We start from the raw sequence: 450,127 nt of genomic DNA, 5'->3' as shown, positions 1-450,127 counted from the left end.
CCCGACAGACGAACGGTTATCCCCTCTACCCCATCCGTCGCCCCTGTCCCGTCGGGTACGCCAGCAGACAGTGGGCGGCCCGTGCCGGGTGTTGACAGCCCGTGCCGCAAAGGGGGAATTGGGAGGGTCAAACAAGCCGGAGGAGCAAGGCATGAACCAGATCGATTTGCGCGAACGCGTAGCCGTAGTGACGGGTGGCGCGCAGGGGTTGGGCTTTGCCATTGCCCAGCGGCTGGTCGCCTCGGGCGCCCGCGTGTGGTTGTGGGACATCAACGGCGAGCTGCTGGAAGCGGCGCGCACCGCCCTTGGCGGCGCTACCTCGACCATCACCCTCAACATCACCGATTACGATGCCGTCGCCGCAGCCGTCGCCCAGGTTGAGGGGGAAGCCGGCAGCCTTGATATCGTCGTGCATTCGGCTGGGATCGCCGGCAAGAACGCTCCGCTCGACGAATATGAGCTCGATGAATGGCGCCGCGTGATCGACATCGATCTTAACGGCGCCTTTCACGTCAATCGCGCGGTGCTGCCGGGCATGAAGGCGCGCAATTATGGGCGCATTGTCAACATCGCCTCCATCGCCGGCAAGGAAGGCAACCCCAATGCGGCCGCCTATGCCGCCGCCAAGGCTGGTGTCATCGGCATGACCAAGGCCGTGGGCAAGGAAGTGGCCAAATACAACATCGCCGTTAATGCGATCACCCCGGCGACGGCCAAAACCCGCATCCTCGATGAACTCAAGCCCGAGTTCATCGATTACATGCTTAGCCGCATTCCGCGCGGCCGGTTCCTCGAGGTCGAGGAAGCCGCCAATATGGTGGCCTGGCTCGTGTCAGCGGAAAACAGTTTCACCACGGCGGCGGTGTTTGATCTGTCTGGTGGCCGGGCAACCTACTGAGCCACCCCCAAATCCGGAGGCAAGGAATGGCACAGGCGATGGCGGCAACCGAAGGCAGGAACTTGGGTGGGCGCCTCGGCTGGGCCGGCTTTGCCATCGGTTTCGGGCTCGGCGGGTTCTTTGACGGGATTCTGCTGCATCAGGTGCTGCAATGGCACCATCTGCTGAGCGGGCTCGAACAGGCCCGCCAGGACCTGCGCGTGTTGGTGATGACCGACGGGCTGTTCCACCTGCTCATGTATATCGTGACCGCCATTGGCCTATGGCTGCTGTGGCGCTCGCGCCAGGCCTTTGCCGAACCCGGCGCCGACCGGCTGCTGCTTGCCATGGCGCTCCTCGGCTTTGGCACCTGGCATATCATCGATGCCGTCCTCTCCCATTGGCTCTTGGGCATTCACCGCATCCGCATGGATGTGGACAATCCCCTGTTCTGGGACCTGCTTTGGCTCGCAATCTTCGGCATTGTGCCCTTTGTCGCCGGCCTGCTCCTGCGCCGCCGCCCCACCGGCGGGCGCCGCCTGATGAGCTCGCCCCTGGCCCTGGTTCTCGCCGTCGTCGTCGCCGCTCCCCTCGCCGCCCTTCCGACGCCGGGTTTGGACAGCGTCATGGTAATGTTCCGCCCCGGCGTTACTCCCGGAGAGGCGCTCACCGCCATCCAGCAATCAGGCGCCCGGCTCCTTTGGAGCGATCCTAACAACCAGCTCTGGGCCGTCGACCTCTCCCAGGGCGGCAACACCACCGCCCTCTACCAAAACGGCGCCCTCCTCGTCAGCAACTCCATCCTGCCCCTGGGGTGCCTGGACTGGTTCCGGGTTTAGGCGGGCAATTGCACAGATAGAGGTGCTCATGCCGGGGGTGGGGGCCCATCAGTGATCACCAGAAACACCCCCTCCCCAGCCCTCCCCTCAAGGGGGAGGGAGGCTAGACTGCCGACATTGAGACTGAAGAACAAAATAGTTCAGGGCTGCAAACACACACCGGCCCCTTCACAAACGCGAACCGTCCCCTCCCCCTTGAGGGGAGGGCTAGGGTGGGGGTGCAGGCGTCGGGGCGCGAGTGGAGTTTTGTGTGGAGCGCCCCCGATTTCGAGGGCTTAAGCAACCACCCACCTCGTGGACGGGCCTGAACCCCCACCCCATCCCTCCCCTCAAGGGGGAGGGTGTGCATCGGGGCACTCGGTCTGGGTACCACCCCCGCGCTTTAAGGCTGTTCCACAAGAACAATCCTCCTGGCTCATGCCTCCCCTCCCCCTTGAGGGGAGGGGCCGGGGGTGGGGGTCCATCAGTGACCCACCGCACCACCCCCTCCCCAGCCCTCCCCTCAAGGGGGAGGGAGGCCTGACTGCCTCAACGGAGCTGACAACAAGAGAGCTCAAGGCTGCAAACGCCAGCCCCGCCACAAACGCGAACCGTCCCTCCCCCTTGAGGGGAGGGCTAGGGTGGGGTCCATCAGCGACCCACCGCACCACCCCACCACGTCACTGAGACTACGGAACCGGGAACCGCCCCATCAGAACCCGCTATTGAACCCCCGCAGATCCTCATAAAGCCGCCGATACTGCCCCAGGCGCGCGGCATGGTAATCCGCCATCGCCGGATCGGGCTCGAACACCCGGTCGAACCGCACCAGCCGGCGCACCACTTCGGCGAGCGGCGTGCTCGCGTCCTGCGATTGCCCCGCGAGGATCGCCGCGCCCAGCGCTGCTGATTCCGGCGCCACGCAGCGGCGCAGGGGCCTGCCCAAAACATCAGCGCGGATCTGGCACCAGAGGTCCGATTGGGCACCGCCCCCGCCGATATTGATGACCTCGGGCTCGACAGCGCTCGATTGGCGCAGGGCATCAAAGGCCAGCCGCGCGGCATAGGCCACCCCTTCGAGCACGCCGCGCGCCATTTCGGGGGCGCCTGCGCTCGGATCGAGCCGGGCAAAGACGCCGCGCGTCTGCCCATCCCAAAGCGGCGCCCGCTCCCCCTGCAGATGCGGCAAGAACAGCGGCACCGTTCCCTTGGCACTGCCGGCCAGCGCCGCGGTGTCGGCCGGGCTGCGCCCCAGCACTCCGGCAAACCACCCCAGCGCCGCGCCGCCCATTTGCGTGGGCGCGGCATGCATGACGATCCCTTCATAGGGCGGAAACAGGATCACCCCGGGAGTAGGCACCACGGTTGCGCACACGATCCCGGCAATCTCGCTGGTGCCGCTTTGATACATCGCATCGCCATTGCCCACGACCCCGACGCCGAACATCCCGCCCCAGGCATCCATGGCGCCCACGACCACCGGGGTGCCCGCACAGGGCAGCCCGGCCCGCACCCGTCCGGCTACGGTGGTAAAGCTCGCCAGCGGCGGCAGCTTGGCAGCGGCGCCGGGCACGAGATCGAGCAGATCAGCGACATAGCCCTGCTCATTGACCATGCCCACGGCCGAAACGGGATCGCTCACCACGGCTCCAGTCAGCTGCAGCACGCAGAAATCCTTGGGCAGCAGCACATGCGCTGTCCGGGCATAAAGCGCGGGATCGACGCGCCGGACATAGGCCATGCGTGACAGAGCATGGCTGGCATCGATCGGCACCGGGCCGCCAAACCAGGCGAGCTTCTGCTCAGGCGTCACCTGCGCCTCGAGCGCGGCCGCATCGGGGGCCGTGCGCGTATCCTGCCAGGTGATCGCGGGCAGGAGCGGCTCTCCTGCGCCATCGACGAACACATGGGTGTTGACTTGGCTGCAGATGCCGATCGCCTGCAGCCCGCTCAAGTCATGTTCGGCGGCAAAGCGCTCGAGCGCGGCCAACACGCCGGCCATCCAGTCGCGCGGGTCCTGCTCGGCATGGCCCGGCTGCGGGCGGTGGGTGGGGTGAGCCTGCGAAAAGGCGGCCAGCCGCTCGCCCCCTTCCCCAATCAGCACGGCCTTGGTGGCGGTTGTCCCCACATCCACGCCGATAAGTGTGCTTTTCGCCACGCGCCGGTCCTCAAAACTCTAGCCGATCCCTGGGCTCTCCCATATGGTGCCGGCGAGAAAAAGGAAACACGCGCGGGCCCTTGCGGCCCGCCGCATTGGGGGACACCAGCACATGACCATTACCCGGGCCACGACGCGGCGCCTGCTCGCCGGCACTGTTCTGCTTTCCGCCAGCCTTGGCGCGGGCGCTGCCCTCGCCCAATCCAAGATCGCGGTGATCACCCCCTATCTGGCCCAGCCCGGCACGCAGTTCTATGTGGAAGCCTTCGAGGCGGCCGCAGAAGGCAAGGATTGGGACGTCAATGTGATCGACACCGCCGGCGACGTCGCGGCCGTGATCAGCCGCATGGAAGACATGGTCAACCAGAACGTTGATGCCATCGTGCTCAATGTCGATCCGACCCAGGTGACTGCGGGCCTGCGCGCCGCCGAGGATGCCGGCATTCCCGTGATCGGCATGGATGCGGGCTCCGATCCGCTGCTCGTCACCAATGTCACGAGCAATGGCTATGCCATGGCCGCCGAAACCGCCGCCTATGTCGCCGACCGGATCGATGGCGAGGGCAATATCGTGATGTTCGTCTTCGAGGCCTTCCCGCCCGTCCAGGTGCGCGGCGTCGTGGCCGACGCGGTGTTCGGCAACTTCCCCGATATCACCGTGCTCGATCGCGTGACCCCCGATGTGTCCGATGGCGGCATTGCCGATTCGCGCGCCAAGATGGAAGCGATCCTTGCCGCCAATCCCGAGCCGGGCAGCATCAAGGCGGTCTGGGCCGCCTGGGACCAGCCGGCGCTGGGCGCGCTGCAGGCCATCGAGGCGGCTGGCCGCGAAGGCGAAGGCATTGTCGTGACCGGCATCGACGCCAATCCCCAGGCGCGCGACGCCATCCGCGCCGGGGGCAATTTCGAAGCCACCGTGGCCCAGGATTTTGCCGGCATCGGCACCGCCGCCGCTGATGCCGTCGAGCGAGTGCTGGCGGGCGAGGAGATTGTCCAGGGCGTCATCTATGTGCCCTCCAAGCTCATCACCTCGGCCAATGTGGGCGAGGAATAAACGCTGAGCCATCCCCTGCCCGGCGACCCCGCGCCGCCGGTTCCCTCCTCTTCGCCCTTGCTGCGGCTGCGCGGCGTCGCCAAGGCCTATGGCGGCGTGCCTGCCCTGCGCGGTGTCGATCTCGATATCAGCGCCGGGGAAATCCATGCGCTGATGGGCGAGAACGGGGCGGGCAAATCCACCCTGATCAAGATCCTGGCTGGCGTGGTTGCCCCCGACACCGCCGAGATCACCCTCGACGGCGCCCCGATCCGCATCGGCAGCCCGCGCGAAGCCTATCGGCTCGGCTTTCGTTTCATCCACCAGGAATTCAATGTCGTTCCGGCGCTGTCGGTGGCGGAAAACATCTTTCTGGGGCGCCCCTATCCGCGCCGCGCCGGTGCCTTTGTGGATTGGCGACGCCTGAACCAGGCCGCAAGCGAAACCCTCGCGCTCCTCAGTATCACCCATCTCGATCCCGCCACCCCGCTCGGGCGCCTGTCGCTGGGCGACCAGATGCTGGTGCGCATCTCCGCCGCCTTCATCGGCGAGGCCGACGCCCCCGCGCGCCTTTACGTGCTCGACGAGCCCACCGCCGCCCTCAGCCGCGGCGAATCCGAGCGCCTCTTCACCGTGTTGCGTCAGCTGCGTGCCCGAGGCGCTGCCGTGCTCTATGTCTCGCACCGGCTGGACGAGGTCATGGCCATCTGCGACATGGCCACGGTGATCCGCGACGGGCGCAGCATCGATACTGGCCGCATCGCCGACATCACGCATGACGATCTCGTTTCCCTGATGATCGGCCGCCGCGTCGAGGAGGCCTATCCGCCGCGCACCACCGCCCCGGGGGAAGCCGTGGTGCTCGCCGCCGAGGCGCTCACCCCGCGCGGCGCCAAGCCGCTGAGCTTTGCCGTCCATGCCGGGGAAGTGCTGGGGATCGCCGGCATCGCCAATGCCGGCCAGCGCGAATTGTTGCGCACCCTGTTTGGCGATCTTGCCGCGGGTGGCGGCACCATGCGCCTCGATGGCGCCCCTTATCGCCCCCGCAGCCCGGCCGATGCCTGGCGTGCCGGGGTCAGCTATATTCCGCGCGAGCGCCGCTCCGAAGGCCTCGTCCTCACTCGCCCCATTTTCGAGAACACCACCCTGCCCCATCTGGCGGCGCATAGCCGCTGGGGCACGTTCCTCACGCCCCGCCACGAGATGGCGCTGGCCGCCCAACAGGGCGAGCTCGTGCGCCTCAAAGCCGCCGGCCCCCGGCAGCGCGCCGAGGAGCTCAGCGGCGGCAACCAGCAAAAGGTGATCTTTGCCAAGGCGCTGGTGGGCAATCCGCGCCTCCTGCTGCTCGACGAGCCCACAAGGGGCGTCGATGTCGGCGCCAAGTTCGACATCTATGCCATCATCCGCGCCATGACCGCGCGGGGCATGGGCGTGGTGCTGGTCTCCTCCGATCTGCCTGAGCTTTTGGGCATGGCCGACCGCATCGCCGTTATGCGCGAGGGCGCCATCAGCGACATCCTCCCCGCCTCAGCCCTCGACGAGGAAAAGCTGCTCAATCTCTGCTACGGCCGCGCCACAGGATAATTCGATGCTCACCCTCCTTCGCCGCTATGGCACCCTCCTTGGCTTTGCGCTGATCCTCGTCACCTTCTGGGTGCTGCTGCCGGACACCTTCATGACCGCCCGCAACTGGCTCAATATCAGCCAGCAGATGAGCATGCTGATCGTGGTTGCTGCCGGCATGACCATCGTGATGGTGATGGGCGACTTCGATCTCAGCGTTGGCTCCATGGCGAGCCTAGCCGGCATTGTGGTCGCCATTCTGTTCACCTTTGGCGTGCCGATCTGGGCCGCCGTGGGCATTGGCCTCCTCGTCGGCGTCGTGGGTGGGGCGATCAACGGCGCGCTGATCGCCTATGTCGGCATCCTCCCCTTTGTCGCGACCCTTGCCACCCTCACCATGGTGTCGGGCGTCGCTTTCGTCGTCAGCGGCGGCAAGACCATTTCGGGCCGCGCGATCCCTACCGAGTTCGGCGATTTCGCCCGCGGCGGCCTACCGCTGGGTGAATGGGGCGGCGTTGCCATCGCCATCCCGAACCTTACGCTCCTCGCCATTGCCGTGGCCGCGCTCGCCTGGGCCCTCCTCGAGCAGACCACTTTTGGCCGCCGGCTGTACGCCATGGGCGGCAATATGGAGGCGGCCCATCTCAGCGGCGTGGCCGTGCGCAAGCTCAAGCTCATCGCCTTTGCCCTCACTGGGGGCTCGGCGGCCCTCGCCGGCATCATGTATGCCAGCCGCGTCGCTTCCGCCAACCCGACCCAGGGCAGCGGGCTTATGCTCAACGCCATTGCCGCGGTGTTTCTGGGCTCCACCCTTTCGGAGCACGGCGAGCCGCGCCTGCTCTACACCATCGTCGGCGTGCTGATCCTCGGTATCCTAGACAACGGCCTCACCCAGCTCAGCGTCGATAGCTATGTGCGGCAGATCCTTGTCGGTGGCATTATTCTCCTCGCCGTTTCAGCCAGTTCGCTCAGCCGCCGCGTGCGACGCTGAACTCGCGCGCGGCCCGCGACACGCAAAAGTCCTTGCTGGCACCGCCCGGAGGCTTTACGCGCAAGCTACAAACCTTGAATTTGACGGAGTCTGCATGAGCAAGCGCATTTTGGTCACGGGTGGCGCCGGGTTCATCGGCTCGCATCTTTGCGCAAAACTGCTCGACGAAGGCAATGAAGTGCTGTGCGTCGACAATCTCTTTACCGGCCGGCGCCGCAATATCGAAGCCTTGCTCGACAACAAGCGCTTCGAGTTCATGCGCCACGACGTGACCTTCCCCCTTTATGTGGAAGTGGACCAGATCTACAACCTGGCCTGTCCCGCTTCGCCGGTGCACTACCAGTTCGATCCGGTCCAGACCACCAAGACCAGCGTCATGGGCGCCATCAACATGCTCGGGCTCGCCAAGCGCCTGCGCGTGCCGGTGCTGCAAGCCTCGACCTCGGAAGTCTATGGCGATCCGGAGGTGCATCCCCAGCACGAAGGCTATTGGGGTCATGTGAACCCGATCGGCCCGCGCTCCTGCTATGACGAAGGCAAGCGCTGCGCCGAAACCCTGTTCTTTGATTATCACCGCCAGCATGATGTGCAGATCAAGGTGATCCGCATCTTCAACACCTATGGCCCCAACATGCACCCGGCCGATGGTCGCGTCGTGTCCAACTTCATCGTCCAGGCGCTGCAGGGCAAGCCGATCACCGTTTACGGCACCGGCAACCAGACCCGCTCATTCTGCTATGTCAGCGACCTCGTGGACGCCATGCACCGCATGATGAATACTGGACCGGAAGTCACCGGCCCGATCAATACCGGCAATCCGGTGGAGTTCACCATTGGCCAACTGGCCGAGCTTGTGGTGGAGCTGACCAATTCAGGCTCCAAGGTCGTGTACACCGATCTGCCGGTGGATGACCCCAAGCAGCGCAAGCCCGATATCAGCAAGGCACGCGACGTGCTGGGCTGGGAGCCGAATGTGGCGCTGCGCGAGGGTCTGGAAAAGACCATCGCGTTTTTCCGCGACACCATCGAGCAGCAGCCACTGGCCGCCGAATAGGCCCGTGCGGGCGCCCTTAGGGGCGCCCGACACTCGCATAGCGGAAGCCGGCCGCTTCCACTTCCTTGCCGCGATACACATTGCGCAGGTCCACAAGGGTATGGGCGTTCATCGTCCCCTTGAGCCGCTCGAGATCGAGCGAGCGGAACTCGCTCCACTCCGTCACCAGCACCAGGCACTCGGCGCCGTCTGCCGCGTCATAGGCATCCCGCGCATAATGGATGTCGGGCATCATCGCCTTGGCCGCTTCCATGCCCTCGGGGTCATAGGCGCGGATCTTGGCGCCCGCATCGAGCAGTGACTGCACGATGGAGAGCGATGGCGCGTCGCGCATGTCGTCGGTATTGGGCTTGAAGGTCAGGCCCAGCACCGCCACGGTCTTGCCGCGCACTTCCCCACCCATCGCCGCGATCACCTTGCGCCCCATGGCGCGCTTGCGCCCGTCATTGATGGCGATAGTGGTTTCCACCAGCCGCATCGGCGCCTCGTGGTCCTGGCCGGACTTGGCGAGGGCCGACGTGTCCTTGGGAAAGCACGACCCGCCATAGCCCGGGCCGGCATGGAGGAACTTGGTGCCGATGCGGTTGTCGAGCCCCATGCCGCGCGCGACGTCCTGCACATTGGCGCCGACTTTTTCGCAGAGATCGGCCATCTCGTTGATGAAGGTGATCTTCATCGCCAGAAACGCATTGGCGGCATATTTGATCAACTCGGAGGTGCGCCGACCCGTGAACATCAGCGGCCCCTGGTTGAGGTAAAGCGGGCGATACACCTCGGTCATCGGCTCTCGCGCCCGCTCGTCCTCGATGCCGATGACGATGCGGTCGGGCAGCTTGAAATCATGGATCGCCGCCCCTTCACGCAAGAACTCGGGGTTGGACACCACCACGACGTCCGCATTTGGATTGGTCTCGCGGATGATGCGCTCGACCTCGTCGCCCGTACCCACCGGCACGGTGGATTTGGTGACAACGACGGTAAAGCCCGTCACCGCCTCGGCGATGGAAGCGGCGGCGGCATAGACATAGGAGAGGTCGGCATGACCGTCGCCATTGCGCGCCGGCGTTCCCACCGCAATGAACACCACATCCGCATCCCTGACCGCTTCGGCGAGGTCCGTCGTAAACAGCAGGCGCCCGGCGGCGGCATTATCCACCACCAACTGGTCGAGACCGGGTTCGAAAATCGGGATTTCCCCGCGCTTGAGCGCTTCGATCTTGGTTTCGTTCAGATCAACGCAGGTCACCGTATGGCCAAAATCGGCAAAGCACGCGCCGCTGACCAACCCCACATAACCGGTTCCCACAACAGCAATATGCATCAACAATCCCCACGCAACAGTGAGGGATCACTTAGCAGAGCCAGAGTACCGGTAGAAGTGTCGCTGTTTGCGGGCGGGCTATGCCGTAGTTTCGCCGTTTGGGCGGGAACCGAATGGGATCCCAGTCGGGCTAAAAGAACAGCTGCAGCACGGCCCAAAAGCCAATGATGCAAAGCGCCAGCACGATCCAGCTCAGGGCCACAAAGCCAAGCACGATCCAGCCTCGCGCAATGGGCAACCGCTCTCGTTTGCTCAGGGCTTGCGTCGTCATGCCCGGTTCTCCGGCCGTTTCGGACGGCGGCTTGGCTAGGGCATGAGGATCCGGCTTAATCATTAAACTTGCGTTAACCCCCGCTGCGGCTGACTTGGTGCAGGTGCTGAGAACAAAGTGCCAATTGGGCATGGCCTTGGCGTGCGCGCCACCAAAACCCGGCTGAAACGGTTGGCTAAACAGTGCCGGTGCGCGCGGCTTGTTTCGTTACTTAGGTAATTCTATCAAGATACGCGAAGACCCGCAACATTGCCGCCCCGGGCTGACCGGCACGATTGGGCTCAAGCCGGATCGACATAATAGCCGCCATAATGGGCCTCATAGCGCGAGCGCGGCACCTCCTCTCCGTTGAGCACGACCAGTACGGGCGCACCGGGCCGCACCGCTTCATCGAGCGCGGCGAGCCCCTTCTTGGCATCAGTCTGTGGCGTGCTCGCCCAGCGCACCACAAAGATCGCCGCCGTGGCAAAGCGCGCCAGATAAAGCCCGTCCACCACCGGGGCGAGCGGGGGCGAATCGATCACCACGACCTCGAAGGACTCCGCTGCCGCCTCGATTAACCGCCGGAAGCCGCCCCCCGCTACCAGCTGGTCCGTCGGAATATCGCTGCGCCTGGCGCCCATCAGCACGGTTAATTCAGTGTGCGGGTCTTTGCGGATCAGCGAAGCAATGCTGAGGCTTTCGCTCTTGTCAGCCAGGAAGTCGAGCAATCCCTCGGATGGCTCCAAGTCAAGCGCCTTGTGGATACTGGGCTTTCTCAGATCCCCGTCAATCAAGAGGGTCAAGCGCCCCGCCAGCGCATAGGAGCGCGCCAGCGCTAGGGCGGCAATGGTCTTGCCTTCGTCGGGGAGCGTGGAGGTTACCACCACAATCTCGCTGGTGCCGGGTTTGGTGTTGCCGGCGAACTGGTCGATCGAGCCCTGGATGCGGCGCACCGCTTCCGAGAACGCCGACAAGGGCGCATGGACCAGTGCATCGGCCGGCGCCGTGATGCCCCGGCGCCCCGGCTTGTGCATTGGGAGTGCCGCCGCCACGCGGTGGCGCAGCACCGCCTCGGCTTGCTGCTCGGAGGTGAAGCCGCCAAGAAAATTCTCGTAAAGAAAGGCGCAGCCGACGCCGAGCCCCAGCCCCGCAAATGCCGCAAGAAACAAAGTTGTCCCCGGGTTGGGAAAGCTGGGGCGGGTCGGCTCAAGTGCGGGCGACACGATACGGCTATCGGCGACCTGCAGCGACGCCTGTGCATCCAAATCCTGGACGCGCGCCAGCAGCATTTCATATTGGCGTCGTGCCAGTGCCGCCCCTTGCTGGAGTTCATACATGCCCGTGACCACGTCGGCGGGCAATTGGGTGCCCAGCACATTCTGGCGCATCTGCTGGCGCAGCACCTGTTCGCGGCCCTCGGCCCGGGTCATCTGGGTGCGCAGTGTGCCAAGCGCTGCGGTCGCGGTTTGCTGCAGGCGGCCTTCCACCTCATCGAGTTGCGAGCGCATTTGCGGGAAGGCGGGTGACTCCGGCGCCGTCGTGGCGAGCGAGGCGCTGATCTCCACCCTTTCGCGCTCCAGATCGCGCAACGCATCCGAGCCCAGCAGCTCCGCGCTGCCCTGCCAATCGGCCAAAGCTACCTGCCGGGACAGCTGATCCGCCAGGCCCGCTTGCTGGCTCCGCTCCGCCTGCAATTGGTCGATCTGCGCACGCAACTGTGCAATTGTGCTTCCCGCGCCCTCGGCATCGATCCGGATAAGGTTGTCGTCAATGAACTGGTCGAACGCACCCTCACTGGCAAGGATGGCAGCCCGCCCCTGGTTGATGCGCTCCTGCAGCACGTCGCGCGACACAAGCGTGCTGTCGATCTTGCCGCGCACCTGCTGCTCGATATAGGCCTCGGCCACCGCATTGGCGAGTTGCGCCGCGGCGGCGGGATCGCTCGAGCGCGCCTCGACGGCAATGAGATAGGTCAGGCCCCGCCGCTCCGCACTCACCGCCGCGCGCAGCGTGTTGAGCACCTCGCCTTGCACCTCGCGCCCCTCCGGGACGGGCGGCCCTAGGTGCAGAAAGGCCATGATGCTGTCCCGCAGCCCCAGACCCGGCGCAAATTGCGGATCGGCGAGCAGGTTCTCGTCCTCGATCACCTGCAGCAGCACCCGGTCGGAGCGCACCAGTTCCACTTCGCTTTCCACCCGCGCATTGTCGCTGCCGACCGTGGCCGACTGATTTTGCGGGTTCAGCAGATCCTTGCTCGCCGGATCCACCTGTACCAGCGCGCTCGCCGTATAAACCGGCTGCAGCAAGAGGCTCACCAGCACCGCCCCACCCGCAACGAGGGCTGCGATCAGGAGGATCAGCCGCGTTTGCCGCCGCAGCAGCCCCACAATGGCGCGCAGATCGATGGGGGCATCCTCGGCTGGCACCTCCTGGCTGAACATGGTCATGCGCGCTTCCCCCAGCGGCGCGCCTTGCCCCACGCGCCCGTGCCGGACGCACGGCTCCAGCACCACCCCATAGTGTCCTACGGGTTTAGACTTACAAGCCTTTTCTGCGCCTCCGGCGCGGCAATCTAAGCAGATTGTTGTAGGGGGGCGCGCGCCTTCGCTCCTCCTGGTTAGCGCGGCTCAATTGACCCCACTCGGTGGCCCGTACAGCCTTGCTGCAGGCGGGGGCGCTGGGGACCAAAGACCATGAAGGGCATCATTCTGGCGGGGGGCAGTGGCACGCGGCTGTTTCCGGTGACCCAGGCCGTTTCCAAGCAGCTGATGCCAGTCTACGACAAGCCGATGATCTATTATCCGCTGGCCACCCTGATGCTGGCGGGGATCCGCGAGATCCTCCTCATCACCACGCCCGATGACCAGGTCAGCTTCCAGCGCCTCCTCGGCGATGGCGCGCAATGGGGTCTCTCGCTGCATTATGCCGTGCAACCCCAGCCCAATGGCCTGGCCGAAGCCTTCGTGATTGGCGCCCCGTTCCTCCAGGGCGGCCCCTCCGCCCTCGTGCTGGGCGACAACGTGTTCTACGGCCACGGCCTGCCCGAATTGCTGCGCTCCGCCGTGTCGCGGCCCGCTGGCGCCACCGTCTTTGCCTATCATGTGGCCGATCCCGAGCGTTACGGCGTGGTGGAATTCGATGGCGCCATGCAGGCCCTTTCCATCGAGGAAAAGCCGCGCGCGCCCAAATCCAACTGGGCCGTGACCGGGCTCTACTTCTACGACAGCCAGGTGGTCGACATCGCCGCCAATCTCTCTCCCTCCCCCCGGGGCGAGCTCGAGATCACCGATGTCAACCGCGCCTATCTCGAGCGCGGCCAGCTCGCCGTCGAGCTGATGGGCCGCGGCTATGCCTGGCTCGATACCGGCACCCCCGATAGCCTCCTCGATGCCTCCCAATTCGTCGGCACGCTGGAAAAGCGCCAGGGCGTCAAGATTTCCTGCCCCGAGGAAGTGGCCTTTCGCATGGGCTATATCGATCGCTGCGGCCTTGAACGGCGCGCCCAAGCGCTGGGGAAAAGCGACTACGGCCGCTACCTGTTCAAGATCCTGGCCGAAGACAGCTGAGGCCGCACCCCATGCAGATCCAGAGCCTCGCCATCCCAGACGTCAAGATCATCACGCCCGTTCGCCATGCCGACGAGCGCGGCTTTTTCTCGGAAGTCTATAACAGCGCCGCGCTCCTCGCCCACGGCATCGATATCCCGTTTGTGCAGGACAACCAGTCCCTCTCAGTCCCCCAGGGCACGGTGCGGGGCCTGCATTTCCAGACCGCCCCCTTTGCCCAGGCCAAGCTCGTCCGGGTGCTGCGCGGCGCCATCTTCGATGTGGCGGTGGATCTGCGGCAGAACTCCCCGACATTTGGCCAGCATGTGAGCGCTGTTCTCACCGCTGCTGAGGGCAACCAGATCCTTGTGCCCATCGGCTTTGCCCATGGCTTTGCCACGCTCGAGCCGAACACCGAAATCCTCTACAAGGTCAGCGCGTCCTATTCGCGCGAGCATGACAAGGGCTTGTTGTGGAACGATGCGGCGCTGGGCATCCCCTGGCCGGTCGCGGCTGATGCGGCGGTGCTGTCGGCCAAGGATCGGGCGCAACCAACCCTGTCGCAAATCGGCAATCCGTTCTAGGGCGCCGCGGGCGCGAAGGAGGCAAGACCATGCGGGTTCTGGTAACGGGAGGAGCGGGCTTTATCGGCTCGGCCGTGGTGCGCCATCTGGTGCTCGAGCGCGGATATGAGGTGCTCAATGTCGACAAGCTCACCTATGCCGGCAATCTGAGCTCCCTGCGCGCCGTCGAAAACCACCCCGGCTATCGCCTCCTGCGCGCTGATATTGCCGACCGCGCCGCTATGGCCGAGGCCTTCACCAGCTTTGCGCCGCAGCGCGTCATGCACCTGGCCGCCGAAACCCATGTGGACCGCTCCATCACCGGGGCCGCCGATTTCATGCACACCAATGTCATGGGCACCTTTGCGCTGCTCGAGGCGGCGCGGGCATACTGGTCAGGCCTTGAGGGCGAAGACAGAGAAAAATTCGGCTTCCTCCATGTCTCGACCGACGAGGTTTATGGCTCGCTTGGGCCTGAGGGCCTGTTCAGCGAAACCACGCCCTATGATCCCTCCTCCCCCTATTCGGCGTCGAAAGCCGCTTCCGATCACCTCGCCCACGCCTGGCATCGCACCTATGGCCTGCCGGTCGTCGTTTCCAACTGCTCCAATAATTACGGCCCCTTCCACTTTCCCGAAAAACTCATTCCCTTGACCATCCTCAAGGCGCTGCGCGGCGAACCCCTCCCGGTCTATGGCAAGGGCGAGAATGTGCGCGATTGGCTTTATGTGGAGGACCATGCCCGCGCCCTCGACCTCATCGCCGAGCATGGCCGCCCCGGCCAGACCTATAATGTCGGCGGGCGCAATGAGCGGCGCAATATCGATGTCGTCACACGCATCTGCGTGGTGCTCGACACGCTGCGCCCCGAAACCGCACCCCATGGCGAGTTGATCGCGTTCGTCGAGGATCGTCCCGGCCACGACCAGCGCTATGCCATTGATGCCACCAAACTCGAAACCGAACTGGGTTGGCGGGCAGAGGAAACCTTCGACACCGGGATCGAAAAAACCGTGCGCTGGTATCTCGACAACAGCTGGTGGTGGCAGCCCCTCGAAAACCGCTATGCCGGCCAACGCCTGGGCGTCATCGCCGGCGGCAAGGCCTGAGCCATGCGCCTGCTTGTTACCGGCAGCAAAGGCCAGCTGGTCACGGCCCTGCTCGAGCGCGGCGCCGCCGCCGGGGTCGAGATTATCCCCGTCGGGCGTCCTCAGCTCGACCTCGCCGACCCCACCACCATCGCGCCCGCGATCGCCGCGGCAAAACCCGATGCCATCATCTCGGCCGCGGCCTATACCGCGGTTGACAAGGCGCAAAGCGAGCGCGAGCTGGCCTTTGCCGTTAATGCCATCGGGCCAGGTGCTGTTGCCGGAGCCGCTGCGCAGCTGAACCTGCCGGTGATCCATATCTCCACCGACTACGTCTTCAACGGCGCCGCACCCCGGCCCTATCGGGAAACCGACCTTACCGCGCCGCTCGGCATTTATGGTGCTTCCAAGCTGGCCGGCGAACACGCCGTGGCCGCCGCCACCCCCAACCACGCCATCTTGCGCACCGCTTGGGTGTATTCCCCTTTTGGCGCCAATTTCCTCAAGACCATGCTTCGCCTTGCCGCCGAGCGCCCCGAAATCAATGTTGTCGCCGATCAGCTGGGCAACCCTACCGCCGCTCTCGATCTGGCTGATGCCATTCTCCAGGTCGCGGGCAACCTCGTCGCCAGCCCTGATGAGGCGCTGCGCGGGATTTTTCATTGCGCCGGCACGGGCGATGCCAGCTGGGCCGATTTCGCGACCGAAATCATGGCTATCTCGGAAGGCCTGGGCGGCCCCGCCGCCACCATCCACCCCATCCCCACCAGCGCCTATCCGACCCCTGCCCCGCGTCCCGCCAATTCGCGTCTCGATTGCAGCAAGCTGCGCGCGACGCACGGCGTTGTCATGCCCCCCTGGCAGCAGTCCACCCAGCACACCGTTGAGCGGCTCCTTCGTGCCTGAACTATGCCCGCTCATCCCGCCATTGTTGCAGCGCGGCGCCACCGCGATCCCAATCCGCGCTCCGCACCAAATGGGGACAAGTTTCTACAGCTGGCGCCGGGGAGAGGCACAACCGGCCTCGGCCGCGCACCCATGGTTCAGGCCCAGTGCGCCGCTCGCCCGGTCGCCGAAATTCCATGCCGCGCCGAAGTGGCAAACCAGGGCTTGGCGCTGCTCCGTCAACTTGACAGCCCCGCGGGGCAGGTCTTGATGCGGTCACGAACCTGCCTTGCGACCACCAGCTGCCGCCCCACTCCTGCCCCCTTGAGGGATCAACGATTGCGCCATGACTGAACTCAGCCTTGATGCCCTGCTCGATCTTGCCCTGGCCGCCGGGCGCGAGATCATGGCCGTTTATGGCGACGGCCCGATTGCGGTTGCCGGCAAGCCCGATGGCACGCCCGTCACCGAAGCCGACAAGCGCGCCGAAGCCGTGATCCTTGCCGGGCTCAAGCGTCTGGCGCCTTCCATCCCCGTAGTCGCGGAGGAAGAAGCCTCTGCCGGTCGCATCCCACCCACGGGCGAAAAGTTCTTTCTGGTCGATCCGCTGGATGGCACCAGGGAGTTCATCGCCCGCAATGGCGAGTTCACCGTCAATATCGCCCTGATCGAACGGGGCATACCCGTCTTGGGCGTGGTGTTCGCACCCGCGCTCGGGCTCATTTACGGCGGCGCCCATGCCGAGGCGATCGCCGGAACGGTGGTTGATTTCACCATCGCCGAGCGCCACCCCATCCGGGTGCGCCCGGCCAGTGGTCCCGCCATTGCCGTGGCCAGTCGCTCGCATGCGACACCCGAAACCGACCGATGGCTCGCCGGCCATGATGTGGCCTCCTATGTCACCCGCGGCTCCTCGCTCAAGTTCTGCATGCTGGCGGCCGGCGAAGCCGATATCTATCCTCGCTTCGGGCGCACCATGGAATGGGACACTGCAGCGGGTGACGCCGTGCTGCGCGCGGCGGGCGGCATCGTCACCCGCCCCGATGGCAGCCCTTTTTTGTACAACAAGCGCAATCAGGCCGATGACGTCGATTTCGCCAATTGCCCTTTCATCGCCTTTGGCGATCCCAAACTTGTTGCCCGATCGGCCCTGGCCCCTCTGGGCCAGTGATCGGCGCCACCCGCCCCGGAGCTTTAACGTGTCCGACCCCAAAGTGACCCATCTCAAGCGGCTCGAAGACGAGTCCATCCACATCATGCGCGAGGTGGCGGCCGAGTTCGCCAACCCGGTGATGCTGTATTCGATCGGCAAGGACTCCTCAGTCATGCTGCATCTGGCGAAGAAGGCCTTCTTTCCGTCCCCGCCCCCCTTCCCGCTCCTTCATGTCGATACGACCTGGAAGTTCCGCGAGATGATCCGCTTCCGCGACGAAGCGGCCGCCCGGGCCGGCATGAAGCTTATCGTCCACACCAATCAGGATGGCCTCGCCCAGGGGATCACCCCGTTCACTCACGGCTCCTCGCAATATACCGGGGTGATGAAGACTGACGCGCTCAAGCAGGCGCTGACGCTGCACAAATTCGACGCGGCCTTTGGCGGCGCCCGCCGCGACGAAGAGAAAAGCCGCGCCAAGGAGCGCATCTTTTCCTTCCGCACCGAAAACCACGGCTGGGATCCCAAGAACCAGCGCCCCGAGCTTTGGAACCTCTTTAATGCCCGCATCAAGCCGGGTGAATCGATCCGGGTATTTCCGCTCTCGAATTGGACCGAGCTCGACATCTGGCAATACATCCTCAAGGAAGCCATCCCCATCGTGCCGCTCTATTTCGCCGCCGAGCGCCCGGTGGTGGAGCGGGGCGGCCAATGGATCATGGTCGATGACGAGCGCCTGCCGCTCGGCGCCGGCGAACAGCCCCAGCTCAAACGCGTCCGCTTTCGCACCCTTGGCTGCTATCCCTTGACCGCCGCTATGGAATCCGACGCCACCACCCTCCCCGAAATCGTCGAGGAAATGCTGGTCGCGCGCACCTCGGAGCGCTCCGGCCGGCTGATCGACCATGACGAATCCGGCTCGATGGAAAAAAAGAAGCGCGAGGGCTATTTCTGATGAACGAGCTTGCAGCCCCCGGGAGCGATTTCGCGCAATACCTCACCCGCCACGAGGAAAAGGACCTGCTGCGCTTTTTGACCTGCGGCAGCGTCGATGACGGCAAGTCGACCCTGATCGGCCGCCTGCTCTACGATACCAAACTCCTGATGGAGGACCAGCTCGCCACTCTAGAGCGCGACTCGCGCAAGCACGGCACCGTGGGCGAGGACATCGACTTCGCCCTCCTCGTCGATGGGCTCGAAGCCGAGCGCGAACAGGGCATCACCATCGATGTGGCCTACCGGTTCTTCGCCACCGACAAGCGCAAGTTCATTGTCGCCGACACCCCCGGCCACGAGCAATATACCCGCAACATGGCGACCGGCGCCTCCACCGCCGATCTGGCCGTCATCCTGATCGATGCGCGCAAGGGCGTTCTCACCCAAACCCGACGCCATTCCTTCATCACCTCGCTGCTGGGCATCCGCAACATCGTCCTGGCCGTCAACAAAATCGATCTGGTGGATTACTCACAGGACGTCTTCGACCGCATCGTCGCCGACTATCAGAGCTTCGCGGCCGGGCTCAACTTTGCCGCCATAACGCCCATTCCCCTGTCCGCCCGCTTTGGCGACAATGTCATGGCCCGCAGCGCCAATCTGGGCTGGTACACCGGTCCGACCCTGGTGCAGCATCTGGAAAGCGTACCGGTGGGTACGGCTGCGGCAGACGCACCTTTCCGTATGCCGGTGCAGTGGGTCAATCGGCCCAATCTCAACTTCCGCGGTTTCGCCGGCACGATCTGTTCAGGTACCGTTCATCAAAATGGCGAGATTGTGGTTTGCGGCAGTGGCCGCACCTCGCGCATCCGCTCCATCGTCACTGCCGACGGCGAGCTGGCCAGTGCCTCTGCGGGCGCAGCCGTCACCCTCACCCTTGAAGACGAGGTCGATATCTCCCGCGGCGACGTGCTGGCAGATGCCACACAACGCCCTGAAATCTCTGATCAATTTGCCGCCCACGTCATCTGGATGAGTGACGAGCAACTCAATCCCGGCCGCTCCTACTGGATCAAAATCGGCACCCGCACGGTCAGCGCCAGCTTCACCGAGATCAAGCACAAGACAGACGTCAACAATTTCAGTAAGTTAGCCGCCAAAACCCTCGACCTCAACGAAGTCGGCCTCGTCAATCTCTCCACCCAGGAACCCGTCGCCTTCGAGCCCTACGCCCTCAACAAAACCATGGGCGGCTTCATCGTCATCGACCGGCTATCCAACCTGACGGTCGGCGCGGGGATGATCGAATTCGGCCTGCGCCGCGCCACCAATATCCATTGGCAAGCCCTTGACGTATCAAAGGAACTCCGCGCTTCCGCCAAGGGCCAAAAGCCGGTGGTACTGTGGTTCACCGGCCTCTCGGGCGCCGGCAAATCCACCATCGCCAACCTCGTCGAGAAGCGCCTCGCCTCCCTGGGCAAGCACACCTACCTGCTCGACGGCGACAATGTCCGCCACGGCCTCAACCGCGATCTCGGCTTCACCGAAGCCGACCGGGTGGAAAACATCCGCCGCGTCGCCGAAACCGCCAAACTCATGGTCGACGCCGGCCTCGTCGTCCTCGCCTCCTTCATCTCCCCCTTCCGCGCCGAGCGCAACATGGCCCGCGAAGCGCTCGAGCCGGGGGAGTTCATCGAAATTTATGTCGACACCCCGCTGGAAGTGGCTGAAAAACGTGATCCCAAAGGCCTTTACGGCCGCGCCCGCGCCGGCCTGATCAAGAACTTCACCGGCATCGACAGCCCCTATGAGGCGCCGGAGAACCCCGAACTGGTGCTCGCCGGCGGCACCCGCGAGCCCAGCGACCTCGCCGAAGAGGTGGTTGCCCATCTGCAGGCGCAGGGTTATCTCGACTAAAAAGAATGATGGGGGCGGACCACTCGGACCCGCCCCCTTCGCATTCCAGCTAAGTCCTTGTTACATCAAGGCGCGGTCGAGATGGGTATAGCCGCCATCGACGAACAGCCACTGCCCCGTCGTGTGGCTTGCCCGCGGCGACAAGAGGAACACCACCGTATCGGCGATCTCCTCGGCGGTGGTCATGCGCTTGCCCAGGGGAATGCGCTCGGTGATTTCCTTCAGCCGCGCCTCAGGATCGGCCGCCGACTGGATCCAGTTGGCATACATGGGCGTCATCACCTCGGCGGGGATCACGGCATTGACCCTGATGCCGTCATTGCGCAGGGACGCCGCCCATTCGCGCGTCAGGGAAAGCTGCGCCCCCTTGGCCGCGGTATAACCGCTATTGTTGCCCTGCCCCGTCAGCGCGGTCTTGGAGGAAATGTTGACGATCGCACCCTTGGTCTGGCGCAGCGCATCAAGGCAATGATGGGCCAGCGTATAGTAGTGCGTAAGGTTCTTTTCGAGCGAAGCCCGGAAGGCGTCGGGCCCTGCTTCAAGCCCCACGCCATCATTGAGCCCGGCATTGTTGACCAAGCCGTCGATGCGGCCATAGCTCTTGAGCGTTTCGGCAACGGCGGCCGCGCAGGCCGCATCGTCGCTCAGCTCGAACTTGATCAGCCGCGATCGGGGCGAGAGCGCGAGCAGATGATCGCGAAAGTCCTCAGCAAGCTCGCTGCGCGCGAAGATCACGGGAATGGCCCCTTCGGCGGCAAGGCCGAGGGTGATGGCCCCCCCAATGCCGGCGCCGCCGCCGGTGACGATGAAGACCTTGTCTTTGAGCTGCAGATCCATGCTCAGTTCCTGAACTGATAGGTTTGAAGGGAAGCGGGCTTCATCTCGATGGAAAAACCCGGCGCCGTGGGCGGCATATAGGCGGCATTCTCGATCACACAGGGGTCGAGGAAATGCTCATGCAGATGATCGACATATTCGATCACCCGCCCCTCCTTGGTGCCCGACACGACGAGATAGTCGATCATGGACAGGTGCTGCACATATTCGCACAGGCCGACGCCCCCGGCATGCGGCCACACCGGGAGATCGTATTTGGCCGCCATCAGCAGGACGGCCAGAACCTCATTGAGCCCGCCAATGCGGCAGGCATCGATCTGGACGATGTCGATGGCGCCGTCCTTGATGAACTGCTTGAACATGATGCGGTTCTGGCACATCTCGCCGGTCGCCACCTTGACCGGGAAGACCCCCTCGCGAATCGCCTTGTGCCCTGAAACATCATCGGGGCTCGTGGGCTCCTCAATGAAATAGGGCTTGAAGCGTGAGAGGGCATTGACCCACTCGATGGCTTCGCCGACTTCCCACACCTGGTTGGCATCGATCATCAGGAAGCGGTCAGGTCCCATTATCGAGCGCACGATTTCGAGGCGGCGGATATCGTCGTCACGATCGCGGCCGACCTTCATCTTGATGTGGTTGAAGCCTTGCTCGACCGCTTCGGTCGCGAGGCGCGTCAGCTTTTCGTTGGAATAACCCAGCCAGCCGGCGCTTGTGGTGTAGCACTGGTAGCCCTCGGCCCGCAGGGTCGCCATGCGCTCGGCCTTACCCGCTTCCGCCTTGCGGAAAATCGCGAGGGCCTCTTCGGGCGTGACGGCATCGGTGAGATAGCGGAAGTCGATGATCGAGACGAGCTCTTCGGGGCTCATCTCCCCCACCAAGTGCCAGACCGGCTTGCCGGCCTCCTTGGCGAGCAGGTCCCACACCGCGTTGACCACCGCGCCGGTCGCCAGATGCATGGCGCCCTTGTCGGGGCCGATCCAGCGCAGTTGGCTGTCGCCGGTCACATGGCGCCAGAACCGACCGGGATTTTCGCGGATCCAATCGAGTTCCAGCCCGACAATACGGGAACGCAGGGCCTCGATGGCAGCGCATACAACTTCATTGCCGCGCCCAATGGTGAAGGTCAGCCCATGGCCGGCCAACTCCTGGGCGTCGGTTTCGAGGATCACATAGGCGGCCGAGTAATCGGGATCGGGGTTCATCGCATCCGAGCCATCCAGCTGCTCGGAGGTTGGAAAGCGCAGGTCCAAAACCTGCAAATTGACTATCTTGCTCACGAAAAACTCCGAAGGAAGGCACTTGGCCGAAATCCATGCCGGAGGCAAAGCGCCCCCGGCAGGTAGGTGCAGGCTCTTGCGGCTGGCTCTTAATTGTAGAGCACCGCAGCGATCTCGGGATCGTTCATGTTGCTGGCGTCATAGAAGAAGAAGCCGGTGTCGATCACCTCGGGCAGTTCGCCGCCGTCGAGCGCCGTCACTGCCGCCTTGACGGTTTCATAGCCGATGCCCACCGGGTTCTGCGTGATGGCGCCGGCCATCAGCCCGCTCTCAACCATCCCCTTCTGGGCCGCGCCTGAGTCAAAGCCGATCACCACGACCTGGCTGCCCAATTCCTGCTTGCCATTGGCAACACCGATGGCCGACCCTTCATTGGTGCCGAAAATGCCCTTGAGGTCCGGATTAGCGAGGAGGATCGACTTGGTGATCTCGGTCGACTGCAGCTGGTCGCCGCCGCCATACTGAACCGACACGATCTCGATATCGGGATAGGCTTCGGCGATGCGGTTGACGAAGCCATCGCGCCGATCAATGCCGGTGCGGCTGGTCTGGTCATGGGCGACAACGGCGATCTTGCCGGAACCACCGATCAGCTCGGCCATCTTGTCGGCTGCAAGCGCTGCGGCAGCGACGTTGTCGGTGGTTGCGGTGGTCAGCGGGATGTCGCTGTCGACGCCCGAGTCAAAGGCGATCACCGGGATGCCGGCATCCTTGGCCTGCTGCAGCAGGGGCGTTGCCGCCTGGCTGTCGAGCGCCGCAAAGCCGATCGCAGCGGGATTGCGCGACAGGGCGGCTGCCAGCATGTCGATCTGACGATCGACCTGGGTTTCATTGTCCGGGCCTTCGAAGGTCACGGTCACGCCCAATTCTGCACCGGCCTTGTCGGCGCCGGCCTTCACGGCCTGCCAAAACTGGTGCTGGAACCCCTTCGAAATGAGCGCGATTTCGCGCGTTTCCTGCGCAAAGCTGGCACCGCCTGCAACCAAGAGAGCAAGGGCGCTGATTGCCCCAAGCAGGGTACGTCTGGTCGTCATGTTTTCCTCCCGAAGGGATCTGGTTATTTGCTGTAGCCAGAGGCGTTGCTCGCCTTCTTGGTGTTGGCGCCGGCGGCGCGATCGCTTGCTCGGCGCCTATAATTTACGGCGCCGCAGGATATCGGCGTAAACGGCGAGAATGATGATGAGCCCGGTAACCACGGTCTGCCATTCCTGCGCGACCGAAAGGATGCGCAGCCCATTGGCCAGAACCGAGATGATCAGCGCGCCGATCAGGGTGCCCAGCACGGTGCCACGCCCCCCGCTGAGCGAAGTGCCGCCAATCACCACCGCCGCAATGGCATCGAGCTCATAGCCCTGCCCCAGTGCTGGCTGGGCCGAGTTGAGGCGCGAAGCGATGAGCAGACCGGCGATTCCCACGACGCTGCCGGCAAGGGCATAAACGCCGATCTTCCAGCGATCGACATTGACGCCGGACAGGCGCACCGCTTCCTCGTTGGAACCCAGCGCAAAGGTGTAGCGCCCGAGCGCGGTCTTGCTGAGAACAAAGCTGATGACAATGGCGACAAGGAACAGGATCAGCACCCCATTGGGCACTGGCAGCGCCGGGATCACCGAGCCGATCAGCGAACCCTGCGCGATCTGGGTGAAGCCGGGCGTGTTGTTGAAATAGATCGGCTTGGTGCCCGAGATCACCAGCGACAAACCCTTGAGGATCAGCATCATGCCGAGCGTCGCGATAAAGGGCGGCACTTTGAGCTTGGCAATGATCGTGCCTGAGATCAGCCCGCTCGCCGTGCCCGCCAGGATGGCACCGACCACCCCGATGGGCAGCGGCAGGCCAAGATTGGTGAGAAGCACACCGGCGATCACCGCGCAAAAAGTCATGAGCGTACCCACGGACAGGTCGATGCCGCCGGTGATGATGACGATGGTGGCGGCAATGGCGAGCACGCCATTGACCGAGGTCGCCTGCAGGATCGCCAGCACATTGGCGGTTCGGAGGAAATTGGGTGAGGCAAGGCTGAACACGACGAGAAGCGCGATCAGACCGGAGAAAGCCAGCAGCTTGTGGTAGGCGCCCGATGAGCGGATGCCCGCAAGCAGGGCTGGCCGGTCGGCAGTGCCAATTGTGCTCATGATGCAGCCTTTCGCTCGAGTTCATCTGCACCTACGGCACTGGGCCGCAGCGTTGCCAAACGCATGATATCCTGCTGCGGGGCACCCGGGGGTAGAAAACCGGTTAGGCGCCCCTCGCACATCACCGCAATGCGGTGGCTGAGGCGCAGCACTTCGGGCAGTTCCGAGGAGATGACGATGATCGCACGCCCTTGCGCCGCGAGAGCATTGAGCAACTTGTAGATCTCGGACTTGGCCCCGATGTCGATGCCGCGCGTTGGCTCGTCAAAGATCAGGATGGGGCAATCGCGCAGCAGCCATTTGGCGATAACCACCTTTTGCTGGTTGCCCCCCGACAAGAGCCGCGCTTCCTGGGTATCGGACGGCGTCTTGATGGCGAGCTGCTTGATATAACCCTGCGCCGTCTGGCGCATCGCGCCGTCCCGAAGCACACCCGCAGCGCCCGTGAAGCGCTTCAAGGTCGCCAGCGCGATGTTGTTGCGCACGTCCATTCCCGTAGCGAGGCCGAAATGCTTGCGGTCTTCCGAAAGGTAACCGATGCCGGCGCGCACCGCATCCTGGGGGGAGCGGATACGGACCGGCTTGCCATCGACAAGAATCTCGCCCGCCTCGATCGGGTCGGCGCCGAAAATGGCGCGGGCCACCTCCGTGCGCCCGGCCCCCATCAGCCCGGCAAAGCCGAGGATCTCGCCCTTGCGCACGGAAAAGCTCACATCGCGGATTTCGCGGCCACGGGTAAGATTGCGCACTTCGAGCGCCACCGGCGCTGCCTGCGTATCGGGCACCACCGCCGTTTCGTTGCTGAGAGTACGGCCGACCATCATCTGGATGATGGTTTCGATCGGCGTTTCGGCCGCCGGGACCGTGCCGACATATTCGCCATCACGCATCACGGTGACGCGGTCGGCAATGCGCTTGAGCTCGTCCATCTTGTGGGAGATGTAGACGATCCCCACCCCTTCAGCCTTCAGCCGCCCGATGATGGTGAAAAGCTCGTTGATCTCGGCGTCGTTCAAGGCGGCGGTCGGCTCGTCCATGATGAGAACGCGCGAGCGATAGGACAGCGCCTTGGCGATTTCGACCATCTGCTGCTTGGCGATGGTGAGGCTTTCCACCGGCACGCGCGGATCGAGCGCCAGGTTCATGGAGCGGAAAATGGCCTCGGCCTGCCGGTTGAGCGCGCTTTCATCGAGCAGCAGCCCGCGGCGCGGTTCGCGGCCAATAAAGATGTTCTGCGCCGCTGTGAGATCCCGCATCAGCGCCAGTTCCTGATGGATGATGCTGATGCCCAGCGCCTGTGCTTCCCGCGGATTGCCAATGCTGGCGGCCTGGCCATCGACGAGGATTGTGCCCGCATCGGCGCTGTAAACACCGGAAAGGATTTTCATCAACGTCGACTTGCCGGCGCCGTTTTCCCCCATCAGCGCATGCACTTCCCCCGAGAGGAGCTCGAACTGGGCCCCCTTGAGCGCCCGTACGCCTGGGAACGACTTGTCGATTTCGGTCATGGCCACAAGGACGCTCACGCCGCAGCTCCTTCTGGCAAGCGATAGAACCGGGCGGCGTTGCCGCCGAGAACGGCCGCTTGTTCCGCTTGGGAAAGGTCGCCAAGCAGGCGATCAGTGACCTCGGTCCAGAACGCGAAAGGCGCCGCCAGCGTCAGCACTGGCCAATCTGAGCCCCAGAGCAGCCGGTCAGGGCCGAACCATTCCAGCAGGCGGTCCAGCACTGGTTGGAGCGTTTGCACCGCCATCTCGACTGTGCTGCGTTGCTCGGGAGCCATCTCGGTGAGGAGGCCCGAGAGCTTGCAGCAGATACGCGGGTCCTGCTCGAGTTCAGCCATGCCACTAAGCCACATCACGTGGCGCGGATCGTCTGCAGGGGCGGCGAGCGCGGGCTTGGCGGCATGGTCGATCACCACCGGCAGATCCGGGTAGCGGGCAGTGAATTGCCGCAGTGATGCGAGATTGCGCGGCATGACCAGGGCATCGAAGCTCAAGCCGTGCTCGAGCAGAGCCTCGATGGCGTCCGGACGCGGACGCGTCGCGATCCAGTCGGCCTCGTCGAGATCCTGCAGCATGGGGCGGACCCCCTTGAACAGGGGGAAGGTGGCCAATTGTGCGATGGTTTCGGCAGCATCTTGCGCTGCCAGGTCTACCCAGCCAACAACCCCGCCGCCTCGTGGATCGGCAGCGGCGACGTCCAGCAGGAAGCGGGTTTCAGCGACCGTGGGAGCCGCCTGAACCAGCATACGCCTTTCGATGCCCGCCTCTCGCGCGAGTGGGTCGAGGTCCTGCGGCCCCCAGTCGCGATAAATGGGAGCAAGGGCGGCGTTGTCTGGCTGCAGCCAGCCATAATCGCCCCGCCCCAGTTGCCAGAAGTGACAGTGGGAATCGATGCGCCCGGACATGATCTGAGCGGCCTAGATCGTTACGCCGCCGTCGACGACGACCGCCTGACCGGTAACGAAGCGCGATTCATCGGACAACAGGAACACCACCATGGGGGTGATGTCATCGACAGTGGCCAGGCGCCCCATGGGCTGGCGGGCGATGAAGTCCTTTTCGGCCTGCACCGGGTCGGCAGCGCTGGCGATGCGGCTGCGCAGGGAGGGCGTGTCCACGGTCGCCGGGCACAGCGCATTGCAGCGCAGGTTCTGCTTAACGAAATCGGCGGCAATGCCCTTGGTCAGGCCGATCACTGCAGCCTTGGTGGTGCCGTAAAGGAAGCGGTTCGGAAAACCCTTCACCGACGAGGCCATAGAGGCCATGTTTAGGATGGCGCCCCCGCCGGTCTGCTTGCCGCGCTCCAGCATTCCGGGCAGGAAGGCCTGGATGGTGTGGAACATGCTCTGCACATTCAGCGAGAAGCTGAATTCCCAGTCCTCCTCGGTGCAATCGAGCACGGTGCCGTTATGCACAAAGCCGGCGCAGTTGAAGAGGCCATCAAGCGGCGGCAGCTGGGCGGCCAGTGATTTGATGGCAGCACCATCGCGCATGTCGAGCACATGGGTGGTGATGGCCGCATTCTCGACTTCGAGGCTCGCGAGCCCTTCGGCATTGATGTCAACGGCGATCACTTCAGCGCCCTGCGCCGCGCAGGCCAGCGCACTGGCGCGCCCCATGCCCTGAGCCGCCGCCGAAATGAAGATCCGCTTGCCTTGCAGCCGCATATTGATTGCCCCCTCCAGTTCAATCTCGGACGCCGACGCGTCTCATATACAAATCATGTGTTCACAAATGAACCAAACCTGCAATAGAAAACAAGGGAGGGGGCACGCCATGACCAAATCTGCTGCTGCGCTTGCGGATGAGCGCGAGGACCGTTATCGCGCCCCGGCGCTGGACAAGGGCCTCGATATTCTGGAGCTGCTCTCGGAGCAGGCGGGCGGCTTGACCCGCGGCGAGATCGTCAAGGCGATGGGCCGCAGCCCGGGCGAAATCTATCGCATGCTCGAGCGGCTCGTCGTGCGCGACTATGTCAGCCGCTCGGCTGAGGGCGATCGCTACGCGCTGACGATGAAGCTCTTTGTGCTTGCCCATCGCCATCCCCCCGTGCGCCGGCTGGTGGCTCGGGCCATGCCACTGATGGACGGCTTTGCCCGGGAGATCGGGCAATCCTGCCACCTCGTGGCGCCGGACGCCGATAGCGGGATTGTCGTGGCGCAGGCCAGTTGTCCGGGCAATTGGGAATTTGGCATCCGGGTAGGCACCCATCTCGACCTGCTGTCCACCGGGTCAGGACTGCTGCTGCTGGCGTTTCAGGACCCGCATACGCGCGAGGAACTGCTGGTGCGCTGGGGAGGCACTGACAAGCCGGCGCGGCTACTCGACAGCGAAAAGGTACTCGCGGCGTACAAGGCGCAGGGCTTCCGCGTCGGACAAAGCCAGCAGCTGGTGGGGGTGGAAGACATCAGCGTGCCTGTGCTGTCGCCGGACGGCTTTGCCATTGCCGCCCTCACCTGCCCGTTCCTGCAGCGGCTGGACGGCACAGCACCCAATGCCAGTGCCGCGCTCGCCAGCCTTAAGGCTTTGGGTGAGAAACTATCCCTCAGCTAAGACTTTCAGCTGTTGGGCAAGACTTCGTCAGGGCCAAGCACACCTTTGCGGATGGCAAAATCGGCATAGGGCCGGCGCTCCTGCGTCCAGATCACAGCGTAAGCCTGCTTGGCCCGCTCGTAAAACGCATAGCGTTCGATACCGATCATGCGGAACTCGGTGCCTTCCAGCAACTGCATGACCTCCGCCTGGACCGGCACGGTCTCGTCGGGCGCGCCGACCACTTCCATCCGGGCGACAGCATCGGTGACATAAGTGTCGATCGGCATCACCGAGAGCACGGCCTGGACAGCACGCACAATGCCGCAATCCATGCGGATCGGCCGCCCGAAGACCGTGCTGCGCGCCACCGAATCGGCCGGGAAGTTGGAATCGGCGATGATCAGGTCGTCGCCATGCCCCATCGCTCGTAGTGCCAGTAGCGCCTCGGGGCTCAGCAGTGGATCAATCCCTTTTAGCATCCTTGATGTCCTTGGTGGTTGCAGCGTCGGAGGATGCAGTCTGGCCCGGATCTGGGCGGACAACAATGCCACCCTTCGGAAGAAGGAAGGCATAACCATCCCACGAGGCATCGCGCGGCAACGGAACCGAGTTCAGGCTAGGCCGTTCTGTCTGCCGCGGGGTAAGAGCGCAGTTTTTACGGCGCGAACCAAGGTGCACGAACGGGGCACCGGAACAATTTGGAGTATAACAATGAAGAAGATTCTCTTGGCTTCGGTGGCTGTTATCGCAATGGGCGTTAGCCCGGCATTTGCCCAGATCCTCAAGAACAACACGGATGCTGGCGCAGCTGTTGGAGCGACCTCAGGCGGTGTTGCTGGCGCCGTTGCCGGTGGGCTGATCTTCGGGCCGATCGGAGCGATCATCGGCGGCTTTACGGGCGCCACAATCGGTGCGGAAGCCGGCGTGGAGGCCAGCGACATTGATTATGTCCGCCTCAACCCAACCGAGCCAGTGGTCATCGATGGCGACGTCGACGTTGGTTATGTGGTTCCAGAAACCGTCGTGATCGCTCCGGTCGAGGGCCGCGACAATCTCGGTTACTTCTACACCGAAGATCGCGTCTACTTCGTGGATCTGGGCAACCGCTCCGTGATCTACTCGCCTGGTACGGTGGTTGCGGGCCAGTAAGCCCGTTTCAAGATCGGGAGCGGACCAGTCCGCTCCCCTTCCCGAAAGCCGCCCCCTCCTCCCGGGCGGCTTTCCTGTCTTTGGACCATATTGGAGGTCCACACGCGAACATGCGGGCCGTTTTGCCGCGGCCCCGGCGGATTGTGCTGCTGCGCACTTGGTGCCTACATACCGATCAGGCACCGCGCTCCGGCACCAGCTTCTTTCCCGAAAACGGGGGCGTTGGAGCTGGGCTGAAATAGAGTAGTTCGGCGTCTTGGCGGAGCGTTGTCATGACCTATGGCCTTACAGCAGAGCTCCTGGCGCGCATCCAATTCGCGTTCACGGTATCATTCCACTTCATCTTTCCCGCATTTTCCATCGGGCTGGCCAGCTTTCTTGCCGTCCTCAATGGTCTCTGGCTGTGGAAACGCGACCACGCCTATCTACGCCTGTTTGAATATTGGAAGACCATCTTTGCCGTAACCTTCGGCATGGGCGTGGTTTCAGGCATCGTGATGAGCTACCAGTTCGGCACAAACTGGTCCGTGTTCTCCGACCGCGCAGGCGCGGTTATTGGCCCCTTGATGGGCTATGAAGTGCTGACGGCGTTCTTCCTTGAAGCCGGTTTCCTCGGCATTGCTCTGTTTGGCCGTCAACGCGTGGGCGATACGCTCCACATGGTTGCAGTGTGTGCCGTGGCGTTGGGCACCCTGATCTCCGCTACCTGGATCACCTCAGCCAATAGCTGGATGCATACTCCGGCAGGCTACTCCGTCGCTGAGAACGGCATCTTCCTGCCCGAGGATTGGTGGGCGATCATCTTCAACCCCTCGTTCCCGTATCGTCTCACTCATACCGTGCTCGCCGCCTATCTCACCACTGCATTCACCGTCGGTGCCGTGGGTGCCTGGCATATGTTGCGGGACAGATCGAACCGTCAGGCACAGATCATGTTCTCCATGGCCATGTGGATGGCGGCCGTGGTCACCCCGTTGCAAATATTTGCTGGCGACCTGCAGGGGCTCAATACGCTCGAATATCAGCCAGCGAAGATCGCCGCCATGGAAGGGCATTATGAGACCCATACCGACGGCGCGCCGCTGATCCTGTTCGGGATTCCGGACGACAAGGCTGAAACGACCCATTTCGCAATCGAGATTCCCAAGCTCGGCTCGCTGATCCTGACCCACAAGCTCGATGGTGAGGTCAAAGGCCTTAAGGAGTGGGCACCTGAAGACCGTCCGCCAGCCTTGATCCCGTTCTTCACCTTCCGGATCATGGTCGGCATCGGCTTTCTGATGCTTGGCATCGGGCTGTGGTCACTATGGGCGCGCTGGCGCAAGACCCTTTTCACCAATTCATGGCTGCATCGCGCAGCGCTGGTGATGGGACCGTCCGGCTATGTTGCCGTGCTCGCGGGCTGGTACACCACGGAAGTTGGCCGCCAGCCCTACACTGTTTACGGCGTTATGCGCACCGCCGACAGCTTGTCACCTGTAGCGGCACCGGCAGTGGGCGCCTCTTTGACCGCGTTCATCATCGTTTACTTCGTCGTTTTCGGCGCGGGCGTCTTCTATCTGTTCCGGTTGATGCGCCGGCCGCCGATCCTAGAGGAAGATCACGAGCTCGACAAAGGCCCGCATCGCGCCTCCGGAATCATGCCCGGCCCCGCGCAGGAAGACCCGATCCGATCAGGAGGCGCCGGTGCCAATTGACCTTGATCTGCCAACAATCTGGGCCGGGATCATCGCCTTTGCGGTGCTGGCCTATGTGGTGCTGGACGGCTTTGATCTCGGGATCGGGATCCTGTTTCCCTTCTTCCCCAAGCGGCACGACCGCGATGTGATGACCAATTCCGTCGCCCCGGTATGGGACGGCAATGAAACTTGGCTGGTGCTGGGCGGCGGCGGGCTGATGGCGGTGTTCCCGGTGGCTTATGCCACCGTGCTACCGGCCCTCTACATGCCGATCATTCTGATGCTGCTCGGCCTGATCTTTCGCGGCGTTGCCTTCGAGTTTCGCTGGCGCACCCATCGCGGCTCTGCCTGGTGGGACAAGGGGTTCTGGATCGGCTCCACCTTGGCCGGGTTTACCCAGGGCATTGCGCTGGGTGCACTGGTGCAAGGTATCCGGGTCGAGGGGCGCTCCTATGCTGGAGGCTGGTGGGACTGGCTGTCGCCCTTTTCCGTGCTGTGCGGCGTCGCTGTTGTGGTTGGCTATGCCTTGCTGGGCGCAACCTGGCTCAACCTTAAGACCTCGGGGGAACTGCAGGCCCATGCGCGCAAAGTGGCGATGTGGTCGGGCGCGGGCCTGCTCGTGCTGATCGGCGTGGTCTCGCTGTGGAGCCCCTTCATCAACCAGGTTTACTTCGAGCGGTGGTTTGGCTGGCCCACGATGTTGTTTTCGGGCGTGGTTCCCCTGCTGCTGGCCGCCTGCGCCTTTGCCCTTTGGCAGGGGCTCGTAACCGACAAGCACTTGCAGCCCTTTCTCGCCGCGTTGGGGCTGTTTGTGTTGAGCTTTGCCGGGGTCGGCATCAGCTTTTACCCCTATATCGTGCCGGGCAGCTTTACTATCGAGGAAGCCGCGGCGCCCGATAGCTCCTTGCTTTTCCTGCTGGTTGGCGCTGTTGTTCTGGTGCCAATTATCCTGGCCTACACCGCCTATGCCTATTGGGTGTTTCGCGGCAAGATCGACCCGGAGGAGGGCTACCATTGACCGGCCCCCGTTCAAGGGCCAGCCAATGGTTGTGGTTCGTTGGCCTGTGGATCGCGGGGGTTGCGGCTGTGACCGCTCTTGGCCTCGTGATCCGATTGTTCCTGGCCACCTAGGCGGCCAGGCTTTCCAGCAGTTCACCAATGATGCGCACCCGCTCGGCGGGTGTTTGCGTTTCCTGGCGCGAGATGAGCCGTCCATCGCTCAACTCCAGTACGCCTCCGCTTTTTTTGGCGAGCCTCTGGGCGCTGCGTTCCGGGGCGGTCAGGGCGATCGCCAGGGGACCGGCTTCGATCTTGCTGATGCCCAAGGCAGGCGCCGCGATGGCGATGCGAGCAGCACCCAGCAGGGTGCGGGTCGCCTCAGGCAGTTCGCCGAAACGATCCGCCAATTCATCGGCAAAGGCATCCAAGGCTTCGGTGGTGCGCAGCCGTTGCAGCCGGGCGTATAGATTGATGCGAACCACGGCTTCCGGAACGTAGTCGGGCGGGATTGAGCCGCCGCCACCCAGATTTAGATGAATGGGGCCGCTTTGTTTGCCGCCCTCCCCCTTGGCGGCGGTGACGGCGCGCTCCAGCAGATCCTGGTAAAGCCCCGCCCCGAGCAACTTCATGTGTCCGGCCTGCTCGTCGCCAAGCAAATCGCCGCCACCGCGCAGGTCAAGATCACGGGCACTGATTTCAAATCCCGAGCCCAGGCGGTCAAAGGCCTCAAGCGTCGAGAGACGGGCCCGTGTAGCTTCGGGGATCTCATCGTTGGGATCGGTGAGGAGATAGGCGATCCCCTGGGCCCGGGCCCGACCCACGCGACCGCGCAACTGGTGCAGCTGCGATAGGCCGAAGCGGTCGGCGTGCCAGACCAGCATGGTGTTGGCGCGCGGCACATCGAGACCACTTTCGATAATGGTGGTGGCCAGCAAGATATCCCCCACCCCATTGGCGAAATCCACCAATACCCGGTCAATCTCGGCCGGGGGCAGATCGCCATGGGCGATCGCCACCGTGAATTCCGGGACGATGCGGACCAGTTCCTCGGCGAATGGAGGAATATCTTCGATGCGCGGCACGACAATGAAGCTTTGCCCGCCGCGTCGCCGCTCGCGCAACAAAGCGGTGCGCAACGAGCCCGCATCAAAGGGCGCCAGGAAAGTGCGGACGGGCCGGCGGCGAGCGGGAGGGGTCGCTATAATGCTCACATCCTGCAGGCCCACCAGGGCTGCCTGGAGGGTGCGCGGGATCGGCGTCGCGCTCATCATCAGCACGTGCAGATCGGGTGCGAGCGCGCGCAACTGGGCCTTGAGCTTGGCACCAAACCGCTGCTCCTCATCGATGATCACGAGGACAAGGTCATTGAACGCCACGTCCTTGCCCACCACGGCTTCGGTTGCCACCAGGACCTGGACCTCTCCGCTCGCAAGCTCTTCCCTAACCGCCTTGCTCTGCGCCGGCGTCAGCAAACGCGAGAGCTGGGCAACCTTGATGTCGGTGCCCGCGAAGCGCCGCTCGAAGCTTTGCAGGTGCTGGCGGACCAGCACCGTCGTGGGAGCGACCAGCACCACTTGCCGGCCAGCCAAGGCCGCTGCCGCGGCTGCTCGCAATGCGACTTCAGTTTTGCCAAACCCTACATCGCCACAGACCAGGCGGTTCATCGGCCGGCCGGAAGCTAGGTCCTCCAGCACTGCATGGATCGCGGCCGACTGGTCGGGTGTTTCTGGGTAGGGGAACCGGGCTGCAAGCCGCGCAAAAGCTGCCGCGGGGGGTTGGATCGGCTCGGCCGTGGCCTGTGCCCGGGCCTTGGCAGCTGCCGCCAATCCCTCGGCGGCGGCATCAATCTGAGCGCTGACTTCCGCCCGCCGATACTTCCAGGCATCGGTGTGCAGCCGGTCCAGTGTGACAGCCTCGGCGTCGGCGCCATAGCGCCACAACCGACCGAAGTCCTCCACCGGCACCAGCACGGACGCACCGCCATGGTATTCCAGGCGCACGGTGTCTTGCTCGCTCCCTTCTACCTCGACACGATCAAGGTCACGCAGAATGCCGACGCCATAGTCCTCATGCACTACCACGTCTCCGACCCGCAGCTCGGTTTGACCCAGCAGCACGGCAGCATCCGTTTGTTCCGCGTCGGCAAGGCGGGTGCCCAAGGCGTCAGGGGCGGCGATGAGAACAAGGTTGTTGGCCCGGTCCACAAAGCCAGCGTCGAGGTCGAAGGGCAGTGCCAAAGGCTGGTCCGTTGGCTCCGCGTCTACATCGTGCCAGGTGGCCAGCAGCTTTGGCGAGGGCCCGCGGGAGCGGCGGAGCATTGTTCGCAGCCGCTCCAGTTCGCCGTCGGTGCCTGTCACCACTACTCGTTGCCCACCCTCCAGCTGCTCGCGCGTGAAGCCCGCAAATGCGCGGGATGGATTCCGCTCCAAGGTAAAACGCGGTGCTGGCTCGAGCCCTTCCAGGTCGAGCTCCTGTAATTGGCGGCTGGCGAGGGCTGTGGTCCACTCCTCCGCGGAGAGGTAAAGCGCCTCCGGAGGCAGCGGCCTTGATTCAGCGCCGAAGTCAGTTGCGGCTTGGTGCGCTTCCCTGATTTGCTCGATCAAGGTGGGCGCGCGCTCCGCCGCAATCTCGCTGACCCACAGGGTGGCGTCCGGAAGGTAATCGAAGACCGTTCGCAACCGCTCGTATTGCTGCGGCAGCCGATGCTCGGCGCCGGCGAGCCGCTCGACATCATCGCCGATCAATTCAGAGGCGGCCCCCAAAAGCAGCTTGTCCTGTTCCTCTTCGGTCCGCTGGCTGCGCGGATCATAGGCAAAAATACTCTCGATCCGATCGGCTTCGTCGAGCATCAGGCGGAATGGGGCCTCGCCGTCGGCTGGAAAAATCTCGATAGCGCCGCCCCTGAGCGCAATCTCGCCGGGCTCATCGACCCGGTCGTCAACTTCGTAACCAGCGCGCCCGGCAAACGCTTCGAACGCTTGCCGGTCCAGCGTTTCACCGCGGCGCAGTTCAAGCACACAGCCGCTGACGGCTTCAGATGGCGGAACCCGCTGCAACGCGGCATCCGCCGACGTTACCAGGACGCGGGCCCCGGCCCGTTCACCCAGGCACTGCCGAAGGGCGGACATCCGTTGGCCCATGCTCTCATGGCTGGGGGAAGACCGGTCATAGGGGAGGCAATCCCAGGGAGACAGCAACAGCACCTGGGCCTCGGGGGCAAAACTGCGCAGTGCTCGAGCGGTTTCCTCAGCTCGACGTTCACTCGAGACAATCAGCAGGACTGAGCTGTTCGCACCAAGCCTGGCCGCCAGGCGGAACGCGGTTGCGGCGGCGGGCGGCTGCCGGGAAGCCGCCGATCGATCTTGCTCAATGGATGCTGGATTGCCCCGAGGGGCGAGCCGGCGCGAGGGAATAGCCTCGGCAGCAGGGGTGGTCATGGGAAGGTCACTCGAAACAACTGGTCTCCGGCAACGCGGGTGAGGTGCCCGTGTTCCCCCCATGCCAACTCTTGTTTTGATCGCAGCGTCAGGTGGCGGGGAACAGCTGCCAGCGGCGCGGCCGGAAGGTGAGCTGGCTGCGTTCACCAGCCGGATGATCAAAGGGAAGGTCCAGTTCCACCTTCTGGTTGGCCGGACCGAGATCAACTTCAACCCGTCGTGTTCCCCCGACGCGGCGGCTGGTGTGCACCGTGCCAGCGAGCGTCGCATCGCCTTCCACCAGATCCACGTCGTGCGGCCGGAAGAACATGCGCGCCGGACCGGGCTGCACCCCAGGAGCAGGCACGCCGATCGCGCGACCGGCAACCAGCAGTTCCCCTTTGTCCACCGTCACCGGCAGTTCGCTGGATTCCCCGATAAAGCCGAACACGAAGGGCGAGGCGGGGTGATCATAGACCTCATCGGGGGTGCCCACCTGTTCGATGGCCCCCTGGCTCATGACGCAGAGGCGGTCGGACAGCTCGAGCGCTTCCTCCTGGTCGTGCGTCACAAAGACAGTGGTATGACCGGTGCGGTCATGCATTTCCCGCAGCCACCGACGCAGCTCGCGCCGGACCTGTGCGTCGAGCGCGCCAAAAGGTTCATCGAGCAGCAATACGCCGGGCTCAATGGCCAGGGCGCGGGCGAGAGCCACGCGCTGGCGCTGCCCGCCCGAAAGCTGATTGGGGTAGCGCTTTTCGAGGCCGGAAAGCTGGACGAGATCGAGCAGTTCCATGGCGCGACGTCGAATTTCCCCTGCTGGCGGTCGCGTGGCTCGTGGGCGCACCTTGAGGCCAAAGGAGATGTTTTCGAGAATGGTCATGTGCCGGAACAGCGCATAGTGCTGGAACACAAAGCCGATATTGCGCTCCTGCACCGTCTTTTCCGAGGCGTCCATGTCGCCAAAGAAGATCTTGCCTTGGCTCGGCATTTCCAGCCCAGCGATCAAGCGCAACAGCGTGGTCTTGCCGGAGCCGGAGGGCCCCAGCAAGGCGATCAACTCGCCTGAACGGATATCGAGCGACACGTCCTTGAGCGCGGCAAAGCCATCGAACTCCTTGCGCACATTGCTAACGCGAACTTCCATTGAATCTCGATCTCCGATCAGTGGCCGCTGGCGGCGATTTCATCACCAAAGCGCCATTCCAGGGCGGTCTTGAGCACGAGCGTCACGAGGGCCAGCATGGCCAGGAGGGACGCCAGCGCAAAAGCAGCCGTGGCATTGTACTCGTTGTAGAACATTTCGACTTGCAGCGGGATGGTCGTGGTTTGGCCGCGGATCCGGCCAGACACCACCGCAACGGCCCCGAACTCGCCCATCGCACGGGCGTTGCAGAGCAGCACGCCGTAGAGCAGGCCCCATTTTATATTGGGCAAGGTGACGCGCCAGAAGGTCTGCCACCCATCGGCACCGAGCGACAGCGCCGCTTCCTCATCCCCCGTGCCTTGATCCTGCATTAAGGGGATCAATTCCCGGGCGACAAAGGGGAAGGTGACGAAGATGGTGGCGAGGACAATGCCCGGCACGGCAAACAGCACTTCGATGCCGTGGGACTTTAGCCACGGGCCCAGCAGGCTGCCGCCACCGAACAGCAGCACATAAACGAGGCCCGAGATCACGGGCGACACGGAGAATGGCAGGTCGATCAGCGTGATGAGGAAGGCCTTACCCTTGAACTCAAACTTGGCGATAGCCCAGGAGGCGCAGATGCCAAAGACGACATTGAGCGGCACTGCAATCGCCGCAACCAGCAGGGTCAAGCGGATCGCAGCCTGCGCGTCCGGGCTGCTTAGCCCCGCGAGGTAGGGGCCAAACCCGGCCCGGAACGCTTCCGAAAAGACTGCCACCAGCGGCAACAGCAAAAACAGCGCCATGAACAGGACGCTGATGACGATCAGCGCGAGCCGGACCCCGATGCTTTCTGAAATGGGGGAGTGTCGGCTAATTGCCATAGCCATACCTCGCTCGGCTCCAGGCTTGGATCAGGTTGATGGCAAAGAGGAGGGCAAAGGAGATCAGCAGCATCACGGTCGCGATCACGGCGGCGCCGGTATAGTTGAACTCTTCCAGCCGAATGACGATCAGCAGCGGCGCAATTTCCGAAACAAAGGGAATGTTGCCGGCAATGAAGATCACGGAGCCATATTCCCCTACCGCCCGGGCGAATGCCAACGCAAATCCGGTGAGGATGGCTGGCGTCAAGCTCGGCAGCACGACGCGCGTGATGGTCTGAAAGCGATTAGCCCCCAGGGTGGCACTCACCTCTTCTACTTCGCGGCTGACCTCCTCAAGGATGGGCTGGATGGTGCGCACCACGAAAGGCAAGCCGATGAAGATCATCGCAATGATGATGCCCGTCGGCGTATAGGCGACCCGAATGCCCAGCGGCGTGAGCAAGGCGCCAACAAAGCCGTTCGGCGCGTAGATCGCCGTCAGGGCCACCCCAGCCACCGCCGTTGGGAGGGCAAAGGGCAGGTCAACCATTGCGTCGAGGAGCCGCCGACCCGGGAAGCGATAGCGTACCAGGACCCAGGCAATCAGCGTGCCGAAGATCACATTCACTACCGCGGCAAACAGCGCGGTCAAAAAGCTGACCCGCAGTGCTCCCACCACCCGCGGATCAACCGCTGCGGCCCAGAACACGCCGAGCCCCTGCCCGGTGGAGCGCAAAACGAGAAAGACCAGCGGCACGAGGATTATCAAGGAGAAATAGGTCAGCGTGAAACCGAGGGTCAGGCCAAACCCGGGGATTACGCTGGACTGACGGAAGCGCCAGCGGGCGCGCACCGGTGTCGTTGCCGTCAGCGTACTCAACAAGGAGCCCCGCCACTGGTAGCGGGATCACGCTGGCTAACGCCGCTGGCGTTTATCGGAAAATCGATACTCATCTCGCGCCCCCGTGCCGTTGCGCGGAAAACCTAGCGGGTCGGTCGGGATTAACAAGCCTTTACCTGCCGCATTGCAGGAGCGTCTGGAAAAATAATACTCGCGGGGGCCGCCCCGGCAGCACGCGGCGACCTTGACCTCCTCGGGCAGCACGGCCGCATTAAATTTCTTCGCGCTGCAGCGGACCCATAGTGGTGATGTCCTCACCCCGCCGCATGGCGATGTTCATGCGGAAGCTGTTCCCGACCCGCTCGGAGCGTTCGATGAAGACTGCAGCGATCTCAGCGGGGCAGATCCGCACAACCGTTTGCCGAAACAACCGCAGCCAGCGCTGGAAGTGCACGTCGGAAAGCTCGGGAATGGCGATGTGCTTGGGCAGCGGCCGTCCGCCATAGCGCCCCGTGCCCAACAGCATGGACGACCAGAAATCCGCGATGAGTTCGAGGTGCCGCGGCCAGTGGTCCTCGGGGATGAGGCGGTTGAAGACCGGCCCGATCAACGGGTCGGATCGGGCATCGGCATAAAATGCGTTCACCACGCGTCGGATCAGTGCCTCGTCCAGTCCCACCGGCATGTCCCAGCCGATGCGGGACAGCCTGGCGCTTGCGGGAAACTCTGTATCAGACATCGCGTAACGCCGGGCGAATGGAATAGGAGCAGCGCCGGCCGCCCGAGACGATGTGCTCGGTTCGCTCCACTTGAGCACCCTCCCCTAGCACATGGCGGAACACATCGAGCTCGGCCCGGCAAAAACCCTGGCAGGCCGTGGCGGCGGCGCAAATCGGGCAATGGTTTTCTATCAGCAACAGACCGCCGTCCTCCTCCTGGCGCCACTCCGCCATGTAACCTTCATCCGAACGGAGCCGGGCCAAGGTGGCAACTTTCTCGCTGAGGTTTGCCTTGTCAAGCATAGCCTCGTGGTAGGCTGCGGTTGTCGCCATCTCCCGGCCCGAGATCACGGTGTCGAGTGCCGCCTCACCCAACTGGCTGCGGATCAATTCAAGCAATTGCACCGTCAGCGCCGCATGCGTGTCGGGAAACCGTGCCATGGCTTGGGAAGTGAGGCTCCAGTTTTGGCCAGGCCGACCCACACCCTTGGGCTCGCTGGTGGCGCTGACCAGACCCTGGTTTGCCAGCTTGAGCAATTGTTGGCGAGCCGCTTCTGCACTGGTGCCAAGCAGGGCACCCAAAGCTGCGGTGCTCAGCGAGCCATGCATCTTTATAGCCATGAGCAGCCGCTCCCCTGGGCTGCGAGGGGACCACTGGTGGTCTTGCATGTCGTGGCTTGACATCGAGGGCGAGCGGGTTTTCAAAGGAACTACTTGGAAAATACCCGGAACCAGCGCTTAGATCAAGCTCGCTCCGGAATCGGCAGCCCGCCAAAGCGGCTCACGCCGATCCAACAGATGGAACCGGCGCGTGTGCGCGAGGATTGCAGTAGGACGGACGACGGCAAATGGTGGACGGCTGGATGGCTGACTTTGACTATCCCGACGCCTTGCGTCTCCGCGCCCCCCGTCGCCCCACAGTCGGCGATGCCGAGTTCCGCGCCGCCATGGCCGCGATGGCATCCACGGTCCATGTGGTGACAGCACGGCGCGGCGAGGAACGCGTCGGACGCACAGCAACCTCCATGCTGTCACTGTCGGCGGCGCCGCCTTCGATCCTGGTGTCCATCGACATGGTGAGCCGGCTGGCCGATGTGATCGCCAAGACCGGTGGGTTCTCCCTTGCCATGCTGGCCGATGATCAAAGCGAGATCGGCAATGCTTTTGCGGGCCGGATGGACCCGCTGGATCGCTTCGCCTCTGGACAATGGGGAAGCTGGCCTTCTGGCAACCCTATGCTGCTGGGCGCCGTCACTGCCATCGACTGCGAAGTGATCGGCGCCATTGAGACGGGTACCCATGTACTGTTTGCGGGTGCGATCATTGAGGCGGAAACGACCACCACGCGCTCGCCTTTGCTTTGGCAGCGGCATCACTACCATTCGTTAACAAGACACCAATAAGCGTTGCATGCAGGGTATGGCTCGGCAACTGCCAGGCGCCGCCTGCATTTCCCTTTCACCCAGGGAGGTCCCCCTTGCCCCGCTTCTTTTTTCACTACCGCACCGATGACCGGTTGATCCGTGACCTTGATGGCAGCGAACACCCCGATCTTGATGCTGCCGAATTGCGGGCCGGCGAAATCGGCCGCGCCATTGTCGAGCGGCTGGCCGCCGAGGATGAAGACGCCGAGTTGCGCGGCTCGATCGAGATCACCGATGCCGCCGGCGCGGAGTTGCTTTATGTCGTGTTCTGGGCGGGACCGCCCCTTGCCCCCGGCGGCACGCCGTTCTATCCCACCACACTGCATTAACATCTCCGCCTTAGGCGAAAGTCTGCCTTGCCAGCCTCACGGAGGTTGCGACACTTGCTGCAAGCCCTACCAACCGCGAGTGCGCCAATGACCCAGACGCTTAAGCAGTGGCTTGCCACTGCCACCTCCAGCCCGGAACTCGCATGGGTTGTCGATACCGTGGCTGGAGCTTGTGCCGAGATCGCCGCAGTGCTGCGCCTGGCGCCGCTCGCGGGACAAACGGGCCTTGCGGGGGCCACCAATGTCCAGGGCGAGGCGCAAAAGCAGTTGGACGTAATCTCCAACGACATATTTGTCAGGCACTTGCGGGCAAATGCGGCTGTTTCGATTCTGGTGTCCGAAGAGTTGGATGAAGCGCTTCACCTGAACGATGAGGGCGGGTTTATGGTCGCCTGCGATCCACTGGATGGCTCGTCCAATCTGGATGTGAACGTCACCGTGGGCACCATTTTCTCCATCCTGGCCGTTGACCCCAAGGCTCCTGACCTGCTGCAACCCGGAACGCGTCAGCTTGCAGCGGGCTATGCCGCTTATGGTCCGGCGACGAGCCTCGTCTTGAGCTTTGGAGATAAGGTGGCGACCTTCGCCATTGACGCCAGCGGGCAGTTTGCCCTGGTTGAGGACGGGGTGTCCGTACCCTCAGCGTCAGCAGAATACGCCATCAATACGGCCCGTGCCCGCTTCTGGGACCAGGCCACCAGCGCTTATGTTGCCGAGAACGTCGCGGGCGAAACGGGCGTCGCGGGCAAGCGCTACAACATGCGCTGGATCGGCTCCATGGTCGCCGACATCCACCGCATCCTGATGCGCGGCGGCATTTTCCTCTACCCGCTCGATAGTGAAACCGCGAGCAAGGGCGGTCGCCTGCGCCTGCTCTATGAGGCCAACCCCATGGCGTTTCTTATCGAGGCTGCGGGGGGACGCGCCACCACGGGGCCCCAGCGGATCCTTGAGGTCCAGCCCACCTCCATCCATCAGCGCGTACCAGTGATCCTGGGATCGGCCGAGGAAGTGGCGCGCGTCCAGGCGCATTACCAAAGGCTATAGAACTGGGTTTACGAGCGCGGGTGCGGCTCCTTATACATCCCCCAGAGGAGCCGGCCTCTGTGCGTCGGCTGGGGGAGCCAAATGAGCCAGACGCATCCGATTTTGCCACCGAGCAACAGAAGCCTTTGGAGCAACCGCCCATTCCATCGGCAGTGGTTGATGCGGCAGGCCAATGACCTTTTCGACTTCTTTGAAGGTGCCTCGATCAACGCCGCGGGCGGGTTCTTTGAACTGGATGACAATGGTCACCCGCTCAATGCCGACAACCCGGTGCGGGCAATCCACACCACCGCCCGCATGGTGCACTGCTTTGCGCTTGGGAGCTTGCTGGGCCGGCCGGGGTCGGACGAGATCGTTGACCACGGAATGCGCTATCTTTGGGAGCGGCACCGCGACAGCACGCATGGCGGCTATAGCTGGTCGCTCGACAATGACGGGCTCAAGGACAGCAGCAAGCAGGCCTATGGCCACGCCTTTGTGCTGCTGGCCGCATCGAGCGCCAAGCTCGCCGGCCACCCCCTTGCCGACCTCATGCTGGCTGACGTCACCGAAATCATCAACCGCCAATTCTGGGACGCTGAGGTCGGGGCGGTGCGAGATGAGTTCGGCGCCGACTGGTCCGCGATCAGCACCTATCGCGGCCAGAACTCCAACATGCACATGACCGAAGCGCTGATGGCCGCCTTTGAGGCCACTGGCGACCGCGCTTACCTGAACAAAGCCGAACGGATTGCCGAACTCATCATCGGCAAGCATGCCAGCGCACTCGATTACCGGGTGGCAGAGCACTTCACGCAGGACTGGGTGTTAGACAGGGATTACCTCGGCTCGGAGATGTTCCGGCCCTCCGGCACCACGCCCGGACATTGGATGGAGTGGTCGCGGCTGCTGCTCCAGCTTTGGGTGCTAAGCGACAAGCGCAACTCCTGGATGACCGAAGCGGCGCGCAGTCTCTTCCGCCAAGCCATCGAGCTGGGCTGGGACAAGCAGCATGGCGGTTTCTATTACACGCTGGACTGGAACAACCAGCCAGCGATGCGCGAGAAGCTCTGGTGGCCGGTCAGCGAGGCAATCGGTGCGGCGGCGTTCCTCTCTCATTACGATCGGGACCTCTATTTCCAGCACTGGTATCGCCGGTTCTGGGACTTTGCGGCCAATCACATGATCGACCATGAGCGTGGCGGCTGGCATTCGGAACTGACGGAGGACTTGCAGCCCACATCGCGCCTGTTCGTGGGTAAGCCTGATATCTACCATGCCCTGCAAGCCTGCCTTATTCCGCTTTATCCAGCGATCGGTTCGCTCTCGCATGCGATCATCCAGACCGACGATACCGCCGCCTTGACCTAGGTAATCGGGACCTGCCCTGCCACGTTTTGACCGCTTCAAGCGTTAAGGGCAAAACGGAGAAAGCACATGACGCAGGATCTTTCGGGCAAGGTGGCGCTGGTGACTGGTGCCGGTTCAGGTATTGGCAAGGCCGCAGCGCTGACGCTCGCCCAAGCGGGCGCCAGCGTGGTGGTGATGAGCCGCACGGCCAAGGAGGTTGAAAAAACCGCCGAGGAGATCAAGCAGGCCGGCGGCACAGCCACGGCGATGACCGCCGACACCTCTGACGATGTGGCGATGGCAGAGCTGTTCAGCCAGTTGGTGCAGGAACATGGGCGCCTTGACATCGTCGTAGCCAATGCAGGCGTGAACGGGGTTTGGGCCCCCATTGCCGAGCTGAAGCCCGAGGAATGGGACAAGACCATCGCCATCAATCTGCGCGGCACTTACCTGACCATCCATTATGCGGTGCCGCACCTGATCAAGGCGGGCGGCGGATCGATCGTCGTGATCTCCTCGATCAATGGCACGCGCACCTTCACCAATCCTGGCGCCACCGCTTATTCCGTGACTAAGGCAGGGCAAGTCGCCATGGTGCAGCAACTGGCTGTAGAACTCGGGCAGCATCGCATCCGCATCAACGCGATCTGCCCGGGTGCCATAGAATCCGAAATTTCGGACAACACCGAAAAACGCAACAGCGAAGCGGCCGAAGTACCGGCTGAGTTTCCTGAGGGCGACATCCCCCTGACCGGCGGTGAACCCGGCGAAGCAGAGGACGTGGCTAACGCCATTCTGTTCTTTGCATCCGAGCAGTCGCGCCATATCACCGGCACGCCGCTCTGGATTGACGGGGCGCAAAGTCTGATCCGATAATTCGAGCTAAATCATAGTAATTAAAGGGGCGTGATCTTTGATCTTGCCCCTATTACATTGCCACTGGCGCCATAACGCCCTTGCGCACTATAAAGGTGCTGCTTAGCCGGACGGCTAACAGCCATGCGAGGCCTTCTTAACTGGTTTGCGTCCTTCTGTCGCAATCACACTTGCTTTGCTGCTCCTCCCCCCTATATAGCTCCAGCATATATCGGACCTGAATAGGTCTGCTGGAGCCTTCCATGAACGTCAGAACCTTGTGCCTTTCGATCCTCTATGAGGGCGAAGCGACCGGATACGAGATCCGCCGCCGATGTGTGGAGGGTGAATGTTCCTATTTTATCGAGGCCAGCTTCGGCTCGATCTATCCCGCGCTGGCCAAGCTTGAAGAAGAAGGGCTCGTCACCAGCCGCACCGAGCAGCAAGAAGGCAAGCCGGCCAAGAAGGTCTATGCCATCACAATCGAAGGCCGCCATGCATTTGCCAAGGAGTTGGCAGAACCTCTCGGCGAAGATGTGCTGCGCAGCCCTTTTCTGCTGTTTGCCCGCTACGCCCATCTGATGCCGGCAGACCTTGTGGAGCAGCGCGGCTCTGAGTATCTGCAGCGCACCCTGGACTGCCGAAGCGGCATGGAAACTGCTGCTACCGAGCGCGAGATGAGCGCAGCCGATTGCTGGGTGGTCGGCTTTGGCCGGGCCATCATGGAAGCTTCGGAAAAGTATTTGCGTGCGCATATGCACGAGTTGATCGGCTTGGCGAAGACCGAGCGAAACAAAGACGCGGCTGAGTAAGGGGCTAAGTACGATGCGTGCACTCTTTTCCTTTGGGTTGGCCTTCGCCATTCTGCTGCTGGCCGGTGGCTGGCTGGCGACCGGTACTCTGGTGCAGGGCGGGCAAGGCCCGGGCAATGGCGTGCAGCCAATCGTTGCCGTCATCGAGGGCGAAGACCACGGTCCGATCCACACTGCCTTGGCCGAGGCTGGCGTCTTGGCCGAGCATCACGAGGCCGAGGTCGATCCCAAACTCACCATTGCACAACGTACCGAGGCGGTAACTGGCGCCAACGCGCCGGTTCAATCCGTACGTACGCAGACCTTCACGGCACAACCGATGACCATCCAAGTGCCGGTGCGCGGGCGCACGCAGGCCAAGTCCACGGTTGCTGCCGTCGCGGAAACAACCGGCACAGTGGATGTGGTGCATGTAACCAAGGGCGAGCGCGTCGAAGCTGGCGAGCTGCTGTGCACGCTCGATCAGGGCACGCGCGCCGCGGCCGTCGCTCAGGCCGAAGCCAGCTTGGCGCAAGCCGAGGCAGCACTGGCGCAAGCCGAACTCAATTATGCGACCAATGCCGACCTGCGTAAGCGCGGCCTTGCCGCCACAAACACGGCCAATGAAGCCGAAGTGGCCTTGGCCCAGGCTCGTGCGGGAGTGTCCCAGGCTCAGGCGGGCATTGACAATGCCCGCGAAGAACTGGCCCGGACCGAGATCAAGGCCAAGGTTGCCGGCTTGGTCCAGGACCCCGTCGCTGTTGCCGGTTCCATGCTGAGTGCCGGCACGCCTTGCGCAACCATCGTGCAGCTCAACCCTATCGTGTTCAGCGGCTCGGTGGCAGAAGGCGACATTGCCAGGGCCAAGACCGGTCTCGATGCAACGGTGACGACCGTCACCGGTGACACGGTGGAAGGCAAGGTCAGTTATATTTCTTCGGTGGCTGACGACGCCACCCGCTCGTTCCAAGCCGAGATCGAGATCCCCAACGAAGACTTCGCCATTCGCGACGGCATCACCGCACGCGCAATCGTCAACGTCGGAACGGTTCCGGGGCACCTGCTGCCACAATCTGTCCTGACGCTGGATGATGATGGAGTATTGGGCGTGCGCACAGTGGAGGACGGCAAGGTGGCCTTTTATCCCGTCACTGTGGTCAGCGACACCCGCGACGGTGCCTGGGTGAGCGGCCTGCCGGAAACGGCAGAGGTGATCACTGTAGGCCAGGAAAGCGTAACCACCGGCGACCAGGTGCAGGCGACTCCCGCCGACACTGCAAGCGCTGAAGCGACCGCCAGTTAAGGAGCGCATCCATGCTCGACTTCATCGAACGCATTCTGCGGATGCCCCGCGTCGTCCTTACGATCATGGTGCTCGTGCTCGGCGCGGGTTCGGTGGCCTATGTCTCCATGCCCAAGGAAAGCTTCCCGGCTATCGAGATTCCCTATCTGTATGTGTCGATCACGCAGACTGGTGTGTCGCCGGCTGACGCCGAAAATCTTCTGGCCAAGCCGGCCGAAGAAGAACTGGCGACCCTAACGGGACTGGAGAACATCACCACAACCTCGACAACCGGGCACTCCTCAGTGCTGCTCGAGTTCGACATCAACACGGACAAGGACCAGGCCCTTGCCGATACGCGCGCCCGGATGGATGCCGTGCGGGCCAAGCTGCCAAGCGAAGCCGACGATCCGACCGTCACCGAGATCGATTTCATCGGCCCCATCATGTCGGTGGCTATATATGGCAGCGCCCCCGACAAGGAGATGATCCGCCGCGCCGAGGAACTGCAAGACGCGCTCGAGGCCCTTGGCGACGTGCGCGAAGTGACCCTGTCAGGCGCTCGCGACGAGCAGCTCGAAATCCGCATCGACCAGACCCGGCTTGAAGCCTATGGCCTCACCGCTGGCCAATTGCTGGATTCGCTGGCGCGCAACAACATGGTGGTGCCTGGCGGTACCTATAATTCCGGCCAAGGCGCCTTCAACATCGAAGTGCCTGGGCTGATCACCACGGCACAGGACGTTTATGACCTGCCGCTCAAGACCGACGGCAATACCGTGGTCACCTTCGGCGATGTGGCGACCATCACCCGGTCGCTGGCTGACGCCACCGAATATACCCAGGTGAACGGCTCTCCAGCCCTGATCCTGAGTGTCGCCAAAAAGACCGGCACTAACATCATCGACGTATCCAATCAGGTGCGCGAAACAACCAAGAATGTTGCGGCCAACTGGTCGGGCGGTGTTGGCTATAGCTTCTTCCTCGATCAGGCGGAAACCACCACCAACCTATTCCGCTCCCTGGAAGCGGCCGTGCTCACGGCCGTGGCGCTGGTGCTGATCACCTGTATCGCGACGCTGGGCCTGCGCCCTGCCCTCATGATCGGGTTGTCGATACCGCTCTCGTTCATGATGGCGTTCCTCGTGGCCGAAATGCTGGGCATGACCATCAACATGATGGTGATGTTCGGTCTCGTGATCGCGGTGGGCGTGCTGGTGGACGACCCGGTGGTGGTCGTTGAATATGCCGAGCGAAAACTGATGGAGGGCGTTCCGAAGAAGGAAGCCTTCATCATGGCGATGCGCAAGATGTTCGTGCCGGTGGTGGGCGCTACCGCCACGACCCTGGGCGCCTTTATCCCGCTCCTGTTCTGGCCGGGCATCATCGGCAAGTTCATGAGCTACCTGCCCACGATCGTGATCATCGTGATGGTCGCGTCCTTCATCTCGGCGCTGATCTTCATGCCGGTGATTGGCTCGGTGATCGCCTCGACCCATGTGGACGAGAAGGAAAAGGCCAAGGCCGACCTGGTGATGTATCCCGAGAAGTTCGACGCTAAAAAGGTAAGCGGCGTTACGGGCGTTTATGTGCGTCTGATGGAAAAGCTGATGCACTGGCCGATCCCGACCTTGGCTGTCGGGTTCGGCATCATCGTCGGCATCTTTATCCTGTACAGCAACAACCCCACGGGAACTGAGGCTTTCCCTGCCTCCGAGCCTGAGTATGCCACTGTGGCGGTGGTCGGCCAGGGCAACTACAGCCCTGAAGAAGTACGAGACATGCTGGTCGAGGTGCAGGACGAAATCCTGCATGTTCAAGGCATTCAGGACGTCATCATGCAGTTCGGCGATACCGGCGCCGCAGGCACGATGCCGCCCAATACCCTGGGCAACTTCCAGCTGCAGCTGACCGATTGGAGCGAGCGGGTCCCTGCCGAGCAGATCTTCGGCGATATTCGCCAGCGCGTGAGCTCCATAGCCGGGCTCGACGTGCAGGTGCTGCCGCTCGAGAACGGCCCGCCGGCGGGCAAGGACATCAATATGCGGGTGGAAAGCACCAACTATGATGACCTGCTACCCGTGGTCACTGCCATCAGCAACGAGCTGGCCAGCTGGCCCGAAACCGTTGACCTGGAGGACGGTCGGCCCTCGCGCGGTATCGACTGGCAGATCACCATCGACCGCGTGGAAGCGGGTCGTTACGGGATCGGCGTGCGCGAGCTGTCGCCCTATGTTCAGCTGATCACCTCCGGCGTAAAGCTCGGCACCTATCGTGACGCGGAAACCGGCGACGAGCTCGACATCCGCGTTCGCCTGCCCGAGGACGAGCGCACCTTCGATGCCTTGGAAAGCATGCGTATTGCTACAGCCCAAGGCCTGATCCCGGTGTCGAACTTCATCGACCGTCAGCCGGTGCCTAAGGTCGCCAACATCGAGCGGCGCAACCAGGTCTACGTGATGAACGTGGCCGCAGGTCTTAACAACCTTCCCGAAGGCGTTTTTCCGGCTGACAAGGTGGCTGAGCTGCAAGCCTGGATCGGCGAGCAGAACTTCCCCGACACCGTCAATGTCGCATTTGGCGGGGCTGAAGAGCAGATGGGCGACGCAAACGCCTTCATCGTGCAGGCGATGGGCATGGCCATGGCCATCATCTTCTTCGTGCTGCTGCTCGAGTATAACAGCTTCTACCAGGTGTTGGTGACCCTCTCGACAGTCGCCATGTCGGTCGCGGGTGTGCTTTTGGGCATGCTGGCGACGGGGATGACCTTCTCTGCAATCATGACCGGCCTGGGGATTGTGGCCCTGGCAGGCATTGTGGTGAAGAACGGCATCGTGTTGATCGACACCTATAATGACTACCACCGGCATCAAGGTGTCGAGGCGGTCAGGGCTATGTTGCTGACTGTGGGCCAGCGCGTTCGCCCGGTGCTTCTCACCGCGTTCCTCACAGCCTTGGGCGTGATCCCGATGTGGGCGAATGTGGAGTTCGACTTCATCCGCCGTGAGATCGTGATCGGGGGCCTAGCCGGCTCGTGGTTCATCCACCTTTCGGCGGCACTGGTGTCGGGCCTGTTCTTCTCGACCCTGCTGACCCTGATCATGGTGCCGGTGATGATCACCGCCCCCAGCGTGATCAAGCAGCAGATGGGCTCTATCTTCTCCCGGTTCGGCCGCCGCAAGACCGCCGTGGCGGTGCCAGCAGGGTTCGACGGCATGGCCGTGGAAGTCCCAGAGGAAGCCGATGGCGCCCGCCGCTACATCGTCTCCAAGGACGCTGGCCTCAAGGAAGATGGCGCCAACGGCCCGCGCGTCGACCGACGGGACGCAGCCGAATAGCCTCGGCTCTGAGAAACACAAAAGGCCCGCAGCGATGCGGGCCTTTTCTTTGTTAGGACGAAAAGCTTGGTGCCGAAGCTGGGACGACCCCTGCCCTATTCCGCCGCCGGCGCCACAGTCTTCACAAAACCATCGGGGTCGTTGGCGGTCTGCCGCAGCTTTTCTTCGGCCTCGGTGGCTTCGCGCTGGCGGTTCCACATCTGCGCGTAAAGGCCACCTTGCGCCAGCAGATCGCGATGATTGCCGCGCTCGGCGACGGTGCCACTGCGCAGCACGAGGATTTCGTCCGCATTGATAACGGTGGAAAGCCGGTGGGCGATCACGACCGTGGTGCGATTGGCCGAAACAATGTCCAGTGCCGACTGGATGTCGCGCTCGGTCTTGGTGTCGAGGGCCGAGGTCGCTTCATCGAGGATCAGGATCGGTGGCGCCTTCAGGATGGTGCGGGCGATCGCCACGCGCTGCTTCTCGCCGCCCGACAGCTTGAGGCCACGCTCGCCAACGGGCGTGTCATAGCCCTTGGGCAGCGTTTCGATGAATGGCCCGACCTGGGCCATTGCGGCGGCCTTGCGGACCTCTTCATGGCTGGCGCCGGGGCGGCCATATTCGATGTTGTAGCCAATGGTGTCGTTGAACAGCACCGTATCCTGCGGCACCATGCCAATGGCCGCTCGGAGACTATCCTGCGTGATGTCGCGTAGGTCCTGCCCATCGATGGTAATGGCGCCGCCCGTCACGTCATAGAAGCGATACAGCAGCCGTGAAATGGTCGACTTGCCGGCGCCGGTCGGCCCAACGATGGCGACGGTCTTGCCGGCCGGAACCTCAAAGCTCACATCCTTGAGGATCGGCCGGTCGGGATCATAATGAAAGCTGACGTGATCGAAGCGAATGACCGGGCCCGTCACCACCAGCGGCTTGGCATTGGGCTTGTCGACGATTTCGGCGGGCTGCTCGAGAAGTTTGAACATCTCCTCGATATCGGTCAGGCCCTGCCGCAACTCTCGATACACAAAGCCGATGAAATTGAGCGGCCGATAGATCTGCATCAGGAAAGTGTTGAGCAGGACAAAGTCACCCAAAGTCAGGGTGCCGTTCATCACCCCGTTCACGGCCATGACGCTGATGATGATGAAGCCGGCATAAAAGATCACCGCCTGGCCGAAGTTGAGCACGCCAAGCGAGGTCCAAATCCGGATCGCTGAGCGCTCGTACCCGGCCATGGCGCGGTCGTAGCGTTCGGCCTCCATCTTCTCATTGCCGAAATACTTCACTGTTTCGAAGTTCAGCATGCTGTCGATGGCCTTGGAATTGGCATCGGTGTCGCTGTTGTTCATGTCCCGGCGAATAGCGATACGCCAGTTGGACGCCTTGATGGTGAAGTAGAGATAGCCCCAGATGGTCACCACGAGGATGCCGAGATAGCTGACGCCGAACATGTAGACAAAGATCACCGCGGTGATCACGAACTCCACCAGAGTCGGCACGATATTGAGCATGGTGAAGCGCACGATGGCTTCGATGCCCTTGGTGCCGCGCTCGATGACCCGGCTCAGGCCGCCCGTGCGGCGCGCCAGGTGGAAACGGAGCGAGAGTTGATGCACGTGATTGAAGGTGCGGTAGGCCAGTTTACGCACGGCATTCTGGCCAACGCTGGCGAACAGCACGTCGCGCAATTGCTGGAAGCCAGCATCGATGATGTTGCCGAGACCATAGGCGATCACCAGCACAATTGGGACAGCTAGGCCCATGACCAAGGTGTTGTTCGGCTGGGAGCCGTCGAGGCTGTCGACGATACCTTTATAGGCGAAGGGAATAAGAGTGGTTGCGACCTTGGACAGCAGCAAAGCTGCAATCGCCAGCACCACCCGCAGCCGCAAATCAGGCCGATCCGCTGGCCACATATAGGTCCACAGATTGCGCACTGTGGCGAACACAGAACCCTCGTCCGCGTTTACGGACGATTTTGCCTTCCGGCTTTGATCAACTGACATCAGACTGGTTCCGTTTCCCGGATAGCTGGGACCACGGGCGCAAGACCCTCCAGCATGCTTGCATAAGCACTTCCAAGCGCCTGCAGGCGATCATGCTGCACCACATAGCAGTTCCGGGTGCCACGTGGCTTGCGTTCGATCAGCCCGGCATCAAGCAACACCTTGATGTGCTGGGAGACGGTGGACTGTGCCAGCGGCAAGGATTCTGTGACATCGGCGCAGCAGCATTCCCGCTGCTGCTCCCGTGCCAGGATACGCAATATGCTGAGGCGGACCGGATGGCCGAGCGCCCGCATGATGGTCGCGAAATCGTCGTCTTGCATGAAGGCCACTTCTTTGATCGTCAACAAGCGATAGAAGATGGTGTGCTACGGCGCAAGGGCAATTGCCTGCGGCTTACCGAGCAGAAGCGGCCCTGACCGCTACTGCTCCCTGGCGGGCAGATCAAACACCTGGCCTGGATAGATTCGGTTGGGATCGCGAATCTGACCATTATTGGCCTGGTAGATCGTCGTGTACTTGATGCCGGCACCGTAGACGCGGCGCGCAATGGTCCAAAGGTTATCACCGCGCCGGATGATGGCCTTGCCAGAGGCAAAACGCTGCTCTTCGGCATTGCCCACCTGGACCCCAACCATAGTTGGCACCTCGTCTGGTGCGGCCGGGCCCGGCGCCACCGTCGAAGGCCGGGGAGAGGCAGCGACGGCCGGAGCGGATGCGGGCGTCTCCACCGCTGGGTACGCAGCAGAAGGCTCCGCAAGGTCAGGCGGCGACACCTGGTCAGCCGTTGGCTTTGTCGCCAGAGTGGTATCGGGGCGTACCGCCGCATCGGCGGGACCTGATTCGGCCGCGCTTCTTGCTGAGGCAACGGAGCCAGCGGCGGCCGGAGCCTCAGCCGCCTTCGGTTGAGGGTTTACAGCGACAGCACTTGATGAAGCGGTTGTGGGGGACCGCTCACTGGCAGGAGGGCTGGTGGCCTGCGGGGCCGAGGAGCCTGCTTCTGCTACCGGCCCAGGCTGCTGAGTATTGACCGGTGCCTGTTGTTCTGTTGCGCCCGCTGAAGGTGTTGGCGCTGCGGCCGGGCGTGCTGACGTTGGACGAGGCGCCTGGGCTACTGCCGTCGGCGCGTCGGCGGTGGGGACCTCGAGAACGAAATTCACTTCTGCTCGGGCCGAAACACTCGCATCGGCGGGGTCGATGAGATCAACGCGAATGCGCTGATTGGGATTGGTCAGAACATTACCGCCCTCCACCAGCCAGCGGCCGTCCGAAACTATGGCGTCGGCAATGAAGACGTCATCAACATAAAGCCGCACCGTGCCACCCTCCGGGCCAGCACCGGCGAAAAATGCCCGCTCCCCTTCGACTTCGATGGCATCAATGGTTGGCTGCGTTGGTGCAGAAAGGGATGACGGTTCCTCACCCGGCTGGACAGATGGAACGGAGGGCGTTGCCGCCACAAGTGTCTCTGGTGCAGCGGCCCCAGATGGTGCCGCCGACTCGGGGACGGCGGCGACTTGTGGGTTAGCTGGCGCCTGCCCAGCGAAGGGTACCGCCGTCGGAACCGTTGCTCCCGGCGAACCGGGAACCGTGCTCCCGCTCGGCAATGGCGGGGCTCCAGCAAGTCGGCCTGAGTTTTGCGCCGGAGCTACCACGGACTTGGGCTGAGCCGGCAGCTGGGCGGTGGGTTCTTGTTGTGGAGCGGCAGCGATCTCGACAGGCGGTGCCGTCGTGCTCGCACCAATGGGCAAGGTGCCGGGCGTGGCAGCCGTCGCGGCTTGAGCTTCCGGCTGAGCATCGGCCGGCGCAGCTGGAGCTTCCGCCCGAGATACGGCGGCAGATGGACTGGGTGATGTCGCCGCGGCAGGCGTTTCCGGAGTGGTGGCCGTCGGCTCTGTCACGGACTGGGTTGTAGTCTCGGCGCCCGCAATGGGGCGTTCAAGGCCCTGCAATACTTCGCTAGCTTGACCTGGTGTACTGGCTACGACCAAGGGCTCAGCCGTGCGGGCCTCGTCAATGACAACCACAAAGGACTGGCCCGACTGCCCCTTCTCGCCAACTTCGGCGAGGGTGAGCTCAGTTCCGCCCGGAGGGAGCGGCGATTCAGGCACCAGCACCCAATCGCCGCTTGCCTCAACGTTGGTCCGGCCAATCGACGCGCCATCGGAAAACACTTCAACTTCGCTGCCAGGCTTGCCGCTGCCAGCGATCACCACCGAACCATCGGGCTCCGCGCGAAGCAAACCAAAGTTCGCGGCAACCACGCTGTCGGCCGGGGCCGGGGGCGTTTGGCGAGACGCATTAGGTTCTGCTAACGTCTCTGTTGCTGGAGTGGACTGAGCCGGAGCGAGCGCGACCGCCTCCGTGGCAGACGCGGGGGCGGAAACATCGGTGGCGGCCACGGCTGGGGCAGGCAGAATGCCGGCATCGCTCATCTTGCCGCGAAGACAATGGCCCATTCCATCGCTGCTGTTGAAACAAGCAACCAGCGAGGGCCCCGAAAGGACACCGACAACAACTACGAGCGTGAGCGCAGCGGCGCCAATGGTGAGCGCGAGTGGCTTGTTCGGAACGGGGTCGGCCAGTTTGTCCTCCAGGACGATTGGAGCTGCGCCGCTCTATGGGCAGCCCGGTTAGGCAGTCTTGACGGCCTTGGCTGCTGTGGCCTCAGTTTTCAAGAGCTTATAGGTAATAGATTCATACAACGCTTCAAAAGAAGCATCAATGATGTTGGGCGACACGCCAATAGTGTGCCACCGTTCGCCCGTGCCATCGCGGCTTTCCACCAGCACACGGGTGACCGCGCCCGTGCCCCCGTCCAGAATACGAACCTTGAAATCAACGAGCACCAAGTCCTCGATCCGGCTAGAGAATTTGCCAAGATCCTTTCGCAGGGCAAGGTCGAGCGCATTGACCGGCCCATTGCCCTCGGCGACCGACATCAACAATTCGCCATCGACCCGGATCTTGACCACCGCTTCGGTGACCGTGACCTCTTCGCCCTGAGCATTATGGCGCCGCTCGACACTGGCGCGATAGTTTTCGACAGCAAAGAAGTTGGGCAAGGTGCCCAATACTTCTCGCGCCAGCACGGCAAAGGATGCATCAGCGCCGTCATAGGAATAACCACGCGCCTCGCGTTCCTTGACGGTGGCCAATAGCCGCTCGAGGCGCGGGTCGTCCTTGGCGATGGCGATGCCGTGACGGGCAAGCGCCGTCAGCAGATTGGAGCGGCCCGCCTGCTGGCTCACCATGATCGAGCGCTCATTGCCCACGCTTTCGGGCGGAATGTGCTCGTAGCTGGAAAAATCCTTTGCCAGGGCCGAGGCATGAATGCCCGCCTTGGTTGCAAAGGCGGAGGCGCCGACATAGGGCGCTTGCCGGGCCGGTGCGCGGTTGAGCCGATCATCGAACGCTCGGGAAAGCTGAGTCAGGCGCTCAAGGCGGCCCGCATCGATGCCCGTTGCGAACCGATCCGCGTAATGGGACTTCAGTAAGAGCGTAGGGATGATGGTGACGAGATTGGCGTTGCCACAGCGCTCCCCGATGCCGTTGAGCGTGCCCTGGATTTGGCGAACGCCCGCTTCCACGGCGGCCAGTGTGTTCGCCACGGCCTGGCCGGTATCGTCATGGGCGTGGATGCCGAGCTTGTCGCCTGGGGCCACCCCAAGAACCGCCGTAACGATCTCGCGGATTTCGGCGGGCATGGTGCCGCCATTGGTGTCGCACAGCACCACCCACCGCGCGCCAGCCTCGAGCGCGGTGCGCACGCAAGACAGCGCATAGTCCGGGTTGGACTTAAAGCCATCAAAGAAGTGCTCGCAGTCAACCAGAGCTTCCTTGCCGGCCGCAACAGTTGCCACCACGGTTTCGCTGAGATTGGCGAGGTTTTCCTCCAACGTGATTTCCAGCGCCGTTTCCACCTGCCGGTCCCAGGCCTTGGCGACAAAGCACGCAGCTTCGGCGCGCGACTGCAGCAAACCCTGTACCCCTGGATCGTTGGCAACGGAGCGCCCGGCCCGCTTGGTCATGCCAAAGGCGGTGAACCGGGCCTTGTTGGTGCGCTGTTCGCCAAAGAACTCTGTGTCCACCGGGTTCGCGCCGGGGTAACCGCCCTCGATGTAATCGACGCCAAGCTCCTCCAGTAGGGCCGCAATGGAAATCTTGTCCTCCAGCGAGAACTCGATGCCCGCGGTCTGGGCGCCATCCCGCAGGGTGGTGTCGTAGAGAAAGAGGTGGTCTTTGGACATGGAACTCTAGTGCTGTTCGGGCCAGGTGGCGGTGTCGTGATCGGGGTGCTGGTGATTGCTGGCGGCAATCCTTGCAGCGCCTTCAGCGTCTTCCGCTTCGCTGGCCGGGCAATCAGGCAGGCCGCCCAGCGCAGGCACCCAGCTGATGCGGCTTTCAGTGCCGTGCTGGTCGACGGGCGGGAAGGCTTCGGGATGGTCCAGCGAGCCGATCGACACGGCGATCCGGTCGCCCTCGGTGTAGCGGAAGGTCAGCGGCGTGCCGCAACGGGCACAAAAGCCACGCTCGGCGTGATCGGACGACATGAAGGTGGCGAGCGTTCCTCGCGTCAGCTCCCAGGCCGAGCGGCGGCCGCCCACGAGTGGCGCATAAAAAGCGCCAAAGGCCTTCTGGCACATGCGGCAATGGCAGATATGGGCGTTGCTCGGACGCTCGGTGAACCGATAGCGCACTGCCCCACATTGGCAGCCGCCGCTCCAGCTTTCACTCATGTGAACTCTCCCGTGGGGGCCAATCCGAAGTGTCGTGGTCCGGATGCTGGTTGGAGTGGATGCCGGCAAGGAAGTCGCGCCACTCGTCGCTGTCCTCCGTCCGCACCGGCAAGCTGGTCAGATCATCAAAGAAGGGCAACTTGTCGTGCAGGTTAACCTGCAACGCCGGGGTAGCAACCGTCGGGTCATCGAAAGCACCGATCGCCAGTTCAAGGCCAAACCGGGTTTCATAAGCGAGCGGAGTGCCGCAATCGCCGCAAAAGGCGCGCCGCGCCGCGTTGGAGCTCTGGTACCATTTCGGCTCACCGCGGCTCCAGACCGCATCATGGGCGGTGACCAGGGGCCCGAAAAAACCACCAAAGGCCTTCTGGCACATGCGGCAGTGACAAATGGACGGTCGCCCCAGCAGCTTGACGCGGAACCGCACCGCGCCACACTGGCAGCCGCCGGCATGCGCCTCGATATTGCCTTCCGAGCTGATCATCGCTTGAGCTCCCATTTGGTGCGACGCTCGCCGCTTTGTGGGTCCTTGTAGTCCATCAGCGCAATGCCCTGCTCGGCCAGTTCGCTGCGGATGCGGTCAGCCTCGGCAAAGTCCTTGCTGTTGAGGGCAGCAAGGCGGGCAGCAACGGCGGCCGCGACATGGGCCGGCTCCTCATCGCTGCTGTTGGCGAGCAGCCCGTCGAGGCTGAAGCCGAGGAAGCGCAGCGTTGCCGCCAGGCAATGCCGGGCGTCGCCCTCTCCCCGGTTCGCACGCTTGGCGATGAAGTCGAGCGCCACCGAGGCGCGATGGAAATTGAGGTCCTGGGCCAACTCCCCAACCACACTTGCGTCGGGCGCCGCCCCATCCTCATCTGCGACACCCCCGGTGGCGCGTTGCCAGTCGCGCAACTTGGTTTCTGCTTCTTCCAGGCGCCGAACACTGAAATCGATCGGCTCGCGATAATGGGTCATCAGCATGGCGAGGCGCAGCACCTCGCCGGGCCAGCGCCGGCCACCGAATGTCTCGGTGGCGAGCAGTTCGTTGATGGTGACGAAATTGCCCAGGCTCTTGGACATTTTCTGCCCTTCCACCTGCAGAAAGCCGTTATGCATCCAGACCCGCGCCATTTCGTGGGTGCCGTGCGCGCAGCGCGATTGAGCGATCTCGTTTTCATGGTGGGGAAAGATCAGGTCCAACCCGCCGCCATGAATATCGAAGACTTCGCCGAGATAAGCGGCGCTCATTGCCGAGCATTCGATATGCCAGCCCGGGCGCCCTCGCCCCCAAGGGCTCTCCCAGCCCGGCTCATCGGCGCTCGATTGCTTCCAGAGCACAAAATCGGCCGGGTTCTTCTTGTGGGTGTCGACGGCGACGCGCGCGCCCGCGAGATTGTCTTCCAGATTGCGCCCGGAGAGACGGCCATAATCGGGCATGGAGGTAGTATCGAACAGCACCTCGCCGGCGGCCTCATAGGCATGGCCCTTGGCAATGAGCTTTTCGATCAGGCTGACCATATCCGGCTTGCCATCGGGGCGCGGCAGCACAAAATCGGTGGCGCGGGGCTGGTAGGTGGGGGCGAGCGTGCCCAGCTCCTCAACGTCAGCCGCAAACTGCGCCGCGGTTTTTTCCGTCACCTGCCGAATGGCCTCGTTGAGCGGCAGGTCGGGATAATCGCGTGCCGCCCTCGAATTGATCTTGTCGTCGACATCCGTGATGTTGCGGACATAGGTGACCTGCTCGGCGCCATAGACGTTGCGCAGCAGGCGGAACAGCAAATCAAAGACGATCACTGGCCGCGCATTGCCGATATGGGCGTAGTCGTAAACGGTGGGTCCGCAGACATAGAGCCGCACATTGCCGCTATCGAGAGGCTCGAAAAGCTCTTCTTGGCGCGTCAGCGTGTTGTAGAGCGAAAGCGGCGGCAGTCCCGAGTTCATGTTGACGTCCTGGCCATGCGGATGGGCACTGGCTGCGGGCGCTTCGAGTATCGGGTTTTTTGGATAAAGAAGACCGCGCTGCCAAATCGTGGTTAGCAGGTAATAACGCAGCCGTTAATCGGATTAACGTCGATCTTCATGGCGCCACCTTCGGCCCAAGCCGCCGGCAAATCAAGCCCATCGTGAAAATTCGTTCAAGCCGGCCGATCGAGCAGGGCCACCTGCTGGTTGATTTCGCCAAATGGCGCCCTGCCCGCCCCATCGATTGCCGCGATCCGCAGGCTGTCGCCCGGCTGCAGAAACGGCGTGCGCGCCCGCCCGAACTTAGTCTTTTCGACGGTGCGCAGTTCGGCAAGACAGGCAAAGCCGATGCCATCGCGCTTGGTAGGCAGGGTTTCGTCATGCCGGTTAGACACGGTGCCCGAGCCGACAATGGTGCCGCCGGCAAGGCTGCGCGTGCGAGCGGCCTCCATGATCAGGTCGGCGAAATCGAACTGCACGTCCCGTCCGGCATTGGGCTGTCCGATCAGATTGCCATTGACCTCCACCCGAAGCGGCAGGTGCAGACGGTTGTCCCGCCAGGCGTCGCCCAGGGCGTCGGGTGTCAAGGCGACGGGGCCGAAGCTGGTTGAGGGCTTCGCGTGGAAAAAGCCGAACCCGCCCTGCAGGTCCTCGGCCACCAGCCTGCGCAAGGATACGTCGTTGCAGATAGTGACCAGCCGAATGGCAGCGGCCGCTTGCTCGCGGGATGGCTGCATCGGCACGGGGCCGATGATCACGGCGATCTCCGCCTCAAAGTCGAGCGCCAGATCGTTTTCCGGCACGACGATCGCCGCGGTCGGCGCCAGCAGCGTATCCGAACCCCCCTGATACAGCAGGGGTCGGGTGGATTGCAGTTCGGCGTCCTTGCTGCCTCGCAGTGTGCGGACGCGTTCGAGATGGCTCATATAGCCCGAGCCATCGATCCACTGATAGGCGCGTGGGAGCGGCGCGAGCGCTTGGCTGGCCTCGAACACCTGACCGGCAATCGCACCCGCGTTCAACTCGGACGCGAGTGCCGCCAGCTGAGGAGCCGCGTTGTCCCAGTCATCGAGCGCCGCCTGCAGATGGGGCGCAATGCGGCCTGCGGCAACACAGCGCTGCCCATCTGCGGAAACCACCACCAGCTGGCCATCGGGGCGACCATTTCTAAGGGTAGCAAGCTTCATCGTGGCGCAATCTCCCGCTCGAGTGTTGCGCCAGCGCTATCACGCCATCCAGCCGGGGACTATAGTGTTGCCACCAGATCGGCGCTGGCCTATGCGGCTTTTGCAACGCCGCCGCTTCCAGCCGCAAGCAAGGACCACGCATTGACTTTGAGCAGAACAACCCTGCGCCCGTTTCTCCTTTTGCTCGTGGCAGCTGTCTGCCTGCTGCTCGATGTTGGCACGGCGCATGCGCAGGCCGCCGCTTGCGCCCGGCTGGAAGATTCGCTGCGGCAATTCGATCGGAACGCGGACTTTCAGCAACGGCAGGGCAATTCGCGCTCGGCCCGTCGCCTCGCTGATCAGGTGCAGAGCGCGGAAAGCCGTTACATCCGCGAAGGCTGCAATGACGATGCACGAGCCGGCCGCACTCTGTCACCGCGCTGCCAGAGCATTGGACGCGATGTGCTGGACTTACGCGAACAATATGCCCAGGTCTCACAATCGGTGAACAGCGCCGGTGCGGTCGCCCAGCAGCGCGAAGCCATTTTGCAGGAATTGGCCCGCTTTGGTTGCGGCGCCGGGCGCGGCTCGAGCGCCGATTTCTCGCGCGAGCGGCAGTCGATCTTTGATCGCGTGTTCGGCACCACCACCCAGGGCGATTTCACCGATGGCGACCTGGTCGACGATGGCGCTTATTGGGGCAGCCAGGGCTCCAACACTGTGCGAACGCTCTGCGTGCGGTTGAGCGATGGTTACTTCTGGCCCATCAGCTACGCCACTTTGACCGATTACGTCGGCAATGACGCCCAGCAATGCCAGGCGATGTGTCCCAACACACCGGTGGAACTCTATTTCTACGACAATCCGGGTCAGGAAGTTGAGCAGATGCGCAACGTCAGTGGCCAGCCTTATTCCGCCTTGCCCAACGCGTTTAAATATCGCGAGGCGGTGGATATGCAAAGCAGCTGCCGTGCTACCCCGGCTGGCGGGGGCACGATCCGGAACGCCGTATCAGCTGACGGCCAGAACCGGACCATCGCTGAAGTATCAGGCGTGAGCTTCCCCCTGCCCCCGCGCGATCCGCGCCGGCAGATGCCAGCAGCCGTCGCGCCGGTCGAGGCGTCATTGCAAACGGCCACGCTGATCGATGTTCCTCTGCCGCGGCCGCGTCCTGCCGGCCCCGGCGAGACCCCGGTCACCCGGCCTGCGCCGCAAACCGCCGAAGACAAAAGCCTGCGGCTGGTTCAGTTCGGCGACAAGGTGGTCAGGGTAGTCGGTCCAGACACGCCTTACGCCCAAGCAGCGGCAGCAGGCTCTTAAGCTCGGGCCCATCGTGGCGACCGGTCAGTGCAAGGCGGAGGGGCAGGAACAAGCCCTTGCCCTTGCGGCCGGTCTGGGCCTTTACGGCCCCCGTCCACTCGCCCCAGGTCTCGATTGACCAGGGCTCAGCTGGCAGCAACTCGCGCGCGGCCACGAGGAAGTCGCGGTCTTCCTGCGCGATCACCGGCTGCACCGGGCCGCGGATCAGCTTGGCCCATTCCACCACATCACCGAACTTGGCCAAGTTCTCGCGCAGCACCAGCCAGAGCGGCTCGTCATCAAGACCCAACTGCTCGAGGCGTGGCTGCGCTTCGGAATAAGGCATGGCGTGTAGGATACGCGAATTGAGCGTGTCGAGTTCGGCCGGATCGAACCGGGCTGGTCCATGCGAGATTGCCGCAAAGTCGAGCAATTCCGCCACGGCGTCGAGTGACTCATAGGGCTCGACGGGAATGCTCGTGCCGGTCAGCGTCGCCATGATGGCCACCGCCAGGGGCTCATAGCCTTCCTGCCGGAAGTCCGCGATCGACTGGGAGCCAAGCCGCTTGGAAAAGCCCTGCCCTTCGGCATCGGTCAGCAGATTGTGGTGCCCGAACTGCGGCACGGCCCCGCTCAAGGCTTCGAAGATCTCGATCTGCGTGCCCGTATTGGACACATGGTCCTCACCCCGAATCACATGGGTGATGCCCAGGTCGATGTCATCGACGACTGAGGGCAGCGTATAAAGGTAGGAGCCATCTTCGCGCACCAGCACCGGATCGGACATGGAGGCGGTGTTGACGGTCTGCGGCCCCTTGATCAGGTCATCGAACTGAACCGGCTTGCCATCGAGCTTGAAGCGCCAATGCGGGCGCCGTCCTTCGGCCTCGAGCCGCGCGCGATCTTCGGCCGTGAGTTTTAGCGCCGCCCGATCATAGATGGGAGGCTTGCCCATGGCCCGAGCCCGCTTGCGCCGCCGATCCAACTCGTCCTCGGTTTCGTAGCAGGGATACAACCTACCCGCGGCGATCAACTGCTCGCGCGCCGCCTCGTAAAGCGCAGTCCGCTCCGATTGACGCACCAGCAGATCGGGTTTGACGCCGAACCACGCCAAATCCACCTCGATACCGTCCGCGAACTCACGGGTGGAGCGCGCAGCATCGGTGTCGTCCATGCGCAGCACATAGCGGCCGCCGTGCCGGCGGGCGAAGAACCAGTTCAACAGCGCCGGCCGCGCATTGCCCAGGTGAATGCGCCCCGTGGGTGACGGGGCCCAGCGTACAACAGGTGCGCTCATGCGCCGGTCCGATCGCGATAGCCATTGGTGATGGGATAGCGGCGCCCCATGCCAAAGGCACGCCAGGTCAGTTTGGGTCCGGGCGGCGATTGCCGGCGCTTGTATTCGGCGGTGGTGATGAGCCGGTCGATGCGCTGCACCAGCGCCAGGTCATGTCCCTTCGCTGCGACCTCGGCGATCGACAACTCGTCCTCCACCAGCCCCTCGATGATGGCGTCGAGCACCGGATAGGGCGGCAGGCTATCCTGGTCGGTCTGGTCGGGCCGCAACTCGGCACTCGGCGCCTTGTCGATGATATTTTGCGGGATGACCGGACCGGCCGGTCCAAGACAGTCGCCCGGCAGGTGGCTGTTGCGCCAATCCGCAAGCTTATAGACCTGCATCTTGAGCATATCCTTGAGCGGGTTGAAGCCCCCGTTCATGTCGCCATAGATGGTGGCGTAACCCACGGCCATTTCCGACTTGTTGCCCGTGCTCAGGAGCATCGAGCCCAGCTTGTTGGACACCGCCATCAGGATCACGCCGCGCATGCGCGACTGGATATTTTCTTCGGCAAGATCAGCGGGCCGGCCGGCAAAAATCGGTTCGAGTTCCTTGAGCGCCTGATCCACAGGCCCGCCAATGGCGACGACGTCATAGCGCACGCCGAGCAGCTCGGCGCATTGCTTGGCGTCCACAAGGCTTGCCTCGGAGGTGTAGTGATAAGGCAGCATGATGCAGTGGACATTCTCGGCACCAAGCGCATCCACCGCCATTGCCGCCACCACCGCGCTGTCGATGCCGCCGGACAGCCCCAGCACCACCTGCTTGAAGCCGTTCTTGCGGACATAGTCGCGCAGTGCCAGCACGCAGGCACGCCACGGCGTTTCCTCTGGGGAAAGCTGCGGCTTGATCTGACCCTCCACGCAGGTCCAGCGCCCGTCGCGGCGCTCCCAATCGGAGAGGATGAAATCGGGCGCGAAGGTCTCGCCACGGAACACCAGCTTGTCGCCCGGCTCCATGCCAAAGGAGGCGCCATCATAAACCAGTTCGTCCTGCCCGCCGATCTGGTTGAGATAAAGCATGGGCACATCGTCTTCGGAGGTGCGTGCGCGCACCAGGCGGTCCCTGACTTCGTGCTTCTGCGACCAGTAAGGCGACCCGTTGGGGCAAAGCAGCATTTCGGCGCCAGCCTGGATCAGGTGCTGGCACACCCAGGGGTGCCAGATATCCTCGCAAATCGGCAGGCCGATCGAGACCCCCTTGATGCTGACCGGGAGCGGAAGGGGGCCGGAGGTGAAGTAGCGTTCCTCATAGAACACATCGTTGCGCGGCAGTTCGCGCTTGAAGCGGACGGCGGTGATCTCGCCCTTTTCAGCGACAATGAGCGCGTTGTGGAAGCCGGTTTCCGCCTGCCAAATGGTGGGAATGATCAGCGCCACATCGGTGCCGGCCGTGTCGGCTGCCAGATCCTGCGCCGCCTTGATGGCATCGGCCACGAACTGGGGCTTGAACAGAAGATCGTCGGCAATATAGCCGGTCAGAAACAGCTCCGAGAGCAGCAGGATATCGGCTTTGGCGGCCGCGGCTTGCGCCAGCGCGCCACGCGCCAGCACCAGGTTTCCATCCAGGTCGCCCACTTTGGGATTGAGCTGAGCAAGCGCGATACGCAGGTGGTCGGTCACGATATAGGCCTATAGCTGACGCGGATACGCTCCGGCCAAGGCGAACGAAGCGCGCGCAAGCCTTACCCACTCGCCCCCGGCAGAACAAGCCGGTAACGGCTGATCACGGCCGATGGTTCAGAAGCGGCCGGCCAGCTCAAACAGGGCGCCGTAGCGGAAGAATGTAAAGGGATTGTTGGTCGAGATATAGGACTGCCGCGAAAGATTGGGCGCCGTGTATGCCGGGTCCGCCGGCGTGCCATCGGGTTGGAAGGACGGTTGCGGCGGCGTCACCGTTGCAGTGTCGAAGGTCGCGTCGTACTCACCTTGGAGATAGGAAGCCCGGCCGCCGATCCGAACCGTCAGGTTCTCGGTTGGGTGAAAGCCAACCATTAACTTGCCCGCAGCGCCATAGGCGTAGCCACCGACGCTGGCCGCAGAGGCGAGGAAAGTGTTGCCGCCGAAATCTTCGGGCACCAGGTCCAGAGTCCCGAGAGTACCGTCCACCCATGCATAGGGCAATGCTGCAGCTTCTGCAGTGATGTCGAAAGCATCCGCCACTTCGAAGCGGCTAACTAGGCCGATCTTGGCCGCGTGGATGTCGAAGTTGTTGGGCTCGCTGTCGAACCCTATGGACCAGTCTCCAGTGGAACTGGACCAGGCGATGTCGCTGGCTGAACGAGCCGTAGTGAACGAGGCGCGGCCGGTATCGGGCGATTCATTGAAGTATTGGTAGCCGATCACAGCCCCGACGCCAAAGCTCTCATTGCCGAACGGCATCATGCCGAAGTCAGCACCGACATAGCCCAACCGCGCGCCAGGGAGATCGAAGGTCCCCCCGATGCCATCCGTGGAGTAGTCCCCGCTCGTAGCAAAGGCGTAACCGACATTGGCCTCCAAGAAGGAGCGCGTGCTGTCGTCATCGATGCGGACAAAGGCCTCCCCCGAATGGGAGGTGCTTTTGATGTCCTGCTCGTAGCCCTGCAGGGACAAGGATTGCTGGCCGAGCGAATACCAGTAGCGCACGCCCGCTTCGAAACGGAGCGGATTGTCTTCGCCGATCTGCCAGTTGGTGGGATAGGCGGTCCGCATTCCCCCATAGCCGTAGTCAGCCGCAGTTGCCGGCAAGGCAACGCTTCCGGCAAGCAGGGAGGCAATGGTGAGGGTGCGCTTCATCGGAACCTCTGAGACCCGGGCCGTTCAGCCCAACGCCACATTGATGCCTTATTAGGGTTAACAGTCCGCTAAGTGTAGACAGAGACTTTTCGCTAACTATCTTAAGGTGTAATCGGGTATAGGGCTGGCGGCGACCAATCACGGCGCAACCGAAGCCGGTCGAGCGAGTTGCCCTCCAGTACCCGACGAGAGTTTGCGTGATGAGTTGCAGAATACTGGTAGTTGAAGACGAGATCTTCGTTGCCACCGAAATCGAGCATGTCATCGCGGAAATGGGGCACCAGCCGGTGGGCATTGCTGCCGACCAGCGTACGGCCCTTAGCCTCGCGGCAACGACTGACGTTGCCCTCGTGGACCTCAATCTTGAGGATGGTCCTACCGGGGCGGCCATTGGCCGGGCTCTCAGCCAAACTCATGGCGTCACCGTGCTGTTCATGACGGCCAACCCTTCGCAGCTTGGCACCGGCATTCCCGGCACCCTGGGCGTATTGCCCAAGCCGGTCACGGATAAGGAACTACGGGACGCTGTGGGCTATGCCGTGGCTCGGCGCCAGGCGCAGGAAGCTGCCCCGCCCCGTCGTTTGCAGCTGTTTGATTGGCTCGACCCCACGCACGAGCCCACGGAGTGCTGACCAAGCCGTTGCTCTAGCTCTGCAACCGCCCGGAGCGGCGCAGAGCCGTAGCAGGAAGGTCGACCTCCACCCTCAGCCCGTCCGCTTCCCAGATCCGCTCGACCTTGCCACGCATCTGGCCTTCCACGCTCAGGCTCACGAGGCGTGAGCCGAAACCTTCCGGTCGCCTCGCGCCATCAAGAACCGGACCGCCCCGCTCCTTCCAGGAGAGATGGTAGCCATCCTCGCTTACCCGGCCTTCCAGCACCACCTCCCCATCGGCGACGCTCAGCGCGCCGTATTTCGCGGCATTGGTGCCCAGCTCATGGAACAGGAGTGCAAGTGGAGTAGCCGCGCCATCATCGATCGGAGCGTCCTCACCGCGGAAGCTGACCCGCGCGGTACCCTCCCGGTGGTAGGCTTGCAGGAGGCGCTCGATCAAGGCCCAGAGTGAGCCCTGGTGTTCGGTGTCCTGTAAGCGGGCAGAATGGGGCCGGACAAAATCATGCGCCTCGCTCAGAGCGAAGATGCGCTGGCGCAGCTGATCGGCAAAAGGCTTGATCTCCGGCTGGCTGCGCGCCGACAGGCTTATGATGCCGGTTAATACCGCAAAGATGTTCTTGATTCGATGGCTCAGCTCCTGCGCCACCAGATCCCGCTCGGTGGCCGCAAGCTTGGTCTCATGGATATCGGTGAGGGTGCCGAACCAGCGTATGATACGGTCCTGGCTATCACGGATCGGCAGTGCCAAACCCAAGGTCCACCGGTACTCGCCGGTATGATGCCGCAGCCGGTACTCGATCTGGTATGGCTCGCCCGTTTCCAGGGAGTTGCGCCAGATCGCCCAGGCTCGCTGCTGATCATCGGGGTGAAACAGGTTGTTCCAGCCTTCCCCATCGGTGGAACCCTGCGGCACCCCAGTGAACTGGTACCAGCGGTCATTGTAATAGTCGTGAAAGCCGTCAGGAAGGGTCGACCACACCATCTGTGGCATGGCATTGGTCAGGGTGCGGAAGCGCAGCTCGCTTTCCGCCAGCGCGTCCGACGCACGGCGCTGCTCGGTGACATCCACCACGACCCCGGGGAAGCGGATGGCATTGCCATCGTCGCCCAAACGCGGACGCCCCGAGGCGATAACCCACCTTATCGTGCCATCAGGTCCAAGCAGGCGATATTGCGAGCGGAAGGGTGAGCCGTCTGCCAAGGCGGCCCTGATCTCGACGCCCACCCGTTCCACGTCCTCGGGGTGAATTGCCTGCATGAAGCCTTCAAGCGCGATCCCGGTCTTGGCCGTGGCCGCATCGAGATTATACATGGTGGCGAATTTTTCGTCGGCGGTGACGCTGTTGGCCACAATGTCCCAATCCCAGGTTCCCACCAGGGTTGAGCTGTTCAACGCAAGCGACAGTCGCTCCTCACTGCGGGCCACGGCACGCTCGGCCAGCACTCGGGTGGTCGTTTCCTGAACAATGCAAAGCACCGCCAAAGGGGTGCCGTCTTCCGCCAGCACAGGGCTATAATGAAGGTCCAGCCACACCGCTTCAGGCGTGCCGTTGCGATTGAGGAGCAGTTCCTGCTCCTCGAGATGCAGGGTTTCCCCGCGCAGTCCCAAGTCAATCTTGTGGCGGTTGAACTCGGCAATTTCAGGCCAGGCTTGTTCGGCGGGAAGTCCGAAGATGTGTGGGTGCCGTTCGCCGGCGAACACCGCATAGGCGTTGTTGTAGATCAGGATGCCCTGAGAGCCGATCAGCATGGCCATTGGGGTGGAGGTCGCGAGCATGACCCGGACGGCCCCCTTGAGGCTTTCCGGCCAAGCTGGAATTGGACCCAGCGGGTTGGAAGCCCAATCATAATGATTGATCAGTTTGATCGTCGGGTCCAGTTCGAGGCGGGCGCGCACCTCTGGCGATGCCGCAGGGAACAGGGATCTTGGCATGAACGACTTTCAGCAGGGTCAGCGAAGCGCTGGCATAGGACAGCAAGCCCGCCCGTCGATCAACACCCGGTCAGTGTTGATCGCGGCAGATCACGCGGCTGTTACTCGCCCGCCAGCGCGTGCTGCCGTGGCGGCTTTTGCGCATGCACCTCTTCGGCGACTAGGAAGGCCAGTTCCAGCGCCTGACTGGCGTTGAGCCGAGGGTCGCAATAAGTGTGATAGCGATCTGACAGCGAGGCCTCGGTTACTGCCGAAACGCCACCTACGCATTCGGTGACATCATCGCCCGTCATCTCAATATGGACCCCGCCGGCGTAAGTGCCCATTTCCCGATGCACTTCGAAAAAGGAGCGAACTTCCGACAACACGCGATCAAAGGGCCGCGTCTTGTAGCCCGTGGAGGCCTTGATCGTGTTGCCGTGCATTGGGTCACAGCACCAAACCACGGTACGTCCGGCGCGTTGCACGGTTTCGATCAGCCGCGGCAGGTGCTCATGCACCTTCTCCGCGCCAAACCGGCAGATCAGCGTGATGCGGCCCGCTTCATCGGTCGGGTTCAAGCGATCGAGCAGGCGCAGCAAGTCCTCACTGGCCAAGGACGGGCCGCACTTGATGCCGATCGGGTTGTGGATGCCGGCGAAATATTCCACATGGGCGCCATCGGGCTGCCGGGTGCGATCGCCGATCCAGAGCATGTGACCCGACGTGGCGTACCAGTCATTGGTAATGGAATCGCGGCGGGTCAGCGCTTCTTCATAACCGAGGAGCAGCGCTTCATGGCTGGTGAAGAAACTGGTCTGACGCAAGGCCGGGGTATTGTCCGGGTTAAGGCCGAGCGCGGCCATGAAGGTGATGGCGTCGTCGATCTTGCGCGCTACTTCCTCGTAGCGCGGATACCAGTTCGAGCCCTTCATGAACCCGACGGTCCATTCATGGATGCGGGTCAGTTCGGCATAGCCGCCCGAGGCAAAGGCACGCAGCAGGTTCAGCGTTGCCGCCGATTGCCGATAAGCCTGCAGCATGCGATCGGGGTCGGGTAGGCGGGCCCCTTCGGTGAACTCGATGGCGTTGATGATATCGCCGCGATAGGAGGGCAGTTCCACCCCATCGATAACTTCGGTATCGGCAGACCGGGGCTTGGCGAACTGGCCGGCAACGCGTCCGACCTTGACCACGGGTTTGGAGGCGCCATGGGTGAGCACCACGGCCATCTGGAGAAACACGCGGAAGAAATCGCGAATATGGTCGGCGCCGTGCTCGGCAAAGCTTTCGGCACAGTCCCCGCCTTGAAGCAGGAAGGCTTCGCCGCGCGCGACTGCCGCGAGCTTGGTCTTGAGGTCCCGTGCCTCGCCGGCAAATACCAGCGGCGGAAAGGTCGCTAACTGGCGCTCGGCTTCGGCCAGGGCAACCGGATCGGGATAGGCGGGCACCTGCAGGATGGGCTTGTCGCGCCAGCTGCCGGGGGTCCAAGTGGTCATGGGTTGTCTCGCTTTCCCGCTATCCAGATCAGGGGCGGTCTACCAAGGCCGCGCCGGCCTGCCAAGCCTTATCGGCTCAGACCTTGGCGCCGTCCCGGTAAACATAGGTCGGGCCCTTGAAGGTCACCAGTTCCTCGGCCGCGGTGGGATGAACGGCAATGGCCCGGTCGAAATCGGCCTTGCTGGCGCCCATGCTCATCGGGATGGCGACGAGCTGGATCATCTCCCCTGCCCCCGGCCCGAGGATGTGGCAGCCCAGCACCTTGCCGCCATTGGCCTCGGTGATGAGCTTGAGGATCATGCGCTCGGTGCGCGTCGAGAGGCTGTTCATCATCGGACGGAAGCGCGCGATATAAACATCGATGTCGCCATGCGTCGCGGCCTCAGCCTCGGTCAGGCCAATGGCGCCCAGTTCGGGCTCGCTAAAAACCGCGGTCGGGATCAGGGAATGATCCACGGCCAAGGGATTGTTGTTGAACACCGTTTCGGCGAAGTACCAGCCTTCGCGGATCGCAACGGGCGTCAGCGCAGCCCGCCCGGTCACGTCGCCCACTGCATAGATGGATGGGCAGGACGAGCGCGAATATTCGTCCACCGCAATGGCGCCGCCAGCGGTCAGCTCGACATCGGCCGTTTCGAGACCCAGCCCCTCGACATTGGGCCGCCGCCCCACAGCGAACATCACCGCGCCAAAAGGCGCCGTCACCCCGTCGCTGAAGGTCGCGGCGATATCATCGCCCTGCTGCACCAGCGATTTGATCGTGGTCTGGTAAATCAGCCGGATGCCGCGTTCCTGCAGCCCCGCCTCGAGCCCGCGGCGCAAGTCGTCGTCGAAGCCGCGCATCACGCAGTCGCCGCGATAAACGATGCTGGTGTTGACGCCAAGTCCGGCAAAGATGGTGGCAAATTCAACCGCGATATAGCCGCCGCCTGCGATCAGGATCGAATGGGGCAAGCGCGGCAGGTCGAAGACTTCGTTGGAGGTGATCGCCAACTCGGCGCCCGGAATATCGGGAACAATGGGCTGCCCGCCGGTGGCCACAAGGATATGGCGCGCCTGCAGATCGCGATTGGACCTCAGCAGATGCACGCCATTGGGCCCGGTCACCACCGCGCGATCCTTGATCACCTCGACGCCGGGGTTTTCCAGATTGGTGGTGTAGGCGTGCTCGAGGCGGCTGATTTCCTTTTCCTTGGCAGCCACAAGCGTGGGCCAATCAAAGGAAGCATCCACCTGCCAGCCAAAGCTGGAGGCGATGTCGAACAGCTCGTTGAAGCGGCTGGCATAGACATAGAGCTTTTTGGGTACGCAGCCCCGGATCACGCAGGTCCCGCCAACGCGGAATTCTTCGATGATAGCGGTTCGCGCGCCATAGCTGGCGGCCATCCGTGCGGCGCGGACGCCGCCGGAGCCCCCGCCGATCACGACCAGATCATATGCTTCGCTCATTGCAACGCCCCACAAGTACCGCCCCTAAATATGGAGCGGCGCATTGCATACAAAAAGACCCCGCACAAGGCGGGGTCATATGCGTCTGGATCAGATCTCGACGCCATTGGCGCGAAGCTCGCTTCGCACCTTGGCGAAGAACTCACGCTGCACATTGTTGGTGAACACCATCAAGACCCGTTGCAGGTCGGTATTCAGTTCTGAATTGGCTTGCGCCAGCTTCTGGCCGACTGGCGATTCGTAGAAGGCGACGATCTGCTGCAAGTCTTCGTTGGTGAAGCGCACCGCATAAACGCGGGCAAACTGGTCCATCAGTTCGCCCTTGCGGCCCTTGTACTCCTCCAACACCTTCGAAATGGCCTTGTCGGTGGCGTCGACCAGTTCTGGGTTCTGCTGGATGATCTGGCGCATGGTCTGCACGCCAGTTTCGACCAGGGTCACTTCATAGATAGCGGAGCGGTCCGTCAGTTCCACATATTTGCGCGCCAGCGCCAGTTGCTCGGGCGGCACTTCCTGGGCCATGGCGGGAGCGGCCAGAGCAAACAGCCCGGCGCTGAGTGTCACCGCGAGCAGCGCTTTAGCGCGCCCAGTCAAACCCCGTTTCGTCGAAAATGCCATCCTGATCGAACCTCGCTGTTGGTCAGTCCCCGCGCTGCATGGTTCTTACGCCATCCGGCGTCGCCACATAAGCGGTTTTGCACATGTTAAGAAAAAGCCCATGCTGCACCACCCCTGGTATGTCAAGGAGATCGCGCGACAGCGCTTCTGGCGTCGAAATGCGGCCAAAACAAGCATCAACGATCAGGTGACCGCCATCCGTATGGTAGGCCTGACCGTCGGCAGTATGGCGCAGCTTGGCTTGGCCCTCGGCGCCATGGGCAGTCATTACGGCGTCGAGGGCTCGCATGGTGGCGCCAAAACCAAAGGCGTTGACCTCCACCGGAAGTGCAAACCTGCCCAATTGCTCCACGACCTTGGAGCCATCGGCAATCACGATCATTGCATCCGAGGCCGCCGCTACGATCTTTTCGCGCAGCAACGCCCCGCCGGCGCCCTTGATCAAATTGAGGTGGGGGTCGATCTCGTCGGCACCGTCGACGGTGAGGTCAAGGCGATCGAGATGATCAAGGTCGCTGAGCGCGATGCCGAGGCCCATCGCCTGCTCGGCGGTGCGCTCCGAAGTCGGCACGCAGATGCACTCGAAACCCTGGGCCACTTTCTCGCCGAGCAGATCAACAAAGTGCCAAGCGGTCGAACCGGTGCCCAGGCCGAGCCGCATGCCGGGTTGAACCTGCGACAAGGCCATGCGAGCCGCTTCTCGTTTCAGATCATCGCTCACCGGCACATCCCCTGCTTTTGCGGCGGTGATGCCGGGCAATACTGCCCCGTGTCAACCCAGACCAAAGCAGGTCGCCAGAGGGATCAATGCTGCGGCCCAAGCAATTCCGGGCGAGCACGCTTTGAAATGAAGGCGAAGACGATTAGGTTGGCGCCATGACCAGCCCCGTCTCCGTTGCGCGACCGCTTGTTGATCGCTTCGGCCGCCATATTTCCTATTTGCGCATCTCGGTCACGGACCGGTGCGATTTCCGCTGCGTTTATTGCATGGCGGAAAACATGACCTTCCTGCCCAAGCGGGAAGTGCTGAGCTTTGAGGAAATCGAGACCATTGCCGCCGCTTTCGTGCAACGCGGCGTCACCAAGCTGCGCCTGACGGGCGGCGAACCCCTGGTGCGGCGCGACATTCTTGATCTGGTGCGCAGCCTGGCCCGACATCTCGAGCATGGCCTTGAAGAGCTGACCATGACCACCAATGGCAGTCAGCTCAGCCGTTTTGCCGGCGACCTCTTCAAGGCGGGCATGCGGCGGATCAATGTGTCCCTCGATACCCTTGATCCGGACCGCTTTGCGCAAATCACTCGCCGCGGCCGGATGGCCGATGTGATGGCCGGCATTGACGCCGCGCAAGCGGCGGGCCTGCAGATCAAGATCAACATGGTGGCGATGCGCGGCGTCAACGAAGACGAGATCGAGCCCATGATGGAGTGGGCGCATGGCCGGGGCATGGGCCTGACACTGATCGAAGGCATGCCGTTGGGAGAAGTTGGGCTCGACAGGGTCGACAGCTATCTACCCCTGCGTGAGCTACGCGACCGGCTGGCTCGCCGCTGGACCTTGAGCAAGCTCGACCAGCGTACCGGTGGCCCAGCCCGCTATCTGCATGTCGCTGAAACTGGGGGCGTTTTGGGCTTCATCACCCCGATGAGCCACAATTTCTGCGAAAGCTGCAACCGGGTTCGCCTGACGGCGACTGGCCAGCTGTTCCTCTGCCTCGGGCAGGAAGATCAGGTTAATCTCCGCGACGCGCTGCGCGAGGGCGGTGCTGAAGCACTCGATGCGGCGCTGGACCATGCCATGCTGATCAAGCCCAAGGGCCATGACTTCGTGATCGACCGGGCCCGGCCTGCACCGGCACTGGGGCGGCACATGTCGGTTACGGGCGGCTAGCCGCCCGTTCCGCGAGTTCGACGATGATCCCATCGGGATCACGGCAGAACGCCACCCGCTTGAACACGTCTTGGTTATGCGCGAGCCGTGGACGCTCGATGATTTCGAGCCCCTCTTCCTCGAGCCGTTGCACCACCGGGTCGATGTCGGAGAAGGCAAAGGTCATGTGGCGCATACCCGCCGTTTGCGGCGGCACATCTTGGGCTCGGCTCACCGGCTCGGCGGGCGCGAAGATTTCGAGCATGCCGCCGCCAGCATCGAGGAACGCGACTTCGCCCGAGGATGCCGGCTTGCGCAGATGCAAGCGCAATCCCAGCAGATCGCAATAGAACCAGATGGTGCGATCAAGATCGCCCGAAGTCATGCCGATATGTTCGAACCCCTGCAGCATGGCTATTTATCGTCATCGACAACGAGGGCGAAGTCCAGCGGCAAGGCGGTCGTGTACTTGATCTGCTCCATGGCGAAGCTCGAGCTCACATCGGTGAGGGCGATCTTGGTGATGAGCTTTTTGTAGAAGGTGTCGTAGGCGGCGATATCGGGCACCACGATGCGCAGGAGATAATCGATGTCTCCGCTCATGCGATAGAACTCGACCACCTCGGCGAAATCTTCGACAACCGCCGCGAATTTGCGCAGCCAGCCTTCGCTGTGCTCATTGGTCTTGACCGACACGAACACCGTGACCCCGGCATTGACCTTGACGGGATCCAGAACGGCAACGCGCCGCTTGATCACGCCTTCTTCTTCCATTTTCTGAATGCGGCGCCAGCATGGGGTCGTAGACAGCCCCACTTTGCGGCCGATTTCAGCGACCGGCATGGTCGCGTCTTTCTGCAGCAAGGTCAGTATTTTACGATCGATCTTGTCCAGCGCCATCTCGCCCCCGCGAAAACCTATTCCGTCTCCGGCCGGTTTGCCGGCCCAATTTAGGTTATTAACTGCCACATTCCAGCGAGCGCCGCAATAATCTTGCGCAAGCAGCCAGCTAACCTCAACGCCTAGAAGAACGGCAACCAGTCCCAGACCGCCTCGGCACGATCCTGCTGGTCCCGCCATTCGCGTGGCGGCACGAAGGAGCCGCTCCAGATACCCAGCCCGGCGGCCTGGGCGGCCCTTTGCTCGCGATCATAGTCACCCGACGAAAGCGCCCAACCTTCGGCGACCATCCGGCCGCCAAGATCCTGGGATCCGATGCTGCAGCGCGCGAGCAAGCGATCATATTTGTCCCGGCCTTCGGGGCGGCAGTCGAGATCACCCGAGCGCAGCAATTGCGCCATGCGGTCGCGGGCCGCTTGTCCGCAGGGCCAGTTCGCTCCGTCGCGGCGACAGGTCTGGTTGAGTTCGGGAGCGTCGAGGCCGAGCAAACGGACACGTTGCTCGCCCAAGCGCAAACTGTCCCCATCGCTGGCGCGCCCGGCGCCGCCCACCGGCGGGAGATCGGGCTCGAGCCATGCGGCCAACACCGCCACGAGGGCGAGAATCACCATTGCCGCGAGCGAGCCGCGTCGTCCGGCGAACACTCGCCTTTGCCTTAGATATCGATTCAGGACTTCACCGCCCGTTAACTACGCCATCGCTAGTGTTCAGCTGTGAGCGTAGCGAATGCGTTTCTGGTTCGCATCACTTAGTACCGAGTAAGAGTTCCATGCCGTCCTGGGCCACGATCGACGCTGACGTCCGCTCGCTTATGGGGCGTGACACCAAGCGCAACGCACAAAAGACCGTGCTGGATGCGCGCCAACGCCTGACGTCCAGTTCGGGCACTCGCGCGGCATTCGACTTCGAGCTGCTGCATGACTATGCCAGCGCCCGGCTTGCTGCGGCATTGCCAATGGCCGCCATCGTGGTCATCCTGTCCTTTGTCTCCAGTTTCTGGGTTCCGCCGCTCTTTGCCACCCTCTGGGCAGGGACGGTGCTGATCAGTCTTCTCGTGATCGTGCTGGTCGCGCGGCGCTTCAAGGCGAGCGATCCCGCCAAGTTCAATGCCGGTCAGTGGACGGCAAGCTTTGTCGCCTGCGAAACCGTTTATGGTTTGGCCTGGTCGCTGCTCGCCCTGTTCACCCTGGTTGCCAGCCCCGAGAGCCTGACCCCGGTGATGTTTGCCATGGTGCTGGTGAGCGTCGCGGCCAATGCCGTGGCCACCCACACCCTGCCGCCCGCCACCTTGATGAGCACGCTGCCGGTCACGCTCACCGTTTCGATCAACCTCATTGCCCTCGGCGGCACGCTCAACTTCATGCTCGCGGCCGTTGCGGTGTGTGGCGAGGTTTTCTTTGTTTATCTCGCGCGCCAGCTGCACGCGTCCGAACTCGAGACCGTCACCCACCAGGCGGAAAAAGACACGCTGATCGGCGAACTCGAAGAAGCCCGGCACATGTCCGATGAAGCACGGCGCCATGCCGAGCAGGCCAATATCGCCAAGTCGCAGTTTCTTGCCACGATGAGTCACGAGCTGCGCACACCGCTCAACGCCATTATCGGCTTTTCGGAAGTGCTGCAGTCCGAATTGCTGGGCCCCCATCAGGTGCCGCAATACAAGGAATATGCCGGCGACATTCACGCCAGCGGCCAGCACCTGCTCAATCTCATCAACGAGCTGCTCGATCTCAGCCGCATCGAGGCGGGCAAATATGAGCTCAATGAAGAGATCGTCTCGCTGGTCGATATCGCCGCCGATTGCCGCCGCATGATGGAACTGCGCGCCAAGGCTAAGGGCATCGAGCTGGTGTTCAATGTAGGGAACAACCTGCCGCGGCTGTGGGGCGATGAGCGCGCCATCCGCCAGGTGATCCTGAACCTGCTCAGCAATGCCATCAAGTTTACGCCCCAGAACGGCAAGATCACTCTCGTCGTGACTCGCAGCGGCGATGGCGGGCAGCTGATCTCAGTCAAGGACAACGGCCCTGGCATCCCCGAGGACGAGATTGCCACCGTGCTGTCCTCCTTCGGTCAGGGCTCGCTGGCGCAAAAGACCGCCGAACAAGGCGCGGGGCTTGGGCTGCCGATCGTCCAGAAGATCATGGAACTGCACCAGGGGCGCTTTGATCTCTTTTCCAAGGTGCGCTTTGGCACCGAAGTAATCGCGACTTTCCCCCGCGCCCGGGTCATGGATGCCCTGGCGCCAGTGGTGCAGAAAAAAGACCGGCTGCAGATTTATTCCGAAGCGGGCTGACCCGCTTCGGCGCCCTTGGCCCTCAGGCGCGGTCCGTGACCGCCGCGCTCTCGAACGTTGCCATGTTGTTGTGCAGGTGCAGCGCGGTCTTGGCCAGCACTGCGGCCAGGGCGGCGCCACTGCCCTCCCCCAGCCGCATGCCAAGATCGAGCAGCCCCGTCTGCCCCATGGCTTCAAGTGCCCGGCGGTGCCCCGGCTCGGCCGAAACATGGGCAAAGAGGCAATGATCGATCGCATTGGGATGCACGGCATGCGCGATCGCCGCCGCTGACGTTGCCACAAAGCCGTCCACGATCACCGGCACCTTTTGATGGCGCGCGGCAATGATCGCGCCCAGCATCGCCGCGATCTCGCGGCCGCCAAGCCGAGCGAGGATCGCCAGCGGATGATCCAGGTCACCCTTGTGCAAAGCCAGGGCACGGTCCACGGCATCGGCCTTGCGCGCCAGGCCGGCATCGTCCACCCCGGTGCCGCGCCCCACCCAGTCGCGCCCGCTGCCGCCGTAGAGGGCCGCATAGATCGCGGCCGCCACGGTGGTATTGCCGATGCCCATTTCCCCGATGCAGATCAGGTCGGGCTTGCCGGCGATGGCTTCCATGCCATAGGCAATGGTAGCCGCGCACATCTTGTCGTCAAGCGCCGCGGTCTGCGTGATGTCGCCCGTGGGCAGTTCCAGCGCCAGTTCGAACACGCGCAGATTGATCTCGTGCAGGGCGCAGATCTGGGAGATCGCGGCGCCCCCTTCGGTGAAATTGGCCACCATCTGCGCTGTCACTTCGCGCGGAAACGCCGATACGCCCTGGTCGGTCACCCCATGATTGCCGGCAAAGATTGTGACCATCGGGTTGTCGAGCCGCGGCTTGGCCCGCCCCTGCCAGCGCGCCAGGAACTCCACCAGCTCCTCGAGCTTGCCCATCGAGCCCGCGGGCTTGGTCAGGTGTCGCTCGCGCTCGCGCACCGCGCTGACTGCCTGCTCGTCGCCTTCCGGCAGGATCGTCAGCAGTTCGAGCACATCGGCATAGGCTGGGTGTAGGGGCATGGAGAAACCGGACAACGAGTGGTAGGGAAGGCCGGACTTCTGGCGCAGATGGGAGCGAAATGCAATTGAACGGAGCGCGACCGCGCCGCCGGCACGCCGTGCCGGCCGATCTGCTGATGGCCATCCGCTTCTTTTCGCGCCTGCCCACCGGATCTGCACCCCATGAGCTGCCACAGCTCGATCGCATGGCCCCGGTCCTGCCGCTCGCCAGCATCCTGATCGGGCTTGCACCGGCTTTCACGCTCTTTGTCGCCCCGCATTTGGGCATGCCGCCCTTGCTTGCCGCCGCTCTTGCCGTTGCCGTGCTGGTGGTTGCCGGCGGCGCCATGGCCGAGGATGCGCTGGCTGACAGCGCCGACGGGTTGTTCGGCGGCCATACGGTCGAGCGTCGGCTCGAGATCATGAAGGATAGCCGGCACGGCACCTATGGCGTCGCTGCCCTTTGCCTTTTGCTCCTGATGCGGGTCGCGGCGCTGGCGAGCCTTGCCGCTATCGATCCGCTGGGGGCCGCCATCCTCTGGCTGGGGGCGCAAGTGCTGGCCCGTTCGGGAGCATTGTGGCTCGCCGTGGCCCTGCCACCCGCCCGGCGCGACGGTGCCTCGGCCGCGGCCGGGAGTCTCAGCCGGGCCGCTTTTGCCATTGGGCTAGCCTTCGCCCTCATGCTGTTCAGCCTCAGCACTTGGCCCTTGAGCAACTGGCTCGCTCCCCTCCTTGCCCTGCCGCTTGCTGGCGTTGCAACGCTGGCCTGGGCACGGCTTTGCCGGCGCTTGCTCGGCGGTCAAACCGGCGACGTCGTGGGTGGCCTCGTCGCGCTCCTCGAGATAGTGGTGCTCGCGGTTCTCGTGTGCTTTGCCGCCGGGCCTTGAAATCGCCCCCGAGTTTTCCTTTATGCTGTGAGATGATTTGCACAGCTAGAAACAGGGCGCAGGCATGATCTTTATCGGCATCGCCCTTCTGGTTGCTGTTGGCTTGGCCGCTTTGGTGAGCAGCGACGCCGGCGCCCTGTTGGGGCTGACCCAGGCGCAAACCGCACAGCTCCTCCCCCTGCTCATTCTGCTGGTTGTGTTTGCCGGCGGTGCCTTCGGGCGCCGGCGCCGAGCCTCCGAGCTCTTCGGGGCCATGGCTCTATGGGTCGCAATTTTTGGCGTCGCCGCCCTGTCCTATAGCTATCGCGATGAACTCGTGGGCATTGCCGGGCGGGTCGCGGGTGAATTGCGCCCCGGGGTTGCCGTGGTGGATTCCGACCGAGGCACCGCGACCTTCCGCCGTGGCATGGGGGGGCATTTCGAAATCGCCGCCACGGTCAACGGCCACACCACGCCCATGATCTTCGATACGGGTGCGAGCGCGGTCGTGCTGACCCAGGCCGATGCGGAATCGGCGGGGATCGATACCAGCAAGCTGCGCTTCTCCATTCCCGTTTCCACTGCCAATGGCACCGGCCAGGCCGCGCGGGTGCGACTCGATCAAATCGAGGTCGGGGGGATTGTTCGCCAAGGCGTCGTCGCCTTTGTCGCCGAACAGAACGCGCTGGAAACCAGCCTCCTAGGCATGACCTACCTGGAAACGCTCAATCGCTACAGCGTGTCGCAGAACTCGCTGGAGTTGGTGGACTAACCCGCCATTCGCAGCGCCGAGGCGTCCAGAGCTTCCATCGCGCGCAGGATAACACTCTCGTCCGCCCCTGCCCGACAGGCATCCACGCTCAGGATCTGCCGGAACTGACGCGCTCCGGGCAGTCCATTGGCCAGGCCCAGCATATGCCGGGTCACGGCATTGACCCGCATGCCGGTACGGCGCTCGCGGGCGGCATAGTCGGCCATTGCCTGCATCACCTCGGCAAGCCTAGGCGCCGGCTCGCTGGCGCCAAAGAAGCGTTGGTCCACTTCGGCCAACAGCATGGGCGTATGATAGGCGGCCCTCCCCAGCATCACCCCGTCGGTATGGGCGAGATGAGCCTCGGCTTGTTCCAGGGTCTCGATGCCACCGTTGATCATCACCGGCAACGGCGACAATCGCGCCCGCAGCCGATACACCCGATCATAGTCCAGTGGCGGAATGGTGCGGTTTTCCTTGGGTGACAAGCCCTTCAGCCACGCCTTGCGGGCATGCACGTACAGCGCGTCGACGCCGGCTTCCACCATGGCATCGGCAAAGCGATCCAAGCCGGTTTCCGTATCCTGATCGTCGATACCGATGCGGCACTTGACCGTCACTGGCCGATCGGTGGCATCGCGCATGGCCCGCACGCATTGCGCCACCAGTTCCGGCTCGGCCATCAGGCAGGCGCCGAACCGGCCCGATTGCACCCGGTCAGAGGGGCATCCCACATTGAGATTGATCTCGGCGAAACCTGCCGCATCCGCAAGGCGCGTGGCGGCCGCAAGCTCGTGCGGGTCCGACCCACCAAGTTGCACGGCCACCGGCTGCTCAACCGGATCGAGCCGCAAGTGCCGGCTCGCATCACCATGCACCAGCGCCGCGCTCGTCACCATTTCGGTGAACAGCAACGCGCGCTTCGTCAGCAGCCGGTGAAAATAGCGACACCTGGGGTCAGTCCATTCCATCATCGGTGCCACGGAAAAGCGGCGAGCTTCGCGCAGCGAGAAGGGTTCGGTGGGGACTTGTGCTGGCGAAAGGGCAGTGTTCATGGGCCCTATTTACGCGCTTGCCCGCGTTCTTCAACCGCCAAGGGCACACCGGGCCCTCAAAACTGCGGTGCCAATAGCGCCAGCTAGCGCGCTTCTATCTTCTGCAGTACTGCAGGAGGGTCTGCTTGGAACTGCTGCAATGCCCGATCCTCGACTGGTAGCCGTCATCGATATTGGCAAGACCAACGCCAAATTGGTGCTGATCGACACGGTGAACGCTGCACAAGTGGCGAGCCGCAGCACGCCCAACAGCGTGGTCCGCGACGGGCCCTACCCCCATGCCGATCTGGACCGGCTTTGGTCCTTTATCCTCGCGAGCCTTCAAGCATTGCATGCCGAGCACGGCATCGAGGGCATTTCGATCACCACGCATGGCGCGACGGCGGCCCTGCTGTCCGGGAGCGAGCTGGCCCTCCCCGTACTGGATTATGAATATGCCGGGCCCGATGCCCTCTCCACCCAGTACCGGGCTGTACGCCCCGGCTTTGCCGAGACATTGTCGCCCAGTCTGCCCGGTGGACTGAACCTGGGGGCGCAGCTCTTCTGGCAAGCCCGCAACTTCCCCGATGCGTTTGCCGGCGTGAACCATATCCTGCCCTATCCGCAATACTGGGCCTGGCGGCTCACCGGGGTTCTCGCCAGCGAGGTCACCTCGCTCGGCTGCCACACCGATCTGTGGGCGCCGGCGCAGGGCAAGTTCTCATCGCTGGTGACCAGCCAGGGGTGGGAAAAACTTTTCGCACCCATCCGCCCTGCCGCGAGCATTATCGCTACGATCAAGGCAGAGATCAGCGCCCAGACCGGACTGCCGCCGGACACCCCGGTCACCTCAGGCATTCACGACTCCAACGCTTCGCTGCTGCCGCATCTCGGTCGACAGCAGGCGCCGGTCACGATCCTTTCCACCGGCACCTGGACCATCGCCATGACCATCGGCGGCAAGACCCAAGGGCTCGATGAGCGCCGCGACAGCCTCGCCAATGTGGACGCGTTCGGCCGGCCCGTACCCACCGCCCGCTTCATGGGCGGTCGGGAATTTGACGCTCTTGTCGGCACCTATGTCGAACCCACAAGCGCCGAACTCCATGCGGTGATCGGCGGCGACATCCAGGCCCTGCCCAGTTTTGCTCCCGGCGTTGGCCCCTTCCCGGCGGCTACGGGGCGCTGGACAACCGATCCCGACCGCTTGTCGCCGGGCGGACGATCGGCTGCCACCGCGCTCTATCTCGCGCTGGTGACGCAGACCTGCTTCGAACTCTGCGGGCTGGGCGAAGAGATCATCATCGAGGGGCCCTTTGCGCGCAATGGGCTGTTCGCGGCGGCGCTCGCCCAGCTCACCGGCGTGCCCGTCAGCGCTTCGGCCGACAGCACCGGCACCAGTTTTGGAGCCAGCATGTTGTTTGGCGGCCCCAAGCCGGGCTCAAGCCGTCGAAAGCCCATCGCGCCCTTGGCCCTGCCGCAACTGGACACCTATGCCGCCACCTGGCGTGAGCGAGCCATGGCGGCCCGCCCCGTCAGCGTTGCTCGGTGACGGGACCCACGGGCTTGGACAAGGCGCGCTCGCGCAGCCAGATGTAAAAGCCGCTGCCGACAACGATGGGCGCGCCAAGCAAGAACCAGATATCAGGCGGCTGGTTGAAGACGATCCAGCTCAGCGCGGCGATGAAGATGATCTGCACATAAGAGAACGGTGCGAGGGTGGAGGCCGGCGCAAAGCGATGCGCCACCGTCACGAACTGATGGCCGAGAAAACCGATCACCCCGACAGCGGCAAAAACCACCCAGTCGAGCGTTGTCGTTGGCCAGATCCAATCGGCAAAGGCGAAGGGCAACAGCAAGACCACTGCCACGGCGCCGGTATAGAACTGCTGGGTCGCGGCCGAGTCCACCCCCGCCAGGCGCCGGGTCAGCAGCACATAGGCCCCGTAGAACCCCGCCCCGGCGAGCGACAGCAGCGTGGCCGGCTGGAAGGCTTCACTGCCCGGATGGACAATGATCAGGATGCCGATGAACCCCACGCCAATGGCGGTCCAGCGCCGCCAGCCCACCTGCTCGTGCAGGAACACCACCGAGAGCAGGCAGATGATCAGCGGTGTCGTAAAGCCGATGGCACCGGTGACCGTCAGTGGCAGATAGCGCACCGCCGTGAAGTTACACAGGCTCGATCCGAGCAGCGCCAGCGCCCGCACGATCTGGATCCGGAGATTGGCGGTGCGCACCAGATCGCGACCACCCTTGGGCAGGTTGACCGCTGAAACAATTACGAGGTGCACGAAATAGCGGGCAAAGATGATCTGCATCGCCGGCAAGCCAACCAGGCCGAGCCATTTGGCTGAGCCATCCAGGCAGGTAAACAGCAGATTGGCGCACAGCACGAGGCCGATGCCAAACAGGCGGCGCTCCTCGAGGGGAGCAATAGTCGTCGACATGGAGCGGATCCGGAGCGCCGCAGGAGAACGCGGCATCGGCAGGTTGGCCGCACCCACCGCGCCCTGTCAACCATTGATCCGGGCGCGAACAGGGCTGAAGAGTCAGCCCCTTGCCACGAGACAAGGGGCTGGCCGGAGCTAGAAGGTATCTGCCAGCGTGCGGATGCTGAGCGTGGCCGCAAGCTCCTTGGCGCTGAACTTGCCGCCATGGCGCGGCGTAAAGCCCAGCACTGTGGGCCGACCCGGCAGCAGGGTGATGGCGTTGTCGGAGAAATAGCCGGGCTGATCGACCGTCACGGTGGTGAACAGGCCGGGCTTATCGGCCTCAAGGGTCAGCACGGGGCCGGCGGGGCCCTCGGCCCAGCTGGCCGACACCGCTACGGGCGGCAGCTCATAGGCCTTGTAGGGCTTGGGAAAGTAATCATTCTCGCCCAGCACCTTGCCGGCCGCATCGCGCCAGGTGAACAACAGGAACTCGTCGGCGGCGAGTTCGGCAACATCGAGCGTCGCCACGGCCATTGCAGCATCCGGGCCAACGGCGCTGCTACCGGAGAACACCACACGATCGCCCCCGCCGACCTTGACCGCCCGGACCTCGAGGCTGATCGTCACCTCGGCGCCAGTATCATTGACGGCCTTGAGCACAATCTGGGTTGGCGCCGCACCCTCGACCGGCAATCCGCGCGAATTGGTCTTGAGTTCCGCATGCCGGGGTACCGCGACGACGTTCACCGGCAAGAAGAAGCGCTGGGCCATATACTGCAGCAGCTTCCACTGCCCGCCGTAATCAAGGCTCGCCCAGCTCGCGACCGGCCAGATATCGTTGATCTGCCAATAAAGCGTGCCCATGCAGCGCGGCTTGGTGGAGCGCCAGTATTCGATGGCGGTCTTCATCGCGAGGCCCTGCTGGATCTGGGACAGGAACACCATCTGGTCGAAATCGCGCGGGAAGCGGAAGTAGCGCGTCATGGTCTCGAGGATACGCGCATTGCCCCCGTCATTGCGCTGATGGTTCTCCATCACGGGCGAAGAGGGATTCCTGTCTTTCTGTTCAGAGAACGTTTCAATGACGTTCATCGAGGTGAACGACTGGAAGCCGAACTCGGAAGCAAACCGCGGATTGACCGTCCGATAGGCCTCGAAGGCCTTGGCCGAATGCCAGACATCCCAGTAATGCGTGTCGCCCCGCGTATCGGCATGCCAGCCATCAGAGAAATCGAGATAACCCATTGAGGGCGACGAGGGCCAGAACCGCCGCGCCGGATCCTCGTCCTCGACAATGGTGCCGAGCATGTGGTTGAGCCGGTCATAGTTCGCCACGTAACGCTCTGGCGCGGCACGCGTTTCCGGGTACCAGCCCAGCGAGCCGATCACCTCATTGTCCCCGCACCACAAGGCAATACAGGCGTGATGGGACAGCCGGCGCACCTGCTGGGTCACCTCCTCGCGCACGCTGGCAAGGAACGCCCGATCGGACGGATAGCTCATGCAGGCAAACATGAAGTCGTGCCAGATGAGGATTCCAAGCTCATCGCAGAGATCATAGAAGTAATCGGGCTCATACTGCCCACCGCCCCAGATCCGCAGCATATTCATATTCGCCGCCTTGGCGCTGCCCAACAGATCGCGAATAACCTCAGGCGTTATGCGGCTCGGAATGGCATCCGCCGGGATCCAGTTGGCGCCCATCATGGTGATATCCCGCCCATTGATGCGGCACTTGAAGGTGTGGTCGATCTCGTCGGGCTCCACCACCCATTCGAGCTGCCGCAAGCCAAGCTTGCGGGTGGTGCGCTCGCCATCGAGTTCGGTTTCCAGCTCATAAAGCGGCTGCTCGCCCTGCCCAGCCGGCCACCACAGGCGCGGGTTCTCAATGCGAACACCATGGATGAGCAGGTTTTCGCCGCGCTGGACGGCCACCGTTTCGCGAATGCTCTGCCCGTCGATAGCATGGCTGATCGACACCTCTCCGGCCGCAAAGGCGAAGACGCGGGTGCGGATGGTCAGCTCAACAGCGCCATCGCGGTGCAGCTGATCGACCTGCACGCTTTCCTGACGCGCGAGGCGCGAGCGGCGCACCTGCATCGTGCCATAAATGCCGATCGGCATCAGGCAAATGCCCCAATCCCAGCCGGCATGGCACTGGGCCTTGCGCACGAAATTGAGGTGAATGCCCTCCAGACCATTGGTCTGGTAGTTCTTGGTAAAAGGCAGCGGGAATGGATGGGCCTCGGCGCGCGCCTTGGCGACATCGCGCGTGACGGCAAATTCGATGCGCAGCGTGTTGCTGCCTTCCCGAACCTTGCCGGTCACATCGATGTCGTGGCGAACAAAGGAATTGTCGGTGTGGGCAATCGCTTCGTCGTTGAGGAAAATGGTGGCGATGCAGTCCACCTCGGCCAGGGTCAAGGTCAAATAGCCATCGATATCGGCTGCGCTTGCTTCAAAGCTGCGCTCGACTGACCATTCGGTGCGGTTGACCCACATGACCTCCTTCTCGTTCTCGCCAAAATAGGGATCAGGGATCTCCCCATTCGCCAGCAGGGCGCCATGCACGTCGCCAGGCAAGGTGATGGGAGCCGAGGTGTGATAGGTCGGCGAGGAAAGGCGGAATGTCCCTCCAAGTTCAAGCACAGAATAAGCGGCGGCAGTGGACATCCGGTTCCTCCCAGTAGACGTCGTTCAAAGCAGCGAAAGCACCGCTGCAATCGATTTCAGCCTTCTACAGAGTCTGCCGGATAGCTCCAATGGGTGTGGTCTGGCTGAGCAAGACTTTTTGCGTCGAGGCGCAGAATGATCACAGGCGCGCCCGCACGGGCATGCCGGCACAGAGGCCGCTTTACTGAGCGGCCTCTTCGCTTTGGTCCGCTTCGATGAAGCCGCCGGACTGGCGCTGCCAGAGCTGAGCGTAAAGCCCGCCCTGCGCGAGCAGCTCGGCATGGGTGCCCTGCTCGACCACCCGTCCGTGATCGAGCACCACCAGCCGATCCATCGCAGCGATGGTCGAAAGCCGGTGAGCAATGGCAATCACCGTCTTGCCGCGCATCAGCAGTTTCAGCTGGCTCTGGATAGCCGCTTCTACTTCGCTGTCGAGCGCTGAGGTGGCCTCATCGAGCACCAGGATCGGGGCGTTTTTGAGCAGCACCCGGGCAATGGCGATGCGCTGCCGCTGCCCGCCGGACAGCTTCACCCCACGTTCGCCGACATGGGCGTCATAACCCTTGCGGCCCTGGGCGTCGCTCAGGGTTTCGATGAAATCGGCGGCTTCAGCGAGTTCGGCGGCCTGGCGGATCTCCGCTTCCGTGGCATCGGGCCGGCCATAGGCGATGTTGTCGCGTACGGAGCGGTGCAGCAAGGACGTGTCCTGGGTCACTACGCCGATATTGGCGCGCAGCGAATCCTGCGTGACGGTGGCGATATCCTTGCCATCGATCAGGATGCTGCCACCCTGACGATCATAGAAGCGGAGCAGCAGGTTGACGATCGTGGACTTGCCCGCGCCAGACCGGCCGATCAGGCCAATCTTCTCGCCCGGACGGATATGCAGGTTGAGCCCCTCGATGACACCGCTGTCTTTGCCATAGTGGAAGCTCACATTTTCGAAGCGGATATCGCCAGTCACCTTGCCGATTGGCTGCGCCCCCTCGGCATCGGACACAACGCGGGGAAGCGAGATCGAGGCGATGCCATCGCGCACCGTGCCGATATTTTCGAACAGCGCCGACATTTCCCACATGACCCACTGGCTCATGCCCTGGAAGCGCATCACGAGCCCCAGCGACACCGCCAAGGCGCCTGGCGACATCGTCCCCTGCAACCACAGCCAGATTCCGGTGGCACCGACGAAAAACAGCAGCAGCGCGTTGGAGAAATTCACGGCCACGTTGAGCACGGTGAACATGCGCATCTGCCGATAAACCGTGTCGAGGAAGCCATCCATGGCTTCCCGGGCATAGCGTTCCTCCCGATTGGAATGGGAGAAGAGCTTGACAGTAGCGATATTGGTATAGCTGTCGACGATGCGACCGGTCATGGTCGAGCGGGCATCGGCCTGTTGCTCGGAGATCTTGCCGAGCCGCGGAATGAAGTACCACATCAACAGGATGTAGCAGACCACCCAAGCCAGAAATGGCAGTGCCAGCCGCCAGTCGGTCGACGCGGCCAGCACGACCGCGCCAGTGAAATAAACGCTCACATAGACCAGCATATCGAGCAGCTTCATCACCACTTCGCGCACGGCGAGCGATGTCTGCATCAGCTTGGCGCCAATGCGGCCGGCAAACTCGTCCTGGAAGTAACTCATGGACTGGCGGATGAGATAGCGATGGCTCATCCAGCGGATGCGCTGGGGGAAATTGCCGAGGAGAGTCTGGTGCATGGTAAGCGTGGAAAGGAGCACCAGTCCCGGCAGCACGAGAACGACGATCGCGCCCATGATGGCCAGCTTCCAGCCATCCGTGGCCAGGAAAGTCTGGGGGTCGGCGTCGGCCAGCCAGTTCACCACATCGCCGATAAAGCCGAACAGCAAGATTTCGCCCGCTGCGATGAGCGCTGCGGCTACAGCCATCAGGGCAAGCCACTTCTTGGCGCCGCGGCTGTAATACAGGCAAAAAGCGAGCAAGCCACGGGGTGGTTCACTGGGCTCTTCGGCAGGATACGGGTTCAGACGTTGTTCAAACCAGCGCAACATGCGGTCACCCCTTCAACAAGCAACAGACGTTCAAGAGCGCCCTGTCACGACGCTGACTCCCAGAAATAGATGACGCGGGAACGTCAACCGGGGGAAATCTTGCGCGGGACGCCAGCCACGTAACTGGTTTCCCTCCCCATCGACGTCCAATTTGACGTAGAAGGAGGGAGGCGGCCGCGAGCCGCACTGATCGCATATCTAACCGAAGTCTGCTGTTGCGGCACGGCCACAATCGATTGAAGACTAAGGTTCACACCTGGACCGAAATCATGCGTACTGAAACCGAGCACACCATCTATCTCAAAGATTACGCGCCCAGTCCTTATCGCATCACGGCGGTAGACCTGGATTTTCGCATCCTCGAAGAGGGGACGCGCGTTCGCTCGCTGCTGACGGTCGAGCCACGCCCGAACACGGCTGCAGCCACGCCGCTGGTGCTGGATGGCGACGGTTTGCGGCTGCAATCGGTGGCCCTCGACGGCTTGCCGCTGGTGGAGGCTGCCTATGCAGCCGATGCCAACGGGATGACTCTCGTTGAGCCGCCACTGCGTCGGTTCGTGCTGGAAACCGAGGTCACCCTGCAGCCGGAAAACAACACCAAGTTGATGGGGCTTTATCGCTCTAACGGGACCTGGTGCACGCAGTGTGAGCCCGAGGGCTTTCGGCGCATCACCTATTACCTCGATCGCCCCGACAACCTCGCCACATTCAAGGTGCGCATAACGGCGCCGGAGGCCGTGGCACCGGTGCTGCTCTCCAACGGCAATCTGATGGAGCGCGGTGACGCTGGCGACGGCCTGCATTATGCGGTTTGGGAGGACCCCTTCCCCAAGCCGGCCTACCTCTTTGCTCTCGTTGCCGGCAAGCTCGGCTCGATCAGCGACAGCTTCAACACCATGTCCGGCCGCAAGGTGGAACTGGCGATCTATTGCGAGCCAGGCAAGGAAGACCAGTGCGGCTGGGCCATGGACAGCCTCAAGCGCTCGATGGCCTGGGACGAGAAGCGGTTTGGGCGCGAATACGACCTCGACATCTTCAACATCGTCGCGGTGTCGGATTTCAACTTCGGCGCCATGGAAAATAAAGGCCTCAACATCTTCAACGATCGGCTGGTGTTTGCCCGGCCGGACACGGCCAGCGACGCCAATTACGCTTCGATCGAGCGCGTCATCGCTCACGAATACTTCCACAACTGGACGGGCAATCGCATCACCTGCCGCGACTGGTTCCAGCTTTGCCTCAAGGAAGGGCTGACGGTTTACCGGGACCAGGAGTTTTCCTCGGACGAGCGCAGCCGTCCAGTGCAGCGGATCCATGACGTGCAGAATCTGCGCGTGTCGCAGTTTCCCGAGGATGGTGGACCACTGGCCCATCCGCCGCGGCCTGACCAATATCGCGAGATCAACAACTTCTACACGACCACCGTCTACGAGAAGGGCGCCGAAATCGTGCGGATGCTGGCGACCCTCTTAGGCGAAGCCGGTTTCCGCAAGGGCATGGACCTTTATTTCCAGCGGCACGATGGTGAAGCCACGACCATCGAGGCTTTCCTCGCGGTCTTCTCGGAAGCCAACGATATCGATCTGGAGCAATTCAAGATCTGGTATCTGCAGGCTGGCACGCCTCAGGTCACGGTTTCGGACAGCTATGATCCCATCAGTCGCACCTATCGGCTGACGCTCAAGCAGCACACCGCACCAACTCCGGGGCAACCGGAGAAGTCGCCGCTGGTCATCCCGGTCAAGTTCGGCCTGCTCGGACCCAACGGCAGCGAACTAAGCTGGACGGGCGTATCTGGCGGAACGGTAAGCGACGACCTCATCATCCTCGACACCGAAACAGCCGTGATCGAGTTCAGGGGGGTCGCCAACCAGCCCATTCCTTCCTTGTTCCGTGGTTTTTCCGCGCCGGTGCAGGTCCATGCCGACCGGTCCGCGGCGGACAATCTGTTCTTGGCCCGGCATGACAGCGATCCGTTTAACCGCTGGGAAGCGCTGCAATCGGTCAGCACCGAGCTGATGGTGGCAGCTGCCCAAGGCAAGACTTGGCGCGATGAAGCGATCGCCGCACTGCGCGAAGCCATGATGAAGACGCTGGGTGACCCCGGGCTCGACCACGCCTTCAAGGCGCAGGCACTTGGTCTGCCCGACGAGTCGCTTGTTGCCCGAGCCATCGGCCGGGATGTAGATCCGGATCGCGTCCATCAGGTGCGCCAGGCTTTGATCGGCGCAGTCTTCGGACCGGTTGCTGCAATGCTGCAGGCCGCCTACGAGGGCCTCGCCATCACGGAGACTTATGCCCCCACCACGGCGCAGTCCGGCCAACGCTCCTTGCGCAATCGCCTGCTGTCCCTCCTGGTCCAAGCGAGCCCCGATGGGGCCGCGCTCGCAGCCCGGCAGTACCATGAAGCCACCAACATGACCGATCGCCTGGCGGCGCTCGCGGTCAGCGGTTCGCAGTGGACCCCCGACGCCCCTGCCCTTCTAGCTGACTTCCGCCTGCGCTTTGCCGGGGACCTTTTGGTGTTCGACAAATGGCTCAGTGTTTCGGCCAGCGCCACCGATGATGGGGTGATCGAGCGCATGCGTACCATCCTTGCCGATCCCGGCTTCCCCAAGACCAATCCGAATCGCTTGCGCTCGCTTGTGGGGACATTTGCGACGGGCAACCCGACTCAGTTTGCCCGTGCCGACGGCGCCGGTTTCCGCTTCGTGACGGACTTCGTGGCGGAGGTGGATTCGGTCAACCCGCAGGTGGCTGCGCGGGTGCTGACAGGCTTCAGAATCTGGCAGAATCTGGAGCCAAACCGGCGCGAGGCAGCGCACGCGGCGCTCCGGCAGTTGCAGGCCTCGACCGAGCTGAGCCGCAACACGGCTGACATACTTTCCCGCATGTTGGGAAGCTAAATGCACGTTCCTGTGGAAGAATATTTCTCCGCCGCTAAGTGATTCAAGAGACTCGCCTTTTGGCGGGTCTCGCTTTAGCGCTGGCCGGAGAGGTATGGACAAGCTGCCACCGCCTGATTCATTGTTCGTTAAGGGTATCGGTCGGGGCAATTAGCCTCACATTACGGAGTTATTCATGCGGTCGGCGGAGCAATCCGGCGTCGGCGCTGATGGATTCAGCGTGGGCAAAGGTCAGAATTCAGCTCATCGGCCAGAAGGCGAGAACACCCATACAGGGTCCCTTTTCCGCAAGGTTTCGCCCGTGACGAGGACCGTCGCACTCACCGCCATCCTGGCCGCGACGCTTTTCATTATCTATGACACGGCAAGGACCCTTGATGAGGCCCGTCGCGACCTGACCGCCATCGGCGCATTGATGGCAGACGAGATTGCCGCAACCACCGCTCCGTTGCCGCAGCTGCAACAAGCGGTAAGGCTGTCGGGCGGTGTCGTTCATGCGCGGCTACACGCCGATCCTTCCACTGCTCCCCAGAGAACGCTCGTCAGCGAGCAGTTCCCCGTTGGTCAGCACGGTATCTTGTTGCTTGAAGCCAATGAGGACCTGATATGGCCCGGCCTGCTGGTCCGGGCCCTGGCCGCCCTTGCCGTGGCTGCGCTGATGACAGGCCTCTCCTGGCGCCGCAGCCACTTCAACGAAATGCCCGATCGCATGCAGCGTTTTGTCTACCAGACCCTTGCTTCGGCTGTGCCGATGGGGATGGCGTGCTGGACCAAATCGGGCCAGCTGGTGGTCTGCAATCAACAGTACCGCGAGCGCCTGGACCTGGAGGGTACAAGCGTGACCTACCCCCAAATGGTCAAGCGACTGATTGCCGGCGGATACATGAAGCTGGTCAATGACGCGGACAACACCCGCTTGATGGAGCTGCATCGCGAAGACGGCAGCTGCATGCTGATCGAGGAACGTCCCTTGGGCGACGGCAATTTCCTTACGCTCGTGACCGATGTCACCGAGCGCAAAAAAGCCGATTCACTGCTGAACTCCATCCGGGAGGAGCAGCGGCTGCTCGCCCGCCGCTATCATGAGGAAAAGCTCAAGGCCGAGGCCGCCAGCCGCTCCAAGACCAATTTCCTGGCTCATCTCAGCCATGACGTACGCACGCCGCTCAACCACATCATCGGCTTTGCCGAACTGATGCGGCATGAGGCTTATGGCCCGCTCGGCGATCGCCGCTACAAGGATTACGTGCAGTCGATCAAGTCCTCTGGCGAACACCTGCTGGATTCCTTTGCGACCATTCTTGATCTCGCGGAGCTTGAAGGCGGGCAGAAGATGCTGCGCTCCGATCCACTCAGCGTGGACGAGCTCCTCGACGAGGTCGGGCAGCGCTTCCGTGGACAAACTGCGCGAGCCGGGCTGAGCTTTGTGCGCGGCGAAGGTTGCGGCGCGGTTGTGCATGGCGACCGCCTAGGGCTGTTGCGCATGATCGGCAATATCGTCGAGAACGCGATCCGCTTCACGCCGAGCGGGGGCCGAGTCACGCTGGCAGCCTTTGCTGCCCATGATGGCGTTGTTATTGAAATCACCGATACCGGGCTCGGCATGAACGAGGAGCGGCTGGCCAGTCTTTCCCAGCCTTTCGCCCTTGGTGACGCGACCTTCACTCGCGAAGGGGTTGGTCACGGCCTTGGCATTTCGATTTCGCGCGCCATTGCCGAGCTCAGCGGCGGGCACATGGCCATTGACTCCAGCCCTTCCCTGGGCACGACGGTGGCCATCTGCCTGCCGTTGCGCAGCGAAGAAGGCATTCGGGCGGCCGAATAGGCCTCTATAGGGCTGCGGCTCGCTCGTACCAGGCCTGCGCTGCGGCCGAGACCTCGGCGCGCATTTCAGCAAGATCCAGCTCAAGCCGGCTGAAATCGGGGTAGTGGGTCAGTTGCGCTAGCAATTCCCGGAAGGCCCCATTCCAGCCTTCCTCCTTGAACGGGTCGAGCAAGGCAGAGCTCATCACCTGGATCACTTCCGAATAAAGCCCATGGATCTGGGCGAGCCGTGTGCCGCTGGGCAGCAAGCCAAGCTCGTCGAGCCGGGTCAGCACCTCCGCCGTGAGCGCCTGCGGCAAGCCCAGTTGGGAGCCGACCGACAGGAACCCTGACTGGGCGATGAACTCCAGGTCCACCAGTCCGCCCGCCGCGAGCTTAAGGTCAAATGGGTGGCGGGGTGGCCGTTCCTTGGCCAGCAACGCCCGCATCGAACGAACATCCTCAATGACCTTGGCGGTGTCACGCCGCGTTGCCAGCACCCGGGCCACGGCGTCGTTCATCTGTTCGCCGAAGGTGCCGTCGGCAAAGACTATGCGCGCGCGGCTGAGCGCGAGATGCTCCCAAGTCCAGGCATGTTCGAGCTGGTAATCCACAAAGCCGTGCAAGCTGGTGGCGAGCGGGCCGGCATTGCCGGAAGGGCGCAGGCGCATATCGGCCTGGTACAGCACGCCCTCTGCTGTCGGAGCGCTGATGGCGGCCACCAGCCGCTGGGTCAGCCGGGTGTAGTAATGGCTGGCACTGAGGGGTTTGTCGCCGTCCGATTCCACGTCGGGAGCATCATAAAGCATGATGAAATCGAGGTCGGAGGTGGCTGTCATCTCGCGGCTAGCCATTTTGCCGAAGGCTAGCAGCGCCACCCGGCCGTCCCTGATGCGGCCGTGGCGGCGCTCGAACTCGACCTTAACCGTCGCGAAAAGGCGGTTCAGCAGGGTTTCGGCCAAGGCCGTGAACTGCTCACCTGCACCCTTCGCGCTCACTGTGCCCGAGAGCAAGCCCGCGGCAATCAGGAATCGCTGCTCCTGTCCGATGATCCTGGCGCGATCGATGCTCTCCTCATAGGAGCGAGCTTCAGCCATGAAGGCATCGACCTTGGAAATCAGCACGTCGCGATGTGTGACTTCGCTGGCAAATGCGGGGTCGATCAAGGCATCCATGACATGGGTGCGGTGGATCACCGCTTCGGCCATGCGGGGAGCCGAGGCCATCATTTGCACCAGTAAGGTGCGCAAATCGGCATGAGTGCGCAGCAAGGCAAAGAGCTGCACGCCCGTGGGTAGGCGGGACAGGAAGTTGTCGAACCGCGCCAGCGCCAGATCAGCATTGCCGGCAGCGCCAAGCGTCGACAACAGCGCTGGGAGCAGCTCGGTCAAATGGGCGCGGGCAGCCGCTGCGCGCGTCGCAGGGTAGCTGCCGTAATGCCACTTGCGAACAGTTGCGATCGCGAGATGAGGGTCAGTGAAGCCGAGCTGCGACAGGGTTTCCAGCGTGCCCGGGTCATCATCGCTGCCGGTAAACACTAGGTTGCCTTCAGCACTACCCAGGCTCTCCCCTTCGGTGAATAGCTCGCCATAATAGGAAGATACCAGCTCGAGTGCGGCACGATACTCCGCCTGAAACCGCAGCAGGCTGTCCTCTCCCATGAGCCGGGCAATGCTGGCCAGATCGTCAGCATTGGTCGGCATGGTATGGGTTTGTTCATCCCGCAGCATCTGCAGCCGGTTCTCCACGGCGCGCAAGAACCAATAGGTGTGGCTCAACTCTGAAGCGGCCGTGAGCGTGATCCAATTGGCATCGGCCAGCGCCGCGAGTGCGAGGACCGTAGGTTTGGCGCGCAGGCTCTTGTCGCGCCCGCCGGCAATCAGTTGTTGGGTTTGGGTGAAGAACTCGATCTCGCGGATTCCGCCGCGCCCGAGTTTGACGTTGTGACCTTCCACGCGGATCTCGCCAACGTTCTTGGCAATGTTGATCTGGCGTTTCATGGCTTGGATATCGGCAATGGTCGCGAAATCGAGATGCTTGCGCCAGATATAGGGCGCCAGTTCCTTGAGGAAACTGGCGCCAACTTCCCCATCGCCGGCGCAAGTTCGCGCCTTGATCCAGGCGGCCCGCTCCCAGTTCTGCCCGCGGCTTTCATAATAGGCGAGGGCCGCATCAACCGAGATCGCGACCGGGGTCGAACCCGGATCGGGCCGCAGCCGCAGGTCAGTGCGGAACACATAACCATCGGGCGTGCGATCTTCGATCAGTCCCATCAGCCGCTGCACAACGCGTGAATAGAACCTCGTCGCTTCGGCCGGCTCAGCGAGCACGCCTTTCTCCGGATCAAAAAACGCGACAATGTCGATGTCGGAAGAGTAGTTCAGTTCCTGTCCGCCATGCTTGCCCAGCGCGAAAAGGGCGAGGCCCGAATTGGCCGCCGTCGCTTCCTCGACTGGAATGTCCAGCAAGCCCCGGCCCGCAGCCTGGCGCATCAAGAGGTCCAGTGCGGCTTCAAGGGCAGCATCGGCAAGGTCGGACAGGGCAGCAGTGGTCTGTGCGGTGCTTAGAGCTCGCCCGGTTTCGGTGACCGCCGCCCACAAGGCGGTGCGCGCCTTGGCGCGACGCAGTATGGGCGCCAGCGCCGCTTCGTCGGCCGCGGTTCGCCCGGCCTCAGCGACATCATCGAGGATGGCATGAAACACTGAGTTTGGCACTTGCCCCAGCGCCTGACCCAACCATCCCGCATTGGCTTGGGCTAGGCCCAAGAGATATGGCGCTGTTTCCAGCAAAGGGCCGAGGGCACTGGCAGCTGCTGCCAGCGGAACGCGCTCGGCCTCGGGAAGGCTGCCGAGCCATTCATCGAAGCGCGGCGTTGGCGTCGGGGGCAGTTGTTGGAGGGCAGTAGCCATAAACCTATGTGATATATGGGACGTTTCGCCGCGGCAAGCCGGTCCCCGTCACCCTGCAGGCAGGTCGATGATCGCCCGCGCCCCAGGAGCATTGTCCGCGAGCCGGAAGCTGCCGCCATGCAGGCGCGCCACCGCGTCCACCAGCGAAAGCCCAAGCCCTGATCCCGGTTCAGACCGGCTTTTTTCCAATCGCACAAAGCGCTCGACAACGCGCAGCCTATCTTCCTCTGCAATGCCGGGACCATTATCGGCAACCTCGATCAGGACCCGACCGCGTTCTTCGCGCAAACTGATCGTGATGCGCCCCTGCCCGCCCTGCTCGGGCTTGGCATATTTCAAAGCGTTCTCGAGCAGGTTGACCATGGCTTGCCCAATCAGTTCGCGATTACCCTTCAGGCGAACGGATGGGGCAATCGCGGTTTCAACGGCAATTCCCTCGTCCTCGGCCACGGGGCCATAGAGCTCGGCTAGATCGGTTACAACGGCGCTGACATCGACCTCGGCGAATGCGCCCGATGGGGCACCGGCCTCCGCTCTGGCGATCATCAGAAGAGCGTTGAAGGTGCGGATCAGGCGATCGCTTTCTGCAATGGTGGTTTCAAGTGCCTGCTCGCGAGTCATGTCGCTTGCCCCGGGGCGCAGTGCCGCTTCTGCCTGATTGCGCAGGCGAGTCAGCGGGGTCTTGAGGTCGTGCGCGACGTTGTCGGTGACTTCCTTTAGGCCCTGCAGCAACTGCTCGATGCGGTCGAGCATGGCGTTGAGATTGGTGGCCAGCCCATCGAATTCGTCATTGCGCCGGGTGATCGGCACGCGCTCGGAGAGATTGCCCGACATGATCTTGGTCGAGGTATCGCGGATGGAATCGATACGCCGCAGCACTCTTCTGGCGGTGAGGCCCCCCGCCACCATGGAAAAGAAGATGATTCCGGCGACGCCTACGAGGAAACTTCGCACAATGATGGCCGAATAGCCCCGCCGTTCCAGCACGTCACGGCCAACCACCAGCCGCAGCCCGTTGCTGAGTTCAAGCGAACGCACCACAGCAACGCCCCGGCGGGGACCCGCATCGGACTGGCCGTCGTCCCCCAAGGGGCTGGCCCGTTCATAGTCGAAGCTGTAAACGCCCGGCTCCACTAGCACTCCCGCGGGAATTTGCACGACATTGCCCAAGAGGTACTGGCCGGATGCGTCGCCCAGAAAGTATACGCCCGGGCCCGGCTGGCGCGACAGCCGGTCCACGGCTATGGCGAGGCCACGAAGCCCCTGGTTCGCATCGATCCGCTGGAACAAGCGCACTTCGCGATCAATATCATCAGCCTGCTGGCGCTGGATCTGCACGCTGGACTGCCAGGTAATAAAGCCCAGCAGCAGCACGGCAAACAGGATGAAGATCAGGATAAACGCGGCGGTCAGCCGGACCGTGGAGGTGCGCCAGAGTTGGGCCAGACGGTGCACGCGCTACTCGCGGATCATGTAACCGGCGCCCCGCACCGTGTGGAGCAGTGGATTGGCATAGCCTTTGTCGATCTTGGCCCGCAGGCGCGACATATGCACATCGATGACATTGGTCTGGGGGTCGAAATGATAATCCCAGACATTTTCCAGCAGCATGGTGCGGGTCACCACCTTACCGGCATTTCTCATCAGGTATTCCAGTAGTCTGAATTCCCGCGGCTGGAGCAGGATAGATTCGCCATCCCGTTCCACCTTGCGTGACAGGCGGTCCAGCGTCAGGCCGCTAACCTCATAGGTCGTGGCGGCTTCAGAGGGGCTCGAGCGGCGGGCAAGCACCTCAACCCGGGCCAGCAATTCGGTGAAGGCATAAGGCTTGGTCAGGTAGTCGTCGCCGCCCGCGCGCAGCCCGGTGACACGATCATCAACCTCGCCGAGTGCCGACAAGATCAACACGGGCGTATTGTCACCCTTGGCCCTTAGCGACTCGACAATGGAAAGACCGTCCCGGCGAGGCAGCATGCGATCAACGATCAGCACGTCGTATTCCATATCCGACGCCATGGCGTGGCCGGTTTCCCCATCGGTGGCGTGGTGGGTCACGTGACCGGATTCATCAAGCGCCTGGATCAGGTAACTTGCTGCCTCACGATCGTCTTCAATCAGCAAAATCTTCACCGTGACGCTCCCGGCGCAGCGCTGAGAAAAGGGTCCCGGAGCGGCTGCCCCGGGACCGTAGCGGGTTTATTCGCTTAGTGGCAGACCGATGAAGCGGGCTTCACCATCACGACTGGCCTTGACCAGGGCAGTATTGAGCCCGCGATCCTTGACGCCGGCAATGGCGGCTTGGAAATCCTCAACGGTTTCGACAGGCTTGTTGTCGACTTCAAGGATTGCATCGCCAACTGCAAAACCACGTTCCGCCGCAGGGCTTTCGGGATCAACCTCCTGGATCAGCAGACCGCCCGAGCCGTCACCATTGGGCACCAGGGTCAGGCCCTCGCTCGATTGCGCTGGCTGTTGCTCGGGAGTGGTTGGCGCCTGTTCGGTGTCGTTCTGGGCCGTTTCCTCGGTCAAGGTCTCGAGCTGGACGGAAAGCTTGGTTTCAGCGCCATCGCGCCAAATCGTCAGCTCAACCGTGGAGTCCGGAGCCTTGCCCGCAATCGTGCGGCTCAGGTCCAGTGCGTCGTCGATGGGCTCACCATCCACCTGGATGATGATGTCGCCAGAGCGAACGCCTGCGGGGGCGGCTGGTCCATCGGGAGCGGCATCACGCACGATCGCCCCCGCAGCATTAGGCAGGCCCACGCTGTCGGCGATATCCTTGGTCACGTCCTGAATGGACACGCCCAGATAACCGCGGGTCACCGAACCGTCCTCGATCAGTTGGCCGACAATGGTCTTGACCGTGGCTGCGGGAATGGCAAAGGCGATGCCGACATTGCCGCCATTGGGGGAGTAGATGGCGGTGTTGACGCCCACCACTTCGCCCCTGGTGTTAAAGGCAGGGCCGCCCGAGTTGCCGGTGTTGACGGCCGCGTCGATCTGCAGGAAATCGCCATAGCCGGAGCCGCCGATATTGCGGCCCGAACCGGAGATCACGCCAACGGTCACGGTGCCGCCCAGACCAAAGGGATTGCCGACAGCAACCACCCAGTCGCCAACGCGGCTCGGCTCGCCTTCGAAGTTCACGAAGGGCAGGTCCGTACCCTCGATCTTGAGCACGGCAAGGTCGGTGCGCTCATCGGTGCCGACGATCTCGGCCGTTTGCTCGGTGCCGTCATCGAAAACGACGGTCACCTTGGTGGCATTTTCGACCACGTGATTGTTGGTAACGACATAGCCGTCACCCGAGATCACAAAGCCAGAACCCGCCGCCATATAGGGCCGCGGCCGCGGCATGTTTTCGGAGCCCTGCCCTCGACCATCAGACCCAAAGCGGTCGCTGAACTGGTCGAAGAAGTCACGGAATGGATGCCCTTCTGGCAGGTCCGGCATGTTGAAATTGAACTGACCGCCCCGCTGAGCTGCCTGGCCAGCCGCTTCGGCCTCAACCAGAATCGAAACCACCGCTGGCTTGACCGCTTCCACCAGGTCGGCAAAGCCCTGCTGCGGCTGCTCCACGGGTGGTACGATGATTTGTGCACTGTTTTGAACCTGGGCATTAGCTGCCTGGCCGGTCATCACGAAAGCGGTGGATACGCCGCCGACAGCTACCGTCAGTGCCAGGGCCGAGGCCCCGAGCCAACGCCGCGTCCGAGTAAGAATAGTTGAGCGCATTGGGATTCGTCTCCTTGGAAAGGCCGTTTCATAAGCCTGTGCGATACATATGGAATGCACCGCCTTTCGGCGACGTTGCGCTCGGATTAAACTTTCGTAAGGTGAGAGCTCGCTAACGCTCAGCTTTGGACTGCCGCAGCCGCTCCAGTGCTGCCACTTCATCATCAGTAAGATCGCCGCCCTGCCCGGCGCCCCGGTGTCGGCGAGCAGCAAGCCAGACTCCGGCCGTGCCCACCAGCAGCAGCAGCGGCCCGGCTGCCCACAATAGCAGCGTATGGGCGCCAAAGCGCGGGGCCAGTAGCACATATTCACCATAGCGATCGACAACGAACTGCCGCACCGCCTCGTCGCTGTCCCCCGCCACCAGACGCTCACGCACGAGAAGCCGCAAGTCCCGGGCGAGGTCGGCATCGCTGTCGTCAATGGATTGGTTCTGGCATACGAGGCACCGCAGGCCCGCCGAGATGTCGCGGGCCCGGCTCTCCAGCGCCTGGTCGGGTAGAATCTCATCCGGCCCTACCGCAGCTGCGGGCAGTGCCAGCAGCAATCCACACAGCATCATGAGCACGCGCAACCAACTCATTCGGCTGGCTCCGGCACTGCCTTGGCAGTACGGCGTGGAGCCCCGATGCGCTGGCGGCGATCGGACAAGGACAAGACCCCTGCCCCAGCCATCAGCACGGCCCCCAGCCAGATCAGGGTGATGTAAGGCTTGTGCCAGATCCGAACCACATGCGTGTTGTCCAGCGGCTCACCCAGCTGCAGATAGAGCTGGGAGAACCCATAAGTGCCGATCGCCGCTTCCGTGGTGGTCATGCCACTGGCGCTGTAGATGCGCCGTTCGGCCACCAGCGGACGGGTGCCACCATTGGGTGCCGTGATGGTGAAATGCCCCTGCTCGGCGCGGTAGTTTGGACCCGCTAGCTCGGCGAACTCGTCGAACCCGACCTTGTAGCCGGACAGTTCGGCGGTTTCGCCGGGGTCAAGGGTGGTGACGAGTTCCGTCTGCCAAGCGGATGTCGCCACGATGCCCAGCACGGTTACGCCAACCCCGAAATGCGCGATGGCTGTTGACCAGGCCGAACGCGGCAGTCCCACCAGACGCCGTACACTTTCGCGCAGCGGGATGCGTCCGATCCGCCCGCGGTCGACCAGCTCGGCGACGGCCCCGAAAGCCACCCAGAAGCCAAGCAGCAGCCCAAGCGGGGCTAGCGAGATGGAGCGGCCGCTCAGGGAAGCGACCAGGATGGTGACAAAAATCGCTAGCGCCCCGGCGCCCAGCAAGCGCTGTGCGGCGTTCACCACATCGGCCCGTTTCCAGGCCAGCAGCGGCCCGAAAGGCAGGATCAGCAGGAGCGGCGACATCAATGCACCAAAGGTCAGGTTGAAGAAGGGGGCACCCACGGAAATGGTTGTGCCGCCAAGCGCATCAAGCACCAATGGATAAAGCGTGCCGACGAGAATGGCACCCACCGCCGTCGCAAGGAACAGATTGTTGAGGATCAGCGCGCCTTCGCGGCTGATCGGCGCAAACAGCCCACCTTGGCGCAGCGTCGAAGCGCGCAGCGCAAAGAGCGTGAATGCGGCACCGATCACAACAGCCAGCAGCGTCAGGATCACCAGCCCCCGGGTGGGATCGCTGGCAAAGGTATGCACCGATGTCAGAATGCCCGAGCGCACCAGGAAGGTGCCAAGCAGTGACAGGGAAAAGGTGATGATGGACAAAAAGATCGTCCAGATCTTGAGCGCGTTGCGCTTCTCCATCACCAGCGCAGAATGCAGCAGTGCCGTGCCAGCGAGCCAGGGCATGAAGCTGGCATTTTCCACCGGGTCCCAAAACCACCAGCCACCCCAACCCAGCTCGTAATAGGCCCAGTAGGAGCCCATGGCGATGCCCAAGGTCAAAAAGGTCCAGCTGAGCATGGTCCAGGGCCGCACCCAGCGGGCCCAGGCCTGGTCGATGCGGCCCGAAATCAACGCCGCAACCGCAAAGGAAAAGCAGATCGAGAAGCCCACATAGCCGGCGTAGAGCAGCGGCGGATGAATGGCGAGCCCGATATCCTGCAGCACCGGGTTGAGGTCGCGGCCCTGCAGCGGCGCGGGCACCATCCGCGCGAAGGGGTTGGAGGTAAAGAGCGTAAAGCCCCCGAAGGCGGCGGCCAACAGACTTTGCGTAGCCAGCACCAGCGCCAGTAGGTCGGGCGGCAACCCCCGGCCGAAGGCAGCGACGAGAGCGCCAAACAGCACAAGGATCAGGATCCAGAGGACCATGGAGCCTTCATGATTGCCCCATACCCCTGAAATCTTGAACAAGAGCGGCTTGAGCGAATGGGAGTTGTTGACCGCCAGTGCCAGCGAGAAATCGGAGCTGACGAAGGCCTGGATCAGGGCTGCGAAGGCCACTGCCACCAGCACGAACTGCAGCACTGCCCCCTGGCTCAATACCAGCGCCAGCCGCTCTCCGCCCGGACGCAACGCAAAGCCGCCCACCGCCGAAACGGTGGCGATAGCAAAGGCAAGTATTAGCGCGAAATGTCCGAGTTCAATCGCCATCAGTTTGCGACCGCTGGTTCGGGCCGCCACTCGCCCTGTTTTTTGAGCGCTTCGACCACTTCCTTGGGAACATAATTCTCGTCGTGCTTGGCCAGAACATTGCTGGCCTTGAAGGTGCCATCGGGTCCAAGGCTGCCCTCAGCGACCACGCCCTGCCCTTCCCGAAACAGATCGGGCAAGATGCCAGTATAGTTGGCGGCAATCTCGTTCTGGTTATCGGTTACCACAAAGCTATTGTTCTGCCCGTCCCGCACCCAACTGCCTTCCTTGACTAGACCACCCACGCGGATCGCCTGGCCGGGCTGCACCTGCCGGGCAACAATATCGGACGGCGCATAGAAAAACACGATCTGGTCGCGCAATGCGACCAGCACCAAGGTGGTTGCGAGCGCGACCACAACAGCCAGCCCCCCAATCACCGCGAGGCGCTTCTGCTTGCGACTCCAGCCTTTTTTGCGCAGGGTTGCGGACACTGTCATCGCGTGGCTCCCGGTGTTGTCAGCCCGGCATCCAGGGCAATGGTGTCGAGTTCGCCACGATCAAAGGCTTGCGGATAAGCCGCTACGGCCGCGTCATAGGCGCTCTGAGCCGCCTCGCGGTCCTCCAGCACCAGATAGGCGCGCACCAACTGCGTCCACTCTTCGGGCGAACCGCCATCGGCGTTCAGTCGCGCGGCCAGGCCGGAAACCATTTGCCCGATCATCTCCGATTGAGCGGCCTCGGCCGGAGCTTGTCCGCCGTTCAACGCTACTGCCAGCCCCTGCTGGGCCGCCGGCAGCCACCCTTCGCCGCCTTGGGACAATGCAAGCGCTTCGCGCCAAGCCGCGACAGCTTCCTCGTACTTGGCCGTGCGGGTGAGTTCGGCCGCAAGATAAAGGCGCGAAAGCACATGGTTGGGATCGCTCGCCGCGGCCGCTTGCAGCAGTTGCATCGATTCTGCCGACCCCGCGCCGTCAGCCTGCAGGATCAGCACCTCGGCTAGCTTGGTTTGCACATCGGGCGTTGCTCCGCCTAACTCAAGAACGCGCCGATAGGCCCGCTCCGCATCTTCCAACCGGCCAAGATCAACATAGGCGGGCGCAATCACGGTCCAGCCCCGCAGATCGTCGGGCCGCTGGGCGAGTTGTGCTTCAATGCGCGCGACTGCAGCGTTGATATCGACTGGCTCCGCTACCGGCGCAGCGCGCCCAGCCAGTGGCTGGCTCGGCAGGTTGGGGCTCCCTAGAAATCCATAGGTCCCCAGCGAAATTGCAGCGATTGCCCCGAGCCCGAGCAACAAGGGAGTGCGGGTCAGCTCGCCCCTGCCAGCTGCAGGGCGGCGGGCCTCGTTCTCTGCACGCAGCACTTCTCGCGCCAGTTCCGCCCTGGCGCCTGCCGCTTCGGCAGCGCCGAGCAGACCGGAAGCCTCATCGGCCTCGATGCGCGCCAGAACTGTAGCAAAGTGTGAATCGGCTGCGGCGAATTGGGGCCGCGTCGCGTTGACCCTGTGACCTGCCCCTGCGTAAAACAGCGCAGCGCAGGCAATGGCAGTAACGGCAGTGGCGATGAACCAGAAAAGCATGGGCCCTGGATGCTTGGCGCCGGCACGCGGCACGGGAGAGTCATCTATAAGCGCACTGTGGCGAAAAACCACCAAAACACGCAGGCTTGAGGGGGACGGTTTGCCACAGGCCCTGGCTGGTGACCGCCAATGATCGCGACACAATTCGACATTGCCGTCGTGGGCTCGACCCCTTTGGCCATGCTGTTGGCCGGCCTGCTGGCGGGTCAACATCGCCGCCGCGTGATCCAGGTCGGCGAGCGACAGTCCGGCCTGCGCCTGCCGCGGGGCTTTGACCTTTCGGCGGGTGCCCTGACCCGGCCAGAAACATGGGCGCTGCTCGACCAAACCGTGCCCGAAACCCTTCGGACGATCAGCAAGGCAGCCGGGCGCGAAAGCTGGTCGCGCGCCAATCCGCTGTTCATCAGCGAGGAGCCCGAAGGAGTGGCGGCGCTCGACCATATCCGGCACATAGCGCAGGGTTTTGGCCACGAGGTCGAGCCGGTGCCCCTTTCGAGCTTGCGTGGCAGCCAGCAAGGCTGGATCTTGCGCGACGTCGCCCTGCTGCACCGGCCGGCGTTGCAGCCAGGCCTTGCGAGTTGGGGGGCAGCGCAAGGGGTGACTTATCTCGAGGCATCGTTGGCGCATATCTCCGTTGACGGGGATGGTGGAGGCACCCTGTGGAGCGAGGAGTGGCAGGCGCGGGCGAATCATCTTGTCCTTGCCGATGATGAAGCCATTTTGGGCAATGTGCCGCCTGCCGAGCTTGCGACCTTCGCGGCTTTGCGTCCGCGCGCTACCCTGCTGCTCCGGGCGCTGCCGCAACTTGCGGCGCCGCTGGTGCTTCAACTGGATCGAGACATGGTTGTGGTGCAAACAGCCGGTGGGGGCGTTTCGGGAGTAGGCGACGGCGGGGTTGATGAGCTTGCCCCGTCCCTGCGCCAGGTCACCGGCCCACAATCGGGCTGGGTGCAGGTTGGCCAGGCCCGCTACCATGCTGTCGCTGGCCCAGATAGCGCTCCGCTGGTCGGTCGCATCAGCCAAACCGGACCCACCATCCTGGCAGGGCTTGGCACCGCGGGCGCGTTCCTCGCTCCGGCGTTCGCGCGCTGGCTAGCTGGCGTGGCGAGGCCCCAGGAAGCAAGCTGGATCGAGGCCCGCACCCCGGCGCGCTCGACGCAAAGCTCGGTGGTGACGGAGTTTGGTGTTGCTGCATTGGAGGCGACGTCTTGAGCCAACATCCCAACAGGCTCGACCCTGCAGGCGGCCACAGTTTTGCCGGCACCCAGATCGATCGAAGCCGCCCTCTGCAGTTCCAGCTCAACGGATATGAGGTGGAGGGCTTTGAAGGCGACACCGTGCTCAGCGCGGCCCTCGCGAGTGGCATTGAGGGGCTAGGCCGCTTTGGCGGAAGCCCTTTGGGGCTTGGCCCGCGCTTTGCTCCTGCCGTTTCGGTTATCAGTTCCACGGGCTCGCGCGGACCGGCCGTGCCGATGCAGCAGGCGCCGGCGGTCAATGGCGCCGAGATGGTCACCGATCCCGCAGGGCCCTCAGGCACGTCACCGCTCGGCAGGGTGCGTCGCCTGCTCGGCCCTTCCCGCTCGCTGGACCTGCAGCTGGATCGCCTCGACGCCTTGCCCGAAGCCTGGCGCAATCAGGGTCCCACGCCTGCTGCCCCCTCTGATCTCCTTGTGGTGGGCGGTGGGGTCGCGGGGATGACGGCGGCACTGACGGGCCTGGTTCTGGGCCTTGGCGTCACCTTGTTGGAATCATCGCGTTATCTTGGCGGTTCGGCGCGCCTGTTTGGCACGCAAGAGGGCGAGGAAACTCCCGACGAGAGCATTTCCCGGCTTGTCGCGGCCATTCAGCAAACCGGCAAAATCCGCATTGTCACCCGCGCCCAAGCCTTTGCCGCAGCACCGGGCCTTGTACGGGCGCATGTGGTGGAGGAGGATGGGGGGAGTTGGACCAGCCAGGTGCTGGATTTTGCGGCTCCGAACATCGTGCTGGCCACCGGAACGATTGAACGCCTGCCGATCTTTTCGGGCAACCGGCTGCCTGGCGTCATGACGACGCTTGACGCATTTGAACTTGCGTACCGCTACGGGGTTTGGCCGGGCCAGTCGGCCCTGGTGGCGACCGTCAGCAATGCAGCTTATCGCTTGGCCATGCTGGCCAGCGATGCGGGCATAACAGTGCGCCGCACGCTTGACGCGCGCCCGCAGCCGCAATCGCGCTTCATTGAATTCTGCAAGGCCTATGGCATCACCATGGCACCGGGCACCCTGCTCGGGAGCATTGAGCCGGGCGAACGCGAGCGCGGTTTGCGCGCCGTTCCCCAACTCGCACTTGGCAACTTGGGCCGGCAAGAGGCTCCTTTTGCCGTTGACCGCGTCCTGGTCTGTGGCGGCTTCCAGCCAGACCTGGGCCTTTGGCACATGGCGGGCGGGGCCAGCACCTGGGATGGAACCACCGCGCGCCTCGTGCCCAAGGGCACCTTGCCCGGCATCGCGCTTGCAGGTGCGGCAGGCGCATATCTCAGCCGGCAGGCTTGCATGATGAGTGGCGCCGATGCTGTTTATGCGCTGACCGGGCAGCAGCGCCCCAAGGTGGAGGAGCGCCTGATCGACCCCTTGTATGAAACCCCCGATGCGCCAACGCCTATCTCGCTGCAAGCCGCAGCCCTGCCGGACAAGGCTTTTTTGAGCGAAAGTGGGCTGCATGTGGTTGCGCCTGCCGCTGACTCCGCCACTGACAATTTGCGAGGCTGGCTCCTGCATCGTCCCCGCCCTAAGGGGAGCTTGGCCGATGCCCAGTCTCTTGGCGTGGCGGAAGTCGCGGCCGCGGTTCAGCTCGGAACAATTCCAGCCGAAAGCGCCGGCCACGTCGCCCAAGAGCGCGCGGCGGTGATTCCTTTGGGGGACGCCACACCAGCAGTGCCACCTGGTCGGCAGAGCCAGGCTGGACTGGTGCCACCATTCCTTGCCGGGCGCTTTGGCAACGACCCCAAGCTCTGGCTAGTGGCGCCGGGCGAAGCTCGGGCGCTGGATCGGGGCGCCTTGATCCACCTCGCCTCGGACCGGAGCGATCCGCGGAACGCCATCGGCGTTGTCGTGGCTGCACTCGATGGCGGCGCCATCGCCCTGATCGGCAAGCCAGGGGCGCAAGTCGGTGAGTGGGCGAGCCTGCGCGATCACGGCGGGGCCATCCCCATCCGCCTTGTCGCGCCCTATGGCGACGACATGGATCTAGCTGCGGCGCTCGGCCGTGGCACGGGCGCGGCGTAGCGTTTCGGCATAGGCAGGATTGAAACGCACCTGCGCCATGGTGATGGCGCCATCCAGCCGCGCGGCAATGATGGGGTTATGCGGATCTGTCTGCAGCAGTTCAAGATTGTGCTTGCAGTGCAGCTCAAGCGCTTCGCCCGATTGCGCCCAAACCTGATCGAAAAGCGCGTTGACCGCCAGCGACTCCCGACAGGCGCGGATTGCGGCGACGAGATAGATCCCGTTGATCGCCGCCAGCATGCGATCGGCGTCCAGACGATCCGCCCCCGACCGGGCGCGTCGCAGGGCGGAATTCAGGTCCGGCACCACGTCGCGCAGCCGGTCTTCGACCCGCTCGGATGCTAGTTTGATAATGCCGTTCGGCATCCCGCTCCAGCGACTGGCCCGGGCAAATTCGATATTGGCGGTTAAGGCCCGGAGCAAGCGGTGGTAGCGCTCAAGACGCTGACACGCCAGATCCATGTCGGCGAACCCGCTTTGCGGCTGCAGGCCCAGCGCCTGCTGCTGGGCATGGGCGAACGAGGCTTCCACCAGCGGGGCAAACCCCGCCTGGCTGAGACGCGCCTCTCCTGCCCCGCCCGCGGCCTTGATCGCCGCCAACACCATTCGCGCTGGATTGCTGATCCCGGTGAGGATGGCGTGAAACAGCAGCGCCGCAAGCGGCGGATCAGCGAGCGGCAGCGCCCCAAGGGCCCTCCCCATTGCCCCATCATCGCTGATGGCGTTGATCGCCTGACCTAGCGCGTGCGCCTTGCCGAGCAGCGGCCAGCCCCGCAAGCCTGTCAGCACCAGGGGCAGCGCCGCCAAACCAGCCTCGCCGCCCAACTGCGCTCCAAGGCGCCGGGCCGCTTCGGGGTCTCGCGCCGCTGCCCTCATGGCAGCGCGGATGCGGTCAGCTACCACAGCCACTACAGCCTGGAACTCGTCAGCTCCGTAGGGCTGTCCATCACGCGCAGCGAGCGGGATCAGGTCGGGACAAAGGTCGCGAACAACAAAGCGCCATATCGTGCTGGCGTCTTGCCGCGCAATGCAACTTGATGAGGCAAAGGCCAGCCGATGCTCAACCAGTACCGGGTCGAGCAGGCCGCCAAAAACGGGCGCCGGCATGACCGCGTCGCCGCCCAATCGCGATGGCGGGGCCGTGGGGTCGGTGCGCAAAGCAGCTTGGGCCATGAAACGGGCGTGCATTGGAGGAATGACCCTCCAATGCTAACCGCGTTCGGTAAACAATCCCTGCTGCACCGACGCGATCAGGCCGCGCCGCGCTCGACGACCCAGTTACCGTTCTGCTCGCGGCAGGCTGTGCCCTTGCGGGTATAGTCCTGCCCGCCGATCTTGACCGAGTGAGTGAAGTCGCGGCAATCGAGGTTGTTGACCCGCACATAGGGGCCTACGCTCACCGCACCGGTTGCACCCTTGTCGCCCGCCCACTGGCGTGGTGCGCCGGGGCGCCCGAACTGTAGCGCATAGAACTGGGCGCTGTTGGCTTCTGCCGAATCCTTTGAGGACATCAGGGCCAGCGCTGCCGGATCCACAAAGCCATTGGCAATGCTGGTGGTTAGCATCGCCTGCTGGGTAGTCTGCGCCGGGCTTGGCGTCGTTGGCGCGGCGATTACTGGCGCCTGGACAACGGGGGCTGTTTGCACCGCCTGGGTCGTGGTTCCGGTGCTCGAACAAGCGGCAAGGCTCGACAGCAATAACGGCAGTACCAGGAATGCTAAACGGTTCATCTGCGGGCTCTCGCGAAGGGGTAAGTGCTTGTTGGGACGCAATGTGGCGGAAATGCGTCAGCCTTTGGCAGCACTCGAGGAGCGCACCGTCGGCAACCGCAGTTCTGCCAGCAACCCGCCCAGCGCCGAACGCTTGAGCTGCAGGCTGCCGCCATACACATCAACCAGTTCCTTGACGATATCCAGCCCTAGCCCGCTTCCCGGCGTCTTCTCGTCCAATCTGACGCCGCGGCGCAACACTTTCTGAGCATCCTCCTCGGACAGGCCGGGGCCGTTGTCCTCGATGCGGATCAACAGGCTCGTAGCGGTGTCGCCCTGCTCGCTGGCCAGCCGAACCCGCACCTCCCCCTTTGACCACTTGCAGGCATTATCCAGCAGATTGCCCGTGATCTCCTCGAGATCGGCTTCGTCGCCGCGGAACCACGGGACTGCCCCACCGGGCGGATCGTAGCGCACATCGATATTGGGGTGGATCTTGCCCATCACCCGCGTCAACCGCAACAGCACGGCCGCCGGGTCGGCCCGCTTGCCAACCACCGAGGTGCGCGCCGCCAGTCGCGCCCGGTCGAGATAAGTGGCCACGAGGCCGCTCATCTTGTCGGTTTGGGCGAGCACCACATCGGCTAGCGCGCCTTGGCGAGTTTCGGCCTCGTTGCGCAACACGGCAATAGGCGTCTTGAGCCCATGGGCCAGATTGCCGACCTGGTTGCGGGCGCGCTCGATTATCTGCGTATTGGAGCGCAGCAATTCGTTGACCTCTTCGGCCAGCGGCGCGATTTCCACCGGATAGGTGCCGGTCACCGCTCCGCTCTCTCCAGAGCGCACGGCCTCGATCGACTGGCTCAGGCGCGCAATCGGGCGCATGGCAATGCGCGCCACAATGGCGCTCATGATCGCCAGCATTACGCCAACGGCCCCCAGCACCACAAAGGCCTGGCCGCGAAATTCATCCACCAGCTGCAGGATTTCGCTGAGATTGCCGGTCACCACCACCTGGTAAGTGGTCGGGGCAAGCGTAATCGTGCGCTCCACCACCCGCATATTGGTGCCAAAGGCGTCATCCATCACTGCCGTGCGGCGGCCCAGCGCATCGGGCGGGCCCATCATCACGGGCAGATCAATACCCACGACCGAGGTCGAGAGATTGTACAGGGTGCCGTTGGCATCGCGAATTACCCAGTACCAGCCCGAGCGGGGCCGATCAAAGCGGGGATCGGCCAAAGAAATGGCGTTGCTGGTCGGATCACCTGATTCCAGCAAGGCGCCGGCCAAGCTTTCCAGATGGAAATCGAGCGTGTCCGATAGGCTGGTGTCGAGGGCGCGCGAATACAGATCGGACAGCAAAAAGCCCGTCGCGACCAGCGCCACAACCAGCCAGCCGGCCGACAGCCAGAACAAGGACGCCGTTATCGAGCCCTTGCGCTTCAGCGTTGCCGCAGCAGTGCTCACCCACTAGTCCTCGGCGATCTGATAACCCAGTCCTCGCACGGTCTGGATGCAATCCTCCGGCAGCTTCTTGCGCAGCCGCCCCACAAACACTTCGATGGTGTTGCTGTCGCGGTCGAAGTCCTGATCATAGAGGTGCTCGGTCAATTCGGTACGCGAGATAACCTTGCCCTTGTGGTGCATTAGATAGCTTAGCAGCCGCAATTCATGGCTGGTGAGCTTGACCGCCTGCCCATCCACAGTTACCCGCCCTGAACGCACATCGAGCCTCACGGGGCCGGCGGTGATTTCGTTGGAGGCCAGCCCGGCCGCCCGGCGCACCAGCGCTCGCAGCCGTGCCAGCACTTCTTCCATATGGAAGGGCTTTGCCACATAGTCGTCGGCACCCGCATCGATGCCCTGCACCTTGTCGCTCCAGCGATCGCGCGCCGTCAGCAGCAATACCGGCATGGTCTTGCCCCCGCGCCGCCAGCTTTCCAGCACCGAGAGTCCGTCCATCTGTGGCAGGCCGATATCGAGTACCACGGCGTCGTATGGCTCGGTATCGCCGAGATAATGACCTTCCTCGCCGTCAAAGGCGACATCCACCGCATAGCCTGCGTCAGTCAGCGCTTCCTTGAGCTGGCGATTGAGACTGGTGTCGTCCTCGACCACTAAAATTCGCATGGATTGCCCCTAATGCTGCCGTTACTGCGCTGATACAACCAGGTTCTGCGCGGCGCCATCGGGACTGAGCACGCCGATGACATAAACCAGCCTGCCGCCCTGGTCGCAAACCTGAACGCTCAGGATTTCGGCATTGCGGTCAACCCCGGCGGAGGCGAGCACGGCATTGAGCGACATGATCTGCCCGCTCGACACCGCCTCCTGGATCTCGCGCTTATCAAGGCACGCCTGGGCGCTGGCCGGACCCACCCAGGCAAGCGCAAGCACAACAGCTAAAGCAAGGGCGGCGGACATGGGTGGTTTGGGACTCATGGTTCTCATAACGCCACCTTAAAAACATATAACTGAATGTCACATGAATAGGTCAGCGGTGCCTTGGTTCAATACCTTGCCGATGTTCTGACCCACCGTCCCAATATTGGCGGCGTGGCTGCCGCTCTCCGGGCCCGCCACGCCGCAACGGGCATTAGGTTGATGCGGCATTGGCCTTGAGGCCGCGACGCAACAACAGCACGGCGATCGCCTCCATCATCAAATGGCCCGCCGAACTGCCTTGCAGCGTCGGAACCTCGAGCCCCAGCGCCTGCGCCAGCCCGGTCAGCAGCATGATTGCCGCCACGATATAGGTCTTGTAGCCACTGAGAAACGTCATACTCGTGCTCCGGTTTTTAGCGGGAATGGGGGCAGCCGGGCTCCAATCGAGCGCCGTCTGCCGGATAGCGGCGACGCGGGCGGTCCAGCCGTTGCCGAACACGGAAAAGGTGGAAAGCTCCGAGAGGAACTGCAGCCGGCGTCCACACAGGGCATCGATCAGTTCGTCCACGCCCTCGCGCGCAACGCGCTGCCCCACCGCCCTTAGGGTGACCGGGCCGACGGCGCCATCCCGCGCCACGCCCAGTTCGGCCTGCAGCGTCTTGACGGCTCGGCTTGGTCCCGAATGAACGGCAAAATCGAACAGCGCCAAGTCTAGCCCCAAGGGCAGCGTGTCAGCGCCGACGGGGGCCCAGTATTGGGCGCGGTAAATCTGCGCCGCTTCGGCCCGGCTCAAATTACGGACAGCCCCGACGGGCAGCGCCGTTGCCGGGCTCACTCCGCGCCAGGCGGCGAGGGTTTGCCGGGTGATGCCCATATTGGTTGCCCCACCGGGATCATCGGGGTGGTCGGCAAAGCCGCCTTCATGGCGCAGCACCTGCGCCAGACACCGCTCGAACTGCTCTTCAGCCACCGAAAACGCCCTCCGCCTTATGGCCTTCGCCCAGCACAGCGCTGAGCTGGCACACCGAAAATTGGAATTGTGCGACCGGACCGCCCCAGTCGCTGAGCTGGTCGGCAAGTGGGTAGCTCCACTGCGCCGCGCCGGTTTCCACGACCCGCCGAACCGCCGTGCCTGCCCGGATCGTGATCCGATAGGCTTCGGGCAGGTGATCAGGCGACGGGGCAAAGCCCTGCCCGCCATTGGCGTCGAGCCGGTGACGCGGCCGCCAGTGCAGCACGATTGCTCCAGTGGCACTATCCCGCTCCGCCGTGAGTTCGGCTGGCGGCAGCGGCAAGGCGGGCGCGCTGGTCACGGCGACATCGAGCTCCGTGCCCGTCAGGTCGCCCGCTCCGGCGTAACAGCGCAGCAGGCGCTCCTGCCCCAGCCATTGCCGCTCAAGCTCCACCCGCCCGACCCGGCCATCCAGCAGCATCGCGGGCGCGCCGGCAGGGGTGTCACCCATCGTGCCAGCGGTGCCCGCCTGTCCGCGCAACAGGCGGTGCAAGCGGAAGTGGCCAGCGCTGAGCAGCTCGGCCTGGGCAAAGCCGATGATCTCCCAGGTTCCTGCCTGGCTTTGCACCGCCAGCTGGTTGGCGCCCGCCAGCACCGCCCCTTCCGCCGCGCTGGCGAGATGGCCGCCATGCAGCCTGAGTTCGACCGTGCTTGTGTCATCCCACAGTCCATCCGCTGCTGCGGGAAGGCTCGCGACCAGTTCGCCCAGAACGGCCGCGCGCGGCAGCTGCGCTACCGGGGCACCGGTGACCTCATCGGCCACAGTGATTACCCCCGGCCAGGGCCGGGCAAAGGCCCCGATCACCAGCCTTGTCGCCAGCGGGTCGGGGCCCAATCCAGGCAGTTGCGCTGCCAGCACCAGTGGCAAGGCGCGGGCCTGCACAGCCTGGCTCGCGGGCGCCCGCTGCTCGCCGACGGTTGTCACCGGCATCGGATGAGGCAGAGTGCGCGCCGTCACCTGCCGCGCCAGCCCATCGCGAATTTCGCTAATCTCGAACGGCCCCTCGGCCAGGCCCGCGATCTGCACGAGATCGCCAGGCTCAAGTGCCAACTGATCGGGCGCGAGGGTGAAGGTTAGGGTTTCGCGCTGGGCAGCCGCTGCTCCCAAGAGGGTTTCGGCAGCCACCCGGGCCCCCGCGCCATCGAGCACCAGCGCCACCGACTGCCCGCTCAGGGGCCCTGCCCCGCTCCGCATCGCCGTCACGGTCCCCGTCAGGTAATCGCGCTCGCGATCCAGATAGGACAGCGCCAGCCGCCCCGGCGCTTCGGCACTATCACCACGCCGGCGCGACAGCACCGGCCCTTCGGCCCGCACCAGCGCATCCGGCTCGATCCTCACCGCCTCCCCGCGCAAGGGGTGGCCGGCATGCAGTCCATCGACGTGGCTGCGCAGGCGCAGGCCGCTCACCTCGAGCACCGGCTCGATCGCCTCACGGCCGGTGCTGGCATCGCCCAGCAGATAGCCCGCCACAAAGGGCAGCGCCGGCTCGGCGGTCAGCGTGACGCCATGCTCGGCCGCGACCGCCGCCAGCAGTTCCTGGCTGCTCGCGCCGCCCAGTCGTCCGGTCAGCCAGTGGCCGGTGCGGTGATTGACGCCGTCGGCCCAAATCTCGTCCAACGCCGGAAAGGCGGGATAAGGCCGGGCATCCCAGGTCCACAGATAAATGCGCCCGACATCCACCATCCCCGCCGGATTGTTGGCCGGGTCGCGCCAGAACCTTTGCTGGGCGCGCAGGAACTGCCGCTGGATCAGCGGATCGGGGGCGCCGCTCGAAAAGAACGGCCGCCCGCTTTCAGCGCTTTTCTCGTCGCCAAAAATATTGGGCTGGTTGGCTCCCTTGTCGACCGCCCCACAGCCCAGTTCGGTGAACCAGATCGGCTTGCTGGCTGGCACCCAGGCCGTGGGCACCCCGTTGCGCACCCCGCCGGGCCGGTCGTGGTGCGGGTTGCTCCACCAAGCCTTGAGGTCCTTGAACCGCCACACCCAGGGCTCGTGATAGGCGCCATCGCTGATGGGCGAGCGGATGCCCGCCTGCCGGTCTGCGTCGCTGGCATAATACCAGTCAAACCCATCCCCACCCGCGATATGACTGGCTAGATAATCGAGATCATACCCACCCGCCGACAGCGCCGCATCGGCATGCCCGGTTCCATCCCGCCAATCGGCGCCCGGCATGTAGTTGTCGATCCCGACCGCATCGATATGGGGCGACGCCCAGAGCGGATCGAGGTGGAAGAACTTCTCGCCCCCGCTGCCGACCCCGCTCCATTCGCTCCAGTCGGCGGCATAGGAGAGCTTGGTTGTGGGCCCCACAATCGCGCGCACCTCGGCCGCCAGCTCAACGAGCTTGGCGACGAAGGGAAAGCTGTTGCCCGGGCCGCGTAGCCCCGTCATCCCCACCAGTTCCGAGCCGATCAGCAGCGCATCGACGCCCCCCACCTCCGCGGCCAGTTCGGCATAGTGGCGCGCCATCTGCGCAAAGCCGGCGTCAAAGAACGCGGCGGCCTGCGCCACAGCTGCGGTGGTGCCAAAGGGCGATCCCGCCTGCCCGGGCGCGGGATCGCAGGTGATCCGGCCGCGCCAGCTATAGGACGGCTGCCCCGTGCCGCCCCAATAAGGATCGGGCAGCGTGTTGCCGACGGGGATGTCCATCATGATGATCGGATAGAGCGTGACCTTGAGGCCCCGCGCTTTGAGGTCGGCAATTGCTGCGAGCACCGCGCTGTCTGCCGGCGTGCCGCCATAAGCGGGCCCGCCATCATGGACCGAGACCACCGGCACATCGTCGCGCTCGAGTCCCATGACGCTCCAGCTCGCCCCCTCGATCACCCGGTCCGCGCTTTCCACCCGCGGACCGACCTTGCAGTGACCCGCCCGCAGATCATCGCCGAACCACGCCACCACCAGCGCCACATGCTCGAGATTGGGGCACAGCGCCGTCAGCTCGTCGAGCGACAGCGTCCAGTTGCTCCGGGTGGTCGACAGATGGGCATTTTCGGCCACTGTCGTGCCCGGCCCCAGCACCCGCACCCGCGGCACCGGGTCATAGCCAAATTCCGTGGCTCCGGGGATCACCGTGATGGCTCGGATATCGCGCTCGAGGTCCCCCACCACCCGGCACAATTCCACTGACAATTGGGGAATGCGGTTGCCGAACCGGCCGAGCGGCAATTGCTCGACCACGAGATAACAAAGCCCCCGATAAGCCGGTGCCGAGCCCTCCCCTTGCGTGGCTTCGATCAGCCCGTCAGGCAGCTGGTCCTCCGTGCCATGGTAAAAGCGCAGCGTCAGCCCTTCGGGGTCCAGCAACTGCCCATCGGCCCAAATCCGCCCGAAATGCTGCACCTCGCCTTCGCAAAAGGCGACGGCAAAACTGGCGGCCACCTCGTCTTCCTCGGCCTGGCGCATGCCCTTGGCGCCCGCCCCTTCACCGGCGAGCAGTTCGAGTTCGCGCGCCCAGATGATGTTGCCCGCGAGCCGTCCCCAGCCATAAAGCCGCGCCACCGCCCCGCCTTCGCTCGAGCCCTGCAGCCGGATATCGGCACCTGCCCCCTTTGGCGCGCGCTCGCCGAACAGCATGCCATCCACCGCGCTGCCGGCGAGCGCGCCTAGCGCCCGGCCCAGCGTCGCGCCAAAGGGCCCGCCCACGAGGCCACCGGCAAATTGGCCAGCCAAAGAAAGCGCCATTGTCGCCATGAGGGCTCCTTGTACTCAAGATCAGATGAAAGCGCGGTCAGTCCGCCGCCGGAAACACGAAGCGTCCGGCCAGGCGCCGCGCCCAGGCTTCGGTCAGATTGGCTTCGACGACGCCCAGGCGTTCCTGAGCATGGATGAAGCGGGTGGGGCTCACCAGAATGCCGCAATGCTTGGCCGGCGCTGCGCCCGCCAATGCGAACAACACAACCTGCCCCGCCTCCAGAGCCGCGGGTGCCGGCAGCAGCCATTGCTCGGCCGCCTGCCGCAACGCCCCCGCATGGCCGGGATCGCGCATGTCGGCCCGATACGGCGGCATCTTGACGGGCTCAGCACCGAGGAGGCTGCGCCACACGCCGCGCAACAGCCCCAGGCAATCGCAGCCCGCGCCCAGGGTCGAGGCCTGGTGCCGATAGGGCGTGCCCAGCCACAGCCGCACCGCCCCGACCACCAGATCGGGGTTCATCGCACCACCGCCCGGCCATCCAGCGCATCACCCGAGCGGGGATGGCGGAGCACGAAGTCGCTGCCGGGAATATGCGGGAAGCCGCGGAAATTGGCTGAATTGCCGAACTTGTCCCGGCAGCTGGCTAGGCGCCGGTCGCACCCGGCCCAAAGCTCCAGCGCCTCGCCCGGAATTACCCATTCACCGACTGGCGCGGCAAAGCCCAGCACATCCGTGCTGCCCACCCGCGCATGACTAATGACGCGATCGCGCAGGCCAACGCGCCGGCCGCCGCCCCACAGCGCCGTGCCAAAGGCGAACCAGCCCTCGGCAAAGTCTTCGATCCCAGCTACCACCAGCCGGTTGGCATCCTCGATCTTCACCACCGTGGCCTCGGCGCGAAAGGCAGGCGCATCGAGATCGACGCGGCACCTGCCGTCCCCCAGTTCCGCATCGCAGAGCGCGCCATAGATGCGCCCCACCGTCCGGTTGAGCCCGCTTTGGGGTGAGCGCAGTTCGGCGCGAAACACGCCATCCTCGCGCACGATCTCCCCGATCGTGTCGCGCCGCAGCAGCAGTCGCTCCTCGGGTGCGGTCCAGTTCACCCGCCAGGTCTCGACCTCGGCGCCATCAAAGCGCCCGAGCAGAATATCGTCCTCGGTGATGGCATCGGCATGGAGCACACCCAGCACTTCGCTGGTATCCACCCCCGCCCCGAGCCGCGCCGGCGCTTCGCCGCCATCGAGCCCATGGGCGGGCACAAACTGCGTGCCGTCAAACTCGAGGGTCAGATCGTGATCGGTGAAGCCGAGCACCAGCCCATCGCTTCGGGTAATCCGCCAGCAGTGGGCGAGCGTAGTTTCGCCCCCATCAAGATGGGCGGCCAGTCCGGCATCCAGAACTTTCACGGCAAGATCTCCACCAGGGGAATGTCGGGCAGATAGGCGGCATCAAAGCTCGTCAGCTCGACATCGAGCCGATCGGTGTCGAAGCGCACCGGCACATCGAACAGGAACCCCGCCGTGATCGCGGCCCCAGCGGCTGGGGCCACGGCAAATTGCACCACGCCAGTTGCTGCATCGCAGCTCCAGCCGCTGGTGCGCTCCACCCCGCCCACCGACAACCGCACCGTGCCCGCCACCGGCTTGGTGATAGGGCGCAGATAGGGATCGAAATTGGCGCCATAGCGCTTGCACAAGGCGAACTTGGTGCGCACGCCGTCGCCGGTGCCGATGGTCTGGTCGAGCGGCCCTGGCGGGTCGCCGCCCGAGGAATGATCGAGCCCGTCCCGCCACAAGAAGCCATGCAGGCGCCCGCGCCGTTCCTCGAAGAACTGCAGCACGGCCTGCATATCGGCGCGCGATTTGACGCCATAGCCGGCATTGAAGCGCCGCCGTGACTGCGCCCAGCGCCCATTGCGCGCTTCCCCGCCACCGGCGAGCTGCACCACATCGGTCCTGCGCTCCGGCCCACCCCGCGCCCCCAGCGCAATATCGAGCGGAAAGCGAACGGGGTGAATGGCCATGAACGGCTCCTTGCGTTACACCGGTCCCCTCTCCGGTCCCTACCAGGACAGGAGCGACGGAGCCTTGCAGACGGAAAAGGACTGGATGACTGAGAGGCCTCCCTCCCCCTTGAGGGGAGGGCCGGGGTGGGGGTCCTGCAGCTTGGTCATCAAAGCCCGAGAGGATCCCTCCCTTAGAAGACCCTTCCAGGCGCCCGGAGACCCAAAACGCCCCCTCAACTCCCCCGGCTGCCCCGCCGCACTGCCCGTAACAGCATGGCGCTCACCTCCGCCTCGCTTTGCACGAAACTGCGTGCATCGCTCGCACTCACATTGAAGGTCACCTGCACCGGCCCACCGCCGGCACCGGCCGCAACCCCCAGCCGCCCGTCGGCGCCCCGCTGCAGGGGCATGATCGCTTCGGGTCCCGCTTCCCCGGCCAGCCCCAGCCCACCGCGCAGGGGGAAAAAGCTAGGGCTCGCGATCACCCCACCCTTGGCAAAAGGGGTGACCCCGCCCAAGGCCGGGTTGGTGGCGGTGAAGAGATTTTCGACAAGGCCCCCCAGCATGTTGCCCAGCGGCTTGATCGCGGCCTTGAGCGCCAAATCGGCAAAGGCGCGGGCGATGTCGCCCAGCACGCTCTTGAACGACTTGCCATCGCTGAGCGCCCCGCGAAACGCCGTGCTGATCGAGCGCGCCACCCCATCGGCCAGCGCGCCGATGCGCTCCAGCTCGAGCGACACACTGCCGAGCTCGTCGCCGAAGCTGTCGGGAAAAAGGTCATCGGCCATCGGGATAGCGCTCCATCAATTGCTCGAGTTCTGGGCGCCCCGGCGCCACCCGCCCCTCGCCAAGCAAGGCGCGGTGAGCAGCTGCCAGTTCGCGCGGCGTCAGAGCCCAGAATTGCGCCGGCGCCAGGCGCAGCACGCCAAAGCCAAACCCCATCGCGGCGTCCCAGGGGAATGGCGTCATGTCGCGTCCCCAAAAGTCGCGCGCAGCAGGCGGGCCGCGATCTCGGCGGCGCCTTTGAGCCCGCCCTCGAATGCCATGCCAGCCAGTTGCTCGTCGCTGACGGCATTGCCGCCACCGCGCAGCCCTGCCCCCAGGATCGCGAGGAGATCGCGTGCCGACACCCGCCCGCCCTCGAAGCGCTCGGCCAAGCCGACGAGGTCCCCGGCCTGCAATCGCGCTTCCAATTCCGCCAACGCCCCCAGCGTCAGGCACAGCACCCGCCGCTCGCCGCCGATCGTGGCGTCGATCTCGCCCCGCTGCTCAATCGCCATTGCTCTCTCCCCCAAGCTAGACCGCGGCAAAACTGAGCTCGCCCGCGCTTTCCAGCGCCAGCTCGAAGGTCACTTCCCCCGCATGATCGCCCGCCCATTCCAGCGCCACGATCTGGAACGGCCCGGTCACGGTGCCGAAGTCGGGGATCAGCAGCTGCCAGTTGCGGATGGTGCCGCCAAAGAACAGCGTTCGGATCTGCGCGTCCGAAGCGCCATCCTTGAAGATGCCCGAGCCCGAAACGGAAGCGCGCTTGATCCCGCCGCCAGCGAGCAATTCGCGCCAGCGTCCGGCGCTTTCGCTGTCAGTGGTGTCCACCGCCGCGGCATTGAGCGCCAACTGGCGGGTGCGTAGTCCCGCCACCGTCAGAAAACTGCCCGATCCGGTTTGGTCGAGCTTCAGCAACATGTTCTTGCCGCTCTGGGCCGCCATGCAAAATCTCCCCGAAAATGGTGAAAGGGCCGCGACCGGCTCAGCCGGTCGGCTCGGTAAAAAAGCGCAGCGTGATCGCTGCCCTTGCCTGGCCGGTCTTGGTGTCGATGGTGCTGTCGGTGCGTTGATGGGCGCGGTGGGTCACCAGCAAGCCGGGGCTCTCCAGCGCTGCCCCCAGCGCCACGGTCACCGTGCGTTCGGCCAGCGCCAGCACCGCACGCCGGCTCGGCTCGCCCCACCAGATATGGAGCCGCAACCGATGCTCGAAGCCGGGCGCGGCATCACCGTCGCGCGCCAACACGTCGTGGCGCAGCACAACGATAAAGGGCGGCGCCCGCCCTTTGGGGGGCGCGTCCACCACCCCGTCAGGTCCCAGTTGCGCCAGCAAAGCGGGATCGGCGAGCCAGGCCGCCACCAGCGCCCCCTGCAAGATCGTGATCGGGTGCATGGTTTCAGCCCGCCCTGGCCAGTTGCGTGCAGGCGCAGCTGAGAAAGGCGCGCTTGCCATTGAGATCACCCGCGCTCACCACTTCGAGCGGCTGGCCACGATAAATGATGCGGTCGCCCGGCCCCAGATCCCGGCGAAAGCGCAATACCACGGTGTGAGAGATGACCACGACGCGGCCATCGGCGCTTTGGCCTTCCCGACCGGCATGGCTGCGCACCCGCGCCCAGGCATTGCCGAGCGGCATGAGGAGGCTCGCATGCCCGCCCCCGCCTTCCTCGACTAGTTCGCGGCGCTTGAGGGTTACCCGGTCCGTCAGCGTGCCGACCGGTGGCACCCGCTCGCTCATAGCAGCACTCGCTTGTATCGCTGCACCAGCCGGTCGAACCCGCTCGGCACCACCGCGCCGGACCCCGCAATGATCACCGCATCGCGGTGCTCGAACCAGTGCGCCACCAGCACCAGCAGCGCCTGGCGGATATCGGCAGGCACATCTTCCGGCTCGGTGCCAAAGCCTGCGACATAGTCGATCTCGAGCCCCTGCTGCTCGCGCAGCCGGGGCATGCCGCTGACGGTGGCAGGCAGGAGCAGCCGGTCGGGCTCGCTCAAAAACTGCGCCAGCGCGATGGGATGCAACCCGCCGGCATCATCGACCGCATTGATGTCGAGCAGGCTGATAAAGGGGGTGACCGGCAGCCGCACGCAGCGGGTTGTCGGCCAGTCGTCGAGCACAATGCGCCAGGTCTGGGCGAGGAGCGCGCGCCCCGTCACCCCTTCCAAATGCACGCGCGCCGCACCGATCAGGGTGGTGATCAGCGCATCTTCGGCGCCATCGTCGACCCGCAGGAAAGCCTTGGCCTCGGCAAGCGAAACCGGCTCCTCCGCGGGCCCCGCGAGAAGATAGGACGTCATCATTGATTGCCTTGTGGTTGGTTTGCCGAATGGCCAGTCGACACCCTCCCCCTTGTGGGGGAGGGATCAAGGGTGGGGTGTGGAGGGCGAGGGTGCTCCGGCAGCGCACCGATCTGCCTCACACTGAATTTGGCTATCCAGGCCCCAACAGTACGGCACCCTAAAGTCCGTCAGCCTGAGTCAGATGGGGTGGAGGCGCGAGCACCGGCGCGCAGCGTACTTGAGTACGTGAGCACCGGAGCGCAGAGCCTCCGCCCTAGCTGGCCAGGCTCACAGACTTTACGCGGTGGCGAATTTCAGGAGCTTGATCGCGTCAAAATCCGCAATCCCGCCGCCCACGCGTTTGGTGGTGTAAAACAGCACATAGGGCTTGCTCGAGAAGGGATCGCGCAGAACGCTCACCCCCTGGCGATCAACGATCAGATAGCCGCGGCGGAAATCGCCAAAGGCGACCGAGAACGAATTGGCCGCCATGTTGGGCATGTCCTCGGCTTCCACGAGGTCAAAGCCCATGAAGCGCGCCTTGCCTTCGGCCGATGCCGCGGGCTGCCAGAGATAGTTGCCGTCAGCATCCTTGAGCTTGCGCAGCGCGCCCTGCACCTTGCGGTTCATCACCCAGCTGGCGTTCTGGCGGTACCCGGCCTTGAGCGCATAAACCAGGTCAATCAGCACGTCGCTGGCATTGCTGGCCGGCAGCGCCCCGGCGACGCCGGTAGCGAGATAGCCCAGGTTGCCCCAGCTCCAATTGGCTTCCGCCACGGTGGGCGCGGCAAGAAAGCCCTTGGGCTTGTTGACGCCATCGCCGTTGACGAAGGCCGTGGTTTCCTGGGCGGCGAAGGCGGCGTTGACCTCCTCGGCGATCCACTGCCCCACATCCACTGCCGCATCGTCCAGAAACGATGCGGTCGCGGCCGGCATGGCGTAAAGCTCCATCGTGGGGTAGCTCAGCTCCGCCAGCACCGGGCTCGCGGTGGTGGGCCGCGCCCCCGTTTCCCCGACCCAGCCCACAGTCGGCCCGGTCAGCGAAATGGGCCGCTTGTAAACCGCGCTCGATACCTGGCGCACCCCGGCAATGGCGCGAATGGGCGAAACGGCCGTCATCAACCGCCCGATCTCGATCTCGGTCTGGGTCGGCACGATATAGCCGCCATCGGCGCCAACGCCGCTCGAGAGCGCCTTTTCCTCGCCCCGCTTCACATAGGCCGAAAAGGCCTGCTTGTATTCGCCGCCCTCCTCCGTGCCAGCCTGGCCATCAAGGGCCGGCCGCGCCCGCTCGGCCAGGGCCCGGTCCATGGCCTGCTTTTGCCCGTCGAGCACGGCATTGAGCCGGTCGAGCTTGCCCTCGAGCAAGCCATCGGCCGCGCCGCGCTGTTCCAACTCGCCCAGGCGCTGGTCATTGGTGCGCTTGAATTCCTCGAAGGCCGAGGAGAAGTCGGCGAACAGGGCCGCGACATCGCCGCCGGTGCCCGCCTTGGTTTCCATTGCCTGCTGCTCGATACGGTCCATGCCGTGTCCTTTTCAGTTACTGCGAAGGGTTTGCGTCGCCGCCATGATGGCCGCGCCGGTGGTCAGCTCGTGCGAGCGCGCGATCCGCGCCTCCTCGAGCATGGGAAAGGTGACGATCGAGATTTCGAACAGCTCGATCTGCCAGAGCCGGCGGTGTCCGCTCGGTCGGTCGCGGGTGGCTTTGACGGTGCGAAAGCCGATGGACAGGCCATCGAGCGCTCGCGCCTCGATCAGCCGGCGCAGCGCGTCAGCGCGCGGCACCCCGCCCACGAGGCGCCCGGCAACAAACAGGCCGTGGCTGTCCTCGCCAATGGTTTCCCAGATGCCCACCGGCTCGGTGGGGTCGTGCTGGAACAACAGCCGGATGCGCTCGCGCCGCTGCTTGAGGCTGCGCGCAAAGGCCCCGGGCATGACGATGTCGCCCCCGCCATCGAGCCGGCCGAAGAGGCTGGCATAGCCGGAAAAACGCCCATCACCGTCGATCGGAATGGCTGCCATCAGCGCTTGCCGCCGCCCGCATCCTTGCGGGGCGTGGGCTGGGCCGGGCGCTCGCCCGATTTGCCGGTGGCGAGCGTGCCGGCCAGGTTCCAGGCAAATTGCCGGAAGGTGTGCTGTGCTTGCCCGCGGCTTGGTTTGGCGGCCATGGGTCAGTCTCCCTTTTTGAACAGGCGGTTGAGGTTGGCGATTTCGGTGACGAAGTCATTGAACCGGCGATTGGCCGCGGCCAGCTCCTTGAGCGTCCACACCAGCAGCGTGCTGGAACTGGTCGCCCACAGGAACAGCGCTAAATGCGCCAGATCCCCCCGCTCCACGACGGTTTTGGTCAGGTCCATTGCGTTCTCCCGAGGATCGGAAAGGTTGGGTCTGGCGGAGGGCAGTGGCCGCCTAGTCGACGCCCAGCATGGCCCGCTTCTCCGCAGCGCTGAGAAAATCGGCGCCGCCCACCCGCGCCCACAGCGCCGTCCGATCTTCGGAAAGCGCTTCCACCCCGTCGAAATCGGGGGTGATGACCGCTCCGCCAAAGGCCGGCGCCAGCCAATTGCTGAGATCGTCGGCCACCCGCACGACGAGCGGGATCAGCGTTTGCCGCCACAAGGCGCGGTTGGCTTCGGCCATGTTCGCATAGGTGTTGTCGCCCGGAATGCCGAGCAGCATGGGCGGCACACCAAAAGCGAGCGCAATGTCGCGCGCCGCGGCGTGCTTGGCCTCGATGAAGTCCATGTCGCGGGGCGACAGGGCGATGGTTTTCCAGTCGAGCCCGCCTTCGAGCACCATGGGGCGGCCGGCATTGGCGGCCCCCGCGAACCCGGCCTCAAGTTCGGCCTTGAGGCGGTCGAACTGATCGGGGCTCAGATTGCCGGCAGCGCTCGAATACACCAGCGCCCCGGAGGGTCGAGCGGCATTGTCGAGCAGCGCCTTGTTCCACTCCCCCGCGGCATTGTGGATGTCGAGGCTGGTTTGCGCGGCCTCCAGAGGCGCCATCCCATAATGGTCGTCGGCGGGATGAAACAGCGCCATATGCAACACGGCCGGCAGCGGCGCCCCATCCTGGCGCAGCCGCACCGTGCGCCCGCCGGCGGTATAGTCGTAAGCCACCGGCCAGCCATCGCTGCCCGCCACCACTTTCATGCGGTCGGGCCGCAGGCAAAACAGCCCGCGCACCTGCCCCTCCACTACCGCGGCCTGCAGATAGGCATTGCCCGCGGTTTGGAGATACGCATAAACCGCCTCGAGCATCTCCCCGCCCGATTGGCGCCCATTGGGCCGCCCGAGCAATCGCGCCAACGGATGGTCGTCGAGCTTTTGCCCGCCCTCGCTCACCACCAGCGGCACGCGATTGGCCGCTTCGGCGATCAGCCGGATGCAGCGATAGACGACGGGATTGCGGGCAAAACCCTGGTTGACGAGGCTGCCAAAGCCGCGCCCGCTCCAATTGGCGGCCCCAAGCTGGCTGAAACTGAGCATAGTGTGCCCACCGCTTTCCTTGCGTTCAGGAGGCGTGTTTGTGCGCCCGCCGGCGAGGCGGTTGAACCAGTTGGCCATCGGATGTCCTTGAAAACAGAAAACCCCGAAGCGGGGCTCCGGGGTCGGCTTAGATCTGCGGTGGTTGGTGGCTTATTTGGTCGGGCGCGGCTCGTGCATGTCTGCATCGCGGCCATGCAGCCAATAGGCCACGCCGCCCATGCCCGCGACCAGCGCCGGCAAGATCAGGAATGCAAAAACTTCCAGAAATGTCATGGCTTCAACCGTCCCAAAGTTAGCCTCGCCACAATATGTAGTATCGCTGCCGCAGAAAGCCAACTGATCGTGCCCAGAACAAACGCCCAACTGGCCATCGCTGTTCCGGTCGCACCATAAACGATCGCCGCCACCGGCGCAAATACGCCGACCGTCAGGCATGCGGTGGATGCCCGATCCATGGCATTGGCGAGCAGTTTCGTCCGCTCGTTGAAGATCAAACTCAAGGCGATTCCTCCCCTTACCCAGATTGCCCGAACGGGGCGGCGACGCAACACAGCGTCGTGCCTCCCCCGCGGGCTGGCTAATGGTCCGCAACAATCAACCTACAAACCGCGTATCCGCGGCCGCACCCCTTCGGCCAGCAGCAGTTCGGTGAGCGCCCACACCAGCGCATCCACCCGGTCGGGCGAATGGCCGTTGCTGCGCCCATCGGCGCCAAAGGCACACATCTCGTCCTCGAGCGCGCCCAGCCCCTTGGCATGGCTGACCAGCCCCCGGCCATAGAGCGCGGCCACGGGTTCCGCGCGCAGCCACTTGCCCCGGCTCGCGCGCACTTCGCGCACCGGCACCAGCGGGTCGACTTGCGCCAGCACCGAGCGCACGAGATCGCCGCCCTGGTTGACCTCGACCAGGATGGCGTCGGCTCGGCTGGCTTCGTAGGCCGCCACGGCCCGCCGGGCCCAGACCAATGGCGCCGCAGCCTTGACTGTATGGTCAGCCAACACCACCGCCCCCTCGCCCACCTGCCCCGCCACCACAATGCCGCATGCATCGGACCGGGCGGTACCGGTCACCGGCGGATCCACCGCCACGATCAAGCGGCTGGGTGTCCGCCCGTCATAGGGGCGAAACATGCTCCGTTGCCAGAGCGCATCGGGCAGATCCTCGATCATCTCGCCATCCAGTTCCTGGCGCCCCAGCACCGAGCCTTCGTAGCGCCCCACCACCGCGCTCAGGAATTGCGGAGCCAGATGCTTGGCATTTTCGTTCGTGCGCATGCGGGTCACGACACAAAGCGGATCGGCCAGCAGGCGCTTGAGGAGCCGCGTCGGCGCGGGCGTGGTCGTCGCCAATTGGCGCGGCCAGTCGCCCAGGCGTAAGCCGAATTGCAGCATGTCCCAGGCCGCTTCCGCATCGGGCCATTTCGCGATCTCGTCGCACCAGGCCGCCGCCCATTGCGGCCCACGAAACCGATCAGGGTCGGAGGCGGACATCAGATGTGCCTCGCTGCCATTGGGCCAAGTGAGCACCGTGCCCTTGAGGGTTGGCCGCTCGGCCCGGGCATGCACGGCCAAGAGCCCACTTTCCCCCTTCACCATCACCGCCATGGCTTCGGTCATGGTTTCACCCACCAGCGCAATGGGAGACACCCCACTTTGCGCCAGTTGCTTGACCCATTCGGCGCCGGCCCGCGTCTTGCCCGAACCTCGCCCACCCAGCAGCAGCCAGGTCGTCCATTCGCCATCAGGGGGCAATTGCGCCGTCCGCGCCCAGGCCGGCCAGTCCAGCAACAGCTTCCTCGTCGAAACGTCGCCCAGCTTGGCGGCGGCTTTTTGCAGCTCAGCCTTTGGTGAGAGCATCGATGCGCTTGGCCAGCTTGCGTCTGAGGTCCTGCATTTCGCGCGTTTCGGCGTCGTCCACCTTGCCGGCGCGCTCGGCCTTTTGCATGGCGATCAATTCCTTGAGGTTTTTCGCGAGGCCGCCCAGCACATTGACTTCCTTGTCCACGCCGCCACCCATGCTTTGCTCCAGTCCGTCCAGTTGGGCTTCCAGCAGCGCCAGAAGCTTGTTGATCAGGATATTGCGATCGGTCACCTCGCCATCGGGCCGCTCCCAACGCGACTTCCAGGCCCGCTCCAGCAGCTGCGCCATGGGCACGCCATGCTTGCGGCAGATCGCGTTGCGGGTGAGCGCCAGTTCCTCGTAATCGATCCGCACCGCGGGCCAGTCGATCTCGAGGCCCGGCAGGGCTGCCGTGCTTGGTTCATCCATCAATGACTCATTTGTGAATCGATCTTAACTTTTATGCGGAACGGCTTGAATCCTCGCCGGATTCACTCGGGCGGAACACGCAGGCCCCGGGAGGCTCCGATGTCGTCCGCCATTCGCCATATCCATTACAAACCCGAGCTGAGAGAGCTATCGGTGTGGTTCGGCCCCGAGGGACGGCGCTACAAATATGCCGATGTGCCGCTCGAGGTATTCAACGCCTTTGCCGAGGCTCCCTCGCGCGGCAAATTCTTCAACAGCCAGATCCGCGGCCATTACCCCGCCGCCCTCGTGGACCCCAGTGAAAAGCGGATGCGGCGCTGGCAGGCGATCCGCTCGGCCTGAAAGCCTTGCTGCCGCCCCCCGTTTCACCCACTTTTCTGATCATGGCATAACCATACCATCCCAGCGTCACGCGGGGATAAGTTGTTCGGCCGGAGCTATCGAAAAGACTTCAGCAGGCCGGACCGAACCGGCGCGCCGCATCGAGCGCAAGGCCCAGCCCAACGCTGCCCAGTACATTGGTGCGCACGAGTTCGGCCTGCGGAAACAGCGCTTCGAGCCGCCCGGCAATGGCGGGCACCTGGGTGGAGCCGCCGGTCAGGATCAGGCTATCGATGCCCTCGGGCCCCACGCCGGCCTGGCGCAGCACTTCGGCGATCGCCCGCTCCAGCCGCTCGCCCGAGCCGGCGAGAATGTCGAACAGCTCGCCGCTGCCGATATCGGTTTCGATGCTTCCGTCGCGCACGGGAAAGCTGAACCGGGTTTCCGGCTCGCTCGAGAGCGCGATCTTGGCCGCTTCCACCGCCCCCACCAATTGGTGCCCCAGCCGGTCCTCGACCACCCCGATCAGCGCTTCGACCTTTTGGGGCTCGCGCGCTTCGCGGGCGGTGCCGCGCAGGTCGCGCAGGCTTTGGGTGGTGTAAAGCCGGTTGATCCGGTGCCAGGTCGCCAGTTCATGATAGGGCGCCACCGGCAGGAAGCGCTTGCCGTCCTTGGTTTGCGTGCCCAGCCCCAGATGCGGCATCACCTTGGCGACGGCCAGCAAGCGGTCGAAATCGGTGCCGCCGAGATGCACGCCGCCGGTCGCCAGAATATCGTCGCCCCGCTCGGCCCGCCGCGCCCGCTCGGGCCCGACCCGCACCAGCGAAAAGTCCGAGGTACCGCCGCCCAGATCAACGATCAGCGCCAGCTGCTCGCGCACGACGCCCCGCTCGAAATCGAGGGCGGCGGCAATGGGCTCGAACTGGAACGCGATCTCGGCAAAACCCTGCGCCCGCGCGGCCGCTTCCAGCTGGTCCTGCGCTTGGCGGTCCGCCACCGGATCGTCATCGACAAACTGCACCGGCCGGCCTAGCACCACCTGCTCGACCGGTTCGCCCAGCGCCAGTTCGGCACGCCGCTTGAGCTCGGCGATAAAGATCCCAAGGATCTCGTCGAACCCCATGCTGCGCGCCTTGATGCGGGTTTTTTCGGCAAAAAGACTGGTGCCCAGCACGCTCTTGAGCGAACGCATCAGCCGCCCTTCGGCGCCCGAGACATATTGCGCCACTGCCGCCCGCCCGAACTGCACCGGCTCGTCATCGAACGGGAAGAACAGCACGCTGGGGATGGTTTCGTTGGCGCCTTCCAGCGGCAACAGATGCGGCACGCCGTTCGCGTCCACCCGCGCAAAAGTCGAGTTGGACGTGCCAAAATCAAGGCCACAAGCGTGTATCATTGGAAAATAACCGAAGCCGAGCGCGGGGGGAAAAGCGGGGACGGCTTCCTTAAGGGCTTAGCGGGCCGAGGGGAACCCTCCCCTATGCCGCACGCCGGTTGGTCGCACGCAACTCGGCCACCGCAATTCGCGCCAGGCCGCCGCGTTGCGCCTTATGCAAGCCGTTGGCGGCCCTGCGCAGGGCTTCGCCCGCGGGCCGATGCTCGGGCGCCGCGCTGACAACGCCAATGCTGGCGGTCACCACTCCGGCATGGCTGTCCTTGTGGCTATAGCGGCAGCCGCGCACCGTGCCCACCAGGTGGCGCGCCAGCTTGCGGGCCGCGCGCCGCTCGACGCCCGGCAGCAGCACCAGATACTGGCTGGGTCCAAAGCGCAGGAACCCGACTTCCCCCCTTGGCAGCGCCGCGCTGATGGCTTCGCCCACCAGCACCGCGCAATCCTCGGCAACTTTGGGCCCATAGGCGGCGAGATATTCATCCTTGCGATCAAGCGCAATCAGCAGGAGGCTCACCGGCCCGCGCGCCTCCAAGGCCGCGCGCCAGGCCCAGTCGAGCGCCGCCTCCGCCTGCGGATCGACCGCCGGGCGCGACAGCGTTACGAGCTTGCTGCCCTTCTGGGTGGCGAGGCGCGACCATGTGCGCGTCAGGCTCTCGAGCCCCGCGCGCACCCGATCCCAATACAGCCCTGTATCGCCGCCCGAAAGAAGGTCGGTCATGCCCGGCTCCATGCCTTGTTGTCCTGCCGCCTAGTTGCACGAAGCATGGTTAAGGCGGCGTCAGCTTGCATGGTGAACGGAGTGTTAAAGGCTCTCGGGCGGCTCCCATTCGGGCCAATCCACCGCATGTTCTTCCCATTCGTCGGGCGCCACCGAGCGCTCGTCAAAGGTGCGCCCCTTAACCGAGACGCCGACATCCACCACTGTCTGCGGATCGCCCGAGATCAGCGGATGCCACCAGGCCAGTCCCTTGCCCTCGGCCAGCCGCCGATAGGCGCAGGTCGTGGGGATCCACTTGATCTCGGTCACATTGGTCGGGGTCAGCTTAATGCAGTCGGGAACAATGGCCTGCCGGCCGGGATAGTTGGTGCAGGCGCAGCTGTCGCCATCGAGCAGCTGGCAGCGCACATCGGAGGTTATCAACAGCCCGCTGTCTTCATCCTCGAGCTTGATCAAACAGCAACGACCGCACCCGTCGCAGAGCGCTTCCCACTCGGCGTCGTTCATTTCTGCGAGCGTTTTTTCTTCCCAGAAGGCCATGCGATCCTAGTGCTTGGTTGAGCGTGTTGCGGGTTTGCCCTTGCGGGCGCGGCGACGCAATCATATTCCAGCGATTGTGTTGCCTTGCGGTGCAAAGGCGGACAACACTGCGTGAGCCAGTTGGGGTTGCCTCTTGTCCGATCCATTCTACACCAAGCAGAAGCGTCGCACCAAGGGTGGCATGCTCGCCGCCGATGCTTGGCTGGATTCCTCGCTTTATGAATTCTGGCATTGGCTGGGGCGCGGCTATACGCGCTTTCAGGACTTCATGTCCATTTTCCATGTCGCGGGCATCAAGCGCTTCTTTGTCGAGATCCTTTCGGACGCCTTCAGCTTCGGGGCCATCGGCGCCGTCCTGATGACGGCCCTAGCGCTGCCGGCCTTCAATGCCACCGCTTCGGGCGAATACAACAAGGCCGAGGACTACTCGGTGATCTTCCAGGACCGTTTCGGCAACGAAATCGGTCGCCGCGGCATCCGCTCGGACGATTCCGTGGCTCTCGCTGATATGCCGGACTATTTGATCAAGGCGACCCTTGCGACCGAGGACCGGCGCTTCTACGAGCATTTCGGCATCGATATCGTGGGCACGCTGCGCGCCCTGGTCAGCAATGCCGCGGGCGAAAACTCCACCCAGGGCGGCTCGTCCATCACCCAGCAGCTCGCCAAGAACCTGTTCCTGTCCTCCGAGCGCACCCTCGAGCGCAAGATCATCGAGGCCTATCTCGCGCTGTGGCTAGAGTGGCACTACAGCAAGGACGAGATCCTCAAGCTTTATTTCGACCGCGCCTATATGGGCGGCGGCAATTTCGGCGTCACCGCTGCCTCCGAATATTATTTCGGCAAGCGGGTGCAGGATATCACCCTCGCCGAAGCCGCAATGCTTTCGGGCATGTTCAAGGCCCCTACCCGCTATGCCCCGCATGTGGATTTGGCCGCCGCACGCGGTCGCGCCAATCTGGTGCTGACCAATCTCGTGGCCTCCAGCTTCCTGACCGAAGGCCAGGTCACCGCGGCCCGCCGCCATCCGGCTGCGCCGATCGATCGCAGCGAGGACATCAACTCGCCCAATTACTTCCTCGATTGGGCCTTCGAAGAAGCCAAGCGCCTGATCGAAGCGTCCAACCACACCTCCAACAATTTCATCGTCCGCACCACGATCGACACCACCTTGCAGAAATACGCCGAAGAAGCGGTGACCTCGGTGGTGCGCGAAAATGGCGAGCAATATGACGTTGATCAGGCCGCCATGGTCGTTACCGACACCAATGGCGCCATTCGCGCCATGGTGGGCGGCACCGATTACGGCAAGTCACAGTTCAACCGCGCCATTGTCTCCACCCGCCAGCCCGGCTCGGCCTACAAGATCTTTGTTTATGCCGAAGCCTTCGAGCAGTTGGGCCTGACGCCCAAGGACACCATCACCGACCGCCCCGTCTGCATCGGCGACTGGTGCCCGCAAAACTATGGCCGCAACTACAAGGGCAATGTGTCCCTGGAATCGGCCTTTGCCCAGTCGCTCAACACGGTGCCGGTGACGCTTTCGATCAAAACCGGGCGCGAGCCTATTGCCGACCTGTCCCACCGGATGGGCCTGCGTGCCGATTACCCCGTGACCCGTTCGCTGGCCCTGGGCGTGGCCTCGGTTTCCGTGCTCGACATGACCTCCTCTTATGCGGTGCTGGCCAGCGGCGGGCTCAAGACGCCCGCTTATGGCATCACCCGCATGTCGACCCTGACCGGCGAGGTCGTGTTCGAGGCCGATCCCGAAGCGCCGCGCGAACGCATCTTGAGCGAAACCACGGCGGCCAACATGAACCACATGATGCGCACCGTGGTCACTGGCGGCACGGGCCGTCGCGCCGATGTGCCCGGCGTTCCCGCCGTCGGCAAGTCGGGCACTACATCCTCCTATCGCGATGCCTGGTTCTGCGGCTTTACCGGCAATTTCGTTGCCGCTGTCTGGTTCGGCAATGACGACTACCGGCCCACCAATGACCTCACCGGCGGCACGCTGCCCGCCATGGCCTGGCAGAAATTCATGGCCTATGCCCACACCAATATCGAGGTGCTGCCGGTATTTGGCGTCGATTTCACGCCCGAAAACGTGGTGATCGCGGATGCCGACGCCGCGCTCGAAGAGCCGCCCGAGCAGCGCCCCCCAAGCCTCACGCCCGAAGCTGCGCGCAAGCTGATCGACATGGCCGACCGGCTGGGCTCGACCCTGCGGGCCAACCAGCCCGTAACGGACCAGGCAGCCGCGCCAGCGACTGTTCCCACCCAGGCGCTGTAGCGGGCGGATGCCGGCAATCAAATGCCGGGAACGCGACACTATGCGCTTTCGCCGCCCCGGCCTCATTGCTATAGCCATGCAGGTCCTTCGACCCGCACAGGTTCAGCCGTCCATGCCGTCACGTCCCGTTCCGAGCCGCTGACCCGTGCGCTTTGTGTTTCGCTTGCTGCTGTTGTGCGTCATCGCCCTGGGGGTTGGCTTCGGGCTGAGCTATTACGCCTTGACCGATGGACGCATGTTCACCGTCAGCCAGCTCGGTCCCTGGACGGCCTGGCCCGATGTGGGCTCGCCCAACCCCAATCCCTATACCAGAGCCCATTTGACCCGCGAAGCGGCCCTGCAGCTTGGCCAGGCCGAAGGCCTCCACTTCGTCGCCACTGTCGACAGCGCCGGCGAGCCCTTGTGGCGCAACTGCAGCTATCTCATTGAAGGGCGCACGCCGCAGGCGACGTTCTGGACCCTCGTGGCGACCGACCCCGCCGGCATCAATGTTGCCGTGCCCGATGGCCCGCTGGCGCTACGCTCCACCGGTATCGTGCGCGAAAATCATGGCTCGTTCCGCATCCATGTCGGCACCTCCCTGGCGCCTGGCAATTGGCTCGAACTTGCCGGCGAGGGGCCGTTCACCCTGGGGCTGACGCTCTACGACACTGCCGTGTTCACCGGCTTTGGCGCCACCGGCGATACCATGCCCGCGATCCAGCGGGGGGCATGCACATGATCCGCACCCTGATCTGGGCCATTGCCGGCGTGCTACTGGGGGGCATCATCCATATCGTGGTGATCCTGTCGCTGCCACTTGTCGCCGAGGAAACCTTGTGGACGCGGCTCCAGGCGCTGGGCGCCGAAAACCGCATCGTCATCCTGCCCCCGGTCGTTGCCGGCCAGCCCAATCCGCTCGAACTCGATCCCGAGCTGGTTTACGGCATCTGCCGCATCGATCTGGCTGACGGCCCCGCCTATATGAGCGGCCTGCTGCCCGACGCCTTCTGGTCGCTGGCCATTTTCAATTCCGCTGGTGTCGTGACCTATGCCACCACCAATCGCGATGGCATCGGGCAAACGCTCGAATTGGGCGTCTTCAATGCCGCCCAAACACGCCTCCTTGCCCAGCAGCAGCTCGATATCGCCGAAGGGCTGCTGGTGGTGGAAGCCACCTCCGACCAGCTCTTCGTCGTTATTCGCCTCGCCCCACCCCATGGCGTGATGCGGCCGCGCTTTGAAGCCGAGCTCGCCAAGGTGCAGTGCGGCAATCGCGGCACGCCGTCCTAGGCTGGCCTATTTGGGCAGCACCACTTCCCGGTCGATGTGCTGGGTCTGGTAGCGCGAGGGGATCGTGCCTTGGCTGCGACCGACAATCAGCGCTCCGGCGCCCCCGCAGAGATCCCAGCGTTTGGCCCGGCTGACAAAGTCCGCCATCCGGCGCAGCACCGCATCCACTTCCACTGATTGCTCATGGGGTGTTTCCACCAAGAGCTGGTTGAGCGCGAAATTGTAGGATTGGAAGCGGTAATCGAGCGCGCGCACGAACCAGTTGATCCGCGCCGTGTTCTCGGCCTTGCGCGCCGCCACATCGGCCCGCTCCCCCGGTCCGACACTGCTCAAGCTCGCCGCAGCAATGGCGCGCTGGCGATCCACCTCGATCACCGCGCAGATCGCGAGGAATGTGCCGGGCACCGTATCCAGATCGGCCTCGATATGCCGGCCCACCGTGCTGTAACGCACGCGCGATGATTGGTACTCGGTCCGTCGCAGCCAATTGTAGTAGCGATCGATGTCGAACCGGGTATCGAGGTCCACCGCAATGCGCGTGCGCTGCAGCTCGGTGGCATAATCGAAAAACCAGTCCTTGGCGTGGGGCGCCACGAGGAACCGCCAGACGCGGTTATGCATCTCGGTTTCCTGGTCCGTAAGGTTGAAGCTGGAGACCGGCTCGTCGCGTGCATCGGCCAAAACCTTGCCCGCTTCGGGCAGCAGCACGTCATGGGTATAGCTCGGGCGCGCGCGACCGAAATCGCCCGTGGGCCGCGGCGCACAGCCACCCAGCAGCGCGGCAACCAACAGGCAGGACCAACCAAATTTGTCGATGGCGCTGCTAGCCACGACGGCGCTTGGGCCGGGACGGATCGCGCAGGTCCGCCGGCGGACAGGTGGTGCCGCGTTCATAGCGCACGCCGGTAAACAGCAAAATCTGGGCGTTGCCGCAGGGTTTGCCCACCGCCGCCGCTGGTCGTTCGCGCAGTTCGAATTTGACGAGCTTTCCCAAGCTAGCCTCCAATGTGTTCGGCTCCCCCGTCCCTAGCGAGGGCAGCATGCACGGCTAAATCTGTGTCGGCGAAACGCCCCTCGCGCCTGGGCCCACTTAGCGAACATCATGGTTAATAGTCCGCTAACGAATTGGGGGCAAAAGTGGAAACACGCCCGATTTGTGCGCAGCAGCAGTTGACGGTCCGCGAACATGCTTGGCTTCCAGCCCTACGAAACCTTTCAGCTCTTGGTCGAAAACGGCGGCATCGAGCGCACCAACACGCTGCTGATTGCCGCCTGCGACGCTTATGCCCGCCGTGGCAAGCCCACCCCGGTGGAACTGGACCAGTTCGAGGCGCTGGCAAGCCGCCTTTTCCCCGCAGCCGGCCCCCAGGCGCGCGCCAAGGGCGCCGCCATCCTGGGCAAGGCCGATCTCCTGTCCCCTGCCCTTGAGCGGCTCGTGACGGCCCATATCGGGGACGACCTGGAGGCCTTTCTCGAAGCGGTGCCGGCGCTGTCCGAAGACACCATTCTCGAGATCATCGCGGACGGGGATGTCGGCGCCGCCGCCATCCTTGCGGGCCGGGACGATCTGTCCAATGCCGCGCTCGCCAAGCTTTTTGGCCTCAATTCGCGCAAGGTCTACCGCGCCCTCGCCGCTAACCCGGCCATCGTGCCGCGTGGCGCTTATCTCAGCGCCCTGGCCCGTTCGGCGCAAATGGACCATGTGGTCGCCCAAACCCTCGCCAAGCGCGAGGATTTCGATGCTGGCCTTTTGGCGCCGGCCTTCTTTGATCTGTCGAACGATGACCGCATCAAGGTCATCCAGTCCTTTGCCAACCGACCCACTCCGCTGGCGCCGATCAAGAAGACCATCGAGCAGATCTCGGTCGCCAACCAGGAACTGACCCGGGCGCTGATGAAGCTGTTTTCCGAAAACCGCCGCCCGGAAGTGACGCGCCTGCTCAGCCAGATCACCGGGCTCGATGAAGTGCGCTGCGGCCAGATTGCCCATGACGTCACGGGCGCCTCGCTGTTCGTGATCCTACGCGCCTTTGGCTGCTCGGCCTATGAGGGTCTCAAAGTGCTCATCCATGCCACCAGCCACGACAGCGATCGCTCGCGCGCCCTGGGTGATTTTGCCACCCTTTTCAGCACCGTGCCGGCCGACGCCATGGCTTATCTGATGAGTGCCTGGCGCGGTGAAGTGAACCTGCTCGAGCTCAACAAGCCACAATACCAGCCGCAATCGCAGCGCCGCTTGCTGTCGACCAGCCAATCGTCAGCAGTCAACGGCGCCGTCGAAAGCGCCGCGCGCCTCGGCATTAAGCGGGCAAGCTAGGGGACGATCTCGATCCCGGGATCATCGCCACGCAGATCAAGGCTCAACACCCACAGATCGGGATCGAACCGAGCTTCCTGGGCGATGCGCTCGCGGATCTTGGCGGGCTCCACGCGGCTGAAGCGGCGCTGAAACACCAGCCCGGCCTCGTCGCCTCTGCTGGCCATGGGCGCGGGGGTAAACAGCGAGCCGGTGCCATCGAGATGATCCACCTCGATGAACACCTGCCCGGCAATTGGGTCGCCCCTGCGCGACACTACGCAGATATGGCCCAGATCATTGTGCCGGCGCACAAAGGCTCCACACCATAGATCGCTGCGCAGCGGTCCCACTTAGATCGAAGCGCCCGCTTCTTGCAGCAGGCCGAGCAGGTCGGGATTGACCTGTCCGGTCACGCGGTAATTGTGGAAATTCTCGAATTCGCGGATGGCCTTGGCCGTTTCGGCGCCAGGGTGCCCGTCGATGGGGGCATGGAAAAACCCAAGGCTCGCGAGCCCGCGCTGGATCTGGCTCACCAGCTGCTTGTTGTTGGCTGGTGGCAGGCTCGTGGCCGCCATCACCTGGTCGGCCGGGTCGCTGCCCGCCAAAGCCGATTGCGCAGGCGGCGCGATCTCTTCGAGCGAAGCGACCTGGATCGGCTCGGGCATGGGCTGGGCGGGCGGGGCCTGCACGGGAGCGGCGGCCGCCACCTGTGCGGGTGCGGCAACAGCGGTGGGCGCAGGCTGGCTGCCGCCATCGGCGGCGGCAACGATGGAATCGATGCTTTGCGCGGCGGCGGTCACCACCGGATCGGCCTTCCGGGTCACCGGCGCAACAGGCGCCAGCGGCGGCAAGCCGGTTTGCGGCTGAGGCTGTGCCGCGGCAACCTGCACGGGGGCCACCGGCGATGGTGCCGGCGCGGGCTGCATCTGCGCCGCCGGCTGCACCTTGGGGGCCACGCCGTTGCTGTCGGATTGGAGAATGGCCTCGATCACCGCGCGGGTCATGGCACCGGTCGGCGTCATGCCGTTGCGTTCTTCAAAGGCGCGAATCGCACGCGCCGTGCGCGGGCCATAGTAGCCGTCGACCATCCCGTCAAAGAGCTTGAGTTCGACCAGCCGCTTTTGCAGCTCGAACACTTCGGCATTGCCCACCGGCTGGTCGGGCACTTGGGGTGCAGCCACCCGCTGGGACACGGTGCCCGTGGTTTGCGGCACCGATTCGGGTATCGCCTGCAGTTGCGGTTCGGGTCGTGCTGCGACTGGTACCGGCACGGGCACCGCCTCGGCCAGCTCGCCGCCCGCTTCGCCAAAGAACGGCGCGGGATGGTGCTTGGTCTGGAAGTAAAGCGCATTGCTGGCCGCCAGCGCCGTCAGGGTGACCAGCGCCAGCAGGCCTGTCGAGGCCAGCGGAGCGCGCATATAGCGAGAAAGTGTCCAGAGCCCCGCGCGACCCAAACTGGTCGCCACGGCGCTGCCCGCCAGGAGAGGCAGGCGCGAGATGGTCGTTGCCGTCATTGCGCTTTTCTTTTTTCGTCTTGCCATGAACTGATTGGGGAAGAGACCGGCTCACGATGGAGGGGCGTTACGGCGGCAGTGTCCTCTACCTTTATTGCCGGACCGTTTACCGGCAGCAAGACCGTAACGGTTGTCCCCGCTCCAATTTCGGAAAGTGCCCGCAGCGTGCCTTCATGCAATTCCACCAAACCCTTGACGATGGAGAGCCCCAGCCCCGTGCCCTCATAGCGTCGGGTCAGCCCTTCATGGGCCTGGAAGAAGGCTTCGCCCAGCCGGCTCAGGGCCTCGGGCGCCATGCCGACCCCGGTGTCGCTGACCGACAAATTGAGGCACTGGCCCTGGCGCTTGAGCGATACGGTAACGGTGCCCCCGTCATGGCTGAACTTGATGGCGTTCGACAGCAGGTTCAGCAGGATCTGCCGGCAGGCGCGCTCATCGCCAACCAGGGCCGGAAGCTTGGGTGCAATATCGGCGACGATCTTGATGCCCCGCTGGCGCGCCGATGCTTCCACCATTTGCATGCAGGGCTCGATGATATCGGCCGCCACGAAGGGCTCGGTCTGCAGCTCGAACTTGCCCGCCTCAAGCTTGCTCATGTCGAGCAGCATGCGCACCACTTCGAGCAGATGCCGCGCGCCCTGGTGGATCAGGCCGGCATATTCGCGATGTGTAGGCGACAATTCGCCGCCGATACCACTGGTCATCATTTCGGAAAAACCAACCACGGCATTGAGCGGCGTGCGCAGCTCATGGCCGATCGTGGCAAGGAAACGCGACTTGGCGGTGGAGGCTTCCTCGGCGATTCGCTGGGCTTCGCGCATGGCCACTTCATTGTCCTTGCGAGCCGTGATGTCGCGGAACAGCGCCACAACTTCATAGCCGCCTTCGCTAGGCAAATCCTCGCGCACCGGCGAAAAGCTGGCTTCCACCCAGATATAGCGGGGCAGCTTGGTGCCACCGACCGGATCGTCCTGGCGCATGCGCACTTCCACGACGCGCGACTTGCCGGCCTTGTTGGCGTCGGAAAATGCCGTGAGGTAGATCGGGCGGTCCAGCACATGAAGCCGTTCGCTCAGCGAAGCGCCGCTCAGTTCATAGCGCCGGCAACCAAACAGCGTTTCCGAGGAGCGCGAAGCGAGCAGCACGTCGCCCTCGCTTGAAAAGCGAATCACCGAATCACGCACATGCTCGATCAGGTGCCGGTAAGCAGTGACCTGGGCCTTGTCGTAAACCTCGAATGCCGCCCCGATGCCGTGGGCGGTATAGGCAACCATCCCGGCGCAAGTGATGAAGGCGAGGCCCGAAACGATCCCCAGCATGGTTTGAGGCACATCGGCGCCACCAAAGCCGGCCACTGAAGCCGCCATCCCGCAAGCCAGCACGCCGGCCAGCAACAGCCAGCTCAGCTTGCGCAGCGAAGTGCGCGCCAGCAGCGAAGCATGGACCGGGGCGATCAAGGCAATGGTGAGCCCCGTATCGACCAGCATCGGGTCGACCAGGGTCAGGATCAGACCAGCGCCCAGAATGCCGAATACCTGGCCGGCAGCGGCCTGCTCATATTGGCGGCTGGCATGGAAGGCCAAGGTTGCCATGCCAATGCCGAGGCCGATCGCGGCCACAACAAAGGGGAGCGCCTGCCCACCGACCAGCCAGAACACGGCGAAGGGCATGGCCAGCACCGAGGCCAGCAGCAGCAGCCGGGCATTGTCGCCAATGGTCTTGCGGCGCAGCATTTCCGGGCGGTGCCCGGATCCGGCAACGGCCAGGCTCATCTCTTTGCTTGCGCCGAAAGAGTAGAGGCTACGCATATACTTACACTCGCACTTAAGGTCCCGGGGAAGGGTACCGGGACACCGCGCCGGGGCAGTTCGCCACTGGCTTGGATACTGACTGCACCCTGCAACCCAAGAGCTAAGAGCGCCTTAAATGACCGGTGTGACGCGGAGCTTTGGCGCCGATCCGGGGCGGCTTTCTCCCGGTAGCGTAAACAAGGTGTGTGCATGGGAAATCTGTTAAGCAGCATTTGCATCAAAGCTTATCGATCACCCCGGCTGTGGTTTAATGACGCGCGGAGGCAGGCCCTTTCGGGCAACCGCGGAAAACATGATGTTCTTGCTGCGCTCAATGTTCTGGCTGTGTCTGGCCTATATGGTGATCAAGCCCGGTGCCGATCTCGCGCGCATGGGCTCGGACCTGTCAGCCACGGCTGTTGCGGCCGGTCGCCAGGCCGCCTCGCACGGCGTCGCACAAATCACCTGCACCAGCCTTGAATGCGCCGGCGGCAAGGCACTGCTGTCGGGAGCCCTCGCGGCTTCTGCACCAGCAACGCCACCCGCGCTGGCCCCTGCCCCGTCGATGGCCGACGCCGTGCCCCTGCCGCGGCCACGTCCGCGCCGCAGCTAGCGCATTGCATCTGGAAAAGGCGCTTGCGGTGCCCTAGTTAAAAGGAATGAGCGAGCCACAAGCCTTCCAGGACATTGCCGAAAACCTTTCCTTCCTTGACGACTGGGAGGATCGGCTGAATTACGTCATCGAGCTTGGCCAAGCCCTGCCCCCCATGCCGGACGCCGACAAGACCCCGGAAAACAAGGTCAAGGGTTGCGCGTCCAATGTGTGGCTGGTGTCGGAGGCCAATCGCGGGGGCGATTCTACCACCATGACCTTCAAGGGCCAGTCCGATGCCATCATCACCAAAGGCTTGGTGGCGATCCTGATCGCGCTTTATTCGGGCCGTCCGGCCGCCGAGGTCGCGCAAACCGATGCGGTCTCCTGGTTCGAAAAGATCGGGCTGAGCGAGCATCTGGGGATGCAGCGCTCCAATGGGCTCGTTGCCATGGTCAACCGCATCCGCTCCGAAGGGCGGGCGCTGAGCGCAAGCTAGCGCCCCGGCGTATCCTCCTCCTCCCCGATCAACGGCAACCTTTCCGCTAGCCATCCCCGCGCCCGACTTTGCTCCGGCCCGCTAGCACTGCCCGACAAGCCCCACAACCGCGCGAGCTGCTCCAGCCCAATCCGCAGCACCAGCTTGGCGCTGCGCCGCGGCCATTGCCGCTCGGTTTCCACCGCTTGCAGCCCCTTGCTGAAGCCGCACACATCGATCACCACGCCCCAGCAATCGCCCGGCATGGCCACGGCGATCTGCCCGAGGCGCTTGCGCGCGTCCGCGGCCGCATCGGACATCTCGAGCGCGGCGTTGCCCCCACCTCTGCCCCCACCCACTCGCGCCGGATCATAGGACATGGTCACGCGCGGGGTGAGCCGCGCCCGGTCCACCAGCCGCATCAGCCGCTCGGCGGCCAGCAGGTGATGAGCCTGGAGAAAGGCTTCGTCATCCTTACCCGCACCCAGCCGCTGCAGGGGATGGTCCGCCGATCGGGGTGCGCTGACCTCGCCTGGCTTAGTGCTCATGAGCGGACGCTCCCACCACCAGGCCGGCGATTCGCTGCTCGAGGTCGCAGACCTCGTCGTCGAAACGCGGATCATCGCGCAGATCTTCGATCAGCGCGCAAGCATACGAGACTGTTGTCCTATCGCGCCCGAACACCGCGCCCACTTGGGTCAAACTGCGCCCCAGGCTTACATGCGCCAGATACATGGCCAGTTGCCGGGCCCGCGACGCAGCGAACCGACAGCGCGAGCGGCTGGTAAGCAGTTCGTCTGGCACGTTTTTCCGCCGCGCCACCAAGGCAATCACCTGCTCGCACGCGGGGTCGGGCCGGCCTTGAGTTCGTTGTGCTGTTTGCCCTGACATCTTGCAACCTCCGCGCATCAAGGAATTTATTCCTAGATACTGCATCGGTAAAGCCCGGGCGGGGATAAGTTGGGGCGCACAAACCCCACAAAGTCAAACGGCCGCTCCAGGAGCGGCCGTTTGAGGGGCAGATCATAGCCGCCGTCCTGAATCGCTCGTGAGCGATGCGAACGCGACCAGTCGTAGCGGTTAGCTGGGCTTAGACAGCCTTGCGGCCGAGCCCGTTATCTTTGGCGAGCTTGGAGCGGGTCGCAGAATAGTTCGGCGCGACCATTGGGTAATCTGCAGGCAAACCCCACTTCTCGCGATATTCTTCGGGAGACATATTGTAGTGGGTACGCAGATGGCGCTTGAGCGACTTGAACTTCTTGCCGTCTTCAAGACAAATAATGTAGTCAGGCGCCACAGACTTGCGGACCGACACAGCAGGCTTAAGTTCTTCGGGCGGGGGCGCGGGTACTTCGTTGCTCTGCAACAAGCGCAGGGCACCATGAACTTCCGAGATCAATTTCGTCAGATCAGTAGGACTCACGGCATTATGACTGACGTAAGCCGATACGATATCTGAACTGAGTTCGATTAGATCCGTCTCGTAGCCGCTCGCCGCCTCAGCGGTATCGTTCATTTGTTAACCTTTCTGTTATTGTTTTTGGGTGAGCCTAACTCACCGCCGTGACTGTTTACTTATGCGTCTTTAGGCGCAGGCGCAATGATACCTACCGCCTAACTGTTGCGACAATTTGGGCGGTCTCAAGGCCTCGGAGCAATTACTACCATACTACTCCGGGGGAGGAGTGACCTGCTGCCCGCTTTCCTCGGCGGGCTGGTAGGTGACGCGCGCCAGCAAATGGGCCGCAACCGGGGTGGTCAGCAACAGGAACAGGATGCCCAGGATGGCCCGCAGCGCCACTGCCGCATCCTGGCTCACCAGCGCCACGGCCAGCAGCAGCAAGCCACCACCAACCGCCCCCGCCTTGGAGGCGGCATGCATGCGGGTCAGCAGATCGGGAAAGCGCAGCACGCCGATCGTGGCGAGGAGGCTGAACACCGCCCCCACCAGCATCAGCAACGCCGCAAGATAAAGCGCCAGCTCAACAATCATGGCTTGCTCTCCACCGCGGCGATGGTGCTGGCCTTGCGGCGGGCCAGCAGATAGCGCGCCAGGGCGATCGTTGCCAGAAAGCCTAGCAGCCCCAGAGCGATAGCGATATCGAGATACAGCATCAGCCCGGTGCGAATGGCGATGATGCTGACAAAGCCCAGCGCCACCACGGTCAAGAGATCAAGCGCCAGCACCCGATCGGCCAGGGTCGGTCCGATGATGATCCGCACCACCGACAACAACAAGGCGGCAGCCTGCAGCACCAGCGCCGCCGTCGTGGCATGGGCCAGGAACTCGGTTGCCGGCATCATTGGAACACCTTGCGGATGCGCGCTTCAAAGCCCGAAGCGATATCGTCGATCACTGCCTGCGGGTCGGATACCGACAGCGCATGCACATAGAGATGGCTGCGGTCGGGCGACAGATCGATGCTCAGCGTGCCCGGCGTCAGGGTGATGAGATTGGCCAGAAGGGTGATCTCGGCATCGCTTTTGACCTTGAGCGGCACCGCAACTACCGCCGGGCGGAGCGCCGACTTCAGGTCAGGCGTCAGCACCAGAATGGCCACGCGGATGGCGCTGAGATTGAGTTCATACACGAACAGGACCGCGAGCGAGACGATCCGCCGCAGGCGCTTGAGCGCGCGGGGCGGCGCCACCGAGTCGCGCAGCAGGAACATGGCGCCCACGGCAATCACGGCGCCAAACACCAGATTGGCGCCACTGAAATTGCCGGTTATGGCCAGCCAGAGCAGCGCCAGGACGATCACCAGCAGTGGCAGCTTCATGGTGCTTCTCCCGCGAGTTCCACCGCCGCGATATAGCGCTGCGGATCAGTCATGTCGGCGACCCCGATCCGCGCCGCGTCGAGCAGCGGATTGGGCCAAAGCCCGGCCGCAACCACGAGCACCACCAGGGCGCCAGTGGCTCCAAAGGTCAGCAGGCTCGAGCGACGAGGCACTGTCACAAGCGGCGCATTCTGGTGCTCGGAACCCGCCCCTTCCCAGCCGCCGCGCCAGAACACATGCGCCCAGATCCGGGTGCCCGCAATAAGCGTCAGCACCGCATTGCCCAGCAGGGCAAGCATCAACAGCAGCCGCGCCGGATCAACTCCGCCCTCGAACCCGGCCGTTGCGGCTTGCAGCAGCAGCAATTTGGGCCAGAAACCCAGCAGCGGCGGCACGCCGGCAACCGCCAGCACCAGCAAGAAGAACAGGATCGACATGGGGGTCGAGGCTGCATAAAGCCCACCCATTTGGCGCGTATCGGTTTGCCCGGTACGGCGCTCGATCATGCCCGCCACGAGGTACAGTCCCGTGAGGGTGAAGATGGCGTGGAAGATATAAAGCCCGGCACCGGCAATGCCTTCGGGGGTTGGCATGGCGATGCCGGCCAGCACCGCGCCAATGCCACCAATCAGCATGAAGCCGATGGCGCGGCGCAGATTGGTTTCAGCAATGGCGCCAAGCGGCCCCAGCACCAGGCTCGCGATCGCCGCGGTGGCAAGCAAGGGCTGCAGCAAGCCATAGCTGCCGGGCAGCAGCACGATCATGGTGCGCAACAGGGCAAAAACGCCCACCTTGGTCAACAAGCCGCCCAGCAGCGCCGAAACGGCGGCGGATGGCGCATGATAGGACGCCGGCAGCCAGGCATTGACCGGAAAGGCCGCGCCCTTGATGGCGAAGGCCAGCATCAGCAAGGCCGCCACCGCCGTCATCGCCGCCGGGTTCGCCCCCGGGGCCGAGCCGATGATGTCGGCCATGTTGAGCGTGCCCAAGAGGCCATGCAGCAGGCCGAGCGCGAGCAGGAAAAAGCTCGCCGCCATGATGTTGAGAAAGCCGTATTTCACTGCGGCGTCGAGCTGCAGCGGCTTGCCGCCCAACACCAGCAGCCCGAAGGACGCGATCAGCATCACCTCGAACCACACATAAAGATTGAACAGGTCCCCGGTCAGGAACGAACCGGTCACCCCGCCCAGCAGCAGCAGCACCAGAGCGTGAAAGCCATCGCGAGCGCCTTCGCCGGGATCCCGCTCCGCTTCGGCATAAACCAGCACGATCAGGGCGACGATCGCGGCTGCAAGGGCAAAGCCGGCACCAAGCAGGTCGGCGGTGAAACTGATCCCAAATGGGGGCTGCCAGCCACCCATGGTCATGCTGACCGGCCCTTCGCGCAGGATGCGCGCGATCAAGGTGATCTCGCAAACGATGATGCCGATCACCACCAGCATGGCGGCAATCGCGGGTGCGCCGGGTGCCCGGCGCAGCACAAGCAGGAATGCCGAGCCCATCAGCGCCAGCACCAGGGGCAGCACCACCATCCATTCGCTGGCCGGCGTCATCCCGATCATCAGGGAAAAAGGCTCTGCCATCTCAATAACTCAGTGGCGGCTGGGGCGCCCCGGGCGGTTCGGCCAGGCGCATGGTGTTGGTGTTGTCCGCGTCCAGCGTCTGATAGGCGCGGAAGGCCAGCACGAGAAGAAAGCTGAACATGGCAAAGCTGATGACGATGGCGGTCAGGATCAGCGCCTGGGGCAGCGGATTGGCAATCGGCCCGACCGGCACATCAAGGCCGGGCGGCACGATGGGCGCCACTTCGCGGGTCAGCCGGCCGGCGGTGAAGATCAAGAGGTTAATGCCGTTCCCCAGCACGGTCAGGCCCAGCAGCATGCGGATCACCGATTGGGACAGCAGCAGATAAACGCCGCAACCGATGAAAACGCCAACAAGCACGGCAAGAAAGAAATTCATCAGAGGTCCTCCTCCCGACCGGCTTCCAGCGCCAGGGCGATGGCCGAAACACTGCCAAAAACCACCAGATACACGCCGATATCAAAGAACATCGGGGTGGAAAGAGCCACCGAGGATTCCCCCAGGTTGAGCTCGTACCAGATGCTGGTCATGAAGGGTGAACCGGTAAACAGCGACAGCACGCCCGTGCCCGCGGCAAGCAGAACGCCAGCGCCCGCCAGCGCCAGCGGATCGATCCGCATGGCGCGCCGCACCCGATCCACGCCCGCAGCCATGCCATAAATGGCGATGGCGGACGCCGCGATCAGCCCACCGATAAAGCCGCCACCCGGCTCGTTATGCCCGCGCAGGCAAATAAACACCGAAAACACCAGCATGACGGCAATCACCACCGGGGCGGTGGTGCGAAAGATAACGGTGTTCATGCCTCGCCCTCCAGGCCGTCTTCAACGGGTTTGGCGGCCCGGCGCTTGGCGCCGCTGCCGGCCTTGGCCGTGCCGCGGATCAGCGCCAGAATGGCAATGCCGGTCGCCATCAGCACCGAGATTTCGCCCAGCGTATCAAAGCCGCGATAATCGACCAGGATCACGTTGACGATGTTGTGCCCATGCGCGATCGGCACACTGGTGGCGGTGAAGAAATCGCTGAGCGTGGGGTCGAGCGTGCCGGTCAGCACCAACAGCAGCGTCAGGCTCACGCCAACAGCGCAGGCCAGCGCCACCGCGCCATCGCGCAGCGCCTCCCCGAGCGGGCGGTGATCGCGCTCATCGAGCCGCAGCCGCGTCATCACGAGGGTGAGGATCACGACCGAAAGCACTTCCACCATGAATTGGGTAAAGGCGAGGTCCGGCGCGCCGAACAGCAGATAAAGCAGCGCCACGGCCGTGCCCTGGATGCCCAGCGCCAGGATGGCGACCAGCCGACTGGGGGCGAGCAGCACCGCACCCAGCCCGGTCACCGCCAACGCCAGCACCACCCATTCATGCAGATAGGGCATGGTCGGCCGCAGATTGGCGGGCCAATTCCCCTGCGCCCATGAGCCCAGCACATCGAGCCCACCGAGACCGATCACCGGCACCAGCAATACGAGCGCCAGGGCGGCAAACACGACGAGCAGGTAAACCTCAAGCCGGCCGTGATGCAGGAAGCGGGTGACGTCGGCCGCGAAGCGGATCAGGCCAAACATGGCGTGTTCGAACACATGGTCGGCGGTCCAGCCCATCGCCCGCCCGCCGCGCCGCAGCACGGTGCGGATAGTGGCTGCCTGCCAATACACGGCGACGCCCAGTCCCCAGGTCAGGATGGACAACCACACGATGGGGCTGCGCAGATCGATGGCGAGCCCCAGATGGCTCAGTGCCGGTTCGCCCAGGATAGTGCTCGCCGCGGGTGCGACGATGTCATGGCCCAGCCATTCCACCGCTACTGCGCCCAAAATGGCCACCCCGCCCAGCAGAATGGGGCCAGCCAGCATGGCAATGGGTGCCTCATGGGGCGATTTGGGCGTGGGCAGCAGCGGCCCGAGAAACGGCTTGATCATCACCACCATGGCGACGCCAGCCAGCAGTGCATTGCCCAGGATCAGCACCACCAACACCAGCAGGGAGTCGAGCCGTGGGGCGAACAGGGCCAGATACATTTCTTCCTTGCCGAAAAAGCCCAGCGTCAGCGGCAGGCCGATCATGGAAAGCGCCCCCAGCGCCGCGCCGATAAAGCTCACCGGCATCTGATCGGCAAGGCCACCTAGCGCGGGCAGATTGCGGGTGCCCGTGCCATGGTCCACCGCGCCCGCCACCATGAAGAGGCCCGCCTTGTAGCAGGCATGGGCGAGGAAATAGATCACCATGGCCGAGATCGCCGCCTCGTTGCCGATGCCGATCAACAGCACCAGCAGCCCGAGCGACGCGATGGTGGACTGGGCCAGCATCTGCTTGAGATCGGTTTGCCGCAAGGCGCCAAAAGCGCCCCAAAGCAGGGTCAAGCCGCCAAAAACGATCAGCAGCAAGGTCCAGATCGGGGTGTCGCCCAAGGTCGGGGACAGGCGCGCCAGCAGATAAACGCCGGCCTGGACCATGGTTGCCGAATGCAAAAACGCCGAAACGGGCGTCGGCGCTTCCATGGCATTGGGGAGCCAGAAGTGGAACGGGAACTGCGCGGATTTGGTGAAGGCGGCCAGAAGGATACAGCCCAGGATCGCGCCATAAAGCCCATGCGCGCGAATGTCCGTTCCGGCCAGCGCGCTCAGCTCCCAGCTGCCCGTCGCCTGCCACAGCAGCAGCACGCCGATCAGCAGCGCCAGCCCGCCAATATTGGTGATCACCAGTGCCTGGATGGCCGCCCGCCGCGCCGCCTCGCGCCTATGATCGAACCCGATCAAAAGGAACGAGGTGACCGAGGTCAACTCCCAGAAGGCAAACAGCGCCAGCGTGGAATCCGCCAGCACCACGCCGAGCATCGCCGACATGAAAACAAGGATAAAGGCGAGAAAGCGCCCTTGATGGGGATGCCCGTTCAGATAAGCGCCGGAATACAGCACCACCAGCGTGCCCACCGCCGCAATGGTGAGGCTGAACAACAGGCTCAGCCCATCCAGCGCAAAGGACAGGCGCAGCCCCAGGGTCGGCACCCAGTCAAAGCCTTGGCGCAGTGGCAGACCGGCCGCCACGGCTTCGAGCCCGCCCAACAGCAGCACGAACACGCCGGCAGGCACCAGGGCCAGCAGCCAGCCGGCCGCTCCCCCCATCCAGCGCACGAGCAGCGGCGCCAGGAGTGCGGCCAGGGCGGGCGCCCCAACTGCCAGATACAAGCTTGCCGGTGTCCAGAACTCCAAGTGTCCGCCCCAGTTGAGTGCCGATTCCGGCGGTTTGTTTGGGCGGCGACCTTAGCGGATGGACTTGCTGGGACAAGTTAAAATCACGGGAGCGTGACAATTGGCCCTGCAGAGTTGCTGCAGCTTTGCCGCTGCGCTCTGGAAATCACCGGGCGGGAGCCCTACCTTGCCTTCATCTCCCTGCGAGGGCAGCCGGCACCTTGGCCGATGCTTTCGCCCCATCTGGAATTTTCATGCCCAAGCTTTCCCCACCTGTCGCCGCCCGCAAGCCCTACTTCACCACGCACCACAATGACCGGCGCGAGGACCCCTATCACTGGCTGCGCGCGCCCAATTGGCAGGAGGTGATGCAGCAGCCCGAAACGCTGGATGGGGAAATCCGCGATTATCTCGAAGCCGAAAACAGCTTTTTCGAGGCCGAGTTCGGCGCCCCGACCGCTGATCTGCAGGAAACGATCTATCGCGAGATCCGCGGCCGCATCAAGGAAGACGACAGCGGCATCCCCTCCCCCGATGGCCCCTTCGCCTATAATTCGCGCATGCTCGAGGGCAAGCAATATCCGCAGGTCGTGCGCACCCCGCGCGATGGCGGGCCCGAAACCGTGCTCCTCGACTGCAATATCGAGGCAGGCGACGGCTATTTTGGCTTTGCCGGGGCCGAGCACGACCCCTCCCACCGCTATCTCGCCTGGGCCGCCGACCGCGCCGGCTCGGAATATTACGACATCGTGGTGCGCGATCTCGACACGGGCACGGACAGCCCGGAAGTGATTGCCGAAACCGCGGGCTCCTATGTCTGGAACAACGACAGCACGGCCATCTTTTATACCGAATACGACGACAATCACCGCCCCTTCCGCGTGCGCGAACATCGCATCGGCACGCCCCAGGAGAGCGATCGCATTGTTTTCGAGGAAAGCGATCCCGGCTTTTTCGTCGGGGTCGGGCGCACCTTGTCCGGCAAGTTCATCGTCGTTGATGCCCATGACCACCAGACCTCTGAAGTCTGGCTGCTCGACGCGAACGGCACGGGCGAACTCCGCTGCGTTGCCCCACGCGTGACCGAGCGCGAATATGACGTCGATGAGCGCGAGGGCGTGCTTTACATCCGCACCAATGCCGATGGCGCGGAAGACTTCAAGATCGTCACCGCCCCCGCCGACAATCCGGGGCCGGAGAACTGGACCGATCTCGTGCCCCACCAGCAGGGCGTGCTGATCCTCGACACCACGGTGATCAAGAACCACCTGCTGCGGCTCGAGCGTTTCGAAGGCCTGCGCCGCATCATCGTGCGCGACCTGCGCACCTCCGCCGAGGACAGCGTCGGGTTCGACGAGGAAGCCTATTCGCTGGGCATGTCAGTGGGCTACGAGTTCGATACCTCGACCTTCCGCCTCACCTATTCCTCGCCCACGACCCCCTCGCGCACCTATGACCTCGATCTCGAGACCGGCGAGCGCACGCTGCTCAAGGAGCAGGAAGTGCCCTCCGGCCACAACCCCGCCGATTACGTGACGCGGCGCCTGTTTGCCACCGCCCCCGATGGCGAGCAGGTCCCGGTCACCGTGCTTTATCGCCAGGGCACCCCACTCGATGGCACAGCCCCTGCCCTGCTCTACGGCTATGGCGCCTATGGCATGTCGATGCCCGCGGCCTTCTCCGTATCCGCCCTCTCGCTCGTTGATCGCGGCTTCATCCATGCCACTGCCCATATCCGGGGCGGCATGGAAAAGGGCTATCGCTGGTATGCCCAGGGCCGGCGCGAGCACAAGACCAATACCTTCACCGATTTCATCGCCGCCGCCGAAATGCTGATCGCGCAAGGCTATACCGCCAAGGGCCGGATCGTCGCGCAAGGCGGCTCGGCCGGCGGCATGCTGATGGGTGCCGTCGCCAATATGCGGCCCGATCTGTGGGGCGGGATCCTCGCCCAGGTGCCGTTCGTGGATGTGCTCAACACCATGCTCGACGACACCCTCCCCCTCACCCCGCCCGAATGGCCCGAATGGGGCAATCCCCTCCTTTCGGCCGAGGATTATCGCCGCATCGCTAGCTACGCGCCCTATGAGCAGGTCGCAGCCCAGGATTATCCGCCGATCTTTGCGCTTGCGGGCCTCACCGATCCGCGCGTCACCTATTGGGAGCCCGCCAAATGGGTCGCCAAATTGCGTGCAACCAAAACCGGCGCAGCGCCGCTTTACCTCAAGACCAATATGGGCGCAGGGCATGGCGGCGCTTCGGGACGGTTCGACCGTATCAAGGAGACCGCCATGTGCTATGCCTTTGCGCTCGATTGCGTAGGGCTGGCGCAATCAACTCAATCAGCGCAGGGCTGATTGCAGCAATGCCGGCAAGCTCTTATAGGCTTGGACCCGGCCCGGACTTATCGATTCAACAGGAGGCTACTCATGGCTTTTGAACTGCCCGAACTGCCCTATTCCAAGGACGCGCTTGGCCCCTATATGTCGGCCGAAACGCTTGAGTTTCACCACGACAAGCACCACCAGGCTTATGTGACCAACGGCAACAAGCTGCTGGAAGGCTCGGGGCTGGAAGGCAAGAGCCTCGAAGAAATCGTGCAGGCGAGCTTTGGCACCAATCAGGGCCTCTTCAACAATGCCGGCCAGCACTATAACCACGTGCATTTCTGGCAGTGGATGAAGCCCAATGGCGGCGGCAACAAACTGCCCGGCGCGCTGCAGGCAGCCATCGACTCCGACCTTGGCGGTTTTGACAAGTTCCGTGCCGATTTCATCAATGCCGGCACCACCCAGTTCGGTTCGGGCTGGGCATGGCTGTCGGTCAAGAACGGCAAGCTCGAAGTCACCAAGACCGCCAATGGCGAGTCCCCGCTCGTGCATGGCGGCAAGCCGATCTTGGGCGTCGATGTGTGGGAGCACTCCTATTACATCGACTATCGCAATGCCCGCCCGAAATATCTCGAAGCCTGGTTCGATAACCTCGTGAACTGGGAACATGTCGAGCAGATGTTCACCGAAGCGCGCGGCTGATCGCTTCCGCTTCCAGCCAATGGGCCCGTCGCTTGATTGCGGCGGGCCTCTTGCTTTGGGCCTCGCCCCGCCCCCAAGCCTTCATCTGTGCTTTCCACAAGAAATGCTGTGGGCGCTGCGGCTTTGCTTCGCCCGACTCAATGTCACCTGCTAACCCTTTGTTTACCATTAGGGGTTGTGTGCGTGTCTTCATCAGGCAAACTTGTCGCTGTTTTTGCAGCCAATGACGCGCTGTCATCCCTGCTGGCGATGGTTCTGGCTGGTGACCTGCGGCTGCGCGTGCGCCAGTTCGATTGCGAAGCCGCGCTCTTTGCTTATATGCGCCTTGCCCCCATTGATGTCTTGATCGTCGATTTCGATCGGGAAGGCCGCCCCGCCTATGAAATGGTGGAAGCGATCCGGCTCGACCTCACCATTCTCTGCCGCGAGGTGCCGGTGATCGCGCTCACCCGTGCCATCACCCCGCCCATGCGCCATCAGGCCATCAGCGCCGGAATTGATGAAGTGGTGATCAAGCCAATGTCGCCCCGCCATCTGCTGCAGCGGGTGCAGGCCCGCCTGCGGGCCGCCGCCGGCACCGGTTATAGCCCCGTGCCTGTCTACCGCGGCCCGGAGCGCCGTAAAAACCTGCCCGGCATCTCGCCCCAGCCGCTTTTTAACCGGCGCGCTTCGGACAATGTGGTGCAGCTGTTTCCCAAGCGAGCGCAGCCCAGCGCGCCCCAGCTCTCGCCGAACTAGCGCTCGCCTACCAACCGGCTCGCCCGCGTCCAGACATCCTCGACCGAATCGGAAAACTGCAGCAGGCGATCATGGCCCTGCAGGCTGTGCGACAGCACATCGGCCGCATAACCGCGCACCACATCAAAGGCCTTGTGCCGGTTGAGCATGACCACGGGCCGCACCAGTCCCTTTTCCTTGGCGGCGGACCAGGTGGTGAAAAGGGCCGAAATCGAAGCCAGCGACCCCGGCAGCGCCACGAAGGCATCGGCAAGCGCCCCGACCCGGGCCGCCCGTTCGCTGCGATCGGCAATGATCTCAAGCGGCACGCCGTCAAGCGCTGGCGGCAGCACAATGGTGTCGTCCCCAATGATCTGCACCCGCCCGCCAGCAGCGCGCGCCGCGGTGATCAGCGGCACCGGCAGTACGCCTTGCTCGGCCAGGCACACGATCGCGGCGCCCCTGCGGGCAAACAGGCTTCCCGCCTGGCTCATGATGCTCGAGCGCTCGGGATCGCCCGGCCCCCGGTCAGACGCGAAAACCGCCAATGTCACTGTGGGGGAAACCGAATCCGCCATCATCACCATCCCCGCTTCAGGCTGCCAAGCACGCCGCGCACCAGCGCACTGCCCAGCCGGTTGGCCACGGTGCGGGCCAGTGAATTCATCGCCGCTTCCGCCGGAGTCTGGCGTGAGGAACGCCGGGGGGCCTGCGTCTCCTTGCGCTCTCGCTCGGCGCCCGCCTCATCTTGGCGGCGCTCGGCCTTGCGCGCCAAAACTTCAAACGCTGAATCCCGGTCGATCACCGCATCATAGAGCCCCCCGACTGGCGAATCGGCAATCACGGCCTGCCGCTCGGCCGGGGTCAGCGGACCGATGCGGCCGCTTGGCGGGCGGATCATGGTGCGCCCAACCATTGAAGGAACGCCCTTTTCGCCTAGCGTCGAGACCAGCGCTTCGCCGGTCCCCAGCTGGGTAATGGCTTCCTCGGTGGAAAAAGCCGGGTTGGCCCGGAAAGTTTCGGCTGCTACGCGCACCGCCTTTTGCTCGCGCGGCGTATAGGCGCGTAGCGCGTGCTGCACCCGGTTGCCCAGTTGCGCCAGCACCGCTTCGGGAATATCGGCAGGGTTCTGGGTCACGAAATACACGCCCACGCCCTTGGAGCGAATGAGCTTGACCACCTGCTCGACCTTGTCGATCAGCGCCTTGGGCGCATCGTCGAACAGCAGATGCGCTTCATCGAAAAAGAATACCAGCCGGGGTTTTTCCGGGTCGCCGACCTCGGGCAGTTCCTCGAACAGCTCCGACAACAGCCAGAGCAGGAAGGTTGAATACAGCCGGGGCGAGCGCATCAGCTCGTCGGCGGCCAGCACCGACACAAAACCGCGCCCGTCGCGGTCGGTGCGCATGAGATCGGCGATCTCGAGCGCCCGTTCGCCGAAAAAGCTTTCCGCCCCCTGCTGTTCCAGCACCAGCAGGTCGCGCTGGATCGCGCCAATGCTGGCCGAGCTCACATTGCCATAGCGCAGCGAGATCTCCTTGCTGCGCTGCCCGAGATCAGTCAGCAACGCCCGCAGATCCTTGAGGTCGAGCAGCAACAGGCCTTCATCATCGGCCACCTTGAAGGCAATGTTGAGCACGCCTTCCTGGGTGTCGTTGAGATCGAGCAAGCGGCTCAGCAGCAGCGGCCCGATCTCCGAAATCGTGGTCCGGACGGGATGGCCCTGCTTGCCGAACAGGTCCCAGAAAATCGTGGGCGAGCCCTCGAATGCCAGTCCCCCAGGCAGCCCGATCTTGTCGGCCCGCTCCATCAGCGCCGGCTTGGCCTCGCCCGCAACGGCGAGCCCCGATAGATCGCCCTTGATGTCGGCGCAGAACACCGGCACCCCGGCGCGCGAAAATCCTTCCGCCAGCACCTGCAGGGTCACCGTCTTGCCGGTGCCGGTCGCCCCGGTGATCAGCCCATGCCGATTGGCATAGCGCAGCGCCAGGGTTTCTGGCTGCGTGCTGGCCCCGAGAAAGATTTGATCACTGTCGCGCATCGGCCTCGCCCTGACTAAGGTGGGTCCTTATAGCGGTGTGCCGGCGGCAGGGACAAGCCGCGCCATGGTTTAAGCCAGGGGACCAGCCGGGCGCAGCCACCCCACCTGAGCACCCCGGACGCTGTTGATCGGCCGGTTGGCAATGGATTGCAGCACTGCCAGCTGGTCGGCCTCGGGATCGGAATAGTTCAGCAGCAGGCCTGCCAGCATGGACTGGGAAGCAGCCATGTTGCCGTCATCGCATTTGAGGGCATAGCCCCAGCCCTTGTCGCGGATCGCGCCGCACTGCACCCCTTCGGCGCCGATCTTTTGCATCACCCGCCCACCAAAGACGGCCATGATGCGCGTATCGGCATGCCCCGTTCCCGCCACCAGCAGCGGGTGTTGCGTGGCCGCGTCAAACAGCTGCCGCGCGCCCGCCGCCATGTCGGCCGGCAGACCCCGCCCCGTCGCCATGACGGCAAAGCCGCGGGCAAAGGCGCGCAAGGGCGCCGCAAAAGTGGGGATGGAACAGCCGTCAGTGCCGCAGCGCTCTTCGCTCAGCGGTTCGCCGATCACCATTTCAATGGCGTCGCGCACCGCGCGCTGCACCGCGTGCTCACGCTCCACATAGCCCTTGGTCGGCAGGCCCATGGCCAGCGCCACGCTCAGCATGCCGCCATGCTTGCCCGAGCAATTATTGTGCAGTGCCGTGGGCTTGAGCCCCGCCTGGCGCAGCGCCTCGCGCGCCGCCGGGTTGGTGGGCGGATGGGCGCCGCATTCCAGGTCATCCACCGACAGCCCCAATCGCTCCAGCAGATGGGCGACGCCTTCCACATGCGGCTCCTCGCCATGGTGGGAAGCGCAGGCCAGCGCCAGCTCCTGAGGGGTGTGATGGAACTCGCCAATGGCGTCGCTGCCAAAGATGGCCAGCGCCTGCATGGATTTAATGGCTGAGCGGGGAAAGATGGGAAAGTCGATATCGCCGGCCGAGGCGATCAGCGCGCCATTGGCATCCACCACGGCAAAGGCGCCACGATGGCGGTTCTCGATCCAGTTGCCGCGGGTGGTTTCGGCAAGAACGGGATTGGCATCCATCGCAAAGCACTCCAACTGACCGCTTCTTGCGAATAGCAGCCAGCCGGAAAAGTCAATGCCAGAGGCCGGGAGGCGCCAGCGGCTGCGTCAGGACCTGCAGCGTTGGCGCTCTCGGCAGCGCCACCGGTTCGCCGGCAAAAGAGCTCGCCTGCACCGGCGTGCTGGCCGCATTGGCCGGCTGAATTACAAAGCCTGCCGCTGCGGTCACGACCAAGCCGCACAGCGTCGCGATCAACACCTTTTCCTGTCGCTTGTTCATGGTGGTTCGGCTTTCAACTGGCTGGACATGAGCACTTTAGCGCAGACCATTGAACTCATGATTAAAACCCCGTTCAGCTGGGGTTCATCTTTGTGTCCGCTCGAAGGCAAAAACCCTCAGTTTTTGGGCGGTAGCGCGCCCACGAAAGTGACCGCCGCATCGAGCAGGCGCCGCCACAATTGCTCGTCGGCACAGGCCCCGATGCCCGCCCGCACCCAGCCCGGCATCGGCTTGCCAGACATCACGACCACAGCAATATCAGGCTCTTGCAGCGCCCAGGCGTCATTGCCCCTGCCCAGCCGCACCATCAGACCTTCGCCGGTGGCCGCACACAACATGTGCCCATCGAGCAGCCAGACCAGCCCGCCAAACATGGCTTTCTCGCTCAACCCCGGCAGCGGTCCGAGATCGTCGAGCACCCGCTGCTCCAATTCGTGATCGCGCGCCATCCTTCACCCCTCCGCCCGGCCCGCCTGCCCCGTCCGCACCATCAGCATCCGCTCGAGCGCCGAAAGCCCATCATAAATCAGCACCGCAAGAACAGCCACGATCAGCCCGCCCTGCAGCACGAAGGCAGTATTACCCGTTAACAGGCCGGCGATGATAACTTCGCCCAGCGTGCGCGCCGCCACGGTCGAGCCGATGGTCGCCGTGGAGAGCGAAATCACCGTCGAGAGCCGAATGCCCGCGAGGATCACCGGCAGCGCCAGCGGCAGCTCGACCTTCATGAGCCGCTGCCATCCCGTCATCCCCATGCCCTTGGCCGCATCGGTCACCGCGGCGGGCAGATTGGTGAGGCCCGTGAGGGTATTTTCGAAGATGGGCAGCAGCGCATACAAAAACAGCGCCAGCAGCGTCGGCGCCGTGCCGAAACTGTTGAGCGCCGGCACCGCCAGCGCCAGCACCGCCACCGGCGGAAAGGTCTGCCCGATATTGGCCAGGGAACGGCAAAGCGGCAGGAACTCGGCCCCGAACGGGCGGGTCACCACGATCGCCAGCCCGGCCGCCGCAATGGTGGCGGCGATGGTGGCCGCCAGCACGATCGCCAAATGGTTGAACGTGATGTCGAGCAGACCGCCCTGGTTGTAGATCGCCGGCTGCCCCGGCTTGGTGAACAGCGCAAAAAACGGGCTGAACAGCTCGGGCTGGATCAAAAACAGCACCAGCACCGCGAGCGCCAGCAGCCGCACCCCATTGCCCACTGTCATTGCGGTCGCGCCGCCAGCCGCGACAGCGCCTCGCGCGTCACCTGCCCCACGATCTGCCCGTCCCGGCGCACCGGCAGCGCCGCCCGCCCCGACCATAGCAATTCGGCCAAAGCATCCCGCAGCGAAGCGCCCGCCTCGATCGGCTCGCCCGTTGCGGTGCCGGGCTCGAGATGATCGCCCACCCGCTCGAGCGACAGCAGGCGGAACGGGCGTTCGCTGGTGCCGATCAGCTCGGCTACAAAGGGGCTCGCGGGACGGGCGATGATCTCGGCGGGCGCGGCGCATTGCAACAGCTGGCCCTTGTCCATCACCGCGATCGTGTCGCCCAGGTGAATGGCTTCTTCCATGTCATGGGTCACGAGCACGATCGTGGTCTTGAACCGCCGCTGGATCGCCAGCAGATCCTCCTGCGCCTTGGCGCGGATCAGGGGATCAAGCGCGCCATAGGGCTCGTCCATCAGCAAGATATTGGGCTCAGCCGCCAGCGCCCGCGCCACCCCGATGCGCTGTTGCTGGCCACCCGACAGTTCATGGGGCAGCCGGTCGCGATATTGGCCGGGATCAAGCTGGAACAGCTCGAGCAGTTCATCGACCCGCGCGTTGCGGCGCGCCTTGTCCCAGCCGAGGAGCTTGGGCACGGTGGCGATGTTCTGCGCCACCGTGCGGTGAGGAAACAGCCCATGCCCCTGGATGGCGTAGCCCATGCGCCGGCGCAGCTGATAGGCCTCGATGCTGCGCGTATCCTCGCCGTCGATGCGGATCGTGCCGGCACTGGGCTCCACCAGCCGGTTGATCATGCGCAGCAGCGTCGTCTTGCCTGAGCCCGACGTGCCCACGATCACGCAGATCGTGCGCGGCGCCACGGTCAGCGTCACCCCATCGACCACCGCGGTGCCATCATAAATCTTGGAAACTTTGTCGATCTCGATCATGCCGGCCGCCCCCGCCCTCCGCTCATCTCGATCAGCGCGTCGAGCACCACTGCCGCGGCAAAGGCCAGCGCCACCGTGGGAATGGCGCCCAGCAGCACCAGGTCCATCGCGGTTTGCCCGATGCCCTGGAACACAAAGACGCCAAAGCCCCCGCCCCCGATCAGCGCGGCGATAGTCGCCAGGCCAATATTTTGCACCAGCACGATGCGAATGCCGGTGAGGATCACCGGAAAGGCCAGCGGAAACTGGATGCCCAACAGTCGTTGCCTTGCCGTCATGCCCATGCCGCGCGCTGCATCCACTGCTGCCGGTGGCACGCCGACCAGCCCCACCACGGTGTTGGAGACAATGGGCAGCAGCGCATAGGCAAAGAGCGCCACCAGCGCCGGCGCCGCACCAATGCCCGAAATCCCCAGCCGCGCCGCCCCCGGCACCGTGGCCGCCACCCAGGCGAGCGGCGCGATCAGGAGGCCAAAAAGGGCAATGGAGGGGACGGTCTGGATGATGTTGAGCACGCCGAGCACACTCGCGCGCAGCGGCTTGACCTTGAAGCACAGGACGCCCAGCGGCACGCCCACGGCAATCGCTGCCGCCACCGACCCAAAGGCCAGCGCCAGATGCGTGCGCCCCTCGTTCCAGAACGCGGCGGCGCGGGTGCTGTATTCCTTGAGCAATGCCAGATCGTTCCAGGCCCCCGACCACAGCCACGCCGCCATCGCCAAGGCCACGCCGGCGAGCACGGCGATGCGCAGCCAGGGCTGGAGCCGCAATCGAGTCAGGCAATCGGCCAGCAGCAGGGCAAAAGCAAACACCAGCAGCCAGAACCCGGCGCCCGGCGACACCCGGGCAAACGTGTTCTCCGGCGGCGTCAGAAACTCCGCCGAGCGCCCGATCATCATCGCCAGTGCCACCAGCGCCAGTGTCGCCGCCCCCAGCTTGATCCGGCGCGGCAGGCGCAGCAATGCCGCGACGATCCCACCCACCAGCACGGCGAGCAGCACCGCGCCCTCGGCGGGCGGCAGGGCCTCGAGAATCCCGCGCGCCTCGCCCGGCACGATGCGATTGGCGCGAAACAGCGCGAACGGCAAAACCGTCCCCGCCGCAGCGATCGCCGCGATGAGAACGCCAAGCTTGTCGAGGCCGAGCCAAATGGGCTGGCGCGCTGGAGCGGCAGTGGCAGTGCTCATGCGGCTCCCTTGCGCCATGGCAGGCCAGAAGTGGGGTGCATGCGCATCCCCACTTCGCGCACGGGCCTAGTTCAGGAACCCGCCCTGCGTCAGGAAGTCGGTGGCTACCGCCGATGCGGCTTCACCGCCCACCTGCACGCGGCCATTGAGCTCCTGCAGCGTTTCGAGCGTCAGCGCTTCAAACACCGGCGTCAGCAGTTCCTCGATCTGCGGATACTCGGTCAGAACTTCCTCGCGGATGATCGGGGCGGGCTGATAAACGGGCTGCACGCCCTTATCGTCTTCCAGCACCACCAGGCCCGAAGGGGCGATCCCCCCATCAGTGCCATAAACCATGGCAGCGTTGACGCCATTGGTCTGCTGGGCTGCCGCCGCGATCGTGGCCGCCGTGTCACCGCCCGAGAGGGTAATCAGCTGGTCAGGCGACAGGGTAAAGCCATAGACTTCCTGGAACTTGGGCAGTGCTGCGGGCGAGTTGACGAATTCGGCCGAAGCGGCGAGCTTGACCTCGCCACTACCAGCCACCCATTCCCCGAACTCGGAGAAGGTCTTGAGGTTATTGGCTTCCGCCAGATCGCCCCGCAGTGCCACCGCCCAGGTATTGTTGGCCGGCGACGGGCTCAGCCAGACGATCTTGTTGGCGTCATAGTCGAGCTTTTTGACCTCGGCATAGGCCTTGGCTGCGTCGTTCCAGAGCGCGGGATCGGTCCCCTCGAAGAAATAGGCGCCATTACCGGTATATTCGGGATAGATGTCGATTTCGCCGGCAATGATGGCTTCGCGCACGATCGGCGTGCCGCCCAGCTGCGTGCGATCTTCCACGGCAATGTCGTTATTCTGCAGCACCTGGAGAATGATGTTCCCCAGCACGCCCCCTTCGGTGTCGATCTTGGAGGACACCACCACCTGCGCCTGGGCGGCGGTGATGGAAACGGCAAGCGCGGCGGCGGCGCTCAGGAGTTTGACGGCAAGACGCATGGCGATTCTCCGTGTGTGCGGGCGCTCGACCCATTCGGGTTAACCTAGCGCGCCTGCGAAAATGAGCTAGGGCGAAATTGGCGGCAAAGGAAACAGCTCGGAAAAACTCGCCCAATATTCCTCGTATCTGGGCAAACCGAGCGCGAGCGAAATCACGGCTCTGCGCCGCGCTTCTAATCCATGATAAGCGCTACCCCCGCCCTCGCGTTCCCGCCTCTTCGACCAAAGTAGCGCGCCCGAACGCCTCATTGCCAAGCGCGGCCGGGTAGCGCCACATGGCCGACCGGCATTCGGGCCGGGCCGGAGCCCTTTTATGGTTCAAACCACCATTGCTGATCACCCCTACCGCGACGCCATCATGGCGGAGGTCCATGCCCGTCCCGTCGAGATCGTGCCCGAGACCTGCCGATTGCGCCGCCTCGTCGTGGTGATGCCGCCCGTGGCCGGCGCCATGCTGGCCGTGTTCGAGCGCTTCGCTGCGTTTTGCGCCGAACAAGACCTCCCGCTGCCCCAGCCCGATACGCGCCAGCACAGCTTTGGCGGCGCCGGACGGCAGGTCACCTGGGAGTTTCACACCGAGTTCGTCACCGTCACCTGGCGCAGCGAGTTGGACGACAACGACAATCGTCCCGATGGGCTTGGCCTTGAGGTTCTGGCCGATGGGCTCCTGATCGGGGCGATGCGGCTCGATGTCATTGCCGAAACCACGATCCCCGACCGCTTGGTGCCCGGGTTCAGTCTGCCCAGCCTGTGCCTCGCCAATGTGGAAGCGGGCAAAGCCCAGATCGCCACCGATTTCGTACCCGATGCGGACCGCTTCACCCGTTTCGAGCTGGCGGCCGGCGGCCTGACGCCGCTGCGCCGCTCCATCATCGTGCGCCGTATTCTCGAGATCGAAACCTATCGAACCATGGCGCTGCTTGGCCTGCCCCTGGCGCGCAGCACCGCGCCCGAATTGCGGCGTATCGAAACCGAACTCACCGCGCTGATGGAAGAGCTTTCCGAGGCGACTACGCCGGCTGCGGTCCAGGCGGCCCTTGATGCCCTCCATGCGCTTTCAGTGCGCTCCAGCCAGATGTCGGAACGCCTCGGCTATCGTTTTGCCGCCGGACACGCCTATGGCGACATTTTGCGCGTGCGGGTGCAGGGCATCCGGGAAACCGGCACCGATCGCGGCTCGACCCTTGGCAGCTATATCGGCAACCGGGTCGATCCGGGTCTCGCCACTTGCGCGGCGATGGAAAAGCGCCTCGCCGTACTGTCGGCCAAGCTCGAACGCGCCATCGGCCTGCTCAATGTGCGCATCGGCGTTGATATGCAGGTGCAAAACGCCGCCGTGCTCGACAACATCGCCCAGACCTCGCGCAGCCAGTTCCTGCTGCAGCGCACCGTGGAAGGGCTCTCGACCATCGCCATCAGCTACTACCTTTTGGGCATCCTGAGCTATCTCCTCGCCGGGCCGCTCGAGGAATTGCACCTGCACAAGACCATGGCGCTCTCGATCGCAGCGCCCTTCGTCGTGCTCGCGGTGTGGCTGATGGCGCGGGCCGTCCGCAAAGCCCACGCGCCCGCGTCCCTCCACTAGGGGCGCGCGGCTACTCCATCCAGAACATGGGCTTGAGGTCGACCGAAACCGGCTCGTTCCGTTCATTGGTGGCCATGACATCGGCCATATGGGCCCACCAGCGCTGCATCACCGGATGGTTGGGCAGCGCGTCCATGGTGTGATCCTTGCGCCGCCACAGCACGCCAAAGAGGATATTGGTTTCCTCATCGAGATGGATGGAATAATCGCGCACCCCCGCTTGCTTGAGCAGTTCAATCAGTTCGGGAAATATCTCGTCATGGCGCTTCTTGTATTCGGCAGCCATGCCGGGATTGAGCTGCATCTTGAAGGCGTGTTTTTCCCAGTCGCTCATTGGCTGCGCGTTCTCCACAGGCGGAACAGGATGGGCAGCGCGATCACCACGATCAGCAGCGTGCCGATAAAGATCGACATGACGATGCCCGGAACATTGAGCAGCCCAAGCCCGAATGTCACCAGCCCCATGATCACGGCGGCCAGTACGACACCAATAATCGAGCCGCCGCCGCCCAGGATATTGACCCCGCCCAGCACCACCATGGTGATGGCCTCGAGCTCGAAGCCTTCGGCAATGGACGGCCGGGTGGAGCCCAGCCGCGCCGTCAGCAGCACGGCGGCAATGCCGCTCATCAGCCCGGTCAGGCAAAACAGCACGAACTTGATGCGATCCACCCGCACGCCGGTAAAGCGCGCCGCCACGGCATTGTTGCCGATGGCATAGATCTGGCGGCCAAACGTGGTGCGGTGCAGCATGAACCAGAAGATCACTGCCGCCACAACAAACAGCACCAGTTCAAACGAGATCACCCACCACACATAGCCCTGCCCGAAAAAGCTGAAGCTGGCCGGGTAACCCTTGAAGCTGCCATCGCCCAGGATGATGAAGGCGATGCCCCGGAACAGGCTCATCGTACCAATGGTAACGACGATCGAGGGCAGCTTGAGCCCGGTCACCAGCGCCCCATTGAAGGCGCCGCACAAAAGCCCCACCCCAACCCCGATCGCGACCAGCCCGGGCGTATCCACGCCCCATTGCAGCGCCAGGCCCATCAGCGTCGAGGCCAGGGCAATGATCGCCGCTACCGACAGATCGATCTCGCCCGAAATGATCAGCAGCGCCATGGCGAGCGCAATCAGCGCCTTTTCGGTGAAGTTGAAGGTCAGGTCCGACAGCGACCATTCATTGAGGAAGTAAGGGGAAGCCAATGAATTGGCGATGAAAATTCCCACCGCCACCAGCACCAGCAGCGATTCCCAGCTCAGCAGTGCCGAGCGCAGGGGATGATCAAGCCGATCCGGCAATTGGCGGGTTGTTACGGTGTCGGTCATCTCATAGCTTCCGATAGTTGCAGATCCAGCGACCCACTGCACCACCCCCCATCCCGACCCTCCCCCAGGGGGGAGGGAGCGCCAGAACCCGGCATGGAAGCCATCACGCCTCCGCCTTTCGCAAGATCACCCGCCCTGCCGAGCGCTCTCCCCGGGCATTGAGCACCACCGCCAACAGGATCGCGGCCCCGGAAATCGCCATCTGCCAGAACGGGGAAATATTGATCACCGGCAGCGCATTGTTGATCACGCCCAAGAACAACGCCCCCAGCAACGTGCCGCCCACGGTGCCGATGCCACCGGCAATCGAGACCCCGCCGATCACGCATGCGGCGATGATGGTCAGCTCATAGCCGCTCGCGACCTCGGTCGAGGCGATCACATAGCGCGACACCCAAAGATAACCGCACAGCCCGGCGATCGCGCCGGCAATGGTGAAGGCGAGGAACTTGGTGCGCCCCACATCGATCCCGGTATAAACCGCCGCGGTCGGATTGACCCCGATGGCATAGATTGCGCGCCCGAGCGGGGTGCGCGTCATCAGCACGTAAAACAGCGCCGCCACCGCAATGGCAATCCAGCTCAGCACCGGCAGTCCCAGCACTACGGCGCGCTGCAGATTGATGAAATCGGGGCTCATCTGGGCAGCATTGACCCAGGCCCCGCCCGAAAGCACGAACACCAGCCCGCGAAAGATCGTCAGCGTCCCCAGGGTCACGACGATGGAGGGGATGTTGAGCTTCCACACCAAAAGCCCGTTCACCCCGCCCAAAACTGCACCCACAAGAAGGCACATCGCCATCACCGCGGGGATCGGCACCCCCGGAAACGCGGCATTGAACATGGCCGCGATCATGCCGGTCAGCGCCAAATTGGCGGCCTGCGACAGGTCGATGGAGCGGGTCAGGATCACCGCCATCTGCCCGAGCGCCAGCATGATCAGGATGGAGGTGTCGTTGAAGATGGTCAGCAGATTGCCCGGCTGGGCAAAGCGAGGAAAGCGCAGCGTCACCAGCACAATCACCAGCACAATCGCTCCGGCCAGCCAGATTTCGCGCTGCTTGGCCAAGGCCTTCATGCCGCCGCCTCCTCTGGCGCGATCCCCGCCGCAAGGCGCACCAGGGTTTCGGGCTGCAGCCCCTTGTTGTCGAGCACGGCCACTACCCGCCCTTCGCGCATCACCACAATGCGGTCGCTCATCCCCAGCACCTCAGGCAGCTCGGACGACACCATGATCACGCTCAGCCCTCCGCTCACCAGCTCGCCCATGAAGCCATGCACCGCCGCCTTGGAGCCGATATCGATGCCTTTGGTGGGCTCGTCGAGAATGATCACCCGCGGCCCGGTCGCGAGCCATTTGGCGATCACCACCTTTTGCTGGTTGCCGCCCGAAAGGGTCGACACATCCTGGCTGAGCGAGGAGGCGCGCAGATCGAGCCGCCCGGTGAACGAGCGCGCCAGCGCAAATTCTTGTGCCAGCTGCAGCACATGGCTCTTGCTCGTGCGGCGCAGCGAGGGCAGTGACACATTCTGGAAAATGGGCAGGTTGGTGATCACCCCCTGCCGCCCGCGTTCCTCGGGCACATAAACAATACCCGCTTCCACCGCATCGGCGGCCGAGCGCGGGTTGATCGGCTTGCCGTCGAGGCTCAGCGTACCGCCCGACAGCGCCGTCATGCCGAACACCGCCTGCATCACCTCGCTGCGCCCCGCCCCCACGAGGCCATAAAAGCCGAGGATTTCGCCGCGGCGCAGGCTGAACGACACATCCTCGAACTCGGTGGGGTGCGACAGCCCCCTCGCCTCGAGCACCACCTCGCCGATCTCGGGCGTGCGGGCGGGAAAGATCTGGTCCACCGCCCGCCCCACCATCATCTGCACGATCTGGTTCTGGCTGGTGTCGCGGATCAGCCCCTTGCCCACCATTTCGCCATCGCGGAACACGGTGAAGCGGTCGGCAATGCGATAGATCTCGTCGAATTTGTGGGAGATGAAGAGGATCGCCTTGCCGTCTTCCTTGAGCAGCTCGATGAGCACATAAAGCTCCTCGATCTCCTTTTGGCTGAGCGCGGCGGTGGGTTCATCCATGATCACCACCTGCGCGTCGATCGACAGCGCGCGTGCCACTGCCACTAGGTGCTTTTTAGCGATCCCCAGTTCCTTGAGCTTGAGATCGGGTTCGATCCCGGCCGCCATGGCATCGAGCGTTGCCTTGGCCTCACTGCGCATGGTGCGCCAGTCGATCAGCCCCAGCCGCGTGCGCGGCGCATGGCCCAGATAAATATTTTCGGCCACGGTCAGCTCGTCGAACAACACCGTTTCCTGGTGGATCGCCGTCACCCCCGCCGCAAAGGCGGCATGGGCCGTCGGCAGCACCACGGGCTTGCCCGCAATGGCAATTTCCCCCGCATCGGGCTGGTAGATCCCGGTCAGGATCTTGACCAAGGTGGATTTGCCGGCCCCGTTCTCGCCGATCAGCGCCGTCACCTCGCCCGGATAAAGCTCCAGCGCCACGCCATTGAGCGCCCGCACGCCGGGGAAGCTCTTGCCGATGCCAGAAAGGGTCAGGATGGGCTGCGTCATCTACGTTCCCGATGGTGGCGCCGGGGGTACCCGCCATGCGCGGAACCACCGGCTTTGTGCTTCCCTCCCCGTTGAGGGGAGGGATCGAGGGAGGGGTTCGGCTGGTGATCACTGAAGAACCCCCACCCCGGCCCTCCCCTCAAGGGGGGACGGAGGGCAGACTGCAGCCACCCTGCCCTTGACGGGGTGCTATCGCCGTGCGCGCACGGAGCTCAATAGATCTTGGAGAACTCTTCGATATTGGTCTTGTCGAACTGGAACGGCACCGCCATCGCCGCCGCGTTGGTGTCGTCGAGCGTGACTTCCCCGACCCGGCCGATGGAGAATGTTTCGCCCGGCGCCGCTTCCTTGCCATCGATCAGCTGGTCGGCCAGCATCACCGCCGAATAGCCCAGATCGATGGGGTTCCACAGCGCCACGGCCTGGGACGCGCCATTGTCGATGAACTGCTTGAATTCGGAGGGCAGCGCGAGGCCCGTCACATTGATCTTGCCGATCAGGTTCTGGTCGGTCACCACCTGGGCCGCCGCGACAACACCCACCGTAGTGGGGGCAATAATGGCCTTGAGGTCGGGATGGGCGGCGATCAGGCCCTTGGCTTCCTCGGTGGATTTGACCGAGTCATCATCGCCGTAAACCGTCGCGACGAGATTGATATTGGGGAATTTCTCGGGCAGTGCCGCCTTGGCCGCCTCGATCCAGGCATTCTGGTTGGTGGCGGTGGATGCGGCCGACAAGATCGCTACATCGCCGCCCTCGGGCAGGTGATCGGCGGCCAGCTTGATGATGGTTTCCCCGATCAGCGCGGTGTCGGACGGGTTGAGGTGGATCTGGCGGCCTTCCTCGGCAACGCCTGAGTCAAAGCTCACCACCTTGATGCCGCGCTGCATGGCGCGCTGCAGTGCCGGCACCAACGCATCTGGGTCATTGGCCGAAATGGCGATGGCATCGACCTGCTGGGCAATCAGCGAATTGACCACTTCGATCTGCGCTTCGGCCGTGGCGGCGGTTGGGCCGGTATAGATCACCTCGACATCGCCCAGTTCGGCGGCCGCTTCCTGCGCGCCCTTGTTGGCGGCATCGAAAAAGCCGTTGCCGAGCGATTTGACCACCAGCGCAATGCGCGTCTGGGCATAGGCTGGTGCGGCGAGCAGCACGGCGACAGCCGTGGATGCGGCCAGGATCTTGATCAGTTTCATGCGGTATTCCCTCCCTGGAATGCTTTGATATCAGCTAGTTGTTGGCTCAGGCCCTGCTGGATTGCGCTTGGACCTGAGTAGTTGTTTCGGCCACGATCAACCGCACGCCGGCTGTTTCGAGCATCTGGCGGTCTTCGTCACGGATGCCGCTGTCGGTGATCACCGCGGCGATCTTGTTGAGTTCACACAGGATCAGGCTCGAGCGGCCCGAAAACTTCGATGAATCGGCGAGCACGATCAGCTCCTCGGCCTGCCCGATCAGCGCCAGTTCGGATTGCACGACCATCGGGTCGGCTTCCATCAGCCCGTGCTCGCCAATTCCCTGGCAGCCGATAAACATGCGCTTGGCGTAGAAATGCGAGGCCACCACCCCACCAAAGGGCGACAGGATCACGTTTTGATCGCGATAGATGGTGCCGCCCGGAATTACCACGCTGTTGCGCGAATTGTGGATCAGGTGCTCGGCAATGGCGAAGCTGTTGGTGAACACGGTCAGCCGCTTGCCCGTCAGATGATGCACCATCTGATAGGTCGTGGTGCCTCCATTGATGATGATCGGCTCGCCGTCGCGGCAAAGCTGGGCTGCTGCCCGGGCGATTGCCTGCTTTTGCGCGATATTGAGCGTTTCATTGACAGAGAAGGGTCGCCCTATCAGCGCGCCTTCCTCGGGCGGGTTGACCGCTTCCGCGCCACCCCGCACCCGCCGCAACTGCCCGCTCAGATGGAGCGCCGCAATGTCCCGGCGGATCGTGGCTTCCGAAGCGCCGGTGACGTCGCAGAGTTCAGCCACGCTCACGAAGGAACGCGTCCGCAGCGCAGCCCCGATGACTCTATGGCGCTCTGTTTCATGCACGGCAGCACTCCTCCCGTCAGCATTCCTTGCGCGCTTTTCAATCAGTGTCAATCATTGACCCACCTGAATTACTCATCATTGCGCAGTTCTGCTTGCTGCTGATCGTTTGTGATTGACAGCGCATTTCAATCATGGCCAGTTCGGCAGGAGTTTTGCCCGATCTGAGAGGAACCCCATGTCCGCCCCCGCCCCCAAGCGCCTCCAGAATTTATGGGATGATGCCAAGGCCGCCGCCATGAGCGAGCCCGAGCGGCTGGTTTACCGCTCCAACATTTTGGGCAGCGACAAGCGGGTCACCAATTATGGCGGCGGCAATACCTCCTCCAAGATCATGCAAAAGGATCCCCTCACCGGCGAGGTGGTCGAGGTGCTTTGGGTCAAGGGCTCGGGCGGGGACAGCGCCTCGATCAAGCTCGAAGGCTTTGCCACCCTGTATATGGACAAGCTGCGGGCTCTCAAGAACCTCTACCGCGGGGTCGAGTTCGAGGACGAAATGGTGGGCTATCTCCCCCATGCCACCTTCAACCTCAACCCGCGCGCCGCCTCGATCGACACCCCGCTCCACGCCTATGTGAACCATCCCTTTGTGGATCACATGCACCCCGACGCCATCATCGCCATCGCGGCTTCGAAAAACTCGCGCGAACTCACGCGCCAGATTTTCGGCGACACGATCGGCTGGCTGCCCTGGAAAAAGCCGGGCTTCGAGCTTGGCCTGTGGCTGGGCAAGTTCTGCGAAGAAAACCCCAATGCCAAGGGAGTGATCCTCGAGTCCCACGGCCTCTTCACCTGGGGCGACACCCCTCGGGAATGCTACGAAACCACCATCGCCATCATCAACCAGGCGATCGAGTGGTTCGAAGCGCAAACCGCGGGCAAGACCATCTTTGGTGGCGCGGCCGTCCAGGCTCTGCCGTCCGAACAGCGCCGCGCCATCGCCGCGCGCCTGATGCCGAAAATCCGCGGCTTCATTTCCGAAGACAGCCATAAGCTCGGCCATTTCGACGATTCCCCGGCCGTGCTGGAATTCGTCAACTCCAACAATCTGCGCCCGCTCGCGGCGCTGGGCACCTCCTGCCCCGACCACTTCCTGCGCACCAAAATTCGGCCTCTGGTGATCGATTTCGATCCTACCAACCCCGATATCGACGCCGTTATCGCCGGCCTTGGCGACCAGATCGCCGCCTATCGCGCCGACTACGCCGCTTATTACGAGCGCTGCAAGCACGACAATTCCCCGGCGATGCGCGACCCCAATGCCGTGGTCTATCTGATGCCGGGCGTGGGCATGTTCACCTTCGCCAAGGACAAGGCGACCGCCCGCATTTCGGGCGAGTTTTATGTCAACGCGATCAACGTCATGCGCGGCGCCTCGACCGTCTCTGAATACCAAGGCCTGCCCGAGCAGGAGGCCTTCGACATCGAATATTGGCTCCTCGAAGAAGCCAAGCTTGCGCGCCTGCCCAAGCCCAAGTCCCTGGCTGGCAAGATCGCGCTCGTCACCGGCGGCGCCGGCGGCATCGGCAAGGCCACCGCCGCCCGGCTGCTGCGCGAAGGCGCCTGCGTCGTCCTCGCCGATATCGACCAGGCCGCGCTAGACTCCGCCACCGCCGAACTGTCGGGCGCGTTCGGCACCGACTTTGTACGCCCCGTCAACATCAACGTCACCCGCGAAGACCAGGTGATCGCAGGATTTGCCCATGCCGTGGTGGAATTCGGCGGCCTCGACATCCTCGTCTCCAATGCCGGCCTCGCCTCCTCCGCGCCCATCGAGGACACGACGCTCGAGCTCTGGAACCGCAACATGGACATCCTGTCCACCGGCTATTTCCTCGTCTCGCGCGAGGCCTTCCGCCTGTTCCGCGCCCAAAAGATCGGGGGCAATGTGGTCTTTGTCGCCTCCAAGAACGGCCTAGCCGCTTCCCCCAATGCAGCGGCCTATTGCACCGCGAAAGCCGCCGAAATCCACCTCGCCCGCTGCCTTGCCCTCGAGGGCGCCGAAGCGCAGATCCGCGTCAATGTCGTCAATCCCGACGCCGTGTTGCGCGGCTCGAAAATCTGGGCCGGCGAATGGCTCGAACAGCGCGCCTCAACCTACAAGACCGACAAGGAGGGCCTCGAGGACATGTACCGCCAGCGCTCGCTGCTCAAACGCTCCGTCTTCCCCGAAGACATCGCCGAAGCCATCTATTTCTTTGCCAGCGAAGCCTCGGCTAAATCCACCGGCAACATCCTCAATGTCGACGCCGGCAACGCCCAGTCCTTTACGCGCTGATTCACGCAGAACAAAAACAACAAAACACGCGGCTCCTGCCCTTCCCTCCCCCTTGAGGGGCGGGACCGAGGGAGGGGGTCGCAGGGGAGGCACAACAAATGACCGATAACATCATCGACCCCACCGCGATCGAAGCCGACAACGCCAGACGCGAAGCCGATCTGCGGGCCGACTACGATTCACTCGGCGAGCGGCTCGACCGACGCGGCATCTCGATTGAGGCCGTCAAGCACAAGGTCGCCGCCTTCAACATCGCCGTGCCCTCCTGGGGCGTCGGCACCGGCGGCACCCGCTTTGCCCGCTTCCCCGGCCAGGGCGAGCCGCGCGATATCTTCGACAAGCTCGAAGACTGCGCCGTCATTGCCCAGCTGACCCAGGCCACCCGCACCGTCTCGCTTCACATCCCCTGGGACAAAGCCGATCCCAACCGCCTCAAGCAGGCTGCCAGCCGCTTCGGCCTCGGCTTTGATGCGATGAACTCCAACACCTTCTCGGACGCCCGCGGCCAGCTGCAAAGCTACAAGTTCGGCTCGCTCTCGGCGGCCGACCCGGCCACCCGGCAGCAAGCCATCGAGCACAATCTTGAATGCATCGAGATCGGCCAGACCCTTGGGTCCAAGGCCCTCACCGTCTGGATCGGCGACGGCTCCAACTTCCCCGGCCAGGTCAATTTCGCCACCCAGTTCGAGCATTATCTCGATGCCATGAAGGCGATCTATGCCGCCCTTCCCGCTGACTGGCGCGTCTACACCGAACACAAGATGTATGAGCCAGCTTTTTATTCAACGGTCGTGCAGGATTGGGGCACCAATTACCTCATCGCCACCGAACTGGGCGACAAGGCCTTCTGCCTCGTCGATCTCGGCCACCATGCGCCCAACACCAATATCGAAATGATCGTTTCGCGCCTCGCCCAGTTCGGCAAGCTCGGGGGCTTTCACTTCAACGACAGCAAATATGGCGACGACGACCTCGATGCCGGCTCGATCGATCCCTACCGCCTGTTCCTCGTCTTCAACGAGCTGGTGGATGCCGAAGCGCGCCACCCCGACTTTCGCCCCGCCCACATGCTCGACCAATCCCACAACGTCACCGACCCCATCGAATCGCTGATGCTGTCGGCCGCCGATGTGCAGCGCGCCTATGCCCAGGCACTCCTTGTGGATCGCGCGGCACTCGAACAGGCGCAGCAGGGCAACGACGCGCTGGGCGCCACCCAGGCCCTGCGCCTCGCCTATCGCACCGATGTGGAGCCGATCCTCGCCATGGCCCGCCTCGAAGCGGGCGGCGCCATCGACCTCCTCGGCGCCTACCGGGCCTCTGGCTATCGCGCCAAAGTTGCCGCCATCCGCCCGGCGGTGGAAGGCGGCTCGGGCGGCATCGTCTAGCTCTGCTCGAGCGCCCGCAGCGGCGCGGTCGCCTCGAGGATCCAGTCGCGAAAGGCGCGGATCTTGGGGTTGTTGCGCCGCGCTTCGGGGTAAACGAGATAGTAGTAGTGCCCGTCCCAGCCCACGGTCGAAAAGGGCTGCACCATACGGCCGGCGCGGATTTCCTCGGGGTAGAACTGGGGCGTCAGCATGGCGACGCCCCGCCCGGCCATCACGGCCACCGCTTCCATAGATTGAAAGCCCAGCCGGGCAAAGGGCCGCTCGGGCGCGGGCGGCACCGCCACCCCTGCCCGCTTGAACCAGGCCGCGACCCACGGGTCATCGGGGGTGATCTGGGGCACCCGCAGCAGATCGGCGGGTTCGCGCACCCCATATTCCTCCACCAGCCGCGGATGCAGCATCGGGGCATATTCCACCTTCGTCAGCCCATGCGCCACCAGTCCCGGCGCCATCCGCCCGGTGGCGCGGATCGCCACATCGATCTCGGTGCCGGCAAAATCGATGATCTCGGGCGCGCTTTCGATGCGCACCGCGATATCGGGATGCCCGACCTGGAACAGCCCGAGATTGGCCGCCAGCCACTGGCTGGCAAAAGTGGGCACCGCGCTGATCGCGAGCGTGGCGTCGACCCGTCCGCCCAGTTCGGCAAAAGCCGCCCGCAGCACCGCAAAGCCCTTGGCCACTTCAGGCGCCAGCTGCGCCCCGGTTTGGCTGAGCTCGATCCGGCGTGGCTTGCGCAGGAATAGGGGCGTGCCCACCCGCTCCTCGAGAATGCGGATCTGGTAGCTTACGGCGGCCTGGGTCATGCCCAGTTCCTCGGCTGCGCGGGTAAAGCTCAAATGGCGCGCCACGGCCTCGAAGGCGCGGATCGCCGGCAGGGGTGGCAACGGGGTCATGCATCAAACCTCCTTATGGAAGCCTTGGCAGCTTTAGTTGGAAGCGCGCCCACCCGCCAGCAATAATCGCGGCTATCTCGATCACCCCGGAGGCAGCCGCATAAGGCTGGTTATGCCATGAGTGTTGTTTCAAGCTGCGAAGAAGCGCGCGATCCGGCCCCGCGCCGCCCATGGAATCCGCTGCGCAACTGGTTGATCCGCCGGCGCCGGCGCCGCGTCACCCTCGATCTGCTCAACGCCTCGCCCCATCTGCTGCGCGACATCGGCGCCGAAACCATTCTGAGCGATCATTGTCCGCGCTAGGCCCGCTTGCCAGCCGATATGGGAGCGGTAAACTCGGCTCCATGTCCAAGACCACGCCCGCCACCGCAGCCCTCCTCAAAGCCGGCATCCCTTTCGAGCTCGCGACCTACGCTTACGATCCCGATGCCGAGCGGGTTGGTTTGCAGGCGGCCGAAGCCATGGGCGTCGATCCCGGCAGCGTGTTCAAGACGCTGATGTCGGAGGTGGATGGCAAGCCGGTCTGTGTTGTCGTCCCGTCGGACGGGGAAGTGAACATGAAAAAACTTGCCGCCGCCTTTGGCGGCAAGACCGCGCAGATGATGAAGCCGGCTGTGGCCGAGCGCCTCACCGGCTACAAGGTCGGGGGCATCAGCCCCTTTGGGCAGCGCAAGGCCGTGCCCACTTGCGTTGAGGAACTGGTTGCTCTGCAGGACCGGGTGTATCTCAATGGCGGCCAGCGCGGGCTGCAGATCAATCTGGCGCCGGACGATCTGGTCAGGGCCCTGGGCGGCAAGACCGCCGACCTCATCCGCTAGTTCCTGAAAAGACAAAAGGCGCCCAAGTGGACGCCTTCTTCTTCGACTGCTGCTGGAAAGAGCTTAGAAGCCCTTGCCCTGCGCAATGTTCTTGATGTCGCCCTTGGTAATGCCCAAATCATTGAGCTGGCGGGCGTCAAGCGAGTTCAGCTCGCGCAGGGTGCGCTGGTACTGGACATAGTTGCGGATCGACTGACGGATATTCATTTGCTGGGGTCCTCTCTTTTGCTGACCCCTATGTAGGGCGCCCCTCGGGTGCTGAGAACTGCGCCTTGCTGCACACCGGTTATGCACTGGGTGCAAACAAAATGAGCACCCGCTTCATTTTCCGTTCATTCCAGTGGCGCGAAAGCGGCAGAAGCCCTTGACCTTCCCATGATGGGAAGCCCTACATAAAGCTGGACGAGGTGAAAAAATGACCGACCAGGCACTCCAAACCCGACCAGTTTCCATCGATATCGAGGGCATGACCTGCGCTTCCTGCGTGGCGCGGGTGGAACGGGCACTGCTCAAGACCCCCGGCGTCAAGGCGGCTTCCGTCAATCTTGCCACCGAGCGCGCCACTGTCGAGCTGACCCCCGATGCGCAACTCGAGCCGGTTCTCGCGGCCATAACCAAGGCCGGTTACTCCGGGCAGCCCGCGCCCGAACAGCGCAGCAGCCATGCCGGCCACCACCATGACGAGGACGCCGCCGTGCTTCGGCGCGACGTGATCCTTGCCGCGGTTCTGACGGCGCCCATGTTCGTGCTCGAAATGGGCAGCCATCTGATCCCCGGCATGCATATGGCGGTGATGCACCTCGTGCCCACCCAGTGGCTCTACATCGCCTATTTTGTCATCACGACCATCGTGCTGTTTATCCCGGGCCGCCGCTTTTTTGCGCAAGGCATTCCGGCTCTGTTGCGCGGCGCGCCGGAAATGAACTCCCTCGTCGCCCTGGGCGCCGGCGCTGCCTATCTTTATTCCAGCGTCGTCACCTTTGCGCCCGGCCTGGTGCCTGCCACCAGCCGCTTTGTGTATTTCGAAGCGGCGGCGGTGATCGTGACCCTGATCCTTCTGGGTCGGTGGCTCGAAGCCCTGGCCAAGGGTCGCACCGGCGCCGCCATTGCCCGGCTGGTGCAGCAACAGGCCAAGACCGCCCAGGTGCAGCGCAATGGCGCCTTTGTGCAATTGCCCATCCAAGAAGTTGTTGTGGGCGATATCCTTCTGGTGCGTCCCGGCGAAAAGATTGCCGTCGATGGGGAGATCGTCAGCGGGCAAAGCCATGTCGATGAATCGATGATTTCGGGCGAGCCCATTCCCGTGGGCAAGGCCGAAGGCGCCAGTGTGGTCGGCGGCACGGTCAATGGCGAAGGCAGCTTCACCTTCCGCGCTACCAAGGTGGGCGCCGATACCATGCTGGCCCAGATCATCCGCATGGTCGAGGATGCCCAGGGCGGCAAGCTGCCCATCCAGGCGCTGGTCGATCGCATCACCTTCTGGTTCGTGCCGGCGGTGATGGCGGCAGCCCTCGCGACCTTTGTGGTCTGGCTGCTTTGGGGTCCCGAGCCCGGCTATCTCTATGGCCTCGTCAATGCCGTGGCCGTTCTCATCATTGCCTGCCCCTGCGCCATGGGTCTGGCCACCCCCACCTCGATCATGGTGGGCACCGGCCGGGCCGCTGAACTGGGTGTCCTGTTCCGCCGCAGCGAAGCGCTGCAAAGCCTGCGCGACGTCGAGATGATCGCCTTTGACAAGACCGGCACCCTGACCGAAGGGCGTCCGGTGCTGACCGATCTCGTGGTCGCCCCGGGCTTTGCCGAGGCCGAAGTGCTGGCCCTGATGGCGGCGGTGGAACATCACTCCGAACACCCCATTGCCCGCGCCATCGTTGCCGCTGCAACCGAGCGCGGCCTGCCCATCGCCGATGCCGAGCAGTTCGCGTCTTCGGCCGGCCATGGCATCAGCGGCGTCGTGGGCGCTCGTAAGGTGCTGGTCGGCAATGCTGGCCAGCTGCCCGATATCGACCAGACGCCCTTTGCCGATCAGCTCGCCGAACTGGCCGGCCAGGGCAAGACGCCCATTCTGGTTGGCGTCGATGGCAAGCTGGCGGCCGTTGCCGCCGTGGCCGATCGGGCCCGCCCCACCAGCAAGGCGGTGATCGCCGAACTGCACCGCATGGGCATCCGCACGGCCATGATCTCGGGCGACAACCAGCGCACGGCCCAGGCCATTGCCGACCAGCTCGGGATCGATGAAGTGCGCGCCCAAATCCTGCCCGCCGGCAAGGTCGATGCCATCAATTCGCTGCGCAGTGGCAATCGCAAGATCGCCTTTGTCGGCGATGGCATCAACGATGCGCCCGCCCTTGCCGCTGCCGATATCGGCATTGCCGTGGGCACCGGCACCGATGTCGCCATCGAAAGCGCCGATGTCGTTTTGCTGGGCGGCGATCTCAAAGGGGTGCTCAATGCCCTCACCATCAGCCGCGCCACCATGCGCAATATCGGCGAAAACCTGTTCTGGGCCTTCGCCTATAACGTGATCCTGATCCCGGTCGCCGCAGGCGTGCTGTATCTGAGCTTTGGTATCCTGCTGTCGCCCATGATCGGGGCTGGTGCCATGGCGCTTTCCAGCGTTTTTGTGGTGGGCAACGCCCAGCGGCTGCGCACCGTGCGCCCCGCGATCCTGCAAGGAGTGAACCCATGAATATCGGGGAAGCCGCCCAGGCCTCGGGCGTTTCGGCCAAGATGATCCGCTACTACGAATCCATCGGCCTCATCGAGCCGCCCGGGCGCACCGACAGCAATTACCGCGTTTATGACCCCGATCAGGTGCATGTGCTGCGCTTCATCAAGCGGGCCCGGACCCTCGGGTTTTCCGTCGAGGAAACCAGCCGCCTTCTCAGCCTCTGGCAGGACAAGAGCCGCGCCAGCGCCGAGGTCAAGGCGGTGGCATCGGCCCATATCGCCGACCTCGAAACCAAGATTGCCGAACTGCAGGGCATGGTCGGGACGCTCAAGCATCTCGTTCACTGCTGCGGCGGCGACGACCGGCCCAATTGCCCGATCCTGGATGATCTGGCCGGGCCGCAACCCGTGAAAGGACATTGAAATGAGCCAAACAACCACTCTGCGCGTCGAGGATATGAGCTGCGCCCATTGCGTGGGCACCGTGCGCAAGGCGCTCGAGGAAGCGCTCCCCGGCGCCGAGATCGCCGTTGATCTCGACACCCACCGCGTCAGCTTCACCGGCGACCGCGCCAAGGCGGAAGCTGCCATCCGCGAAGCCGGCTACACTCCCGAGCCGGCATAAACCCGAAGGGCCACACTCCTTTTTGAGCGTGGCCCTCTTTCCTTAGTGGCCGTGTTTGGCCAGCCATTCCTGCATCTGGGCGATCTCGCCTTCCTGATCGGCGATGATCTTTTCGGCCAGCGCCCGGATCTCGGGATCGCTGCCATGCTCGAGCACGATCTGCGCCATCTCCACCGCGCTTTGGTGATGTGGGATCATGCCGCGCACGAAATCCACATCGGCGTCGCCGCTATAGTCGAGGTCCATCGCCTCGTGCATGCGCATATTGGCCGCCTTGAAGGCTTCGGTTGCCGGGCTGTCGCCGGCAGCCATGCCATGGCCGGCATGATCCTGCGCCGCCACCGGCAGGCTCAAGGCCGCAGCCACGCACAGGGAAAGAGCCAGACACTTCATTTTCAAACCTCCTGATTGATCGGGGCACGAGCTATGCGGCGTTCCAACATGGGAAGGTCAAGCCCCGTTCCCCGTCCGCACGGACGCGGTGGCTTGTTCGCCCCGCCCCTTCATGCCATCTCCCCCACAGCCAGGAGAACGCGCGTGAAAACCATTATCCTTGTGGGCATCGGCACCGGCAATCCCGAGCACCTGACCGTGCAGGCGATCAATGCCCTCCAGCGCGCCGGCACCCTCTTCATCCCCGACAAGGGCGAGGACAAGGCCGAACTCGCCCAGGTCAGGCGCGAGATCTGCGAGCGCTATCTCGAGCAGCCCACGCTCGTGCCCTATCGCGTCCCCACCCGCCGCAACGGCTCCGATTACGGGCAGACCGTGGCCGAATGGCACGCCACGCTCGCCGGCATCTTCGCCGAGCTCATCGCCACCCATGTGCCCGATGGCGGCTCCTGCGCCTTTCTCGTTTGGGGTGATCCGGGGCTTTACGACAGCACCCTGCGCATCGTCGCGCAATTGCCCCAGCCGGAAACCTTCCACGTCGAAGTCATCCCGGGCATCACCTCCATCCAGGCGCTCACCTCGGCCCATGCCATTGCCCTTAATCGCATCGGCGAGCCCGTCAAGATCACCACCGGCCGCCGCTTGGTCGAATCGGGCCTTGGGGGCGACAGCGTCGTCATGCTCGACGGGCAAACCGCCTTTATCCATGCCGATCCGGAGCTCGAGATCTTCTGGGGCGCCTATCTCGGCACCCCCGACCAGCTCACCATTGCCGGCCGCCTGGGCGACGTGCGCGACACCATCGTCGAGACGCGCCGGGCCGCCCGCGCGCGCCATGGCTGGATCATGGACATCTACCTGTTGCGACAACGCGAACCATAGAGCGCTTTGTGCCGCCCGAGGGATCGTATAAGGACAGGGCTTCACGCATCACGAAGCCCGAACTTGCTCCAGCTGCTGCCCATCACTGATCCCATTGCGCCCGCGCGCCGCGGTGCCTGCCCCAGCCTGCGCCAGCCCATGGCAACCGGCGACGGGCTCCTCGCGCGCCTGCGCCTGCCCGAGCGGCGTGTCAGTCCCGCTCAGCTGGTCCGCATCGCCGAACTCGCCGCCCGGCACGGCAATGGCCAGCTCGAAATCACCGCCCGCGGCAATCTGCAGGTGCGGGGCCTTTCCGAGCATTCCGCGCCCCGCTTTGCCGAGGCCATCGAAGCGTTCCTGCCCATCGAAACCGGCCTCGTCGTGGAAACCCCGCCCCTTGCCGGCCTTGATCCCACCGAACACGCCGATCCGCGCCCCCTCGCAACCGCCATCCGCGTCGCGGCCGCCCCGCTCGCCCCCCGCCTCGGCCCCAAGGTCACCGTCGTGGTGGATGGCGGCGGCGCCATCACTCTGGCGCGCCTCGGCGCCGATCTGCGCCTCACCGCCCTCGATGCCGATCGCTGGCTGCTGGCGCTGGGCAAGACCCCGCTCGGCACCCTCGCGACCACCGCTGCGCTCCCCGCCACCAGCCTGATCCTGCAGCGCCTGGCCGAGCTGGGCCCCGCCGCCCGCGCCCGCGATCTCGATCCCGCCGCGATCCAGGCCGAACTCGCCACCCGGCTCTCCTCACCGGCCCCCCTTCCCGCGCCCCCGCCGCTCGCCGGCCTCATTCCCGTGCGCGATGGCGCGGCCCTCCCCGTCGCCCTGCCCTTTGGCAGCATCGCCGCCCCCGTGCTCGCCGCCCTCGCGCAGCACGCCACATCTGCCGGCATTACCGAACTGCGCCTTGCTCCTGGCCACGCCCTCCTCGCCCTGGGCGCCCCCACCGCGCTCGCCGCCTTCGGGCGCGCCGCCGCAGCGCTGGGCCTCCTCACCAATCCCGCCGATCCGCGCCTTGGTGCCCATGCCTGCATCGGCAATGAGGGTTGCGCCTCGGGCTTTGCCACCAGCCGCGCCTTGGCATCGCAGCTGCTCGACGCGCTCCCGACCCTCTTTGATGGCACCGCGACCCTCCATGTTTCGGGCTGCCCCAAGGGTTGCGCCCATCCGCGGCCAGCCGACATCACGCTCGTCGCCCAGCCCGGCGGCTGGGCGGTGGTGCTATCGGGCCGCGCCAGCGACGCACCCCTGCTCCTCATCCCCCATGCCGATGCCAGCGCGGCTTTTGCCCGCCTTGCCGGCCTTCTCCATGCGCATCGCGCGCCTGGCCAAACCAGCGCCGCGGTTCTGGCCGCGCTTGGCCCGGTGCGCATCGCCGCCGCTCTTGGACCCCACCTGCCATGATCGAATACGACTACATAAAAGCGGGGGACGCCATTTACCGGCAGTCCTTCGCCATCATCCGCGCCGAAGCGGATCTGCGCCGCTTCACCCCCGATGAGGCGGAACTCGCCGTGCGCATGATCCATGCCGCCGGCATGGTGGAAGCCGCCGAGCATTTCGAGTTTGGCCCTGGCTTTGTCGAGGCCGCCCGCGGCGCGCTCGAAGCCGGCGCCCCCATTCTATGCGATGCCGAAATGGTGGTGCGCGGCGTCACTGCGGCCCGCTTGCCCGCCAACAATCCGGTGCTCTGCACCCTGCGCGATCCGCAGACGCCCGTTATCGCCCAGGAGATCGGCAACACCCGCTCGGCCGCCGCGCTCCATCTTTGGGGCGAGCGCCTGGCTGGCGCCGTGGTCGCCATCGGCAATGCCCCGACGGCGCTGTTCCACCTCCTCGAACTGCTGCGCGACGGCGCCCCCCGCCCCGCCGCGATCCTGGGCATGCCCGTCGGCTTTGTGGGCGCCGCCGAATCCAAGGCCGCGCTCGCCGAACACTCCTATGGCGTGCCCTATGCCATCGTGCGCGGCCGCCTCGGGGGCAGCGCCATCACCGCTGCGGCGCTGAACGCGCTGGCAAGGCCCGGTCTATGACCGGCACCCTTTACGGCGTCGGCACCGGCCCCGGCGATCCTGAACTCCTGACCCTCAAGGCCGTGCGCGCCATCCAGGGCGCCGATGTGGTCGCCTATTTCGCCAAGTCGGGCAATCGCAGCAATGCGCGCGCCATCGTGGCCGATCTCCTTGCGCCCACCCAGCACGAGGAAGCCCTGCTTTATCCCGTCACCACCGAGATCGACCGCCACCACGCCGATTATCGCTCCGCCACCGCGCAGTTCTATGCCCAAGCGGCCGAGCGCATCGCCGCCCATCTCGATGCCGGGCGCAAGGTTGCGGTGCTGAGCGAAGGCGATCCGCTGTTTTACGGCTCCTATATGCATCTGCATGTGCGCCTCGCCCATCGCTACCCCACCGAGGTCGTGCCCGGCATCACCGCGATGTCGGGCTGCTGGTCGATGGCCGGCCTGCCGCTGGTGCAGGGCGATGATGTGCTGGCCGTCCTGCCCGGCACGCTCGAGGAAGCCGAACTCGAGCGCCGCCTCGGCGACACGCAGGGCGCCGTCATCATGAAGGTCGGGCGCAACCTGCCCAAGATCCGCCGCGCCATTGCCGCCGCGGGCAAGCTCGAAACCGCGGTTTATGTGGAGCGCGGCACGATGAGCAACGGCCAGTCCATGCGCCTGTGCGACAAGCCGGACGACACCGCCCCCTATTTCGCCCTGGTGCTGGTCCCCGGCTGGAGCGAGCGGCCATGACCGGCAAAATCAGCGTCGTCGGCCTCGGGCCCGGCAATCCCGACCAGATCACTCCCGAAGCGCTCAAGGCCGTGGCCGAAGCCCGGCTGTTCTTTGGCTATGGCCCCTATCTCGATCGTCTGTCGCTACGCCCCGATCAGCAGCGCGTCGCCTCCGATAACCGCGAAGAACTCGACCGCAGTCGTGCCGCCCTTCAGGCCGCCGCCGCGGGAGAAAAGGTCTGCGTCGTTTCAGGTGGCGATCCAGGCGTTTTCGCCATGGCCGCCGCCGTGTGCGAAGCCATCGAGGATGGCCCCGAGCCCTGGCGCCATCTGGAACTCGAAATCGTGCCCGGTGTCACCGCCATGCTCGCCGTCGCCGCTCGCATGGGCGCCCCGCTCGGCCATGATTTCTGCGCCATTTCCCTGTCCGACAATCTCAAGCCCTGGACCCTGATCGAGCAGCGCCTTCGCGCCGTTGCTGGCGCCGGGCTCGTAATCGCGCTTTACAATCCCATCAGCCGCGCCCGCCCCTGGCAGCTGGGCACCGCCTTTGCCATCCTGCGCGAAGTACTGCCCTGGAGCACCCCGGTGATCTTTGGCCGTGCCGCTGGCCGCCCCGACGAGATGCTGCGCCTTGTCACCCTGGCCGATGCCGATGCCAGCACCGCCGATATGGCCACTTGCGTCATCATCGGCTCGCCCGAAACCCGCGTTATCGAACGGCCCGGCCGCACGCCGATCGTTTATTCGCCCCGTTCCGCCGGGGGACCCCGATGAGCTGGCTGACCATTGTCGGCATCGGCGAAGACGGCATCGCGGGCCTCGGCGATGCGGCCAAAGCCGCCATCAGCCAGGCCGAACTGGTGTTTGGCGGCGAACGCCATCTGCGCCTTGCCGCCCCGTTGATCAGGGGCGAACAGCAAGCCTGGCTCAGCCCCTTCTCGCTGTCCGTCGATGCCGTGGTCGCCGCTCGCGGCAAGGCCGTCTGCGTGCTGGCTTCGGGCGACCCGTTTCAGTTCGGCGTCGGGGCCACGCTCGCCCGCCGCATCGACCCCGCCCGAATGCGGGTCCTGCCCCACCCTTCCGCCTTCACCCTAGCCGCGGCTCGCCTCGGCTGGCCCCTGGGCGAGATCACCACCCTGTCGCTGCATGGCCGCTCACAGGATCTGTTGCGCCCGCATCTGCAGCCCGGCGCGCGCATCCTGGCGCTCACGTCCGACGGCGATTCCCCTCTCCAGCTCGCCCAGCTGCTGCACGAGAGCGGCTTTGGCCTGTCCATCCTCACCGTGCTCGAAGCTCTGGGCGGCCCCGAGGAGCGCGTCCGATCCCAGCCCGCCAGCGCCTTCACCCTCGCCGACATCAATCCGCTCAATGTCGTGGCCATCTCGGTCGTCGCCCTGCCCGAAGCGCGCGTCCTGCCGCTGGTGCCCGGGCGCGACGATGCACTGTTCGAGCATGACGGGCAGATCACCAAGCGCGAGATCCGCGCCCTGACCCTCGCGACCCTCGCCCCGCGACAGGGCGAATTGCTTTGGGATATCGGCGCCGGCTCCGGCTCGATCGCCATTGAATGGCTGCTGGCCCATCCCACTCTCCGCGCCATTGCCATCGAAAGCCATCCCGAGCGTTGCGCGCGCATCAAGCACAACGCCGCCCAGTTCGGCGTGCCCGGCTTGCAGCTCGTTGAAGGCGCCGCGCCCGCGGCGCTGGAGGGTCTCGAGCCCCCGCACGCCATCTTCGTCGGCGGCGGCGGCAGCGATCCCGGCGCGCTCGAAACAGCGCGAGCGGCGCTCCGTTCCGGTGGCCGGCTCGTTGCCAACGCTGTCACCCTCGAAATGGAAGCCATTTTGCTCGCCCACCACGCCGCCCATGGCGGCAGCCTCACCCGCATCGAGCTCAGCCGCGCTTCTTCCATCGGCACCATGACCGGCTGGCGCCCGGCCATGCCGCTGCTGCAATGGTGCTGGAGCAAGCCATGACCGTCCACTTTATTGGCGCCGGTCCCGGCGCTGCCGATCTCATCACCGTGCGCGGCCGCGACCTCCTCGCCCGCTGCCCCGTCTGCCTTTATGCCGGCTCCATCGTGCCGCGTGAGATGCTCGATTACTGCACCCCCGGCACCCGGCTGGTCGACACCGCATCCCTTTCCCTCGATGACATCGAGGCCGAATACATCACCGCCCACGCGGCGGGCCTTGATGTGGCGCGGCTCCATTCGGGGGACCTCTCCATCTGGAGCGCCGTGGCCGAGCAGTTGCGTCGGCTCGATCGCCACGCCATCCCCTATATGCTCACCCCCGGCGTGCCCGCCTTTGCCGCGGCAGCCGCGAGCCTTGGGCGTGAGCTGACCATTCCGGCCCAGGCGCAAAGCCTGGTGCTGACCCGCGTTTCCGGCCGCGCCTCCCCCATGCCTGGGGGCGAAACCCTCGCCGCCTTTGGCGCCACGGGCGCGACGTTGGCCATTCACCTTGCCATCCATGCGCTCGAGCGGGTGGTCGCTGAACTCACCCCGCTTTACGGGCCCGACTGCCCCGTCGCCATTGTCGTGCATGCCTCCTGGCCGGGCGAACGCATTCTGCGCGGCACGCTGTCCACCATCGCCGCGCAAGTGGCCGACGATCCCATCGAGCGCACTGCCATCATCTTTGTCGGCCCCTCCCTTGCCAGCAACGATTTTCGCGACAGCGCCCTTTATGATGCCGACTACCAGCGCCGCTTCCGCGGCGGCCTGCCTGACGCGGGGTAAGCAGAATGAGCACAGCAGCGGCCAACAAGGCGGATGAGGGCGGCCAGGAGCTTCGCGATCTCGTCACCGGGCTTGGCCGTGCCTTTGGCGGGGCGCTGGTGTTCTCGCTCCCCATGCTGATGACCATGGAAATGTGGGAGCTCGGCTTTGCCATGGATCGCTGGCGCTTGCTGCTCCTGCTGGCCTCCAGCCTGCCCATGCTGATGTTCCTGTCCCATTATTCCGGCTTTGAGGCCACCTGGGGCTGGAAGGAGGATCTGCGCGATGTCGCCCTTGCCTATGGCATTGGCCTCGTCAGCACCACGATCCTGCTCGCCGTGCTCGGGGTTATCGGGCCGGGCATGAACCCGCCCGAGCTTGTGGGCAAGATCGTCATCCATGCCATTCCCGCCGCTCTCGGCGCCCTGCTCGGCCGCAGCCAGTTCGGGCAAAGCGAGGACGAGGAGGAGGAGCGCGAACAGAGCTATGGCAGCGAATTGGGGATCATGGCCGCCGGCTCGCTCTATCTCGGGCTCAATGTTGCCCCCACCGAGGAAATGATCCTCATCGCCTTTCGCATGACTGATTGGCAGTCGCTGGCGCTGATCGCCCTGTCGCTGCTGCTCATGCACGGCTTTGTTTTTGCATCCGAGTTCAAGGGCAGCGAAGCGACCCCCGACACGCCCTGGTGGAGCGCCTTTTTGCGCTTTACCGCCGTGGGCTATGCCATCGCGCTCGCCATCTCCTGCTATGTGCTCTGGACCTTTGGCCGCTTCGATGGCCTCTCCTTCAGCACCGCACTAGGGGTTCTGGTGGTGCTGGGCTTTCCCGCCGCCATTGGCGCCGCCGCCGCGCGGCTGATTTTGTAAGGGGCTCCCGCCGTGTCCGACCAAGCCAGCAACCAGCCCCCATCCCCCGCCGCCCGCAAAGCGGGCACCATCGAGTGGATCCTGGCCGCCCTGTCGGCCCTCGTTATTCTGGGGCTGGCCAGCTTTCTGCTGGTGGAAGCCCTGACCAAGACCGGCAGCCATCCCGAGCTCACGCTGCGGCTCGATGCCGTTCGGCAAACGTCCGATGGCTTTGTCGCTGATGTCACCGTGCTCAATCTCGGCCACGCCACCGCTGCGGAAGTGGGCATCGAAGGCACTGTGGGTTCGGGGCAAGACGCCGTGAGCGGCAGCGTGACCCTTGATTACGCCCCCGCCCAGTCGCAAAGCCCGGTGGCGCTGGTGTTTGACCGCCCGGTCACCCCCGACAATCTCACGCTCAGAGTGCTAGGTTATCGCGATCCCTGAGCGGGGAACAAAGGTTGGCAAGGGCCGTTGACCGGGGCACTTTCCCCGGCCCCGCGGCCCCTTCACCGACGCGCGCCCTCCGCGCCGCCAGCAGTTGAGCCCCATGAGCGATAGTTCCACCACTCCTCTTTCCACCTATCGGCTGCAGTTGAACAAGGGCTTCACCTTCGCCCACGCCAAGGCTCTCGTGCCCTATCTCGCCGATCTGGGCGTCAGCCACGCTTATCTCTCCCCTATCCTCAAGGCGCAGCCGGGCAGCACCCACGGCTATGACACGGTCGATCACACGCTGATCAATCCCGAGATCGGCACGATCGAGGAGTTCCGCGACCTCGCCCAGACCCTGCGGGCCGCCGGCCTCGGCATCCTCCTTGATTTCGTGCCCAACCATATGGGCGTGGGTGGCGCCGATAACTGGCTTTGGCTCGATGTGCTCCGCCACGGCCCCGGCAGCCAATATGCCGACTGGTTCGACATCAACTGGGCCCCCGCCAACCCGGCGCTCGAGGGCAAGCTGATGGTCCCGTTCCTCGGCACGTCCTACGCCCAGGCGCTTGAAGCGGGCGAGATCGTGCTCAAGGCTGACAGCGATGGCCTCGCCGTCTGGGCGCACGGCACCCACAAGCTCCCCCTCCGCCCCGAGGACGAAGCGCAGCTCCTCGCCCATTACGGCGCCCCCGAAGCTGCCATCGCCGCCCTCAACGGCGAGCCGGGCCATTTCGGCAGCTGGGCCGCCCTCGATAGCCTCATTGCCACCCAGCACTGGCGGCTCGTCCATTATCTCGCCGCCGCCGACGACATCAACTATCGCCGCTTTTTCATCAATTCCGACCTCGGCGCCATCCGCATCGACCGGCCCGACGTGTTCGACCACGCCCACGCCCTGATCTTTGGCCTCGTCGCGGAAGGCCACGTCGACGGCCTGCGGATCGACCATGTCGATGGCCTGCTTGATCCCAAGGGCTATCTCGAAGACCTGCGCGCCGCATCCCCGCGCCCCATCTATCTGCTGATCGAAAAGATCCTCGCCCCGCACGAGGATCTGCGCGCCGATTGGCCCGTCGAGGGCACGACGGGCTACGAGTTCGGTGCCCTCCTTACCCGCGTCCTCACCAATCCCGCCGCCGAAGCACCGCTTTCCGCCACCTACGAGCGCTTCGAGGGCGATGTCGTCGACCCCGTCACCGAAGCCTATGAGTGCAAGCTGCGCGTCATGGACAATGAGCTCGCCGCCGAGCTCTTCAGCCTCGCCCACCGCGTATTCCTTGTCGCCCAGTCCGTGCCGCAAACCCGGGACCTGACGCAGAACGCCATCCGCAAGGGCCTGCGCGAGATCATCGCCTGGCTGCAGGTTTATCGCACATATATCGATGGCCCCCAGGCCGACGAGCGCGATATCCGCGAGATCAACTATGCCGTTGCCAAGGCGCGCCGGTCGCAGCCCTTTTTCGATCCCTCGCTTTTTGACTTTCTCGGCCAGTTCCTCACCGCCGGGCTGCCGCATCAGTATGATCCCTCCGAGACCCTGGGCGCGCTCGGCAAGTTCCAGCAATATACCGGCCCGGTGATAGCCAAGGGCCTCGAAGACACGGCGCTTTATCGCTTCAACCGGCTGGTGTCGCTCAACGAAGTGGGCGCGCATCCGCAAAATTTCTCAGTCGGCATCGATGCCTTCCACGATGCCAATCGGCGCCGGCTCGCCCATCACCCCGCCACCATGCTGACCACCTCGACCCACGACACCAAGCGTGGCGAGGACACCCGTGCCAATATCGGCGCCATCGCCGATCACCCCGAAATCTGGGATGCCGCCGTGTTCGGCTGGCGCGACCAGCTCGCGAACAGCACCGAGCCGGCCATCGACAACAACGACATCTACCTCTTCCTGCAACTGCTGCTGGGCGGCTGGCCCCCCGCCGATAGCAGCGAGTCCCCCTCGCTCGCTACCCTCACCGAGCGCCTGCAGGCCGCCATGCTCAAATCGGTGCGCGAAGCGCGGCTCCACAGCGATTGGAGCGTCAACAACCCAGCCTATGAGCAAGCCATTCAGGACTTTGTCGCGGCAGCGCTGCGCAACGAGGCGTTCCTTGCGAGCTTCCGGCAGGTGCAGCAGCAGCTCGCCGATATCGGCCGGCGCAAAAGCCTGATCCAGGCGGCGCTCAAGCTTTCCGTCCCCGGCGTGCCCGATATCTATCGCGGCGCCGAAGATTGGGAGCAAAGCTTTGTGGACCCCGACAACCGGCGCGATCTCAACTTTGCGGGATTGCGCGAGCGGCTGACGCGGGTTGCCGCTGGCCCGGGCGCCGCGGGCGACGACAAGATCGTGCTGACAAGGGCGCTCCTGCAGTTGCGCAAGGCCCATCCCGAGCTCCTGCTCCGGGGCAACTATGAGCCCCTCGCCACCGGCAGCGAGCAGGTGCTCGGCTTTGCCCGCAGCCATGGGAGCGAGCGCCTTGTCGTGATTGCCGATCTGTCGCCGGGCCATGGCGGCCAGGCTGCAGCAGGGGTGGCCCTGCCGCCCGGTCAATACCGCGACGCCATGACCGGCCAACCCGTAGCTGGCACGGCCGGGGCCGCCGGCTCGCTGGCGAAGCACGGCTTTGCCGTGCTGATCGGCGCCTAGGCGCTGGCGGCCTGCGGCAAAGGCAGGTTTGTTTCCACCAATGCGCGCATGGTCGGCCCGTCAACGGGCCGGCCGAAATAATAGCCCTGCCCGATAGAGCAACCCATTGCCGCAAGCGCGCTGGCCGCGGCTTCGTCCTCGATGCCTTCGGCTACGGTGGTTTTGCCCAGGCTGCGGCCCAGCCCGATAATGCTGGCAACGATCACGTCGCCCGCCGCCCCATCGCCCATGGCGCGCACAAAGCTCTGGTCGATCTTGAGTTTGTCGAAAGGCAGGTCCTTGAGATAGCTCAGCGAACTATAGCCCGTGCCGAAGTCATCCAGCGCCACATCGACCCCGATCCCCTTGAGCGCGGCAAAGGTGCGGATGATCCCGCCGATCCCCGCAACAAGACTGCTTTCCGTGATCTCGATATCAAGCCGTTTCGGCGGCAGGCCCGAAAGGACCAGCGCGCCTGCCACCATCGCCGGCACATCCGACAATTGCAGCTGCACCGGCGAGACATTGACCGACATCCGCCCTTCCCAGGGCCAGGCCATCGCCTGGCTGCACGCTTCCTCGAGGATCCAGCGCCCGAGATCGACGATAAGACCGGTTTCTTCGGCAAGGGGAATGAACTGGGCCGGGGAAATCATCCCCAGTTGCGGATGGCGCCAACGCAGCAGCGCCTCAGCCCCTACAATGGTGCGGGTGCGCAGGTCGATCTGGGGCTGGAACACCACTTCGAGCTGCCCGTCTTCAACGGCATGGCGCAGATCGAGATCGAGCTGGCGCCGCTCCTCGAGCTGCTGCTGGTCGGTCGGGCTATAGCCCACAAAGGGGGCGCGCTCCGCATCGGCTTGCAGCAGCGCCGTTTCGGCTTGGTTCAGCAGGTCGTCCACGCTGAGCGGGCCAGCCGAATAACCGCATCTGACCTCGACATGGATGCGGTGACCGATCGTGTCATAGATCCCGCCGAGCCGGGCCGAAAGGCTGCGGCAGGCCTCGTCCATCACCGCCATGTCTGGGCGCTCCAGCCGGTAGGCCCAGGCAAAACTATCGTCCGCCACATAGCCGACCAGCCCCGGCACTTGGCCGGACAGGCGCTCCCCGATGGCGTGCAGCAGGCTGTCGGTCACTTCGTGCCCAAGCGAAGCGCGCAACAGGTTGAGGCGCTGCACCCGCACCAGGATCACGGCCTTGGGCGCAAAGCCCCATGGCGCGGCCGCCTCGATCAGCCCGGCGCGCGAGAGTGCCCCGGTGGTCTGGTCATGGCGCGCCAGATGGCTCAGCCGGCGCAGGGCGGCGATGCGACCCCGATATTGGATAAAGGCCTCGTCCACGACAGCCAGCACCAGCAACACCACGATGCCGCCATGGAAAAAGCCGGTATCAAAACTCACCGCCATGGTGCGGTAGGTCACGAGCGCCGCCACTTCCCAAACGGCACCGAGCCCGGCCGCAAGGAGCCCGATCTGCCACAACCGCAACCGCGAGCGCAGAAACAGCAGGGCCAGCGCCATCAGGACGAGCGCAATAGCAGAGGGGCCAAGCCGCAAATCGGTGATGATGCGCCCCGATTTGAGTGTCTCGACGGCAACGGCCTGCAACACCGGCCCCGCGACAATGCCGAAACGGGGAATGGAAAACAGGTCGCGCAGTTCAATGGCGCTCGCGCCGATGATCACCTGCTTGCCCTGCAGCAGTGTCGGATCGGCCCGTCCCGCCAGCACATCGGCAAAGGGGATGCGTGGAATGGTGCGCGCATCGATGCTGAAATCGATGTTGACGCTGCGCGGCAGGGCTTGCCCACTCGGAACCAGTTCCACCGGCAGCGCCCGTACCTCACCCTGATCCGTTTCGACGCGCGACAGAAATGACTTGGCCTGCCCCGATGAATCGAGAAATACGTTGACCAGCACTGGGCTTGCTTGCTCCAGCAAGGGCCCCATGGGCATGGACAGGGCGAGTTCCCCCTCTGCCCCACTCAACTGCTGGAACGCCGCAAGATAGGCGTAGCCACCAGCGCGCTCGAGTGCTTGGGCCAGTTGCTGATCCTCGGCCGGCGTGCTGGCGCTGCTGAAATCAATATCGAAGGCCACCTCGGCGGCTCCGACCTCGACCAGCCGATCCAGCGCCTGGGCGTAAAGGCTGCGCGGCCAGGGCCAAACGCCGATCTCGGCCAGGCTTTCGCTGTCGATATCGACCACCACCGTGCTGCCGCTGGCCGGCATGGCGTTGAGCGCCAGCCTTACATCGCGCAAGCCGGCATCGATGGAGCGCAAGCCGCCGCCGGCTGCCAGCGCATAAAGCAGCACCAGGCAGGCCAAAGTGACCCCAAATCGAACCGCTGCGCCCATCAGGGGTCTCCAAGCCGTCCCCAACCATGCCACAGGGTCGCTGATAGCAGGTTAACCGGCGCCGCCCCGGCTTGGCTTAGGGCTAGGCAAAGCGGGGGAGCGGTCCTGCGCCACAAAGGTGCAGCGGGCTAACTCCATCGGCGCAATTGCTGGCGCAGCCCCTCAATCAAGCCTTGCCGGTTGTCTGCGTCGTCCTCGTTGCCCGAGGGCAGCAATGGCTGGCCAAGCAAGTCGGCCAGTTCCGCTGTTTGGCGCGCAACATAGATGCCGGGCCGCCCTTCAAGTTCGGAGCAGGTTGCCAGCTGGTGGTCGTTGCGATGTTCACCCAGCCCGGCGCGCCGGGGCACGAGGATGATCGGCTTGCGCCAGCGCTGTGCCATCAGCACCGTGCCTATCCCGGCATGGGCCACGATCGTGCTCGCGGCAGCAAAACGGCGGGCGAACTCGTCGGACGCAAGCAAAGGGGCCCATTCCATGTTGCTGGGCAAGTGTGCCGCGCGGCCGACTTGCCCGAACACGGGTACGCCAAGGCTCGGCGCCAGCTCGTCCACGGCCGCGACCAGCCGGTCAAAGGGTAGCTGGGTTCCAACTGTCACGAGGATCACAGCATTCGCCCCAGGAACTTGGTGCGGCCCCCGTCTGCCAGGTGCTCCCATTGGCTGCAATGGAGCTGCACAAAGCGCCGCGCCAGCCAGCCGCTCATGCTCAGACGCTCGGCATTGGCGACACTGTCCACCCACACAGTGGGCACGCCCAGCAGTCGCCCCGCCAGCAGCACCAGGAGGCCTGGCCCCGCTCCGGTGCTGACAATCACCGCTGGCCGCAGCCCCCGCACCAGCAGCAGCGCTTCCCAAAGGGCGGGTAAGGCGAGCCAAGGCTGGGTGCGGTTGACCTCGCGCAGCCTCAGGCTGGTTCCGCCATCGGCCGGCCGGCTCTCGGCCACTGTGCTGGCATAAACCACGTCGAAATCGGCAAACGCCTCTCCAAGCAACAGCAATTGCTGCCAATGGCCTCCGCTCGACGATACGGCCAGCAGCCTTTTGCGGGAGCCGGGCTCGCTCATCTGGTCGCGCCTTCCCAGGCCACGGACGAATGCGCCTGTTGGCCGAGTAAAGGCTGCAACAACTCACGGTAATCCGCCACCATCTGCGCTTCGCTGCGCACCCGTGACGCTAACTGCGCCCGCAGCTGCTGGTGTCGCGCGGGATCGCGCAACAGTTCGGCAATGGCGCGCGCCACATCATCGGCGTCCTGCGGGTCGCAGGTAACACCCGCCAGTTCGCCGATCGGGGTCTTGATCACCTCTCGTTGCACCGCAATGTCACTGACGACAATCGGCGTTCCGGCACGCACCGCATCCAGCAGTGCGAGGCTCTGCCCTTCAAAGAAACTGATCTGCACAAAGGCGTCGCAGGCAAAGGTCAGGTCGACCACGTCGTGATGATCCAGATGCCCCAGCAGATGCACCCGCTCGGCCACACCCAACTGTTGCGCAAGCTGGCGCACCTCCTCGCGCAGGGGGCCATCACCGGCCAGCGCCAGAGCTATGCCCTCAAGTCGCGCCACTGCCTTGACGGCCGTCAGCACATTCTTCTGCCGCGCCAACCGCCCCGCCATGAGCACGACCGACCTATCCGCCGGCAGGCCGAACCGGGCAAAACACTGCGCCCGGCCCATCGCGGGCGGCACCTCTGCCACGCCGTTGGCGATCACCCGCAGCGGCGCGCGACAAGCCTTGGAATGCCCGGCAAAACTATCCGCCACCGCCTGGGACACACAGACGATCTGCCGGTATCCACCCAGCCCCCCGACCATCCGGTCCAGCCAGCGCACGATGCGCCCGTTGTCCCGATACGGGCTGTGGTGGGTCACGATTACCGGCGTGCCGGTGAGCAGGCTTACGAGCCCCGCCGCGACCCCCGCCAGCGGCATCACCGTCACCACCGCAGCGGGGCGCTCGCGCAGCACCAGCCGCAGCAATCGGAACACCGCCCCCGCATAATCCAGCGGCGACATCTGCCGCTTGCACACGAGCACCTGCTCATAAGCTCCCGGCTGCGAGATGAACGCCTGGTAGAGCGCCGCGCTGCGGCAAGTCTGCCCCCCGGCCTCGAGCCCTGCCCGCAACGATCCAATGAAATTTGTGATCCCGCCCTGCGTGTCATGCCCGCTCAGCAGCAACAAGCCTTTTTCAGCACCACCACGACGGACAGCAGTTACGTGGGAGCACGCTCCAGTAGAATTTTTTGAATCCGGCGACCAGCATCTAGATGCTTGTGCAGCGGCACCTGCAATTAACCTGCGATAACTCGAACCAGAACCGCCGGACACACCCAACAACTTATATCCTGCTTGAACTCATCAGCACCGCAGAGTGAGCTTAGCACGAGATTTCAACCAGTGAATAAGAATTACTGGATTAATACTGATGCTGTAGCGGCTGCTCTCGCGGGGCCATCGCACCCGCTGCGACCCCGGCCGGGAAGCCGTTCAGAACCCGTTCATCAACATGGCGGAAACCCGGCAAAGCGGCTGTTTGGCGCTCCCATCGCAGCTGGCACACCAGCGCCACCGCCACAAGGAACAACACCCAGCCGGGATGATCGCGGTTCAGCAAACTCGATTCCGTCAGGTTGTGCCCCAGGGTAAAAACCAGCACCCCCACCACTAACCCCCCGTCCCGCCTCGCAATTCCGCTGGCCCCCAGGATGCGCGAGAGCGGCGCGATGGCAAAGGCCAGCACCGCCAGGGCCAGTCCGGGCCACCCCAGCTGCACCAGAACATCGAGATAACCATTGTGACCCGAGAATATCCCGGCCACCCACCCCTCCACCAACTCCCCCACCGGCCCCCTCGCCCCAACCCCCCAGAACGACCCGAACCCCGCCCCCACCCAAGGATGATCCCCGGCATAGCGCAGCAGCAGCGACCAGACCTGGGTCCGCCCGGTAAGGCCTTCAGGTTGTGCCAAATATCGGTTGAGGGCGGTAAGAATTTCAGCCCAAAACGGTAGAGAAAACACCAGGATAGAACCGGCAGCAGGCAGGATCCAGACCCGTTGCCGGCGTCCCAGGGTCATGTAAACCAGGGCGCTAAGAAGGGCGGCGGGCAGCAGTGCCATTGCGGTTTTGGACTGCGTGCGCCACAAAAAGTATGCTGCGCCCGCGAGGAGCAGCCAGCGCAGGCAGACATTTACCGGGCGCCGATCCAGCAGCAGCACCAGAACCGTCAGTGCACAAACGGGACCGGCAAAATTCTTGTGCATCGTCGCGCCGCGCCAACTGCCGGCCAAGGCAAGATCGCCAGTTTCGCCCGCGTGGTGGACCCCGGCAGGGCTCAGCAGGACGGCCGCGTAGTTGACGGCAAGCACCCCCACCAGCGCCCACCACAGGGCGGCAAAGGAGCGGCGCGCTCCAGCGCAATGCACTGCGGCAAAGACCAGCACGGCAAGCACCGTGGTGATGCCCACCCGCCGCAGGGCAATGCCCGGCTCGATCGCCCACAGCAGGCTGAGCCAGCACCATCCGAACACGAGAAAAAAGCTCCACGGCACAATCGAGAACCAGGTTGAGCGGCGCGTCACCATCATGGTCGCCGCGAAAAGGGCGAGATAGCTACCCTGCCGGATAAGATCGCCTTCCGCGCCCGTCGCATCCCCGCCGCGGGGGAGGGGCTGAAGCCCTATGCAGACCAGCAGCAGCACCGTAAAAAGACACAACGCCGCGTAAAAACTGGTGCGGCCAGCCGGGCACGCAGCGGCAGCGCTAAAGGGTTGAACTGTCAAAGGCCGTAGGTACATGGGCCAAGGCGCTCGGGTTGATCGGGATGGAGTGTGCCATCGCGCGGAGTGTGCAGCAAATTGAATCGTGCCTTGCTTCCACCCCAGACCCGCCAGAATAGCACTCCGTCCCGCGCCCGCTCCTATGGCCTGGCCGCGATGGGCTCGATCGCCTCGGCGGGGGCGCAATTCCTCTTGTCCCTGCAACTGCTTCACGCGGTTGAACCGGCGCAGTTCGGCGGCTTTGCGTTTTTACTGGTGTGCTCACAGCTTAGCCTTGGGATTGCAGTGGCACTGCTTTGTGCGCCCTACCCTGTAGTCTTGCTGCGCCAGGGAGGCGCCACGACCACAGTGGTGGCCTCGATGTTTACCGTTAATCTGGTGCTGGCGATTGCGACTGGGCTGGCGGTGGGCGTCATTGCCGTGTCGCTCGCCTTGGGGACCCTCGAAGCGGCTCTGTTTGCCGCCTTTGGCGCGATCAACGTCCTTCGCTGGTTCGGTCGCGCCCATGCCTATGAGCAGCAGCAAAGTCGGGTGGTGCTTTCGGACATGGCCTATGGGCTGGCCTTGGGCGGCGGGATAGTCCTGATCCAGTTGCTGGATGCAGCAAGCCTGCTTGCCGCCGGTTGGGCCCTCGTGGGCAGCGCCACCATTGGCCTGCTCGCCTTGGCACCCGATTTCCTGCGCAGCCAATTCGCCCAGCTCTCGCTTCGCGCAATGCCTGCTTATCGACAGATCTGGCAGGCCCATTCGCGCTGGTCGCTGCTCGGGGTTGTCACCACTGAGGGCACCGCCAATGCCCACGCCTATATCGTGACGCTTGTGGCAGGGTCGAGCGGCTTTGCACCCCTCGCGGCGAGCGCCCTGCTGATCCGCCCCATGGCCTTGGCGATGAATGCTCTGAGTGATCTGGAGCGACCGCAACTCGCGCGTATCCTGGCTCAAGGCGGCAAGCCTTGGGCGGTGCGCGGCGCCTTGGGTTTCTTCAGGCGGGCATTGCTGCTGATCTGGGTCGTCTGCCTCTGCGCGGGGTTGAGCATTCTTCTTTGGCAGCCTCGCCTCTTGTTTCCACCCGAGTATGGCTTGCCTGTCATCTGGGCGGGAGCCTTGCAATGGCTGGCCATTGCCCTGCTGCGCAGCCTGCGAATGCCCGACAGTGTGTTGCTGCAGGCAGCGGGGCAGTTCCGCCCCCTCGCTGCCGCCAGCGTGGTTTCCTGCGCCATTTCCATTGCAGTGGTCGCCGTCTTTGTGGCTCAGGGTGAACTGGTCTTCAGTCTCGTCGGCATTGCACTGGGGGAAGCGGTGTTCGCCATGGGCATCTGGATGCGGGCACAAGGGCTGCTGCGCCAGCTTCCCGGTTAAGGCTGAAACCACAAGCCTGTTGCCGCGGGGGCAAGCGGCTGGCTAGGCTCAGCGCCAGCGCATCCTTTTGCCAAAATGGAGACAACATGCCGACCGTCAGCGTGGTTGTTCCAACCTTTGGGCGCAGCGAACTGGTGCTGCGGGCCGTTCGGAGCGTCTTGGCTCAAACCATGGCTGATCTGGAACTGCTGGTCCTGATCGACGGGGAGGACGGGGCGACGCTTGCCGCTCTGGAGTCGATAAAGGAGCCGCGGCTGCGCGTTTTCTCCAACCCCGCACAGGTGGGCGCGGCCCGAACCCGGGATCGTGGCGCAGCCCTGAGCACCGGAGACTGGCTGGCCTTTCTCGATGACGACGACGAATGGCTGCCCCAGAAGCTCGAAAAACAACTGGCACTTGCCGCAAATCGTCCGGCAGTGGTGATGACCATGTCCCGGGTCGTCACCCCGCACTCCAGCGTTCTGCTGCCTGAGCGCCCTTATCATGGCGCAGTGCCTTTTGACGAATGGCTGTTTGATCGGCACACCTGGCTGGGACGCGGGGCGGGGTTCCTCCAAACCTCCTCGCTCCTGGTGCCGCGGGCGGTGTTCGAGCATATTGGCTTTGCAGCGCGCCAGCACGAAGAATGGGAACTGGTGCTGCGCGCGACCAAGCAGTTGAACTACCCGTTGCTGACTGTTCCCCAGCCTCTGGTGGTGCATTACCGCGATGAGCCACGCCCTTCGCTCTCGGGCCAATATCGCTGGCAACAGTCCGTGACATGGGCGCAGAGCTTGGGATCGCTGCTGACAAGGCGCGCCCATAGCGGCTTCCTGCTCGGTTACCTTTCCCGCGACGCTCAGGGCAAAGGGGCGTACCGGGCCGCCCTGCCGCTCCTTGCCGCCGCGTTCCGCCATGGCAGTCCGACCCTGCGACAGTTGTTTGCCTACGCTTCGATCTGGAGTGTTCCCCGTGGCTGGCGCCGCCAGATTCGTAGCTGTCTTGACAAAGGGGTGGCAGCTCGGCTGCGGCAATGATCGGCTTGCCGCAGCCTTGTGGTTCAATAAAGGGCGATCGTGCCTCCACCGCTGACGAGCGTTTGGAAGGCTGCGATCGCGCCCATATTGCGCAATCGGAGTCCGGCTCCCTTGTGCGCCTGCAGATCGGCGGTGTTGCCCAGGCTTTGGCAGCCATCCAGCCACATCTGCGCGGTTTCATTGCTGTTCGGCTCCAGCCCGGCGGTAAAGGCCGCGCTCTGCACCCCGCTTTGGCGGCAACTCTCTCCAACACAGCCCAAATTCCAGGAACGGGCATTGTGGATGTCATGGAAGGCGCGGTTCTGCGTGGACAGCGCATGGCTGTTGATGCGCAGGCCGGTGCAGTTGACATGGGCCGAACTGGCATTGCGGGAGGTGTCGAACTGGCTGTTGTTGCCGCACCAGCGGAAGCGGCAATCGAGTTCATGAAAGCGCGCGCCACCCAAACCACCGGTGCCGGTCATGGCTGTGCTTGAAACGCTTTGGCTTTGATCGAGGAGGTAGGTGCCAACGCCACCCGTGCCGCTGCCTTTCCCGATGATCCGGGTACCGGCTGCGACTCCCGCACCCGCGATCACCATGCCGATATCGAGCACCCCTGCGGCTGACCCTGCCATGGCGGAAACTGTTAGGCTGGCGCCGATGATCGCGCCAGTGAATGCCGCGTCGGGGTTGTAGGTGCCGAAGCCGGGCTGATCATAAGCCACCCCATCATTGAGGCAGTAGGCGGCCCGGCAGCGATGCAGGATCACATTGGTGGCGTCATAGGCAAGAAAGCCCATATTGGCGCTGTAAAGTGCGTCGCACTGGTCGAGGACCACACTGGCGCGGCGGTTGCCGCTCCAATCTGGATAGAGATAAAAACCGCCGCCGCCCCAAGCATCGAGACGCGTTGCCCAAAGCGTTGCCAGAGTTCCATGGATGCCCCCGTAATAGATGTTCCAGTCCGCAGGGTTAGCTACGCTGTCATTGGTGCCACGGCCCACGATCATGTTGGCGTCCGGGGCCCGGCCGTCCCGCAGGCGCACATAGAGCTTTTTCCCCGTGGCATCGAGCCAGCAGGCGCCTTCGCCCTCGGCCGCATTCATGGCCTCAAGCCCCGCTACAACCGCCGCTTCATTGGCATAGGCGCCGCTAGGGGGCGGCGCATTGTGGGCGCAAAGCGGATTGCCCCACGCGTCGGCATAAGTCCGATCCCAAACGCAGGAGGTGACGCGTTCGCTGGTGAAAACGGACGCGTAAACGGTGCTGGAGCCGGCAACGGGCAGGAATGGCGGCATCACCTGATCATGGACTGAACGGATCCGGCCCATCATGGATGGCGATCCGAACCCATCGCAGGGTTCAATGATAAGATTGCGCTGGCAGGATTGGCCCGCCCAGCTATCGGGAATGCCACTGACGTCCTGTTCGGAAAAGCGATACTCCCCGGCCTGGACCAACAGACGGACGCGCGTCGAAGCGCCGGGACTGCCCAGGCCTGCGGCGCGCACCAGGCCCTGCTTGATGGAGCGAACGCGGCTGGACCAGCTTAGGCCGTCAGCGGTGTTGTCACCGCCCTTGCCGACATAAACGGTATGCGTGGGCGCAGGCTTGCGGGCCTGGGCATCAAAATCGTGAGTATAGGCGCCGAATTGGTCCCGAAAGACCGCGATATCGGGCGTGAAGGACAGGCCCGCTGGTGGCGGAACGGGAACCGGCAACGCAGCACCCGTGCGCTGGTGAATGGCTGCACTGAGGGATATGCCAAGCATCACACGAGCCCCAGGATCTGACTGGCGGTGGTGCCGCTCGCCTTCACCTGAACCACCCGGACGGGCAGCACACTCCCGCCGGACAGATTAACGAAGACGACCTGTGCGCCCGATAACAGCGTCACGCTGAGCGCTCCACCGGCGCCGATATAGATGGCGCGGGTAGCCTCGATCAGCGGCTCGCTGTCGTTGGGAGTGATGGTGAAGGCATGGCTGGCAGGGCTGTCGAGGCCCTTGGCATGGTGTTCGAAGCGGTCGGTCATGTGCATCCTCCAGGAAAGCCGAGAGGAGCGTTATCCACCCGCGTAAACCACCCGGGGATAAGTTCAGCCCGCCTAAGGCGCCGATGATGGACAAGGCCCTGGGCTTATGGACTAGTACAATGGAGCTCAATCCAGCCCATTCCGGTGCGGCCATCCAGTACAAACCCCATATCGACGGACTGCGGGCCCTCGCCATTGTCCCGGTGGTGTTGGGCCATTCCGGCGTGACTGCACTGGGCGGCGGCTTTGTTGGCGTCGACGTATTTTTCGTGATCTCGGGCTATCTGATCACCTCGATTATTGCGGCCGATCTCGAACGCGGCCAGTTTTCTTTTCTGGAGTTTTACCGCCGCCGCTTTCTGCGCATCGGGCCGCTGCTCCTTTTTGTTATCCTGGCGGTGCTGGTCGCCGCGCAACTCGTCTTGTTTCCCTTCGAGTTGCGGGCGCTTGGGGAAACAGCGGTTGCCGCAGCGCTGTTCGTGTCCAACATCTATTTCTATCTCACCACTGACTATTTCGACGCGCCGGCCCGCAGCGTGCCGCTTCTCCACACCTGGTCCCTGGCGGTGGAAGAACAGTTCTACCTCGCCTTTCCGGCGCTGCTATGGGCGCTGCATCGCTGGGCGCGGCGATATCTCGCCGCCATCCTGGTGGCGTTGATGTTTAGCTCCTTTGTGCTGAGCCTGTTTGGTGCCGAACAGGCGCGTTTCTTCACCTTCTACCTGCTGCCTACCCGAGCCTGGGAACTTGGCGCCGGCGCGCTGCTGGCGCTCAAACCCGCGCGATCGATCCCGTCACGTTTCTGGCGTGAAGCGGCTGGCTGGGTTGGGCTCGCTCTTGTGGTCGCGCCCGTGTTGTACCTGAGGGAAACCAGTGTGTTCCCGGGTCTCAACGCCTTGCCCCCGGTGCTCGGCGCTGTCCTCTTGATTGCCTGGAGCGAGGGCACCGCGGTTGGAGCGATGCTCAAGTGGCGGCCACTGGTTTACCTCGGGCTCATCTCCTATGGGCTGTATCTCTGGCATTGGCCGGTGATCGTGTTCGATCGGGCCGTCACCGGGCCCGACATGAACGCCCTCGATCTGGTGCGGGTGGTTGCGATGTCGCTGGCGCTAGCGGCGCTGTCACGTCCCTTGATCGAAATGCCGGCGCGCCGGGGACTGCAGCACATGCCGCCATCTCGCGTGCTGGCGAGCGGGGTTGCGGCACTGCTGGTCATTGCGGGCGCGGGCTTCACCCTGACACGGATGGACTTTGGGGCTCGCGACTATTCCGGCGAAGTCCTGGCACTCGCAGATTATGCCCGCTATCCGCAGACGGCAGAGTATCGAGCGCACTTCCAGGCGGGGCATTGTTTTCTCGACGACCGCGACTTGCCTGGCACGGTGCTGGATAGCGAAGCATGCCTACGGCTTGATCCAACGCGGCCCAATATCCTGCTGCTGGGCGATAGCCATGCCGCCCATCTGTCCGGCGGGCTGCGCGCTGCCTACCCGCACTACAATTTCCTGCAGGCCACCGCGGCAGGCTGCCGACCGCTTGAAGGGGCTTGGCAGGATAAGCGTTGCGCTGATCTGACCGAGTTCGTGCTCAAGCGGTTTCTGCCAAATGCCCGCCTGGACGGCCTCATCATCGCTGGCCGGTGGCGCGAAGGGGACGTCGACGGCATTGTTGCCCTCGCCAACTCTGCCGGCCAGCACAGCCCGGCCGTGATGATCGTCGGGCCCAGCGCCGAATATGGCGGTGCGGTGCCCAATATTCTGGCGCGGGCACAGGTCTGGGGCGGGGCTGCCGGCGTGTTGTCGCGCGCGATGCTGCCGGAGCCCGTGTCAGTCGACCATGCCCTTGCGGCAAGATTGGTGAAGACCGGAATCGCTTACCGCTCACCGCTCAGCATTATTTGCCCGGACGGGAACTGCCGCGAAACTGCTCCGGACGGCATCCCCATGCAGTTCGACTACGCGCACTTGACCCTGGCAGGCGCCAAAGTCGTGGCTGCCGGCCTGCTGGATAACTGGCTCGAGAACTAGGTCACGTCCTCCCGGATTCTTGTTTCCCGTCACCGCCACAGCAGGGAATTTACCGGCAACCAAACCGCCCACCAAGCTGTTGCATCTGTTCGACGCCCCCGGTCCGGCTCCTGCGCTGCAGTGTGAATGTGCGCGGCAGGCAAGCGTACCCCTCACCTCCAAACCCCGCCTTTATCCAAGGGAACCAGCAATATGCATCGATCCGCATTGGGGCTGTTCACAAGCCTAATGCTTGCGGCACCGGCTTTGGCGCAGGAAGAGATTCCGCCGCCGGTGATCAGCGAGTTCACCCTCGACAATGGCATGCAGTTGGTGGTGATGCCTGACACAAGGGCGCCGATCGTGACCCATACCGTCTGGTACCGCGTGGGCGCTGCTGATGAGCCCCCTGGACAATCGGGCGTCGCCCATTTCCTTGAGCACCTGATGTTCCGCGGCACCGAGACTTATCCCGCCGGTGCGCTCGACCGCCTGGTGAGTGAGCTGGGCGGCAACATGAACGCCTTCACCAGTTGGGACGTAACCGCCTATTTCGAGACCATTCCCCCCGATGCACTGGGAGAAATCATGGCGATCGAAGCGGACCGCATGCGCAATGTGGCGCTGCCGCCCGAGATAATCGATGCGGAGCGAGCGGTCGTAATGGAGGAGCGCCGGCAGGTCATCGAGTCCAACCCCGATGGGATCCTCGCGGAAGAACTGGCTGCAACCCAGTTCCAGAACCACCCTTACGGCTCGCCGGTGATCGGCTGGGCCCATGAGATCGAAGAGCTCAGCCGTGACGACGCGCTCAGCTTCTACAACCAGTACTATGCGCCCAACAACGCGCTGGTGGTGGTGGCTGGCGATGTTGAACCGGAAGCCGTGCGCGCCCTCGCCGAGCAGACCTATGGCGCAGTTCCACGCGGCCCCGATCTGCCTGAGCGCGTCCGCCCCCAGGAGCCGCCGCAGGACACGAGCCGCACCGTCACCCTGACCGACCCGCGGGTGGCGCTGCCCAGTTTCACGCGCGGCTGGGTCGTGCCCAGCTATCGCACCGGCGCGGCGGGCGAAGCCGAGGCCCTTGATGTTCTAGCTGGGCTGTTGAGCGACGGCACGAGGAGCATCCTTTACCAAAAGCTTGTGGTGGAGCTGGGCATCGCTGCCCAGGCCAATGCCAGCTATGATGGCGCCGCTTTTGACATGGGCACTTTCACGCTCTCGGGCGCGCCACGGCCGGACGCAACACTTGAAGAATTGATTGCGGCGATCTCCGCCGAGATCGAGGACATCATCACCAATGGCGTCAGTCAGGAGGACGTGGACCGCGTGGCTGACCGTTTTGCGCGCGATACCGTATTCCAGCGCGACGACCCCACACATTTGGCGATGAGCTACGGGCTGTGGCTCGCCAATGGGGGCACGATCGAGGGCCTCAACACCTGGCCAGATCGGATCCGCGCCGTGACCCCGCAAGCCGTGCAGGACGTCGCTGCTCGCTATCTTGGCGCCGACAATGCCGTCACCGGCTATCTGCTGCCCCCTGCCGAGGAACCCGCACCATGATCGTTTCACCTCGACCTCAGCGCCGCGCCTTGACCCTCCTGCTGGCGCCATTGGCGCTGCTTGCCTGGATCCTGCCAGCCAATGCACAGACCGAGTTCGTGCCCATCACCTCGCCGGGTGGCATCTCGGCCTGGATGGTGGAAGACCACACCATTCCGATCATCACCCTTGGCTTTGCCTTCAAAGGTGCCGGTGCCACGCAGGATCCGGACGACCAGCTCGGCCGGGCCAATTTGATGTCGACCCTGCTCGACGAAGGCGCGGGCGATCTCGATAGCGAGGCCTTCCAGACGCAGTTGGACGAGGTGGGCCTCGAAATCCAGTTCTCGGCCGACCAGGATAACTTCTCGGGTGCTGCGCGAATGCTGTCAGAAGCGCGAGAAGACGGAACCGAGCTTCTTGCGCTGGCGGTTAACGAGCCTCGCTTCGACCAACCCGCCGTGGACCGCATGCGCGCCCAGATCATGGCCGGGCTCGTCGCCCAGTCGCAGGACCCTGGCTATGCCGCCAGGCTGATGTGGAATGAAGCCTTGTTTGGCGATCATCCCTATAGCCGCCCGGTGGAGGGGACGGTTGAAACCCTTCCCGTGATCACGATCGAAAACCTGCGAGCCTTCCACAATGCCGTTTTTGCGCGCGAGAACCTCAAGATCGGGATTGTAGGGGCCATCACTCCCCAAGAAGCTGGCGAGATGATCGACGTGGTGTTCGGTGGCTTGCCTCAGGCACCCGAGCTCATACCGATCCCCGACGCGCAACTCAGTTTTGGGCAGGAGTTGGCGGTCAGCTATCCCCTGCCACAAACCACGATCAACATGGCCTTTCCCGGCATTGCCCAGGAGGATCCGGAGTTCTTCCCCGCCTATGTGATGACCGAACTGCTCGCCGGAGGGAACCTGCTGTCGCTCCTTAATGTGGAAGTGCGCGAGAAACGCGGGCTCAGCTATGGCGTTTCGGGGAACATGGTCGATCTTGCCCATGCTCACGCGATTACCATCGGAACCTCGACCAGCTCCGATCAGGCGGATGAAACCATCGAGGTGATCAAGACGACCTTGGCGGCTTTGGCGGAAAATGGCCCGGACCCCGTCGAACTCGAACGTATCCAACGCTATTTGATCGGCGCCTACCCCATCAACCAACTCCGCTCGTCGGTATCTATTGCCCGGGCCATGGTGGGTCAGCAGTTGCGCGACCTGCCGGTCGACTACATCACGGAGCGCGCCGGGCTGATCGAAGCGGTTACAGCGGCGGATGTGCAGGCCATGGCCCAGCAGATCTTTGCCACTGAACCCAGCCTCATGCTGCTGGGTCCAGAAGCTGACGTGGACGACCTTGCCGCGACGACCCCCGAACCCGCCAGCCCCTGAGCCGACCAGCCAAGCGGCGAAGGGTTTGCCGAAGTGGGAATTTGTGCGAGATATCCGTCATCTAGGGCCACGGGCGATGATGAAGACCGCCCTGGCCGATGACTTTTCCTGCTGGCTTTCCCCGGGCGTGATCATGGATCTTTGGACCCTTCTCACCTTTACCCTCGCCTATGGCATCGCGGTGCTGGTGCCTGGACCTGGTGTTGCCGCAGTCGTGGCCCGGGCGCTGGGTGGGGGCTTTAGCGGAGCTTTCCCGATGGTGCTGGGAATTCTCGCCGGCGACATGGTGTATTTCATTTTTGCGGTGTTCGGCCTTGCCGCTATCGCCACCTATCTCGGGCCAGTTTTCACCTTGGTGCGCTGGGCCGGCGCGGCTTATCTGCTTTACATCGCTTTCAAATTTTGGACGGCCGCACCGGGCGCCGAACAAATGAAGCCGCGCAGCGAAACTTCATTTAAGACCTTTCTCGCCGGCTTCTCGCTAACCATGGGCAACCCCAAGACCATTGTGTTCTATCTGGCAATCCTGCCCACCGTTATCCCGCTGGATCAGATGAACCCGCTGGCTTTCGCCGAGTTGACGGCCATCGTTGTCGTGGTGCTGATGATCGTGGGCTGCGGCTATGCGCTGCTGGCCTCGGCGGCGCGCGATCTTTTCAAGAGTGAGCCGGCGCTGCGCCGCCTCAACAAAACAGCCGGGGTGATGATGGCCTCCGCCGCCGGCCTCGTCCTCTGGCAGCACTGATCCGGCAGCGTCAGGCTGGGTGAGGCGCCGGTGGCGCCCCCTTTGCTGAAGGCCCTCAGCCTTAAACCACGCCAAGCGCCCGCATGGCTTCGGCCACGCGCACGAAACCGGCGATATTGGCGCCCAGCACATAATCGCCCGGCGAGCCGAACTCTTCGGCGGTGCTGGCGCAATTGTCGTGAATGGCGCGCATGATCTCGGCCAGCCGAGCCTCGGTCTGCTCAAAACTCCAGCTGTCGCGCGAGGCATTCTGCTGCATTTCGAGCGCCGAGGTGGCGACGCCTCCGGCATTCGCTGCCTTGCCCGGGGCAAACATCACATTGGCCCGCCGGAAGACGCCGATCGCCTCAGGCGTGGTGGGCATGTTTGCCCCCTCACCCACGGCGATCACACCATTGCTTACGAGAGCCCGTGCGTCCTTGCCGGTCAATTCGTTCTGGGTGGCCGAAGGCATGGCAACATCGCAGGGCACATCCCAAATCGAGCCCTTCTCGGCCCCCACGAAATAAGCCCCGCTCTGCGAACCCTTAAGCTGAAGGTAATCGGAGATGCGGCCACGGCGCACTTCCTTGACCTGCTTGAGCAGTTCGAGATCGATCCCCTGCTCGTCAACGACATAGCCGGAGCTGTCCGACATGGCGACGACCTTGCCGCCAAAGGACTGCACCTTTTCGACGCTATAGATGGCGACATTGCCGGAGCCGGAAATCACCACCCGCTTGCCGTCAAAGCTCTGCCCCTTGGTGGCGAGCATGGACTGGATGAAATAGGTGTTGCCGTAGCCAGTCGCTTCCGTGCGGGCGCGAGAGCCGCCGTAGAACAGCGCCTTGCCGGTCAGCACGCCTGCCTCATAGCGGTTGGTCAGCCGCTTGTATTGCCCGAACATATAGCCGATCTCGCGGCCGCCAACGCCGATATCGCCGGCCGGCACGTCGGTATATTCGCCCAGATGCCGATAAAGCTCGGTCATGAACGACTGGCAGAAGCGCATGATCTCGCCATCCGAGCGCCCGCGCGGGTTGAAATCGGAGCCGCCCTTGCCGCCACCGATCGGCATCCCGGTCAGCGCGTTCTTGAAGGTCTGCTCGAAGCCGAGGAACTTGATGATCCCGACATTGACCGAGGGATGAAAGCGCAGCCCGCCCTTATAGGGCCCGAGCGCCGAGTTGAACTGCACCCGGAAGCCGCGATTGATCTGGACCTGCCCCTTGTCGTCCACCCACGGCACGCGGAAGATGATCTGCCGCTCGGGCTCGCAGATGCGCTCGATGAGCGCGTGCTCGAGATAATCGGGATGCTTGGCAATGACGGGCCCGAGGCTTTCCAGCACTTCGCGAACGGCTTGGTGGAACTCGGGCTCTCCTGCATTGCGCAGCAGCACTTGATCAAGCACAGGTTGCAGCTTCTCGACGATCATTGGGGACCCCTCACAGTCAAAACAAAGCTGGGCAATGCTCTAGCCCAGCCCGGCATGCTGTTGAACACAAAACAAGCAGCCTGCCTGTTATTTTTGCGCAGGCTTTAACTCAAATGCAGGTGGAGGCGAAAGTGACGGGCAGGAACACCAATATTGCCGCCCCGAGCGCGGCCCGATTAGCCCAAAGCGCGGCCGTTGCTAGACTAGACGCTTCCGGCCCGGTGCGGCGGGGCCGCCAAGCCAGCCAGGCCAGCGGCACCAGCACGGCAACAAAGGCTGATATCAGCCACAAGCGGTGCTGGCTCCAGCCATAGGCGCAGCCCAGCGCCTGAAGCCCATAGAGCAGCACAAAGCCAAGCGACCAGACGACAAAGCCGGAAACAAGGTGGACCAGGGCGAGGCGGTTGGAAGCGCTCATGCGGCACCTGCAAGCAGGAGGGCAAGCCCGACCCCGGGCACCACGGCAAGGCCCGCATAAAGGTTCCAGAGAAGCGCCAGGTTGGGATCGGTCTGCCGACGCGCGGAGACAAAGCCCTGCACATGCCGCCAGATCGCGTGTCCGGCAATGAGCGCGGCGATGCCACAATGGAGTGCGCAATAGCCCAGCGTGGCAAATACCACGGCCGAACGGGCATGAAGGGTTGCGTCCCCCACCCCAACCATGAGGGCAAGGAGGGCCGCCGCGGCCAGAAGTTGCAGTGCAACGGCGCCGCCCTGCAGTGGGACCGGACTGCGGCCCGCCTGGTTACGGCGTTGCGCGGCAAAGGCCAGTCCTGCCGCCAAAAGGGCGCTCGCACCCGCCAGCCCAAGCAGCAAGGGCGATAGCGCGAGTGGTGGAACCGCCTCCCAATTCTGCGCCACCACCAGAAGAAACAGGCCGCCAAACAGCAAGGAGGCAAACAGGGTCCCATTGGTCACAAGGCCGGTGGCATTGGCGAGCACGGTGACATTGGCTGCCACTTCGCTGTCGAACGGCGCGGCCTCGTTCATGCCGATCTCGACCGGGCCGTGATCGCGCTTCTTCCCCAGGCTCATCGGCCAGACAAGGAACAGCCCGACCACCAGCAGCGCGCTGATCGGCGCCAGCCAATATTGCCCGAACAGAAGCGCGAGGAAAAAGCTACCGGTCGCCAGCGCCGTCCAGAGCGGCAGGAAGGATCGGTGCGGCAGCACCATCACATGCTCGGCCGCGCCAGTGACGATATCGACGCCCAGCGTCTCCATATGGTCATTGCGCACGAAACCGAGATAGCCATGGCCACCGGCCAGCTTTGGCGCGATCGCTGCCGGTTCGAGCAGGTCCGCGCGCCGGTCGATCTGCGGGAGCGAGGCGAAGTTATAGCTTGGCGGTGGCGTCGGCGTCGCCCATTCCAGCGTTTGTGCCGACCACGGGTCACGCCGGAACCGCTTGCCGAAGCGGAACTGCAGCACGAGGTCGGCCAGCACCAGCATGAAGCCACTGGTGAGGATAAAGCCCCCGATCGAGGACAGCAGGTTCAGCCAATCCCAGCCCCAGTTGGAGGGATAGGTCGAGATGCGCCGCGGCATGCCCATCAGTCCCGTCAGGTGCATCAGGAAAAAGGTGAGATTGAAGCCGATCAGGATCAGCCAGAAGGCGGGCACCGAAAGCCCATAGAGGCTCTTCCGCCCGGTCAAATGGGGCAGCCAGTGGTACAGCGCGGCCAGCATGGGGAACACAAAGCCGCCCACGAGCACATAGTGGAGATGCGCCACCACAAAATAGCTGTCATGGGCCTGGGTGTTGAACGGCACCATGGCCAGCATGACCCCCGTCAGCCCGCCGATCACGAAGACGAAGAAGAACCCGCCCACATAAAGCATGGGCACGTCCCAGCGCGGTTTGCCCGAGGCCAGCGTGCCGATCCAGGCAAAAATCTGGATCGCCGTCGGCACCGCGACCAGCGCGCTTGCGGCCGAAAAGAAGGCTAGCGCCAGATGGGGAATGCCCACCGTATACATGTGATGCACCCACAGCCCGAAGCTCAGGAACGCCATGGCCACAATGCCGGCGATGATGGCGCGGTAGCCCAGGATTGGGCGCTGCGCAAAGACCGGGATGATGGTCGAAAGCGCCCCGGCAGCGGGCAGGAAGATGATGTAGACTTCGGGATGGCCGAAGAGCCAGAACAGGTGCTGCCAGAGCAGCGGATCGCCCCCGCGGGTGGGATCAAAGAACGGCAGGTCGAAGGCGCGTTCGAGTTCGAGCAGGATCGAGCCCAGGATCAGCGGGGGAAAGCCGATGATCATCATCCCCGACGTCACCAGCATATACCAGCCAAAGAGCGGCATCCGCGCCAGCGACATGCCGGGCGCGCGCATCTTGAGGATGGAAACGAACATCTCGATGGCAGCGGTGACCGCCGATATTTCGACAAAGGTGATGCCAAGCAGCCAGACATCGGCATTGATCCCGGGCGTATAGGGGCGCGAGGAGAGCGGGGTATACATGAACCAGCCGCTATCGGGCGCCACACCCAGCAACATGGCGATGATCAGGATCGAGCCGCCAAACAGGTAGCACCAGAAGCCATAGGCGGTAAGGCGCGGAAACGCCATGTCCCGCGCCCCCAGCATCTTGGGCAGCATGTAAAGCGCAAAGCCCTCGAACATGGGAATGGCGAACAGGAACATCATCACCGTGCCATGCATGGTGAAAATCTGATTGTAGATTTCCGGGCCCACAAAGGCGCTGTTGGGCGTCGCCAACTGAGCGCGGATCAGCATGGACAAGAGGCCGCCAATGGCGAAGAAGGTCAGCGCCACGACCATGAACCGCTTGCCCAACACAGTGTGGTTGACGCTGGACAGGCGCCCCCAACCAGGTGGCGTGCCCCAGATGCGCTCCAGGGCCTTATGGAGGGCGATGGGCGAGAGCTGATGCCGATGGTTCTGCTGCTGATGATGGTTCATGGCGCGCGCCCTTCCAGCAGGGCGGCAAATGCCTCTGGCTCATGCGCTTCCACCCGGAAGCGCATGCCGTCATGGCCCTCGCCACAATATTCGGCGCATTGTCCCCAATAGACACCGGGCTCATCGGCCTGGAGGCGGATGACATTGACCTTACCGGGAATGGCGTCGATTTTGCCCCCAAGCCGCGGCACCCAGAGCGAATGGATAACATCCAGGGAGGTCACGGCGATGTCGACCGGCTCTCCAGCGGGGATATGCAGGATCTCGCTGGGCGCAAGGGCGCTCTCGGGATGGGTGAAGTACCAGCTCCATTGCTGCGCCCGTCCCTCGACCCGCACCGGGGCCTCGCCCTTGGGCAGCAATTGCTCGCCGAGCACCAGCGCGGTGCCAGTCAGCACGATCAGGATGGGAATTGGCAGCAGGAGGCCGCCGCCCACGATCCATTGCGCCGGCGTGACCCGCGTGATCCAGGTTGGACGCCGATAAGCCAGCGCGAACAGGGCCATGACGAGCCCGAACAGCACCGCCGCGCCGATCAGCATCACCCACCACAGTGTGGCAAGATTGGCAGCGCGCGGCCCCGCCGGATCCAGCGCCGACAAATCGCCGCTGCAACCCGCCAGCAATGCTGGCGTTGCCACCAGTAACAGCCTCTTTAACAAGGGAACTCTGCGGTGAGCCAAGCGAGCGAAGAAGAGCAGGAAGCCCAGCGGGAAGAAACCCCGGCCGAAGCCCGCTCCGATCACCCCAATCCCTATATTCGCTCCATTGCCGACAAGGATATCGGCTCGGCCATTGCCGTGGCTGGCCATCCCATCCACGCGATGATGGTGCACTTTCCCATCGCGTTCATTATCGCGACCTTGGGCATCGATATCTTCTACTGGTGGGGCGCTGATCCGTTCTGGGTGCAGGTCGGCACCTGGTCGGCTTCCGCCGCCTTTGCCTTCGGCGTCCTGGCGGCGCTTGCCGGCACGGCTGAACTGCTGGCGGTTCCCGGCATTCGGGTGCGCGTTGCCAGCTGGAACCATGCGGTTGCCGCCATGGTCCTGGTCGCCATTGCCGGCGCCAATGCGGGCCTGCGCATTTTCTACCCCGAACAGATCCTGCCTAACGGCCTGATGCTGTCGGTGCTCGCGAGCATGGCCACCGCTTTTGCAAGCTGGCATGGCGGCAAGCTGGTGTTCGATCATGGGGTTGGCCTCATCATATCCACCCGGCAATAAAGGGGCCGACCATTTCGGAAAGGGCGCCGGGGGCGAAAAACGCCTGCAGGCCTTGCGGCCATTGCAGGCGTGGCTTGCCCAGCACAAGCGCCAGAATTGCGCAGACAACTGTGAGGGTCAGGGGCACGATCACCATGAAGCGCGCCGTGGGATAGTGGCCGTTGCGCTCGAAAATGCGCAGGATCACCAAACCCGAAAAGATGTGGATGCCTGTCAGCACTGCGACCCCGACCAGCTTGGCCGAAAACCAGTTCTGGTAGGTGCCCTGCATCAGGATCAGCGCAGTTCCCGAAGCAATGGCTACGAAAGCTCCGGGCGACACCAGCTTGACGTACAAAAAGCGCGTAAAGGCGTGCAACCGATGGAGCGCATCGTCTTCCAGCCCCCGCCGCTGCCGGTAAAGGAACGGCAGTGCCAGGAGCCCCGCCGACCAGAGCGCGATCCCCCCGACATGGATGAATTTGAGCCAGGCGACGACAAAACCCCAGGTCATTGCACCGCCGGACGGCGTTCCGGCCGCAGCGCATCAACCAGTCGCCAGATCACAACGCCCAGCAGCGGCAGATTGGCAGGCACCCACATGATGAGCCCACCCAATTGCTGGTCCTCGATCGGCGAAAAGCCAAAGGCGAGGGTCGTGGCCAGATGCGGCAGGTAGAGCGGGCCGGAGGCAAACACCAGCAGCGCACCCAGAAAGCCCATCTGGATGGCGCCGGACAGCGCCGTCAGCCCGGCGGCCATGGCATTGTCGGCCCGCAGCATGCCCAGCCACAGCCCGGTGAAAGCCAACAGCAAACTCACCTGCATGGCCCAATAAATCGCAGGATGGGTGAACGCCGCAGCATAGAAATCGGGCGCATGCCAGAGCCAGAGCGCCACGGTCGAGACCAGCAGCGCCGGGAAAAGCTTCACCCGCCGCCCCCACTCAGGCGGCAGCGCCAGCGCCAACAAGGGCGCCACCACCATGGTGAGGAGGATGTGGTGCCCCACGCGGGCCGAGAACAGCGCCACGGTCAGCGCGCATAAAGGCGACACGAAAAGCGTTGCCACCAGGGCCCAACTCGCGCCCGCTGCCAGTTGGCGCTGCCGGGACGCCGACCGCAAAGCGAGCGCGGCGACGAGGCCCGCCAGCACCAGGGCGATCAAAAGGACGGGGTCCAGATTCCAGCGGCCCCAGAGGGTGGCAAGCGTCGGCGGTGGTCCGCAAAAGCTCATATCGAAGGCAAAGGTTGACGCTGGGATCATCGTTTTCCTGGTTGTGACGCTATACAGCTTGGTCGGGCCGCCGGGACCATGCCAGCAACAGCTAGGCTCCTTTGCCCCGCTTAGATTGCAGCCTGCGGCAAGGCATAGGCGATGAAATAGTCGCCGATCGGGGTTTCCATGAAGTCGTGCCCCCCGGCATTGATCACGATGATCTGCCGGCCCTCCGCCTCATAGGTCATCGGGGTCGCCTGCCCGCCAGCGGGCAGCGCTACCTGCCAAAGCTCCTCGCCCGTTTCAATGTCGATGGCGCGCAGCAGGTCGTCGGTGGTCGCGGCAATGAAGAACAGCCCCGAAGCCGTCACCACGCCACCGCCATTATTGGGCGTGCCGATCTCGAGCGGCAACATGGAGGGGATGCCAAATGGGCCATTCTTGCGCGCCGAGCCGAAGGGGCGGTCCCACAGCACTTCGCGGGTGTTGAGGTCGATGGCCGCGATCCCGCCATAAGGGGGCTGCTTGCACAGCATCCCGGTAAATGGCACGCGCCAGCCGGCATTGACGCGAATGCCATAAGGCGTCTGCGCCTGCGGGCTGAGGCTGCCATGCGAGCCACCACCAGCATCGGGATCGTAGTTGGGATCGGTGATCGGCAACACCCCGGCGGCATTCACCTCTTCGCGCGGCACCAGCTGATTGTAGTTGGGCATGTTGTTGTAGTTGGTGATCATGATGCCATTGACCGGATCAACGGCAACCCCGCCCCAATCCACCCCACCATTATAGCCGGGGAACTGAATCCAGGGCCGATCCACCGTCGGCGGGGTATAGACACCTTCATAGGACGCCTGGCGGAACTGGATGCGGCACCACAATTGGTCAAGGGGCGTCGTTCCCCACATATCGGCTTCGGTCAGGTCTGCCTTGAGCAGATTGGGGAAGTCGGTGACATAGGGCTGGGTGGGCGAGAGCCGCTCGGGCTCGACGCCACCCTGTGGTGCCGGGCGCTCCTCGATATTGACCAGGGGCTCGCCGGTAGCGCGATCGAGGATATAGAACTGCGCCTGCTTGGAGGGCATGATGATAGCCGGGACCGGACCATCGGGCGTGGGGAAGTCCACCAGCGTCCCCTGCCCGCCCAGATCGTAATCCCAGACATCGTAGTGCACGGTCTGGTGGTGCCAGGCGACGTCGCCCGTTTCCACATCCAGCGCTACGATGGCGGTGGAATAGGTGTTCTCCGCGTCCGAGCGGTCGCTGCCCCAGTAATCCACAGCGGAATTGCCCATGGGCATGTAAACCAGCCCCAGCTCGTCATCGCCTGACGCGATGGTCCACATATTGGGCGTGCCCGGTGTGTAGATCTCGCCTTCGGGGGGCAGCCCCTTCTGGTCGGGGCGCCCCATGTCCCAGGCCCATTTGAGTTCCCCCGTCCTAGCGTCGTAGCCACGGATCACGCCGGAGGGCGCTTCGCGGGTTTGCCCGTCACTCACCTGGCTGCCGACCACCAGCACGTCGCGCACCAGGGTCGGGGGCGAAGTCGGGGCGTAAAAGCCGGGCGCAGTGTCGCCAATGCCTTCGAGCAGATTGACTATGCCCGCATTGCCGAATTTGTCGCAAGGCTGGCCAGTTTGGGTGTCGAGCGCGATCATGCGCGCATCATGGGTCAGGTTGACCACCCGGCTGGCGCACAGCGCATTGGGGTCGGCGGCGGGATCCTCGAAATAAACCAGGCCCCGACAGGAAGCATTATAGCCGATGGCATCTACCGGGGTCTGCGGATCATAGGTCCAGAACTCGGCGCCGGTCGCGGCATCGAGGGCGCTGATCTTGTTGAGCGCCGAACAGAGGTAAAGCCGATTGCCGACCTTGACCGGCGTGTTCTGGTTGCCGAACGGCTCGTCGTTCTCGGGCAGATCGCCGGTGCGGAACTCCCAGATTTGCTCGAGCTGGCCAACATTGTCGCCGGTGATCTGGTCGAGCGGGGAATAGCGCGCAGCGCGATGCGTGCCGCCATAAGCGGGCCAATCGACCCCGGTTTCCAGCGTCACATAGCGCGGCGCAACCGGCGTCGCCAGCGCCGGTTCGGACGCTTCAGCCGGGGACGCCTCGGGCGTGGGCCCCACCGGGGCCGCTTCAACGGGGGCGGGTGGTGGCGCTGCCGGCTCGGGGCTGCCCGGTGTGGCGGCGTCGGAGGGCGGCACTTCCTGAGCGTGCAGGTCTGGCCCAAGATTGCCCGCCACGCCGATGCATGCCACCAAAGCGGCGATCCCGGCTGCTGTGCCCGCCAGTGTGGAGCGGGAGGCGCCTTCGGGGCGCCGCAGCGACCGAATAGTCGTCAGCACCAGAACCAGAACGACCGTCGGCGCCACCAATCGCGGCACCTGGGCCCATCCATCTAGACCAGCTTCCCACAAGGCCCAAGCGACAGTGCCCAGATAAGTCAACCCGTAAATCCAGACCGCCGTAAACTCACGCCTGAACAGGAAATAGGCGGTCGCCAGCAGGCCAGCACCAGCCAGCAGATAGTACCACGCCCCCCCAAGCGTGATCAGCCATGCGCCGCCCCCCAAGATAGGCAGCCCGAATATCACCAAGGCGGCAGCCACCAACATTGTCCACCAAAACGCAAAGTTCCGGCCGGTGGCGACGGTCGCGCTGCCATTAGTTCCCCTCTAGTTTACCCATGCTAATGGCCAACGCCTCGATCTCGCCACGGTTCCGCAATGGGACAATGCGCGCTATGCAGCAGTTTTCAGTCGCCCTCGGCCATCTGCTCGCATCCATTCTCCACAACCCGGCTTCGGCGCGGCGATAAGGGTCGCCATGCCATTGTCCCGGGAGGATAGGACGGGCTAGACTAGCGGCAATCACCAAGTGCGAAGAAAAGCTGGTATGAGCGACAAGATCAAGGATGTACCCAATGGTGAGCTGGTGCCCGAGCAAAGCGAACTCCAGCTGGCAGATATAAGGATCGCTGACCTGGAGCGGCAGCTTGAAGCTGCCCAGCAGGAGATCGAACGGCTCAAACAGGAAGTTGCTTCCTTGCGCTCGTCAGCAGGTCCTCGGTGACAGTCCCAACAGCAATGGTCAATTCGAAGGGAGCCGCCGATATGCGTCTGAGTGCTGGGTTTGAGTAAGAAATATCGCGTCGTAGATTGCGCCCCGACAGAAGGCGCACCGGAAGAGTTTATTCAGGTCGCCGCGACTCCCGAGGAAGCAGCGCGGCTGGCGCTGGGACTGGTGCTGCAACGCGGCGGGCAATTGCGGGACCTGCGGGCCAAGGTTTACCTTGAAGCCGCCGGAACGTTGTCGATGTACCGGCTCTACACCAAGAGCCTGCACCGGCAGGCCGTGGACTGACCTATGCCGGACCGAGTTGGACGCGCTGCCGCAGCAGCGTTTCCCCGCTTGCGTTAAACAGGCCCGATGCGGTGAGCTCTGGTATCACCAGATCCACAAAGCTCTGCAGATCGGCCGGCATCAACGGTGCCATCACGTTGAACCCGTCCGCGGCCCCTTGGTCGAACCATTCTTGCATGGTCGCCGCGATCTCGGCGCCCGTTCCGACCGCCAGCAGATGCCCTCGACCGCTGGCAAGACGCATCAGCAACTGCCGCAGGCTGAGCCCCTCCCGTTTGGCGATGCCAACCAAAACAGCCACGCGGCTTTGGCTCGACTGGCTGGGAGCCCCTGCCCCGACAAAAGGAGGCAGGGGGTCATCCAGCTGTGCCGCAGACAAGTCGGTGCCCAGGAACTCGGAGAGCTTGGCCAGCGCGTGCTCAGGCACCATGAACCCATTCAACTGCACCAAGCGCTCTTCCGCCTGCGCCCGCGTCGGGGCAGCAATAGGCACGATGCCAGGGTAAATCAGCAGGCTTTCCGGTGGCCGGCCGTGGCGGGAAGCCCTTGCCTTCATGTCGCGATAAAACAGTTGCGCCTCGGCAAGATCGGCCTGAACCGTGAACACCAGATCGGCATAGCGCGCCGCGAAATCACGCCCGGCCTCAGAGGCGCCGGCCTGCGCCAGCAAAGGGCGGCCCTGCGGCGAGCGCGGCACGTTCAGCGGCCCGCGGGTTCGCACGAACTGACCGTGATGATCTACTGTCCGAACCTTTGCGAGATCAAGATAGCGGCCCGCCTGCTTGTCCGCGATCCGGGCATCGGCCTGCCAGGAACTCCAAAGTGCCAGCACAGCCGCGGTGACATCTGCGGCCCGCGCATAGCGCTCGCCATGTTCAGGCATGGCGTCGAGCCCGAAATTGTGGGCCTCAAGCGCATTGGAGGAGGTGACGACATTCCAGCCCGCCCGGCCACCGCTGAGGTGATCGAGCGAAGCAAAGCGGCGGGCGAGATGAAAGGGATGATCAAAGCTGGTCGAGGCCGTACCGATTAGCCCAATCCGCTCCGTCACTGCCGCCAGCGCCGAAAGGATGATGAAGGGGTCCATCGCGTCCGAGAGGTGCCGGTCGGCGCTTTGCTGCAGCGCCAGTACATCGCCCAGAAACAAAGCATCGAACCCACCCGCTTCAGCCCGACGAGCGATGTCGGTCCAATAGCCCAGATCAGTCGAGGCCAGCGCATTGCTTTCAGGCATGCGCCAGCCTGCTTCATGACTCCCCAGCCCATAGATCACCGCGTTGAGCCCCATGCGCCGCCTTGGTGTCACGGCGCGGCTTCCACATAGGCGCTGGTATAGTAGCCGGAGAAGTCAGGCTTGGCGGCCAGAGGATTGCCGTCGCCGTCCTTGAGGATGCCGGCTTCAAACAGGAACGTGCCCATCGCCTCCATCTTGGCGGGATTGATGACGCCCACGGCCCCAATCTCGGCCCGCAGGTAGTGCCCATCGATCAGCGCCTGCAGCGATGCGCGCACAAAGTCCCGGTCCAGCAGCGCGTCGCTATTGGCTGCGACCAGAATATCGGTCGCCTCGTCGGGATGGGCGACGGCATAGGCGTAACCGCGCTGGCTCGCGCCAAGGAACGCCTTGGCAGTGTCCGGGTGCTCAGCCAAAAAGGCGCCGGTGGTGCCGATGAAGTTGGTGTGCTGGTCGGGCACGCCCCAATCGGCATAGCGGAAGGCACGTTGTGGGCGCCCGTCTCGCTCCGCCTTGACGCCTTCCCAGGTATAAACTTCAAGGGTAAAATCCACCGCGCCGTTGGCCAGCGCTTCATAGGCCGAAGTGCCCAGGGTGACCGTCTCGAATTCCCCCCGGCCGCCATCGGCGCGGATGATCGTGCCAATCAGGGCACTCTCCCAGTCGCTGCCAAAGCCGGCATAAGTCTTGCCGTCAAGGTCCTTGGGGCTTTGGATATCCTGCCGGTCGCCGTTGAACACCAGGCGCCCCGTTTCGGTCTGCACCAGTGCATAAGTCGCGACCAGATCGACCCCGGCCGTGCGCTGGGTGAACAGGCCGATGGAGCCAAGAATACCGAAATCTGCCACCCCATTGGCCACGAGCGTGCCAGCGGAAGTGTCGGAATAAGGCAGGATCTCAACTGCGACCCCCGCATCCTCATAAAAGCCCTTGGCTTGGGCAACAAACAGGCCGACATGGTTGGTGTTGGGCGTCCAGTCCAGCGCCATGGTCACCGGCACCGGCTGGGCCAGTGCGGGTGGACTGGCGAGGGCGGCGGCAAGGCCAAGGATCAGCAGCAGGCGCGAAAGCGGCATGATTATTCCTCCGGTTCAAACAAGGTCTGCAGGATATCGGCTTCGATTTGGGCGATGACCGCCGACCCTGCTGGGGGTCGCGGATGCTCAAGCGGCACGTCGATGCGGCGCACGATCTGCGCTGGGCGCGGCGACAACAGGTAGATCCGGTCGGACAACAGCACCGCTTCGCGGACATCGTGGGTGATCAGCAACACGGTCCAGCGATGGCGCGTCCACATCCCAGCCAGCCAGCGCTGCATTCGCGTGCGGGTCAGGGCATCCAGGGCTCCGAAAGGCTCGTCGAGCAGCAGCATGGATTTATGCTGCACCACTGTGCGCAGCAGCGCTGCACGCTGCCGCATGCCGCCGGAAAGCTGCGCGGGGTAATGGTTTTCAAATCCGGCCAAACCAAACTCAGCAAACAGCGGCTGGACCGCCGCCCGCGCCGCCTTGCGCGTCATGCCCGCCACCTCAAGGCCAAGCGTGGCATTGTCGATGATCCGCCGCCACGGCATCAGCGCATCGCGTTGCGGCATGAAGGCAAAGGGGTGGCTCTTTGGGGCGAGTGGCGCCCCATCAAACAGCATTTCCCCACCATCAGTGGACACCGCTCCGGTCAGCAGCTGTAGGATGGTGGATTTACCAGCGCCGGAAGGGCCGAGGATCGAAACGAACTCTCCTGCTCCAACGCTCAAGTTGATGTCGGCCAGAACTTCGGAATCGCCAAAGCTCTTGCCCAAGTTGCGCAGTTCAAGCCTGGGCGTGGTCATGGGCGCCTCTGCGCCAAGCGGGTCCAGGGCATCGTCAGCCGCTGCACCAAGACGGTAGCGCCAAACAGGAGCAGGGTCAGCGTCGCGCTGACGACGACGGCGGCCAGCACCAGGTCGGGGCGAAAATTGTTCTTGGCATTGAGAATATAGATGCCCAAGCCCCGGACCGCCCCGGCATATTCGGCAAAGATCGCCCCGACTACGGCATAGGTGATGGAAATGCGCAGCCCGGCAAAGTAATAAGGCAAGGCCGAAGGCAGCCGCGCCATCCTGAACCGGCGCCACCGCGAGGCTCCCATGGACGCCAACAGCCCCTCGATATCGCGGTCGGTGGAGTCATAGCCCTGCACCAGCGCCACCAGCATGGGGAAAAAGGTCACCAGTGCCACGAGCACGATCTTGGGCGTCAGCCCGAAGCCGAACCAGAGCACGATGAGCGGCGCGATGGCGACCAGCGGCAGGGTCTGGGTGATGATGAACACCGGAAACAACGCCCGCCGTACCGGGCGAAAGAAGTCCACCACGACCGAAAACAGCAATGCGGCGCAGAGCGAGCAGCCGAAACCCAAAATGGTGGCCTGCAAGGTCGCTAATGTGTGCCCGGCCAGCGCGTCCCGGTTCTGGTAGCCTTGGACGATAATGCGGGATGGCGCCGGCAACGCCGTTGGGGAGATGCCCGAAAGCTGCACATAAGCTTCCCAGGCCAGGATCAGGGTCACCACCGAAAACACGGCGGGCCCTGCGTAACTGAGAAACCGGGCGACAAGTCGCCCGAAGGAGAACAACTGCGCCATGCCAGACCTTCCGCTCAGCGCGCGCTAGGGCTGTTGGCCGACACGGTCAGGTCGATAGTGACATGTCCCTCGGGCGGTCCAAACCGGCAAAAGGCCTGCTCGATCGTGGCGAATAGCGCACCGGTGTCGCCATTGAGCTTGGTGGCGAAATGCTTGGACTTTTCGAAGGTGCCCGACTGTTTGAGAAAGTCGATGCAGCCATAGATTTCGTCCATGTGATGGCCCTGTCCCATCACATAGAGAGACAATTGGGCCACCCCGAAGACGCCGATGTCGGGCGCATCTTGCACTGCCGCAAGCGCGCTGGCGCGCCGCTCCTCAAGAGGCGCAACCGGCCCTTCGAACAAATGGGACTGGCAGATGGCATCATCGGGCTCGCCCGGGCAGCCGCGCGAGATCGTCGCCGAAAGCACGCAATGGGTGCCGGCGCGCGCGGCGGCACTGAACAGATCGCGCATGGCGGGAAACAGCACTTCGGGCGGACCGACCAACAAGGTCGAGATGTCATCGGTCTCGATGCGCAAGCGTTCACGATAGGGATCGAGCGCACCCAGCGCGTTCATGATCACGCCGACAAAGTCGCCGGTCATTGGATAAAGGGAAATCTGTGCGCCTGAGAACATGGCCCGCCTCGCTCCGCTGGTATTACCCAGATCAGCTATAGGGTCCGAAGGCTTGCCGCCCTCATCTCAGCCCCGACCATACGGAGCACCCCTGTGGATAAAGCCAGCATAGGGCAGCATTGCCGGCAAATGCAAGCACATGTCTGCATTGGCGGAGTTGATCTTGGATCAGGCGCTTTGCGATGCTTGACGCAGTTCCTGGATTGCTTGTCCATCAGGCAAGCGCGCGCCACTTTGGAGCGTCTGCAGATAAGCTCGGGGCGCGAGGCCGTGATAGTCCTTGAACGCCCGCGTGAAAGCCGCCTCCGAGGCGTAGCCGGCTTCGCTCGCTAGTGACCCTACCGAAGTGGGGCCACTGGCGAGCTTTCTGGCGGCCAGAGTCAGTCTCCAACCTTTGAGATAGGTCAATGGCGGCTCTCCCGCCCGGTCATGGAATCGTCTGGCAAAGGCAGCGCGCGACAGCCCCGCCACCTTCGCCATGCCCTCGACAGTCCATTTGGCGGCGGGATCGGCATGGATCGCCCGGAACACCTTGGCAAGGTTGGGATCCTTCATTGCCGGCAACCATCCGGCGGAATGCCCGGCGCGCTCGGCTGCACGGCGCAGCACGTAAACCAGCAGGCTGTCGGCAAGACTTTCCACCAGGCTTTCATTGCCCAAGCCCTGGTGCTCCAGTTCCTCGGCCAGCAGCAGCACGATCGGCAAAATGCCATTGTCCTTGCGGAGCTCGGCGGCGGGCAGGTGAATGCAGGGCGGTAGCGCCGATTGTCCCAGCCGCCGCGTGCCATCCACCTGGAAGCGCCCGCAAAAGATCACCGCGTCAGGAGACTGGCTGGTGACATCAAATCCTTGTTGCACGAACTGGCTGACGGGGGGCGCCTCGCCCTTGGGGCTGGCCACGAGATCGTGGGCCTTTCCATCACTCAGGACCACCAGATCACCCTCTTCCAGCCGGAGTGGCGCTTCGCCAGCCCGGCGAAGCCAAGCGGTCCCCTGCCAGACGAGGTGAAAGGCGATCATTGCCCCCGGATCGAGCCGGAAGCCCCAAGGCTCAACCACCCGGCTGCGGACGAGGGTCATCCGGCTGCGGGCGTACATGCGGATCCATTGATCAAGCACATTCATGCCGCTCTCCTGCACCTTTTCAAGACGATCTGCAAGAAACGGGAGATCGTCTCACATGGCTTGTCCTCTCAGGGCGCGCCATCTTTCTCCTGGTTAGAAAGGAGAACGTGATGTTCAAGACCATACTTGTTGCGGCCGGAGCCGGCACAGTTGGGCAGCACCTGGCCAATCGGCTGCTGATCGCCGGGCACAGCGTCAAAATCGGCACAAGGCGAGGAGGTGACGCCAACACAGTGCTGCTGGACTATAGTCAGGCCCCGACTTTTGAAGCGGCGCTTGCCGGCACCGATGCGGCTTACCTCGTCGTTCCGACCTCGGCCGAACCACATTTACTGCTTGGCCCCTTCGTCGAGGCCGCAGCGCGGCGCGGCATTAAGTTGGTGTTGCAATCAGCTCTGGGGGTGGATGCCAATGACGCCATTCCGCTGCGGCAACTGGAGCGGCAGATCGAAAGCTCAGGCGCGCCCTACGCGATCCTGCGCCCAAACTGGTTCCTCGACAATTTCCACGGGCGCTGGCACCCCGGCATCATGGAGCTTGGCCGGCTTGCGCTTCCCGCGGGCGATGCCACGACCAGCTTGATTGATGCGCGCGACATCGCCGAAGCCGCAGCGGCGCTTTCCGCGATCAGCGGCCGCACCGTCACCTACGAGGGTGTCGACGAGGCGCAGTTCAAGCGCGAGTCGGGGCGCATGAAACTGGCGCCAGCTCTGGTTGAACAGATGCTGCCGATCTTTACTGCTACTCGCGCGGGTCATTTCAGCCAGGTCACTGACGATTTCAGCCAACTCACCGGGCGACCGGGCCGGCGGCTCGTCGATTATCTGGCTGACAATGCCTGGCGCTTCGCCGTCCCAGTTGCGCAGAACGAAGTCCAGAGAGCAGCGGTCAGTCGTTGATTTGCCGCCTCACGGCGCCACGCCCGGGGAATGCAGCTATTATCCCGGGCGTTGATTCTGTTTGCAGGCTGGTAATGGACCCGTTGAATGTCGCCATGCTCTTGGTCCTTGCCGGCGCTGCCGCTTATGTGCAGACGCTGACGGGCTTTGCCTTTGGCCTGTTGATGATGGGCGGTATCGGCATTCTCGGGCTGCTGCCCCTGCCCGAAGCCGCGGTGATCGTGAGCATCCTCACGGTGGTCAATGCAACTCAGGTGTTGGCCCGAGGCTGGCGTAACGTGGCCTGGAGCGAGTTTCGCCTCGCCATTGGCGCCAGCCTCCTTTTGGTGGTGCTGGGTTATTTCATGCTCGAATGGCTTGCGGACGCCAATCTGGACGGACTACGCCTGCTGCTGGGCGCCGTCATCGTTGGTGCCAGCATCCAGTTGATCCTGCAGCCGCATCCGCTGCCCAACCGATCTTCTTCGGGTTCGTTCGTCCTGGTGGGTGCATTGGGCGGCTTTCTGGGCGGGATGTTCTCCACGGCCGGACCGCCCTTGATCTATCACTTCTATCGCCAACCCCTGCCAGCGGCCGCCATCAGGGACACCTTGGTGCTGATCTTTGGCGTCAACGCCTTGTTCCGGCTGTCCTTGGTGGGGTTGACCGGCAGCTTCCCCTATGAGGCAAGTTGGTGGGCGCTGTTGGCGGCGCCCGTGGTTACCGCCACCACCTATGCCGCAAAACGCTGGCCGCCGCCATTTGCGGTCCTCACGCTGCGCCGCGTGGCGTTCTCGCTGCTGCTGCTATCAGGTGTATCCCTGGCGGCGCCAGCCATTTGGCGACTGGGGTTTGCCGCGGCCGGCTGAACGTCGATCCTCGGCGTGCTAAGTTGGGCCTCGGTACACACATCGGTCTCAACCCCTTGCCCACTTCGATATGTAGATCACAAGCGGCTTGCTTCAAGCCTAGGGACCTGCCGTAAAACCCTTGCCGTATCCAAGCAAAGGGAGTGCATCGATGCGGGTATTTTTGTCGACCTATGGGTCGCGGGGTGACGTCGAACCTATTGTGGCGCTTGCAGTCGCGCTCGAGGCGGTCGGTGTGGAAGCGGTGCTGTCCGCTCCGGGCGACCAGGAGTTTGTGGAGCTTGCCGAACGTGCCGGCGTTGAGTTGGTCCCCGCCTTCATGCGCGTGCGAGAGTGGATTGCGCTCGCTCAACGATTTCCCAGCGATATCCCGGGTTACGGGATGAGGATGATCGCCGCCCAGTGCCGGACCATCGACGCGGCAGCCGCCGGCTGCGATGCAATCCTCGCGACCGGTCTTATGCCTTCGGTTGGCGCGGCTCAGTGCGTGGCCGAAAAGCGCGGCCTGCCCTTTATGCACGCATCGTTCTGCCCGATGTACCTGCCATCCGAGCACCACCCGCCACTTTCCTATCCCGGTCATTCCCGCCCAACGGGAGAGACCGACCACCGCGCACTGTGGAACCACAACCTCGAGGTGATGAACGCCCTTTTCGGCGGCACGATCAACCGACAACGGATCGCCATGGGCCTGCCGACAGTGACCGATATTCGCCAGCATGTCTTTACGACGCGCCCGCTCCTGGCTTCGGAGGCGGCGCTCTGCCCCTGGGAGCCAACCGATCTTTGTGCACCGGAGCAGACCGGGGCCTGGATCCTGCCCGACACGCGCCCGCTGCCACCCGAACTGGAGGCCTTTTTGAACGCTGGCACTCCGCCCGTTTATTTTGGCTATGGCAGCATAGCGGCGCCCAATGCCGACCGCTTGGTCCAAACCGCGGTAACCGCTATCCGCGCCCATGGGCGCCGCGCAGTTCTGGCGCGGGGCTGGGCTGGGCTCACGCTGCCCGACCAACAAAGCGACTGTTTTCTCGTCGGTGAGGTCAACCAACAGGCACTTTTCAGGCGTGTTGCCGTCGTGGTCCATCATGGCGGCGCCGGCACCACCACCACCGCTGCACGGGCGGGTGCCCCGCAGGTGATCGTGCCCCAAGGCGCTGACCAACCGTTTTGGGCACGACAGATCGAGCGGCTCGGGATTGGCGTAGCGCATCCTGGTGCCGCACCAACAATGGAGTCCCTTTGCGTCGCCCTCAACACAGGGCTCCAACCCGAAACCGCCACCCGGGCCCGGGCACTGGCCAGCACCATTGACAGCAATGGCGCTGCCCGAGCGGCAAGATTGTTGGTGGAAATCGTTGCGCAGCAAAGCTCAACCCTAGTACCGGCGCGGGTTCCATTGCTGACGGACGAGGCCGGCACTGACATTCACGCCCTCGCCCAGCGCGCCCAGGCGATGGTCGACCTTGAACTTGCCCGCATCTTGCCCGTGCGGCTGCAGGAGTTCCAGCAGCAATTCGAAGAAGTCGGCGATCTTGCCTATGGCACGCTCAATGCCGAGCTGTTCCGCCCTGTGCACGCCGCCCTGCGCGAAGCTGGCCTCAAGGCAATACCCCGATTGCCGGGAAGCTTCCAGCGCAGCCGGGAATGGGGCAATGCGGACGAAACCCATCAGCAACGCTGGATGTGGTCGATCATCAGCGGTGCCGACGGCAAGCCAATCGGCTCCCTCGCCGTCGGCAGTCACCACGATCACTCCTGCTTCCGGCTGCCCCGCAGCCCCGAGATCATCGCGCTGCGCGCCACCGTCCCCTAGCAGGATTGTCGCGGAGATCGCCCAGACCTACCCACAATACGCCGAGCAAGAGGATTTCAAGCACTGGTACGCCGCCTATCTTGGGCGGCAGTCGTCGACTTGACCTTTATGCCATTCAATTGGTCCGGCTCTGCTGGCCACGGAACAAGGCGCCGTGCTCGCGCATCAGCGCCGCAATGCGCTCGCTGACGGTACGCACGGCAAAGCTGTGGCGCTCCTCGTGATGGGCCACGAGCCACTGTTCGGTTTCGAGTTCGGGGATAGCCTCCGCTAGGCGCGCAAGCCGCGGATCGCTGTCACCGACGAAGCAGGGGAACACGGAAATGCCGGCGCCTGCGGCCACGAGTTCGAGCACGCTCAAGGCATCATTGCCGCGCACGGCAATGCGGTCGCCGTGACGGGCATGCAGCCATCGGGCAGAATGGGTCTGGCTGGCTTCCCCGGCCACGCCGACAAAGTAACCGGCCGCAACCCCGCTGACGAGTTCTGGCCTGGCATAAAGCCCATATGCCACCTTGCCGATCAGTCGCCCCACCAACCATTGCTCGGTGGGGCGCTGGTTGCGGATGCCCAGATCGGCATGGCGCCGACCAATATCGACCTTCTGGTTGGCGGTCACCAGTTCAAGCCCGAAGCGATCCGTGGCTGTCCATACCCGGCCGATCTGCCGACCAAGAAAAGCGGAGGTCCATGGTCCCGCCGAAACCTGCACCACCCGTTCCCCGATGGCCCCATCCTTCCAGCGCTTGAGCGCGAGCATGGATGCTTCAACCTCTTCGGCCCGCACCAGGAGCTCTTCCCCAACCGGCGTCAGGCGATAGCCGGTCTGGGAGCGCACGAAAAGCCGCTCGCCGACCTGCCGCTCCAGCGCCGTGATCCGGCGTCCCAGGGTTGCCGCAGATACGCCAGTCTTGCTCGTGGCGGCCGTCAGCCCGCCCAAGCGGGCAACATCGAGGAACAGTCGTAATCCGTCCCAGGACAGGTCCATTTTTCAATCCTGCAAAGCCCTTTGCAGCGTCGATCGTAGCCGATCCCCGGGAAGACGCGCAATAAACACAGCCGTAGCCGGCGCTACAGAGCGCGTCAGGGCTGCGCATCACCGCAAAACTGCAACATCAACCGCTTCGCAACATGATCGGAGGCTTGGATGTTTGGACGACTTCTTTGCAAGATCAAAAACTGGAGAAAGCAACAGATTGCCCGGCGCAAGCTGGCGCTCCTTGACGATTGGCTGCTCGCCGATCTTGGTGCCGAGCGAGGGTCGCTCAACCAATTTGTTGCTCACCACACTCACTAGGGGGTCGGCATGACAACCACACGTATTTTTGGGCGCACGGGCTGGAAGGTCGGCGCGGTCGGCCTCGGCTGCTGGGCTATCGGGGGCGAGTTCACGCTTGATGGCCGTAGCGACGGCTGGGGCGCCGTTGACGACAGCCAGTCCGTTCGCGCCATCCACCTCGCACTCGAGCTTGGCGCCAATCTCTTTGACAGCGCCGATGCCTATGGCACCGGCCATAGCGAGGAAGTGCTGGGCGCCGCACTGCAAGGTCGCCGCGACCAGGCCGTGATCGCGACCAAGTTCGGCTTCACCTATGACGCCGAGCGCCGCGCTTTAGGCGCCGTAGATGTAAGTTCGCGCTATATCCATTGGGCCGTGGCGCAATCGCTCAAGCGACTGAAGACCGATGTGATCGATTTTTACCAGATTCATCCCGGTACACTTGGCGATCAGGAGGCGGAGCAGGCCGGCGAGGCTTTGGAGCGCCTGGTTGAAAAAGGGCAGATCCGAGCCTGGGGCTGGAGCACGGATGATGCCGCGGCGGCCCGCCGCATGCTGAAGTTCCCCAACTTTGCCGGTGTGCAACAGGAACTCAACATCCTGCACGACGGGCCTGCCATGCTGTCGCTCTGCGCGGAAGCCGGACTGGCCAGCTTGAACAGGTCGCCCTTGGCCATGGGCCTGCTGTCGGGCAAGTTCAACTCTGCCAGCCGGATGGATGCTACCGATGTCCGCGGCGCGGGCCATCCCTGGGTGCGGCACTTCGAAAACGGGGTACCGACCCCACAAGTGTTGAGCCGCATCGAAGCGCTGCGGGACCTGCTCACCCAGGGCGGCCGGACCTTGGCCCAGGGCACGTTGGGGTGGAACCTGGCGAGGTCAGCTAACACCTTCCCTATTCCCGGCTTCAAGACGGAAGAGCAGGTGCGCGACAACCTGGGGGCGCTTGAAAAAGGACCGCTGCCGGCAGCCACCATGGCGGAGATCCAGAAGCTGCTGCATGGACAAACTGAAGGCGCCTGACTGCGCGCCGCCAGCAAACTGTCGTCACCTAGGGGCTCCAGAGTGGCGTCGCTCTCTGGCCATCCGGCAACACCCGACGGAGGTAATGCGTTTGCGCGTGCCAACCGCTGGATGCTTCTGGAAATCGCGCGGCGCTCAGCCTAAGGCTAGTGGCGGACTGCCCGGGGGGAGGACGCGCTCCGTTGGGGGACAACAAGGTGTTGCCTCTGGCAAGCGCGTTGACGTGGCAGCGGGGTGGGCAGTTTCGGGCATGGCGTTCAACGCGTATTATTTTGCGCTTTATGCGCAGGTGGCGATCGGCATCACCTTCATGCCGCTTTGGCTGAAATCAGGCGGCCTTTCGGTACAAGAGATCGGGGTCTGCCTCGCGCTTGCCTCGGCGCTGGCCGTCGTGGTCAATCCCGTGGTTGGCGGTGTGGCCGATCGCACCCGGAGCAACAAGGCGATCCTGTTCGGCCTCGTCGTGCTCGCCACGCTAGCCTCCGCCGCTTTGCTGGCCGCCAATGGCCCTCTCATCGTGGCCGGCGTTTACCTCATCCTCCGGTTCGTCAGCGCGCCACTCATTCCCCTCAGCGAGTCGATCCTGATTGCCAACCTTGCCACATACCGGCTGGAATTTGGCCGGGTGCGAGCCTGGGGCTCGGCGTCGGTCGTGGTCACGACCCTGCTTTGCGGCTATCTGGTCGACTGGTCGAGCCCCACCGTCATTGTCCTCGTGCTCATCCTGGTTCTTGCACTGCAGGCCGGGCTTTCAAGCGCCCTCCCCGGCCGCGGGGATGGTGCAGCGATCGGACCGATCTCGACTGCGGCGATTGCCAAGGCCTTGCGCAACCGCAGCTTCCTGCTCCTTATCGGCAGTGCCGCCATTTCCCAGGCCTGCCATGGCCTGTTTTATGCTTACAGCACGTTTCGCTGGCTGGGCGCTGGGTATTCGACCTTCGAGATCGGCATGTTCTGGACCATCGGCGTCGCCGCCGAAATCATTGCCTTCGCATTTGCCAGCCGCATCACGACGCGGCTGACGCCCGGCATGATCATCAGCATCGGGTGTCTTGCCGGCGTGTTGCGCTGGGGTACCTTCGGCTACTCGACCGACATCTTGCCCACCCTGTTGATGCAGTTACTGCAAGGCGCGACCCTGGGCCTTACCCAAGTTGGCGTCGCCGCCTATATGCGCCGACATGTTGCCCCGCACTTTCTTGCCAGCGCTACCGGCTCCTATGCGGCAGCAGGGGGGCTCCTCGGCAGCGTCTTTATCCTTGTGGGCGGGCAGCTCTACGCCTCCGGCAGCGGCAGCGTTTTCCTGTTTGCCAGCGCTCTTTGCGCCTTCGGGCTGATGGCTGCCTTGTGCATGATCCGGCTGGAAAAACGAAATGCAGTCGTGCCGGCTTAGCGTGGCAAGGCTGGGGGATACGCCTTGGGTACGCTTGCTTGCGTTCTACCCCAGCTGAACGGAAATTAAGAACAACAAGAGCGACTGATGGGCAGCAGGAAGGTCGAGATCAGGCCTATCGCAATGAGTGATTTCGACGGCTTCTACGCTGCTCTTGACAGCGTGGCCCGGGAGCGGCGCTTTTTGTCCTCGCATCAGGCACCGCCGATCGAGAGCACAGCGAGCTTTGTTGCCGGCAACATCAAAAACGGCAATCCACAGTTCGTCGCCTTGGCGGGTTCTCAAATCATTGGCTGGTGTGACATTTGCCGGCAGAGCAAACCCGTATTTGAGCATTCCGGCGTGCTGGGGATGGGCCTCGTAACGCAGTTCCGCGGCCAGGGCATTGGCTCCCGGCTGCTCGCTGCCACGCTCGAAACCGCGCAATCAAGGCGCTTTCGCCGGGTGGAACTCGAGGTGTTCGCCAACAATAGCGGGGCCATCGCCCTTTATCGAAAGCACGGCTTTGCCCTGGAGGGCACGCGGCGGTTGGGGGCCATGATCGACAACCAGGAGATCGACATCCACATCATGGCCGTGATCCACCCCGCTGCAGCGTCGTGAATCGTCGGACTACGGGCTAAGTATTCGACGAGACGCGAAATGGTGCTCCGCCCGAGAGCGCTCATCGTGGGATTGGACTGCCGATAATACCAGACGAGGCCCGTGGCCTGCCGGAAGGCCCAAGCGGCGCCACGCTGCCACTCCAGCTCGCTGGCCTTGATGGCGTCGCGAAACACCGCCGGGCTTTCCCGGTCCATGCGGCGACCAGACGCCCATCAATCGGCTGCAGAGCTTTGTTATCTGCCGGCCAGCAATTGGGAAACCGTAACGAATTTGAAACCGCGGGCCTTGAGGCCATCGATGATAGGAGGCAATGCTAGTCTACTTGCTGCTCGGCTCTCATACATGACGTGCATGATAATGATGGAGCCGTTTGTCGCATTGGCAATCGCATGGTCGGCTAGGCCCTGTGGGCTGGCCGCATCAGCCGCATCAGCTTCAGGTTCTACGTCCCACATGATCGTGGTGCGGCCGTGTTGGGCGAGGTACCAAGGCAGGGCGACGAGTTTCTTGCCATAGGGCGGGCGGAAGTGCAGCGGGCCCGCATAGCCGGTCTTTCGAATGGCGACATCGGTGCTTTCGATTTCCTCGGCAATACTTGCGGGCGACATGAAGACCATGCGCTTGTGCGACCAAGAATGATTGCCGATCTCGTGACCGGCCGCGGCTATGGCTTGAACCTGCTGCGGATGCTCAGCGCTTTCCCGGCCAGTGAGAAAGAAGGTCGCCTTGACGTCGCGTTCGTTGAGAATGTCGAGCACCGTTTGGGTATAGGCCGGCGTCGGGCCGTCATCCAAAGTGAGCGCCACGACGGGCGCATCAGTGTCGAGGCGCGCGACGATATCGCCAAAAAGCTGGAAACCTTTGGCATTGCTCAACTCCAGCACGCCCAGGAAGCCCGCGACCAACACCGCCATGGTAGCAAGAAGGATTATCCAGCGGCGCATGAGTGTTCTTTCCGCTTGAGTTCTCCAGCAATGACCTCGGGAAATACCGCCGATAGCTGCTGGTGACATCCTCATACTTTGGCACGAAGGGCACTTCCACAACGCCGCCTTTGAGCGCGGACCAGGTTTCCCTGAGCTTCTCCGTCAGGCGATAGCGCCTTCGAATTCTTCTGCCGCCATGCCGGATGACGCAGCAGCGACCTCGCGCGCATAACGCACCGGCGATACGCCGACTTCGCGCATAAAGGCCACGCTGAAGGCGCTGGCCGAGCGATATCCGACCTGGCGGGCAATCTCGCTTACGCTCGCTTCCCGCTTGCGCAGCAGGTCCTTGGCCAGAGCCAGTCGCCAGGACTTGAGATATTCCATCGGCGCCATGCCCACAGCGCCTTGAAACCGATCGTGGAAACCTGAGCGGGACAAAGCGGCTTCTCGCGCCAGCTCGGCCACGGTCCAGCCGCGCTCCGGTCTTGCATGCATGCCCCTGAGCGCCACCGCGAGCCGCTCGTCCGCCAAGCCGCGCAGCAATCCCGGTGATTCTCCCAGATCGGCAGTGGAGCGGAGCGCTTCGATCAGCAGCACTTCGAGCAGATGCTGCAACACCACTTCTCGTCCCGGCTTGGTGCCCACAGCCTCATCGCCGAGCAACTGCATCAGCATCGCCAGCCGATATTCGCTGCGCACCACAACCACTTCGGGCAGCAGCGAGGACAACAAGCTCGCATCGTCCGACTGGAATATGCAGTAGCCCACCAGTGCCCGCATATCGGTCGGGCCATCAATGCTGCCGAGGCGGTAGCCACCGCTGGGCAGGATAACGGGATCGATCACCAGATTGGTGTCGCTGCTTGGCGCTTCGCTCCACATGCTGAAGTCGTGCGCAAAGGGGATCAGGATGAAGTCCCCCGCATTGACGAGGATCTCCCCGCTTTGGTGATCCCGGTAGCGCAGGCTCCCCTTGAGGACCGCGACATAATAGGGATTGGGCGATTGGGTCCGCCTCACCCGCCATGGTCCTGATCCGGTGACGCATTTGGAAAAAGGTGCGCCCGGTTGCAGCAAGCCGACGATCTGCGCGAGGGGATCAGCCATTCTGGACTCAATCGAAATAATCTTGGACGTTTGAAGATAGAACGTCCACCAGCCGATGACCACCTCCTGTTCGGCCAATCAAGAACAGGATCAAGCCATGACCGAAAATACCCGCATCGCACTCGTTACCGGCGCCAATCAGGGCATAGGCCTCCAGATCGCAACCGATCTCGCCGCCAATGGCGTGACGGTGCTGCTCGCCTCGCGCAATCTCGAACGGGGCAAGGCAGCCGCGCAAACTATTGCCGGCGATGTGCATCCTATCCAGCTCGACGTCACCGACGAGGCTTCGATCCGCGCCGCCGCGGCGCAAGTCGAACAGCAGTTCGGCCGCCTCGATGTTCTCGTCAACAATGCCGCGATTTCCCGGGCCAACGGCCAGGAAACCGAGACCATGCAGGACTATATCAAGCGCTCACGGGCAACGCTGATTTCGGTCGATGAAGTGCGCTCCATCTGGGAAACCAATGTTTTCGGCGTGCTTGCCGTCACCCAGGCATTTGTGCCCCTGCTGCGCAAATCGAAAAATGCCAGCATCGTCAATGTGTCGAGCAGCCTTGGCTCGCTCACCATCAACTCCAAACCCGGTCCCTATAGGGCAACGTTCAACCCCGGCTATGGCGCGTCCAAGACCGCGCTCAATGCCATCACACTAGCCTTTGCCATCGATCTTGAAGCGGAAGGGATCAAGGTCAATGCGGTGACCCCCGGCTATACCAGCACTGCGCTTAACAATTATGAAGGCAACGAAACCGTCGAGCAGGGTGCGGCCGAAGCCGTACGCGTCGCTCTCCTCGGCAGCGACGGCCCAACCGGCACCTTCACCGGATCGGTCAACGAGGCCTATCCCTGGTAAATCGAACCGAGATACGCCGAGGGGAGCCATGGCTCCCCTCGTGCTGTTCAGTGTGCCGAAGCGTTCCAGGGCGCAACCTCATTGCCGCCAAAGAACGCGCCGCGCGGCAACTGGAAGATGAAGTACGGGCTTGGGAGCGGCAGGGCGGTAGCCGCTTCAAGGCGCTGCAACTGATCAGCGGACAGCCTCACCTCAAGCGAGGCGATGTTCTGCACCAACTGATCGGGGCGGCTGGCGCCGATCAGCACGGAGGAAACGCCCGGCCGTGCCGCCACCCAGGCCAGGCTGACCTGGGCCATGGACTTGCCCGCTTCCTGGGCAATTTCGCGCAGGGCGTCCACCACCCCGAAGTTCCGCTCCGTGAACAGCATGCCGCCGAAAGGATTGTCACCGTTAAGCCGACCATCGCTCCCCTGCTCGCCGCCATCTCCGGCGCTGTCGGGCATAGCGGGCGCCTGCTCGGCACGCGAAAGCATGTCGCGACCATATTTGCCGGTTAGCAACCCGCCGCCGAGAGGGCTCCAGGGTACGAGGCCCAACCCGAATTCCGCTCCGGCTGGGGCAAGTTCAAGTTCGACGCCACGATCGATCAGCGAATAGGAATATTGCAGCCCAATCGGCTTGGGCAGCCCATGCGCGGCAGCCAGGGTGGCGATTTTGGCGACATACCAGCCTGGCGTATTGGAGAAGCCATAGTGCAGGATTTTGCCTGCGCGAACGGCGTCGCTCAAGGTGCCCAGAACCTCTTCTGCCGGCGTGGTGCGGTCCCAGACATGCATCCAGTACATGTCGATAACATCTGTTTGCAGGCGCTTGAGCGATCCCTCGATGCCGGCCCGGATGTTCTTCTTGCCATTGCCACCGGCAAGCGCAGTGCCCTGCTGGCGCGAAAAGCCGAACTTGGTGGCGACAACAAGTTTGTCGCGTAAGCCGCTCTGGGCAATGAAACGGCCGAGCATTTCTTCGCTCTGCCCGCCTGAATAGATGTCAGCTGTGTCAACGAAGTTGCCGCCCGCGGCGACATAGGTGTCAAAGATGGCGCGGGAGCTTGTTTCGTCGGTGCCCCAGCGTCCGGTGCCGAAGGTCATGGTACCGAGCGCGAGTGGGCTGACGACAAGGCCGGATGCACCAAGGGTGCGGTATTGAGTGAGACTCATGAGGCTTATCCTTCAAGGCTTGAGGCTGCACCTGACAAGTAGAGCCAAGAGTGGCACCCGATTAGCCCTTGCCCGTGGGATGAGCTTGTGAGCACCCTGCAACAATGGAACGAACGCCGCTCAACGATCTTGCCATGTTTGCTGCCATTGCCCGCGAGGGCAGCTTCACCCGTGCTGCATCTGTGCTGGGCCTCTCGACCTCGGCTTTGAGCCACGCCATGCGCGGGCTCGAAGCCCGGCTTGGCGTCCGGCTCCTGTCGCGCACCACGCGCAGCGTGTCGCCCACTCCCGCAGGCGAGCAGCTCTTGGCGTCCCTTGGCCCTGCCCTTTCGGCCATCGACAATGGCTTGGCCGGGCTTAGCGAATGGCGCGATCATCCATCGGGGCTGGTGCGGATCACCACTTTCGCCTGGGTGGCACAGACGGTGCTTGAGCCCAAGCTCCCCGCTTTCCTGCTGGCCAATCCCGACATACGGGTCGAGGTCAATATCGAGAACTCGCTGGTCGATATCGTGGCGGGCGGGTTCGATGCCGGCATTCGCTTTGGCGAAACGGTTGAAAAGGACATGGTCGCGGTGCGGGTGGGGCCGGACTTGCGCACCATTGTTGTGGCTACACCAGACTATTTCAGCCGCAATCCACCGCCTGTTTCCCCTTATGATCTCGAGCGTCACGCCTGCATCAATTACCGCCTGAGCACGTCTGGCGGGCTGCTGCCCTGGGAGTTTCGGCATGAGGGTAAAGACATCAAGATCAAGCCCTCCGGGCCCCTGATCGTCAATGAAGGCGCCTTGGTGGCGGCGGCTGTCCGGGCCGGCGCGGGGTTAGGCTACATGATGGAGCAGGATGTTGCCGAAGACCTGGCTTGCGGCCGTCTGGTGCAGGTGCTGGACGAGTGGTGCCCGACCTTTCCGGGCTGCTACCTCTATCACTCCAGCCGGCGGCAAAGCCCTCCGGCCTTGCGGGCGCTGATCGAAGCACTACGCGTGCGCTGAGAGCCGGCAAGCCGATGGGGCGTGGAGCGACGGCCCCGGAAGGGCCGTCGCAGGCATGAGCGGTGTTAGTTCTTGGTCACGAGGCGGTAGTAGACGAAGTCCGAGTTCGAGCCGTTCACATAGCCCTCGACATTGTTGGCCATGGCGATCTGCAGCGCCGCCTGGAACATGATGACGATGGGGCTTTCGGCCTGCACCTGCTTTTGCAGCTCCGTGTACATCTCGTTGCGCTTGGCCTGGTCGGGCTCGGCCAGCGCCGCGTTGACCGCTTCATTCATCTCGGCCGGCACTTCCCAGGCATTCCGCCAGGTGGTCGTGGCCGTGTAGTTGTCGTCCGCATTGTTGGAATTATAGGCGAACGCCTTGGCATTGGAGTGCGGATCCATGAAGTCCGGGCCCCAATACAGCAGCATGGCCTGGTGCGTGCGCTCGCGATACTTGGTGATCACCTGCGCGCCGGTACCCGGCAGGATTTCGAAATTGATCCCCGCTTCCGAGAACCCGGCCTGCAGCGACTGGGCGATATCGGTGAACGGGGCCGAATTGATCACATCGAGCGTCACATTGATCGGCGTCTCGATCCCGGCTTCCTCAAGAATCGCCTTGGCCTTCTCCACGTCATAGGTGAAGGGCGTCTCGTCATAGGAGCCGGGGAAACCCTTGGGCCAGAAGGCCTGGTGCTTTTCCATCTGACCCTTGAGGAAGCTCTGCGTCATCCCGTCATAGTCAACGAGGTACCGCGCCGCTTCCCAGATCGCGGGATCGGTGAGCTCATCGGTCTTCTGGTTGAACGACAGGAAATGCACCGCCGCTTGCGGATAGGCCTCGACCTTGACGTTTTCGCCCAGGCCCCCGATCTGGTCGGGCGTCAAATTCTTAGCGATATCGACATCGCCCGAGGTCAGCAGCAGCTGCTGGGTTGCGGCCTCGGCCACATGCCGGATCAGCACCTGGCTCATCGCCGGCGCGCCGTTCCAGTAGTTTTCGTTGGCCGTGAGGCGCACCAGCTCCGCCGGGCGATAGTCGGTCAGAACGAACGGGCCGGAGCCCGCCGAATGGGTGTTGAGCCAGGCATTGCCCCAGTCCCCATCCACCTCGTTTTCCATCACCAGCACTTCATCAACGATCGCGCCGGGACGCGCCGCCAACACGTTGAGCACGAAGGCCGAAGCGAAATCGCCCGTCCACTTGACGGTGACGGTGTTGCCCTCGACCGTGACCATCTCGTCGATGTTCTCGGGCGTCCAGCCCAGCTGGGTCAGGATAAAGGCGGGGGTGAGGTCGAGCGTCACGACGCGCTTGAACGAGAACTTGACGTCCTCGGGCCGCACCGGATTGCCCGAGGCGAAAGTCGCGCCCTCGCGCATGGTGAAGGTCAGCGATTTCGCCGCTTCATCGGCCACCCATTCGCTCGCCAGCCCCGGCGCGAGCACCGTCGTGTCGGCCGCATCATACTGCACGAGCTTGTCGTAGAGATTGGCGTTGATCTCGCCCGCCGAGAATTCATAGGCCTGTGCGGGGTCGAGCGCGACGATATCGTCGATATTCTGGGCGATCACCAGCGCATTGGCCGGGGTGGCCGCAGTGGCGGCGCCGGCCGCCAGCGGCAAGGCCAGCGCGGATGCCAAAAGGGCAGCGCGGAAGAGCTTCATGGGCGTTTCTCCTTGGGGATTGGTTTTTTCCGGACCGGCTTGTTCGCGCCGGCTTTGGCTTTGGTGATGGCCGGACACGGCCGGGCCGTGGACCGGAACAGCGCGAGCGTCCCCGTCCATAAGAGGCGCGCTGGTAGCCCAGTATGATTGCTCCAGGAATGGGGGCGATTGCCGCGGAAATGGAGGCTGTCCCCCGCTTCCATCACCATCTCCTCGCCATCGAGCCGCTGGGTGATCGAGCCTTCAAGCACATAAAGGATTTCCTCGCCCTCATGCGCCACCGTTTCGGAGCGATAGCCGGGCGGCACGATCATCAAAAAGCTCGACAGCTGGTTGCCCGGAAAATCGGCGCCCAGCCGCTCGTAAAGGATCGAGGAGCCATCGAGCGAAAACCGGTTGCGCTCGCCCGCTCGCGTCAGCGCATTCTGCGCGGCGGGGGCTGCAACGAAATAATCCATCGAAACGCCGAGCGCCCGTGCGATCTGCGCCAGGGTCCCGAGCGAGGGTGTGGCATGGTCACGCTCGACCTGGCTCAGATAACCCACTGAAACCTGGGCCGCTTCCCCTAGCGCCACCAGGGTCAGCTGCTGTTGCCGGCGCCGCGCACGGATCAACGCACCCACTTTGGGGTGCCCCGTTTCCCGTGTTGCCAGCGCCTCGGCCAAACCCGTCTCCACCAAAATTTTTTTGATATAAGCAAACAATTCTATATGGTGGAAGCGAAATATGCAGCTTCTGCAACACGGCGGTGAATGGCTTCATCGGCGCTATTGGTTTGTTCTGAAACAGGAAATCTGCGTGGCGCTCGATCAGCAATTGGCCTCTCCCGCCCTCGCTCCAGGCATGCGCAACAAGCGCCTCGGCCGCAACCTGCTGACCATTGGCGGCTTCCTGCTGGCGCTTTTCCTCACCTTTCTGGGCCTCCTGGCCATCACCTTCTTTATCGGCCGGGTGATCCCGATCGATCCGGTACTTTCAGTGGTGGGCGATCGCGCCACCCAGGCCCAATATGACGCCGCTCGCGCCGCCATGGGGCTCGATCAGCCCCTCTGGCAGCAGTTCATCGCCTATGTCGGCAATGTGCTGCAGGGGGATCTCGGGCGCTCCATTTCCACCGGCCGGCCCGTGGCCGAAGATCTCAGCCGCTTTTTCCCCGCCACCTTCGAAATGGCGACCCTGGGCATCCTGATCGGTGTCGCGCTGGGCGTGCCGCTCGGCGTCATTGCCGCGGCCCGCCAGGGCAGCTGGCTCGATCAGGCCATCCGCGTCGTGGGGCTCTTGGGCTATTCCGTGCCTGCCTTCTGGCTCGGGCTCGTGGGCCTGGCCCTCTTTTACGCCCGGCTGCGCTGGGTGGGCGGTCCGGGCCGGCTCGACATCTTCTATGATGGCCTTGTCCAGCCCGTCACCGGCATGATCCTGATCGATAGCCTTCTGCGCGGGGAAACCGAGATCTTCTGGAACGCCGTCTCCCACATCATCCTGCCCGCTTCCGTGCTCGGTTTTTTCAGCCTCGCCTATATCGCGCGCATGACGCGCTCCTTCATGCTCGACCAGCTGAGCCAGGAATTCGTCACCACCGCCCGCGTCAAGGGCGTGCCCGAACGCGTCGTCGTCTGGCGCCACGCCTTCAAGCCCATCCGCGTGCCGCTCATCACCGTTATCGGCCTCTCCTATGCCGGCCTCCTCGAAGGCTCGGTGATGATCGAAACCGTCTTTTCCTGGCCCGGCCTTGGGAACTATCTCACCACCGCCCTCCTCAACGCCGACATGAACGCCGTCCTCGGCGCCACCCTCGTGATCGGGGCGGTGTTCATCGTCATCAACAAGGTCTCCGACGTCCTTTACCGCGTCCTCGACCCGAGGGCCCGCTGATGACCGACTTGGCAACACGACCCATGTTCCTTCGCCTCTTCTCCAACCGCTTTTCTCAAGGGGAAGCGCCTTTGGACCTGTGGGCTTTCGCAATAATCTCCAACACCACCGCTGCAGCCCCCTCCCCCTTGAGGGGAGGGCTGGGGTGGGGGTTCGGGCCTTTGGACATCGCACAATGACCACCCGCGCCTGGCTCCTTGCCGATAGCCCCACCTCACGCCTGCAGGCCAATGCCGGCCGCGCTTATCGCGTGCTGACCGCGCTGCTGCGCAATCCGCTTTCCGCCCTTGGCGGCATCATCATCCTCGTGCTGATCCTCACCGCCATTTTCGCCCCCTGGATCGCCCCTTATTCCCCCACCGGGCAGAACCTGTCGGCTCGCCTGCTCCCCCCATCCTCCCAATACTGGATGGGCACCGATGAGCTGGGGCGCGACATCTTTTCGCGCGTGATCTGGGGCTCCCAGATCACCCTCACCATTGTCGGGCTCGTCGCGCTGATCTCGGCGCCACTGGGCCTGCTGGTCGGCGCCATCGCGGGCTATTTCGGCGGCTGGGTCGATCGCATCCTCATGGGCTTTACCGATATCTTCCTGTCGCTGCCCAAGCTGATCCTGGCACTGGCTTTCGTCGCGGCGCTTGGCCCCGGCATCAACAATGCCATCATCGCCATCGCCATCACTTCCTGGCCGGCCTATGCCCGCATCGCGCGCGCCGAAACCCTGACCGTGCGGAATGCCGAATATATCTCGGCCGTGCAGCTGGCCGGCGGCGGTCCGATCCGCATCATCGTCCAGCACATCCTGCCGCTCTGCACCTCCTCCATGATCATCCGCGTCACCCTCGACATGGCCGGCGTGATCCTGACCGCAGCGGGTCTGGGCTTTATCGGCCTCGGCGCTCAGCCGCCTTTGCCCGAGTGGGGCGCCATGATCTCGCGCGGCCGCACCTTCATCCTTGATCAATGGTGGGTCGCCACCATGCCCGGTTTTGCCATCATCATCGTCTCCCTCGGCTTCTGCTTCCTCGGCGACGGCCTGCGCGACGTTCTCGACCCCAAAAGCGAGGGCAAGAACTGATGACCAGGCTCAACAGAACCCCCTCCCTTCCCCTCCCCACAAGGGGGAGGTTGGTTGCGACTTCACTGGCACATCCCCTCCTCCGCACGATCCTCACCTCCCCCCTTGTAGGGGAGGCCAGGAGGGGGGTGTCCCTCCACACGCTCCGCGGTTTCGGAGGCACACAATGACCCCCCTGCTCGAAGTCGAAAACCTGCGCGTGTCCTTCCCCACCAATTCGGGCCGCGTGGAAGTCGTTAAAGGCCTCTCCTTTACCCTCGGGCGCGAGCGCCTTGGCATTGTGGGCGAAAGCGGCTCGGGCAAGTCTATGACCGGCCGCTCGATCCTCAAACTCATCCGCAAGCCCGGCGAAGTCACGGCCGACAAGCTGCAGTTTGCCGGCATCGACATCACAGCCCAAAGCGAGCGGCAGATGCTCGACATCCGCGGCGCCCGCATCTCCATGGTGATGCAGGACCCCAAATTCTCGCTCAATCCGGTGATGACCATTGGCGATCAGATCGCCGAAGCCCTTGTCACCCACCAGAAGCTGCCGCGCAGCGCTGTGCAGGCCCGCATCATCGAGATGCTCCATGCCGTGCGCATCAACGAGCCCGAACGCGTGGTCAAACTCTATCCCCACGAAGTGTCGGGCGGCATGGGCCAGCGCATCATGATCGCCATGATGCTGATCCCCGAGCCCGAGCTGCTGGTTGCCGACGAGCCCACTTCCGCGCTCGACGTGTCCGTGCAGGCCCAGGTGCTCGACATCATCGATACCCTTGTGCGCGACAAGGGCATGGGCCTGATCCTGATCAGCCATGACCTCGCGCTCGTCAGCCGCTATTGCGACCGCATCCTCGTCATGAATGCCGGGCGGGTGGTCGAGGAATGCGCCGCGGGACAACTCGAAAACGCCACGCACCCCTATACCCGTGGCCTGCTTGCAGCCATGCCGACAATCGATGAGAACCGCGACGAACTCCCGGTCCTCGACCGCACCCAATGGGCCGGCACATGAACGCCATCGACCTGCAGAACCTCGACATCTCCTATGGCGACACCAAGGTCGTCCATGCCGTCAATCTGTCCATTGCCCAAGGCGAAAGCTTTGCCCTGGTGGGGGAATCTGGCTCGGGCAAGTCAACCATCCTGCGCGCCATCGCCGGGCTCGCTCCCGATTGGACCGGGGCCATTTCCGTCATGGGCAAGCCGCGCAGCCATGGCGTCGATCGCGCCGTCTCGAGCCAGGTGCAGATGGTGTTCCAGGACCCCTATGGCTCCCTTCATCCGCGCAAGACCATCGATGCCGCGCTCAGCGAACCCCTCGCCATCCACGGCCTCGGCAATCGCGGCGAGCGGGTGGAAGCGGTGCTGCGCGATGTCGGGCTCGACCAGCGCTTCCGCTTCCGCTTTCCCCACCAGCTTTCGGGCGGCCAGCGCCAGCGCGTCGCCATCGCCCGCGCCCTGATGCTTAAGCCCAAGGTCATGCTGCTCGATGAGCCGACCTCGGCGCTCGACGTTTCGGTGCAGGCCGAGATCCTCAATCTCTTGAAGCGCCTGCGCCGCGAGCAGGGCCTGACCTATCTCCTCGTCACCCACAACCTGCCCGTCGTGAGTTTCCTTTGCGATCGCCTCGCCGTCATGCAGCGCGGCCGCATCGTGGAAATCGCTGACGTCGCCAATCTCAAGGCCCGCCACCTCAGCGAGCCCTATTCGCGCGAACTGCTGGCCGCCACCGAAGGCTAGCCGCCGCGCCTCTTCCAAGACCCCAAGGACCCAATCATGACTGACCACACCCAGGCCCTGCTCGCCTTTGACGCCGCCATTGCCAAGGCGACCACTGCCGAAGCGGCCTTCACTGCCCTGCAGGACCTCGCCCGCGCTACCGTGGGCGCCAAGCTCTTCACCATCATGCTGGTGGATATGGAAGCCGAGCTGTCGCGCCGCGCCTTTACCAGCGACCCCGTCAGCTACCCGACCTCGGCCACCAAGCCGCTCAACTACGGTCCCTGGTTCGATATCGTTCATGGCAAGCGCGAATATTTTGTGGCCAACACCATCGAGGACATCGCCAAGGTCCTGTTCGACCATGAGCTGATCAACCAGCTGGGCTGCCAGTCCGTCGTCAACGTCCCCATCATCATCAAGGACGAACTGGTGGGCTGCATGAACCTGCTCGACGTCGCGGGCCACTACACCCCCGAGCGCCTCCAGACCATTCGCGAAGTTCTTTCGATCCCTGCCAAGCTGGCCGTCCTCGCGGCGCGCAGCTAAGACCCTCTGCCCGGCCACGCTGCCCCTCCTCCTCAAGGGAGGACAGCGTGGTCGGACCGAACGAAGCCGGCATCGCCCCTCCGACTCAACGTCCTGGGGCTTGAGGTAAGCCCGGGCAATGCTGGACTGGGTGCCCTATCAAAGGTCCCCTGGCAGTTACTTCCAAACAAAAGGCTTGTTGCAGCCCCACCCCCAACTCCCCCTAAGCGGCCGCCCTTTGCCGCCGCACATCATTCGCGTTGCTTAGGGATTCACCGTCAATCGGTCGGGACGTCCTCAGCCGGAGCCCAGAGGCAATAAAGTCTTTGACATGTTTTCCGTTGACGGTTTACCGTTAACAAGCCTGAGGGGGAGATCGGGATAGTGGCCAACGCGCCAGCCTTCGTTATCAATCGTGATGCGCTTGGATCGCAGGTCGCTTCCGCGCTCCGCGAAGCCATTGCGGCTGGGCAATATGCCCGTGGCGAGCGGTTGATCGAGGCCGATCTCGCCGAAGCTTACGGCGTTAGCCGGGGTCCCATTCGCGATGCCTTTCGCATTCTTCAACTCGAAGGCTTGGTTGAAAGCCAGCAGCGCGGTGTAACCGTGATCGGCATCGATCAGGATGCAATCAGCGAACTCTATTCCCTTCGAGGAGCCCTCGAAGGGCTTGCCGTGCGCCTGGCTGTTCGTCGTGGCCCGCAGGAGGGATTTAGCGAATTGCGCAGATATGTGGACGGCATGCAGGCCGCTGCGGACGTCGATGATGCGGCGGCCTTCGCGCATGCCGATATTGCCTTTCACAACGCCATCTGCCTGCTATCGGGACACAAGCGCCTCACGGATGTCTGGCAGCAATACGAGGCAATCATGATGACGCTTCTGCGCCTCACGATATCCCTCGACCAAAATCTTCACGCCAGCACGGACAAGCACCGCAAGCTGCTCAATCTTATTGAAGCCGGTGATCCAGATCCGGCGGAAGCCGAACTCGCCATCCATCTCGACGGCTCACGCGAGCGGATGGTCAAGGTATGGGAGCGCGCCCTGCAAAGGCATCGGGGCACCCAAGCGTAAGCGAGAACCCGTCAGGGCAACAAATCCAAAAATTCTATCTAGGGAGAGAACCATGAATACCCGTCGTTTGATCATCAAGGCCATTGCCGCCACCGCGCTTACGGGCGTCGCCTTTTCGGCTCCGGCTTGGGCGCAGGACAGCTTTCCGTCCAAAGACATCACGTTTGTCGTTCAGGCTGCCGCCGGCGGCGCCTCTGACCGGACCTCGCGCGCTATCGCCGCGGAGCTTGAGAAGGACCTTGGCGTTAGCGTCATCGTCGAGAACCGCCCCGGCGCGACCGGCACAGTGGCCTTCGCCCATGTGGCCGAGCAGCCGGCTGACGGATACACGATTGGCTTCGGTCCGGTGGAATTCGCCATTGCCGAGCACCTCGGTTATGACTTCGACCGCGCCGACTACACCTACCTTGCCCAGGTCATGAACAGCCCGGTAGTTCTCGCGGTGCCCGCTAACAGCCCTTACAACACGCTGAGCGAGTTCATCGAAGCGGCCAAGACCACGGAAATGTCGGTATCCAACTCCGGCGCCGCGTCCTCCTTTGCGGCGACGACCTTCACATTGGCCAAGCTGACCGAAGCCAAGCTGGTAGGCGTACCCTTTGACGGTGGCGCACCAGCCGTGGCCGCCGCTCTTGGCGGCCATGTCAACGCCGTAACCGCCGGTGCCGGCGAAACCGCAAGCGCCTTTGCCGATGGCTCGCTCAAGGTCCTGGCGATCTTTGCCGAGGAAGCCCATCCCGCCTTTCCAGGAGTGCCCACCGCCAAGGAGCAGGGTTACGACCTTACGTTCGGCGCTTGGGGCGGCGTATATGGACCGGCGGGAATTCCTGACGACGTGAAGGCTATCCTTGAGGAGTCAATCAAGAAAGCGGCCTCCTCGCAGACTTTCCTCGATGCGATCACCCCTGCCGGCATCCTGCCTGTTTACAAGACTGGCGATGAGTGGAAGGCGTTCGTTGACGCTGAAGCTGCTCGCTATGCCGAAGTTCTGGCGCCCTGATCGTGGCCGAGCTTGAACAGCTCGCAACTTCGTTCGGCGGCCCCCTGCCGCTGGACGAAACAATTGCCGAGCCAGATTACTCTGCCGCTCCTTCCCGGCGCCTTGAGATCGCCATCGCCGTAACGGCGCTGATGTTGTCGCTGCTGGCGCTGTGGTTATCGCGCAATATAATCCTGCGAATGGGCGGCGGCGGGGTCGACCCCAAATGGTGGCCGACACTGTTGTCCGTGCTCGCCGCCGGTCTTGCAGCGATCCTGGTCGGCATGTCCTTTTTGGCTCCCCCGATGAGCCGGGGCGAGGTTGAAGCGACCGAAAAAGACGGCTGGATCCGGATGCTGGTCGCTCTGACCCTGAGCGCCATCTACGTCTTTGCCTGGTCAACCATCGGCTATGTCATTCCGACCCTCGTGTTCACCGCCGCCCTGCTGTTCCTGTTCGGGCTGCGCAGCTGGAAGGGGCTGGTGATCTTTTCCCTGGCAACAACCGCGTTCATTTACGGCCTGTTCCATTATCTGCTGAAAGTTCCCCTATGAGCGCCCTTCTTGACGGCGTGCTTGCCGTCTTTGAGCCAAGCGTCATGCTGTGCCTGAGCATCGGCGTGGTGGTTGGCATGCTGGTGGGTATGTTCCCCGGCATCACGGCCACGATGGCGGTGGCCTTGGCCAGCGGCTTCACCATGACGCTGGAGCCCGTGCAGGGGCTGGCCGTCCTCCTCACCATCTACGTGGCGGCGAATTTCGGGGATCGCATCCCCTCCATCCTCATCAACACGCCCGGCACGCCCGCCTCCATCGCGACCACCTTCGATGGCTATCCCATGGCCAAGAACGGTCAGGCCGGCCTGGCGCTGATCGTTTCAGCGCTGGTTTCCGCCGTCGGCATTGTGGCCAGCATGGTGCTCTTCGCCGGCGCTGCAGTGCCGCTGGCCCAGCTGGCACTCCGGTTCGGTCCGAGCGAGATGTTCGCCGTCGTGGTGCTGGCCATGACCATCATGATCTCGATCTCGTCCAAGTCGATCACCAAGGGCTTGCTCGCGGGCATTATCGGCCTGTTCATCGCCACGATCGGGCGCGACCCGATCACTGGCGACGCCCGCTTCACCTTCGGTATCCGCGAGCTCAATGGTGGGCTCGATTTCATTGCGGTCATCATCGGCCTGTTCGGTATTGCCGAACTGCTCGATCAGTTGCTTACCCATCGCAATCATGAAGTAAAGCCGATCTCGGCGCTGGGTCGGTGGTGGCCAACCAAAGCCGAATACAAGCGCATCGCCAAGCCCACCGCCATATCGGGTCTGGTTGGCCTTGTGGTCGGCATCATTCCGGGAGCAGGCGGTGATATTGCCGGCCTGCTCGGCTGGGATCGGGCCAAGGCTGCCTCCAGCACCAAGGCAACTTTCGGCAAGGGGAATATCGAGGGCGTGGCGGCTGCCGATACCGCCTCCAGCGCCACCTTGGGGGGCTCCCTCACCACCACCATGGCTCTGGGTATTCCAGGAGACTCGGTCATGGCGGTGATGATCGGCTCGATGATCGTCTGGGGCATCCAGCCGGGTCCCAGCCTTTTCGTCAATGAACCGGCCCTGGTCGCAACCATCACGGCCATCATGGTTCTCGCCACCTTCATCACGCTAGCCATCAATCTGGTGCGCATGCCCATGATGGTGAAACTGCTCGACATGCCCAAACCCTATATCTGGGCGACGGTCTTGGTCTTTTGCATCGTCGGCACCTACGCCACGACCAACAACCTGTTCACCGTCTGGGTGATGCTGTGCTTCGGTGTAGTCGGGCTGATCCTCAAGCGCTGTGGTATTCCCGCGGGCCCCATTGTGCTCGGCCTTATCCTCGGCCCCCTCGCAGAATCCAATCTGCGGCGCTCGCTGCTGATCGACGGCCCGACGGGCCTCATCGACAAGCCTATTTCGGCCACGCTGATCGGTCTCGCCATCATTGCCGTTATCGCGGCTCTCGGCTCCCCACTTCTGGCCCGCCGCAAGGCCAAACGGGCCAAAGCCAATCCGTCCTGATTTTACCTGAAAGTATTCCCATGCCTAAAAAGCCCATTATCCTGACGGCGCTACCCGTCGCTTTTGCCGAAGACGGTTCCGTATCGCCTGAAGGCAACGCCGCCATTCTGCGTAAATGCGCAGCCTCTGGCGTGGACGGCGCCTTTGTACTTGGCACCACGGGTGAATTTCCCTCGCTCAGCGAAGACGAGCGCCAGGCGCTCACCCGCCTCAGCCTCGACATTCTGGGCGACAAGCAGGTGGTGGTCCATGTCGGTGCCGCCAGTCTTTACCAGGTCGAGCGGCTGATCCAGCAAGCGCGCGCCGAAGGCGCAAAGTATGTCGCCGCCATCACACCCTATTTCCTGCCGTCTACAGAGGAAGCCCTGCGCCAATTCTATGCGCATATCTCGGACATCTCGGACGGCCTCGGCGTCTTTGTCTACATCTTCAAGGCCCGCACTGGCATCACCGTGTCACCCCAGCTCATGGCCGAGCTTGCGAAGCTTCCCAACATCATCGGTGTCAAAATCAGCGGCGAATCCCTCGAAACGGTCGGCACCTATCGGCAGCTCTTGCCACCCGAGTTTCTGGTGCTGACCGGGTCGGATCGCGAGATCGGCAATCTCGACCAAGTCGGGGCCGATGGCGTGATCTCGGGCATTGCCTCGGTCTATCCCGAACCTTTCGTCGCCATGGCGGGCGCGGTTGCCCGCGGCGAAACGGACCGGGCGGAATTGCAGGCCGATGTTGAGGCAGCGGTGGATGGTTTGCTCGGCGACATCGAACGGCTCAAGACTGGCTTGCGCCTGCAAGGCATTCCGGCCGGCCGGGCGCGCATGGCTGTCGGCCTGCCCGATGCCGAGGCCCTCGCCACCATCGAGGCCCTCCACACCAGGTTCGGGACACCCGCACAATGAGCCTCAAGCAACGCTTCACCAGCGGCGAGATGAGCTATGGGGCCTGGACCGGATTTGCCGACCCGCAGGTCGCGCAGATCATGGGGCGCGCCGGGTTCGACTTCATCTGTGTCGATCTACAACACAGCTTCGTTTCCATGTCCCAGCTCAGCCCTTTGCTCGACGCTTTGCACAAGGCCGGCTCGCCCGCTGTTGTGCGCGTGCCGTGGAACACGCCGGACCTCATCATGCGCTCGCTTGATTTGGGGGCCGAGGCGATCATTGTGCCCTTGGTCAACAATGCCGAGGAGGCTCGTTCAGCCGCGAACGCCTGCCGCTATGCCCCCGCAGGCAACCGCAGCTGGGGACCGATCTGGCGCAATGTGCGCGCCAGCGTGCCACAGGCGCCCGAGGGCGATGCCACCGCCACTTGCCTCGTCATGATCGAGACGGCCGAAGGCCTCGCCAATGTAGATGCGATCCTCGCGGTCGACGGGGTTGATGGCATCTATATCGGCCCCAACGACCTCTCGCTCAGCATCGGTCTCGAGCGCAAAGGCTATCTCGAGTCGGACAAATTGCGCGAAACTATCCTGCATGTGATTGCCCGCGGCCGCGCTGCCGGCAAAATTGTCGGCATCGATTGCGGCGGGCCCGAACAGGCCCACTACTGGCGCGACCAAGGGGTGAGCTTTGTCATTTCAGCTAACGATTCCGACCTCATCGCCCAGGCAGCCAGTGCGATGGCAAAGTCAAACCGTGCCTGAACTGCTCCATGCATGATGACCGGCAATTCGGTCGCCGGCCCTTCGGGGCCGGTGGTCCATCCTGTGTCAAACGTCGGGTCCTGAGTTGCCCTTGATGACCAAGGTTCCCCACATTGTTTTCGCCGGCGCGGCAACCATGGACATGATCTTTGCTGTCGACGCCTTGCCAACCGCGCCGGGCAAGGTGCTGCCCAAGGCGATGATTCAGGCGGCACATGGCATGGCAACCAGCGCCGCAATAGCTGCGGCCCGCCTCGGGGCAAGAACCTCGCTCATTACCCGTATCGGCGATGACAGCATGGGCGACCAGTTCGTTGCCCAGGTCACAGCAGAGGGCGTCGATTGCGAACACATCCGGCGCTTTGAGGGCGTTCCTACGCCCCTCAGCGCGGTCATTGTCGACCGCAGCGGCGAGCGATTGATCCTGCCCTACTATGACAAGGGTCTCGGGGTTGATCCGGATTGGATCCCCGAGACTCTCATTCAATCGGCAGATGCCGTTCAGGTCGACATCCGCTGGCCAGAAGCCGCCACGAAAGTGCTTTCCCTTGCGCGGGGAGCCGGCAAGATCGCCGTGCTTGATGCCGATACCGGGCCGCCCGAGGTGATCCTTGCTCTGGCTGCCTTGGCGAGCCACACGGTTTTCTCGGCTCCAGCGGCAATGCTGGTTTCTGGCACCGACTCCGTTGTAGCGGCCACACGCGCGTTGACCCGCCGCTTTGCCGGCTTTGTCGGGGTTACGGACGGTGCCCAAGGTTGCTTTTGGCTGGAGAACGGCAGCCTGTACAACCTGCTGCCCCCTGCGGTGGATGTTGTCGACACGTTGGCGGCGGGCGACGTTTTTCACGGCGCCTTTACGCTGGCCCTCGCCGAAAGCCGCAGCATTCCAGAGGCTGTTGCCTTCGCCAATGCCGCCGCGGCGCTTAAATGCACAGTCTTCGGCGGCCGCCTCGGCTCGCCCAACCGCGCATCCGTACTGCGCTGCCTCGCGCAAGGGTTATGATGAGGCAGCGAGCAGGAAATCCTGGCTGGGGCGCCAGTTTCGCAGCTGAGAGGTAAACGCCCTTAACCCGTTGATATGCTAAAGACGGGAACTAAACCTAGAACCGCACATCGTGATAAACCTCAAACCTGTGCCATGCCGCCGTCGACTGGCAGCTCGGCTCCCGTGACGAAACTCGCCTCGGCGCTGGCGAGGAAGAGAGCGGCGGCGGCGACCTCGTCCGCACGTCCCATGCGTCCCAGCGGGATCATGCCCGTCAGGATCGCCCGCATCTCGTCGGAGGCGGACGCAAACATCGCCGTGTCGGTGGGACCGGGACTGACGACGTTCACGCGGATGCCTCGCGGTGCGAGCTCGTTGGCCCAGGTTCGGGCGAACGAGCGGACCGCGGCCTTCGTCGCTCCGTAAGCCCCGTAGCCTTTGGTGCCAATGTCGCCGGCGATGGAGCCCACCAGAACGATTGAGCCCCCAGCGCCCATGTGACCTGCAGCGCCCTTGGCGGCGAAGACAAGTGAGCGGACATTGAGCCCGAAGGTGCGGTCGAAGTGTTCCTCGGTGAAGCCGTCGAGGGTGGCGAACTCCGAAAGGCCCGCGTTGACCACAAGGATGTCGATACGCCCGGCGTCCCCGTAGATCCGGGCGATCGCCGCTTCGAGATCGGCCGGCTGGGAGGCGTCGGCCGATACGGAGCGAATCGAGCCTGTCCCCACCGACGTGGTGGTCCCTTCAGTTTTGGCGGATCGGCTGGTGGCACAAACGTTCGCCCCCTCCTGCGCGAAGCGATGGGCGATCGCGCCTCCGATACCTCCCGAGCCACCAATGATGAGGACTGTCTTATCTTGGAGTTTGGTCATATCTCATCCATCTGATGTTGATGGACGCAGCAATATAGATCCTATATCTACGGTCAATTACGCACTGCCTTTAGCGTAGATATCGCGGAGTATACCTTTGTCCAAAGCCACGACGGAGATGCGCACCTCCCAACGATACCCCCGTGCGCCTGCTCGGCAGGCGCCCGACGAAGCTCTGATCGACGCGCGCACGACGCGGCCGATCCTGGAGCAGATCGCCAACAAGTGGTCGGTGCTGATCCTGACAGTCCTATGCACGCGACCGTCGCGCTTCAACGAGATCATGCGACGTCTCGAGGGCATCACCCACAAGGCGCTGGCGGATGCGCTGAAGCGATTGGAGCGAAACGGCCTCGTCAAGCGCACAGTTCTGCCAACGACGCCCGTCGGCGTCGAATACACGATCACCCCGCTTGGTCGTTCACTGCGGGAGCCGTTCCAGGCGCTTTACGCATGGGCGCTCGAGCGTGGTCCCGAGCTCGAGCAGGCCCAGGCCGACTTCGACCAACGAAACGAATAGATCGGTTCCAAACGGGAAGTAAGGCTCACGTCGGTGCAGCGTTGGGGCCGAGACGCCCGCCGGAAAGAATTCCACTGATAATGCGAAAGTGGAAATCACGCAATCTGGACGCAATGCTCGAGCGAGATGATGGGGATGTTCAAAACAGAAAGGAACATCCTATGCACAACAAGTTCATCACTGCCGCTGCAGCAATCTTCCTGGCCACGGCTTCCGCGAATGCAGCAGAATCCCTTCTCTCCGACCGCGAGGTTCATGGAAGGACTGTCCTTGATCTTACTTCGACATTGCACAGCCGTGGGATCGATGCCGAGCACGTCGAAGCCTGGGGCGACTCCATTCGTGTCGACGCGATCAAGGACAATGGCGAGCGCTACGTCGTCATGCTCGAGAAGGACACCCTTCGCCCGGTCAGCAACTCGCCCAAGCGCTCAGCCGTAGAACATACGAGCCCGGTCGCCGGTTTCAAATGGTCCCCACTACCGGCCGCGACCGCTGAATCCTTGGTCGGCCAGGAACAAGAGAATTAATGGGTTCCAGCGCTCAAGTGCCCTGCCCTGCTGCAGCCCACCTGAGCGCCTTCCCACCTCTTGGCAATCGCGTCCCGTGGAAAGGCTCAGGAACGATGTCCCCCGCGATCAGGGGTGCCACTGGCAAGCTGACTGTCCGAATAAAGAGCGTTGATGCAGCAGCCGCCCCATCGGGCGCCAGGCGGTGCCGACAAACGGCATCCCCCCCGGTCCAGGACTAGCTTGTCCAGTGCAGCGCGATAAGGCGCGATGCCTCCGCCACACTTCTTTCAACTGGGGAGTCGTCTCCGGTGATCTGCTGTTCGACACACGATTACAGTGATCCGCAGCTGTCAGATGCCTCCACATTACGGCCCCATATGGAGCGAACATGAACGATAACTACGACTTCGCCAGTCCGAACACTGGCGGCTGGACCGCCGCTGCGGCGGGATCGGTACTCCAGTCCGTCTTGCAAGATGCTGGAGTGGGAGTCTGGGCGCTCGATGTCGCCACCGAAACTCTCATTGCCTCAGAACAATGCAAGCTCATGTTCGGGCACCGGCCGGAAAGCCCGTTCAGTTATGACGACATGCTCTATGCGCTTGATGGTCAACATCGCAGAACCTGGCGCGAAGCCCTCGACAAGGCCATCGAGACCGGCGAGGAATTGGTTGTAGAGGTAAAACTGCAAACCCCTTTGCACCAGGTTCGCTGGATCGAGCTCAGGGGAAAGGTCAGTGGCGCCTTGATCAAGACCGCGCCCATCATCACCGGGGTTTTGCTCGATATCACCACCCGTCGCGAAGCCGACGAGCATCGAAAGCTGCTATCAAACGAAGCCAGACACCGGGCTAAAAACTTTTTCGCGCTTGCACAAGCAGTTGTCGCTCAGTCGATAAGGACAGCCGTTTCCCTGCAGGATGCCCAGGCTCGCTCCATGGGTAGACTGCAAGCCTTGGCCAGCGCTCAGGATCTTATTCCCGACCTCGGTTGGGGTTGCGCGGATCTGGCTGACGTCGTCGAGAAAAGCGTCTTGCCGTTCCAGGCGGACAACATCCATACGGCCGGCCCGCACGTTCTACTCGGCCCCAAAGTTGTTTCAACTCTGTCGCTGGCCCTCCATGAGCTTGCGACCAATTCCACCAAATACGGCGCTCTTTCGGCCTCGGGCGGATCGGTCGAGGTGTTCTGGACTATTGAACAGCAGGAGACTCTGATGCTGCGCTTCCGCTGGATCGAAGCCGGTGGCCCGGAGGTGGTCTTTCCGGTCCGAAGTGGATTTGGCTCACGTATACTCGGAGAGCTTGTCCAGCTAGAGTTACGAGCGACAACGAGGATCGACTTCCGTCCAAGCGGCGTGATCTACGAGATCGTGGCGCCAGTCGCGAGCTTGTGCATGGAGCCAGGGTCCGGGCAGTTGCCGAGAACCGGCGGTTAGGGCCGCTTTGAAGGCGGGCTTGCGTGATCCAGATGCCGGTCCGATCACTTTGCAGGAACCTTACAAAGACAGCGCTCTACCCGCAGAATCCGCAACATTACGGCAATGTCCGCGTCGCAAGCCATACAGGAACACAGGAGGCGGGCCGTGCGGATTTTGCTGGTTGAGGACGAACCCGATATGGCGGCCAATATCGCTCAGGCTCTTGGCCGCCAGGACATGATCATCGATCACGCGCCCACGATCGAGCTCGCAACTGAAGCCATTCTGGCAGGGGTTCACGACGCGGTCCTGCTCGACCGGCGCCTTCCGGACGGAGAAGGTCTCGACCTGCTGCCGGTGATCCGGAAACATCTGAAAGGCGTTCCCGTGATCGTGCTCTCGGCTTTGAAAACGAGCCCTGACCGCGTTGCCGGTCTGGAACTGGGCGCTGACGACTATCTCAGCAAGCCCTTCACCTTCGACGAGATGCTCGCACGGCTAAGGGCGGTGTTGCGGCGCAGCGCTGTTCTGTCGCCCGATGTCATTCGGGTGGGAAACGTCACATTTGACACCCAGTCGCGCCAGGCGGCGGTGAACGACGTTCTCCTGCCCTTGCCCAGGCGGGAGATGTTGATCCTTGAAACACTGATCCGTCGGGCTGGCCGGGCCGTGACCCGGGAAGGGCTGGAGGATGCGGTGTTCAACTTCGACGATGAGATTGCGTCAAATACGCTGGACGCCCACATTTCCCGGCTGCGCAAGCGTCTGACCCAGACGGGGGCTTCTGTTGAGATCCGAACCCTGCGGGGTGTCGGCCACCTTCTGAAAGCGCTTTGACGGTGGCTGCAGGACGCTCTCTGCGCAGGACGCTGACCACCAGGCTGCTGCTCTGGCAACTGGCGGCTCTGCTTACCATAGCTTTGAGCAGCGTGTTCTTTTTCTACTATATCGAGGACTATACCGGAGCCAAGTTCGACCTTGATATCTCCGAGATCCTCGCGGATGGCCTGGTGGCCGAGGGCGGGGCGCTCCGGATCGAGGATACCCAAGACCTTGCGGAAGTGCGCCGGTCATCGCCCGGGCTCTGGTACGTTGTTGTGGACGAGTTCGGGCGGCGGGTCGTCGGGGGCGAGGTTCCGCCACAAATGAACTCGCTACTGGATGGGCTCGCTGACATCGAAAGCCTGGAGGTGCTCGGTTCAACCAGCGACTTCGATGGAGCCATGCTGTTTGAGGAGGATTCCCGGGTTGGGGACGTCAAGGTCATGTTCGGCGGCGGAGCGAGGCCGAGCTGGATCGCGGGCATGCTGTCCTTTGCCGGACGCGAAGTCGGCCCCCTGTTCGTGCTTCTCGTTGCGGTGCTCGGTGGTTTGACGATGCTGGTGGTTCCGCAGGTCGTGCGCGCCAGTTTATCGAGTCTGCGGGCCGTCGAACGCGTGGCTTCCCGGATCGACATCGAACAACGTGGCGTGCGGCTGCCGAGCGATGAGGTGCCCTCGGAGGTCGCCGCGCTCGTTGATGCGATCAATGCCGCTCTGAGCCGCCTGGACGATGGCTATGCCGAAAAGCAGCGTTTCCTCTCCGATGCCGCCCATGAGTTGAGGACGCCGATCGCCATTCTGTTGAACCGACTGGAGCTGTCCCGCAAAGGGGAATTCGACCATCGCGTCCTCATGGACGTACACCGGCTGGCCAATTTGGCCGAACAGCTCCTGGATCTGCAAAGGATCGAGCATCAGGAGACGGCGCCTCAGCCGGTGGAAATGGTGGCGTTGAGCCGCAATGTCATGGCCAACCTGGCGCCCCTGGCGATTGCGGCGGGGTATGATCCGGTCTTTGACACGGAGGTGGAAAGTTTGGTGGTGCTGGGCGATGCCAGCTCCCTTGAGCGTGGCCTGATCAACCTCGTCCAGAATGCGATTATCCATGCGGGCGGCGAGGGTGAAATCCTGCTGACGGTCCATGCGGACCGGTCGATCGCCATCAGCGACAGTGGACCCGGTATTCCCGCAGATCGCCGCGATTGGATTTTTGAGCCATTTCATCGCATCAAGCCCATGAACGAAGGGTCCGGTCTTGGCCTGAGCCTCGTCAAGGAGATTATCAGGCGGCACAACGGCAGCATCTCTGTGGGCAGGAGCGATAACGGCGGCGCCAAGTTCCTCGTGCGGTTCAGCAAGGGCAACGAAGCGGCCTCGGCTAGTGGGGCAGCGAGGAAGGTGGGTGGTCCGCGTGAGGGGACCGACCGCTTGGACACCAGTGAGCCCCCGCTCCGATCAACTCGGCGAGAACCGCCGAACTGATCAACCCGTCGCGCCAGCGCCAAGGGCGATCACCACGCAATTGGGCCCGTTCATGGTTTGCGCACAAGCCGATCCTGCGTGACTATCCCGATCTCAAGGTCGAGCTCTTCTCCGTTCAACCCATGCGATCGAGATCCTGAAGGCTGCCCGGGCGGTTTGCGGTCGGGGAACAGCTTTGAACGGGTGGATCGCAGACCGATAACTTCTGGGCAAAGCTCCAAAGGCGAAAACCTTTAGCGACAAGCGCTACCGGGATATCGACAAACTTAGTGTCGACGGCTCCTACCCGGAAGCCGGCAGCCACTTTGGACTTTGTCGATCGGTTCTGAACAGCCCTAGAGAATAGCAGCGGTGTACTTGGCCCCCCAGGTTTCCTCCGCTGCAAGCCGCTTTAGGTATAATTTGCGTGCTTGTGGCTTCGTCCGTCTTAATGCCCAAGACCTAGGCTCGCGCCCGACTTCGGACGGGCAGCGCCTCCAGCAGACCGCAAGCTCGCCACGTGCTGTGGAACCCGCGCCCTGCATTCGCCCTCGGCCGCGCATGCCGCCGCGCTACACCTCTTTGGGGGATCATGATCATGACGGACACCACCGCGCCGGCCAAAGATGCCCCCCCGTCAGGCTGGCGCGAGCTATGGCGCAAGGAAGACTGGTGGGCCATCTGGATTGGCCTGACCGTGGTCGCAATAGGGTGCCTCTTGTTCTGGAGCGGGGGCAGCTTGCGCTGGCTGGCGGTGGTGCCGCCGCAGTGGAGCAACTTCTCCCAGGTCGTCGACGACCTGGCGGCGAACTGGCCGCGCTATGGCGCGCTGTATCTGTTTTGGCTGGCGGCCTTCTCGCTCGCGCTCGCAGCGCTTGGCCAAAGTATTCGCGCCTTCGCACCCGCATTCACCCTGCTCTTCCTGGCGGCCTATGCCATCTCGGTGATCGGCAAGTGGGAGGAAGCGGTGCACTTCAATCTCGAGCCGCCCCTGGTCGCGCTTCTCCTTGGGCTCATTATTGCCAACACCGTAGGGCTGCCGCGCTGGCTGGATGCCGGCTTCAAGGGCGAGTTCTACGTCAAGACCGGGATCGTTCTGCTTGGTGCCACCGTGCCGCTGTCGCTGATCGCCAAGGCCGGGCCCATTGCTATCCTGCAGGCTTCCCTTGTGTCGCTGACGACCTTCGGCGTGATCTATCTGGTGGCCGTGCGGCTTGGCCTTGACCGGCGCTTTGCCGCGACACTCGGCGTGGGGGGTGCTGTCTGCGGCGTGTCGGGCGCGATCGCGGTAGCGGGCGCCGTAGGCGGCAAGAAGGAGGATACTGCCGTTACGATCACCATTGTCGTGCTTTGGGCGATCGTGATGATCTTTGTTCTCCCGCTCGTTGCCCGTGCGCTGGGGCTGCCCACCGGGATCGCCGGCGCCTGGATCGGCACCTCCGAATTTGCCGATGCCGCGGGCATCGCCGCGGCCCAGGCCTATGGGGGCTATGCCGGGCGGGTGGATGGTATTTCTGGCACCCCCGAACAGGCGGTGCAGGCGTTTACCTTGATGAAGGTCGTCGGTCGCGATCCCTGGATCGGCATCTGGGCCGTGGGGCTCGCCATCGTCGCGACCATGCGCTGGGATGCCCGTCCGGGAGGGAGCGCTCCCGATGTCGGCGAAATCTGGCGGCGCTTCCCCAAATTCGTGATCGGCTTCTTTCTGGCCTCGGCCGTGATCACCACGGTGACCACCCAATACAGCCTTGAGGACTATAACCGCATCGTCATTCCCAACCTGATCGGGCCGATCCGGAATCTGTTCACCTGGACCTTCATCTTCTGCTTCTTCAGCATCGGCCTGACCACCCGCTTTCGCGACCTGGCCGCCGCAGGTCCCAAACCGTTTGGCGCCTTCACCGCCGGGGTGGCCGTCAATGTGGTCCTCGGTTTTATCCTCTCGGTTTATGTCTTCGGTTTTTACTGGGAAGCGCTGGGCCAATGAGCCTTCTTGCCCTCGTCCACCATGCGTTGAACGACAGTAAAGGCCCGCAGGAGACCTGTTTTTCATGCGTACACTTCTGCAGTGATCCGGCGCGGCTTGAACGCGAATTGCCCGGGCTGACGGCGCTGTCCTCGGCGGCCGCATCGGTCCGGGCACAGGATGGGCTGTGCTTGAAGCACGACCTCCTCATCAACGGCAGGTGCCGATGTGCGTCATTTGCGACACCTGGAGCCTGATGCCGCCCCGATCTGCCCTGTTGTTCCCTTGGCTGGTATTGTCGACAAACCCGACCCGTTCTACGCAGTTGGAGCGGAGGCCGACTGAGTTTCCGGGGGCGGTCTCAACATTTAAAACCAGTATCGGTAGCTGAGATGGCTTCTGCAAAGCGCACCGTTCCGCTCGTTGAACCCGTCCATTTGCCATCCCAAAATCCTCCGTGCTGGTTCGGCGCCCCGGAACGGCTGCCATGGGGTCGTTAAGCGCCCGTTCCGCTCAAACTGCTTCCTCAGGATCTCGGATAGGCATAGGCCTGCTATGTTGGACTTCGCCGGCCACAAGCGCCTCCGCGATTGAACTGGTGCAGCAGCCCACCTATCTGGGGTGGATACGACGGTCTCCCTCGGCTTCGAGGGGAGCGGACACTGTTTACTTTAGCGAAGGCATTTCAGGGTGATCCCACTTTCTATTCTCGAACTGGGTCGTGTGCGCGAAGGCGCTGACCGGCGCACGGCACTTGATGAGGCGCGGGCGCTTGGCCAGCACGCCGAAAAGCTGGGATATCGCCGGATCTGGGTTGCCGAGCACCACAACATGGCCGGTGTGACCACAGCGGCCACGTCACTGGTGATCGCCCATATCGCAGCTGGAACCAGCACGATCCGCGTCGGTGCCGGCGGCATCATGCTGCCAAATCACGCTCCCTATGTCATCGCTGAACAGTTCGGAACCCTGGAGACGCTGTTTCCGGGGCGCATTGACCTTGGCCTGGGACGCGCTCCAGGCACGGACCAGTTGACTTTGCGCGCCTTGCGGCGCGATCCCGCCAATGCCGACAACTTCCCGCAGGACGTCCTGGAGTTGCAGGCCTTTCTCGCCCCAGCCGGGCCAAACCAGCGGATTGAAGCCGTTCCTGGTTCAGGCAGCAACGTGCCACTCTGGATACTCGGATCGAGCCTTTTCGGTGCGCAATTGGCGGCTGAACTGGGTCTGCCCTATGGTTTCGCTTCGCATTTCGCGCCCCAGGCGCTGGATCAGGCGTTGGCGATCTATCGCGATCGATTCAAGCCATCCGAACAGGCCGCGGCCCCCTATGCGCTGGTCGGCGTCAATGTGATTGCCGCAGAAACGGATGAGGAAGCGCGTTTCCTTGCCACGTCGCAACAGATGTCGTTCGCAGATATCTTCCGCGGACAGCGTCAGCTCATGCAGCCGCCGATCGATGATATCGACACCTATTGGACACCGATGGAAAAGGCCCAGGCCGGGCAGATGCTGGATTTCAGCGTCATCGGCAGCAGGGAAACCGTCCGTCGCGGCCTGCAGCAGATCATCGAGCGCACGCAAGCCGATGAGCTGATGATCGTGTCGGATATGTATGATCCGCAAAAGCGCTTGCGCAGCCTTGACCTCACTATGGATGCCGCAACGTAAGGCATACCGGCGAAATCATGGGTTCTGCTGACCGGCAAGACGGAACGGAGGCCAATGCCGTAAACGGGGGTGAGAAAATCCTGGCTGGGGCGCTAGGATTCGAACCTAGGAATGCCGGTACCAAAAACCGGTGCCTTACCACTTGGCGACGCCCCAACTGCGGCGGTTCCTACACGCTTTGCCGGCACTGTGCAACACGCTCCGGCGCCACTCAATTTGCTTGATCGAGAGTGCTTGAATGCCTTGCCCGCCGCGGCTATAAAGCCGCCAACGCGAGGGATAACGGCCCAGCCAGGGGCTCGCACCAGCAAACCCCGAACGTTCTGACGGAGTATAGCGCAGCCTGGTAGCGCACCTGCTTCGGGAGCAGGGGGTCGAGTGTTCGAATCACTCTACTCCGACCAACCAAACCGGGCCTCTCAGGAGGTCCGGTTTTTTCTTCCCGACACCTTCCCCGACACCTTTACGTGGGGCGAGTGTAGAAGAGATAGCAACTTGATGGTTCGAGACCCGAGGGTGCCAGTGCGCGATGAGACACACAGCTACCAGTGGACGGATGACGATGATGAGGTGGCGCTCGACGCCATTACGGTCGGCATTGGCGGTGACACACCGGTGCAGGAAAAGCTTGGGTTGACGATTCCCGAAACTGTCGCCTCCATCTACTGGCCAGACTGGATCACCGGCGGCGATAAGGTGCTATCTGCCATGGAAGGCCCCTACTCGGTCCCAGAGGCTCTGGCGCGCGCCGAAGTTCTATGCGCCTTGTGGGCATTCGAACGCGTAGTGATCAGCCTGCAGGAGCGTTCGCTTTGGCGAGACGAGTGGGGCGCATTGGCCGAGTTCCCTGGCTACGACTGAGTGCTAGCCCCCAGCCTGCAGCCCCACAGGCGCGGCAACCCCCGTATTGCTTGGGCTGATCTGCAGCTGGATATCCCTTCCGCCGCAGCTCTTGCAACGCAGGAATGACATCAGCACGAGCCGGTTCTCACCATATAACGACCAGTCCGCCCCGAAGCGCTGCTCGAGCAGATTGAGATCCACCACAGCGGAGTGATTGCACGGAATACCGCCATACTGGTGCAGGCAGAAGGCTGCGAGCGTGTAGCCCTGCTCACGGAACTGCCGGATTGTGTGGACGCGGATCATGCCCGGCGTTGTTCACCAAATCGCCAGTGTCGTGCAAGGGCGGTGGCCATATCACATCAAGAGTTGATCGCCGCCACTTTTTGGATGCTCGGCAACCCGCGTTCCGGCACAGCGTCAGCAGGAACACCGTGGGGCGCTTGGCGTGCATGGAACGCTGGACGTCCCAAGCGCAAGGTCCGGAGCACTTCGGGCAATAGATCACTGGCGGTCCTTGATCTGACGGGCCACTTCCTCCCGGATTTCACGGTCGTGAATGTCCTTGGAGATTAGCTTGTTGTTCTCCATCACCGTAGCGTTCAGTGTTTCCACGCTTGCTGCCAGAGCCTCGACGGCTCGGTTGTCGATCATCGCCATCTTCAGGGCGAAGGATTGCGCCGGAGGTTCTGGCTCCGGTTCAGGCGCCTTTACGCCCTTCCTGACGCCCATATAAGTCAGCAGCCCCGTTACAACGATCAGGAAGCCGTTGGCAAAAGCCTCATAGTCAATTGTCACCGGCCTCTCCCTTCGCCAGCCGTTTGACCTCCCCGCCGATATCGGCAGCGGAGGTATAGAGATTTGCCAGCTCAAGGACGCAGAAAGTGCCGTAGGCAATGACGGCAGATGGGGACCCGCCGCCAGACAAATACGCCGTGACAAAGCCCAAAGTGAATTGGCTCCAGAACAGCAGCCCTATGAGCGAGGCGGCCATGCGGAGATGGGGGGAAAAGCGGAACTGCCGGAACGTGCCGTTGACCGTCAACGCGGCCAGGCGCACCACGCCACAGAACAGGACGATCAGCGCCCACACATTCTCATCCGCCCAAGAAGCGATGCTTGTGAATGACGGTGAGGTTGAGAACATGTCGGGGCTGATATGGAGCGCTCCCCACATGCCGAACGTGGGGAGCAACATGATCCATTCCGACCTACGGATTGGGAAGTGGTCAACGATGCCGTCCCGCACAGCCCCAAGGTGCTGGAGGATGATCATTTATCGACCCAGCAGCCGATCGATGAGCGACTTGCGGACGCGGATCACCGCATCCTTGGCGATGTTCTCGACCACCAGCTGCTCCCGGCCGGGCAGAGATTTCAACGGCACCTCTGTGCCGTTGACCCGCACACCGTCCTCTTTCTTGTTCGGCCAGGCATAGACCACCAGCGGGATCGCAGCGGTGACGATGGCGGTCACCAGCTTTTCATCCACGCCGAAGTCCCAGCCAAAGCCGAGGTTCAGGATGGAGAGGATGGCCATGATCGCGGCGACGATGGCCTTGTCGAGATGAGTGAACATGATGCTGCGCTCCTTGCGCTTAGAACCGGATGAAATTGGCCGCGGCGAGGAGCGCCAGGGCGATGACAATGATGATCGCGATCACGCGCCACTTGCCGCCCTTGGGCTTGGCCTGGTGCTTGTCGATGGCGGGGATGGTGCGGGGCGGCACATCGATGGGCGCCGCTGGCGGTTCGGGGTGATGCGGGATGTCGGGCGCAGGCGGCAGGGACGCGGGCTGCCCAGCCTTCTTCCAAGCGTCAAGAGCAATGCGGGCCCACTGCTGCCGGCTGGAGTAGTGCTTCACCCCTGCCCGCAGGAAGGCCAGCTCGAACGCAATGACCTTGGCGTCCAGACCCTTCGCAGCCATGGTCTTAGGGATCGCTGCTTTCTCGCTGCCCTCGATGCCTTTCAGCTCAACGAACAGATACCCGTAGTTGGCCTTGTCAGATGCGGGGTCGAGGTTGTTGCGCTTGCAGTATGCCTCGAAGGCACGGCGCCGCGGCCCGGTCCACTGTGGCCAGCCCCACCCGCCCTTTGAGCCCTCCACCACCGGCTTGAACTCCTGCATGGCGGTGAAGCCGGCGCACTCGTGCCCGAGGTTGCCGAGGACAGCTGCAGCGTCATCGACGCCAATAGGAAAGTCGCTCAGGAGCTTGGCCATGATGCCAGGCGCCTTCGCGCGGAAAGTCGCTTCCGCGTTCATGGTCAGTCTCCAGGTAATGTTGGGGTGTTAGTCGCGGGGCCGCTTACGGCCGAAGAAGAAGAACACTGCGCCGCCGGTCAGGCAGCCCACGAACATGATGGTCGCAGCGATCGGGTCGAAGGGCGCCACACACTTGAGCAGCGCCACGTTGGCATCCCAGAACTGCTGAACCGTGGTGCCGGTAGCGAAGGCTGCGTCGTGAATATCGCAGCAGGTCCGCCAGGTGCGATCAGGCCAGAAGGTGCATCCGTCGTCTTCGAACATGCCAAGCTCCGGGCAATAAAAAACCGCCCGGAGGCGGCGGACAGGTCAACGGTGTGGTCGGGCTATTCCGGCCAGCCCTGCTCGATCTCGGCCTCGAGCGCATCCAGTTCGGCATGGGTGTCGGCACCATCGATCTGGTCACACTTCTCCCAGACGGTCTGCACCAGCGAAGCCACCCAATCGAACAGGCCGGTTAGAACGGCCATGCCCTGCCCATAGGTGACCATGATGGTGGCGTTGCTCTCGGGCCGGAACTTCGCGCCGTGCACATCCCCTGCCCCGCCAATCACGGCTGCGGTGTAAGCCGACAGCGAGGCCATCCAGTTCTTCTCATCGTCGTTCTCGGGCGTGGCATCCCGCAGCTGCAGCACCTGAATGTTGGGCTGCTCGTCGGTGCCGAAGTTCACCTCAAACCCGCCGCGGCGGATCGTCATGCCGTGAGCGCGAACACGAGCCTTCAGAGCTTCCTTGCGCTCGGCTTTGGTCGGCTGGGGCTTGTCCTTGAGCGTGTGGACGAACTTCACCAAGCCATTGACGCGCTGCACGGTCTGCCCGGTGCTGATCTTGTCGTCGGGCACGGGATCAGCGGGAGCCGGGGCGAACAGGCCAACTGCGGCGAGTTCTGCCGTACTCCATATCCGCTCGATCGAGAGCGGATGCTGCACTTCGGCAATAGGTTCACCGGCCCAGGGAGCAAAGCTCCCCGAGGTTTCGAGGTAGAGCATGATAGATTTTCCTTGTGAGAGTCGGAGTTCAGATGGCGACCCGACGAACCGCGCGGACGAGCGCCGCGCCATTCTTGCGGTCGCTGAGCTGTGTTCCGTCTCCGAAAAACTGAAGCCACGCATAAGTGCGGTTGCTGGCGTCTTCGGTGGAACTATAATAATACCCCGCACTAGTGGTATTGAAAGAGCCACCTGCGCTCCGGTTAAGATATAAAACGTTCAACTCATTCTTGGCAGGCAAATACCAGTCCGTGTAGCCCTCAATCGAGAGGCTCCGGCAGAACTGAGCGGCCGGATGTGAGGCATCGTTGACCGCGTTTGAGTTCGCCAAGCCGTTGGTCAGGCTGTCAACACCAGTGTCGCTGGTGTTGGCTGTCTTCCATGCGAGCGTGCTCTCGCCCCCCGCTTTGGGCGCGACAACCAGAGCGTAGGACTGCCCGCTGTCCAGGATATTACCCATGTAATAACCCCCCTCCCATGACGTTCCAACAGGAGGAGGGCCACTTGCGCCAAAGATCGGCATAGGCATTCCCATAAACATGATCAGAGCGCCTTGCAGCTGGTGACAACAATATGGGTGGAGGTGATCGCTGTGAGCCCGATCAGCAGCCATGCGGTCGTGGTCACGGTGTCGGCGGGAAGGTCGCCTTTATAGCTGGTGCCGAAGCTCAGGGTTCGGGCAATAGTAGAGCTTCCCTTGACCAGGATGTAGCGGGTTGTCCCCGTCTGGACGTTGGTTGGATTGGCTAGTGTCCGGTTACCCCCCAGCGTCACCTGCGCCACAAGGAATGATGCCCAGTTGACGGAAATTGTTGTCGTGTCGGTCAGCGTAACGAGGTCCGCAGCACTGCTAATCAGTTCGGCCGTGAGGACCTTGTCTGCGGCGGCAGAGCGAACTTCCGCCACCGTCGCTTCGTTCATGGCAGCGGCTGTGCCTAGTGATCCAGCCGCCATCTTGCCGTCTAGGGCCGATTGCAACCCGTCCACAGTGCTGATCGCCTGCGTACCGGTGTGATTGTCCCTAGAGAGGAGGGCGGCGTCAGCCGAGTTCGCCGTCGCACCCGCAGCAACGCCATTCAGCTTGCTTTTGTCCGCCCCAGACATAAAGCCCGACGCCCCACCGGGAACCGCCTCGGCATGGGCAGTGCCGCCGGATCCGACATGCGAGGCCTGGGCAAACGCGCCGGTGTCCTGCGCGGATGCTGTACCGAGAGTAGGCCGCCCAGTCAGGTCGGCATAGACACCGGTTGTTGCGACAGTCGCCAAGCCGCTGATGGTGTTGGCTGGCTGGGTGCCGGTGTGATTGGCACGGTTTCTGAGGTTGGTATCCGTGTCGTTGGCCGTCGCACCAGCCGCTACACCGTCCAGCTTGGCCTTGTCGGCTCCCGTCATGAAGCCGTTGGCACCAGAGGCGATTGCCGCGGCATGGGCGGCTCCACCAGAACCCACATGGCTGACCGGCGCGAAGTCCGTCGCTGCCGCTGTTGAGGCGGTCCCCAGCCCCATCGTCGCCTGCATGGCCGCTTGGCTTGTGTCATCGAGCAGGGTTCGGGCGAAGGCACTAAGCGTTGTTACTGCAGCAGTACCAGAACCAGTGAAGTATGGCAGGGCGTTTGCGGCACTTGTGACGCTCGCCAACGCAGCCAAGTCCGGATCGTATGCCTGCACATTTGTGCCGGGAACCAGCCCCAACGTCACCTGGGCAGCTGCGGCGTTCACGTCATCCACAAGGGAACGCCCGAAAGCCGTGAAATCAGCCAAAGATGCGGTGCCTGCACCAGTGAAGTAGGGCAGCTTGTCGGCCGCACTGACCAGCCCAGCAAGTGCCGCAAGCTCAGCGTCATAGGCCATCACGTTGGTGCCGATGGCCACACCCAGCGTGGTGCGCATGGCGGCTGCGTCTGGATCATCAAGCAGTGCCCTGCCCGCCGAGGTAACCGTGCCGAGCGCAGCCGTGCCGGAGCCTGTAAAGTACGGGAAGGTATTGGCCGCAGAGGTGAGCCCAGCGATCGCAGCCAGATCAGCATCGAAGGCTTGAACAGTGACGCCGACAACTGCAGGCTGGAGCGCGGTGTCAGCCTTGGCACCCTGCGACGATGTAGCCAAGTCGCCAAGAGCCTTGCCGCCATCCTTGATGAAGTTGCCGGAGACGCCATCATAGATGGCGATCCGCGCATCCATCACGGCTCCGGTGGATTGCACCGTACCCGTGCCGGCGCCACTCGCACCCTGGTTGCCCGTGCCGCGAAATTCGACACTGAACAGCGCATTGTTTGCGAGCGTGCCGTTGTGATCGACATAGCTGACCGCGATCTTGCGATAGCCAGTGGCCGAGGTATTGGCGCCGGTGACCCGGAGCTTGAGCCAGTTGGCATGGTTGGCGGCGTCGATAAAGGTCAACTCGCCCCGATTGCCGGGGTTGTCGCTATCGTCCCAGGTGTCTAGCCAGGTGGTGACATCGCCGCCGGACTGCGCGACGAGGTCGATGAACAGCGCCGAGGCATCTGTCGGCGCTGCGTTGTTGAGCCGGAATGTACCGGTGCCGGGGTCGCTGTCAGCCGTGCTGGTACTGAACTGGAAGAATAGCGCCGTGCGTTTGGCCGCCTGCGCCGCCGTTTGAGCAGCACCGGCAGAACTTGCGGCGTTGCTAGCGTGGCCCGGCGCAGCAACGATCGCAGCCATATTGTTGGAGGCGGACTGCAGGGCCTGGATGTTGTCGCCAATGAGTTGGATGTCATCGGCGTTCGCGACAACGGCAGACAAATTGCTAGCCACGCCAGCCACCGTGGTCACGGCAGCCGCAACCCCAGCGACCGTAGCAATCGAGGTGTTTGCACCTGCCACGGTGTTCACATTGCCGATGCTGCCCGCCACTGTGGTGATCGCTGCCGACGCTGGTGCGAGCGTGGTGATCTTGGCACTATCCGCCGCGACGGTGCTAATGTTGCCGGTCATCCCGGCGAGGGTCGTGATCCCGGCTGCGACGCTGGCCACCGTGGCAACCTGATCATCGATGGCCGCAACGCGCCCGATCGGCGTCAGGGCGGCCGATACCGCGTTCACGTTGCCAATACCGCCTGCGACGGCGGTAATGGCTGCATTGGCGGCGGCTACGGTGGCGATATTGGTTGCCATGCCGACCACGGTAGCGATGTTCGCTAGCCCCGCCGCCACGGCATTAATGTTGGTCAGTGCCGCTGCAACCGAGGTGACGCTAGCACCGATGCCGGCCACCGTATTGATGTTGCCCGAGTTGCCCGCAACGGCGCTGATATTGGTCGCATTGTTCGCCGCTGCGGTGATGTTGCTGGCAATCGAAGCTAGCGTGGTCAGCTGGGTGCTCAAAGCCGCAAGCGTCGTGATATTGGCCGCACGAGGCGCCAGCAGCGCAATCTCGTCGGCAATGTCGGCAATCTGCCCCACCTGTTCAGCCATGCCGGCCAGCGGTGCCAGATCGGTCGAGAGGTAATTCGCAACGGCAGCAACATCGCTCGCTGCCAATGGCAGGTTGGTCGCATAGCCGTAGTTGTCCATCCCGTAAGGGTTCGAGGATGCGTTGTAGATGCCGGCATTGTACTGGCCAAGGCGGGCGAGTTCGACGGTTGGGACAGCCATCAGATGCGTTCCTTGATGGTAAAGCCCGCCGCCGCATAGCCAAAGGCCACCTGGGAAAGCGGGTTCATTTGCGAGAAGGTGCCGAGGAATGACCGGCGCTGCATTTCAAGGGCAGACGCATCAGGGTCGGGGATGACGAACACCTCCCGGTCATAACCGGTGTGGCGCATCAGGTCGTAGAAGTCGTTGAAGGCTTCGCTTTCGGGCAGATAGTCGAACCCGAACTGGAACACGCGCGGATTGATCCGGCGCCAGATCTGCTCGCCCCCGCCCAGCGTTCGGCTGCGCTTGCTGTTGTCCTCGAAGGCCAACCCGTTCTGCCCCACCTGATAGTTGATGGATGGCTCGACGGTTCGGCACATCAGCAGGCGGCTGGCTTCGATGAAGCCGTCTGGATTGCCCTCGTCGTCAATCTCGATAGTCCAGAACAGCTGCGCAACGGCATAGGGCAGCACATGGATGATGAAGGTGCCGCGATCGGGATCGTCCGGCGGCTGATATCCCGACCAGAGATAGGGTGAGCCCCAGGGGAGGGAGCCGAAGGTGGCGCGCACCGCGCTTTGCTCCCACCCGCTGTCATAAAAGGCGTTGCTGCGACTAGCGTCCGGGAAGGCCCGGACGCGGTAGCGATTGGCCGTGGTTAGGTTGGTCGGCCCTACAACAATGGCCTTCATCGCCACTACTTCGGGCAGGGCCACATCGAACCGGGTGTCGGATGGGTCATCCGAAGCCGAGCGCCATACCTGCTCCAGGGTGTCAATCTGCAAGTTCGCCACCGGGAGCGCAGATGCCGGCCCCGTAACCGAGCCGATGTCCGACTGGTTGTCATAGAGCAGCATGATTTTGCCCATAGGGCACCTCGCAAGAAAAAGCCCGCTTGAAGCGGGCGAGGTCAGTTCCAGTGGTGGTCGCTTTGGTAGTCGGGCGGTATGGGCACCTTGGCCTCAAGCCGGTTCGACCGATCACGAATGCCATCGATGAAGGCGACCATGCTCTCGTCGCCGCCCTCCCGAAGGATGTTCAGCTGCTTCCACAACGGGTATCGCTCTTCAATCCGCCGCGCGGCCTCTGCCTTCACATGGGCCGGCGTCACCTTCACCTCATGGCGCATGGGCAATGACCCTCACGGTCTGATGCTGGAACGGGAACGGCGGCTCGAGGTCGATCGCGTATTCGCCAGCGATAGCGGTGACGAACTCGAACACACCATCGTCTATGGGGCCCCACTCACCTCGATCGACGCGCACACGTGTGCCAGCGGGTACGTTGTCCGCCCGCAGGACCGCCACGCCATCGGCGGGGAGCCCCATTGTCGGGCGCGGGAAGAGCATGGGCCGAGGCACGGGGGAGCCGGCGAGCGCGTACCAACGCCCATCGTCCCACCGGCCCTTCAGGATGGCCTCACCCTCTCGAGTGTTTTGCTGCGCCGTCTGCAGCCCGCCTACCTGGCAACGGATTTCCCCGCTCGCCAGATTGAAGATGGAATATCCGTCAGCGCTTTCCATTGATGAACCCGATGGATTTCTGGGTGAAATACATGCCGCTGTTCTGGGCATAGGCTTCGAGCTGCCAGTTACCTGGAGAGCCACTTCGGTCGGCGTAGCTGAGACCAAAGAAGCTGGATGGCCTATCGTCGGTATTTATGCTCACGGATGCCATTTGCTGGCCATTCTTGGTCAGCCGCAGCCCGCCGAAGGAAACACCCGTTCCCTGAGAACGCGCATGGCAGCTGGCGTCGATAACAACCTGCCCCCCTTCCGGGTTGACATAGATGTCCACCAAGCCCTGCCAGTTGGATCCGTTGACATTATTGCCGCCGGTCGCGATCGAGGCGTCCGCATTGGTGATCTGCTGAGAACCGACCTTTTCGGTGGTGATCGCACCGTTGATCAGCTTGCCACCGTTGACAGTGCCCCCGACGAGTAGATTGCCGTCAATGCTCAAATTACCAATAGTGCCAGAGACTGCAGCGAGGCTGGTAACGCTGATCTTGTCGGCAGTGATAGCCTTCGACGCAATCTTAGCAGCAGTTACTGCGCCTGCTTCAATCTTGTCCGCGGTGACTGACTCTGCGTCGAGCTTGTCGGCAGTGATGGCCCGTGAGGCGATCTTAACCGCTGTGACCGACCCGGCCAGGATCGCGTCGGCAGTGACCGCACCGGCGGCTATCTTCGTTGCCGTCACTGCGTCGGCCGCGATCGATCCCGCCACCACAGCGCCTGCTGCAATCTTGCCGGCGACGATGGCGCCAGCAGCGACCTTGGCAGCCGTCACGGCGCCGGTGGCGAGTCGGGTTTCTTCAATGGCACCCGCCGCGACCTTCTCGGTGGTGACTGCATTGGCCGCGATCTTGCTAGAGTTGACAGCCAGCGCCTCTAGTTGATCAGCAGAGACCGCACTGGGGCGGATCTTGTCCCGCGTGACGCTGCCGTCCTGCAGCATGCCGTCGGTGATCGAGTTGAGGGGCGGCAAGGTTGTGCTGGTAGTGGCTGAGATGCCTGCCGTTTGTGCTAGTGGTTCGAAGTCGCCCAGGTTGCCTGACCGATCCCGTGCCCGTACCCAGTAGTACCGGGTCGTATTGACCAGCAGTCCTGAGTGAACGAACTGGTTGCTGATCGCCTCGCCCACCTTGGTGGCATTGCCCCGGTTATTGAGCGTGGCCGACCAGATCTCGAACTTGTCGAGCTGCATGTACGGCAGGCTGCGGAACTCGGACGGGTCGGCTGCCGTCCAGGCAAGCACGATCTGCCCGACGCCTCCGGTAGCCGTAAGGCCGGAGACGACGATATTGCTGTCTGCCATCCCCTACCCCCAGACCGTCAGGTCAACTGTTTCGTTGGCTGGATCTTCCCTGCGACCGATCACCACCATTGGCTTGCCCTGGTCATAGCCATAGCGGCCGAAGCGCACGGTTCCGGTGGAGCCGAGCACCATTGCGCCGGCGTTCTCGCGCGCCACAGGGATCACGATCACATCGCGCCGCACGCCATAAAGGCTCAGCCAACGGGTGGCAGCCGCTGTAGCGTCAGCCGCATTGACCAGCAGCGTTTCCACTGTGAGTTCCGGCGCCAGCGGGTGGCGCACCAGCACGGCTGGATTGTCCGCCTTTGCCTCACGGTACTCGGTGGCAAGATAGGCCTTGCGCGTATCGCTGAGGAACTGCCCGACCCGCTCGGCGTCTTGCACGTCCCAGATACGGGTATGCCGCACCACCACGCGCCAGGCCGGTAGGTTGCGATCCGTGTCAGGATTGCAGAGCAGCGTCAGATCATCGGAGAGGATGATGCTCTCGTCCACCAACCAGGTCGGCGTTCCAGGGGCGGCCATGCGCCCTGCCTCGAAAGCACCTACGGCATTGGGCACCAGATATCCGCCGATCGACTGCAGCACGGCACTGATCGCCTCCAGTGCCGAGCGTTCGTCGGTGATATAGATACCCACCTCTTGCGGCGCGGCAGCCTGCAACACGGCGAATGAAGCCGTGTTGATATTGTCCGAGCCGGTGAGGCCGAGGCGTGCCAGCATGCGCAGCACCACGGCACCGGCCGAGCGCTGCGCCAGAGACACGCCCTCAGTCACGTCGGCCGTAATGCCGTAGAACGGCGTGAAGCCGATCCGGAAATACCCCAGAGCGAGACATGTCGCATATTGACCGGGGCGCAGCACCGCAGCCTGCAGCGCCGCCACACTGGCATAGTCGCCCTTGTTGGTCAGGGTGACACCGCCTTCATAGACTGCGATCGCTGCCACGGCGCTGTCGTTGACCTGGTAGATCAGATCGAACGGGTTCACGAGGATCGGCTTGACCACCAAAGCCCGGCCGAACACCAGCGGCTTGGGCTGGTCTTTCATGTCGGCGGTGCCGTTGACGAGATTGCCCGCCAGGCCCCCGCTGGTGGTGGCCCCGGTGTATCGGTTGGCTTGCAGCGCTCGCTCCAGCTCGAGCCGGCGATCATAGAGGCGCAGGCGCAGCGTTGTCAGTGCCGCTGAGCCATCGAGCCCTTCCACCGTGCCGCGCAGGATTGTCTCGGCGGTACTGTAGTCGGCACGCGGGCCGCTGATGCGCTTGACCACAACAGGCCTGCCATCAAAGCCATAGTTGAGCCACGCGTCGAGCCGGCCTTCCGCATTGCTCAGCTCGATCGAGCCGTGATCGGCCCGCGCCATGCCCATCGTTCGACCCTCTTCAAAGAGGGAGCGGGCGAAGTGACCGGGATCGGTGACGTGGTTCGGATAGACCGTGTTGGCCGGGGTGTCGGTTGGTGCCGTCACATAGCCGCAGGAAGAGACGCGCAGCGTGCGCACCCCTGCCCCATCATAGGCCCCGATCTCAAGCAGGAACTCGGATGCCTGGCTCATGATGCTTTTCGCTGCAGCCGGGCTAGATTGCTGTCCCGGTTGCCCTTGGCAGCCGTGCTGCTCACCGTGCCGACGGCTTCCACCGTGGCCTGGGCCCCGGCTGCGACGGTGCCGCGCAACTGTGCAACCTCACCGCGCAAGGCCCGCAACTCAGAAAGCATGGCGCCGTTGTCATTGCTGGGCGCAACACCCCGGTTCATTGCTTCCAACTGAGGGCGGAACATGCGTGTGGCCGGGGCATTGGCGACATATTCCTGACCATGCACATAGCCGGCGATCTGCCCTTCCACGCCGCCGGTGAAGCCACCTTGGACATAGCCAGGCATTGTCACTTCGCCGTTCTGCCGAGCGCGATCGGCAAACTGGCGGTAGATGTCCGAGGTAAGCCCACCCTGTTGCTGGATGATCTTACCCCACCAGGCGGCGCCGGCATTGTCCGCCTCCCGACCCAGAACGTTGCTATAGAGCCGATCGACCAGCGTGTCGGTGCGGTTCTGCTCGGCACCCGCCAGCTGCTTGTTCGCCAGTTCGAGTGCCGCGACAGCGGCCGCGACCGACATCACCGAGTTGTTAATGTCGATGAGGTGGCCCACCTGGCTGTTGAGCAAGCCGAGTTGCCGTTCCGACGCCGATACCTGAGCCCCAGCCCGCGCCAGGGCCTGATCGAGAGTGGCGTCAACCTGCTCCCAGATCCGCATATAGCTTTCGGAGGTGCCGTAATAGGCGCGCGCCTCTTCCAGATACTGGCGCGACACGTTCTCGAGCTCGCCGATGGCTTCCTGGTCACCGGCCAATGCCTTCTGGCGTGTAGCCTCAAAGTCGCGCTCGGCGGCGCCAAGGCGATCGATGGGCGAGAGCGGCGATATGGCCGTATCGAACCGAAGGCTCTGCTTGAAGGCTTCGAGCGAGCGGATGAACTGCTTGTTGCGCTCGATCACCTGGCTGAGGGCCGACGCTTCCGCATCATATGCAGCCCGCAGGTCGTCGCGCGCGCGGTCAACTGCGGCCTGAGCATCCGCCACAGCCTTATCCAAGCCAGCCGTCCCGAGGGACCCCATCAGCCCTGGGGCAATGTCGGGGAAGATCGCCGCCAGTCGCGCGAGCTCGGCCTCGCTCAGATTGGCTTCGTCGGCGATCTTCTGCAGCGTCAGGTTCAGTTCGGTCAGCGCCAGGCTGCCATCGGCGCCGAGCTTTTCCGCATCCTGCAGGCGGGCATTATAGAGCTCCTGGGCGGCAGCCACGTCGTTCAGGTAGCTGTTGCCCTGCAGCGCATTGACCGAGGCCTGCAGATCCTTCTCGTATTGCCGGGCGAGCGTCGCCGGCAGGTTTGCCAGTGCCGCCTCAATCTCCCGGACGAGGTTCTTGTCCTTGGCCTTTTTAGCGAGGGCGATATATTCCTCCGCTTGCCGGTTGGCATCCCCCAAGGCCTTGGCATACTGGCTCACCACTTCGCCGTTCATGCTATCCATGAACTGCTCGATTGATGGTCGCACCTGGTCGAGCTTTTCCTTGGCTTCCTTGGTGGCCTTGCTGGCCCCCATCATGCCGCCGATAAAGCCCATGACCCCGCCGACCAGCCCACCAATGGGCCCGCCCACGGCAAAGCCGGACATGGCGCCGCCGAGCGCACCCATCATCGGGCTCTGCGTCTGCATCCCCATGCCAAAGCCGCCGAGACCGGCGCCCGCAGCTCCTGACAAGCCCTGCAATCCCTTGAGCCCGGCAAACAGGCCCTTGCCTGCGCCTTCCTCGGTACCCGCCTTAGAGCCCTGAAAGATCGCCTCGAAGATATTGGTCGAGCCGCCCGCATTGTCATTGGCAGCCGAGGGGCTGCCGAAGCCCTCGAAGAACTTGCCCAGGTTCTGCTCGCCGAGCTGAGCGAATGCACCCACGGCCTTGTCAAAGAAGGCGTCGATATCGTCCATAGGGCCATCAAACAGCGAGCCCAGCACCTTGCCAAGGGTATCGGTCAGCGCGTCGCCGGTCTGTTTCGCCCTATCTTCCAGTCGGCGCAAGCCTTGGTCTGCGGCCGTATTGAGGTTGGCGATCTCGGCCTCGACGCCTTGGATCTGGAAGCTGTCCAGCTTGTCCCGGTACTTGTCGAGAAAGCTCATCAGCTCTTCCGCCTCGCGCCGCGCATATTCCGCCGGGAACAGCTTTTCTGCCAGCTTGTCGGCGGTGCCGGTGAAGCTCTCAAAATCCTTCTCGGCCGCCTTAAGCGCCTTGGCAGCCCCGCCCGACTTCGCCGCGACCTGCTCAAAACTGCGCCCGGAGGCGGCTAGCTCCTGGTTCATCGCCGCAGTCGCGCGCGTCATCTCGACTTCCGAAGCGCCGGATGCCTCCAGCTGCTTGCGCAATTCGGCATACCGATCGGTGATGCGCGCAGCTGCAGCTTCACGATCACCCATGTTGCCGATCTGGGCTTGCCGTTCGGCCTCCGCGAGTGCGCCGGTCGCGTCGGTTAGGCCGGTGACCTGATCCTGCGCGCGCTTGTAAAGGTCGTTTGCCGCCTGCTGGCGTCGCGCAAACTCGTCCAGGCTGATGCCGCGCGCATCAAGCAGTGCCTGATTTTCCCGGATGGCGGCACTGTAGTCGCCTTCAGCCTGCTTGAGCTGGCCGAACTGCGCCTGGGCAGCCGCAACCTCGGGGATGAGGCTGCCCAGGCGGAACATGGCATTGGCGTAGGCATTGGCCGCGCCCGTCGCCGTGCCGTACTGGCCGGCGGCCACTGCAGCGGCCCCGCCCGAATTGGCAATCGCCCAGGCTGCGGCTATGGCGGCGCGCTCTACCAGGGATAGGCCGAGGCTTGTATCGTTGGCAATCTGTTCAAACGACAGCATCCCTGAAAGGTCAGTAAACTCAGCATTCAGAGTGCCCAAGGCGGCTTCGGTGCTGCCCATGACCCCCTGCACTGTGGTCAACCCACGCGCTAGCTGGAAAACCTCATCCGCCATCTCTTTAATTGCCGGATCATCCGTGGAGTTGTAGAGCACGCGAGCCGCCGTCGCCGCGTTCTCCAGCTCCTGGGCGGTCGAGTTCACCGAGAGGTTCAGATCACGCAGCAATTCTACCTGTTGTACCAGGTCACCCCCGAATATAGGCGCCGATGGGGCCGCCCTATCGGTAGCCCGCATCACTTCCACCATTGCAGCGAAGCGGTCGTGAAGTTCCGACGCCGAGCGGCCGAGACGCTGCAACTCGTCATCCTGCTTCCTTAGACTTGCCTCGAGGTCCGAGGCAACAACCCCCTCCGGAAGCTTTGCCGCAGCGTCGGCAGCTTGCTGAGCTGCGTCCCTCACCTCCTGGTAGCCGGTCAGGACCTCGTCCAGCCACTTGTCGTGGCGTTCGAGCGCAGTGCTGGCATCCTCGGCGCCCTTCTGGGCTGACATGAACCACTGGATGGCCGCAGCGCCCAATGCGATGAAGCCGATGGTGAGCAGTGACACCGGGTTGATGATCGACATGAACGCCGTTGCAAGCCCGCGAATAGGGTTCTGCATCGTGTTAAGCACCGCGCTCAGCTGAGTGCCCTGCTGCAGCGCAATCATGATGGGGCTCATGCCCATAGCTGCGGTGACGCCTATATCCTGGAACTGGGCAGCAATGTTCGCCGTGCTGCCCAAAGCGTTGTTGTTCGCACCGGCGGCGCGGCTCATGGCCCCCGCCTGGGTGTTGAGAGCTGCTGTTGTCTGCTCAAGGCGGGCCTTGAGCATGGTCTGCCCGCGTGCCAGTTCGTCGGCACTGAGATCGCCGCGCTGCGCCATGGCTGTGAACTCGGCCAACTCAGCGTTAAATTTGTCTTGGGCCGCTGCGATGGGGTCAATCTGCGCCTTAGCCGCAGCGACACGCGCGCTGTAGGCCTCCGCTTCGCGGGCCGCCGCCTCAAACACAGAGGCGCTCTCCCGCGCCGACTTGACCATGTTGTCATTGGCAATGGTCAGCCCTTGAGCCGCAGCTCGCGCGCGCTCCTCCGCTTCCACAAGATCTCGGTATTTTACCTCCACCAGTCCAATCGCCTGGGCATGACGTTCAGCGTCTATGGCACCTTGCTCAAAAGCCCGATTGACCACGGCCATATCTTTTGCCTGCTGCGCTGCGAGCCAGGCGAAACGGTCCAGCCGCTGGTTCAACTTGTCGAATGACCCCGCTGCGGATAGTTGCCGGCGCGCACTGGTTTCAGTGGTGCGCGCCATTTCCTCGCCTGACTGCGCCACTTTCTTCTGCGCAGCACCGACCTTGTTCAGGTCCGCCTCGATACGATCCAGACCCTGAGATTGCCCGCGAACCGTTAGCGTCTTGATGGTGTTCAGCGAGGGCATCTCTTGCTCCAAGTAGTGCGACCGCATAGCTTTCGGTCGAGAAACGATGAGGCACAAACATGCGACTGGTTGTTTTCGGGATAGTCTTGCTTGCTTCGTGCCTCCCCGCCCTCTCCCAACAGGTAGTGGACGAAAGCGCGAAGTACGTCGAACCGGCTGATTTGGAGATGCTGTTCAGCACCGCTCGGGATGACTTGGCAGACGGCTACTCCGCCAAGTTCTCATGGCTGTCTAAGAAACGCGGCTACATCTGCGGTTTTGTGAACGCCAAGAACGGGTTCGGCGCATATTCCGGCAACACTGCTTTCCGCTATGAGGTCAGCAGTCGGACGCTCGAGGTATTGCCACCGGCGAACGACGCGCTGTTCGGACTGAAGGAACTCTCACTTCGCAACTCAGGATGTCCGACTTCTATTTAGAAGGCCCTTGGTGCTTCCCGATCCATTCCAAGTACACGGCATCCATGGCTCTAATGTTCGCCCGGAACGCCTCGAAGTAGTCTATCAGCACAATGCCGAACCGTGTGGCATAGCGGTCAATTGCCGAAAACGGGATTGGGCCGACCGCCATGCCGATCGGCCGTTCGGTGTGCAACTCCCACCAGGCTGACCAAACGAACTGCAGATGATCCGGCAGCTCCGGGCGATCGTGGAGCGCCTTGGGCTCGACGCCGTCCTCTTGGGCCAGATCTTCCAGCCACTCGATCTTGTCGCCCCAGTGGAGCTGCCACTGGAGCGATGCTGTTAGTTTCCCGCGTTGGCCTCGGCCGTGCCGGTGGTTTCTTCGCTAGCCACATTGCCTGCCCAGGCCACAGCATCGCGCAAGGCGCCGTATTCGGGGTTGAGCAGCAATTGCTTGGCGAGCACTGGATCGTATTTCAGCGGCTTGCCATCCTCACCCTCAAGCCCATCCCAGTCCAGCAGCACTGTGTCGGCCAGCGTGCGGGCGGAAATGTCGCTCTTGGTCTGCTGATCGCTGATGATACCGCCGCGTTTGAGGTGGCGAGGCGTGGCGTCAACCAGCTGGCCGTAGACACGCCGGTAGTCGGGATTGCCCACCGGGCGGACCTTCAGCCGCAGCTCGCCCATATCAGGGATGTTGTCGATCCAGACGCCCTGCTCTGCCTTGGCGAGGTCGGTCTTGATGGCGGAAAGCTTCATGCTGGCTGGTCCTTGGCTTCGGCCGGCGCCTGGCTGGCGGGCTCTGGTTTGGTGGATGGTTTTGCCGGAACTTCCCGTGCCAGGCTCTTGCCGACGATCATGTCGGCATATGCGTCGGCGATCTCGGGCTCCTCGCCTTGGGCGAAGTGCCGTTTCTTGCCGTTGGGATAGCCGGTGAAACCAGCGAGGATGGCCACGGTCTTCATGGTCACGCCACCTCGCGGGTGATCTTCAGGGTGCAGTCCTCGGCACCCAGCAAGCCCCGGAACGGCACCGAGACCATGATGTCATCGTCATTGCCGCCTGCGGTGACGTTGCCATCGCCCAGGCGCAGCTTGTCGATGTCGAACTGGTATTTGTCGCCGCCGGCATTGCCGACCTGCAGCGTCAGATCGGCCAGCCCGTGATCGAGGCAAGCTTGGTATAGCGTCTTGTTTTCGAAGTAGCACTCCATGGTTCCGCTCACATCGAACCGGCCTAGGCCGAACTCCTCGGAGAACTTGGAGCCGACCACTGGCCGGGTGCGCAGGTTGTTGGAGATATCGAGTGTGAGGCTGCGCACCTTCGGTGCCGGAGTGATGCTGCCAATCGCGAGCCCGGCGACATTAGCCGAAGCGGTCGACACTGGCGTTTCGCTGGGGTCCGCATAGGTGGCGCCGGTGACGATGGCTTCCGCCAGAGCCTCCATGCGTCCCATGATACCGAACGAGCCGGTGACCGCCGCACGGGCCCCGATCGACAGGGACATCGTGTTGATCATGCAGCCGGAGAAGCGGCGGAACGCATCGGCTGCGCCAAGCTCATAGGTTTCTTCGATGGTGAGCGATTGCGGTGTGATGCCGTTCTTGAGCACGTCGCCAACCCAGCTGCTGCACATCAGCGCTGCAAGGATCTGGTCAAAGGTCCCATAGGTGAACTCGAAGTCGTAGGACCCGGTCACGTCCTGCCCGAGCTCGAACTCGTCGCGCACATTGCGATCCGACTGGCGTTCATTGCTGGTGCCCGTCGATTTGGTGGTGCGCAAGCCGCCGCTGGTGGTGCGCAGCGTCTGAAAGCTTGGCGTGGCGGGGGCAACGCCAAAGGCAGTCTCAGCAACGGCGGCAACCCGCACGCCGCTTCCGGAAGCGAAAGCCATATCAGTTCTCCAGTGTGTGGGGTTGGCTGCTGTCAGCCGAGGAAGTCGAAGCGGTACGGCACCGCCACGGCATAGGTGAAATACTGGCCGTTCTCGTTGGCATCGTCCGAACTGGCCGAGCTGGGCACGAAAGTTTCGACGCCGCTGAAATGCTTGTTCAGGAACATGGCCTCAAGCTCCGCAGCCCAGGCTCGGCCTTGGGCGCCGCCGGTGCCGCGCTCCATGTTGAGCAGCAGACGAAATGCGCCCTCTTCTCGGTGCGTGTTCGCGCCTGGCACTCCAAAGCTGATGCGTGCCGCGTCCGCAAACGGGAACTGCAGCTGCAGGAAAGGCGAACCATCCTCCGGCGTGCTGCCCTGGCTGTTCTCGTCAAACACAGTGCAGCGGGTCCAAAGCGCGTCGAGCCGTGCCTGCACGGCCACAACAACCGCTAGTCGAGCCATGTCAGCGCCCCAGTCGGATAATGATTGCGGGCTGCCGCAGGCGTGTTCCAGCCTGCGATCGCGATCGTGCGCGCTTCCCGCCCGCCCAAACCGCAACGGCACCGGTCGCCATCTCCCGATAACCGAAGCTGACCCGCGCAATGTTCCCGAAGCGGCGATTGGCAACAATGGCGACGGCTTGATAAACGCCGTCGGGCGCCTGCGCGGACAGGCCCTTCTCGATCTTTCGCGCATATGGCTGCGCGTTCAGAAAAACGTATTCATCGGCTTCCGGCACAACGCCGGCAGGGTCAACTTCGACACCGCCGGCAAAGAACACATGGCTGCGGGAGTAAAGCCCCGACCGTACCGGCGAATTGCTCACCAGCTGCGCGCCGATCCAAGCAAAGACCTCAAGCAGTAGATCGAACTCGGCGACAATAACGCCGTCGCCGCGCACGCTGCTGATCGGCGCACCCCGTCGGCCATCAACGGTGACCTCATAGTCCGGCACTTGCCCGATGACCTTGGCGTTGTCGATCCGCACCTGGTCGATCTGTTCCTGAGCAAACTCCGCCAACCGCGCCCCGCGCGCCTCAACCGAAAGCTCCTCAGAAATGATCAGCGCGATATCCAGGCCGATCGGCTCAATGCGGCTTGCAACACCCATCAGCCACGCACCTGCAAATTGAGCCGCACCAGTTGGTCACCGATCATCACAGCGTCCACCATCTGGATGTTGCGGCGGCGACCAGCGATCTCGATCTTGTTGTTCGTCGCCGGCATGGCCGCTTCGAATGCTGTCCCCTTGAGCGAAGTCGGTGAAATCACAACCGTGCTGTCGCCCTGCTGCACGCCGTTGGCCAGTTCATCGGGCTTATAGCCTCTGATAAATGCTTTCACGGCTGCGCTGACCGGATCACCGTTTGGCACCAAACGCGTGAGCGTGACGCTCTGGCCATGCTTTTGGATTTGGCGATCCAGCATGGCGATTGCTTGAGCTGGCGTCATCAGTAGCGCCTCAACCCGCCCAGCAGGCGGTCAATCGCGCCGCGTATCAGCTCGGTTGCCGCCGCAGAAACGGTATATGTCGTTGTTCCAACGCCTTCGACTTGCTCTGATCGCAGGAACAGATTCTCAGTGCCAATCGTCATGGCATGCAGAACAGTGAGCTGCAGCGCCTGCTTTACCCTCGCTGGCACCGGTCCAGTGCCACCGTTCTCGACAGGGACGTCATCATATCCGGCGCGGTACCTAACCTTGTGCACAGGACGGTGTACCCAGGCGGCGCCATGAGAGATGAGAAGAAAATCCCCCTCTTTACGGTAGGTGCCAGGCATTGCAGGTTCGGGTGTGCCGTCGGTATCCTCTGTCGTGATGCCCAGGACCTCGATAACGGGACCGCACGGCAACATGATCTCGCGCTCAATAAACCATCCCCCGTATTCCAGGGTTTGCGGCCCCAGGGACTGCCCGAGCCACCCATCCGGGCCGTCTATTTCCTCCTGCGCGGCAGCGATCAAAAGGGCGATCTTCTGGTCGGTTGCAGCGTGCGCGCCAACTATGTCGGCGGGCGTCAAGATCGCCTCAGGTGGCACAATTACGCGAATGCTCATCCGCTGCCCTTCCGATCCGTGTAGGAGGCGTTAGAAGCGGCGAGCAGAGCCCGCCGCCTGTTACTTATTTGCTGCCCTTGTTCTTGGACTTAGCGTCCTCAACCTCTTGAGCAATTTTTGCCAGCTCAGCATCCGCTGCGGCGCGTGCAGCACTAACGCCCCCCTGGATTTCCGCAATCTCAGCATCGGCTTTGCGTCGGGCTTCAGTCACCTCGTTGGTGATGCCGGAAAGCTCCGTGTCAGCACGGGTGCGGGCATCGCTCAGTGCGCCAGTGTGCTCGGTATTGAAGCGTTCAAGCTCAGCCAAAGCAGCCGCCCGACGTTCGCTGGTGCGGCGATCCAGCTCTGCAAGCTCCTGGTCGGCAATCTGGCGGGCCTCTGCCAGAAGAGCTTGCTCGGCGTCGACTGGTGCATTGACCTCCGCCAGGCGCTGAGTGTCGGGAAGTGAAGCGACAGGCACCAGAGCGTTCAGCGCATCACTGCGCTCAACACAGCCTGCGGCAACTAGTTGGTCGAGCTGGAGGGCGTCAAGATTGACAATCTGCCCTTTTCGGATGGGCTGTGTGCCAAGATTGAAGTCAGACTTGGCAGTGCGTTCGACAAGGTTGGACACGGTGGTCTCCATCAGGTGAGAGGAAGGCGAGGCTGGCGGTCAACACGCCGTTACGGATTGAAGCGGTTGTCCCCCATCAGCAGCATGGCCGAACCCAGAACGGCGGCGCCATTGTCGGTGGACAGGGCCACTGCGATGAAGCCGTAGTCTTTGTCGAGGCGCTCCACGGTGGCTTCGGCGGTCAAGTCCAACGGTCCACCACCACTGCCGGCAACCTTCTCTACGGGGGCGCCAAGGTCTTTTGCGTCGGTGCCGGTTGCATCCTTGGCCTGCCGAAACTGAACAGTGACCTTCTTGGTGGCAGCGACAGCGGCTGTGGTCACCACGGCCATGACGCGACCGGCGCCCGATACGTCGATGAAGCCGCTGGTGCGCGGCGTATTGATATCCTGCGGGATCACGGCAGCGCGTGTGCGCAGGCTTTCGGAGAGCTTACGGCCCATGAGAGCACCTTTGATTGTGAGGAGGGTTACCGGCCGCGTGCGGCCGGCAGGGAAGCGGCTGCTTAGATTGCAGGCACGTCGAGGGCGACAAACGGCGACACCAGGTAGCCGTTCTCAAGGGCGAAGGGCGCGGTCAGCCAGGGTGATCCGTCCACGTTCCAGAAGATCTTGATGACTGTTTTGTTCTGGCGGAACAGCACGTGCTCCGATGCTGCAACAAAGGGACCTGAACCGTCTTTAATCAGGTACTGCGACAGGTCGCCGTACCAGAGGTCGCCCAGCGAGCCGAGCTGAGGATTACGGTCGGAAGTGATCGCGGGCCGGCCCATCAGCGTTGCGGGCTCGCCTTCGCGCATGGAAGGCACCCATAGGGGCCGGCCGTCAGCGTCCTTGAGCTTCAGCAACCACACCAAGGCCGAGCGCGAATACACGAAAGTGCCGTTGCCGTACCCGCGCCCGACCATCTCCGCCACATCATCATACTGGATCTGGTTGGCAACCTTGCGGTTTACCTTGAGTGTCGCGGATGCCTTCAAGACGCCCAGGGGTTTCTTGATGCCGTTGCCCAGGAGGAAAGCATAGTCCTCGGCCTGGGCACTCGCACCGCGCAGCTGCGTTTCGAGCAGCGGGCCAGCGGCCTGCCAGTTGCGCAGCAACTTGTCGGTGACAGTAATGGTACCGGCCACCTCGTGCGGGGTGAGCGTGATCTCACGCAGCTTGAGGTCCGTTTCGGGCTTGGTGTCACCTTCGCCGATCCACTGCACCTCAACGCCACCGAACATATTGGACGGGGCTGCCCCGCTCTGATCCAGAGCAGGCATAGTCACCGGGGCGTCGGGAGGATTACCCGCTTCGATGACAGTGGCGCGGGGGCGAATGATCGCCTGCTGCGGTGTCAATGCCAGGAGGGTCTGGCGCAGCTGCGGGGGGATCATGAAGCCGCCCGATGCCCCTTCGTCGGTCCGCAGTTCGGAGCGCAGGTCGCCCTCCTCTCCTGCAGCGTTCTCGACGTAGTTCAGCCGCTGATCGTTGGGATTGAAGCGCACCGCATGCATGAACTCGCCCATGCTTTCAAATTCACGGCGGGCTGGGTCGCCGGCGGGACGCTGGATTTGCGCATTACGCGAGGCTGCCGGCGCCACAGCGTCAAGTGCAGCATTGCTCGCAGCCATATCTTCCGCCCGGGCAATCCGATTGTCCAAGGCGGTCTTTTGCGCCTTGAGCGCGTCATACGCTGCGACCTCCTCGGCCGTGAGATCGCGGTTTTCGCTTTCCGAGGCATCCAGCATGGCCGTCATCTGCTTGACGACATCGAGGCGGCTTGCGCGCAGAGCGGCGAGCGGAATCTCTGCCCAGAAGCCGTGTTGATTATGCACGTCTACCAGGCTGGCAACATGGTGGCCGGCATCGGGAGCCATCATGATTGTAAAAGCCGCCAGTGCGGCCAAGGCGCAGAAGAACAAGCCGCCAAACAAAATGGCGGAACGTTTGGTCAGCAGCATGTCGCTGTCTCCGTGAAGCCGGTCAAAGAAAAACCCCGCTCGCGCCGGCGCACGAACGGGGTCACATCGCGAGAAAGCGAAGATCAGAGGTCGAGGGCGCGTCGCTCCCGTTGCGGAGCAAAGCTGCGGCGGCCACTGGGCGCGGGCACCGACCTTGAGACGCCCAGCCTCGTTAGTGTCTCGTCCATGGTTCCGATGCGGTCAGCCATGCGCTGCGCAACAGCATCGCGGGCCATCACCATTCGGCCCTGCCCGAAGCCATCGCGTACGGCCTGGCTGGTCACCCCACGCCCCGAAGCGACGCGGTCAACGAACATGCCGTAGTAGGCTTCCACCTGGCTGAGCACGTGCGCCTTGGCCTCATCTGCCAGCGGGGCGAAGGGCTGCATTTCACCCTTGTACCTGCCCGCACCGATCAGGGTCTTTTTGACGCCGAGCTTTTCGAGCGCCACGCTGACATCATCGTGGACTGTGTAGACGCCGATCGAGCCGACTTCCCCTGACGGCGTAACGACGATCTCTTCGGCCGAGCAGGCGACCCAGTACGCCGCGCTTGCAGCACGGGGGCTGACCTGGGCAATCACGGGTTTGGTACCCTTGGCCGACGCAATCAATTGCGCCACTTCGTCAGTGCCGAGAACGGCGCCGCCTGGAGAGTCGATATCGAGCACAATTGCCTTGATGCCATCGTCGGCCAGAGCGGCCCGTATAGCTTGCTCGAGGCCCTCGGCACTGGTACCGCCGCCACCCGACACATTGCCCATCATGTTCATGCGGCTCGAGATCACACCGCGAACAGGGATGATGGCGACTGCACCTTCCTGGCGAGCAATAGCGCGGGCAGTCTGGGGTGCGATCTTCGCCTCAATGTCTTCGGCGCTGAACTTCACGCCATCTGCCTGCATCGCGAGAAAGCTGGTGATGGCCGCCAACTTCTCTGGCTCGATGGCCCAAAGCTCGGAAGCGAAAGCCATCAGGATGTGCGCGTATTTCATGCTGCGTCCTCTTCTGGTTCGTCTTCACTTGCAGGCTTTTGGTCCTGGGCGGATTCTCCGGGCCCCGCTGGCTGGGGCCCGGGCACGTAGTTCGGATCCGTTGCACGCTCGAGCGTGACGAAATTAGCGGGCACAAAGTGATGGTCGCCGGCGTCACCGATGCCGTCCTCATCCTCAAAGGCGAGGATCTTGTTGGGGGACATGCTGCCCACACCAAACATGCGGTTGTAGAACTCGGCCCGGGTTTTCATATCGCCGCGCAGGAGGGCGTTCATGTTGAACTTCACGTAGTAGCCACGGGTCCGCTCTTCTTCGGTGAAGAGCTTCCAGTTGAGCTCCTGCTCCCAGGCATCTGCCCAGGGGTCGATCGTCTGACGGACAAAGCCGATCATCAGCTGCTCAACGCCGGTACCATATGAGGTTTGCTTCTCCTGGCTCTGCACCAGGATCAACGGAACATCATAGATCCGAGCAATTTCGGCGATATTGAACTCGCGGCTGCCCAGGAACTGGGCATCTTCCGGCGGGATCGTGGTCTGGATGAACTTCATCCCCTCCTCGAGCACCTTCACGCGATGTGCGTTGTCCAGACCGCTTTGCTTCTCGAGCGCTGCGGCGGGGCTTTCCGGCGATGCCTTGGTCTCACCGTCTCGGCCGCGTACATTCTCGCGTGCCTTGGGGCTTAGCCTGCCCGGGTGCATGAGAAACCCGCCGCTTTTGGCGTCATTGGCGAAGAACTTGGCGCCGAACTCCTCCATGGCCAAGCCCATTCCCAATGCCTGACGGGCCATGGAGATTTGCGAGATGCCCACAAAGCCGTCTTGGCTCTGATCCATGATATGGATCACGTTATCATGGTCGATCTCGACATTGCGGCCGCCGATCGACGAGCGGTAGAAGTGCCGGCCATTCTCCCTAACTGGCCGCGTGACATTTGGCTGGAGCGGATAGAGACCAACGGCCTGGCCGCGGCCATTTCGCTCAATTTCCAAATAGCCATTGCCCCAAAGCAGGGCATGGGCCTGGGTGGTTTTCCGCACCGTTCGCGAGCTCATCAGCTCGTTTGGTCGAACACCAATGCGGCCCGCAAAGGGGTGATCTTCAGCAGTAAGCACCCGGCGCGTGCCATCGGGCATGGCCTGGTACATACGCAGCGGAAAGCGCGAGATCGGATTAGCGATGCGGTTGACGCAGGCATAAACCACGGGAAGGGTCAGAGCGGTGTGCTCCGACACCGACACGCCCGCCTTGGTCTTGCGGCCGATTTCCCTGATGAGCCAACCACTCGGGCTGCTCATCGAGTCCCCTGGGGCGAAATCGCGGGCTTCGACGCCCGGCTCCTCCATATCTGGCTCAACCCGAGCAATTGTTTCCCGGCGGCTGAAGCCGAGGAGATCGCCAATGAAGCTCATATCTCCTCCAGTTCAACCTCGAGCAGGCCACGGTCTTCGTAGACCGATGGACCCTGCGCTTCAGGATTGGTGCTCATCACCGAAACCGCGTCAAACATCGACATCGCCAGATCGATCTTGGCGTCGCCAGCATTCTGCTTTGTGGCGCGAATGGCAGTCGCCGTGGGCTCAATTTTCAGGTTGGCAACGCACCAGGTCATCAGGCCATTGCCGCTGTGCAGCAGGGTCTTTCGAGCCAGCTTGCGTTCGGCTGTCTTGATGGCATTCATCAGGGAATAGCCCTGAGCAACGCCGATCAGCTTGCCATTGTCTTGCGTGATGTCGTGCTCGGCAAGTTCATCGACCAGCTCGCCCAGCCCTGCAGGATCAACTGCAACGGCGTGCAACAGGCCCTGCTCATCTATGTCGACGATTATGTCGACGATCTCAGAAATGTCGTTTAGCTCATCATCAACGATGGTCAGCTCGCCCGCCGCTTCGAACCCTTCCAGATCCTGCGCGATACTTTGGCGCCGCTCGAGAACCCCTCGATGGCACCAGCCATGCGACCATTGCAGCCAGTTGCGTCGAGAGCCGCGGACGCGACCCAGTACGGTCAACCCGAACAAGTCATCGAGGCCACCGCCGTCAATGCCGACCACCACGACCTCACAGCGCTCGAGCATGGAGTTGAGCGCATCCCTGCCCTTCAACTTCATCATCAACGCGTCTTCGCGCCCGAGCCAGAACTCGGCGCCTGGCCAACGATCGGTGCGCAATCCAATGCCGATTTCAACATTGAAGTGCTGGGAGGCCAAAAGCGTTACCGCCCCGATCCCCTTCTGCTCAGCGCTCAGCAGCTGATCCGCAAGGAAGTTCTCGCGAACCGAAAGCCCGTAGTTTGGATTGACCAGGTGCCAGGTCTTGCGGTCCTTCCACCCGTTGTCAACGATCAGCCGGCGAGGCAACTCGTACAGTATCGGCAACAGCGGCAACCGGAGTTGCCCGTCACGCACCATGCGGGCTCGATGTAGCTCCGCCTTCCATACGCCCGAGGGAGGCTTCTTGCTCTGCGTGGTTGTCTGCAGCAAAAAGCCGTCGGGGCGTTTCCCCAAGGCGCCGCGGATCTCGACGAAGATTTCTTCGGCATTCTTCTTCTCGGCGAAAACGTGCGTCTCGTCGATCATTGTGCCGACTTGTTTGCCGCCGGTGATGACGTCGGTATCGGCAGCCTTGATCTGCAGCGTGGCACCTGTAGTTCGGTGCGTGATCATCCTCAAATGGTTCTGAGGATGGAAGATCTTCAACAGCGCCGGATCGAGAGCGATCGTGCCCTTTGCCTGCTTGTAGGCGTACTCCGCAATCTTCATCGTCGGCGCAATGAGGTGAAACTCGGCCTCGGGCCGCTCATTCATGATCAGGGCGACAACCAGGATGGCGCCACCGTAGCTGGTTTTTGCATTACCCTTCGGCACCAGGAGGAAGAACTCCTGGATCATGCGCGTCTGCGTGACGGGATCGAGCGAGCCAAACATCGCAGCGACGAGCGGGAATAGCCATTGCCCGCACGCCTGCGCCATTGTCGGCGTGCCGGCAATGTCAGGAATGCGCAGCCGCTTGAAGATGCGCAGCGCCTTGTCGACCTGCTCCTGGAAGAGCGGAAGTGCCGGCACCAGCGAGGTGCCGGCCATTATCCGGCTTTCCCAATCAACGCAGGACGTATCCCAGCTGGTCGCTGCCTCATCACTTAGCACTTCAGTTCACCCGCGTGCTTGGCAGCAGATCGTCGCCCCACTCGCTATCAACGCCAGCAGTCTCCGCCTCACGCTGAGCGATTTCCTTCTTGCCTAGCTTCTCCGATTTGGCCGCTCGCTGTTGGCGAGGCGCGGCACCGAACTTGTCCGCCAGCTCCGCAAGGTCATGCTTGTCCAAGCGCTTGCCTAGTTCCTTCATCGCGCTGACGTCGCCGCCGATCGCCTTCTGGTACAGCGCCGCCCAGAGCTGGGCATCCAGCTGGAGCCGCGCGACCCGCCGGGCTTCGAGCAAAGGGGAATAATGCTTGCGCAAAGTCTTGGTCGACAGCCCAACAGCGGCCGCCACGTCCCCGATCGTATTCCCAATCGCCAGCAACATCATGATTTTGTTGCGGTTTTCATTGGTCGGCTCGTGTTCCGGCCGGCCGGCACCCTCTTTGGGTTCCTTGAGGGGCCAGCCGAAGAGGCTCAAATTCTCAGCCATCGAGAAAAAATTCTCCGAATGCGACCCCAAGTGGTTGGAGCCCCTTGGCCTCCTAGACTTTCGACCCCCCCTCCCCTTGGGGGTCTGCCCCGAGGCGGCGGCCCCGCTCCCGCAGGGTTTTGCTGGTGTGCGACGAGCCGCAGCGACCCATGACATTGTCCGGATCGAACGGAGCCCCGCCGTCTTTAAGTTCGACGATGTGGTCAAAGAAGATGCGCTGCTCTAGCCGGTGTTCGGCCTTGCACTGCGGATCCTCGCAGCAGTGACCCTTGGTTAAGATAAGCAGCGGCCACCGCTCTTCCTTGAGCAACTGGCAGAACTCACGCCATTCAGGCGACAGGTAGAAGGGATCGGCCTCTTTGCCAGACGGCGGCTTGACACGCCGCATGTCCCTGGTGGCCACGCGCGACGTCAGCATCCTGATGCCCATCGCCCTACCCCGGAAACGCAAAAGGCGCCCCGGTTGCCCGATGCGCCTGTCTGTAGACCTGTTTTGTTGTGGTGAACCTATGTCAAACTTTCACATCACGTCAAGCGATTCGACATTGATGTAGTGGATCACCGGCGCCTTATCGTTCCAAGGCTCGGCTGAGCGGCGCGGGCCGGTCGCTTCAAACCCCTGCAAACGTCCGCTCAGCCGCTGCTGCAGATCCCGGAGCGCTTCCCACCAGACCACATATTGCAGCCGCACCAGGTCCAGGCCGCTGGGCATGTAACCCTCATACTCGTACTCCCAACCCAGCAGCCCCCGGCACTGGGCTGGGTCTTGCCACCGCTTCTTGTGTCTCCCCTTCCGATCATACACCGGCACCCATCGGCCGATCCCCTCTTCGCCCCACTCGATCGGCGCCATGTTGCGGCCCGCCAGTACCACCAGGGCCGCTGCCTCAATTGGCATGGCGTCAATGACTGCCGCCACCCGCTGCGCATCGGGCGATACCTTGTGGGAGGAGCTGCCGCCCCCATCAATGCGGGAGCCAACGGCCAGATAGGCTTCCAACCGATCGGTCGCTGTTGCCCCGCCGGCGAGCTGGCGTAGCTCCTGGGCAATGCCACTGCCCCGGCTCACATCGGCATGTTGCTTTGCCAAAGCCCAGACCACCAGGTCTTCAACATCGATCTTAATCTTGGCCACAGCATCAACCTCACTCTTAGAGGGTCTAAGAGGGTTCAAATTGACCCTCTCTCGAAAGAAAGATGAACAGATAGAAAGAGATAAAGAGGGAGCGGAGGGTGGTGAGGGTTGCCCCATAACGCATGACCGATTTACCGCCGCTCCGCAGGGGTAGAGAGAGACCCCCAGACCCCCTTCTATATATAGGCGAAGCACAACCCTCTTGACCCTCACAGATATTGGGTAAGCAGTTGAAAAGACTGTTGATTTGCCGGCGAGAGATTTGCCATTCACCCTCTCGCAAACCTCTTGACCCTCTGTCGCAGCGCGCAAGCGCTGAGAGGGTCAAGACTTCCGTTTTCTGTCTGCAAGAAGGGGGTGCGGGGCGCGGCGCGGGAGTGGCGAATCGCCTCCTGTTGCCCTCTTTGGCGAGGGTCAGGGCCTGCTAGTAGCCCGGGTCATCTGCGTCACGTTTGGGGGGAGTTCCATGATCGGCATGGAGGCCGGGGACGTCGCGCAGCTTGACGTCCAGGTAGAGGTAGTAGCCGCCGCGCTTTTTCTGGTAACCCAGCTCACCCAGCTTATCGCCGAACGATCGCTGGCTGGCATTCTTGAGGCCGTTAATTTTGCACCAGGCCTCATAGGCGGTGTAGAGCACGCCGGCCTTGACGGTCTCACCCTCAGCCTTCTCGATCGCGACCTCGGCGAACACGCTGACGTTGTCGCGCTCTTCCCGATAGTCCTGGGTGAAGGCAGTCACTTCGGGTGGAATGAAGGCGTCCAGCCCGTGCGTCAGGTAAAGCAGCAGCCCTTCGATCAACCAGTTGAGGATGCCTGATCGTTCGGCATCGAGCTTGGCCGCCAGCAGGGTTGGCGCAATGCGTTCCTCTTCCGGGATGCGCACCCCCCAGAGGATCAGCAGCACGCGGCGCCAAATGCCATAATCGGTACCCGAAATTGCCGGCTTGGAGTTGCCGGACAGCATGGGCGTGAACTGGGGCGTGAACTCAAAGAAGTCCTTGTTGAGGAAGCGCGCCAGGATCTTGGTGCCCCCGGTCAGCGACTTGATCAGCTCTTCACGCAAGGGCGTGTTTTTGGGCAGCTCTTCGATCGTCACCAGGCGCGCATTGTGCAGCCGAGCGATATCGGGGTTGGCCTGCTGGCCCGCGCGCTGCCCGTCACCGGTGATGGTCTCCGGCGAGGCGATCTGGCGATAGCTGCCGGCAATGCGGGCAATGATCTCGAAGAACGCGGTCTTGCCGTTGGCGCCGGTGCCGTAGTGGTAGAATAGCCGCTGCTCATCATTGCCGGCGAGCAGCAGCGCATAGGCAGTCGAGACCTGCAGGAAGATGCGCATCCGGGCGTCCGGATGCACCTTGAGCAGGAACTGGTCCATGAAAAACGGGCACTCGGCATCGGCATGGTACTCGACGTCGGCGATCTTGGTCATGAAGTTCGATCGATCGTGCTCCAGGAACTCGAACCTGCCAACTTTCCGGTCGCTGCCTTCGGGCCGCTCCGGATCCAGCTCGCGCCAGAAGCGCAAGGTACCATTGCCCACATTGAACATCATGGCATCGGAATCGAGCCGGTCGATTGGCAGTGACTTGAGCGACTGCGCCTGCTGCAGCATGCCGGCAGTCTTGCCGGTGTTGCCCGAAGTGACCGCCCAGGCGCGGCGCTTGCTGCGTTTGGCCGAGATCTGCTTGCGTACGCCGATCGCCTTGGCCATCACACTGCGGTCGGCCGAGGTCAGCTTGTCGTCAGGCTTTTTCATGGCGTCATCGGCGAGCTGCAGGATCCGCTTCTGCGCTTCGCTGGCCTCGATTTCGAACGCCTCGAGCTTGATCTTGTCGACGATCTCCTGCGCCATCAGGCGGACGTCAAGATCCGCTTCGTCCCGCAGCCAGTGGGTACCGCGCCAAACCAGCCAGCCGAGGCCGGTCACATAAGCCAGGTGATCCCCAAACCACGCAACCAGGCGACGGCCGTTGTCGCGGTCGTTCTGATCCATCGCTGCGCACCACCGGATGATGATGCGCTCGTTATCGGTCACATCGCCTGGTGGACCACCTTCACCATCATCATCGATGTCGGGGACGTCGCTTTCATCAATGCCGGGATCGTCCGCATCGGGCTCTGGCGGCGCGGTATCGGCCTTCGGCTTGCCGGCGCGCTTGCGAGGCTGCTTGGGCGCATCCTTGCCACCATCGACAACAGTGAGCTTCACCGGGCGCTTCTTGCCCATGGCCTCCTGGACAGCCTTCTTCTTGTCGTCGTCTGGGGTGTCAGTCACGCTGTCACCCGCACCAGGTCGTTAAGGTCCTTGCCGTCGCCGATCGGCGGCACCAGCTGGCAGTTCAGGTATGGCAGTTCAGGACGCTCAACCCGGGCGCGCTCGCGCCGCTCGAGAGCCCTGATGAGGCCTCGCGTGGCCTTCTCTACGGTCTTGGTTTCCGGCTCGTCGCTGTCGCAGAGGTAAACCAGCTCGTCGCACCAGTCGGGCGGCAGGAAGCAATCCAGATCGTCCAGATCCGGCCGCTCTTCATGCCGGTGGTTGTCGATGTCGCGATAGGCCTTGCCGCTCATATTGCCGAGGTCGACGCCGGCCCAATAGGCCGTGCCCGGCTCGAAATTGTGCGCCATGGCGGTGAGGGTGGTCTCGATGCCCTCCCCCATGACGATGCGGTGCACCGTCTTGGGAGTATAGAGCCGGATGGCGCCACCCCGCTTTGTGCCGCGCACCTTCTTGGATGGCAGCAACTCCAGCTCGCCGGTTTTCTTGTCGGTCCGTGTAGGGTGCCGCAGCACGGCCTTGCCTTTGGGCTGGTCTAGATCCAGCCAGGTCTGGTGCACGGCACCGAACTGGTGGTTCGGCAACACCACGGCCGCGACCATCGCGGGCCCGGAATGGATGGTTTCCCAGCGGCGCCGATCGCCATCGATCACCTCGACGACATAGTCGAGATGGCGGATCTCGCGCAGGCCGACCTTGTCGAACTTGATGGTTGCCGGCAGGCCGCGCAGCTGCAGGTAGTCGGCAACGCCGCCGGCGCCGATCGGCATTGGCTCGGCGGCACGGTTCCAGACCGAAAGGCCTTCCGAGATCGCGCGCAGCCGCCGCTTTTCTTCCTCGGCCGCACGCTCCCGCTCACGCTGCTCGGCCTTGAGCGCGATCTGAGCCATCTCCTCGGCCGAGATCGGATCGGCCACGGTGCGGCCGGTGATCAGCTCGCAGGCGCGAATGAAACCGACTTTCTCGGTTTTCATCACCAGGTCGATTACTCCCCCGCCACTGAGGTCGCAGCGCCGGCAGTGGAAAGTATTCTTGGTGGTGTGAATAGCGAAGCGATCCGTCCCGCCGCAAAGCGGGCATGGTCCAGCCTTGTCGGTGCCGAGGCCGAGCTTCCAGCCTTTGAAGTCCGACCACATCCAGCACGTCACCATTAGGGCGTCTTGCTTCAGCGTTTCGAGCTCGGGGGAAAGGCTCACTGGTTCGCAAGCTCCAGCAGCACATCGGCATGACAGGGCTTATTTAGAGGGCACCAGCAGGCGAGGTTTTTCCCCCTGATCTGCGACAAACCTTCTTTCTTTAGCCAGTCCGGGAAAGCCCAGTGCAGAGTGTTTGGATGGCAATTGTCCGCGAACTGCAGCTTGCCCGGACCCATCTCGAAGGACTTGGTGCCGCCCGAGCAAAGTTCCCGGTAAGCTTTCACTGCCTCGGCTACGTCAGTGTGGATGAAGGGGTTGCCGAACATGCTTGGGCGGCAGACCTTCACCGTGTTTGGCGGCATCCTCCAGCCTTTCTTGCGTGAAAGCTGAACGCGCACTGGCTTCGTCATGCCGGCACCGCCTCTCGGAAATAGCCATGCCCCTGCAGATCACGCAGCAGCCGGCGCGCCTGCTTCTGGGCGGACTGGTCTAGTGCCGGCGCATTGGCCAGCTCCACCACGCTCCCCTGCTCCGAATAAATCGCTGCCTGCGCCTGGTCGAAAGCGGAGCCCTCTACAAACAGGTAGATCTCCTGGACGTGCAGTTCGGCGAGCAGGTAGAACACGATCAGCGCGAACTTGGCGCAGCTGGTTTGATCGGCCAGATAGGGCTTGATCACCACGTCATAGACAGCCCAGCTACGCCGGGCGAGCTTGACCTGGTCAGCTTGTGGACGCCCGGCTAACGCCTCGACTTCGGCCGCTTTGAGCCAGGCGGTCACCTGCACGGCTTCCGGGTCGGTGCGATCGGCAACGCCATAATGCACTACCGACAACAGCAGCCGAACTGGCAGCAGCGCCTGCACAATATGGCGGTCAGTATGATACGCCATCACACCCGCTCCACGGCGCTGCGCGCTTCGATGTCGACCAGGGCTTCCAGCAAGGTGCCAGCTGGCGATTGTGGCACCGCCACGATCTTGCCCATACGGTTGATGTCGCCACGCGACATGGCGCTGCACAGCTCCTGCAGCGTGGCGCCCCGCTGCAGCGCGATGGAGATGATTATTCCAAGGTCATGCCAGAGCGCGATCGAGCGCTCGCTGCGCCGGTTCTCGCAATTGACGAACACTTCACCGATCCGGCCATCGGGGTAGCAGCTATAGCTGACGGTCATCGTCTCTACCTGCTCGGCCGGTGTGCCGGCGCTGTGATGGTGGTCGAGCTGGAAGGTCTCGCCGGCTCGACGAGTGGGGAGCTTTTCACGCGCCATCGCTGCCATCCTGATCGATAAGTTCATGCCAGCGGTCAAAGCCGTTAGACTTGTTGTGGGTACGCTGCGCCATCTCGCTCAAGCCCAAGCGCGCTTCTGCCTGCCCGATGCAGGCAAGAACATCGGCGATCTCACGCTCTAGCTCGTGACGGTTGGCGCGACCGGTCGCGGGATCGATCTCGTCAATACCGTGGATAATGCAGCGGGCGGCGCGAGCGCCCAGCTCGTTGCACTCTTCGGCAAGCTTGCCGAGCACAGCCAACCGATGCTGATCTTGCTCAGGAATCCACGCGGTGATGATGGCGTTGGCCACTACACAGCCTCCCCGAAATAGATCGTGTTGGTGGAGAGTCCCTTGTTGTAGAGCTCGGTGATGGTGCGGGCCAAAACCGTGTCGGCTGAGCCGCCGGAAAGCTTGCGAAACGCCTCGGCATGGGCGGTCAGCTCAGCGAAGCTTTTGGGCGCCAGCACCTTGATCAAACGATCCCTGTCCACCCGCTCATTGCCGCGGATGATGCGGGCGAGAGCGGTGATCAGGGTGCCGCGCAGGGACTTGGCATCGTCTGGCCAGGCGGCGCGGATGATCTTGAGCGCGGCCACGGTGGCATTGTCACCAAAGCGATCAAGGCACCGGCTGATGGCGCCCACTGCGCCGGTCTGCCCGGCCTTGTAGGCAGCCTGGGTGCGAATGATGCTGCAGCCGGCCTTCTCGACCGCATCCCGCACCCGAACCGATGCCGAATCGCCCGAGGCCAGGCCAGCCCAGTAGATTTCGATCGTGGACACGGCGCGGCGGGCACGATTGATGGTCAGGAAGTTGTCGGCCTCAGCTGCTGTGCCGGCAACGCTGATGATCAACGCCGGCACATGCGTGACTTCAGGGTGCTGCTGCGCCGCCCTGACACGGTGCTGGCCGTCGGTTACCTTGAACCGGCCGCTCGCCTGCTCGGCTAGCACCACGGCGCCGAAATGGTCCCAGCGGAAACCGTCAACGATGCGCTGTACACTCTTATCGTCGGCCGCACGCTGATAGGCAGCATCAACATCGATCAGACCGACTTCAACCCAGTCGAGACGCGGCTTGGAGCCGATCCCGCTTACGTGTTCTGGCATGGCTGTTTTCTCCTCAACAGCAGGCGGGATGGAGGGGGTGGGAAGAGGGGGCTCTGCGACCGGCACCGGCAGAGCGGGCGTGGACGCTGCTAGCGCCGGTGATGCCGGCGAGGCCACGACTGCAGTGGGCAAGCCCTCACGCGACGAGACGCGCGGCAACTCACCGTCCCGGGCGCGCTCGAGAATGTTTTCAAGCTCCTGCTCGGCCAAGCCGGCCCGCGCCGCCAGTTCTGCAACCGGGCGGCCGCTTTCGCAGGCGAGCAACAGGCCGAACACGGCATTGGGCGCGCGAGCGAGCGTTGCTGCCACTTTGCTCATGGCTTCACCTCGATCGGTACGATGCGGCGGTTGTAAAAATTTGGGCCACCATCAGCCTGCATGGTGACGGCTTCGAATTGCGCGATGATGCTCTTGAGCATCGGCACATGGCCTTGGTGGAAGGTCATACCGAAGACCTCGGATGGCACGCTCACTTCCAGCTTGTGGGCGCCGCTGGGCTCGAGCACGGCGCGGGCGATGATATCTTCGACGGGGATGCGGGGGCCTAGTCTTGGCATGGCGCTGCCCTCCGCTTGTTGCTGGCGGCAACAGCCAGGCGTTGCCGATCGCGGCTGGATATCTCCATCACGCGAGCGCGGTTCTTGACGTAGTTGCGATTGCCGGGCCGGCCGATCAGCTCGGCGATCGCCGCCACGCTGTCGCCGCGCTCATAGCCGGCGCGGATCACCTGGTCGGCTTCGGCCGTGGCGAGCGGAGCGGCAGAGCCCGAAGGCTCCACCGACTTACCCGTGGCCTCGTGGACTGTTGCCGTCTCTCCGGCTGTCACGTCCATATAATCAGACGTTGCAGACGGTGCCCGGGCGCCGTCACCCCTACTCGCCACCTCGGCCTCATCAGGCCCGCCAGCCACCGCTGGCGGCACGGTCACCAGATACCCTGAATTGGCGTCATCGGCAGCTTTCGCTACGGGATGGGAATGGGCGGGGTCGGACGCATGACCATCGACCCCGCCTGCTGCGCTTGCATCGGTCGAGGCCGCAACCACCCCGGAGGAGGACCCAGCCAGCGCGCCAGGTACCGATTCATCAGCCGGGGCCTCATAGCCCCAGCGAACCCAACCCGGCCGCGCCACGCGAGCGTTGAGCTCGATCTTGGGCAGGGTCGGGTAATAGCTTTCGATGATCTCATAGAACCGCTCGGGCTTGGCCGAGTGCTCGCCCACCGGCGCATCGATCACCGAGGCAAACTGGTCGCCCATGGCTGGCGCCGGCACATTGCCGCGCGTGCCGACAACCAGCAGTTCGTGCTTGTTGCGGAACCAGTAGCCGGTGCCGATCCGATCCTTGTGCCAGATCAGGTGCGACTTGTAGGTGAAGCCCCAGGCCGCCATGACCTCGAGCCCCTCGACCAGCATGGGCACGGTGAGCCAAAGCCAGAGCACGCAATCATCGGCCGCGAGCGAACCCACGTCCCGGCTCTTGATCGCCTCGAGCCCCGAGGTCGGATAGTGGTTATCGGCCGAGCGATCCATGCCCGCTTCCGACCAGGTGCCGAACTGCCATTCCGGATCGGCATAGATCACGCCGAATTTGGCCTCGGGCAACGCCACCTGCTTGGCGCCCAGTTGCGCTTCCCGCTCAGCCCGCTTTGCCTTCTTGTCGGCCGTAGAGGCGTCCTTGAGCGGATTGACCATGACGGCATCGCCAGACAGGATCTTGTCGCGGGCCTTGCCCATGGCCGCTTCAAACGCGGTTTCATCGAGCGAGGCGAGCTTTTGCGAGCGAGACGAAAGGTGTTTGCTGACGCCGATCTCTTCCAGCGTCACGCGCTGAAATGGTTCAGGCCCCTCACCATTGTTTTCGTCACCATCGGTGAGATTGGAAACAGCGCGCCGGCCGATGCCGAGCTGGCCGCTTTCATGAGCGGATTTCAGCAACTCGCCCAGCTTGCGCTCTGCCCGGGCGATGATCTCGCTGGCATCGGCAATGATCGTGCGATCTTTTGCCTGCTCGCCATAAAGGCGCATGCGCACGGCCTGGTCGCGGATATCCTTGACCTCGTCAGTGCGTCGCGCTTCGGCCAGTGCTTCCTTGGCAACGGAAAAGAGGGCGAGTTCGGTCATTCCGCCGCCCTCCCCGCTTCATCTTCCACCTGCAGCTTGAGCGCAGCGAGCTTGGCCATGGCTTCGTCGACCTCGCGGCCGATCCGCTCGGCATCGGCTTGGGACACGGTGCCGTCGCCCAGGCTTTCGCCCAGCGCAACGAACACATCCGAGGTTTCCTTGAGCGTGGCGGCGGTGACGGCGCCGAGAACAGTGCCAGTGCGCGCCACTTGGGGCACCGGCACCAGCAGATAGCCCGCTAGGTCGGCCAGCTTGCGCGTGACGATCGGCTGGCCGCACTCGGCCTCGATATCGGCGATCACATCAGCCGGCATGAAGCGCTCGGCATGATCCTCATTGGTGCTGCCATAGCGGCTGAGGCCCTGGTGATCGACGCGCGTTACCCGCGCAGCATCAACCGGCCCGCCGGAGGTGCTGATCAGCTGGCGGGTCGCCGCCTTGAGCTTCGCATAGTCGCTGGCAGGGAGCTGGCGCGCGGTCATGGTGCGAAACCTCGATCTGCTGCGCCATGACGACCATGGTTTTGCCATGCGATGGCTTGGGCATGAACAAGCTCATCGCCCCATACCAGCCCAGCCAAGCGCTTCGATCCGCTATCGCGGCATACCGAAGGGCCCGCGATCGCCGAAATGCACGGCATGGCAATGATGAAAGCGGCGAAGAGGAAGACGGCGAAAAGAACGATGGCGAAAACGCCGGCGGCCAGGCGGTCGCCCGCCGCAAGGGCGTCTGATGACCGGCTCATCGGCGCGCTCCATTCAGGACTGTATTGATCGTGCTGCGGTTGATGGCGAGCAGCCGGGAAACATCGGCGGTCGGCTGTCCCGAGCGCACGATGTGGCGCAGCGCATCAGCGCGGGCGCGGCGATCGGCAGCGGTCAGCGGGCGCGACTTCATGATTGCGCCTCGCCAACACGCTCGACGGTAGCATCCAGGAAGGTCTGGATCGCCGAGAAGGTACGGAGGTTAATCGAGCCACCTGCCCGCAGCCGCGCGACCAGTTTCCCGTCGTTGACGGCAAGCCGACCGAAGGTGCTCTCCGCAATGCTCTCGCGGGCGCAGTGCGCCTCAATCCGGGTTAGTAGCTGGGTGATTTCGCTCATGTGCCTATCACTGGTGGGCTTTTGCCCACGAGTCAATAGGCTATTTCCTCAGTGCAATGGGAAGCCCATCGTGAAATGTTCTCACCATGGCTGACAAAGAAGATATCCAGCGCGTTCAGGAACTGATCGACGCCAACAATCTCAACATGAAGGCGGTGTCCCTTGCTGCAGGGCTCGGCCCAACCTTCGTGCGAGACATGCTTAAGCGCGATCGTCAGCCAAGCTTAGAGAACTACAAGAAGGTGATGGATGCGATCGCACGGCTGAGTGGGCGGGTGCTGCTGGATCCACCTTCATCAGACGTGGCGCCTGCGGATTATGAGCAGCCCTACCGCAACCAGTTGCCGAGAGACATCGACGTTGTGGCTGCCGTCGCGGGATCAGATCCCGCGCGTGGCTCATTTCAGTTCTCTATGGATCCCATTGATCGCGTCGCACGCCCACCAGGGCTAATCGGCGTAAAGGGCGCTTACGCTGCCTTTGTGGAGAACGACTCCATGTACCCGATGTATCAGCCCGGGCAACTAGTCTACGCGAGCCGAGTACGACCTCCCGCACCAGGCGATGCGGTGATTATACAGAACTATGGTGAGAACGAAGGCGACTTTGGCGGCTTCATCAAGCTGCTGGTGCGCCGTACCGCCGACTGGGTGGAATGCAAGCAGTTCAACCCAGAAGGTCCGGTAAAGTACCGGAACCACAAGGGCCTTATCCTGCACCGAGTTTATACGACCAACGAGCTGTTCGGCATCTAGTGGACTGACTTTTGATCGGGCCGAAAAGCCTCGAGCGCCTGCCGGATCTCGCACATCACAAATTCGTCTGGCTCAGCTAGCTCGGCGTCATCCCCGCCGATCTTTCCAACCACCGGGACTACTAAAAAGCCCATCCCCTCACCCTCCTGGCTCAGTAGGCTGAACCTGAAATGAGGGAACACCCGATGAAGGTAGGACCGTAGCTGCGCACGGATGTCCAGGAGATAGTCATGAACTTCGGGGCCACTGATGATGACGAACTCAACAATTTCACTACTACACCGCACTGGTTTGTTCCCATTCCGTTCACGGCTGTATGGATTCCAGAACTCTGCTTTTGAGTCGAGTCGAATCATTAACGAGAATGCCGCCTGCCTATCGCCTGCCTATCTGCCTACTTGACCGATGGGCAGAAGCCCACCATAACTAGCGCCCACAAGCGACACCATTCCGGTGCGTGGAGGGCACAATGCTTTCACTCGATTCCCGCCGACCAGAACTACGCCGCTCCGACATGGGGGAAGACACGCTGGCCAACCGAATGGCCGAGCTCGTCGTGGCCAACGCCCGCAAGGGCTATCCCACTACCCTGGAGGATCTGCACGCCGAAGACTTCACCAGTGATGAGATCACCACTCACTTCCCAGCTGCCCGCCGTATTGCCAACAGGGTTCTGAAGGACCGCGACGTTGCCGATGACGCCGTTGAGTACGATCGCGCCGGCCGCATCGAGAAAGCCGCCAACATCGTCGCGGGCATGATCCTCAGCGACAGCGGGTCCATCATCACCACGCTGCGCAGCTCTGGCTTCCCCACCAAGGAACTTGGTCAGCTTTACCCCGAGATCATCGATCGCACCGTGGCTCTGGTCCACGCTGCGCGCGCCAGCAACCCCGCACAGGTGCAGTGATGGAAGCCCGGCTTGAGCGGCTGATTGAGGCGATCCAAAGCGACCTAGGCATGGCGGCGGTTACGCTTGCCGCCATTGTCCTCGCCATTGCTTGGCTGGTGCAGCCATGAGTCCCCTGCATTCAGGAGTAATTGGTATCGCGCAGTCGAAAGCAGCATTCGATGTTCTGGCTGAACGGCGCCGGCAGATCGAGGCGGAAGGCTGGACGCCCGACCACGATGATGAGCACCGGAGAGGTCAACTCTCCCGCGCAGCCGCGGCCTATGCCTATTTCGGCTCGTTATTGGACGAAGAGCGCGAAAGAGGGGCTAACACCGACAGCTTCACCACCTTCATCATCCGCCATTTGTTCCCAAGCTGGGGCACTGTTTATGGCGGCTGGGATTGGCACTGGTGGAAGCCAAAGACCCGGCGTGAGGATCTTGTCCGCGCGGGAGCCCTCATCCTCGCCGAAATAGAGCGGCTTGACCGTGACGCCTTAAAAGAGGGCAAGTGATGCGCTTTCCCATGGAGTTCTATGGCGTCTTCTACCTCGGCTGCCTTTGCGGCGTGATGCTGTCCATCGTGGTCCAGAACGGAGGCCCCCGATGACCGCCGGTATCGTCTTCGGCTTGGTCTGCATCCTTCTGGCCGCCACCATCAAGCTTGCGAGCCTGCTGAAATGACCCTCGCCAACGGTTCAATCATCACCACCCCATACGGTCTGGGCGTCGACCTGTCCGAGCTCTACCCGGACATGATCGAGGCGCGCGACCTCGCCCATCTGCTCAGCCGTCGCGAATGTCGCGGCGGCAACACCGAGCTGCCATCCTATTCGGTGGCTCAGCATTGCCTCTTGTCTGCCCGGGCGTGCCGGCTCCCGGCCTCACGTCCCTATGCGCTGCTCTATCGCGCGCCGGCCGCTTACCTCGGCTGGATGGAGCCCGAACTCAAATGGTGGCTCCTGGAACATGGCAGCGACATCATCGGGCTGGAGCGCCGCTTGTTCGGCGCCATGCTGGAGCGCTTCAACCTGCCGGCACCGAGCGACGCCGTGCAGCAAGACGTTGACCAGGCCGAACAGCGCGTCGACGCCACCGAGTGGCGTGACGTGCTCAGGGGCAAACCAGCCGGTCGCCTGCCCGCAGCACCGCCCTTGCCTACGCGGATCACCTTCAAGCCACCGTTCAAGGCGCAGGACGAATACTGGGTCGCCCTGGAACGCGAGCTGCGCCCCTACTGCGGCGAGGCGGCGTAAGGTGGAGCCGATGGCCGATCCCGCAGACGACGAACCCTTGACGCTGGCGGAGGCCTGCCAGCTGATCTTTCGTGATACGATCTCCCCCGCTACATTGCGGGCTGAGGCGGATCGCGGCCGGCTGGTCATCGAGCGGATTGGCCGCCGTGATTTCGTAACCCGCCGCGCTATCCGGGAGATGCGTAAGAAATGCGAACTGGCACCCGCGCCAAAGGCCCAAGGCTCTGGCTCCAGCCGGAACGAGTCCGTAAGGACGGCACCGTTGAGCCAGCCGTCTGGTGCATCCGAGACGACGGACGCTACAAGCGTAGCACTGGCTTCGGTGCTCATGATCGCGGATCAGCTGAGCGGGAACTCGCCCGATACCTCGCGGCGAACCACGCGCCCGCGAAGCGCCAAAGTGATCCATCTGAAGTCCTGATTCTTGATGTGCTCGGGCTTTACGGCCGCGACATAGCTCCTAAACACTCCCGTCCCAAAGAGACAGCCGCGCGGATCAAGCGGCTTGCCCTGTGGTGGGGCGTGCCCTTCACGGCGATGCAGAGCATCAAGCAGCTCGGCTTGCCGGCGCAGCGCCTGACGGGCCACGTCACCGATGTGCGCACCGCCACGTGCCAAGCCTATGTCCAGCAGATCGGCAGAGAACGAAGCGCCAGCATGGATCTCGAGCTGCTGCGCGCAGCGATCAATCATGCTGTGGCTGAGCAGCTGCTCGAGCGGCCCGTGCCGGTCGCGCTACCACCCAAGTCCCTGCCCCGTGAACGTTGGCTCACGCGCTCTGAAGTGGCGAAGCTGGTGTGGATGGCCTGGCGCGATCGACGTCAGAACAATGGCATGTCCGGCGAGGCTGACGAGTGGGGAAAGCGCAAGCACCTGGCACGGTGGATGCTCATTGCCCACTATACCGGCACGCGTAAGGCGGCGATCCTCAACGCCTCATTTCGCCAGGAGGTAGGGCGCGGCTTTATCGACCTAGAAGCGGGCCTTTGGCACCGTCGCGGCTCAGGCGTGCGCGCCACCAAGAAGCGGCAGCCACCCGTGCCGTTGCCAGCTCCGCTGCTAGGGCACCTGCGCCGCTGGAAGAACGCCGGCCAAACCTATGCCGTGGAGTTTGGCGGCAAGCCGATCGACAGCATCGACAAGGCATTCCGCAACCTGGTACGCGACTGCGAGCTCGAGGGCGAAGTCATCCCGCACACCTTCCGCCACACCGCGATCACTTGGGGCATGCAGCGGGGCATGGATCCATGGGATGCAGCCGGGTATTTCGGAATCAACCTGCAAACCCTCATGGATGTTTACGGGCACCATCACCCCGATCATTTGAGAGAGGCCGCAGGCAAGATGGCCCGGCCCAGGCAAAAGACATCGTCGCGGTAGCTTCGCAGGTTGATTAGTGCGTGAGGAGGCGCCAGCTTAGGCGTTCAATTTGGGGCCCGACATGGACATAACAGCTTTACTAGTAGCGACAGTTTGGCCGGTAGCGTTGCTGGCGTTCTTTTGGCCCGTTCGTTCCAGGCTTGCCACTGGTTGGGATGGCATAGCGTCGTTCTTCAAGGATCGGAACATCAAAGCCACTGGTCCCGCCGGCCTAGGCTTGGAAACCACCACTAAGGCAGCGCTCGACGCGCAAAAAGACGACCCACCGCTATCTAACTTTCCGGCCGCAGCGGCAGAGCCAGTACCTAACAATTCTGTGGTTCCTATCGCAATAATGCCGCCAAGCGAGAGTGCTTCAGTCAACGAAATTGAGGGCGCCGTCTTACAGAACCTCCTCGCCACCGTGGATCCTTCTGCCCAGTTCGCCACCCTGCTCCGTGACTTGGCGACTACGCGGGTAAGGGCCAGCAACGAGTTCTTTTACAATCGGATCTTCGGCAGCCAAATCGCCGCCCTGAAGGCACTTAACCTCGCCGGCTACCTGGGCACGGCAGACTTAGAGACATTCTACGCAAGTGCTCGAGAACGGTGGCCAGACGTCTATGCAGCGTTCCCTTATAGCGCTTGGCTCGACTTTCTGCTGCAAGGGCTGGTGCGAGAGAATGCAGATAGGTTTGAGATTACAAATCACGGCCGCGCCTTTCTTAGCTACATCATCGAGCAGCGACTAACCGAAGTGAAGGCGTTCTAACCCCCGACACTTTCCGACACCTTTCACGGAACAAACAGGCATTTTGCGTCGCGGTCCCCGCCTGAAAGTCCCGGAACACTGCGGATCGCACTGGCGGCTACTGCTTCGGGAGCAGGGGGTCGAGTGTTCGAATCACTCTACTCCGACCAACCAAACCGGGCCTCTCAGGAGGTCCGGTTTTTTCTCGCCGTTCCCCGCGAACTTGGCTTCCCTTGGTGCCAGTATTACCGTGTTCGCGTTCGGCGGGATGGAGAAGGTGCATGGGCGCAGCAATAGCGATCGGGCTCGCAATTGGAGCCGCAGTCGGCCTGACAGTGCTGGACAATTTGGCGATCGGCGTTGCCGTCGGCTTAGGCGTTGGCGCAGCTTTAGGAGCGTTGCTCGGGAACAGGTCGTAAGCAGCACGCGCGCAAGATCGACCGCTCCTGTTCCAGCCGCGCCCTTCCCTATCGCCTCGCGGCACCATCCCTGCCGCCCTTACCCCTCGCGAGAATCCTGTTGCTAAGTAGATGCTCGGACCAGTAGGGCTGGGGCGCAGTTCTGCAACATTGAGGGATATCATGAAGAAGTTTTCGGCAGTCATCGCGTTGGCGATGCTGTGTGCCAGCGTTGTGACGGCGTCGCGCTCGACCGCAAGGTCAAGATCAACAACAAGACGTCCTATGTGATCACCGAATTTTATGCCTCCAATACCGGCACCGAAAACTGGGAAGAGGATATTCTGGGCAGCGATGTGCTGGCTTCAGGCTCCAGCGTGATGATCAATATCGATGACGGCAGCGGTTACTGCAAATACGATTTCCTGGCCGTGTTCGATGATGGCGACCAGCTCGTCTCGGCCAACAACAATGTCTGCGAACTCGCCGAGTTCGATTTCACCGAGTAATCTAGGCAAGGGAAAGCAGCTCGGGGGATCGCGGGCTGCTTTCTTTTTGGTTCGGCCTGTTCAACTTGCCGGCAAGGCAGCGCCCGGGAACCGGCGCCGCAGCCAGGGGCAAGCCCCTGCCCTACCCTCTAATGGGCGTGGTGATGCCCGCGCAAAAAGGCTTCTTCAAACGGCCGGCGGCTGACTTCCATTTCCTTGCCCGCCAGATAAACCGCCTCGGGCTGCAGCAGGGTCGAGCCTTGCCGGCGGGTGCCGACCACATCCTCGAACACATAATTGCTGTCGTACTCGCGCAGCACGGTGATGTCGGCGGGCGCGCCCACCCCCAACTGCCCCAGTTCGGGCCGGCGGATCGCCAGGGCCGAGCGGCTGGTGGACATGCCGATGACTTCAGCCAGGCTCAGCCCACAATTGAGCAGCTTGCTCATGGTGTGGAGCATATCATAGCCCGGCCCCTCGACGGCAATCACATGCACGTCCGAAGAGATGAGGTCCGGCTTGAAGCCGTCGCGCAGCGCCGCTTCCGCGGTGTCGTAGCCAAAGGCGCCCATGCCATGGGCGATGTCGAACAGCACGCCACGCTCCCGGGCGCGCCAGACGGCATCGAGCACCTTGCCATCTTCGCCGATCGCTGAATTGGGATCGGGGCGATAGCAATGGGTGAGGATATCGCCGGGGCGCAGCATGTCGACGACGTCGGAATAGCTGGGCGGCGGGGTGCCGATATGGGTCATCAGCGGCAGGTCGACCGCTTCGGCCGCTTCCAGCGCCAACTCCAGCGCTCCCAGGCCCAGATCGCCGGTGACGATGCCGCCAATGCGCACCTTAACCCCAATGATGCGGTCGCGATTGCCTTCGATCTTTTCCACGCACCGGTGCACCGGCAGCATGGATCTTGCGGTGGCCTCGCCGATCGAGACATCCTTGTCGAAGCCGAAAATGCCCGGGAAGGAAATGTTGAGAAAGGCGAGGATGCGATAGGGCGAGTGGTTCATCACATAATCGCGGAACCCGTCATAATTGCCGGCGCCGGCGCTGCCGGCATCCACCAGCGTGGTGCAGGCGGAGCGGCGGGCGATGAAGCCAGGATCGACGCTGAGCGACGTGGCCTTATGATAAACATGGGTGTGGATGTCGATGAGCCCGGGCGCGACGACGCACCCCGCCACATCGCGCACGGCGGCCGTGCCGGCCTCGATGGCCGGCGCCACGGCGGCAACCTTGCCGGCCTTGATGGCAAGATCGAACTGGCCATCGATGCCATTGCGTTCGTCGATGACGCGCCCGCCCTTGAGCACGAGGTCATAACTGGTTCCGGGCAAAGCCATCGGAAAGCTCCTTGAAGTGTGCCGCTCGCGGGGTGGCCCCAGGCGAGCGGCGATCGGGTGAACAGTGGTTGGTGGGGGTGGCGCCTTATTTCACCGCGCCCAGCGCCAGGCCGCGCACGAGATAGCGCTGCAGCCAGGCAAAAACGATGGCGATGGGAATGGTGGCGACGAAGGCTGCGGCCATCACATGGTGCCATTCCACCGTGTAGCGGCCCGCCACCAGCGAGAACACCTGGATGGGCAGGGTATAGCTCGCCTGGTTGCGCAGCATGGTCAGGGCAATGACGAACTCGTTCCAGGCATTGATGAACGAGAAAATGGCGGTCACGGTGACTGCGGGCAGCGCCAGGGGCAGGAACACCTTGCGCAGCGCCTGCCAGGGGGTGGCGCCCTCCATCCAGGCGGCTTCCTCGAGGTCCTTGGGAATGGTCGAGAAATAGCTCTGCAGCATCCACACCGAAAAGGCGATGTTGAAGGTGGCGTAGACAAAGACTACGGCGTTGAGATTATCGAGGAGCTTCAGGGCCACCAAGAGGCGGAACAGCCCGATCACCAGCACGATGGGCGAGAGCATCTGGCTGATCAGCAGGAACTGCTGCACAAAACCCTTGCCGGTGAAGCGGAAGCGGCTGAGCGCATAGGCAGCCGGGATGGAAACGGCGATCGACAGCACGGTCGAGAGCACCGCGACATAGATGGAGTTCCAGAGGGCCGCCCCAAAATTGGTGGCGTTCCACATGGTCACGAAATTGCTCCATTGCGGATTGCTGGGCCACCAGGTGGGGCGCAGCACTTCGCTTGCCGGCTTGATAGCGGTGATGAACATCACCGCAAAGGGAAACAGCACGGCAATGATCAGCGGCGACAGGATCAGCCAGGAGATGATCGAGCGGCGCAGCAGGCGCGAAGTCTTCATTCCCGCTCTCCCTGCATGGCCAGCCGGACATAGATGATGGTGAAGAACAGCAGCAGCGCAAACATCAGCAGCGACAGCGCTGAGGCCTCCCCGAGCTTGCCGAAATTAAAGCCGAGTTTGTAGAGGTAGGTGACGAGGATATCGGTGGAATTGGCCGGCCCGCCCTGGGTGGTCGCCCAGATGATGGGGAACGAGTTGAACACGGTGATCGTGTTCATCACCACCGCGATATTGATGAAGGGCCGCAGCAGGGGCAGCGTGATGGTGCGGAAAATCTGCCAGCCGCTGGCGCCTTCGAGCCGCGCCGCCTCATAAAGATCATCGGGGATCGCCGAAAGGCCGCCAAGAAAAATGGTGGTGGTGAAGGGGATCGAGACGAGAATGCCGATGGCGATCTGCACGGGAAAGGCGGTACCCGCCTGCGCGAGCCACTGGATGTTCTGGTCGATGAGGCCCAGGCCCATCAGCGCGGAATTGAGCATGCCGCTTTCCCCGCTTAGCGCCCAGCGCCAAACAATGGCGGTCATGGTCAGCGACACCGCCCAGGGCAGCATGATGATGACGCGGGCGAGGCCGCGGCCATAAAAATCCTCATTGAGGATCAGCGCCACCGGGATCGAGATCGCAATTGTGCCGGCAACAATGCCGACGGTCCAGATCACCGTGCGCCAGAGCGAGGCGAGGAACTGCGGATCGGCCAGCACGGCCATGAAGTTTTCGGGGCCGGCAAAACCGCGCAACTGCCCGAAGCGGTTGACATTGCTGATCGAGATTTCCCCGATCTGAAACAGCGGCCACAAGATGATGAAGGCGGCCAGCAGGAATGCGGGAGCGATCAGCACATAAGGATTGGTGAAGATCGACCGGTTCATGCGCTGGCTGGACCTTGTTGTTGGTAGCGAAAAAGACGGGGCGGCCGGTTCGGTCCGCCGCCCCGCACTGCAGATGCTAGTTGTTGGCTTCGATGATGCCGTTGATCTCGGCGGCGGCCTGGTCGAGTTCGGCCTTGATCTCGCCCTCGCCCAGATAGATGCGCTGCAGCGCATTGGAGGTGGCGGCGGCCATTTCTTCCCAGCCGGCGATCACCGGCGCAAACTGGGCGCTGGGCAGCAGGTCGGTGAAGGCCTTCAAGTCAGCGTTGTCAGCAAAGAGCGGCATGGCCGCTTCCTCGGCATTGACCGGCAGGAAGCCTTCATTCTCGTCGAACTCGGCCCGCTTTTCGGTGGTGAAGAGGAAGTCCATGAACTTCCAGGCCGTGTCCTTGTTCTGGCTGTTCTCGAACATGATGATGGAGTCGGTGACGCCATAGGTGCCGCGATCGCCATTGGGGCCGGCGGGAATGGCGGCGACGCCATATTGCAGGTCGGGCGCTTCTTCCTTGATCTGGTTGGCAAGGAAAGGCGCCGTGATCATCATGCCGATGCGGCCCTGCTTGAAGAGGTTCTGCACGTCTTCGCGGTTGAGCGAGGTGACGCCCGGCTCGGTCAGGCCGCCATCGATCAGGTCCTTGTAGATCTGCGCGGCGGCATAGGCGGCTTCGGTGTCGAGCCCCGACGTGCCGTCTTCCTCCATCAGAGTGCCGCCCTGCGACCAGAGCGCATAATAGAAGTAGACGTCGGTCTCGATTTCCTTGCCCTGCAGGCCAAAGCCATAGGCATCGCCGCCGAGGGCCTTGATCTTTTCGGCAGCGGCCTTGAGCTCGTCCCAGGTGGCGGGCGGCTCGGCAATGCCAGCTTCCTCGAACAGCGCCTTGTTATAATACATGGCGCGCGCCGAGGCGGCGATCGGCAGGCCATAGGTCTGGCCGTCCATCACCGAGGGGCTGAGGAAGGTATCGATGAAGCGGGCACGGAAATCGTCGGTGATGTAGTCGTCAAGCGGGGCGGCAATGCCCTGGCTGACATAATCGATCAGCCAGCGGGTGCCGATAATGGCGAGATCGGCATTGGCGCCACCGGAGATATCGGTGGTCAGCTTTTGCTGCAGCACATCCCACGGCACCACTTCGATCTGGATGTCGGTGCCGGGATTGGCGGCTTCGAATTCGGAGGCGGCCTTTTCGAAATAGGGGCCGGTCTTGGAGCTGTACTCGGCGACGGTCACCCGGACCGTCTGGGCATACGAGGCGCTTGCGAGCGCGATGGCAGCGACGCCGGTCGCAGCCGCGACTTTCAACCAGTGCAACGACATGAACATTCCCTTCCCATTGTGGCAGGCCTGGAAGGTTTCCCTCAGCGGACCTCCCCTTTCGCCTCGTGATAGATTTTTTCATATTCGAGGAAGTTTCAAGTGAATTGTGACGGCAATGTTGCTTTATTACGTTGCCGGGGTAACCTGACGGGACGAACCCAAGGGTGAAGGGAGAGGTGAGATGGCTGAACTCAGCTTGCAGAACATTGAAAAGCGCTACGGCCCGACCCGGGTTCTGCATGGGGTCTCGCTCGACATCAATGATGGCGAGTTCATCGTGCTGGTGGGTCCCTCGGGCTGTGGAAAATCGACGCTCTTGCGCATGATCGCCGGGCTCGAGGAGATCAGCGGGGGCGATCTCTTCATCGCGGGTGCGCGCACCAATGACGTGCCGCCGCAAAAGCGCGACATCTCCATGGTGTTCCAGTCCTATGCGCTCTTCCCGCATATGAATGTGCGCGACAACATCACCTTTGGCCCGCGCATGCGCCGCGAACAATCCGAGGCCACCCAGCAGGCGCTGGGCCGCGCCGCCTCCATCCTCAATCTTGGCGATTATCTCGACCGCACCCCCGGCCAGCTCTCGGGCGGGCAGCGCCAGCGCGTTGCCATGGGCCGCTCCATCGTGCGCGACCCCAAGGTGTTCCTGTTCGACGAGCCGCTCTCGAACCTCGATGCCAAGCTGCGCGTGCAGATGCGCACCGAGATCAAGGCGCTGCACCAAAAGCTCGGCACCACCATGGTTTACGTCACCCACGACCAGATCGAGGCCATGACCATGGCCGACCGGATCGTCGTCATGAATGGCGGGCGCATCGAGCAGATCGGCGCGCCGCTCGAGCTCTATGACCGCCCCGTCAACCGCTTTGTCGCCAGCTTCATCGGCTCGCCCGCCATGAGCTTCATCTCGGGCACCTATCGGCGCACCGCCCTCGGCACGGCGATCGAGCTTGCCGATGGCGGCCTGCTGCCGGTGAACCCCGTGGATGCGCCCGATGGCACCGTAGTGGATGTCGGCATCCGCCCGGAAAACTATGTCCTCCTCGACAACGGCCCCCTGCAGTTCCAGACCGAAGTGGTGGAAACCACCGGCCCCGAAACCCATGTGTTCGGGCGCATCGCCGGCGCGGAAGTGCGCTGCGTGTTCCGCCTCCGGCTCGATCCCGCCCCCGGCACAGTGCTGCGCCTGGGGGCCGAGCCCGGCCACATCCACATTTTTGACGCCACGACCGGCCTGCGCCTGCCCTCCACCGCCACGGTGCAGTGATGGCTGGTAAGCCGGGCGCCAAGCCGCTTGCGCCCCAGCCGCGGATCGACATCATTGCCCGCCTCAAGGCGCGGCTCGAGGAGGGCAACCGGGCGGAAGTGCGGCTCGTCGAGGTGATCCTTGGTGACATGCACTTCGCCACCACCGCCCCCATTGCCGAGATTGCCGCCCGTGCCGGGGTCAGCGAGCCCACGGTGACCCGGCTCGCCCGCTCGCTCGGCTTTGCCTCCACCCGCGACATGAAAGTGCATATGGCCCAGGCCTTGGCGCTGGGTGGCGCCTATCTGCGCGCGGCCGAAAGCACCGAGGCCAACCACAATTCCCAGCAGGTGGTCTCGACCATCTGCAGCCGCGCCCATTCCGCGCTCGACCTCATCAGCGTGGCCCTTGCCAATACCGATGTCACCGGCCTTGGCCAGCAAATCGCCGGCGCCAAGCGCATCATCGTTTATGGCACCGGCGGCAATTCCTCCATGGCCGCGGTGGAGCTGCAGAACCGACTCTTCCGCCTCGGGCTCAACAGCACCGCCTATGCCGATCCCCAGCTGCAATCCATGAGCGCTTCGGTGTCGGACAAGCACACCGTGGTGGTGGCGTTCTCCACCTCCGGCCGGGTGCGCTCGATCCTCGATGCGGTAGCCGTCGCGCGCCAATACGATGCCACCTGCATTGCCGTCACCAAGCCCGACACCCCGCTGGCTGGCGCCGTGCAGCATCTCGTCCCCTTCGTCTTTGAGGAAGACCAGACCCAGCTCTACAAGCCCTCGTCCTCGCGCTATGCCATGCTGGCCGTGGTCGACATTCTCGCCATGGCAACGGCTGAATCCATCGGCCCCAAAGTGCTGGAACTGTTGCGGCGGGTACGCCAAAGCCTCACCACCATCGAGGCGGGCGAGCCCATGCAGCCCATCGGCGACTGACCTCAGCCCAACAAAAAAGCCGGCCCCTTGGGACCGGCTTTCGCGTTTCTCTGTGCAGCGCTTAGCGCTTGGACTGCAGCAGCTTCCAGGCGCCGGTCACGGTCAGCGCGGCCAGGGCCATCTTGAGCCCGTCCCAAACGATAAACGGCTCGACAGCGCCCTTCCAGGCCGAAGCCAGCACATTGGACTGGTCGATCCAGCCCGCCTGGCCCGACAGCACCAGCAGCCAGGCAAAGCCCAGCGCCAGCAGCACCGCTTCGCCAGCCAGCATCGCGCCCAGCATTGGCATGACCTTGCGCGACGCACCGCGATCGGCAGCCCAGCCGATGATGGCAGCCATGGGCAAAAAGCCCAGGAGGAACCCGCCGGTCGGCCCAGCCAGATACAGCATGCCGCCGCCGGCAGCGAACACGGGAAGGCCCATCGCGCCCTGCAGCAGGTAAAGCGCCACGGTGGCAACGCCGATGCGCAGGCCAAAGGCACCGGCCAGAGCGGCCACGGCCATGCCCTGCAGGGTCACCGGCACAGGCCAGACCGGCACGTTGATCTTGGCCGCTGCCGTGATCAGCAGCGTGCCCAGCACGACGGTCGCCAGATTGGCGGCCAGCTTGGCCGTGCCTGTCTGTGGCTGGATCGCGCCGAGGAGCGTATTGGGCGTGGTCAAGGTCACGGCCATTTCATACCTTTCTGCAGATGATGCGGCTTCCGCTCGGGGAGCCATATGGTTGTCCAGTCTTAGTCTTTCGCCCTAGTGAGTGCAATGGCAACACCTCCCAAGCTCGTGTTCGAGCGCAGCTTCGATCCCCAGACCGGCAAGGCTGTTGCCGTGGCCCCGGGCCTGATGCGCGTCACCGCGCCCAATGCCAGCCCCTATACCTTCACTGGCACCAATAGTTTCCTCGTCGGGCACGAGCAGCTCGCCCTCATCGATCCGGGTCCCGATGATTCGGCGCACCGTGCCGCACTCGAGCAGGCCATCGCCGGGCGCCCGGTGAGCGCCATCATCCTCACCCATACCCATCGCGACCATAGCGCCGGCGCCGCCCAACTGGCCGCCGAACTCAACGCGCCCCTGTGGTTTGGCGGGGCGCATCGCCTGTCCCGCCCTTTGCGCCCAGGGGAAACAAACGCCCTGCGCCGCTCCTCCGATTGGGAGCTCCAGCCCGACCGCGTATTGCGGGACGGGGAAACCATCCTGGCCGGCGACCTCGAGCTCCTGGTGCATACGACGCCGGGCCATTGCGCCAACCACCTCGCCTTTGGCCTTGCCGGCACCGATACCGTGCTGACGGGCGATCACGTCATGGGCTGGAATTCTACCCTGGTGGCGAGCCCCGACGGTTCGATGGCCCATTATCTCGAATCGCTGGAAAAGCTCATCGCCCTGCCCTATCGCCGCTATGTTCCCGCCCATGGCGGCCCCATCGACGATGGTCCGAGCTATGCCCAGGCGCTCCTCGCCCACCGGCAGGAGCGCAACCGACAAATCATTGCCGCGGTGGAGCAAGGCGCCCGCTCTATCCCCGCCATTGTGCGCGCGCTTTATCCCGATGTGTCCCTGCCTGTGCGCCGGGCCGCGGCCATGACTGTGGGCGCGCAACTGGAATATCTCGCCGATCTCGGCCGGTTACGGCTCCGACCCGGCCTCCTCGGCCTGCGCGTCAGTCTCTGACTCGCCGGTCTCCTCGGCCTCCGCATCCACCGGCTGGGTGGTGCTGGGATTGTCGCGCAGCAGCACCGTGACTTCGTCATCGAGCGCGCTGAGAAACGTCTCGATGCGCGTGCCATTGCTGCCAAAATCATGGAAGGCATGCAGCGAGGCCGACCGCATGTCGACGCGCGAGCCTTCGGGCCCGGCCTCGATGCGGAACACCGCTTCCTCGCGCCAGCCCGGCCAGGTCATGATCTGGGCATTGATGCGCCCGGGCTCGCTTCCCAGCGGCGGGCGTTGCAGGCGCAAATCCCAGCCCAGGCTCGTCACCTGGCGCAGCACCACTTCATAGGCCTGCTCGGGCGTCAGCGGATATTCACGCGTTTCCACATTGGGAAACAGCGCCGCGATCTGCTCGCGCGTCAGCGTGCGCGGCGGCGGCATGGCGGCAGTGCCGGGCTCAAACACCAGGGGCATGGCGCCCCGGTCGATCGTTGCGATATCGGTCACGGGCGGATAGGTCAGCGCCAGATTGCCGTACCAGGCAAAGGGGGCCAGACACAGCAAGCCCATCACCAGCCCCCCAAGGGCGCGGTTCCAGCCCTGGTCGCCACTCTGCCACAAGCGAGCCAGCGCCACGATGGCCGTGCCGACTGCCAGCACGGCGATAATGCAGGCGAGCACCATGGCCACGAGGAACAAATCCCCCGTTAGCCAGCGCAGCCGGTGCATCACCACCGGGATCACCAGCACCGGCACGGCCAGCCCCCCGAGCCAGCGCGCCCAGATAGCCGTCTTTGAAGTTCGGATCAGAATGCGCACTTGGCCGCCGGTCTTGAATATGGTGCGAGCTGAGCGCGCATGTCTTGCGAAAGGGTCAACTGGTGGGCAATGCTAGGGGTAAAGGCGCGTGCTGGTCCAGCCGGCATTGCGCTCCGGGCGCATAAACCGCACCCGGTCATGCAGGCGGAACTGCCCGTCCTTCCAGAATTCGATCTCGAGCGGCACGATGCGAAAGCCCGACCAGTGCGGGGGCCGCGGTACGGCGTTCTCCCCCACTTTTTCGGTCAGCTCCGCCACCCGCTCGACGAGGGTTTCACGGCTATCGAGCGGACGCGACTGCAGGGAAGCCGAAGATGCCAGTTGCGAGCCCTTGGGTCGCGCGCCGAAATAGGCGTCGGCTTCCTCGACCGACACCACTTCCACCGGTCCGCGCACGCGCACCTGCCGCCGCAACGATTTCCAATGCATCAGCATGGCCGCCTTGGGATTGGCCAGCAGCTGGCGTCCCTTGGCACTTTCGAAATTGGTGAAGAACACGAAGCCCCGTTCATCGCGCCCGTTCAGCAGCACAATGCGCACATCAGGCATGCCATCGGCATCGGCCGTGGCCAGCGCCATCGCATTGGGATCGTTGAGTTCGCCCTCCTTGGCCAGGGCAAACCATTCTTCGAACAAGGCAAAGGGATCGAGCTCGGAGCGGTCGCTGTCATCGAACAGCCGTTCGGTAAGTGTCTGCAACATCGACCTGTCCTTTTGCTTTTCCGCTACCCTTCGGGCCACCCAAACTAGACATTGGGAGGGGCGCTCGCCATATAGAGCTTGAACCAGAGGCTAAGCAACGCCTCGCAACCTCAACTGATTGGAACCCATGCGCGATCCCTATACCGTACTTGGGGTGCCTCGCACGGCGAGCGAAAAGGACATCAAGTCCGCTTATCGCAAGCTGGCCAAGAAGTACCACCCCGATCAGAACCCAGACGATCCCAGCGCGCACAGCAAGTTTGCTGAGGCGACCAATGCCTATGACCTGCTCAACGACGCCGAAAAACGCGCGCAGTTCGACCGCGGCGAGATCGATGCCGATGGTAATCCGCGTCACCCCGGCTTCAACCCGGGCGCTTATGGCAGCGCCGGTGGCGCCCGCTCGGCGCAGGGCGGCTTTTCGGCCGAGGATATTCTCAAGGAATTCATGAACGGCTTTGGCGGCCAGCCGCGTGGCGCCAGCCGCAGCGCGGGCGGTGGCGGCGCCCAGTGGGATCCCTTTACCGGCACGGCCAGCACCAGTGCGGGCCTGCGCAGCAAGGGCGAGGACATCATCGTCACCGCTGCTGTGTCCCTCGAAGACGCCCACAAGGCGGCTTCCATCCCGGTGCGGATGCCCAGCGGCAAGGTGCTGTCGGTCAAGCTCCCCGAAAAGGTCGAGGAGAACCAGCAGATCCGCCTCAAGGGCCAGGGTCAGCCCAGCCCCTTTGGCGGGGAAAACGGCGATGCGTTGGTCACCGTGAAGTTCGAGAAGTCCAAGGCCTTCCGCCGCGACGGCAGCGATCTGCGCACCGATCTGCCCATCACGCTTTACGAGGCCGTGCTTGGGGTCAAGGTGCGCGTCCCCACGCTCGATGGCTCGGTCGAGCTCAACCTGCCGCCGGGCGTCGATACTTCCAAGTCCCTGCGTCTCAAGGGCAAGGGTCTTTATGGCGATGGCGACCTGTACGTGAACCTGCGGGTTGTGCTGCCCCCGGGCGGCGATCCGGACCTTGAAAGCCTGATGCGCTTCTGGCGCGACCAGAAACCCTACAAGGTTCGCGACTAAGCTTTCGGCCCCTGCCCTAGCGCGGGGCCGCGGCGCGCTCCAGCCGGTCATTGATCGCTTCCCCCAGCCCCGTTGTGGGGATGGGCGCGACGGCAATGGTCGGCGCGCCCGTCGCATCGAGGTCATGCAGCATGGAAAAGAGATTCCGCGCCGCCTCATGCAGATCCCCGCTCGGGGACAGGTTGCGCATAGGCCCCCCAAAATCGGCGGCCTCACCAAAAGCCAGAAAAGCCTCGCCCGGCCGCGGCACCGTGTTGAGCCGCATCAGCGCCCCCGGCGCATAATGGCTCTTGAGCATCCCGGGCGCCGCCACCGCCGCGTCGGCGCTGGCCTGCTCTACCGTGACCCCCAGCCGGTCCTCGATCTCGCTGCGGGCCATCGCCCCGGCCCGCAACTGCACGAGCCGCTCGCCATCCACGGCAATGATGGTGGATTCCACCCCAGCCTTGCACGGCCCGCCATCCAGCACCGGCACCTTGCCCCCAAAACCGCGCCGCACCTGCTCGGCTGTGGTGGGCGACAACTTTCCTGATGGATTGGCCGACGGCGCTGCCAGCGGCCGCCCCGCCGCACGGATCACTGCCAGCGCCAGCGGATGGTCGGGAATGCGGATCGCCACCGTGTCGAGCCCGGCCGTCGCTACATCGGCCAGCCCATTGCCAGCCCGCGCCGGCAGCACCAGCGTCAATGGCGCCGGCCACAACGCCGCTAGCCGCCGCGCCAGCGGCGAGAACTGCGCCAGTTCTTCGGCCATGGCGAGGTCGGCGCAATGGATGATCAGCGGATTGAACCGCGGGCGGCCCTTGGTCTCATAGATCGCGAGCACTGCATCGGGGTTGGTCGCATCGGCGCCGAACCCATAGACCGTTTCGGTGGGAAAAGCGCAGAGTTGGCCGGCCCGCAGCAAGGCCGCCGCCTCTTGTGGGTCGGTGGGATCGGAAACCGTTAATCCGTCGTTCATCTTCATGGCGCTGGTTTGACAACCAAGCCCCAGCACGTCAAGACGATGCCTTCGCGGAGCCCCTCCCCTGTGACCACTCTTCTTGTCAGCCAGCCCAATTTTGCCGACCACGAGACCCCGCCCAAACATGCCGAGCGGGCCGACCGCATCGCCGCAGTTGAAGAAGCGCTGGCGCGGCCGCGTTTTGATAAGCTCTTGCGACGCAACGCTGATTTCGCCGATCTGACCCTGGCCGAGCTCGTGCACAGCCCCGATTATCTCGCCGGCCTGCGCCACGCCCGCCCCCTTGAAGGCATCGGGCGGATCGATGCCGACACTTTTATCTCCCCCGGCTCCATGGACGCCGCCGCTACGGGCCTCGGCGGCGCCCTCACCGCCCTGCGCGCCGTTCTCCTCGGCGAAGCCGACAACGCCTTCTGCGCTATCCGCCCGCCGGGCCACCACGCCGAAATCGCCCGACCCATGGGCTTTTGCCTCATCAACACCGCCGCCATCACCGCCCGCGAAGCGCAGCGCAAATACGGCGCCGAGCGCATCGCCATCATCGATTTCGACGTGCATCACGGCAACGGCACCCAGGATATCTTCAAGGACGACCCCACCGTCTTCTACGCCTCAAGCCACCAGATGCCGCTTTACCCCGGCACAGGGGCGGCCAGCGAAACGGGGGTCGGCAATATCGTCAATGTGCCGCTCGATCCGCAAAGCGACGGCGACGCCATGCGCGAAGCCTATCTCGAGCGCATCATCCCCGCCCTGATCGACTTTTCGCCCGATCTGCTGCTGCTGTCAGCCGGCTTCGACGCCGACGCCCGCGACCCTCTCGCCCAGCTCAACTGGCAGTCCTCAGACTTCAGCTGGCTCACCGGCAAGCTCATGGATGTGGCGGAACGCCACTGTGCCAACCGGATTGTTTCGCTGCTGGAAGGTGGGTATGACCTCAAGGGCCTGGCGGGGGGCGTTTCGCACCATGTCGCCATGCTGATGGACGGCGCTGTGGGCCGTCTCGAAGAATAGGATTTCCTATGGCCGAACCAACCCATGAAGACGTCAAGTCCCTCAGCTTCGAGGCCGCGCTGGCCCAGCTGGAGGAAATCGTCGGCAAGCTGGAAAGCGGCAAGGCGCCGCTGGCGGAATCCATAGCGATCTATGAGCGCGGCGAAGCGCTGAAAGCCCATTGCGAAACCCTGCTGCGCACGGCCGAAGCGCGCATCGAAAAGATCACCCTGTCGCGCGATGGTCGCGCCACCGGCACCGAACCGCTGGACGCCTGAGCCATGTCACAATCGCCCAAATCCTTGCGCCGGTTCCGGATCGCTTTGTGGAGCCTTGTGGTCGTGGTCGCGATTGCCGCCACCGTGCTGTACAGGTTCCGCCCGCCGGAGCGCCCGCTGGGTCTTACCGGCCGTGAATTTGCGCTGGAATCCACGCAGGGCGGAGCCTTCACCCAGGACGATCTGCGCGGCAAACCGAGCCTTGTGTTCTTTGGCTACACCTTCTGCCCCGATGTGTGCCCCACCACCCTCGCTGAAACCACCGCTTGGCGCCAGCAGCTGGGCCTTTCTCCCGAAGACCTGCGCATCATCTTTGTGACGGTCGATCCCGAGCGCGACACGCTCGAAACAGTCAAGGGCTATGTGGAGGGTTATGATCCTTCCATTATCGGCCTGGTCGGCAGCCCGGAGGCCACGGAAAATGCGAAGGCCGCCTTCGGCGTATTCTCGGAAAAAAGCGGTGAAGCGAACGATCCCTATTATCTCGTGGACCACACCGCTTCGACTTTCCTGATCAATGCCGATGGCAGCTTTGATGGCACTGTTGCCTATGGCGAAGCCGCCGAAACGGCTGTGGCCAAGGTCAAGCGACTGGTCGAAGGTTGAGCGACCGTATCCGGCTCGACCTGGCGCTCGAGCAGCGCGGCCTCGTGCCGAGCCGCGCCCGGGCGCGGGACGCGATCCTGCGTGGCACCGTCACCATCAATGGTGTCGTCGCGCACAAGCAGAACCAGATGGTGGCTCGGGACGACAAGCTCGCCCTGAGCGACCCCGCCGCCAACTACGTTTCGCGTGCCGCGCTCAAGCTGGTCGCCGGGCTCGATGCCGGCCAGATCGACGTAACCGGGAAAATCTGCATCGATGTGGGCGCCTCCACCGGCGGCTTCACCCAGGTGCTGATGGAGCGCGGTGCCAAGCGCATTTACGCAGTGGATGTCGGACACGGGCAGCTCCATGAGCGGCTCACGGGCAGCGATCGCGTCGTCAGCATGGAGGGCGTCAATGCGCGCGACCTCACGCCCGAGTTGATCCCTGAGCCCATCGACCTGCTGGTTTCCGATGTCAGCTTTGTTTCGGTAATCAAAGTGCTGGCAGCGCCCCTCTCGCTGTGCACGCGAACGGCTGATGCCGTGGTCCTGTTCAAGCCGCAGTTCGAGGTGGGCCGCCAGAATGTGGGCAAGGGCGGCATCGTCACAAGTGAGCCGGCAATCGAGACGGCATTGCAGGACGTCATTGCCTTCATGGCCGAACACGGTTTTGCCCACCGACAGTCCGTCACCTCCCCTATCGCAGGCGGCGATGGCAATGTGGAAACGGTGCTGATCTTTCGCCGCACGCCCTGACTTCATCCGGCCCAGGCCGGCCCAACCCGGAGCCCGGCATGGCCGCAGCTGACGACGACTATATCTATGACGAGCAGACCGGCGAATGGCGCCCGGCATCAGAAGTTGCTGCGGCAGGTGCCACGGCAACGCTAAGCGTCGTGGACAGCGCCGGAACCCCGCTCGCTGATGGTGATGCCGTGGTGCTGATCAAGGACCTCAAGGTCAAGGGCGCCGGCCAAACCCTCAAGCAGGGCACGGTGATCAAGTCGATCCGGCTGACCGACAATCCCGACGAGATCGACTGCCGCTACGATGCCATTAAGGGCCTCGTGCTCCGCACTGAATTCGTGCGCAAGCGTTCGAGCTAATTCCGCTCGAAGCCCAGTGCGCCGTCGCGCCCGGTCTGGCCGCGATGCCGCAGGAAGTGGTCGGCCAGCACGCAGGCCATCATCGCTTCACCTACGGGCACGGCGCGGATCCCGACGCAGGGGTCGTGGCGGCCCTTGGTGATGATGTCCGTATCGGCATTGGCGGTCGTGACGGTTTGGCGCGGTTGCAGGATGGATGAAGTCGGCTTGACCGCAAAGCGGCACACCACCGGATCGCCATTGGATATCCCGCCCAGAATGCCGCCGGCATGGTTGGACAGGAAATAGGGCCGCTCGGCCCCTGCGCGCATCTGGTCGGCATTGTCGACGCCGGTCAGGCTCGCTGCATCAAAGCCGGCGCCGATCTCCACGCCCTTGACCGCATTGATGCTCATCATCGCCGAGGCGAGATCGGCACTGAGCTTCCCATAAATCGGGGCGCCCCAGCCCGCCGGTACGTTCTCGGCGACCACCTCGATCACGGCCCCGACCGAATTGCCGGCCTTGCGGATGCCATCGAGATAATCGGCCCACAGCAGTGCCGCCTCGGCATCGGCGCAAAAGAACGGGTTCTGGTCGACTTGGGACCAATCAAAGCGGGCATAATCGATCTTGTGCGGCCCGACCTGGACGAGGCTGGCGCGAATGGTGATGCCGCCCAGCACCTGCCGCGCTACGGCTCCAGCGGCCACCCGCGCCGCTGTTTCACGGGCCGAAGTGCGCCCGCCACCGCGATAATCGCGGACGCCGTATTTCTGGTCATAGGTATAGTCGGCATGACCCGGCCGGTATTTGTCGCGGATTTCGGCATAGTCCTTGGAGCGCTGATCGGTGTTTTCGATCATCAGCGAAATGGGCGTGCCGGTGGTGCGCGGCCCATCGGTTCGCTCGTCCTCGAACACGCCAGAGAGGATGCGCACCTCGTCCGCCTCTCGCCGCTGCGTCGTATATTTGGATTGGCCGGGCTTGCGCCGGTCCAGGTCGCGCTGGATCATCTCAGGGGTCAGGAGCAGGCCGGGGGGGCAGCCATCCACCACCACGCCCAGGGCGGGCCCATGGCTTTCGCCCCAGGTGGTGAACCGGAACAGCTGGCCGAAGGTGTTGAACGACATGCAATAACTCCTGCTTGCCCCTGTCTGGATAGGAAAGGCCGGTCAGTCGGCCGGCGCGTTCCAGGTATCGAGCGCCGCATGCAGCGTCATGCGTCCGCCGCTGAAATGGGCGATCACCCCTTGCGGCGGTGGCCAGTTCAGCACTTCGGCGCGCTCGGTGCCTTCCACCAGGTGCCGCAACACCCGCAGCACGCCGCCATGGGCCACCACCACCGCGTTCTGCGTCAGGTCGCGGGCAAATTCGAGCAGGCGGACCGCCACATCGTCATAGTTCTCGCCGCGCTCGGGCCGGAAGCTCCAATAGGAAGCATCGCGCATGCCGGGGGCCAGCGCCTGTTCGCGGTTGATCTCCGAGTGGAGCCGCCCTTCAAGCGCCCCAAACGAGATCTCCACCAGCCGTCGGTCGTGGATCACGGGCGGAAGCGGCACGTCGAAGGCCGCGCGCATCCGGTCCATGGTCTCAGAGGCGCGGCTGAGGGGCGAGGCGAACCAGTTGAGCGAAGCGGGGTCTTTGCCGTCTCGTTCGAGCAGCTCGCGCAACAGCACTCCATTGGCGTCGGCCTGCAGCTGGCCAACCCGGTTGAGCGGAATGTCACGCGTGCCCTGGTAGCGCTGTTCGCGGTTCCAGTCGGTTTCACCATGGCGCGCGAAATAGAAGTCAGGCCATTGAACCGCATCACTCATGGGAAACTCGAAACCTTGAAGATTATTCGCTGGACGCTGGCGTGTCGTTGTCGAGCAGCTTCATGCCGACAACATTGAAGCCGGCATCCACATAGTGGATTTCACCGGTGACGCCACCCGCGAGGTCTGACAGGAGATAGGTGGCCGCGCCACCCACATCATCGATCGAGACATTCTTGCGCAGCGCCGAATTGGCTTCCTGCCAGTGCAGCATGTCGCGCAGGCCCGAAATGCCCGAAGCCGCCAGCGTCTTGATCGCCCCGGCCGAGATGGCGTTGACGCGGATGCCGTTCTTGCCCAGGTCAACCGCGAGATAGCGCACCGAGGCCTCGAGCGCGGCCTTGGCTACACCCATGACGTTGTAGTTGGGGACGTATTTGACCGCACCGTAATAGGTCAGCGTCAGCAGCGAGCCGCCCGGGTTCATCAGCGGCTCGGCGCGCTTCGCGACGGCGGTGAAGGAATACACCGAGATATCCATGGTCAGCGCGAAGTTGTCCCGGCTGGTATCGAGATAGCGCCCCTCAAGCTCGTCCTTGTTGGAAAAGCCGATGGCATGCACGACGAAGTCGAGGCTGCCCCACTTTTCCTTGATCTGGCGGAAGGTCTCGTCCATCGCCGCCTCGTCGGAGACGTCGCACTCAACGAGGAAGTCGGAGCCCACTTCGGCCGCCAGCGGCTCGACGCGGCGCTTGAGCGCTTCGCCCTGATAGGAAAACGCCATTTCGGCGCCCTGGGCATGCAGCTGCTTGGCGATGCCCCAGGCAATCGAGCGGTTGTTGGCCAAGCCCATGATTAGGCCACGCTTGCCGGCCATCAATCCAGTGCTCATTATTGTTATCCCTTGCTGGAGTCGTTGGCAGGGTTGTGGCACATCGGGGGGCAAAGGGGCAAGTTCGCTGCCCGCAATTGCGCTGCACCAGCCGGGGTTTTCCATGCCACTCAGCCCAGCCGAGACCATCGCCCAGCTTCAATCCCTACTGGGTGCCGATCAGGTGATCGCTTCCCCCGACCGGATGGGGTCGTTTCTGCATGAGCCGCGCAAGCGCTTCCACACCCCGGCAACAGCGGTAGCCCTGCCCGGCTCGGTTGAACAGGTGCAGGCTCTGGCGCGTTGGGCCAATGAGCATGGCGTGGGCATTATCCCCCAGGGCGGCAATACCGGCCTCGTTGGCGCACAGGTGCCGCTACGGGGGGACGAGGTGATCGTGAGCCTCGCGCGGCTTGATCGGGTGCGTACGATCGATGCCGGAGCCGGCACCATGGTTGCCGAAGCCGGCGTTGTGCTGGAAAACGCCCACCGCGCTGCCGAAGCTGAAGGCGCGATGTTCCCGCTTTGGCTGGCTTCGCAAGGCTCGGCCCGGATCGGGGGCGTCCTCTCCTCCAATGCCGGCGGGGTCAATGTGCTGGCCTATGGCAATGCGCGCGAATTGTGCATGGGGGTCGAGGCGGTGCTGGCCGATGGCCGGCTCTACCAGGGTCTCAATGGGCTCAAAAAGGACAATACCGGCTATGATCTCAAGGATCTGCTGGTGGGCGCCGAAGGCACGCTCGGCATCATCACAGCCGCCACCCTCAAGATCTTCCCCCAGCCCGAGGAATATGAAACCGCCCTCGTCAATATCGCCTCGCCCGACGCGGCCTTTACCCTCTTCCAGCTGATGCGGGATCGCGCGGGCGCGCAGCTCAATGCCTTTGAGCTGATCCCGCTGATTGGCCTCCAAATCCAGCTGCGCCACGGCATGCTCGATCGCGATCCCACCGCCGGCCGCTCCCCTTGGTATGCGCTGATCGAGGTGCTGCGGCCCAAAGGCGGCCGGCCGGGCCTCCTGCAGGAAGCATTGGAAGCGGGGTTCTCCGAAGCGCTGGTGGACAATGCCGTCGTCGCCGAATCTCTTGAGGACCGCACCCGCATGTGGGCCTTTCGCGAACAGATGAGCGAGTGCCAGTCGCGCGAAGGCGCCTCGATCAAGCACGACGTCTCAGTGCCACTTGCCGCCGTGCCCCGGCTGATCGAAGAAGGTTCGGCTGCCGCCGCGCAGGTGGTGCCCGGCATCCGCCCGGTGCCGTTCGGCCATATGGGCGATGGCAATATCCACTTCAATTTCAGCCCCCCGCCCGGCGCCGACAACGGGCAGTTCATGGCCGGAGCCGAGCCGGTCCACGCCGCCATCTATGAAATCGTGCTCAAGCTGGGCGGTTCAGTTTCGGCCGAGCATGGCATCGGCCAGCTCAAGGTCGACCTCCTGCGCCAGGTCAAGGACCCGGTGGCCCTGCAGATGATGCGCGCGATCAAGGATGCGCTCGATCCCAAGGGCATTCTCAATCCCGGCAAGATGCTGGGCTGACCGGGCCCAGTCACCTGCGCGTGCCTACTTGATCGCATCTCCCCCTTGCCCCATTTCGGGGCAACCACAGGGGACTTGCCCATGCTCGATGACATTGCCTTTCTTGACGATGCCACTCGCCCGCCGCTGCAAAAGCTTGAGGGGTTGACGCCAGACCAGCGCCTGCCCGGCCAGCATCTTAAGATGATCCACGATCATCTGCGCCAGAACATGGAAGTGCTCGGACGCCTGATCGAGCGCGCCTCCACAGGCGCCGTCTCGCCCGAAGAGGTGGAGAGCGAAACTTCTGGCCTCCTGATGGTCAGCAATTTCCGCCGCTTCGGCAATTTGTGCGGGCAATACTGCCAGTTCGTCGACACCCATCATTCGATCGAAGACTACGCGATCTTCCCCGCGCTGGCCGAACAGGGCGCCCCGTTCAAGGCGATTGCCGAGCGGCTGCGCGCCGAGCATGTGGTGGTCCATGAACTGCTGCTGCGGCTCGTTGATGCGCTTAACACGCTGGCGACTGACCCCACGCCGGAGCACTTCGAGGACGCCAAGACGGTCTACCGCACGCTTGAGCGCATCCTGCTCTCTCATCTCGGCTACGAGGAAGACGCGATGGGCGATGCGTTGGGCTATTTCGGTATCGGGGTTTAAGCCGGACCATCGTCCTCGAAGCGGCTGGCATGGTTGCGGCCGCGCTCATAATGGTGGCTGAGCGCAAAGGGCGGCAGCCAGGCTTCACGCCGGATCGTCCAGCATTCGTAGCTCGGCACCAGCTGATCGCCCGCATCGAGCGCGCCCAGATGCACCTCGATCTCGTCCTCCGATCGGGCAAAAACCGATGAGCCGCAAGTCGGGCAAAAACACCGCCCCGCGAATTCTCCGACCTCCCCGCTGACCGCTACAGCGTCCTGCGGAAACACTGCCGCCGCATAAAACAGCGCGCCATGATGCTTTCGGCAGTCAAGGCAATGGCAGATCCCGACCCGATAGGGCCGACCGGACGCCACCAGCCGGACCTTCCCGCACAAACAGCCGCCGGTAAACTGCTCCATTCCCTTGCTCCCGCCTAGAACAGATCGAGCTGCGCTCCCGCGCCAGCGGCCTTGCGCCGAACTGGCGCGGTGGGTTCCGCCAGTCCGGGCGTTACTTCCTCGATGAGGCTCGGCTCATCAACTGCAGCCGAGTTCACCCGGGTCGAGACCGGCCGATAGCTCAGCACATTGTCGGGCAGCGGCAGCGCCAATTGGCGGGCCTCCTCGGCCCGCACATCGCGCACATTTAGCCAGCGCTCCATCGCTTCACCATCGAGAATGGCGGGCATGCGATCATGGATCACGGAGAGCTGGTTGTTGGTGGGCACGGTGATGGTCGCGACGCTGTCGATCTCCTCGCCTTCTGGGCCCACCCAGGTGGCGTAAAGCCCGGCCAGCGCCATCGGGCGGCCATCGGCATAGGTGATGTAATAGGGCTGCTTTTTCTTGTCAGGCCCGGTGTGCCATTCATAATAACCGCTGGCCGGAATGATGCAGCGGCCATGCTTGAGCGCATCGCGAAAAGCCGGCTTTTCGGCCATGGTCCCGACCCGGGCATTGACCAGCAGCGGGAACTCGCGCGGATCCTTGACCCAGCGCGGCACGAGGCCCCAGCGGGCGAAATGCGCCTCGCGCCGCCCCGCTTCTTCCCAGATCGCCACGACCGGCTGGGTGGGCGCGATGTTGAAGCGCGGCACCATCTCGATCCGGTTGAGCAGGCGAAACAGTTCCGCCATCTGCTCGGGCGGCAGCGTTGCCGCATAGCGACCACACATATTTGCTTCTCCCTGATGCTCGCCCCAAAATAGGGTGTGCAGTGTTGAATCGCAAATGGAGCCGAGATGACGGACCTTCCAAACGCCGCCAGCGTGGCGTTGGTACGCAACGGCAAGGTGCTGTTGATCAAGCGCGCCTTTCCCCCCTATCAGCATTTGTGGACGTTCCCGGGAGGCCGTCTCGAGCCCGGCGAAACCATCGAGCAATGCGTCATCCGGGAGGTCAAGGAGGAGCTGGGGCTTGCCGTGCGCAATCCGCAACCCGTGCTGGTGCAGCAGCTGGGCGGCGGTGGCACCTACCAGTTGGCCGTGTTTGTTTCCTCGGATTTCAGCGGCACCATCATGCCCTCCAGTGAAATTGCCGATCACAAATGGGTCGATCCGGCAGCACTACCCGCCTTTCGCACCACTACCCGGCTCGACGACGTGATCCGGCAATGCCTCGCCGTTCTGGCCGGGTAATGCTAAGAGCGCCCTGCATCAGGAGAACAGGATCCAAGTGAAGCTGCGTTTCGCCCCCATTGCGGCGGCCCTTTGTTTGACCGTCGTCACGCCGGCGCTGGCGATCGACCCGCCCTATCAGCCCCGCATGGAGCGGCTCGCCGAGATTTTGGGCAGCCTTTATTTCCTCCAGCCGCTTTGCGAGGCGGGCACGGAAGACTGGCGCGCGCAGATGGCCGAATTGATCGAACTTGACGAGCCCGATGATGACCAACGCCAGCGTCTGGCCGGAGCCTTCAACGCGGGCTACACCGCCTATGCCCGTTTTCATCGCGCCTGCACGCCCAGCGCCCGCGAAGCACTCACGCGCTTGCTGACCGAAGCGGAGAAAACCGCGCGCGAAATCCACACCCGCTACGCTGAATAGGCCTCCCGCCCCGCATTAACGAAACTTGCGCAGGTTGCGTTAACCGTTCACTCATTTGTGGTGCGCCAGCCTCGTTCATCCATGTTAACCCGCTCGGCATGGCGACCAGAAAATCTCTCTTCATCACCGCAGCCGAAATCGAGCTCCCCAGCAGCGAGCAGAGCGAGCGTCAGCTTGCGCTTGAATACCTGGCTGAAGCCTGGAACGGCGCGGAGGACGATGGCGTCGAATGCGCGTCCCTGGCCCATGCTTCGCTTTTTGCTGCACTCGCCACTCTGGTGAAACTGCACGGCGATGATGCGGCTGCCGAAATGGTGGCGCTGCTGCCCGACCGCATCCGCGCGGGCGAATACAATCTGGACCGCACGCTGCAATAGCTAGATCTGATTCCGCCTGGTGCCTGCCTGCGAACACGCAAGCGGTTGACCTCCGCCGCGTTCTTGAAAATGCTAGCGCTTCGCGCCATGTCCGAAAGCCCCGCAGCAGTCGCTGCGGGCGGACAGTCTGGGGAAGCAAGACGATCATGACCACCTATTTGCGCGCCGACCGGGCAGTGTTCCGGTTTTCGGGCGTTGACGCCCACAAGCTGCTCAACGACGTCGTTACCGGCCATATCCCCACGCAGGGCGATGGCACGGACGAAGCCGGGGTCGCCTGGGCGCTGCTCTCCCCTCAAGGCAAGATCCTCGCCGAAGGCCTGGCCGGTTACGCAGGCGACGCGATCTGGCTCGATGTGCACCACTCCGTGGCCGACGATTTCTTCAAGCGCATGAAGATGTATCGCCTCCGCGCCCAGGTGGTGATCGATGATCTCCGGGAAACCCACCGCGTCGGCTTTGCCACCGAGCAGGACCCCGCCGCCATCAGTCATCTTGATCGGCTGGGGCCAGTCAAGCTGGGTTGGCGCCAGATCGCCCCGGTGGAAGCGATCAGCGGCTGGGTTGCGGACGACACGGCCTATCACGAGCAGCGGATTGCTGCCGGCATCCTGCACCAGGGCAACGACTTTGCCGCCAATGACGCCTTCGCCCACGATATCGGGCTCGACCTGCTCGAGGGCATTGATTTTGCCAAGGGCTGCTATGTCGGCCAGGAAGTGGTCAGCCGCATGAAGCACCGCGGCACGGCCCGCCGCCGCCCGGTGATCGTGGACGGTGTTGATGCGCCGTCGGGGAGCGCCGTGCTGGCGGGCGACCGCGAAGCGGGGCGCCTGGGCCAGGTCGTCAATGGCCGGGCCCTTGCCATCATCCGGCTCGACCGGATCAGCGATCCCGAGGCGGCAAGCGTCGAAGGTAAGCCCGTTCGCCTGTCGCTGCCGGCCTTCGCCAGCTATGCGTTTGGCGAATCAACGCCCGATGAGTAGCGTTCGGCCACCACTTTTCTAGCTTTGGGGCATCATGGCGCGCGGCAAAGACCGAGCCTGGCAACGGATGTTGTCGGGCCGACGGCTCGATATTCTCGACCCCTCCCCGCTCGATGTCGAGCTGTCCGATATCGCGCATGGCCTCGCCCGCGTCGCCCGCTGGAACGGGCAAACCCTGGGCGACTACGCCTTTTCGGTGGCGCAGCATTCCGTGCTGGTGCTCGAATTGTTTCGCGCCCACAACCCCGAGGCCGACAACACCGCCCAGCTGCAGGCGCTGCTGCATGACGCCCCTGAATATGTGATGGGCGACATCATCTCCCCCTTCAAGGCGGCGATGGGCGGCAATTACAAAACGGTGGAAGACCGGCTGCTGGGCGCGATCTATCTGCGGTTTTCCCTCCCTGCTACAGCCGGTGCAGCCTTGGGAAAACTTATCAAGAAAGCCGATCGCGAGGCCGCTTATTTCGAAGCCGTGCATCTGGCCGGCTTTTCGGCTGTTGAAGCCCAACGTTTTTTCGGCGCACCGAGCTTGCCTACCTTTGACGTTGATCAGTTCGACCGGCTGATCCGGCCCTGGCCGACGCGCGAAGCGCAGGATCGCTTCATCGCTGCGTGCGAGGCGATCCTGCCCTCCGCCTAGAAGTCCGCTCGTTAACCCTAATATTGTTTGAACTTTGCTGCGGCTGCGGCAAAAAGGTTACTGCTTTGTTAACGAGCAGGATCAAACCGCCTCATTTCGGGACGCAGCCATGAACCTACCCACGCGCCATATGCTAGTCGGAATGTGTCTGGGCGCCGTTTGCGCCACCGCCTTGGCGGCGATTGGACCTGGCATAGTCGTTGATGCAATCGCCGGGGAACGCGGCGTTGGCATCGATACGGCCAGCCTCGTGCGCTTTGATGATCGCGAGTATCACGTGCAATATGAGGAAGGGGTGGACACCAACCCGCTCCAGACCGTCCGGGTCAAGAAGATCGAGGCCGGCCGGGTGAGTTGGGTGGATATCGCCGTCACGGCGACCGGCACCTATTCTACTGACGCGCTGGTTTCAGAGCACATCCAGTATCCGGGCATCAGCGTCTCGCCGGTTGAGCAGCCCGGTCCGGGCAACCGCTTCTCGTTCTGGGACGGCCAGAGCTGGACCTCTTTCACTCCGACCGCTGGCATGTCGATGATCTTTGCCAATGCAGCAACCGCGGTGCGGATCGGCAGAGATTTTACCTGCGTATATGGCAAAAGCTATCGCGTCTGCTGATCGGTTCTAGCCAAACAGCCAGCCGCGCTTGAACTTGTAGAACACGTGCAGCCCAACCTGCGTCAACTTTTGCATTCGGGGTGCCCAGGCGGGGCGCACATAGGTGGCGTGATAGTGGGTGGAGTCGGCGACCTCGGTCAGGTACAATTCGCCGTCCACAAAGCGCGCCGCAATGTCTTCCGCCTGCGCCCATGACTTCTTGTCCGAAATCCGCTCAGGGATGCCATCGCAGGCAAAGGAGAACTGGCAGGCATTGCGCTTGTGCTGGTTCTGGAACACGACGCCACAGATCGTGCTGGGATAGCGGTGATCCTTGACGCGGTTGAGCACGACCTGCGCAACAGCGACCTGACCGCGATAGCTTTCGCCGCGCGCCTCGAAATAGACTGCCGTGGCCAGGCACCACAACTCCTTGTCGGAAACCTCAACCGCCTTGCCAGTGTCAAAGGCACCAAGAACCGGCGCATTCGCGCGGGCATAGGCGAGCTGTTCGGAGGCAACCGCCGGCATGGGCTGGCCCAAAGTCCCAGCAGTGCTGGTCGGGGCAATCCCCGCGATGGCGTCAAGGGCGGAGGAGCCGATTTCGGGATTGATGGAAGCCACCGACATGCGCGGACCCGGATCGGTCTCGGCGGGCGCTTCGATGGCTGCATCGGCGATTTGGCTTTGGCCCAAGGCTTCGGGCTGGCCGGGGGCGACGCGCAGCGCCGCAAGGCGGGTGCGCACTTCCTCGAAGCTCCGAGAAATTGCCAGTGCATCCTGCTTCGGACGAAGCCGATCGGTCTTTTCCGCCCGGTTGGGACCGGTAAAGCTAGCGCTCTCGAACAGGTGATCGAACGATTGTGGCGTCTGCACCGTTGTTGTACCGCCAAGACTGCCCTGGACGACAACAGGCGGTGCCGTTAACTCGCCGCTCGCATCTGCGGGACTGAAGGCGACGCTGGTGAGCCCCGCATAACTCAGTACGCCCACGAGTCCGAACGCCATAAGCTTGGCATGGGGACGGTGGCGACGAGCCGACTTGGTCGCGTGCACGGGCACGACGGACCGATTTGATAGGGCCATCTCAGCTACTCAACAAAACGCAACATAACTACTGATCGGCAAAAGTGACGCTAAGAGGCCGACAGTGAAATGATGTCTTATTAGGGTTAGCGTGGAGTAAACGCCCAATCAGGCAGTGACGTGGATGAAGAATGGCGAGAACCGGGCAAGAGGCCTTCGGGCTGATTTGTCGCAGTACTTAGCTGCAACCATCCCTCACAGCCTGCGCCTCGTCTACGAAGCTATCCACCCGAAACCGGACCGAAAGAGAACGCGAGTTCACCGGCGTGACCCGCGCCGTGATATTGGTCGCGCCCGCGAGGCTGTCGACAAAGGCGGCGGCTTCCGCCTGATCCCCGATGATGATGGCGGTATTGGTCGGGTCCACCGGCAAGGTACGACTGCGGTCGGTTTGCAGATCATATTGAAGGGTCAGACCGGCATCATTGCCCAAGGCCGATAGCGTATTGCCCGCAAAGCCAAACCAGATGCTCAACTGCCCCGCCTCACAGCGCACAGTCAGGGTTGCAGGACCGCGGCCACTGGGGCGAGCCGGGATCAGCTGGGTAGATTCCAGCACGGCTTCCAGCGCTGCAGCGGGGGCAGTACCGGGTCTGAACAAGGCATCATAGCAGGCCAGACGCTCAACCCCATTTTGGATGCTGGCGCATTGCGCGCCATCTGACTGCCCGAACGCTGGCGCTGAAACAAAAAGTAGCGGGATGAGCGCCAGCATTGGCAGTTTGTTCACGAGCAATATGTCCCTTCCGCCATCGGTGGCCCTGCGCTCACAACATAGGCACTGCGAGCCCGAATTTTAAGACGCTGCCTGTGCCAAGGTCAGTCGCGCCACCGGCACCCGATAGGGCGAGCAGGAGACATAATCGATCCCGAGCCCCGCAAAGTACCGCAAGGATGCTGGATCGCCCGCATGTTCGCCGCAGATGCCGATCTTGAGGGAGGGATTGGCAGCGCGCCCGCGGGAAATGGCGATGGAAATCATCTCGCCCACCCCCTTTTCGTCGATGGTGACAAAGGGATCACGCTCATAAATGCCTTTGCGCTGGTAGACGGTCAGGAAAGTGGGCGCGTCGTCGCGTGAAATGCCAAAGGTCGTTTGCGTCAGATCATTGGTGCCAAAGGATATGAAGTCCACGAGATGGGCGATATCGCCGGCCCGCAGGCAAGCCCGGGGCAGCTCGATCATGGTGCCAAAGGAAAACCGCACCCGGTCGGAGCGCAAGAGCCCGGAATTGGCCGCAATGGCATTCACCCGGTCCCGCACAAAGGCCACTTCCGTCGCGGTTGAGACAAAGGGCACCATGACCTCGATCACCACCGGCTCGTCCTGTCTTTCGCTAGCCTGACGCGCGCCGGCCATCAGCGCCTGAGTCTGCATCTGCAGCAGTTCGGGATAAGTGATGGCGAGGCGTACGCCGCGATGGCCCAGCATCGGGTTGATCTCGGCGATACGATCCAGCTGCAGCCGCAACGCCCTGACAGCCAGGCCAAGCGAAGCCGCCGTGTCCTCGATTTCTTCCTCCGTCCGCGGCAGGAATTCGTGCAGCGGCGGATCAAACAGGCGCACCGTCACCGGCAGCCCGCGCATGGTGGAAAACAGCGCCTCGTAGTCCCCGGTCTGGTAACCGATCAGCCCGTTCACCGCCCGATTGCGATCGTCGCCGTCCTCGGACAGGATCACGCGGCGCAGCGCCAGCATGCGTTCGGGCGAAAAGAACATGTGCTCGGAACGCGCCAGCCCAATACCCTCGGCACCGAAGCTGAGCGCCGTGCGGGCGGATTCCACCGTTTCCACATTGGTACGCACCGCAATGGTGCGGCTGCGATCGGACCAACCCAGCAGCGTGCCGATCGCGCCCCCGATATGGGGCTGGCTCAGCGGCAACATCCCGGCATAGACCTGCCCATCGGTGCCATCGATGGTCACCCGGTCGCCAGTGCGATAATCGCGCTCGCCGATGCGGCACACCATTTCTGTCGCGTTTACCGACATGGTCCGCACGCCCGCCACACAGGGCTTGCCGGTGATGCGGGCGATCACGCCGGCATGGCTCGACATGCCGCCACGAGCGGTGAGAATGCCGGTCGCGGCCTTCAGGCCTTCGATATCTGCGGGGCCGGTTTCGTTGACCACAAGAATGCAATGCTTGCCCCGAGCGCGCAGGCGCGCTGCGTCTTCGGCGTTAAAGACGATGGGACCGCTGGCCGCTCCCGGTGACACGCCGAGGCCGGTGGCAATGGGAATGGCGGCAGCAGATGCCTTGAGGCGCGGATGCAGCAACTGCGCCAGGCGGGCAGGCTCCACGCGTGACACGGCGTTCTGCGGTGACCAGACGCCGCGGCTCACCCGGTCCACCGCCGCTTCAAGCTCGGCCGCGGGGCTGGCCTGGACTGGCCGTGCGGACAAGAATTGTGCCTCGTTCCCGCTCACCGCGACCGAACAGCACATATGCCGCCCCGCCTTGGCATCGAGCAGCGCCACAAGGGCGGTTATGCTGTCCGGCAACGCTGGCAGCATATTGCCGTCGGTGGGAGCTGGCCCGAGCGCCCCGGTTGCCGCGTTGCGGGTGAGAAAGGACACGATTGCCCCGCCTGCCGAGCTTTGCACCAGAACGATCTGGCGCGCGCGTTCGTCATCCGGGCGCGCTTCACCCCAACCCGGGCGCGCAAAGCCATAGCTGTCAAAGGCATTTTTGATCGCACGTCCGAGGGGCCGGTTAGGATCAACGGCATCGGCCGCGCTCAGGGGGGGCGCGATGCCGGTCTTGGCGGGCAGCAGGCCCGCATTATGGGACGCCGCTGAAGTGCGCACCGCCAGATAGGGCGTTTGCCCATCATCGCCGACCAGCTTGAACAGGCACGCGATCCAGTGGGTGCGCAGTTTGGCGTCCCGGCGCGTGCGCTCGGCCTGCAGAGCTTCCCATGCCGCCCGGGTGATGCAGATCGTGGGAATGGTGGGAAAACCGGCATCGCTGACGCGGAAAATCCAGCGGGCCTTGCCCGAAAGCAATTTGAGCTGCGAGGCCGATAGGTTCGCCTTGCCCACCGCAGGGGCAATCGCAAAAATTTCCTGGGCCAAACTCACCTTGCTATCCCTGCCATGCCGCGCGGCGCATAATGCCTATGAGCTAGCCTGCCTGCAACAAGGCTTGACTTGGCCCGCTCGCGAAAGCATCTGATCTGGGATGGAAAAGCGGCCACAACTAGACATCCTGCTGTGCGCCCCTCGCGGATTTTGCGCGGGGGTCGACCGAGCCATTCAGATCGTCGAACTCGCCCTGCAGAAATATGGCGCGCCGGTTTATGTGCGCCACGCCATCGTCCACAACAAATATGTGGTGGATGGGCTGCGCAAAAAAGGCGCGGTTTTCGTGGAAGAATTGAGCGAGATTCCGCCGGGCGATGCGCCGGTGGTGTTCTCGGCCCATGGTGTGCCCAAGAGTGTTCCGGCCGATGCGCGCAGCCGCAACATGATGTTTCTGGATGCGACTTGCCCGCTGGTGTCCAAGGTGCATGTGGAAGCACAGCGCCATTTCGAGGAAGGCCACGAAATCGTGCTGATCGGGCACCATGGCCATCCTGAGGTCGTGGGCACGATGGGGCAGTTACCCCCCGGCGCCATTACGCTCGTGGAAGATGTGGCCGGCGCCATGGCCATTACACCCCGCGATCCGGCAGCCCTCGCTTATGTGACGCAAACTACGCTTTCCGTGGATGACACCAGCGAGATCGTGGCGGCTCTGCAGTCGCGCTTCCCACTAATCCATGGCCCGCACAAGGAAGACATCTGCTACGCGACCACCAACCGGCAGCAGGCCGTTAAGGCGGTAGCGCCGCTGGTCGACGCCATGGTCGTGGTTGGCTCGCCCAACTCCTCCAACTCGCTTCGCCTCGTCGAGGTGGCCGAACGGGCCGGGTGTCGCGTCGCCATGCTGGTGGACCGCGCCAGCGAAATCGACTGGAGCCGCCTCGAAGGCATTCGCACCCTGGGTGTTTCGGCTGGCGCCTCGGCGCCTGAAAAGCTCGTTGATGAAGTCATCGAAGCCTTTGCGCAGCGTTACGACATCAAGGTCGAGGCGAAGGTCACGGCGGTCGAGAACATTGCCTTCAACGTGCCGCGGCAGCTGCGCCCCGTCGAGGTCACCGTCGCCCCATGAGTGAAGCCGTTGTGATCCATACGGACGGGGCCTGCTCGGGCAATCCCGGTCCGGGCGGCTGGGGCGCCATTCTCCAATATGGCGACAAGCGCAAGGAATTGTGCGGCGGGGAAGCCCTGACCACCAACAACAAGATGGAGCTGACCGCCGCCATCGAGGCGCTTAACGCGCTTACCCGCCCCTGCACGGTCGAACTGCATACCGACAGCCAGTACGTAAAGAACGGCGTGCAAAGCTGGATGAAGGGCTGGAAGCGCAACGGCTGGAAGACCGCCGACAAGAAGCCGGTGAAGAACCTCGAGCTTTGGCAGGCACTGGATGAAGCCACCAAGCGCCACACCATCTCCTGGCATTGGGTCAAGGGCCACGCCGGACACGATCTTAACGAGCGCGCCGACCAGCTCGCCAATGAAGGCATGGCACCCTACAAGAACAAGCGGGCTGCGTTTACGCCACCGGTTTAGCGGCCCTTTTGGGCAACACCCGCTTGATCACACCCCAGAGCGGGGAGACCACATAGCCCGCCACCGGAATCAGCAGCGTGCCCAGCAGCAGGCCGAAGAAAAAGTCCACAAAGGCGGTAGCGAGCCATCCCGCAAGGCTCGCAAACGAGCTGAAGGTGTGCTCGGCCCAGTGAGCGGCCCCTTCAATGATGTGTTCAGGCAGGTCCCAACCGAACTCGTACAGGCCATGCGCGACAATGCTGCCGCCGACCCAGGTCATGGCCGCAGTACCCACAAGGCTCAGCACGCGCATGAAGCCTGGCATGCCGGTCACCAGCCCGCGGCCGAAAGCGCGTCCGGCACCCGTGCGGCCCTTTTTGGCCAGCAGCAACCCGAAATCATCGGCTTTGACGATCAGCGCAACCGCACCGTATACCAAGACCGTTATACCGATGCCGACCAAGGCCAGCACCATCGCTTGAGTGATGACGTTCTCGACCGGAATATTGGCCAGCGCGATGGTCATGATCTCGGCGGAAAGAATGAAATCGGTTTTGATCGCGCCAGCGACCTTCTGGTCCTCAAGGGTCTGGGCGGTGATCGCCGCCGGCACCAGTGCGGCCTCATGCGCCTCGGCCTGATGGGGCAGAAGCGCATGGAAAACCTTCTCGGCTCCCTCGTAGCAGAGATACGCCCCACCGATCATCAGCAAGGGCGTGATCACCCAGGGTGCGAAAAACGAGAGCAGCAATGCCGCGGGCAACAGGAAGATCAGCTTGTTCTTGACCGAACCCAGCGCGATCTTGCCGATAATGGGAACTTCGCGATCGGCGGTAAAGCCGTGCACATAGTTAGGTGTGACAGCGGCATCGTCGATCACCGCCCCGGCGGCTTTGGCGCCCGCCTTGGCCGCTTGCCCCGCGACGTCATCGAGCGACGCCGCGGCAACTTTTACCAGGCCCGCGACGTCGTCGAGCAACGCCAATAGTCCAACGCTCATATCTTCATTCCTGCCGCAGCTTAGATGTGGCAGGGGAAACGAGCGGGGCTACCCCCGGGGTTCCATCCACAGCTAGCCCGAAATCTTGGAGAAATCGGCCACCAGATGCATGGTCTGGCGCAGGCGCCCCAGAAGGTTGAGCCGATTGATGCGCGTGGCGGGATCGGGATCGTTGACCAGAACCGCTTCAAAGAACGCGTCCACGGGTGCGCGCAAGGCGGCAAGATCGCCCATTGCGCCGGTAAAATCATCCTCCGCCACCCGGGCGGCCACTGCCGGCTGCACCGTCGTGACGGCCGCGGCCAGCGCGGTTTCCTCGGGCAACTGCAACAGCTCGGGCTTGACCTCGCCATCATAGGTCAACGAGAACTTCTTTTCCTCGGCGGCAAGGATATTGGCGGCGCGGCGATAGCCGGCCAGCAGATTGGTGCCGTCGGGCGAGGACAGTAGCGACGACAGCGCTTCGGCACGCTGGGTGATCTGCAGCATGTCATTGCTTTCGGGAGAGAGCACCGCATCGATCAAATCGTGACGGGCGCCCGCATCGCGCAGCGACACCTTGAGCCGGTCATGGAAGAAGGCCAGCAGGTCGGGCTCCACCAGCAAGGGGAAGCGCAAGCCGTTCTCGGTGATGATCCGGATCACGCCCAAGGCGGCACGGCGCAGCGCAAAAGGATCACGCGAGCCGGTCGGCTTTTCGTTGATGCGCCAGAACTCGGTCAGCAGATCGAGTTTGTCGGCCAGCGCTACGGCGATCGCGACTGGATCGTTGGGGACCTCGTCGGTAGGACCAAGCGGCTTGTAGTGCTGCTCGATGGCATTGGCGATGTCAGCAGGCTCGCCCTGCGCCAGGGCGTAATAGCGCCCCATCAATCCCTGCAGTTCAGGAAACTCACCGACCATGCCGGTGGTGAGGTCAGCCTTGGCCAGCATGGCGGCGCGCTTGGCGCGTTCGGGATCGGCCCCCACCTGCGGCGCGATCTCGCCTGCCATTTTCACCAGGCGCTCGACGCGGGCAAACTGGGTTCCGAGCTTGGCGTGGAACACGGTGTCTTCGAGCTTGGGCAGACCGTGCTCGAGCGGAGTTGCCAGATCCCCTTCGTAGAAGAACTTGGCGTCGGACAGGCGAGCGCGAATAACGCGCTCATTGCCGGCGATGATCGCGGCGCCGCCGTCGATCGCCACCGTATTGGCGGTGATGATGAAATAGGGGGCCAGGCGCCCTGCCCCGTCGCGCAGGCAGAAGCATTTCTGGTTGGCGCGAATGGTGGCGATGATCACCTCTTCGGGCAGTTCCAGAAAGGCCGGGTCAAACGCGCCCATCATCACCACAGGCCATTCCACCAGCCCTGCCACTTCCTCGAGCAGGCCTTCGTCGCCAATCACGGACAGGCCGCGCGCAAAGGCGAGGTGTTCGGCATCGCTGCGGATGATGTCCTTGCGCCGGTCAAGGTCGAGCACAACCTTGGCGCGCTCCAGCCCCATCAGATAGTCTTCAAAGCGCCGGACCCGGATGGCGCCAGGTGCAAGGAACCGGTGGCCATAAGTGGTCTGACCCGAGCCGACCCCTGCAGCCTCGAAGGGGATGATGATTGGCTCGTCATTTTCGGTACCAAAGGTCGCGGTGATGGCGCGCAGCGGGCGCACCCAGCTGGTGCTGCCCGAGCCCCAGCGCATCGACTTGGCCCAGGGAAAATCGGCGATCACGCGCGGCAGCAGGCCCGACAGAATCGTTGCGGCCTCGGCGCCGGGCTTGTGGATATGGGCCACGTAGAACTCGCCCTTCTTTGGATCGCTTTCGATCTTGGCCTGCTCGATCGCGCTCAACCCGGCCGAGCGCAAAAAGCCATCGATTGCCGGCTGGGGCGCGCCAACCTTTGGGCCCTTCTTGTCTTCATGCGTGTCGGGCGAGCGCGGCGGAATGCCCGAAACCGTCAGCGCCAACCGGCGCGGCGTCACGAACGCCTTGGCGCCCTCGTAAACGAGACCCGCATCCACCAATGCTGTGGTCACCGCCTTGCGCAAGTCTTCGGCAGCGCGGCGCTGAAGACGGGCAGGGATTTCCTCGGAAAACAGTTCGAGCAGCAGATCGGGCATGGTTTAAACCGGGCGTTCGAGCGTGTGGGGTGTGCCTAGCAAGGGGAGGAAGCCTTGTCCATTGCAGCGGCGTGCGGGGTCTGGCGCCTCAGGCGCCACCGCCCGCGGTGTGCAGCCAGGCTTCGCCACAGGCCTTGGCCAGTTCGCGAATGCGTAGAATATAGCTTTGCCGCTCGGTCACCGAGATGACGCCACGAGCGTCGAGCAGGTTGAAGTTGTGCGAAGCCTTGATCACCTGCTCATAGGCCGGCACGGCCATGGTGTGGCGGTCGCCCTCGCGGCCTGCTTCCAGAATGGCCCGGCATTCCTTTTCCGCATCAGCGAAATGGCGGAACAGGATCTCGGTATCGGCCGCCTCGAAATTGTACTTGGACTGCTCCTGCTCGTTCTGCAGGAACACATCGCCATAGGTGACCTTGGAGTTGCCGCCGCCACCATTGAAGTTGAGGTCGTAAACGTTCTCGACCCCCTGCACATACATGGCGAGGCGCTCGAGCCCATAGGTGATTTCACCCGGCACCGGCGAGCACTCAAAGCCCGCCACCTGCTGGAAATAGGTGAACTGGCTGACTTCCATGCCATCGCACCAGCATTCCCAGCCCAGGCCCCAGGCGCCCAACGTCGGGCTTTCCCAGTCATCCTCGACAAAGCGGATGTCGTGCAGGGCGCTATCAAGACCGATCGCCGCCAGCGACTTGAGATAAAGCTCCTGAATGTCGGGTGGCGACGGCTTCAGGATAACCTGGAACTGATAATAATGCTGCAGGCGGTTGGGATTTTCGCCATAGCGCCCGTCCTTGGGCCGGCGCGAAGGCTGCACATAAGCGGCGTTCCAAGGCTTGGGGCCCAGCGCGCGCAAGGTGGTCGCGGTATGGAAGGTGCCGGCGCCCATCTGCATGTCATAGGGCTGCAAAATCACGCAGCCCTGCTCGGCCCAGAAATTTTGGAGCGTCAGGATCATGCCCTGGAACGAGTTCTTGGGGTCCATATGGGCGGGGCGGTCAGTCATGGGCGTGGTCCCTTTGTGCGGGTCCATCCTCTATTGAGGCTGCCGGGAGCGGTCAACGGCGATTGTTCTCGTCGCCGGGTCCGCCCGGCCGGTAGGTGCCGTCCGCGTCGCGCTTGAGATCGATCACACCCGGCTTGGCGCGCTCGGCCTGGTCGCGCTCGCGGCGCAGGCGCCGGGTTTCCTCATCCTGGCTCTTGAACTGGCCCTGCCAGTCGCGCCAGATCTTGCGAACACCCAGATAGATGGCCGCGGCGATGACGAGATAGATGGCGAGGCGAAGCAGAACTGCGGTCATTGGCTATAGTCCCAGCCGGGACCACAAGGCGCGGTCCTCCAGCGTAGCGGTCATGGCGGCGGGCAGTTCAGCGGCAAAGCTGAGGCGTGGCACGCCAAACCAGGACCGCTTGGGCGCAATGAACTTGAGCACGACATCGGCGCCGTACCGGGTGCGCAGCGTTGCATGCAGGTCGCCAATCGCATCCACCAGCCCTAGTTCAACGCCGCGAAGCCCGGGCCACCATTCACCGGTGAACAGCACCTCGTCGGGGGCGCGCAGCCGGTCGCCCCGCCGCGCTTTCACATGCTCGATAAAGACCGAATGGATATCGAGCTCCACCGCCTTGATGCGCTCAACATCGCCCGGATTTTCCGGCAAGAAGGGGTCCAGCGTGGATTTGTTGCGGCCTGCCGTGTGCACCCGCCGCTCGATGCCGAGCTTCTCCAGTGCGCCCACAAACCCGAAGCCGGCCATGATCACGCCGATAGAGCCCACGATCGAAGAGGGATCAACGATGATCTCGTCACCCGCCACGGCAATGAAATAGCCCCCGGACGCCGCCGCATCCTCCACGAAGACGAGAACCGGCTTGCCATGCTCGTCGGCCAGGTCGCGAATGCGCTTGGAGATCAGGCGCGACTGCACGGGCGAGCCGCCGGGAGAATTGACCACAATGGCGATGGCTGGCGCTGACTTGATGGCGAAGGCGCGCTGCAGCAAGGGCTCCACCGAAGCAATGCTCAGCCGCCCTTGGCGCTGTTCAGCGGCGATCACGCCGTGAAGCCGAACCACGGGGATAACCGTCTTGTTGCCGCCCAGGCGACGCCAGATCCGGCCCATCCAGGCGGGGGTTTGAACAGCCATCAGGTTCCTTTCACGCTCGCCGCCCCATTTAGGGTGCATCTAGGGGGATTACCAGACAAGCCGCGCCTCGCCGCGGAAGATTGCTTCAAACTCGGGCCGGAACGCCCGGCCATGTGCCTCATGGAGCGCCCGCGCGCCAAGCAGCGTCAACGGCGTCCGCGATCCCTTGATGCCGCGCAGCAGCACTCGGGTGGCAGGACCATCGGGCCGCGCGCAGAGCGGCAGGATGGTCAGCGCCCCGAACCGTCGGCCAAACGCGGCCAGCAAGGCTTGCAGCCCCTGCGCGGGATAGATGAAAATGGCCTCGCCCCCGCCCGCCGCAGCGCCCGCGGCTGATTTGACCCAGAGTTCGAGTTGTTCATTTTGCATGTGCCGGGCTCCCGCCCGACCCTGTACGCGGGCCAGCGTGCCCCCGGCAGCATCGAAAAACGGCGGATTGGCGATAACCGTCTCGTAAGCATTCTCCTCGATTCCCGCCCCCTGACGCGCACTGCCCGGCCCGGCCACATCGGCATGCGCGTAGCTCACCCGCTCCGCAAAGCCGTTCACCGCCGCATTATCCTGTGCGAGCGCCAGCATGGCCTCATCGCGCTCGGCAAGCGTGGCGCGCAAGGCCGGAGCATGCGCGAGGGCCACGAGGGCCGCGGTCCCCACGCCACTGCCCAGATCCAGCAGTGTTTGCGCGCTAGGGGGTACCGAAGCCCCCAAAAGCACGCTGTCGAGCCCCGCCCGGAAGCCCCGCGCCGGTTGGCGCACAGTGATGCGGCCGCCCAGAAAGGCGTCTGACGTCGTGGTTTGCTGTTGGACAAAGTCGCTGGTCTGGTCTAGGGACATCGCACCCAATTGGCCGGTTTTTACGCGAGCTTAAGTGGCAAGCGCATCAGGCTCAACCAGATTTGCCAGTAGGGGCAAACGAGGACCGTACCGCGTGTCTGTTGTTACGCAATCCAAACCGGCATTCAGTGCCAATGCTGTTGATCGGCTGATCGATGCTACTGCCGCTGACATGGCCAAGGTCAATGCGCTGATCCTGGCGCGGGCAGATTCGCATGTCGAGATGGTGCCCGAGCTGGCCCGCTACCTCATCGAAAGCGGTGGCAAGCGCCTGCGCCCGATGCTGACCGTGGCTGCGGCGTCCCTCTTTGGCAAGGGCACCGGCTCGGCCATCAATTTCGCCGCCGCCGTCGAGTTCATGCACAACGCCACGCTGCTGCATGACGATGTGGTCGATGAAAGCGATATGCGCCGCGGCAAGCCCGCTGCCCGCATGGTGTGGGGCAACAAGGCCTCGATCCTCGTTGGCGATTTCCTCCTCGGCCAAGCCTTCATGATGATGGTGGAAACTGGCGACATTGCAGCATTGGGCGTGCTTTCCGCCGCGTCGGCCGCCATGGCCGAGGGCGAAGTGTTCCAGTTGGCCAAGACTGGCGATCTTTCCACCACGCCCCAAGACTATGCCGAAGTGATCCGCGCCAAAACTGCGGTGCTGTTCCAGGCCGCGTGCGAAGTGGGCGCGATGTCGGGCGGCGCCGATGCGCCGGGCCGCAAGGCTTTGGCCCGCTACGGGCTTGAGCTCGGAACCGCCTTCCAGCTGGTGGACGACGTGCTCGATTACCGGGGAGAAAGCGACACGCTGGGCAAGAACAGCGGCGATGACCTGCGCGAGGGCAAGATGACGCTGCCCGTTATTCTGGCGCTGGCCGATGCCAGCGAGGCCGAGCGCGCAGTGATCACCGGCGCGCTGGGCGATGCCCAGGCGAGCGACGATCAGGTGCGCAGCGTTGTTGCCATTATGGAGCGGCACGATACCCTTGGGCGCACCATAAGGCAGGCCCATGCCCATGCGGGTGCCGCCCGCGACGCGCTCAACGCCGCTCCCGCTGGGGCGATGAACGCGCTCTTGGCCGACGTGGTCGAATTCAGCGTGATGCGCCTGTTCTAGGGCCCGAGGACCGGCGCCGCGGCAATCCAATGGTCTGGCGTCGTCCGACGCATTTCATGGGCCGCCTGATGCGCCTGCGCACCCGAGCCGAACAGCCCGAACACCGTCGCCCCTGATCCCGACATGCGTGCCAGCATGCAGCCTGGCGCCGCTGCAAGCCGAGCAATGATGCGGCCGATCTCGGGCACCAGTTCCACTGCCGGCGCCTGCAGGTCATTGCGGGTTTCGGCCAGCCAGATGCCCAGTTGCGCGGGCCGGGTCATCGGCTCGGGCAAGGCTGGCATTGCCGGATTGTCCTTTTTGAGCAGGCGCCGGAACACTTCGGGCGTCGAGACCGGCACCAGCGGATTGACCAGCACCAGATAGCATTCGGGGAAGGCTGGCAGCGGCGAAAGGATCTCCCCTACCCCGCGCGCCACCAAAGGGGCGGATACGAGGCAGGCGGGGACATCCGCACCCAACCTTGCCCCCAGCTCAGCCAGTTCCGGGACAGGGATCGGCGTGGCCGACAGATCGGCGAGCAGGCGCAGCGCCGCCGCCGCATCGGCGGAGCCCCCGCCAATGCCCGCGGCCACCGGCAAGTTCTTGCGCAGCCGCATGGCGAGGCCCCGCGGCACGGCCTCAGGCCAGCGGGCGCGAAAGGCGGCCACGGCACGCGACACCAGATTGGTATCGCCCCCGCTCAGGCCACGCGCAAAAGGGCCAATGATCGCAAGACTGTCGCTGGCCGCTGGCGCCGCTTCCAGTTCGTCGGCCAAGTCGGCGAACACCACCAGGCTTTGCAGGTCGTGGTAGCCGTCGTCACGCCGACGGGTGACATGCAGCGCCAGATTGACCTTGGCTGGCGCCGACTGCGTCCAATACTGCCCCATGCCCCGAACTACTGGGCGGCCGTTTGTTCGGCCAGACCATTGGCCAGCTTGGGCTGCACACGCTCCTTGACGACACCGATATCGTCCACCGAGGCCGCCACATTCCACTGGAACTTGGCCTCGAGCCGCCGCCCGGCGCGCCAATAAGCGTCGCCCAGATGGTCGTTGATCTCGGGGTCGTTGGGCTGCAACTGCACGGCCTGTTCGAGGGTCTTTACCGCTTCTTCCATGCGGCCAAGCTTGTAGAAGGCCCAGCCCAGCGAATCGACGATATAGCCATCCTGGGGCATGGCAGCGACGGCCTTTTCGATCATGGCCAGTGCCTCTACGAGGTGCATGTCCTTGTCGATCCAGCTATAGCCCAGATAATTGAGCACCTGCGGCTGGTCGGGGCGCAGTTCAAGCGCCTTGAGGAAATCGCGCTCGGCTTCGGGCCACTGCTTGTTGCGCTCATAGGAGATGCCGCGCACATAATAGAAGCGCCAATCCGATGCATTCTCGCCGCCGGTGAGGTCCAGCGCCGTGGAATAGGCCTCGATGGATTTGGCATATTGCTCGTCGGTGCGCAGGATGTCTCCATAAACCGACACCGCATCGAGGTCATCGGGCTGGGTCGCCACGATATTGCCCAGCCGGCGCAGCGCCTCGGGACGATCACCCATATTGTCGAGGTTCTGGGCGACCCGAACCACCGCGGTTGGCTTCATCGCCGAATTGGCCGGAACGCTTTCATAGATGCGGTTGGCCGCGTCATGCTGGTCGGCCGCATCAAGCACCTGGCCGAGGGCCAGCGCCACCACATCAGCCGACGGATCGAGATACAGCGCGAGGCGCAGGAACATGACCGAGACGTCCATGCTGCTGTCGCGCGCCAGCGCCACGCCGATGCCGTGGAACATTTCGGCCGCACCGACCTGCACATTGGCCGCAAAGATCCCCGGGCGCTGCCCGGCATCGACCGCTTCCTTGACGATGGTGACAACGGGATGGCTCAGCCCCGCATCCTGGAACTTGGCGATGGCGGCCTTGGCCTGGTCGAACTCGCCGGCATTGGCGAGCACGCGAGCATAAACCTCGACGATCCGAGCTACGCCGGGCTCGGCATCGAAGGCCTGGCCGGCATAGCGAATGGCGCGCTGGTTGTCCCCGGCCGCTTCCGCCATGAGAGCGCGATGAAACACGAGGAAATCCTCAAGCCCACCCTGCCCCAAGCCATCGAGCAGCTTGTCGGCTTCCTTGACGCGATTGTCGCCAATCATCGCCCAGGCCCGCAAGATACCCGCCGTGATGCCAACAAAGCTATCCTGGCCCACCGAGGCCAGCATGCGGTCGGCAGCCCCGTAGCGGCGCTCCTTGAGCGCTTCGGTCGCCAGCACCAGTTCGGCAAGCTGGTTGCCAGGGTCGAGCTCGAGCAGGTGCCGGGCCGTGGAGGCCGCTTCCCCGATCTGCCCATCGGCCGCAAGGCCAATAAAGGCGCGTTCCACCATGACCGGGTTGTCCCAGTCGGCCTTGGCTGCATCGCTGAAATAGCGAGCGGCTTCCTCGGTACGCAGATCCTTGAGCGCCCCTTGCCCGGCCAGATAGGAGCCGGTCACGCTGGGGCGGAACAGCGACAGCATGTCGAGCGTGGACGTGGGGGCCGTTTGGGCCGCCAGGGGAACCACGAGGCCGGTCAGCATCAGGGCAACAAAGGCGGGTCGCGCCAGACGATTGGATAGCATTGACACGAGGCTTGGATCTCCCTTGGCCGAACCGGCCCAGTTCTGGGCGGCAAGATTGGCGGTTTTGGGACCGCGCCGCAAGTGCGGCCGGTCGGCGGGTCAGTCACATTCCGCTGTAGTTGGGACCACTGCCACCTTCGGGCGGAACCCAGGTGATGTTTTGCGCGGGATCCTTGATGTCGCAGGTCTTGCAGTGCACGCAATTGGCCGGATGGATGCGAAACACCGGTTCGGCTCCTGAGCGATCCAGCTCATAAACCCCCGCCGGGCAATAAAGCGGGGCCGGCTCACCATAGCGCGGCAGGTTTTCGCGGATCGGCACGGTCGGATCGGTCAATCGCAAATGATTGGGCTGGTCCTCGTCATGGGCGAGATTGGCCAGAAAAACCGAAGCGGCGCGATCAAACACCTTTTGCCCGTCCGGGCGCGGATAGGTCTTGGGCGTCACTTCGCTCAGGGTGCGAGTGGCAGCGAAGTCCGCCCCCTTGTGGCGCAGCGTGCCCAGCACGGACCGGCCCAGGATTGCGCTGCTCCACATTTCAGCGCCCGCCGCGGCAACGCCCATAGCCGTGCCAAGGCGCGACCACAGGGGTTTGACATTGCGCACAGCGCGCAACTCGTCCTCGATCCCGGTGGCCATGATGCGGCCGGCAAAATCCTCGATTGCGTCGTGCTGGCGCCCCGCTGCAATGGCGGCGCCCACCGCTTCGGCCGCCCCCATCCCCGACAGAATCGCATTGTGGATGGCCTTGAGGCGCGGCGCGTTCATGAACCCTGCCGCGCAACCAATCAGCCCTCCACCAGGAAAGGCCAGCGTCGGCACCGATTGCCAGCCGCCCGTCGCCAGCGCCCGCGCCCCATAACTGAGGCGCGTCGCCCCTTCGAGCAGCGCCGCGATCTTGGGATGGGTCTTGAACCGCCCGAACTCGTCAAAGGGCGAAAGCGTCGGGTTGGCGTAATCAAGATGCACCACCAGCCCGAGGTAAAGCTTGCGGTCCGCCGCATGATAGGCAAAGCCGCCACCCGAAGTGCTGTTGTCGAGCGGAAAGCCCAGAAAGTGGTCCACCCGCCCTGGCTCGTGCCGGTCGGCGGCAATTTCCCAGACTTCCTTGATCCCGAGCCCATATTTCTGTGGCTCGCTGGCGAGGGCAAAATCGCCGATCACCGCCCTGGCGAGCGAGCCGCGTGCCCCCTCCGCCAGCAGGGTATATTTGGCTTCAAGGGCAATGCCTTCGGCAAAGCCCGGCTTGGGATTGCCCGCATGATCGCGCCCCAGATCGCCGGTGATGATGCCCCGGACCGGCCCTTCGGGGCTGCGCAGCACATCGACGGCTGCGGTCATGGGGAAAATATCGACGCCCAGCGCCTGCGCCTGTTCGCCCAGCCAGCGCACGAGATCCCCAAGGCTGACGATCACTCCTCCTGGCGTCTGCGTTTGCGGCGGCATCAGCCAATGGGGAAAGCTCACCCCGCCGTTGGCGCTGAGGAAATGGTAGGTGTCGCGCGTGACCGCCGGGCCCACCGGCGGGCCCATTTGGCGCCAATCGGGCAAGAGGGCATCGAGGCCCCTGGGGTCCATCACCGCGCCCGAAATGATGTGGCCGCCGATCTCGGCGGATTTTTCCACCACGGTGACCCCCAGATCGGGATGGAGTTGCTTGAGGCGAATAGCCGCTGCCAGCCCCGCAGGACCAGCGCCAACGATCACGACATCGGTGGAAAGGCTTTCGCGCTCGCCCGCTTCTGCCATGAAATCTCCGTCGTCTCTTTCCACGCGCGGCTGGCCGCGGCAAACGCGGTGTGCCATAACAGAGAACATGGCCGAGATGCGACCGCTAAATCACGCCGAGATGGTCTCGGTGCTCGAATGGTATCGGGCTGCCGGTGTGGACCTGGCCCTTGGCGAAGAGCCGGTGGACCGCTTCAACCAGCGCCCGCCTGCCCGTGTTGCCCCCAGCCCCGCCGTCCCCAATCCCGCCGCCTCGGCCGCGCCGAGCGCACCCATGCCTGCACTCGGGGGCGATCCGGCCGAAGCGCGCAGCCTTGCGGCCAAGGCGCAGAACCTGGTTGAACTCGAAGAGATCCTGCGCGCCTATGATGGCTGCGGGCTCAAGCTCCGTGCCACCCAGCTGGTGTTTGCCGATGGCAATCCCCAAGCTCAGATCATGGTGATCGGGGAAGCCCCCGGCGCCGAAGAGGACCGGCAGGGGCGCCCCTTTGTGGGTCGCGCCGGCCAGTTGCTCGACAAGATGCTCGGCGCCATCGGGCTCGATCGCACCAAGGTTTATATCGCCAATACCGTGCCATGGCGTCCGCCCGGCAACCGGGTGCCCACGCCCGAGGAGCTGGCCCTATGCCTGCCCTTCCTGCAACGGCAGGTGGAGCTGGTGGCGCCCCGTCTTGTGCTCACCGTCGGCGGCCCGGCCATGCAGACGGTGTTCTCCACCAGTACGGGCATCATCAAGATGCGCGGCAAATGGAGCCCGGTGAGCATCGGCAACCATCAAACCGAGGCCATCGCCACGCTTCACCCCGCCTATTTGCTGCGCAACCCTGCGGCAAAGCAGCAGGCCTGGCGCGACCTGCTTAGCCTCAAGGCCAAAATGGACCAATTGGGCATCGGCTGACATTGGAGCTTGGGCTGGGGGATTTTGCCCCCTTAATGTCACCGTTGCGTGATCCAACCACACTCAGCCGAATCAACTCCGTTCCCCCGAAAGCGTCATGGCCTCCGTTGTAAAGATTTACGCCCTCTTCCTTGGCTCTGCCCTGCTGATGTTCGGGGGTGGCCTGCAGGGTCTCTTGCTCTCGGTTCGGGGCGCAGAAGAAGGCTTCTCCCTGCTCTCGCTCGGCCTGATCGGTACCGGCTGGTCGGTAGGCTTTGTTTCGGGCTCGCTCGTCGTCCCGCTCATTGTGCGCAATGTCGGTCATATCCGCGCGTTTTCCGTGATGGCCGCGATTGGCACGGTCACGATCCTCCTTAACCTGCTGATGGTCAACGACATCAGCTGGATTGTCTTGCGCGCGCTATCGGGCTTCTGCTTTGCCGGCGCCGCGATGATCGTTGAAAGCTGGCTCAATGAGGTGACCGATAACCGCAGCCGCGGCACGACCTTTTCGATCTATGTCACGGTCAATATGTGCTCGTCGGTGCTTGGCCAGTTCGCCATGTCCATGACCGGCACCGCCGGCTATGTGCCCTTCGTGCTGGGCGCGATCAGCTTTATTTGCGCAGTGCTGCCGACCGCCCTCACCTCGACGCCCCAGCCGCGTCCCCTGTCTTCGGCCCGGCTCGACCTGCGCCTCCTTTACCGCACCTCCCCCATTGCTGGGATTGCCGCATTCTGCTGCGGCATGGCCAATGGCACTTTTGGCACCCTGGCGCCGGTCTACGGCTATGCCCAGGGGCTCGATGCGGGCGGCATCGCTTTTCTTTTTGCCCTTGCCGCCATTCTGGGAGCCTCCGCGCAAATTCCCTTTGGCCGTCTTTCCGACCGGATCGATCGGCGCCTGGTGATGATCGGGCTGTCCACCTTTGCCGCCCTCGTGGCCCTGACCCTGGTGCTGCTCAACCCGGCCGCCGGTTGGCCGATGTATGTGCTGTTCGCCGCTTATGGCTTTGCCGCCAATCCGCTTTATGCGGTGGCGGTGGCCCATGCCAATGACTTCGCCAAGGAAGGCGAGTTCGCCAAGATCGCTGGCGGCATGCTGCTGACCCTGGGTGTTGGCCTCGCCATCGGCCCCGCCGTCGCTTCCATGATCATGGGTGCATTCCAGCCGGTTGGCCTTTTTGTCGTCACGGGTATCTTCCACGCCATCCTGGCCGTCGCGGCCATCCTGCGCATGCGCATCCGCAACGCGCCCGATGCAGCCACGCGCACCCCGTTCCAGCCCATGGCCTCGGACGAGCAGGTGACGCCAGAAACGGTGGCGCTTGATCCTCGGGCCGATATCGAGGAAACCGAACTCGACGAACAGCAGGCTGCAGCGGAGCAAAGCGATGTTTATCACGGCAAGATTTGACGACCGCGAGTTCCGGCCCCTGTCCATCGCCGTGCTCGCCGTATCGGACACCCGCACGCTCGAGACCGACACCTCCGGCGCCCTGCTTATTTCCATGCTGGAAGCCGATGGTCATCGTTGCGCTGGCCGCAGCGTGGTGCCTGACGATGTGCAGGCGATCCGGGCGGCCGTTCAGGCCTGGGTTGCGGACCCGCAAGTGGACGTGGTGCTGACCACGGGCGGCACCGGCTTTTCCGGCCGCGATGTCACCCCCGAAGCCATCGAGCCGCTGTTCAATAAGCGCATGGACGGCTTTTCGGTCCTGTTCCACCAATACTCGGCCACCAAGATCGGCACGTCCTCGATTCAGTCGCGCGCCACGGCTGGGCTGATCGGGGAAACCTTTGTGTTCTGCCTGCCGGGCTCCCGCGGCGCCTGCCGGGATGCCTGGGAAGGCATTTTGCGCGACCAGCTCGATTATCGGCACAAACCCTGCAACTTCGTGGAAGTGATGCCACGCCTCGCCGAGCGCTGAAACGCAAAACGGCGGCCCAAAGGCCGCCGTTCTGAAGTGTTATCGAACTTGAGATGCCTTAGTGCCCGTGCACCATGCCCGGCGTGCCGCCCTTGGGCTTGCGCACAAAGAATGCGGCCACGATCGCGAACAGCGAGATAATCGCCCCCACGAAGAACGCCGAGCGGATGCCGCCCGCCGCTGCCGCCAATGGCTCGGTACCACCGGCCAGCAGATTGGCCGACTGCAGGGTCATCAGCGCCACAAACAACGCCGTGCCCGCTGCCCCGGCCACCTGCTGCACCGTGCCGATCACGGCGCTGCCATGCGAATACAGCTTGGGCTGGAGCGAACCGAGGCTCGCCGAAAACAGGGGCGTAAACATCAGCGACAAACCGACGCTGAAGGCCAGATGGGCCGCCAGCAGCCAGCCAAAGGGCGTGCTTTCCGTAACCATGGTCAGGCTCCACAAGACGAGGCTCACAATGGTCGCGCCGGGCACGAGCAGCACGGTGGGACCATGTTTGTCATAGAGCCGACCTACCACTGGCGCGCAGAGCCCCATAACGAGGCCGCCCGGCAGCAGCATCAAGCCGGTCTGCAGCGTCGAGAGCCCCAGCACGTTCTGCAGATAGATCGGCAGCAGGATCAACATACCGAACATCGCCATCATCATCACCGCCATCAGCACCACCGAGATGCTGAAGGTCGGCGTTTGCAGGGTGCGCAGATCAAGCAGGGCACGGTCGCGCTTCTGTAGGGAAAGCTGGCGCAGCACGAAGAGCCCGATCACCACGACGCCAAGCACCAGCGGCGCCCAGGCCGGCACGGGACCGGGATGGCTCGCAGCTTCCCCCAGCCCGCTCAGCCCATAAACCAGGCTGCCAAAACCCACCACCGACATACCGACCGAAATCACATCGATCGGCACGGATTTGGGCGTCGAAACATTGCGGATGCGCGCAAATCCCAGCGCGAGGCTCCCCAGCGCAATCGGCAAAACGAGGATAAACATCCAGCGCCAATCCAACTGCGACAGGATCAGGCCCGAAATGGTCGGGCCGATCGCTGGCGCCACCGAGATCACGGTCGAGATATTGCCCATGGTCTTGCCCCGCGTTGCGGGCGGCACGAGGTTCATCACCGTCGTCATCAGCAGCGGCATCATGATCGCCGTGCCGATGGCCTGCACCACCCGACCCGCAATCAGCAGTTCAATGCCAGGAGCGGTGGCGCAGATCAGGGTGCCGAGCGAAAACGTGCTCATGGCGGCGACAAACACCGGCCGCGTATGAAAGCGCTGCAGCAAGAAGCCGGTGATGGGAATCACCACCGCCATGGTCAGCAGAAACGCCGTGGTCAGCCACTGGCCGGCGCTTGCGGTGATCCCCAGATCGGTCATCAGGTGCGGCAGCGCCACGCCCATGATGGTTTCGTTCAGGATCACCACAAAGGCCGAAACCAGCAGCAGGTTGATCACCAGCCGATTGCGCGCGCCCAGGCCCGGCTCGGCTGCGGCGGCGGATGGGGGCACAGCATCTAAAACAGAAGCATCGCTGGACATGGTGTGCCTTTCGCAGAATTGAATTTGTTCGGTCCCGGGCAGCTGGAACACAGCCGTGACGATCGGGCCAACCCGATTTCGACATCGCCGAAGCGAGTGGGGTTCAGCGCCCTTGGCCGGGTCGGGTGGTTTAGTGGGTGCAAGCGCGCCCGTCCACCCGCCAGAACGCAGGGCAGTCTTGCATCCGCCGTTCCCCACGCCCATTTGATGAGTCTAGGCAGCTCAGCTGTTCACCCTTGTTCTTGTTTTGTTCTCGTGCGTGCGCTATGTGAATCCCACGCTGCGTGCCGTCGCGATTCGACCGGCAAGCGCAAGGAGATCGCCTCATGGCCCTTTATCAAGCGCCGTCCTTTGAAGCCCTGGAAAAGCTCAGCCGCAGCCGCGACGCCGATCTGGCGCGGCGCGAACTGGTCGATCCCAGCCGCAATCGCGGCCGGGGCGCGCAATCCAACCGCAGCGGCCGCTTCGAGCGCCAGGCACGGGAAAGCTTTGATGACGGCTGGAACAGCGTCGAAACGCTGCCCCAGTTCGAAACGGTCGAGCATATCGAGCGCGCCAAGACCATCATCACCAGCAATGACAGCCCCGATATCGGCTTTGATCGCTCCATCAATGCTTATCGCGGCTGCGAGCATGGCTGCTCCTATTGCTTTGCCCGTCCCAGCCACGCATTCCTCGGCCATTCCGCCGGCATCGAGTTCGAGCGCGACATCTATGTCAAAACCAATGCGGTGGAAGCGCTGCGCGCCGAACTCGGCGCCAAGAATTATCGCGTCAAGCCGGTCGCAATGGGCACCAATACCGACCCCTACCAGCCGGCCGAGCGCAAGCATAAGCTGACGCGCGGCATCCTCGAAGTGATGCTGGAAACCCGCCACCCCGTTACCATCACCACCAAGTCGGCCCTCCTGATCCGCGACCTCGATCTCCTGACCGAGTTGGCCAAGCTCCGGCTGGTCAAAGTCGGGATCTCTATGACCTCGATGGACCACAAGCTCAGCCGCAAGATGGAGCCGCGTGCCTCCTCCCCGGCCCGGCGCCTCGAAGCCATTCGGCTTCTGTCGGAAGCGGGCGTGCCGGTCTCCGTACTCGCCTCCCCGATGATCCCGGCGATCAACGACATGGAGCTCGAGCGCATTCTGGATGCCGCCGCCGCCCAAGGTGCCAAGGGAGCCGCCATGATCCTGCTGCGCCTGCCCGGCGAAGTGCGCGACATCTTCCGGGAATGGCTGCTGCGTCATTTCCCCGACCGGGTGCGCCATGTGCTCTCGCTCGTGCGCGATACCCGCAATGGCAAGGATTACGACTCGCGCTGGGGCACCCGCATGACCGGTGAAGGCCCTTATGCGACCCTCCTGACCCAGCGCTTTGAAAAAGCGCGCGAGCGCTATGGGCTCGACGCCAAGCTTCAGGGCCTGCGCAGCGACCTTTTCGTCGCCCCCAAGCTCGAAGACCGGCAGATGAGCCTCTTCTGATTTGTGATCCCGGCGCGACCTGGCGCCGGGTTGACGGCACCGGCCCTCGCCGCAATGCTGCGGCATGCTGATCGAATCACCCATCCAGCTTGAGCCCGATTACTCCCACGAGCTTGCCGCGCAGGCCCGTGGGGCGCGCGTGGTCGCGGGCGTCGATGAAGCTGGCCGCGGCCCTCTTGCGGGCCCCGTGGTCGTTGCCGCAGTGATCCTTGATCCCACCTGCATTCCACTTGGCCTCAACGATTCCAAAAAGCTGACCGAAGAGGTGCGCGAGGCGCTGTTCGCCCAGATCGTGGGCACCGCCCGGGTTTCGGTGGTGATCGCGCCCCCCTCCATCATTGCCACCCGCAATATTCGCGGCGCGACGCTCTGGGCCATGACCCAGGCCGTACACGGCCTTTGCGTTACGCCGGACCGTGTCCTTGTGGATGGGCGCGATGTGCCCATGGGGCTGCCCTGCGAAGGCCTGGCGCTGGTGGGCGGCGACGGGCGCAGCGTTTCCATCGCTGCTGCTTCCATTGTTGCGAAAGTCACGCGCGACCGGATGTGCCGGATCATGGATTGCGATGCACCCCATTTCGGCTTTTCCAGCCACAAGGGCTATTCCACGCCCCAGCATATGCGCGCCTTAAAAGACCATGGTCCGTGCCGCCATCACCGCGCGGATTTTGCCCCTGTTGCCGAAGCGCGCGAGCGGCTGGCGCTGGCGGCTGTCCCGGTCCTGCTCGCCTCTTAACTCCACGCTAACCCATTGCACACGCTCCCTTAACCCTGAGGCGCTACAACAGGAGCGTTAGTGTTGCGTTAGGGTTAAGTGTATGTTGCGTACCGCGCGTCGGGCCGAACCGGCCTTTGCGGAGGAGCCAAGGCGTCTCCCCATCGACACCATTCTTGTGGGCGATTGTATCGACCACATGAACAGCCTGCCCGCTGGCTCGGTGGACCTGGTGTTTGCCGATCCACCCTATAATCTGCAGCTGGAATCGGGCCTGACCCGTCCCGATCAAAGCCGCGTCGATGCGGTGGACGATGATTGGGACAAGTTCGACAGCTTTGCCCATTACGACCGTTTCACCCGCGCCTGGCTGGCGGCGGCGCGCCGCGTGCTCAAGCCCGATGGCGCCCTGTGGGTCATCGGCTCCTACCACAACATTTTCCGCGTTGGCGCGGCGCTCCAGGATCTCGACTTCTGGATGCTCAACGACGTGATCTGGCGCAAGGCCAATCCGATGCCCAATTTCCGGGGTACAAGGTTCACCAATGCCCATGAAACGCTGATCTGGGCGGCCAAGAACCAGAAAAGCCGCGTCACCTTCAATTATGAAGCGCTCAAGCTCGCCAACGACGACACGCAGATGCGCTCCGATTGGCTGTTTCCGCTGTGCACCGGCAATGAGCGCCTCAAGGGCGAGGACGACGGCAAGGTGCATCCCACGCAAAAGCCCGAAGCCCTCCTGTTCCGCATTCTCAATGCCACCACCAAGCCCGGCGACATCGTGCTTGACCCATTCTTCGGCACTGGCACGACGGGGGCTGTCGCGCGCAAGCTCGGGCGCCATTTCATCGGCATCGAGCGCGAGCAGATCTATGTGGATGCCGCGCGCAACCGCATCGCGACCATCCGGCCGGGTGTCTTTGAAGCCCTGCAATCGGTCACGCCCAAGCGCAAGGAAACCCGCATTCCCTTTGGCTCGCTGGTCGAGCAGGGAATGATTGAACCGGGCACGCAACTTTTCGACTTAACCAAACGTTACTTCGCCATGGTTCGTGCAGACGGCTCGCTCGTCTCGGGTTCCCATCAGGGCTCCATCCACAAAGTGGGTGCGCTGGTGCAGGGCGCCGAGGCATGCAACGGGTGGACTTTCTGGCATTACGAACAAGGGGGCCATATCGCTCCCATCGACGACCTTCGGGCGGACATCCGCGCGAAACTTGATTTGCTTTCTGCCTGATCCTGACCTCCAATCATTCAGGCTCTACTTCAAGGCCGCTGGTTCCAAACCGGCGGCCTTTTTCTTTGCCCGGGGTTCTCGGAGGGGCCTTTCCCAGTTGTGCTCACCGGAGCGCTCATGGCTGATGCTGGGATAAACCCTGCATAGACCCCTTCCTGGGGATCGCCATAGAGAACAACACACGCAAGGCGACGGTCCGTGCCCTTGATGCAGCTTCGTTCACGCCGTCGTCCGCTGACATGTGTCAGGCGAAGGACCCGGCATCTTTCGGCCACGGCGCTGGCAGCCAGGTCACGCAGACTTTATCAATCCAGCGACTGCGAGGCCCCGTCATGAAGACGCTGCGCCGCCTCAACCTCCGGCAGCCTGGTTTCTGCCCAATCGATCATCATGCGCAATGCGGTCAGCAGTTCACGGCCAAGGGGCGTAATCGCATAGGTGACCGTTACCGGCGTAGTAGGTTCAACCTCGCGGGTGATGAGCCCGTCCCGTCTAAGCGATTGAAGGGTTTGGCTTAGCATCTTCTGCGAAATGCCGCCGATTTGCCGCCTCAGTTCGTTGAACCGGGCTTCTGAATCTCCCAGCACAAGCAGGATCAGGACGCTCCATTTGTCACCGATGCGGTCGAGCAGCTTTCGTGTCGAACAGTCACTGGCAAAGACGGTTCCGCGTGCCGTTCGGGTTTCCTCGGCGTAACCTGATGTGGTGAAAGTGCCGTCTTGCATGTGTCGTTTCTATCTATAACTAGGTTTCCGTTGGTTACTACCACAGGAGACGACAAATGAAAATCGCAGTACTCGGAGCAAGCGGACGCGCCGGTTCGGAAATCACCAAGGAGCTTGCACGCCGGGGGCACGCGGTGCTCGCAGTGGACCAGAACCCGGATGCCGTGCCCCGTGCTCCGGAAGTAACCGCAGTCAGTGCTGACGCATTCGATCCTGCAGCGCTTTCCAAGGTTATTGCCGGAAGTGACGCTGTCATCAGCGCCTTGCGCTTCGACGTGCCTGCCGCAACTCTATTGTCTGCCGTCAAGCAGGCTGGAATAGGCAGGGTACTGTTCACCGGGGGCGCAGGGAGTCTGGAAGTTGCACCAGGTGTACGGCTTATCGATGCGCCCGACTTTCCCGAGGAAGCCAAACCCTTTGTGCAGGGTGGCATCACCTTCCTTGAAGACCTTCGTGCCGAGCAAGATATCGACTGGATCTTCTTTTCGCCGGCCGCTGACTTTTTTGCTGGCCCGCGTCTTGGTCACTACCGCCTGGGCGATGACAAGCTGGTTGTTGATGAGGCTGGTGTCAGCAAAATCAGCTTTGCGGATTATGCAATCGCCATGGTGGACGAACTTGAACAACATCGGCATAGTCGCGTGCGGTTCACTGCCGCCTACTGATTTCGCTGTAGCAATTGCCGCGGGCCGCCTGCTGCTCACTGGTAATCGTGCCACCCATGCTCCCACAATGGAGCGGAACCTGCAGGTCAGCTAAGGTCACCGGCTGAGCAACCGGAACGGGAGGAGGACGGGATGCAGCTTTATGGAGTGCGCGGCTGGGGTTCGGGCATTGCGGAGGCGATGCTTACGCTCGCCGACATGCAGTATCAACTTATCGATGTCACCGGGTTCGATCAGCCCGGTGCGTCGCGCGATGCGCTTACCGCAGCCAATCCCTTGGCGCAGATACCCACCCTGGTCCTCGCAACCGAGCAGGTCATCACCGAAAGCGCAGCTATCGCGCTTATGGTGATTGATCAGGCACCGCAGCTGGCACCGCCCCAAGACACGCCGGAGCGACTTCGCTTTTATCGCCTGCTGATCTGGCTGGTCGCCAATGTCTACCCGACATTCACCTATGGCGATTACCCCGAACGCTGGGCACCTTCCGCCCCGTCCGAGTTGCGCGCCTCCAGTGATGCTCATCGTCAGCACCTGTATCAGTGGCTGGAAGGCGAAGTTGTCGGCCCCTTTGTCATGGGCGAGAACGTCTCGGTTCTCGATGCTTATCTAGCGGCCATGGTCTCGTGGAGACCGGGACAGGACTGGTTCAAGGCGAATTGCCCGAAGATCGCCGCGGCTGCCGAGCGCACCCGGAACCTCGATCTGCTTGCACCGATCATGAAAGCCAATGGATGGCTGTGAAGTGCAGGGCTCCGGCCTGAACGAACTATCCATGGCCGCCGCTTAAGCCCGCTCCACCCCCGCCGCCGCGAGCACCTTGCGGAACAGCGTTGGCAGCGCTTCCCCGTGCAGATCAGCCGGTGAATTCCACCAGCCGCTGTCAAGCCCGTCGGGCTCCACTGTTGCCGACCACACTTCCAGTTCCAGCCGGAAATGGGTGAACACATGCACCACCTGGCCATGGTGGCGCCAGTCGCCGGGGGCGGGATAGCTGGGTTCGGCCAACGCCTCGCCCCAAGGGGAGCACGGCACTTCGGTCATTTTGGCCAGCAGCCCCTTGTCGGGCCGGGTTTGCAGATACACATCCCCGGCCCCGTCTCGCATCACAAAGGCATGGCCGCGCCGTACCGGCCGCTCCGGTTTTTCTGCCTTGACCGGAAAGCTCAGCGGATGGGCGGTGCGCAGCGCCGCGCACCCCTCCTGCAGCGGGCACAGCATGCACAGCACCGCGCGCGGCGCACAAATAGTGGCGCCCAGATCCATCATCGCTTGGGCAAAATCCCCCGCCCGCGCCGGCACCGCTGTGCCAAGCGCCGCCCGCAATTCCTCCTTGGCCTCGCGCACCGGCACCGGCAGCGCGTAGAACCGAGCCAGCACCCGGTCGAGATTGCCATCGAGCACCGGCACCCGCTCGTCAAAACAAATCGCGGCAATGGCGGCACTGGTGTAGGCGCCAATCCCCGGCAGCGCCTGCAGCGCTTCGCCAGTGGCCGGAAACACGCCACCATGGTCGCGCACCACGGCTTGCGCACAGGCATGCAGGTTCCGTGCGCGGGCATAATAGCCCAGGCCCGCCCATTCCTTGAGGATGCTGTCGAGCGGGGCCGCGGCCATCTCGAACACCGTCGGCCAAAGGCTGGTGAAGCGCACGAAAAAACTTTTCACGGCAGCAACCGTAGTTTGCTGCAGCATCACTTCGCTCAGCCACACCCGATAGGGATCGGGCCGAACACCACGCGCCCGATCGCTCGGTGACACCCGCCACGGCAGGTCGCGCGCATTGCGGTCATACCAGGTCAGAACCGCGGCGGCATCGACGGGGCGGGAATGGGAAAGCTGCATGCCTTCCGTTTGCCCTGCCGCGGCGCCTGCGACAAGGCCGCCTTGGTCACATCGGCGCCAGCAATCGCCGGAAGGTGGCCTTGCCGCTGCCTTGTCGGGAAGCTAGTTTGCCGGCATGGTCAAGCCCCCTACCGAACCCAAGCGTCGCAACCGCGCCGTCAGCGTTGCCGATGCGATTGCGGGGGCGCTCGATCCCGTGCTCAAGAAACGCGGCTTTGCCAGCCGCGATATTCTCGAGCATTGGCACGCCATGGCGCCCGCCCCCTACAACACCGTGGCGATCCCCGACAAGCTCAGCTGGCCGCGCGGCGAGCGCAGTGCCGATGGCGCCACGCTGTACCTGCGCTGCCAGCCCGGCCATGCGCTGCTGGTGGCCCATGAAGCCCCCGCCATTGCTGCGGCGGTTAATCGTTATTTCGGCTATGTGCTGGTGGGTCAGGTCAGGCTGTCAGCCGAGCCCTTCAGCTCCGGTTCAGCTGGAAAGGCGCCTCCTCCCCCTCCAGCGGACCCGGTTGTCGAGGCGCGCATTGGCGCCGCGGTGGCGGGGGTTGAAGATGAAGGCGTGCGTGAAGCATTGCGGATGCTGGGCCTGCAGCTGGCCGCGCAAGCGGAGCCGAAACGCAAATAGTGTGTTCACCCCCAGTTGATAGCTATGCCCACTTGCCGACACGTCCCGCCCGTATAGTGTCGCCCAAACAAAAACAGGAGCGTTCGCCGTGAAGTTAAACCGCCGTGACACCATTGTTCTCGCCGCCGCTGCCACCGCGCTCAGCGTATGTGGCATTTCGAGCGCCGGCGCGGCGGAAGGCGAAATGGTCGATACCGCCAAGCTGCTCGCTCCGGCCGGCGGCATCGCTGATAAGGTGCTGGGCAATCCCGACGCGCCGGTCACCGTGATCGAATATGCCTCACCCACCTGCCCGCACTGCGCTACCTTCCACAACACGGTTTATGGCCCGTTCAAGGAAGCCTATATCGACACGGGCAAGGTGCGCTTCATCCTGCGTCCATTCGTGCGCAACGTGCTCGACGCCGCCATTTTCATGCTCGCCGAAGCCTCGGGCGATGAGAATTACCACAATGTCATCGGCACCTATTTCCGTACCCAGCAGGACTGGGGCACTTCGGAAACCCCGCGCGACGCGATCCTCGAAATCGCCACCCAGCTCGGCTTTACCCAGGAAAGCTTTGATGCTGCCTTGACGAATCAAGCCCTGTTCACCGGGATGGAAGCCATTCGTGAGCAGGCGCTCAACGAGTTTGGACTCGAAGGCACACCAACCTTTTATGTTAACGGCAAGACGCTCACCGGCGACAAAACGCTTGAACAGCTGGCCGCTGAAGTCGACGCGCTGGTGCCCGCCGGTTTCACGCCAAGCAATGGCGCAGCTCCTGCCCAGCCCGCTGCAGCACCTGCGGCTCAGCCCGCTCCTGCTGCTACGCCGGCTGCACCGGCCGCAACCCCCGTTGCTCCTCCAGCGGCATCACCTGCGTCACCGGCCGCTACATCTGCGGCTCCAGCTGCCACGCCCGTGGTGCCTGCCGCGCCCGCCGCGCCCTGATTGCTTGCCCACGGCTTCCCCTTCCCTAAGGGGGATCGGGAAGCCTGGGCGCAGTCTCCTGCCAAGCTTCCTCAATGACCGCGGCCGGCGCGTCCTGGTGTGCCTGCCATGAAGTTCTCCCAACTTCGCCTGCATGGCTTTAAAAGCTTTGCCGAGGAAACGGTGCTTGCCATGGAGCCGGGGCTCACCGGCATTGTCGGCCCCAATGGCTGCGGCAAATCCAATCTCGTGGAAGCCATGCGCTGGGCCATGGGCGAAAGCTCCTATCGGGCCATGCGCGCTTCGGGCATGGATGATGTGATCTTTTCGGGCTCGGGGAGCCGGCCCGGCCGCAATTCGGCGGAAGTGACGCTGGTGCTCGACAACTCCGATCGCACCGCCCCTGCCGCCCTCAACACCGCCGACGAGCTCCAGGTCAGCCGCCGAATCGAGCGCGAGGCCGGCTCGGTTTATCGCGTTAATGGCCGCGAAGTGCGCGCGCGCGACGTGCAGCTGCTGTTTGCCGATGCCTCCACGGGCGCGCATTCCCCCGCCATGGTGCGCCAGGGCCAGATTGGCGAGCTGATCTCGGCCAAGCCCACCGCCCGGCGCGCCCTGCTCGAGGAAGCCGCCGGCATTTCGGGGCTCCATTCGCGCCGTCACGAGGCCGAGCTGCGCCTGCGCGCCGCCGAGCAGAACCTTGAGCGGGTCGATGACATCACCGCCCAGGTGGAAACTCAGCTCGACGTGCTCAAGCGCCAGTCGCGTCTTGCCATCCGCTATCGCGGCCTTTCCGGCGATATCCGCCGCGCCGAAGCCACGCTGTTCCATCTGCGCTGGGTCGCAGCGGTGTTTGCCGAAAAGGAATCGGAAGCCAACCAGGCGGTGCTGATCCGCCGCTTGGGTGACGCGACCAGCAAGGAACGGCAGGCCCAGGAATTGCTCGACGAGGCGGAAGCCACGCTCGAGCCCCTGCGTGAGCGCGAATCGGTCGCCGCAGCCGTGCTGCAGCGCTACACCATCCTGGCCGAGCAACTGGCCGAACAGGAACAGCGCAGCCACGAACGACGCTCCGAACTGGAACGGCGTCTGGAACAACTCGCCGCCGACCGCACCCGCGAAGAACAACAACTGCGCGACAGCGAAACAGCGCTGGAAGCGAGCCAGGCTGAAACCGAGCGCCTGGAAAGCGAAGCCGAAGCCGCTGCTGAGGCCCTGGCCGAAGCCCAAGATGCTGCCGAGGCTGTTCGCGCCGAGGTCATCGAAGCGGAAGCACAAGCGCGTGTGGCCGAGCAGGCCCTGGCCGAAGAACAAGCCCGCCGCGCCTCCGCCCAGCGCTATCTCGAAGACGCTGCTCGCCGGGTCGCCAAGCTGAAGGCACAAGCCGCCGATCTGGCCCGCGACGCCGCCGCACTCCATGCGCGTGGAGAGGCCGACCAGACCCTGCTTGAGCAACGCAATGCCCTGCGGGCCGCACAGCAGGCCCTCGGGCACGCTGAACGGACGACCCTTGCCGCCGAACAGGCGACCCTTGCCGCCCAGGCGCGCATCGACGTTGCCCGACCACGCCTCCAATCCATCGAAGCGGCGCTGATTGCGCTCGATGCGGAAGCCTCGACCCTCCTCAAAATGCTCGACCTCACCGATCGCATGTGGCGCGCCGTGGTCGACGACCTGCAGGTGGAGCCCGGCTTTGAGACCGCCCTTGGCGCGGCGCTCGGCGATGATCTGGAAGCCTCCACCGATCCCGATGCGCCCCTCCATTGGGGCGAGGCGCTCGATGGCTCCGATGATCCCGCCCTCCCTCAGGGCGCCGAGCCTCTCTCGCGCTATGTCGCCGGCAGCCCGGCGCTCAAGCGTCGGCTCGACCAGATCGGCGTGGTCCATGCCGCCGATGGCGCCGATCTGCAACAAGCGCTGCGCCCCGGCCAACGCCTCGTCACCCTTGATGGGGCGCTGTGGCGCTGGGACGGCTTTGTGGCCGCCGCTGATGCCCCAAGCCCCGCCGCCCAGCGGCTGGCGCAACGCAATCGGCTCGCCGAGCTCGATGCCGACATCACCCGCGCCAAGGGCGAGCGCAACAGCTGGAAGCGCGAGGTGGAAACCCTCACTTCAGCGCTCGATCTGGCGCGCACCAATGAGCGCGATGGCCGCGAGGGCTGGCGCCGGGCCCAGCGCGCCGTGACGCAGGCGCAGGACGGCGTCAACGCCGCCGAACGCGCGCTGGCCGATCTTGCGTCGCAACGCAGTGCGTTTGAAGCGGCGCGCAATCAGCTCGCCACGGCCATCACCGAGGCCGAGCGAAGTCGCGAGGACGCGGCCGATGCCCTGGCCGAGCTCAACGAAGACACCGAAACAGCGACGCTGGCGCAAAGCCGGCAGCGGCGCCTGCGCGAGTTGCGCGAGGGTGCCGAAACCGCGCGCAACCGCCTTGTCAGCCTCGAAGCCGATGCCCGCCTGCGCGACAGCCGGCTCGCCCAGTTGCAGGGGGAAGCCGCCAACTGGACCCGCCGGCGCGATGCGGCGCTGGCCCAACTGCAAACCCTTGAGGGGCGCCGCGCCGAAGCGCAGGCGCAGCTCAGCGGCAGCGACGAAACCCCCGATGGCTTTGCCGAAAAGCGCAGCAAGCTTGAACGCCAGATCGAGGACGCCCGCCGCGATCACGAGGCGGCGCGCCACGCCGTCGAGCTCGGCCAAACCCGCTGGCGCGAAGCCGATGCGGCCCACAAAAGCGCGGCCGCCGCCCTGGCCGAGGTGCGCATCGAGCTCACCCGCGTCGAAGAACGTCTCAATGGCCACATGGCGAGCCTGCGCGCCGTCGAGCGGCAGGTGCAGGAAACCCTCGGCATCCCCGCCAGCCGCACCCTTGAAGCTTCGGGCATCAAGCCGCACCAGGCGCTGCCCGCCGAAGCCGATACCGAAAGCAAGCTCGAGCGGCTGCGCGCCGAGCGCGACCGCCTAGGCGGGGTCAATCTTTCGGCGGAAGCCGAAGCGGCGGAAACCCAGGCTCGGCTCGACGCCATGGTCAAGGATCGCAATGACCTGATCGAGGCCATCGCCAAGCTGCGCACCGGCATTGGCGTGCTCAACCGCGAAGGTCGCGCCCGGCTCACCGAAGCCTTTGAGCGCGTCAACGGCTATTTCCGCGAGTTATTCACCACCCTGTTTGGCGGTGGCACCGCCGAGTTGCAGTTCGTGGAAAGCGACGACCCGCTCCAGGCGGGCCTTGAGATCATCGCCTGCCCGCCCGGCAAGAAGCCCGCAACCATGACGCTCCTGTCCGGCGGCGAGCAGGCGCTGACCGCGCTGTCCCTGATCTTTGCGGTGTTCCTGTCCAACCCGGCGCCCATCTGCGTGCTCGACGAAGTGGATGCCCCGCTCGACGACGCCAATGTGGAGCGCTTCTGCAACCTGCTCGATTCCATGCGCGAGCGCACCGAAACGCGGTTCTTGTGCATCACGCACAACCCCATCACCATGAGCCGCATGGATCGCCTGTTCGGCGTCACCATGGCCGAACGCGGCGTGAGCCAACTCGTCTCGGTGGACCTGCGCACCGCCGAAAGCTTCCTCGAAGCCGTTTAGCGCTCTGTGAACCCGTGACCGGGCCCAAGGGTTGTCCCTGCGGGCGAAGTGCATGGGATGATGCGAGATGGATAAGCTGCGGCGCGTCGAGGTCAGTGCCGACGATGTCTGGGGGCAATTTGGCTGGGCGGAGCGTCCAGTCTGCTCATGCGGGCAACTGGCCCAGGCCGTGGAAGATCAACTGATCTTTGTCAGCCCCGAGCTCGTGGGCGAAGGCGCGCAGGCGAGCAATCTCTTTTATCTCCTCCCCGTTAGCGGCGACGGGTTCTTCGCGCTCAATGAAGGCGTCGCCATCGCCTGCTGTCCCTGGTGCGGTGATCCAATCCGGGGCCGGCGCGGGCCCGCCTAGGACGCCTTGAGCGCCACCGCCACGGCGCGACACTGCTCCAGATCGCCAGCAATCAGCTCGTCCACCGCCGGCGTTCCCGCCTTGATGTTCTCGACCACGCGATCGGTATAAGCGGCGAGGATGGGCTCGATTTCCCCGGCCACCTGCGCCACCGCCGCCGTAATGCTCGGGATCTGCGCTTGCTGGCTCGCCACCTGAAGGAACAAAGCGCCATCTTCGGGCGCATAGATCGTCGGATCATCCGTGGCGCCCTGCCCCTGCTGCTGCAAGGCATAATGCAGCCGATAAACGGCTATGCAGCGCTTGAGGGCGGGCGAGAGATCATCCAGCCCGGATTGCTCCGCCGCCTCCGATGGGTAAGGCGGCAAACTCTGCGGATTGATCATGCCGACAAGCGGCGCCAGTTCCGCCGCCCTGCTCACCGGCACGAGGCTTGCGATCAACGTCACGGCTAGTGCAACAGGACCAAGGCTTTGCATCGGTGATCTCCCCAAGCTCGCCGCACCCTAGCGCCCGCGCAGCGTGCTGGCAAAACCCGTTGCCTGTAGCGCTGGCTCCATCACCGCTCTGCGATGGCCGGGACCAACACAAGGAGTCGATTGACGGCTTCAAGAATCTCCAGCATGTTGCCGCCACTGCGGGAGAGACTGGGTTTCTCCAGCGCCGAAGGAGCAACCGCCCCGGAAACTCTCAGGCAAAAGGACCGCAGTTTACGCGATAACTCTGGAAAGCGGACCGCACGCTGTGGTCCCACCGAAGGAGCAACCGGCGCTCAGCCGGGAAATCTCTCAGGTGTCGAGGACAGAGGGGGCACGCCATTCGCCGCAGGGCGGATGCAGTCGTGTCGCCTTGTTCATTTTCCGGGATGCGTTTATGGCCCAACTCGCCGCCGAAGCTCTCAAGACCACGCCGCTTTATGAGCGCCACCTCGCTGCCGGTGGGCGCATGGTGCCCTTTGGCGGCTATAATCTCCCCGTCCAGTATCCGCTCGGCATCATGGCCGAACACAAATGGACGCGCGACCATGCCGGGCTCTTCGATGTCAGCCATATGGGCCCGAGCTTTTTGCGCCTTAGCCATCCCAGTGGCAATGCCGAGGCGGATCATGCCTCCATTGCGGCGATCATCGAGCCCCTGATCTGCGGCGACATCCTCGGCCTCACGCCGGGCCAGATTCGCTACACCCTGCTGCTCAACGAGCAAGGCGGCGCGCTCGATGACCTGATGGTCGCCCGCTCGTCCCAGGCGGGCGGCGAGCTTTACATCGTCGTCAATGCCGGCACCAAGGACGCCGATTTCGCCTGCATCGAAGCGGCCGCCGGTGATCGCGCGACCCTCGTGCGCGCCGATGCCGATCATGCGCTGCTGGCGCTGCAGGGACCCGACGCGGTTGCCGTACTCGGCGCGCTCGTCCCGGGCGCCGCGGATCTGGGCTTCATGACCTATGCCGCCTTCCCTTGGGCGCACGGGCAGCTCCTAGTCGCCCGCTCCGGCTATACCGGCGAAGATGGCTTTGAAATCCTCGTGCCCGCCGCTGCTGCGCCCGCTCTTTGGGACCTGCTGGTGGCCGATGAGCGCGTCAATCCGATTGGCCTTGGCGCCCGCGACAGCCTGCGCCTCGAAGCGGGGCTCCCACTTTACGGGCATGACCTCAACTCCACCATTTCTCCCATCGAGGCCGGGCTCGGCTTTGCCGTGAGCAAGCGCCGACGCGAAGCGGGTGATTTCCCCGGCGCCACCCGCATCCTTGCCGAACGTGAGGGCCAGTTGAGCCGCGTGCGTGTGGGCCTCCTGGTTGAAGGCGCCCCGGCCCGTGAAGGCGCCGAAATCCTCGATGCCGCCGGCGTCCCGATTGGCATTGTCACCAGCGGCGGCTTTGCCCCATCGCTGGGCAAGGCCATCGCCCTTGGCTTTGTGCCACCCGCCCAGGCCGAACCGGGCACAAGGCTCCTCGTCGCCGTGCGCGGCCGCAGCCAGCCCGCCGAGGTCGTCGCCACCCCGTTCGTTCCCCACCGCTATTTCCGCAAAGCCAAAGCCAGCTGAGAGGCCTTCTCCCATGACCACCAAGTTCACTCCCGAGCACGAATATATCCGCGTTGAAGGCACCACCGGCATTGTCGGCATCACGCCTTATGCGCAGGAACAGCTGGGCGATATCGTCTTTGTCGAGCTGCCCGAAGTCGGCAAGCAGCTGACCAAGGGCGCCGAAGCCGCCGTCGTTGAATCGGTCAAGGCCGCGTCCGAGATCTATGCTCCGGTGTCGGGCACCGTCACCGAGGTCAATCCGGCCCTTTCCGGCCAGCCCGGCCTCATCAACAGCGATCCTGAAGCCGAAGGCTGGTTGTTCAAAATCGCTATCGCCAACGCCGCCGAGCTCGACACCCTGCTTGACGCCGACGGCTATGCCGAACTGACGCTCTAGGCGGACCCCCTCATGCGCTACCTTCCCCATTCGGCGGCCGAACGGTCCGCCATGCTCAATGTAATCGGCGCCACGAGCGTCGAGGCGCTGTTCAGCGCCGTGCCCGCAAGTGCCCTAAAATCCTTTGATCTCGACCTGCCCGCGCACAGCCCCGAATATCTGGTCGAGGCGCATATGCGCCGCCTCGCGGGCATGAACCATGCCGCGGGGGATGGCCCGTTCTTCCTCGGCGCCGGCGCTTATCGCCATCATGTGCCCGCCACGGTCGATCACCTGATCCAGCGCTCGGAATGGCTCACCGCCTATACGCCCTATCAGCCCGAAATCTCGCAGGGCACCCTGCAGATGCTGTTCGAGTTCCAGACTCAGGTCGCCAAGCTCACCGGCATGGATGTGGCCAATGCCTCGCTTTACGATGGCTCCACCGCCACCGCTGAAGCGGTGCTGATGGCCCGGCGCCTCACCCGCCGGCGCAAGATCGTGCTGTCGGGGGGCCTGCATCCCCAATATCGCGACGTCGTCCGCTCCTATCTCAAGGACGATCCCGATCTCGTCTGCCTCTCCCCCTCCCCCGAGGGCCAGGGCGACCTGCTCGACCATATCGACGGGCAAACCGCTGCCATCGTCGTGCAGACGCCCGATTTCTACGGCCATCTGCGTGATCTGCAGGCGGCCGCCGATGCCGCTCATGCCCAGGGCGCGCTCTTGATCGTCGTCATCACCGAAATCGTGTCGCTGGGGCTCATCGAGGCGCCCGGCGCCCTGGGTGCCGATATCGTCGTCGGCGAAGGCCAGTCGATCGGCAATGCCCTCAACTATGGCGGCCCCTATCTTGGGCTCATGGCAACCAAGAAGGAATTCATTCGCCAGATGCCGGGCCGTCTTTGCGGCGAAACGGTTGACGCCGACGGGAACCGCGGCTTCGTGCTGACGCTGTCTACCCGCGAGCAGCACATCCGCCGCGAGAAAGCCACGTCCAACATCTGCACCAATTCCGGGCTTTGCGCTCTGGCCTTCTCCATCCATATGGCGCTCTTGGGCGAGGCGGGCTTTGTGCGCCTGGCCCGCCTCAACCATGCCAATGCGATGCGGCTGGCCGATGCGCTGGCCGGGGTTGCGGGCATAGAGGTGCTCAATACGACCTTCTTTAATGAGATGACCATCCGTGTCACCCAGCCGGCTGCTGGCCTTGTCGAGCGGCTCGCCGGTCGGGGAATCCTGGCTGGGGTGCCCGCGAGCCGCCTCCTGCCGGGTGATCCCGAGGTGGAGAATCTCATCATTGTGGCCGCGACCGAACTCACCACCGAGTCCGATATCGCCGCCCTCACCGCGGCGCTGACGGAGGAACTGGCATGAGCATGAACAATCAGGGTCGGCCCTCCGGTATCGGCACCGGCGGCAGCACCAGCGCCTCTGGCTCGGCACTCATCCCCGATGAACCGCTGCTGTTCGAGATCGGCGATACCGAGCATTCAGGGGTCGATCTGCCTCAGGTGGAGCTTGCCAGTGATCGCTTGGGCGGTTTTGGCCGCAAGGCCAAGCTTGACTTGGCCGGCCTCACCGAGCCCGAAGCCATGCGCCACTATGTGCGCCTCTCGCGCATGAACCATTCCATCGACAGCGGCATGTATCCCTTGGGCTCGTGCACGATGAAGCACAATCCGCGCCTCAACGAGAAGATGGCGCGGCTGCCCGGCTTTGCTGACATCCACCCGCTCCAGCCGGTTTCCACCGTGCAGGGTGCGCTCGAGCTGATGAACCAGCTCAGCCATTGGCTGATGACCCTCACCAACACCGCGGCCGTGGCCCTCTCCCCCAAGGCTGGCGCCCATGGCGAACTCCTGGGCATGATGGCGATCAAGGCCGCTCAGGAAGCTGCCGGTCAGGCGCACCGCACTGTCGTGCTTGTGCCCGAAAGCGCCCATGGCACCAATCCGGCCACCGCCGCCTTCCTCGGCTATTCGGTCAAGGCCGTGCCCGCCCGCCCCGATGGCACCGTCGATGTGGAAGCGGTCAAGGCGGCATTGTCGCCCGAAGTCGCGGCCATCATGCTGACCAACCCCAACACCTGCGGCCTCTTTGAGCCCGAAGTGATCGAGATTGCCCAGGCTGTGCATGATGCCGGGGCGTTCTTTTACTGCGATGGCGCCAATTTCAACGCCATCATGGGCGTGGTGCGCCCGGGCGATCTTGGTATCGATGCCATGCACATCAACCTGCACAAGACCTTCTCGACGCCTCATGGCGGCGGCGGGCCTGGTGCCGGTCCCGTTGTGCTCTCCGAGGCCCTAGCACCCTTCGCGCCGGTCCCATTCGTGCGCAAGACCGCTGATGGGCTGGAACTGGTGGAACATGTGCAGGATCAGGCCCTGGGCCGCGTCACGGCTTTTCACGGCCAGATGGGCATGTATGTCCGCGCCCTCACCTATATGCTTAGCCACGGCGCCGATGGCCTCGCCCAGGCCGCCGAAGATGCGGTGCTCAACGCCAACTACATCAAGGCGCGCCTGCAGCATCTGTTCTCGGTGCCGTTCCCCGATTATCCCACCATGCACGAGGCGCTGTTTGACGACAGCTTCCTCAAGGATACCGGGGTTTCGACTCTCGATTTCGCCAAGGCGCTGATCGACGAGGGTTTCCACCCCATGACCATGTATTTCCCGCTGGTCGTGCACGGCGCCATGCTGATCGAGCCCACCGAAAGCGAAAGCAAGCAGACGCTCGACCAGTTCTGCGATGTGATGGTGGAACTGGCGACCGAAGCCAAGGCCGGCAATAGCGAGCGCTTCACCGCCGCCCCCACCAAGGCCCCTCGGCGTCGGCTCGACGAAACCCGCGCCGCCCGCAGTCCCATCCTGCGCTGGGAGCCCACCGAGCTGGCGCAAGCGGCGGAATAAGCCGCTGCTGGCTTCGGCGGCGTGAATGCAGCCCCCGGCACCAGCCGGGGGCTTTTTTGTGGGCGTGCGGGACAGACCCTGAGTCGACACCCTCCCCCTTGTGGGGCTTCGCGCCGTCCGCACCGCGGCCGATCGCTCCAGTGGAGCGATGGGAGGCAAGAAGGCCATGAGGGCTATGCCCGAATGGCTGAAAGGGTGGCGGTTCTGCGTGGGTGCAGCACCGGCCCGTCGCTAGACCGCCATTTGATGAACCGCCTTTTCAGTCGACACCCTCCCCCTTGTGGGGCTTCGCGCCGTCCGCTCCGCGGCCGATCGCTCCAGTGGAGCGGTCGGAGGCAAGAAGGCCATGAGGGCGATGCCCGAATGGCTGAAAGGGTGGGGGTTCAAACCTATCCAAGAACTCGATGCCGGGACTCTTAGACCGACTTATCCCGGCCTGACAATCGAGCCTGCGGCACCGTCTTCAAACGCCCTTTGTGGGGCAACTCGCAAGTTGATGATGGCCGCCCCCGTGGTTCGAGGCTACGCTTCGCTGCGCACCTCACCATGAGGGCTCCCGAAAGCTCCCTGCTCTTTCCAACCTTAACTCCCACTCACCAGCCCCTCCCAGCCCTCACCCTGAGGTGCCGCGCAGCGGCCTCGAAGGGCGAGGGCGCCAGCACCAGCCCCGCAACAAAATTATCCCCGCCCCCGAAAACCTCAGGCACAATCGCTCCTGTTCCCGCACAAGCTGCGCGGTCGCGACGAACGGTCGGTGCGGGAATGCCGGGTGAGGTGGAGGTCGCTCCATCTCCTGCGGTGACGGATGATCTGGCCCGACCTCACCCCGGGCACCGGGCACATCGTGCCCTAGTCGGCGCGGGTCCAAGCCGAGGACGGTCTTTCACCACAGAGTCCCTGGGAAACATGGGGCGAGGTGAGTTCCACCTCTATCCTGCAACGCCGGACGACCGGCACCGGGACGAATCTCGCCCCATGACGCAGCGGCAACCGCAGGGTTTAAAAACCCGGGCGGCGCTTTGGCACGCCCGGCTCGATTTCTGAGGTGAACTTAGCCGCGGGTATCGAAGCCCACCCAGATGGTGATCTCCTCGCCCCCGAGATAGGGAATGGCGACGTTTTCGACCACTTTGACGAACTCGGCCGATTGCGCGGGCGGCGTGATCGCCACGGGAATGGAGTATTTCTCCGAGAACACGGCCTGCCCATCGCGTTCCACCGCAAAGCGGATCGGCGCCGTTACCGATTTCTGGTCGCCGGCGGGGCCGAGCAGCACGCGGCCGACCACGCCCATCTGCACGGTGATGAGGCCATTGGAGACCACGCAATTGCGCGAGCTTTCCTCGATCACGCCCTGATACTGCAGCGAGCGCGGGTCCCCGGTGCGGCCATTGCCGTAGTAATACATGGCTTCCCCGCCCGGCCGCACCTTGATGGGCGGGCATTCGGTGGCTATCGCCGGCAGGGCATTGGTTTGCGCCTCGGCCATGGCGGCCGGGCTCGCGGTGGCGTTCTGCAGGTTCTGCTGGGCCGCCGGCGTGCCGTTGCCGCCCATCAACCCGCCCATGGAACAACCCGCCAACAGCGCCGCAACGACGCCCGCGCCACCGGCGCGCATACCGAACTTGCCCGCCGCTCGAAGCGAAATCTTGCGCATACCGGCCTCCTAGAGCGTCGAAGGGGTGTTGGCCGCTTCCAGCGCCATCAGAATGGCTGGCGCGCCGCTGGCCGTGATCCCGGGGCCCTCCTCGGGCGCCACGATCTGCACCACCCCATCGCGGATCACCAGCGCCGAGCGCATGAAGCGCTTGCCCATGCCGGCAACGCTGAGGTCCTTGCTCAGCCCCATGGCGTCGGCAAGCTCGCCATTGCCATCGGCCAGGAAGTCGATCTTGCCCACCGCGCCCGAGGCTTCGGCCCAGGCTTTCATCACATGGTGGTCGTTGACGGCGGCGCAAACAATGCGATCCACGCCTTGGGCGCGCAGCTTGGCCTCATTGGCGATAAAGCCAGGCAGATGATTGACGTGGCAGCCCGGGGTAAACGCACCGGGAACGGTAAACAACACCACAGTGCCCGTGCCCAGCACGGCATCGCTGGTGGTGTCAGTGCTCCCCTCGGCCCCGACAAGTTTTACCGGCACGGACGGAAGCGCATCGCCACTCTTGATCATTGCTGTTTTTGCTCCATTGCGGGCCGTCTGTGCGGCCGATACCGCCACCTTCCTGACCGGGATATGCGGCTTTGGTTAGGCATACAAGGGCGAACCCCGATTTCCTCAATCCTTGGGCGTTTGCGGCCCCTCGACCGTGCGAACCACGACATAGGGCCCGCGGCTGGTCATGAAGGTCAACTCGATCGTTTCGTTGTGCAGATCGGCGGCGCCATCCTCGCCTCGAACCGGCACCAGCACCAGCCCGGGCTCTGCCCCGCTTTGCGGGCTGCCAAACAGCGGCTCGCCCGAAGCGGTCGCGGCAATCAGCGAATCCGGCTCCACCGCCGGATCGGCAATCCGGACATCGAGGCTTTCGCCATCGGCCCCCAGTTGCACTCCGGAAATGGGCTCGCCCGACCCGTCCCAGGGAACGGGGATATCGGCCAAGGCCTGCCGGATGCGCAAACCATTGGCCCGGTCCGGCGCATCGAGCTGGAGCGGCAGCGTAAACCGGGCCTGGGCCGGCATGCAGATATCGGAGCAGATGCCCAACAGCGCCGAGAGCTCCACCACCGGCTCGGCGCCATCGACGCTCACCTCGATGGGCAGCACCGTTGGCCCGAAATAGACGTAGTCGAGATAGTCCGCGGTCTCAGAGCGGGAGGGATAGGGCCAATGGATCTGCCCGCCCGTTATGCCCACCGATCCGGTCCAATCGAGCTTGGTCGGCAAGCCCGTGTCGCCCGGCACCCGCCAATAGGTCTTGGTGGTTGCGGGCATGTCGATCTCGAGGCCCAGCATGGCCGAGCCATCGGCCCGCACTTCGCCGGTGCTGATCAGCCGGAGCTTCACCCCCGGCGCCACTTCCTGCCACGGCGTTTCGCCAGCCCAGGCGGGCGAGACGAGCACAAAAAGAGCGGCGATGAGCGGAGCGCACTGCATGGGCGGGCATTAACGCAGGATGAGGTGAAGAAAAAGCTGACGCCTCATCAGGGCTTCGTGATGCCCCCAACATGCCAACCTGCCGCAGCCCAACTTGGCAGTGCCGCGGGGAATGCCTATTATAGCGCTATGACGACACTTGAAGGACAGATGCTGGTCGCAATGCCTGATATGGCAGATGAACGCTTTGCCAAAAGCGTGATCCTGCTCGTTGGCCATAACGACGACGGCGCCATGGGACTGGTCGTGAACCAGCGCATCACCGAGATGCGGTTCGCCGATATCCTCGACGAGCTCGACCTGGGCGACCCCGACGCCGTGATCCGGCTGCCCGACACCATCCGCGAACGCCCGGTGATGCGCGGCGGCCCGGTGGAAAAGGGCCGCGGCTTCGTGCTGCATTCGGCCGACTACAAGAGCGGCAATACCTATGCCGTTGCCGATGGGGTGTGCCTGACGGCAACGCTCGACATCCTGCGTGCCATGGCCTTTGGTCCTGCGCCCAAGTCAGCGCTATTCGCCCTTGGCTGCTGCGGCTGGGGCGCCGGCCAGCTCGAAAGCGAGATCAGCAATAATGGCTGGCTCACCGTCCCCTTTACCCATGACCTGGTGTTCGAAACGCCGGTGGAACAGCGCTACGAGGCGGCGCTGGCCAGCATGCATGCGAGCCTGGCCAATCTGAGCACCGAAGCCGGCCACGCCTAGCCCTGAGGGCTAGCGCGCCAGCTGGGCGCTCAGATGCTTGGTGAATTCACTGGCGCTCATCGCCGCGCCAAACACGAAACCTTGCGCCAGGCGACAATTATGCTCGCGCAGGCGCTCCAATTCCGGCTGGGTTTCCACGCCTTCCGCGATCACGGCGAGATCGAGATCGTTGGCTAGCGCAATGATGGCGCGCATGATCGGCCCCTGCGTATGTCCAGCACCATTGACGGCACTGATCTGCACGAAGTCGGGCGGAATTTTGATGGTGTCGAACGGGAAGCGGTGCAGGTAACCGAGCGAGGAGTGCCCGGTGCCAAAATCATCGAGCGCGAGCCCGATCCCCAGCTTATGCAAGGCATCGAGCACAAAGGCTGAGTGCTCGGGATTGGTCATCACCTGTGACTCCGTCAGCTCAAGCTTGAGGTGGCTGGCAATGCCGGCATTCTGGCCGAGGATCGTCCGAATGTCGTTGAGCAACGCCTCCGTCGCCAACTGCGTCGGTGACAGATTGACCGAAACGAAGAACTCCTCGGACAGGTTGGGCAATGAACTCACCCAGTCCCGGGTGTGGTAGGCCGCCTGCTCAAAGGCAATGCGGCCCAGCCGCTCGATCTGCCCCGAGCGCTCGGCCAGGGTAATGAACTCCTCGGGTGCCACCACCCCGCGCGTTGGATGGTTCCAGCGCATCAGCGCCTCCGCACCGGCGATCTTGCCGGACTGGATATCCATGATCGGCTGGAACTGCACCTGTAGCTCGCCATTCTTCATGCCGCGCTCGAGGTCCTCCTCGCTGGTGCGGTTGTAGGCGGATATGGAGCGGGCCGAAGCGCGGTAAGCCTCGATCCGGTCGCCACCGAGTCGCTTGGCGTAGTACATCGCCAGCTCGGCATCGCGCAGCACTTCGGTGGCCGTAGCCGGCTCGCTGTCATAGATGGTAATGCCAATGGACGCTGTTAGCGTCAGGTCGCGGTCGCCGAAATTGAACGGCGCCTTGAGCGATTTGCGGATCTGCTCGGCCGTTTCGGCAATGCGCCCGGCGGTTTGCTCCGCGGCCAGCACCACGGCGAACTGGTCGCCGGTAATGCGGGCTACCGTATCGAGTGGACGCATGATGCGGGCGATGCGCCGTGAAATGGCCAGCAGCACTGAATCGGCGGCCGAATGCCCGATGCGTTCTTCGAGCTCCATGAACCGATCGATGTCGATCAGGAACACGGCCGGCTTGACGCCATTGGGGGTCCGGCCCCGTTCAAGGGCGCGGTCCAGCCGGTCAAGGAACAACTGCCGATTAGGCAGCCCAGTCAGGCTATCATGCACGGCGTCATGCAGCAGCCGCTCACGGGCCGCACGATCCTCGGTGACATCCTGGAGCGTGCCGACAATGCGGTTGACCTGCCCGTCGCCACCAAGCACCGGCTTCACCCGCATCCGGAAGGCCCGGTAATTGCCGTCATGGCCGGCAATGCGCATATCGGCCGAAACCTTGCCGCGCCGCAGCTCCACCAGCGTGTCGAACGCCGTGCGGAAGCGATCGCGATCCTCGGGGTGAACGCGGTCGAGCCAGCGCTTGATCGAGCCGCGCAAGGCGCCGCGCTTCTCGCCCAAGCGGGTCGCCAGTTCGTCCGACACCGAAACGCGGTCGCGCTCGATGTTCCAGTCGAAAACGAAGTCGCCCGAGCCCGTCAGTGCCAGCGCCCGGCGCTCGACCTCCGACAATGTGCCAATCGACACCTGCCCTTCCGAGAAAGCGTGCTGCACGGCGGTAAAGCCGAGCAGCATGACGGCGAGCACCAGCCCCCCGCCCACCGCCGGCTGGGCCACGTCATTGGAGACCTGCCCGGAAATCACCAGCCAACTGAAAAACAGCCAGGCAATGATGATGATCCAAGTCGGCACCAGCAGCACCGCCCGGTCATAGCCGCGCAGGGCAAGCAGAAGGATCAGGAAAAAGCCCGACACGCCAAGGAGCACGAGGACGAGACGCGCAATCGTCGCGGCGATCGCTGGCTGGAAAAACGCAAAAGCAAACAGCGCCAGGAACAATGCCGCCAGGCCGAGCGCCAAATGCACGAAGCGCAGATGCCAGCGATGCAGGTTGAGATATATAAAAAGAAAGCCCGCCAGGGTCGTGGCGATCCCAGCCTCCGAAGCTGCCCGGATGGGTTGCATTGCCCCTGCGGGCAGGCCCAGCAATCGGCCCAGCACGCCAAAATCGATCAGCAGGTAAATCAGCACCGCCCAGGCAAAGGCGGCCGTTGCAGGAAACACCCCGCGGCCCTTGACCACAAACATGATGGTCAGGAACACGGCCGCAAGCGAGGCGACGCCCAGCACCACCCCTCGGAACAGCGTGAAGGAGTTCACATAATCGCGGTAGGCGTTGGGCTCCCAGAGATAAAGCTCCGGCAACTCGCCGGTCGCCAATTCAGCCACGAGCGTTACGGTCGCACCTGGATCGAGCGTAATCTCGAAAACATCGGCCTCGCTATCGGCCAGCCGCACCGGGCGAATGCCGGCGCTTGGCGTCAGCGCGGTGATCCGCTCATTACCCAGGTCCGGCTGAAACACGCCCGAGCCTGGCAAACGGAAGAACGGGGCCACGAGGAGCCGCTCGATCTGCTGGTCGCTATCATTGCGCAGCGCAAACAGGGCCCAGTTGGGATTGGTGCCCTGCTGGCTGGCCAAAACCTCGATGCGGCGGATAATCCCGTCCTCGCCGGGCGCGGTAGACAGTTGTACCCGCCCCTCACTGCCTTGCTGGAGCTGAACCACGTCCGAAAGGTTAACGGCGTTGACGTCCTGGGGGACGGTAATAACCTCAACGGCGGCGACGGGCGCGAGGCCCAACAGCGCGAGTGCAAGGCAGGTCGCGAGAGCAATAAGGTGACGCATCAGGGGCGATTATATCCTGCGCTAGGCTGCATTAAGGCAGTGGTCCGGCGCGTTCAGAAGCGAAGGGCGACGGCTTGGCGTGGCGACATTGCGCTGTGGTAGCCGGGAAAGCTGAATCGAACAAGCTTTGCCCAGTGTTGCTGATGCGCAACGGTGGATATCAGCGCTGTCCGTAGTGCAGCCGCTGGTAGCGTTCCTTGACCAGGCCAAACAGCACGTGGTCTTCCCAACGCCCATCAATCTGCAGGTATTTTTCGGCAAAGCCCTCCTCGACAAAGCCGTTCTTCTCAAGCACCCGCCTCGACGCCATGTTGCCGGGAAGGAATGCGGCATGGATGCGATGGAGGTCCAGCGTGTCGAAGACAAAAGGCAGGGTCACGCCCACCGCCTCGGTCATCAACCCCTGCCCGGCCCATTGCTGGCCCATCCAGTAGCCCAGGGTAACGAACTGCGCCGCGCGGCGGCGAATATTGGAAAGGGTAATTCCCCCTACCAGGACTTGGCGGTCGCCCTGGGGGTGGAAGATGAACAGGGAATAATCACTGCCCTGCTCGGCCTCTTCCCGGGCCCGCTTGACGCGGCTGGCAAATACCCGCCGGGCCAGATCGGCTTCGGTCCAACGGGGCTCGAAGGGTTTCAGGAAATCGCGGCTGGAGCGGCGCAGTTGATGCCAGGCGTCATAATCACCATGCTGGGGCAGGCGCAGCATCACCCTTGGGCCACGCAGTGCCAGGGGCGATGTCGGAGGTGACCAAGGCCAGAGCATGGTGCCGGCTCAACGCTTCAGCAGGTCGCCGATAGCGTCGACTTCCGCCAGCTTGCCGACCGGACCGATGCCGGCAAGGGTTGGTGCCCCTGTGGTGAACAACTGCTCGGCGACCTCCTGCACGCGCTGGGCGGTGATGCGATTGATGCGCTCAACGGTTTCCTGCATCGGAATCGGACGGCCCCACAAAATCTGCTGGCGCGCCAATTGGCCGGCGCGGGCCGAAGGGCTTTCCAGGGACATCAGCAGGCCGGCACGAATCTGGTTGCGGACGCGGATAACCTCATCATCGGTGATGGTCTCGGTCGCGCGACGCAGTTCGTCCAGCACCACGGGCACCAAATCCTCGACCTCGTCTTCCCCCGTGGCGGCGGCAACACCGAACACGCCACTATCGGCAAAGGCCCAATGGAAGGCGTAAACGGAATAGCACAGCCCACGCTTTTCGCGCACCTCCTGGAACAGGCGCGAGCTCATCCCACCACCCAGAATGGAGGCCAGCACCTGGGCGGCGTAGAAGCCGTCGGAATTATAGGCGCGCCCTTCAAAACCCAGAACGATATGCGCCTGTTCGTGGTCGGACAGGAGGCGCTCCTCGCCGCCGTGGTATTCAGCGCGTTGGGGCGCCGGTGCCCCATTGGGCTTGAGATCGCCAAAGCGCTGGCGCGCCACGTCAACCAGGCCCTCGTGATCCACATTGCCCGCGGCGGCGATGACCATGTGGTCGCCAACATAGTTGCGGCTCATGTATTTGCGGATTGTGTCAGGGGTGAATTCGCGAACCGAGTCAACGGTACCCAGAATGGTGCGGCCAATGGGCTGGCTGGGATACGCAGCCTGCTGGAACAGGTCGAACACATGATCGTCCGGATTGTCGCGGGCCGCGCCAATCTCCTGGACGATCACCTGCTTTTCGCGCGTCAGCTCGTCGTCATCGAATTGCGAGTTCTGGAGGATGTCGGCGAGAATGTCGGCTGCCAGTACCACATCATCCTTGAGCACCCGGGCGAAATAGCCGGTATGTTCGATCGAGGTCGCGGCGTTGAGGTCGCCCCCAACATTCTCGATTGCCTCGGCGATCTGCAGCGCCGTCCGACCCTTGGTGCCCTTGAACGCCATATGCTCGAGCAGATGGGAGATCCCGTGCTCGGCCTTGCGCTCGCTGCGTGCCCCCGCCTTCACCCAGACCCCGAGCGAGGCGCTTTCCAGATGCGGCATGTCGTCGGTGAGCACCACCATGCCATTGTCGAGGGTCGTCGATTGTACGCTCAAGCAATCCTCCCGGCCGCCGCGATCTGCGAGCGCCTGTTCAGCGTTCTGTTGTGGCGGCGCGCGTTCGCGCGGCAATAAAGGCTTCCACCTGGTCCTGGTCGTTGGGCAGCACCTCGAGGCGCTCCTCGCGGCTGTGCAGATCAACCAGCCAGGCTGGCAGGGCTGGATCGATACCCGAAGCCGCAGCTACGGCCGCTGGGAACTTGGCCGGATGGGCTGTGGCCAGGGTGATCATCGGTGTGCTGGACGGCAAGAGTTCGCGTGCCACATGGACACCCACGGCGGTATGGGGATCCAGCAAGTAGGCCGCGGACTTCATGGTCTGGGCGATGGTGGCGCTGGTCTGGGCCTCATCACTGGTGCCGGCCGCGAAGTCCCGGCGGATCTTGGCCAAAGCAGTTTCGGGCAAGCTGAAGCCGCCCGACTGCTTGAGCCCATCCATCATCCGCACCACAGCGCTTGGGTCCCGATCCACAGCCTCGAACAGCAGCCGTTCGAAGTTCGACGAAATCTGGATGTCCATAGAGGGGCTGACCGTGGGCACCACACCGTCTGTCTGATAGCGCCCTGTTTCGATCGCCCGGCGCAGGATATCGTTGCTGTTGGTCGCAACGACGAGCTTATCTATGGGAAGGCCCATGGCCCGTGCGCAATAGCCGGCGAAGATGTCGCCAAAATTGCCCGTTGGCACGGTGAAGCTAACTGGGCGATGCGGGCTGCCCAGGGACACGGCCGCGGTGAAGTAATAAACGATCTGCGCGACGATCCGCCCCCAATTGATGGAGTTGACGCCGGAGAGATGCACCGTGTCACGGAAGCGCGCGTGGTTGAACATGGCTTTGACGCTGTTCTGACAGTCGTCAAAAGTGCCCTCGAGCGCAATGTTGTGCACATTGGCATCGAGCACCGTGGTCATCTGCAAGCGCTGCACCGGCGAGGTCCGACCGCGCGGGTGCAAAATGAAGATGTCGGTGGTGTCACGGCCGCGGAAGGCTTCAATCGCAGCAGAGCCGGTGTCGCCCGAGGTCGCGCCAACAATGGTGGCCCTTAGCCCCCGCTGCTGCAGGATGTAATCCATCACGCGGCTGAGGAACTGCATGGCCACGTCCTTGAAGGCGAGCGTGGGGCCATGAAACAGTTCGAGCACGAAATGATTGGGCTCGAGTTCCACCAGCGGCGCCACCGAGGGGTGGCGGAACACCGCATAGGCATCATCGATAATGGTTTTGAGCGTGGCCGCGGGGATATCATCGCCAACAAAACGGCTGATAATGTCGTAAGCGACTTCCGGATAGGGCCTGCCGGCAAAGCCCGCAATTTCAGCGGCAGAAACCTGCGGCCATTCGCGCGGCACATAAAGCCCGCCATCAGACGCTAGGCCAGCCAGCACGGCATCGGCGAAACCCAGCACGGGGGCCTGGCCGCGCGTAGAAACAAACTGCATCGAACGCAAGTGCCTTTCGAGATTTGGTGCAACCTAGTCAAAGCAGGCGCGAACCGCAAGGCAGCATCGGCTTGCTTAGCCCTGAGGCTCCATGCGGCGGCGCTGAGCCCACAGCCAGGCCACCAGCATCACGGGCGCGACAATGGCAAAGCCAAACCAGGTATACGCGTAGCCCAGATGGTTGTTGGGGAACTCCACTATGGTCTCGCCACCCTGTGGCAGGGTTCCGGGTTCGCCGGCCACCATGTCCACATAGAAGGGGGCGAACGGCGCGAGCGCGGGATCGACCATATCGGCCAAGCGCTCGGGATCGCGGACCCATTCAACCCAATTCGAAGTGTCGGGCTCGGGCACCAGCCAACCGGCTTTTTCGCCCGGACGCAATAGGCCCGTAATGGTCATGGGCACCCCCGCCCCCTCCCGGTCGGCCTGGGCGGCTTCGCGATACTGCTCGGGCACAAAGCCGCGGTTCACAAACACGGTGCCGCCGCCATCCAGCACGAAAGGGGTAACTACCCAATACCCCGGTCCCCCAGCGGGCCCGCGAGGATTGGTGAGACTGGTGAAGACGGCAACGGTTTGATCGGGCTGAAACGCCCCGGTCAGCGTAACGGGCTGGAAATTCCACGCCTCGAGGTCAAGCGCCGGCCACTCCCCAGCAGGAGGAGCCGGAACCGGCGGCGAATGAAGCCTGGCGTCGACCGCCGCCACCAACGCTTCCTTTTCTCCCAGCCGCTGAAGTTGCCAATTGCCCAGCCACAAGCAAACAGCGGTCAGCGCCAGCATCAGCAGCACGAAAATGCCGGTCATGACGCGGCCGGGTCTGCGCTCACTTGCCGAAGTCATTGATGGCTCCCATGGGGGTCAAGGCCTTGATGGTTCCAGGGGAAGCCAAGCCGGGCCAGACAAAAGGAATTGCGCCGGGCGCAGGTGGGGCGGCTGCAACGGACAGAACCAGATGGTCGGCTCGACGCTGCATCAGAAAAGCTTGAGGCGCAGCTTTTGGCTGCGCCTCGCTAGAATATTGTCGATGGCGCGATCAGTGATTGATCGCCACGCCCCAGCTGCCCCACACATAAATTGAGGCGAACAGGAACAGCCAGACCACGTCCACGAAGTGCCAGTACCAGGCGGCGAACTCGAAGCCCAGATGGCGCTCTGGGGTGAAATCGCCCCGCATGGCACGGATCAGGCAGACCAGCAGGAAGATCGTACCCACCAAGACGTGGAAGCCATGCAGGCCCGTCGCCATGAAGAAGGTGGCGCCATACATGTTGCCGCTGAACGAGAAGCCAGCTTCGGAATATTCGATGGCCTGCACGACGGTGAATACCGCACCCAGCAGTACCGTCAGGATGAGACCCCACTTCAGTCCCTGGCGATCGTTCTGCAACAGCGCATGGTGCGCCCAGGTGACAGTCGTGCCCGAGGTCAGGAGCAGCAGCGTGTTGAACAGCGGCAGGTGGAAGGGATCGAACAGCTCGATGCCAGCCGGTGGCCAACTGCCTTCTGTCGCGGCCATGCGAGCATACTGCTCCACATCGTCGAGGCGGAAGAAGCCGTCGAAATAGGCCCAGAAGAAGGCTACGAACAGCATCACTTCGGAGGCGATGAACAGGATCATGCCATAGCGATGGTGCATCTGCACAACCGGGGTATGATCAACGCCGTTATTGGCTTCGCGAACGACGTCGGACCACCACGCGTACATGGTGTAAAGCACGCCTACCAGACCGATCACGAAGATCCAGGGCGTCCACTGATGCATCCAGAAAATCAACCCGACCGCGAAAACAAACACGGAAACGGACATAACGAACGGCCAGGGGCTGGGCGGTACGAGATGGTAGTCATGGTTCTTGGCAATCTCGGCCATGTTCAGCTTCCCTCGTTGTCTGAAGCATAGAAAGTGTAGGAAAGGGTGATTTCCTTGATGGTCGCAAGCTCGTGGTTATCATCGAGTTCGGGATCAACAAAGAACACGATCGGCATCTCCACCGTTTCCCCCGGCTGCAAAGTCTGCTCGGTGAAACAGAAACACTCGATCTTGTTGAAGTAGACGCCTGCCCGATCGGGCGAGACGTTGAAAATCGCCATGCCGGTAACCGGCTTGTCAGACCGATTGGTCGCCACATAGTTCACGGTATCGACCCGGCCGATCTGATCGGTGATCGAAGCGGCCGGCGTTACGGTCCAGGGCAAGGAAGATTCGACATTGGAGTCGAAGCGCACCGTCATCTCGCGAGCAATGACGCCCTTGGGGTTGTCGGCCGCAACTTGCGTCGTGCCGCCATAGCCGGTGACCTGGCAAAACAACTGGTAAAGCGGCACCGAAGCGTAAGCCAGGCCGGCCATCGACAGGACGATCGCGCCTAGCGAGATGGCGATGCGCTTGTTACGCCGGCCCGGATCGGCTTTGTGATCATGCTCAATGGTCGCCATCACAGTGCCCGATCCAAAATACCGGGCCCCATCTTGATAACGGTGAGCACGTAAAAGATCACCGCGAACAGGGCCAGGGCGGCGCCAAGTGCGATGGAGCGACGCCGGCGGGTGCGCAGGCGCGCAGCTTCGGCGGCAGGGTCCAAAGGCTGAACTTTGTGTGGCTCCTCGGGAGAACTCATGAGCCGAACACTCCAATACGCCCGACGAAACTATCGAGCAGGACTGCGAAGAAAACGACGAATAGGTAGCTCAGCGAATAGGTGAAAAGCTTGCGCGCCGCCTTGCGCATCGGCACGCCATCGGGGGCGCGGAACAGCTGCCAGGCAAAGTACAAAAAGCAAGCGCCGGTCACCACGGCCACCACGGTATAAAGCGGGCCCGCAAAGCCCAGCGCGGTCGGCAGCAGGGCCGCAACGGCGAGCAGAACGGAATAGGCGAGGATTTGCCGCTTGGTGGAGGCTTCACCCACCACATTGGGCATCATCGGAATGCCGGCCGCGCCGTAATCGCCCTGCTTGTAAAGAGCCAGGGCCCAGAAATGCGGCGGCGTCCAAAGGAAAGTAATGAGGAAAAGCGCACAACTTTCGAGCGTGATCGAGCCCGTGACCGCGGCCCAGCCGACCATTGGGGGGAAGGCGCCGGCGGCACCGCCGATGACGATGTTCTGTGGCGTCGAGCGCTTGAGCCACACGGTGTAGATCACCGAATAAAAGAAAATGGTGAAAGCGAGCAGAGCGGCGGCGACCCAGTTGGTCGCGAGGCCAAGCAGCGCTACGGAGAACACCGACAGCACAACGCCGAACACCAGGGTTTCACCACGGCTGATGCGCCCGGCCGGAATGGGGCGATTGGCCGTCCGGCTCATGACTGCATCGATATCGGCATCGTACCACATGTTGAGAGCGCCCGAGGCGCCCGCCCCAATGGCGATGCACAACACAGCGATCAGCCCGATCACCGGGTTGATGCCGCCCGGGGCAACTGCGAGGCCGACAAGGGCGGTGAACACCACCAGCGACATCACACGAGGCTTGAGCAACGCGAAGTAGTCTTCTACCCGCGCCTCGCTCGCCCCCGAGGAGATCATTGTGCTGTTGTCAACTAGTGCCACACGCCTTGCCTTAAGTTTTCCGGACCGCACTTGGGCGGTCCGGCTTGATGCTGCGCTTAGTGCGCCTTGGAGGTGTCCATATTGGGAAGGGTCGAGAACTGGTGGAATGGCGGAGGCGAGCTCAGCGTCCATTCCAGTGTCGTCGCACCCTCACCCCAGGGGTTGTCACCCGCGGGACGCTTCTTCCGGGCGGCTTCCCACATCGCGTAGAAGAAGATCAGCATGCCGACGAACATGATGTAATAGCCGATGGAAGAGATCCGGTTCCAGAAACCATAGGCGTCGGGGTAGTCGATATAGCGCCGCGGCATGCCCGCGAGACCCAGGAAGTGCTGCGGGAAGAAGATCAGGTTCACGCCAACAAACATGACCCAGAAGTGCAGCTTGCCCAGGAACTCGTTGTACATGTGCCCGGTCATCTTGGGGTACCAGTAGTACCAGCCAGCGAAGATCGAGAACACGGCGCCCAGTGACAGCACGTAGTGGAAGTGTGCGACCACATAATAGGTGTCGTGCAGGTAACGGTCGGCACCGGCATTGGCGAGCACCACACCCGTCACACCACCAACGGTGAACAGGAAGATGAATCCGACAGCCCAAAGCATCGGGGTGCGGAAGGTGATCGAGCCACCCCACATCGTGGCGATCCACGAGAAGATCTTCACGCCGGTGGGCACCGCGATGACCATGGTTGCGGCCACGAAGTAGCGCTGAACATCAAGGCTGAGGCCGGTCGTGTACATGTGGTGAGCCCACACGACGAAGCCGACGAAGCCAATGGCCACCATGGCGTAGGCCATGGCCATGTAGCCGAAGATGGGCTTGCGCGAGAAGGTCGAGACGATGTGGCTGACAATGCCGAAGCCCGGCAGGATCATGATGTACACTTCGGGGTGACCGAAGAACCAGAACAGGTGCTGGTAAAGGATCGGATCGCCGCCACCTTCAGGCGAAAAGAAGGTGGTCCCAAAATTGCGGTCGGTCAGCAGCATGGTGATGGCGCCGGCAAGCACTGGCAGGGCCAGAAGCAGCAGGAACCCGGTGACCAGTACTGCCCAGGCAAACAGCGGCATCTTGTGCAACGTCATGCCAGGAGCACGCATGTTGAAGATGGTAGTGATCAGGTTGATCGCACCAAGGATGGAGCTGATACCGGCCACATGCAGCGCGAGGATCGCGAAGTCGAGCGCAGGGCCAGGGTGACCGGCGGTCGAAAGCGGTGGGTAAACGGTCCAGCCGCCACCAAAGCCCAAGCCATAGGTGCCCGTGCCTTCAAAGAACAGCGACATCAGCAGCAGGATGAACGCGGGCGGTAGCAGCCAGAACGCGATGTTGTTGATGCGCGGGAACGCCGTATCGGGCGCACCAATCATGAGGGGCGCGAAATAGTTGGCAAAGCCACCCATGGTCGCCGGCATCACGAGGAAGAACACCATGATCAGCGCGTGGGCGGTGGTGAACACATTGTACATGTGCTTGCCAGCATCGAGCGCTTCACCGCCCTCGATGCCGTAGGCCATCGCTGCCAGACCGTGGAAGATCTGGATGCCGGGTTCTTGCAGTTCCAGGCGCATCACGCCCGAAAGCAGGCCACCGATGATCCCCGCCACAATGGCGAAGATCAGGTACATGATACCAATGTCTTTGTGGTTGGTCGAATATACCCAGCGGCGCCAGCCAGTCGGCTGATGCGGATCATGCGCCACAGGAGCATGACCGGTGGCTTGGGCTTCGAGGTGAGCAATATCGGCCATTTGGAAAGGATCCCCTAACCCGTGTTCTTACTGGACTGCCGCGAGCGTTGCACTGGCGGCAGCATAGTCGCCGCCTTCAAGAGCAGCCATGAAAGTTGCAAATTCCTGCTCGGTCACCACGCGTACAGCGATAGGCATGTAGGCATGGTCCTTGCCGCACAGCTCCGAGCACTGACCGTAGTAGATGCCGGTCTCGCGAGCGTTGAACCAGGTTTCGTTCAGCCGGCCCGGCACGGCATCCATCTTGACGCCAAAGGACGGCAGCGCAAAGGCGTGGATCACGCCGGCAGGATCAGCCGTCACCTGCAGGCGCACAGTGGCATTGACCGGCACGATCAACTCGTTGTCGACAGCCAGAAGACGCGGCTGGTTGGGCTTTACCGTAGGACGATCCGTGCCGTCGGTGCTTTCTTCGGCGAGCAGGAGCTGGGTGAAGCCAACCCCCTGATCGACATATTCATAATCCCAGTACCACTGCTGCCCGGTCGCCTTGATGGTCAGCGAGGGCGCGGGAACTTCCACCTCACCAAATGAGAAGACGTGCGAGCCGAGATATTTGCGCTCCCCGTCGGGGGTGATCAACTGATCAGCCAGAACACCAAAAGAGGGAATGGCAATGATGATCAGCACCACCACCGGCACCACGGTCCAGATCACCTCAACAAGAGTGTTGTGAGTGAAGCGTGCGGGGATGGGATTGGCCTTGGCATTGAACTTAACGATCACAACGATCAGCAACACGAGCACCAGCAGCACGATCAGCGAGATCGTCCACAACAAGATGCCGTCATGGAACGCCGTGATGGAGTCCATGATCGGGGTCACCGAATCCATCAGATGGATCTGGCCCGGGGCAGCATAACCCTGGTTAGCTTGTTCCTGACTCATGGCCGCAGCCGGGAGCAGTGCGAGCGCAGCTGCCGCAGCAGCACTCAATCTTCCAAAGACTTGCCTGGTCACACAAACCCCCTATCGGCATCAACTGGTGCATCCACACCGGGATTGAGGAGGCAATGCGGCATAGCTAACGCCGCCCCGACTCAACCTCGGAGCGCAGAACTCTGGCCTGACCTAAATCACATCAAACCAAGTGAGTCCATCGCACCCGCACTGTCTAACTATGCGTCAAAATGTGCCTGTTGCGGCATTGGTGCCTCACCCTTGCCGCAGTTGAACGCTCATGTCAGGTTACAAGGCACAGCTTTGGTTGATGGCGGGTTCACCGCTGTCCGGAAATACACGGCCATCCTGCGCGCGCGGAAGATCGGCTGGAGACAGGAAAAGTGATGCACAATATCAAGCACCATCTCGCCTTTGCAGGCGTTGTGCTCTTGGCCACGCTTGGCTGGGGCGTAGCCGCCAATGCACAAGGAACGGTGCGCGAACAGTTCGGCGATTGGCAGATGAGCTGCGATACGCCGCCCGGCGCAAGCTTTGAGCAATGCGCCATCATCCAGAATGTGATGGCTGAGGATCAGCCTAATGTCGGGCTGTCCGTGATTGTGCTCAAGACCGCCGATCGTGAAGCGCGGCTGCTGCGGGTGCTGGCGCCGCTTGGCGTGTTGCTGCCCAATGGCCTCGGGCTCAATGTCGATGGCAAGGATATGGGACGCGTCGCCTTTGTGCGCTGCCTGCCCAATGGCTGCGTGGCCGAAGTGATGCTCGATGATGCGTTGATCGAAACGCTCTCGACCGGCACGGACGCGATCTTTGTGGTGTTCAAGACGCCCGAGGAAGGGATCGGCATCCCGGTTTCGCTGAATGGCTTTGCCGACGGTTTTGCCAAGCTCCCCTGATCTGGTACCGAGCCCAGAAAAAAGCCGGACGAGTGCCCGAGGCACTGTCCGGCAAGTCATCAGGAAAAGGGTCGGTGGCAAAACCGGCCCGGGAGATGGCGGGAGCGGCAGCTTAACCGCTCAGGCCAACGGAAAGGCACCGGCCGATCTGCCGGTGCAAACTTTGGTTAGCGGCGGGACCGACGCGCCCGCGCTGCAGAAAGCGCCAGACCGGGGGAACGGCTGGAAGTACGCGCTGCCTCAAGCACGTCATTGCGCGAGATACCGAGATCATTGAGCCGGCAGTCTTCGAGCTCTAGCAAGGCACGTAGTGCGTGGCGACGGGCTCGTGCGACCTGCGCCTGCGCCAGATAGCGTCGCAGGGCGAGCAAAGGGCGAGGAAAAGCGGGAGCGGCCGCAACGAGCCGCTCGCTGAACAGCGAGTGCGCCATGATGATACCTCAGAAGGATGCCGGCACCTGGCCGGCTCGGCAGCATTGCGCGGCCGGTAAGTCTATCAGTATGGGCTGGACATCTATTCGTCTAACAAATAGATTTCATCCTCCCCATCAAAAACAGTGATGCACACTATGGCCGTTCCGCTGGACCTCGATCAGTTGCAGAGCTTTTGCGCCATCGCCGATTGCGGCAGCTTCACCGAGGCCGCACGGCGGGTGAACAAGACGCAGTCGGCGGTTTCCATGCAGATCAAGCGGCTGGAAGAGCGGCTTGGACAACAGCTGCTGACGCGAGATGGCCGCAGCGTTTCGCTGACCAATCATGGCGAGGCGCTGTATTCACGCGCCCGCAAGATGCTGCGCACCAATGCCGAGATCATGGATCACTTCTCAGAAGGGGATCTAGCCGGCTCGATCCGGTTCGGCGTGCCCGATGATTATGCGGTCCGCCTGCTGCCGGTCATTCTCTCCAACTTCCAGCGCACCCATCCCAAGATCGTGGTCGATGTCGCCTGCATGGCATCCGAGCAATTGCTCGAGGGCATGAAAGCGGGGCGCTACGATCTGATCGTCTTCACCCAGGGGACCGGCAATACGTTCGGCGAGCTCTTCCGCACCGAGAAGATGTTCTGGGTCGCGTCCCACGGCGGGCAAGCCCTGGGGAGCGATCCGCTACCGATCGCCTGCGGCCCCCAGTGCTGTATTTGGCGCGCCGATGCCGTTGAGGCGCTCAATCGGGTCAGCAAGGATTATCGCATCGCCTACACCTCCTCGAACGCTCTTGCAATCTCGAGCGCAGTGCTGTCGGACCTGGCCGTCGGGTTCCTGCCCGAGAGCGCGCTGCAGCCGGGCATGCGTGTGGTGAGCGATGACCAGAACCTGCCGCGCCTCGGCGATGCACAGCTGGCGCTGCTGCGCGCGAGCCACGCCTATGGCAGCATCTATGATGCGCTGGCCAACCATATCGTCAGTTCAATGGGCAATCTGCACGTGCAGCCCGCTGCAACGGCGGTTGCCGCCGAATAGGCCGCGCCCTTGACTGAGCTGCCCCTTCGGAGCACCACAATCCCATGCCCCAGCTATTGACCAATGCCGCCGAATTCACTGTGTCCGAGATCGCTCAAGCGGTGAAACGGACGGTGGAAGATGAATTCGGCTCGGTGCGAGTGCGCGGCGAGATTTCGGGCTTTCGCGGCCAGCACGCCTCTGGCCATTGCTACTTCACGCTCAAGGACGAGAACGCGGCGATAGATGCCGTGGTGTGGAAAACGAGCTACCCGCGCCTTAGCTTCAAGCCCGAAGAAGGGATGGAAGTGATTGCGAGCGGCCGGCTCACCACATTCCCGCGTTCCTCCAAATACCAGATTGTCATCGACAACATCGAGCCCGCCGGTGCCGGTGCGCTGATGGCGCTCCTGGAAGAGCGGCGCAAGAAGTTGCTGGCCGAGGGCCTGTTTGCCCGCGAGCGCAAGCGCCCCCTGCCCTACTTGCCCCGGGTGATCGGCGTCATTACCTCACCAACCGGCGCCGTGATCCGCGACATCCTCCATCGTCTCGAGGATCGTTTCCCCAGCCACGTGCTGGTCTGGCCCGTGCGTGTGCAGGGCGACACCTGCGCGCCGGAAGTGGTCGCCGCCCTGGAGGGCTTTAATGGTCTGGCCGTCGGCGGCGCGATACCTCGCCCCGACCTGCTGATCCTGGCCCGCGGCGGTGGCTCCATCGAGGATCTTTGGGGCTTCAACGAGGAAGCGGTGGTGCGCGCCGTCGCCAACAGCGCCATTCCGGTGATCTCGGCGGTGGGACACGAGACCGACACGACGCTCGTCGATTATGCGTCCGACATGCGGGCCCCGACGCCAACTGCTGCTGCCGAAGCGGCAGTGCCGGTGCGCGCCGAATTGATCGGCTATGTCGATGACCTCGGCGCCCGCCAGCGCGGCGCCAGCCGGCGTCTCGCCAACAACGCGCGCGATCGCTATAGAGCGGTAGCCGCCGGCCTGCCGCGCGCTTCCGATCTCGTGGCGACGCAGCGCCAACGGCTCGACCATGCTTCAAGCAACCTGTTCTCGTGCCTGCGCCACTCGGTGCAGGAGCAGCGCATGCGGCTGTCGCGCGTTGAGCCCAAGCTGCGCCCGCAGCTGCTCGAGCAGCGACACCGCGACGGCGCGGAACGTCTGCGCAACCTGAGCCATCGCGCCAACAGCGGGCTCTGCCTCAATGTGGAGCGGGCCCGCTTTACCTATGATCCCCGTGCGGGGCGGCTGGATGCAGTGGCCAGCCGGTTGCTCGAGCGCAAGCGCGCCTTGTTCGAGGCGGTGGCACCAAAGCTCTCCCCGCGCAGCTTGCAGGCCGAACTGCGGCACGGGCGGAGCCAGCTGGCCCCACTGGCAGCACGGCTGCGCTCAAGCGTAGCCCTCGGCCTGGCTGACCGGCGAGCCGCCCTCAATCAGGAGGGGAAACTACTGGTTTCCCTCAGCTACAAGAGCGTTCTGGCGCGCGGGTTTGCGGTGATCAAGGACGAGGCGGGCAATTTGGTGCGCGAACGCGCAGAACTTCAGCCCGGGCAGACCGTGGGCATTGAGTTCACCGATGGGCAGACTTCGGCCACCATCACTGGCGCCCCGGCGACACCCCGCCGCAAGCCGCGTCCAGCCGATCCTGAGCCTCAAGCTCAGGAGAGCCTCTTTTGATCGAGGCTCGGGAGCGCTATATCGGGCCCGACTGTAAGGAGCCGCCGCATGAACATATTTGACAAAGGCTTTTCCGCCAGCGAGGCAGTTGTCCGCTATCTCGACGGCGACTATGTCGTGCTCAAGCCAGGCACCTTTGTGCGTTGCGCCATTACCGGCAAGGCCATTCCGCTCGACGAGTTGAGCTACTGGAATGTTGATCGGCAAGAGGCTTATGTCGATGCCGCCGCTGCGCATGAGGCCTATGAGCGGTACGGCCTGGGATCCTGAGCGTGGTGCCAGCCTCACCCCGCCGGCCCTTGCTGTTCATTTCGAACGGGCATGGGGAAGACGGCATCGCTGCCGCGATTATTGCCCGCTTGCCAGACGGCATGCGCGCCGAGGCCTATCCGATGATCGGGGCGGGCAATGCTTACGCCGGCATTTGCCCGATCGTTGGTCCCCGGGCGACCCTCGCCTCAGAGGGCTGGCGTAACGTCAAGGGCTCGCTGCGGCGCGACGTTGCCAGCGGCGGACTGGCAATCATCCCCCCGGCCCTGCGGTTCATGCGCCAGTGCGTCGGCCAGTATGAGCGGGTTGTGGTTGTAGGTGACATGGTCGGCGTGCTCGCAGGGCTGGTGACCGGCCATCGCGACCTGTTTTACCTCGACGTCTACAAGACCGGTGCTGCACGCCTTTATTCCGTGGCGGAGCGTTGGGCCATCAAGCGCACCTGCCGCATCGTTTTTTCTCGCAGCCCCAAATTGTCAAAAAACCTCCAGGCGCTCGATATCGACGCGCGCTGCGCCGGCAATATCATGATGGATACGGTGCCAGATGGCGCCTATGACGCTGCTGCTCGTCGCACGCGTCCGCTGGCGGTCACCCTGCTGCCCGGCAGCCGCCAACTTACCCCTGAAAGCTTTGCGCTGCAGGTTGCCGCGCTGCGCACCCTGCCTGAGGCGTTGCGCCCCGACGTCTTTCTGGCGGTTGCCGGCAGCGTCAATATCGATGAACTGGCGCGCGCGGCTGATCTGGGCCGGATTGGCCTTCACAGTCACGAAGCCAATGATCTGGGAACGCTGGGCCAAGAGGGCCTTACCATCCACCTGGCACGGGGCGCGGCCTTGGGGAGCTTGCTGGAGAATTCAGACTTGGTGCTGTCCCAAGCAGGCACGGCAACGGTTCAAGCCTTGGGAATGGGCAAGCCCGTTATCACCTTCATCAATGCACGCGATCGCCGCTCGCGCTTCAACGACGAACAAAATCTCTTCGGAGAAGCGCGAACGGTCGTGGCGCCGCAGGCAGCCGCAATTGGCGATGCGTTGCGGGATCTGCTCGAAGATTCCGACAAGCGTGCGCAGCTTGGCGCGCTCGGCCGCGAGCGCATCGGCCCGCCCGGCGCTATCGCAGCGGTGCTCGCTGCCCTCGCCGAGGATTAGCTTGGGCGCGGGTCGAGCAAGCGGTGCAGATGCACAATGAAGTAGCGGGTCTGCGCGCTGTCGACCGTCATCTGCGCCTTTTGCTTCCAGGCGGCATAAGCGGTGGCATAGTTTGGGAACACGCCAACGATGTCGACCTTGTCGAGGTCCGCAAAGGTGACGCCTTCCAGGCTGGACAACTCCCCGCCAATCACGAGGTGAAGCAACTGCTTTTCGGGCTCTGGTTTGGTGCTTGGCATAACGGGGTTTCCATCACGAAGGCTGGGGAGAATCGAGCGCCGGCTCGGCGGCGGATGGGCATCCATAGACCTTGATCAGCGCTGCATGAACAAGCGGTTTTAGGCTCATGTCACTCAGGGCCGCAAGCGCGCCGTGGCGAACATCGCGCTTGTTGAACACTGGTTGCCCCACACAGACATCGGCAAGCGGAATGCCGGCTTCTTCGAGGATCAGGGCGGCGGCTGCGATGTCCCAATCCTGCGCACCCCGACGCGAGACGGCAGCGTCAAGCTTACCCGTAGCCACCTGTACGAGGCGATATGCCAGCGAAGGCAATGAGGGACCCCTGGTGTAATCCAACCCCCCGGCGGCCAGCTCCTGATGAACCGCGGTGGGCGCCGGAATCAAGGGCAAAGCTCCGGCGCGGCGACGACGGCTCAATGGTGCTCCATTGAGGCGAGCACCTGTGCCCCGGCAAGCATCATACATTTCGTTGCGCACCGGCGCATAAACCACGCCGGCAATCGGCACCCCGTCCTCAACGACGGCCAGGGAAACGGTCCAACTATCTTCGCCGCGCAAGAACCCCTTGGTTCCATCGATTGGGTCGACCACAAACACGCGCCGACAGGTCAGGCGCGACGGATTGTCCGCTGTTTCCTCGCTAAGCCAGCCATAATCGGGGCGAGCGGCGAGCAATGACGCCGCAAGGTAGCGGTCAACCAGAATATCGGCTTCACTGACGGGCGAGGCATTGTCTTTGGTCCAGGCCTTAACCGGTGCTCGGAAAAAGCCGCAGGCAATGATGCCTGCCGAGACGGCGCTCGAGCGCAACAGTTCAAGATCTTCTTGGGCGCTGGTGGGGGCTGCATGCATGGGCCCGGTTCTAGGCCGGTGCCCGGCTTTGGACAAGGTGCAAGCTGACCTGGGACATTTCGCCCCCATTCCTTGCGTAATGCGCGCAAACCAGCAGCCGATTGGTTGGGGTTAACCGGCTCCTACACCGGGTCACATCCTGCTAACCCTGCAGGAAAACAAGATAAACTTAACCGAGCGGATTAAGGCGACAGGTAAGGGGACGCGCTAGATTGGCCGCACAAAAGAGAGCACGCAATAAGCTCTCGGGGTTAGCAGGAAGGCAGATCAAATGGGTGAAGGCTTAGCCATAGAAGGCGGTTCAGTGGTGCTGGCATTTGGCCGACCGAACGTAATCGATCGCCGCTTTGTTGCAGCAAACGATAATGGCCCCAAGGAACCGGTAAAGACCGTGACCGTCCGCAAGCAGCTCGAGCAGAGCGGCATTGTGATCAAGATCAAGGTTCCAGTGCATGAATTCATCGGCGTCGCGGTGGCGACGTCCATTTCTATCGAGGGTGCTTTGACGAGCGCGATCGAACTGGTCCATGCGGACGAAAACCTGAACTACCGGGTGTTCGAGGAAGAGGGTAACCAGAACGTCGTCGCCGAATGGCAGAACTGGGGTCGCAAACTTCGCCTGCCGCTGTTTATTAAGGCGGGTGATGGCACCTATCTGCCCTATTCGCAGCAGGTGGACGGGGTAATGCTCGGGCAAGGGGTTGCCCGGCGCCGCCTTGCTGCCGATGCCGCCCGCCGCCCCCGCTTCCTTAATCGCCGCAAGCCCGGCCAGGGCGAAGCGAACTAGATTCCGAGTTGCCTCCAAGCACGTTGAAGGGACCAGTCGGTGGTGCGGCTGGTCCCTTTGGCGTTTTGCGCGCCCTTACCAGACCCACTCGGCAAGGAGAGCCAGGGTCAAGACAACCCCGACATAATGATTGCTCTTGAAGCGCAGCAGCGCATTGCCGGGCGCCCCCGCATCAAGGGTTTGCACCTGCCAGAACAAGAGCCCCAACGCGATCAGCGAAAGCACGGCAAACAGCACCCCGGCGCCCGCCAGCACCGCCGCCGCCAGCCACAACACGAAGGCCGCGACATAAAAGCCGGTCACAATGGCTCTTGCGCGCTTTCCAAACAGCAGAGCGGTGGATTTGACCCCGATCAGGGCATCGTCTTCCACGTCCTGCAAGGCGTAGATCGTGTCGTAGCCGATGGTCCACAGGATACAGCCGAAATAAAGCAGCAGCGGCGCGACCGACAGGCCACCAGTCTGGCTCGACCACCCCATCAGCGCGCCCCAGGAGAAGGCGAGGCCCAGAAAGGCCTGCGGCCACCAGGTCACGCGCTTCATGAAGGGGTAGATGGCGACCAGCACCAGCGAGGCCACGCCGAGAACAATGGTGAAGGGATTAAACTGCAGCAGAATAAGCAGACCCAGCAGCCCCTGCACCACCAGAAATACCAGCGCTTTTTTTGCCGAAACCTGGCCGGAAGGGATAGGCCGCGAGCGGGTGCGTGCGACTTTGGTGTCGATGTCGCGATCCACAAAGTCGTTGAACGTGCAGCCGGCGCCCCGCATCAGCACGGCGCCAACAAACATCAGGACGGCCGCCCGCCAATCAAAGCCGCGAAGCGGCTCGGCTACAGCAGCAAGTCCCAGGCCCCAGGCACAGGGCCAGAACAGGAGCCAAAAGCCGATCGGTCGATCCCAGCGCGCCAATCGCGCATAGGGCTTGAGCCATGCGGGCGCGAAACGGTCAACCCAATTGCCCTGTGCGGCATCAGCCACACCCGTTCCGATCTGAGCGTCCAATGGGCTCGCCATGCTATCCTCATTTGATTGCGCGGGCGCGGATCATTCGCCTCGTGCTGCTGCTCTACTGCGTTTGCGCGAATTAGAGTAGAGCTGACCGCGCCACGCCTGCTGGCTGGCTTTCTGCGCTCATCGGACCTTGTCATGCCCCGCTTCCACGCCACCCTGCCCCGCCTTTATGTCGAGCCCGATCTTGGGCCCGGCTCACCAATTGCGCTGGGCAAGGAGCAGTCCCTTTATCTAGCCGCGGTGCTGCGCAAGAGCGTGGGGGATGAAGTGGTGTTGTTCAACGGCCGCCACGGCGCTTGGCGTTGCCGGATGGTAGTGGATGCAAAAAAGGCCGTGGTGCTTGAGATCCTCGAGCAGATTGCCCCCCAAACGCCGCCATCGCCGCTCTGGTATGGCTTTGCGCCGCTCAAGACCGAGCGGCTGGATTATGTGATCCAGAAGGCCACCGAGATGGGAGCCGGCACGATCCAGCCGGTCCTAACCCAGTTTACCCAGGTCAGCCGGCTCAAGCATGAACGTCTGGTCGCCAACGCCGTGGAAGCGGCCGAACAATGCGAAGTTCTGAGCATCCCGCGAATCGAGCGCGAGATCACCCTTGCGTCATTGCTCGATGGCTGGACGCAAGCCCAGGGCAATCGCCGGTTAATCGTTGCCGACGAAGCTGAGGCGTCCGACTCGCCGCTCGCGACGCTTTCTGGCCTGCGCGACACGCCCGTCGGCCTGCTGATCGGCCCGGAAGGCGGCTTTTCGCCCGAGGAGCGCGCCCGTCTGCATGGCTCTCCGTTTGTGGTGCCGATCAGCCTCGGCCCCCGCATTCTCAGGGCTGATACGGCGGCTGTCGCAGCGCTAGCGGTGATTCAGGCTAGCATCGGTGATTGGCGATAAGCTGATTGCTTTGTCGCGGTGCAACGCTATGTTCGCGCCATACTCGACCTTTCCATTGCAAGAGCATCCCATGGCCGGCGCCGAACACCCCTCGTCTCCCATCGAATCGCGCGCCGACCTGATCGAGGCGATGGCGCGCGGCTGCAAGCCGCAAAGCGCCTGGCGGATCGGCACGGAGCACGAAAAGCACGTGTTCCACACCAATCCACTGCGGCCCGTCACCTATGATGGCCCGCAGGGGATTCGCGCCTTGCTGGAAGGGGTGCAGCAGCTCACCGGGTGGGAGCCTTTTTTCGATGGGGACAATCCCATCGGCCTGCGTAACAACGAGATCGCGGGCGGCATCTCGCTCGAGCCAGGCGCGCAGTTCGAACTCTCGGGCGCCCCGCAGGAGGACCTGCATGGCACCGCGGCCGAGTTGGCCGAGCATATGCGCGTCGCCAAGGCCGCAGCCGCGCCGCTCGACATCCACTTCCTTGGGCTGGGCGTGACGCCGACCTGGTCGGTCGCCGAGATCCCCTCCATGCCCAAGTCGCGCTATGGCATCATGGCGCCCTATATGGAGCAGGTGGGCACACTCGGCACCTCGATGATGTTCCGCTCCTGCACAGTGCAGGCCAATCTCGATTTTTCGAGCGAAGCAGACATGGTGCGCAAACTGCGAGTGGCCCTCGCCCTCCAACCCATCGCCACCGCCCTCTTTGCCAATTCGCCCTTTGTGGATGGCCGCGATTCGGGTTTCCTGAGCTTCCGCTCCCACATCTGGCTCAACACCGATGCAGCCCGCACCGGCATGCTGCCCTTCGCATTCGAAGAGGGCTTCGGCTTTGAGCAATATGCCGATTATGCACTCGACGTGCCGATGTATTTCGTTATCCGCGACGGGCAATACGTCAATGTCGCGGGCGAAAGCTTCCGTGCCTTCCTCAAGGGCGAGCTTCCCCAACTGCCCGGCGAAAAGCCCACCATCAAGGATTGGGAAGACCATCTCTCGACCATCTTCCCCGAAGTGCGGCTTAAGCAGTTCCTCGAAATGCGCGGCGCCGATATGGGCGACGAGAAGTCGGTCACCGCGCTCTCGGCACTCTGGGTTGGTCTGCTCTACGACGATATCTCCCTCGAAGCCGCCTATGAGATGATCCAGCCCTGGACCGAGGGGGATCGCGAGCACCTGCGCCGCGAAGTGCCGCGCCTGGGCCTCGATACGCCGCTGGGGCGCACCAATGTTTATGATTTTGCTGCGCAGGCGGTGGGCATTGCCGAAGCTGGCCTCGTACGGCGTGATCGCCGCAATGCCGCCGGCAAGGACGAAACCATCCATCTGGCGCCGCTGGAAGAAACCATTCGCCTGTCCCAGTCGCCGGCCGAGCGGTGGCTCGCCAAGTTCAACGGCGAGTGGAACGAGGACGTCACCCCGATTTTCCGTGAAGCGGAGATGTAGTTCCGCCTTGCTCCGGGCCCACCCTCTGGTGCATCACCGCGCCAGACAGTGACGGAGGGGCGAATGCGGGTTCTGGTGATTGGTTCAGGCGGACGTGAACATGCGCTCGCCTGGAAACTGGCTCAGTCGCCCCGGCTGACCCAGCTCTTTGTCGCGCCCGGCAATGGTGGCACGAGCGAGATCGCCGAAAACGTCGCCATCGACATGACCGACCATCAGGCCGTGATCGATTTCTGCAAGCTGATGGCCGTCGACTTCGTAGTGGTGGGCCCTGACGCCCAGGTGGTCGCTGGGCTAGGCGACGATCTGCGGGGGGCGGGTGTCGCCTGCTTTTGCCCCTCAAGGGCCGCCGGGCAGCTTGAAGGCTCCAAAAGCTTCACCAAGGCGCTTTGCGACGAGATGGGCATCCCGACGGCCGCCTATCGCCGCTTTGAGAGCCAAGGTCCGGCGCTCGATTATCTGGCCACCCAGACGGTCCCCATCGTCGTCAAAGCCGATGGCCTTGCGGCGGGCAAAGGCGTGACGGTCGCCGAAACGCTGGACGATGCGCGCGCTGCGGTCGTGGATTGCTTCAGCGGCACATTCGGTGCCGCCGGGGCATCGGTGGTGATCGAAGAATTCATGACGGGCGAGGAAGTGAGCCTTTTCGTTCTGTGCGACGGTCAGACCATTCTGCCGCTCACCACTGCGCAGGACCACAAGCGCGCCTTTGACGGCGATACCGGTCCCAATACGGGCGGCATGGGCGCTTACAGCCCCGCCGATATTCTAACACCCGATCTCGAAGCGCGCGTTCTGCGCGAAATCATTGAGCCTACGGTGCGCGGCCTTGCTGCGCGCGGCACGCCTTACCAGGGGGTGCTCTATGCCGGGCTGATGCTCACCGATGAGGGCCCCAAGCTTGTTGAATATAATGCCCGCTTCGGTGACCCGGAAACGCAGGTGCTGATGCTGCGGCTGCAGTCCGATCTACTGGAACTACTTTATGCCACGGCCACTGGCGCTCTCGCCGGGCACGAGGTGCGCTGGAGCCCCGAGACAGCCATGACGGTGATCCTCGCCAGCAAGGGCTACCCCGGCTCCTACACGACAGGGTCGGAGATCAGGGGGTTGGACGGGCTTAACCACGACGGTGTTCAAATCTTCCACGCCGGAACGCGGCGCGAAGGCGGGCGTTTACTGGCAGCAGGGGGACGGGTTCTCAACGTTTCGGCGCTTGGGGCAGATATAGCAGAGGCGCAGCGTCGTGTTTACCGATGCGTGGACCAGATTGATTGGCCAGAGGGCTTTTGCCGCCGAGATATTGGCTGGCGGGCCATCGAGCGTAACCGCGCCTAAGCCCCACACCAACGGCACGGATTTACCATCCCCGCCGCCCACCTTTGACGGCGTTCCACCTAGGCGTAAGCTGACGGCTCTGCAGCTGCGCGGCAAGGCTCTTGGGGATCATTTGCGCGGCTTACGGGCGGAGCGGAGCGGGGTGAGCACATCTGCCGGACCCAAGATCGGGGTAGCACTGGGTGGCGGATCGGCCCGCGGGCTCACCCATATTCCTTACATCGAGGCCATGGATGAGCTTGGCTTGCGGCCTTCGGTTATCGCCGGAACCTCGATCGGTGCCTTGATCGGCGCTGGCTGGGCTGCCGGTATGACGGGCAAGGAGTTGCGCGAGCACTCGACTGAAGTGCTGGGCACGATGCGGATCATAGCCGGCAAGCTTTGGGCGACCCATATCCGGCTTGGGGGCATTCTCAGAAACGGTATTCCGACCCAGCTCGATGCCACCAGCATCGTTGATGCCTTCACCCCCCTCGGGTTCCCGGAAACGTTTAAAGAGCTATCGGTGCCGCTTTATGTGGTGGCAACCGATTACCAGTCCTGGCATCAGGTCGTGTTCAACACCGGCCTGTTGCGGCCAGCCATTGCCGGCTCCATTGCCATTCCAACCTTTTTCAAGCCGGTGAGCTATGCCAATCACGTCCTGGTCGATGGGGGGGTCGTTAACCCGCTGCCGCTCGACCAAGCCGATATCGGCACCGACTTCTTGATCGGGATTGATGTAAATGGCGACCCTTCGCTGGGGCTCAACAAGACCGACCACAAGCCGATCGATATGTGGTTCGGCTCGGCCCAGATCATGATGCACTCGCTGACCGCGCATATGATGGCGGCTTATCCACCCGACATCTATATCCGCCCCCATGTCTCGTCCTTCGGCATGCTTGAGTTCTGGCGGGTGCGCGAAATCTTCGCCCACGTGGATGCAGACAAAGACCGGTTCAAGCGGATGCTGTCGCAGCGCATGGAAGATTATATGCAAGGCCGGATACCGGTGATCGACAGCTCGCCGGACGTGGTGCGCTAGCGCAGCTTGGCGAAAAAGCGCTTGAGCAAGACTTCGGACCGGGCAGCTCCTAAGCCCGCGATGATTTCCGGGCGATGGTGGCAACTCGGTTGGGCGAAGAGGCGAATGCCGTTCTCCACCGCACCCGCCTTGGGGTCCTCAGCACCGAAATAAACTCGACGCAGTCGCGTATGGGCGATGGCACCGGCGCACATGGCGCAGGGCTCGAGCGTGACATAGAGATCGCAGCCATCCAGCCGACCGGTGCCTCGGCGGGCGAGCGCCGCGCGGATGGCCAGCATTTCGGCATGCGCTGTGGGATCGTTGAGCGCACGCATCTGGTTGCGCTCGGCCGCCAGAATCTGCACCCCTTCCACGACAACCGCCCCAACGGGAGCCTCGCCATCGGCGGCGGCTTCTTCGGCCAGCTCCAGGGCCAGGTCCATAGCGGCTTGGGGCATGCATTGGTTCTCCGGGCGCATTCGTCCCGGAGGATTAGACTTAATCGGCAGGGCCGCGCAATCCGCCCACGCTGTTGCCCGAAGGGGCGCCTTCCCCCGAACCATTGAATTCCGCATTAGCTTCGTGGTTGGCTTTGGTCACGTCGTCGTTGGCCTCGGGCAGTTTGGCGCCAGGGGCCGGCTTGTCGCCGTTAAACTGCCTATTAGCCGCTTCATTGGCGGCCTTTGCCTCGTCTGCCGGGCTGCCGGGCTTTTTGATTTCGCTCATGGTGCGCGCTCCTTGCTGCCCCGATACAATGCGGTGCGGGCCGTCATGGTTCGCTAATGTCGCCGCGCAGCACAAAAGCAGGGTCGGCATAACAGCCGGCTTGGCTTATGCTGGCCGCAAGGAGAATCGCCCATGCCGATCCGGCAACTGCCCGAAAATCTCGTCAACCGCATCGCGGCGGGCGAAGTGGTGGAACGGCCCGCGAGCGTGGTCAAGGAGCTGGTGGAGAACGCTATCGATGCCGGAGCGAGCCGCATCACAGTCACCACAGCCGGCGGCGGCAAAAGCCTGATCCGCATCGAGGATGACGGCTGCGGCATGGATGGCGACGATCTCGTGCTGTCCGTGGAACGGCACGCTACTTCCAAGCTTTCGGCTGACGATCTCGACGAGATCCGCACGCTGGGGTTTCGTGGGGAAGCCTTGGCTTCGATCGGCTCGGTCGCCGAACTTTCTATCGCCTCGCGTCCGGCAGGGGCGCAAAGCGGGTTGCGCCTGTCCGTCAGGGATGGCGTGCGACGCGGTCCGATCCCGCACCCGCTCAACCGCGGCACCGTGGTTGAGGTCAAGGACCTCTTCCGCAATGTGCCGGCGCGGCTCAAATTCCTCAAGTCGGACCGGGCAGAAGCCGGGGCGATTACCGAAGTGGTCAAGCGGCTCGCCATGGCCAATCCCGGCGTGCATTTCGTGCTGGGTGGAACAGATCGTTCACCCGCCAATTGGCCCGCGGTGCATGGGTCGGGTGCGCTCGAAGGTCGGCTCGCTCAGATCATGGGTGATGATTTCGCCCGCAACGCCGTGGCCCTTGCCACGCAACGCCATGGCGTCGTGGTTGCGGGGCTCGCCGGCTTGCCGACCTTTACCCGCGCCAATTCGCTGTCCCAGTTCTATTTCGTCAATGGCCGCTCGGTACGCGACAAGGTGCTGATCGGCGCCATCCGGGCCGCCTATGCGGATTACACCTTCCGCGACCGCTTTCCGGTGGTGGCGCTGTATCTGGCGATCGATCCGGGCGAAGTGGATGTCAATGTTCATCCCGCCAAGGCTGAGTTACGGTTCCGCGATGCGGGAGCGGTGCGCAGTGCGGTGATCCGCGCGGTGGGTGAAGCGCTGACGGCAGCGGGCTGGAAGGCTTCGTCCAGCGTTGCCGATGACGTGCTTGGTGCCTTTTCAACCCCAATCCTCGCATCGGCCCCTGAGTTGGCAGAAAGCCCGGGGCTTGGCTATTCCGCCCCGCCCTGTGCAGCCGCACCATCCTTAAATAGCAGGCAGCTTGTGGACACCCCGAGGTCGCTGCCCCGGAGCCTCGCCGGCCTTGCCGAGCCCAGCGCCAGGGTGGAAACCGTGCCAGAGGCCAGGGATCAAGGCGATTATCCGCTGGGTACCGCCCGGGCACAGATGTTTGACAATTTCATCATTGCCCAGAACGGCGATGGCCTGCTGCTGGTAGATCAGCATGCCGCTCATGAGCGGCTGGTCTACGAACGCTTCAAACAGCAAATGGCAGCGGGTCCGATACAAAGCCAGGCCCACCTGATCCCGGTGGTGGTGGAACTGCCCGAGGAGGATTGCACCCGGCTCGAGGAAGCGGCCCCCGAACTGGAGCGGTTCGGACTTTATCTCGAGCGCTTCGGCCCGCGAGCGGTGGCGGTGCGGGAGACCCCTGCCTTGTTAGGCCAAACGGACGTCGCAGGACTGGTACAGGACATTGCCGATGGCTTGGCGGAGTGGGAAACCAGCTCGGCCTTGGCTGATCGGATGGAAGCGATCATCGCGCGCATGGCGTGTCACGGCTCGGTTCGCTCAGGCCGGCGGTTGCGGGTGGAGGAAATGAACGCGCTGCTGCGCGACATGGAACGTACGCCCCATTCCGGCCAGTGCATCCATGGGCGTCCAACCTATGTGGAGCTTAAACAGCGCGACATCGAGCGCCTGTTCGGACGTACCCGCTAACCAGGTTAAGGCTGCAGCGATCACCCGGGCAGGACGTTAACCTCCTGCAGAGGTCGAGATGAGCGTTGTTGATGAGAGGCCGGAAGCAGCCGCCCGGATCGTCCGCAAGCTACAACAGGCGATCCAGCCACTACCCCATCCGGCCGATGCGATCGAGTTCGGTAACTGCTTCGATGCATTCGGCGACGCCAAAGTCGTCCTACTGGGTGAAGCGAGCCATGGCAGCTCGGAATTTTATGCTGCGCGCGCGGCCATCACCCGCCACCTGATCGTCATCCATGGCTTTTCCATCGTGGCGGTGGAGGCGGACTGGCCCGACGCGAACCGGATTGATCACCATGTCCGCCAGCGGCAAGGCCCTGGCTATGATGAAACCTCCTTTGCCCGCTTTCCCACCTGGATGTGGCGCAACGAGGATGTGGCCAACTTTGTTGGCTGGCTGCATACCCATAATTCAGCACTGCCATTGAGCCGGCGCGTCGAGTTCCGCGGGCTTGACGTTTATTCGCTGCGTGGATCGATCAGTGCAGTGCTGGGCTATCTCGACCGTGTGGATCCGGCGGAAGCGCGAAAGGCACGACGGCGGTATGGCTGCCTCACGCCCTGGCAAGCCGAGCCCGAATGGTATGGCCGCTCCGTCATCACCGGCGAGATCGACCCGTGCGAAGAAAAGGTGGTGGAGCAACTTACCGAGCTAATGGGTCACCAATTCAGCTACGCAGGTGAGGACAGCGCCAATTTCTTTGATGCGACCCAAAATGCCCGAGTGGTGCTCGCCGCCGAGCAATATTATCGGGTCATGTATCAGGGCTCCAACGAGTCCTGGAATTTGCGCGACCGGCATATGTTCGAGACGCTCGAGGCAGTGCTGGAGCATCGGGGTCCCGACGCCAAGGCAATTGTTTGGGCGCACAACTCGCATGTGGGCCGGGCGGCGGCTACCGAAATGGGCTGGCAGGGGCAGCTTAATATCGGCGATCACGCCAAATCGGCCTGGGGCGAGCGTGCAGTTGCAATTGGCTTTGGCACCGATCGCGGAACGGTGGCTGCGGCCGATGATTGGGACGAGCCGATGCGGATCAAGACGGTCCGTCCGGCCCGCCCCGATTCACATGAGCGGATATTCCGCGACGCCGGGGTCGAGCGCGGTCTGGTCGATTGGCGCAGCGACGCTCAGCTGCGGTCGGCGTTGTCAGAACCCCGGCTGGAGCGAGCGATCGGGGTGATCTACCGCCCCGAAACGGAGCGGCAGAGCCATTACTTCAATGCCGTGCTGCCAGAGCAATTCGACGCTTTTGTCTGGTTCAATGAGACAAAGGCAGTTACGCCGCTCCCAACCGAGCGGCCCCGTGGGGTCCCCGAAACCTACCCGTTCGGGGTCTAGCGGGGCTCAGCTGAATACGCTGGCACCCCGGTCGGCTACGCCCACAAGGCTGCGCATGCCGGCGAACAGTTCGCGGCCCATACCCCATTGCTGGTTGCTCAAGTCTTCGGTGGCGGCCGGGCGGGCGTGGAGTTCGGCCTCATCGCCCATGAACTGCAAGGTTCCCGCATTGGCATCGAGCCGGATCATGTCGCCGTCCCGCAGCTTGCTGATAGGGCCGCCATCGACCCCCTCCGGGGTCATATGAATGGCCGCCGGGACCTTGCCCGAAGCGCCCGACATTCGCCCGTCTGTCAACAGAGCGACCTTTAAGCCGCGATCCTGCAACACGCCGAGGGCGGGAGTAAGCTTGTGCAGTTCGGGCATGCCGATGGCCCGCGGACCCGAGAAGCGGACAACCGCGATCATGTCGCCGTTCAACTCGCCCGCCTTGAACGCCGCCTGCATTTCTTCCTGGCCGTTGAACACCCGTGCCGGAGCCTCGACGACCCGGTGCTCGGGCTTGACTGCGGAAACCTTGATCACCGAGCGCCCGAGATTGCCGGTCAGGAGCTTGAGGCCGCCAGTCTGCTGGAAGGGTGCGGCCGTGCCCGTTAGTACCTTTGGCAGGTGCGAGTGCTTGGGAGCGGGCTCGAAGCTCAGCTTGTCCTCGATTAATTTGGCTTCAACCGTGTAATTGGAGAGGCCCTCGCCCCAGACGGTCTTCACATCTTCATGCAGATGACCCGATGCCAGCAATTCCTGGATCAGGAAGCCCATGCCCCCAGCTGCGTGGAAGTGGTTCACGTCGGCAACGCCATTGGGATAAACGCGCGCCAGCAGCGGGGTAGCGTCGGAGAGATCGGACATGTCGTCCCAGGTCACCTGCAGCCCCGCGGCGGCCGCAATGGCAATCAGGTGCATGGTATGGTTGGTGGAGCCGCCCGTGGCATGCAGGCCAACGAGCCCGTTGACGATGGCCTTTTCGTCGATCACGTGCCCCACCGGGGTCCAGTTGTTGCCTTGGGCAGTCAAGGACAGTGCTCGCACGGTAGCTTCCCGGGTCAGCGCATCGCGCAAGGGCGTGCCGGGGTTGACGAAGCTGGCCCCGGGCAGATGCAGGCCCATGATCTCCATAAGCATCTGATTGGAGTTCGCGGTGCCGTAAAAGGTGCAGGTTCCCGGCGAGTGGTAGGACTTGGCCTCGGCTTCCAGCAGTTCGGCGCGTCCCACCTTGCCTTCCATATAAAGCTGGCGCACGCGGCTCTTCTCGTCATTGGGCAGGCCCGAGGGCATGGGCCCAGCGGGAATGAACACGGCCGGCAGATGCCCGAAGGTTAGCGCCCCGATCAGCAGGCCCGGAACGATCTTGTCGCAAATACCCAGGTAAACGGCGGCGTCGAACATGTTGTGCGACAGCGCGATAGCCGTCGCCATGGCAATCACATCGCGCGAGAACAGGCTCAAATCCATGCCAGGCTGGCCTTGCGTCACGCCATCGCACATCGCTGGCACCCCGCCGGCCACCTGGGCGGTGGCACCGATCGCAGCAGCCGCTTGCTTGATGATTTCGGGGTAGAACTGGTAGGGCTGGTGCGCCGAGAGCATGTCATTATACGAGGTGACAATGCCCAGATTGAGCGTTTTGGTGCCAGCCAGCGCCGCTTTTTCGGCAGGCGAGCAGGCGGCAAAGCCGTGGGCGAGATTGCCGCACGACAAGCTCGAGCGATAAACCCCGGCTTCCCGCTGGGCGTCGAGACGGCGCAGATATTGGGCGCGACTGTCGCGGCTACGGGCCGCTATGCGGTCGGTGACATCCTGGATGGCTTGCTGAACAGGCATTGGAGCTCCTTGGTGGAGCCGCAAGTGGCCAAAGCGGTCAATTGGGGAGCGCTTCGGGGACTATGGGCACCAATAGACAGTTAAAGGATGGCCGGAGCGCAGCACGGCGCGAATGGGCATGTCCTCAACGGGACCTTCGCCCAACGCCGCGTCCAAAACGGCGGCCTTTTCTTCCCCCTCGATATGGAGGTAGAGCCCATCCGTTTCCAGAAGACGCGGAAGGGTAAACGTGATGCGTGGCTCGCCCGCACCAGGCGCCCGGATGGCGATGGTTGGTCCCGGCGCGCTCAGCGCCTCGGCCAGGGTATCGCCCCCGGGAAAGAAGGACGCGGTATGCCCGTCGCTGCCCATGCCGAGGACCACGGCGGCAAAGGGGCGCGGCAGCGCTTCCAGTTGAGCGTTGGTGCGCTCTACAGCTTCATCGTCGGGTGCATCGCCACCGGAATAAAGGGGCAAGAACCGCGCTACCGCGGCCGGGCCCTGCAGCATGCGCTCGTTGACCAGCAGCGCATTGGAGCGATCGTTGGTTTCATCGACCCACCGCTCATCAACAAGGGTGACCACCACCTTTTCCCAGTCGAGGTCCTTGAACTTGCCCAGGGCCTGGAAAAAGCGCGCGGGCGTCGAGCCGCCGCTCACGGCAATGGCTGCATTGCCCCGCTCGGCGATGGCTGCGCGGATACGGTCCGCAACGGCTTCGGCCAATTCCTTGGCGAGGGTGGGCTTGTCGGCAAAGGTGCGGCGGTCGAGCATGGTCTTAGTGATCTTCCTCATACCAGGTGCGACCGTCGCGCTCGATCAGCGCAATGGCACCCGATGGGCCCCAGGTTCCGGCGGTGTAAGGCTGGGGCGGCTCACTCGAATTGTCCCAGGCCTCGCGGATCGGATCGACCCATTTCCAGGCCGCTTCCAGCTCGTCGCGGCGCATGAACAAGGTCTGGTTGCCGCGGATCACGTCCAGCAGCAGCCGCTCATAGGCCTCCGGCGTGCGCTCGGTGAAGGTCTGGGCAAAGCTCAGATTGAGCGGGACTTCGCGCAGGCGCATGCCGCCCGGCCCGGGATCCTTGATCATCATCATCAGCTTGACGCCCTCATCGGGCTGCAGGCGGATTATTAGCTTGTTGGCCTTGGGCGCGCCTTCGGCGTGATCGAAGATGGAGTGCGGGATGGCGCGGAACTGAATGCAGATTTCCGAGACGCGCTGGGCCATGCGCTTGCCCGTGCGCAGATAGAACGGCACGCCCGACCAACGCCAATTACCAATTTCGGCCTTGAGCGCCACAAAGGTTTCGGTGCGCGAGCCCTTCTTTTCGCCCGGAAGTTCTTCCTGGTAGCCCTTGACCGAAGTGCCTTCCGAAGACACCGCGCGATATTGCCCGCGCACGGTCATGCGCGCTACATCCCCCGCAGTAATCGGCTTGAGCGAGCGCAGCACTTTAAGCTTTTCATCGCGCAGCGCATTGGCGTCGTCCGAGGCTGGCGGCTCCATCGCCACAAGACAGAGCAGTTGCAGCATGTGGTTCTGAATCATGTCGCGCAGGGCGCCACTCTCGTCGTAATAGCCGCGCGTTCCCGCGCCGACCGATTCCGAAACGGTAAGCTGGACATGGTCGATATGGGCCGAGTTCCAGACCGGCTCAAACAAGGTGTTGGCAAAGCGCAGCGCCAGCAGGTTCTGCACCGTTTCTTTGCCGAGGTAATGGTCGATGCGATAAACCTGATCTTCTTCGAAGATCTTGGCCACGCCATCATTGATTTCCATAGAGGATGCGAGATCGTGGCCAAGCGGCTTTTCGATCACGACGCGGGCGTCGCGCCGGTAATAGCCCTTCTTCGACAAATATTCGGCTATCGGCTCGAACAGGTCGGGTGCCACCGCCAGGTAGAAGGCGCGCACGATCTCGGGATCGTCCCGCAACGCGCCGTCAAGGTCGGCCCAGTTCGCCGGGTCGCTCACATCATTGGCGACGTAGGAGAAGATCGACACAAAGCGGTCGATCGTTGCCTCATCGTGATATTCCTGCTCGACAAACTCCGTGACCGCATTTCGGGCAAGGGTCTGGAACTCGGCATCGGACAAGGGAGAGCGTGAAACGCCGATGATGCGAGACCGCTCGTCGAACTGCCCATCCTTGAACCGATGATAAAGGGCCGGGATCAGCTTGCGCTTGGTCAGGTCACCTGTGGCCCCAAACACCACATAATCGAAGGGTTGGACCGGAATAATGCGGCTGGACACGAGCTATAGTCCCTTGTTGTCGGCAGAAGCGAAGATTTGCCTGGCGAGAATAACGCCGCCATGCAGAGGTTCAAACTGTGGGAGGGCGACGAAATCCCCATAACGTTCCCGCAGGATGGGGAAGATGCGCTGCCCAAAGCCACCTACCACCGCCATCACCTTGGCGTTGCGGTCCTGGAACCAGCGAACATAGGCGTCCACATAGCCCAGTTGTACGGTCATCATCTTTTGGGCAACCGGGTCGCCGGCATCAAAGTATTCCATCAGCAGCGGGATCAGCTTGCCAAATTCTGCCGGAGCTCGCCCGATCAAGGCATCGTCGCACCCTTCTGATCCGTCGCGGCTGATGATCTTGACGTCGAGATCGACCGCAAAGGACCAGCTCATGACCGCCTGGTTGTCGCCGCCCAAGGCGGCAAGCACAGCTTCGGTCAGCGGCGAGGCTTCGACCAGCCCATCACTGGCTTCAACGGCATAGCGCACCAGTTCGCGCCCGAGGATCGCGCCCGACATCTGGTCGCCGATCTGGAAGCCCCAGCCGCCGCATTGGAAGCGCTCCCCCTCGACCACAGCCAGGGCCGCAGACCCCGTGCCGACAATGATCACCCCGCCATCATTGCCGGCCAGGGCGCCGGCATGGGCAATGTCGATATCGTCATAGACCTGCACCCCGGCAAAGGGCCAAGGCCGCGCGGCAAAAGCGGCACGGGCCGTATCCATGCGCCCACCCGCCATGCCAAAGCAGGCATAGGTGTTGGCCGTTTCGGCATAATCGAGCCCGGCGGCCGCAAACACATCGCGGGTGCCGTCGAGGATGGCCTTGTAAGCGGGATCCGCGCCATCGATCTGTAGGTTGGAGCGCCCGTTCTTGACCTCGGCAAGCGTTTGCAGATTTTCGTCAGCCAAGCGGATGCGGCAATTGGTGCCGCCGCCGTCAACGCCAAGATAAAACCGGGGCACGCGGGTCAACTCCGTTGGAAAATCCGGGATGGTAAAGGCTTGTTTCGGCGCGGACCATAGTGCGAAAGACGCTAAGACGAAAGTAGAATAAGCGTCGGATCGTCCAGTGTGGGGCAAGCTCGCTTGCACAGCCAAATCGGCCTAATACTAGGGATCAAAGTGCGGCCGACGTTGAACCGGCCCTCACGGCTAAAAACACAAAGGTGCGATGATGCAGCGGCATGTGCTGGTTCTGGGAGGGGCGCGCTCTGGCAAGACGGCATTTGCCGAGCGGCTGGCGATTCGCTCAGGCGGCAGCCCCGCCTATCTCGCCACGGCGCAAGCGCTGGACAGCGAGATGCGCGAGCGGGTTGCGACCCACCAGCGCGGCCGCGGTGGCCGCTTCACCACCATCGAGGAACCACTGGCGCTCAGCCAGACGCTGCTGCGCGCTGGCAACAGCCATGATGTGGTGCTGGTGGATTGCCTAACCCTCTGGATCACCAATCTGCTCGTCGCCAATGCCGATGTGGCCGCGGCGGTGGAGGAACTCGTCAACGGGCTGGCGAAAATGGAGAAGACCCGCGTCATCCTCGTCAGCAACGAGGTGGGCTTGGGCATTGTGCCGGATAATGCGATGGCCCGGACGTTCCGGGACCTCGCGGGCGCCGCCCATCAGCGCCTCGCCGATATCTGCGAGGATGTGTATTTCGTGGTTGCCGGATTGCCGATAACGCTTAAGGGCGCCACGGACGACTGATCTGCGGCTAGTCGACCAGCCATCCCAGGAGCAGCAGGACAAGGCAGGCCGCCAGCAGCACGTTAAGTGTCGCCCGGTAGAGCGCCAGCGCCTGTGCAATGTCGTTGGCTTCGAGGTCGCGCTTGCCCGACCCGAGTAGCGGCAGATCCACCACTTCGCCGCCATAGGCGCGCGGCCCACCAAGGGCAAAACCCAGCGCACCGGCAAAGGCGGTTTCGGGCCAGCCGGAATTGGGCGAGGCATGTTTGCGGGCATCGCGGCGGGTCGTTGCCGAGGCCTGCGCCGCCGAGGCACCGGGCAAGAACCGGCAGGCGAGGACAATCAGCACGGCGGTGAGGCGGGCGGGGATCCAGTTGACGAGATCGTCCAGCCGGGCAGCGGCCCAGCCATAGTAGCGGTGGCGCTGGTTAAGGTGACCGATCATGGAATCTGCCGTGTTGATCGCCTTGTAGAGCGCGATGCCCGGCAGGCCAGCGATGAGCAGCCAGAACAAGGGCGCGACCACGCCATCCGAGGTGCTTTCGGCGAGGGTCTCCACCGCTGCTCGCGCCACCCCAGCCTCATCGAGTTGTTCGGGGTCGCGGCCCACGATGTGGCTGACGGCTTCGCGGCCCTCGGTCAGCGAGCGGTTAAGGGCGAGAGCAACGGCGTTGACCGCCCGGCCGAGTTCCTTTTGCGCGAGGAAAGGCGTCGCCAACAGGGCTTCCGCCAGCCAGCCAAAAGGCAGCGCGCGCAAAAACAGTTGCAGCGGCAAGGTGATGGCGAGAGTTGCAAGCAGCAACACGACTACGCCCATCACCCCTGCCCGGCGCTGCGCCTCGGGGGAAAGCCGGTCTCGGCCGACGCGATTGTCGAGCCAGGAGATGAGGCGGCCAAACCACATCACGGGGTGGCCGATCTGGCGAAGCAAAAAGTCGGGGTAGCCGAGCCAGCGTTCGAGCAGCAGCGCGATGGGGGCGATGAGGAGGTTGGTCACAGCCGGGCGGTCCGGGACAGGGCGAGGATGGCGTCGAGGTCGAGATGGTGCTCGAGATGGGCGGCGAGATCGTCGAGGGTTTGATCGACCCCGGCTTCGTAGTCGAGATCAGGGGTGGCGACGGCGCCGAGAAAGGCGCGGCGGAAGGGATCGGCGGCGAAAAGGCCGTGCAGATAGGTGCCGATGATTCGGCCATCCGGGCTTATTGCGCCTTCCGGTTGGCCGGCAACTTCGGCGAAAGGTCGAGCTACATCAATACCTTGGGTGACACCCATATGCATGTGGTAGCCGCTGATGGGTTCACCGGTGGCGGGGTGGATGGCTTGCTCGAGGCGCAGTTGCTTGGTGGGGGATAAGATTGTGGTGACCTCGAGCAGGCCCAGGCCTTCGCTGGTGCCGGGGGCGCCCTCGATGCCGGCGGGATCGGCGATTGATTGGCCCAGCATCTGGTAGCCGCCGCAGATGCCGAGGATGCGGCCGCCGGCGCGGTGATGGGCTTTTATGTCGATGTCCCAGCCATTTAGCTTGAGGGCGGCGAGGTCGGAACGGGTGGCTTTGGAGCCGGGGAGGATCACAAGGTCGGCTTGGCGCGGAATGGGTTGGCCGGGCTGGACGAGGATGAGCTCGACGCCGGGCTCGGCGCGCAGGGGATCGAGGTCATCGAAGTTGGCGATGCGCGGCAGGCGGGGGACGGCGATGGTGAATCTGCCTGTACTGGCAATGGGTTGGCTGGCTTCGAGCGCCAGCACGTCTTCAGCGGGGAGGCGGTGGGCGGCGGGGAAATGGGGGATGGGGCCGAGGCAGGGGACGCCGGTTTTCTCGGCGAGAAAGCGCTTGGCGCCGTCGAAGAGGGTTGGATCGCCGTGGAATTTGTTGATCATGGTGGCGGCGATCAGGGCGCGGTCTTCGGGGTCGATTACGGCAAAGGTGCCGACCAGTGCCGCAATTACGCCACCACGATGAACGTCACCTAACAAAATTGTCAGGATGGATGTGGCGCGGGCAAAACCCCAATTGGCGATGTCGTTGGCGCGCAGGTTGACTTCGGAGGCACTGCCCGCCCCTTCCACCAAAACCAGGTCAGTGTCGGCGGCCAATTCGCGGTAGGCGGCGAGCACTTCGGGGAGGAGTTCGGCGCGGCGGGCAAAATATTCGCGCGCGGCCATGGACTGGCGGCGCTGGCCACGCACCACCAGCTGCGCGCCAGTTTCGCCTTCGGGCTTGAGCAGCACCGGGTTCATGGCGGTGAGCGGATCGCGGCGGCAGGCGCGGGCCTGCAGCGCCTGGGCGCGACCGATCTCGCCGCCATCAGCAGTGACCGCGGCGTTGTTGGACATGTTCTGCGGCTTGAACGGCGCTACGCGCAGGCCGCGATTGGTGAAGGCGCGGCAGAGGCCGGCGACGATCAGCGACTTGCCGACATCGGAGCCGGTGCCCATGACCATGAGGGCGCGGGCGCTCATGGGGCGGCATCCACGACATGGGCATAGGAGCCCATCACCGAGCCGATCACCGCACCCATGGGCGGCAAGTTAACCCCGCGCGCGTCAGCTGCGATAAAAAGGGGCGGCAGGCGCGACTGCTTGGCGGAGGAATAGTGAAATTCGTGACCGTGCAGATTGGGAGGAAAGGGCAAGGCGCCGGTGTGGCGCAGGCGCCGATAGCCGAGAATGCGCTTGGGGCGATCGATGCGGGTGGTGATGGGCAAGAGGCCGGCCATGGCGTGTTCAGTGCCCGCTTTGTCCACCAAAGCGTCGCCCAGAACCATGAAGCCCCCGCATTCGCCATAGATCAGCGCATTGCGGTCGCGAGCGGCAAGGAGACCCGCCTTGAAGATGGATGCGGCGGCGAGGGTTGCGCCATGGAGTTCGGGATAACCGCCGGGCAAGAACACGGCGTCAGCCCCCGGCGCGGGCGGCTCGTTGGCCAGCGGGGAAAAGAACAGCAGTTCGGCCCCCTGCTCGCGCCAGCCATCCAGCAGGTGCGGATAAAGAAAGGCGAACGCCGCGTCCCGCGCAATCGCGATGCGCTGACCCAGCGGGGGCAGCGGAGTGCTCCCAGCATCGGCTGCGGCGAGGGGCGCGCCGAGTGCCTGGAGCCGATCGAGATCGAGATAGTCGCCCATGCTGGTGGCGGCGGTTTGGAGGAAATCGGCGATACCCTCGATCTCGCCGGGCAGAACAAGCCCGAGGTGGCGCTCGGGGAGCGCCAATTCGGTGTTGCGCGGAATGGCGCCAAGACAGGGGATGCCGGTGGGCAGCAGCGCTTCAAGCAGCATGCGCTCATGCTTGGCGGAAGCGACGCGATTGAGAATGATGCCCGCGATGCGCACGCCGGATCGCCAATGGGCAAAGCCGGCGACCAGGGGCGCAACGGACTGGCTTTGCTTGTCGGCATCGACCACCAGCACCACGGGCAGGTCCAACATCTGGGCAAGATCGGCAGTGGAGCCCCAGCCATCGGCGCCGGCGTCAAACAAGCCCATGACCCCTTCAACGATCAGGAGGTCGGCGCCGGTGGACTGAACGCCCGCGAGATGGCGCAGGCGAGCCGGCGTCATGGACCAGGGATCGAGATTGACCGCGTCGCGGCCGGCGGCGCGACCAAGAAAAGTGGGGTCGATATAATCGGGGCCAACCTTGGCGGGGGCCACGACCGTGCCACGCGCCCGAAAGGCGGCGAGCAGGCCAAGGGTGATGACCGTCTTGCCAGAACCCGAGCGGGGGGCCGCAACCACAAAGCCCCGGCTCACGCCGCACCACCTTGCCGCAGGGCTGCGGCGGGAAAGCGGCAGGGATTGCCTTGAGGCGCGCGGGCGGAGCCGCCACAATGGCGGGGAGCGAACAAGCAGATGGCGAACAGATGAATATCCTGGTGCTGGGCGGAACGGGGGAGGCACGCAAGCTGGCCGAGCGGCTGGTGGCGCTCGGGCACCAAGTGACGACTTCGTTGGCTGGACGTACGCAGGAGCCGATGGTTCCGGCGGGACAATTGCGGATTGGCTCGTTGGGCGGGGCTGAGGGCCTCGCGGCCTTTCTCCAGGCGAGCGGGTTTGATTGGCTGATCGATGCGACCCATCCCTATGCTGCCGGAATGTCGGCCAATGCGGTTGCCGCGGCAAACGGCGCTGGCGTCCCGCTGTTGCGGCTGGTGCGGCCAGCCTGGCGGGAGCCGCCCGAGGCGCCCTGGACCCATGTGCCCGACCTGGCCGCCGCGGCCGCGGCCATCCCTGCGGGCGCCAAAGTGCTGCTGACCACCGGACATGGTGGGCTCGAGGCCTTTCTCCGCCGCCAGGATTGCCGGTTTGTGGTGCGCTTGATCGAGCCGCCGGCAAAGCCACTGCCGCCGCATGCCGAAATAATTCTGTCGCGCCCACCCTACCGACTTGAAGGGGAACTGGCGCTGCTGGAGCGGGAAGCAATCACACATCTGGTCAGCAAGAACTCCGGCGGCGCACAAACCGCCGACAAGCTCGAGGCGGCGCGCCAGCGCAGGACTAATGTGATCATGGTCGCGCGTCCAGCTTATCCGCCGGCGCGCGAGGTCGCCGATGTGGAGGCCTGCGTGGCGGCATTGGCTAGCTGAGGCGCGGGCTGGCCGAAGCGATCGAGCTGCCAACTGGGACGGCACAAAGCGAGCGCGCAGGTGACGCGAGCGGTTTGCCGCTTGGGCAGCAGCAGCGTGCCGGCGGCAAGGGCACAGGCTTCGGCAATGGAGGGGAGCCCGGTATGGCGCTCAACCACGCTTGATGGAGTGGGGACGGCTGCCCGTAGGGCGTGACCATCAAGCAGGCGGAGGGGAACGCCGAGCCCGTCTGCGGCAGCAAGCAACGCCGGATCCCCGGCCTTGCGGGCATGGCTGGCAAGGGCCACCAATGTGGCCAATGGCATGCCGGCTTCCTCGAGGCATTGCCCGACAAGGGCGATGATCTCCTGTGGATCGGTTAGGCGGCGCGAGCCAATTCCGGCCAATACCCGGGCCGGCTCGGCTGGAATGGTATGCACAGTGCCCTGCCCCATGGCGATGTGGTTGCTCCCGTGTGCAGCATGAGGCTCGATGCCGCTTGCCCTGCGGCTTGTAAGCGCCCGAGCCGATAGGGGCAATCAATGCGGCGGAATGCGGCGCCGGTAGGACCGGGCGAATAGCTCTTAGAGTTGAGATGCCAGGCCGGGGGCGCCCCTTGCGGCGGCTCTGAAGGGGGTTGCTAGGCCATTTGGATTAGGTACTCGGCCGGAGCGGTTATACGCGCCATGACGGGTAGATCGTCCGGCAGCCGGGGTCAATTATGACAGTTCAATGACACTGGGCCGGGGCGAAGCGATGACCGAGATAACAGAGGAGCACGCCCGCAGGCTGGACGCCGCGCGGCCGGTTGTCCGCCCTATCCTGGTGCCGCTGCTGATCTGGGCGGTGCTGATCGGTGCTGCCGTGGTGCAGCATGGGCTGGGACTGGACGGGGAGGATAGGATCTGGCTGCTCGACCTCGATGTGGAGCGCAGCGTTTACACCTGGTTTTCCCAGCTGCTGCTGGCGGGCGCAGGCCTGATGCTGCTCGATACCGGCGCCAGGGTTTATCGCCGGGAGCGGCTGATCGGGGCGCAGTGGACGCTGCTGGGTGTGGTGTTTTTCGGGCTATCGGCCGACGAGGCGCTGAGCGTTCATGAGTTGCTGTCGGCGCCGGTAGGTTCGAGCCTTGGCACATCGGGGTTCCTGACCTTCGCCTGGGTGCTACCGGTGGCGGCGCTGTGCCTACTGGGGTTGGTGGCCTTTATTCCCTTTTTGCGGGCGCTGCCGGGACGTGCGCGCGCGACCATGCTGCTGGCGGCAGCGTTGTTTATCGGCGGCGCCATCGGCATGGAGCTGATCGGGGGCAAGCTTTATTCGGATGCCACGGGGGATGTGACCGCCGCCTCCTATCGCCTCGCGGCGATCATCGAGGAAGCACTGGAGGGCTTGGGGGTGCTGGTGTTTATCCACAGCATCGGGCTTTACCGCGCCGAGCGGCGGATCAGTCCACCAGTGGAATGAGCCTGGGGGCGTGGCGCCCGCAGCCTGACGGCCCATTGCTGTAGCTGCTCCCACTTCAGGATGGATCCCGGCTCAAGGTCGGGACGACACTTGTGGGTAGGGCGGCTCTAGAGGCCGATCCGAGCGTTACGCTGGCGGGCGATGAGCCTGGACGTGCCGGTCTGCAGGCAAAACAGCCGCTTTCCCACAGGGGCCTTGCAGATGAAAAGCAGTTGCAAAGACAATCATTGTTGCGCTGGCCGGAACGGGCTATCAGGCCGCCCTCCCCGTTTGCCGCAGGCGCAACAAGGAGGCCGGACGGATCGAGGCCATGCAAAGAACCCTTCACATCGCTGCTGCAAGCCTGCTGGTTGGGCTGGTGGTGCTTGGCATCAAGTTCCTCGCCTGGTGGCTCACCGGGTCGGTGGCGCTGTTTTCCGACGCGCTGGAATCGATCGTCAATGTGGTGACGGCCCTGACGGCTCTCATCGCGGTCCGGCTGGCGCAAAGGCCGGCCGATGCCGCCCTGCCCTATGGCTATGGCAAGGCCGAGTATTTTTCGGCGGTGATCGTAGGCGTGATGATCATCGTGGCCGCGATCCTGATCCTGCGCGAGGCATGGGTCGGGTTTTTTCACCCCCGGCTGCCCGATGCGCCCTGGCAGGGATTGCTGCTGGCGGCGGTGGCCACGGTGATCAACCTCGTTTGGGCGGGCGTATTGCTGCGCCATGGCCGCGCGGAAGGCTCGCCGGCGCTTGAAGCCGATGGCAAGCATCTGTTGACCGATGTCGTGTCCACCATCGGGGTGCTGGTGGGCCTGGGCCTGGCGATCATGACCGGCTGGGCGCTGCTCGACCCGATCCTCGCGGCGCTGGTCGCGGTCAACATCCTGTGGTCGGGCTGGGGGGTGGTGCGCGCGAGCGTGGGGGGCCTCATGGACGTCGCTGTGCCGGCCGAAACGCAGAAAACCATTCGCGAGGTGATCGCGACCAATGCCACCGGCGCCATCGAGGCCCATGATATTCGCACCAGGCAGGCCGGGCGCATGGTGTTTATCGATTTTCACCTGGTGGTGCCGGGCGCGCTCAGCGTTGATGAAGCGCACCGGATTTGCGACGGGATCGAAAGCAAGCTGCGCGAAGCGGTCAAGGATGCGCAGATCACGATACACGTGGAGCCGGAAAACAAGGCCAAGCATGCCGGGATTGTGGTGCTGTAATGCGGGTGCTGGCCATGTTGGGCCTGATGCTGCTGGCGGCGCCCGCTTGGGGGCAAGGGGCGCTGCGTTACGAGAACACGCGGTTCGGCTTTGCACTGGAGGTGCCGGCCGGGTTTGTCGCGGGCGAAGGCGATGAGGCGGGGCAGAGTTTCGAGCTGGCGGGGGAAGAGGTGACCTTCCGCGCCTGGGGCGAGCCGATGCGCGGCCCGTTAGCGGGGACGGTGGCGCGGATCGGGCGTGAGCTGGAACGCAGCGGCTGGCGGGCGGGGGAGCAAATGGTGACGCCGGACTGGGCGAGTTTTTCGGCCGTGAAAGGCTCGCGGATGCGGTTTGGCCGCACCATCCTTTTGTGCGACCGGCGAAGCACCGCAAGCTGGCAGATCGAAATCTCGGCGGCGCAATTCGGCGAAATGCGCCCGGTGCTGGACCGGCTCGGGCGCTCGCTGCGGAAGGTGGGCTGCTGAGGCGAGCGTCCTAGAACTCGATGCCGGCCTGGGCTTTCACCCCGGCGCGGAAATGGTGCTTGATCTCGGTCATTTCGGTGACGAGATCGGCAATTTCGATCAGCTCATCCTTGGCATTGCGGCCGGTGACGATGACGTGCTTGTCGGCCGGCTTGTTGCGCAGGAACTCGACGACCTCCTCGATGGGGAGATAGTCGTAGCGCAGGCAGATATTGAGCTCGTCGAGGAGGACCAGCTTGTAGCCGGGGTCAAGGATCAGCGCCTTGGCCTGCTCCCAGGCCTTGCGCGCGGCAGCGAGGTCGCGCTGGCGGTCGGCGACATCCCAGGTAAAACCCTCGCCCATGGCATTGATGGTCACCTGATCGGGGAATTTGTCGAGCACGGTGCGCTCCCCGGTGTTCCAGACGCCCTTGACGAACTGCACGACGCCCACGCGCATGCCATTGCCCAGGGCGCGGAACACCATGCCGAAAGCGGCGGTGGATTTGCCCTTGCCCTTGCCGGTGTGGACGATGAGGAGGCCCTTTTCCGCGGTCTTGGTGGCAAGGATCTTGTTGCGGGCCTCCTTTTTCTTGCGCATTTTTTCGGCGTGGTAGGCGTCGCGCTCGGCCTCGCTCATCCCGTCGGTCTTCTTGAGCGGCTTGGCGGGCTGGTCGGTCATGGCGCGGTCTCCAGATAGGCAAAGGCCGAGTTGGAGCGCGGGGTCCAAAAACCGCGCTCGCGGGCCTCGTTGAATTTCTTGAGCAATTCGGCATAGCCGAAGGGATTGGCGGTGGCGAGGAAGTCGCGCGTGGCGTCGTCCTCGATGAAGGCCTCGAAGGCGAGGTCGAAATGGTGGGTCTGCACGGCGCCGGTCGTGGCGGCGAAGGCGAACATGAAATCCACCGTGGCGATGATCTCGAAGGCGCCGCGATAGCCGTGGCGCTTGACCCCGGCAATCCATTTCGGGTTGACGACGCGCGAGCGCATGACGTGGCTGATTTCCTCGCCGAGGGTCCGGATCAGCGGGCGTTCGGGGCGGGAATGATCGTTGTGAAAGGCGGCGGGCTGGTGGCCACTCAGCGTTTCGGCGGCGGCGGCAAGGCCACCCTCGAACTGGTAGTAGTTGTCGGAATCGAGCAGGTCGTGCTCGCGGTTGTCCTGGTTGTGGATCACCGCGTCCACGGCAGCGAGGCGCGCAGCGAAACCGTCGCGCTGCGGGGTGCCGACTGATTTGGCGCCATAGGCATAGTGGCCCCAATCGAGGACCCGGGCGGCGAGCTCGGCCTTGTTTTGCCAGGTGCCGGCATCGATGAGGGCGCCAAGGCCGGCGCCATAGGTGCCGGGGCGCGAGCCGAAGATGCGGTGGCCGGCGGCAAGGAACGCCTCGGCTTCGCTTTGCCCCTGCGCCATCAACCCCAGCGCTTCGGCGCGCATGCGGGCGGCGACCGGGTTGTCCTCGGTGGGTTCATCGAGGGCTCCCACAGCGCGGACCGCCCGATCAAAAAGGGTGATCTGGGCGGGGAAAGCATCGCGGAAAAAGCCCGAGATGCGCAGGGTGACATCGACGCGTGGACGACCGAGCCTGGCGAGCGGGATGATCTCGTAACCCGAAACGCGCAGCGAGCCGGGATCCCAGACCGGTTTGACGCCGATGAGCGCCATGGCTTGGGCGAGGTCGTCGCCGCCGGTGCGCATATTGGCGGTGCCCCAGACGGAGATGGCGGCGGCCTGCAGATAGGTGCCGGTATCCTGGAAATGGCGCAGGATCAGGTTTTCCGCCGATTTGCGGCCCAGCTCCCAGGCGGTGGGGGTCGGCACGGCGCGAGTATCGACGGAAAAGAAATTGCGCCCGGTGGGCAGCACGTCGAGGCGCCCGCGCGAAGGTGCGCCCGAAGGGCCGGGGCGAACAGACTTGCCGTCGAGCCCATCGAGAAGCGCGGCCATTTCGGCGGGGCCCGAAGCGCGCAGGCGCGGGCGGATGACAGCTTCGACGGTTTCGAGCACGGCGGCGGTTTGGGTCCAGCCGGGCTCGGGCGCGGGGCCGGAGACGAGTTCGGCGGCGAGGTGTTCGAGTTGTTCGACGATGTCGCCGACGGTGCGGTGACGGAGCGGAGGGACCCCCTCCCCGGCCCTCCCCTCAAGGGGGAGTGAGGCCAATGCAGATAGATCCGGGCCGACCCAGGGCTCGCCCAGTTTGGCGGTGAGCGGGTCAAAGCCGAGCTTGAGGTCATCGGCGAGGGCGCGGATCAGGGAGCGCTCGGCGGGACCTTCGCCGCGCGGCACGCGGGCCAGGGCCACGATGAGGTCGCGTTCCAGTTCAGCCGCGGGCGACTGGCCAAAGACGTGCAGGCCATCGCGGATCTGGGCTTCCTTGAGGTCGCAAAGGAAATTGTCGATCTTCAGCAGGGCCTCGGTTTCGTCCTCGGGCAGGCCGATATCGCGGTCGAGCCGGCTGTCGCGGGTGAAATCAAGGATGCGGCGGCGCAGGTCGGCGAGGCGGCGCCGGTCCATGCCCGCGGCGGCATAATATTCATCGAGCAGCGCTTCAAGGTCCTTGAGCGGCCCATAGGTTTCCGCGCGCGTGAGCGGGGGAATGAGGTGATCGATGATCACCGCCCCGGTGCGCCGCTTGGCCTGGGTCCCCTCGCCGGGATCGTTGACGATGAAGGGGTAGAGATGGGGCAGCCCGCCCCAAAGCGCATCGGGATAGCTCGCCGCATCGAGCGCGGTGGATTTGCCGGGCAGCCATTCCAGCGTGCCATGCTTGCCGTTGTGCACAAGCGCATGGGCGCACCAGTCGTGGCGCAGCCAGAGATAGGCGGCCAGATAGACATGAGGCGGGGGCAGAAAAGGGTCGTGATAGCTCTGGGTCTCGTCGAGCCCATAGCCGCGGCCGGGCTGGAGCAGGATCGTGACATTGCCAAAGATAAGGGCCGGCAGGTGGAAGGTGTCGTGGCGGACGAAGGGGTCAGTGGCGGGGTCGCCCCAGCGGGTGGTGACTTCGGTTTGGATCGCTTGCGGGAGCGTGGCGAAGAGCTCGCGATAACGGGCGAGCGAGAGCGTGGCGGCGGATGAGCCGCGCTGCGGGTCGGCATTGGTGGGGCCGGATTGGAGGGCGGTGATGAGGTTGGCTGAGGATTTTGGGTAGGTTTGGTGCCGAACACCACGACCCCCTCCCTCGGTCCCTCCCCTCAAGGGGGAGGGAAGGGATGGAGCCGAGAGTCCATCTAGTGTCGAGGAGATGGTCTGCCAAATTCCGTCCTGGTTAGTTGCGACATCGGAATTGGTGAAGCGCAGAACCTGGTAGCCGAGGCCTTCCAGGAAGGCCGTGCGGGCGAGGTCGCGTTCCTGACCCTCGTCCGTGAAGTGGGTTTCGCCGTCCAGCTCGATGACGAGCTTGGGATGGTGGCTGGCGAAATCGGCGATATAGGGGCCCAAAGGAACCTGACGGCGGAACTTGACGCCACGTTCCGCAAAGGTCTTCAGCAGCGGCCAGAGCACGCGTTCAGGCACAGTCTGGTCGGCGCGGAGGGCCCGGGCGCGATTGATGTGTTTGCGTTGCTGCATCCGCCCATTGCCAAAGACAAGGGGTGGAGCCTCCCCTCCCCCTTGAGGGGAGGGGTTGGGGGTGGGGGTCGTGCGGTTCATCACTGATGGACCCCCTCCCTCGCTTGCCAGTCGAGCATAGCTCTCTTGGCCTTTGTCGCTCGATTCGCTCCACTGGAGCGAATCGTCCCTCCGGGCCGCTCCAAAGCCCCTCAAGGGGGAGGGGAATGGGTCCGGTGCTGGGTTGGCCAGCGTGTACCCGGCCCCATCCAGTGCCTTGAGGATTGCCACCGTCGACTCCGGCGCGTCGTAGCCGACGCCGTTGGCGAGGCGGCCGTCGCGGAGGGGGTAGTTAGCGAGGATGAGGGCGAGTTTGCGCTCGGGCCGGGGGGTGGCGCGGAGGCGGGCCCAATTGCGGGCGAGCTGGACGGCGCGCCCGATGCCGGAATGGTCGGGAGCATAGGCGCTGAGCGGGCATTGGGTGCTGGTGTGCCAGACGGCATCGGCTTTGTGGCCGACGAGGAGGCCGCCGATGCGGCCATCGAGTTCGGGCATGACGAGGAACATCGCCATGTCCTTGGAGGACAGGCCCTGGGGGTCGGCCTGCCATTGCGTTTCCGAGCGGCCGGACTGGATCAACTGGATGACGGGGGCATCGGTGCCGCTGAAGGGGTCGGACTTGGTGTCGTCGGGGTCCAGCGCGAGGGCAAAGCCGGTCAGGTTGAAGATGGCGGCGGGCGGGAAGCTCTCGAGCACATTCTGCACGAAGCGCACGCAGGCGGCTTCCTTGAGCGAGGACACGAGGATCGGGACCGGCAGCAGGCCTTGGTTCTCGATCTCGGCAACAAGGGCCTGCAGGGTGGCGGTGCCGGCGCCTTCGAGCGCGGCGCGGTAAAAGAGGATGGGGATGTGGGGGGCCGTTACAGCAGGAGCCGAATGACCCCCACCCTCGGTCCCTCCCCTCAAGGGGGAGGGAGGCGAAAGCTCGAGATGCCGGTGCCTTAGGCCGGTTTCGTCGGTGATGCCGGTGGCGGGGTGCCAGAGGGAGAAGCGAGCGAAGGGTTGGGGCTGGAGGTCGGAGAGGCGGGGCTTGAGTTCGGTCTGAGGGACCCCCTCCCCGGCAGCCACTCGGGCATAGCCCTCGTGGCCTTCTCCCCTCGGATCGCTCCACTGGAGCGATCCGCCCTGCGGGACGGCTCGAAGCCCCTCAAGGGGGAGGGAGGGCTCGGCGGCGAGTTCACCGAACGACCTCAGGATCGCGTCGGCGTTGGCGGGGCCGCCGGCGATGAGGAGGGCGTGGAGGCGGGTCCAGTCTTCGGGGTGGATCGTGGAGCGCGCTTGCAGGATGGGGTCGGGATTGGCGTCGCCGGGCAGCAGGGCAAGGGGGATCTTGCGGTTGGCGCAGAGGGCGGTGATCTCATCGACGCCATACTGGAAATAGGCGGCGCCGCCGATGAGGCGCAGGACCACGAGGCGGGCATGACGGACGGTCTGCTCGAGCCAGAGATCGACGGACAGATTGTTGGACAGGCGCAGCGTGTTGGCGAGGCGCAGCTCGGTTTCGCCCGCGCGGTCGGCGGCGGCGGCGAGCATGGCCAGTTCGCTATCGGCCGAAGAGGCGAAGATGAAGGCGCCAGGGGTTTGGGCGAGATCGATGGCCTCGCCTTCCTGCTGGATGGCACCGGCTTGGGCGGAAAGAAGGTGCATGGTCAGGCTCCCACGAAGACCGGATTGGCGGAAGCGCCTGCACCCCCACCCCAACCCCTCCCCTCAAGGGGGAGGGGCTTTGGGCTGGTGGGTTGGGCTAGATCGTGCCCAAGGCGCAATGCGGCCCCCTCCCCCTTGAGGGGAGGGTTGGGGTGGGGGTGCAAACCTATCCCGGTGTGTGGAGCCATTCTCTTTGAGCTTATGCCGCCACAGGCTCGGCGCGGCGCAGGCTTTGGGTGATGGCGGCGCGGTCCAGCGGGGATTGGCCGATGACGACGAGTGCGGTTTGCCTGGTTTCGCCGGGCGCCCAGGGGCGGTCGAAATAGGCGGTAATGCGGGGGCCGACGGCCTGGATGGCGAGGCGCGCAGCCGCGCCCGGCACGGCGGCAAAGCCCTTGAGGCGCAGCACGTCATGGGTGCGGATCGTGTCCTCGATGATGGCAAGCAGCTCGTCCTTGCCCGCAATGGCGGGGAGCTGGAGAGAAAAGCTGTCGAAATCGTCGTGCTCGTGCCCTTCGCCCTCGTGCTCGAGTTCGTGGTGGCTGGGGCGGTTGGCGATGTCGGCTTCGGAAGCCATGCCAAGGCCCAGAAGCGCCGCGATATCGACATGGCCATTGGCGGCGCGAACAATGCCGACGCCGGGGCGCAGCTCAGCGCGGATATTCTGCTCGACTTTTTCGAGGGTGGCGGGATCCACCAGATCGGTCTTGTTGATGATAACCATGTCGGCGGCGGCCAGCTGATCCTCGAAGAGCTCGCCCAAGGGCGTTTCGTGATCGAGCATTTCGTCGAGGCGGCGCTGCCGGTCGACGGCGGCTTCATCGGCGGCAAAGCGGCCCTCGGCAAGAGCGGCGGCATCGGCGACGGTCACGACGCCATCGACGGTCACCTGCGCCTTGATCTCGGGCCAGTTGAAGGCGCGGATCAGGGGCTGGGGCAGCGCGAGGCCCGAGGTTTCGATGACGATGTGATCGAATTTTTCAGGGCGATTCAGCAGTGCCTGCATGGTGGGAATGAATTCGTCGGCCACGGTGCAGCAGATGCAGCCATTGGACAGCTCGACCATGTCCTCTTCACGGCAGGTCTCGTCGCCGCAGCCGGCGAGGATGTCCTTGTCGACGCCGAGATCGCCGAATTCATTGATGATGAGGGCGATGCGCTTGCCCTTGGGGGCATGGGCGAGGAGGTGGCGCACGAGGGTGGTCTTGCCCGCGCCCAGAAAGCCGGTGATGACGGTGGTCGGGATCTTGGTGGTCATGCGGGAGCTCCGATGGGGTGGGAAGCCTCGCGGCGGGCGAGGCGATCATTGACGAGGCCGAAGACGACACCCAGCACCAGCCAGAACACGGCTGAACTGCCGATGGTGGCGGCGGCAAAGGCGGTGGCGAGATGGGCGGGAACGGCGCTTGGCTCTTCGGGAGCCGCGGGGGCGCCCACGATGTGCGGCGCGAGGACGAGTGCGAGCGCCACGGCAATCGCCCAGCCCGCCCGGGTCTTGGCCAGCAGCAGGCAGGCGGCGCCGGTGGCAAGGGCCGTCGCGACCCACCAGAGCTGGCGGGCGCCCAGACCGGCGGCGGGCATGCCGGGCAGTTCGGGCGGCAGGCCAAAGGCGGGCGCAAGGGTGAAGCTGGCAAAGCCGGCCAGGCTCCACAGCAGCGCATTGCCGGTGGTGATGGGGATATTGGCCAGGAGGCCCACAGCGCCGATCACGAGGGCAAAGCCGGCGGCGGCGAGCAGATTGGCGAGCACGGTATAGAGGGTGCGCTCAAGACCATCCTGGGGCGCCCATTCGTCAGCGCCATGATCATGGGCCGGGGTGCCGGGGGCGTGGGTATGCTCGGCCGGAGTGGCCTCCTCACCATGGGAATGGCCACCCTCCCCTTCGAAGCTTTCGGCATGCAGGATCAGCGGGGTGACGCGGAAATGCTGGATCGTGGATGCCACAAGGCCAGCACAAAGGGCTGCGACCAGCGCAGCAAAAAACAGATTGCGGAACATTTTTGGTCGTCTCTCGTGCTCGCCCTTAGTGGCAGGGAAAGCCCATGGCGTGGCGGGTGTCGTGGGCGCCGTTGTGCAGGCGATAATCGCCGGCAAAGCCGGTGCCGACCAGGAGGGTCAGCCCGAGCAGGAGCGCGAGCGAGCCGGCGACAAGACGCTGGGACAGCGAAAGAGACTGAAGGCCAGTCGAAACAGTGGTGGTATTCATGCGGCACCCTCCGTGCGCGGAACGAAAAAGAGCTTACAAGCTCGTTGCTGTGCCGGCAGGTCTCCTGGCTTGCGGTGAATAGAGCGCCTCTCGCCTTCCCGGCAGCTTGGCTGCCAGTGGCATAAGGAGAGGAGCGCACCGCTTACAGTTGCGGGGGCAGCCACGGTTTTGGCCCCTGATGGGTAATCCGCACCGTGTTCCCTTTTGATCCCCGCGCCACAACGGGCTTGGGGAACCGACACAGGCTGTGTTCTCGCATGGCGGGCCGGAGGGGTCAATCGCGGCGTGGCGCTTGCCGGACGGGCGATCGCGGCATTATCGTGCCGCCGATTCTGGAGCCCTGCCCGCAATGAAGCCGATCAAGTTCAGCCGCGACGAAACCAAGGCCATGGTGGCGGAGATCCAGGATTATTTCCGGCTGGAGCTGGACCAGACCATCGGGCCGATGCCGGCCGAGATGCTGATGACCTTTTTTGCCGAAAAAATGGGCGCCTATTACTATAATCGCGGGCTGCATGACGCCCAGGAGCTGCTGCGCAAGAAGGTCGAGTCGATCAGCGATGCGCTGTATGCGCTCGAACAGCCCACCAAGGGCGCGCGGTAATCGCCATGGGCTGGAACTTTGCCACGCTGGCCCCGATCGGGCTCTTGATCGCGTCCAACCTCTTCATGACCTTTGCCTGGTATGGGCACCTCAAATTCCCCGGCACGGCGCTGTGGGTGGTGGTGCTGGCCAGCTGGGGCATCGCGTTTTTCGAGTATTGGCTGGCGGTGCCGGCCAATCGCATCGGCTACGGGGTTTATAGCGGCGCCGAACTCAAGACCATTCAGGAGGTGATTTCCCTCTCGGTCTTTGTGCTGTTCAGCGCCACGTATCTGGGCGAGCAGTTCACCTGGAACCACGGGATCGGGTTCGGGCTCATTGCGCTCGGGGCATTCTTTATCTTCAAGGGGCCGCTGGGTTAGCTAGCCCAGGCAGTCCAGGAGCCCATTGGCGAGGCCGCGCAGCAGTTCGGGGTAAAGGTTTGGGCCTTCGGTGAGGGCGCCGCCTTCGGGGTCGAGCACACCGGCCCTGGCCGTGCTGCCCTCGGTGATGGCGGCAATGATGGTCGGCTCGAAATTGGGTTCGGCGAAAAGGCAGGTAGCCCCGAGTTCGGCCACGCGGGCGCGCAGGGCGTCGATCCGCTGAGCGCCGGGCATGACGTCCGGAGTGACGGTGACGGAGCCCGCGACGGTGAGGCCAAAGCGGTTCTCGAAATACTGGTAAGCGTCGTGAAAGACGAGGAAGGGCTTGTCGGCGACGGGTGCGAGACTCGCGGTCAGTTCGGCTTGCAGCGCGACGAGATCGGCTTTTTCGCGCTCGGCATTGGCGGTGTAGGCGGTGGCGTTTTCCGGGTCGGCCGTGCTGAGCGCTGCGGCGATGGCATCGACCATGTGCACCGCGTTTTGCGGATCGAGCCAGAAATGCATGTCGCCGCCATGGTCGTGGTCGTGCCCTTCGTGGGCGTGCTCGTCGTGATCGTGCTCTTCGTGGTCATGGCCTTCGTGATCGTGACCCTCGTGGTCGTGCTCATGGTCATGACCCTCGCCCTCGTGGCTGTGCGCCTCGAAAGTGCCGCCTTCGCGGACCGGCAGGAGGGTGATGCCAGGCGCCTGGCTCAGCTCCACCACTTCGGCTTCGCCTGAAAGCGTGGTCAGTGCATCGGCGAGGAACAGCTCCATGCCAGCCCCGGTCCAGAACACGAGATCAGCATCCTGCAGCGCACCGGCGTCGGAGGGGCGCAGGGCATAGGTGTGGGGGGAAGCGGCGCCGCGAACGATGAGGGTCGGCTCCCCTACCCCCTCCATCACGGCTGCAACGAGGGAGTGCACCGGCTTGATCGAGGCTACCACATTGGGCGCGGCCATGGCCGTGCTGCCCAGCAGCAGGCTCGAAACCAAGGCAAGGGGGAGCAGCTTCATCGGCGCAATCCTGTTATGTTATTACGTTCTTGCTGCGTTATGCTATAACGTTTAGAACGCTGTCAAGCGACGTGATGGAGCAGAAATGGACGGGCAGGCAGGACGCGAAACATTGATCAGCATGAGCGGCGCCGGCGTGCGCCGGGGGGCGCGCGTGCTGGTGGAAGGGGTCGACCTGGCCATCCGGCGCGGCGAGATCGTGACGCTGATCGGGCCCAATGGTTCGGGCAAATCCACCACGGCCAAGATGGCGACGGGCGTGCTCAAGCCGACAATGGGCACGGTGACGCGCCTGCCGGGGCTGCGCATCGGCTATGTGCCGCAAAAGCTGACCATCGACTGGACGCTGCCGCTGACGGTGGAGCGGCTGATGACGCTGACCGGCCGCTTCAGCCGCAGCGAAATCGAGGCGGCGCTCGATCTGGTCGGGGCGCGGCGGCTCCTCGGAGCGGCGGTGCAGGAATTGTCGGGCGGGGAATTCCAGCGCGTGTTGTTTGCCCGCGCCACCATCCGCAAGCCGGACCTTCTGGTGCTGGACGAGCCGGTGCAGGGCGTCGATTTTGCCGGCGAAGTGGCGCTCTATGAATTGGTGCGCCAGATCCGCGACAGCTCGCGCGCCGGTATCCTGATGATCAGCCATGATTTGCATGTGGTGATGGCGGAAACCGACACGGTGATCTGCCTCAATGGACATGTGTGCTGCACCGGCACGCCGGCGGCAGTCAAGCGCAGCCCGGAATATCTCGCGCTGTTCGGGCCGCGCGCGGCGGAAACGCTGGCGATTTATGAGCACCACCACGACCATGAGCACCACGACGACGGCTGCGTGGTGGCGGCTGGGGCGGCGCATGAGCATGCTCATTCGCACGGGCATGGGGGGCACGGGCATGGGCACTAGGGGCATGCGCAGGAAGGTCGAGTTTGGTGGAGGGGCCGGCACTCCTACCCCAGCCCTCCCCTCAAGGGGGAAGGGACGGGATCGCGCGTTTGGCGGGATTGGGGCGGTTGCATCGGTCCTCCAGGGAGCCGCACATGTTCGGTGATTTCTTTTCGCGCTCCCTCATCGCCGGGATTGGGCTGGCGCTGGTGGCGGGGCCGCTGGGGTGTTTCGTCGTGTGGCGGCGGATGGCCTATTTCGGCGATACGATGGCCCATTCGGCGCTGCTCGGCGTGGCGCTGTCGATCATCTTGTCACTCAACATGACGCTGGGCGTGTTTGCGGTTGCGGCTCTCGTCGCCGGAGCGCTGCTGCTGTTGCAGCGGCAGGCGACGCTCTCGACCGATGCGCTGTTGGGCATTTTGAGCCATTCGACCCTCGCCGTGGGACTGGTGCTGGTGGGCTTTTTGACCACGGTGCGGATCGACCTGATGGGCTTTTTGTTTGGCGATATTCTTGCCGTTTCGGTCGAGGATATCATGGTGATCTATGGCGGGGGCACGGCGATCCTCGTCGTGCTGGCGCTGGCCTGGCGGCCGCTGCTGGCTTCGACGGTCAGCACCGAGCTGGCGGAAGCCGAAGGGCTGCGCCCGGAAGCGAGCCGGATCATCCTCATGATCCTGATGGCCAGCGTCATCGCTATTGCCATGAAACTGGTGGGCGTGCTGCTGATTACCTCCTTGCTGATCATTCCGGCGGCGACGGCGCGGCGCCTAAGCGCAACACCTGAAGGCATGGCCGCGGTGGCGGCGGGGCTCGGGGTGATTGCCGTGGTGGGAGGGCTGTTCGGCTCGCGCAACTGGGATACGGCCTCCGGACCCTCCATCGTCGTGGCGGCCTTGCTGGTGTTTCTGGTTTCGCTCGCCGTGCCGGTCCACAAATTGTTTGGGAGGAAAATTCATGGCGCATAGCCACGCCGCACCCACTGACCTGACGCGCAACCAGGGGCTGGTGCTGGGCGCGCTGACCGGGTCCTCGGCTCCCCTCAGCGCCTATGACATTCTCGACCGGCTGCGCGAGGACGGTTTGCGGGCGCCGCTGCAGGTTTATCGCGCGCTCGACAAGCTGGTGGAATGGGGCCTCGCCCACCGGCTGGAATCGCTCAATGCGTTCGTTGCTTGTGCGGACGAGCACTGCCATCGCAAGGGGCTGATCGCGTTTGCCATTTGCGAAGGGTGCGGCAAGGTCGATGAATTCGCTGACCCCGTGATCGAAAGCCGGCTGGGGGAATGGGCAGGGAAAACGGGCTTCAAGGTCGAGCGCACGACGATGGAAATTCGCGGGCGGTGCGAGGCTTGTGTGGGGGTGTAGGGGCTAGGCTCGATGCCCTCCCTCCCCCTTGAGGGCAGGGCTGGGGTGGGGGTTCGGGCGGTAGGTCTTCCCCCGTTAAGAGTTTTCCCGACGGCCTGAACCCCCACCCTCGATCCCTCCCCTCAAGGGGGAGGGAGGCGATGGGACCCCGCCGTTGGCGAAAGCGGAAGAATTTCGGGACGGGCCCCGGCTCAGGGTCGGGGTGACAGCTGGGGGCGAGGGAGATTGGACCTCCCACGCTGTTAAGTCCTCCTGACCGTCCAGATGCGCGATGCGCCCCCTCCCCCTTGAGGGGAGGGCTGGGGTGGGGGTTCGAGCGGTGGGTCTTCCCCCGTGACGAGTTTGTCCGACGGCCTGAACCCCCACCCTCGATCCCTCCCCTCAAGGGGGAGGGAGGCGATGGGGCGGATGGATGGGTGCGGTTGTGTGCATTCCCGCTTTACGCGGGCTGCGGTGGCGATTGGTCGACCCCCTCCCCGGCCCTCCCCTCAGGGGGGAGGGAGGGCAGGAGCCGATAGGCCGGGGGCCGGGCTCAGTTCGCGGTATCTCGGGATGGGCCCCGGCTCGAGGCCGGGGTGACAGCTGGTGGGTGGGGGAGATTGGGGACGCTCCGAAGGGCGCCTAGGCCTGAGCCTCTTCGGCCTCGCCAAAAACCAAAAAGTGGATGGCGGCGGCGCCGTATTCGCGGCGGTCGGTGAGGGTGAAGCCGGCGGGGATGTCGAGGGTGGCGTCCCGGCTTTCTTCCCAGACGATGGTGGCCCCGGGGGCGAGCCAGTTGTTGTCGCGCAGGCCCGCAAGCGCCTGTTCGCCCAGGGTCTTGCCATAAGGCGGATCGAGAAAGACGAGGTTGAAGGGCTTCATCGAGCCGGGTACGCCGAGATCGGTGGCGTCGCGGCGCAGGAGCTTGGTAATGCCCCCGGCGCCAAAAGCCTCGATATGGTCGCGGATCAGGCCACGGGCTTCAGCGCCGGTATCGACAAAGGTGACGTGACTGGCGCCGCGCGACAGGGCTTCGAGCCCCAGCGCGCCGGTGCCGGCAAACAAATCAAGCACGCGAACACCATCCAGCACCGGCCCAAGGCGCGAGGCAAGGATGTTGAACATGGATTCGCGAACCCGATCGGCAGTAGGCCGGATCGAGAGATCGGATGGCGAATTGAGCCCCTTGCCGCGAAAGCGGCCGGCAACGATGCGCATCTAGCTCAAACCCCTTTCGGCACGCTTGCGGTCAGGGTTTTGGCCGGCGGGGGCCCGATGGGCGCCCTGCCCCACCCGCGGGGCGTGGGCCACCCGCTGGCCGACCAGCACCAGACGGACGACCGCCGCCACCGGGGCGGGCGCCACCGGATGCCCCGGGGCGGGCGCCACCGGGCTTGCCGAATCCGCCGGGACGAGGACCGCGGGCCGGGGCCGCGCCTTCGCGCTTGGGATGGGGCTTGCCGTCGGGGCGAACCTTGGGCTTGCCATAGGTCTTGGCTTCCGAGCCGAACTCGTCGCGGCCCGGACGCGGACCACCCGGGCGAGCACCAGCGGGGCGTTGCGGCCGATCACCGGCAGGGCGAGGACCGCGCTGTGGGCGATCGCCATCGGGGCGATTGCCGCGCGGTTTGTCCGAGAAATTGCGGCCAGGGCGCGAGGGCGCACGATCGGCGTCGGGGCGCGGGGTGTAAGCGCGGGGCGCGCCCGCGGCCTCGGCGTCGGCGCGCGTGCGCGGCTGGAAATCACGCTGCGGGCGTTCGGCGTCGCTGCGGCGCGGACCACGGGGCGTGCCGGTGAACTCGCGCGATGGGCGCTCGGCCCCACCTTCGGGGCGTGGCGGACGCGGCCGATCGCCAAAGGACTTGTTGCCACCAGGACGCCCACCAAAGGACTTGCCGCCGGGGCGATCACCAAAGGACTTGGTGCCGCCGGGGCGATCACCAAAGGACTTGGTGCCGCCGGGGCGATCACCAAAGGATTTGCCGCCGGAGGGACGGTCACCGAATGAACGCTTGGGCTTGTCGCCAAAAGATTTTGGACCGCTGCGGTCACCATCCTCGCGGCGAGGGCCGCGGGGCTTGTCGAAGGCGGGCTTGGCGGGACGCTCGGGGGCCTTGCCAAAGCTGCGGGCGGGCTGGTCGTCCCTGTCGCGGAAGGCGGGGGCGCGGGTGGAACGCTTGGCCACGAATTCTTCTTCACGGCCATCATCAAAGATCACGCGGCGCGGTGGCGCCTCGTATTCCTCGCGCTCCTCGACACGTCGCGGGCCGGGCTTGCGGTTGTCAAAGCGGCCCGGACGATCCTGACGCGGGCGTTCGGCGCGCAGCTCTTCCTCGGTTTTTTCGGCATGGTCGGTGAAGCGGAAGCGCTGGCGGGCAATCTCGACCGTGTTGGTGCCGCGGCCGGTCAGGCGGTCGCGGGTAGGCTTGCCGATCAGGGCATTGGCTTCAGGCATTTCGCTGTCGAAATCCACATCGGCCGCTTCGGCCAGTTTTTTGCCGAGCTGGTCGCGCAGGGTGGCCGCCCGCACGGTTTCAATGGCGCCGACGGGAATGTCGCCGAGCTGGAACGGGCCATAGGAGACGCGGATCAGGCGATTAACCTCAAGGCCGAGCGCGCCCAGCACGTTCTTGACCTCGCGGTTCTTGCCTTCGCGCAGTGCCATGACGAGCCAGACATTGGAGCCCTGCTCGCGCTCGAGGGTGGCTTCGATGGAGCCGTATTTGACGCCATCGATCTCGGTGCCGTCCTTGAGGCGATCAAGGGCGGCCTGGGTCACGGTGCCATGGGCGCGCACGCGATAGCGGCGCAGCCAGCCGGTAGCGGGAAGTTCGAGCACGCGCTTGAGGCCGCCATCATTGGTGAGGAGCAGCAGGCCTTCGGTGTTGATGTCGAGCCGGCCGACCGACACGACGCGTGGCAGGCCGTGGGTTTCGAGCGCTTCAAAGATGGTGGGGCGGCCTTCAGGGTCTTTCTCGGTGACCACGAGGCCAGCGGGCTTGTGATAAAGCCACACGCGGGTGCCCTGGCGGGCGGCGAGCGGGGCGCCATCGACGGTGACCTTGTCGCGGTCGGTGACGTTGAAGGCGGGGGTGATGACCTTCTTGCCGTTGACGGCGACGCGCCCCTCGGTGATCCACACTTCGGCATCACGGCGCGAGCAAAGCCCGGAGCGGGCGATGACCTTGGCGAGGCGATCGCCGGTATCGGGGGAGGCTGGTTGGTCGGCCATGAGTTCGGTGCCTTTCATGCGGGACCCAAAGGGGCGGCGCGGAAACAAGAAGCCCCGCCGCAATGGGCGGGGCTGAATAACGAGTGCGGCCTGAGCCTATCTGCTGGTCATGCTCTTCATGCTGGCATTGGGGCCGGCGCCCAAAGTACCGGGGCTCGTGACCTGGGGCTGCTGGGCCTCGATGGCGCGGCGCACATCGGCGGGGCAGCGGCGGTCGCGCAGCGAGACCACTTCCCCGCTCGGGGTGCGGCACAGCAAATCGGCATCACCCACGCGGGTAAAATAGTCGTCAGGCGGCAGATAAAGCGGGCGCTTGCCGGTGGTGCTGACTTCCATATTGGCGCCCTGCATGCGGGCGGTCAGCGCCGAGGTTTCCTGCTCGGTCAGGGGGCGACCGGCGATGGTGCGGGTATCGACGACACGGGCATTGCGCAGGCGCTTGATCTCGGCTTCGCTCATGCCGGCGGTGTTGAGCTGGACGCGGTCGCTGTTGACGGGCAACTGGGCGGCGGCCGACTGGGTCGGAGCCGGAAGCGAGGCGGCATCGCGCGGCAGCACCAGCGGGGCGCGGGCCTGGGTCAGATCTTCCTTGGGGTCGGCGCGGTTGAGCAGGCCGACGCCGCGGGCGGTCGAAGTCATCACCTCGCGCTCGAAAGTGCCGACATCGGTCAAGGCATTGGTGCCTTCCACGGTGGTGCAGGCCGCCAAAGTCAGGGTCAGCAGCAGAGCCAAACCGGCTTTGCCCCAAAGGGAAGCTCGCTTTGCAGCAGTCTGTGGCCCGGTGGATCCCATGCGCATGAAACGTCCTTCAGAATGTCGGGAGTGCTTATAAACTAGTTTCGCGCCTAAAACCAGATTGGGGCGCGAGCATGTTCAAGCAGTGGGCGTAGCGGCGCGTGGACGGCCAACGCCCAGCATGTCGAGCAACAGCAAGACGACCCCGGCGGTGATCGCCACATCGGCCAGGTTGAAGATGTAGAACGACATCGTGCCCCAGTGGAAATGAAAGAAATCGGCCACGGCGCCGTAGATCAACCGGTCAACGCCATTGGACAGCGCGCCGCCAATGCACAGGCCCAGCCCGAGACGCAGCAGAGCACTATCGGCGCGCACCCACCAGATGGCGAGGGCGACGACGGCGACCAGCATGACGAGCCCCAGGGTCCAGACCGGCAAGCCGTCGAGCAGGCCATAGGAAATGCCGGTGTTCCAGACGAGGACATAATCAAAGAACGGGGTGACGCGCACCACTTCGCCCCCGCTCCAGCCACTCATGGAAAAGGGGATGAAAGCCTCGAAGTGATCAACGCAGGCACCCGCCAGAAGCGAAATGCAGTTGGCGGACACCTGCATGGTCTTGTGCGCCCGATCGAGGCCGAAAACGAGCACGGCTGCGGCGAGCGAGACGTAAACGGAGGGGTCGGCAAGGGCGCGCAGATTCATCGGGAGGCGTCCAACCAATTGGGGGATGTCGCGGGGTCGTGCGAAGATCGGGAGTCGTTCGCCCCCACCCGGCCTCCCCCACGGAGGGGGAGGTGAAGGGACGTGCGGAGCTGAGATCGAAGCTCGGGCACCAGGCTAGAGACCGGCGGCGGCGCGTTCGCGCAGGGCCTGGGCGTCGCGCAGGGTGACGTCGGGGAAGTCGGGATCACTGCCCACTTCGGGCAGGATCTTCCAGGAGCGGGCGCAGCGCTTGCCCTCGGCCAGACCCGGCACCACCGCAACACCGGCCACGTCATCGAGGCGGAAGGCATCGGCGGGGCCTTCGCCCTCGACCAGTTCAACCGCCGAGGTGATGGCGATATCGGCCAGGTCTTCACCCTCGACTGCCGCAAGCAAAGCAGGGTCGCTGATGAACACTTTGGGGGCCGCTTCGAGCGAGGAGCCGATGCGCTTTTCGCGGCGTTCGATCTCGAGCGCCCCGGTGACGACGCGGCGCACATTGCGGATCAGCTGCCATTTGGCGGCCAGTTCGTCGTTGAGCCAGGCGGCGGGCACTTCGGGGAACAAGCGCAGATGCACGGAGGCATCGGCTTCCTTGTGCCGCTCGAGCCAAACCTCTTCCATGGTGAAAACGAGGATGGGCGCGAGCCAGGCCGTGAGGCAATCAAAAAGCCCATTGAGCACGGTCAGGGCAGAGCGGCGGCGCACCGAGGAGATCGGGTCGCAATAGAGCGCATCCTTGCGGATATCGAAATAGAACGCCGACAGCTCGATATTCATGAAATTGGTGAGCAGCGTCACCACACGGCGATAGTCATATTCCTTGTAGGCGGCGCGCACCTGGCCATCGAGTTGGGCCAGGCGATGCAGGATCAGCTGCTCGAGCTCGGGCATGTCGGCGGGCTCGGTCGCATCGGCGGGCTGGTAATGGGCAAGATTGCCCAGGAGCCAGCGCAGGGTGTTGCGCAGCTTGCGATACGCATCCACCGTGGTCTGGACGATCTCCTTGCCCAGGCGCAGATCCTCGGAATAATCGGAGGACGCCACCCAGAGGCGCAGGATATCGGCGCCGTATTGCTTGATGATGTCCTGCGGGGCAACGGTGTTGCCCAGGGACTTGCTCATCTTGCGCCCTTCCCCATCCATGGTGAAGCCGTGCGTCAGCACGCTTTCATAGGGGGCAAAGCCGTTGGTGGCGCAGCTCTCGAGCAGCGAGGAATGGAACCAGCCGCGATGCTGGTCCGAGCCTTCCAGATACATGGAGGCGGGGAATTTGAGGTAGGGCCATTTCTGCTTGTTGCGCAGCACAAAGGCGTGGGTCGAGCCACTGTCGAACCACACATCGAGCACGTCGCGGACCATTTCGTAGTCCGCCGCGACGTAGCTCTCGCCGAGGAACCGCTGGGCGGCGCCTTCGGCGTACCAGGCATCGGCGCCTTCTGCCTCAAAGGCCTGGGCGATGCGATGGTTGACCGCATCGTCCTTGAGGATTTCGTTGGTCTGGCGATGCACGAAGACGGTGATCGGCACGCCCCAGGCGCGCTGGCGCGACAGGACCCAATCGGGGCGGTCTTCCATCATCGAGCGCAGGCGGTTCTGCCCCGCAGGCGGATAGAATTTGGTGGCGTCGATCGCGTTGAGCGCACGGTGGCGCAAGGTATCGCCGGCAACGCCCTCGATGGCGCGGTCCATGTAAACGAACCACTGGGGCGTATTGCGGAAGATCACCGGCTTCTTGGAACGCCAGGAGTGGGGATAGGAGTGCTTGACGCGACCGCGGGCGACCATCATGCCGCGCTCGGCGAGCGCTGCGATCACGCGGTTATTGGCGTCGCCCTTCTTGCCGTTGTCATCGATGACGCGGGCGCCTTCGAAGCCGGGGGCCTCGGCGGTGTAAAAACCGGCATCGTCCACGGCAAAGGGGATGGAGGTGTCGATGCCGCGCTCGGCGAGGAGCCGGCCCGAGTTCATCCAGATTTCAAAGTCATCGAGGCCGTGGCTGGGTGCGGTATGCACAAAGCCGGTGCCGGCATCATCGGTGACGTGTTCGCCATCGAGCAGGGGCACATCGAAATCGTAGCCGCCGGCAAGGCCGCGCAGCGGATGGTGGCAAGCGGTGATCTGGCCGGGATCGACATCGCCGAGGCGCGTGAAGCTTTCGACCTTGGCCCTGGCAAAGACTTCAGCGGCGAGCTTGTCGGCGATGACGTATTTTTCGCCTGTTTTCGCCCAATTGCCTTCGGGGGCCGCGGTGATCTCGTAGAGGCCGTAAGCGACCTTGGAGGAATAGGAGATCGCCCGGTTGGCGGGGATGGTCCAGGGGGTGGTGGTCCAGATCAGCACAAAGGCCGAACCGAGGTCGCGCACCTGGCGGGCGGTGGCGGCAAAATCAGCGCCGGCTTCGGCTGAAGCGCCATGCACGGGGAATTTCACCCAGATCGTGTCGCTTTCATAATCCTGATATTCGATCTCGGCCTCGGCCAAGGCGGTGCGCTCCACGACCGACCACATCACGGGCTTGGAGCCGCGATAAAGCTGGCCGGAGGCGGCAACCTTCATCAGCTCGCGCGCGATCTGGGCTTCGGCGTCAAAGCTCATGGTCAGATAGGGATTGTCCCATTCACCGAGCACGCCCAGACGCTTGAACTCGTCGCGCTGGATATCGACCCATTGCTCGGCAAAGGCGCGGCATTCCTGGCGGAATTCGATGATCGGCACTTCGTTCTTGTCGCGGCCCTTGGCGCGATACTGCTCCTCGATCTTCCATTCGATAGGCAGGCCATGGCAGTCCCAGCCGGGCACATAGGCCGAGTTGAAACCGAGCATCTGCATGGAGCGCGACACCATGTCCTTGAGCGTCTTGTTGAGCGCGTGGCCGATATGGATGTTGCCATTGGCATAGGGAGGGCCGTCATGGAGCGTAAACAGCGGACGATCGGCCGCTTGTTCGCGCTGGCGGGCATAAAGATCCATCTCTTCCCAGCGCTTGAGCCAGAGCGGCTCGCGATCGGGGAGCCCGGCGCGCATGGGGAACTCGGTCTGCGGCAAAAACAGCGTCGACGAATAATCGGTTTCGGTGGCGCTTGCAGCGGTATCGGTCATGGAGGCGGCAATCTTTGGGGGAGGTTGGCGGCCTTTTAGCAAGGTGAGGCGCGAGGGGCAAAGGTTGATTTGCGGTGGGTGGGGGTGATGGGGGCCGTCAGTTCCGCGTGAATGCCGGCGGACGCGGAGTGCGGCGGGTTCTCCCCCTTGAGGGGAGCGGTTGGGGGCGGGGGTCGATCAGTGGCCCACATAACCACCCCCTCTCCGGCCCTCCCCTCAAGGGGGAGGGAGGCGATGGCTGCGGGATTTGGCTTGCGAGGAGATATTTAAGCGCAGTGGACCGCTTGCTGAACTCCCGCCTAGAGCCCGGTGGAGAGCCTCCCCTCCTCCTTGAGGGGAGGGGTTGGGGGTGGGGGTTCATCAGTGGCCCACCGCACCACCCCCTCCCCGGCCCTCCCCTCAAGGGGGAGGGAGGGCAGGAGCCGAGAGCAAGGAGTTGGGCACGATAGGTCCCCTCCCCCTTGAGGGGAGGGCTAGGGTGGGGGTGCAGGCGGCTGAGCTTGAGTGGAGGAGCGAAGGGGAACCGTACCCAGGCTCCACTCGGAGGCAAAGCCGGAACCCCCACCCTCGGTCCCTCCCCTCAAGGGGGGAGGGAGGCGATGGCTCATGGGGCCGAGTTCTTGGGCTAGCCGACGAAACCCAGCTGTTCGTCGAGCGGGCTGAGGGGGGTGGCTTGGGTGAGGAGGGTGCGGGCTTTGCCCGAGTCGCGGTCCATGGCGGCGATCAGTTCATCGAGGCCGCTGAACACTTCCTGGCCGCGGATATGGCCGACCAGGGCGACGGTGATGGTTTGCCCATAGATGTCCTCGTCGAAGTCGAAGAGGTGGGTTTCAAAGGGCGGGCGCTGGTTGTCGAACATGGGCTTGCCATAGGCGGCAACGCCGCCAAAAAGGCGATTGCCGAGGCGGGCGCGCACGGCATAGACGCCCTGGGCAAGCTGGAAGCCGTTGGGGGTCATGGTGTTGGCCGTGGGGTAGCCCAGTTCGCGGCCGCGCTGGTCCCCGCGCACGACGCAACCATCAAAGAACCAGTGGTAGCCCAAAAGCCGATTGGCCGCGGTGACCGCCCCTTCCGAGAGGGCGGCGCGGATGCGCGAGGAGGAGATGGGCTCGTCGCCCTCGTCCATCAGATCAAGGGTCTGGACGGCAAAGCCCGCCGCCTCCCCCGCCGCCTTGAGGAAAGTGGGCGTGCCGCGCCGGCCGCGGCCGAAATGAAAGTCGGAGCCGACAATGACGCCGGCGACGTTCATGGCATCGACGAGAAAGCGGGACACGAAGTCTTCCGCCTCGATCTGGGAAAAGGCGCGATCGAAGGGGAGGATGACGATGCCATCGAGCCCGAGGGCTTCCGCCAGCCGCGCTTTGGCGTCGCCATCGGTGAGGCGGAACATGAAGGGCGAGGGCGCAAACACATCGCGCGGATGCGGCTCGAAGGTCAGCAGCACCGCGGGCGCCTCCGCCCGCGCCGCTTCGGTCTTGAGGGCGGCCAGGATCGACTGGTGGCCGCGATGAAAGCCATCGAAATTGCCGATGGCGACATAGGCGCCCCGCAGGGCGGCGGGGACGTCATCGAGGCTGGATAGTCGAATAAAGGCCACGCGCGCCTACCAGGTGAGGCGCGGCAGGAAGCCGGCAAGGCGGGCGCCACTGGGGGCCACGAGATCGGCGATCAGCTGCGGATCGGGGCTGCCAAAGGCATCGAGTTCGGCCGCGTGGATCGAGCCGGTGATGAACAGCAGGTCGAGCCCGAACTGGGCGGCGCCGGTGGCATCGGTGCGCACGCTGTCGCCAATGGCGAGCACGCGGCTTTTGTCGAGGGGCTTGCCAGCGGCCTGTTCGGCGAGGCGGAAGGCTTCCTCATAGATGGGGCGATAGGGTTTGCCGGCCATGTGCACGATCCCGCCCATGGCTTCGTAGAGGTCGCCCAGCGCGCCGCCGCAATAGATCAGGCGGTCGCCATGTTCCACGACGCGGTCGGGATTGGCGCAGATCATGGGGAGCTTGCGCGCGAGCCAGTGCTCGGCGCGTTCCCGATACATTTCGGGGGTGTGGGTGTCGTCATCGAGATCGGTGACCACAATCACTTCTGCTTCATCGGCCGTGGTGCGGCGCACATCGAGGCCCTCGTAGAGCGCATCGTCTTCGGTGGCGGGGCCGACATGGTGGATCGGGCGGCCCTGGTAGCGGGCGATCATGGCGCGGGTGGCGTCGCCCGAGGAAACGATGGCATCATAGGCAGAGCGCGGCACGCCAAGGCGATCAAGCATGTCGACGATCGGGCCCGAGGGGCGCGGCGCATTGGTGATCAGCACGGCCGTGCCGCCAGCTTCACGATATTTCACGAGGGCGTCGACGGCGCTGGGGAAGGCCGACACGCCATTGTGGATCACACCCCACACATCGCTCAGCACCGCATCATAGCGCCCGGCAAGATCGGACAGGCCGGAAATGGAGGCGGGATGGGACGTCATGGGGAACTCCGAAATAAACTGCTGCGTGCTATGTGGCAGCTTGGGGGCGCCGATCAAGCCCAAACAGCACGGGAGTGGTGGAGTTAGCCCTCGACCCGATGCAAGGCGGGCGCGGGCTGGCGGCCGCCATCGAGCAGCAGATCGCCGCGCAACGGGGCGGCAGCGCCCAGATGAGGCCCTTGCACGAGGGTGATGCGGTGATCGATCAATTCGGGGATCTGCGCTTCCGCTGATACCCCGCTGGCAAGCAGCGTCACGCCAAAGCGGGCGAGGTAATCGGCGATATCGGCGGCGTGGAAATCAGTCAGGGATTGCGGCGCTTCGAGGAAGCGCGCGGCATCGATGCGCAGCGAGCGCACGCCGCGCGCGGCCAGTTCACCCACATCGAGCCGCAGCGATTGCACGGCCAGGATGCTGTAGCCTGAGCCCTTCTTGTGGACGGCGTCGGCCACGGCGCGCTCGGCGGTGGTCAGGGACAGCCACTCTGCTTCTTCGATCGCAAAGATCAGGCTCGGCGCTACGGGGCGATTGGCTTCGAGCGAAGCGATCAACCCTTCGGCGGCCTGGCCGTCGCCCAGGGTCGCCCGCGACAGCGGCACAAAGAGATTAGGCCTTTGCCCGGCAGTGCGGGCGCGGCGGGCCAGGGTAATGGCTTCGAGCAAACCGATGCTTTCGAGCTGACGCAGCACATCGGCGCCGCCCTGTCGGGGCAGGAAATCGGCCGGTTCAGCCAATGCGCCCGCTTCGAGGGCGAGGCGCGGCACCAGATCAAAGCCGGTGGGCCGGCGCTGGGGCAAGGTCACGACGGGCTGGACGTGAAAGAGCAGCCGCCCTTCGCCAAAGGCGCGCCGCACGGTTTCGAGCGGAATCGTGGGTTCGCGTGGTGGCGGCACGATGGTCGCGGCTGGGGCAGGTCGCAGCGCGGCGGGTGCGGCCTGAGGTTGGGCCGCCCTTTCCTCGATATCGGCGACGGCTTCGGCGACCTGGCGGATCACGGTGCCCAGAACGGAGATGTCGGCTTCGACGGCGCCGAGGCGCGGGCCGGCATTGAGGTCGGCCATGGCGTTGATGCGCTGGCCGAGCACGGCGCCAGCCTTGGCATCGGTGGAAAGGAGGCGCGACAATTCCTCGATGGCGCGCTCGAGCCGCTGCTCGGCGCGCTGGCGCAGGACGCGCTCATGGGCGGTAACGGCGATGCAGCCGAAAACCAGCGCGGCGAGAATGGCCTGGGCGGGGGTGAAGGCGAGCCCGAAATAGGCCGCAGCTCCAGCTGCTGCCGCGGAAACCGCTATAAAGGTGTAAACCAGGCCCTGCACAGCGCGATGCGATCCCCAAAACGGCGCCGGGATTCGGCCCCAATGTTCTTAGCATCGCCCCGGCCCTGGCTGGAACGGAATATTTACCCTGTTGGAGAACAATCGGCGGGCGTCGAACTATACCAAAGGCAAAGCCGCAATGGCGACAAACACTGGGGGACCCCTGGCAGTGCCGGGCCGGCTGCTCCTGATCGAGCGTGATCAGCGATCGGTGCGGCACCTCAAAGAAGCTCTCTCGGGGCAATTGCAGCCAGCGCCACAGCTTGCCCTGGCGGCCTGCGGCCGGACCGGGGCGGAAACCTTGCGGCGCGAAGCCTTTGACCTGGTGCTGGTGGATCTCGGAAGCCTCGAAGATCCCGGCCCTGACGAGGCGATGGCGCGACTGGTCAAACTGGCCGATGGCGCGCTGGTGATTGCCCTGTCGGATGGTGGTTCGGTGTCGGCATCGCTGGTGGCGATGCGGGCTGGGGCGCATGATTGCCTGACCAAGCCGGTTGACGGGGCAACGCTGTTGACGCGAATCGGCGAGCTGGCACAGCGCCACGGCAAGGCCAGTGCCCTTTTGGGTGAGCCCGCCCTGCCCCGGCCCTCGGCCGATTTTGCCGGCTTTGTGGGTGGCTCAGGGGCGATGCAGGCCGTTTACGAGCAGATCATGCGGATCGCGCCTTCCCCTGCCCCGGTGTTCATCACCGGGGAAAGCGGCACCGGCAAGAATTTGTGCGCCGAGGCGCTGCATGGCAGCAGCCCGCGCGCTGGCCGCCCCATGGTCGTGGTGAACTGCGCGGCAGCCGACGCTGATTCCCTGGCACGCGAATTGTTCGGCGCCGGCTCGGATGGCGTCGGCGCGGCGCGGCGGGCGGATGGCGGCACGCTGTTTCTTGACGAAGTTGCGCAACTCGACCCCGAACTGCAGGCCAAGCTGCTGCACCTGTTGCAGACCGGCCGGATCACTGGCGAGGGCGAGGTGCCAACCAACGCGCTCGATATACGAGTGGTTTGCGCCACCAAGGAGCCGCTGACGCAGCTGATCGAAACCCGGCAATTGCGCGAAGACCTGTTTTACCGGCTGCATGTGTTGCCGATCCACCTGCCGCCGCTGCGGCAACGGCCAAGCGACGTGTTGCCCCTCGCCCGCCATTTCCTTGAGCGGTTCGGGCGCGAGCAGGGCAAGCAGTTCTCCGGGTTTTCGCCCGAGGCGGTTGCGGTCCTGGGCGGATCGGAATGGCCCGGCAATGTGCGGCAGCTCGAGAACCTGATGCGGCGCATCGCCGTGCTCGCCGATGGCGGCGAGGTGAGTGCGGCCATGGTGGCTTCGAGCGCTGCAGTGGGCGAACTGGGCCCCGGCGGCAATCGGGCCGAGCGCCGTTCGCCGGTGCGGCCAATGTGGGAGCAGGAACAGCGCATCATCGAGGATGCCATTGCCAGCTTTGGCGGCAATATCTCGCTGGCGGCAGCGGCCCTGGAGATCAGCCCCTCGACCATCTACCGCAAGCGCCAGGGCTGGGCTGGGCTGGAGGTGGCCAGCTAGCCTGCTGCCAGGGTTTGACAGGGCACGGATTTAGATCAAGCCCGGTTCAGCAATGGAGGTGAGTTGTGACCACTGGTCATGTGTTTATCGGCACCAGCCTGGATGGCTTTATCGCGCGCAAGAATGACGACATCGCCTGGCTGACGGATTACCCGACGCTTGGCGAGGATCACGGTTTCAACGCCCATATGGAACGGATGGATGGGGTGATCATGGGGCGCGGCACCTATGAGGTGATCAAGCATTTCCGGCCGTGGTTTTATTCCAAGCCCGTGCTGGTGCTGAGCGGCAGCATCACCCAGACCGATGTGCCCGAGGAGATTGCCGACAAAGTCGAGATTGTGGATGCAACGCCCGAGGAGGCGATGCAACTGGTCGCGGGCCGGGGCTGGCGCGCGGCTTATGTGGATGGCGGCAAACTGATCCAGGCGTTTTTGCGCGCCGGGCTGATCGAGGATCTGGTGATCAGCCGCATTCCGGTGTTGATCGGCGAGGGCATTCCCCTGTTCGGGCCGCTTGGGGCCGACCTGGTGCTCGAGCATGTGGAAACCCAGGCCTTTCCATCGGGCCTGGTGCAATCGCGCTATCGCGTCCCCGGCAATGCGGCCTAAAGGCTGCTGGCCTGGCGGGCCTTGTTCCGATCGAGCCCCAGGCGGTGCTCGCGGAAGATGATGAAGATGCCCGAAGCGATCACGATCGCAGCGCCGCCCAGCATGGGCAGCGTCGGGATGTCGCCGAAAGCGAAGTAACCCACCGCCAAGCCGAGCAGCAGCGAGGTATATTCAAAGGGCGCAATCACCGACATTTCGGCATGGCGATAGCTGGCGGTGAGGAGGATCTGCCCAACACCCCCCGCAATGCCGGCCAGGACGAGGATCACGGTCTGCTCGAGCGTGGGCCAAACCCAGCCGAATGGCAGGGTCAACAGCGACAGCACCGAGCCGGTGATGAAGAAATACAGCACGATGGTTTCGGTGCGCTCGGTTTGCACGAGGCGGCGCACCTGCATCATGGCAAAGGCCGAAAAGATCGCTGCCAGGAGCGCGGCGAGTGCGCCCAGGGTTTCGCCGGTGCCCATGGCGGTTTGCCCGCTCAGGATGGTGAGCCGCGGCCAAAGCATGATGATCACGCCGACCAGGCCCACGATCACCGCCGTCCAGCGGTAAAGCTGCACCCGCTCCTTGAGCAGCACGGCGCCCAGAACCACCACGACCAGCGGCGCGGCATAGCCAATGGCAATGGCCTCGGGCAGCGGCAGCATGGTCAGCCCGTAAAAGCTCAGGCCCATGGAGGCGATGCCGATGAGGCCACGCAGCACATGGCCGAACGGATTGTTGGTGTGCAGGCCGAAACGCAGATTGCCCTGCCAGGCGAGATAAACCAGCACCGGCACGATGGCGAAAAAACAGCGGTAGAACACGAGTTCGCCCGCAGGAATGTTCTCGGCCGCCTTGATCAGGGCCGACATCGCCACGAAAACGCAGACCGAAGCAACCTTGAGGGTGATGCCACGTAGCGGAGCAACCGTGGCAGGTGGAGAAAAAGCCGGGTTGGCCCCGCCGGAAAGTGTCACTTGCGTCTCGTTTGCGCTGGCTTAGTTGGCAGCGGCTTTTTCGAGTTTTTCCTTGGCCTGGCGGGCGGTGGCGAAGGCCTTGTGCTCGGGGCCCATGGCGCTGCCGGATTTGACAACGGCGCCGGCGGCATCGAGCAGTTCCCATTGCCAATTGGCGTTCTGGCCACTGCCGCCCTTGAGGCGCAGGCGGATCTGGAGGGGTTGAGCTGGTGTGTTCATGGCTTCCCTTATGCCCCAAGCCCTGGGGCGATGAAAGCCCCAAGGCAACCCGCAATGGCGGTTAAACCGCTGTGCGGCGATATTCGATCTTGTCGCCCCAGAAGGCGATCATATCGCGGATGGGCTCCACCAATGGACAAGGATCGGGATAATACCAGGCAGCATCCTCGGCAGTCGCCGTCAGGGTCTTGATGGTGTAGTAGGAGGCCTCGCCCTTATAGGGGCAGGTGGTGTGGGTGTCGGTGGCCTCGAGAATACCGGGCTGGATGTCCTCGCGCGGCAAGTAAATGCGCAGCGGCGAGCCGGGCTCATCGACTTCCAGCGCCCGGATGGAATCGGCAATTTCCGCGTCATCGAAGATGACATGGACGCGGCCTTCGGCCGGCCGGATCTTGATGTCTTTATCCAGACATTGAACGGTCATGATCTCGTGCCTTTCTAGCTGTGCGTATCGGTGCTCAACGCATCATCCCCGCCCGGGGTTCACCCTGCCCCGGCTTGACTCGGATGCGCCCCCTGCATATATCAGCGACACCCTGTTAGCACTCTCACTCGGTGAGTGCCAAAGGGCGCGAATTTGCAGTCCCGATGATGCTATAGGAGCAATCATGAGCTTCCGTCCCCTCCACGACCGCGTGGTCGTCCGCCGTCTCGACAGCGAGGAAAAGACTAAAGGCGGGATCATCATTCCCGACACCGCCAAGGAAAAGCCCTCCGAAGGCGTTATTGTTGCAGTTGGCCCAGGTGCCCGCGATGACAGCGGCAAGGTTGTGGCGCTGGACGTCAAGGCCGGCGACCGCGTGCTGTTTGGCAAGTGGAGCGGCACCGAAGTCAAGGTCGACGGTGAAGACCTGCTGATCATGAAAGAATCCGACATCATGGGCATCGTCGAAGCGTAAGGCGATTTGCTCGGTCAAATAGCCCGCTTCCCTGCCCTTTTCCCTGTCTGCACTTTAAGGAGCGCCTCACATGGCAGCTAAAGAAGTAAAGTTCTCCACCGACGCGCGCGACAAGATGCTGCGTGGCGTCAACATCCTGGCCAATGCGGTCAAGGTGACCCTCGGCCCCAAGGGTCGTAACGTCGTTATCGAAAAGTCCTTCGGTGCTCCGCGCATCACCAAGGACGGCGTGACCGTTGCCAAGGAAATCGAACTGGAAGACAAGTTCGAGAACCTGGGCGCGCAGCTGCTGCGTTCGGTCGCCTCCAAGACCAACGATATCGCCGGCGACGGCACCACCACCGCGACCGTTCTGGGTCAGGCCATTGTTGTTGAAGGCGTCAAGGCTGTTGCCGCCGGCTTCAACCCAATGGATCTGAAGCGCGGCATCGACATGGCCGTGGAAGAAGTCGTGGCTTCGCTCAAGGCCGCTTCGTCCAAGATCAAGTCGTCGTCCGAAGTTGCCCAGGTCGGCACCATTTCGGCCAATGGCGAATCGTCCATCGGCGACATGATTGCCGAAGCCATGCAGAAGGTCGGCAACGAGGGTGTGATCACTGTCGAGGAAGCCAAGACTGCCGAGACCGAGCTCGATGTCGTTGAAGGCATGCAGTTCGACCGCGGCTATCTCAGCCCCTATTTCGTGACCAATGCCGAGAAGATGACTGCCGTTCTGGAAGATCCCGTGATCCTCCTCCACGAAAAGAAGCTCTCGAACCTGCAGGCCATCCTGCCGATCCTTGAGTCGGTTGTGCAGAGCCAGCGCCCGCTGCTGATCATTGCCGAAGACATTGAAGGTGAGGCTCTTGCGACCCTCGTCGTCAACCGTCTGCGCGGTGGCCTCAAGGTTGCTGCCGTCAAGGCTCCGGGCTTCGGCGATCGCCGCAAGGCCATGCTGGAAGACATCGCCATCCTGACCGGTGGCCAGGTGATCTCCGAAGATCTCGGCATCAAGCTCGAGAACGTGACCATCGACATGCTGGGCACTGCCAAGCGCGTTGAGATCACCAAGGAAAACACCACGATCGTTGATGGTGCCGGCACCCAGGAAGACATCCAGGGTCGCGTTGGCCAGATCAAGGCGCAGATCGAGGAAACCACTTCGGACTACGACAAGGAAAAGCTGCAGGAACGCCTGGCCAAGCTCGCTGGCGGTGTCGCCGTGATCCGCGTCGGCGGCTCCACGGAAGTGGAAGTCAAGGAGCGCAAGGACCGCGTCGATGACGCTCTCAACGCTACCCGCGCTGCCGTTGAAGAAGGCATTGTTGCTGGTGGTGGCGTGGCGCTGCTGCGCGCTTCCAACGCAATGACCGTCAAGGGCATCAACGCCGACCAGGACGCTGGTATCGCCATCGTCAAGCGCGCTCTGCAGGAGCCCGTACGCACCATTGCCAATAACGCCGGTGCCGAAGGCTCCGTGGTTGTGGGCAAGATCCTCGAGAACTCCTCGCTCACCTTCGGCTACAACGCCGCAACCGGCGAGTATGGCGATCTGGTGCAGCTGGGCGTTATCGACCCGGTCAAGGTGGTTCGCACGGCTCTGCAGGACGCAGCTTCGGTTGCTTCGCTGCTGATCACCACCGAAGCCCTCATCGTCGAGGCTCCCAAGGACGCAGCACCGGCAATGCCGGGCGGCGGCGGCATGGGCGGCATGGGCGGCATGGACTTCTAGTCCAGCCATTCAGGCAAAAAATTCAGGATCGTTTCTTCCCAGTCACGATCTTGGTTGGAAAGGCGCAGTGGAAACACTGCGCCTTTTTCTTGCGCCGATCCCGCGCTAGAGTGAGGGCTCTCAACCCACGAGGATTGTATGCGGACGCCACGACGCGGAAGCGCTTACGACCAGGCGGAAGCCGCCTTCAAGAGCGCCACGAGCAAACCAGCTGCACCTGCGGCACCCGCCAAGGCGGCTACGCCACCGGGTGGCAAGGAACTGGTGTCGCTGCGGCTCGACCGGGCGGTGCTGGAGCATTTCCAGGAGGATGGGCCGGGCTGGCAGGAGCGCATCAACGCGGCGCTGCGCCAGGCCGCCGGGCTGGAGCCCGAGGACTAGGTTTTTTAGCGGAAGATCAGCAGCCGCAGGGCGAGGATGATCGAGACGACGACCACCAGCGGGCGGATGATCTTGGCCCCGAACCGGATGCCGATGCGCGCGCCGGCATAGCCGCCCACCACTTGGCCAACCGACATGGCGATGGCGGCTGGCCAGACCACGTCCCCGGCGATGATGAAGATGATCAGGGCCGACAGGTTTGAGGTCAGGTTGAGGATCTTGGTGTTGCCGGCGGCGCGGGTGATGCCGAGCCCGAACAGCATCACAAAGCCGATGGTGAAGAACGAGCCGGTGCCCGGACCGAACACCCCATCGTAAAAGCCGAGCACAAAGCCCATCAGCGGCACGAAGAGCTCAAAGCGCAGGCGCGGCGCGCGATCGAGGTCGGACAAGTTAGGGGCGAAAAGGAAATACAGCGCCACCCCGATCAGCGCCACCGGCACCGCGACATCAAGCAAGGTCACGTCGATCTGCTTGACCACGAGAGCGCCAACAAGGCTGCCGGCGTAAGTAGTAAAGAGCGCGGGCACGAGCTTGCGCAGGGTGACAAAGCCGCGCCGCCAATAGGTCAGCGCCGCAAGGCTCGTTCCCACCACGCCCTGCAGCTTGTTGGTCGCGAGCGCGGCCACGGGCGGCACGCCGGCCGAAAGCAGCGCGGGCAGCGAGATCATGCCCCCTCCCCCGGCGATGGCGTCAACAAAGCCAGCCAGCATGCCAGCGCCAGCGAGCGCCAGCAGCACAAGGGGATCGAGCAGCATATCAGGGTCCGGGGGTTAGGCGGCGGGCGGAAGAGTCGGCACTTGGCTTAGCCGCCAATGGGGAGGGCTGGCAATGGGGCGCAGCGCTAGAAGTCGGCGGCCGCCCCCAAGGTGCCCAATATGTTCTCGAGCGCCGCGCGACGCTCGGGCGTCCAATCGGCGCCACGCGACACAAACAAGCAGGCTTGGCTGCGCAGCATCACGCCGTCTTCCAATACGCGCAGGCCGTTGGCGGCAAGGGTCGAGCCGGTGCTGGTGATATCGACGATGATATCGGCCACCCCGGATGCGGGCGCGGCTTCAGTGGCCCCGAGGCTTTCCACCGTCCGGTATTCGGCGATGCCGGCGCGGGCGAAATGCTGGCGGGTGACGGTGATATATTTGGTGGCAATGCGCAGCCAACGGCCGTGGCGGGAGCGGAAGTCGGAAGCGACATCGGCCAGATCATGGAGATGGGTGACATCGATCCAGCTATCGGGCACTGCGACCACCACATCGGCATTGCCAAAACCCAGCTCGGCGGCAACCGCGACGGCGGCCGGCCCGACTTCGCTGGTTTCGTGGATCAGGTCGAGCCCGGTGACGCCCAGATCGATGGTGCCGCGGATCAATTCGCGGGCAATCTCAGCCGCGGGGTAAAAGCGGACGGTGATCTCAGGGTGTCCGTCTACTGCGCCCAGATAAGAGCGCGCGCCGCCGGGGCGGGTGATCTCGAGGCCACGGGCGGCGAACCAGTCGCGGGTTTGCTCTTCAAGACGCCCTTTGGAGGGCACGGCAAGGGTAAGGCCGGTCATTGCACCAACTCGGCCTCCAAACGATCAACCCACACGGCGCAGCCGGAGGCGGCGATGGGCGCCGTAGCGCCAAGGCGCTCGAGCAGCCGATCATATTGCCCGCCCGACACCAGGACGGCGCCGCCAGGACCGCGCATCTCGAAAACAATGCCCGTATAATAATCGAGCCGGGGCGAGAAGCTGGCGTCAAAGCTCACATGCGCTTCGCCCAGATTGTCGAGATGCCGGCGAATAGTGCGAATGGGGGCGCCCAGCATCAGCCGGTGCCGCGCCGCCAGGGCTTCGAGGCGGGTCAGCGCCTGCAATACGGGGCCGGAAATGGCGAGATAGTCCCGCAGCAGCGCCAGGGTTGCGGGCGGCACATGGGCGGCATCAAGCGCCTGCTGCTCGAGATAGCGGTCCGCGATTTCGGTGGGGGTGCGTCCTTCCGACAGGCTGAGGCCCGCCGCCACCATGTTTTCGGTAATCTCGCCGATCAGCGCTTCGCGCGTGGGCTGCTCGGCGCGGGGAGCGTCGGGGGCGGCTTCCAGTCGGCTGAGCAGCCGACCCATGGCCTCGGTGTGGCCGAAGCGGTGGCGGATGCGGGGGCGCCAGGGCGCGGGCATGTCGGCCTGGGCCAGCAAGGCCTCGAACAAGCCAACACCGCCGAGCCGGATGTGCGGGCGCACGCCATAAAGGTCGAGCGCGGCGCGGGCAAAGGTCAGCACCTGATCGAGCGCCACGTCGCCATTGGGCTGGGCCACCAGCTCAAGCCCCGCCTGGTCGAATTCGGCGGGCAGGCCTTCGCGCTGGCGGAAGATGGGCCCGAGATAGGAAAAGGCCGCAGGCGCGCCGGCGCCATTGGCGATGTAATCGGCAACAATGGGCAGGGTGAAATCGGGGCGCAGGCAATATTCGGCGCTGCTCGCCCCCGAGGTCAGCAACAAGCGGCGCCCGAATTCCTCGCCGGCCAGGTCGAAATAGGGATCGGCCGGCAGCAGCAGGGGCGGCGCGGCCCGGGTGGCGCCCTGAGCCTCCACCAGGGATTCGAGCTGGGCGCGGCGGTAAGCGGCGTGCGTCATGCGACCGCTCCGGATCGAGGATAAGCCGGGCTGGGTAACTCACTGAATGACCCCCTCCCCGGCCCTCCCCTCAAGGGGGAGGGAGGGCAGGAGCCTTGAGCTCCTGGTGTGCTTTCCCATCCGATCAGGGCCCCGGTCATTGCTCGCTCAGCAGCTGCTGGATGGCCGATACCAGGTCTTCGCGCTTGATCTCGAACTGGCCGGGGCGCGCGGCTTTCCATTCGGCATTGTCGGTGATGGCGGCGGCGGCCTGCTTGCCGGCCACGAGATCCTTGACCTGCAAAATGCCCCCTTCGCGCTCAAGCGAGCCTTCGATGATCACGGCAGGGGAATTGCGCTTGTCGGCATAGGCGACCTGCTTGCCGAAATTCTTGGTGTTGCCCAAAAACATTTCGGCACGAATGCCGGCCGCGCGCAGCTCGGACACCATCGCGGCGTAGCCGGCGGTCTGGTCCTTGTCCATCACCAGCACGACAACCGGTCCAACCGGCTCGGCTGACTTGAGATTGCCGGTAAGCTTGAGGGCATTGGCCAGGCGCGACACGCCAACTGAAAAGCCGGTGGCCGGAACGGGTTCACGCCGGAAGCGAGACACGAGGCCATCATAGCGCCCGCCACCGCCCACCGAGCCGAACACCACGTCCTGACCCTTTTCGTTCTGCACCTTAAAGGTGAGTTCGATCTCGAAAACTGGACCGGTGTAATATTCGAGGCCGCGCACGACGGAGGGGTCGAGCACGACGCGGCCGCCAAAGCCAGCGGCGCTGACCAAGCCAAAGATCGATGCCAATTCCTGCACGCCCTCAAGCCCGCTGGCCGAGCCGCCGATCAGGCCAGCAAGATTGTTGATGGTGGCGATGACATGGGCATTGCTGCCCTTTTCCACGCCCGGCGCGGGAGTGCCGCTTTCGAGATAGCCCAAGATGGGCTCGATCTGTTCGGCCGAAAGGTCGGCGCCCTTGGTGTAATCGCCGCTTTCATCCTTGCGACCGGCGCCCAGCAGCAGCTTGACGCCGTCGATGCCGAACTTGTCGAGCTTGTCGATGGCACGCAGCACGATAAGCTTTTGCTCTTCAGTGCCGACGCCGGCGGTCGCCAGCACGCCATCGAGCACCTTGCGGTTGTTGACCCGCACCACATACTGGTTCTGCAGGCCCAGTGCATCCATCACATCGGCCATCATCATGCACATTTCGGCGTCCGCCTCGGGGCCGGCGGCCCCAACGGTATCGGCATCGAACTGCATGAACTGGCGGAAGCGGCCGGGGCCTGGCTTTTCGTTGCGGAACACATAACCCTGCCGATAGGAGCGATAGGGCTTGGGCAGGGTTTCGAAATTCTCGGCGAAGTGGCGGGCGAGCGGCGCAGTCAGGTCATAACGCAGGCTCAGCCACTGCTCGTCATCGTCCTGGAGCGAAAACACGCCGGCATTGGGCCGGTCGGTATCGGGCAGGAATTTGCCGAGGGTTTCGGTGTATTCAAAGAGGGGCGTTTCCACCGGATCAAAGCCATAGCGCTCATAGACCTGGCGGATGGTTTGCACCATGGCATCAACGGCCGCGATCTCGCCGGGCGTGCGGTCTTCAAAGCCGCGCGGCAGGCGCGGAGCGATCAGCTTGGCTTTTTGGGTCATCGGGCGGTCCTGGGGCACGCGTCGTCCTTAGCGGATCGGCCAAGGGGTGACAACAGGGGTGGGCCGGGTCAATCCAGCCCACCCCTCCCCTCACAAGGGCGGTGGCGGCGCCCCACGCCGGCCGTGAGGATTGATCTGCACGTCAAGCCAGTGCATCGGCTGGATGGGCGGGCTCAGCCCCACATCTTCGCGCAGATAGGCGGGCAGGTCTGGAGGCAGGCGTGGCCGGCTCCAATAAGCGCGCAGCGCCGCGATGAGCACGGGGACGAGGCCGCGCTGCTGCACGGCATCGGCGATGGAATATTCAACGCGCAGCACAATGCTGCGCCCGTCAAACTGATGTGACATGGCAGTTCCGGACGCGATTAGGCGCCGGCCTTCTGTTGGATGGTGGTGATGAGCGGAATCCTGGCCGCAAACGACCCGATTTACGCGCATCACCGATGTGGAGGCTGGATGATGTCCAGTGGCACGAGTGCCGGCAGGGGGGAAACGGAGGGTTTAGCCTCGGTGTCGGAGCTGCATGGAATTCATTCGGCGGCGTAGGCGGATGCAAACTGTCATTGCTGGTGCCTCCCGAATGGCGTTGCTGGACCCCGCTCGTGTAGCTCACGAGCTCGCGAGGAGCAAGCGGGAATGCGGCAGGTTGTCGCAGAAGGTCAGGGCTGTTGCGCCCGAGCAACAACCAAGCTGGGGCGTGCCAGGCTTGCCCGCGCGGCCTCGACTTCGGCGCGGCAAAAGCAAGTGTGAACGTGATCATTGACGAGGCCCATGGCCTGCATGAAGGCGTAGCAGGTGGTCGGGCCGACAAAGTTGAAGCCGCGCTTGCGGAGGTCCTTGGACAAGGCACGCGAGGCATCGGTTTGCGCAACGAGACGCAAGGCGTCCCAACTCAGGTCGGTGGGACGCTGGTCGGGGGCTGGCTCGAAGCGCCAGAAATAAGCGGCCAGTGAGCCGAACTCATCGATCACTTCGAGTGCCCGGCCGGCATTGTTGATCGTGGCGGTGATCTTGCCGCGATGCCGGATGATGCCGGGATCGAGCAGCAGGGCTTCCACGTCTTCGGGCGACATCGCCGCAACGCGCGCGATGTCGAAATCATGGAACACCGCGCGAAAACGCTCGCGTTTGCGCAGGATGGTGATCCAGGACAGACCGGACTGGAAGCCCTCCAGGCAGATCTTTTCAAACAAGCGCCGGTCATCGGTAACGGGGCGGCCCCACTCGGCATCGTGGTAATGCTGATAAAGCGGGTCGGCGCCCGCCCATGGACACCGGTTACTCTCCGGCAATGCTTCAGGCATGGTTGTCACAACACGGGTCTTGGTTCAGTTTTAGCCAAAGCGAATTGTGGCAGCTTGGTGGCCATTAACGTTCTGGGTTTATCAGGCTTTGGGTATTTAACGCCATATTGGCCGGCAATAAACGGATTGGAGCTGTTGCTATGGGTTTACCTTACCTCAAAAGCGCCCTGGCGCTGATGCTTTGCCTTTCAGTGTCGCTGCCGGCGCAGGCACTGCCTCCGGGTTGGCGGTTCCTCCCTCCTCCGGGCGTGACAGGCGGCTACAGCCCACCCCCGCAAGTCGTGATGGTGCGATCCAGCAATCGCATTCCCGCGCAGTTTCAACGCACCGTGGTGCAGGTCACGACCAAGGAGCGCGCCGGAACCATCATCATCGATACCTCCGAGCACTTCCTGTATTACATCCTCGGCGATGGCCAGGCGCTGCGCTATGGCATCGGCGTGGCCAAGAGCGGCTTTGAGTGGCGCGGCACGCACCGGGTGAGCCGCAAGGCAGAATGGCCGAGCTGGACGCCGCCAGCAGCCATGCTCAAGCGTCGGCCAGACCTGCCTCGCCACATGGAAGGGGGCATCAACAACCCGCTGGGCGCCCGCGCCCTTTACCTGGGCTCGACCCTGTATCGCATCCACGGCACCAATGAGCCCTGGACCATTGGGCAGAACGTCTCCTCGGGCTGTATCCGCATGACCAATGACGATGTGGTTGACCTGTATGAGCGGGTGCAGCTGCGCACCAAGGTGATTGTGCTTTAGTAAGGGTTTGTCACGCAAAATGGCGGGGCCTCGCCACCGGGGCCTCTAGCCATGGGTGCGCCCGCCATGCCTCGCTTGCTTTGCCTGCTCCGCAATTTCGGCTCCGACGAGCGCGGGGTCTTTGCCGTGATCTTTGGCTTGATGGCCATTGTGCTGGTGGCCATGGGCGGGGCCGTGGTGGATTATGTGACGCTGGAGCAGACCCGCAACCGCGGCCAGCTGGCCCTCGATGCGGCGGCACTCGCGCTGCAAGGCGAGATCTTCAAGGTTCCGATCAACAGGGCGGATATCGAGACCAAGGCCGAGGCGCTGCTGCTAGAGCGCATTGGCGATGCCCGGGTGGAAGCAAGCATCGAGACGGTCCGGACTGATCCGGCGAGCGGCACCCTGTTCTTGCAAGCGCATATCAAGGTGCCCACCGCCTTTGTGCAGCTCGTGGGGGTTCCCTCACTGGAAGCGCGGATCGTTTCAGAAGCTACAAGGCAGATGCTTGAGCTGGAAGTGGCGATGGTGCTGGATAACTCGGGCTCCATGGGCCAAAGCCGGCGCATGGAATATCTCAAGGAAGCGGCGACCTGTGCCACCAATATCCTGTTTTATGACAAGGTAAACGACGCCTGCGCGCCCCTCGACACCCGCAATCCCGCGCCGAACGTGGCCATCAGCATTGTGCCCTTCACCATCATGGTCAATGTGGGCCCGCAGTTCTCGAATGCGGCCTGGCTCGATTGGTCGGGGCAATCGCCACTTGCAAAGCTGAACTTCGACAGCGACGACGATGACAGCAATGTTTTTACCGGGCTGGTAGACCGCAAGAAGCTGTTTGAGCAAACCAAAGTGCCGTGGCGCGGCTGCGTGGAAGCCCGCCAGGCGCCCAATGACACGACGGATGTGGCACCCAATTCGGCGCAAACCAAGTTCCTGCCGATGTTCTCGCCCGATACCAACCGGTTTGGCGGCAATGATTATATATCCGACCTTGGCAATTTGAGCATCACTTCGGGGCGCTGCGAGATCAACCAATGCATTCGCACTGTCCGACAGACCGATTGCCGCAGCCTATTTGGCTACGCCTACTGTAACGGAACAACCACAACCACCTACAGTCGCCAGGTAGGCAATACGACCACGGCACCCTCAAGCAGCTGTATCGGCACCAACTGGACCCAAGCGGAGGAAACGCAGAGCGCCATTACCAACGGAGTGATGACGACCGTTTCAACGTTCAGCCCACTGAGCCGGCGCGAGCTGCAGGAGCGGCTGTGCAAGTACAATGGTACCACGGTGACAGACTCTCGCGGCAGCGGGCCGAACGCCCTCTGCCCGGAAGTTGCTGTTCTGCCCCTCAGTCACTCCCCTGCAGCGGTGCTAAATCGCATCGCGGGAATGCGAGCCGATGGCAGCACCAATATCCAGCAGGGTGCGATGTGGGGGGTGCATGCGCTATCGCCAAGCGAGCCGCTTACAGAGGGACTACTCAATACCAATGCCGCGGTCTCCAAGAACCTGATCATCATGACCGATGGCTCCAATGACCCTGATTGGCTCGCCTATGATAGATCCGACAACGGTACGAATGCCTATATTACCTGGGGCTTTCGCAAGGATGGCCGGCTCGCCGACACCGATGGCATCCCCAATAACGAGAATGAATATGCCGCCTTTAACACTGAGGCGAAGATGATCAGTGCGATGGATGCCAAGACCCTAGCCACTTGTGCAACCGCCAAGGCAGCCGACATGAAGGTGTTTACGATCGGACTCAGCTCACCCAATGCACAAGCAACCAACGTGCTGACCAATTGCTCCTCTGGGGAGGGATATGCCTATTTTCCCCAGACCCCGGCCGAGCTCAAGGACGTGTTCCGGCGCATCGCCGCGCAGCTGGCGCAGTTGCGGCTGGCCAGATAGGGCTGCTTCCACGAGCTACATGCAAAAATGCCTCGCCGGGGAAGCGAGGCAATTTTCGATCGGGGCCGTGGGTGTGGGACGCGGGCTAGAACCGGTAGGCAAAGCCGAAGGCGGCGAGGTGGCGGGCATCGTCCGACGAGAGATCGGTGCGGTACTCATACTGCCCACGCAGCGAAAAATTGGCGGACAGTGCCAGTTCGGCGCCGGCGCCCAGACCGGCAAAGGCATCCGTGTCCGAGTTGGTGCCGAGGTCAGCAAGGGCAAAGATCATCAGGGTTTCGCTTGGGAGAAAGCCGGCGCGGGCCAGGGCGGAGAGATCGACGCTGCCGTCGCCAAACCGGGCTACGCCCGCTTCACCGCTCAGGATCAGTTCACCAGCGGCCCAGCTATAGCCGAGAGCGGCGGCGATGCCGCCAGTGGAGTCTGGGCCGACCACGGCTTGACCCAGAACACCGGCGTAAAAGCCGCTCCAGTCGACAGCCACTTCGTACTCGGTCGGCAGCGCCGGCACATCGAGCTGCGCAAAGGCCTCGGCGCCCTGCGCGACGGTTGGAACAGCCGCCAGCGAGATGCAGGCAAGCAGGGCAAGGGACTTGGGATTCATGCGAAGCGCTCCGGTGATCCACGCACTTGGCACCAAACGTGGTTAACATCGCCTTAAAATATCGCGCGCAGCTGGCCGCCACTTTGCCGGACATCTTAAGGGTTTACTGGTACTCCACTGGCATTATTACCATGAATTCTGGAGTGTTTTCATGCGTTCCCCAAGTTTATCCCGCCGGTTCATGCGTACCGGCCTCCTGACTGTTGCCGCCTTTGCTTTGGCCACAAGTGTAAGCTTGGCGGACGATTGGGTCGCCGAGCGGCTGCGCGGCGGGGTGTTCGCGCTTGAAAACGGCCAATGGGTGCAGTTGCAACGCGGCGACGTGGTGCCCGACAACCGACCCATCCAGACCGCTACCGATGGGCGGGTTACCTTTACGCGCGGCAAAGAGCGGCTTGATCTTAGCCCGGGCACCCAGGTTCAGATCTTTGACGCGGCTGCCGGCGCGTTGCCCTATACTACTGTGCGCCAGTATTTCGGCGAAGTTGGCGTGGAAGCCGAAGTGCGCAATGTCGAGCACTTCGCGGTGGAAACACCTTATCTCGCGGCCGTAGTTAAGGGCACCCGCTTTTCCGTGCAAACCAGCGACACCGCATCGCGCGTCGATGTGGAGCGCGGCGAGGTTTCGGTCAGCGACAATGATAGCGGGCAGGTTGCCAGCGTTGCAGCCGGCGAGTCCGCTTCGGTCGGCCCCGAGGTCGGCGAGATCGTCACTCAGCCGACCGCCACTCCATCCAGCGCTCCCGCAGAGCCGCCCAGCATCTCCACAACAGCGGGCGAGTCCCACCCCCAACCGGACCGCGGCACTCAACCCGATCCAGGACGGCCCGGCACGACGCCATCCGACAATAACGGGGGCAGCACCGGCAATGGTGGCGGGAACAATGGTGCCGGGAACGGCGGCAATGGTTCTGGCAACGGCGGGAACGGTTCTGGCAACAGCGGCAATGGTTCTGGTAACGGCGGGAACGGTTCTGGCAACGGCGGGAACGGAAACGGAAACGGAAACGGCGGAGCCGGGAACGGCAACAACGCCAATGGCAATGGCAATGGCAATGGCCAGGGTTACGGCAACGGTGGAAACAACGGCGGGGGCCAAGGCAATGGTAATGGTGGCCCCGGCAATGGCGGTCCCGGACCAGGCAATAACGGGAACGGCCATGGGAATGGCTCCGACAAGCCTGACAAGGATGATCACGGCAACGGCAAGGGCAATAACGGGAACGGCAACGGTAATGGCGGCAATCCCGGCGGTGCCCCGGGGCCGGGGCCCGGGCCCGGGGCGGGGCCTGGGCACAACCACGATCACGACGACAAGGGGCCTGGCAGAGGCGACAGCGGCCCTGGATCCAACAACGGCAACGGCAACGGGCCCGGTGCGAACAACGGCAAGAAGGATTAATCGCCAGCAAGCAAAAGCTGCCGGGATCGACAGCTTTTGCCCGCCTTGCCCGGCGGGGAGCGCTTTAGCTGTGCCGGGACTTGCCCCCGCTCCCTTGCAGGGCACTGAGAACCACCGCGCCCACCAACCCGGCGATCAGCGTGGCAGCTAGGGGATGCTTTTGCGCCGCCAGCAAAGTGCTGTGGCGGCGCACATGGAAGTTTTGGTTGCCCTCGCGCTTGCCGTCCGTACGAGGCTGATAGAGATTGTCGCGCAGGCTTGGGTCGCCCGGGTCCCAGGGCGCAATCTGCAGCGGCCGCCCTACACCCTCCAGCAAACGATCCGTCAAACGCGGTGCCAGCCGTCCGGCCAGCGTAATCAGGAAACCGGCCCCCCCGACATACAACTGGCGCCGCGGATGCTCGGCGGCAAACAGGATCGCGTCCGCGACGAGCTCGGGATCGTAAAGCACCGGCGGCAGGCGCGGGGGCGCATCGAGATAATTGCGGGCATGTTCGGGGAACGGCGTATGAATGGCGCCGGGCTTGATCAGGGTGACCGAAATGGGCGCCCCCTCCTCCTCCAGTTCCATGCGCAGGGCATCCGTCGCCGCCTGCACAGCGTGTTTGGAGGCTGAATAAGGGCCCTGCAAGATCATGGTGCGGTCCGACAGCACTGAGCCTAGATTGATGATCGCGCCTCCCTTAGCGCGCAGATGGCGCGCGGCGACCAGCGAGCCCATCAGCACGCCGAAATAATTCACCTCAAATACCCGGCGATGGTCGGCGAGCGTCACCTGTTCCATGGTTCCATAAGTGGCCGCCGCCGCGTTGTTGACCCAGGTTTCAAAGCCACCAAAGCTGTCGATGGCCGCTTGCGCGATGCGCTCGGCCGCAGCATCGTCGGCCATATCGGCCGGGCAGATCGCGACCTCCCCTCCCCCAGCTCGCAGGCGGACCGCCACCCGCTCCAGGTCATCGGCACTGCGGGCAGCGAGCACGACTTTGGCGCCGCGGCGCACCGCCTGCTCGGCGGTAGCCAGGCCATTGCCGCTGGTCGCGCCGGTGATCACAATCACCTGCTGGCTGAGAGGTTTGAGCTTGGCAGGCATTGTGCACCTTTGAATGGAATGCCAGCTAACGCCTGCGTTCGACCCTGGTTCAGTCAAGAAGCCGCACAAGACGGTGAGCTGGCGGTTTGCGGCCAGGCGCGTTTTGCGGTAAACCTTTCGAGTCGAAAAAATTGTGAGGCCGGTGTGGTTATTCCGGCCCCTGCGCAAGCGGGATAGAGTCGCTCCAGCGAACCCACGGCATCAACCCATATCGGGATGGTGCCTGGCGGAAGCGAGCTTTCGTCATGTGCCGTCCTCCTTTGAGAGAACCGCAATGACCGACAAGAAGACCCTCCTCGTAGCCCAGCTCTGCATCACCTTCATGATGGCCCTTTTCATGTCCGGTATCATGGGCTTGCTGGTGATGGGGCCGACCGCCGAGTGGCTGCGGGCCTGGCCACGCCAGTTCATCACCGCCTGGCCCATCGCCTTTGTGCTGACGCTGTTCACCGGCCGCATCGGCTTTGCCATTGCCCATCGCCTGGTTCGCCCTACCGCCTGATTGGGTTTCCCTCGAAAAGCCATTCGCTGGGGCAAACAAGGGCGGCGTCAGCCTTGGCTGGCGTCACCCGGCCCTGCCCCGGCAAAGCTTGCCGCTGCCGTGTCGGAATCACCGCCCCGGCAACGTCCTGTGCTTCATAGCGTGGCGGGCCAGACGAGAAAGGGAGAAGCCGGCAATGAAGGAAAGCAACGAGATCGGGTGTCGCTGCGGCCAGGTGCGCCTTGTGCTGAGCGGCGCACCCATCATCAGCACCGAATGCTGCTGCAGCAGTTGCCGGCAAGCGGGGGCCCGGCTCGAACAACTGGACGGCGCGGCGCCGATCCTGGGCGAACACGGCACCACCAGGTTCGTTCTTTACCGCAAGGACCGAGTCACGTTCCTGGGCGGGCTCGATGGTTTACGCGAATTCCGCCTGTCGCCCGAAGCAGGCACGCGGCGCGTCGTGGCAACATGCTGCAACACGCCGGTGTTTCTGGATTTCAAGGGCGGGCACTGGTTCAGCCTTTACGCTGGCCTGTGGCCCCAAGAGGCGCTGCCGCCGGTGGAGATGCGCACCATGACCTCCGACCTGCCCGATCCCTCGGTGCTTCCCGGCGACGTGCCCAATCGCAAGCATCAGTCCGTGTCGTTCTTTGCCAAGCTGTTGGGGGCATGGATGGCCATGGGTTTTCGCAGCCCCAATCTACCGGTGGGTGGCAAGCTCGAAGCCTAGCGACTTGCGCCTAAGCCGAGGTGCGGCGCACGGGTGCGGTGGTGCGGACCGAATCCTGGTCGGCAGTGATCCTCTGGCCCCGCTCGGTGAGATGATAACCGACCGCCTCGATGTCGCTCAGGCAAGCCTCGGTATCCACGGAAGGCCGCTGGGTTTCCCCCGCCACCATGTCGAGTGCACGGGTCATGGCCCATGGCCCAAACCGTTCAGGCAGATTGGCCCCGGACAGATCGTGGGAATAGCCGATGATCGATCCCTGGCCGCTGAAAACATAGACGTGCATCGCCACTCCTCTTGCTGGCCCCCATCTGCCATGAATGGCACGAAGTGTCGAGAAAGACGGCAGTGGGTATGGCATGCGGTCCGTCGGTCTCCTGGCCGCGCAAGGACCATGAGATCCTCGTCGCCGCCCTGGCAAAGATCCGCGACCTTTCCTGGCAGGCACAGCTTGTCGGCAAACCCACGACCCCGCCGTTGCAAGCCAACCTCCGGCGCCAGATCGAGGATTTGCACCTCACCGACCAAGGGACGTTGACCGGATTGCTCGACGATGCGGACGTGATCGATCGCTATCGCGAGGCTCCAACTGTCGGGGCGCTCGCCAAAGGTCGCACCATTGCTCAGCTGCCTTCCATCACGAAACCGTGCCCGAACTTGCTTACCACCTCGATTGGTCGGCGGCTGAAAGGGCGCTAAGTTCTACGTGGTTCATCATTGAACTCGAGAAGGAGATCGGCATGTCTGACACCCTCTTCCAGCGCCGAACCTTGCTTTGCGCGGGCACCGCGTTTGCGGTGGCCGGGCTTGCGGGCCTCACAATGCCTGCTCGCGCTGCCAGCCTTCCTCCGACGCCCTCCATGCGTGGCGGCGCCAACAACTATATGCCCGGCGCGCCGATAGTTGAGCGCATCGGCAGCGGCGGCTTCTGGATGTCAGGCACGGTGCTGCACGCCAGCGACGGCGCCCCACTCGCGGGTCAGCGCATTCAGATCTGGGCCCATACCACGGAAGGCAGCGAGCGTGACTGGCACAGCCACGGCGCCACGCTGTCTGACGCAAACGGCGCGTTCCGGCTCGAAATGCCGCAGATCGTCCCAGCGCTGGGCCAGGCGCATGCGCACCTCGCCTATGACAGCGGCGAGTACGAGACCGTATTCCTCCGCCCCCTGCTGTCCAGCGCGAAGGACACCAGCCTTACGGCACACTTTGTCCTGCAGTCTGCCTGACCCGACGCGATGCGGCTGGCCCAGGCGCTACTGATCTGGGCCGGCCTGACGCTCGCCATCGTCGTGCCGCTGACCCTTGCCGCGACAAGCGAATACCTGGCGTGGCGCGATCCGGTCTATATCACCGCCGGCTTCGCAGGCGTGGTGGCGCTGTGCGTTGCGCTGGTGCAGCCGCTGCTCGCTGCCGGCTGGCTCCCCGGCCTGCCCCTGTTGCGCGGTCGTCGTGTACATCGTGTAGGGGGTATCGTCTTGGTCGCTGCGGTGATCGTCCACGTCGCCGGGCTGTGGATCACCAGCCCGCCCGACATAGAAGACGCGCTGTTCTTGCGCTCGCCAACTCCATTTTCCGTCTGGGGGGTGGTCGGTACGTGGGCGCTTTTCGCAGCCGCGCTGCTCGCGATCTTCCAGCGCCGCCTTTCGCCGCCCGTCTGGCGCCTCAGTCACACCGGCCTCGTCAGCATCGTCGTGCTTGCCGGCGTGATCCACGCAATGTTGATCGAGGGCACAATGGAGACGATCTCGAAGGCCGTGCTCTGCAGTCTAGCCATCATGGCAACCGCGGCTGCGGCCGCAGCCCCGTGGCTGCGTGCGCGACGGCGCGCACTGAGCAAAGGACGGAGTTAGGTTAGTTCCGCGGCCGCTTTAAAAGAGTGAATATGGGCAGAAGCGGACCTGACCGAAGCCGATCGCTAGCGGCCGGCAGCGGTCGATCCGTAATGCGCCCCATTCCGATTGCTCAGCCGCTCCAATCAAGCTCCGGAAAGCCGCCGTTCTGGTCTGGCGCGCCGGAACGGCTTCCTTGGGGTGGAGGCTGTGTGAGAACTCGCGGCGGCGTCTGGCCTGAGCGTGATGCGTTGGCACCAGCGGGACCGCTTCATCCCCTTAAAGCTTGGAGGATTGGCACCACGCCGGCGACAGCGATGGCGCGCTTGAT

Annotated in this window: 449 protein-coding genes, 2 tRNA genes and 3 riboswitches; of the genes, 184 read left to right on the top strand and 267 right to left on the bottom strand. The window is 63.6% G+C overall.

Annotated elements, in window-relative coordinates:
- Positions 1-151: 151 nt before the first annotated feature.
- Together HRU92_RS02240 and HRU92_RS02235 are read left to right on the top strand one after the other, a co-directional pair.
- Positions 152-898 carry an SDR family NAD(P)-dependent oxidoreductase gene (locus HRU92_RS02240; protein WP_172122836.1) on the top strand — a complete coding sequence of 249 codons (747 nt, stop codon included), beginning with the start codon at positions 152-154 and terminating at the stop codon, positions 896-898.
- A 26-nt stretch (positions 899-924) separates the two neighbouring features.
- The gene (locus HRU92_RS02235; protein WP_173087500.1) at positions 925-1,716 is read left to right on the top strand and encodes a DUF2243 domain-containing protein; all 792 of its coding nucleotides are present in this window, start codon (positions 925-927) and stop codon (positions 1,714-1,716) included.
- Between the two features lie 691 nt (positions 1,717-2,407).
- Here HRU92_RS02235 and HRU92_RS20820 read toward each other — a convergent pair.
- Complete coding sequence (locus HRU92_RS20820) at positions 2,408-3,853, bottom strand: FGGY family carbohydrate kinase (RefSeq protein WP_172122834.1); 1,446 nt, start codon at positions 3,851-3,853, stop codon at positions 2,408-2,410.
- A 112-nt stretch (positions 3,854-3,965) separates the two neighbouring features.
- On the opposite strand from HRU92_RS20820, the gene HRU92_RS02225 reads away from it, so the two are divergent.
- The 4 genes from HRU92_RS02225 (at position 3,966) to HRU92_RS02210 (ending at position 8,494) form a co-directional block, all read left to right on the top strand.
- Positions 3,966-4,907, top strand: a complete 942-nt coding sequence (locus HRU92_RS02225; RefSeq protein ID WP_172122833.1) for a substrate-binding domain-containing protein — start codon at positions 3,966-3,968, stop codon at positions 4,905-4,907.
- A gap of 57 nt (positions 4,908-4,964) precedes the next feature.
- On the top strand, positions 4,965-6,470 hold the full coding sequence (locus tag HRU92_RS02220; RefSeq protein ID WP_172122832.1) for a sugar ABC transporter ATP-binding protein: 1,506 nt from the start codon (positions 4,965-4,967) through the stop codon (positions 6,468-6,470).
- A gap of 4 nt (positions 6,471-6,474) precedes the next feature.
- Positions 6,475-7,440, top strand: coding sequence for an ABC transporter permease (locus tag HRU92_RS02215; protein ID WP_172122831.1), 966 nt, complete (start codon positions 6,475-6,477; stop codon positions 7,438-7,440).
- A gap of 94 nt (positions 7,441-7,534) precedes the next feature.
- Positions 7,535-8,494, top strand: a complete 960-nt coding sequence (locus HRU92_RS02210; protein WP_127752443.1) for a UDP-glucuronic acid decarboxylase family protein — start codon at positions 7,535-7,537, stop codon at positions 8,492-8,494.
- A gap of 16 nt (positions 8,495-8,510) precedes the next feature.
- Here the strand turns inward: HRU92_RS02210 and HRU92_RS02205 are convergent, their stop codons facing one another.
- From HRU92_RS02205 to HRU92_RS02195, 3 genes are all read right to left on the bottom strand, one after another.
- Positions 8,511-9,815 (bottom strand): UDP-glucose/GDP-mannose dehydrogenase family protein, encoded by a 1,305-nt coding sequence (locus HRU92_RS02205; protein ID WP_172122830.1) that lies wholly within the window; start codon positions 9,813-9,815, stop codon positions 8,511-8,513.
- Between the two features lie 130 nt (positions 9,816-9,945).
- Positions 9,946-10,086 (bottom strand): hypothetical protein, encoded by a 141-nt coding sequence (locus tag HRU92_RS02200; protein WP_164854759.1) that lies wholly within the window; start codon positions 10,084-10,086, stop codon positions 9,946-9,948.
- Positions 10,087-10,367: 281 nt separating this feature from the next.
- Positions 10,368-12,515: a Wzz/FepE/Etk N-terminal domain-containing protein gene (locus HRU92_RS02195; protein WP_172122829.1), complete on the bottom strand. Its 2,148-nt coding sequence runs from the start codon at positions 12,513-12,515 to the stop codon at positions 10,368-10,370.
- A gap of 246 nt (positions 12,516-12,761) precedes the next feature.
- Between HRU92_RS02195 and rfbA the strand changes: the two genes are divergently transcribed.
- The 7 genes from rfbA (at position 12,762) to cysN (ending at position 20,155) form a co-directional block, all read left to right on the top strand.
- Positions 12,762-13,634 carry a glucose-1-phosphate thymidylyltransferase RfbA gene (rfbA, locus tag HRU92_RS02190; protein ID WP_172122828.1) on the top strand — a complete coding sequence of 291 codons (873 nt, stop codon included), beginning with the start codon at positions 12,762-12,764 and terminating at the stop codon, positions 13,632-13,634.
- Positions 13,635-13,645: 11 nt separating this feature from the next.
- Complete coding sequence (rfbC, locus tag HRU92_RS02185) at positions 13,646-14,197, top strand: dTDP-4-dehydrorhamnose 3,5-epimerase (RefSeq protein WP_172122827.1); 552 nt, start codon at positions 13,646-13,648, stop codon at positions 14,195-14,197.
- A 29-nt stretch (positions 14,198-14,226) separates the two neighbouring features.
- Positions 14,227-15,285, top strand: coding sequence for a dTDP-glucose 4,6-dehydratase (gene rfbB / locus HRU92_RS02180; RefSeq protein WP_173087498.1), 1,059 nt, complete (start codon positions 14,227-14,229; stop codon positions 15,283-15,285).
- Positions 15,286-15,288: 3 nt separating this feature from the next.
- Positions 15,289-16,170 (top strand): dTDP-4-dehydrorhamnose reductase, encoded by an 882-nt coding sequence (gene rfbD, locus HRU92_RS02175; RefSeq protein ID WP_172122825.1) that lies wholly within the window; start codon positions 15,289-15,291, stop codon positions 16,168-16,170.
- A gap of 325 nt (positions 16,171-16,495) precedes the next feature.
- On the top strand, positions 16,496-17,320 hold the full coding sequence (gene cysQ, locus HRU92_RS02170) for a 3'(2'),5'-bisphosphate nucleotidase CysQ (protein WP_172122824.1): 825 nt from the start codon (positions 16,496-16,498) through the stop codon (positions 17,318-17,320).
- Positions 17,321-17,405: 85 nt separating this feature from the next.
- The gene (gene cysD, locus HRU92_RS02165; RefSeq protein ID WP_248307003.1) at positions 17,406-18,257 is read left to right on the top strand and encodes a sulfate adenylyltransferase subunit CysD; all 852 of its coding nucleotides are present in this window, start codon (positions 17,406-17,408) and stop codon (positions 18,255-18,257) included.
- Complete coding sequence (cysN, locus tag HRU92_RS02160) at positions 18,257-20,155, top strand: sulfate adenylyltransferase subunit CysN (protein WP_173087496.1); 1,899 nt, start codon at positions 18,257-18,259, stop codon at positions 20,153-20,155. The genes cysD and cysN overlap by 1 nt, the downstream gene beginning before the upstream one ends.
- Positions 20,156-20,215: 60 nt before the next feature.
- Here the strand turns inward: cysN and HRU92_RS02155 are convergent, their stop codons facing one another.
- The 7 genes from HRU92_RS02155 to HRU92_RS02125 all read right to left on the bottom strand — a co-directional run bounded on the left by HRU92_RS02155 (position 20,216) and on the right by HRU92_RS02125 (position 27,579).
- Positions 20,216-20,992: an SDR family oxidoreductase gene (locus tag HRU92_RS02155; protein WP_172122821.1), complete on the bottom strand. Its 777-nt coding sequence runs from the start codon at positions 20,990-20,992 to the stop codon at positions 20,216-20,218.
- A gap of 2 nt (positions 20,993-20,994) precedes the next feature.
- Positions 20,995-22,272, bottom strand: a complete 1,278-nt coding sequence (locus HRU92_RS02150) for an L-fuconate dehydratase (RefSeq protein ID WP_172122820.1) — start codon at positions 22,270-22,272, stop codon at positions 20,995-20,997.
- Between the two features lie 89 nt (positions 22,273-22,361).
- Complete coding sequence (locus HRU92_RS02145; protein ID WP_172122819.1) at positions 22,362-23,306, bottom strand: ABC transporter substrate-binding protein; 945 nt, start codon at positions 23,304-23,306, stop codon at positions 22,362-22,364.
- A 96-nt stretch (positions 23,307-23,402) separates the two neighbouring features.
- Positions 23,403-24,407: an ABC transporter permease gene (locus HRU92_RS02140; RefSeq protein WP_173087494.1), complete on the bottom strand. Its 1,005-nt coding sequence runs from the start codon at positions 24,405-24,407 to the stop codon at positions 23,403-23,405.
- Entirely contained in the window at positions 24,404-25,915 is a 1,512-nt protein-coding gene (locus tag HRU92_RS02135; protein ID WP_172124893.1) for a sugar ABC transporter ATP-binding protein, read from the bottom strand. Before HRU92_RS02135 ends, HRU92_RS02140 begins: the two co-directional genes overlap by 4 nt.
- A 14-nt stretch (positions 25,916-25,929) precedes the next feature.
- Positions 25,930-26,817, bottom strand: a complete 888-nt coding sequence (locus HRU92_RS02130) for an amidohydrolase family protein (RefSeq protein WP_172122818.1) — start codon at positions 26,815-26,817, stop codon at positions 25,930-25,932.
- Between the two features lie 12 nt (positions 26,818-26,829).
- Positions 26,830-27,579, bottom strand: coding sequence for an SDR family oxidoreductase (locus tag HRU92_RS02125; RefSeq protein WP_172122817.1), 750 nt, complete (start codon positions 27,577-27,579; stop codon positions 26,830-26,832).
- Between the two features lie 109 nt (positions 27,580-27,688).
- Here HRU92_RS02125 and HRU92_RS02120 point away from each other — a divergent pair, with 109 nt between their 5' ends.
- On the top strand, positions 27,689-28,465 hold the full coding sequence (locus HRU92_RS02120; protein ID WP_172122816.1) for a helix-turn-helix domain-containing protein: 777 nt from the start codon (positions 27,689-27,691) through the stop codon (positions 28,463-28,465).
- Positions 28,466-28,470: 5 nt separating this feature from the next.
- On the opposite strand, the gene HRU92_RS02115 is transcribed toward HRU92_RS02120, so the two are convergent.
- Positions 28,471-28,926, bottom strand: a complete 456-nt coding sequence (locus HRU92_RS02115; protein WP_172122815.1) for an RbsD/FucU domain-containing protein — start codon at positions 28,924-28,926, stop codon at positions 28,471-28,473.
- Positions 28,927-29,158: 232 nt separating this feature from the next.
- Between HRU92_RS02115 and HRU92_RS02110 the strand changes: the two genes are divergently transcribed.
- The 3 genes from HRU92_RS02110 (at position 29,159) to cydB (ending at position 32,293) form a co-directional block, all read left to right on the top strand.
- Positions 29,159-29,596 (top strand): DUF1236 domain-containing protein, encoded by a 438-nt coding sequence (locus tag HRU92_RS02110; RefSeq protein WP_164854758.1) that lies wholly within the window; start codon positions 29,159-29,161, stop codon positions 29,594-29,596.
- 272 nt (positions 29,597-29,868) lie between these two features.
- Entirely contained in the window at positions 29,869-31,293 is a 1,425-nt protein-coding gene (locus tag HRU92_RS02105; RefSeq protein WP_172122814.1) for a cytochrome ubiquinol oxidase subunit I, read from the top strand.
- Positions 31,289-32,293 carry a cytochrome d ubiquinol oxidase subunit II gene (gene cydB, locus HRU92_RS02100; RefSeq protein WP_172124891.1) on the top strand — a complete coding sequence of 335 codons (1,005 nt, stop codon included), beginning with the start codon at positions 31,289-31,291 and terminating at the stop codon, positions 32,291-32,293. Before HRU92_RS02105 ends, cydB begins: the two co-directional genes overlap by 5 nt.
- 109 nt (positions 32,294-32,402) lie before the next feature.
- Here cydB and HRU92_RS02095 read toward each other — a convergent pair whose 3' ends face one another.
- The 6 genes from HRU92_RS02095 to HRU92_RS02070 form a co-directional block, all read right to left on the bottom strand.
- Positions 32,403-35,711 carry a DEAD/DEAH box helicase gene (locus HRU92_RS02095; RefSeq protein ID WP_173087492.1) on the bottom strand — a complete coding sequence of 1,103 codons (3,309 nt, stop codon included), beginning with the start codon at positions 35,709-35,711 and terminating at the stop codon, positions 32,403-32,405.
- Between the two features lie 88 nt (positions 35,712-35,799).
- The gene (locus tag HRU92_RS02090) at positions 35,800-36,837 is read right to left on the bottom strand and encodes a sulfate/molybdate ABC transporter ATP-binding protein (protein WP_172122812.1); all 1,038 of its coding nucleotides are present in this window, start codon (positions 36,835-36,837) and stop codon (positions 35,800-35,802) included.
- A 17-nt stretch (positions 36,838-36,854) separates the two neighbouring features.
- The gene (gene cysW / locus HRU92_RS02085) at positions 36,855-37,709 is read right to left on the bottom strand and encodes a sulfate ABC transporter permease subunit CysW (protein WP_172122811.1); all 855 of its coding nucleotides are present in this window, start codon (positions 37,707-37,709) and stop codon (positions 36,855-36,857) included.
- Entirely contained in the window at positions 37,693-38,556 is an 864-nt protein-coding gene (gene cysT / locus HRU92_RS02080) for a sulfate ABC transporter permease subunit CysT (protein ID WP_172124889.1), read from the bottom strand. The genes cysW and cysT overlap by 17 nt, the downstream gene beginning before the upstream one ends.
- A gap of 241 nt (positions 38,557-38,797) precedes the next feature.
- Positions 38,798-39,265, bottom strand: coding sequence for a group III truncated hemoglobin (locus HRU92_RS02075; RefSeq protein WP_348983130.1), 468 nt, complete (start codon positions 39,263-39,265; stop codon positions 38,798-38,800).
- Positions 39,258-39,866, bottom strand: coding sequence for a metalloregulator ArsR/SmtB family transcription factor (locus tag HRU92_RS02070; protein WP_248306942.1), 609 nt, complete (start codon positions 39,864-39,866; stop codon positions 39,258-39,260). The genes HRU92_RS02075 and HRU92_RS02070 overlap by 8 nt, the downstream gene beginning before the upstream one ends.
- A 242-nt stretch (positions 39,867-40,108) precedes the next feature.
- Between HRU92_RS02070 and HRU92_RS02065 the strand changes: the two genes are divergently transcribed.
- From HRU92_RS02065 to HRU92_RS02030, 8 genes are all read left to right on the top strand, one after another.
- Positions 40,109-40,648 (top strand): flavin reductase family protein, encoded by a 540-nt coding sequence (locus HRU92_RS02065; protein ID WP_127752426.1) that lies wholly within the window; start codon positions 40,109-40,111, stop codon positions 40,646-40,648.
- A 74-nt stretch (positions 40,649-40,722) separates the two neighbouring features.
- The gene (locus HRU92_RS02060; protein ID WP_127752425.1) at positions 40,723-40,998 is read left to right on the top strand and encodes a hypothetical protein; all 276 of its coding nucleotides are present in this window, start codon (positions 40,723-40,725) and stop codon (positions 40,996-40,998) included.
- 87 nt (positions 40,999-41,085) lie between these two features.
- The gene (locus HRU92_RS02055) at positions 41,086-42,045 is read left to right on the top strand and encodes a class 1 fructose-bisphosphatase (RefSeq protein WP_173087488.1); all 960 of its coding nucleotides are present in this window, start codon (positions 41,086-41,088) and stop codon (positions 42,043-42,045) included.
- A 159-nt stretch (positions 42,046-42,204) separates the two neighbouring features.
- Positions 42,205-43,395: an AGE family epimerase/isomerase gene (locus HRU92_RS02050; RefSeq protein ID WP_348983129.1), complete on the top strand. Its 1,191-nt coding sequence runs from the start codon at positions 42,205-42,207 to the stop codon at positions 43,393-43,395.
- 66 nt (positions 43,396-43,461) lie between these two features.
- Positions 43,462-44,250: an SDR family NAD(P)-dependent oxidoreductase gene (locus HRU92_RS02045; protein WP_127752422.1), complete on the top strand. Its 789-nt coding sequence runs from the start codon at positions 43,462-43,464 to the stop codon at positions 44,248-44,250.
- A gap of 242 nt (positions 44,251-44,492) precedes the next feature.
- Entirely contained in the window at positions 44,493-45,041 is a 549-nt protein-coding gene (locus tag HRU92_RS02040; RefSeq protein ID WP_127752421.1) for a PadR family transcriptional regulator, read from the top strand.
- Positions 45,042-45,054: 13 nt separating this feature from the next.
- A complete protein-coding gene (locus HRU92_RS02035; RefSeq protein WP_173087486.1) occupies positions 45,055-46,323 on the top strand; it encodes an efflux RND transporter periplasmic adaptor subunit in 1,269 nt (422 codons plus the stop codon).
- An 11-nt stretch (positions 46,324-46,334) separates the two neighbouring features.
- Positions 46,335-49,640 (top strand): efflux RND transporter permease subunit, encoded by a 3,306-nt coding sequence (locus HRU92_RS02030; protein WP_173087484.1) that lies wholly within the window; start codon positions 46,335-46,337, stop codon positions 49,638-49,640.
- Between the two features lie 95 nt (positions 49,641-49,735).
- Here HRU92_RS02030 and HRU92_RS02025 read toward each other — a convergent pair whose 3' ends face one another.
- From HRU92_RS02025 to HRU92_RS01990, 8 genes are all read right to left on the bottom strand, one after another.
- Entirely contained in the window at positions 49,736-51,634 is a 1,899-nt protein-coding gene (locus HRU92_RS02025; RefSeq protein WP_172122807.1) for an ABC transporter ATP-binding protein/permease, read from the bottom strand.
- On the bottom strand, positions 51,634-51,957 hold the full coding sequence (locus HRU92_RS02020; RefSeq protein WP_127752417.1) for a metalloregulator ArsR/SmtB family transcription factor: 324 nt from the start codon (positions 51,955-51,957) through the stop codon (positions 51,634-51,636). Before HRU92_RS02020 ends, HRU92_RS02025 begins: the two co-directional genes overlap by 1 nt.
- Before the next feature lie 99 nt (positions 51,958-52,056).
- Positions 52,057-54,093 (bottom strand): LysM peptidoglycan-binding domain-containing protein, encoded by a 2,037-nt coding sequence (locus HRU92_RS20450; RefSeq protein WP_210258521.1) that lies wholly within the window; start codon positions 54,091-54,093, stop codon positions 52,057-52,059.
- Positions 54,094-54,267: 174 nt separating this feature from the next.
- Positions 54,268-55,884 carry a citramalate synthase gene (gene cimA / locus HRU92_RS02010; protein WP_172122806.1) on the bottom strand — a complete coding sequence of 539 codons (1,617 nt, stop codon included), beginning with the start codon at positions 55,882-55,884 and terminating at the stop codon, positions 54,268-54,270.
- 6 nt (positions 55,885-55,890) lie between these two features.
- Positions 55,891-56,373 (bottom strand): GFA family protein, encoded by a 483-nt coding sequence (locus HRU92_RS02005; protein WP_172122805.1) that lies wholly within the window; start codon positions 56,371-56,373, stop codon positions 55,891-55,893.
- Positions 56,366-56,857, bottom strand: coding sequence for a GFA family protein (locus HRU92_RS02000; RefSeq protein ID WP_172122804.1), 492 nt, complete (start codon positions 56,855-56,857; stop codon positions 56,366-56,368). Before HRU92_RS02000 ends, HRU92_RS02005 begins: the two co-directional genes overlap by 8 nt.
- Complete coding sequence (gene cysS / locus HRU92_RS01995) at positions 56,854-58,293, bottom strand: cysteine--tRNA ligase (RefSeq protein WP_173087482.1); 1,440 nt, start codon at positions 58,291-58,293, stop codon at positions 56,854-56,856. Before cysS ends, HRU92_RS02000 begins: the two co-directional genes overlap by 4 nt.
- A gap of 194 nt (positions 58,294-58,487) precedes the next feature.
- Positions 58,488-59,501 (bottom strand): fumarylacetoacetate hydrolase family protein, encoded by a 1,014-nt coding sequence (locus HRU92_RS01990; RefSeq protein ID WP_173087480.1) that lies wholly within the window; start codon positions 59,499-59,501, stop codon positions 58,488-58,490.
- A gap of 147 nt (positions 59,502-59,648) precedes the next feature.
- Between HRU92_RS01990 and HRU92_RS01985 the strand changes: the two genes are divergently transcribed.
- Positions 59,649-60,800 (top strand): DUF2865 domain-containing protein, encoded by a 1,152-nt coding sequence (locus HRU92_RS01985; RefSeq protein WP_172122801.1) that lies wholly within the window; start codon positions 59,649-59,651, stop codon positions 60,798-60,800.
- On the opposite strand, the gene gltX is transcribed toward HRU92_RS01985, so the two are convergent.
- From gltX to HRU92_RS01970, 3 genes are all read right to left on the bottom strand, one after another.
- A complete protein-coding gene (gltX, locus tag HRU92_RS01980; protein ID WP_172122800.1) occupies positions 60,745-62,076 on the bottom strand; it encodes a glutamate--tRNA ligase in 1,332 nt (443 codons plus the stop codon). The genes HRU92_RS01985 and gltX overlap by 56 nt on opposite strands.
- Positions 62,073-63,740, bottom strand: a complete 1,668-nt coding sequence (locus HRU92_RS01975) for an NAD+ synthase (RefSeq protein ID WP_172122799.1) — start codon at positions 63,738-63,740, stop codon at positions 62,073-62,075. The genes gltX and HRU92_RS01975 overlap by 4 nt, the downstream gene beginning before the upstream one ends.
- Positions 63,741-63,857: 117 nt before the next feature.
- Positions 63,858-64,895, bottom strand: coding sequence for a hypothetical protein (locus HRU92_RS01970; RefSeq protein WP_172122798.1), 1,038 nt, complete (start codon positions 64,893-64,895; stop codon positions 63,858-63,860).
- A gap of 137 nt (positions 64,896-65,032) precedes the next feature.
- On the opposite strand from HRU92_RS01970, the gene HRU92_RS01965 reads away from it, so the two are divergent.
- Positions 65,033-65,527, top strand: coding sequence for a response regulator (locus tag HRU92_RS01965; RefSeq protein ID WP_349236735.1), 495 nt, complete (start codon positions 65,033-65,035; stop codon positions 65,525-65,527).
- A gap of 13 nt (positions 65,528-65,540) precedes the next feature.
- On the opposite strand, the gene HRU92_RS01960 is transcribed toward HRU92_RS01965, so the two are convergent.
- From HRU92_RS01960 to rpiA, 5 genes are all read right to left on the bottom strand, one after another.
- On the bottom strand, positions 65,541-67,442 hold the full coding sequence (locus tag HRU92_RS01960) for a PAS domain-containing protein (protein ID WP_172122796.1): 1,902 nt from the start codon (positions 67,440-67,442) through the stop codon (positions 65,541-65,543).
- 101 nt (positions 67,443-67,543) lie between these two features.
- On the bottom strand, positions 67,544-68,920 hold the full coding sequence (locus HRU92_RS01955) for a 3-deoxy-7-phosphoheptulonate synthase class II (protein ID WP_172122795.1): 1,377 nt from the start codon (positions 68,918-68,920) through the stop codon (positions 67,544-67,546).
- 76 nt (positions 68,921-68,996) lie between these two features.
- Positions 68,997-70,370 carry a glutathione-disulfide reductase gene (gene gorA, locus HRU92_RS01950; protein WP_172122794.1) on the bottom strand — a complete coding sequence of 458 codons (1,374 nt, stop codon included), beginning with the start codon at positions 70,368-70,370 and terminating at the stop codon, positions 68,997-68,999.
- A gap of 90 nt (positions 70,371-70,460) precedes the next feature.
- Complete coding sequence (locus HRU92_RS01945) at positions 70,461-70,964, bottom strand: DUF2059 domain-containing protein (protein WP_164854754.1); 504 nt, start codon at positions 70,962-70,964, stop codon at positions 70,461-70,463.
- A gap of 46 nt (positions 70,965-71,010) precedes the next feature.
- Positions 71,011-71,709, bottom strand: coding sequence for a ribose-5-phosphate isomerase RpiA (gene rpiA, locus HRU92_RS01940; protein WP_172122793.1), 699 nt, complete (start codon positions 71,707-71,709; stop codon positions 71,011-71,013).
- Between the two features lie 155 nt (positions 71,710-71,864).
- Between rpiA and moaA the strand changes: the two genes are divergently transcribed.
- On the top strand, positions 71,865-72,878 hold the full coding sequence (gene moaA / locus HRU92_RS01935; protein ID WP_172122792.1) for a GTP 3',8-cyclase MoaA: 1,014 nt from the start codon (positions 71,865-71,867) through the stop codon (positions 72,876-72,878).
- Here moaA and HRU92_RS01930 read toward each other — a convergent pair.
- The 3 genes from HRU92_RS01930 to HRU92_RS01920 form a co-directional block, all read right to left on the bottom strand.
- Positions 72,865-73,269 (bottom strand): VOC family protein, encoded by a 405-nt coding sequence (locus tag HRU92_RS01930; RefSeq protein WP_172122791.1) that lies wholly within the window; start codon positions 73,267-73,269, stop codon positions 72,865-72,867. The genes moaA and HRU92_RS01930 overlap by 14 nt on opposite strands.
- A gap of 2 nt (positions 73,270-73,271) precedes the next feature.
- The gene (locus HRU92_RS01925) at positions 73,272-73,751 is read right to left on the bottom strand and encodes an Lrp/AsnC family transcriptional regulator (RefSeq protein WP_127755172.1); all 480 of its coding nucleotides are present in this window, start codon (positions 73,749-73,751) and stop codon (positions 73,272-73,274) included.
- Positions 73,752-73,879: 128 nt separating this feature from the next.
- On the bottom strand, positions 73,880-74,401 hold the full coding sequence (locus tag HRU92_RS01920) for a thermonuclease family protein (protein ID WP_172122790.1): 522 nt from the start codon (positions 74,399-74,401) through the stop codon (positions 73,880-73,882).
- 125 nt (positions 74,402-74,526) lie between these two features.
- Here HRU92_RS01920 and HRU92_RS01915 point away from each other — a divergent pair, with 125 nt between their 5' ends.
- Positions 74,527-76,053 carry a HAMP domain-containing sensor histidine kinase gene (locus HRU92_RS01915; protein ID WP_248306941.1) on the top strand — a complete coding sequence of 509 codons (1,527 nt, stop codon included), beginning with the start codon at positions 74,527-74,529 and terminating at the stop codon, positions 76,051-76,053.
- A 22-nt stretch (positions 76,054-76,075) separates the two neighbouring features.
- Here HRU92_RS01915 and cobT read toward each other — a convergent pair whose 3' ends face one another.
- Complete coding sequence (gene cobT, locus HRU92_RS01910; RefSeq protein ID WP_172122789.1) at positions 76,076-77,092, bottom strand: nicotinate-nucleotide--dimethylbenzimidazole phosphoribosyltransferase; 1,017 nt, start codon at positions 77,090-77,092, stop codon at positions 76,076-76,078.
- Between the two features lie 59 nt (positions 77,093-77,151).
- Between cobT and HRU92_RS01905 the strand changes: the two genes are divergently transcribed.
- Both HRU92_RS01905 and HRU92_RS01900 read left to right on the top strand, forming a co-directional pair.
- Entirely contained in the window at positions 77,152-77,958 is an 807-nt protein-coding gene (locus tag HRU92_RS01905) for an adenosylcobinamide-GDP ribazoletransferase (protein WP_172122788.1), read from the top strand.
- A 64-nt stretch (positions 77,959-78,022) separates the two neighbouring features.
- On the top strand, positions 78,023-78,709 hold the full coding sequence (locus tag HRU92_RS01900; RefSeq protein ID WP_172122787.1) for a TIGR02281 family clan AA aspartic protease: 687 nt from the start codon (positions 78,023-78,025) through the stop codon (positions 78,707-78,709).
- Here HRU92_RS01900 and dusA read toward each other — a convergent pair.
- On the bottom strand, positions 78,706-79,743 hold the full coding sequence (gene dusA, locus HRU92_RS01895; protein ID WP_172122786.1) for a tRNA dihydrouridine(20/20a) synthase DusA: 1,038 nt from the start codon (positions 79,741-79,743) through the stop codon (positions 78,706-78,708). The two genes, HRU92_RS01900 and dusA, sit on opposite strands and share 4 nt — an antisense overlap.
- 139 nt (positions 79,744-79,882) lie before the next feature.
- On the opposite strand from dusA, the gene HRU92_RS01890 reads away from it, so the two are divergent.
- Positions 79,883-81,274 carry an FGGY-family carbohydrate kinase gene (locus HRU92_RS01890; protein ID WP_172122785.1) on the top strand — a complete coding sequence of 464 codons (1,392 nt, stop codon included), beginning with the start codon at positions 79,883-79,885 and terminating at the stop codon, positions 81,272-81,274.
- Here the strand turns inward: HRU92_RS01890 and HRU92_RS01885 are convergent.
- From HRU92_RS01885 to HRU92_RS01875, 3 genes are all read right to left on the bottom strand, one after another.
- Positions 81,258-82,172, bottom strand: coding sequence for a DMT family transporter (locus HRU92_RS01885; RefSeq protein ID WP_164854753.1), 915 nt, complete (start codon positions 82,170-82,172; stop codon positions 81,258-81,260). The genes HRU92_RS01890 and HRU92_RS01885 overlap by 17 nt on opposite strands.
- A gap of 138 nt (positions 82,173-82,310) precedes the next feature.
- Entirely contained in the window at positions 82,311-84,830 is a 2,520-nt protein-coding gene (locus tag HRU92_RS01880) for a glycoside hydrolase family 2 protein (protein ID WP_173087478.1), read from the bottom strand.
- A gap of 181 nt (positions 84,831-85,011) precedes the next feature.
- Positions 85,012-86,862 carry an ABC transporter ATP-binding protein gene (locus tag HRU92_RS01875; RefSeq protein WP_173087476.1) on the bottom strand — a complete coding sequence of 617 codons (1,851 nt, stop codon included), beginning with the start codon at positions 86,860-86,862 and terminating at the stop codon, positions 85,012-85,014.
- A gap of 269 nt (positions 86,863-87,131) precedes the next feature.
- Here HRU92_RS01875 and pepN point away from each other — a divergent pair, with 269 nt between their 5' ends.
- Positions 87,132-89,768: an aminopeptidase N gene (pepN, locus tag HRU92_RS01870; RefSeq protein WP_173087474.1), complete on the top strand. Its 2,637-nt coding sequence runs from the start codon at positions 87,132-87,134 to the stop codon at positions 89,766-89,768.
- A gap of 301 nt (positions 89,769-90,069) precedes the next feature.
- Positions 90,070-91,593 (top strand): PAS domain-containing sensor histidine kinase, encoded by a 1,524-nt coding sequence (locus tag HRU92_RS01865; RefSeq protein ID WP_172122781.1) that lies wholly within the window; start codon positions 90,070-90,072, stop codon positions 91,591-91,593.
- Positions 91,594-91,597: 4 nt separating this feature from the next.
- On the opposite strand, the gene HRU92_RS01860 is transcribed toward HRU92_RS01865, so the two are convergent.
- The 8 genes from HRU92_RS01860 to ccmI all read right to left on the bottom strand — a co-directional run bounded on the left by HRU92_RS01860 (position 91,598) and on the right by ccmI (position 102,326).
- The gene (locus tag HRU92_RS01860; RefSeq protein ID WP_172122780.1) at positions 91,598-94,480 is read right to left on the bottom strand and encodes a bifunctional [glutamine synthetase] adenylyltransferase/[glutamine synthetase]-adenylyl-L-tyrosine phosphorylase; all 2,883 of its coding nucleotides are present in this window, start codon (positions 94,478-94,480) and stop codon (positions 91,598-91,600) included.
- 48 nt (positions 94,481-94,528) lie between these two features.
- Positions 94,529-95,935, bottom strand: coding sequence for an ATP-binding protein (locus HRU92_RS01855; RefSeq protein WP_127752388.1), 1,407 nt, complete (start codon positions 95,933-95,935; stop codon positions 94,529-94,531).
- 3 nt (positions 95,936-95,938) lie between these two features.
- Positions 95,939-96,610 carry a response regulator transcription factor gene (locus tag HRU92_RS01850; RefSeq protein WP_127752387.1) on the bottom strand — a complete coding sequence of 224 codons (672 nt, stop codon included), beginning with the start codon at positions 96,608-96,610 and terminating at the stop codon, positions 95,939-95,941.
- 66 nt (positions 96,611-96,676) lie between these two features.
- Positions 96,677-98,212 carry a Do family serine endopeptidase gene (locus HRU92_RS01845; RefSeq protein WP_172122779.1) on the bottom strand — a complete coding sequence of 512 codons (1,536 nt, stop codon included), beginning with the start codon at positions 98,210-98,212 and terminating at the stop codon, positions 96,677-96,679.
- A gap of 112 nt (positions 98,213-98,324) precedes the next feature.
- Complete coding sequence (locus tag HRU92_RS01840) at positions 98,325-98,795, bottom strand: cytochrome c-type biogenesis protein (RefSeq protein WP_210258520.1); 471 nt, start codon at positions 98,793-98,795, stop codon at positions 98,325-98,327.
- Positions 98,792-100,765 (bottom strand): heme lyase CcmF/NrfE family subunit, encoded by a 1,974-nt coding sequence (locus HRU92_RS01835; RefSeq protein ID WP_172122778.1) that lies wholly within the window; start codon positions 100,763-100,765, stop codon positions 98,792-98,794. The genes HRU92_RS01840 and HRU92_RS01835 overlap by 4 nt, the downstream gene beginning before the upstream one ends.
- On the bottom strand, positions 100,765-101,244 hold the full coding sequence (gene ccmE, locus HRU92_RS01830; protein ID WP_127752383.1) for a cytochrome c maturation protein CcmE: 480 nt from the start codon (positions 101,242-101,244) through the stop codon (positions 100,765-100,767). Before ccmE ends, HRU92_RS01835 begins: the two co-directional genes overlap by 1 nt.
- Entirely contained in the window at positions 101,241-102,326 is a 1,086-nt protein-coding gene (gene ccmI / locus HRU92_RS01825; protein WP_172122777.1) for a c-type cytochrome biogenesis protein CcmI, read from the bottom strand. The genes ccmE and ccmI overlap by 4 nt, the downstream gene beginning before the upstream one ends.
- Positions 102,327-102,455: 129 nt before the next feature.
- Between ccmI and HRU92_RS01820 the strand changes: the two genes are divergently transcribed.
- Both HRU92_RS01820 and HRU92_RS01815 read left to right on the top strand, forming a co-directional pair.
- The gene (locus HRU92_RS01820; RefSeq protein WP_172122776.1) at positions 102,456-103,538 is read left to right on the top strand and encodes a hypothetical protein; all 1,083 of its coding nucleotides are present in this window, start codon (positions 102,456-102,458) and stop codon (positions 103,536-103,538) included.
- Positions 103,535-105,592: an FAD-dependent oxidoreductase gene (locus HRU92_RS01815; RefSeq protein ID WP_172122775.1), complete on the top strand. Its 2,058-nt coding sequence runs from the start codon at positions 103,535-103,537 to the stop codon at positions 105,590-105,592. The genes HRU92_RS01820 and HRU92_RS01815 overlap by 4 nt, the downstream gene beginning before the upstream one ends.
- Here the strand turns inward: HRU92_RS01815 and HRU92_RS01810 are convergent.
- The 26 genes from HRU92_RS01810 to HRU92_RS01690 form a co-directional block, all read right to left on the bottom strand.
- Positions 105,554-106,765: a hypothetical protein gene (locus HRU92_RS01810; protein WP_172122774.1), complete on the bottom strand. Its 1,212-nt coding sequence runs from the start codon at positions 106,763-106,765 to the stop codon at positions 105,554-105,556. The two genes, HRU92_RS01815 and HRU92_RS01810, sit on opposite strands and share 39 nt — an antisense overlap.
- Before the next feature lie 77 nt (positions 106,766-106,842).
- The gene (locus HRU92_RS01805) at positions 106,843-107,322 is read right to left on the bottom strand and encodes a hypothetical protein (RefSeq protein WP_172122773.1); all 480 of its coding nucleotides are present in this window, start codon (positions 107,320-107,322) and stop codon (positions 106,843-106,845) included.
- A 57-nt stretch (positions 107,323-107,379) separates the two neighbouring features.
- Positions 107,380-108,771 carry a HAMP domain-containing sensor histidine kinase gene (locus HRU92_RS20815; protein ID WP_172122772.1) on the bottom strand — a complete coding sequence of 464 codons (1,392 nt, stop codon included), beginning with the start codon at positions 108,769-108,771 and terminating at the stop codon, positions 107,380-107,382.
- Positions 108,772-108,774: 3 nt separating this feature from the next.
- The gene (locus tag HRU92_RS01795; RefSeq protein ID WP_127752377.1) at positions 108,775-109,434 is read right to left on the bottom strand and encodes a response regulator transcription factor; all 660 of its coding nucleotides are present in this window, start codon (positions 109,432-109,434) and stop codon (positions 108,775-108,777) included.
- Positions 109,435-109,455: 21 nt separating this feature from the next.
- A complete protein-coding gene (locus HRU92_RS01790; RefSeq protein ID WP_127752376.1) occupies positions 109,456-109,755 on the bottom strand; it encodes a hypothetical protein in 300 nt (99 codons plus the stop codon).
- A gap of 145 nt (positions 109,756-109,900) precedes the next feature.
- Complete coding sequence (locus HRU92_RS01785; protein ID WP_173087472.1) at positions 109,901-110,659, bottom strand: glycoside hydrolase family 108 protein; 759 nt, start codon at positions 110,657-110,659, stop codon at positions 109,901-109,903.
- Positions 110,652-114,398: a glycoside hydrolase/phage tail family protein gene (locus tag HRU92_RS01780; RefSeq protein ID WP_173087470.1), complete on the bottom strand. Its 3,747-nt coding sequence runs from the start codon at positions 114,396-114,398 to the stop codon at positions 110,652-110,654. Before HRU92_RS01780 ends, HRU92_RS01785 begins: the two co-directional genes overlap by 8 nt.
- A 37-nt stretch (positions 114,399-114,435) precedes the next feature.
- Positions 114,436-114,861, bottom strand: coding sequence for an NlpC/P60 family protein (locus HRU92_RS01775; RefSeq protein ID WP_173087468.1), 426 nt, complete (start codon positions 114,859-114,861; stop codon positions 114,436-114,438).
- The gene (locus HRU92_RS01770; protein ID WP_172122767.1) at positions 114,858-115,748 is read right to left on the bottom strand and encodes a DUF2163 domain-containing protein; all 891 of its coding nucleotides are present in this window, start codon (positions 115,746-115,748) and stop codon (positions 114,858-114,860) included. Before HRU92_RS01770 ends, HRU92_RS01775 begins: the two co-directional genes overlap by 4 nt.
- Entirely contained in the window at positions 115,745-116,365 is a 621-nt protein-coding gene (locus tag HRU92_RS01765) for a DUF2460 domain-containing protein (RefSeq protein ID WP_172122766.1), read from the bottom strand. The genes HRU92_RS01770 and HRU92_RS01765 overlap by 4 nt, the downstream gene beginning before the upstream one ends.
- A 215-nt stretch (positions 116,366-116,580) precedes the next feature.
- Positions 116,581-117,135: a phage tail tape measure protein gene (locus HRU92_RS01760; protein ID WP_172122765.1), complete on the bottom strand. Its 555-nt coding sequence runs from the start codon at positions 117,133-117,135 to the stop codon at positions 116,581-116,583.
- Positions 117,125-117,316 (bottom strand): rcc01693 family protein, encoded by a 192-nt coding sequence (locus tag HRU92_RS01755; RefSeq protein ID WP_172122764.1) that lies wholly within the window; start codon positions 117,314-117,316, stop codon positions 117,125-117,127. The genes HRU92_RS01760 and HRU92_RS01755 overlap by 11 nt, the downstream gene beginning before the upstream one ends.
- Positions 117,313-117,627 carry a gene transfer agent family protein gene (locus HRU92_RS01750; protein ID WP_172122763.1) on the bottom strand — a complete coding sequence of 105 codons (315 nt, stop codon included), beginning with the start codon at positions 117,625-117,627 and terminating at the stop codon, positions 117,313-117,315. Before HRU92_RS01750 ends, HRU92_RS01755 begins: the two co-directional genes overlap by 4 nt.
- 16 nt (positions 117,628-117,643) lie before the next feature.
- Complete coding sequence (locus HRU92_RS01745; protein ID WP_172122762.1) at positions 117,644-118,057, bottom strand: phage major tail protein, TP901-1 family; 414 nt, start codon at positions 118,055-118,057, stop codon at positions 117,644-117,646.
- A gap of 40 nt (positions 118,058-118,097) precedes the next feature.
- Positions 118,098-118,505 (bottom strand): DUF3168 domain-containing protein, encoded by a 408-nt coding sequence (locus HRU92_RS01740; protein WP_172122761.1) that lies wholly within the window; start codon positions 118,503-118,505, stop codon positions 118,098-118,100.
- 4 nt (positions 118,506-118,509) lie between these two features.
- Positions 118,510-118,851 (bottom strand): phage head closure protein, encoded by a 342-nt coding sequence (locus HRU92_RS01735; protein ID WP_172122760.1) that lies wholly within the window; start codon positions 118,849-118,851, stop codon positions 118,510-118,512.
- Positions 118,848-119,414: a head-tail connector protein gene (locus HRU92_RS01730; protein WP_173087466.1), complete on the bottom strand. Its 567-nt coding sequence runs from the start codon at positions 119,412-119,414 to the stop codon at positions 118,848-118,850. Before HRU92_RS01730 ends, HRU92_RS01735 begins: the two co-directional genes overlap by 4 nt.
- Before the next feature lie 279 nt (positions 119,415-119,693).
- On the bottom strand, positions 119,694-120,920 hold the full coding sequence (locus HRU92_RS01725) for a phage major capsid protein (RefSeq protein WP_173087464.1): 1,227 nt from the start codon (positions 120,918-120,920) through the stop codon (positions 119,694-119,696).
- A 12-nt stretch (positions 120,921-120,932) separates the two neighbouring features.
- Positions 120,933-121,418, bottom strand: a complete 486-nt coding sequence (locus HRU92_RS01720) for an HK97 family phage prohead protease (protein ID WP_172122757.1) — start codon at positions 121,416-121,418, stop codon at positions 120,933-120,935.
- Positions 121,418-121,564 (bottom strand): hypothetical protein, encoded by a 147-nt coding sequence (locus HRU92_RS01715; RefSeq protein WP_172122756.1) that lies wholly within the window; start codon positions 121,562-121,564, stop codon positions 121,418-121,420. Before HRU92_RS01715 ends, HRU92_RS01720 begins: the two co-directional genes overlap by 1 nt.
- A gap of 3 nt (positions 121,565-121,567) precedes the next feature.
- Positions 121,568-121,753, bottom strand: a complete 186-nt coding sequence (locus HRU92_RS01710) for a hypothetical protein (RefSeq protein WP_172122755.1) — start codon at positions 121,751-121,753, stop codon at positions 121,568-121,570.
- A gap of 52 nt (positions 121,754-121,805) precedes the next feature.
- A complete protein-coding gene (locus tag HRU92_RS01705; RefSeq protein WP_172122754.1) occupies positions 121,806-122,963 on the bottom strand; it encodes a phage portal protein in 1,158 nt (385 codons plus the stop codon).
- A gap of 72 nt (positions 122,964-123,035) precedes the next feature.
- Positions 123,036-123,158 (bottom strand): hypothetical protein, encoded by a 123-nt coding sequence (locus HRU92_RS20715; protein WP_282567733.1) that lies wholly within the window; start codon positions 123,156-123,158, stop codon positions 123,036-123,038.
- A complete protein-coding gene (locus tag HRU92_RS01700) occupies positions 123,155-123,385 on the bottom strand; it encodes a hypothetical protein (protein WP_172122753.1) in 231 nt (76 codons plus the stop codon). Before HRU92_RS01700 ends, HRU92_RS20715 begins: the two co-directional genes overlap by 4 nt.
- A 99-nt stretch (positions 123,386-123,484) precedes the next feature.
- Positions 123,485-124,741 carry a terminase family protein gene (locus HRU92_RS01695; protein WP_173087462.1) on the bottom strand — a complete coding sequence of 419 codons (1,257 nt, stop codon included), beginning with the start codon at positions 124,739-124,741 and terminating at the stop codon, positions 123,485-123,487.
- On the bottom strand, positions 124,722-125,153 hold the full coding sequence (locus HRU92_RS01690; protein ID WP_172122751.1) for a hypothetical protein: 432 nt from the start codon (positions 125,151-125,153) through the stop codon (positions 124,722-124,724). Before HRU92_RS01690 ends, HRU92_RS01695 begins: the two co-directional genes overlap by 20 nt.
- 99 nt (positions 125,154-125,252) lie before the next feature.
- Between HRU92_RS01690 and HRU92_RS01685 the strand changes: the two genes are divergently transcribed.
- A complete protein-coding gene (locus HRU92_RS01685) occupies positions 125,253-125,495 on the top strand; it encodes a KTSC domain-containing protein (protein WP_172122750.1) in 243 nt (80 codons plus the stop codon).
- A gap of 109 nt (positions 125,496-125,604) precedes the next feature.
- On the opposite strand, the gene HRU92_RS01680 is transcribed toward HRU92_RS01685, so the two are convergent.
- The 3 genes from HRU92_RS01680 to HRU92_RS01670 form a co-directional block, all read right to left on the bottom strand.
- Positions 125,605-126,870, bottom strand: coding sequence for an Hsp70 family protein (locus HRU92_RS01680; RefSeq protein ID WP_172122749.1), 1,266 nt, complete (start codon positions 126,868-126,870; stop codon positions 125,605-125,607).
- A gap of 82 nt (positions 126,871-126,952) precedes the next feature.
- The gene (locus HRU92_RS01675; RefSeq protein ID WP_172122748.1) at positions 126,953-127,585 is read right to left on the bottom strand and encodes a diguanylate cyclase; all 633 of its coding nucleotides are present in this window, start codon (positions 127,583-127,585) and stop codon (positions 126,953-126,955) included.
- 84 nt (positions 127,586-127,669) lie between these two features.
- Positions 127,670-128,125 (bottom strand): YcgN family cysteine cluster protein, encoded by a 456-nt coding sequence (locus tag HRU92_RS01670; RefSeq protein WP_172122747.1) that lies wholly within the window; start codon positions 128,123-128,125, stop codon positions 127,670-127,672.
- Between the two features lie 133 nt (positions 128,126-128,258).
- On the opposite strand from HRU92_RS01670, the gene HRU92_RS01665 reads away from it, so the two are divergent.
- From HRU92_RS01665 to HRU92_RS01655, 3 genes are all read left to right on the top strand, one after another.
- Positions 128,259-130,418, top strand: a complete 2,160-nt coding sequence (locus tag HRU92_RS01665; protein WP_172122746.1) for a PBP1A family penicillin-binding protein — start codon at positions 128,259-128,261, stop codon at positions 130,416-130,418.
- A 145-nt stretch (positions 130,419-130,563) separates the two neighbouring features.
- Positions 130,564-131,139 (top strand): DUF1214 domain-containing protein, encoded by a 576-nt coding sequence (locus tag HRU92_RS01660; protein ID WP_172122745.1) that lies wholly within the window; start codon positions 130,564-130,566, stop codon positions 131,137-131,139.
- The gene (locus tag HRU92_RS01655) at positions 131,136-131,690 is read left to right on the top strand and encodes a hypothetical protein (protein WP_172122744.1); all 555 of its coding nucleotides are present in this window, start codon (positions 131,136-131,138) and stop codon (positions 131,688-131,690) included. The genes HRU92_RS01660 and HRU92_RS01655 overlap by 4 nt, the downstream gene beginning before the upstream one ends.
- 6 nt (positions 131,691-131,696) lie before the next feature.
- Here HRU92_RS01655 and HRU92_RS01650 read toward each other — a convergent pair whose 3' ends face one another.
- Both HRU92_RS01650 and HRU92_RS01645 read right to left on the bottom strand, forming a co-directional pair.
- The gene (locus tag HRU92_RS01650; protein WP_172122743.1) at positions 131,697-132,521 is read right to left on the bottom strand and encodes a hypothetical protein; all 825 of its coding nucleotides are present in this window, start codon (positions 132,519-132,521) and stop codon (positions 131,697-131,699) included.
- A complete protein-coding gene (locus HRU92_RS01645) occupies positions 132,514-132,684 on the bottom strand; it encodes a hypothetical protein (protein ID WP_172122742.1) in 171 nt (56 codons plus the stop codon). The genes HRU92_RS01650 and HRU92_RS01645 overlap by 8 nt, the downstream gene beginning before the upstream one ends.
- A 192-nt stretch (positions 132,685-132,876) precedes the next feature.
- On the opposite strand from HRU92_RS01645, the gene HRU92_RS01640 reads away from it, so the two are divergent.
- Positions 132,877-134,007: a DUF2336 domain-containing protein gene (locus HRU92_RS01640; protein ID WP_173087460.1), complete on the top strand. Its 1,131-nt coding sequence runs from the start codon at positions 132,877-132,879 to the stop codon at positions 134,005-134,007.
- Here HRU92_RS01640 and HRU92_RS01635 read toward each other — a convergent pair.
- Genes HRU92_RS01635 through HRU92_RS01625 form a run of 3 tightly spaced genes read right to left on the bottom strand, consistent with a single transcriptional unit; the run spans position 134,004 to position 137,275 of the window.
- Complete coding sequence (locus HRU92_RS01635; RefSeq protein WP_127752363.1) at positions 134,004-134,339, bottom strand: DUF1491 family protein; 336 nt, start codon at positions 134,337-134,339, stop codon at positions 134,004-134,006. The two genes, HRU92_RS01640 and HRU92_RS01635, sit on opposite strands and share 4 nt — an antisense overlap.
- Complete coding sequence (locus HRU92_RS01630; RefSeq protein ID WP_173087458.1) at positions 134,340-135,503, bottom strand: peptidoglycan-binding domain-containing protein; 1,164 nt, start codon at positions 135,501-135,503, stop codon at positions 134,340-134,342. It lies immediately after the preceding gene.
- Positions 135,500-137,275, bottom strand: coding sequence for a PAS domain-containing sensor histidine kinase (locus tag HRU92_RS01625; protein WP_172122739.1), 1,776 nt, complete (start codon positions 137,273-137,275; stop codon positions 135,500-135,502). The genes HRU92_RS01630 and HRU92_RS01625 overlap by 4 nt, the downstream gene beginning before the upstream one ends.
- A 331-nt stretch (positions 137,276-137,606) precedes the next feature.
- Between HRU92_RS01625 and HRU92_RS01620 the strand changes: the two genes are divergently transcribed.
- Positions 137,607-137,906, top strand: coding sequence for a hypothetical protein (locus HRU92_RS01620; protein WP_172122738.1), 300 nt, complete (start codon positions 137,607-137,609; stop codon positions 137,904-137,906).
- 46 nt (positions 137,907-137,952) lie between these two features.
- Positions 137,953-138,384 (top strand): SufE family protein, encoded by a 432-nt coding sequence (locus HRU92_RS01615; protein WP_172122737.1) that lies wholly within the window; start codon positions 137,953-137,955, stop codon positions 138,382-138,384.
- Here HRU92_RS01615 and HRU92_RS01610 read toward each other — a convergent pair.
- From HRU92_RS01610 to mbhE, 10 genes are all read right to left on the bottom strand, one after another.
- Positions 138,381-138,911, bottom strand: a complete 531-nt coding sequence (locus tag HRU92_RS01610) for a DUF6456 domain-containing protein (protein WP_172122736.1) — start codon at positions 138,909-138,911, stop codon at positions 138,381-138,383. The two genes, HRU92_RS01615 and HRU92_RS01610, sit on opposite strands and share 4 nt — an antisense overlap.
- Positions 138,901-139,254 (bottom strand): helix-turn-helix domain-containing protein, encoded by a 354-nt coding sequence (locus HRU92_RS01605; RefSeq protein WP_172122735.1) that lies wholly within the window; start codon positions 139,252-139,254, stop codon positions 138,901-138,903. The genes HRU92_RS01610 and HRU92_RS01605 overlap by 11 nt, the downstream gene beginning before the upstream one ends.
- A gap of 199 nt (positions 139,255-139,453) precedes the next feature.
- Positions 139,454-139,879, bottom strand: a complete 426-nt coding sequence (locus tag HRU92_RS01600; RefSeq protein ID WP_127752356.1) for a MucR family transcriptional regulator — start codon at positions 139,877-139,879, stop codon at positions 139,454-139,456.
- A 153-nt stretch (positions 139,880-140,032) separates the two neighbouring features.
- Positions 140,033-140,356, bottom strand: coding sequence for a monovalent cation/H(+) antiporter subunit G (gene mnhG / locus HRU92_RS01595; RefSeq protein WP_127752355.1), 324 nt, complete (start codon positions 140,354-140,356; stop codon positions 140,033-140,035).
- Positions 140,353-140,667: a cation:proton antiporter gene (locus HRU92_RS01590; protein WP_172122734.1), complete on the bottom strand. Its 315-nt coding sequence runs from the start codon at positions 140,665-140,667 to the stop codon at positions 140,353-140,355. Before HRU92_RS01590 ends, mnhG begins: the two co-directional genes overlap by 4 nt.
- The gene (locus HRU92_RS01585) at positions 140,664-141,143 is read right to left on the bottom strand and encodes a Na+/H+ antiporter subunit E (protein WP_172122733.1); all 480 of its coding nucleotides are present in this window, start codon (positions 141,141-141,143) and stop codon (positions 140,664-140,666) included. The genes HRU92_RS01590 and HRU92_RS01585 overlap by 4 nt, the downstream gene beginning before the upstream one ends.
- Positions 141,140-142,726 carry a proton-conducting transporter membrane subunit gene (locus tag HRU92_RS01580; RefSeq protein ID WP_173087456.1) on the bottom strand — a complete coding sequence of 529 codons (1,587 nt, stop codon included), beginning with the start codon at positions 142,724-142,726 and terminating at the stop codon, positions 141,140-141,142. Before HRU92_RS01580 ends, HRU92_RS01585 begins: the two co-directional genes overlap by 4 nt.
- Position 142,727: 1 nt before the next feature.
- Entirely contained in the window at positions 142,728-143,105 is a 378-nt protein-coding gene (locus HRU92_RS01575) for a Na+/H+ antiporter subunit C (RefSeq protein WP_127752351.1), read from the bottom strand.
- Positions 143,105-143,530 (bottom strand): Na+/H+ antiporter subunit B, encoded by a 426-nt coding sequence (locus HRU92_RS01570; RefSeq protein WP_127752350.1) that lies wholly within the window; start codon positions 143,528-143,530, stop codon positions 143,105-143,107. The genes HRU92_RS01575 and HRU92_RS01570 overlap by 1 nt, the downstream gene beginning before the upstream one ends.
- A complete protein-coding gene (gene mbhE, locus HRU92_RS01565; protein ID WP_172124881.1) occupies positions 143,527-145,848 on the bottom strand; it encodes a hydrogen gas-evolving membrane-bound hydrogenase subunit E in 2,322 nt (773 codons plus the stop codon). Before mbhE ends, HRU92_RS01570 begins: the two co-directional genes overlap by 4 nt.
- Before the next feature lie 320 nt (positions 145,849-146,168).
- Between mbhE and HRU92_RS01560 the strand changes: the two genes are divergently transcribed.
- The 3 genes from HRU92_RS01560 (at position 146,169) to HRU92_RS01550 (ending at position 149,684) form a co-directional block, all read left to right on the top strand.
- Positions 146,169-148,271 (top strand): S9 family peptidase, encoded by a 2,103-nt coding sequence (locus HRU92_RS01560; protein ID WP_172122730.1) that lies wholly within the window; start codon positions 146,169-146,171, stop codon positions 148,269-148,271.
- A 72-nt stretch (positions 148,272-148,343) separates the two neighbouring features.
- On the top strand, positions 148,344-148,946 hold the full coding sequence (locus HRU92_RS01555) for a superoxide dismutase (RefSeq protein WP_172122729.1): 603 nt from the start codon (positions 148,344-148,346) through the stop codon (positions 148,944-148,946).
- 183 nt (positions 148,947-149,129) lie between these two features.
- Complete coding sequence (locus HRU92_RS01550; protein WP_172122728.1) at positions 149,130-149,684, top strand: response regulator; 555 nt, start codon at positions 149,130-149,132, stop codon at positions 149,682-149,684.
- On the opposite strand, the gene HRU92_RS01545 is transcribed toward HRU92_RS01550, so the two are convergent.
- The 9 genes from HRU92_RS01545 to HRU92_RS01505 all read right to left on the bottom strand — a co-directional run bounded on the left by HRU92_RS01545 (position 149,681) and on the right by HRU92_RS01505 (position 157,345).
- The gene (locus HRU92_RS01545; protein ID WP_172122727.1) at positions 149,681-150,244 is read right to left on the bottom strand and encodes a hypothetical protein; all 564 of its coding nucleotides are present in this window, start codon (positions 150,242-150,244) and stop codon (positions 149,681-149,683) included. The two genes, HRU92_RS01550 and HRU92_RS01545, sit on opposite strands and share 4 nt — an antisense overlap.
- Complete coding sequence (locus HRU92_RS01540) at positions 150,244-151,704, bottom strand: helicase HerA-like domain-containing protein (RefSeq protein ID WP_172122726.1); 1,461 nt, start codon at positions 151,702-151,704, stop codon at positions 150,244-150,246. The genes HRU92_RS01545 and HRU92_RS01540 overlap by 1 nt, the downstream gene beginning before the upstream one ends.
- 69 nt (positions 151,705-151,773) lie before the next feature.
- On the bottom strand, positions 151,774-152,781 hold the full coding sequence (locus HRU92_RS01535; RefSeq protein ID WP_172122725.1) for an asparaginase: 1,008 nt from the start codon (positions 152,779-152,781) through the stop codon (positions 151,774-151,776).
- A 52-nt stretch (positions 152,782-152,833) separates the two neighbouring features.
- Complete coding sequence (locus tag HRU92_RS01530) at positions 152,834-153,040, bottom strand: hypothetical protein (RefSeq protein ID WP_127752343.1); 207 nt, start codon at positions 153,038-153,040, stop codon at positions 152,834-152,836.
- 116 nt (positions 153,041-153,156) lie between these two features.
- A complete protein-coding gene (locus HRU92_RS01525; protein WP_173087454.1) occupies positions 153,157-153,489 on the bottom strand; it encodes a TfoX/Sxy family protein in 333 nt (110 codons plus the stop codon).
- Positions 153,490-153,492: 3 nt separating this feature from the next.
- The gene (locus HRU92_RS01520; RefSeq protein ID WP_172122723.1) at positions 153,493-154,248 is read right to left on the bottom strand and encodes an ABC transporter permease; all 756 of its coding nucleotides are present in this window, start codon (positions 154,246-154,248) and stop codon (positions 153,493-153,495) included.
- Positions 154,245-155,180, bottom strand: a complete 936-nt coding sequence (locus tag HRU92_RS01515) for an ABC transporter ATP-binding protein (RefSeq protein WP_172122722.1) — start codon at positions 155,178-155,180, stop codon at positions 154,245-154,247. Before HRU92_RS01515 ends, HRU92_RS01520 begins: the two co-directional genes overlap by 4 nt.
- Entirely contained in the window at positions 155,177-156,367 is a 1,191-nt protein-coding gene (locus HRU92_RS01510) for an ABC transporter permease (RefSeq protein ID WP_172122721.1), read from the bottom strand. Before HRU92_RS01510 ends, HRU92_RS01515 begins: the two co-directional genes overlap by 4 nt.
- A gap of 66 nt (positions 156,368-156,433) precedes the next feature.
- Positions 156,434-157,345, bottom strand: coding sequence for an ABC transporter substrate-binding protein (locus tag HRU92_RS01505; RefSeq protein ID WP_172122720.1), 912 nt, complete (start codon positions 157,343-157,345; stop codon positions 156,434-156,436).
- 313 nt (positions 157,346-157,658) lie between these two features.
- Between HRU92_RS01505 and HRU92_RS01500 the strand changes: the two genes are divergently transcribed.
- Positions 157,659-158,930, top strand: a complete 1,272-nt coding sequence (locus HRU92_RS01500) for a DUF3422 domain-containing protein (protein WP_172122719.1) — start codon at positions 157,659-157,661, stop codon at positions 158,928-158,930.
- Between the two features lie 10 nt (positions 158,931-158,940).
- Here HRU92_RS01500 and rhaM read toward each other — a convergent pair whose 3' ends face one another.
- The 6 genes from rhaM to HRU92_RS01470 form a co-directional block, all read right to left on the bottom strand.
- Positions 158,941-159,264 carry an L-rhamnose mutarotase gene (gene rhaM, locus HRU92_RS01495; RefSeq protein ID WP_172122718.1) on the bottom strand — a complete coding sequence of 108 codons (324 nt, stop codon included), beginning with the start codon at positions 159,262-159,264 and terminating at the stop codon, positions 158,941-158,943.
- Positions 159,261-160,259 (bottom strand): ABC transporter permease, encoded by a 999-nt coding sequence (locus HRU92_RS01490; protein ID WP_172122717.1) that lies wholly within the window; start codon positions 160,257-160,259, stop codon positions 159,261-159,263. Before HRU92_RS01490 ends, rhaM begins: the two co-directional genes overlap by 4 nt.
- Positions 160,260-160,362: 103 nt before the next feature.
- Positions 160,363-161,337 carry an ABC transporter permease gene (locus HRU92_RS01485; RefSeq protein ID WP_172122716.1) on the bottom strand — a complete coding sequence of 325 codons (975 nt, stop codon included), beginning with the start codon at positions 161,335-161,337 and terminating at the stop codon, positions 160,363-160,365.
- Complete coding sequence (locus tag HRU92_RS01480) at positions 161,334-162,842, bottom strand: sugar ABC transporter ATP-binding protein (RefSeq protein WP_172122715.1); 1,509 nt, start codon at positions 162,840-162,842, stop codon at positions 161,334-161,336. Before HRU92_RS01480 ends, HRU92_RS01485 begins: the two co-directional genes overlap by 4 nt.
- 212 nt (positions 162,843-163,054) lie before the next feature.
- Positions 163,055-164,041 carry a rhamnose ABC transporter substrate-binding protein gene (gene rhaS / locus HRU92_RS01475; protein ID WP_127752332.1) on the bottom strand — a complete coding sequence of 329 codons (987 nt, stop codon included), beginning with the start codon at positions 164,039-164,041 and terminating at the stop codon, positions 163,055-163,057.
- Between the two features lie 46 nt (positions 164,042-164,087).
- Positions 164,088-164,894: a DeoR/GlpR family DNA-binding transcription regulator gene (locus tag HRU92_RS01470; RefSeq protein WP_172122714.1), complete on the bottom strand. Its 807-nt coding sequence runs from the start codon at positions 164,892-164,894 to the stop codon at positions 164,088-164,090.
- Between the two features lie 175 nt (positions 164,895-165,069).
- On the opposite strand from HRU92_RS01470, the gene HRU92_RS01465 reads away from it, so the two are divergent.
- Both HRU92_RS01465 and rhaI read left to right on the top strand, forming a co-directional pair.
- Complete coding sequence (locus HRU92_RS01465) at positions 165,070-167,169, top strand: bifunctional rhamnulose-1-phosphate aldolase/short-chain dehydrogenase (RefSeq protein ID WP_172122713.1); 2,100 nt, start codon at positions 165,070-165,072, stop codon at positions 167,167-167,169.
- A gap of 98 nt (positions 167,170-167,267) precedes the next feature.
- Complete coding sequence (gene rhaI / locus HRU92_RS01460) at positions 167,268-168,557, top strand: L-rhamnose catabolism isomerase (protein WP_173087452.1); 1,290 nt, start codon at positions 167,268-167,270, stop codon at positions 168,555-168,557.
- Here the strand turns inward: rhaI and HRU92_RS01455 are convergent.
- Positions 168,554-169,453, bottom strand: a complete 900-nt coding sequence (locus HRU92_RS01455; RefSeq protein WP_172122711.1) for a LysR substrate-binding domain-containing protein — start codon at positions 169,451-169,453, stop codon at positions 168,554-168,556. The genes rhaI and HRU92_RS01455 overlap by 4 nt on opposite strands.
- A gap of 117 nt (positions 169,454-169,570) precedes the next feature.
- On the opposite strand from HRU92_RS01455, the gene HRU92_RS01450 reads away from it, so the two are divergent.
- Entirely contained in the window at positions 169,571-169,756 is a 186-nt protein-coding gene (locus HRU92_RS01450; protein WP_172122710.1) for a hypothetical protein, read from the top strand.
- Positions 169,757-169,797: 41 nt separating this feature from the next.
- On the top strand, positions 169,798-170,271 hold the full coding sequence (ybaK, locus tag HRU92_RS01445) for a Cys-tRNA(Pro) deacylase (RefSeq protein ID WP_173087450.1): 474 nt from the start codon (positions 169,798-169,800) through the stop codon (positions 170,269-170,271).
- Positions 170,272-170,334: 63 nt separating this feature from the next.
- Here ybaK and HRU92_RS01440 read toward each other — a convergent pair whose 3' ends face one another.
- A complete protein-coding gene (locus HRU92_RS01440; protein WP_127752325.1) occupies positions 170,335-170,478 on the bottom strand; it encodes a DUF1127 domain-containing protein in 144 nt (47 codons plus the stop codon).
- A 208-nt stretch (positions 170,479-170,686) separates the two neighbouring features.
- Here HRU92_RS01440 and HRU92_RS01435 point away from each other — a divergent pair, with 208 nt between their 5' ends.
- From HRU92_RS01435 to HRU92_RS01425, 3 genes are read left to right on the top strand one after another with little or no spacing between them, the layout of a single operon-like run.
- Positions 170,687-172,960: a heavy metal translocating P-type ATPase gene (locus HRU92_RS01435; RefSeq protein WP_173087448.1), complete on the top strand. Its 2,274-nt coding sequence runs from the start codon at positions 170,687-170,689 to the stop codon at positions 172,958-172,960.
- A complete protein-coding gene (cueR, locus tag HRU92_RS01430) occupies positions 172,957-173,364 on the top strand; it encodes a Cu(I)-responsive transcriptional regulator (RefSeq protein ID WP_127752323.1) in 408 nt (135 codons plus the stop codon). Before HRU92_RS01435 ends, cueR begins: the two co-directional genes overlap by 4 nt.
- Position 173,365: 1 nt before the next feature.
- Positions 173,366-173,566, top strand: coding sequence for a heavy-metal-associated domain-containing protein (locus tag HRU92_RS01425; RefSeq protein WP_127752322.1), 201 nt, complete (start codon positions 173,366-173,368; stop codon positions 173,564-173,566).
- Between the two features lie 42 nt (positions 173,567-173,608).
- Here HRU92_RS01425 and HRU92_RS01420 read toward each other — a convergent pair whose 3' ends face one another.
- Entirely contained in the window at positions 173,609-173,959 is a 351-nt protein-coding gene (locus HRU92_RS01420) for a DUF305 domain-containing protein (protein ID WP_173087446.1), read from the bottom strand.
- Positions 173,960-174,103: 144 nt separating this feature from the next.
- Here HRU92_RS01420 and cobF point away from each other — a divergent pair, with 144 nt between their 5' ends.
- From cobF to treY, 10 genes are all read left to right on the top strand, one after another.
- Complete coding sequence (gene cobF, locus HRU92_RS01415) at positions 174,104-174,841, top strand: precorrin-6A synthase (deacetylating) (RefSeq protein WP_173087444.1); 738 nt, start codon at positions 174,104-174,106, stop codon at positions 174,839-174,841.
- A gap of 63 nt (positions 174,842-174,904) precedes the next feature.
- Complete coding sequence (cobG, locus tag HRU92_RS01410; protein WP_173087442.1) at positions 174,905-176,224, top strand: precorrin-3B synthase; 1,320 nt, start codon at positions 174,905-174,907, stop codon at positions 176,222-176,224.
- A complete protein-coding gene (locus tag HRU92_RS01405; protein ID WP_172122703.1) occupies positions 176,221-176,853 on the top strand; it encodes a precorrin-8X methylmutase in 633 nt (210 codons plus the stop codon). The genes cobG and HRU92_RS01405 overlap by 4 nt, the downstream gene beginning before the upstream one ends.
- A complete protein-coding gene (locus HRU92_RS01400; RefSeq protein ID WP_172122702.1) occupies positions 176,850-177,575 on the top strand; it encodes a precorrin-2 C(20)-methyltransferase in 726 nt (241 codons plus the stop codon). Before HRU92_RS01405 ends, HRU92_RS01400 begins: the two co-directional genes overlap by 4 nt.
- Positions 177,572-178,333 carry a precorrin-3B C(17)-methyltransferase gene (locus HRU92_RS01395; protein WP_172122701.1) on the top strand — a complete coding sequence of 254 codons (762 nt, stop codon included), beginning with the start codon at positions 177,572-177,574 and terminating at the stop codon, positions 178,331-178,333. Before HRU92_RS01400 ends, HRU92_RS01395 begins: the two co-directional genes overlap by 4 nt.
- Positions 178,330-179,535 carry a precorrin-6y C5,15-methyltransferase (decarboxylating) subunit CbiE gene (gene cbiE / locus HRU92_RS01390; protein ID WP_173087440.1) on the top strand — a complete coding sequence of 402 codons (1,206 nt, stop codon included), beginning with the start codon at positions 178,330-178,332 and terminating at the stop codon, positions 179,533-179,535. The genes HRU92_RS01395 and cbiE overlap by 4 nt, the downstream gene beginning before the upstream one ends.
- Positions 179,532-180,302 carry a precorrin-4 C(11)-methyltransferase gene (cobM, locus tag HRU92_RS01385; RefSeq protein ID WP_172122699.1) on the top strand — a complete coding sequence of 257 codons (771 nt, stop codon included), beginning with the start codon at positions 179,532-179,534 and terminating at the stop codon, positions 180,300-180,302. Before cbiE ends, cobM begins: the two co-directional genes overlap by 4 nt.
- A gap of 5 nt (positions 180,303-180,307) precedes the next feature.
- Positions 180,308-181,150, top strand: coding sequence for a TIGR02587 family membrane protein (locus HRU92_RS01380; protein WP_172122698.1), 843 nt, complete (start codon positions 180,308-180,310; stop codon positions 181,148-181,150).
- 12 nt (positions 181,151-181,162) lie between these two features.
- On the top strand, positions 181,163-181,576 hold the full coding sequence (locus tag HRU92_RS01375; protein WP_172122697.1) for a hypothetical protein: 414 nt from the start codon (positions 181,163-181,165) through the stop codon (positions 181,574-181,576).
- Between the two features lie 103 nt (positions 181,577-181,679).
- Positions 181,680-184,199: a malto-oligosyltrehalose synthase gene (gene treY, locus HRU92_RS01370; RefSeq protein WP_173087438.1), complete on the top strand. Its 2,520-nt coding sequence runs from the start codon at positions 181,680-181,682 to the stop codon at positions 184,197-184,199.
- Here the strand turns inward: treY and HRU92_RS01365 are convergent.
- The 5 genes from HRU92_RS01365 to HRU92_RS01345 form a co-directional block, all read right to left on the bottom strand.
- Positions 184,196-186,538 carry an EAL domain-containing protein gene (locus HRU92_RS01365; protein ID WP_173087436.1) on the bottom strand — a complete coding sequence of 781 codons (2,343 nt, stop codon included), beginning with the start codon at positions 186,536-186,538 and terminating at the stop codon, positions 184,196-184,198. The genes treY and HRU92_RS01365 overlap by 4 nt on opposite strands.
- A 128-nt stretch (positions 186,539-186,666) precedes the next feature.
- Positions 186,667-187,143 (bottom strand): glycosyltransferase, encoded by a 477-nt coding sequence (locus HRU92_RS01360; protein WP_172122694.1) that lies wholly within the window; start codon positions 187,141-187,143, stop codon positions 186,667-186,669.
- Positions 187,140-187,601, bottom strand: a complete 462-nt coding sequence (locus HRU92_RS01355; RefSeq protein WP_173087434.1) for a glucuronosyltransferase — start codon at positions 187,599-187,601, stop codon at positions 187,140-187,142. Before HRU92_RS01355 ends, HRU92_RS01360 begins: the two co-directional genes overlap by 4 nt.
- A complete protein-coding gene (locus tag HRU92_RS01350; RefSeq protein WP_172122692.1) occupies positions 187,598-188,722 on the bottom strand; it encodes a glycosyltransferase family 4 protein in 1,125 nt (374 codons plus the stop codon). Before HRU92_RS01350 ends, HRU92_RS01355 begins: the two co-directional genes overlap by 4 nt.
- A 235-nt stretch (positions 188,723-188,957) precedes the next feature.
- Positions 188,958-190,256, bottom strand: a complete 1,299-nt coding sequence (locus HRU92_RS01345) for an O-antigen ligase family protein (protein ID WP_173087432.1) — start codon at positions 190,254-190,256, stop codon at positions 188,958-188,960.
- A gap of 153 nt (positions 190,257-190,409) precedes the next feature.
- Between HRU92_RS01345 and HRU92_RS01340 the strand changes: the two genes are divergently transcribed.
- The gene (locus tag HRU92_RS01340; protein ID WP_172122690.1) at positions 190,410-191,678 is read left to right on the top strand and encodes a hypothetical protein; all 1,269 of its coding nucleotides are present in this window, start codon (positions 190,410-190,412) and stop codon (positions 191,676-191,678) included.
- Positions 191,679-191,764: 86 nt separating this feature from the next.
- On the top strand, positions 191,765-192,694 hold the full coding sequence (locus HRU92_RS01335) for a glycosyltransferase family 2 protein (RefSeq protein WP_172122689.1): 930 nt from the start codon (positions 191,765-191,767) through the stop codon (positions 192,692-192,694).
- A gap of 23 nt (positions 192,695-192,717) precedes the next feature.
- Here HRU92_RS01335 and HRU92_RS01330 read toward each other — a convergent pair whose 3' ends face one another.
- Positions 192,718-194,448 (bottom strand): hypothetical protein, encoded by a 1,731-nt coding sequence (locus tag HRU92_RS01330; protein WP_173087430.1) that lies wholly within the window; start codon positions 194,446-194,448, stop codon positions 192,718-192,720.
- Positions 194,448-194,711 (bottom strand): hypothetical protein, encoded by a 264-nt coding sequence (locus tag HRU92_RS01325; protein WP_172122687.1) that lies wholly within the window; start codon positions 194,709-194,711, stop codon positions 194,448-194,450. The genes HRU92_RS01330 and HRU92_RS01325 overlap by 1 nt, the downstream gene beginning before the upstream one ends.
- A 119-nt stretch (positions 194,712-194,830) precedes the next feature.
- Between HRU92_RS01325 and HRU92_RS01320 the strand changes: the two genes are divergently transcribed.
- The 4 genes from HRU92_RS01320 (at position 194,831) to HRU92_RS01305 (ending at position 200,398) form a co-directional block, all read left to right on the top strand.
- Positions 194,831-196,738 carry an acyltransferase family protein gene (locus HRU92_RS01320; RefSeq protein WP_172122686.1) on the top strand — a complete coding sequence of 636 codons (1,908 nt, stop codon included), beginning with the start codon at positions 194,831-194,833 and terminating at the stop codon, positions 196,736-196,738.
- A 192-nt stretch (positions 196,739-196,930) separates the two neighbouring features.
- A complete protein-coding gene (locus HRU92_RS01315; protein WP_172122685.1) occupies positions 196,931-198,283 on the top strand; it encodes a pitrilysin family protein in 1,353 nt (450 codons plus the stop codon).
- A complete protein-coding gene (locus HRU92_RS01310) occupies positions 198,280-199,653 on the top strand; it encodes a pitrilysin family protein (protein ID WP_172122684.1) in 1,374 nt (457 codons plus the stop codon). The genes HRU92_RS01315 and HRU92_RS01310 overlap by 4 nt, the downstream gene beginning before the upstream one ends.
- 76 nt (positions 199,654-199,729) lie before the next feature.
- Positions 199,730-200,398, top strand: coding sequence for a LysE family translocator (locus HRU92_RS01305; RefSeq protein WP_173087428.1), 669 nt, complete (start codon positions 199,730-199,732; stop codon positions 200,396-200,398).
- 61 nt (positions 200,399-200,459) lie between these two features.
- Here HRU92_RS01305 and gdhA read toward each other — a convergent pair whose 3' ends face one another.
- The 4 genes from gdhA to coxB (HRU92_RS20440) all read right to left on the bottom strand — a co-directional run bounded on the left by gdhA (position 200,460) and on the right by coxB (HRU92_RS20440) (position 205,387).
- The gene (gene gdhA, locus HRU92_RS01300; RefSeq protein WP_172122682.1) at positions 200,460-201,815 is read right to left on the bottom strand and encodes an NADP-specific glutamate dehydrogenase; all 1,356 of its coding nucleotides are present in this window, start codon (positions 201,813-201,815) and stop codon (positions 200,460-200,462) included.
- A 109-nt stretch (positions 201,816-201,924) separates the two neighbouring features.
- Positions 201,925-202,233 carry a hypothetical protein gene (locus HRU92_RS01295; RefSeq protein ID WP_172122681.1) on the bottom strand — a complete coding sequence of 103 codons (309 nt, stop codon included), beginning with the start codon at positions 202,231-202,233 and terminating at the stop codon, positions 201,925-201,927.
- Complete coding sequence (gene ctaD / locus HRU92_RS01290) at positions 202,230-204,746, bottom strand: cytochrome c oxidase subunit I (RefSeq protein ID WP_172122680.1); 2,517 nt, start codon at positions 204,744-204,746, stop codon at positions 202,230-202,232. Before ctaD (HRU92_RS01290) ends, HRU92_RS01295 begins: the two co-directional genes overlap by 4 nt.
- Entirely contained in the window at positions 204,743-205,387 is a 645-nt protein-coding gene (gene coxB / locus HRU92_RS20440; RefSeq protein ID WP_349236680.1) for a cytochrome c oxidase subunit II, read from the bottom strand. The genes ctaD (HRU92_RS01290) and coxB (HRU92_RS20440) overlap by 4 nt, the downstream gene beginning before the upstream one ends.
- Positions 205,388-205,420: 33 nt before the next feature.
- Here coxB (HRU92_RS20440) and HRU92_RS20435 point away from each other — a divergent pair, with 33 nt between their 5' ends.
- The gene (locus HRU92_RS20435) at positions 205,421-205,972 is read left to right on the top strand and encodes a DUF2231 domain-containing protein (protein ID WP_349236679.1); all 552 of its coding nucleotides are present in this window, start codon (positions 205,421-205,423) and stop codon (positions 205,970-205,972) included.
- Here HRU92_RS20435 and HRU92_RS01280 read toward each other — a convergent pair.
- The 3 genes from HRU92_RS01280 to HRU92_RS01270 form a co-directional block, all read right to left on the bottom strand.
- Complete coding sequence (locus HRU92_RS01280) at positions 205,953-206,465, bottom strand: CopD family protein (RefSeq protein WP_127752292.1); 513 nt, start codon at positions 206,463-206,465, stop codon at positions 205,953-205,955. The two genes, HRU92_RS20435 and HRU92_RS01280, sit on opposite strands and share 20 nt — an antisense overlap.
- Positions 206,462-207,217, bottom strand: coding sequence for a cytochrome c oxidase assembly protein (locus HRU92_RS01275; protein ID WP_173087426.1), 756 nt, complete (start codon positions 207,215-207,217; stop codon positions 206,462-206,464). Before HRU92_RS01275 ends, HRU92_RS01280 begins: the two co-directional genes overlap by 4 nt.
- 80 nt (positions 207,218-207,297) lie before the next feature.
- Entirely contained in the window at positions 207,298-209,790 is a 2,493-nt protein-coding gene (locus HRU92_RS01270; protein WP_172122678.1) for a membrane-bound PQQ-dependent dehydrogenase, glucose/quinate/shikimate family, read from the bottom strand.
- Between the two features lie 280 nt (positions 209,791-210,070).
- On the opposite strand from HRU92_RS01270, the gene HRU92_RS01265 reads away from it, so the two are divergent.
- Together HRU92_RS01265 and HRU92_RS01260 are read left to right on the top strand one after the other, a co-directional pair.
- A complete protein-coding gene (locus tag HRU92_RS01265; RefSeq protein WP_164854739.1) occupies positions 210,071-210,247 on the top strand; it encodes a hypothetical protein in 177 nt (58 codons plus the stop codon).
- Between the two features lie 60 nt (positions 210,248-210,307).
- Positions 210,308-210,538 carry a hypothetical protein gene (locus HRU92_RS01260; RefSeq protein WP_172122677.1) on the top strand — a complete coding sequence of 77 codons (231 nt, stop codon included), beginning with the start codon at positions 210,308-210,310 and terminating at the stop codon, positions 210,536-210,538.
- Position 210,539: 1 nt separating this feature from the next.
- Here the strand turns inward: HRU92_RS01260 and HRU92_RS01255 are convergent, their stop codons facing one another.
- The 6 genes from HRU92_RS01255 to HRU92_RS01230 form a co-directional block, all read right to left on the bottom strand.
- Complete coding sequence (locus tag HRU92_RS01255) at positions 210,540-211,844, bottom strand: LLM class flavin-dependent oxidoreductase (RefSeq protein ID WP_173087424.1); 1,305 nt, start codon at positions 211,842-211,844, stop codon at positions 210,540-210,542.
- Positions 211,841-212,848, bottom strand: a complete 1,008-nt coding sequence (locus HRU92_RS01250) for an ABC transporter substrate-binding protein (protein ID WP_172122675.1) — start codon at positions 212,846-212,848, stop codon at positions 211,841-211,843. The genes HRU92_RS01255 and HRU92_RS01250 overlap by 4 nt, the downstream gene beginning before the upstream one ends.
- Positions 212,849-212,850: 2 nt before the next feature.
- A complete protein-coding gene (locus tag HRU92_RS01245) occupies positions 212,851-213,600 on the bottom strand; it encodes an ABC transporter ATP-binding protein (protein WP_172122674.1) in 750 nt (249 codons plus the stop codon).
- The gene (locus HRU92_RS01240) at positions 213,597-214,394 is read right to left on the bottom strand and encodes an ABC transporter permease (RefSeq protein ID WP_172122673.1); all 798 of its coding nucleotides are present in this window, start codon (positions 214,392-214,394) and stop codon (positions 213,597-213,599) included. The genes HRU92_RS01245 and HRU92_RS01240 overlap by 4 nt, the downstream gene beginning before the upstream one ends.
- Before the next feature lie 14 nt (positions 214,395-214,408).
- The gene (locus HRU92_RS01235; RefSeq protein ID WP_172122672.1) at positions 214,409-215,017 is read right to left on the bottom strand and encodes a YkoF family thiamine/hydroxymethylpyrimidine-binding protein; all 609 of its coding nucleotides are present in this window, start codon (positions 215,015-215,017) and stop codon (positions 214,409-214,411) included.
- Positions 215,008-215,120: riboswitch (TPP riboswitch) on the bottom strand. (Overlaps the previous gene by 10 nt.)
- 65 nt (positions 215,121-215,185) lie before the next feature.
- On the bottom strand, positions 215,186-216,142 hold the full coding sequence (locus tag HRU92_RS01230) for an AraC family transcriptional regulator (protein WP_172122671.1): 957 nt from the start codon (positions 216,140-216,142) through the stop codon (positions 215,186-215,188).
- Positions 216,143-216,252: 110 nt separating this feature from the next.
- Here HRU92_RS01230 and HRU92_RS01225 point away from each other — a divergent pair, with 110 nt between their 5' ends.
- The 3 genes from HRU92_RS01225 to HRU92_RS01215 all read left to right on the top strand — a co-directional run bounded on the left by HRU92_RS01225 (position 216,253) and on the right by HRU92_RS01215 (position 219,705).
- Positions 216,253-217,041, top strand: coding sequence for an NAD(P)H-binding protein (locus HRU92_RS01225; RefSeq protein ID WP_173087422.1), 789 nt, complete (start codon positions 216,253-216,255; stop codon positions 217,039-217,041).
- A 74-nt stretch (positions 217,042-217,115) separates the two neighbouring features.
- On the top strand, positions 217,116-217,889 hold the full coding sequence (locus tag HRU92_RS01220) for a TSUP family transporter (protein ID WP_172122669.1): 774 nt from the start codon (positions 217,116-217,118) through the stop codon (positions 217,887-217,889).
- A gap of 151 nt (positions 217,890-218,040) precedes the next feature.
- Positions 218,041-219,705 (top strand): DUF6022 family protein, encoded by a 1,665-nt coding sequence (locus HRU92_RS01215; protein ID WP_173087420.1) that lies wholly within the window; start codon positions 218,041-218,043, stop codon positions 219,703-219,705.
- A 115-nt stretch (positions 219,706-219,820) separates the two neighbouring features.
- Here the strand turns inward: HRU92_RS01215 and HRU92_RS01210 are convergent, their stop codons facing one another.
- The gene (locus tag HRU92_RS01210; RefSeq protein WP_172122668.1) at positions 219,821-220,693 is read right to left on the bottom strand and encodes a LysR family transcriptional regulator; all 873 of its coding nucleotides are present in this window, start codon (positions 220,691-220,693) and stop codon (positions 219,821-219,823) included.
- Positions 220,694-220,801: 108 nt separating this feature from the next.
- Positions 220,802-220,990: a hypothetical protein gene (locus HRU92_RS20430; protein WP_248305244.1), complete on the bottom strand. Its 189-nt coding sequence runs from the start codon at positions 220,988-220,990 to the stop codon at positions 220,802-220,804.
- Between the two features lie 21 nt (positions 220,991-221,011).
- Between HRU92_RS20430 and HRU92_RS01200 the strand changes: the two genes are divergently transcribed.
- The 3 genes from HRU92_RS01200 (at position 221,012) to HRU92_RS01190 (ending at position 224,003) form a co-directional block, all read left to right on the top strand.
- On the top strand, positions 221,012-222,007 hold the full coding sequence (locus tag HRU92_RS01200) for an aldo/keto reductase (RefSeq protein WP_172122667.1): 996 nt from the start codon (positions 221,012-221,014) through the stop codon (positions 222,005-222,007).
- A 250-nt stretch (positions 222,008-222,257) separates the two neighbouring features.
- Positions 222,258-223,400 carry an MFS transporter gene (locus HRU92_RS01195; RefSeq protein ID WP_172122666.1) on the top strand — a complete coding sequence of 381 codons (1,143 nt, stop codon included), beginning with the start codon at positions 222,258-222,260 and terminating at the stop codon, positions 223,398-223,400.
- Positions 223,401-223,487: 87 nt separating this feature from the next.
- On the top strand, positions 223,488-224,003 hold the full coding sequence (locus tag HRU92_RS01190) for a GNAT family N-acetyltransferase (RefSeq protein ID WP_172122665.1): 516 nt from the start codon (positions 223,488-223,490) through the stop codon (positions 224,001-224,003).
- 236 nt (positions 224,004-224,239) lie between these two features.
- Here HRU92_RS01190 and HRU92_RS01185 read toward each other — a convergent pair whose 3' ends face one another.
- A complete protein-coding gene (locus tag HRU92_RS01185) occupies positions 224,240-224,950 on the bottom strand; it encodes a polysaccharide deacetylase family protein (RefSeq protein WP_172122664.1) in 711 nt (236 codons plus the stop codon).
- A 144-nt stretch (positions 224,951-225,094) separates the two neighbouring features.
- Complete coding sequence (locus tag HRU92_RS01180) at positions 225,095-226,042, bottom strand: AraC family transcriptional regulator (protein ID WP_173087418.1); 948 nt, start codon at positions 226,040-226,042, stop codon at positions 225,095-225,097.
- Between the two features lie 97 nt (positions 226,043-226,139).
- On the opposite strand from HRU92_RS01180, the gene HRU92_RS01175 reads away from it, so the two are divergent.
- Positions 226,140-226,898: an SDR family NAD(P)-dependent oxidoreductase gene (locus tag HRU92_RS01175; protein WP_172122662.1), complete on the top strand. Its 759-nt coding sequence runs from the start codon at positions 226,140-226,142 to the stop codon at positions 226,896-226,898.
- Between the two features lie 47 nt (positions 226,899-226,945).
- Here the strand turns inward: HRU92_RS01175 and HRU92_RS01170 are convergent, their stop codons facing one another.
- Entirely contained in the window at positions 226,946-228,055 is a 1,110-nt protein-coding gene (locus tag HRU92_RS01170) for an aldo/keto reductase (protein ID WP_172122661.1), read from the bottom strand.
- 104 nt (positions 228,056-228,159) lie between these two features.
- On the opposite strand from HRU92_RS01170, the gene HRU92_RS01165 reads away from it, so the two are divergent.
- Positions 228,160-229,050: a LysR family transcriptional regulator gene (locus HRU92_RS01165; RefSeq protein WP_173087416.1), complete on the top strand. Its 891-nt coding sequence runs from the start codon at positions 228,160-228,162 to the stop codon at positions 229,048-229,050.
- Between the two features lie 65 nt (positions 229,051-229,115).
- Here HRU92_RS01165 and HRU92_RS01160 read toward each other — a convergent pair whose 3' ends face one another.
- The gene (locus tag HRU92_RS01160) at positions 229,116-230,702 is read right to left on the bottom strand and encodes an ABC transporter substrate-binding protein (RefSeq protein WP_172122659.1); all 1,587 of its coding nucleotides are present in this window, start codon (positions 230,700-230,702) and stop codon (positions 229,116-229,118) included.
- Positions 230,699-231,367 carry a cupin domain-containing protein gene (locus tag HRU92_RS01155; RefSeq protein ID WP_172122658.1) on the bottom strand — a complete coding sequence of 223 codons (669 nt, stop codon included), beginning with the start codon at positions 231,365-231,367 and terminating at the stop codon, positions 230,699-230,701. The genes HRU92_RS01160 and HRU92_RS01155 overlap by 4 nt, the downstream gene beginning before the upstream one ends.
- A 178-nt stretch (positions 231,368-231,545) precedes the next feature.
- Here HRU92_RS01155 and HRU92_RS01150 point away from each other — a divergent pair, with 178 nt between their 5' ends.
- The 12 genes from HRU92_RS01150 to HRU92_RS01095 all read left to right on the top strand — a co-directional run bounded on the left by HRU92_RS01150 (position 231,546) and on the right by HRU92_RS01095 (position 242,641).
- Positions 231,546-232,574, top strand: a complete 1,029-nt coding sequence (locus tag HRU92_RS01150) for an ABC transporter permease (RefSeq protein WP_172124877.1) — start codon at positions 231,546-231,548, stop codon at positions 232,572-232,574.
- 175 nt (positions 232,575-232,749) lie between these two features.
- Complete coding sequence (locus tag HRU92_RS01145; RefSeq protein ID WP_172122657.1) at positions 232,750-233,652, top strand: ABC transporter permease; 903 nt, start codon at positions 232,750-232,752, stop codon at positions 233,650-233,652.
- A 166-nt stretch (positions 233,653-233,818) separates the two neighbouring features.
- On the top strand, positions 233,819-234,652 hold the full coding sequence (locus HRU92_RS01140) for an ABC transporter ATP-binding protein (RefSeq protein WP_172122656.1): 834 nt from the start codon (positions 233,819-233,821) through the stop codon (positions 234,650-234,652).
- The gene (locus HRU92_RS01135) at positions 234,649-235,380 is read left to right on the top strand and encodes an ABC transporter ATP-binding protein (protein ID WP_172122655.1); all 732 of its coding nucleotides are present in this window, start codon (positions 234,649-234,651) and stop codon (positions 235,378-235,380) included. Before HRU92_RS01140 ends, HRU92_RS01135 begins: the two co-directional genes overlap by 4 nt.
- A 36-nt stretch (positions 235,381-235,416) precedes the next feature.
- On the top strand, positions 235,417-235,908 hold the full coding sequence (locus tag HRU92_RS01130; protein ID WP_172122654.1) for a GAF domain-containing protein: 492 nt from the start codon (positions 235,417-235,419) through the stop codon (positions 235,906-235,908).
- A gap of 363 nt (positions 235,909-236,271) precedes the next feature.
- Complete coding sequence (locus HRU92_RS01125; protein ID WP_172122653.1) at positions 236,272-236,964, top strand: GntR family transcriptional regulator; 693 nt, start codon at positions 236,272-236,274, stop codon at positions 236,962-236,964.
- Between the two features lie 52 nt (positions 236,965-237,016).
- Complete coding sequence (locus HRU92_RS01120; protein ID WP_172122652.1) at positions 237,017-237,964, top strand: tripartite tricarboxylate transporter substrate binding protein; 948 nt, start codon at positions 237,017-237,019, stop codon at positions 237,962-237,964.
- 2 nt (positions 237,965-237,966) lie between these two features.
- Positions 237,967-238,497 (top strand): tripartite tricarboxylate transporter TctB family protein, encoded by a 531-nt coding sequence (locus HRU92_RS01115; protein ID WP_173087414.1) that lies wholly within the window; start codon positions 237,967-237,969, stop codon positions 238,495-238,497.
- Positions 238,494-239,993 (top strand): tripartite tricarboxylate transporter permease, encoded by a 1,500-nt coding sequence (locus tag HRU92_RS01110; protein WP_172122650.1) that lies wholly within the window; start codon positions 238,494-238,496, stop codon positions 239,991-239,993. Before HRU92_RS01115 ends, HRU92_RS01110 begins: the two co-directional genes overlap by 4 nt.
- 20 nt (positions 239,994-240,013) lie before the next feature.
- Entirely contained in the window at positions 240,014-240,892 is an 879-nt protein-coding gene (locus HRU92_RS01105) for a dihydrodipicolinate synthase family protein (RefSeq protein ID WP_172122649.1), read from the top strand.
- The gene (locus HRU92_RS01100) at positions 240,889-241,638 is read left to right on the top strand and encodes an aldolase/citrate lyase family protein (RefSeq protein ID WP_172122648.1); all 750 of its coding nucleotides are present in this window, start codon (positions 240,889-240,891) and stop codon (positions 241,636-241,638) included. Before HRU92_RS01105 ends, HRU92_RS01100 begins: the two co-directional genes overlap by 4 nt.
- Before the next feature lie 94 nt (positions 241,639-241,732).
- Positions 241,733-242,641 carry a PfkB family carbohydrate kinase gene (locus HRU92_RS01095; RefSeq protein ID WP_172122647.1) on the top strand — a complete coding sequence of 303 codons (909 nt, stop codon included), beginning with the start codon at positions 241,733-241,735 and terminating at the stop codon, positions 242,639-242,641.
- Between the two features lie 122 nt (positions 242,642-242,763).
- On the opposite strand, the gene HRU92_RS01090 is transcribed toward HRU92_RS01095, so the two are convergent.
- A complete protein-coding gene (locus tag HRU92_RS01090; RefSeq protein WP_173087412.1) occupies positions 242,764-243,495 on the bottom strand; it encodes an SDR family oxidoreductase in 732 nt (243 codons plus the stop codon).
- Positions 243,496-243,592: 97 nt separating this feature from the next.
- On the opposite strand from HRU92_RS01090, the gene HRU92_RS01085 reads away from it, so the two are divergent.
- The 7 genes from HRU92_RS01085 to HRU92_RS01055 all read left to right on the top strand — a co-directional run bounded on the left by HRU92_RS01085 (position 243,593) and on the right by HRU92_RS01055 (position 251,866).
- Positions 243,593-244,015: a helix-turn-helix domain-containing protein gene (locus HRU92_RS01085; protein WP_248306938.1), complete on the top strand. Its 423-nt coding sequence runs from the start codon at positions 243,593-243,595 to the stop codon at positions 244,013-244,015.
- Between the two features lie 161 nt (positions 244,016-244,176).
- A complete protein-coding gene (locus HRU92_RS01080; RefSeq protein ID WP_127752256.1) occupies positions 244,177-244,545 on the top strand; it encodes a hypothetical protein in 369 nt (122 codons plus the stop codon).
- 370 nt (positions 244,546-244,915) lie between these two features.
- Positions 244,916-245,965, top strand: a complete 1,050-nt coding sequence (locus HRU92_RS01075; RefSeq protein ID WP_127752255.1) for an HWE histidine kinase domain-containing protein — start codon at positions 244,916-244,918, stop codon at positions 245,963-245,965.
- A 147-nt stretch (positions 245,966-246,112) separates the two neighbouring features.
- Positions 246,113-246,784, top strand: a complete 672-nt coding sequence (locus tag HRU92_RS01070) for a response regulator transcription factor (protein WP_127755167.1) — start codon at positions 246,113-246,115, stop codon at positions 246,782-246,784.
- Between the two features lie 2 nt (positions 246,785-246,786).
- Positions 246,787-248,250 carry a HAMP domain-containing sensor histidine kinase gene (locus HRU92_RS20810; RefSeq protein WP_173087410.1) on the top strand — a complete coding sequence of 488 codons (1,464 nt, stop codon included), beginning with the start codon at positions 246,787-246,789 and terminating at the stop codon, positions 248,248-248,250.
- A 577-nt stretch (positions 248,251-248,827) separates the two neighbouring features.
- Positions 248,828-250,216 carry a putative sulfate exporter family transporter gene (locus tag HRU92_RS01060; RefSeq protein ID WP_172122644.1) on the top strand — a complete coding sequence of 463 codons (1,389 nt, stop codon included), beginning with the start codon at positions 248,828-248,830 and terminating at the stop codon, positions 250,214-250,216.
- Positions 250,217-250,885: 669 nt separating this feature from the next.
- Complete coding sequence (locus HRU92_RS01055) at positions 250,886-251,866, top strand: LLM class flavin-dependent oxidoreductase (protein ID WP_172122643.1); 981 nt, start codon at positions 250,886-250,888, stop codon at positions 251,864-251,866.
- Positions 251,867-251,947: 81 nt separating this feature from the next.
- Here the strand turns inward: HRU92_RS01055 and HRU92_RS01050 are convergent.
- Positions 251,948-252,022, bottom strand: a tRNA-Gln gene (locus HRU92_RS01050).
- Positions 252,023-252,193: 171 nt separating this feature from the next.
- Here HRU92_RS01050 and HRU92_RS01045 point away from each other — a divergent pair.
- A tRNA-Pro gene (locus tag HRU92_RS01045) sits at positions 252,194-252,270 on the top strand.
- A gap of 118 nt (positions 252,271-252,388) precedes the next feature.
- Complete coding sequence (locus HRU92_RS01040) at positions 252,389-252,727, top strand: hypothetical protein (RefSeq protein WP_173087408.1); 339 nt, start codon at positions 252,389-252,391, stop codon at positions 252,725-252,727.
- A gap of 3 nt (positions 252,728-252,730) precedes the next feature.
- Here HRU92_RS01040 and HRU92_RS01035 read toward each other — a convergent pair whose 3' ends face one another.
- The 15 genes from HRU92_RS01035 to HRU92_RS00965 form a co-directional block, all read right to left on the bottom strand.
- Entirely contained in the window at positions 252,731-253,015 is a 285-nt protein-coding gene (locus tag HRU92_RS01035) for a hypothetical protein (RefSeq protein ID WP_173087406.1), read from the bottom strand.
- Between the two features lie 198 nt (positions 253,016-253,213).
- Positions 253,214-253,507: a hypothetical protein gene (locus tag HRU92_RS01030; protein ID WP_173087404.1), complete on the bottom strand. Its 294-nt coding sequence runs from the start codon at positions 253,505-253,507 to the stop codon at positions 253,214-253,216.
- Positions 253,497-253,985, bottom strand: a complete 489-nt coding sequence (locus HRU92_RS01025) for a hypothetical protein (protein ID WP_173087402.1) — start codon at positions 253,983-253,985, stop codon at positions 253,497-253,499. The genes HRU92_RS01030 and HRU92_RS01025 overlap by 11 nt, the downstream gene beginning before the upstream one ends.
- On the bottom strand, positions 253,986-254,288 hold the full coding sequence (locus HRU92_RS01020; protein ID WP_173087400.1) for a hypothetical protein: 303 nt from the start codon (positions 254,286-254,288) through the stop codon (positions 253,986-253,988).
- A gap of 19 nt (positions 254,289-254,307) precedes the next feature.
- Positions 254,308-254,973 carry a phage tail tip lysozyme gene (locus HRU92_RS01015; protein ID WP_173087398.1) on the bottom strand — a complete coding sequence of 222 codons (666 nt, stop codon included), beginning with the start codon at positions 254,971-254,973 and terminating at the stop codon, positions 254,308-254,310.
- 27 nt (positions 254,974-255,000) lie between these two features.
- Positions 255,001-255,237, bottom strand: a complete 237-nt coding sequence (locus HRU92_RS01010) for a hypothetical protein (RefSeq protein ID WP_173087396.1) — start codon at positions 255,235-255,237, stop codon at positions 255,001-255,003.
- Between the two features lie 62 nt (positions 255,238-255,299).
- On the bottom strand, positions 255,300-255,962 hold the full coding sequence (locus HRU92_RS01005; protein ID WP_173087394.1) for a hypothetical protein: 663 nt from the start codon (positions 255,960-255,962) through the stop codon (positions 255,300-255,302).
- 28 nt (positions 255,963-255,990) lie between these two features.
- Positions 255,991-256,422, bottom strand: a complete 432-nt coding sequence (locus tag HRU92_RS01000) for a DUF1566 domain-containing protein (RefSeq protein ID WP_173087392.1) — start codon at positions 256,420-256,422, stop codon at positions 255,991-255,993.
- Between the two features lie 83 nt (positions 256,423-256,505).
- On the bottom strand, positions 256,506-259,577 hold the full coding sequence (locus HRU92_RS00995) for a hypothetical protein (protein ID WP_173087390.1): 3,072 nt from the start codon (positions 259,575-259,577) through the stop codon (positions 256,506-256,508).
- Positions 259,577-260,428, bottom strand: a complete 852-nt coding sequence (locus HRU92_RS00990) for a hypothetical protein (RefSeq protein ID WP_173087388.1) — start codon at positions 260,426-260,428, stop codon at positions 259,577-259,579. The genes HRU92_RS00995 and HRU92_RS00990 overlap by 1 nt, the downstream gene beginning before the upstream one ends.
- A 41-nt stretch (positions 260,429-260,469) precedes the next feature.
- Entirely contained in the window at positions 260,470-260,688 is a 219-nt protein-coding gene (locus HRU92_RS00985; RefSeq protein WP_173087386.1) for a hypothetical protein, read from the bottom strand.
- Positions 260,678-261,082 carry a hypothetical protein gene (locus HRU92_RS00980; protein WP_173087384.1) on the bottom strand — a complete coding sequence of 135 codons (405 nt, stop codon included), beginning with the start codon at positions 261,080-261,082 and terminating at the stop codon, positions 260,678-260,680. The genes HRU92_RS00985 and HRU92_RS00980 overlap by 11 nt, the downstream gene beginning before the upstream one ends.
- Positions 261,069-262,379: a hypothetical protein gene (locus HRU92_RS00975; protein ID WP_173087382.1), complete on the bottom strand. Its 1,311-nt coding sequence runs from the start codon at positions 262,377-262,379 to the stop codon at positions 261,069-261,071. Before HRU92_RS00975 ends, HRU92_RS00980 begins: the two co-directional genes overlap by 14 nt.
- A 3-nt stretch (positions 262,380-262,382) precedes the next feature.
- The gene (locus HRU92_RS00970; protein ID WP_173087380.1) at positions 262,383-263,936 is read right to left on the bottom strand and encodes a hypothetical protein; all 1,554 of its coding nucleotides are present in this window, start codon (positions 263,934-263,936) and stop codon (positions 262,383-262,385) included.
- Positions 263,933-268,255, bottom strand: a complete 4,323-nt coding sequence (locus HRU92_RS00965) for a phage tail length tape measure family protein (protein WP_173087378.1) — start codon at positions 268,253-268,255, stop codon at positions 263,933-263,935. Before HRU92_RS00965 ends, HRU92_RS00970 begins: the two co-directional genes overlap by 4 nt.
- Positions 268,256-268,314: 59 nt before the next feature.
- Here HRU92_RS00965 and HRU92_RS00960 point away from each other — a divergent pair, with 59 nt between their 5' ends.
- Both HRU92_RS00960 and HRU92_RS20705 read left to right on the top strand, forming a co-directional pair.
- Positions 268,315-268,674: a hypothetical protein gene (locus tag HRU92_RS00960; protein WP_173087376.1), complete on the top strand. Its 360-nt coding sequence runs from the start codon at positions 268,315-268,317 to the stop codon at positions 268,672-268,674.
- Between the two features lie 205 nt (positions 268,675-268,879).
- On the top strand, positions 268,880-269,002 hold the full coding sequence (locus HRU92_RS20705; RefSeq protein ID WP_282567729.1) for a hypothetical protein: 123 nt from the start codon (positions 268,880-268,882) through the stop codon (positions 269,000-269,002).
- On the opposite strand, the gene HRU92_RS00955 is transcribed toward HRU92_RS20705, so the two are convergent.
- The 26 genes from HRU92_RS00955 to HRU92_RS00830 form a co-directional block, all read right to left on the bottom strand.
- Positions 268,999-269,415 carry a hypothetical protein gene (locus tag HRU92_RS00955; RefSeq protein WP_173087374.1) on the bottom strand — a complete coding sequence of 139 codons (417 nt, stop codon included), beginning with the start codon at positions 269,413-269,415 and terminating at the stop codon, positions 268,999-269,001. The genes HRU92_RS20705 and HRU92_RS00955 overlap by 4 nt on opposite strands.
- Entirely contained in the window at positions 269,412-269,621 is a 210-nt protein-coding gene (locus tag HRU92_RS00950) for a hypothetical protein (protein WP_173087372.1), read from the bottom strand. Before HRU92_RS00950 ends, HRU92_RS00955 begins: the two co-directional genes overlap by 4 nt.
- Before the next feature lie 2 nt (positions 269,622-269,623).
- A complete protein-coding gene (locus HRU92_RS00945) occupies positions 269,624-270,550 on the bottom strand; it encodes a phage tail tube protein (protein WP_173087370.1) in 927 nt (308 codons plus the stop codon).
- A 32-nt stretch (positions 270,551-270,582) separates the two neighbouring features.
- Positions 270,583-270,993, bottom strand: coding sequence for a phage tail terminator-like protein (locus tag HRU92_RS00940; RefSeq protein WP_173087368.1), 411 nt, complete (start codon positions 270,991-270,993; stop codon positions 270,583-270,585).
- Between the two features lies 1 nt (position 270,994).
- Complete coding sequence (locus tag HRU92_RS00935) at positions 270,995-271,642, bottom strand: hypothetical protein (RefSeq protein WP_173087366.1); 648 nt, start codon at positions 271,640-271,642, stop codon at positions 270,995-270,997.
- Positions 271,642-271,983: a hypothetical protein gene (locus HRU92_RS00930; RefSeq protein ID WP_173087364.1), complete on the bottom strand. Its 342-nt coding sequence runs from the start codon at positions 271,981-271,983 to the stop codon at positions 271,642-271,644. The genes HRU92_RS00935 and HRU92_RS00930 overlap by 1 nt, the downstream gene beginning before the upstream one ends.
- Positions 271,983-272,588: a hypothetical protein gene (locus tag HRU92_RS00925; protein ID WP_173087362.1), complete on the bottom strand. Its 606-nt coding sequence runs from the start codon at positions 272,586-272,588 to the stop codon at positions 271,983-271,985. Before HRU92_RS00925 ends, HRU92_RS00930 begins: the two co-directional genes overlap by 1 nt.
- Positions 272,589-272,652: 64 nt before the next feature.
- Positions 272,653-273,201 (bottom strand): hypothetical protein, encoded by a 549-nt coding sequence (locus HRU92_RS00920; protein WP_173087360.1) that lies wholly within the window; start codon positions 273,199-273,201, stop codon positions 272,653-272,655.
- A 50-nt stretch (positions 273,202-273,251) separates the two neighbouring features.
- Positions 273,252-273,644, bottom strand: coding sequence for a hypothetical protein (locus tag HRU92_RS00915; RefSeq protein ID WP_173087359.1), 393 nt, complete (start codon positions 273,642-273,644; stop codon positions 273,252-273,254).
- Between the two features lie 62 nt (positions 273,645-273,706).
- On the bottom strand, positions 273,707-275,146 hold the full coding sequence (locus HRU92_RS00910) for a phage major capsid protein (RefSeq protein WP_248306936.1): 1,440 nt from the start codon (positions 275,144-275,146) through the stop codon (positions 273,707-273,709).
- An 83-nt stretch (positions 275,147-275,229) separates the two neighbouring features.
- Positions 275,230-276,141: a signal peptide peptidase SppA gene (gene sppA / locus HRU92_RS00905; protein ID WP_173087357.1), complete on the bottom strand. Its 912-nt coding sequence runs from the start codon at positions 276,139-276,141 to the stop codon at positions 275,230-275,232.
- A complete protein-coding gene (locus tag HRU92_RS00900) occupies positions 276,138-277,553 on the bottom strand; it encodes a phage portal protein (RefSeq protein ID WP_248306935.1) in 1,416 nt (471 codons plus the stop codon). The genes sppA and HRU92_RS00900 overlap by 4 nt, the downstream gene beginning before the upstream one ends.
- Positions 277,550-279,223 (bottom strand): terminase TerL endonuclease subunit, encoded by a 1,674-nt coding sequence (locus HRU92_RS00895; RefSeq protein ID WP_173087355.1) that lies wholly within the window; start codon positions 279,221-279,223, stop codon positions 277,550-277,552. Before HRU92_RS00895 ends, HRU92_RS00900 begins: the two co-directional genes overlap by 4 nt.
- 64 nt (positions 279,224-279,287) lie before the next feature.
- Positions 279,288-279,800: an AraC family transcriptional regulator gene (locus HRU92_RS00890; RefSeq protein ID WP_173087353.1), complete on the bottom strand. Its 513-nt coding sequence runs from the start codon at positions 279,798-279,800 to the stop codon at positions 279,288-279,290.
- 22 nt (positions 279,801-279,822) lie between these two features.
- On the bottom strand, positions 279,823-280,200 hold the full coding sequence (locus HRU92_RS00885) for an HNH endonuclease (RefSeq protein ID WP_173087351.1): 378 nt from the start codon (positions 280,198-280,200) through the stop codon (positions 279,823-279,825).
- A 90-nt stretch (positions 280,201-280,290) separates the two neighbouring features.
- The gene (locus tag HRU92_RS00880; protein WP_173087349.1) at positions 280,291-280,905 is read right to left on the bottom strand and encodes a hypothetical protein; all 615 of its coding nucleotides are present in this window, start codon (positions 280,903-280,905) and stop codon (positions 280,291-280,293) included.
- A 424-nt stretch (positions 280,906-281,329) separates the two neighbouring features.
- The gene (locus HRU92_RS00875) at positions 281,330-283,180 is read right to left on the bottom strand and encodes a phage/plasmid primase, P4 family (RefSeq protein ID WP_173087347.1); all 1,851 of its coding nucleotides are present in this window, start codon (positions 283,178-283,180) and stop codon (positions 281,330-281,332) included.
- Positions 283,177-284,376, bottom strand: coding sequence for a primase-helicase zinc-binding domain-containing protein (locus HRU92_RS00870; RefSeq protein ID WP_173087345.1), 1,200 nt, complete (start codon positions 284,374-284,376; stop codon positions 283,177-283,179). The genes HRU92_RS00875 and HRU92_RS00870 overlap by 4 nt, the downstream gene beginning before the upstream one ends.
- Positions 284,373-284,726, bottom strand: coding sequence for a DUF4326 domain-containing protein (locus HRU92_RS00865; protein ID WP_173087344.1), 354 nt, complete (start codon positions 284,724-284,726; stop codon positions 284,373-284,375). The genes HRU92_RS00870 and HRU92_RS00865 overlap by 4 nt, the downstream gene beginning before the upstream one ends.
- Positions 284,723-285,208: a hypothetical protein gene (locus HRU92_RS00860; RefSeq protein WP_173087342.1), complete on the bottom strand. Its 486-nt coding sequence runs from the start codon at positions 285,206-285,208 to the stop codon at positions 284,723-284,725. Before HRU92_RS00860 ends, HRU92_RS00865 begins: the two co-directional genes overlap by 4 nt.
- Entirely contained in the window at positions 285,208-285,588 is a 381-nt protein-coding gene (locus tag HRU92_RS00855; protein WP_173087340.1) for a hypothetical protein, read from the bottom strand. Before HRU92_RS00855 ends, HRU92_RS00860 begins: the two co-directional genes overlap by 1 nt.
- Complete coding sequence (locus tag HRU92_RS00850; RefSeq protein ID WP_173087338.1) at positions 285,578-285,901, bottom strand: hypothetical protein; 324 nt, start codon at positions 285,899-285,901, stop codon at positions 285,578-285,580. Before HRU92_RS00850 ends, HRU92_RS00855 begins: the two co-directional genes overlap by 11 nt.
- Entirely contained in the window at positions 285,901-287,019 is a 1,119-nt protein-coding gene (locus HRU92_RS00845) for a DUF6551 family protein (protein ID WP_173087336.1), read from the bottom strand. Before HRU92_RS00845 ends, HRU92_RS00850 begins: the two co-directional genes overlap by 1 nt.
- Entirely contained in the window at positions 287,016-287,258 is a 243-nt protein-coding gene (locus tag HRU92_RS00840) for a hypothetical protein (RefSeq protein WP_173087334.1), read from the bottom strand. Before HRU92_RS00840 ends, HRU92_RS00845 begins: the two co-directional genes overlap by 4 nt.
- On the bottom strand, positions 287,246-288,823 hold the full coding sequence (locus HRU92_RS00835; protein ID WP_173087332.1) for an MT-A70 family methyltransferase: 1,578 nt from the start codon (positions 288,821-288,823) through the stop codon (positions 287,246-287,248). Before HRU92_RS00835 ends, HRU92_RS00840 begins: the two co-directional genes overlap by 13 nt.
- Positions 288,820-289,305 (bottom strand): phage regulatory CII family protein, encoded by a 486-nt coding sequence (locus HRU92_RS00830; RefSeq protein ID WP_173087330.1) that lies wholly within the window; start codon positions 289,303-289,305, stop codon positions 288,820-288,822. Before HRU92_RS00830 ends, HRU92_RS00835 begins: the two co-directional genes overlap by 4 nt.
- A 62-nt stretch (positions 289,306-289,367) precedes the next feature.
- Between HRU92_RS00830 and HRU92_RS00825 the strand changes: the two genes are divergently transcribed.
- Positions 289,368-289,556: a hypothetical protein gene (locus tag HRU92_RS00825; RefSeq protein ID WP_173087328.1), complete on the top strand. Its 189-nt coding sequence runs from the start codon at positions 289,368-289,370 to the stop codon at positions 289,554-289,556.
- Positions 289,557-289,564: 8 nt separating this feature from the next.
- Here HRU92_RS00825 and HRU92_RS00820 read toward each other — a convergent pair whose 3' ends face one another.
- Both HRU92_RS00820 and HRU92_RS00815 read right to left on the bottom strand, forming a co-directional pair.
- A complete protein-coding gene (locus HRU92_RS00820) occupies positions 289,565-289,720 on the bottom strand; it encodes a hypothetical protein (protein WP_173087326.1) in 156 nt (51 codons plus the stop codon).
- Positions 289,717-289,926: a hypothetical protein gene (locus tag HRU92_RS00815; protein WP_173087290.1), complete on the bottom strand. Its 210-nt coding sequence runs from the start codon at positions 289,924-289,926 to the stop codon at positions 289,717-289,719. The genes HRU92_RS00820 and HRU92_RS00815 overlap by 4 nt, the downstream gene beginning before the upstream one ends.
- Before the next feature lie 86 nt (positions 289,927-290,012).
- Between HRU92_RS00815 and HRU92_RS00810 the strand changes: the two genes are divergently transcribed.
- The 7 genes from HRU92_RS00810 to HRU92_RS00780 all read left to right on the top strand — a co-directional run bounded on the left by HRU92_RS00810 (position 290,013) and on the right by HRU92_RS00780 (position 295,845).
- Positions 290,013-290,681 (top strand): helix-turn-helix transcriptional regulator, encoded by a 669-nt coding sequence (locus tag HRU92_RS00810; RefSeq protein ID WP_173087325.1) that lies wholly within the window; start codon positions 290,013-290,015, stop codon positions 290,679-290,681.
- A 469-nt stretch (positions 290,682-291,150) separates the two neighbouring features.
- A complete protein-coding gene (locus tag HRU92_RS00805; protein WP_173087323.1) occupies positions 291,151-291,591 on the top strand; it encodes a hypothetical protein in 441 nt (146 codons plus the stop codon).
- Between the two features lie 106 nt (positions 291,592-291,697).
- Entirely contained in the window at positions 291,698-292,087 is a 390-nt protein-coding gene (locus HRU92_RS00800) for a hypothetical protein (RefSeq protein ID WP_173087321.1), read from the top strand.
- 165 nt (positions 292,088-292,252) lie between these two features.
- The gene (locus HRU92_RS00795) at positions 292,253-292,828 is read left to right on the top strand and encodes a hypothetical protein (protein ID WP_173087319.1); all 576 of its coding nucleotides are present in this window, start codon (positions 292,253-292,255) and stop codon (positions 292,826-292,828) included.
- 189 nt (positions 292,829-293,017) lie between these two features.
- Positions 293,018-294,208, top strand: coding sequence for a site-specific integrase (locus tag HRU92_RS00790; protein WP_173087318.1), 1,191 nt, complete (start codon positions 293,018-293,020; stop codon positions 294,206-294,208).
- A gap of 61 nt (positions 294,209-294,269) precedes the next feature.
- A complete protein-coding gene (locus HRU92_RS00785) occupies positions 294,270-294,959 on the top strand; it encodes a hypothetical protein (RefSeq protein ID WP_173087317.1) in 690 nt (229 codons plus the stop codon).
- Between the two features lie 598 nt (positions 294,960-295,557).
- Entirely contained in the window at positions 295,558-295,845 is a 288-nt protein-coding gene (locus tag HRU92_RS00780) for a hypothetical protein (RefSeq protein WP_210259481.1), read from the top strand.
- A gap of 128 nt (positions 295,846-295,973) precedes the next feature.
- Here the strand turns inward: HRU92_RS00780 and HRU92_RS00775 are convergent, their stop codons facing one another.
- The 4 genes from HRU92_RS00775 to HRU92_RS00760 all read right to left on the bottom strand — a co-directional run bounded on the left by HRU92_RS00775 (position 295,974) and on the right by HRU92_RS00760 (position 300,279).
- Positions 295,974-297,173: an amidohydrolase/deacetylase family metallohydrolase gene (locus HRU92_RS00775; RefSeq protein WP_172122641.1), complete on the bottom strand. Its 1,200-nt coding sequence runs from the start codon at positions 297,171-297,173 to the stop codon at positions 295,974-295,976.
- An 85-nt stretch (positions 297,174-297,258) separates the two neighbouring features.
- Positions 297,259-298,089 carry a carbohydrate ABC transporter permease gene (locus HRU92_RS00770; RefSeq protein ID WP_127752249.1) on the bottom strand — a complete coding sequence of 277 codons (831 nt, stop codon included), beginning with the start codon at positions 298,087-298,089 and terminating at the stop codon, positions 297,259-297,261.
- A complete protein-coding gene (locus tag HRU92_RS00765) occupies positions 298,086-298,961 on the bottom strand; it encodes a sugar ABC transporter permease (protein WP_172122640.1) in 876 nt (291 codons plus the stop codon). Before HRU92_RS00765 ends, HRU92_RS00770 begins: the two co-directional genes overlap by 4 nt.
- Positions 298,962-299,037: 76 nt before the next feature.
- Entirely contained in the window at positions 299,038-300,279 is a 1,242-nt protein-coding gene (locus HRU92_RS00760) for a sugar ABC transporter substrate-binding protein (RefSeq protein ID WP_172122639.1), read from the bottom strand.
- Positions 300,280-300,460: 181 nt separating this feature from the next.
- Between HRU92_RS00760 and ugpC the strand changes: the two genes are divergently transcribed.
- On the top strand, positions 300,461-301,546 hold the full coding sequence (gene ugpC, locus HRU92_RS00755; protein ID WP_172122638.1) for a sn-glycerol-3-phosphate ABC transporter ATP-binding protein UgpC: 1,086 nt from the start codon (positions 300,461-300,463) through the stop codon (positions 301,544-301,546).
- Positions 301,546-302,466 carry a MurR/RpiR family transcriptional regulator gene (locus tag HRU92_RS00750; RefSeq protein ID WP_172122637.1) on the top strand — a complete coding sequence of 307 codons (921 nt, stop codon included), beginning with the start codon at positions 301,546-301,548 and terminating at the stop codon, positions 302,464-302,466. Before ugpC ends, HRU92_RS00750 begins: the two co-directional genes overlap by 1 nt.
- 61 nt (positions 302,467-302,527) lie before the next feature.
- Here the strand turns inward: HRU92_RS00750 and HRU92_RS00745 are convergent, their stop codons facing one another.
- Positions 302,528-303,142, bottom strand: a complete 615-nt coding sequence (locus HRU92_RS00745; RefSeq protein ID WP_127752244.1) for a biotin transporter BioY — start codon at positions 303,140-303,142, stop codon at positions 302,528-302,530.
- 84 nt (positions 303,143-303,226) lie between these two features.
- On the opposite strand from HRU92_RS00745, the gene HRU92_RS00740 reads away from it, so the two are divergent.
- Positions 303,227-304,138, top strand: coding sequence for an MBL fold metallo-hydrolase (locus tag HRU92_RS00740; protein ID WP_173087316.1), 912 nt, complete (start codon positions 303,227-303,229; stop codon positions 304,136-304,138).
- Here HRU92_RS00740 and HRU92_RS00735 read toward each other — a convergent pair.
- Together HRU92_RS00735 and pdxH are read right to left on the bottom strand one after the other, a co-directional pair.
- On the bottom strand, positions 304,094-304,939 hold the full coding sequence (locus HRU92_RS00735) for a DUF1499 domain-containing protein (protein WP_173087315.1): 846 nt from the start codon (positions 304,937-304,939) through the stop codon (positions 304,094-304,096). The two genes, HRU92_RS00740 and HRU92_RS00735, sit on opposite strands and share 45 nt — an antisense overlap.
- Before the next feature lie 72 nt (positions 304,940-305,011).
- Positions 305,012-305,641: a pyridoxamine 5'-phosphate oxidase gene (pdxH, locus tag HRU92_RS00730; RefSeq protein ID WP_173087314.1), complete on the bottom strand. Its 630-nt coding sequence runs from the start codon at positions 305,639-305,641 to the stop codon at positions 305,012-305,014.
- A gap of 127 nt (positions 305,642-305,768) precedes the next feature.
- Between pdxH and HRU92_RS00725 the strand changes: the two genes are divergently transcribed.
- Positions 305,769-306,710, top strand: coding sequence for a DnaJ C-terminal domain-containing protein (locus HRU92_RS00725; RefSeq protein WP_173087313.1), 942 nt, complete (start codon positions 305,769-305,771; stop codon positions 306,708-306,710).
- Positions 306,711-306,726: 16 nt separating this feature from the next.
- Here the strand turns inward: HRU92_RS00725 and HRU92_RS00720 are convergent, their stop codons facing one another.
- Positions 306,727-307,671 (bottom strand): L-threonylcarbamoyladenylate synthase, encoded by a 945-nt coding sequence (locus HRU92_RS00720; protein WP_173087312.1) that lies wholly within the window; start codon positions 307,669-307,671, stop codon positions 306,727-306,729.
- A gap of 69 nt (positions 307,672-307,740) precedes the next feature.
- Between HRU92_RS00720 and HRU92_RS00715 the strand changes: the two genes are divergently transcribed.
- From HRU92_RS00715 to HRU92_RS00695, 5 genes are read left to right on the top strand one after another with little or no spacing between them, the layout of a single operon-like run.
- Entirely contained in the window at positions 307,741-308,688 is a 948-nt protein-coding gene (locus HRU92_RS00715; RefSeq protein WP_172122633.1) for a histone deacetylase family protein, read from the top strand.
- An 8-nt stretch (positions 308,689-308,696) separates the two neighbouring features.
- Positions 308,697-308,945: an exodeoxyribonuclease VII small subunit gene (locus HRU92_RS00710; RefSeq protein WP_127752237.1), complete on the top strand. Its 249-nt coding sequence runs from the start codon at positions 308,697-308,699 to the stop codon at positions 308,943-308,945.
- A 3-nt stretch (positions 308,946-308,948) separates the two neighbouring features.
- A complete protein-coding gene (locus HRU92_RS00705) occupies positions 308,949-309,551 on the top strand; it encodes an SCO family protein (RefSeq protein ID WP_172122632.1) in 603 nt (200 codons plus the stop codon).
- Positions 309,548-310,288, top strand: coding sequence for a TlyA family RNA methyltransferase (locus tag HRU92_RS00700; protein ID WP_172122631.1), 741 nt, complete (start codon positions 309,548-309,550; stop codon positions 310,286-310,288). Before HRU92_RS00705 ends, HRU92_RS00700 begins: the two co-directional genes overlap by 4 nt.
- Positions 310,289-310,326: 38 nt before the next feature.
- Entirely contained in the window at positions 310,327-310,638 is a 312-nt protein-coding gene (locus HRU92_RS00695; RefSeq protein WP_172122630.1) for an alkylphosphonate utilization protein, read from the top strand.
- Here the strand turns inward: HRU92_RS00695 and aroC are convergent.
- From aroC to fabI, 3 genes are read right to left on the bottom strand one after another with little or no spacing between them, the layout of a single operon-like run.
- The gene (gene aroC / locus HRU92_RS00690) at positions 310,635-311,750 is read right to left on the bottom strand and encodes a chorismate synthase (protein ID WP_172122629.1); all 1,116 of its coding nucleotides are present in this window, start codon (positions 311,748-311,750) and stop codon (positions 310,635-310,637) included. The two genes, HRU92_RS00695 and aroC, sit on opposite strands and share 4 nt — an antisense overlap.
- Positions 311,751-311,792: 42 nt before the next feature.
- Positions 311,793-312,434 (bottom strand): histidine phosphatase family protein, encoded by a 642-nt coding sequence (locus HRU92_RS00685; RefSeq protein ID WP_172122628.1) that lies wholly within the window; start codon positions 312,432-312,434, stop codon positions 311,793-311,795.
- A 22-nt stretch (positions 312,435-312,456) separates the two neighbouring features.
- Positions 312,457-313,266 carry an enoyl-ACP reductase FabI gene (gene fabI, locus HRU92_RS00680; protein WP_172122627.1) on the bottom strand — a complete coding sequence of 270 codons (810 nt, stop codon included), beginning with the start codon at positions 313,264-313,266 and terminating at the stop codon, positions 312,457-312,459.
- A 103-nt stretch (positions 313,267-313,369) separates the two neighbouring features.
- On the opposite strand from fabI, the gene HRU92_RS00675 reads away from it, so the two are divergent.
- Positions 313,370-314,782, top strand: a complete 1,413-nt coding sequence (locus HRU92_RS00675) for an FAD-binding oxidoreductase (RefSeq protein WP_172122626.1) — start codon at positions 313,370-313,372, stop codon at positions 314,780-314,782.
- A gap of 81 nt (positions 314,783-314,863) precedes the next feature.
- Complete coding sequence (locus HRU92_RS00670; RefSeq protein WP_173087311.1) at positions 314,864-315,424, top strand: hemerythrin domain-containing protein; 561 nt, start codon at positions 314,864-314,866, stop codon at positions 315,422-315,424.
- Here HRU92_RS00670 and HRU92_RS00665 read toward each other — a convergent pair.
- Both HRU92_RS00665 and HRU92_RS00660 read right to left on the bottom strand, forming a co-directional pair.
- On the bottom strand, positions 315,421-315,825 hold the full coding sequence (locus HRU92_RS00665; RefSeq protein ID WP_172122624.1) for a GFA family protein: 405 nt from the start codon (positions 315,823-315,825) through the stop codon (positions 315,421-315,423). The genes HRU92_RS00670 and HRU92_RS00665 overlap by 4 nt on opposite strands.
- Positions 315,826-315,839: 14 nt before the next feature.
- A complete protein-coding gene (locus HRU92_RS00660; RefSeq protein ID WP_173087310.1) occupies positions 315,840-316,580 on the bottom strand; it encodes an SOS response-associated peptidase in 741 nt (246 codons plus the stop codon).
- A 66-nt stretch (positions 316,581-316,646) separates the two neighbouring features.
- On the opposite strand from HRU92_RS00660, the gene HRU92_RS00655 reads away from it, so the two are divergent.
- The 6 genes from HRU92_RS00655 to HRU92_RS00630 all read left to right on the top strand — a co-directional run bounded on the left by HRU92_RS00655 (position 316,647) and on the right by HRU92_RS00630 (position 320,070).
- Positions 316,647-317,042 carry an NUDIX domain-containing protein gene (locus HRU92_RS00655; protein ID WP_172122622.1) on the top strand — a complete coding sequence of 132 codons (396 nt, stop codon included), beginning with the start codon at positions 316,647-316,649 and terminating at the stop codon, positions 317,040-317,042.
- Positions 317,043-317,079: 37 nt separating this feature from the next.
- Positions 317,080-317,448, top strand: coding sequence for a TIGR02301 family protein (locus tag HRU92_RS00650; RefSeq protein WP_172122621.1), 369 nt, complete (start codon positions 317,080-317,082; stop codon positions 317,446-317,448).
- 98 nt (positions 317,449-317,546) lie between these two features.
- The gene (locus HRU92_RS00645; RefSeq protein ID WP_210258515.1) at positions 317,547-317,825 is read left to right on the top strand and encodes a hypothetical protein; all 279 of its coding nucleotides are present in this window, start codon (positions 317,547-317,549) and stop codon (positions 317,823-317,825) included.
- 146 nt (positions 317,826-317,971) lie between these two features.
- Positions 317,972-318,811: a folate-binding protein YgfZ gene (locus HRU92_RS00640; protein ID WP_172122620.1), complete on the top strand. Its 840-nt coding sequence runs from the start codon at positions 317,972-317,974 to the stop codon at positions 318,809-318,811.
- Between the two features lie 34 nt (positions 318,812-318,845).
- Positions 318,846-319,454 (top strand): HD family hydrolase, encoded by a 609-nt coding sequence (locus HRU92_RS00635; RefSeq protein ID WP_127752222.1) that lies wholly within the window; start codon positions 318,846-318,848, stop codon positions 319,452-319,454.
- A 109-nt stretch (positions 319,455-319,563) separates the two neighbouring features.
- Positions 319,564-320,070: a hypothetical protein gene (locus HRU92_RS00630; RefSeq protein ID WP_127752221.1), complete on the top strand. Its 507-nt coding sequence runs from the start codon at positions 319,564-319,566 to the stop codon at positions 320,068-320,070.
- A 6-nt stretch (positions 320,071-320,076) separates the two neighbouring features.
- On the opposite strand, the gene HRU92_RS00625 is transcribed toward HRU92_RS00630, so the two are convergent.
- The 3 genes from HRU92_RS00625 to HRU92_RS00615 all read right to left on the bottom strand — a co-directional run bounded on the left by HRU92_RS00625 (position 320,077) and on the right by HRU92_RS00615 (position 324,220).
- Complete coding sequence (locus tag HRU92_RS00625) at positions 320,077-321,135, bottom strand: cell wall hydrolase (RefSeq protein WP_173087309.1); 1,059 nt, start codon at positions 321,133-321,135, stop codon at positions 320,077-320,079.
- Positions 321,136-321,313: 178 nt separating this feature from the next.
- Positions 321,314-321,865, bottom strand: coding sequence for a hypothetical protein (locus tag HRU92_RS00620; protein ID WP_172122618.1), 552 nt, complete (start codon positions 321,863-321,865; stop codon positions 321,314-321,316).
- Between the two features lie 66 nt (positions 321,866-321,931).
- Positions 321,932-324,220: a putative PEP-binding protein gene (locus HRU92_RS00615; RefSeq protein WP_172122617.1), complete on the bottom strand. Its 2,289-nt coding sequence runs from the start codon at positions 324,218-324,220 to the stop codon at positions 321,932-321,934.
- 100 nt (positions 324,221-324,320) lie between these two features.
- On the opposite strand from HRU92_RS00615, the gene ispH reads away from it, so the two are divergent.
- Both ispH and rnhA read left to right on the top strand, forming a co-directional pair.
- Positions 324,321-325,292 carry a 4-hydroxy-3-methylbut-2-enyl diphosphate reductase gene (gene ispH, locus HRU92_RS00610; protein WP_173087308.1) on the top strand — a complete coding sequence of 324 codons (972 nt, stop codon included), beginning with the start codon at positions 324,321-324,323 and terminating at the stop codon, positions 325,290-325,292.
- Positions 325,289-325,756, top strand: a complete 468-nt coding sequence (gene rnhA / locus HRU92_RS00605) for a ribonuclease HI (protein WP_172122615.1) — start codon at positions 325,289-325,291, stop codon at positions 325,754-325,756. Before ispH ends, rnhA begins: the two co-directional genes overlap by 4 nt.
- On the opposite strand, the gene HRU92_RS00600 is transcribed toward rnhA, so the two are convergent.
- The 6 genes from HRU92_RS00600 to HRU92_RS00575 all read right to left on the bottom strand — a co-directional run bounded on the left by HRU92_RS00600 (position 325,740) and on the right by HRU92_RS00575 (position 331,816).
- Positions 325,740-326,735, bottom strand: a complete 996-nt coding sequence (locus tag HRU92_RS00600) for a DUF808 domain-containing protein (protein ID WP_172122614.1) — start codon at positions 326,733-326,735, stop codon at positions 325,740-325,742. The two genes, rnhA and HRU92_RS00600, sit on opposite strands and share 17 nt — an antisense overlap.
- Before the next feature lie 72 nt (positions 326,736-326,807).
- A complete protein-coding gene (glyS, locus tag HRU92_RS00595; RefSeq protein ID WP_173087307.1) occupies positions 326,808-328,832 on the bottom strand; it encodes a glycine--tRNA ligase subunit beta in 2,025 nt (674 codons plus the stop codon).
- An 88-nt stretch (positions 328,833-328,920) separates the two neighbouring features.
- Complete coding sequence (locus HRU92_RS00590; protein WP_127752213.1) at positions 328,921-329,841, bottom strand: glycine--tRNA ligase subunit alpha; 921 nt, start codon at positions 329,839-329,841, stop codon at positions 328,921-328,923.
- A 52-nt stretch (positions 329,842-329,893) separates the two neighbouring features.
- Positions 329,894-330,136 (bottom strand): hypothetical protein, encoded by a 243-nt coding sequence (locus tag HRU92_RS00585; RefSeq protein WP_172122612.1) that lies wholly within the window; start codon positions 330,134-330,136, stop codon positions 329,894-329,896.
- A gap of 3 nt (positions 330,137-330,139) precedes the next feature.
- Positions 330,140-330,982 carry a S49 family peptidase gene (locus HRU92_RS00580; RefSeq protein ID WP_248306934.1) on the bottom strand — a complete coding sequence of 281 codons (843 nt, stop codon included), beginning with the start codon at positions 330,980-330,982 and terminating at the stop codon, positions 330,140-330,142.
- A 48-nt stretch (positions 330,983-331,030) separates the two neighbouring features.
- Complete coding sequence (locus tag HRU92_RS00575) at positions 331,031-331,816, bottom strand: methyltransferase (protein ID WP_172122611.1); 786 nt, start codon at positions 331,814-331,816, stop codon at positions 331,031-331,033.
- Positions 331,817-331,910: 94 nt separating this feature from the next.
- Between HRU92_RS00575 and HRU92_RS00570 the strand changes: the two genes are divergently transcribed.
- Positions 331,911-332,924, top strand: a complete 1,014-nt coding sequence (locus HRU92_RS00570) for a polyprenyl synthetase family protein (RefSeq protein WP_349236678.1) — start codon at positions 331,911-331,913, stop codon at positions 332,922-332,924.
- On the opposite strand, the gene HRU92_RS00565 is transcribed toward HRU92_RS00570, so the two are convergent.
- From HRU92_RS00565 to HRU92_RS00555, 3 genes are all read right to left on the bottom strand, one after another.
- Complete coding sequence (locus HRU92_RS00565) at positions 332,921-333,796, bottom strand: 4-(cytidine 5'-diphospho)-2-C-methyl-D-erythritol kinase (protein WP_172122610.1); 876 nt, start codon at positions 333,794-333,796, stop codon at positions 332,921-332,923. The genes HRU92_RS00570 and HRU92_RS00565 overlap by 4 nt on opposite strands.
- A gap of 8 nt (positions 333,797-333,804) precedes the next feature.
- A complete protein-coding gene (locus HRU92_RS00560) occupies positions 333,805-335,517 on the bottom strand; it encodes a tetratricopeptide repeat protein (RefSeq protein WP_248306982.1) in 1,713 nt (570 codons plus the stop codon).
- Between the two features lie 103 nt (positions 335,518-335,620).
- The gene (locus tag HRU92_RS00555; protein ID WP_172122608.1) at positions 335,621-337,267 is read right to left on the bottom strand and encodes an electron transfer flavoprotein-ubiquinone oxidoreductase; all 1,647 of its coding nucleotides are present in this window, start codon (positions 337,265-337,267) and stop codon (positions 335,621-335,623) included.
- A gap of 67 nt (positions 337,268-337,334) precedes the next feature.
- Between HRU92_RS00555 and HRU92_RS00550 the strand changes: the two genes are divergently transcribed.
- The 3 genes from HRU92_RS00550 (at position 337,335) to moaB (ending at position 340,054) form a co-directional block, all read left to right on the top strand.
- Positions 337,335-338,144, top strand: a complete 810-nt coding sequence (locus HRU92_RS00550) for a uracil-DNA glycosylase (protein WP_127752207.1) — start codon at positions 337,335-337,337, stop codon at positions 338,142-338,144.
- 97 nt (positions 338,145-338,241) lie between these two features.
- Positions 338,242-339,540, top strand: coding sequence for an MFS transporter (locus HRU92_RS00545; RefSeq protein ID WP_172122607.1), 1,299 nt, complete (start codon positions 338,242-338,244; stop codon positions 339,538-339,540).
- Complete coding sequence (gene moaB, locus HRU92_RS00540; RefSeq protein ID WP_173087306.1) at positions 339,518-340,054, top strand: molybdenum cofactor biosynthesis protein B; 537 nt, start codon at positions 339,518-339,520, stop codon at positions 340,052-340,054. Before HRU92_RS00545 ends, moaB begins: the two co-directional genes overlap by 23 nt.
- A gap of 58 nt (positions 340,055-340,112) precedes the next feature.
- Here the strand turns inward: moaB and HRU92_RS00535 are convergent, their stop codons facing one another.
- Complete coding sequence (locus HRU92_RS00535) at positions 340,113-341,597, bottom strand: MDR family MFS transporter (RefSeq protein WP_172122605.1); 1,485 nt, start codon at positions 341,595-341,597, stop codon at positions 340,113-340,115.
- Between the two features lie 326 nt (positions 341,598-341,923).
- On the opposite strand from HRU92_RS00535, the gene HRU92_RS00530 reads away from it, so the two are divergent.
- The 3 genes from HRU92_RS00530 (at position 341,924) to HRU92_RS00520 (ending at position 345,024) form a co-directional block, all read left to right on the top strand.
- On the top strand, positions 341,924-343,072 hold the full coding sequence (locus HRU92_RS00530) for a PA0069 family radical SAM protein (RefSeq protein WP_173087305.1): 1,149 nt from the start codon (positions 341,924-341,926) through the stop codon (positions 343,070-343,072).
- A 64-nt stretch (positions 343,073-343,136) separates the two neighbouring features.
- On the top strand, positions 343,137-343,808 hold the full coding sequence (locus HRU92_RS00525; RefSeq protein ID WP_172122603.1) for a ribonuclease HII: 672 nt from the start codon (positions 343,137-343,139) through the stop codon (positions 343,806-343,808).
- Between the two features lie 82 nt (positions 343,809-343,890).
- Complete coding sequence (locus tag HRU92_RS00520; RefSeq protein ID WP_172122602.1) at positions 343,891-345,024, top strand: site-specific DNA-methyltransferase; 1,134 nt, start codon at positions 343,891-343,893, stop codon at positions 345,022-345,024.
- A 305-nt stretch (positions 345,025-345,329) separates the two neighbouring features.
- Here the strand turns inward: HRU92_RS00520 and HRU92_RS00515 are convergent, their stop codons facing one another.
- A complete protein-coding gene (locus tag HRU92_RS00515) occupies positions 345,330-345,749 on the bottom strand; it encodes a helix-turn-helix domain-containing protein (RefSeq protein WP_127752200.1) in 420 nt (139 codons plus the stop codon).
- 56 nt (positions 345,750-345,805) lie between these two features.
- Here HRU92_RS00515 and HRU92_RS00510 point away from each other — a divergent pair, with 56 nt between their 5' ends.
- Together HRU92_RS00510 and HRU92_RS00505 are read left to right on the top strand one after the other, a co-directional pair.
- Positions 345,806-346,414: an NAD(P)-dependent oxidoreductase gene (locus tag HRU92_RS00510; protein ID WP_172122601.1), complete on the top strand. Its 609-nt coding sequence runs from the start codon at positions 345,806-345,808 to the stop codon at positions 346,412-346,414.
- Between the two features lie 132 nt (positions 346,415-346,546).
- The gene (locus HRU92_RS00505; protein WP_173087304.1) at positions 346,547-347,158 is read left to right on the top strand and encodes a glutathione S-transferase; all 612 of its coding nucleotides are present in this window, start codon (positions 346,547-346,549) and stop codon (positions 347,156-347,158) included.
- A gap of 42 nt (positions 347,159-347,200) precedes the next feature.
- On the opposite strand, the gene HRU92_RS00500 is transcribed toward HRU92_RS00505, so the two are convergent.
- Positions 347,201-348,259 (bottom strand): A/G-specific adenine glycosylase, encoded by a 1,059-nt coding sequence (locus HRU92_RS00500; protein ID WP_172122599.1) that lies wholly within the window; start codon positions 348,257-348,259, stop codon positions 347,201-347,203.
- Positions 348,260-348,374: 115 nt separating this feature from the next.
- On the opposite strand from HRU92_RS00500, the gene HRU92_RS00495 reads away from it, so the two are divergent.
- The 4 genes from HRU92_RS00495 to HRU92_RS00480 all read left to right on the top strand — a co-directional run bounded on the left by HRU92_RS00495 (position 348,375) and on the right by HRU92_RS00480 (position 353,734).
- Positions 348,375-348,887, top strand: coding sequence for a DciA family protein (locus HRU92_RS00495; protein ID WP_172122598.1), 513 nt, complete (start codon positions 348,375-348,377; stop codon positions 348,885-348,887).
- 88 nt (positions 348,888-348,975) lie between these two features.
- On the top strand, positions 348,976-349,821 hold the full coding sequence (locus HRU92_RS00490) for a DsbA family protein (RefSeq protein WP_173087303.1): 846 nt from the start codon (positions 348,976-348,978) through the stop codon (positions 349,819-349,821).
- A gap of 108 nt (positions 349,822-349,929) precedes the next feature.
- Positions 349,930-353,385: an AAA family ATPase gene (locus tag HRU92_RS00485; RefSeq protein WP_172122596.1), complete on the top strand. Its 3,456-nt coding sequence runs from the start codon at positions 349,930-349,932 to the stop codon at positions 353,383-353,385.
- Between the two features lie 67 nt (positions 353,386-353,452).
- Complete coding sequence (locus HRU92_RS00480) at positions 353,453-353,734, top strand: hypothetical protein (protein WP_172122590.1); 282 nt, start codon at positions 353,453-353,455, stop codon at positions 353,732-353,734.
- Here the strand turns inward: HRU92_RS00480 and HRU92_RS00475 are convergent.
- Positions 353,731-354,213, bottom strand: a complete 483-nt coding sequence (locus HRU92_RS00475) for a hypothetical protein (RefSeq protein WP_172122589.1) — start codon at positions 354,211-354,213, stop codon at positions 353,731-353,733. The two genes, HRU92_RS00480 and HRU92_RS00475, sit on opposite strands and share 4 nt — an antisense overlap.
- Before the next feature lie 149 nt (positions 354,214-354,362).
- Positions 354,363-354,450: riboswitch (glycine riboswitch) on the top strand.
- Between the two features lie 157 nt (positions 354,451-354,607).
- Between HRU92_RS00475 and gcvT the strand changes: the two genes are divergently transcribed.
- Genes gcvT through gcvPB form a run of 4 tightly spaced genes read left to right on the top strand, consistent with a single transcriptional unit; the run spans position 354,608 to position 359,053 of the window.
- Positions 354,608-355,777 carry a glycine cleavage system aminomethyltransferase GcvT gene (gene gcvT / locus HRU92_RS00470; protein WP_173087302.1) on the top strand — a complete coding sequence of 390 codons (1,170 nt, stop codon included), beginning with the start codon at positions 354,608-354,610 and terminating at the stop codon, positions 355,775-355,777.
- A gap of 13 nt (positions 355,778-355,790) precedes the next feature.
- Entirely contained in the window at positions 355,791-356,156 is a 366-nt protein-coding gene (gene gcvH / locus HRU92_RS00465; protein ID WP_172122587.1) for a glycine cleavage system protein GcvH, read from the top strand.
- A 12-nt stretch (positions 356,157-356,168) separates the two neighbouring features.
- Positions 356,169-357,512 carry an aminomethyl-transferring glycine dehydrogenase subunit GcvPA gene (gcvPA, locus tag HRU92_RS00460; protein WP_172122586.1) on the top strand — a complete coding sequence of 448 codons (1,344 nt, stop codon included), beginning with the start codon at positions 356,169-356,171 and terminating at the stop codon, positions 357,510-357,512.
- Positions 357,509-359,053, top strand: coding sequence for an aminomethyl-transferring glycine dehydrogenase subunit GcvPB (gene gcvPB / locus HRU92_RS00455; RefSeq protein WP_172122585.1), 1,545 nt, complete (start codon positions 357,509-357,511; stop codon positions 359,051-359,053). Before gcvPA ends, gcvPB begins: the two co-directional genes overlap by 4 nt.
- A gap of 1,051 nt (positions 359,054-360,104) precedes the next feature.
- Here the strand turns inward: gcvPB and HRU92_RS00450 are convergent.
- The 3 genes from HRU92_RS00450 to HRU92_RS00440 form a co-directional block, all read right to left on the bottom strand.
- Entirely contained in the window at positions 360,105-360,710 is a 606-nt protein-coding gene (locus tag HRU92_RS00450; protein WP_127752187.1) for a hypothetical protein, read from the bottom strand.
- A 9-nt stretch (positions 360,711-360,719) separates the two neighbouring features.
- On the bottom strand, positions 360,720-361,226 hold the full coding sequence (locus tag HRU92_RS00445) for a peroxiredoxin (protein ID WP_172122584.1): 507 nt from the start codon (positions 361,224-361,226) through the stop codon (positions 360,720-360,722).
- Between the two features lie 105 nt (positions 361,227-361,331).
- Positions 361,332-362,150 carry a protein-disulfide reductase DsbD domain-containing protein gene (locus tag HRU92_RS00440; protein WP_172122583.1) on the bottom strand — a complete coding sequence of 273 codons (819 nt, stop codon included), beginning with the start codon at positions 362,148-362,150 and terminating at the stop codon, positions 361,332-361,334.
- 129 nt (positions 362,151-362,279) lie between these two features.
- Here HRU92_RS00440 and HRU92_RS00435 point away from each other — a divergent pair, with 129 nt between their 5' ends.
- A complete protein-coding gene (locus HRU92_RS00435) occupies positions 362,280-362,855 on the top strand; it encodes a YqgE/AlgH family protein (protein WP_172122582.1) in 576 nt (191 codons plus the stop codon).
- Positions 362,856-362,864: 9 nt separating this feature from the next.
- Here the strand turns inward: HRU92_RS00435 and HRU92_RS00430 are convergent, their stop codons facing one another.
- From HRU92_RS00430 to coxB (HRU92_RS00380), 11 genes are all read right to left on the bottom strand, one after another.
- Complete coding sequence (locus HRU92_RS00430; protein WP_173087301.1) at positions 362,865-365,747, bottom strand: EAL domain-containing protein; 2,883 nt, start codon at positions 365,745-365,747, stop codon at positions 362,865-362,867.
- A 160-nt stretch (positions 365,748-365,907) separates the two neighbouring features.
- The gene (locus HRU92_RS00425) at positions 365,908-366,456 is read right to left on the bottom strand and encodes a GNAT family protein (protein ID WP_248305237.1); all 549 of its coding nucleotides are present in this window, start codon (positions 366,454-366,456) and stop codon (positions 365,908-365,910) included.
- Between the two features lie 66 nt (positions 366,457-366,522).
- Positions 366,523-367,785: a pitrilysin family protein gene (locus HRU92_RS00420; protein ID WP_127752181.1), complete on the bottom strand. Its 1,263-nt coding sequence runs from the start codon at positions 367,783-367,785 to the stop codon at positions 366,523-366,525.
- 37 nt (positions 367,786-367,822) lie between these two features.
- The gene (gene thrC / locus HRU92_RS00415; protein WP_172122581.1) at positions 367,823-369,229 is read right to left on the bottom strand and encodes a threonine synthase; all 1,407 of its coding nucleotides are present in this window, start codon (positions 369,227-369,229) and stop codon (positions 367,823-367,825) included.
- Between the two features lie 75 nt (positions 369,230-369,304).
- The gene (locus tag HRU92_RS00410; protein ID WP_172122580.1) at positions 369,305-370,075 is read right to left on the bottom strand and encodes an SURF1 family protein; all 771 of its coding nucleotides are present in this window, start codon (positions 370,073-370,075) and stop codon (positions 369,305-369,307) included.
- A 193-nt stretch (positions 370,076-370,268) separates the two neighbouring features.
- Positions 370,269-371,105, bottom strand: coding sequence for a cytochrome c oxidase subunit 3 (locus tag HRU92_RS00405; RefSeq protein WP_172122579.1), 837 nt, complete (start codon positions 371,103-371,105; stop codon positions 370,269-370,271).
- 2 nt (positions 371,106-371,107) lie between these two features.
- A complete protein-coding gene (locus tag HRU92_RS00400) occupies positions 371,108-371,671 on the bottom strand; it encodes a cytochrome c oxidase assembly protein (RefSeq protein ID WP_127752177.1) in 564 nt (187 codons plus the stop codon).
- Positions 371,671-371,853: a hypothetical protein gene (locus HRU92_RS00395; RefSeq protein WP_127752176.1), complete on the bottom strand. Its 183-nt coding sequence runs from the start codon at positions 371,851-371,853 to the stop codon at positions 371,671-371,673. The genes HRU92_RS00400 and HRU92_RS00395 overlap by 1 nt, the downstream gene beginning before the upstream one ends.
- Positions 371,850-372,785 (bottom strand): heme o synthase, encoded by a 936-nt coding sequence (locus tag HRU92_RS00390; RefSeq protein ID WP_248305236.1) that lies wholly within the window; start codon positions 372,783-372,785, stop codon positions 371,850-371,852. The genes HRU92_RS00395 and HRU92_RS00390 overlap by 4 nt, the downstream gene beginning before the upstream one ends.
- 56 nt (positions 372,786-372,841) lie before the next feature.
- Positions 372,842-374,539, bottom strand: a complete 1,698-nt coding sequence (gene ctaD / locus HRU92_RS00385) for a cytochrome c oxidase subunit I (RefSeq protein ID WP_127752175.1) — start codon at positions 374,537-374,539, stop codon at positions 372,842-372,844.
- A 27-nt stretch (positions 374,540-374,566) separates the two neighbouring features.
- Positions 374,567-375,427: a cytochrome c oxidase subunit II gene (gene coxB, locus HRU92_RS00380; RefSeq protein ID WP_127752174.1), complete on the bottom strand. Its 861-nt coding sequence runs from the start codon at positions 375,425-375,427 to the stop codon at positions 374,567-374,569.
- A gap of 398 nt (positions 375,428-375,825) precedes the next feature.
- Between coxB (HRU92_RS00380) and HRU92_RS00375 the strand changes: the two genes are divergently transcribed.
- Positions 375,826-376,335, top strand: coding sequence for an invasion associated locus B family protein (locus tag HRU92_RS00375; protein ID WP_127752173.1), 510 nt, complete (start codon positions 375,826-375,828; stop codon positions 376,333-376,335).
- Between the two features lie 167 nt (positions 376,336-376,502).
- On the opposite strand, the gene HRU92_RS00370 is transcribed toward HRU92_RS00375, so the two are convergent.
- Positions 376,503-376,766, bottom strand: a complete 264-nt coding sequence (locus tag HRU92_RS00370; protein ID WP_172122577.1) for a DUF1127 domain-containing protein — start codon at positions 376,764-376,766, stop codon at positions 376,503-376,505.
- A 138-nt stretch (positions 376,767-376,904) separates the two neighbouring features.
- Here HRU92_RS00370 and HRU92_RS00365 point away from each other — a divergent pair, with 138 nt between their 5' ends.
- The 4 genes from HRU92_RS00365 to HRU92_RS00350 are packed head-to-tail and all read left to right on the top strand — an operon-like array spanning position 376,905 to position 380,883.
- Complete coding sequence (locus HRU92_RS00365; RefSeq protein WP_172122576.1) at positions 376,905-377,798, top strand: LysR family transcriptional regulator; 894 nt, start codon at positions 376,905-376,907, stop codon at positions 377,796-377,798.
- A 44-nt stretch (positions 377,799-377,842) separates the two neighbouring features.
- Positions 377,843-379,462, top strand: coding sequence for an exodeoxyribonuclease VII large subunit (xseA, locus tag HRU92_RS00360; protein ID WP_172122575.1), 1,620 nt, complete (start codon positions 377,843-377,845; stop codon positions 379,460-379,462).
- Between the two features lie 48 nt (positions 379,463-379,510).
- Entirely contained in the window at positions 379,511-379,732 is a 222-nt protein-coding gene (locus HRU92_RS00355; RefSeq protein ID WP_127752169.1) for a DUF2093 domain-containing protein, read from the top strand.
- A 5-nt stretch (positions 379,733-379,737) separates the two neighbouring features.
- Positions 379,738-380,883, top strand: coding sequence for a hypothetical protein (locus HRU92_RS00350; protein WP_127752168.1), 1,146 nt, complete (start codon positions 379,738-379,740; stop codon positions 380,881-380,883).
- On the opposite strand, the gene HRU92_RS00345 is transcribed toward HRU92_RS00350, so the two are convergent.
- Both HRU92_RS00345 and HRU92_RS00340 read right to left on the bottom strand, forming a co-directional pair.
- Positions 380,880-381,122, bottom strand: coding sequence for a DUF4170 domain-containing protein (locus HRU92_RS00345; protein WP_127752167.1), 243 nt, complete (start codon positions 381,120-381,122; stop codon positions 380,880-380,882). The genes HRU92_RS00350 and HRU92_RS00345 overlap by 4 nt on opposite strands.
- Positions 381,123-381,135: 13 nt before the next feature.
- Entirely contained in the window at positions 381,136-381,978 is an 843-nt protein-coding gene (locus HRU92_RS00340; protein ID WP_172122573.1) for a 3'(2'),5'-bisphosphate nucleotidase CysQ, read from the bottom strand.
- A 271-nt stretch (positions 381,979-382,249) separates the two neighbouring features.
- Between HRU92_RS00340 and HRU92_RS00335 the strand changes: the two genes are divergently transcribed.
- A complete protein-coding gene (locus HRU92_RS00335) occupies positions 382,250-382,765 on the top strand; it encodes a DUF6101 family protein (protein WP_127752165.1) in 516 nt (171 codons plus the stop codon).
- 75 nt (positions 382,766-382,840) lie between these two features.
- Here HRU92_RS00335 and ubiA read toward each other — a convergent pair whose 3' ends face one another.
- Complete coding sequence (gene ubiA, locus HRU92_RS00330; protein WP_172122572.1) at positions 382,841-383,782, bottom strand: 4-hydroxybenzoate octaprenyltransferase; 942 nt, start codon at positions 383,780-383,782, stop codon at positions 382,841-382,843.
- A 132-nt stretch (positions 383,783-383,914) separates the two neighbouring features.
- Between ubiA and HRU92_RS00325 the strand changes: the two genes are divergently transcribed.
- From HRU92_RS00325 to HRU92_RS00310, 4 genes are all read left to right on the top strand, one after another.
- The gene (locus HRU92_RS00325; RefSeq protein ID WP_172122571.1) at positions 383,915-384,664 is read left to right on the top strand and encodes a 16S rRNA (uracil(1498)-N(3))-methyltransferase; all 750 of its coding nucleotides are present in this window, start codon (positions 383,915-383,917) and stop codon (positions 384,662-384,664) included.
- 70 nt (positions 384,665-384,734) lie between these two features.
- Positions 384,735-386,105: a glutamate--cysteine ligase gene (locus HRU92_RS00320; RefSeq protein WP_173087299.1), complete on the top strand. Its 1,371-nt coding sequence runs from the start codon at positions 384,735-384,737 to the stop codon at positions 386,103-386,105.
- Positions 386,106-386,168: 63 nt separating this feature from the next.
- On the top strand, positions 386,169-387,443 hold the full coding sequence (purD, locus tag HRU92_RS00315; RefSeq protein WP_172122569.1) for a phosphoribosylamine--glycine ligase: 1,275 nt from the start codon (positions 386,169-386,171) through the stop codon (positions 387,441-387,443).
- Positions 387,444-387,585: 142 nt separating this feature from the next.
- Positions 387,586-388,470 (top strand): patatin-like phospholipase family protein, encoded by an 885-nt coding sequence (locus tag HRU92_RS00310; RefSeq protein ID WP_164854734.1) that lies wholly within the window; start codon positions 387,586-387,588, stop codon positions 388,468-388,470.
- On the opposite strand, the gene HRU92_RS00305 is transcribed toward HRU92_RS00310, so the two are convergent.
- Entirely contained in the window at positions 388,467-388,910 is a 444-nt protein-coding gene (locus HRU92_RS00305) for a nucleoside deaminase (protein ID WP_210258514.1), read from the bottom strand. The two genes, HRU92_RS00310 and HRU92_RS00305, sit on opposite strands and share 4 nt — an antisense overlap.
- Before the next feature lie 40 nt (positions 388,911-388,950).
- Entirely contained in the window at positions 388,951-389,178 is a 228-nt protein-coding gene (locus tag HRU92_RS00300) for a hypothetical protein (protein ID WP_172122568.1), read from the bottom strand.
- Positions 389,179-389,310: 132 nt separating this feature from the next.
- On the opposite strand from HRU92_RS00300, the gene mutL reads away from it, so the two are divergent.
- The gene (mutL, locus tag HRU92_RS00295; protein ID WP_172122567.1) at positions 389,311-391,131 is read left to right on the top strand and encodes a DNA mismatch repair endonuclease MutL; all 1,821 of its coding nucleotides are present in this window, start codon (positions 389,311-389,313) and stop codon (positions 391,129-391,131) included.
- A gap of 58 nt (positions 391,132-391,189) precedes the next feature.
- Positions 391,190-392,515: an erythromycin esterase family protein gene (locus HRU92_RS00290; RefSeq protein ID WP_172122566.1), complete on the top strand. Its 1,326-nt coding sequence runs from the start codon at positions 391,190-391,192 to the stop codon at positions 392,513-392,515.
- Positions 392,516-392,521: 6 nt separating this feature from the next.
- Here HRU92_RS00290 and edd read toward each other — a convergent pair whose 3' ends face one another.
- Genes edd through HRU92_RS00270 form a run of 4 tightly spaced genes read right to left on the bottom strand, consistent with a single transcriptional unit; the run spans position 392,522 to position 397,535 of the window.
- Positions 392,522-394,336: a phosphogluconate dehydratase gene (edd, locus tag HRU92_RS00285; protein WP_172122565.1), complete on the bottom strand. Its 1,815-nt coding sequence runs from the start codon at positions 394,334-394,336 to the stop codon at positions 392,522-392,524.
- A 60-nt stretch (positions 394,337-394,396) separates the two neighbouring features.
- Positions 394,397-395,110 carry a 6-phosphogluconolactonase gene (gene pgl / locus HRU92_RS00280; RefSeq protein WP_210258513.1) on the bottom strand — a complete coding sequence of 238 codons (714 nt, stop codon included), beginning with the start codon at positions 395,108-395,110 and terminating at the stop codon, positions 394,397-394,399.
- On the bottom strand, positions 395,094-396,575 hold the full coding sequence (gene zwf, locus HRU92_RS00275) for a glucose-6-phosphate dehydrogenase (protein WP_127752155.1): 1,482 nt from the start codon (positions 396,573-396,575) through the stop codon (positions 395,094-395,096). Before zwf ends, pgl begins: the two co-directional genes overlap by 17 nt.
- 3 nt (positions 396,576-396,578) lie before the next feature.
- Complete coding sequence (locus HRU92_RS00270) at positions 396,579-397,535, bottom strand: BadF/BadG/BcrA/BcrD ATPase family protein (RefSeq protein ID WP_173087298.1); 957 nt, start codon at positions 397,533-397,535, stop codon at positions 396,579-396,581.
- Positions 397,536-397,746: 211 nt separating this feature from the next.
- Here HRU92_RS00270 and cobU point away from each other — a divergent pair, with 211 nt between their 5' ends.
- Positions 397,747-398,274 carry a bifunctional adenosylcobinamide kinase/adenosylcobinamide-phosphate guanylyltransferase gene (gene cobU / locus HRU92_RS00265; protein ID WP_172124861.1) on the top strand — a complete coding sequence of 176 codons (528 nt, stop codon included), beginning with the start codon at positions 397,747-397,749 and terminating at the stop codon, positions 398,272-398,274.
- 7 nt (positions 398,275-398,281) lie between these two features.
- On the opposite strand, the gene cbiB is transcribed toward cobU, so the two are convergent.
- From cbiB to HRU92_RS00250, 3 genes are read right to left on the bottom strand one after another with little or no spacing between them, the layout of a single operon-like run.
- On the bottom strand, positions 398,282-399,250 hold the full coding sequence (cbiB, locus tag HRU92_RS00260) for an adenosylcobinamide-phosphate synthase CbiB (RefSeq protein WP_172122563.1): 969 nt from the start codon (positions 399,248-399,250) through the stop codon (positions 398,282-398,284).
- Complete coding sequence (locus tag HRU92_RS00255) at positions 399,247-400,713, bottom strand: cobyric acid synthase (RefSeq protein ID WP_248306932.1); 1,467 nt, start codon at positions 400,711-400,713, stop codon at positions 399,247-399,249. Before HRU92_RS00255 ends, cbiB begins: the two co-directional genes overlap by 4 nt.
- Positions 400,710-402,002 carry a cobyrinate a,c-diamide synthase gene (locus HRU92_RS00250; RefSeq protein WP_349236675.1) on the bottom strand — a complete coding sequence of 431 codons (1,293 nt, stop codon included), beginning with the start codon at positions 402,000-402,002 and terminating at the stop codon, positions 400,710-400,712. The genes HRU92_RS00255 and HRU92_RS00250 overlap by 4 nt, the downstream gene beginning before the upstream one ends.
- 77 nt (positions 402,003-402,079) lie before the next feature.
- On the opposite strand from HRU92_RS00250, the gene HRU92_RS00245 reads away from it, so the two are divergent.
- Entirely contained in the window at positions 402,080-402,835 is a 756-nt protein-coding gene (locus HRU92_RS00245) for a cobalt-precorrin-6A reductase (RefSeq protein ID WP_248306931.1), read from the top strand.
- Here HRU92_RS00245 and HRU92_RS00240 read toward each other — a convergent pair.
- The gene (locus tag HRU92_RS00240) at positions 402,775-403,269 is read right to left on the bottom strand and encodes a cobalamin biosynthesis protein (protein ID WP_173087297.1); all 495 of its coding nucleotides are present in this window, start codon (positions 403,267-403,269) and stop codon (positions 402,775-402,777) included. The genes HRU92_RS00245 and HRU92_RS00240 overlap by 61 nt on opposite strands.
- 301 nt (positions 403,270-403,570) lie before the next feature.
- Here HRU92_RS00240 and HRU92_RS00235 point away from each other — a divergent pair, with 301 nt between their 5' ends.
- The 3 genes from HRU92_RS00235 to HRU92_RS00225 all read left to right on the top strand — a co-directional run bounded on the left by HRU92_RS00235 (position 403,571) and on the right by HRU92_RS00225 (position 405,940).
- A complete protein-coding gene (locus HRU92_RS00235; protein ID WP_172122561.1) occupies positions 403,571-404,278 on the top strand; it encodes a hypothetical protein in 708 nt (235 codons plus the stop codon).
- Positions 404,279-404,588: 310 nt separating this feature from the next.
- Positions 404,589-405,476, top strand: coding sequence for a cation diffusion facilitator family transporter (locus HRU92_RS00230; RefSeq protein ID WP_172122560.1), 888 nt, complete (start codon positions 404,589-404,591; stop codon positions 405,474-405,476).
- Positions 405,476-405,940, top strand: a complete 465-nt coding sequence (locus HRU92_RS00225) for a hypothetical protein (RefSeq protein WP_173087296.1) — start codon at positions 405,476-405,478, stop codon at positions 405,938-405,940. The genes HRU92_RS00230 and HRU92_RS00225 overlap by 1 nt, the downstream gene beginning before the upstream one ends.
- A 10-nt stretch (positions 405,941-405,950) precedes the next feature.
- Here HRU92_RS00225 and cobO read toward each other — a convergent pair whose 3' ends face one another.
- The 5 genes from cobO to HRU92_RS00200 all read right to left on the bottom strand — a co-directional run bounded on the left by cobO (position 405,951) and on the right by HRU92_RS00200 (position 413,381).
- Positions 405,951-406,559: a cob(I)yrinic acid a,c-diamide adenosyltransferase gene (gene cobO / locus HRU92_RS00220; protein WP_172124855.1), complete on the bottom strand. Its 609-nt coding sequence runs from the start codon at positions 406,557-406,559 to the stop codon at positions 405,951-405,953.
- 38 nt (positions 406,560-406,597) lie between these two features.
- The gene (cobN, locus tag HRU92_RS00215; RefSeq protein ID WP_173087295.1) at positions 406,598-411,175 is read right to left on the bottom strand and encodes a cobaltochelatase subunit CobN; all 4,578 of its coding nucleotides are present in this window, start codon (positions 411,173-411,175) and stop codon (positions 406,598-406,600) included.
- A 199-nt stretch (positions 411,176-411,374) separates the two neighbouring features.
- Complete coding sequence (cobW, locus tag HRU92_RS00210) at positions 411,375-412,433, bottom strand: cobalamin biosynthesis protein CobW (protein WP_172122557.1); 1,059 nt, start codon at positions 412,431-412,433, stop codon at positions 411,375-411,377.
- A complete protein-coding gene (locus HRU92_RS00205) occupies positions 412,430-413,173 on the bottom strand; it encodes a CbtA family protein (RefSeq protein ID WP_172122556.1) in 744 nt (247 codons plus the stop codon). The genes cobW and HRU92_RS00205 overlap by 4 nt, the downstream gene beginning before the upstream one ends.
- Before the next feature lie 25 nt (positions 413,174-413,198).
- Positions 413,199-413,381 (bottom strand): CbtB domain-containing protein, encoded by a 183-nt coding sequence (locus HRU92_RS00200; RefSeq protein ID WP_172122555.1) that lies wholly within the window; start codon positions 413,379-413,381, stop codon positions 413,199-413,201.
- A 36-nt stretch (positions 413,382-413,417) separates the two neighbouring features.
- Positions 413,418-413,636, bottom strand: a riboswitch (cobalamin riboswitch).
- Positions 413,637-413,730: 94 nt separating this feature from the next.
- Between HRU92_RS00200 and HRU92_RS00195 the strand changes: the two genes are divergently transcribed.
- Complete coding sequence (locus HRU92_RS00195; protein ID WP_172122554.1) at positions 413,731-413,985, top strand: DUF2164 domain-containing protein; 255 nt, start codon at positions 413,731-413,733, stop codon at positions 413,983-413,985.
- 5 nt (positions 413,986-413,990) lie between these two features.
- Entirely contained in the window at positions 413,991-414,347 is a 357-nt protein-coding gene (locus tag HRU92_RS00190; RefSeq protein ID WP_172122553.1) for a DMT family protein, read from the top strand.
- On the opposite strand, the gene znuA is transcribed toward HRU92_RS00190, so the two are convergent.
- Positions 414,348-415,343: a zinc ABC transporter substrate-binding protein ZnuA gene (gene znuA / locus HRU92_RS00185; RefSeq protein ID WP_172122552.1), complete on the bottom strand. Its 996-nt coding sequence runs from the start codon at positions 415,341-415,343 to the stop codon at positions 414,348-414,350.
- A gap of 85 nt (positions 415,344-415,428) precedes the next feature.
- On the opposite strand from znuA, the gene HRU92_RS00180 reads away from it, so the two are divergent.
- From HRU92_RS00180 to HRU92_RS00170, 3 genes are all read left to right on the top strand, one after another.
- Positions 415,429-416,241: an ATP-binding cassette domain-containing protein gene (locus HRU92_RS00180; RefSeq protein ID WP_172122551.1), complete on the top strand. Its 813-nt coding sequence runs from the start codon at positions 415,429-415,431 to the stop codon at positions 416,239-416,241.
- Positions 416,242-416,375: 134 nt separating this feature from the next.
- Positions 416,376-417,191, top strand: coding sequence for a metal ABC transporter permease (locus HRU92_RS00175; protein ID WP_172122550.1), 816 nt, complete (start codon positions 416,376-416,378; stop codon positions 417,189-417,191).
- Complete coding sequence (locus HRU92_RS00170) at positions 417,181-417,591, top strand: Fur family transcriptional regulator (protein WP_172122549.1); 411 nt, start codon at positions 417,181-417,183, stop codon at positions 417,589-417,591. Before HRU92_RS00175 ends, HRU92_RS00170 begins: the two co-directional genes overlap by 11 nt.
- A 621-nt stretch (positions 417,592-418,212) precedes the next feature.
- Here HRU92_RS00170 and rsmD read toward each other — a convergent pair.
- The 8 genes from rsmD to HRU92_RS00130 form a co-directional block, all read right to left on the bottom strand.
- Positions 418,213-418,788: a 16S rRNA (guanine(966)-N(2))-methyltransferase RsmD gene (rsmD, locus tag HRU92_RS00165; protein WP_172122548.1), complete on the bottom strand. Its 576-nt coding sequence runs from the start codon at positions 418,786-418,788 to the stop codon at positions 418,213-418,215.
- A 31-nt stretch (positions 418,789-418,819) separates the two neighbouring features.
- A complete protein-coding gene (locus HRU92_RS20700; RefSeq protein ID WP_282567726.1) occupies positions 418,820-420,802 on the bottom strand; it encodes a pseudouridine synthase in 1,983 nt (660 codons plus the stop codon).
- Positions 420,803-420,898: 96 nt separating this feature from the next.
- Positions 420,899-421,600: a hypothetical protein gene (locus HRU92_RS00155; RefSeq protein ID WP_172122546.1), complete on the bottom strand. Its 702-nt coding sequence runs from the start codon at positions 421,598-421,600 to the stop codon at positions 420,899-420,901.
- A gap of 75 nt (positions 421,601-421,675) precedes the next feature.
- Positions 421,676-422,245 (bottom strand): signal peptidase II, encoded by a 570-nt coding sequence (lspA, locus tag HRU92_RS00150; protein ID WP_172122545.1) that lies wholly within the window; start codon positions 422,243-422,245, stop codon positions 421,676-421,678.
- Positions 422,246-422,380: 135 nt separating this feature from the next.
- Positions 422,381-425,347: an isoleucine--tRNA ligase gene (gene ileS / locus HRU92_RS00145; protein WP_172122544.1), complete on the bottom strand. Its 2,967-nt coding sequence runs from the start codon at positions 425,345-425,347 to the stop codon at positions 422,381-422,383.
- A gap of 625 nt (positions 425,348-425,972) precedes the next feature.
- Entirely contained in the window at positions 425,973-426,944 is a 972-nt protein-coding gene (locus tag HRU92_RS00140; protein WP_172122543.1) for a bifunctional riboflavin kinase/FAD synthetase, read from the bottom strand.
- 6 nt (positions 426,945-426,950) lie between these two features.
- The gene (locus HRU92_RS00135) at positions 426,951-427,817 is read right to left on the bottom strand and encodes a TIGR01459 family HAD-type hydrolase (RefSeq protein ID WP_127752130.1); all 867 of its coding nucleotides are present in this window, start codon (positions 427,815-427,817) and stop codon (positions 426,951-426,953) included.
- 83 nt (positions 427,818-427,900) lie between these two features.
- Positions 427,901-429,133, bottom strand: a complete 1,233-nt coding sequence (locus HRU92_RS00130; RefSeq protein WP_172122542.1) for an EAL domain-containing protein — start codon at positions 429,131-429,133, stop codon at positions 427,901-427,903.
- A 139-nt stretch (positions 429,134-429,272) separates the two neighbouring features.
- On the opposite strand from HRU92_RS00130, the gene HRU92_RS00125 reads away from it, so the two are divergent.
- Both HRU92_RS00125 and HRU92_RS00120 read left to right on the top strand, forming a co-directional pair.
- Positions 429,273-430,661 (top strand): sigma-54 dependent transcriptional regulator, encoded by a 1,389-nt coding sequence (locus HRU92_RS00125; RefSeq protein WP_173087294.1) that lies wholly within the window; start codon positions 429,273-429,275, stop codon positions 430,659-430,661.
- A 65-nt stretch (positions 430,662-430,726) separates the two neighbouring features.
- The gene (locus tag HRU92_RS00120) at positions 430,727-431,272 is read left to right on the top strand and encodes a dihydrofolate reductase family protein (protein ID WP_173087293.1); all 546 of its coding nucleotides are present in this window, start codon (positions 430,727-430,729) and stop codon (positions 431,270-431,272) included.
- On the opposite strand, the gene HRU92_RS00115 is transcribed toward HRU92_RS00120, so the two are convergent.
- The 3 genes from HRU92_RS00115 to HRU92_RS00105 form a co-directional block, all read right to left on the bottom strand.
- Positions 431,269-432,234 carry a DMT family transporter gene (locus HRU92_RS00115; RefSeq protein WP_349236674.1) on the bottom strand — a complete coding sequence of 322 codons (966 nt, stop codon included), beginning with the start codon at positions 432,232-432,234 and terminating at the stop codon, positions 431,269-431,271. The two genes, HRU92_RS00120 and HRU92_RS00115, sit on opposite strands and share 4 nt — an antisense overlap.
- A gap of 21 nt (positions 432,235-432,255) precedes the next feature.
- Positions 432,256-432,453 carry a hypothetical protein gene (locus tag HRU92_RS00110; protein ID WP_127752126.1) on the bottom strand — a complete coding sequence of 66 codons (198 nt, stop codon included), beginning with the start codon at positions 432,451-432,453 and terminating at the stop codon, positions 432,256-432,258.
- Between the two features lie 61 nt (positions 432,454-432,514).
- Positions 432,515-432,877, bottom strand: coding sequence for a DUF427 domain-containing protein (locus tag HRU92_RS00105; protein WP_127752125.1), 363 nt, complete (start codon positions 432,875-432,877; stop codon positions 432,515-432,517).
- 184 nt (positions 432,878-433,061) lie between these two features.
- Between HRU92_RS00105 and groES the strand changes: the two genes are divergently transcribed.
- The 3 genes from groES (at position 433,062) to HRU92_RS00090 (ending at position 435,444) form a co-directional block, all read left to right on the top strand.
- Positions 433,062-433,352 (top strand): co-chaperone GroES, encoded by a 291-nt coding sequence (gene groES / locus HRU92_RS00100; protein ID WP_127752124.1) that lies wholly within the window; start codon positions 433,062-433,064, stop codon positions 433,350-433,352.
- A 70-nt stretch (positions 433,353-433,422) separates the two neighbouring features.
- Positions 433,423-435,063: a chaperonin GroEL gene (groL, locus tag HRU92_RS00095; RefSeq protein ID WP_127752123.1), complete on the top strand. Its 1,641-nt coding sequence runs from the start codon at positions 433,423-433,425 to the stop codon at positions 435,061-435,063.
- A 138-nt stretch (positions 435,064-435,201) separates the two neighbouring features.
- A complete protein-coding gene (locus tag HRU92_RS00090; RefSeq protein ID WP_172122539.1) occupies positions 435,202-435,444 on the top strand; it encodes a BrnA antitoxin family protein in 243 nt (80 codons plus the stop codon).
- Positions 435,445-435,449: 5 nt separating this feature from the next.
- Here the strand turns inward: HRU92_RS00090 and HRU92_RS00085 are convergent, their stop codons facing one another.
- The 6 genes from HRU92_RS00085 to HRU92_RS00060 all read right to left on the bottom strand — a co-directional run bounded on the left by HRU92_RS00085 (position 435,450) and on the right by HRU92_RS00060 (position 440,994).
- Positions 435,450-436,202: a TSUP family transporter gene (locus HRU92_RS00085; RefSeq protein WP_172122538.1), complete on the bottom strand. Its 753-nt coding sequence runs from the start codon at positions 436,200-436,202 to the stop codon at positions 435,450-435,452.
- Positions 436,203-436,288: 86 nt separating this feature from the next.
- On the bottom strand, positions 436,289-436,996 hold the full coding sequence (hisG, locus tag HRU92_RS00080) for an ATP phosphoribosyltransferase (protein WP_172122537.1): 708 nt from the start codon (positions 436,994-436,996) through the stop codon (positions 436,289-436,291).
- On the bottom strand, positions 436,993-438,057 hold the full coding sequence (locus tag HRU92_RS00075; protein WP_172122536.1) for an ATP phosphoribosyltransferase regulatory subunit: 1,065 nt from the start codon (positions 438,055-438,057) through the stop codon (positions 436,993-436,995). Before HRU92_RS00075 ends, hisG begins: the two co-directional genes overlap by 4 nt.
- Before the next feature lie 136 nt (positions 438,058-438,193).
- Positions 438,194-439,690, bottom strand: coding sequence for a histidine--tRNA ligase (gene hisS, locus HRU92_RS00070; protein WP_172122535.1), 1,497 nt, complete (start codon positions 439,688-439,690; stop codon positions 438,194-438,196).
- Between the two features lie 90 nt (positions 439,691-439,780).
- Positions 439,781-440,038 (bottom strand): hypothetical protein, encoded by a 258-nt coding sequence (locus HRU92_RS00065; RefSeq protein WP_172122534.1) that lies wholly within the window; start codon positions 440,036-440,038, stop codon positions 439,781-439,783.
- 311 nt (positions 440,039-440,349) lie between these two features.
- Entirely contained in the window at positions 440,350-440,994 is a 645-nt protein-coding gene (locus HRU92_RS00060; RefSeq protein WP_172124851.1) for a DNA-3-methyladenine glycosylase I, read from the bottom strand.
- 140 nt (positions 440,995-441,134) lie between these two features.
- On the opposite strand from HRU92_RS00060, the gene HRU92_RS00055 reads away from it, so the two are divergent.
- Both HRU92_RS00055 and HRU92_RS00050 read left to right on the top strand, forming a co-directional pair.
- On the top strand, positions 441,135-441,746 hold the full coding sequence (locus HRU92_RS00055) for a L,D-transpeptidase (protein WP_172122533.1): 612 nt from the start codon (positions 441,135-441,137) through the stop codon (positions 441,744-441,746).
- A gap of 66 nt (positions 441,747-441,812) precedes the next feature.
- Positions 441,813-443,657 (top strand): pilus assembly protein TadG-related protein, encoded by a 1,845-nt coding sequence (locus HRU92_RS00050; protein WP_173087292.1) that lies wholly within the window; start codon positions 441,813-441,815, stop codon positions 443,655-443,657.
- Positions 443,658-443,742: 85 nt separating this feature from the next.
- On the opposite strand, the gene HRU92_RS00045 is transcribed toward HRU92_RS00050, so the two are convergent.
- The gene (locus HRU92_RS00045; RefSeq protein WP_172122532.1) at positions 443,743-444,261 is read right to left on the bottom strand and encodes an outer membrane beta-barrel protein; all 519 of its coding nucleotides are present in this window, start codon (positions 444,259-444,261) and stop codon (positions 443,743-443,745) included.
- Between the two features lie 151 nt (positions 444,262-444,412).
- Between HRU92_RS00045 and HRU92_RS00040 the strand changes: the two genes are divergently transcribed.
- On the top strand, positions 444,413-445,663 hold the full coding sequence (locus HRU92_RS00040; protein WP_173087291.1) for a FecR family protein: 1,251 nt from the start codon (positions 444,413-444,415) through the stop codon (positions 445,661-445,663).
- 64 nt (positions 445,664-445,727) lie between these two features.
- On the opposite strand, the gene HRU92_RS00035 is transcribed toward HRU92_RS00040, so the two are convergent.
- The gene (locus HRU92_RS00035) at positions 445,728-446,753 is read right to left on the bottom strand and encodes an SDR family oxidoreductase (protein ID WP_172122530.1); all 1,026 of its coding nucleotides are present in this window, start codon (positions 446,751-446,753) and stop codon (positions 445,728-445,730) included.
- A 274-nt stretch (positions 446,754-447,027) separates the two neighbouring features.
- Between HRU92_RS00035 and HRU92_RS00030 the strand changes: the two genes are divergently transcribed.
- Positions 447,028-447,255 carry a DUF2798 domain-containing protein gene (locus HRU92_RS00030; protein ID WP_172122529.1) on the top strand — a complete coding sequence of 76 codons (228 nt, stop codon included), beginning with the start codon at positions 447,028-447,030 and terminating at the stop codon, positions 447,253-447,255.
- Between the two features lie 175 nt (positions 447,256-447,430).
- Complete coding sequence (locus HRU92_RS00025; RefSeq protein ID WP_172122528.1) at positions 447,431-447,967, top strand: hypothetical protein; 537 nt, start codon at positions 447,431-447,433, stop codon at positions 447,965-447,967.
- A 10-nt stretch (positions 447,968-447,977) separates the two neighbouring features.
- On the opposite strand, the gene HRU92_RS00020 is transcribed toward HRU92_RS00025, so the two are convergent.
- Positions 447,978-448,250 carry a hypothetical protein gene (locus tag HRU92_RS00020; RefSeq protein WP_172122527.1) on the bottom strand — a complete coding sequence of 91 codons (273 nt, stop codon included), beginning with the start codon at positions 448,248-448,250 and terminating at the stop codon, positions 447,978-447,980.
- A gap of 44 nt (positions 448,251-448,294) precedes the next feature.
- Between HRU92_RS00020 and HRU92_RS00015 the strand changes: the two genes are divergently transcribed.
- The 3 genes from HRU92_RS00015 to HRU92_RS00005 are packed head-to-tail and all read left to right on the top strand — an operon-like array spanning position 448,295 to position 449,817.
- Entirely contained in the window at positions 448,295-448,663 is a 369-nt protein-coding gene (locus HRU92_RS00015; RefSeq protein ID WP_172122526.1) for a glycosyltransferase, read from the top strand.
- A 41-nt stretch (positions 448,664-448,704) separates the two neighbouring features.
- Complete coding sequence (locus tag HRU92_RS00010; RefSeq protein WP_172122525.1) at positions 448,705-449,193, top strand: twin-arginine translocation pathway signal; 489 nt, start codon at positions 448,705-448,707, stop codon at positions 449,191-449,193.
- A 9-nt stretch (positions 449,194-449,202) separates the two neighbouring features.
- Positions 449,203-449,817, top strand: coding sequence for a ferric reductase-like transmembrane domain-containing protein (locus HRU92_RS00005; RefSeq protein ID WP_172122524.1), 615 nt, complete (start codon positions 449,203-449,205; stop codon positions 449,815-449,817).
- Positions 449,818-450,127: the final 310 nt, after the last annotated feature.

The sequence above is a fragment of the Devosia sp. 1635 genome (assembly GCF_013185955.1).
Taxonomy (GTDB): domain Bacteria; phylum Pseudomonadota; class Alphaproteobacteria; order Rhizobiales; family Devosiaceae; genus Devosia.
This window is presented reverse-complemented; position numbering and strand designations above follow the sequence as displayed.

Coding starts and splice junctions, on each gene's coding strand:
- HRU92_RS02240 (WP_172122836.1), top strand. CDS start 152: ATGAACCAGATCGATTTGCGCGAACGCGTAGCCGTAGTGACGGGTGGC.
- HRU92_RS02235 (WP_173087500.1), top strand. CDS start 925: ATGGCACAGGCGATGGCGGCAACCGAAGGCAGGAACTTGGGTGGGCGC.
- HRU92_RS02225 (WP_172122833.1), top strand. CDS start 3,966: ATGACCATTACCCGGGCCACGACGCGGCGCCTGCTCGCCGGCACTGTT.
- HRU92_RS02215 (WP_172122831.1), top strand. CDS start 6,475: ATGCTCACCCTCCTTCGCCGCTATGGCACCCTCCTTGGCTTTGCGCTG.
- HRU92_RS02210 (WP_127752443.1), top strand. CDS start 7,535: ATGAGCAAGCGCATTTTGGTCACGGGTGGCGCCGGGTTCATCGGCTCG.
- HRU92_RS02205 (WP_172122830.1), bottom strand. CDS start 9,815: ATGCATATTGCTGTTGTGGGAACCGGTTATGTGGGGTTGGTCAGCGGC.
- HRU92_RS02200 (WP_164854759.1), bottom strand. CDS start 10,086: ATGACGACGCAAGCCCTGAGCAAACGAGAGCGGTTGCCCATTGCGCGA.
- HRU92_RS02195 (WP_172122829.1), bottom strand. CDS start 12,515: ATGACCATGTTCAGCCAGGAGGTGCCAGCCGAGGATGCCCCCATCGAT.
- rfbA (WP_172122828.1), top strand. CDS start 12,762: ATGAAGGGCATCATTCTGGCGGGGGGCAGTGGCACGCGGCTGTTTCCG.
- rfbC (WP_172122827.1), top strand. CDS start 13,646: ATGCAGATCCAGAGCCTCGCCATCCCAGACGTCAAGATCATCACGCCC.
- rfbB (WP_173087498.1), top strand. CDS start 14,227: ATGCGGGTTCTGGTAACGGGAGGAGCGGGCTTTATCGGCTCGGCCGTG.
- rfbD (WP_172122825.1), top strand. CDS start 15,289: ATGCGCCTGCTTGTTACCGGCAGCAAAGGCCAGCTGGTCACGGCCCTG.
- cysQ (WP_172122824.1), top strand. CDS start 16,496: ATGACTGAACTCAGCCTTGATGCCCTGCTCGATCTTGCCCTGGCCGCC.
- cysD (WP_248307003.1), top strand. CDS start 17,406: ATGCGCGAGGTGGCGGCCGAGTTCGCCAACCCGGTGATGCTGTATTCG.
- cysN (WP_173087496.1), top strand. CDS start 18,257: ATGAACGAGCTTGCAGCCCCCGGGAGCGATTTCGCGCAATACCTCACC.
- HRU92_RS02155 (WP_172122821.1), bottom strand. CDS start 20,992: ATGGATCTGCAGCTCAAAGACAAGGTCTTCATCGTCACCGGCGGCGGC.
- HRU92_RS02145 (WP_172122819.1), bottom strand. CDS start 23,306: ATGACGACCAGACGTACCCTGCTTGGGGCAATCAGCGCCCTTGCTCTC.
- HRU92_RS02140 (WP_173087494.1), bottom strand. CDS start 24,407: ATGAGCACAATTGGCACTGCCGACCGGCCAGCCCTGCTTGCGGGCATC.
- HRU92_RS02135 (WP_172124893.1), bottom strand. CDS start 25,915: ATGACCGAAATCGACAAGTCGTTCCCAGGCGTACGGGCGCTCAAGGGG.
- HRU92_RS02130 (WP_172122818.1), bottom strand. CDS start 26,817: ATGTCCGGGCGCATCGATTCCCACTGTCACTTCTGGCAACTGGGGCGG.
- HRU92_RS02125 (WP_172122817.1), bottom strand. CDS start 27,579: ATGCGGCTGCAAGGCAAGCGGATCTTCATTTCGGCGGCGGCTCAGGGC.
- HRU92_RS02120 (WP_172122816.1), top strand. CDS start 27,689: ATGACCAAATCTGCTGCTGCGCTTGCGGATGAGCGCGAGGACCGTTAT.
- HRU92_RS02115 (WP_172122815.1), bottom strand. CDS start 28,926: ATGCTAAAAGGGATTGATCCACTGCTGAGCCCCGAGGCGCTACTGGCA.
- HRU92_RS02110 (WP_164854758.1), top strand. CDS start 29,159: ATGAAGAAGATTCTCTTGGCTTCGGTGGCTGTTATCGCAATGGGCGTT.
- HRU92_RS02105 (WP_172122814.1), top strand. CDS start 29,869: ATGACCTATGGCCTTACAGCAGAGCTCCTGGCGCGCATCCAATTCGCG.
- HRU92_RS02095 (WP_173087492.1), bottom strand. CDS start 35,711: ATGACCACCCCTGCTGCCGAGGCTATTCCCTCGCGCCGGCTCGCCCCT.
- HRU92_RS02090 (WP_172122812.1), bottom strand. CDS start 36,837: ATGGAAGTTCGCGTTAGCAATGTGCGCAAGGAGTTCGATGGCTTTGCC.
- cysW (WP_172122811.1), bottom strand. CDS start 37,709: ATGGCTATGGCAATTAGCCGACACTCCCCCATTTCAGAAAGCATCGGG.
- HRU92_RS02075 (WP_348983130.1), bottom strand. CDS start 39,265: ATGTCTGATACAGAGTTTCCCGCAAGCGCCAGGCTGTCCCGCATCGGC.
- HRU92_RS02070 (WP_248306942.1), bottom strand. CDS start 39,866: ATGGCTATAAAGATGCATGGCTCGCTGAGCACCGCAGCTTTGGGTGCC.
- HRU92_RS02065 (WP_127752426.1), top strand. CDS start 40,109: ATGGCTGACTTTGACTATCCCGACGCCTTGCGTCTCCGCGCCCCCCGT.
- HRU92_RS02055 (WP_173087488.1), top strand. CDS start 41,086: ATGACCCAGACGCTTAAGCAGTGGCTTGCCACTGCCACCTCCAGCCCG.
- HRU92_RS02050 (WP_348983129.1), top strand. CDS start 42,205: ATGCGGCAGGCCAATGACCTTTTCGACTTCTTTGAAGGTGCCTCGATC.
- HRU92_RS02045 (WP_127752422.1), top strand. CDS start 43,462: ATGACGCAGGATCTTTCGGGCAAGGTGGCGCTGGTGACTGGTGCCGGT.
- HRU92_RS02040 (WP_127752421.1), top strand. CDS start 44,493: ATGAACGTCAGAACCTTGTGCCTTTCGATCCTCTATGAGGGCGAAGCG.
- HRU92_RS02035 (WP_173087486.1), top strand. CDS start 45,055: ATGCGTGCACTCTTTTCCTTTGGGTTGGCCTTCGCCATTCTGCTGCTG.
- HRU92_RS02030 (WP_173087484.1), top strand. CDS start 46,335: ATGCTCGACTTCATCGAACGCATTCTGCGGATGCCCCGCGTCGTCCTT.
- HRU92_RS02025 (WP_172122807.1), bottom strand. CDS start 51,634: ATGTCAGTTGATCAAAGCCGGAAGGCAAAATCGTCCGTAAACGCGGAC.
- HRU92_RS02020 (WP_127752417.1), bottom strand. CDS start 51,957: ATGCAAGACGACGATTTCGCGACCATCATGCGGGCGCTCGGCCATCCG.
- HRU92_RS20450 (WP_210258521.1), bottom strand. CDS start 54,093: ATGGGCCATTGTCTTCGCGGCAAGATGAGCGATGCCGGCATTCTGCCT.
- cimA (WP_172122806.1), bottom strand. CDS start 55,884: ATGTCCAAAGACCACCTCTTTCTCTACGACACCACCCTGCGGGATGGC.
- HRU92_RS02005 (WP_172122805.1), bottom strand. CDS start 56,373: ATGAGTGAAAGCTGGAGCGGCGGCTGCCAATGTGGGGCAGTGCGCTAT.
- HRU92_RS02000 (WP_172122804.1), bottom strand. CDS start 56,857: ATGATCAGCTCGGAAGGCAATATCGAGGCGCATGCCGGCGGCTGCCAG.
- cysS (WP_173087482.1), bottom strand. CDS start 58,293: ATGAACTCGGGACTGCCGCCGCTTTCGCTCTACAACACGCTGACGCGC.
- HRU92_RS01990 (WP_173087480.1), bottom strand. CDS start 59,501: ATGAAGCTTGCTACCCTTAGAAATGGTCGCCCCGATGGCCAGCTGGTG.
- gltX (WP_172122800.1), bottom strand. CDS start 62,076: ATGAGCGCACCTGTTGTACGCTGGGCCCCGTCACCCACGGGGCGCATT.
- HRU92_RS01970 (WP_172122798.1), bottom strand. CDS start 64,895: ATGAAGCGCACCCTCACCATTGCCTCCCTGCTTGCCGGAAGCGTTGCC.
- HRU92_RS01960 (WP_172122796.1), bottom strand. CDS start 67,442: ATGCCAAGATCCCTGTTCCCTGCGGCATCGCCAGAGGTGCGCGCCCGC.
- HRU92_RS01955 (WP_172122795.1), bottom strand. CDS start 68,920: ATGACCACTTGGACCCCCGGCAGCTGGCGCGACAAGCCCATCCTGCAG.
- gorA (WP_172122794.1), bottom strand. CDS start 70,370: ATGAGCGAAGCATATGATCTGGTCGTGATCGGCGGGGGCTCCGGCGGC.
- moaA (WP_172122792.1), top strand. CDS start 71,865: ATGACCAGCCCCGTCTCCGTTGCGCGACCGCTTGTTGATCGCTTCGGC.
- HRU92_RS01930 (WP_172122791.1), bottom strand. CDS start 73,269: ATGCTGCAGGGGTTCGAACATATCGGCATGACTTCGGGCGATCTTGAT.
- HRU92_RS01915 (WP_248306941.1), top strand. CDS start 74,527: ATGCCGTCCTGGGCCACGATCGACGCTGACGTCCGCTCGCTTATGGGG.
- cobT (WP_172122789.1), bottom strand. CDS start 77,092: ATGCCCCTACACCCAGCCTATGCCGATGTGCTCGAACTGCTGACGATC.
- HRU92_RS01905 (WP_172122788.1), top strand. CDS start 77,152: ATGCAATTGAACGGAGCGCGACCGCGCCGCCGGCACGCCGTGCCGGCC.
- HRU92_RS01900 (WP_172122787.1), top strand. CDS start 78,023: ATGATCTTTATCGGCATCGCCCTTCTGGTTGCTGTTGGCTTGGCCGCT.
- dusA (WP_172122786.1), bottom strand. CDS start 79,743: ATGAACACTGCCCTTTCGCCAGCACAAGTCCCCACCGAACCCTTCTCG.
- HRU92_RS01890 (WP_172122785.1), top strand. CDS start 79,883: ATGCCCGATCCTCGACTGGTAGCCGTCATCGATATTGGCAAGACCAAC.
- HRU92_RS01885 (WP_164854753.1), bottom strand. CDS start 82,172: ATGTCGACGACTATTGCTCCCCTCGAGGAGCGCCGCCTGTTTGGCATC.
- HRU92_RS01880 (WP_173087478.1), bottom strand. CDS start 84,830: ATGTCCACTGCCGCCGCTTATTCTGTGCTTGAACTTGGAGGGACATTC.
- HRU92_RS01875 (WP_173087476.1), bottom strand. CDS start 86,862: ATGTTGCGCTGGTTTGAACAACGTCTGAACCCGTATCCTGCCGAAGAG.
- pepN (WP_173087474.1), top strand. CDS start 87,132: ATGCGTACTGAAACCGAGCACACCATCTATCTCAAAGATTACGCGCCC.
- HRU92_RS01860 (WP_172122780.1), bottom strand. CDS start 94,480: ATGGCTACTGCCCTCCAACAACTGCCCCCGACGCCAACGCCGCGCTTC.
- HRU92_RS01845 (WP_172122779.1), bottom strand. CDS start 98,212: ATGCGCTCAACTATTCTTACTCGGACGCGGCGTTGGCTCGGGGCCTCG.
- HRU92_RS01840 (WP_210258520.1), bottom strand. CDS start 98,795: ATGAGTTGGTTGCGCGTGCTCATGATGCTGTGTGGATTGCTGCTGGCA.
- HRU92_RS01835 (WP_172122778.1), bottom strand. CDS start 100,765: ATGGCGATTGAACTCGGACATTTCGCGCTAATACTTGCCTTTGCTATC.
- ccmE (WP_127752383.1), bottom strand. CDS start 101,244: ATGACAGTGTCCGCAACCCTGCGCAAAAAAGGCTGGAGTCGCAAGCAG.
- ccmI (WP_172122777.1), bottom strand. CDS start 102,326: ATGCTTTTCTGGTTCATCGCCACTGCCGTTACTGCCATTGCCTGCGCT.
- HRU92_RS01820 (WP_172122776.1), top strand. CDS start 102,456: ATGATCGCGACACAATTCGACATTGCCGTCGTGGGCTCGACCCCTTTG.
- HRU92_RS01810 (WP_172122774.1), bottom strand. CDS start 106,765: ATGGCCCAAGCTGCTTTGCGCACCGACCCCACGGCCCCGCCATCGCGA.
- HRU92_RS01805 (WP_172122773.1), bottom strand. CDS start 107,322: ATGAACCGTTTAGCATTCCTGGTACTGCCGTTATTGCTGTCGAGCCTT.
- HRU92_RS01795 (WP_127752377.1), bottom strand. CDS start 109,434: ATGCGAATTTTAGTGGTCGAGGACGACACCAGTCTCAATCGCCAGCTC.
- HRU92_RS01790 (WP_127752376.1), bottom strand. CDS start 109,755: ATGAGAACCATGAGTCCCAAACCACCCATGTCCGCCGCCCTTGCTTTA.
- HRU92_RS01780 (WP_173087470.1), bottom strand. CDS start 114,398: ATGGCGACAATGGCGCTTTCTTTGGCTGGCCAATTTGCCGGTGGCCTC.
- HRU92_RS01775 (WP_173087468.1), bottom strand. CDS start 114,861: ATGAACCCCGATCTGGTGGTCGGGGCGGTGCGGCTGTGGCTGGGCACG.
- HRU92_RS01765 (WP_172122766.1), bottom strand. CDS start 116,365: ATGGCCATTCACCCCGTTCGCTTTCCGCTCGATATTGCGCTGGGGGCG.
- HRU92_RS01760 (WP_172122765.1), bottom strand. CDS start 117,135: ATGGCCGATGACCTTTTTCCCGACAGCTTCGGCGACGAGCTCGGCAGT.
- HRU92_RS01755 (WP_172122764.1), bottom strand. CDS start 117,316: ATGACGCCATTCCCCTGGGACGCCGCGATGGGGTTTGGCTTTGGCGTG.
- HRU92_RS01750 (WP_172122763.1), bottom strand. CDS start 117,627: ATGGCGATTGAGCAGCGGGGCGAGATCGACGCCACGATCGGCGGCGAG.
- HRU92_RS01745 (WP_172122762.1), bottom strand. CDS start 118,057: ATGGCGGCCCAGAGCGGCAAGAACATGTTGCTGAAGCTCGACCAAACC.
- HRU92_RS01740 (WP_172122761.1), bottom strand. CDS start 118,505: ATGCACCCGATCACGATCTTGCAGGGGGCGCTGGTGGCGGCCTGGCTC.
- HRU92_RS01735 (WP_172122760.1), bottom strand. CDS start 118,851: ATGAGCGAGCGGGTGCCACCGGTCGGCACGCTGACGGACCGGGTAACC.
- HRU92_RS01730 (WP_173087466.1), bottom strand. CDS start 119,414: ATGACGTCCTATCTTCTCGCGGGGCCCGCGGAGGAGCCGGTTTCGCTT.
- HRU92_RS01725 (WP_173087464.1), bottom strand. CDS start 120,920: ATGGACCGTATCGAGCAGCAGGCAATGGAAACCAAGGCGGGCACCGGC.
- HRU92_RS01720 (WP_172122757.1), bottom strand. CDS start 121,418: ATGGCAGCCATTCCGATCGACGGTGATGGGCGTTTTTCCGGCTATGCC.
- HRU92_RS01715 (WP_172122756.1), bottom strand. CDS start 121,564: ATGGCCGCCAAACCAAGCCGCGGGCAAGCACAGCACACCTTCCGGCAA.
- HRU92_RS01710 (WP_172122755.1), bottom strand. CDS start 121,753: ATGGACCTGACCAAAACCGTCGTGGAGCGGGGGGATCTGGCGCATTTA.
- HRU92_RS01705 (WP_172122754.1), bottom strand. CDS start 122,963: ATGGCCAACTGGTTCAACCGCCTCGCCGGCGGGCGCACAAACACGCCT.
- HRU92_RS20715 (WP_282567733.1), bottom strand. CDS start 123,158: ATGACATTTCTGGAAGTTTTTGCATTCCTGATCTTGCCGGCGCTGGTC.
- HRU92_RS01695 (WP_173087462.1), bottom strand. CDS start 124,741: ATGCTCTCACCAAAGGCTGAGCTGCAAAAAGCCGCCGCCAAGCTGGGC.
- HRU92_RS01690 (WP_172122751.1), bottom strand. CDS start 125,153: ATGGATGAACCAAGCACGGCAGCCCTGCCGGGCCTCGAGATCGACTGG.
- HRU92_RS01685 (WP_172122750.1), top strand. CDS start 125,253: ATGTCGTCCGCCATTCGCCATATCCATTACAAACCCGAGCTGAGAGAG.
- HRU92_RS01680 (WP_172122749.1), bottom strand. CDS start 126,870: ATGATACACGCTTGTGGCCTTGATTTTGGCACGTCCAACTCGACTTTT.
- HRU92_RS01675 (WP_172122748.1), bottom strand. CDS start 127,585: ATGACCGACCTTCTTTCGGGCGGCGATACAGGGCTGTATTGGGATCGG.
- HRU92_RS01670 (WP_172122747.1), bottom strand. CDS start 128,125: ATGGCCTTCTGGGAAGAAAAAACGCTCGCAGAAATGAACGACGCCGAG.
- HRU92_RS01655 (WP_172122744.1), top strand. CDS start 131,136: ATGATCCGCACCCTGATCTGGGCCATTGCCGGCGTGCTACTGGGGGGC.
- HRU92_RS01640 (WP_173087460.1), top strand. CDS start 132,877: ATGCTTGGCTTCCAGCCCTACGAAACCTTTCAGCTCTTGGTCGAAAAC.
- HRU92_RS01630 (WP_173087458.1), bottom strand. CDS start 135,503: ATGACGGCAACGACCATCTCGCGCCTGCCTCTCCTGGCGGGCAGCGCC.
- HRU92_RS01625 (WP_172122739.1), bottom strand. CDS start 137,275: ATGAGCCTGGCCGTTGCCGGATCCGGGCACCGCCCGGAAATGCTGCGC.
- HRU92_RS01620 (WP_172122738.1), top strand. CDS start 137,607: ATGATGTTCTTGCTGCGCTCAATGTTCTGGCTGTGTCTGGCCTATATG.
- HRU92_RS01615 (WP_172122737.1), top strand. CDS start 137,953: ATGAGCGAGCCACAAGCCTTCCAGGACATTGCCGAAAACCTTTCCTTC.
- HRU92_RS01610 (WP_172122736.1), bottom strand. CDS start 138,911: ATGAGCACTAAGCCAGGCGAGGTCAGCGCACCCCGATCGGCGGACCAT.
- HRU92_RS01605 (WP_172122735.1), bottom strand. CDS start 139,254: ATGTCAGGGCAAACAGCACAACGAACTCAAGGCCGGCCCGACCCCGCG.
- HRU92_RS01600 (WP_127752356.1), bottom strand. CDS start 139,879: ATGAACGATACCGCTGAGGCGGCGAGCGGCTACGAGACGGATCTAATC.
- mnhG (WP_127752355.1), bottom strand. CDS start 140,356: ATGATTGTTGAGCTGGCGCTTTATCTTGCGGCGTTGCTGATGCTGGTG.
- HRU92_RS01590 (WP_172122734.1), bottom strand. CDS start 140,667: ATGATGCCGGCAACCGAGTTCCTGGCCCATGCCACGACGGCGGCGCTG.
- HRU92_RS01585 (WP_172122733.1), bottom strand. CDS start 141,143: ATGAAGCTGCCACTGCTGGTGATCGTCCTGGCGCTGCTCTGGCTGGCC.
- HRU92_RS01580 (WP_173087456.1), bottom strand. CDS start 142,726: ATGGCAGAGCCTTTTTCCCTGATGATCGGGATGACGCCGGCCAGCGAA.
- HRU92_RS01575 (WP_127752351.1), bottom strand. CDS start 143,105: ATGAATTTCTTTCTTGCCGTGCTTGTTGGCGTTTTCATCGGTTGCGGC.
- HRU92_RS01570 (WP_127752350.1), bottom strand. CDS start 143,530: ATGAACACCGTTATCTTTCGCACCACCGCCCCGGTGGTGATTGCCGTC.
- mbhE (WP_172124881.1), bottom strand. CDS start 145,848: ATGGGGGGAGCGGCCGGCTGGCTGCTGGCCCTGGTGCCTGCCGGCGTG.
- HRU92_RS01560 (WP_172122730.1), top strand. CDS start 146,169: ATGCCCAAGCTTTCCCCACCTGTCGCCGCCCGCAAGCCCTACTTCACC.
- HRU92_RS01555 (WP_172122729.1), top strand. CDS start 148,344: ATGGCTTTTGAACTGCCCGAACTGCCCTATTCCAAGGACGCGCTTGGC.
- HRU92_RS01545 (WP_172122727.1), bottom strand. CDS start 150,244: ATGATGGCGGATTCGGTTTCCCCCACAGTGACATTGGCGGTTTTCGCG.
- HRU92_RS01540 (WP_172122726.1), bottom strand. CDS start 151,704: ATGCGCGACAGTGATCAAATCTTTCTCGGGGCCAGCACGCAGCCAGAA.
- HRU92_RS01535 (WP_172122725.1), bottom strand. CDS start 152,781: ATGGATGCCAATCCCGTTCTTGCCGAAACCACCCGCGGCAACTGGATC.
- HRU92_RS01530 (WP_127752343.1), bottom strand. CDS start 153,040: ATGAACAAGCGACAGGAAAAGGTGTTGATCGCGACGCTGTGCGGCTTG.
- HRU92_RS01525 (WP_173087454.1), bottom strand. CDS start 153,489: ATGGCGCGCGATCACGAATTGGAGCAGCGGGTGCTCGACGATCTCGGA.
- HRU92_RS01520 (WP_172122723.1), bottom strand. CDS start 154,248: ATGACAGTGGGCAATGGGGTGCGGCTGCTGGCGCTCGCGGTGCTGGTG.
- HRU92_RS01515 (WP_172122722.1), bottom strand. CDS start 155,180: ATGATCGAGATCGACAAAGTTTCCAAGATTTATGATGGCACCGCGGTG.
- HRU92_RS01510 (WP_172122721.1), bottom strand. CDS start 156,367: ATGAGCACTGCCACTGCCGCTCCAGCGCGCCAGCCCATTTGGCTCGGC.
- HRU92_RS01505 (WP_172122720.1), bottom strand. CDS start 157,345: ATGCGTCTTGCCGTCAAACTCCTGAGCGCCGCCGCCGCGCTTGCCGTT.
- HRU92_RS01500 (WP_172122719.1), top strand. CDS start 157,659: ATGGTTCAAACCACCATTGCTGATCACCCCTACCGCGACGCCATCATG.
- rhaM (WP_172122718.1), bottom strand. CDS start 159,264: ATGAGCGACTGGGAAAAACACGCCTTCAAGATGCAGCTCAATCCCGGC.
- HRU92_RS01490 (WP_172122717.1), bottom strand. CDS start 160,259: ATGACCGACACCGTAACAACCCGCCAATTGCCGGATCGGCTTGATCAT.
- HRU92_RS01485 (WP_172122716.1), bottom strand. CDS start 161,337: ATGAAGGCCTTGGCCAAGCAGCGCGAAATCTGGCTGGCCGGAGCGATT.
- HRU92_RS01480 (WP_172122715.1), bottom strand. CDS start 162,842: ATGACGCAGCCCATCCTGACCCTTTCTGGCATCGGCAAGAGCTTCCCC.
- rhaS (WP_127752332.1), bottom strand. CDS start 164,041: ATGAAACTGATCAAGATCCTGGCCGCATCCACGGCTGTCGCCGTGCTG.
- HRU92_RS01465 (WP_172122713.1), top strand. CDS start 165,070: ATGTCCGCCCCCGCCCCCAAGCGCCTCCAGAATTTATGGGATGATGCC.
- rhaI (WP_173087452.1), top strand. CDS start 167,268: ATGACCGATAACATCATCGACCCCACCGCGATCGAAGCCGACAACGCC.
- HRU92_RS01455 (WP_172122711.1), bottom strand. CDS start 169,453: ATGACCCCGTTGCCACCCCTGCCGGCGATCCGCGCCTTCGAGGCCGTG.
- HRU92_RS01450 (WP_172122710.1), top strand. CDS start 169,571: ATGAGTGTTGTTTCAAGCTGCGAAGAAGCGCGCGATCCGGCCCCGCGC.
- ybaK (WP_173087450.1), top strand. CDS start 169,798: ATGTCCAAGACCACGCCCGCCACCGCAGCCCTCCTCAAAGCCGGCATC.
- HRU92_RS01440 (WP_127752325.1), bottom strand. CDS start 170,478: ATGAATATCCGTCAGTCGATCCGCAACTATGTCCAGTACCAGCGCACC.
- HRU92_RS01435 (WP_173087448.1), top strand. CDS start 170,687: ATGACCGACCAGGCACTCCAAACCCGACCAGTTTCCATCGATATCGAG.
- cueR (WP_127752323.1), top strand. CDS start 172,957: ATGAATATCGGGGAAGCCGCCCAGGCCTCGGGCGTTTCGGCCAAGATG.
- HRU92_RS01425 (WP_127752322.1), top strand. CDS start 173,366: ATGAGCCAAACAACCACTCTGCGCGTCGAGGATATGAGCTGCGCCCAT.
- HRU92_RS01420 (WP_173087446.1), bottom strand. CDS start 173,959: ATGAAGTGTCTGGCTCTTTCCCTGTGCGTGGCTGCGGCCTTGAGCCTG.
- HRU92_RS01405 (WP_172122703.1), top strand. CDS start 176,221: ATGATCGAATACGACTACATAAAAGCGGGGGACGCCATTTACCGGCAG.
- HRU92_RS01400 (WP_172122702.1), top strand. CDS start 176,850: ATGACCGGCACCCTTTACGGCGTCGGCACCGGCCCCGGCGATCCTGAA.
- HRU92_RS01395 (WP_172122701.1), top strand. CDS start 177,572: ATGACCGGCAAAATCAGCGTCGTCGGCCTCGGGCCCGGCAATCCCGAC.
- cbiE (WP_173087440.1), top strand. CDS start 178,330: ATGAGCTGGCTGACCATTGTCGGCATCGGCGAAGACGGCATCGCGGGC.
- cobM (WP_172122699.1), top strand. CDS start 179,532: ATGACCGTCCACTTTATTGGCGCCGGTCCCGGCGCTGCCGATCTCATC.
- HRU92_RS01380 (WP_172122698.1), top strand. CDS start 180,308: ATGAGCACAGCAGCGGCCAACAAGGCGGATGAGGGCGGCCAGGAGCTT.
- treY (WP_173087438.1), top strand. CDS start 181,680: ATGAGCGATAGTTCCACCACTCCTCTTTCCACCTATCGGCTGCAGTTG.
- HRU92_RS01365 (WP_173087436.1), bottom strand. CDS start 186,538: ATGGGCGCAGCGGTTCGATTTGGGGTCACTTTGGCCTGCCTGGTGCTG.
- HRU92_RS01355 (WP_173087434.1), bottom strand. CDS start 187,601: ATGAGCGAGCCCGGCTCCCGCAAAAGGCTGCTGGCCGTATCGTCGAGC.
- HRU92_RS01335 (WP_172122689.1), top strand. CDS start 191,765: ATGCCGACCGTCAGCGTGGTTGTTCCAACCTTTGGGCGCAGCGAACTG.
- HRU92_RS01330 (WP_173087430.1), bottom strand. CDS start 194,448: ATGCTTGGCATATCCCTCAGTGCAGCCATTCACCAGCGCACGGGTGCT.
- HRU92_RS01325 (WP_172122687.1), bottom strand. CDS start 194,711: ATGACCGACCGCTTCGAACACCATGCCAAGGGCCTCGACAGCCCTGCC.
- HRU92_RS01320 (WP_172122686.1), top strand. CDS start 194,831: ATGGAGCTCAATCCAGCCCATTCCGGTGCGGCCATCCAGTACAAACCC.
- HRU92_RS01315 (WP_172122685.1), top strand. CDS start 196,931: ATGCATCGATCCGCATTGGGGCTGTTCACAAGCCTAATGCTTGCGGCA.
- HRU92_RS01310 (WP_172122684.1), top strand. CDS start 198,280: ATGATCGTTTCACCTCGACCTCAGCGCCGCGCCTTGACCCTCCTGCTG.
- HRU92_RS01305 (WP_173087428.1), top strand. CDS start 199,730: ATGATGAAGACCGCCCTGGCCGATGACTTTTCCTGCTGGCTTTCCCCG.
- gdhA (WP_172122682.1), bottom strand. CDS start 201,815: ATGATCGTCGAGAAGCTGCAACCTGTGCTTGATCAAGTGCTGCTGCGC.
- HRU92_RS01295 (WP_172122681.1), bottom strand. CDS start 202,233: ATGAGCGCTTCCAACCGCCTCGCCCTGGTCCACCTTGTTTCCGGCTTT.
- ctaD (WP_172122680.1), bottom strand. CDS start 204,746: ATGAACCATCATCAGCAGCAGAACCATCGGCATCAGCTCTCGCCCATC.
- HRU92_RS01280 (WP_127752292.1), bottom strand. CDS start 206,465: ATGACCTGGGGTTTTGTCGTCGCCTGGCTCAAATTCATCCATGTCGGG.
- HRU92_RS01275 (WP_173087426.1), bottom strand. CDS start 207,217: ATGATCCCAGCGTCAACCTTTGCCTTCGATATGAGCTTTTGCGGACCA.
- HRU92_RS01270 (WP_172122678.1), bottom strand. CDS start 209,790: ATGTTGGTGGCTGCCGCCTTGGTGATATTCGGGCTGCCTATCTTGGGG.
- HRU92_RS01265 (WP_164854739.1), top strand. CDS start 210,071: ATGAGCGACAAGATCAAGGATGTACCCAATGGTGAGCTGGTGCCCGAG.
- HRU92_RS01250 (WP_172122675.1), bottom strand. CDS start 212,848: ATGCCGCTTTCGCGCCTGCTGCTGATCCTTGGCCTTGCCGCCGCCCTC.
- HRU92_RS01245 (WP_172122674.1), bottom strand. CDS start 213,600: ATGACCACGCCCAGGCTTGAACTGCGCAACTTGGGCAAGAGCTTTGGC.
- HRU92_RS01240 (WP_172122673.1), bottom strand. CDS start 214,394: ATGGCGCAGTTGTTCTCCTTCGGGCGACTTGTCGCCCGGTTTCTCAGT.
- HRU92_RS01235 (WP_172122672.1), bottom strand. CDS start 215,017: ATGTTCTCAGGCGCACAGATTTCCCTTTATCCAATGACCGGCGACTTT.
- HRU92_RS01230 (WP_172122671.1), bottom strand. CDS start 216,142: ATGAATGTGCTTGATCAATGGATCCGCATGTACGCCCGCAGCCGGATG.
- HRU92_RS01225 (WP_173087422.1), top strand. CDS start 216,253: ATGTTCAAGACCATACTTGTTGCGGCCGGAGCCGGCACAGTTGGGCAG.
- HRU92_RS01220 (WP_172122669.1), top strand. CDS start 217,116: ATGGACCCGTTGAATGTCGCCATGCTCTTGGTCCTTGCCGGCGCTGCC.
- HRU92_RS01215 (WP_173087420.1), top strand. CDS start 218,041: ATGCGGGTATTTTTGTCGACCTATGGGTCGCGGGGTGACGTCGAACCT.
- HRU92_RS01210 (WP_172122668.1), bottom strand. CDS start 220,693: ATGGACCTGTCCTGGGACGGATTACGACTGTTCCTCGATGTTGCCCGC.
- HRU92_RS01200 (WP_172122667.1), top strand. CDS start 221,012: ATGACAACCACACGTATTTTTGGGCGCACGGGCTGGAAGGTCGGCGCG.
- HRU92_RS01195 (WP_172122666.1), top strand. CDS start 222,258: ATGGCGTTCAACGCGTATTATTTTGCGCTTTATGCGCAGGTGGCGATC.
- HRU92_RS01190 (WP_172122665.1), top strand. CDS start 223,488: ATGGGCAGCAGGAAGGTCGAGATCAGGCCTATCGCAATGAGTGATTTC.
- HRU92_RS01185 (WP_172122664.1), bottom strand. CDS start 224,950: ATGCGCCGCTGGATAATCCTTCTTGCTACCATGGCGGTGTTGGTCGCG.
- HRU92_RS01180 (WP_173087418.1), bottom strand. CDS start 226,042: ATGGCTGATCCCCTCGCGCAGATCGTCGGCTTGCTGCAACCGGGCGCA.
- HRU92_RS01175 (WP_172122662.1), top strand. CDS start 226,140: ATGACCGAAAATACCCGCATCGCACTCGTTACCGGCGCCAATCAGGGC.
- HRU92_RS01170 (WP_172122661.1), bottom strand. CDS start 228,055: ATGAGTCTCACTCAATACCGCACCCTTGGTGCATCCGGCCTTGTCGTC.
- HRU92_RS01165 (WP_173087416.1), top strand. CDS start 228,160: ATGGAACGAACGCCGCTCAACGATCTTGCCATGTTTGCTGCCATTGCC.
- HRU92_RS01160 (WP_172122659.1), bottom strand. CDS start 230,702: ATGAAGCTCTTCCGCGCTGCCCTTTTGGCATCCGCGCTGGCCTTGCCG.
- HRU92_RS01150 (WP_172124877.1), top strand. CDS start 231,546: ATGCGCAACAAGCGCCTCGGCCGCAACCTGCTGACCATTGGCGGCTTC.
- HRU92_RS01145 (WP_172122657.1), top strand. CDS start 232,750: ATGACCACCCGCGCCTGGCTCCTTGCCGATAGCCCCACCTCACGCCTG.
- HRU92_RS01140 (WP_172122656.1), top strand. CDS start 233,819: ATGACCCCCCTGCTCGAAGTCGAAAACCTGCGCGTGTCCTTCCCCACC.
- HRU92_RS01135 (WP_172122655.1), top strand. CDS start 234,649: ATGAACGCCATCGACCTGCAGAACCTCGACATCTCCTATGGCGACACC.
- HRU92_RS01130 (WP_172122654.1), top strand. CDS start 235,417: ATGACTGACCACACCCAGGCCCTGCTCGCCTTTGACGCCGCCATTGCC.
- HRU92_RS01120 (WP_172122652.1), top strand. CDS start 237,017: ATGAATACCCGTCGTTTGATCATCAAGGCCATTGCCGCCACCGCGCTT.
- HRU92_RS01110 (WP_172122650.1), top strand. CDS start 238,494: ATGAGCGCCCTTCTTGACGGCGTGCTTGCCGTCTTTGAGCCAAGCGTC.
- HRU92_RS01105 (WP_172122649.1), top strand. CDS start 240,014: ATGCCTAAAAAGCCCATTATCCTGACGGCGCTACCCGTCGCTTTTGCC.
- HRU92_RS01100 (WP_172122648.1), top strand. CDS start 240,889: ATGAGCCTCAAGCAACGCTTCACCAGCGGCGAGATGAGCTATGGGGCC.
- HRU92_RS01095 (WP_172122647.1), top strand. CDS start 241,733: ATGACCAAGGTTCCCCACATTGTTTTCGCCGGCGCGGCAACCATGGAC.
- HRU92_RS01090 (WP_173087412.1), bottom strand. CDS start 243,495: ATGACCAAACTCCAAGATAAGACAGTCCTCATCATTGGTGGCTCGGGA.
- HRU92_RS01080 (WP_127752256.1), top strand. CDS start 244,177: ATGCACAACAAGTTCATCACTGCCGCTGCAGCAATCTTCCTGGCCACG.
- HRU92_RS01075 (WP_127752255.1), top strand. CDS start 244,916: ATGAACGATAACTACGACTTCGCCAGTCCGAACACTGGCGGCTGGACC.
- HRU92_RS01060 (WP_172122644.1), top strand. CDS start 248,828: ATGACGGACACCACCGCGCCGGCCAAAGATGCCCCCCCGTCAGGCTGG.
- HRU92_RS01035 (WP_173087406.1), bottom strand. CDS start 253,015: ATGATCCGCGTCCACACAATCCGGCAGTTCCGTGAGCAGGGCTACACG.
- HRU92_RS01025 (WP_173087402.1), bottom strand. CDS start 253,985: ATGATCATCCTCCAGCACCTTGGGGCTGTGCGGGACGGCATCGTTGAC.
- HRU92_RS01020 (WP_173087400.1), bottom strand. CDS start 254,288: ATGTTCACTCATCTCGACAAGGCCATCGTCGCCGCGATCATGGCCATC.
- HRU92_RS01015 (WP_173087398.1), bottom strand. CDS start 254,973: ATGAACGCGGAAGCGACTTTCCGCGCGAAGGCGCCTGGCATCATGGCC.
- HRU92_RS01010 (WP_173087396.1), bottom strand. CDS start 255,237: ATGTTCGAAGACGACGGATGCACCTTCTGGCCTGATCGCACCTGGCGG.
- HRU92_RS01005 (WP_173087394.1), bottom strand. CDS start 255,962: ATGCTCTACCTCGAAACCTCGGGGAGCTTTGCTCCCTGGGCCGGTGAA.
- HRU92_RS01000 (WP_173087392.1), bottom strand. CDS start 256,422: ATGGGTAATATCCTGGACAGCGGGCAGTCCTACGCTCTGGTTGTCGCG.
- HRU92_RS00995 (WP_173087390.1), bottom strand. CDS start 259,577: ATGGCTGTCCCAACCGTCGAACTCGCCCGCCTTGGCCAGTACAATGCC.
- HRU92_RS00990 (WP_173087388.1), bottom strand. CDS start 260,428: ATGGGCAAAATCATGCTGCTCTATGACAACCAGTCGGACATCGGCTCG.
- HRU92_RS00985 (WP_173087386.1), bottom strand. CDS start 260,688: ATGCGCCATGAGGTGAAGGTGACGCCGGCCCATGTGAAGGCAGAGGCC.
- HRU92_RS00980 (WP_173087384.1), bottom strand. CDS start 261,082: ATGGAAAGCGCTGACGGATATTCCATCTTCAATCTGGCGAGCGGGGAA.
- HRU92_RS00975 (WP_173087382.1), bottom strand. CDS start 262,379: ATGGCAGACAGCAATATCGTCGTCTCCGGCCTTACGGCTACCGGAGGC.
- HRU92_RS00970 (WP_173087380.1), bottom strand. CDS start 263,936: ATGAGCCAGGCATCCGAGTTCCTGCTTGAGATCGGGGCCTATGATGGG.
- HRU92_RS00965 (WP_173087378.1), bottom strand. CDS start 268,255: ATGCCCTCGCTGAACACCATCAAGACGCTAACGGTTCGCGGGCAATCT.
- HRU92_RS00960 (WP_173087376.1), top strand. CDS start 268,315: ATGCGACTGGTTGTTTTCGGGATAGTCTTGCTTGCTTCGTGCCTCCCC.
- HRU92_RS20705 (WP_282567729.1), top strand. CDS start 268,880: ATGATCCGGCAGCTCCGGGCGATCGTGGAGCGCCTTGGGCTCGACGCC.
- HRU92_RS00955 (WP_173087374.1), bottom strand. CDS start 269,415: ATGAAGCTTTCCGCCATCAAGACCGACCTCGCCAAGGCAGAGCAGGGC.
- HRU92_RS00950 (WP_173087372.1), bottom strand. CDS start 269,621: ATGAAGACCGTGGCCATCCTCGCTGGTTTCACCGGCTATCCCAACGGC.
- HRU92_RS00945 (WP_173087370.1), bottom strand. CDS start 270,550: ATGGCTTTCGCTTCCGGAAGCGGCGTGCGGGTTGCCGCCGTTGCTGAG.
- HRU92_RS00940 (WP_173087368.1), bottom strand. CDS start 270,993: ATGGCTCGACTAGCGGTTGTTGTGGCCGTGCAGGCACGGCTCGACGCG.
- HRU92_RS00935 (WP_173087366.1), bottom strand. CDS start 271,642: ATGGGTGTTGCAAGCCGCATTGAGCCGATCGGCCTGGATATCGCGCTG.
- HRU92_RS00930 (WP_173087364.1), bottom strand. CDS start 271,983: ATGACGCCAGCTCAAGCAATCGCCATGCTGGATCGCCAAATCCAAAAG.
- HRU92_RS00925 (WP_173087362.1), bottom strand. CDS start 272,588: ATGAGCATTCGCGTAATTGTGCCACCTGAGGCGATCTTGACGCCCGCC.
- HRU92_RS00915 (WP_173087359.1), bottom strand. CDS start 273,644: ATGGGCCGTAAGCTCTCCGAAAGCCTGCGCACACGCGCTGCCGTGATC.
- HRU92_RS00910 (WP_248306936.1), bottom strand. CDS start 275,146: ATGCTGCTGACCAAACGTTCCGCCATTTTGTTTGGCGGCTTGTTCTTC.
- sppA (WP_173087357.1), bottom strand. CDS start 276,141: ATGAAATACGCGCACATCCTGATGGCTTTCGCTTCCGAGCTTTGGGCC.
- HRU92_RS00900 (WP_248306935.1), bottom strand. CDS start 277,553: ATGAGCTTCATTGGCGATCTCCTCGGCTTCAGCCGCCGGGAAACAATT.
- HRU92_RS00895 (WP_173087355.1), bottom strand. CDS start 279,223: ATGGCCGGCACCTCGCTGGTGCCGGCACTTCCGCTCTTCCAGGAGCAG.
- HRU92_RS00885 (WP_173087351.1), bottom strand. CDS start 280,200: ATGGGCATCAGGATGCTGACGTCGCGCGTGGCCACCAGGGACATGCGG.
- HRU92_RS00865 (WP_173087344.1), bottom strand. CDS start 284,726: ATGACGAAGCCAGTGCGCGTTCAGCTTTCACGCAAGAAAGGCTGGAGG.
- HRU92_RS00860 (WP_173087342.1), bottom strand. CDS start 285,208: ATGGCGTATCATACTGACCGCCATATTGTGCAGGCGCTGCTGCCAGTT.
- HRU92_RS00855 (WP_173087340.1), bottom strand. CDS start 285,588: ATGGCGCGTGAAAAGCTCCCCACTCGTCGAGCCGGCGAGACCTTCCAG.
- HRU92_RS00845 (WP_173087336.1), bottom strand. CDS start 287,019: ATGAGCAAAGTGGCAGCAACGCTCGCTCGCGCGCCCAATGCCGTGTTC.
- HRU92_RS00840 (WP_173087334.1), bottom strand. CDS start 287,258: ATGCCAAGACTAGGCCCCCGCATCCCCGTCGAAGATATCATCGCCCGC.
- HRU92_RS00835 (WP_173087332.1), bottom strand. CDS start 288,823: ATGACCGAACTCGCCCTCTTTTCCGTTGCCAAGGAAGCACTGGCCGAA.
- HRU92_RS00830 (WP_173087330.1), bottom strand. CDS start 289,305: ATGACCGCGCGCCAGCTCCCTGCCAGCGACTATGCGAAGCTCAAGGCG.
- HRU92_RS00825 (WP_173087328.1), top strand. CDS start 289,368: ATGAACAAGCTCATCGCCCCATACCAGCCCAGCCAAGCGCTTCGATCC.
- HRU92_RS00820 (WP_173087326.1), bottom strand. CDS start 289,720: ATGAAGTCGCGCCCGCTGACCGCTGCCGATCGCCGCGCCCGCGCTGAT.
- HRU92_RS00815 (WP_173087290.1), bottom strand. CDS start 289,926: ATGAGCGAAATCACCCAGCTACTAACCCGGATTGAGGCGCACTGCGCC.
- HRU92_RS00810 (WP_173087325.1), top strand. CDS start 290,013: ATGGCTGACAAAGAAGATATCCAGCGCGTTCAGGAACTGATCGACGCC.
- HRU92_RS00805 (WP_173087323.1), top strand. CDS start 291,151: ATGCTTTCACTCGATTCCCGCCGACCAGAACTACGCCGCTCCGACATG.
- HRU92_RS00800 (WP_173087321.1), top strand. CDS start 291,698: ATGAGTCCCCTGCATTCAGGAGTAATTGGTATCGCGCAGTCGAAAGCA.
- HRU92_RS00795 (WP_173087319.1), top strand. CDS start 292,253: ATGACCCTCGCCAACGGTTCAATCATCACCACCCCATACGGTCTGGGC.
- HRU92_RS00790 (WP_173087318.1), top strand. CDS start 293,018: ATGCGAACTGGCACCCGCGCCAAAGGCCCAAGGCTCTGGCTCCAGCCG.
- HRU92_RS00785 (WP_173087317.1), top strand. CDS start 294,270: ATGGACATAACAGCTTTACTAGTAGCGACAGTTTGGCCGGTAGCGTTG.
- HRU92_RS00775 (WP_172122641.1), bottom strand. CDS start 297,173: ATGGCTTTGCCCGGAACCAGTTATGACCTCGTGCTCAAGGGCGGGCGC.
- HRU92_RS00770 (WP_127752249.1), bottom strand. CDS start 298,089: ATGAAGACTTCGCGCCTGCTGCGCCGCTCGATCATCTCCTGGCTGATC.
- HRU92_RS00765 (WP_172122640.1), bottom strand. CDS start 298,961: ATGAACCGGTCGATCTTCACCAATCCTTATGTGCTGATCGCTCCCGCA.
- HRU92_RS00760 (WP_172122639.1), bottom strand. CDS start 300,279: ATGTCGTTGCACTGGTTGAAAGTCGCGGCTGCGACCGGCGTCGCTGCC.
- ugpC (WP_172122638.1), top strand. CDS start 300,461: ATGGCTGAACTCAGCTTGCAGAACATTGAAAAGCGCTACGGCCCGACC.
- HRU92_RS00750 (WP_172122637.1), top strand. CDS start 301,546: ATGGCTGGTAAGCCGGGCGCCAAGCCGCTTGCGCCCCAGCCGCGGATC.
- HRU92_RS00745 (WP_127752244.1), bottom strand. CDS start 303,142: ATGGCCGTGACCTTGACCACGCCCAATACGCTCCTCGGCGCGATCCAG.
- HRU92_RS00740 (WP_173087316.1), top strand. CDS start 303,227: ATGGCAACACCTCCCAAGCTCGTGTTCGAGCGCAGCTTCGATCCCCAG.
- pdxH (WP_173087314.1), bottom strand. CDS start 305,641: ATGTTGCAGACACTTACCGAACGGCTGTTCGATGACAGCGACCGCTCC.
- HRU92_RS00725 (WP_173087313.1), top strand. CDS start 305,769: ATGCGCGATCCCTATACCGTACTTGGGGTGCCTCGCACGGCGAGCGAA.
- HRU92_RS00720 (WP_173087312.1), bottom strand. CDS start 307,671: ATGAACGACGGATTAACGGTTTCCGATCCCACCGACCCACAAGAGGCG.
- HRU92_RS00710 (WP_127752237.1), top strand. CDS start 308,697: ATGGCCGAACCAACCCATGAAGACGTCAAGTCCCTCAGCTTCGAGGCC.
- HRU92_RS00705 (WP_172122632.1), top strand. CDS start 308,949: ATGTCACAATCGCCCAAATCCTTGCGCCGGTTCCGGATCGCTTTGTGG.
- HRU92_RS00695 (WP_172122630.1), top strand. CDS start 310,327: ATGGCCGCAGCTGACGACGACTATATCTATGACGAGCAGACCGGCGAA.
- aroC (WP_172122629.1), bottom strand. CDS start 311,750: ATGTCGTTCAACACCTTCGGCCAGCTGTTCCGGTTCACCACCTGGGGC.
- HRU92_RS00685 (WP_172122628.1), bottom strand. CDS start 312,434: ATGAGTGATGCGGTTCAATGGCCTGACTTCTATTTCGCGCGCCATGGT.
- fabI (WP_172122627.1), bottom strand. CDS start 313,266: ATGAGCACTGGATTGATGGCCGGCAAGCGTGGCCTAATCATGGGCTTG.
- HRU92_RS00675 (WP_172122626.1), top strand. CDS start 313,370: ATGCCACTCAGCCCAGCCGAGACCATCGCCCAGCTTCAATCCCTACTG.
- HRU92_RS00670 (WP_173087311.1), top strand. CDS start 314,864: ATGCTCGATGACATTGCCTTTCTTGACGATGCCACTCGCCCGCCGCTG.
- HRU92_RS00665 (WP_172122624.1), bottom strand. CDS start 315,825: ATGGAGCAGTTTACCGGCGGCTGTTTGTGCGGGAAGGTCCGGCTGGTG.
- HRU92_RS00660 (WP_173087310.1), bottom strand. CDS start 316,580: ATGTGTGGTCGCTATGCGGCAACGCTGCCGCCCGAGCAGATGGCGGAA.
- HRU92_RS00655 (WP_172122622.1), top strand. CDS start 316,647: ATGACGGACCTTCCAAACGCCGCCAGCGTGGCGTTGGTACGCAACGGC.
- HRU92_RS00645 (WP_210258515.1), top strand. CDS start 317,547: ATGGCGACCAGAAAATCTCTCTTCATCACCGCAGCCGAAATCGAGCTC.
- HRU92_RS00640 (WP_172122620.1), top strand. CDS start 317,972: ATGACCACCTATTTGCGCGCCGACCGGGCAGTGTTCCGGTTTTCGGGC.
- HRU92_RS00635 (WP_127752222.1), top strand. CDS start 318,846: ATGGCGCGCGGCAAAGACCGAGCCTGGCAACGGATGTTGTCGGGCCGA.
- HRU92_RS00630 (WP_127752221.1), top strand. CDS start 319,564: ATGAACCTACCCACGCGCCATATGCTAGTCGGAATGTGTCTGGGCGCC.
- HRU92_RS00625 (WP_173087309.1), bottom strand. CDS start 321,135: ATGGCCCTATCAAATCGGTCCGTCGTGCCCGTGCACGCGACCAAGTCG.
- ispH (WP_173087308.1), top strand. CDS start 324,321: ATGGAAAAGCGGCCACAACTAGACATCCTGCTGTGCGCCCCTCGCGGA.
- rnhA (WP_172122615.1), top strand. CDS start 325,289: ATGAGTGAAGCCGTTGTGATCCATACGGACGGGGCCTGCTCGGGCAAT.
- HRU92_RS00600 (WP_172122614.1), bottom strand. CDS start 326,735: ATGAGCGTTGGACTATTGGCGTTGCTCGACGACGTCGCGGGCCTGGTA.
- glyS (WP_173087307.1), bottom strand. CDS start 328,832: ATGCCCGATCTGCTGCTCGAACTGTTTTCCGAGGAAATCCCTGCCCGT.
- HRU92_RS00590 (WP_127752213.1), bottom strand. CDS start 329,841: ATGACTGACCGCCCCGCCCATATGGACCCCAAGAACTCGTTCCAGGGC.
- HRU92_RS00585 (WP_172122612.1), bottom strand. CDS start 330,136: ATGACCGCAGTTCTGCTTCGCCTCGCCATCTATCTCGTCATCGCCGCG.
- HRU92_RS00580 (WP_248306934.1), bottom strand. CDS start 330,982: ATGGCTGTTCAAACCCCCGCCTGGATGGGCCGGATCTGGCGTCGCCTG.
- HRU92_RS00575 (WP_172122611.1), bottom strand. CDS start 331,816: ATGTCCCTAGACCAGACCAGCGACTTTGTCCAACAGCAAACCACGACG.
- HRU92_RS00565 (WP_172122610.1), bottom strand. CDS start 333,796: ATGGGGCAGTATTGGACGCAGTCGGCGCCAGCCAAGGTCAATCTGGCG.
- HRU92_RS00560 (WP_248306982.1), bottom strand. CDS start 335,517: ATGCTATCCAATCGTCTGGCGCGACCCGCCTTTGTTGCCCTGATGCTG.
- HRU92_RS00555 (WP_172122608.1), bottom strand. CDS start 337,267: ATGGCAGAAGCGGGCGAGCGCGAAAGCCTTTCCACCGATGTCGTGATC.
- HRU92_RS00550 (WP_127752207.1), top strand. CDS start 337,335: ATGGCCGAGATGCGACCGCTAAATCACGCCGAGATGGTCTCGGTGCTC.
- HRU92_RS00545 (WP_172122607.1), top strand. CDS start 338,242: ATGGCCTCCGTTGTAAAGATTTACGCCCTCTTCCTTGGCTCTGCCCTG.
- moaB (WP_173087306.1), top strand. CDS start 339,518: ATGTTTATCACGGCAAGATTTGACGACCGCGAGTTCCGGCCCCTGTCC.
- HRU92_RS00535 (WP_172122605.1), bottom strand. CDS start 341,597: ATGTCCAGCGATGCTTCTGTTTTAGATGCTGTGCCCCCATCCGCCGCC.
- HRU92_RS00530 (WP_173087305.1), top strand. CDS start 341,924: ATGGCCCTTTATCAAGCGCCGTCCTTTGAAGCCCTGGAAAAGCTCAGC.
- HRU92_RS00525 (WP_172122603.1), top strand. CDS start 343,137: ATGCTGATCGAATCACCCATCCAGCTTGAGCCCGATTACTCCCACGAG.
- HRU92_RS00520 (WP_172122602.1), top strand. CDS start 343,891: ATGTTGCGTACCGCGCGTCGGGCCGAACCGGCCTTTGCGGAGGAGCCA.
- HRU92_RS00515 (WP_127752200.1), bottom strand. CDS start 345,749: ATGCAAGACGGCACTTTCACCACATCAGGTTACGCCGAGGAAACCCGA.
- HRU92_RS00510 (WP_172122601.1), top strand. CDS start 345,806: ATGAAAATCGCAGTACTCGGAGCAAGCGGACGCGCCGGTTCGGAAATC.
- HRU92_RS00505 (WP_173087304.1), top strand. CDS start 346,547: ATGCAGCTTTATGGAGTGCGCGGCTGGGGTTCGGGCATTGCGGAGGCG.
- HRU92_RS00500 (WP_172122599.1), bottom strand. CDS start 348,259: ATGCAGCTTTCCCATTCCCGCCCCGTCGATGCCGCCGCGGTTCTGACC.
- HRU92_RS00495 (WP_172122598.1), top strand. CDS start 348,375: ATGGTCAAGCCCCCTACCGAACCCAAGCGTCGCAACCGCGCCGTCAGC.
- HRU92_RS00485 (WP_172122596.1), top strand. CDS start 349,930: ATGAAGTTCTCCCAACTTCGCCTGCATGGCTTTAAAAGCTTTGCCGAG.
- HRU92_RS00480 (WP_172122590.1), top strand. CDS start 353,453: ATGGATAAGCTGCGGCGCGTCGAGGTCAGTGCCGACGATGTCTGGGGG.
- HRU92_RS00475 (WP_172122589.1), bottom strand. CDS start 354,213: ATGCAAAGCCTTGGTCCTGTTGCACTAGCCGTGACGTTGATCGCAAGC.
- gcvT (WP_173087302.1), top strand. CDS start 354,608: ATGGCCCAACTCGCCGCCGAAGCTCTCAAGACCACGCCGCTTTATGAG.
- gcvH (WP_172122587.1), top strand. CDS start 355,791: ATGACCACCAAGTTCACTCCCGAGCACGAATATATCCGCGTTGAAGGC.
- gcvPA (WP_172122586.1), top strand. CDS start 356,169: ATGCGCTACCTTCCCCATTCGGCGGCCGAACGGTCCGCCATGCTCAAT.
- gcvPB (WP_172122585.1), top strand. CDS start 357,509: ATGAGCATGAACAATCAGGGTCGGCCCTCCGGTATCGGCACCGGCGGC.
- HRU92_RS00450 (WP_127752187.1), bottom strand. CDS start 360,710: ATGCGCAAGATTTCGCTTCGAGCGGCGGGCAAGTTCGGTATGCGCGCC.
- HRU92_RS00445 (WP_172122584.1), bottom strand. CDS start 361,226: ATGATCAAGAGTGGCGATGCGCTTCCGTCCGTGCCGGTAAAACTTGTC.
- HRU92_RS00440 (WP_172122583.1), bottom strand. CDS start 362,150: ATGCAGTGCGCTCCGCTCATCGCCGCTCTTTTTGTGCTCGTCTCGCCC.
- HRU92_RS00435 (WP_172122582.1), top strand. CDS start 362,280: ATGACGACACTTGAAGGACAGATGCTGGTCGCAATGCCTGATATGGCA.
- HRU92_RS00430 (WP_173087301.1), bottom strand. CDS start 365,747: ATGCGTCACCTTATTGCTCTCGCGACCTGCCTTGCACTCGCGCTGTTG.
- HRU92_RS00425 (WP_248305237.1), bottom strand. CDS start 366,456: ATGCTGCGCCTGCCCCAGCATGGTGATTATGACGCCTGGCATCAACTG.
- thrC (WP_172122581.1), bottom strand. CDS start 369,229: ATGCAGTTTGTTTCTACGCGCGGCCAGGCCCCCGTGCTGGGTTTCGCC.
- HRU92_RS00410 (WP_172122580.1), bottom strand. CDS start 370,075: ATGACTTCGGCAAGTGAGCGCAGACCCGGCCGCGTCATGACCGGCATT.
- HRU92_RS00405 (WP_172122579.1), bottom strand. CDS start 371,105: ATGGCCGAGATTGCCAAGAACCATGACTACCATCTCGTACCGCCCAGC.
- HRU92_RS00400 (WP_127752177.1), bottom strand. CDS start 371,671: ATGGCGACCATTGAGCATGATCACAAAGCCGATCCGGGCCGGCGTAAC.
- HRU92_RS00395 (WP_127752176.1), bottom strand. CDS start 371,853: ATGAGTTCTCCCGAGGAGCCACACAAAGTTCAGCCTTTGGACCCTGCC.
- ctaD (WP_127752175.1), bottom strand. CDS start 374,539: ATGGCCGATATTGCTCACCTCGAAGCCCAAGCCACCGGTCATGCTCCT.
- coxB (WP_127752174.1), bottom strand. CDS start 375,427: ATGAGTCAGGAACAAGCTAACCAGGGTTATGCTGCCCCGGGCCAGATC.
- HRU92_RS00375 (WP_127752173.1), top strand. CDS start 375,826: ATGCACAATATCAAGCACCATCTCGCCTTTGCAGGCGTTGTGCTCTTG.
- HRU92_RS00370 (WP_172122577.1), bottom strand. CDS start 376,766: ATGGCGCACTCGCTGTTCAGCGAGCGGCTCGTTGCGGCCGCTCCCGCT.
- HRU92_RS00365 (WP_172122576.1), top strand. CDS start 376,905: ATGGCCGTTCCGCTGGACCTCGATCAGTTGCAGAGCTTTTGCGCCATC.
- xseA (WP_172122575.1), top strand. CDS start 377,843: ATGCCCCAGCTATTGACCAATGCCGCCGAATTCACTGTGTCCGAGATC.
- HRU92_RS00355 (WP_127752169.1), top strand. CDS start 379,511: ATGAACATATTTGACAAAGGCTTTTCCGCCAGCGAGGCAGTTGTCCGC.
- HRU92_RS00345 (WP_127752167.1), bottom strand. CDS start 381,122: ATGCCAAGCACCAAACCAGAGCCCGAAAAGCAGTTGCTTCACCTCGTG.
- HRU92_RS00340 (WP_172122573.1), bottom strand. CDS start 381,978: ATGCATGCAGCCCCCACCAGCGCCCAAGAAGATCTTGAACTGTTGCGC.
- HRU92_RS00335 (WP_127752165.1), top strand. CDS start 382,250: ATGGGTGAAGGCTTAGCCATAGAAGGCGGTTCAGTGGTGCTGGCATTT.
- ubiA (WP_172122572.1), bottom strand. CDS start 383,782: ATGGCGAGCCCATTGGACGCTCAGATCGGAACGGGTGTGGCTGATGCC.
- HRU92_RS00325 (WP_172122571.1), top strand. CDS start 383,915: ATGCCCCGCTTCCACGCCACCCTGCCCCGCCTTTATGTCGAGCCCGAT.
- HRU92_RS00320 (WP_173087299.1), top strand. CDS start 384,735: ATGGCCGGCGCCGAACACCCCTCGTCTCCCATCGAATCGCGCGCCGAC.
- purD (WP_172122569.1), top strand. CDS start 386,169: ATGCGGGTTCTGGTGATTGGTTCAGGCGGACGTGAACATGCGCTCGCC.
- HRU92_RS00305 (WP_210258514.1), bottom strand. CDS start 388,910: ATGCCCCAAGCCGCTATGGACCTGGCCCTGGAGCTGGCCGAAGAAGCC.
- HRU92_RS00300 (WP_172122568.1), bottom strand. CDS start 389,178: ATGAGCGAAATCAAAAAGCCCGGCAGCCCGGCAGACGAGGCAAAGGCC.
- mutL (WP_172122567.1), top strand. CDS start 389,311: ATGCCGATCCGGCAACTGCCCGAAAATCTCGTCAACCGCATCGCGGCG.
- HRU92_RS00290 (WP_172122566.1), top strand. CDS start 391,190: ATGAGCGTTGTTGATGAGAGGCCGGAAGCAGCCGCCCGGATCGTCCGC.
- edd (WP_172122565.1), bottom strand. CDS start 394,336: ATGCCTGTTCAGCAAGCCATCCAGGATGTCACCGACCGCATAGCGGCC.
- pgl (WP_210258513.1), bottom strand. CDS start 395,110: ATGAGGAAGATCACTAAGACCATGCTCGACCGCCGCACCTTTGCCGAC.
- cobU (WP_172124861.1), top strand. CDS start 397,747: ATGCAGCGGCATGTGCTGGTTCTGGGAGGGGCGCGCTCTGGCAAGACG.
- HRU92_RS00255 (WP_248306932.1), bottom strand. CDS start 400,713: ATGAGCGCCCGCGCCCTCATGGTCATGGGCACCGGCTCCGATGTCGGC.
- HRU92_RS00245 (WP_248306931.1), top strand. CDS start 402,080: ATGGCGGGGAGCGAACAAGCAGATGGCGAACAGATGAATATCCTGGTG.
- HRU92_RS00240 (WP_173087297.1), bottom strand. CDS start 403,269: ATGGGGCAGGGCACTGTGCATACCATTCCAGCCGAGCCGGCCCGGGTA.
- HRU92_RS00235 (WP_172122561.1), top strand. CDS start 403,571: ATGACCGAGATAACAGAGGAGCACGCCCGCAGGCTGGACGCCGCGCGG.
- HRU92_RS00230 (WP_172122560.1), top strand. CDS start 404,589: ATGCAAAGAACCCTTCACATCGCTGCTGCAAGCCTGCTGGTTGGGCTG.
- HRU92_RS00225 (WP_173087296.1), top strand. CDS start 405,476: ATGCGGGTGCTGGCCATGTTGGGCCTGATGCTGCTGGCGGCGCCCGCT.
- cobO (WP_172124855.1), bottom strand. CDS start 406,559: ATGAGCGAGGCCGAGCGCGACGCCTACCACGCCGAAAAAATGCGCAAG.
- cobN (WP_173087295.1), bottom strand. CDS start 411,175: ATGCACCTTCTTTCCGCCCAAGCCGGTGCCATCCAGCAGGAAGGCGAG.
- cobW (WP_172122557.1), bottom strand. CDS start 412,433: ATGACCACCAAGATCCCGACCACCGTCATCACCGGCTTTCTGGGCGCG.
- HRU92_RS00205 (WP_172122556.1), bottom strand. CDS start 413,173: ATGTTCCGCAATCTGTTTTTTGCTGCGCTGGTCGCAGCCCTTTGTGCT.
- HRU92_RS00200 (WP_172122555.1), bottom strand. CDS start 413,381: ATGAATACCACCACTGTTTCGACTGGCCTTCAGTCTCTTTCGCTGTCC.
- HRU92_RS00195 (WP_172122554.1), top strand. CDS start 413,731: ATGAAGCCGATCAAGTTCAGCCGCGACGAAACCAAGGCCATGGTGGCG.
- HRU92_RS00190 (WP_172122553.1), top strand. CDS start 413,991: ATGGGCTGGAACTTTGCCACGCTGGCCCCGATCGGGCTCTTGATCGCG.
- znuA (WP_172122552.1), bottom strand. CDS start 415,343: ATGAAGCTGCTCCCCCTTGCCTTGGTTTCGAGCCTGCTGCTGGGCAGC.
- HRU92_RS00180 (WP_172122551.1), top strand. CDS start 415,429: ATGGACGGGCAGGCAGGACGCGAAACATTGATCAGCATGAGCGGCGCC.
- HRU92_RS00175 (WP_172122550.1), top strand. CDS start 416,376: ATGTTCGGTGATTTCTTTTCGCGCTCCCTCATCGCCGGGATTGGGCTG.
- HRU92_RS00170 (WP_172122549.1), top strand. CDS start 417,181: ATGGCGCATAGCCACGCCGCACCCACTGACCTGACGCGCAACCAGGGG.
- rsmD (WP_172122548.1), bottom strand. CDS start 418,788: ATGCGCATCGTTGCCGGCCGCTTTCGCGGCAAGGGGCTCAATTCGCCA.
- HRU92_RS20700 (WP_282567726.1), bottom strand. CDS start 420,802: ATGGCCGACCAACCAGCCTCCCCCGATACCGGCGATCGCCTCGCCAAG.
- HRU92_RS00155 (WP_172122546.1), bottom strand. CDS start 421,600: ATGCGCATGGGATCCACCGGGCCACAGACTGCTGCAAAGCGAGCTTCC.
- lspA (WP_172122545.1), bottom strand. CDS start 422,245: ATGAATCTGCGCGCCCTTGCCGACCCCTCCGTTTACGTCTCGCTCGCC.
- ileS (WP_172122544.1), bottom strand. CDS start 425,347: ATGACCGATACCGCTGCAAGCGCCACCGAAACCGATTATTCGTCGACG.
- HRU92_RS00135 (WP_127752130.1), bottom strand. CDS start 427,817: ATGACGTCCCATCCCGCCTCCATTTCCGGCCTGTCCGATCTTGCCGGG.
- HRU92_RS00125 (WP_173087294.1), top strand. CDS start 429,273: ATGGCGACAAACACTGGGGGACCCCTGGCAGTGCCGGGCCGGCTGCTC.
- HRU92_RS00110 (WP_127752126.1), bottom strand. CDS start 432,453: ATGAACACACCAGCTCAACCCCTCCAGATCCGCCTGCGCCTCAAGGGC.
- HRU92_RS00105 (WP_127752125.1), bottom strand. CDS start 432,877: ATGACCGTTCAATGTCTGGATAAAGACATCAAGATCCGGCCGGCCGAA.
- groES (WP_127752124.1), top strand. CDS start 433,062: ATGAGCTTCCGTCCCCTCCACGACCGCGTGGTCGTCCGCCGTCTCGAC.
- groL (WP_127752123.1), top strand. CDS start 433,423: ATGGCAGCTAAAGAAGTAAAGTTCTCCACCGACGCGCGCGACAAGATG.
- HRU92_RS00090 (WP_172122539.1), top strand. CDS start 435,202: ATGCGGACGCCACGACGCGGAAGCGCTTACGACCAGGCGGAAGCCGCC.
- HRU92_RS00085 (WP_172122538.1), bottom strand. CDS start 436,202: ATGCTGCTCGATCCCCTTGTGCTGCTGGCGCTCGCTGGCGCTGGCATG.
- hisG (WP_172122537.1), bottom strand. CDS start 436,996: ATGACCGGCCTTACCCTTGCCGTGCCCTCCAAAGGGCGTCTTGAAGAG.
- HRU92_RS00075 (WP_172122536.1), bottom strand. CDS start 438,057: ATGACGCACGCCGCTTACCGCCGCGCCCAGCTCGAATCCCTGGTGGAG.
- hisS (WP_172122535.1), bottom strand. CDS start 439,690: ATGACCCAAAAAGCCAAGCTGATCGCTCCGCGCCTGCCGCGCGGCTTT.
- HRU92_RS00065 (WP_172122534.1), bottom strand. CDS start 440,038: ATGTCACATCAGTTTGACGGGCGCAGCATTGTGCTGCGCGTTGAATAT.
- HRU92_RS00060 (WP_172124851.1), bottom strand. CDS start 440,994: ATGCCTGAAGCATTGCCGGAGAGTAACCGGTGTCCATGGGCGGGCGCC.
- HRU92_RS00055 (WP_172122533.1), top strand. CDS start 441,135: ATGGGTTTACCTTACCTCAAAAGCGCCCTGGCGCTGATGCTTTGCCTT.
- HRU92_RS00050 (WP_173087292.1), top strand. CDS start 441,813: ATGCCTCGCTTGCTTTGCCTGCTCCGCAATTTCGGCTCCGACGAGCGC.
- HRU92_RS00045 (WP_172122532.1), bottom strand. CDS start 444,261: ATGAATCCCAAGTCCCTTGCCCTGCTTGCCTGCATCTCGCTGGCGGCT.
- HRU92_RS00040 (WP_173087291.1), top strand. CDS start 444,413: ATGCGTTCCCCAAGTTTATCCCGCCGGTTCATGCGTACCGGCCTCCTG.
- HRU92_RS00035 (WP_172122530.1), bottom strand. CDS start 446,753: ATGCCTGCCAAGCTCAAACCTCTCAGCCAGCAGGTGATTGTGATCACC.
- HRU92_RS00030 (WP_172122529.1), top strand. CDS start 447,028: ATGACCGACAAGAAGACCCTCCTCGTAGCCCAGCTCTGCATCACCTTC.
- HRU92_RS00025 (WP_172122528.1), top strand. CDS start 447,431: ATGAAGGAAAGCAACGAGATCGGGTGTCGCTGCGGCCAGGTGCGCCTT.
- HRU92_RS00020 (WP_172122527.1), bottom strand. CDS start 448,250: ATGCACGTCTATGTTTTCAGCGGCCAGGGATCGATCATCGGCTATTCC.
- HRU92_RS00010 (WP_172122525.1), top strand. CDS start 448,705: ATGTCTGACACCCTCTTCCAGCGCCGAACCTTGCTTTGCGCGGGCACC.
- HRU92_RS00005 (WP_172122524.1), top strand. CDS start 449,203: ATGCGGCTGGCCCAGGCGCTACTGATCTGGGCCGGCCTGACGCTCGCC.